The 461373-nt window shown below is 36.4% G+C and carries 404 protein-coding genes, 3 tRNA genes, 3 rRNA genes, 1 other RNA gene and 2 pseudogenes (1 of these 413 running past the window's edge); 159 read left to right on the forward strand and 254 right to left on the reverse strand.

Annotated elements, in window-relative coordinates:
• A protein-coding gene (gene ihfA, locus TYM08_RS11660) for an integration host factor subunit alpha (RefSeq protein WP_422379320.1) crosses the window boundary here: on the reverse strand, nt 1-88 show its start. 215 nt of this gene lie to the left of the window's left edge; only the first 88 of its 303 coding nucleotides appear in the window; its start codon is at nt 86-88; its stop codon lies off the left edge, out of view.
• A gap of 222 nt (nt 89-310) precedes the next feature.
• Here ihfA and nth point away from each other — a divergent pair, with 222 nt between their 5' ends.
• The gene (gene nth / locus TYM08_RS11665) at nt 311-946 is read left to right on the forward strand and encodes an endonuclease III (RefSeq protein WP_422379321.1); all 636 of its coding nucleotides are present in this window, start codon (nt 311-313) and stop codon (nt 944-946) included.
• Nucleotides 947-982: 36 nt separating this feature from the next.
• On the opposite strand, the gene mqo is transcribed toward nth, so the two are convergent.
• Nucleotides 983-2533, reverse strand: a complete 1551-nt coding sequence (gene mqo, locus TYM08_RS11670; RefSeq protein ID WP_422379322.1) for a malate dehydrogenase (quinone) — start codon at nt 2531-2533, stop codon at nt 983-985.
• An 89-nt stretch (nt 2534-2622) separates the two neighbouring features.
• On the reverse strand, nt 2623-3384 hold the full coding sequence (locus tag TYM08_RS11675) for a Nif3-like dinuclear metal center hexameric protein (RefSeq protein WP_422379323.1): 762 nt from the start codon (nt 3382-3384) through the stop codon (nt 2623-2625).
• A gap of 45 nt (nt 3385-3429) precedes the next feature.
• On the opposite strand from TYM08_RS11675, the gene TYM08_RS11680 reads away from it, so the two are divergent.
• Nucleotides 3430-4563: a trypsin-like peptidase domain-containing protein gene (locus TYM08_RS11680; RefSeq protein WP_422379324.1), complete on the forward strand. Its 1134-nt coding sequence runs from the start codon at nt 3430-3432 to the stop codon at nt 4561-4563.
• An 8-nt stretch (nt 4564-4571) separates the two neighbouring features.
• Here TYM08_RS11680 and flhB read toward each other — a convergent pair whose 3' ends face one another.
• The 9 genes from flhB to TYM08_RS11725 form a co-directional block, all read right to left on the reverse strand.
• Nucleotides 4572-5708: a flagellar biosynthesis protein FlhB gene (gene flhB, locus TYM08_RS11685; RefSeq protein WP_422379325.1), complete on the reverse strand. Its 1137-nt coding sequence runs from the start codon at nt 5706-5708 to the stop codon at nt 4572-4574.
• 9 nt (nt 5709-5717) lie between these two features.
• Nucleotides 5718-6500 (reverse strand): flagellar biosynthetic protein FliR, encoded by a 783-nt coding sequence (gene fliR / locus TYM08_RS11690; RefSeq protein WP_422379326.1) that lies wholly within the window; start codon nt 6498-6500, stop codon nt 5718-5720.
• Between the two features lie 2 nt (nt 6501-6502).
• Nucleotides 6503-6772 carry a flagellar biosynthesis protein FliQ gene (fliQ, locus tag TYM08_RS11695; RefSeq protein ID WP_422379327.1) on the reverse strand — a complete coding sequence of 90 codons (270 nt, stop codon included), beginning with the start codon at nt 6770-6772 and terminating at the stop codon, nt 6503-6505.
• Nucleotides 6773-6781: 9 nt separating this feature from the next.
• Nucleotides 6782-7555 carry a flagellar type III secretion system pore protein FliP gene (fliP, locus tag TYM08_RS11700; RefSeq protein ID WP_422382832.1) on the reverse strand — a complete coding sequence of 258 codons (774 nt, stop codon included), beginning with the start codon at nt 7553-7555 and terminating at the stop codon, nt 6782-6784.
• Nucleotides 7548-7949 (reverse strand): flagellar biosynthetic protein FliO, encoded by a 402-nt coding sequence (gene fliO, locus TYM08_RS11705; protein ID WP_422379328.1) that lies wholly within the window; start codon nt 7947-7949, stop codon nt 7548-7550. The genes fliP and fliO overlap by 8 nt, the downstream gene beginning before the upstream one ends.
• A gap of 7 nt (nt 7950-7956) precedes the next feature.
• Nucleotides 7957-8466 (reverse strand): flagellar motor switch protein FliN, encoded by a 510-nt coding sequence (fliN, locus tag TYM08_RS11710; protein WP_422379329.1) that lies wholly within the window; start codon nt 8464-8466, stop codon nt 7957-7959.
• 1 nt (nt 8467) lies between these two features.
• Nucleotides 8468-9520, reverse strand: coding sequence for a flagellar motor switch protein FliM (gene fliM, locus TYM08_RS11715; RefSeq protein ID WP_422379330.1), 1053 nt, complete (start codon nt 9518-9520; stop codon nt 8468-8470).
• Between the two features lie 14 nt (nt 9521-9534).
• Nucleotides 9535-10092 carry a flagellar basal body-associated FliL family protein gene (locus TYM08_RS11720; RefSeq protein WP_422379331.1) on the reverse strand — a complete coding sequence of 186 codons (558 nt, stop codon included), beginning with the start codon at nt 10090-10092 and terminating at the stop codon, nt 9535-9537.
• A 789-nt stretch (nt 10093-10881) separates the two neighbouring features.
• Nucleotides 10882-11724, reverse strand: coding sequence for a tetratricopeptide repeat protein (locus TYM08_RS11725; RefSeq protein ID WP_422379332.1), 843 nt, complete (start codon nt 11722-11724; stop codon nt 10882-10884).
• A 108-nt stretch (nt 11725-11832) separates the two neighbouring features.
• Here TYM08_RS11725 and TYM08_RS11730 point away from each other — a divergent pair, with 108 nt between their 5' ends.
• Together TYM08_RS11730 and TYM08_RS11735 are read left to right on the forward strand one after the other, a co-directional pair.
• Nucleotides 11833-14676: a hypothetical protein gene (locus tag TYM08_RS11730; RefSeq protein WP_422379333.1), complete on the forward strand. Its 2844-nt coding sequence runs from the start codon at nt 11833-11835 to the stop codon at nt 14674-14676.
• Between the two features lie 3 nt (nt 14677-14679).
• A complete protein-coding gene (locus TYM08_RS11735) occupies nt 14680-16260 on the forward strand; it encodes a hypothetical protein (protein WP_422379334.1) in 1581 nt (526 codons plus the stop codon).
• Nucleotides 16261-16299: 39 nt separating this feature from the next.
• Here TYM08_RS11735 and TYM08_RS11740 read toward each other — a convergent pair whose 3' ends face one another.
• The 3 genes from TYM08_RS11740 to TYM08_RS11750 all read right to left on the reverse strand — a co-directional run bounded on the left by TYM08_RS11740 (nt 16300) and on the right by TYM08_RS11750 (nt 18911).
• Complete coding sequence (locus TYM08_RS11740) at nt 16300-16977, reverse strand: SIMPL domain-containing protein (protein WP_422379335.1); 678 nt, start codon at nt 16975-16977, stop codon at nt 16300-16302.
• Nucleotides 16978-17088: 111 nt separating this feature from the next.
• Complete coding sequence (locus tag TYM08_RS11745) at nt 17089-17739, reverse strand: response regulator (RefSeq protein WP_422379336.1); 651 nt, start codon at nt 17737-17739, stop codon at nt 17089-17091.
• A complete protein-coding gene (locus TYM08_RS11750; RefSeq protein ID WP_422379337.1) occupies nt 17736-18911 on the reverse strand; it encodes a sensor histidine kinase in 1176 nt (391 codons plus the stop codon). The genes TYM08_RS11745 and TYM08_RS11750 overlap by 4 nt, the downstream gene beginning before the upstream one ends.
• Before the next feature lie 330 nt (nt 18912-19241).
• On the opposite strand from TYM08_RS11750, the gene TYM08_RS11755 reads away from it, so the two are divergent.
• The 3 genes from TYM08_RS11755 to TYM08_RS11765 all read left to right on the forward strand — a co-directional run bounded on the left by TYM08_RS11755 (nt 19242) and on the right by TYM08_RS11765 (nt 24207).
• The gene (locus TYM08_RS11755) at nt 19242-20330 is read left to right on the forward strand and encodes an efflux RND transporter periplasmic adaptor subunit (RefSeq protein WP_422379338.1); all 1089 of its coding nucleotides are present in this window, start codon (nt 19242-19244) and stop codon (nt 20328-20330) included.
• A gap of 3 nt (nt 20331-20333) precedes the next feature.
• On the forward strand, nt 20334-23525 hold the full coding sequence (locus TYM08_RS11760) for an efflux RND transporter permease subunit (protein ID WP_422379339.1): 3192 nt from the start codon (nt 20334-20336) through the stop codon (nt 23523-23525).
• A 133-nt stretch (nt 23526-23658) separates the two neighbouring features.
• On the forward strand, nt 23659-24207 hold the full coding sequence (locus TYM08_RS11765; protein WP_422379340.1) for a hypothetical protein: 549 nt from the start codon (nt 23659-23661) through the stop codon (nt 24205-24207).
• Nucleotides 24208-24277: 70 nt separating this feature from the next.
• Here TYM08_RS11765 and TYM08_RS11770 read toward each other — a convergent pair whose 3' ends face one another.
• From TYM08_RS11770 to rpsF, 7 genes are all read right to left on the reverse strand, one after another.
• The gene (locus TYM08_RS11770) at nt 24278-29089 is read right to left on the reverse strand and encodes an NAD-glutamate dehydrogenase (protein WP_422379341.1); all 4812 of its coding nucleotides are present in this window, start codon (nt 29087-29089) and stop codon (nt 24278-24280) included.
• Between the two features lie 208 nt (nt 29090-29297).
• Nucleotides 29298-29714 carry a phosphate ABC transporter substrate-binding protein gene (locus TYM08_RS11775; RefSeq protein WP_422379342.1) on the reverse strand — a complete coding sequence of 139 codons (417 nt, stop codon included), beginning with the start codon at nt 29712-29714 and terminating at the stop codon, nt 29298-29300.
• A gap of 11 nt (nt 29715-29725) precedes the next feature.
• Nucleotides 29726-30919, reverse strand: a complete 1194-nt coding sequence (locus tag TYM08_RS11780; protein ID WP_422379343.1) for a hypothetical protein — start codon at nt 30917-30919, stop codon at nt 29726-29728.
• A gap of 13 nt (nt 30920-30932) precedes the next feature.
• The gene (locus TYM08_RS11785) at nt 30933-32552 is read right to left on the reverse strand and encodes a methyl-accepting chemotaxis protein (RefSeq protein ID WP_422379344.1); all 1620 of its coding nucleotides are present in this window, start codon (nt 32550-32552) and stop codon (nt 30933-30935) included.
• 233 nt (nt 32553-32785) lie between these two features.
• Nucleotides 32786-33235 (reverse strand): 50S ribosomal protein L9, encoded by a 450-nt coding sequence (gene rplI / locus TYM08_RS11790; protein ID WP_422379345.1) that lies wholly within the window; start codon nt 33233-33235, stop codon nt 32786-32788.
• A 15-nt stretch (nt 33236-33250) separates the two neighbouring features.
• Complete coding sequence (gene rpsR, locus TYM08_RS11795; protein ID WP_422379346.1) at nt 33251-33478, reverse strand: 30S ribosomal protein S18; 228 nt, start codon at nt 33476-33478, stop codon at nt 33251-33253.
• Between the two features lie 2 nt (nt 33479-33480).
• A complete protein-coding gene (rpsF, locus tag TYM08_RS11800; RefSeq protein ID WP_422379347.1) occupies nt 33481-33915 on the reverse strand; it encodes a 30S ribosomal protein S6 in 435 nt (144 codons plus the stop codon).
• A 296-nt stretch (nt 33916-34211) separates the two neighbouring features.
• On the opposite strand from rpsF, the gene TYM08_RS11805 reads away from it, so the two are divergent.
• The 12 genes from TYM08_RS11805 to TYM08_RS11860 all read left to right on the forward strand — a co-directional run bounded on the left by TYM08_RS11805 (nt 34212) and on the right by TYM08_RS11860 (nt 50301).
• Entirely contained in the window at nt 34212-35003 is a 792-nt protein-coding gene (locus tag TYM08_RS11805; RefSeq protein WP_422379348.1) for a cytochrome C assembly family protein, read from the forward strand.
• Nucleotides 35004-35060: 57 nt separating this feature from the next.
• Nucleotides 35061-36356 carry an HlyC/CorC family transporter gene (locus TYM08_RS11810; protein ID WP_422379349.1) on the forward strand — a complete coding sequence of 432 codons (1296 nt, stop codon included), beginning with the start codon at nt 35061-35063 and terminating at the stop codon, nt 36354-36356.
• Nucleotides 36357-36363: 7 nt separating this feature from the next.
• Entirely contained in the window at nt 36364-37062 is a 699-nt protein-coding gene (trmJ, locus tag TYM08_RS11815) for a tRNA (cytosine(32)/uridine(32)-2'-O)-methyltransferase TrmJ (protein WP_422379350.1), read from the forward strand.
• A gap of 388 nt (nt 37063-37450) precedes the next feature.
• Entirely contained in the window at nt 37451-38182 is a 732-nt protein-coding gene (locus TYM08_RS11820; protein ID WP_422379351.1) for a response regulator transcription factor, read from the forward strand.
• Entirely contained in the window at nt 38182-39660 is a 1479-nt protein-coding gene (locus tag TYM08_RS11825; protein WP_422379352.1) for a sensor histidine kinase, read from the forward strand. The genes TYM08_RS11820 and TYM08_RS11825 overlap by 1 nt, the downstream gene beginning before the upstream one ends.
• 359 nt (nt 39661-40019) lie before the next feature.
• Entirely contained in the window at nt 40020-41048 is a 1029-nt protein-coding gene (gene gap / locus TYM08_RS11830; protein ID WP_422379353.1) for a type I glyceraldehyde-3-phosphate dehydrogenase, read from the forward strand.
• Nucleotides 41049-41118: 70 nt separating this feature from the next.
• Nucleotides 41119-42561: a pyruvate kinase gene (pyk, locus tag TYM08_RS11835; RefSeq protein WP_422379354.1), complete on the forward strand. Its 1443-nt coding sequence runs from the start codon at nt 41119-41121 to the stop codon at nt 42559-42561.
• A 298-nt stretch (nt 42562-42859) separates the two neighbouring features.
• Nucleotides 42860-45529 carry a pyruvate dehydrogenase (acetyl-transferring), homodimeric type gene (gene aceE, locus TYM08_RS11840; RefSeq protein ID WP_422379355.1) on the forward strand — a complete coding sequence of 890 codons (2670 nt, stop codon included), beginning with the start codon at nt 42860-42862 and terminating at the stop codon, nt 45527-45529.
• Nucleotides 45530-45570: 41 nt separating this feature from the next.
• Entirely contained in the window at nt 45571-47451 is a 1881-nt protein-coding gene (aceF, locus tag TYM08_RS11845; RefSeq protein WP_422379356.1) for a dihydrolipoyllysine-residue acetyltransferase, read from the forward strand.
• A gap of 93 nt (nt 47452-47544) precedes the next feature.
• Nucleotides 47545-48321: a hypothetical protein gene (locus TYM08_RS11850; RefSeq protein ID WP_422379357.1), complete on the forward strand. Its 777-nt coding sequence runs from the start codon at nt 47545-47547 to the stop codon at nt 48319-48321.
• 66 nt (nt 48322-48387) lie between these two features.
• Nucleotides 48388-48642: a GFA family protein gene (locus TYM08_RS11855; RefSeq protein ID WP_422379358.1), complete on the forward strand. Its 255-nt coding sequence runs from the start codon at nt 48388-48390 to the stop codon at nt 48640-48642.
• A 483-nt stretch (nt 48643-49125) separates the two neighbouring features.
• Nucleotides 49126-50301 carry a serine/threonine-protein kinase gene (locus tag TYM08_RS11860; RefSeq protein WP_422379359.1) on the forward strand — a complete coding sequence of 392 codons (1176 nt, stop codon included), beginning with the start codon at nt 49126-49128 and terminating at the stop codon, nt 50299-50301.
• 592 nt (nt 50302-50893) lie between these two features.
• Here TYM08_RS11860 and TYM08_RS11865 read toward each other — a convergent pair.
• Nucleotides 50894-51358: a GNAT family N-acetyltransferase gene (locus TYM08_RS11865; protein ID WP_422379360.1), complete on the reverse strand. Its 465-nt coding sequence runs from the start codon at nt 51356-51358 to the stop codon at nt 50894-50896.
• 238 nt (nt 51359-51596) lie between these two features.
• Complete coding sequence (locus TYM08_RS11870) at nt 51597-52037, reverse strand: GNAT family N-acetyltransferase (protein WP_422379361.1); 441 nt, start codon at nt 52035-52037, stop codon at nt 51597-51599.
• 312 nt (nt 52038-52349) lie between these two features.
• Here TYM08_RS11870 and TYM08_RS11875 point away from each other — a divergent pair, with 312 nt between their 5' ends.
• Together TYM08_RS11875 and TYM08_RS11880 are read left to right on the forward strand one after the other, a co-directional pair.
• A complete protein-coding gene (locus TYM08_RS11875; RefSeq protein ID WP_422379362.1) occupies nt 52350-52766 on the forward strand; it encodes a hypothetical protein in 417 nt (138 codons plus the stop codon).
• Between the two features lie 95 nt (nt 52767-52861).
• The gene (locus TYM08_RS11880) at nt 52862-53854 is read left to right on the forward strand and encodes a hypothetical protein (RefSeq protein ID WP_422379363.1); all 993 of its coding nucleotides are present in this window, start codon (nt 52862-52864) and stop codon (nt 53852-53854) included.
• A gap of 58 nt (nt 53855-53912) precedes the next feature.
• Here TYM08_RS11880 and TYM08_RS11885 read toward each other — a convergent pair whose 3' ends face one another.
• The 3 genes from TYM08_RS11885 to TYM08_RS11895 form a co-directional block, all read right to left on the reverse strand.
• Entirely contained in the window at nt 53913-54209 is a 297-nt protein-coding gene (locus TYM08_RS11885; RefSeq protein ID WP_422379364.1) for a 4a-hydroxytetrahydrobiopterin dehydratase, read from the reverse strand.
• A gap of 416 nt (nt 54210-54625) precedes the next feature.
• A complete protein-coding gene (gene cysE / locus TYM08_RS11890) occupies nt 54626-55411 on the reverse strand; it encodes a serine O-acetyltransferase (RefSeq protein ID WP_422379365.1) in 786 nt (261 codons plus the stop codon).
• A 111-nt stretch (nt 55412-55522) separates the two neighbouring features.
• A complete protein-coding gene (locus tag TYM08_RS11895) occupies nt 55523-56251 on the reverse strand; it encodes an RNA methyltransferase (protein ID WP_422379366.1) in 729 nt (242 codons plus the stop codon).
• Between the two features lie 109 nt (nt 56252-56360).
• On the opposite strand from TYM08_RS11895, the gene TYM08_RS11900 reads away from it, so the two are divergent.
• Together TYM08_RS11900 and fliD are read left to right on the forward strand one after the other, a co-directional pair.
• A complete protein-coding gene (locus TYM08_RS11900) occupies nt 56361-57125 on the forward strand; it encodes an inositol monophosphatase family protein (RefSeq protein ID WP_422379367.1) in 765 nt (254 codons plus the stop codon).
• A 288-nt stretch (nt 57126-57413) separates the two neighbouring features.
• A complete protein-coding gene (fliD, locus tag TYM08_RS11905; RefSeq protein WP_422379368.1) occupies nt 57414-61328 on the forward strand; it encodes a flagellar filament capping protein FliD in 3915 nt (1304 codons plus the stop codon).
• A gap of 10 nt (nt 61329-61338) precedes the next feature.
• Here fliD and TYM08_RS11910 read toward each other — a convergent pair whose 3' ends face one another.
• From TYM08_RS11910 to TYM08_RS11920, 3 genes are all read right to left on the reverse strand, one after another.
• Nucleotides 61339-61875: a GNAT family N-acetyltransferase gene (locus TYM08_RS11910; RefSeq protein ID WP_422379369.1), complete on the reverse strand. Its 537-nt coding sequence runs from the start codon at nt 61873-61875 to the stop codon at nt 61339-61341.
• 11 nt (nt 61876-61886) lie between these two features.
• Nucleotides 61887-62297: a carboxymuconolactone decarboxylase family protein gene (locus TYM08_RS11915; protein WP_422379370.1), complete on the reverse strand. Its 411-nt coding sequence runs from the start codon at nt 62295-62297 to the stop codon at nt 61887-61889.
• Nucleotides 62298-62410: 113 nt separating this feature from the next.
• Entirely contained in the window at nt 62411-63124 is a 714-nt protein-coding gene (locus tag TYM08_RS11920) for a riboflavin synthase subunit alpha (protein WP_422379371.1), read from the reverse strand.
• A 278-nt stretch (nt 63125-63402) separates the two neighbouring features.
• On the opposite strand from TYM08_RS11920, the gene TYM08_RS11925 reads away from it, so the two are divergent.
• Both TYM08_RS11925 and TYM08_RS11930 read left to right on the forward strand, forming a co-directional pair.
• Nucleotides 63403-66237: a valine--tRNA ligase gene (locus TYM08_RS11925; RefSeq protein WP_422379372.1), complete on the forward strand. Its 2835-nt coding sequence runs from the start codon at nt 63403-63405 to the stop codon at nt 66235-66237.
• A 79-nt stretch (nt 66238-66316) separates the two neighbouring features.
• On the forward strand, nt 66317-66706 hold the full coding sequence (locus TYM08_RS11930; protein ID WP_422379373.1) for a hypothetical protein: 390 nt from the start codon (nt 66317-66319) through the stop codon (nt 66704-66706).
• 58 nt (nt 66707-66764) lie between these two features.
• Here TYM08_RS11930 and trxC read toward each other — a convergent pair whose 3' ends face one another.
• Genes trxC through ybcJ form a run of 3 tightly spaced genes read right to left on the reverse strand, consistent with a single transcriptional unit; the run spans nt 66765 to nt 68433 of the window.
• On the reverse strand, nt 66765-67190 hold the full coding sequence (gene trxC / locus TYM08_RS11935) for a thioredoxin TrxC (protein ID WP_422379374.1): 426 nt from the start codon (nt 67188-67190) through the stop codon (nt 66765-66767).
• A gap of 2 nt (nt 67191-67192) precedes the next feature.
• A complete protein-coding gene (locus TYM08_RS11940; protein ID WP_422379375.1) occupies nt 67193-68200 on the reverse strand; it encodes a nucleoid-associated protein in 1008 nt (335 codons plus the stop codon).
• Between the two features lie 20 nt (nt 68201-68220).
• Nucleotides 68221-68433, reverse strand: a complete 213-nt coding sequence (gene ybcJ, locus TYM08_RS11945) for a ribosome-associated protein YbcJ (RefSeq protein ID WP_422379376.1) — start codon at nt 68431-68433, stop codon at nt 68221-68223.
• Nucleotides 68434-68519: 86 nt separating this feature from the next.
• On the opposite strand from ybcJ, the gene TYM08_RS11950 reads away from it, so the two are divergent.
• Nucleotides 68520-69152 carry a tRNA (adenine(22)-N(1))-methyltransferase TrmK gene (locus TYM08_RS11950; protein WP_422379377.1) on the forward strand — a complete coding sequence of 211 codons (633 nt, stop codon included), beginning with the start codon at nt 68520-68522 and terminating at the stop codon, nt 69150-69152.
• On the opposite strand, the gene TYM08_RS11955 is transcribed toward TYM08_RS11950, so the two are convergent.
• Nucleotides 69131-69640 (reverse strand): acyl-CoA thioesterase, encoded by a 510-nt coding sequence (locus tag TYM08_RS11955; protein WP_422379378.1) that lies wholly within the window; start codon nt 69638-69640, stop codon nt 69131-69133. The two genes, TYM08_RS11950 and TYM08_RS11955, sit on opposite strands and share 22 nt — an antisense overlap.
• A 119-nt stretch (nt 69641-69759) precedes the next feature.
• Between TYM08_RS11955 and TYM08_RS11960 the strand changes: the two genes are divergently transcribed.
• Entirely contained in the window at nt 69760-70692 is a 933-nt protein-coding gene (locus TYM08_RS11960; RefSeq protein ID WP_422379379.1) for a hypothetical protein, read from the forward strand.
• Between the two features lie 64 nt (nt 70693-70756).
• Here the strand turns inward: TYM08_RS11960 and aspS are convergent, their stop codons facing one another.
• From aspS to TYM08_RS11985, 5 genes are all read right to left on the reverse strand, one after another.
• Entirely contained in the window at nt 70757-72529 is a 1773-nt protein-coding gene (gene aspS / locus TYM08_RS11965; protein WP_422379380.1) for an aspartate--tRNA ligase, read from the reverse strand.
• 171 nt (nt 72530-72700) lie between these two features.
• Nucleotides 72701-73591: a hypothetical protein gene (locus TYM08_RS11970; protein ID WP_422379381.1), complete on the reverse strand. Its 891-nt coding sequence runs from the start codon at nt 73589-73591 to the stop codon at nt 72701-72703.
• 1207 nt (nt 73592-74798) lie between these two features.
• Nucleotides 74799-75452 carry an adenylate kinase gene (gene adk, locus TYM08_RS11975; RefSeq protein ID WP_422379382.1) on the reverse strand — a complete coding sequence of 218 codons (654 nt, stop codon included), beginning with the start codon at nt 75450-75452 and terminating at the stop codon, nt 74799-74801.
• A 179-nt stretch (nt 75453-75631) separates the two neighbouring features.
• Nucleotides 75632-76606: a CPBP family glutamic-type intramembrane protease gene (locus tag TYM08_RS11980; protein WP_422379383.1), complete on the reverse strand. Its 975-nt coding sequence runs from the start codon at nt 76604-76606 to the stop codon at nt 75632-75634.
• A 4-nt stretch (nt 76607-76610) separates the two neighbouring features.
• Entirely contained in the window at nt 76611-77018 is a 408-nt protein-coding gene (locus TYM08_RS11985) for an FKBP-type peptidyl-prolyl cis-trans isomerase (RefSeq protein ID WP_422379384.1), read from the reverse strand.
• Nucleotides 77019-77679: 661 nt separating this feature from the next.
• On the opposite strand from TYM08_RS11985, the gene parC reads away from it, so the two are divergent.
• Nucleotides 77680-79914 (forward strand): DNA topoisomerase IV subunit A, encoded by a 2235-nt coding sequence (gene parC / locus TYM08_RS11990; RefSeq protein WP_422382833.1) that lies wholly within the window; start codon nt 77680-77682, stop codon nt 79912-79914.
• Between the two features lie 218 nt (nt 79915-80132).
• On the opposite strand, the gene TYM08_RS11995 is transcribed toward parC, so the two are convergent.
• Both TYM08_RS11995 and TYM08_RS12000 read right to left on the reverse strand, forming a co-directional pair.
• Nucleotides 80133-82229, reverse strand: a complete 2097-nt coding sequence (locus tag TYM08_RS11995; RefSeq protein WP_422379385.1) for a TIGR03545 family protein — start codon at nt 82227-82229, stop codon at nt 80133-80135.
• A gap of 10 nt (nt 82230-82239) precedes the next feature.
• On the reverse strand, nt 82240-82737 hold the full coding sequence (locus TYM08_RS12000; protein WP_422379386.1) for a TIGR03546 family protein: 498 nt from the start codon (nt 82735-82737) through the stop codon (nt 82240-82242).
• 77 nt (nt 82738-82814) lie between these two features.
• Between TYM08_RS12000 and TYM08_RS12005 the strand changes: the two genes are divergently transcribed.
• Entirely contained in the window at nt 82815-83765 is a 951-nt protein-coding gene (locus TYM08_RS12005) for an asparaginase domain-containing protein (protein WP_422379387.1), read from the forward strand.
• On the opposite strand, the gene TYM08_RS12010 is transcribed toward TYM08_RS12005, so the two are convergent.
• The 12 genes from TYM08_RS12010 to TYM08_RS12065 all read right to left on the reverse strand — a co-directional run bounded on the left by TYM08_RS12010 (nt 83762) and on the right by TYM08_RS12065 (nt 94863).
• Nucleotides 83762-84505 (reverse strand): S-methyl-5'-thioinosine phosphorylase, encoded by a 744-nt coding sequence (locus TYM08_RS12010; protein WP_422379388.1) that lies wholly within the window; start codon nt 84503-84505, stop codon nt 83762-83764. The genes TYM08_RS12005 and TYM08_RS12010 overlap by 4 nt on opposite strands.
• Nucleotides 84506-84522: 17 nt before the next feature.
• Nucleotides 84523-85542, reverse strand: coding sequence for a UDP-N-acetylmuramate dehydrogenase (gene murB / locus TYM08_RS12015; RefSeq protein WP_422379389.1), 1020 nt, complete (start codon nt 85540-85542; stop codon nt 84523-84525).
• The gene (locus TYM08_RS12020; protein WP_422379390.1) at nt 85535-86008 is read right to left on the reverse strand and encodes a low molecular weight protein-tyrosine-phosphatase; all 474 of its coding nucleotides are present in this window, start codon (nt 86006-86008) and stop codon (nt 85535-85537) included. Before TYM08_RS12020 ends, murB begins: the two co-directional genes overlap by 8 nt.
• Before the next feature lies 1 nt (nt 86009).
• Nucleotides 86010-86774 carry a 3-deoxy-manno-octulosonate cytidylyltransferase gene (gene kdsB, locus TYM08_RS12025; protein ID WP_422379391.1) on the reverse strand — a complete coding sequence of 255 codons (765 nt, stop codon included), beginning with the start codon at nt 86772-86774 and terminating at the stop codon, nt 86010-86012.
• Nucleotides 86775-86909: 135 nt separating this feature from the next.
• Nucleotides 86910-87410 carry a thiol peroxidase gene (tpx, locus tag TYM08_RS12030; protein WP_422379392.1) on the reverse strand — a complete coding sequence of 167 codons (501 nt, stop codon included), beginning with the start codon at nt 87408-87410 and terminating at the stop codon, nt 86910-86912.
• A 56-nt stretch (nt 87411-87466) separates the two neighbouring features.
• Complete coding sequence (locus TYM08_RS12035; RefSeq protein WP_422379393.1) at nt 87467-88759, reverse strand: tetratricopeptide repeat protein; 1293 nt, start codon at nt 88757-88759, stop codon at nt 87467-87469.
• Nucleotides 88759-89343 carry a TonB family protein gene (locus tag TYM08_RS12040; protein WP_422379394.1) on the reverse strand — a complete coding sequence of 195 codons (585 nt, stop codon included), beginning with the start codon at nt 89341-89343 and terminating at the stop codon, nt 88759-88761. Before TYM08_RS12040 ends, TYM08_RS12035 begins: the two co-directional genes overlap by 1 nt.
• A gap of 97 nt (nt 89344-89440) precedes the next feature.
• Complete coding sequence (locus tag TYM08_RS12045; protein ID WP_422379395.1) at nt 89441-89857, reverse strand: ExbD/TolR family protein; 417 nt, start codon at nt 89855-89857, stop codon at nt 89441-89443.
• 1 nt (nt 89858) lies between these two features.
• Nucleotides 89859-90377, reverse strand: coding sequence for a MotA/TolQ/ExbB proton channel family protein (locus TYM08_RS12050; protein WP_422379396.1), 519 nt, complete (start codon nt 90375-90377; stop codon nt 89859-89861).
• A complete protein-coding gene (locus TYM08_RS12055; protein ID WP_422379397.1) occupies nt 90370-91749 on the reverse strand; it encodes a MotA/TolQ/ExbB proton channel family protein in 1380 nt (459 codons plus the stop codon). The genes TYM08_RS12050 and TYM08_RS12055 overlap by 8 nt, the downstream gene beginning before the upstream one ends.
• Nucleotides 91746-92543, reverse strand: coding sequence for a DUF3450 domain-containing protein (locus tag TYM08_RS12060; protein WP_422379398.1), 798 nt, complete (start codon nt 92541-92543; stop codon nt 91746-91748). Before TYM08_RS12060 ends, TYM08_RS12055 begins: the two co-directional genes overlap by 4 nt.
• Nucleotides 92544-92556: 13 nt before the next feature.
• A complete protein-coding gene (locus TYM08_RS12065; protein ID WP_422379399.1) occupies nt 92557-94863 on the reverse strand; it encodes a TonB-dependent receptor plug domain-containing protein in 2307 nt (768 codons plus the stop codon).
• A 110-nt stretch (nt 94864-94973) separates the two neighbouring features.
• Between TYM08_RS12065 and TYM08_RS12070 the strand changes: the two genes are divergently transcribed.
• A complete protein-coding gene (locus TYM08_RS12070; protein ID WP_422379400.1) occupies nt 94974-95282 on the forward strand; it encodes an SCP2 sterol-binding domain-containing protein in 309 nt (102 codons plus the stop codon).
• Nucleotides 95283-95364: 82 nt separating this feature from the next.
• Here the strand turns inward: TYM08_RS12070 and TYM08_RS12075 are convergent, their stop codons facing one another.
• The 6 genes from TYM08_RS12075 to TYM08_RS12100 all read right to left on the reverse strand — a co-directional run bounded on the left by TYM08_RS12075 (nt 95365) and on the right by TYM08_RS12100 (nt 101256).
• Nucleotides 95365-97254, reverse strand: coding sequence for a protein-disulfide reductase DsbD family protein (locus TYM08_RS12075; RefSeq protein WP_422379401.1), 1890 nt, complete (start codon nt 97252-97254; stop codon nt 95365-95367).
• A 5-nt stretch (nt 97255-97259) separates the two neighbouring features.
• Nucleotides 97260-98147: an FAD:protein FMN transferase gene (locus TYM08_RS12080; protein WP_422379402.1), complete on the reverse strand. Its 888-nt coding sequence runs from the start codon at nt 98145-98147 to the stop codon at nt 97260-97262.
• A gap of 2 nt (nt 98148-98149) precedes the next feature.
• Nucleotides 98150-99541, reverse strand: a complete 1392-nt coding sequence (locus TYM08_RS12085; protein ID WP_422379403.1) for a DUF3570 domain-containing protein — start codon at nt 99539-99541, stop codon at nt 98150-98152.
• Nucleotides 99542-99751 carry a DUF4266 domain-containing protein gene (locus tag TYM08_RS12090; protein ID WP_422379404.1) on the reverse strand — a complete coding sequence of 70 codons (210 nt, stop codon included), beginning with the start codon at nt 99749-99751 and terminating at the stop codon, nt 99542-99544.
• Nucleotides 99752-99762: 11 nt separating this feature from the next.
• Nucleotides 99763-100554, reverse strand: coding sequence for a c-type cytochrome (locus tag TYM08_RS12095; RefSeq protein WP_422379405.1), 792 nt, complete (start codon nt 100552-100554; stop codon nt 99763-99765).
• A 195-nt stretch (nt 100555-100749) separates the two neighbouring features.
• Nucleotides 100750-101256, reverse strand: a complete 507-nt coding sequence (locus TYM08_RS12100; RefSeq protein WP_422379406.1) for a sugar O-acetyltransferase — start codon at nt 101254-101256, stop codon at nt 100750-100752.
• Nucleotides 101257-101297: 41 nt separating this feature from the next.
• Here TYM08_RS12100 and arsC point away from each other — a divergent pair, with 41 nt between their 5' ends.
• Nucleotides 101298-101642, forward strand: a complete 345-nt coding sequence (arsC, locus tag TYM08_RS12105) for an arsenate reductase (glutaredoxin) (RefSeq protein ID WP_422379407.1) — start codon at nt 101298-101300, stop codon at nt 101640-101642.
• Entirely contained in the window at nt 101642-102241 is a 600-nt protein-coding gene (wrbA, locus tag TYM08_RS12110) for an NAD(P)H:quinone oxidoreductase (RefSeq protein WP_422379408.1), read from the forward strand. The genes arsC and wrbA overlap by 1 nt, the downstream gene beginning before the upstream one ends.
• Before the next feature lie 54 nt (nt 102242-102295).
• Here the strand turns inward: wrbA and TYM08_RS12115 are convergent, their stop codons facing one another.
• Nucleotides 102296-103891 (reverse strand): glycoside hydrolase family 3 protein, encoded by a 1596-nt coding sequence (locus TYM08_RS12115; protein WP_422379409.1) that lies wholly within the window; start codon nt 103889-103891, stop codon nt 102296-102298.
• 189 nt (nt 103892-104080) lie between these two features.
• On the opposite strand from TYM08_RS12115, the gene TYM08_RS12120 reads away from it, so the two are divergent.
• Nucleotides 104081-104704, forward strand: a complete 624-nt coding sequence (locus TYM08_RS12120; RefSeq protein WP_422379410.1) for a phosphatase PAP2 family protein — start codon at nt 104081-104083, stop codon at nt 104702-104704.
• A gap of 8 nt (nt 104705-104712) precedes the next feature.
• On the opposite strand, the gene TYM08_RS12125 is transcribed toward TYM08_RS12120, so the two are convergent.
• The gene (locus tag TYM08_RS12125) at nt 104713-105483 is read right to left on the reverse strand and encodes a hypothetical protein (RefSeq protein ID WP_422379411.1); all 771 of its coding nucleotides are present in this window, start codon (nt 105481-105483) and stop codon (nt 104713-104715) included.
• Nucleotides 105484-105745: 262 nt separating this feature from the next.
• On the opposite strand from TYM08_RS12125, the gene TYM08_RS12130 reads away from it, so the two are divergent.
• Nucleotides 105746-106420 (forward strand): flagellar brake protein, encoded by a 675-nt coding sequence (locus TYM08_RS12130; RefSeq protein WP_422379412.1) that lies wholly within the window; start codon nt 105746-105748, stop codon nt 106418-106420.
• Nucleotides 106421-106473: 53 nt separating this feature from the next.
• Complete coding sequence (locus tag TYM08_RS12135) at nt 106474-108369, forward strand: ATP-binding cassette domain-containing protein (protein ID WP_422379413.1); 1896 nt, start codon at nt 106474-106476, stop codon at nt 108367-108369.
• A gap of 411 nt (nt 108370-108780) precedes the next feature.
• On the opposite strand, the gene TYM08_RS12140 is transcribed toward TYM08_RS12135, so the two are convergent.
• The 4 genes from TYM08_RS12140 to TYM08_RS12155 all read right to left on the reverse strand — a co-directional run bounded on the left by TYM08_RS12140 (nt 108781) and on the right by TYM08_RS12155 (nt 115512).
• Nucleotides 108781-109380, reverse strand: a complete 600-nt coding sequence (locus TYM08_RS12140; protein ID WP_422379414.1) for a hypothetical protein — start codon at nt 109378-109380, stop codon at nt 108781-108783.
• Between the two features lie 470 nt (nt 109381-109850).
• The gene (locus TYM08_RS12145) at nt 109851-110174 is read right to left on the reverse strand and encodes a helicase-related protein (RefSeq protein ID WP_422379415.1); all 324 of its coding nucleotides are present in this window, start codon (nt 110172-110174) and stop codon (nt 109851-109853) included.
• A 561-nt stretch (nt 110175-110735) separates the two neighbouring features.
• Nucleotides 110736-112115 (reverse strand): Do family serine endopeptidase, encoded by a 1380-nt coding sequence (locus TYM08_RS12150; protein WP_422379416.1) that lies wholly within the window; start codon nt 112113-112115, stop codon nt 110736-110738.
• Nucleotides 112116-112293: 178 nt separating this feature from the next.
• Nucleotides 112294-115512 carry an SNF2-related protein gene (locus TYM08_RS12155; protein WP_422379417.1) on the reverse strand — a complete coding sequence of 1073 codons (3219 nt, stop codon included), beginning with the start codon at nt 115510-115512 and terminating at the stop codon, nt 112294-112296.
• A 171-nt stretch (nt 115513-115683) separates the two neighbouring features.
• Between TYM08_RS12155 and ydiJ the strand changes: the two genes are divergently transcribed.
• Both ydiJ and TYM08_RS12165 read left to right on the forward strand, forming a co-directional pair.
• Nucleotides 115684-118755: a D-2-hydroxyglutarate dehydrogenase YdiJ gene (gene ydiJ, locus TYM08_RS12160; RefSeq protein WP_422379418.1), complete on the forward strand. Its 3072-nt coding sequence runs from the start codon at nt 115684-115686 to the stop codon at nt 118753-118755.
• Nucleotides 118756-118870: 115 nt separating this feature from the next.
• Nucleotides 118871-119755 (forward strand): ATP-grasp fold amidoligase family protein, encoded by an 885-nt coding sequence (locus TYM08_RS12165; RefSeq protein WP_422379419.1) that lies wholly within the window; start codon nt 118871-118873, stop codon nt 119753-119755.
• A gap of 66 nt (nt 119756-119821) precedes the next feature.
• Here TYM08_RS12165 and TYM08_RS12170 read toward each other — a convergent pair whose 3' ends face one another.
• Entirely contained in the window at nt 119822-120916 is a 1095-nt protein-coding gene (locus tag TYM08_RS12170; protein ID WP_422379420.1) for an ABC transporter ATP-binding protein, read from the reverse strand.
• 259 nt (nt 120917-121175) lie between these two features.
• Here TYM08_RS12170 and TYM08_RS12175 point away from each other — a divergent pair, with 259 nt between their 5' ends.
• Complete coding sequence (locus TYM08_RS12175) at nt 121176-122378, forward strand: response regulator (RefSeq protein WP_422379421.1); 1203 nt, start codon at nt 121176-121178, stop codon at nt 122376-122378.
• Between the two features lie 14 nt (nt 122379-122392).
• On the opposite strand, the gene nadA is transcribed toward TYM08_RS12175, so the two are convergent.
• The 6 genes from nadA to TYM08_RS12205 all read right to left on the reverse strand — a co-directional run bounded on the left by nadA (nt 122393) and on the right by TYM08_RS12205 (nt 129387).
• Nucleotides 122393-123358 carry a quinolinate synthase NadA gene (nadA, locus tag TYM08_RS12180; protein WP_422382834.1) on the reverse strand — a complete coding sequence of 322 codons (966 nt, stop codon included), beginning with the start codon at nt 123356-123358 and terminating at the stop codon, nt 122393-122395.
• Between the two features lie 138 nt (nt 123359-123496).
• A tRNA-Lys gene (locus TYM08_RS12185) sits at nt 123497-123572 on the reverse strand.
• Nucleotides 123573-123619: 47 nt separating this feature from the next.
• Nucleotides 123620-123695 (reverse strand) — tRNA-Lys (locus TYM08_RS12190).
• Nucleotides 123696-123898: 203 nt separating this feature from the next.
• Entirely contained in the window at nt 123899-126934 is a 3036-nt protein-coding gene (locus tag TYM08_RS12195) for an efflux RND transporter permease subunit (RefSeq protein ID WP_422379422.1), read from the reverse strand.
• A gap of 2 nt (nt 126935-126936) precedes the next feature.
• Entirely contained in the window at nt 126937-128235 is a 1299-nt protein-coding gene (locus tag TYM08_RS12200) for an HlyD family secretion protein (RefSeq protein ID WP_422379423.1), read from the reverse strand.
• Nucleotides 128236-128424: 189 nt separating this feature from the next.
• On the reverse strand, nt 128425-129387 hold the full coding sequence (locus TYM08_RS12205; protein ID WP_422379424.1) for a polyprenyl synthetase family protein: 963 nt from the start codon (nt 129385-129387) through the stop codon (nt 128425-128427).
• A gap of 308 nt (nt 129388-129695) precedes the next feature.
• On the opposite strand from TYM08_RS12205, the gene rplU reads away from it, so the two are divergent.
• Nucleotides 129696-130007 carry a 50S ribosomal protein L21 gene (gene rplU, locus TYM08_RS12210; protein WP_422379425.1) on the forward strand — a complete coding sequence of 104 codons (312 nt, stop codon included), beginning with the start codon at nt 129696-129698 and terminating at the stop codon, nt 130005-130007.
• Nucleotides 130008-130047: 40 nt separating this feature from the next.
• Entirely contained in the window at nt 130048-130305 is a 258-nt protein-coding gene (gene rpmA, locus TYM08_RS12215; RefSeq protein ID WP_422379426.1) for a 50S ribosomal protein L27, read from the forward strand.
• Between the two features lie 93 nt (nt 130306-130398).
• On the opposite strand, the gene TYM08_RS12220 is transcribed toward rpmA, so the two are convergent.
• Nucleotides 130399-130959: a TetR/AcrR family transcriptional regulator gene (locus tag TYM08_RS12220; protein WP_422379427.1), complete on the reverse strand. Its 561-nt coding sequence runs from the start codon at nt 130957-130959 to the stop codon at nt 130399-130401.
• 106 nt (nt 130960-131065) lie between these two features.
• Between TYM08_RS12220 and TYM08_RS12225 the strand changes: the two genes are divergently transcribed.
• Entirely contained in the window at nt 131066-131986 is a 921-nt protein-coding gene (locus tag TYM08_RS12225; protein WP_422379428.1) for a hypothetical protein, read from the forward strand.
• Nucleotides 131987-132019: 33 nt separating this feature from the next.
• Entirely contained in the window at nt 132020-134896 is a 2877-nt protein-coding gene (locus TYM08_RS12230; RefSeq protein WP_422379429.1) for a response regulator, read from the forward strand.
• A 42-nt stretch (nt 134897-134938) separates the two neighbouring features.
• Here TYM08_RS12230 and glp read toward each other — a convergent pair whose 3' ends face one another.
• From glp to fur, 8 genes are all read right to left on the reverse strand, one after another.
• Nucleotides 134939-136207 carry a gephyrin-like molybdotransferase Glp gene (gene glp / locus TYM08_RS12235; protein ID WP_422379430.1) on the reverse strand — a complete coding sequence of 423 codons (1269 nt, stop codon included), beginning with the start codon at nt 136205-136207 and terminating at the stop codon, nt 134939-134941.
• A 13-nt stretch (nt 136208-136220) separates the two neighbouring features.
• Complete coding sequence (gene narL, locus TYM08_RS12240; protein WP_422379431.1) at nt 136221-136856, reverse strand: two-component system response regulator NarL; 636 nt, start codon at nt 136854-136856, stop codon at nt 136221-136223.
• Nucleotides 136849-138228 (reverse strand): histidine kinase, encoded by a 1380-nt coding sequence (locus tag TYM08_RS12245; protein ID WP_422379432.1) that lies wholly within the window; start codon nt 138226-138228, stop codon nt 136849-136851. Before TYM08_RS12245 ends, narL begins: the two co-directional genes overlap by 8 nt.
• Nucleotide 138229: 1 nt before the next feature.
• A complete protein-coding gene (locus TYM08_RS12250; protein ID WP_422379433.1) occupies nt 138230-138511 on the reverse strand; it encodes a peptidylprolyl isomerase in 282 nt (93 codons plus the stop codon).
• Nucleotides 138511-139884 carry an ATP-dependent RNA helicase DbpA gene (dbpA, locus tag TYM08_RS12255; RefSeq protein WP_422379434.1) on the reverse strand — a complete coding sequence of 458 codons (1374 nt, stop codon included), beginning with the start codon at nt 139882-139884 and terminating at the stop codon, nt 138511-138513. The genes TYM08_RS12250 and dbpA overlap by 1 nt, the downstream gene beginning before the upstream one ends.
• A 67-nt stretch (nt 139885-139951) precedes the next feature.
• On the reverse strand, nt 139952-140932 hold the full coding sequence (locus TYM08_RS12260) for an IS1595 family transposase (RefSeq protein WP_422379435.1): 981 nt from the start codon (nt 140930-140932) through the stop codon (nt 139952-139954).
• A gap of 161 nt (nt 140933-141093) precedes the next feature.
• Nucleotides 141094-141573, reverse strand: a complete 480-nt coding sequence (locus TYM08_RS12265; RefSeq protein WP_422379436.1) for a TlpA family protein disulfide reductase — start codon at nt 141571-141573, stop codon at nt 141094-141096.
• A 121-nt stretch (nt 141574-141694) separates the two neighbouring features.
• Complete coding sequence (fur, locus tag TYM08_RS12270) at nt 141695-142102, reverse strand: ferric iron uptake transcriptional regulator (RefSeq protein WP_422379437.1); 408 nt, start codon at nt 142100-142102, stop codon at nt 141695-141697.
• Between the two features lie 102 nt (nt 142103-142204).
• On the opposite strand from fur, the gene TYM08_RS12275 reads away from it, so the two are divergent.
• Entirely contained in the window at nt 142205-142531 is a 327-nt protein-coding gene (locus TYM08_RS12275) for an outer membrane protein assembly factor BamE (protein ID WP_422379438.1), read from the forward strand.
• Between the two features lie 255 nt (nt 142532-142786).
• Here the strand turns inward: TYM08_RS12275 and sthA are convergent, their stop codons facing one another.
• From sthA to TYM08_RS12320, 9 genes are all read right to left on the reverse strand, one after another.
• Complete coding sequence (gene sthA, locus TYM08_RS12280; protein ID WP_422379439.1) at nt 142787-144184, reverse strand: Si-specific NAD(P)(+) transhydrogenase; 1398 nt, start codon at nt 144182-144184, stop codon at nt 142787-142789.
• A gap of 61 nt (nt 144185-144245) precedes the next feature.
• On the reverse strand, nt 144246-144506 hold the full coding sequence (gene nqrM / locus TYM08_RS12285; RefSeq protein ID WP_422379440.1) for a (Na+)-NQR maturation NqrM: 261 nt from the start codon (nt 144504-144506) through the stop codon (nt 144246-144248).
• Between the two features lie 16 nt (nt 144507-144522).
• Nucleotides 144523-145548, reverse strand: a complete 1026-nt coding sequence (locus tag TYM08_RS12290) for an FAD:protein FMN transferase (protein ID WP_422379441.1) — start codon at nt 145546-145548, stop codon at nt 144523-144525.
• Nucleotides 145549-145615: 67 nt separating this feature from the next.
• Entirely contained in the window at nt 145616-146839 is a 1224-nt protein-coding gene (nqrF, locus tag TYM08_RS12295) for an NADH:ubiquinone reductase (Na(+)-transporting) subunit F (protein ID WP_422379442.1), read from the reverse strand.
• Between the two features lie 10 nt (nt 146840-146849).
• Nucleotides 146850-147464 carry an NADH:ubiquinone reductase (Na(+)-transporting) subunit E gene (nqrE, locus tag TYM08_RS12300; RefSeq protein ID WP_422379443.1) on the reverse strand — a complete coding sequence of 205 codons (615 nt, stop codon included), beginning with the start codon at nt 147462-147464 and terminating at the stop codon, nt 146850-146852.
• The gene (locus TYM08_RS12305; protein ID WP_422379444.1) at nt 147464-148105 is read right to left on the reverse strand and encodes an NADH:ubiquinone reductase (Na(+)-transporting) subunit D; all 642 of its coding nucleotides are present in this window, start codon (nt 148103-148105) and stop codon (nt 147464-147466) included. Before TYM08_RS12305 ends, nqrE begins: the two co-directional genes overlap by 1 nt.
• A gap of 2 nt (nt 148106-148107) precedes the next feature.
• The gene (locus tag TYM08_RS12310) at nt 148108-148902 is read right to left on the reverse strand and encodes a Na(+)-translocating NADH-quinone reductase subunit C (protein WP_422379445.1); all 795 of its coding nucleotides are present in this window, start codon (nt 148900-148902) and stop codon (nt 148108-148110) included.
• Complete coding sequence (locus TYM08_RS12315) at nt 148895-150112, reverse strand: NADH:ubiquinone reductase (Na(+)-transporting) subunit B (RefSeq protein WP_422382835.1); 1218 nt, start codon at nt 150110-150112, stop codon at nt 148895-148897. The genes TYM08_RS12310 and TYM08_RS12315 overlap by 8 nt, the downstream gene beginning before the upstream one ends.
• Nucleotides 150112-151449, reverse strand: a complete 1338-nt coding sequence (locus TYM08_RS12320; RefSeq protein ID WP_422379446.1) for a Na(+)-translocating NADH-quinone reductase subunit A — start codon at nt 151447-151449, stop codon at nt 150112-150114. Before TYM08_RS12320 ends, TYM08_RS12315 begins: the two co-directional genes overlap by 1 nt.
• Nucleotides 151450-151993: 544 nt before the next feature.
• Between TYM08_RS12320 and gspE the strand changes: the two genes are divergently transcribed.
• From gspE to TYM08_RS12380, 12 genes are all read left to right on the forward strand, one after another.
• Nucleotides 151994-153493 (forward strand): type II secretion system ATPase GspE, encoded by a 1500-nt coding sequence (gene gspE, locus TYM08_RS12325; protein ID WP_422379447.1) that lies wholly within the window; start codon nt 151994-151996, stop codon nt 153491-153493.
• The gene (gene gspF / locus TYM08_RS12330; protein WP_422379448.1) at nt 153493-154713 is read left to right on the forward strand and encodes a type II secretion system inner membrane protein GspF; all 1221 of its coding nucleotides are present in this window, start codon (nt 153493-153495) and stop codon (nt 154711-154713) included. The genes gspE and gspF overlap by 1 nt, the downstream gene beginning before the upstream one ends.
• Nucleotides 154710-155102, forward strand: a complete 393-nt coding sequence (locus tag TYM08_RS12335; RefSeq protein WP_422379449.1) for a type II secretion system protein GspG — start codon at nt 154710-154712, stop codon at nt 155100-155102. The genes gspF and TYM08_RS12335 overlap by 4 nt, the downstream gene beginning before the upstream one ends.
• 5 nt (nt 155103-155107) lie before the next feature.
• Nucleotides 155108-155758 (forward strand): type II secretion system protein, encoded by a 651-nt coding sequence (locus TYM08_RS12340; protein ID WP_422379450.1) that lies wholly within the window; start codon nt 155108-155110, stop codon nt 155756-155758.
• Nucleotides 155758-156282 (forward strand): type IV pilus modification PilV family protein, encoded by a 525-nt coding sequence (locus TYM08_RS12345; protein WP_422379451.1) that lies wholly within the window; start codon nt 155758-155760, stop codon nt 156280-156282. The genes TYM08_RS12340 and TYM08_RS12345 overlap by 1 nt, the downstream gene beginning before the upstream one ends.
• The gene (locus TYM08_RS12350) at nt 156279-156965 is read left to right on the forward strand and encodes a type II secretion system protein GspJ (RefSeq protein WP_422379452.1); all 687 of its coding nucleotides are present in this window, start codon (nt 156279-156281) and stop codon (nt 156963-156965) included. Before TYM08_RS12345 ends, TYM08_RS12350 begins: the two co-directional genes overlap by 4 nt.
• Nucleotides 156955-157998, forward strand: a complete 1044-nt coding sequence (locus TYM08_RS12355) for a type II secretion system protein GspK (RefSeq protein ID WP_422379453.1) — start codon at nt 156955-156957, stop codon at nt 157996-157998. Before TYM08_RS12350 ends, TYM08_RS12355 begins: the two co-directional genes overlap by 11 nt.
• 13 nt (nt 157999-158011) lie before the next feature.
• On the forward strand, nt 158012-159259 hold the full coding sequence (locus TYM08_RS12360) for a type II secretion system protein GspL (protein ID WP_422379454.1): 1248 nt from the start codon (nt 158012-158014) through the stop codon (nt 159257-159259).
• Nucleotides 159256-159783, forward strand: coding sequence for a type II secretion system protein GspM (gene gspM / locus TYM08_RS12365; protein ID WP_422379455.1), 528 nt, complete (start codon nt 159256-159258; stop codon nt 159781-159783). The genes TYM08_RS12360 and gspM overlap by 4 nt, the downstream gene beginning before the upstream one ends.
• A gap of 61 nt (nt 159784-159844) precedes the next feature.
• Nucleotides 159845-160210: a transfer-messenger RNA gene (ssrA, locus tag TYM08_RS12370) on the forward strand.
• Between the two features lie 362 nt (nt 160211-160572).
• The gene (locus TYM08_RS12375; protein WP_422379456.1) at nt 160573-161736 is read left to right on the forward strand and encodes a DUF3095 domain-containing protein; all 1164 of its coding nucleotides are present in this window, start codon (nt 160573-160575) and stop codon (nt 161734-161736) included.
• A 151-nt stretch (nt 161737-161887) separates the two neighbouring features.
• A complete protein-coding gene (locus TYM08_RS12380; protein WP_422379457.1) occupies nt 161888-162796 on the forward strand; it encodes a dienelactone hydrolase family protein in 909 nt (302 codons plus the stop codon).
• Nucleotides 162797-162852: 56 nt separating this feature from the next.
• Here TYM08_RS12380 and TYM08_RS12385 read toward each other — a convergent pair whose 3' ends face one another.
• The 4 genes from TYM08_RS12385 to TYM08_RS12400 form a co-directional block, all read right to left on the reverse strand.
• Nucleotides 162853-163962: a hypothetical protein gene (locus TYM08_RS12385; RefSeq protein WP_422379458.1), complete on the reverse strand. Its 1110-nt coding sequence runs from the start codon at nt 163960-163962 to the stop codon at nt 162853-162855.
• Between the two features lie 93 nt (nt 163963-164055).
• Nucleotides 164056-165036 carry an IS1595 family transposase gene (locus TYM08_RS12390; protein ID WP_422379459.1) on the reverse strand — a complete coding sequence of 327 codons (981 nt, stop codon included), beginning with the start codon at nt 165034-165036 and terminating at the stop codon, nt 164056-164058.
• Between the two features lie 137 nt (nt 165037-165173).
• Nucleotides 165174-166157, reverse strand: a complete 984-nt coding sequence (locus TYM08_RS12395; RefSeq protein WP_422379460.1) for a glutathione S-transferase family protein — start codon at nt 166155-166157, stop codon at nt 165174-165176.
• A gap of 437 nt (nt 166158-166594) precedes the next feature.
• Nucleotides 166595-168181 carry an ABC-F family ATPase gene (locus tag TYM08_RS12400; RefSeq protein WP_422379461.1) on the reverse strand — a complete coding sequence of 529 codons (1587 nt, stop codon included), beginning with the start codon at nt 168179-168181 and terminating at the stop codon, nt 166595-166597.
• 403 nt (nt 168182-168584) lie between these two features.
• Here TYM08_RS12400 and TYM08_RS12405 point away from each other — a divergent pair, with 403 nt between their 5' ends.
• Together TYM08_RS12405 and TYM08_RS12410 are read left to right on the forward strand one after the other, a co-directional pair.
• Entirely contained in the window at nt 168585-169619 is a 1035-nt protein-coding gene (locus tag TYM08_RS12405) for a hypothetical protein (RefSeq protein ID WP_422379462.1), read from the forward strand.
• Between the two features lie 88 nt (nt 169620-169707).
• The gene (locus TYM08_RS12410) at nt 169708-170415 is read left to right on the forward strand and encodes a DUF1223 domain-containing protein (RefSeq protein ID WP_422379463.1); all 708 of its coding nucleotides are present in this window, start codon (nt 169708-169710) and stop codon (nt 170413-170415) included.
• 69 nt (nt 170416-170484) lie between these two features.
• Here the strand turns inward: TYM08_RS12410 and purF are convergent, their stop codons facing one another.
• From purF to TYM08_RS12450, 8 genes are all read right to left on the reverse strand, one after another.
• Complete coding sequence (purF, locus tag TYM08_RS12415) at nt 170485-172011, reverse strand: amidophosphoribosyltransferase (RefSeq protein WP_422379464.1); 1527 nt, start codon at nt 172009-172011, stop codon at nt 170485-170487.
• Between the two features lie 81 nt (nt 172012-172092).
• Nucleotides 172093-172590: a CvpA family protein gene (locus tag TYM08_RS12420; RefSeq protein ID WP_422379465.1), complete on the reverse strand. Its 498-nt coding sequence runs from the start codon at nt 172588-172590 to the stop codon at nt 172093-172095.
• Between the two features lie 8 nt (nt 172591-172598).
• A complete protein-coding gene (locus TYM08_RS12425; RefSeq protein WP_422379466.1) occupies nt 172599-173171 on the reverse strand; it encodes an SPOR domain-containing protein in 573 nt (190 codons plus the stop codon).
• Nucleotides 173171-174439 carry a bifunctional folylpolyglutamate synthase/dihydrofolate synthase gene (locus tag TYM08_RS12430; RefSeq protein WP_422379467.1) on the reverse strand — a complete coding sequence of 423 codons (1269 nt, stop codon included), beginning with the start codon at nt 174437-174439 and terminating at the stop codon, nt 173171-173173. Before TYM08_RS12430 ends, TYM08_RS12425 begins: the two co-directional genes overlap by 1 nt.
• Nucleotides 174440-174460: 21 nt before the next feature.
• The gene (gene accD, locus TYM08_RS12435; RefSeq protein ID WP_422379468.1) at nt 174461-175324 is read right to left on the reverse strand and encodes an acetyl-CoA carboxylase, carboxyltransferase subunit beta; all 864 of its coding nucleotides are present in this window, start codon (nt 175322-175324) and stop codon (nt 174461-174463) included.
• Between the two features lie 14 nt (nt 175325-175338).
• Nucleotides 175339-176157: a tryptophan synthase subunit alpha gene (trpA, locus tag TYM08_RS12440; RefSeq protein WP_422379469.1), complete on the reverse strand. Its 819-nt coding sequence runs from the start codon at nt 176155-176157 to the stop codon at nt 175339-175341.
• A 2-nt stretch (nt 176158-176159) separates the two neighbouring features.
• Nucleotides 176160-177368, reverse strand: a complete 1209-nt coding sequence (trpB, locus tag TYM08_RS12445) for a tryptophan synthase subunit beta (protein ID WP_422379470.1) — start codon at nt 177366-177368, stop codon at nt 176160-176162.
• Nucleotides 177361-177987: a phosphoribosylanthranilate isomerase gene (locus tag TYM08_RS12450; RefSeq protein ID WP_422379471.1), complete on the reverse strand. Its 627-nt coding sequence runs from the start codon at nt 177985-177987 to the stop codon at nt 177361-177363. Before TYM08_RS12450 ends, trpB begins: the two co-directional genes overlap by 8 nt.
• Nucleotides 177988-178227: 240 nt before the next feature.
• On the opposite strand from TYM08_RS12450, the gene TYM08_RS12455 reads away from it, so the two are divergent.
• From TYM08_RS12455 to TYM08_RS12470, 4 genes are all read left to right on the forward strand, one after another.
• Nucleotides 178228-180147 carry an acyltransferase family protein gene (locus TYM08_RS12455; RefSeq protein ID WP_422379472.1) on the forward strand — a complete coding sequence of 640 codons (1920 nt, stop codon included), beginning with the start codon at nt 178228-178230 and terminating at the stop codon, nt 180145-180147.
• A gap of 258 nt (nt 180148-180405) precedes the next feature.
• Nucleotides 180406-182763, forward strand: a complete 2358-nt coding sequence (locus TYM08_RS12460; RefSeq protein ID WP_422379473.1) for a Lon protease family protein — start codon at nt 180406-180408, stop codon at nt 182761-182763.
• Between the two features lie 7 nt (nt 182764-182770).
• Nucleotides 182771-184735, forward strand: a complete 1965-nt coding sequence (acs, locus tag TYM08_RS12465) for an acetate--CoA ligase (RefSeq protein WP_422379474.1) — start codon at nt 182771-182773, stop codon at nt 184733-184735.
• 14 nt (nt 184736-184749) lie between these two features.
• A complete protein-coding gene (locus TYM08_RS12470) occupies nt 184750-185112 on the forward strand; it encodes a TfoX/Sxy family protein (RefSeq protein ID WP_422379475.1) in 363 nt (120 codons plus the stop codon).
• Nucleotide 185113: 1 nt separating this feature from the next.
• Here the strand turns inward: TYM08_RS12470 and TYM08_RS12475 are convergent, their stop codons facing one another.
• The 17 genes from TYM08_RS12475 to TYM08_RS12555 form a co-directional block, all read right to left on the reverse strand.
• Nucleotides 185114-186100 (reverse strand): hypothetical protein, encoded by a 987-nt coding sequence (locus TYM08_RS12475; protein WP_422379476.1) that lies wholly within the window; start codon nt 186098-186100, stop codon nt 185114-185116.
• A gap of 150 nt (nt 186101-186250) precedes the next feature.
• Nucleotides 186251-187561: a cytochrome P450 gene (locus TYM08_RS12480; protein WP_422379477.1), complete on the reverse strand. Its 1311-nt coding sequence runs from the start codon at nt 187559-187561 to the stop codon at nt 186251-186253.
• Nucleotides 187562-187610: 49 nt separating this feature from the next.
• Complete coding sequence (locus TYM08_RS12485) at nt 187611-188372, reverse strand: TSUP family transporter (protein ID WP_422379478.1); 762 nt, start codon at nt 188370-188372, stop codon at nt 187611-187613.
• A gap of 107 nt (nt 188373-188479) precedes the next feature.
• Nucleotides 188480-189526 (reverse strand): polysaccharide deacetylase family protein, encoded by a 1047-nt coding sequence (locus tag TYM08_RS12490; protein ID WP_422379479.1) that lies wholly within the window; start codon nt 189524-189526, stop codon nt 188480-188482.
• Nucleotides 189527-190008: 482 nt separating this feature from the next.
• Nucleotides 190009-190335, reverse strand: a complete 327-nt coding sequence (nirD, locus tag TYM08_RS12495; protein WP_422379480.1) for a nitrite reductase small subunit NirD — start codon at nt 190333-190335, stop codon at nt 190009-190011.
• A gap of 2 nt (nt 190336-190337) precedes the next feature.
• Complete coding sequence (nirB, locus tag TYM08_RS12500; protein WP_422379481.1) at nt 190338-192854, reverse strand: nitrite reductase large subunit NirB; 2517 nt, start codon at nt 192852-192854, stop codon at nt 190338-190340.
• 299 nt (nt 192855-193153) lie between these two features.
• The gene (locus TYM08_RS12505) at nt 193154-193579 is read right to left on the reverse strand and encodes a type IV pilin protein (protein ID WP_422379482.1); all 426 of its coding nucleotides are present in this window, start codon (nt 193577-193579) and stop codon (nt 193154-193156) included.
• Between the two features lie 8 nt (nt 193580-193587).
• A complete protein-coding gene (locus TYM08_RS12510) occupies nt 193588-198270 on the reverse strand; it encodes a pilus assembly protein (RefSeq protein ID WP_422379483.1) in 4683 nt (1560 codons plus the stop codon).
• Between the two features lie 3 nt (nt 198271-198273).
• Nucleotides 198274-198939, reverse strand: coding sequence for a pilus assembly PilX family protein (locus tag TYM08_RS12515; RefSeq protein ID WP_422379484.1), 666 nt, complete (start codon nt 198937-198939; stop codon nt 198274-198276).
• Nucleotides 198905-199972, reverse strand: a complete 1068-nt coding sequence (locus TYM08_RS12520) for a PilW family protein (protein WP_422379485.1) — start codon at nt 199970-199972, stop codon at nt 198905-198907. Before TYM08_RS12520 ends, TYM08_RS12515 begins: the two co-directional genes overlap by 35 nt.
• Nucleotides 199972-200424 carry a type IV pilus modification protein PilV gene (gene pilV / locus TYM08_RS12525; protein ID WP_422379486.1) on the reverse strand — a complete coding sequence of 151 codons (453 nt, stop codon included), beginning with the start codon at nt 200422-200424 and terminating at the stop codon, nt 199972-199974. The genes TYM08_RS12520 and pilV overlap by 1 nt, the downstream gene beginning before the upstream one ends.
• Nucleotides 200418-200996, reverse strand: a complete 579-nt coding sequence (locus TYM08_RS12530; RefSeq protein WP_422379487.1) for a GspH/FimT family pseudopilin — start codon at nt 200994-200996, stop codon at nt 200418-200420. Before TYM08_RS12530 ends, pilV begins: the two co-directional genes overlap by 7 nt.
• Nucleotides 200997-201142: 146 nt before the next feature.
• Nucleotides 201143-202009 carry a hypothetical protein gene (locus tag TYM08_RS12535; protein WP_422379488.1) on the reverse strand — a complete coding sequence of 289 codons (867 nt, stop codon included), beginning with the start codon at nt 202007-202009 and terminating at the stop codon, nt 201143-201145.
• A gap of 20 nt (nt 202010-202029) precedes the next feature.
• Nucleotides 202030-202260, reverse strand: a complete 231-nt coding sequence (locus tag TYM08_RS12540; RefSeq protein WP_422379489.1) for a hypothetical protein — start codon at nt 202258-202260, stop codon at nt 202030-202032.
• A 121-nt stretch (nt 202261-202381) separates the two neighbouring features.
• A complete protein-coding gene (locus tag TYM08_RS12545; RefSeq protein WP_422379490.1) occupies nt 202382-203728 on the reverse strand; it encodes a sodium ion-translocating decarboxylase subunit beta in 1347 nt (448 codons plus the stop codon).
• A gap of 12 nt (nt 203729-203740) precedes the next feature.
• Nucleotides 203741-205534: a sodium-extruding oxaloacetate decarboxylase subunit alpha gene (oadA, locus tag TYM08_RS12550; protein ID WP_422379491.1), complete on the reverse strand. Its 1794-nt coding sequence runs from the start codon at nt 205532-205534 to the stop codon at nt 203741-203743.
• A gap of 46 nt (nt 205535-205580) precedes the next feature.
• On the reverse strand, nt 205581-205823 hold the full coding sequence (locus TYM08_RS12555; protein ID WP_422379492.1) for an OadG family protein: 243 nt from the start codon (nt 205821-205823) through the stop codon (nt 205581-205583).
• A 273-nt stretch (nt 205824-206096) separates the two neighbouring features.
• Between TYM08_RS12555 and TYM08_RS12560 the strand changes: the two genes are divergently transcribed.
• The 3 genes from TYM08_RS12560 to TYM08_RS12570 are packed head-to-tail and all read left to right on the forward strand — an operon-like array spanning nt 206097 to nt 208801.
• On the forward strand, nt 206097-207647 hold the full coding sequence (locus TYM08_RS12560) for a 2-isopropylmalate synthase (RefSeq protein ID WP_422379493.1): 1551 nt from the start codon (nt 206097-206099) through the stop codon (nt 207645-207647).
• Between the two features lie 6 nt (nt 207648-207653).
• A complete protein-coding gene (locus tag TYM08_RS12565; RefSeq protein WP_422379494.1) occupies nt 207654-208382 on the forward strand; it encodes a hypothetical protein in 729 nt (242 codons plus the stop codon).
• The gene (locus tag TYM08_RS12570; protein ID WP_422379495.1) at nt 208364-208801 is read left to right on the forward strand and encodes a GNAT family N-acetyltransferase; all 438 of its coding nucleotides are present in this window, start codon (nt 208364-208366) and stop codon (nt 208799-208801) included. Before TYM08_RS12565 ends, TYM08_RS12570 begins: the two co-directional genes overlap by 19 nt.
• A 201-nt stretch (nt 208802-209002) precedes the next feature.
• On the opposite strand, the gene TYM08_RS12575 is transcribed toward TYM08_RS12570, so the two are convergent.
• The 6 genes from TYM08_RS12575 to cobS form a co-directional block, all read right to left on the reverse strand.
• Nucleotides 209003-209308: a hypothetical protein gene (locus tag TYM08_RS12575; protein WP_422379496.1), complete on the reverse strand. Its 306-nt coding sequence runs from the start codon at nt 209306-209308 to the stop codon at nt 209003-209005.
• The gene (locus TYM08_RS12580) at nt 209305-209832 is read right to left on the reverse strand and encodes an ImmA/IrrE family metallo-endopeptidase (RefSeq protein ID WP_422379497.1); all 528 of its coding nucleotides are present in this window, start codon (nt 209830-209832) and stop codon (nt 209305-209307) included. The genes TYM08_RS12575 and TYM08_RS12580 overlap by 4 nt, the downstream gene beginning before the upstream one ends.
• Nucleotides 209829-210536, reverse strand: coding sequence for a hypothetical protein (locus tag TYM08_RS12585; protein ID WP_422379498.1), 708 nt, complete (start codon nt 210534-210536; stop codon nt 209829-209831). Before TYM08_RS12585 ends, TYM08_RS12580 begins: the two co-directional genes overlap by 4 nt.
• On the reverse strand, nt 210536-211327 hold the full coding sequence (locus TYM08_RS12590) for a hypothetical protein (protein WP_422379499.1): 792 nt from the start codon (nt 211325-211327) through the stop codon (nt 210536-210538). The genes TYM08_RS12585 and TYM08_RS12590 overlap by 1 nt, the downstream gene beginning before the upstream one ends.
• Before the next feature lie 197 nt (nt 211328-211524).
• The gene (locus TYM08_RS12595) at nt 211525-211824 is read right to left on the reverse strand and encodes a hypothetical protein (protein WP_422379500.1); all 300 of its coding nucleotides are present in this window, start codon (nt 211822-211824) and stop codon (nt 211525-211527) included.
• Complete coding sequence (cobS, locus tag TYM08_RS12600; RefSeq protein WP_422379501.1) at nt 211821-212564, reverse strand: adenosylcobinamide-GDP ribazoletransferase; 744 nt, start codon at nt 212562-212564, stop codon at nt 211821-211823. Before cobS ends, TYM08_RS12595 begins: the two co-directional genes overlap by 4 nt.
• Before the next feature lie 101 nt (nt 212565-212665).
• On the opposite strand from cobS, the gene TYM08_RS12605 reads away from it, so the two are divergent.
• Nucleotides 212666-213187, forward strand: a complete 522-nt coding sequence (locus TYM08_RS12605; RefSeq protein ID WP_422379502.1) for a hypothetical protein — start codon at nt 212666-212668, stop codon at nt 213185-213187.
• A 32-nt stretch (nt 213188-213219) separates the two neighbouring features.
• On the opposite strand, the gene TYM08_RS12610 is transcribed toward TYM08_RS12605, so the two are convergent.
• Nucleotides 213220-214257, reverse strand: coding sequence for an SO_0444 family Cu/Zn efflux transporter (locus TYM08_RS12610; protein ID WP_422379503.1), 1038 nt, complete (start codon nt 214255-214257; stop codon nt 213220-213222).
• A 2-nt stretch (nt 214258-214259) separates the two neighbouring features.
• Nucleotides 214260-214655, reverse strand: coding sequence for a MerR family transcriptional regulator (locus TYM08_RS12615; protein WP_422379504.1), 396 nt, complete (start codon nt 214653-214655; stop codon nt 214260-214262).
• Nucleotides 214656-214896: 241 nt separating this feature from the next.
• Between TYM08_RS12615 and TYM08_RS12620 the strand changes: the two genes are divergently transcribed.
• Genes TYM08_RS12620 through TYM08_RS12630 form a run of 3 tightly spaced genes read left to right on the forward strand, consistent with a single transcriptional unit; the run spans nt 214897 to nt 218270 of the window.
• Nucleotides 214897-215937: a LacI family DNA-binding transcriptional regulator gene (locus tag TYM08_RS12620; RefSeq protein ID WP_422379505.1), complete on the forward strand. Its 1041-nt coding sequence runs from the start codon at nt 214897-214899 to the stop codon at nt 215935-215937.
• Nucleotides 215934-217361 (forward strand): MATE family efflux transporter, encoded by a 1428-nt coding sequence (locus tag TYM08_RS12625; protein WP_422379506.1) that lies wholly within the window; start codon nt 215934-215936, stop codon nt 217359-217361. The genes TYM08_RS12620 and TYM08_RS12625 overlap by 4 nt, the downstream gene beginning before the upstream one ends.
• A gap of 12 nt (nt 217362-217373) precedes the next feature.
• Nucleotides 217374-218270, forward strand: coding sequence for an aldo/keto reductase (locus TYM08_RS12630; protein WP_422379507.1), 897 nt, complete (start codon nt 217374-217376; stop codon nt 218268-218270).
• 19 nt (nt 218271-218289) lie between these two features.
• Here TYM08_RS12630 and TYM08_RS12635 read toward each other — a convergent pair whose 3' ends face one another.
• The 6 genes from TYM08_RS12635 to TYM08_RS12660 form a co-directional block, all read right to left on the reverse strand.
• Nucleotides 218290-219213 (reverse strand): diguanylate cyclase domain-containing protein, encoded by a 924-nt coding sequence (locus TYM08_RS12635; RefSeq protein WP_422379508.1) that lies wholly within the window; start codon nt 219211-219213, stop codon nt 218290-218292.
• Nucleotides 219214-219227: 14 nt separating this feature from the next.
• A complete protein-coding gene (locus TYM08_RS12640; protein ID WP_422379509.1) occupies nt 219228-219665 on the reverse strand; it encodes a response regulator in 438 nt (145 codons plus the stop codon).
• Between the two features lie 2 nt (nt 219666-219667).
• Nucleotides 219668-222304, reverse strand: a complete 2637-nt coding sequence (locus TYM08_RS12645; protein ID WP_422379510.1) for a PAS domain S-box protein — start codon at nt 222302-222304, stop codon at nt 219668-219670.
• A gap of 364 nt (nt 222305-222668) precedes the next feature.
• Nucleotides 222669-224888 carry a YgiQ family radical SAM protein gene (locus tag TYM08_RS12650; protein WP_422379511.1) on the reverse strand — a complete coding sequence of 740 codons (2220 nt, stop codon included), beginning with the start codon at nt 224886-224888 and terminating at the stop codon, nt 222669-222671.
• Nucleotides 224889-225022: 134 nt separating this feature from the next.
• Nucleotides 225023-225421 (reverse strand): CBS domain-containing protein, encoded by a 399-nt coding sequence (locus TYM08_RS12655; RefSeq protein ID WP_422379512.1) that lies wholly within the window; start codon nt 225419-225421, stop codon nt 225023-225025.
• A 58-nt stretch (nt 225422-225479) separates the two neighbouring features.
• Nucleotides 225480-225689, reverse strand: coding sequence for a DUF1653 domain-containing protein (locus TYM08_RS12660; RefSeq protein ID WP_422379513.1), 210 nt, complete (start codon nt 225687-225689; stop codon nt 225480-225482).
• A gap of 132 nt (nt 225690-225821) precedes the next feature.
• Here TYM08_RS12660 and TYM08_RS12665 point away from each other — a divergent pair, with 132 nt between their 5' ends.
• Complete coding sequence (locus TYM08_RS12665) at nt 225822-226496, forward strand: RluA family pseudouridine synthase (protein ID WP_422379514.1); 675 nt, start codon at nt 225822-225824, stop codon at nt 226494-226496.
• Between the two features lie 68 nt (nt 226497-226564).
• Here the strand turns inward: TYM08_RS12665 and fadA are convergent, their stop codons facing one another.
• Together fadA and fadB are read right to left on the reverse strand one after the other, a co-directional pair.
• Entirely contained in the window at nt 226565-227740 is a 1176-nt protein-coding gene (gene fadA, locus TYM08_RS12670; RefSeq protein ID WP_422379515.1) for an acetyl-CoA C-acyltransferase FadA, read from the reverse strand.
• Nucleotides 227741-227748: 8 nt separating this feature from the next.
• Entirely contained in the window at nt 227749-229902 is a 2154-nt protein-coding gene (gene fadB / locus TYM08_RS12675) for a fatty acid oxidation complex subunit alpha FadB (protein WP_422379516.1), read from the reverse strand.
• A 323-nt stretch (nt 229903-230225) separates the two neighbouring features.
• On the opposite strand from fadB, the gene TYM08_RS12680 reads away from it, so the two are divergent.
• Together TYM08_RS12680 and TYM08_RS12685 are read left to right on the forward strand one after the other, a co-directional pair.
• Nucleotides 230226-231632, forward strand: a complete 1407-nt coding sequence (locus TYM08_RS12680; protein ID WP_422379517.1) for a hypothetical protein — start codon at nt 230226-230228, stop codon at nt 231630-231632.
• Nucleotides 231633-231692: 60 nt separating this feature from the next.
• Nucleotides 231693-232151 (forward strand): DUF1499 domain-containing protein, encoded by a 459-nt coding sequence (locus tag TYM08_RS12685; RefSeq protein ID WP_422379518.1) that lies wholly within the window; start codon nt 231693-231695, stop codon nt 232149-232151.
• A 36-nt stretch (nt 232152-232187) separates the two neighbouring features.
• Here TYM08_RS12685 and parE read toward each other — a convergent pair whose 3' ends face one another.
• From parE to TYM08_RS12720, 7 genes are all read right to left on the reverse strand, one after another.
• On the reverse strand, nt 232188-234077 hold the full coding sequence (gene parE, locus TYM08_RS12690) for a DNA topoisomerase IV subunit B (protein ID WP_422379519.1): 1890 nt from the start codon (nt 234075-234077) through the stop codon (nt 232188-232190).
• An 8-nt stretch (nt 234078-234085) separates the two neighbouring features.
• Nucleotides 234086-234664: a YqiA/YcfP family alpha/beta fold hydrolase gene (locus TYM08_RS12695; protein ID WP_422379520.1), complete on the reverse strand. Its 579-nt coding sequence runs from the start codon at nt 234662-234664 to the stop codon at nt 234086-234088.
• Nucleotides 234665-234667: 3 nt separating this feature from the next.
• Nucleotides 234668-235498 carry a tRNA pseudouridine(38-40) synthase TruA gene (gene truA, locus TYM08_RS12700; RefSeq protein ID WP_422379521.1) on the reverse strand — a complete coding sequence of 277 codons (831 nt, stop codon included), beginning with the start codon at nt 235496-235498 and terminating at the stop codon, nt 234668-234670.
• A gap of 62 nt (nt 235499-235560) precedes the next feature.
• Nucleotides 235561-238524: a FimV/HubP family polar landmark protein gene (locus tag TYM08_RS12705; protein ID WP_422379522.1), complete on the reverse strand. Its 2964-nt coding sequence runs from the start codon at nt 238522-238524 to the stop codon at nt 235561-235563.
• A gap of 794 nt (nt 238525-239318) precedes the next feature.
• Nucleotides 239319-239433, reverse strand: a 5S ribosomal RNA gene (rrf, locus tag TYM08_RS12710).
• 333 nt (nt 239434-239766) lie between these two features.
• Nucleotides 239767-242668, reverse strand: a 23S ribosomal RNA gene (locus TYM08_RS12715).
• A gap of 372 nt (nt 242669-243040) precedes the next feature.
• Nucleotides 243041-244580, reverse strand: a 16S ribosomal RNA gene (locus tag TYM08_RS12720).
• The 16S, 23S and 5S rRNA genes sit together here, the layout of an rRNA operon.
• Before the next feature lie 521 nt (nt 244581-245101).
• Here TYM08_RS12720 and TYM08_RS12725 point away from each other — a divergent pair.
• Nucleotides 245102-245972: pseudogene (locus TYM08_RS12725) on the forward strand (IS1595 family transposase); the annotation flags it as partial.
• Nucleotides 245973-246259: 287 nt separating this feature from the next.
• On the opposite strand, the gene TYM08_RS12730 reads toward TYM08_RS12725, so the two are convergent.
• The 9 genes from TYM08_RS12730 to clpS all read right to left on the reverse strand — a co-directional run bounded on the left by TYM08_RS12730 (nt 246260) and on the right by clpS (nt 253946).
• The gene (locus TYM08_RS12730) at nt 246260-246640 is read right to left on the reverse strand and encodes a ClpXP protease specificity-enhancing factor (protein ID WP_422379523.1); all 381 of its coding nucleotides are present in this window, start codon (nt 246638-246640) and stop codon (nt 246260-246262) included.
• Nucleotides 246641-246642: 2 nt separating this feature from the next.
• The gene (gene sspA / locus TYM08_RS12735; protein ID WP_422379524.1) at nt 246643-247272 is read right to left on the reverse strand and encodes a stringent starvation protein SspA; all 630 of its coding nucleotides are present in this window, start codon (nt 247270-247272) and stop codon (nt 246643-246645) included.
• 81 nt (nt 247273-247353) lie between these two features.
• Nucleotides 247354-248112 carry a cytochrome c1 gene (locus TYM08_RS12740; RefSeq protein WP_422379525.1) on the reverse strand — a complete coding sequence of 253 codons (759 nt, stop codon included), beginning with the start codon at nt 248110-248112 and terminating at the stop codon, nt 247354-247356.
• Nucleotides 248112-249356, reverse strand: coding sequence for a cytochrome b (locus TYM08_RS12745; protein ID WP_422379526.1), 1245 nt, complete (start codon nt 249354-249356; stop codon nt 248112-248114). The genes TYM08_RS12740 and TYM08_RS12745 overlap by 1 nt, the downstream gene beginning before the upstream one ends.
• Complete coding sequence (gene petA / locus TYM08_RS12750; RefSeq protein ID WP_422379527.1) at nt 249356-249940, reverse strand: ubiquinol-cytochrome c reductase iron-sulfur subunit; 585 nt, start codon at nt 249938-249940, stop codon at nt 249356-249358. The genes TYM08_RS12745 and petA overlap by 1 nt, the downstream gene beginning before the upstream one ends.
• Before the next feature lie 201 nt (nt 249941-250141).
• A complete protein-coding gene (gene rpsI / locus TYM08_RS12755; RefSeq protein WP_422379528.1) occupies nt 250142-250534 on the reverse strand; it encodes a 30S ribosomal protein S9 in 393 nt (130 codons plus the stop codon).
• A gap of 14 nt (nt 250535-250548) precedes the next feature.
• Complete coding sequence (gene rplM / locus TYM08_RS12760; protein ID WP_422379529.1) at nt 250549-250977, reverse strand: 50S ribosomal protein L13; 429 nt, start codon at nt 250975-250977, stop codon at nt 250549-250551.
• Nucleotides 250978-251148: 171 nt separating this feature from the next.
• Nucleotides 251149-253428: an ATP-dependent Clp protease ATP-binding subunit ClpA gene (gene clpA, locus TYM08_RS12765; RefSeq protein ID WP_422379530.1), complete on the reverse strand. Its 2280-nt coding sequence runs from the start codon at nt 253426-253428 to the stop codon at nt 251149-251151.
• A gap of 194 nt (nt 253429-253622) precedes the next feature.
• Nucleotides 253623-253946 (reverse strand): ATP-dependent Clp protease adapter ClpS, encoded by a 324-nt coding sequence (clpS, locus tag TYM08_RS12770; protein WP_422379531.1) that lies wholly within the window; start codon nt 253944-253946, stop codon nt 253623-253625.
• A gap of 163 nt (nt 253947-254109) precedes the next feature.
• On the opposite strand from clpS, the gene TYM08_RS12775 reads away from it, so the two are divergent.
• Nucleotides 254110-254364 (forward strand): cold shock domain-containing protein, encoded by a 255-nt coding sequence (locus TYM08_RS12775; RefSeq protein WP_422379532.1) that lies wholly within the window; start codon nt 254110-254112, stop codon nt 254362-254364.
• A gap of 61 nt (nt 254365-254425) precedes the next feature.
• On the opposite strand, the gene metG is transcribed toward TYM08_RS12775, so the two are convergent.
• The gene (gene metG, locus TYM08_RS12780) at nt 254426-256486 is read right to left on the reverse strand and encodes a methionine--tRNA ligase (protein ID WP_422379533.1); all 2061 of its coding nucleotides are present in this window, start codon (nt 256484-256486) and stop codon (nt 254426-254428) included.
• A gap of 164 nt (nt 256487-256650) precedes the next feature.
• Here metG and TYM08_RS12785 point away from each other — a divergent pair, with 164 nt between their 5' ends.
• The gene (locus TYM08_RS12785; RefSeq protein ID WP_422379534.1) at nt 256651-257403 is read left to right on the forward strand and encodes an electron transfer flavoprotein subunit beta/FixA family protein; all 753 of its coding nucleotides are present in this window, start codon (nt 256651-256653) and stop codon (nt 257401-257403) included.
• Nucleotides 257400-258323, forward strand: coding sequence for an electron transfer flavoprotein subunit alpha/FixB family protein (locus TYM08_RS12790; protein WP_422379535.1), 924 nt, complete (start codon nt 257400-257402; stop codon nt 258321-258323). Before TYM08_RS12785 ends, TYM08_RS12790 begins: the two co-directional genes overlap by 4 nt.
• An 87-nt stretch (nt 258324-258410) precedes the next feature.
• Here TYM08_RS12790 and fabV read toward each other — a convergent pair whose 3' ends face one another.
• On the reverse strand, nt 258411-259589 hold the full coding sequence (gene fabV / locus TYM08_RS12795) for an enoyl-ACP reductase FabV (RefSeq protein ID WP_422379536.1): 1179 nt from the start codon (nt 259587-259589) through the stop codon (nt 258411-258413).
• 158 nt (nt 259590-259747) lie between these two features.
• Between fabV and TYM08_RS12800 the strand changes: the two genes are divergently transcribed.
• Entirely contained in the window at nt 259748-260359 is a 612-nt protein-coding gene (locus tag TYM08_RS12800) for a GDSL-type esterase/lipase family protein (protein WP_422379537.1), read from the forward strand.
• Between the two features lie 6 nt (nt 260360-260365).
• Here the strand turns inward: TYM08_RS12800 and hisD are convergent, their stop codons facing one another.
• From hisD to TYM08_RS12820, 4 genes are all read right to left on the reverse strand, one after another.
• A complete protein-coding gene (hisD, locus tag TYM08_RS12805) occupies nt 260366-261667 on the reverse strand; it encodes a histidinol dehydrogenase (RefSeq protein WP_422379538.1) in 1302 nt (433 codons plus the stop codon).
• Between the two features lie 4 nt (nt 261668-261671).
• Nucleotides 261672-262937 (reverse strand): UDP-N-acetylglucosamine 1-carboxyvinyltransferase, encoded by a 1266-nt coding sequence (gene murA, locus TYM08_RS12810; RefSeq protein WP_422379539.1) that lies wholly within the window; start codon nt 262935-262937, stop codon nt 261672-261674.
• Nucleotides 262938-262946: 9 nt separating this feature from the next.
• Complete coding sequence (locus tag TYM08_RS12815) at nt 262947-263168, reverse strand: BolA family protein (RefSeq protein WP_422379540.1); 222 nt, start codon at nt 263166-263168, stop codon at nt 262947-262949.
• Between the two features lie 118 nt (nt 263169-263286).
• Nucleotides 263287-263943, reverse strand: coding sequence for an MlaC/ttg2D family ABC transporter substrate-binding protein (locus TYM08_RS12820; RefSeq protein ID WP_422379541.1), 657 nt, complete (start codon nt 263941-263943; stop codon nt 263287-263289).
• Nucleotides 263944-264037: 94 nt separating this feature from the next.
• On the opposite strand from TYM08_RS12820, the gene TYM08_RS12825 reads away from it, so the two are divergent.
• From TYM08_RS12825 to TYM08_RS12915, 19 genes are all read left to right on the forward strand, one after another.
• Complete coding sequence (locus TYM08_RS12825) at nt 264038-265009, forward strand: KpsF/GutQ family sugar-phosphate isomerase (RefSeq protein WP_422379542.1); 972 nt, start codon at nt 264038-264040, stop codon at nt 265007-265009.
• Nucleotides 265006-265614: an LPS export ABC transporter periplasmic protein LptC gene (gene lptC / locus TYM08_RS12830; RefSeq protein ID WP_422379543.1), complete on the forward strand. Its 609-nt coding sequence runs from the start codon at nt 265006-265008 to the stop codon at nt 265612-265614. The genes TYM08_RS12825 and lptC overlap by 4 nt, the downstream gene beginning before the upstream one ends.
• A complete protein-coding gene (locus tag TYM08_RS12835; RefSeq protein ID WP_422379544.1) occupies nt 265611-266132 on the forward strand; it encodes an LptA/OstA family protein in 522 nt (173 codons plus the stop codon). Before lptC ends, TYM08_RS12835 begins: the two co-directional genes overlap by 4 nt.
• Nucleotides 266129-266860 carry an LPS export ABC transporter ATP-binding protein gene (lptB, locus tag TYM08_RS12840; RefSeq protein ID WP_422379545.1) on the forward strand — a complete coding sequence of 244 codons (732 nt, stop codon included), beginning with the start codon at nt 266129-266131 and terminating at the stop codon, nt 266858-266860. The genes TYM08_RS12835 and lptB overlap by 4 nt, the downstream gene beginning before the upstream one ends.
• Before the next feature lie 21 nt (nt 266861-266881).
• Nucleotides 266882-268384: an RNA polymerase factor sigma-54 gene (locus tag TYM08_RS12845; protein WP_422379546.1), complete on the forward strand. Its 1503-nt coding sequence runs from the start codon at nt 266882-266884 to the stop codon at nt 268382-268384.
• Between the two features lie 23 nt (nt 268385-268407).
• Entirely contained in the window at nt 268408-268857 is a 450-nt protein-coding gene (ptsN, locus tag TYM08_RS12850; protein ID WP_422379547.1) for a PTS IIA-like nitrogen regulatory protein PtsN, read from the forward strand.
• 5 nt (nt 268858-268862) lie between these two features.
• A complete protein-coding gene (rapZ, locus tag TYM08_RS12855) occupies nt 268863-269714 on the forward strand; it encodes an RNase adapter RapZ (RefSeq protein ID WP_422379548.1) in 852 nt (283 codons plus the stop codon).
• A gap of 2 nt (nt 269715-269716) precedes the next feature.
• A complete protein-coding gene (locus tag TYM08_RS12860) occupies nt 269717-269986 on the forward strand; it encodes an HPr family phosphocarrier protein (RefSeq protein WP_422379549.1) in 270 nt (89 codons plus the stop codon).
• A gap of 100 nt (nt 269987-270086) precedes the next feature.
• Complete coding sequence (gene mgtE, locus TYM08_RS12865; RefSeq protein WP_422379550.1) at nt 270087-271451, forward strand: magnesium transporter; 1365 nt, start codon at nt 270087-270089, stop codon at nt 271449-271451.
• Nucleotides 271452-271469: 18 nt separating this feature from the next.
• Nucleotides 271470-272027: a ribosome biogenesis factor YjgA gene (gene yjgA, locus TYM08_RS12870; protein WP_422379551.1), complete on the forward strand. Its 558-nt coding sequence runs from the start codon at nt 271470-271472 to the stop codon at nt 272025-272027.
• A 98-nt stretch (nt 272028-272125) separates the two neighbouring features.
• A complete protein-coding gene (gene ppnN, locus TYM08_RS12875) occupies nt 272126-273505 on the forward strand; it encodes a nucleotide 5'-monophosphate nucleosidase PpnN (protein WP_422379552.1) in 1380 nt (459 codons plus the stop codon).
• A gap of 140 nt (nt 273506-273645) precedes the next feature.
• Nucleotides 273646-274173 (forward strand): ATP-dependent protease subunit HslV, encoded by a 528-nt coding sequence (gene hslV / locus TYM08_RS12880; protein WP_422379553.1) that lies wholly within the window; start codon nt 273646-273648, stop codon nt 274171-274173.
• Between the two features lie 2 nt (nt 274174-274175).
• The gene (gene hslU / locus TYM08_RS12885; RefSeq protein ID WP_422379554.1) at nt 274176-275495 is read left to right on the forward strand and encodes an ATP-dependent protease ATPase subunit HslU; all 1320 of its coding nucleotides are present in this window, start codon (nt 274176-274178) and stop codon (nt 275493-275495) included.
• Nucleotides 275492-275866: a gamma-butyrobetaine hydroxylase-like domain-containing protein gene (locus TYM08_RS12890; protein ID WP_422379555.1), complete on the forward strand. Its 375-nt coding sequence runs from the start codon at nt 275492-275494 to the stop codon at nt 275864-275866. Before hslU ends, TYM08_RS12890 begins: the two co-directional genes overlap by 4 nt.
• 8 nt (nt 275867-275874) lie before the next feature.
• Nucleotides 275875-277350, forward strand: a complete 1476-nt coding sequence (gene ubiD / locus TYM08_RS12895) for a 4-hydroxy-3-polyprenylbenzoate decarboxylase (RefSeq protein ID WP_422379556.1) — start codon at nt 275875-275877, stop codon at nt 277348-277350.
• Entirely contained in the window at nt 277343-278008 is a 666-nt protein-coding gene (locus tag TYM08_RS12900; protein ID WP_422379557.1) for a hypothetical protein, read from the forward strand. The genes ubiD and TYM08_RS12900 overlap by 8 nt, the downstream gene beginning before the upstream one ends.
• Nucleotides 278009-278011: 3 nt before the next feature.
• On the forward strand, nt 278012-278860 hold the full coding sequence (locus TYM08_RS12905) for a hypothetical protein (protein ID WP_422379558.1): 849 nt from the start codon (nt 278012-278014) through the stop codon (nt 278858-278860).
• Nucleotides 278861-279058: 198 nt separating this feature from the next.
• Nucleotides 279059-280417, forward strand: coding sequence for a tetratricopeptide repeat protein (locus TYM08_RS12910; RefSeq protein WP_422379559.1), 1359 nt, complete (start codon nt 279059-279061; stop codon nt 280415-280417).
• A gap of 9 nt (nt 280418-280426) precedes the next feature.
• Nucleotides 280427-282982: a FecR domain-containing protein gene (locus TYM08_RS12915; RefSeq protein ID WP_422379560.1), complete on the forward strand. Its 2556-nt coding sequence runs from the start codon at nt 280427-280429 to the stop codon at nt 282980-282982.
• 142 nt (nt 282983-283124) lie between these two features.
• Here TYM08_RS12915 and TYM08_RS12920 read toward each other — a convergent pair whose 3' ends face one another.
• On the reverse strand, nt 283125-284606 hold the full coding sequence (locus tag TYM08_RS12920) for a sigma-54-dependent transcriptional regulator (RefSeq protein ID WP_422379561.1): 1482 nt from the start codon (nt 284604-284606) through the stop codon (nt 283125-283127).
• A 331-nt stretch (nt 284607-284937) separates the two neighbouring features.
• Between TYM08_RS12920 and TYM08_RS12925 the strand changes: the two genes are divergently transcribed.
• Entirely contained in the window at nt 284938-285537 is a 600-nt protein-coding gene (locus tag TYM08_RS12925) for a flavin prenyltransferase UbiX (RefSeq protein WP_422379562.1), read from the forward strand.
• 853 nt (nt 285538-286390) lie between these two features.
• Here the strand turns inward: TYM08_RS12925 and TYM08_RS12930 are convergent.
• Complete coding sequence (locus TYM08_RS12930) at nt 286391-289417, reverse strand: glycoside hydrolase family 6 protein (RefSeq protein ID WP_422379563.1); 3027 nt, start codon at nt 289415-289417, stop codon at nt 286391-286393.
• A 326-nt stretch (nt 289418-289743) separates the two neighbouring features.
• Here TYM08_RS12930 and TYM08_RS12935 point away from each other — a divergent pair, with 326 nt between their 5' ends.
• Both TYM08_RS12935 and TYM08_RS12940 read left to right on the forward strand, forming a co-directional pair.
• Complete coding sequence (locus TYM08_RS12935; protein ID WP_422379564.1) at nt 289744-290085, forward strand: hypothetical protein; 342 nt, start codon at nt 289744-289746, stop codon at nt 290083-290085.
• 12 nt (nt 290086-290097) lie between these two features.
• The gene (locus TYM08_RS12940; protein WP_422379565.1) at nt 290098-292476 is read left to right on the forward strand and encodes a GGDEF domain-containing protein; all 2379 of its coding nucleotides are present in this window, start codon (nt 290098-290100) and stop codon (nt 292474-292476) included.
• Here the strand turns inward: TYM08_RS12940 and TYM08_RS12945 are convergent.
• From TYM08_RS12945 to TYM08_RS12975, 7 genes are all read right to left on the reverse strand, one after another.
• Complete coding sequence (locus tag TYM08_RS12945) at nt 292446-293309, reverse strand: septal ring lytic transglycosylase RlpA family protein (protein ID WP_422379566.1); 864 nt, start codon at nt 293307-293309, stop codon at nt 292446-292448. The two genes, TYM08_RS12940 and TYM08_RS12945, sit on opposite strands and share 31 nt — an antisense overlap.
• Nucleotides 293306-294289 (reverse strand): lytic murein transglycosylase B, encoded by a 984-nt coding sequence (gene mltB, locus TYM08_RS12950; RefSeq protein WP_422379567.1) that lies wholly within the window; start codon nt 294287-294289, stop codon nt 293306-293308. Before mltB ends, TYM08_RS12945 begins: the two co-directional genes overlap by 4 nt.
• A gap of 3 nt (nt 294290-294292) precedes the next feature.
• Nucleotides 294293-295432: a rod shape-determining protein RodA gene (rodA, locus tag TYM08_RS12955; RefSeq protein ID WP_422379568.1), complete on the reverse strand. Its 1140-nt coding sequence runs from the start codon at nt 295430-295432 to the stop codon at nt 294293-294295.
• Nucleotides 295425-297536: a penicillin-binding protein 2 gene (gene mrdA / locus TYM08_RS12960; RefSeq protein WP_422379569.1), complete on the reverse strand. Its 2112-nt coding sequence runs from the start codon at nt 297534-297536 to the stop codon at nt 295425-295427. The genes rodA and mrdA overlap by 8 nt, the downstream gene beginning before the upstream one ends.
• A 113-nt stretch (nt 297537-297649) precedes the next feature.
• Complete coding sequence (gene dxs, locus TYM08_RS12965; RefSeq protein ID WP_422379570.1) at nt 297650-299539, reverse strand: 1-deoxy-D-xylulose-5-phosphate synthase; 1890 nt, start codon at nt 299537-299539, stop codon at nt 297650-297652.
• Nucleotides 299540-299890: 351 nt separating this feature from the next.
• Nucleotides 299891-300775, reverse strand: coding sequence for a LysR family transcriptional regulator (locus TYM08_RS12970; RefSeq protein ID WP_422379571.1), 885 nt, complete (start codon nt 300773-300775; stop codon nt 299891-299893).
• Between the two features lie 301 nt (nt 300776-301076).
• Nucleotides 301077-302864 (reverse strand): tetratricopeptide repeat protein, encoded by a 1788-nt coding sequence (locus TYM08_RS12975; RefSeq protein ID WP_422379572.1) that lies wholly within the window; start codon nt 302862-302864, stop codon nt 301077-301079.
• Between the two features lie 104 nt (nt 302865-302968).
• On the opposite strand from TYM08_RS12975, the gene hemA reads away from it, so the two are divergent.
• The 3 genes from hemA to TYM08_RS12990 all read left to right on the forward strand — a co-directional run bounded on the left by hemA (nt 302969) and on the right by TYM08_RS12990 (nt 305982).
• Entirely contained in the window at nt 302969-304231 is a 1263-nt protein-coding gene (gene hemA, locus TYM08_RS12980) for a glutamyl-tRNA reductase (RefSeq protein WP_422379573.1), read from the forward strand.
• A gap of 14 nt (nt 304232-304245) precedes the next feature.
• On the forward strand, nt 304246-305328 hold the full coding sequence (prfA, locus tag TYM08_RS12985) for a peptide chain release factor 1 (protein WP_422379574.1): 1083 nt from the start codon (nt 304246-304248) through the stop codon (nt 305326-305328).
• Nucleotides 305329-305487: 159 nt separating this feature from the next.
• Nucleotides 305488-305982, forward strand: coding sequence for a methyltransferase family protein (locus TYM08_RS12990; protein ID WP_422379575.1), 495 nt, complete (start codon nt 305488-305490; stop codon nt 305980-305982).
• 78 nt (nt 305983-306060) lie between these two features.
• On the opposite strand, the gene TYM08_RS12995 is transcribed toward TYM08_RS12990, so the two are convergent.
• Nucleotides 306061-307041 (reverse strand): IS1595 family transposase, encoded by a 981-nt coding sequence (locus TYM08_RS12995; RefSeq protein ID WP_422379576.1) that lies wholly within the window; start codon nt 307039-307041, stop codon nt 306061-306063.
• Nucleotides 307042-307341: 300 nt separating this feature from the next.
• On the opposite strand from TYM08_RS12995, the gene TYM08_RS13000 reads away from it, so the two are divergent.
• A complete protein-coding gene (locus TYM08_RS13000; protein WP_422379577.1) occupies nt 307342-308478 on the forward strand; it encodes a PKD domain-containing protein in 1137 nt (378 codons plus the stop codon).
• Between the two features lie 102 nt (nt 308479-308580).
• Here the strand turns inward: TYM08_RS13000 and TYM08_RS13005 are convergent, their stop codons facing one another.
• A complete protein-coding gene (locus TYM08_RS13005) occupies nt 308581-309516 on the reverse strand; it encodes a glycoside hydrolase family 5 protein (protein ID WP_422379578.1) in 936 nt (311 codons plus the stop codon).
• Nucleotides 309517-309643: 127 nt separating this feature from the next.
• On the reverse strand, nt 309644-310429 hold the full coding sequence (locus TYM08_RS13010) for a hypothetical protein (protein WP_422379579.1): 786 nt from the start codon (nt 310427-310429) through the stop codon (nt 309644-309646).
• A 192-nt stretch (nt 310430-310621) separates the two neighbouring features.
• On the opposite strand from TYM08_RS13010, the gene cysC reads away from it, so the two are divergent.
• The 5 genes from cysC to TYM08_RS13035 all read left to right on the forward strand — a co-directional run bounded on the left by cysC (nt 310622) and on the right by TYM08_RS13035 (nt 315757).
• Nucleotides 310622-311287 (forward strand): adenylyl-sulfate kinase, encoded by a 666-nt coding sequence (gene cysC, locus TYM08_RS13015; RefSeq protein WP_422379580.1) that lies wholly within the window; start codon nt 310622-310624, stop codon nt 311285-311287.
• Nucleotides 311288-311296: 9 nt separating this feature from the next.
• Nucleotides 311297-312448: a sulfotransferase gene (locus TYM08_RS13020; RefSeq protein WP_422379581.1), complete on the forward strand. Its 1152-nt coding sequence runs from the start codon at nt 311297-311299 to the stop codon at nt 312446-312448.
• A 1-nt stretch (nt 312449) separates the two neighbouring features.
• Entirely contained in the window at nt 312450-313574 is a 1125-nt protein-coding gene (locus tag TYM08_RS13025; protein WP_422379582.1) for a glycosyltransferase, read from the forward strand.
• 2 nt (nt 313575-313576) lie between these two features.
• Nucleotides 313577-314314: a polysaccharide deacetylase family protein gene (locus TYM08_RS13030; RefSeq protein WP_422379583.1), complete on the forward strand. Its 738-nt coding sequence runs from the start codon at nt 313577-313579 to the stop codon at nt 314312-314314.
• A 72-nt stretch (nt 314315-314386) separates the two neighbouring features.
• Nucleotides 314387-315757 carry a tetratricopeptide repeat protein gene (locus tag TYM08_RS13035; RefSeq protein WP_422379584.1) on the forward strand — a complete coding sequence of 457 codons (1371 nt, stop codon included), beginning with the start codon at nt 314387-314389 and terminating at the stop codon, nt 315755-315757.
• Nucleotides 315758-315874: 117 nt separating this feature from the next.
• On the opposite strand, the gene TYM08_RS13040 is transcribed toward TYM08_RS13035, so the two are convergent.
• The 8 genes from TYM08_RS13040 to TYM08_RS13075 form a co-directional block, all read right to left on the reverse strand.
• Nucleotides 315875-316522, reverse strand: a complete 648-nt coding sequence (locus TYM08_RS13040; RefSeq protein ID WP_422379585.1) for an anthranilate synthase component II — start codon at nt 316520-316522, stop codon at nt 315875-315877.
• Nucleotides 316523-316524: 2 nt separating this feature from the next.
• Nucleotides 316525-317910: an anthranilate synthase component I family protein gene (locus TYM08_RS13045; RefSeq protein WP_422379586.1), complete on the reverse strand. Its 1386-nt coding sequence runs from the start codon at nt 317908-317910 to the stop codon at nt 316525-316527.
• Between the two features lie 2 nt (nt 317911-317912).
• On the reverse strand, nt 317913-318173 hold the full coding sequence (gene trpR / locus TYM08_RS13050; protein ID WP_422379587.1) for a trp operon repressor: 261 nt from the start codon (nt 318171-318173) through the stop codon (nt 317913-317915).
• Between the two features lie 470 nt (nt 318174-318643).
• Nucleotides 318644-320317, reverse strand: coding sequence for an SDR family oxidoreductase (locus TYM08_RS13055; RefSeq protein WP_422382836.1), 1674 nt, complete (start codon nt 320315-320317; stop codon nt 318644-318646).
• 33 nt (nt 320318-320350) lie between these two features.
• The gene (locus tag TYM08_RS13060) at nt 320351-320854 is read right to left on the reverse strand and encodes a hypothetical protein (RefSeq protein ID WP_422379588.1); all 504 of its coding nucleotides are present in this window, start codon (nt 320852-320854) and stop codon (nt 320351-320353) included.
• Between the two features lie 309 nt (nt 320855-321163).
• Nucleotides 321164-321322, reverse strand: a complete 159-nt coding sequence (locus TYM08_RS13065; RefSeq protein ID WP_422379589.1) for a hypothetical protein — start codon at nt 321320-321322, stop codon at nt 321164-321166.
• A gap of 286 nt (nt 321323-321608) precedes the next feature.
• A complete protein-coding gene (locus tag TYM08_RS13070; RefSeq protein ID WP_422379590.1) occupies nt 321609-321881 on the reverse strand; it encodes a hypothetical protein in 273 nt (90 codons plus the stop codon).
• A gap of 57 nt (nt 321882-321938) precedes the next feature.
• Complete coding sequence (locus TYM08_RS13075; RefSeq protein ID WP_422379591.1) at nt 321939-322088, reverse strand: hypothetical protein; 150 nt, start codon at nt 322086-322088, stop codon at nt 321939-321941.
• A gap of 395 nt (nt 322089-322483) precedes the next feature.
• Between TYM08_RS13075 and TYM08_RS13080 the strand changes: the two genes are divergently transcribed.
• Nucleotides 322484-323026, forward strand: coding sequence for a hypothetical protein (locus tag TYM08_RS13080; RefSeq protein WP_422379592.1), 543 nt, complete (start codon nt 322484-322486; stop codon nt 323024-323026).
• 568 nt (nt 323027-323594) lie between these two features.
• Nucleotides 323595-324935 (forward strand): group II intron reverse transcriptase/maturase, encoded by a 1341-nt coding sequence (ltrA, locus tag TYM08_RS13085; RefSeq protein ID WP_422379593.1) that lies wholly within the window; start codon nt 323595-323597, stop codon nt 324933-324935.
• A 250-nt stretch (nt 324936-325185) separates the two neighbouring features.
• Here ltrA (TYM08_RS13085) and TYM08_RS13090 read toward each other — a convergent pair whose 3' ends face one another.
• On the reverse strand, nt 325186-325473 hold the full coding sequence (locus TYM08_RS13090; RefSeq protein WP_422379594.1) for a hypothetical protein: 288 nt from the start codon (nt 325471-325473) through the stop codon (nt 325186-325188).
• 1114 nt (nt 325474-326587) lie between these two features.
• Here TYM08_RS13090 and TYM08_RS13095 point away from each other — a divergent pair.
• Complete coding sequence (locus tag TYM08_RS13095; protein ID WP_422379595.1) at nt 326588-327469, forward strand: hypothetical protein; 882 nt, start codon at nt 326588-326590, stop codon at nt 327467-327469.
• A 57-nt stretch (nt 327470-327526) separates the two neighbouring features.
• On the forward strand, nt 327527-328630 hold the full coding sequence (locus TYM08_RS13100) for a helix-turn-helix domain-containing protein (RefSeq protein WP_422379596.1): 1104 nt from the start codon (nt 327527-327529) through the stop codon (nt 328628-328630).
• Between the two features lie 357 nt (nt 328631-328987).
• Here TYM08_RS13100 and TYM08_RS13105 read toward each other — a convergent pair.
• The 5 genes and pseudogenes from TYM08_RS13105 to leuS form a co-directional block, all read right to left on the reverse strand.
• A pseudogene (locus tag TYM08_RS13105) lies at nt 328988-329242 on the reverse strand (hypothetical protein); the annotation flags it as partial.
• An 84-nt stretch (nt 329243-329326) separates the two neighbouring features.
• The gene (locus TYM08_RS13110; RefSeq protein WP_422379597.1) at nt 329327-330895 is read right to left on the reverse strand and encodes a hypothetical protein; all 1569 of its coding nucleotides are present in this window, start codon (nt 330893-330895) and stop codon (nt 329327-329329) included.
• A 559-nt stretch (nt 330896-331454) separates the two neighbouring features.
• Entirely contained in the window at nt 331455-332354 is a 900-nt protein-coding gene (locus TYM08_RS13115; protein WP_422379598.1) for a patatin-like phospholipase family protein, read from the reverse strand.
• 64 nt (nt 332355-332418) lie between these two features.
• Entirely contained in the window at nt 332419-332667 is a 249-nt protein-coding gene (locus TYM08_RS13120) for an accessory factor UbiK family protein (protein WP_422379599.1), read from the reverse strand.
• Complete coding sequence (leuS, locus tag TYM08_RS13125; RefSeq protein ID WP_422379600.1) at nt 332668-335259, reverse strand: leucine--tRNA ligase; 2592 nt, start codon at nt 335257-335259, stop codon at nt 332668-332670.
• A gap of 331 nt (nt 335260-335590) precedes the next feature.
• Between leuS and TYM08_RS13130 the strand changes: the two genes are divergently transcribed.
• The 7 genes from TYM08_RS13130 (at nt 335591) to TYM08_RS13160 (ending at nt 343659) form a co-directional block, all read left to right on the forward strand.
• Nucleotides 335591-336658: a GGDEF domain-containing protein gene (locus TYM08_RS13130; protein ID WP_422379601.1), complete on the forward strand. Its 1068-nt coding sequence runs from the start codon at nt 335591-335593 to the stop codon at nt 336656-336658.
• A 200-nt stretch (nt 336659-336858) separates the two neighbouring features.
• A complete protein-coding gene (locus tag TYM08_RS13135) occupies nt 336859-337815 on the forward strand; it encodes an AAA family ATPase (protein ID WP_422379602.1) in 957 nt (318 codons plus the stop codon).
• Between the two features lie 15 nt (nt 337816-337830).
• Nucleotides 337831-338748 (forward strand): DUF58 domain-containing protein, encoded by a 918-nt coding sequence (locus TYM08_RS13140; protein ID WP_422379603.1) that lies wholly within the window; start codon nt 337831-337833, stop codon nt 338746-338748.
• Between the two features lie 108 nt (nt 338749-338856).
• Complete coding sequence (locus tag TYM08_RS13145) at nt 338857-339333, forward strand: DUF4381 family protein (protein WP_422379604.1); 477 nt, start codon at nt 338857-338859, stop codon at nt 339331-339333.
• A complete protein-coding gene (locus tag TYM08_RS13150) occupies nt 339330-340325 on the forward strand; it encodes a VWA domain-containing protein (RefSeq protein ID WP_422379605.1) in 996 nt (331 codons plus the stop codon). The genes TYM08_RS13145 and TYM08_RS13150 overlap by 4 nt, the downstream gene beginning before the upstream one ends.
• Nucleotides 340322-342046 carry a VWA domain-containing protein gene (locus tag TYM08_RS13155; protein ID WP_422379606.1) on the forward strand — a complete coding sequence of 575 codons (1725 nt, stop codon included), beginning with the start codon at nt 340322-340324 and terminating at the stop codon, nt 342044-342046. The genes TYM08_RS13150 and TYM08_RS13155 overlap by 4 nt, the downstream gene beginning before the upstream one ends.
• Entirely contained in the window at nt 342046-343659 is a 1614-nt protein-coding gene (locus tag TYM08_RS13160) for a BatD family protein (RefSeq protein WP_422379607.1), read from the forward strand. Before TYM08_RS13155 ends, TYM08_RS13160 begins: the two co-directional genes overlap by 1 nt.
• Before the next feature lie 57 nt (nt 343660-343716).
• On the opposite strand, the gene TYM08_RS13165 is transcribed toward TYM08_RS13160, so the two are convergent.
• The 4 genes from TYM08_RS13165 to TYM08_RS13180 form a co-directional block, all read right to left on the reverse strand.
• A tRNA-Ala gene (locus TYM08_RS13165) sits at nt 343717-343792 on the reverse strand.
• Nucleotides 343793-344486: 694 nt separating this feature from the next.
• Nucleotides 344487-345887, reverse strand: coding sequence for a hypothetical protein (locus tag TYM08_RS13170; RefSeq protein ID WP_422379608.1), 1401 nt, complete (start codon nt 345885-345887; stop codon nt 344487-344489).
• A 330-nt stretch (nt 345888-346217) separates the two neighbouring features.
• On the reverse strand, nt 346218-346925 hold the full coding sequence (locus TYM08_RS13175) for a hypothetical protein (protein WP_422379609.1): 708 nt from the start codon (nt 346923-346925) through the stop codon (nt 346218-346220).
• Nucleotides 346913-347443, reverse strand: a complete 531-nt coding sequence (locus TYM08_RS13180; RefSeq protein WP_422379610.1) for an RNA polymerase sigma factor — start codon at nt 347441-347443, stop codon at nt 346913-346915. The genes TYM08_RS13175 and TYM08_RS13180 overlap by 13 nt, the downstream gene beginning before the upstream one ends.
• A gap of 731 nt (nt 347444-348174) precedes the next feature.
• On the opposite strand from TYM08_RS13180, the gene TYM08_RS13185 reads away from it, so the two are divergent.
• Nucleotides 348175-348537 (forward strand): hypothetical protein, encoded by a 363-nt coding sequence (locus tag TYM08_RS13185; protein ID WP_422379611.1) that lies wholly within the window; start codon nt 348175-348177, stop codon nt 348535-348537.
• A gap of 297 nt (nt 348538-348834) precedes the next feature.
• On the opposite strand, the gene TYM08_RS13190 is transcribed toward TYM08_RS13185, so the two are convergent.
• Complete coding sequence (locus TYM08_RS13190) at nt 348835-349275, reverse strand: hypothetical protein (RefSeq protein WP_422379612.1); 441 nt, start codon at nt 349273-349275, stop codon at nt 348835-348837.
• Between the two features lie 202 nt (nt 349276-349477).
• Nucleotides 349478-349687 (reverse strand): 50S ribosomal protein L31, encoded by a 210-nt coding sequence (rpmE, locus tag TYM08_RS13195; RefSeq protein WP_422379613.1) that lies wholly within the window; start codon nt 349685-349687, stop codon nt 349478-349480.
• Between the two features lie 170 nt (nt 349688-349857).
• Here rpmE and TYM08_RS13200 point away from each other — a divergent pair, with 170 nt between their 5' ends.
• The 4 genes from TYM08_RS13200 (at nt 349858) to TYM08_RS13215 (ending at nt 354561) form a co-directional block, all read left to right on the forward strand.
• A complete protein-coding gene (locus TYM08_RS13200; RefSeq protein WP_422379614.1) occupies nt 349858-352017 on the forward strand; it encodes a primosomal protein N' in 2160 nt (719 codons plus the stop codon).
• A gap of 2 nt (nt 352018-352019) precedes the next feature.
• The gene (locus TYM08_RS13205; protein ID WP_422379615.1) at nt 352020-352868 is read left to right on the forward strand and encodes a hypothetical protein; all 849 of its coding nucleotides are present in this window, start codon (nt 352020-352022) and stop codon (nt 352866-352868) included.
• 56 nt (nt 352869-352924) lie between these two features.
• Nucleotides 352925-353554 (forward strand): SPOR domain-containing protein, encoded by a 630-nt coding sequence (locus TYM08_RS13210; RefSeq protein WP_422379616.1) that lies wholly within the window; start codon nt 352925-352927, stop codon nt 353552-353554.
• Between the two features lie 173 nt (nt 353555-353727).
• A complete protein-coding gene (locus TYM08_RS13215; protein WP_422379617.1) occupies nt 353728-354561 on the forward strand; it encodes a mechanosensitive ion channel family protein in 834 nt (277 codons plus the stop codon).
• A 419-nt stretch (nt 354562-354980) separates the two neighbouring features.
• Here the strand turns inward: TYM08_RS13215 and TYM08_RS13220 are convergent, their stop codons facing one another.
• Both TYM08_RS13220 and TYM08_RS13225 read right to left on the reverse strand, forming a co-directional pair.
• Nucleotides 354981-355802 carry a hypothetical protein gene (locus TYM08_RS13220; RefSeq protein ID WP_422379618.1) on the reverse strand — a complete coding sequence of 274 codons (822 nt, stop codon included), beginning with the start codon at nt 355800-355802 and terminating at the stop codon, nt 354981-354983.
• A 195-nt stretch (nt 355803-355997) separates the two neighbouring features.
• On the reverse strand, nt 355998-356279 hold the full coding sequence (locus tag TYM08_RS13225; protein WP_422379619.1) for a hypothetical protein: 282 nt from the start codon (nt 356277-356279) through the stop codon (nt 355998-356000).
• 227 nt (nt 356280-356506) lie between these two features.
• Here TYM08_RS13225 and TYM08_RS13230 point away from each other — a divergent pair, with 227 nt between their 5' ends.
• From TYM08_RS13230 to TYM08_RS13240, 3 genes are read left to right on the forward strand one after another with little or no spacing between them, the layout of a single operon-like run.
• A complete protein-coding gene (locus TYM08_RS13230; protein WP_422379620.1) occupies nt 356507-358147 on the forward strand; it encodes an NAD(P)/FAD-dependent oxidoreductase in 1641 nt (546 codons plus the stop codon).
• Between the two features lie 51 nt (nt 358148-358198).
• The gene (gene pyrC / locus TYM08_RS13235) at nt 358199-359233 is read left to right on the forward strand and encodes a dihydroorotase (protein ID WP_422379621.1); all 1035 of its coding nucleotides are present in this window, start codon (nt 358199-358201) and stop codon (nt 359231-359233) included.
• An 8-nt stretch (nt 359234-359241) separates the two neighbouring features.
• Nucleotides 359242-359724, forward strand: a complete 483-nt coding sequence (locus TYM08_RS13240) for an FKBP-type peptidyl-prolyl cis-trans isomerase (RefSeq protein WP_422379622.1) — start codon at nt 359242-359244, stop codon at nt 359722-359724.
• Between the two features lie 178 nt (nt 359725-359902).
• On the opposite strand, the gene TYM08_RS13245 is transcribed toward TYM08_RS13240, so the two are convergent.
• Nucleotides 359903-362521 (reverse strand): PKD domain-containing protein, encoded by a 2619-nt coding sequence (locus tag TYM08_RS13245; protein ID WP_422379623.1) that lies wholly within the window; start codon nt 362519-362521, stop codon nt 359903-359905.
• A gap of 297 nt (nt 362522-362818) precedes the next feature.
• On the opposite strand from TYM08_RS13245, the gene TYM08_RS13250 reads away from it, so the two are divergent.
• Nucleotides 362819-365794, forward strand: a complete 2976-nt coding sequence (locus tag TYM08_RS13250; RefSeq protein ID WP_422379624.1) for a PEP/pyruvate-binding domain-containing protein — start codon at nt 362819-362821, stop codon at nt 365792-365794.
• Nucleotides 365795-366203: 409 nt separating this feature from the next.
• On the opposite strand, the gene TYM08_RS13255 is transcribed toward TYM08_RS13250, so the two are convergent.
• From TYM08_RS13255 to TYM08_RS13290, 8 genes are all read right to left on the reverse strand, one after another.
• A complete protein-coding gene (locus TYM08_RS13255; RefSeq protein ID WP_422379625.1) occupies nt 366204-367508 on the reverse strand; it encodes an ammonium transporter in 1305 nt (434 codons plus the stop codon).
• Nucleotides 367509-367970: 462 nt separating this feature from the next.
• Nucleotides 367971-369068 (reverse strand): chorismate synthase, encoded by a 1098-nt coding sequence (gene aroC, locus TYM08_RS13260; protein WP_422379626.1) that lies wholly within the window; start codon nt 369066-369068, stop codon nt 367971-367973.
• A complete protein-coding gene (prmB, locus tag TYM08_RS13265) occupies nt 369068-369994 on the reverse strand; it encodes a 50S ribosomal protein L3 N(5)-glutamine methyltransferase (RefSeq protein WP_422379627.1) in 927 nt (308 codons plus the stop codon). Before prmB ends, aroC begins: the two co-directional genes overlap by 1 nt.
• Nucleotides 369995-370069: 75 nt before the next feature.
• Nucleotides 370070-370510, reverse strand: a complete 441-nt coding sequence (gene sixA, locus TYM08_RS13270) for a phosphohistidine phosphatase SixA (protein ID WP_422379628.1) — start codon at nt 370508-370510, stop codon at nt 370070-370072.
• The gene (locus tag TYM08_RS13275; RefSeq protein WP_422379629.1) at nt 370507-371001 is read right to left on the reverse strand and encodes a DUF4389 domain-containing protein; all 495 of its coding nucleotides are present in this window, start codon (nt 370999-371001) and stop codon (nt 370507-370509) included. The genes sixA and TYM08_RS13275 overlap by 4 nt, the downstream gene beginning before the upstream one ends.
• A gap of 31 nt (nt 371002-371032) precedes the next feature.
• On the reverse strand, nt 371033-372055 hold the full coding sequence (locus TYM08_RS13280) for an NAD(P)H-dependent glycerol-3-phosphate dehydrogenase (RefSeq protein ID WP_422379630.1): 1023 nt from the start codon (nt 372053-372055) through the stop codon (nt 371033-371035).
• Nucleotides 372056-372081: 26 nt separating this feature from the next.
• On the reverse strand, nt 372082-372570 hold the full coding sequence (locus TYM08_RS13285; protein ID WP_422379631.1) for an STAS domain-containing protein: 489 nt from the start codon (nt 372568-372570) through the stop codon (nt 372082-372084).
• 5 nt (nt 372571-372575) lie between these two features.
• Nucleotides 372576-373751 (reverse strand): SpoIIE family protein phosphatase, encoded by a 1176-nt coding sequence (locus TYM08_RS13290; protein ID WP_422379632.1) that lies wholly within the window; start codon nt 373749-373751, stop codon nt 372576-372578.
• Between the two features lie 193 nt (nt 373752-373944).
• Between TYM08_RS13290 and TYM08_RS13295 the strand changes: the two genes are divergently transcribed.
• Together TYM08_RS13295 and TYM08_RS13300 are read left to right on the forward strand one after the other, a co-directional pair.
• Nucleotides 373945-374247 carry a PilZ domain-containing protein gene (locus TYM08_RS13295; RefSeq protein ID WP_422379633.1) on the forward strand — a complete coding sequence of 101 codons (303 nt, stop codon included), beginning with the start codon at nt 373945-373947 and terminating at the stop codon, nt 374245-374247.
• 37 nt (nt 374248-374284) lie between these two features.
• A complete protein-coding gene (locus tag TYM08_RS13300) occupies nt 374285-374761 on the forward strand; it encodes a YchJ family protein (protein ID WP_422379634.1) in 477 nt (158 codons plus the stop codon).
• 36 nt (nt 374762-374797) lie between these two features.
• Here TYM08_RS13300 and glk read toward each other — a convergent pair whose 3' ends face one another.
• The 4 genes from glk to flgA all read right to left on the reverse strand — a co-directional run bounded on the left by glk (nt 374798) and on the right by flgA (nt 377510).
• Nucleotides 374798-375787, reverse strand: coding sequence for a glucokinase (gene glk / locus TYM08_RS13305; protein ID WP_422379635.1), 990 nt, complete (start codon nt 375785-375787; stop codon nt 374798-374800).
• A 71-nt stretch (nt 375788-375858) separates the two neighbouring features.
• Nucleotides 375859-376380 carry a flagellar export chaperone FlgN gene (gene flgN / locus TYM08_RS13310; RefSeq protein ID WP_422379636.1) on the reverse strand — a complete coding sequence of 174 codons (522 nt, stop codon included), beginning with the start codon at nt 376378-376380 and terminating at the stop codon, nt 375859-375861.
• Nucleotides 376381-376403: 23 nt separating this feature from the next.
• Complete coding sequence (gene flgM / locus TYM08_RS13315) at nt 376404-376709, reverse strand: flagellar biosynthesis anti-sigma factor FlgM (RefSeq protein WP_422379637.1); 306 nt, start codon at nt 376707-376709, stop codon at nt 376404-376406.
• Nucleotides 376710-376784: 75 nt separating this feature from the next.
• A complete protein-coding gene (gene flgA / locus TYM08_RS13320; protein WP_422379638.1) occupies nt 376785-377510 on the reverse strand; it encodes a flagellar basal body P-ring formation chaperone FlgA in 726 nt (241 codons plus the stop codon).
• 151 nt (nt 377511-377661) lie between these two features.
• On the opposite strand from flgA, the gene TYM08_RS13325 reads away from it, so the two are divergent.
• Entirely contained in the window at nt 377662-378609 is a 948-nt protein-coding gene (locus tag TYM08_RS13325) for a chemotaxis protein CheV (RefSeq protein ID WP_422379639.1), read from the forward strand.
• Nucleotides 378610-378628: 19 nt separating this feature from the next.
• Complete coding sequence (locus tag TYM08_RS13330; protein ID WP_422379640.1) at nt 378629-379459, forward strand: CheR family methyltransferase; 831 nt, start codon at nt 378629-378631, stop codon at nt 379457-379459.
• Nucleotides 379460-379790: 331 nt separating this feature from the next.
• On the opposite strand, the gene TYM08_RS13335 is transcribed toward TYM08_RS13330, so the two are convergent.
• The 3 genes from TYM08_RS13335 to TYM08_RS13345 all read right to left on the reverse strand — a co-directional run bounded on the left by TYM08_RS13335 (nt 379791) and on the right by TYM08_RS13345 (nt 383795).
• A complete protein-coding gene (locus TYM08_RS13335) occupies nt 379791-380474 on the reverse strand; it encodes a substrate-binding periplasmic protein (protein WP_422379641.1) in 684 nt (227 codons plus the stop codon).
• A 37-nt stretch (nt 380475-380511) separates the two neighbouring features.
• Nucleotides 380512-382737, reverse strand: a complete 2226-nt coding sequence (locus tag TYM08_RS13340; RefSeq protein WP_422379642.1) for an ATP-binding protein — start codon at nt 382735-382737, stop codon at nt 380512-380514.
• 797 nt (nt 382738-383534) lie between these two features.
• The gene (locus TYM08_RS13345; RefSeq protein WP_422379643.1) at nt 383535-383795 is read right to left on the reverse strand and encodes a hypothetical protein; all 261 of its coding nucleotides are present in this window, start codon (nt 383793-383795) and stop codon (nt 383535-383537) included.
• A gap of 629 nt (nt 383796-384424) precedes the next feature.
• On the opposite strand from TYM08_RS13345, the gene TYM08_RS13350 reads away from it, so the two are divergent.
• Complete coding sequence (locus tag TYM08_RS13350) at nt 384425-384643, forward strand: hypothetical protein (RefSeq protein ID WP_422379644.1); 219 nt, start codon at nt 384425-384427, stop codon at nt 384641-384643.
• 322 nt (nt 384644-384965) lie between these two features.
• On the opposite strand, the gene TYM08_RS13355 is transcribed toward TYM08_RS13350, so the two are convergent.
• From TYM08_RS13355 to TYM08_RS13375, 5 genes are all read right to left on the reverse strand, one after another.
• Complete coding sequence (locus tag TYM08_RS13355) at nt 384966-386198, reverse strand: DUF418 domain-containing protein (protein WP_422379645.1); 1233 nt, start codon at nt 386196-386198, stop codon at nt 384966-384968.
• A 72-nt stretch (nt 386199-386270) separates the two neighbouring features.
• Complete coding sequence (gene queF / locus TYM08_RS13360) at nt 386271-387095, reverse strand: NADPH-dependent 7-cyano-7-deazaguanine reductase QueF (protein ID WP_422379646.1); 825 nt, start codon at nt 387093-387095, stop codon at nt 386271-386273.
• Nucleotides 387092-387868, reverse strand: a complete 777-nt coding sequence (locus tag TYM08_RS13365) for an ABC transporter permease (protein WP_422379647.1) — start codon at nt 387866-387868, stop codon at nt 387092-387094. The genes queF and TYM08_RS13365 overlap by 4 nt, the downstream gene beginning before the upstream one ends.
• Nucleotides 387868-388791 (reverse strand): ABC transporter ATP-binding protein, encoded by a 924-nt coding sequence (locus tag TYM08_RS13370; protein ID WP_422379648.1) that lies wholly within the window; start codon nt 388789-388791, stop codon nt 387868-387870. The genes TYM08_RS13365 and TYM08_RS13370 overlap by 1 nt, the downstream gene beginning before the upstream one ends.
• Nucleotides 388788-390038: a DUF4032 domain-containing protein gene (locus TYM08_RS13375; RefSeq protein ID WP_422379649.1), complete on the reverse strand. Its 1251-nt coding sequence runs from the start codon at nt 390036-390038 to the stop codon at nt 388788-388790. Before TYM08_RS13375 ends, TYM08_RS13370 begins: the two co-directional genes overlap by 4 nt.
• Before the next feature lie 101 nt (nt 390039-390139).
• Between TYM08_RS13375 and TYM08_RS13380 the strand changes: the two genes are divergently transcribed.
• The 3 genes from TYM08_RS13380 to TYM08_RS13390 all read left to right on the forward strand — a co-directional run bounded on the left by TYM08_RS13380 (nt 390140) and on the right by TYM08_RS13390 (nt 391950).
• Nucleotides 390140-391078 carry an endonuclease/exonuclease/phosphatase family protein gene (locus TYM08_RS13380; protein ID WP_422379650.1) on the forward strand — a complete coding sequence of 313 codons (939 nt, stop codon included), beginning with the start codon at nt 390140-390142 and terminating at the stop codon, nt 391076-391078.
• A gap of 79 nt (nt 391079-391157) precedes the next feature.
• A complete protein-coding gene (locus tag TYM08_RS13385) occupies nt 391158-391550 on the forward strand; it encodes a hypothetical protein (RefSeq protein WP_422379651.1) in 393 nt (130 codons plus the stop codon).
• 25 nt (nt 391551-391575) lie between these two features.
• Nucleotides 391576-391950, forward strand: coding sequence for a diacylglycerol kinase (locus TYM08_RS13390; protein ID WP_422379652.1), 375 nt, complete (start codon nt 391576-391578; stop codon nt 391948-391950).
• Between the two features lie 54 nt (nt 391951-392004).
• On the opposite strand, the gene fabA is transcribed toward TYM08_RS13390, so the two are convergent.
• The 4 genes from fabA to TYM08_RS13410 all read right to left on the reverse strand — a co-directional run bounded on the left by fabA (nt 392005) and on the right by TYM08_RS13410 (nt 395479).
• Nucleotides 392005-392493, reverse strand: a complete 489-nt coding sequence (fabA, locus tag TYM08_RS13395; protein WP_422379653.1) for a bifunctional 3-hydroxydecanoyl-ACP dehydratase/trans-2-decenoyl-ACP isomerase — start codon at nt 392491-392493, stop codon at nt 392005-392007.
• A 79-nt stretch (nt 392494-392572) separates the two neighbouring features.
• Nucleotides 392573-393346, reverse strand: a complete 774-nt coding sequence (locus TYM08_RS13400) for a DUF6597 domain-containing transcriptional factor (RefSeq protein ID WP_422379654.1) — start codon at nt 393344-393346, stop codon at nt 392573-392575.
• 67 nt (nt 393347-393413) lie between these two features.
• Entirely contained in the window at nt 393414-394085 is a 672-nt protein-coding gene (locus TYM08_RS13405) for a single-stranded DNA-binding protein (RefSeq protein WP_422379655.1), read from the reverse strand.
• 2 nt (nt 394086-394087) lie between these two features.
• Entirely contained in the window at nt 394088-395479 is a 1392-nt protein-coding gene (locus TYM08_RS13410) for an MFS transporter (RefSeq protein ID WP_422379656.1), read from the reverse strand.
• Nucleotides 395480-395616: 137 nt separating this feature from the next.
• On the opposite strand from TYM08_RS13410, the gene TYM08_RS13415 reads away from it, so the two are divergent.
• Together TYM08_RS13415 and TYM08_RS13420 are read left to right on the forward strand one after the other, a co-directional pair.
• The gene (locus tag TYM08_RS13415) at nt 395617-395928 is read left to right on the forward strand and encodes an isoamylase early set domain-containing protein (RefSeq protein ID WP_422379657.1); all 312 of its coding nucleotides are present in this window, start codon (nt 395617-395619) and stop codon (nt 395926-395928) included.
• Between the two features lie 133 nt (nt 395929-396061).
• On the forward strand, nt 396062-397708 hold the full coding sequence (locus TYM08_RS13420; RefSeq protein WP_422379658.1) for an electron transfer flavoprotein-ubiquinone oxidoreductase: 1647 nt from the start codon (nt 396062-396064) through the stop codon (nt 397706-397708).
• 63 nt (nt 397709-397771) lie between these two features.
• Here TYM08_RS13420 and TYM08_RS13425 read toward each other — a convergent pair whose 3' ends face one another.
• Together TYM08_RS13425 and TYM08_RS13430 are read right to left on the reverse strand one after the other, a co-directional pair.
• On the reverse strand, nt 397772-398245 hold the full coding sequence (locus TYM08_RS13425) for a DUF934 domain-containing protein (RefSeq protein ID WP_422379659.1): 474 nt from the start codon (nt 398243-398245) through the stop codon (nt 397772-397774).
• Nucleotides 398229-399890: a nitrite/sulfite reductase gene (locus tag TYM08_RS13430; RefSeq protein ID WP_422379660.1), complete on the reverse strand. Its 1662-nt coding sequence runs from the start codon at nt 399888-399890 to the stop codon at nt 398229-398231. The genes TYM08_RS13425 and TYM08_RS13430 overlap by 17 nt, the downstream gene beginning before the upstream one ends.
• A gap of 599 nt (nt 399891-400489) precedes the next feature.
• On the opposite strand from TYM08_RS13430, the gene TYM08_RS13435 reads away from it, so the two are divergent.
• Nucleotides 400490-401443 (forward strand): GGDEF domain-containing protein, encoded by a 954-nt coding sequence (locus TYM08_RS13435; protein WP_422379661.1) that lies wholly within the window; start codon nt 400490-400492, stop codon nt 401441-401443.
• A gap of 79 nt (nt 401444-401522) precedes the next feature.
• Here the strand turns inward: TYM08_RS13435 and TYM08_RS13440 are convergent, their stop codons facing one another.
• Nucleotides 401523-402617, reverse strand: coding sequence for a mechanosensitive ion channel family protein (locus tag TYM08_RS13440; protein ID WP_422379662.1), 1095 nt, complete (start codon nt 402615-402617; stop codon nt 401523-401525).
• 103 nt (nt 402618-402720) lie between these two features.
• Here TYM08_RS13440 and TYM08_RS13445 point away from each other — a divergent pair, with 103 nt between their 5' ends.
• The gene (locus TYM08_RS13445; protein ID WP_422379663.1) at nt 402721-403092 is read left to right on the forward strand and encodes a SirB2 family protein; all 372 of its coding nucleotides are present in this window, start codon (nt 402721-402723) and stop codon (nt 403090-403092) included.
• Here the strand turns inward: TYM08_RS13445 and crp are convergent.
• Entirely contained in the window at nt 403070-403747 is a 678-nt protein-coding gene (gene crp, locus TYM08_RS13450) for a cAMP-activated global transcriptional regulator CRP (protein WP_422379664.1), read from the reverse strand. The genes TYM08_RS13445 and crp overlap by 23 nt on opposite strands.
• Before the next feature lie 311 nt (nt 403748-404058).
• On the opposite strand from crp, the gene TYM08_RS13455 reads away from it, so the two are divergent.
• From TYM08_RS13455 to TYM08_RS13465, 3 genes are all read left to right on the forward strand, one after another.
• Entirely contained in the window at nt 404059-404472 is a 414-nt protein-coding gene (locus TYM08_RS13455) for an OsmC family protein (RefSeq protein ID WP_422379665.1), read from the forward strand.
• Between the two features lie 30 nt (nt 404473-404502).
• Nucleotides 404503-405306: an adenosylmethionine decarboxylase gene (gene speD, locus TYM08_RS13460; RefSeq protein ID WP_422379666.1), complete on the forward strand. Its 804-nt coding sequence runs from the start codon at nt 404503-404505 to the stop codon at nt 405304-405306.
• A gap of 406 nt (nt 405307-405712) precedes the next feature.
• On the forward strand, nt 405713-406138 hold the full coding sequence (locus tag TYM08_RS13465; protein ID WP_422379667.1) for a hypothetical protein: 426 nt from the start codon (nt 405713-405715) through the stop codon (nt 406136-406138).
• A 74-nt stretch (nt 406139-406212) separates the two neighbouring features.
• Here the strand turns inward: TYM08_RS13465 and ltrA (TYM08_RS13470) are convergent, their stop codons facing one another.
• Nucleotides 406213-407553, reverse strand: coding sequence for a group II intron reverse transcriptase/maturase (gene ltrA, locus TYM08_RS13470; RefSeq protein ID WP_422379593.1), 1341 nt, complete (start codon nt 407551-407553; stop codon nt 406213-406215).
• Between the two features lie 549 nt (nt 407554-408102).
• Between ltrA (TYM08_RS13470) and TYM08_RS13475 the strand changes: the two genes are divergently transcribed.
• A complete protein-coding gene (locus tag TYM08_RS13475; RefSeq protein WP_422379668.1) occupies nt 408103-409947 on the forward strand; it encodes a family 43 glycosylhydrolase in 1845 nt (614 codons plus the stop codon).
• Nucleotides 409948-410005: 58 nt separating this feature from the next.
• Here TYM08_RS13475 and TYM08_RS13480 read toward each other — a convergent pair whose 3' ends face one another.
• A complete protein-coding gene (locus TYM08_RS13480) occupies nt 410006-411415 on the reverse strand; it encodes a multicopper oxidase family protein (RefSeq protein WP_422379669.1) in 1410 nt (469 codons plus the stop codon).
• Between the two features lie 243 nt (nt 411416-411658).
• Here TYM08_RS13480 and TYM08_RS13485 point away from each other — a divergent pair, with 243 nt between their 5' ends.
• Complete coding sequence (locus tag TYM08_RS13485; protein WP_422379670.1) at nt 411659-412390, forward strand: hypothetical protein; 732 nt, start codon at nt 411659-411661, stop codon at nt 412388-412390.
• 91 nt (nt 412391-412481) lie between these two features.
• Here TYM08_RS13485 and ung read toward each other — a convergent pair whose 3' ends face one another.
• From ung to TYM08_RS13505, 4 genes are all read right to left on the reverse strand, one after another.
• Nucleotides 412482-413162 (reverse strand): uracil-DNA glycosylase, encoded by a 681-nt coding sequence (ung, locus tag TYM08_RS13490; protein WP_422379671.1) that lies wholly within the window; start codon nt 413160-413162, stop codon nt 412482-412484.
• Nucleotides 413155-414243 carry an alanine racemase gene (gene alr / locus TYM08_RS13495; RefSeq protein WP_422379672.1) on the reverse strand — a complete coding sequence of 363 codons (1089 nt, stop codon included), beginning with the start codon at nt 414241-414243 and terminating at the stop codon, nt 413155-413157. Before alr ends, ung begins: the two co-directional genes overlap by 8 nt.
• On the reverse strand, nt 414240-415619 hold the full coding sequence (gene dnaB, locus TYM08_RS13500) for a replicative DNA helicase (RefSeq protein ID WP_425325069.1): 1380 nt from the start codon (nt 415617-415619) through the stop codon (nt 414240-414242). The genes alr and dnaB overlap by 4 nt, the downstream gene beginning before the upstream one ends.
• A gap of 167 nt (nt 415620-415786) precedes the next feature.
• On the reverse strand, nt 415787-415996 hold the full coding sequence (locus tag TYM08_RS13505; RefSeq protein ID WP_422379673.1) for a SlyX family protein: 210 nt from the start codon (nt 415994-415996) through the stop codon (nt 415787-415789).
• 247 nt (nt 415997-416243) lie between these two features.
• Here TYM08_RS13505 and TYM08_RS13510 point away from each other — a divergent pair, with 247 nt between their 5' ends.
• From TYM08_RS13510 to TYM08_RS13525, 4 genes are all read left to right on the forward strand, one after another.
• The gene (locus TYM08_RS13510; RefSeq protein WP_422379674.1) at nt 416244-416684 is read left to right on the forward strand and encodes a cold-shock protein; all 441 of its coding nucleotides are present in this window, start codon (nt 416244-416246) and stop codon (nt 416682-416684) included.
• Nucleotides 416685-417104: 420 nt separating this feature from the next.
• On the forward strand, nt 417105-422390 hold the full coding sequence (locus TYM08_RS13515; protein WP_422379675.1) for a flagellin: 5286 nt from the start codon (nt 417105-417107) through the stop codon (nt 422388-422390).
• 90 nt (nt 422391-422480) lie between these two features.
• Nucleotides 422481-422903: a flagellar protein FlaG gene (locus TYM08_RS13520; RefSeq protein WP_422379676.1), complete on the forward strand. Its 423-nt coding sequence runs from the start codon at nt 422481-422483 to the stop codon at nt 422901-422903.
• Nucleotides 422904-423082: 179 nt separating this feature from the next.
• On the forward strand, nt 423083-425008 hold the full coding sequence (locus TYM08_RS13525) for a DNA topoisomerase III (RefSeq protein ID WP_422379677.1): 1926 nt from the start codon (nt 423083-423085) through the stop codon (nt 425006-425008).
• 95 nt (nt 425009-425103) lie between these two features.
• Here the strand turns inward: TYM08_RS13525 and dinG are convergent, their stop codons facing one another.
• On the reverse strand, nt 425104-427218 hold the full coding sequence (gene dinG / locus TYM08_RS13530; RefSeq protein ID WP_422379678.1) for an ATP-dependent DNA helicase DinG: 2115 nt from the start codon (nt 427216-427218) through the stop codon (nt 425104-425106).
• 62 nt (nt 427219-427280) lie between these two features.
• Between dinG and kdsA the strand changes: the two genes are divergently transcribed.
• Nucleotides 427281-428129, forward strand: coding sequence for a 3-deoxy-8-phosphooctulonate synthase (gene kdsA / locus TYM08_RS13535; RefSeq protein WP_422379679.1), 849 nt, complete (start codon nt 427281-427283; stop codon nt 428127-428129).
• 102 nt (nt 428130-428231) lie between these two features.
• On the opposite strand, the gene TYM08_RS13540 is transcribed toward kdsA, so the two are convergent.
• The 5 genes from TYM08_RS13540 to TYM08_RS13560 form a co-directional block, all read right to left on the reverse strand.
• Nucleotides 428232-428534, reverse strand: a complete 303-nt coding sequence (locus TYM08_RS13540) for a hypothetical protein (RefSeq protein ID WP_422379680.1) — start codon at nt 428532-428534, stop codon at nt 428232-428234.
• A 28-nt stretch (nt 428535-428562) separates the two neighbouring features.
• Nucleotides 428563-429183, reverse strand: a complete 621-nt coding sequence (locus TYM08_RS13545; RefSeq protein WP_422379681.1) for a riboflavin synthase subunit alpha — start codon at nt 429181-429183, stop codon at nt 428563-428565.
• Between the two features lie 76 nt (nt 429184-429259).
• Nucleotides 429260-429607, reverse strand: a complete 348-nt coding sequence (locus TYM08_RS13550) for a DUF2185 domain-containing protein (RefSeq protein ID WP_422379682.1) — start codon at nt 429605-429607, stop codon at nt 429260-429262.
• Nucleotides 429608-429629: 22 nt separating this feature from the next.
• Nucleotides 429630-430040 (reverse strand): hypothetical protein, encoded by a 411-nt coding sequence (locus tag TYM08_RS13555; protein ID WP_422379683.1) that lies wholly within the window; start codon nt 430038-430040, stop codon nt 429630-429632.
• Between the two features lies 1 nt (nt 430041).
• Nucleotides 430042-430296, reverse strand: coding sequence for a succinate dehydrogenase assembly factor 2 (locus TYM08_RS13560; RefSeq protein ID WP_422379684.1), 255 nt, complete (start codon nt 430294-430296; stop codon nt 430042-430044).
• Between the two features lie 70 nt (nt 430297-430366).
• Here TYM08_RS13560 and TYM08_RS13565 point away from each other — a divergent pair, with 70 nt between their 5' ends.
• Both TYM08_RS13565 and TYM08_RS13570 read left to right on the forward strand, forming a co-directional pair.
• On the forward strand, nt 430367-431248 hold the full coding sequence (locus TYM08_RS13565; protein ID WP_422379685.1) for a YgfZ/GcvT domain-containing protein: 882 nt from the start codon (nt 430367-430369) through the stop codon (nt 431246-431248).
• Between the two features lie 81 nt (nt 431249-431329).
• Nucleotides 431330-432163 (forward strand): HDOD domain-containing protein, encoded by an 834-nt coding sequence (locus TYM08_RS13570; RefSeq protein ID WP_422379686.1) that lies wholly within the window; start codon nt 431330-431332, stop codon nt 432161-432163.
• 175 nt (nt 432164-432338) lie between these two features.
• Here the strand turns inward: TYM08_RS13570 and TYM08_RS13575 are convergent, their stop codons facing one another.
• Nucleotides 432339-434564, reverse strand: a complete 2226-nt coding sequence (locus tag TYM08_RS13575) for a CHASE2 domain-containing protein (RefSeq protein WP_422379687.1) — start codon at nt 434562-434564, stop codon at nt 432339-432341.
• A gap of 142 nt (nt 434565-434706) precedes the next feature.
• On the opposite strand from TYM08_RS13575, the gene TYM08_RS13580 reads away from it, so the two are divergent.
• The 5 genes from TYM08_RS13580 to TYM08_RS13600 all read left to right on the forward strand — a co-directional run bounded on the left by TYM08_RS13580 (nt 434707) and on the right by TYM08_RS13600 (nt 438017).
• On the forward strand, nt 434707-435366 hold the full coding sequence (locus TYM08_RS13580) for an alpha/beta hydrolase (RefSeq protein ID WP_422379688.1): 660 nt from the start codon (nt 434707-434709) through the stop codon (nt 435364-435366).
• A 3-nt stretch (nt 435367-435369) separates the two neighbouring features.
• Nucleotides 435370-435819 carry a methylglyoxal synthase gene (locus tag TYM08_RS13585; RefSeq protein WP_422379689.1) on the forward strand — a complete coding sequence of 150 codons (450 nt, stop codon included), beginning with the start codon at nt 435370-435372 and terminating at the stop codon, nt 435817-435819.
• A complete protein-coding gene (gene cobT / locus TYM08_RS13590; RefSeq protein ID WP_422379690.1) occupies nt 435816-436838 on the forward strand; it encodes a nicotinate-nucleotide--dimethylbenzimidazole phosphoribosyltransferase in 1023 nt (340 codons plus the stop codon). The genes TYM08_RS13585 and cobT overlap by 4 nt, the downstream gene beginning before the upstream one ends.
• Nucleotides 436810-437376: a histidine phosphatase family protein gene (locus TYM08_RS13595; RefSeq protein WP_422379691.1), complete on the forward strand. Its 567-nt coding sequence runs from the start codon at nt 436810-436812 to the stop codon at nt 437374-437376. The genes cobT and TYM08_RS13595 overlap by 29 nt, the downstream gene beginning before the upstream one ends.
• Nucleotides 437377-437441: 65 nt before the next feature.
• The gene (locus TYM08_RS13600) at nt 437442-438017 is read left to right on the forward strand and encodes a hypothetical protein (RefSeq protein WP_422379692.1); all 576 of its coding nucleotides are present in this window, start codon (nt 437442-437444) and stop codon (nt 438015-438017) included.
• A 63-nt stretch (nt 438018-438080) separates the two neighbouring features.
• Here TYM08_RS13600 and TYM08_RS13605 read toward each other — a convergent pair whose 3' ends face one another.
• The 3 genes from TYM08_RS13605 to TYM08_RS13615 all read right to left on the reverse strand — a co-directional run bounded on the left by TYM08_RS13605 (nt 438081) and on the right by TYM08_RS13615 (nt 440408).
• Complete coding sequence (locus tag TYM08_RS13605) at nt 438081-439061, reverse strand: IS1595 family transposase (protein ID WP_422379693.1); 981 nt, start codon at nt 439059-439061, stop codon at nt 438081-438083.
• A 107-nt stretch (nt 439062-439168) separates the two neighbouring features.
• The gene (locus TYM08_RS13610) at nt 439169-439786 is read right to left on the reverse strand and encodes a fumarylacetoacetate hydrolase family protein (RefSeq protein WP_422379694.1); all 618 of its coding nucleotides are present in this window, start codon (nt 439784-439786) and stop codon (nt 439169-439171) included.
• A gap of 28 nt (nt 439787-439814) precedes the next feature.
• The gene (locus tag TYM08_RS13615) at nt 439815-440408 is read right to left on the reverse strand and encodes an NAD(P)H-dependent oxidoreductase (RefSeq protein WP_422379695.1); all 594 of its coding nucleotides are present in this window, start codon (nt 440406-440408) and stop codon (nt 439815-439817) included.
• Between the two features lie 147 nt (nt 440409-440555).
• Here TYM08_RS13615 and TYM08_RS13620 point away from each other — a divergent pair, with 147 nt between their 5' ends.
• Nucleotides 440556-441173 carry a helix-turn-helix transcriptional regulator gene (locus tag TYM08_RS13620; RefSeq protein ID WP_422379696.1) on the forward strand — a complete coding sequence of 206 codons (618 nt, stop codon included), beginning with the start codon at nt 440556-440558 and terminating at the stop codon, nt 441171-441173.
• A gap of 21 nt (nt 441174-441194) precedes the next feature.
• Here TYM08_RS13620 and TYM08_RS13625 read toward each other — a convergent pair whose 3' ends face one another.
• The 16 genes from TYM08_RS13625 to TYM08_RS13700 all read right to left on the reverse strand — a co-directional run bounded on the left by TYM08_RS13625 (nt 441195) and on the right by TYM08_RS13700 (nt 455089).
• Nucleotides 441195-441668 carry a GNAT family N-acetyltransferase gene (locus TYM08_RS13625; RefSeq protein ID WP_422379697.1) on the reverse strand — a complete coding sequence of 158 codons (474 nt, stop codon included), beginning with the start codon at nt 441666-441668 and terminating at the stop codon, nt 441195-441197.
• Between the two features lie 85 nt (nt 441669-441753).
• Nucleotides 441754-442251: an FKBP-type peptidyl-prolyl cis-trans isomerase gene (locus tag TYM08_RS13630; protein WP_422379698.1), complete on the reverse strand. Its 498-nt coding sequence runs from the start codon at nt 442249-442251 to the stop codon at nt 441754-441756.
• 66 nt (nt 442252-442317) lie between these two features.
• The gene (gene greB / locus TYM08_RS13635) at nt 442318-442797 is read right to left on the reverse strand and encodes a transcription elongation factor GreB (RefSeq protein ID WP_422379699.1); all 480 of its coding nucleotides are present in this window, start codon (nt 442795-442797) and stop codon (nt 442318-442320) included.
• Nucleotides 442794-443594, reverse strand: coding sequence for a class I SAM-dependent methyltransferase (locus tag TYM08_RS13640; protein ID WP_422379700.1), 801 nt, complete (start codon nt 443592-443594; stop codon nt 442794-442796). Before TYM08_RS13640 ends, greB begins: the two co-directional genes overlap by 4 nt.
• Complete coding sequence (locus TYM08_RS13645) at nt 443545-443736, reverse strand: hypothetical protein (protein ID WP_422379701.1); 192 nt, start codon at nt 443734-443736, stop codon at nt 443545-443547. Before TYM08_RS13645 ends, TYM08_RS13640 begins: the two co-directional genes overlap by 50 nt.
• A 45-nt stretch (nt 443737-443781) precedes the next feature.
• Nucleotides 443782-444618 carry an undecaprenyl-diphosphate phosphatase gene (locus TYM08_RS13650; RefSeq protein ID WP_422379702.1) on the reverse strand — a complete coding sequence of 279 codons (837 nt, stop codon included), beginning with the start codon at nt 444616-444618 and terminating at the stop codon, nt 443782-443784.
• A gap of 9 nt (nt 444619-444627) precedes the next feature.
• Nucleotides 444628-445320, reverse strand: coding sequence for a tRNA (adenosine(37)-N6)-threonylcarbamoyltransferase complex dimerization subunit type 1 TsaB (tsaB, locus tag TYM08_RS13655; protein ID WP_422379703.1), 693 nt, complete (start codon nt 445318-445320; stop codon nt 444628-444630).
• Between the two features lie 115 nt (nt 445321-445435).
• Nucleotides 445436-446596, reverse strand: coding sequence for a hypothetical protein (locus tag TYM08_RS13660; RefSeq protein ID WP_422379704.1), 1161 nt, complete (start codon nt 446594-446596; stop codon nt 445436-445438).
• A gap of 10 nt (nt 446597-446606) precedes the next feature.
• Nucleotides 446607-447305, reverse strand: coding sequence for an ABC transporter ATP-binding protein (locus TYM08_RS13665; protein WP_422379705.1), 699 nt, complete (start codon nt 447303-447305; stop codon nt 446607-446609).
• A gap of 9 nt (nt 447306-447314) precedes the next feature.
• Entirely contained in the window at nt 447315-448547 is a 1233-nt protein-coding gene (locus TYM08_RS13670) for an ABC transporter permease (protein ID WP_422379706.1), read from the reverse strand.
• Between the two features lie 3 nt (nt 448548-448550).
• Nucleotides 448551-449780, reverse strand: a complete 1230-nt coding sequence (locus tag TYM08_RS13675) for an ABC transporter permease (protein ID WP_422379707.1) — start codon at nt 449778-449780, stop codon at nt 448551-448553.
• A 9-nt stretch (nt 449781-449789) separates the two neighbouring features.
• On the reverse strand, nt 449790-450518 hold the full coding sequence (locus TYM08_RS13680) for an outer membrane lipoprotein-sorting protein (RefSeq protein ID WP_422379708.1): 729 nt from the start codon (nt 450516-450518) through the stop codon (nt 449790-449792).
• A 99-nt stretch (nt 450519-450617) separates the two neighbouring features.
• Nucleotides 450618-452015 carry a tRNA 5-hydroxyuridine modification protein YegQ gene (gene yegQ, locus TYM08_RS13685; RefSeq protein WP_422379709.1) on the reverse strand — a complete coding sequence of 466 codons (1398 nt, stop codon included), beginning with the start codon at nt 452013-452015 and terminating at the stop codon, nt 450618-450620.
• Between the two features lie 176 nt (nt 452016-452191).
• Nucleotides 452192-452653 carry an HAD family hydrolase gene (locus TYM08_RS13690; protein ID WP_422379710.1) on the reverse strand — a complete coding sequence of 154 codons (462 nt, stop codon included), beginning with the start codon at nt 452651-452653 and terminating at the stop codon, nt 452192-452194.
• Nucleotides 452654-452914: 261 nt separating this feature from the next.
• Nucleotides 452915-453946, reverse strand: coding sequence for a tryptophan--tRNA ligase (gene trpS / locus TYM08_RS13695; protein ID WP_422379711.1), 1032 nt, complete (start codon nt 453944-453946; stop codon nt 452915-452917).
• Between the two features lie 318 nt (nt 453947-454264).
• The gene (locus TYM08_RS13700) at nt 454265-455089 is read right to left on the reverse strand and encodes a ferritin-like domain-containing protein (RefSeq protein WP_422379712.1); all 825 of its coding nucleotides are present in this window, start codon (nt 455087-455089) and stop codon (nt 454265-454267) included.
• A 94-nt stretch (nt 455090-455183) separates the two neighbouring features.
• On the opposite strand from TYM08_RS13700, the gene TYM08_RS13705 reads away from it, so the two are divergent.
• A complete protein-coding gene (locus TYM08_RS13705) occupies nt 455184-456341 on the forward strand; it encodes an exonuclease SbcCD subunit D (RefSeq protein WP_422379713.1) in 1158 nt (385 codons plus the stop codon).
• Nucleotides 456338-459433, forward strand: coding sequence for an AAA family ATPase (locus tag TYM08_RS13710; RefSeq protein ID WP_422379714.1), 3096 nt, complete (start codon nt 456338-456340; stop codon nt 459431-459433). Before TYM08_RS13705 ends, TYM08_RS13710 begins: the two co-directional genes overlap by 4 nt.
• A gap of 291 nt (nt 459434-459724) precedes the next feature.
• Here the strand turns inward: TYM08_RS13710 and TYM08_RS13715 are convergent, their stop codons facing one another.
• Both TYM08_RS13715 and TYM08_RS13720 read right to left on the reverse strand, forming a co-directional pair.
• On the reverse strand, nt 459725-460681 hold the full coding sequence (locus tag TYM08_RS13715; protein WP_422379715.1) for an IS5 family transposase: 957 nt from the start codon (nt 460679-460681) through the stop codon (nt 459725-459727).
• Nucleotides 460682-460729: 48 nt separating this feature from the next.
• Complete coding sequence (locus tag TYM08_RS13720; protein ID WP_422379716.1) at nt 460730-461356, reverse strand: NAD(P)H-binding protein; 627 nt, start codon at nt 461354-461356, stop codon at nt 460730-460732.
• Between the last annotated feature and the right edge of the window lie 17 nt (nt 461357-461373).

Here is a 461373-nt window from a genome sequence, read left to right on the forward strand (position 1 = left end):
ACAGCTCCACAATGTCTTTTGCTTCACGTTTATTAAGTCCAACTTCATCGTTTAGTCTTTCTGCTAATTCTGCTTTTGTCAGTGCCATGGTACTTAACCTCTTAGGGTCGTTAGATTCATTTACACAACTTTTTCTATTGTGCCAGTTTAAATAAGAAAAACTAGCCCTAACTTTCTGTTTTTAAATGTTTTTTTGTATTTTTGAGGGGTTTCTTTTGACTTTTACCCACAATATTGCTCATTTTTTTCAATTATGCAAAATATTCCCTATAATCCCCTTCTGAATTTTTAAAGCATTAGGCTCCCCTGTATGAATCATAACATTCGTTTTGAAATATTTGATCGATTACGAAGTGAAAACCCTCACCCAAAAACAGAGTTACATTATTCAAGTGTCTTTGAGTTATTAATTGCCGTTTTACTTTCAGCTCAAGCTACCGATGTTAGTGTCAATTTGGCAACCGACAAATTGTACAAAATTGCCAACACCCCCAAACAAATTCTTGAATTAGGGGAAGAAAATTTAAAACAATACATAAAAACCATTGGCCTATTTAATTCAAAAGCAGCCAATACAATCAAGACATGTAAAGCATTGATAGACAATCACAATGGCGAAGTACCTAATACAAGAGAAGCATTAGAAGCATTACCTGGTGTCGGCCGAAAAACAGCAAATGTGGTATTAAATACGTATTTTAAACAGCCCGTTATGGCGGTAGACACGCATATTTTTAGAGTAGCGAATCGAACTAAAATTGCGAAAGGTAAAGATGTAAGAGAAGTTGAGGACAGGTTAATTAAATTTATACCTAAAGAGTTTTTACTTGATGCACATCACTGGATGATTTTACACGGCCGTTATACTTGTACGGCACGAAAGCCTAAATGTGGGAGTTGTTTGATTGAGGATTTATGTGAATTTAAAGAGAAGATCGTCGATTAAAGCAACCCAAAACTTCGGGTTGCTTTGTTAGGATATTTACTTGACGATATTAAGTGACTTTAACGTGTATTCGCGTGTTTTAGCCAAAAGCGCCTCGTCATCAATTAATGACTGTCCGTAACTTGGAATCATTTTTTTAATTTTTTCTTGCCATTGATCGCTTTCAAACCGACTGGCAAAACATGATTCCACAATTTCTAACATAGCTTTAACTGCAACAGAAGCACCGGGTGATGCACCTAAAAGTGCAGCAATAGTTTTATCTTGACTGATCACTACTTCGGTACCAAATTGCAATTTACCACCTGTGTTTAAATCTTTTTTAATCACTTGAACACGCTGACCTGCATAGGCTAATTCCCAATCAGCTTTATTCACTTCAGGATAATAATGCTTTAATGTTTCAACTCTTTTATCAAAAGACTGCAATACTTCTTTAATTAAATATTTCGTCAAATCAAAATTATCACGAGCAACAGATAGCATTGGAATAATATTTTTAGGTCGAATAGACATCAACAAATCAAATACGGACCCTGTTTTTAAAAACTTAGTAGTAAAACCAGCAAATGGACCAAATAATAATGCTTTTTTACCATCAATAATACGCGTATCTAAATGTGGGACACTCATTGGAGGCGCTCCTACCGCCGCTAATCCATATACTTTTGCAAAATGTTGATCCACTACCTCGGGTTTATGACACACTAGCCATTGACCACTTACAGGAAACCCGCCATATTGAGCAGCTTCAGGAATACCAGATTGCTGAAGCATGGTTAATGCTGCTCCTCCTGCTCCTAAAAATACAAATTTCGCTGTCACATCGTATTCGTCTTTTTCAATTTTATTAACGACACGAACATCCCATTTCTTCTCACGGGTTTGCCACAAACCATCCACTTCATGTGAAAGCAATAGTCGAACATTCGGTAATGCCTGTAAATGGCGCATCATATTTCTAGTTAAAGAACCAAAATCTACATCACAGCCAATTTCCATGGTGGTCGCAGCTACTTTTTCGTTTGCATCTCGACCTTTCATAACCAAAGGCATCCATTTAGATATCTCTTGAGGGTCTTCAGAGAATTTCATGAGTGAAAACATAGGATGTGCACTTAATGCTTGATGACGTTTACGCAAAAATTCAACGTTCTTTTTTCCCCAAACAAAGCTTTTATGGGGTGCATTATTAATAAAATTATGAGGTTCAGGCAAAATCGATTCATTTACTAAATACGCCCAAAATTGCAAGCTCATTTCAAAAGCGGCATTGATGTCAAAGGCTTTAGATGTATTTATGGATCCGTCTTGTTGCTCTGGCGTGTAATTCAGTTCGCAATAAGCAGCATGGCCAGTTCCTGCATTATTCCAGCCATCAGAGCTTTCTTTGGCAACTTCACCTAATTGCTCAATGATGATAATTTTAATTTCAGGATCTAATTGGGTCAATAACATCGCCAATGTAGTACTCATGGTTCCTGCGCCAACTAATAAAACATCAGCTGATTGATATTGTTCGGACACTATTACACCTTTTGAATGTCGGGCTAGAAAAGTGGCGCATTGTAAACGATTTTTAACCATTTACACAGATGCCAAAAGTTGAATTTTCATGCTCAAATTAAAATTTACTGGGAACCATCAGTTTTCCAACGTTTTTAAGGATTTTTCAATTAAACAGGAACGGGACAATCAACAAATATATGTTCGATTCCAAATTTAGAACTTAAATGCTCACCTAAAGATTTTACACCATAACGTTCAGTTGCATGATGGCCACATGCAAAATATGAAATTTCATTTTCTTTAGCCTGGTGCACTGTATTTTCACTTATTTCGCCTGTAATAAATGCATCAGCAGATTCATCAATGGCATACTGCAAATAACTTTGCGCAGCACCTGTGCACCAGACTATATTTTCAATAAGCTGATTTGGATTGCCAATCAGTAATGGATCAAAATCTAAGTTTTGTTTAAATTGTTGCACTAGTTGCTGATTAGTTATTGGGGTCTTTAATTTACCTTTTAAAACTAAACCTTTAGGCAATGTATCATTTACATCACCCATTACTTGCCAATTCATTATTTGGGCTAACTGTGTATTATTTCCAAACTCTGCATGACAATCTAAAGGAAGATGATAGCCAAATAAATTAATATCATGTTCCAAAAGCGCTTTAATCCTTTTGTATTTCATTCCGGTAATAGTTTGAGATTCACCTTTCCAAAAATAGCCATGATGCACTAAGATAGCATCAGCTTTTAACTCTATGGCTTTTTCGATTAGTTCAGAAGTAGCACTCACTCCAGTGATTATTCTACCAATATGGGCTTTCCCCTGAACTTGCAAGCCATTTGGGCAATAATCTTTAAATTTATTAGACTGCAATAATGCATCTAGATATTGAACTAAATCTTGAGTTTCAATTGCCATAATTATAATTTCCACCATTGCCCAAAAGGGCATAGGATACCATATATGTTTATTAAAAATCTTTTACGACACAGTCCCCCTTTTATAATTGGTATTGGCTGCGCTCTAATTATTTCTGGTTGGATGCCAAGAGTAAAAACATTATTAACTGAACAAAAATCTGATATTACCTACTCTGAAATAATGAAAGATAATTCGTTTACACACATTGTCACGCCCGTATTACAATCGGTTGTAAGTATTTATTCAACATCTACTTCCGAACAAAGAGAGCACCCTTTATTTGACGATCCATTTTTTAAAAAGCAATTTAACTCTGAACACCAAAATCGTACTAATCAAACATCAAATCTTGGATCCGGTATCATATTAAATGAACAGGGTTACATTTTAACCAATTACCATATCATTAAAGGCGCAGACCAAATTACCGTTTTATTAGCTGATGGAAGAGAAACCCATGCAACAACCATTGGACACGATCGAGAAACGGATCTAGCAGTACTAAAAATTCAATTAAGCGGATTATTTCCCATTCAAATTGAAAGTAGCGTTCAAACACATGTTGGAGATCTTGTCTTCACGATTGGCAACCCTTATGGAGTCGGTCAATCCGTTTCAATGGGAATATTAAGTGCGGTGGGTCGAAATCAAATTGGTCTCACTACGTATGAGAATTATTTACAAACCGATGCTGCAATTAATCCTGGTAGCTCAGGAGGTGCACTTATAAATGCTCATGGTAATTTAATTGGATTAAATACAGCTATTATTTCAAACTCTGGGGGCAGTCAAGGAATTGGGTTTGCTATTCCAAATAGCATTGCAATTAGTACAGCACAACAAATTATCGAACATGGAAAAGTAACAAGAGGATACTTAGGAATTGCAGATTCTAAAATATTAAGCGTCCAAGAAGCTCAGGCAAAAGGCATCGATTTTTATGCATTTGTCATTACTAAGTTAACGAAAAATGGCCCCGCACAACAAGCAGGCATAAAAGAAGGCGATATATTAGTTCAAATAGCGGGTGAACCGATATTAAATCCTAATAATATTGGAGAAAAAATAGCAAATTTATCTCCTGGTACAAAATTACAAATTCAAATATTACGAAATACATCTTTTTATAATTTAACCATCACTTTAGCGAGTCGAGAACTGCTTGAAAATAATTAAATGCGTTTTTAAATACCGTCATAACGTAAATCATCTGGCACTTCAATATTTTGCAGTTTAGGTTTTTCACCTTGACCTTTTTTATATTGATCCATTTGATACACATAGGCTAACACTTGTGCGACTGCCACATACAAACCTTCAGGCACTTCACGCCCTATTTCAGTAAAATGATATATTGATCGGGCAAGGGGTGGCATTTGTATAATTGAAATATTGTATTCATTTGCCACTTCACGAATTTTCATAGCCATTTGATCCACCCCTTTTGCTACTAAAATTGGGACATCCATAGATTGGGGATCATATTTTAACGCAACAGAATAATGCTCAGGGTTAGTAATGACTACATCTGCATCAGGCATATCCGACATCATTCTTCGCTGTGACATTTCGCGCTGGATTTGACGAACTTTTGCTTTTACCTCAGGTTTACCTTCTGAGTTTTTGTATTCATCTTTAATTTCTTGCAAACTCATTTTTAATTTCTTTTGTACTTGGTAAATTTGATAAGGTACGTCAATTGCGACAAGCACCCAAGTAGTTAATGAAATAAATAAAAATGACCACAACAAAACATTTAATGCATGAGTTAACGCAGGCATTGTATATTCAAAGGTCATTTTAAATAAACTTTCAAATTCCACCATTAAAACTAAAACAGCTGCCCCACCAATTCCCAAGACTTTAAGCCATGATTTTAAAAGCTCAACCATAGAATTCATAGAAAACATTTTTTTTAATCCAGACATTGGATTAATTCGATTCGCTTTTGGTAAGGCAGATTTCATTGATACATTCCACCCTCCAATCCCAATCGGACCAATTATGCAGGCAATGGTTAGAATAATAAAAATAGGAAATATGCCCCACAATGCAACTTTGGTAGTAGCTGCAAAACTTGCAAGCATTTTAACTGGATCGGTGGCTTGATCTCGATCAAAAATAAAATTTATTTCAAATATTTGTTTGCCCATTTCAACTAAATTTGGACCAAAGAAAATGAAACATAAAGCGGATGCTGTTAATAAAACCGCTGTGTTTAATTCTCGTGATCGGGGAACTTGGCCATCTTCTCTGGCTTTCTCTTTTCGTTTTTCGGTGGGGTCTTCGGTCTTTTCCTGCGAGGAGTCTTCATCAGACATAATGTTCTCCTATTTCTCTAAAAGTAAATGCATGAAATTAATCACATCAGCAGTAAACCGATCGATTAATGGCACGACATTATTGAACGTTAACCAGATAATGGCGATACCACATACCATTGTCACTGGAAAACCTAATGAGAAAACATTCAATTGAGGGGCGGCACGAGTTAAAATACCAAAAGTTAAATTTACTAATAATAATGCGATGATTGCCGGTAATGAAATCGTTAGAGACGCTTTGAACATCCAACTTAAAAAATTAGCAAGTTGCATCCACATATCATTTGCAATACCACCTTGACCAATTGGCATCATATAAAAACTATCGACTAGCACCTCAATCACAACTAAGTGTCCATTAATTGCTAAAAACAATAGAGTAATTAAAGTTAAATACCACTGGGAAACAACGGCAATTGAAACCCCATTACTAGGATCGATCATAGATGCAAACCCCAAACCCGCTTGCATTGAAATCGTTTGACCTGTTAATACAAACATTTGAAATAACATTTGTAAGACTAAACCTAAAGTGATACCGATAGTCATTTGCTCAGCAATCATAAGCATATTTAATACACTAATGGATTCTAAATCTGGCATGTCCGGTAAAACTGGCACAATCATGACAGTCATAATAAATGTAAATGCAGCCCTAACTCTTAATGGAACGGTTCTAGCACCAAAAATTGGTGCGACGGCAAAAAAACCAGCAAGTCGAAACATCGGCCACAAGAAGTGACTAGACCAACTTGCGATTTGTAAATCTGTTACAAATAAGTTATTCATCGTTAACTAATCAAATACGGAATATTAGTAATGAGTTTTTCCGCGTAATTCACTACTTTTGCAACGATCCAAGGACCCGTAAAAATAATAACTAAAATAGTAATCATCAATCTTGGCAAAAAAGATAATGTTTGCTCATTAATTTGCGTTGCTGCTTGAAAAGTTGCTACTACTAACCCAACTAATAAACTTGGGACAATCAAAACTGCTACTAGAATCATCACTATATATAATGCTTCTGTGAATAAATCAGCAATGTTTAATGCATCCATTATATTCTCCTAAGTACCAAAACTTGCAGCTAATGAACCGATTACTAATGCCCAACCATCAATTAATACAAACATCATTATTTTAAAGGGCAAAGAAACAATTACTGGAGACAACATCATCATACCCATTGCCATCAATAATGACGCAATCACTAAATCAATAATCAAAAAAGGGATAAAAATTAAAAAACCAATTTGGAATGCTGTTTTTAATTCGCTGGTTACAAAAGCGGGCGCCATAATAGTAAGCGGGACATCCATTTCACTATCAAACTGTCCTTCTTCATCTGCAAGGCGAATAAATAAAGCCAAGTCATCTTCTCGAATTTGACCTAACATGAATTCCTTTATGGGGAGTTGGGCCTGAGCTAAAGCTTGCGTGGAGGTAATTTCTTCGTTTACGTAAGGTAAAATTGCAGTATCTTTAATTTGATTAAATACTGGCATCATGACAAAAATAGTTAAAAATAAAGCCAGCCCTAATAATATTTGATTTGAAGGCGTTTGTTGTAACCCAATAGCTTGTCGTAATATAGCAAATACAACAATGATTCGCGTAAACGCAGTTAACATCATGAATGCTGCTGGAATAAATGACAGCATTGTCATTAAAGCTAAAATTTGAATACTGACGGAATAGTCTCCGCCAGCTTCGGTTTCTTGGTAGGTAACTAATGGAAGTTTAAAATCATTTTCAGCAAGACTGAAAGATGGATAAATAAATAATATAGAAAAAATAAAAAAAAGTGATAGATATTTAAAATTAAATTGACGCTTAATCATCAACACTAGTAAATGAAGCGTTTCCTGTGTCATGTTTTTTATTATTTTCATTTTGTTGTTTAGCAACTTTTCCACCTTGAATCATTTGTAGTATTTTTTCAGAAAATTCAGATGGGGCACGCTCATTAAATGTGATGGGTTCATCTAATGTTTTTAATAATGAAATGTGTCCTGTACATACCGAAAGCAACAATTGCTCTTTGCCGACCTGTACAATCATTATTTTTTCTTTTGCCCCTAATGCAAGTACAGATTTAACTGTCATTAAATTAGTTTGAAACCCTTTAATGCCATTTGTTCGTCGCATTACCCAAGCACACGCAAAGATAAGGCCAATGACTAAACCCAAACTGAGAATGATTTGCATAGGATCAACTAAATTTTCTGAATTCATAAATACCTTATTTTAAACGACTGATTCGTTCTTGTTGCGAAACCACATCCGTTAAACGAATACCGAATTTTTCATTCACCATCACCACCTCACCATGAGCGATTAATGTCCCATTAACTAACACATCTAATGGCTCACCTGCCAAGCGATCTAATTCAATTACAGAGCCTTGATTTAATTGCAGTAAATTTCTGATGGCTATATTTGTATTACCTACCTCCATAGATATCGTGACAGGTATATCTAAAATCACATCTAAATCGGGTGAACCTGCGGATTGTTTGTAACCTTCATCCACCAACTCTTCTAACTCAGCAGGGGCGGGATCGTGTAAATCAGGATTATCTAAATCACCCGATTCTTCCATTGCAGATGCCCATTCATCCGCAAGATCATCATCTTGAGATCCTACTTCATCCACAAGGGCATCAATATCAATCTCTTCATGATCACTGCCTTGATCTGACCCTTCTTTTTTGTTTTCATCATTTTCTTCGGGTAAATCTTCATCACTCATATCATTCACCTTCTAGTCGTGTGCGTTCAGCTTTTGTGCCTTTTTTGGCCATTTTTCCCATAATTTTAGATTTCAAATCACCAAATTCACGTTCACTGTGATCTAAAATTTCTACAATTTTCAAGGCTAAATTCTCGTCTTTACGCCCTACTTTAGTTCTAAAAATAGGAATATTGTTAGCGGTCATTAATGTGGAGACAGGCATTTCAATGGGAATAATATCCCCCGCCTCTAATTCAACTAATTCTTTTAAACGTATTTGACGCTCAACGACCTTTGTTGATATTGGAACTTGAGCATCCATAATATCGTGGCGCAATGATTCGACCCATCTTTCATCTACATCATCAACATCCGATTGAACCCCTGCATCTAAAATTTCACGAACTGGCTCAATCATTGAATATGGCAACGTGACATGCAAATCTCCGCCACCACCGTCTAACTCAATATGAAACGTTGAAACTATAACGACCTCACTTGGACTAACAATGTTTGCCATAGCAGGGTTAACTTCACTTGAAACGTATTCAAAATCTACTTCCATCACCGCAGCCCAAGCTTCTTTCATATCAATAAACACTTGAGATAAAACCATTTGCACTACTCGAATTTCAGTTGGCGTAAATTCACGGCCTTCAATTTTTGCATGTCTTCCATCCCCTCCAAAAAAATTATCCACCAATTTGAAAACCAGCTTGGCATCCATAATAAATAATGATGTACCACGTAAAGGACGAATTTTTACTAAATTTAATGAAGTGGGGACATATAAGGTATGTATGTATTCACCAAATTTCATTATTTGCACACCACCACTTGCGATGTCTGCACTTCGTCTTAAAAAATTGAACATGCTAATTCGTGTGTATCGAGCAAATCGTTCATTTATCATTTCAAGCGTAGGCATCCTGCCACGAACGATTCTGTCTTCACTGGTTAAGTCATAATTCTTGACACCTTCAGAATCAAAACCGTCTTCTTCCTCTACTTCTACATCATCAATACCATGTAAAAGCGCATCAATTTCGTCTTGGGATAATAAATCTTGCACAGGTTATTCCTTATTTATTGTAAAACGAAACTGGTATATAGCACTTTTTCAATACCAGGCCTTCCCATTTCTTCTAATAAAATATCCTGAATTTCAACAGTAATTGAATCAATTAATGCTTTTTTACCTTCATCCGTTCGCAACACATCGTACTGTTGGGCGCCTAAAATACTGATAATATTATTTCTTAATAATGGTTCATGCTCTTTAGCAACATCGATGGTTTCTTGATCACGCGCAAACAAAGATATCTCCATTTGTAAATATCGTTGTCGACTACCAACTTGATAATTTGAAATAAAAGCTGGTTTCATCGCTAAGTAAATGGGCTCAGTTGAAATTGGCTTTCCATCTTCTCCCACTTGAACTTCAGCTTTCATTAATTCTTCTGGAGTTAATTCTGAATCAACAACGGGTTCTGGTTTAGGCATTAAAAATATAGTAAGACCAATTGAAATCCCAGCGATCAATAGCGCCCCTACAACCATCAAAATAATTTTTTTAAGGCCACCTTTTTTTGAATCCGCATCCTCTGCTGATGCTTCTTCATTTTTATTTTCATCTTCAGCCATAAGTTCTTCCCGTAAATATTTTGACAGTTTTTGAATGCAGTTAATAATGGGTCAGCAAAGCCTATGCCATTTAAAATAGCAAACCATCAAATTCGAAAAGTTAAGAAACGTTTGAAATAAACAGCGGAAATACTGGAAAGAAATATTTAAGCAGGAGATATTTTTGAAAAACAAAAGAAGATAAAAAGGTGTAAAGCTTAAGCTAGAATCATGACATTTCCTTCTGTCATGATTATTTTTAAGAAAATAGCCGAATATAGGCTATTTTTTATTAATTTAACTTAGAGTGTTATTTAGTCGACTCGACGTTTTGCTTCTTTATTCAATGAACGAATAAAAAAAAGTAAACTTGCACAAACAACAAAACAACAACCTAAAACAAATATTTGATACGACATAAAATTAACGCTCATTTTTAAATTTAACGCCATTATGCCGTTTTTTAGCTGAACACTTCGTAAAGAAAGGATTCCAATTGTCACAAAATGTAATCCAAAATTGTAATTTCAACTTATAAATCATTAAAGGAGGTGTTTATGAACGATCATTTAACTCAATAACACCTCAATAATGACCTCCTTGTTGAATATTATGCTGCCCGCAAGTAACCTAGAAGTAGTTAAAGTGGTTAAAAGCAGCTTAATTGTGCAGACAGGATAATCTCATGAATATTAAAAAGTAGAACCACCTTTGCATGAATGCCCTAAGAAGGGCAATGCAAAAGCACAATGGGGATCGCAACCTGAAATTACGGATTAAGATGTATAGCTACGATTAATTAAACGTACATCAGTATAATAATGTGTACAGTTTTCTTTGAAATTTTGCTGCGGTTTTGGCATCAGAATTTTTAATTACATCCAAATACAATACCCTAATTTGGGTTTCTTGCTTATTTGACTGCATAAATTGATATAAAACTGTGAGTGCTTCTTCTTGCCTTCCTACTTCAGCTAATTTCGCTGCATAGGTTTTTAAAGTTTCTATATTTTCAATATCTGATTCATATGTTTGTTTTAAAGCTTCTAATTCCGGACTGTCTATGGTTTGGAGTTTGACTTCTAACAATGCCTTTAATTTTGTAAAGCGCTCATCTTGCTCAACATAGGGTACTTGATTCAATATTGCTTGCGCCTCAACTACTTTAGTTGTTTCTAACATACAATGTACCACATGCATTTTAATATCGTTACGTTGATTGCTTTGCTCTAATGCAGGAAGTAGAAGGGCTAAGGCCTGCTCAAACTGAGTTTGTTCAATGAGTTCAAGCGCTTGGGCTAAAGCAATATCCCAAGGCTTTGGTAAATGTTTATCAATAAAAAGTGCAACCTTTTCGGCAGGAGCAATTTCTGCAAACCCATCAATTGGTTGCCCATCTTTCACCAAAACAACGGTAGGTAAACTTTTTACATTAAATTGTTGTGCTAAATTTGGAAATTGATCACAATCAATTTTACTAAAAATCAATTTATCTTGATACTTAACCGCTACTTGCTCAACTGTTGCTAATTGGTCGACACTTTCCTCAAATGAAGGTGCCCAAAACACAACAAGTACTGGATATTGTTTGGAATGTTCCAAAAATAGTTGTTCGAAATTCTCTAAGCTAACTTCTTGACAAATGCCACTCATATTTGACCTTTTATTTGTTATGTAACTTTTTTAGCTTAATTAAGGTTGAACATTGCAAGGGTTATGCGCTCATAGGTAGAATATGAGTTTTTATACATTGGATTATTTATGTTGCAACGATTTAAACGCCCTATTGTGTGGGCTTTGGTTTTACTTACATTAAGCGTGTTATTATCTTTAGTGGTTTACAATACATTTAAAGCCGCCCCTATCCCAGCAACGCCTGTGTCAAATATATGGAAACCTCAATCATTAACTCAACGATATTGGGTGGATGAAGGTAAAAATCAAGTCGATATATTAAATATCACCCCAATCAATCCTAATAATCTTTATGAACTTAACAACATTGATCCAAATCACTTAATCAATCTCAGCCTAAAGTTAAAATTTGGCACTGTAAATACTCAATATAACAACACTAGTTTTATTGAAGATCTGATCAATCAGATACTGAATACACCCATTATAAACTCAAATTCTGATCAATCTGTTTCATTTCAAACCTGGATTCAAAAATTTGCTGGTACGCTAAATGTGACATATTTAGATCAATCTACCATTATTGATATTGAGATTCATCACAACCAATTTGATCCATTAATAGATAATCTTTTTCATAGCCTATCATCAGCATCATTTGAAGACAGTCAAAAAGAAGCATCATATGTTGATCACATGACTGGATTTTATCAACAATTTTTTCATAGTGACTATTTACAATTAATAGTTTATAGCCAAATAAAAGCCGAAATCGTAAATGAAAAAATTAAAAGCGCCAGTCAATCATTACCCAAAACTTATCGTGAGCTTGCTGAAATTGAAGTTTTACCAATATTCGACCAGCTCCCAATTATGCAAAAAATAGCTAGTGATCAAGAGTTACAGAAGTTTTTTATTGGATTTAAAATTAATGCGACAAAAAATGTAAATTTACTTAACTATCTTGACCTTATTACCCAATCGCTGATCTCCGACACACCAAATAGTGTCAAACATCAAATCCATGAACACAATCAAATCATAAACATCCAGCCAACATTAAAATCTATTGGGAATGATTTAATGCTATTTGGGCTTACAATAACACTAGAAGGTACATTAGAAGTAGATACCATTAACAATTTAGATATTTGGATGTCATATTTCAATTCACTTAATGTTGATAGCTTTAAAAATGCTTACGACCAAAAAAATCAACATAATCATTTAACTCAGTCACAATTTAAAATGAGCACGCCGTTAAATTGGATTCATTCACTAAACGAATTACAAACAGGTGAGTTAAAAGATATTTTAAAAAATGAAAACAGCATCATTGCTTTTGATCCAGTTTTATTTAACTCTTTGCACGCACAATTTAATGCAGATAATTTATACATTTCAATTGAATCAAACCAATATACAACAACTAAAGATTTACGCTTAAGCAGCCGATTATTAAGTCAATTACGAACAACCAAAAATGAAGTATTTCACTTTTTGGACAATCCATTTAATTTAACGCAACCTATTAGTGAAACTGAATCAGAAAATATTTTGTCGAATTTATACAGCAACCCTCCACAAAAAACGACGTTACTAAAAGCGACTGACAATCAAATTTCTGCAACACTTTGGTACTTTAATAATATTTCAACACCTAAATTTTCACAGTTCAATCTTCAAGTGGCTCTTAAGCGGGACAATTTAGAAAACTTTCAATCCCTAGCATATTTATACAGTCGGTATCTTCAAATACAAATACAAGATGTTATTTGGTCCGCCAAGCAACGTGATATTACTTTGAGTCTTGAATACAATTCGGCACTTAACACTTTTGATTTCAAATTTTCTGGACCTTCTGAACATAGTGAAACAACGTGGCTAGCTCTTTTAAATCAAATTCGTCATTTAAAAAGCGCAACAAAAAATTTACAACAAGCCAAAGACTCAGTCATTTTTGAACTAAAGCAATTAAATCAACTTACTCAATTTGCTAATGAAATTTTAATGAGTAGTAAAAATAATGACGAGTTAATTCATCAGATTGAATCAACCAGCATGAATCAACTACTTGAGTTTGAGTTAAATTTAGATTTCACTCACGCATTGATGTATATCAATCACTCTAAAAATGAAGATATTGCAAATTCACTTTTTAAAAAATCATTATTAAACTTTAAAAAAATCCAAGGCAACAACAACAACAACAACAACAACAACAACAACAACAACAACAACAACAACAACAACAACAACAACAACAACAATCAAGGTGAACCATTAACACCTAAAGTAGTTAATTTAAACAATGAACATTACGTGTATAAAATTCAAACTGAGAATCTATTCTCCAGCATTTTAAGCCGAGTTGAATTAGATGAAGAACATTATCGTTCAATTGCAATATCATTGCTTTTCAATCAATTAATTTCAAAACGTTTTGAAGAGACTTTTAACGATAAAAATTTATCTGACATCGAAAACAGCGTTTCAATTAAGGCATTTAATAAAGGTAAAAAAAGTTACATCGATTTCTATTGGGCATCCAACCAAATTGACCCAGCGCTTTTACACTTACATTTAGATCAAATTTTATCCGAGCCATTATCGTTCATTGAAAACATAGATTCTAACAATTTTGACACTATCAAAACTCATATTGCTTATTCATTAAAACAGCGCCCTATTTCTGAATTTTTACTTGCCGACCAACATTGGCAACATATCACCCAAAATCACATCCACTTTAATGACAATATGAGAATCGCTGCTGAATTGGAAAATTTATCTAAAGACAGCTTTGTTCGCATATTAAAAACTAAAATACTTGCCAATAACTCTAAAAAGTTAAGCATATTTGATATAAGCAGCAATGATGTATTAATCAAACAATACAATGCAAACAAACAATATTTAAAAGATATCACCACCCTAACTACCACGGATCAATTACGTAAAAGCGAATAACATATGACTAAACTAATAAGGATATTTTTTCCCCTAAAGTATTTAATATTATTAAGCACTTTAGGGGCATTAAATAGTTGTTCAAATTTCGCTATCAATCCCCCACCCACTCAAACCACCACCCATGTTACCTATGATTTATTTAACACGATTAAAAATGAAGAGCTGCCGGCACATCAAAAACCTGCCAGTGATTTTACATTTAATGAAACTAATTTAGACACTAAATTAGATCAGTGGAAATTATGGCTAGCGACCAACTGCAACAACATTAAAACAAACTGGCAAGCTTGCCTACAAAGTACGATTATAATCAAACAATTAAACACCAACAATTTAAACGAATTACTTGCACCCGAACATGATACTTTTAAAGATGTATTTTTAGCTTTGTATTTTCAAAATCAAGCTGAGTTACTATTAAACCAATACAGTGACCGCAAGCATAAAATTCAAGCAGCGCATCTATTTATTAAGGCCAAAACACTTTTAGAGTCCAATAAAACACCTAACATTCAAGAGTTTCAAAATTACTTAATTCATTTAATTGAGCTTCAACTTTCAATTATGGTGCACGAAGATAGTTTTTTGGGCGTAATCATTGCTCCGCCTGCACTTATCCAAAACAACAACTATGATTTAAATTTTGCAATTTTAAACTGGAGCGCTCAAGCTTTATTACGAAATAGTCGAGCACTAAAAAAGATTAGAAAAAAATCAAAAATACTATCTAAGAATGCTTGTTTAATCTCTTTAGAAACAGCCATTAAATATGAACATAAATTAAATAAAAAATGGGCTACGATTTACATTATAAAATTTGAAAACGCATTAAACTCCATACATAGTCAATGTAACCAATTTAAATATAACAATTATTTCTTTGACTTGGTTTTATTATCATTCAATCAATCTAACTGGAACCAAAATAACCCATTTGAATTTAGCCAAACAAAATCTCATGCTGTTGTGACTCAAAAATCAATCCTTAACAAAAGTGACTCATTGGATTTTGCATTAATCGACTCATATTTATCTGAAAACCCATTAGATGCATTAATGTATATTCACATTGCATCCTTAAAAAAACCTAACGAGTTAAAATCAAATGATCCTTGTTTTAAATTAAATCCAAGCAACATCGATTGTTATATTTTTTTAAATAACTACCAACCCATTAAACAACTTAAAAATCGTGATTTTATAATCAATCAATTAGTTTATGTTTTTCCCTATGAATTATTACTGCATCAATTAACAACTCGATTAAGTCATTATAGAGAACAATTAGGCATTCAATTCGATGAACGATTGATTATGGAAACGATATTTCAAAAGCAATTTACAATAGCATTACAACAATCTAACTTTAGCAATTATCAATTAAAATTATTGTACGCATATTACGCAATATTTAATTTAAGTGATTCATTTTTAAGTGATAGCGACAAATCAACCATTACTGATTTCTTTTTCACTCAAAAAGGTTACCAACTAAAATGGGAATTAACAGTAATTGTCCAGGATATACTTACAGGTATTCAACGACAGTATTTTCAAGTAGACACAAAAAAGCCCGAGTAATATACCGGGCCATTTTCAAACTATTTTCGACATTATTTTTTAATTTAAATTAAACTCAACTTGAACTTGCACTTTAACCTGCACTGATTCATAACCTGGTTGAGCTTGTGAGTCAGATTCTACAGACATCATTCTAGCTTGCATAAACGGCATAACTTGGCTATTGATTTCAACTATGCTAATTGCAGATCCTAAGTTTTGTTGGTAGGTTTTTGCCATTATCTGCGCTTTGTGTTTTGCTTTTTGTAATGCCAACACTAATTGATTATCTTCTTGTGCTTGCTGATTTACAATTTTAAATTTTGTATTATTAAGTGTCACGTCATCATAAGTAGCAATTTGATCATAAATTTTTTGTAAATTTCCAAGTTTATTCACATCAATCGTCAAATCCATCGATGCAAATTGACCATTTAATACTCGTTTTCCATTTATATAACTGAATTCATCACCCTGTTTAATATTCGATTGTTCAATGTCATTTATTGAAACACCCAATTGGCGTAAAGCAATGGTTAATCGATCAAATGTACGACTGACATTATCTCGCGCAAAGTTTGTACGTTTTTCAACAGCACGTACTTGTAAAGAAAGTGTGGCGGTATCCGGAACAATTTCAGCTTCTGAAGAAGCTGTGACAGTGATCGATCCTGCAAAAAGTGGGAACGCTATAAAAGAAGTGACTGCGACGAAACATATTTGAGTGAGCATTTTCATAATTTTTATTACCTTTCTTGTAGTAGTTTTTTTATTATCAATTCAATCTTTATTGGAATGAGTATTGTGCATATTTTATCTGAACAGACTATTAATACATTCTCATTATTATTAAATTAAACCGCCGTCAATTGCTTTAAGCACGGCTCTGGTTCGATCTCGCACCCCCAGTTTAGCCAAAATACTAGAAACATGATTCTTAATTGTGCCTTCAGATTTAAATATTGCGTTGGAAATCTCTTTATTGGAAAAACCTCCTGCCATTAATCTTAAAATTTCAATCTCTCGCTGGCTGAGTGTCTCGCTCATTTCAAATGGGGCTTTAGGTGCCTGTCCTTGAAATTCATGATACCCTTTTACCACTCGTTCAGTCATGGTTGGTTGTATCAAAGTACCGCCAGAGGCAACGGTTCTGACCGCTTCAGTTAAAGATTCTAAAGATACATCCTTTAGTAAAAAGCCTTTTGCACCCGCTTGAATAGCAGATAAAAACAATTCACTATCATCAAATGTGGTTAAAATGATGACGGGTATTTTTATGGCCATTTGGCGCATCTTTATTAATGTGTCTATTCCGTTTAAAACAGGCATTCTGATATCCAATAAAATAATATCAGGCTGACATTCACTCAATTTTTGAATGCCAGCTTCCCCATCACCAGCCTCAGCGATTACTTTTATATCCTCACTTAACTCTAATAAGTTCTTAATACCACTTCGTACTAATGTTTGATCATCTATTAATAAAACGTTTATGTTCATAATGTTTCACTGCCTTCGTGTGGAATATTCACTGCCACTTTAAAACCATGTTTAAAATCAATTATCAATTGACCGCCTAATCTTTCTATTCGTTCTCGCATGCCAGTTATGCCATTTCCTTCAGCAAACGTTTTATTCATATTTCTTAGTGCCTGACCGCCATTATCATGAATATTGACATTGATCGCGTCCCCTACCTGCTGGACATCAATTTTTACAGTTGTTGCAGAAGAATGCTTTAAACTGTTTGTTAACGATTCTTGAATCACACGCACAATTGCTTCTGCAATGGCAGCATTTGATAATCTAAAAGAGGAATTAATATTAAACTCAATCTGTAATCGAGGAATTTTTTTAATGATATCTTCAATGGTTGCTTTTAAATTGATAATGGAATCTTTTCTGATATCTTGCACCGTTTCACGCACATCCGATAATAATAATTTTGCTAAATCATGTGACGCTTTAACTTTCTCTTGAGTCTTGCCTTCGGTGGTATGGGTTAAAAATTGCAGATTTAAAATTAATGCAGTCAAATGATGGCCCAATAAATCATGTAATTCTCTTGATATTCTTAAGCGCTCACCTTGTTTTACGGAATCATTTAATAAATTATGGGTAAGGATCAGTTCTTCATTTAATAAACTGATCTTATCTTTGGCTTGTTTGTCTCGATGAACCTTACTAGCCATAGCGTACACAAAAAAGTTGATCCCTATAAATAACAGATAACGCATCATTGGAGAAAACTCACCTGAATGCACCCCCGCTTTTTCTAAAACAAATAAACTGACAATTGCCATGACTAATGTAGAGAAGAAACCAACAATCGGATTCACTTTAAACGGCAACTGTGCCACCACTAACAAAAGCAACAACCCAACAAATCCTTCTGCCACTACCCAAAACAAAAGCAGTACAAATACAAACTGAGCATCAATTGCAATCAATCGTTTAAACCGATCGTAATGGTGGTACTTTTCATCACGAATTGAAAAATAAAAAGTCACAATAAAGCCAAGCATTAATAAAATTGCTATAACCACTTCAGGTGATGAATTGCCAAAATGCACCGACTGATTTTTGACAATTAGAAAACACATAATCATCCAAGCAATATAACCTGATAAATTTTCAAGATAGACACCTAAGTCTTTTTCACACACCCGCATTTTTGTCCCCACTTAATATTAATACCGATATTACGCAATGGCTTTTAGTATAACAGTGTACATCGTCATAAACCCCAATTCTAAGCACAGGATTTTACATTTAACACCTATCCTATATTTCACAATAACTTATCGCCGAAGCTGACTAATTCCCGTGTTTTTAGCAAGAAATTGACTAATGGCACTAACGATTAGTTTCAATATAAGCAAAATGCGCTACTTTTAAATAATTAGAAAAAATGAAACTTTATTATTGTCTTGGCAATTGAATTATTCACAATTCTTTTTATTCAACTTATTAATCTCAACTCTTACTTTTGGAATTTGATCATGCAAATTAAACTCGGGCATTACATTGCGGCTTCTATCATTATTGTCGTTGCTTTTTATATCTTAACTGGAAGCAATATTGAAAAAAGTCAGGATGAATCATTGGCTGATATTTCGGACATTTCAGCTTTGACAAATGTTCAAGTAGTAAAATCAAAAGCATCAAACATTTCAAAAATCATTCAAGCAACAGGTGAAACCCAAGCCGGACGAGTTGGAAAAATTACCTCTCAAACATCTGGTGAAGTCATTTCAATTTTAAAGAAAAATGGCGATTTTGTGAAAAAAGGAGAATTGGTTGTTAAAATCGATCCATCAGATCTTAAAGTTCAGTTATCTTCAGCCAAAGCGCTAGCAGATCAACGTTTACTTGAATATGAAGCAAACCAGTCATTACAAAAACAAGGCTTGCAAAACAAAACGCTTTTGGCTCAATCAAAAACGGCTTATGAACAAGCTAAAACCAGTGTTTATAGCTTAGAGTTACGTATCAAACACCTAGATATTACAGCGCCTTTTTCTGGGACTATAAACAATATGAGCCTTGAATTAGGTTCTTTCGTTACAACAGGTATGAGCATTGCGGACTTATTTGACTTTGACCCTTACCAAGTGATCTTGCAGGTATCTGAAAACGATATTCGCCACATTCACGTAGATATGCCAATTGAAGTGCAATTATTAACGGGTGAAAAAGTAATGGGCAAAGTGACATTCATTAATGCCAGCGCCAATCCATCTACTCGCACTTTCAAAGTTGAAGTAACCATCAATAAAAATTCAGTTGCCACTCCACGTTCTGGGATTACAGCCAAAGTTTCTATTGCCTTAGAAAAACAAATGGCTCATAAATTAAGCCCTGCACTATTAAACCTTGATCAAAATGGCATGCTGACCATTTACACAATCAATGAGAACAATCTAGTAGAAACAAATCAAGTAAATATAGTGAAATCAGAAGTAGACGGAACGTGGGTTTCTGGTTTACCAACAAATATCAATTTGATTGTAGTCGGTCAAGGGTTTGTTGAGCCTGGTGAAGAAGTTATGCCTTCTTATCGCCCTGATTCACTAAGCAACGAGGAGTAATTCATGAGCGCAATTATTGCTGCATCATTAGATCGAGCACGTGCTGTTGTCCTTTTATTTGCTGTGCTATTTATTATCGGGATTGCTTCATTTTTTTCGATTCCAAAAGAAAACTTCCCTGATGTTTCATTAGCTAACGTTTATGTATCAGTTAGTTTAAAGGGGATCTCCCCTGAAGATGCTGACAACATGTTGGCTAAACCCCTTGTACAGGATTTAAAAACTCTAGAAGGCTTAAAGACTTATAGCACCACATCCAGTGAAGGTCATGCATCCATTAACCTTGAGTTTCGCTCTGGTGTAGATATTGATGACGCCATTCAAGATGTTAAAGATGCAGTTGATAAAGCCAAAAGCAAGTTACCAACGGATGCTGATGACCCCACGGTTACTGAAATTAATTTATCTGAATTACCGGTAATTAATATTTCACTTTCAGGTAATGTGGATGATGATTCATTATTTGATGCCGCTGAAGAGTTACAAGAAAAAATAGAGTCTATTCGTGGCGTGCTAAAGGCACCAATTAATGGCCTACGCGAAGAAATTGTTGAAATCATTGTCGACCCATCATTAATGGCAAGTTACAACTTATCTCATGCTGAATTAATTGCAACTGTTCGAAATAATAATAAATTAGTAACAGCAGGTAACATTGATACAGGCGCAGGTCGTTTTGCGGTTAAATTACCAGGTTTGATTTCAACGATTGAAGAAATTTTAGACCTTCCAATTAAAACCGAAGGATCAACGGTTGTTCGCTTTCGCGACATTGCGACCTATCAGCGTACTTATAAAGAGCCAAACACATTAGCTCGAGTGAATACAAAACCTTCAGTTACAATCGCAGTGTCTAAATCATCTGGTGAAAACCTACTTGAAATGATTGATGAAATTAAATTAGTAACCGAGCAAATTACAACCACACCTTCTTGGCCAGCCGATATTGAAGTGGTTATTTCAGGTGATCAATCAAAAGACACGCGTGACAGCTTAAACTCTCTTTACAATAACGTAATCTTTTCAAGCTTATTAGTGTTTGTGGTGATTGTTTTTTTCCTAGGTTTTAGAACGGCAACATTAGTTGGACTAGCCATCCCAACTTCATTTTTAGTCGGAATTATGGTGCTAAACATGATGGGCGTTACGCTTAACATGGTTGTATTATTCGCCTTACTATTAACATTAGGTATGTTAGTGGATGGTGCCATTGTTGTCACTGAATACGCCGATAGACGCATGATAGAAGGCGCGAATCGAAAAGTAGCGTACAAAGAAGCGTCGATTCGAATGAGCTGGCCTATTATCGCATCCACTGCGACTACCCTTTCAGTGTTCATACCTTTATTATTTTGGCCTGGTTTAATGGGCGGATTCATGAAGTACTTACCTATTACAGCACTGGTAACCTTAGGTGCATCATTAGGTGTCGCCTTGATTATTATTCCAACATTTGGAAGCATTTATGGTAAGCCTTCACCATTAACTAAAAAAGAAGCAGCTTCATTACAAGCAAGTAGTGATGGCGATTTAAATGACGTAACGGGCTTACCCGGCCTATACCTAAAAATGCTGACTGTATTACTCAAGCGTCCAGGCATTACAGCCCTAAGTATTGTATTTGTTGTATTCGCTACATTCTTTGTATATGTAGGATCCAGCCCTAAAGTTGAGTTTTTCCCTGAGCAAGATTCGGGAATGGGCCAAATAGTAGTAAAAGCACGTGGCAATTTATCCCTTACTGAACGCGATGAAATAGTGCGTGAAGTAGAATCTAAGATTTCAAGCTCTAATGTCATCAAAGCAATGACTACTACAGTGTATGCCACAGAAAATAGAAATCAGTCAGAAGATACAATTGGTTTTATTCAATTAGAAATGATCGATTGGCAACAACGTGAGCCTGTTGGAATATTAATGGAAAAGATCATTAAAGAAGCCAACACAATTGCAGGTGTGATCGTTGAAAGCCAAAAAGCCGCTCAAGGGCCCACTGCTGCTGTTGATATTCAGATGGAATTTAACGCTGAGTCCGCAGCAGAACTCAATACAGCCATGAGCGCAATCTTAAAAGAGATTAATAGCAATCAAACGTTCATCAACGATGAAGGGGTGCACCAAATTGCTTCAATGGTAGATAGCCGACCGCTTCCTGGTATTGAATGGCAGATCACTTTTGATCGCGAGGCGGCAAGTCGCTACAACGTTAGCCTTGACTCTGTTGGTTCTTCATTACAAATGGTGACTAGCGGTTTGAAAATTGGCTCATTCCGTCCTGATTATTCCGATGACGAACTGGATATTAATATGCGCTACCCGTTTAATGGTCGTGATTTAGATCAAATCCAACAATTAACAATTAGCGCTCAGGGTCAACAAGTGCCTTTATCTAACTTTGTTACAGATGAAGCGGCTCCTAAAAAAGGAACGGTTGTACGCACTGAAGGTAATCTAAGTATTAACTTAGACATTGATGTCATTGAATCAGCTAACGTTCAAGATGTGATTAATTTGATAACAACAGCGTTAGAAGGCATGCAAAATAGTAATACTCTGTCTTCTGATGTTAACTTCAAATTTAAAGGTGACCAAGAACAACAAGCGGAGACAGGTGCATTTTTAGGCCAAGCATTATTTGCATCGATTTTCTTAATGGTTTTCATCCTATTGATTCAATTTAATAGTTTCTACCAAACCTTCTTGATTATGGTGTCAATTGTACTTGCGATAGCAGGTGTACTTATTGGTTTATTAATTACTGAAAAACCATTTGGCATTGTCATGACCGGAGTAGGCATTATTTCCCTTACAGGAATTGTGGTTAACAATAACATTATATTAATCGATACATTTAATGTCTTACGCCAATCTGGCTTAGATGCTAAAGAGGCCGTCATTCGCACCTGTGCACAACGTATTAGACCAGTTATGTTAACCACCATTACTACGATTCTAGGCTTAATGCCAATGGCATTTACAATAAACTTAGAGTTTGCTATTGATTCGCGTGGCTTAACCTATGGATCTCCTTCTTCGCAAATGTGGACAGGTCTGGCTAACGCAATTGCAAGCGGATTAACATTCGCGACCATTTTGACTTTAGTATTTACTCCTGCACTTTTATTATTTGGCGCACAATTTAATCAACGTCGAAAAGCAAATAAGCAAAAAAGATTGGAATTAGCCGAAGATTAATCTCGGTTAACACTAAAAAGCCTCTTTTGAGGCTTTTTTTATGTCTTATTGTAAATTTCATTAAGTAATATTTTCACTGTTTAAGATGTTCAACTACTCTGAAATTAAATAAATTGTAAAATGAAAAATTACTATGGCAACGTCAAATAATATTCAACAACACGCCCCTTCAGATGATGTTTGGAATTACACAAATGACACCATTCGATTGTTATCACTTTCGGTTGTACAAATAAAAAGTATTCTGACAGATGGCGGAGAATCCGTGTCAGAACTGACGGACTCTTTTATTCATATCGCGTACAAAATTAACAAATTATTAAGCGACGTTGATGAACTCACCTCTAATCCTGAAGACTTAACTGAAGTACACGAAAAAATTCAACAAGGCATTGTTGCATTTCAATTTTATGATCGAATCAGTCAACGCTTAGATCATGTATCAAACAGTTTAAATCAATTAACCCATATCATCAGTGATAAAGATAAACGTAACCAGCCAGAAACCTGGATCAATTTACAAAAAGGAATAAAACGCAAATATACTATGGAATCAGAGCGTGTTGTTTTTGATAAGATAATGGACGGTGACAGCATAGAAAATGCGCTTGAAGCTTATAAAGCTTATTCTAGTACTCATGAACACACAAAAGACAACTCTGATGATATTGAGTTGTTTTAACTCTTAACTCTTAATTTTTAATCAAAAAAAACCACTGATATTCAGTGGTTTTTTTTAGCTTTTATAATTATTAAACCTGCAACGAAGCTTGAGATAAATCTAGAAGTTCGCGTACCGCAACAGAAATCATGGCTATTTCCGGCTCACTGTTAGCTTGAATTTCAATCATCATTTTATTCCAACGATCAATCAATATCTCATTTTTATCTAACCAACATTCAATGCACTGATCTATTGAACTGTCTTCAGTACAATCCATAATGATACCCTGGGTAATTCTGCGTTGTTGCCATTCAATGTCATCTCTAAATGCTTCTCTGGCAAGAGCCTGCCAGTTTGAATTCACCACTAGGTCATTTAATTGCAATGCAAAAGTATCCAGTCCAAGCACATCTCCTAGTTTAAAGAATGACCTTGCAATTTCACAAATTGGACGATCTGAGGACTGACCTACCGCAATCACACCTAAGCACTGGTATCTAAAATGATTGGAGGCCAATAATAAAGCATGTTTTTCGTCCAGTCCTAAATCGAGATTTTTTGCAATTCGATTTTTAAACCCATCTAAACGTTTACCTGAAATAATCTCATCTATTTTTAAGGTTAATTCATCCATAGGTTTGGAGAATTGATCAATCAATTGCTTCACATCAATTCCTAAGCGATTATTTTTCAATATCCATCGCGTTGCCAACCTCACCGATCGAATTACTTCCTTCATCATGTCATTTTGATCATCACAATTTGCTTTGAAGTCACAGGATTCAATAGCTCTAAAAATATCATGCATAGAAAATAATTCTCTTGCCACAATGTAAGCACGAGCAATTTCTAAAGAACTACTGCCTGTGGATTCTTTTATTCGGTTAACAAAACAAATCCCCATATGATTAAATAAATCATTTGCAACTTGTGTAGCGACAATCTCTGTTTTTAATCGATGACCATAAACTGACTTTTTGAACGCTTTTGTAAGTGATTTAGGAAAAGCCGTTTCCACCTCTTTTTCAACAAAGGCATCGGTTCCAATTTTGCTCGCAATCAATATTTCTTTAAAATCCCCTTTGCCATAAGAAATCAATACGGACAATTCAGGTCGAGTTAACCCTTCCTCTTTTGCCTTACGTTCTACAATTTCTTCATCCGTTGGAATAAACTCCAACTCTCTATCTAATTTTCCAGATTGCTCCATTTTATTAATAAAATGGCGGTACTCATTAATTCGATTCACACAATCACTATGCGCTAATGCAATAGCTTGATCTTGACGATAGTTATTAGTTAACACTAACTCTGAGACTTCGTCAGTCATCTTACTCATCCATTGATTTCTCTGCTTAACCGTTAAGTCTCCATTTGCAACTAAATCATCAAGTAAAATTTTAATATTGACTTCATGATCTGAGCAATCTACACCAGCAGCATTATCAATAAAATCAGTAAACGATTTACCTTGATTAGTTAGTGCGTATTCAATTCGGCCTTTTTGGGTAAAACCTAAGTTCCCACCTTCACCTACTACTTTTGCTTTTAATTGGCATCCGTCTATTCGCAAAGCATCGTTCGCTTTATCACCTACATCAGAATGTTGCTCGCTTGATGCTTTAACATAAGTACCAATTCCGCCATTCCAAATTAAATCAATCTCTGCTTGTAATATACGTTTAATCAATTCAGTTGGTGGTAATGAAGATTCTGTTATACCAAAGGCATCTTGCATCGGTTTGGTTAATTTTATGGATTTTGCCTGTCTTGAAAATATTCCACCGCCTTTAGAAATTAATGACGAATCAAAATCTTCCCAAGAGGATCTAGGCAATTCAAATAATCGTTTTCTTTCGACAAAAGTTTTGGCGCTATCAGGATTAGGATCAATAAAAATATGCAAATGATTAAACGCAGCTTTTAAACAGATGTGCTCACTTAACAACATACCATTACCAAACACATCCCCCGCCATATCCCCAATGCCAATGACAGAAAAGTCTTCCTTTTGAATATCTAGATTCATTTCTCTAAAGTGACGTTGCACACTCACCCACGCACCTCTTGCGGTAATGCCCATTTTTTTATGGTCATATCCGTTTGAACCGCCTGATGCAAAGCCATCACCTAACCAAAAATCGTATTCATTAGACAACTCATTGGCTATATCAGAAAATGTTGCCGTACCTTTATCTGCCGCTACAACTAAATAAGGATCATCTTCATCATAGCGTTTAACGGATTTAGGTGGACTGACTTCACCTTCAATTAAGTTATCCGTAATATCTAATAATCCACGAATGAAAAATCGATAACAAGCAATCCCTTCATTTAAAAACGCTTCGCGTCCGCCCTCTGTTGGAAGTTGTTTTGCAACAAATCCACCTTTTGCACCCACAGGCACAATGACTGCATTTTTAACTTGCTGCGCTTTCACCAAACCCAATACTTCCGTTCTGAAATCTTCTATGCGATCAGACCAACGTAATCCGCCACGCGCCACTTTTCCACCACGTAAATGCACACCTTCAACTCTTGGCGAATACACAAAAATTTCAAATAATGGTCTTGGTTTTGGAATCCCTTCAATATCACGAGGGCTGATTTTAAAGCTCACGTATTCTTTTAATTTTCCGTGTTCATCCGGCTGATAAAAATTGGTACGTAAAATTGCACGAATTAATTCAATGTACTTTCTTAGAATTCTGTCTTCATTTAAGTTTTCAACATTTTCTAATTTCAACTCCATTTCATTAATTAAATCAGTTTGTGCTGCTTGTGTATCTTGAACATTTGGCGAGAATTTAATATGGAATAACTTCACGATTTCAGATGCAAGATCGGTATTTTTAATTAAAGTTTGAGCAATGTAATGCTGCGATAGACCAAAACGAATTTGTTTCATATATCGTGCTAATGCTCTTAGAATGACTACATCATTCCATTTAATATTCGCTTTTAAAATTAATTGATTATATAAATCGCTTTCAGCCTTTTTATACCAAATATTAGAAAACGCTTCGATAAACAAATCTCGATACAATGCAGGATCCAAATCAGGATTCGGATCATACAAAAGCGTAAAATCATAAATCCAAATTGATTTTTCTTGCTCTCGATGAATATGATATGGATATTCATCTACTACTTTTAAACCAAAATTTTCAAGTACTGGGATTAAATCCGATAATAATAATGCTCCGCCTAAATGAAATATTTTTAATTTAATTTCACTTTTAGCCGCATCAATATGGCGATAAAAATTCAATGCCATTTGATTTTCATCATTTAATGTTTGCATTCTTGCAATGTCATTTACAGCGACTCGAGCTGAATAACTCTCACAATATCCAGATGGAAATGCATCTTTATACAACGCATAAATTTGATTGGATTCTTCTTCACCATAAGATTCATTTAAAGAAAACAACAAATCATCACTCCACAATCTTGCTATGGTTACAAGTTGAGATTCTATTTGTTTAATATCAATGTCTTTTATGGATTTTGATAATTTAAATACAAAATACGTTCTTGCTAACACTGATTCACTTAATGTTGTGACAAAATCAGATCCTTCTACAGGCAATGTCGATTCAAAAAATGCTTGCATTTTTTTACGTACATCAGTGGAGTACACATCTTTTGGTGTGTAGACAATTGCGGTTAAAAACTTCCCATATTCATCTACCCTCATGAACAATCGAACCTGACTTCGCTCTTGTAACGCCAATACATCCTGTAGTGCATACAGTAATTGCTCAGCATTCGATTGAATTAATTCATCTCGTGGGAAGGTATGCAATAAGTGAGACAACTCTTTATAATTGTGCTCATAACTTGAAAAGCCTGATTTTTTTAAAATCAGTTCTGCTTTTTTTCTAACAACAGGGATGGTTGCAGGTGAATGATTATAAACTTCAGAAGTATACAATCCCAAAATTCGATGCCCACCCACTACCTCACCTTTATCGTTATAACGTTTTACAATAATAAAATCTGCGTAAGCGTGTCTGTGTATGGTCGAACGTCGACCTGATTTTGAAAAACTCAATAAATCCGGTTTATAAATAAGCGCTCTTAAGTCATCATCTACATTCACCGTGGATTCTTTGCCCGATGAACGTTTATTTCTAAACAACCCTAAATGGCTGTCTTTTACATCTTTCATTGTCGTTTCAGTTAAATCAAAAGATTCGATACCTAAAAATGTAAAATGATTATCCGTGAGCCATTTTAAATATATGATGGCTTCATCTAATTCAGACGCTTCAAAAAATGACTGTGTTTTATATCCTTTTATTTGTTCAGCCATATTGTTAATGCTCTCCAATATTTCACTATAATCATTGCTGACCATTTTTATATCGGCTAATACTTGGTTGATTTCATTTTTTAATTCATCTCTAAATTCTAAAGAAGAACAACGATCAGTCTCTACATACAATAAAAACTCTTTGGTTAAGCCTTTTTTATCCTGTGTTTGAATTTCAATTAATTTGCCATCTTTATCTCTTTTCACAAAAAACGCACCGTGAAAAAGCGAATACACTGACATTTTACGTCTTGTTAACGCCATACGAATGGAATCAACAATAAATGGCATATTAGGAGTCAATATTGTGATAACGGTATGAGAGCACTGCCAATCTAACTCCTCTACATTAGGGTTAAAAACTTCTGTTTTAGAGCCCGAATGAATTTTTCGCCACAGTTTAGTGACCATTGCCGTTAAATCACTGATGGAATATGCAATTAAATCTCTGTTTGCAGCACTTGCAAAAATTGAATTGATAAACAGTTTAATTTGTTTTTCTTCATCGGGTAAGGATTTTAAAATTCGTGCAGTTAAATCGTTTAAAATTTTCTTAACTTGATTATTATGTTTATCTGGCATAGTGCGCCTCATTTCATTATTAGTTAACTATTCATTAAATCTAGTTGATATAAACACAAATAACAAAATTAAACATAATATTTTAATACTGTTAGAAAGCTAATCATTCATATATTTGATATGTAAATATATAAGTTCGTCTTAAAAATAAAAAAAACCAGCATAAGCTGGTTTTTTGAATTAATTTCTAATGTTTATATTTAGTTAACTAGTAAGTAAATAGTACTTTAACAGTATCATTCACTTGATCAGCTGGGATATAGCCAATAGCATCTGGATTTGAAGACACTAATTGTAACATATCAGCCGCACTGCCTACTTCTTGAGGCGGCGTCCCTTTTCCAGTGAATACCAATTTTGACCAATAAGACTTGACTTGTTTTGGGCTTTTTTCCAAAACTGTTTCATCAAAACCATCTCTAATTGCATCTCCAGATGAAAGGTTTATCGGGATTATTGAATTTCCTGATGGAAATTTTTTCACTTTACCTAAAAATATTTTACCCACTTCCTCTTTATCTAATGCATCAGCATTAGCAGCATTAACAATCACAGCCACTTCTGCAAAAGAAAGCGATGAAAATACCACTAATAAGGAGGACAATATTATTTTAATATATTTCATTTTTGTTCCCCTTAAAAAACAGTTGTTAATGCGGCACGGTAAATTAGAGCTGAATTATCTTCATCTAATAAATTATCTGTACGCTGAGTTAAATCAAACTTGAATGCAGTTGCTGGATGAAAATCCCATCTAAGACCTGCGGATATGTCTGTACTATCAGCTTCAGCATCTGCTAATTGCTCAGTACCAGCTTTTAAACCTTGATAAGCTGCATCTACACCGGCTCCGGCATAAGTTGAATCAATTTCATCAAGTTGCTCTTGAATAGTTTCATTAGCCGTTGAACTATCACCACCATATGTCACATGAGCGGTGAAATTATCAAACCGGTAACCAGCACTTATATAATACGACTGTGATTTACCAATAAAACTTTCAGATAAATTTAATAATGTATATTCTGCAACTACAAAGTACGTATCAAAATCAAGAGTTAAACCTAATCCTGAGAATGACACAGGGTCTTCATTAACGTTAATTTGCTTGATTAACTCATCCGCCTCAAATGCAGAAGCGTCGTCATATGCTTGCCAACCATCTGCAATTTGTTTCATTGGCGCCAAACCTATATCAATTTTAGCCATTGAATGCCCTAAACGGAACGTTGCAAAATCGTAAACACCAGTCCAATTAAATGTAAAACTATTATAGGAATCTAAATCTGCGTCATTACCACTTAAACTAAATCCATCTTTTTGTGTTCTACCGAACATAACTTGCAATGTAGAATCTAAATCACCAAAATAATTACTCATTATCATGGAAATCCCATTACTGGAATCAAAAGGCAGTGCATAAACATTTTCTGGTGGCGTTAACCAGTGATACGCATAACCAACATCGACATAATCTGAATACATATAAAAAGGTGATCTTTGCTTACCTGCTATTAATTTGATTGAATCATTTACTTCATAACTAATGTAAGCCCATTCAGCTTCAATAGACCAGTCATTTTCACCACGAGTCATTAATTGAGCTGTAGCAGTCACCCCCTCTCCTAAGTCAGAAGAAAATTGCAAACCTAAATTTGAACCTTTTTCAAATCTTAGTTTTTCGTCATAACCGTGCAATTCTTTATCTTCGGTTAAAGACTGTCCTGCAACCATTGTAGCAAAACCATTCATATTAATTTCCGCAAAACTTTGACCGCTAATGGCCATCGTTGCTGAGGAAACAATAATTGGTATTATTTTTCTTTTCATTTTTTTCTCCACTTTACACTTTAAAACTAGAAGTTAAATTATCTAAATCCGTGGCAAAATCATTCAACTTAACGCTTACATCCGTTAAACGATTAAATGCTTCAAGAGTTTGTTCTGTATCGCTATAGATACGATTCGTTTGTTGCACCATTTCTTGCGAAATACTTTTTTGTTGAACGGTTTCTTGTGCGATTGAACCATTCATAAGATTGATTTTTTCTATACTACTTTCAATTAGCTCTAAAATATTTCCTGCACTTTTAGCGCTATCGACACAGAGCTCTACTTTTTCAGTACTGCCTGACATTTTGTCAGTGGCTTGTTGAGAGCCTGCTTGCAGCTGATCTAAAATATCTTTAATTTCAGTGGTGGAGTCTTGTGTTCTTGAAGCAAGGGAGCGCACTTCATCCGCAACAACTGCGAATCCGCGCCCCTGTTCACCTGCTCGTGCTGCTTCAATAGCAGCATTTAATGCAAGTAAATTGGTCTGTTCAGCAATATTTCGAATGACTTCTAATACCATCACAACTTTATCAGCATCTTCTGCTAATTGAATAATGACACCATTAGCATCAGAAATATTAGACGATAATGTTTGAATGCCTTCGATGGTTTGCTGTACTTCTTTGTAACCTTTTTGCGCTTCATCCGCTGCTTCCTTAGTGGAAGATGCGGCATCTTGAGCTGATTTAGCCACACTAGTTGCGCTATGATTTAAAGTATCAATGTCTGTTTTAGATTCTTGCACACTGGATTTTTGTGACTGTAAAATCTTTTGAGTCGAACTAGAAAGCTCACTGATGTCATTGGCTAATTCTGCTAACGGCCTTGCAGTGTTCACAATTTGTTTCACAAGTTCTTGTTGCTTGTCTAAGGAACGATTAAACCAATACACTAGTTCCCCGACTTCATCCTTCGAGGTATTTTCTATTCTTTGAGTTAAATCTCCACTACCTTCAGCCATTCGCTTCAAGGGAAGCATAATATTAATTAGATTTTTACGAATAGAAAGTGCAATAGGAATACTGACAATCAACAATAAAGCGACAGTGATAACCCCAAACACAATACCAGCACTGATTGTTTTGGTGGTAGATTGATTGACCTGTTCAAATATGGCATTAAAGTCATTGGTTTTTTCTAATAAAAATTTATCTAAATTATTTTGCACAATTTCCAAATTTAATTGCATCTTAGTGCTTCTTTCACCAAGTGTTGAAAAATCCATTTCACCCTTTAACATTTCATTAGAAATAGAGTATGCACCTGCGTAGTAAGTATTAAATGAATCTTTTAAATATGCTGCCTCTTCGTTTATTTTTTTGGAAATACTGATAACTTCATCTAAAGTTTGATTAACTTGACTCCCTAATTCTTGGGCTGCAATTAAATAACTATCTTCATCAGAAGAAACGGCGTTTGATAAATTATCTTTAATTTTATCCAGAGCAACCTGCGCATCTTTTGCTGCAATCATTAATGGAAATTTTATGTTCTTAGCAATATCCAATTGATTAGATGTTTTGGTCATAGACAACGTGGTGAAAGTTAAAAAACCCGCAAAGCTGACTGTGCCGATAAGTGAAATGATGAGTATTTTTTTACTCACACTTAAATCTTTATAAAAATTCATGTTTTGACTCGCTATACGTCTTTATTTTTAGCTTAGACAAAGATTGAGTAATAACAAAAATTTTCTTAATTAATTTAATTTATGAAGCAATACATTAATTAATGTTATGCCAGAATGGCTTAAAGGTAGGATTAAATACGTTTGAAAGGGGAATATATTGAATGATTAATTTCTAAATATAAACATCCAAAAAAAAAGCACCCTAAGGTGCTTTTTGTACTTAAGATTAAAAATTAATCTTCAGTAACAATGTTTACAGTTACAGTTGAATTAACTTCAGCATGTAAATGTACAGCTACTTCAAAAGTACCTGTAGTACGTAAAGGACCTTCAGGCAAACGGATTTCAGACTTATCAACTTCAACGCCTAAAGCGATGATAGCGTCAGATAAATCACGAGTACCGATTGAACCGAATAACTTACCTTCATCACCAGCTTTAGAAGCGATTGTCACAGACAATGTTTCTAATTTAGCAGCACGTGCTTGAGCAGCAGCTAATTTCTCAGCAGCGGCTTTTTCCAATTCAACACGACGAGCAGCGAACTGTTCAACGTTTGCAGGAGTAGCTGTTACAGCTTTGCCTTGTGGGATTAAGAAGTTACGACCAAAACCAGCTTTAACTGAAACTTGATCGCCTAATTCGCCTAACTTACCAACTTTTTCTAATAGAATTACGTTCATTATATTATTCCCCTATTACTTATGTGAATCGGTATAAGGTAATAAAGCAACATAACGAGCGCGTTTGATAGCAGTCGAAAGTTGACGCTGATAACGAGCGCGAGTACCAGTGATACGGCTTGGTACAATCTTACCAGTTTCAGAAACGTAACCTTTTAAAAGGTCTAAATCTTTATAATCGATTTCTGTGATATTTTCTGCAGTGAAACGACAGAATTTACGACGACGGAAAAAACGAGCCATGATTAAGCCTCCCCTTCATCTTCAGAGTCAACATCATCGATGTCTTCATCCGAAATAGATTCATCTTCAGCAGAAGTGTTAGATACACGTTGTGCTTCTTCACGAGCTTTTTTCGCTTCTACGCCTTTCATCATTGGTGACGCTTCAGTCACTTCAGTTTTAGTGCGAATTACCATGTTACGAATGATTGCATCGTTAAAACGGAAAGTTGTTTTCAACTCATCCATAGTTTCATTATCAGCAACAACATTTAGTAAAATGTAATGAGCTTTGTGGATTTTGTTGATTGGGTAAGCCAATTGACGACGGCCCCAGTCTTCGTTACGAGAAATTGAACCACCAGCGTTAACAATAGCGCCTGTGTAACGTTCAACCATCGCAGGAACTTGTTCAGATTGGTCAGGATGAACCAAAAGAACGATTTCATAATTGCGCATTTAAAATGCTCCCTATGGGTTATAACCTTTTTATATGTACTAACAGTATCAATACAAATAAGGTAAGGAGTGAATAAAACTGCAAAGTATTTTGCAGGCGCGGGATTATACTGCTTTTAACAAAAAGGGCAACCAACTTCAGCGATGATTTTTTGTACATTCAAGTAATGAACAAACCATTATCAAAACGAGTAGCTGCAATAACTTAATTACGGGGTTCACAAAACACTTTGAATTAAAGGGTGATTATGACACACTAGTGTGATAATCATTCTCAATTAGAAACTGGTTTTCATATGATCATTTTAAGTGCAAGCCTAACCAGCATGGCCTATCTTTTAGTCAGCCTATTACAAGGCCTTTCTATTTTTTCCAAAGGAAAAAAACCAAACAAGAACCTGATTATTGCAATTGCCCTAATTGCAATAATGGCGCACATTCACATATTATCCAGCCAAATATGGACAGAAAACGGTGTCATTCTCAGTCTCTATAACATCCTTTCGTTAATCAGCATTTGTTTTGTAAATATCATTTTACTAAGTAGCTTTCGTAAACCCGTCGATAATTTATTTGTTTTCTTATTCCCATTTGCTGCCCTTTCAGTATTACTCTCAAGTATTTGGGGGACCGATGCAGCGGCTAAACACTTTGAACTTGGTCTTATCTCACATATTTTCTTATCAATTATTGCCTATAGCATTTTAATGATCAGTGCAGTGCAAGCCATTTTACTTTGGCTTCAAAATCATCAACTTAAACACAATTTGAACGGACGATTGACTCAAGTATTACCCTCTTTACAATCGATGGAACGCCTATTATTTGACTTGATTCTGATTGGATTTGTATTGTTAACCCTAAGTATTTTCACTGGAATCGTTTTCAAAGGATTTGCAGAATTATCCTCCCCTGAAATTTTCCAAAAACTGATATTTACCATTGTTGCTTGGTTGATATATTTAGCACTTTTAGTTGGTCATTTAATGCTTGGATGGCGCGGTGTGATTGCAAGTAAATTAACAATAGCGGGGTTTGTTTTTTTAGTGATTGCTTTTTTAGGCACAAAATTACTATTTATTAATTGACTTTAGTTGTCCAAACTTAAAGAATACGAATCTTATTAGCTACTCAGGAGTTACTCGTTGGACGAGTTGCCCATCTCAATAGATGCAATTTTGTGGATTGTATTAGTCATTTTAATTTTATGCTCAGCATTTTTCTCTAGCTCTGAAACGGCTATGATGTCCCTTAATCGTTATCGATTAAAAAACCTTGTTAAAAAAGGACAAAAATCTGCAGTTAACGCCAACAAACTACTTAAACGCCCAGAAAGCCTCATTAGCGTTATATTGATCGGGAACAATCTAGTTAATATTGCCGCAGCATCCATTGCCAGCGTACTTGCTACCCGCCTGTTACCTGAAAATGAAAATTTAGCCCTCATTTTATCAACCATATTACTGACAATTGCCGTATTAGTTTTTGCCGAGGTTACTCCAAAAACCATTGCACAAAAATTCCCAGAACGAATTGCATTTCCTGCTTCATACTTACTTAAACCATTATTTACCGTTTTTGCTCCACTTGTGTGGGTAATGAATCATCTAGTTGGTTCATTATTATGGATTCTTAGAATTGATACCAAAAGCGGATCATCTGACGCATTAAGCACCGAAGAGCTTAAAACCATAGTGACCGAATCAGGCGAAGTCATTCAAACACAACGACAAGACATGTTACTAGGGGTTTTAGATCTAGATAATGTCAGCGTTTCAGACATCATGGTACCTAGAAACGAAGTGGTTGGATTAGATTTAGATGACGATATCGAATCACTTGCAGAACAAATTAAATTATCTCACTTTACTCGACTCCCTGTTTATAAAGGAGACCTTGATAAGGTAATTGGTATGCTGCACTTACGCGATGCTAATGACTTTTTGTTTTCAGAAAATCCATCCAAAGTAATGCTTAAAAAAGCAACCATAGATAATTATTTCGTCCCAGAAAACACACCACTTCACACCCAACTAATCAATTTCCAAAAAGAAAAACGCCGCATGGGATTAGTGGTTGACGAATACGGCGACGTCCAAGGCCTGGTGACACTTGAAGATTTACTTGAAGAGATCGTTGGGGATTTTACCCGTGATATTTTATTTAACTCTAAAGATTTACACGAGCAAAATGACGGATCCTACGTAGCTGAAGGCAGCACAAGTATTCGAGATATCAATAAAACCCTGAACTGGAAACTCCCTACAGAAGGCGCAAAAACCATAAATGGTTTGATTGTCGAGCAACTCGAAAGCATACCAGACTCAAATATGAGTATCATCGTCGGGGATTACGTCATTGAAATATTACAAATTAAAGATAAAAAAGTCATGACCGCCCAACTTTCAAACAAGAAAAAACAAAAGCAATTAGATTTATAGGCCCATTTTGCACAATATTAAAATCGTTTTGATTCAAACATTTCATCCTGGCAATATTGGCGCAGCTGCCCGCGCCATGAAAAACATGGGGTTATCCAACCTTGTACTGGTCAATCCTGTTGATTTTCCTAGTGACGAAGCCACTAGCCGAGCTGGACAAGCAACGGACGTATTAGAAAATGCAACCGTAGTGAGTTCACTTGAAGAAGCCGTTCAAGACTGCCAATTAGTAATTGGTACTAGCGCACGTGATCGCACAATCACACTACCCGCATTAACATCGCAACAATGCGGTGAAAAGTTAGTGGCAGAGCAGCAATCTGGTAAAGTAGCCGTTATTTTTGGCCGCGAAAGAATGGGGCTACATAACAGCGATTTAAAACAGTGCCACTTTCAACTTAATATTGATGCCAACCCAGAATACCCAGTATTAAATATTTCACAAGCCATACAAATTGTATGCTACGAAGTATTTAAAGCGGGACAAAAACAATACGAACCTCAAATCGAAGCTTATCCATTAAATGATGATTTGAACCGTTTTTACGATCATTTAGAATCAAGCTTAACAGGGAGTGGATTTATAAAACCAAGTCACCCTGGACAAGCAATCGAACACTTAAGAGCACTATTTAAACGCGCACGACCAACAAGTAAAGAGCTACAAATTCTACGCGGCATGCTTTCCAGCTTTGATAAAGAGTAACAAATAGCCTGATTGTTTTTTACAAAACCTATAAATAATCAGGTATTTTCCTTCCCAAGAAAACAATTCAAATTAACTTCGCATAACTTGTGAGGCATAAACACCATTTTAGCCCGCATTTCATAATAGTTACTGGCATCATTTCAAAAATTGATTTCAACTTGATATACCTTCTTAAACATCTAAGAAATATAGCAAATAATCACAAAAAGAATCCTACAGAATTAAGCATCTTTTATTGATTGAATAACTCACTATTACCCTTGTAACAACAAAGCTGTAAGATAATCTAATAATCAGACCCCATTCAATGAAAATCAAATAAAGACCAAATAAAAAAGTCATCCATTGATGGCTTTTTGAATCCCTAAAAACGTGAGCATTTTTTATGAGCTACAAAGTATTAGCTGTGGAAGACCAAACTGAAATTGCAAAATTAATACAAATCAATTTACAGCAAATGGATATTCAATGTGACATAGAACATGATGGCCAGCAAGCATTAGAGCGCGCATTAAACAATCATTACGATGTCGTCATTTTAGATGTCATGCTTCCAAGCTTATCCGGACTTGAAATCTGCAAAGCACTGCGAAAAAAAAACCCAAAACAATCGATCATCATGCTTACCTCGAAAAATTCAGAATTAGACCGCGTTCTGGGTTTGGAATTAGGCGCCGATGATTATATGACCAAACCCTTTAGTATTTTAGAATTACAAGCCAGAATCAAAAGCCAATTACGCAAAGTTGAAATTTTAAATCAATCCACACAATCTCTACCTATTAACTCATCCGATGAAGTTTTAACCTTTCAAGACATTACAATTAATTTAAAAACCCACCAGGTTATAAGACAGCAACAACCACAAAATCAGATTATCGAACTAACAAGCTTGGAATTTGACTTATTATTGTTTTTAGCAAAATCAACTGGCGAAGTTTTTTCCCGAACACAATTACTTGATAAGGTATGGGGTTATCAACATGCAGGCTATGAACACACTGTAAATTCTCACATCAATCGATTACGAAACAAAATAGAACCTAACGCAAAAGAACCAAAATACATTCATACGGTTTGGGGTGTTGGTTATAAATTTGAAATCAAGGATCAATAATGAATATTCATTTTAAACTGTCTTTATATCAACGTTTAGCGATATCTCTAACCATAATGGTAATCATTTTATTAAGTGTCTTATTATATGCTACCAACTCAATTGAACAGCAAACTAAACTTAAAGCTGAACAAAATTTGCATTCACAACTTGCTCATCATTTAGTTGATGACAACCAATATTTAAGCGATGGAAAATTTGATTACGAAACATTAAAGAATTTATTTCACACCCAAATGTTATTAGGCCCTGCTTTTGAATTTTATTTTCTAGACCCTCAAGGAAAAATTTTAAGTTACGCTGTACCTAAGGACTCAGTATTATTAGATCACATCAATATCGACCCATTACTAGAATCCCTTAATCAAGACCCGATTTTTCCAATATTCGCTCAAGATCCTCGCTCATTAAATGGCGAAAAAATATTTTCTGCTGCCCCTATTTATAAAAACAAGGCATTACTTGGATATTTATACATCATAATAGGTGGCCAACAATATGACACTTCTTATTCAATTTTTAGCGAACAAGGAGAATTCTCAAGAGAATTATTTTTACTAGTGACTGTTATTATTTCCCTTTTAATATTTTTATTAGTATTGTTTTATTTTTTCACCCACCCGCTGAACAAACTTAAAAAATACGCAGATCAAATTTGGTTAGACCAATCAGACTTTGACAAACAAACCCAACAAAACTGGCCAAACAGTCATAACGAAATCCATCAATTGGGTCGCAGCGTGAACGAAATGACCAGAAGACTTCAAAAACAATACACACAACTTCAACAATTAGACACTCAAAGAAAAGGGTTGTTAGCGGATTTATCCCACGATTTAAGAACTCCACTTGCCTCATTGACAGGTTATCTAGAGACATTAAACATCCAAGAAGACTTAAGTGAAGAACAAAAAAAACAATTTATAGATGTTGCAATGAAAAATGCGAAACAATTAACCACCTTAATTGATCAATTATTTGAACTTGCTTATTTAGAAGGAGGACAGGTAAAACTACACAAAGAACACATCAATTTGTCTGAATTTTTAGGAGATATTATTGCTAAATTTCAATTACAACTTAATGAAAAAAACATTCAACTTAATTTTGATGCAGACGACCACCACCTTATTATATTTACAGACATCGAAAAATTTGAACGCATCATCAGCAATATTGTAGATAATGCAATCAGGCACAGCAAACACGATGACAGCATCACCGTATCATTTTCTCAACACAAACATCAGTGCATCATTAAAATCAAAGACACTGGTGTCGGCATTGCAAGCGAAGAATTAAGCTACATTTTTGATGCACGTTACCAAGCCAGCAACAGTCAAAACAAAGCCAATAAGAATGTAGGCCTTGGTCTTGCCATTACAAAAAATTTAGCTGCATTACTAGAAGGTACTATTCAGGTAAAAAGTGAATTAGGTAAAGGCACTGAATTTAGTTTTACTCTGCCGACCAATTAAACATACATTTAAAAAACCAAAATAATAGTTACTTGGTTATTGTATTTATCAATTCGCCTGCACTTACAACCTAAAATGACCTACACCCTTTTAAGAATGGTTTTTTACGCTTTGAGAACTGCACTGCAAACCACATATTCATCGGCATACACTTAAATGATTAAAAGCTCCATAACCAATTCTGTAATAAAATTACGTAATTTTATGCACAAATGTGAATTAGTAGATTTTTCAGGCAAATTACTGTATAAATATGCCCAAAATTAAACAGTCAAAGAGTGAAACCGTAAGAAAGTTACACGTTGACTACATAAACCGACGGCCCTTGGGCTGTTTGAATAACAAAATGGGAACTATCCATGTCTAAAATTAAAGTTGCAATTAATGGTTATGGCCGTATCGGTCGTAACGTTCTTAAAGCATTGTACGAAGCAAATGAAGCGGGTAAAGGCTACCCAATCGAAATCGTTGCTATCAACGATTTAGGTGATTCTAAAATCAACGCTCATTTAACTAAATATGATACAGCTCACGGTCGTTTCCCGTTCTCTGTAGATTTTGATGAAAAATCTTTAACAGTTAATGGCGATGTTATCAAAACTTTCTCTGAGCGTAACCCAGCTGACCTTCCTTGGGGTGAGTTAGACGTAGACGTAGTATACGAATGTACTGGTTTCTTCGCGACTAAAGATAAAGCACAAGCTCACATCGATGCTGGCGCTAAAAAAGTAATCATCTCTGCTCCTGCTGGAACTGAAGTTGATGCGACCATCGTTTACGGTGTTAACCAAAACGAATTAACATCTGCAATGACTGTTATTTCAAACGCTTCTTGTACTACTAACTGTTTAGCACCTATCGCTAAGCCGTTAAACGACGCGTTAGGCATCAAATCTGGTTTGATGACTACTATTCACGCTTACACTAACGATCAAAAATTGTCTGATGTTTATCACACAGATTTATATCGTGCACGTGCTGCAGCAATGAACATGATCCCAACAGCTACTGGCGCTGCTAAAGCAGTGGGTCTTGTTGTTCCTGAGTTGGCTGGTAAAGTTGACGGTATGGCTGTTCGTGTTCCTACGATCAACGTATCTTTAGTAGATTTAACGTTTGAATCTGCTACACCTACTACTGCTGAAGCGGTAAACCAAATCATCGCTGACGCAATTGCTGCTGACTCGGTATTGGCTGAAGTATTAGCAATCAACACTGAATCTTTAGTATCTTGTGATTTCAACCACAATGCATACACTTCAAACTTTGATGCTACTCAAACTCGCGTAATCGGTAACTTAGTTAAAGTTATGTCTTGGTACGATAACGAGTGGGGCTTCTCAAACCGTATGTTAGATAACACGGTTGCATTAATGAACGCTAAGTAATTAGCATTCATCGAAAAGCCCGGCTAAGCTGGGCTTTTTTTGTTTTTACTCAAACAAGAATATGTGAATTATGCTAAGACGTACTAAAATCATTGCCACGCTAGGCCCATCAACGGATTCTCTTGAAAAAGTGCATGCGATCATTGAAGCTGGCGCCAATATTGTACGACTTAATTTTGCTCACTGCAGCGCTGAAGAACATAAACAGCGTGCACTTTGGGTTCGTGAAGCGGCTAAATCCCTAGGTAAATTTATTGCCATTTTGGGCGATCTACAAGGCCCTATTATTCGCATTGGCGAATTAACACACCCTATTCAATTACAGTCAAACCAAACCTATACCCTAAATTGTTCTGACCAATCCTTTATTGGCGATGACCAACGTGCTTGGGTAAATTTTGCAGATCTTAATCAAAATGCAAAAATAGGTGACGTCTTCTTTTTAGATGATGGCAAGGTTCAACTTTCTGTTATTGATATAAACAACCAAGATTTAATTTGTAATGTTGACCAAGCCGGTATTGTTTCAACCAATAACAGCATCAATAAATTTGGTGGTGGCCTTAGTGCTAACTGCATTACAAAACTAGACGAACAAAACCTTCTACTTGCAAATGAAATTGGCTGCGATTACGTATCCGTTTCGTTTGTTAAACATGCAGAAGACATTATATCGGCCCGTTTTTTATTAGAAAAAATTGGATCAAATGCCGAAATCGTTGCCAAAATTGAACGCGCCGAGGCGGTTCAAGACAGCGAAACACTTGATGATATTATTTTAGCCAGCGACGCAGTGATGATTGCGCGTGGCAATTTAGGCATTGAGATTGGACACGCTGAATTAATTGGCGTGCAAAAGCACATTATTGAACGCGCAAGACAACTGGACCGCGTCGTGATTACTGCCACACAAATGATGGAATCGATGATTGAAAATCCATTTCCGACACGCGCCGAAGTATTTGATGTGGCTAACGCAGTATTAGATGGCACCGATTGTGTCATGCTAAATGCAGAAACCGCCATTGGCCAGTTTCCTATTGAAACATTAGTAGCGGTCAATGAAGCTTGCGAAGGGGCCGAACGACAAAAAAAAGCAACCACGTCAACGCATCGTATTGATCGTGAATTTACCCAAATTGACGAAGCGATTGCCATGAGTGTGATGTACGCGGCCAATCATTTAAAAGGTGTAAAAGCCATTATAAGCCTGACTGAATCTGGATCCACACCATTATGGATGTCTAGAATTTCTTCAGGTTTACCTATTTATGCGCTATCTCGCCGCCAAGCAACATTAAATCGTGTGGCGATATACCGTGGCGTTGAAGCGATTGAATTTGATGTAACAAAAGTAGCACCCAATCAATTAAATCGTTTTGCCGTCGAAGAATTAAAACAACGCAATATCGTTACCGACGGAGATTTAGTTTTGATCTCTAAAGGCGATCATATGGGCATTCATGGTGGGACGAACTCAATTAAAATCGTCAGCTGTGGCAATATTTTATAAAGAACAACATGTATTCAGACTAACAAATTTGTCGCTAGACAAAGGTTATTAAGTCTTTGCAAAATCCATTTAACGCTGTCTTTTTACTTTAATAAACAGACAAAATTAAAAGACATTTTGCAAGATTTCACTACCCCACACACTGACGATATAAAATATTTGTTTTCTGAATAAGCAATTTAAGGTAAATTGTGCGGCTTTTTAACGTAACAATTTGTATAATATTTGGCTTTCACTTACAAAGTGTGAGTTTTTTTCAACAATCAACCCCTTATCAAGGGTACGAGGCTTAACGGATATGGAACACGATATCGATCCAATTGAAACTCAGGAATGGCTAGACGCCCTTTCCTCAGTCGTAAAAGAAGAAGGCGCTGATCGCGCTAATTACTTATTAAAAGAATTATCCAACCAAGTGGGCGGCGAAAACGGTGGTGCAGATGTGCCATTTGCGATCAACACTGCTTATCGCAACACGATCAAACTGGCTGATGAAGCTCGTTACCCGGGTGACTTTGAACTTGAGAAAAAAGTTCAAGCGTACATCCGTTGGAACGCCGTTGCTATGGTAATTCGTGCGAATAAATCAGGTGATGATTTAGGCGGACATATTTCTTCTTTCCAATCTTCATCTACTTTATACGACGTAGGTTTCAACCATTTCTGGAAAGCGCCAAGTGAAGGCACATCTGGAGATTTAATCTATTTCCAAGGCCACATTGCGCCTGGTATTTACGCGCGTTCATTTATTGAAGGCCGTTTAACTGAAGATCACATGGACAACTTCCGTCGTGAAGTCGATGGTAAAGGTTTATCTTCTTACCCTCACCCATGGTTAATGCCTGATTACTGGCAGTTCCCTACTGTATCTATGGGCTTAGGTCCTTTGCAGGCAATTTATCAAGCGCATACGGTTCGTTACATGGAAAACCGTGGCCAAATCAAACCAGGCACGCGTGTTTGGGCATTTTTAGGTGATGGCGAGTGTGATGAGCCAGAATCATTGGGCGCGATTTCATTAGCTGCCCGTGAAAACTTAGAAAACTTAACCTTCGTAATTAACTGTAACTTACAGCGTCTTGATGGCCCTGTACGTGGTAACGGCAAAATCGTTCAGGAATTAGAAGGTGTATTCCGTGGTGCTGGCTGGAACGTAGTGAAAGTTATGTGGGGCAGCGCTTGGGATAAGTTATTTGCTAAAGATACCAAAGGTCTATTACAAAAACGTATGGACGAAGTGGTTGATGGTGAATTACAAGCATACAAATCAAATGGCGGTGCTTACACTCGTGAACATTTCTTTGGCAAATACCCAGAATTGCTAGAAATGGTTAAAGACATGACCGATGATGAAATCTACCAATTACAACGTGGTGGTCATGATCCAGTTAAAGTACACGCGGCATACAAAAAAGCAGTCGATGACAATAACGGCAAACCAACAGTAGTCTTAGCACATACTGTTAAAGGTTATGGCGTAGGTGCAGGCGAAGCTCAAAACTCAACCCACAGCTTGAAAAAACTAGCGATTGACGATCTTAAGAAATTCCGTACAAGCTGTGGTGTTCCCGTTACTGATGAACAAATCGAAGCCGGTGAAATTCCTTTTTACCGCCCAGAAGAATCATCAGCAGAAATGCAATACATGTTAGGCAAACGTGAAACATTAGGTGGATTCATTCCACAGCGTCGCCCTAAATTCTCTGGTGAATTAGAAATTCCTACTCTTGAATCTTTTGAAACATTATTAAAAGACACAGGTAAACGTGAAATTTCTACCACGATGAGCTTTGTTCGTATGCTATCTCAATTAGCAAAAGACAAAAACATCGGTAGCCGTATTGTGCCAATCGTGCCTGATGAAGCTCGTACGTTCGGTATGGAAGGCATGTTCCGTCAAGTAGGTATTTATTCTGCTTTAGGTCAGCTATACACACCAAATGATTCAAACCAAGTTATGTTCTACAAAGAAGACGTAACGGGTCAAATCATGCAAGAAGGTATTAACGAAGCCGGTGCATTCTCATCTTGGATCTCTGCTGCTACGTCTTACTCAGTACATGATTATCCATTGATTCCTTTTTACATCTACTACTCAATGTTCGGTTTCCAACGTATTGGTGATTTAGCTTGGGCTGCTGGTGATTTACAGGCTCGTGGTTTCTTATTAGGTGCAACATCTGGTCGTACAACGCTTAACGGCGAAGGTCTACAGCATCAAGATGGTCACTCACACATATTAGCCAACACGATTCCAAACTGTGTCACTTATGATGCGACGTATTCTTTTGAATTAACCGTCATCATTCAAAACGGTTTAGAGCGTATGTACGGTAAGTCACAAGAAGATATCTTCTACTACTTAACCACTTTAAATGAAAACTACCATCATCCAGCAATGCCTGAAGGCGCGGAAGAAGGCATCATTAAAGGTATGTACAAGCTTGAAGGCAACGTTAAGAAAACCGCTAAAAAAGCCGTTCAATTATTAGGCTCAGGTTCAATCTTAAACGAAGTGCGTAAAGCGGCGGTTATGCTTAAAGACGACTACGGTGTTGAATCAAACATCTGGGCTGTGACTTCATACAACGAATTAACACGCGAAGGTCAAGACCTTGATCGTCAGGTTTTATTAAATCCTGGCAAGAAAATCGCGAAACCACATGTGACTCAAATGCTTGAAGATCAAGCGGGTCCAGTAATCTCTGCAAGTGATTACATGAAAAACTTTGGTGAGCAAATTCGTAAATGGGTGCCTGCAAACTACCGCGTATTAGGTTGTGACGGTTTCGGTCGTTCTGACTCACGTAAACAGTTACGTCACTTCTTTGAAGTCGATGCAAACTGGATTGTAGTTGCTGCGTTAAGCTCATTAGCTGAAGAAGGCACAATTAAGCCTGCTGAAGTAGCTAAAGCAATTAAGACATTAGGTTTAGACATCAACAAACCTAATCCAATGACCGTTTAATTTAGGTTGGGCGCTTGCGCCCTTCCAAATAGGAGCCCCACATGGCGACTGAAATTATTAAAGTCCCTAATATTGGTGACATTGAAAGCGCTGAAATTATTGAAGTAAGCGTAAAAGTAGGCGATGTAATCGCTGTAGATGACACGTTAATCGTGGTTGAAACAGACAAAGCATCAATGGAAGTGCCTTCTCCAGCAGCAGGTAAAATCACTGCAATTAAAATTAAAGTAGGCGATGAAGTGTCTGAAAATGACGAAATCATTTACCTAGAAGTAGAAGGAAGCGCAGCAGAAGTTCAAGCTGAACCTGCTCAAGCTGCCCCTTCAAATACAATGACGGCATCTGCATCGATTGCTAAAGACTTATTTGTACCAGACATCGGTACAGAAGATGAAGTTGAAGTGATTGAAGTATGCGTAAAAGTTGGCGACATAATTGAAAAAGATGATTCTTTAGTAGTATTAGAAACGGATAAAGCATCATTAGAAGTACCTGCAACTGAAGGCGGCGAAGTCGTTGCTGTTAAAGTCAATGTTGGTGATCAAGTGAAACAAGGCTCTGTATTAGTTGAAGTAAAAACAGCTGGCGAATCGGCCCCTGTTTCTGCACCAACTCCTAGCGCATCTGCTCCAGCAGCACCTGCACCGGTTGCAACGTCTCAAGAAATTACAGTCACTGTTCCAGATATTGGTACAGAAGGTGAAGTTGAAGTCATTGAAGTCAGCATTAATGTTGGCGATACCATTGCTAAAGACGACACGGTTGTGACATTAGAGACAGATAAAGCCTCTATGGAAGTCCCTTCTTCAGAGTCTGGCGAAGTACTTGAAGTATTAGTTAAAGTTGGCGACAGCGTAACATTGGGTTCACCTTTATTTAAAGTGAAATCAACAAGCGCAGCCCCTGCTCCTGTAGCGGCTCCGGCAACACCTGCACCAACCGCATCTGCTCCTGCAGCACCTGCTCCGGTTGCAGCGTCTGCAGCTAAAGCAACATCAACTGATGTAAAAACATCAGGCTACGTACATGCAGGCCCTGCTGTTCGTCGTGTTGCTCGTGAATTTGGTGTTGACCTTGCTCTTATCGGCAAAGGCACTGGCCCTAAAGCTCGTATCATCAAAGAAGACGTGCAAGCGTATGTTAAAAAACGCTTAGCTCAGCCTGCTGGCGGCGCAACTTCTGGTGCTGGCATTGCAGCGATTCCTGATCAAGACTTCAGCAAGTTTGGTGAAGTTGAAGTGAAGAAAATGGCGCGTATTCAGCAGTTAACTGCACAGAATATGACACGTAACTGGTTGAACATTCCACACGTTACCATTTTTGATGAAGCTGACGTAACTGATTTAGAAGCGTTCCGTAAAGAGCTACGCCCTGAAGCTGAAAAACGTGGTTCACGTTTATCTGCATTAGCGTTTGTAGTAAAAGCGGTAGCAGCTGGCTTACAAGAATTTCCACAGTTTAACGTGTCATTAATGGCTGATGGCAAGCAATTAGTACAAAAGCATTACGTACATATCGGTATCGCAGTAGCGACACCAACTGGTTTGATTGTGCCTGTTATTAGAGATGCAGATAAAAAATCAATCTGGGAAATTGCAGACGAAATCGTCGATTTTGCACAACGTGGCCGTAAAGGCAAAGTAACTGCAGATGAAATGAAAGGCGGATGTTTCACGATCTCATCATTAGGTGGCATCGGATCAACAGCATTCACCCCAATCGTAAATGCACCTGAAGTGGCAATCCTTGGTTTATCAAATAACCAAACTAAACCATTCTGGGACGGTAAAGCGTTTGTACCACGTAACTTCTTACCATTATCACTAAGCTTTGACCACAGAGCCGTTAATGGGGCTGATGCAGGTATGTTTACTACTTACCTTGCTAAAGCACTTAAAGATTTACGTCGTATATTGTTATAATCAATATTGATTGATGTAATGATTTGAATATAAAAACCCAGCCTTTGCTGGGTTTTTTTTAACTTACACTTAATTTTTTACGAAGGAAATATTATGAACTTATTTATTTCAATTCTCTTAGTTTTATCCTTAACAAGTTGTTCATTTTTTACCACCAAACCTAAAGTTTATGATTACACTGAAAAAAATCTTAAAGAATATGGTTTGTTTAAAAACACTCATTTTGAAAATGATATGAAATGCAAAAATCCAAGCAAGGATATATTTGTTAGTGCTGGAAATAAAAACTACTCCTACCCTATTGACCAAATTTTAAATGCGACCATAGACAACGAAGGTAATGAAACTGAAGTACATATGCAAAATTTAATGTCATCTAAGAACTTTTATAGCCTTGGCTGTGCAGAGACACCATTAAAAATTCGAACAATAACTATTGTTCTATTTGGAACAGCCACTACAGATGATAGATGGGACCCTACTCATCACATTCACTTCCAATACAAAGAAAAAGCATTCTTAGAAGATAAAAAAGAGATTCAAAAAAGAATGACCAGCGAAGAATGTAAAATTGAAGACAACATACTATTTTGTTTTAGCCCTCCCCCTGAAAATATTGATACATTTTGGAGAAAATATACTTACAGCCAACCTTTAGAAGAAATAAGAGAACTTCGATCTGGATTCCAACTTGTATCGAGATGCCAAAATAGTGCATCAAGCCCGTATTGTAATTTTTCAGACACTTATAAAGGAGTGAAATTCTCCGTAAACCATTACGATAAAACAACGGAAGGTTTAATAAAATCCGTCGAACTCTATGATATTGCATTGCGAAATACTCAAAAATTTCTAGATTCTGAATATTAAATAATTACTAAAAATCACCCTGAATTTTCTATGAGATACAAAATAAATCATTGAGGACTAATAAAAATGAATCTAAAAGAAGTAAACGGAATAAAAATTCAAGCCAAGCACAAAGCAAGTTGCCATTGTGGCGCTGTTGAGATGGAGTTATCTTTACCTGAAGGCTTAGTTGAATTACGCCGATGTGACTGTTCATTATGCAAACGCCGTGGCGCCATTGCAGCCTCAGTTAATTTAAATGGCATTAAAATTATAAAAGGCGAAGACGCGCTGACCCTGTATCAATTCAACACTGAAGGATACTCTGAGCAATTAAGATAAAGTCAGGCTTTCAAAAATTTAATTAATCGAGGCAAATTTGAGAAGTAATGGCCAATTCCTTTCAAACAAATTTAACGAAGAGTAATGGAATTTTTGAATGCCCCTTCGGGCGATTCATTTAAGTGGAATATACTTTGTTGGACAGTTTGAAAAGGACAAGTCATTTCGCTACACTGTCCGCCGCGCCTATTCCACCTAAATGAACCGCTGACAAAATCTTAATTGCTCAGAGTATCCTCATGCCAAGCATTTCTTTTGTAAACATTGTGGTATTTATACCACCATCAACGCCGATCTAATCCGCACTTGTATGGGTTTAATGTTTCGTGTTTAGAAGGGATTAACCCCCTGACTATTGAAGGGATTGTGACGAAAGATGGGGTGATTCATCCTGCTGATCGATAATATTTAAGCACTCTATTGAATTACAATTACAAAAAGGTAATATTAATAATTTATTAACACCCATAAATGAGAATTTAAATGGAAGATTATAATCAGCACTTAAGTAAACAAGGATTTAAATTATCGGAAATAATTGGGCGCGGTTTATCTGGTAAAACCTATCTAGCAACACAACCATCATTAAATAGAAATGTAGCAATCAAATTTTATGATAGCCCCCTAAATAAAAACAACCCAAGTTTAAAGAAAAAATTTAAACGCGAAGCTTTTTTACTCGCCTCAACACAGCACCCGTCAATACCTTACGTAATTACACATGGCGATGTGATAACTGACAATAACTCAATTCCTTATATCGTTATGGAGTATATTGAAGGTCATGATTTGGAAAAGTACATTAAAGAAAAAGGAAGACTTGAACAACAAGAAGTTATCCCAATTGCTATTCAAATCTTAGACGCCTTGTCTTCTATACATTTAAAAGAGATTATTCATAGGGATATTAAACCGTCAAATATTATGCTTACAAAAAATGGACATGCATATTTAATTGATTTCTCAATTGGATTTTCCACATTAGGTCAAACAGATTTAACTAGGAACACCTCAACTAGAGACCATTTAGGCACAATAGATTACATGCCACCAGAACAAAGAAGAAGCATGAAATATGTAGATAAACGTTCTGATTTGTATTCCTTGGGTATGACATTATGCAAGCTTTTAACAGGCTCTATAAATTTAAAAGATTTAGATAAACCACTATTTTCTATTCCTTTCGCACTAAGAAAATGTATAAATAAAGCATGTGAACAAAATGCAGATGACAGATTTAACAATGCTGAAGATATGTATCATGAATTAAAAAGTATAATAGGTGCAAATTATTACGCAAATGAAACTCCTCGGCTAGCATTGTGCAATAGCTTAAACTGCCCTGATGCTAACTGGTCCGAAAATGGGTATTTAAGAGGCGCCAATTTTATTAAAGATTGCTCTGACATTCACTGTACATCTTGCGGAACTAAGCTTGTATATCAATGTACATGTGGTTACTCAATTGCTAATACACCATGCTGTGGCGGATGTGGAGCTGATCTTTTTAAGCTACCAAAATGCAAATCTTGTGATTCTTTTCTGAAAAAAATTGATTTTGATAAAGATACTTCAAAAGGATGCACTAAATGCCTACAACCTCAACCGATACAACAACCACAACCATTAATTAACCAAGATGAAGATATTCCATTTTAGATTTTACACACATCAAAATATGGAAAACAATGGGAAAACAATGGGAAAACAATGGGGTCGAGTCTTGACTTCAGACTGCTTAAACTGACGGCACCTGGTATGATGGGGTCGCGTCTTACATTTGACATAGACAACAACAAAACCTTAGCTTTTCTTTAAATTTCAAAATCGGCAGAACAAGTCAGCATCTTGGGTAGACAGCCACAAAACAACATAAATCTATCTCAGGATACCTTTCAAGGATCAAAAAAGCATCCACGTTAGTTTTTGAGCTAAAGCTCAACCCTACGTAATTAATGTTAATATTGGGGTCGCTTTACTGAGTCGGCTCCAAAATTTGTTTTACATTTATGTTGGATAGTTGTTAAGGCAAGCCATCACCCACATATTGACTGACTACTTATTTATTACACGGACATCCATAGCTGTGCGCATTTCGATTATTAAGTGGTTTCGTAAAAACACAATAAATGTAACCATTAAATTAAGCAGGATCAATTATGTGTATAAAGTAAGTGATGATTTAAAATTACTAGATTGGCATTTAAATCGTATTACTATGGGTGTCTGTTTAACTCTCAAGCTCCAAAAATCAAAATTTTAACCCCATATAGCCATCAGCGTTTACAAAACCTGCTTTTTGGTAAACACTTTTTCCATGATTTGATGCATGCAGTTTTACAAAAGCAAAGCCGCCCGCTTTTGCCTCAGTTAACAGTTTATCAATTAAAAATGATGCAATACCCTGTTTACGAAACTGATCCGCAGTGTACATATTGGTTATATACGCATTGATGCCAGTTGGATTAGAAAAAGAGCCAGGCAGTTGATAAAAACAAAGCCCACCAGTGGCTATAATTATATCGTTACTGAGCCCAAGCCAACAAACCAGCGAGCCATTACTTAAGCTAGCTGTAAAATACGTTTGCAGTTCGTGACGAATATCTCTGCTTTCAGGGTATCCTTCATCTATAAGCTGTTTGATGCGAAGTTCAATAAGCTGTGGAATGTCTTTCTCAGTAGCCTTACGGTACGAGATTTTTTCAATCGTTTTCATTAAACACCTGACGCCGTAATAAACGGTAATAAATACTTGGCTATAATGGTTATGAGCAACGAGCACCAACCAAGATTTGGGTGTCCGCTTTAATCGCCTTGTTTAAATCTCCCTTGTTATAGGATTTTTGTGCAAGGCCAATTAAAAGCGTTTCTCGTATTCATTTACTTTTTCTAGATTATCAATTTGGTTGTTACACCAAAAGTTGTGACCACAAAGTGGCGATGCTACCTGCCTGTTACGTGGATAGTGTCGCCACCATTTTTACGTGTTCAACACCTGTTAGTTTTACTTTATATGGTTTTTCACTAGCAACAAAACCACAATTTTCGTAGAGTTTTTGAGCCGATACTTGAGCATTCAATTGAATGCTAGTCGCCCCAAGTGATTGAGCACGTTTTATGAGCTTTAACAGTAGCGCTGTCGCATAGCCGTTTTTACGATGAGCTTCAGGCACTATGACTTGAGAGATTCTAAGCACACCATTTTCAAGTGGTGATAACCTACCATATGCCAAAATTTCTGATTGATTAAGCAACGCCAAATGAAAACTTACGGGTTCTAGCTCATCGGGTGTGACTGACTTAGGCAAACCAAAATCTTTAAAGAAGGTACGATATCGAAGCTCCATCGTCTGATCATACAGTGGGCTATTGCTATTAAATTCTATGAATTCCATTTTTGTTTCCACATTAATTAGACATTCATAATAACTTATAGGGTTTACCTTTGATATCTGACTAGTTTTGATTTTTAGATTTTTGACAAAAAAAGGCTAATCTTTTTGGGATTGGCCTTGGTTTTACTTTGGGTGTCTGGATTAGCCGATTATAACTCAGAAGTGACATCCACTTTTGTACATTTGTGAAACTCAGTAACTCGAAACTCAGAAGTGACATCCACTTTTGTACAATTCATTACAATTATAAGGATGTAAACCTGCCAAACTCATCTATCTTTTAATAAACCATTCAATTAGATGACGATGATTATGGCTATTAAAGGCTCCGCACAGATTGATCTCACTTTAACCACAAAATTTCATTGTTGTACACGTGCAGTCAGAAAAGCCTTCATCCTTGATGATCATTCGAAAGATGATCCAGACAAAATTGATCGTAGAAAATGGATTGAAGATCGTATTCTTTTTTTAACCACTGTGTTTGCCATTGATGTTTGTGCTTATGCTGTGATGAGCAACCATTATCATGTTATTTTGGATGTGCACAAAAGCAATTCAGATGTATGGTCTCCTTTAGAAGTCATTACTCGCTGGCACAAGATTTACAAGGGCACTGAATTATCAAGATCTTATCTTAAAGGTAAAAATTTAAGTGACGAGAAACCAGAAGTGACACTCACTTTTGTACGACCCAGAAGTGAAAGACCCAGTGAAACTCAGAAGTGACATCCACTTTTGTACAATTCATTACAATTATAAGGGCGTAAAACTGACAAACTCAACTATCTTTTAATAAACCACTCAATTAGATGACGATGATTATGGCTGTTAAACGCTCCGCACAAATTGACCTCACTTTAACCACAAAATTTCATTGTTGTACACGTGCAGTGCGCAAAGCCTTCATCCTTGATGATCACTCAAAAGATAATCCAGACAAAATTGATCGTAGAAAATGGATTGAAGATCGTATTCTTTTTTTAACCACTGTGTTTGCCATTGATGTTTGTGCTTATGCCGTGATGAGCAACCATTATCATGTTATTTTGGATGTGCACAAAAGCAATTCAGATGAATGGTCTCCTTTAGAAGTCATTACTCGCTGGCACAAGATTTACAAAGGCACTGAATTATCAAGATCTTATCTAAAAGGTAAAAATTTAACTGACATTGAATCTGTGTTAGTCTTAGAATTTGCAGAGAATTGCCGTAAAAAATTACATGACATCAGTTGGTTTATGCGTAATATTAACGAGCCTTTGGCGCGTATTGCTAATAAAGAAGATGATTGCAAAGGTCGCTTTTGGGAGTCTCGTTTTAAGTCACAGGCATTATTAGATGAACAAGCATTATTAACTTGCATGGCTTATGTAGACTTAAACCCTATTCGAGCTAATATGAGTAAGACCATTCAAAAATCAGAATGCACTTCCATTAAAAAACGTTGTGAAAAAGCAAAACAAGCCAGCAACATTAATCATGCTAATCAGCAACCCAAAGCGCTATCAAAATTAACTGGAAATTACTCAACAACCAAAAAGAATGATATCCCGATTAAAGTAAGTGCTTATATTGAGTTAGTGCAATGGACAGGAAAACAATTAAGAGACAACAAAGCTTCGATAAGCAAGCATACACCCTCTGTACTTTCTGAGTTTAATATTGATCCTGATGAGTTTTTATATAGTGCGCAAAATTATGGCAAACAATTTCATCGAATGGTTGGATCAATTAAAAGTATTTACAATGCGATGAAACATTGTGATATTAATAAAACAGCAGGCATGAAAAAAGCGAAGTCGTTATTTGGATAATTCCATCAAATTCGTTTTTACTTATGCCCAATAGAAAGTCCTAAATGGACAACCCACTTCAACAATAATTTGAAATTTCTAGCGCCATATCAAAATCCCGTTTAGTTAGTCCACCAGCTTCATGGGTTGTTAAATCGATAACTACTTTGTTATACACATTTGACCAATTTGGATGATGATCCGATTTTTCAGCTATTATCGCTACCTTTGTCATGAATGCAAAAGCCGATATAAAGTCACTGAATTTAAACGTTTGATGTAAATTACCTTCTTTGATGGTCCAAATTTTATCAATGTTTTTATTTAATATTTCAAGGGATTGTTCAATTATTGCTTGATCCATTTTTTCTATCATATTAACTCTTCTTTGAATTTTAATTGTCACAAATTATAAAACGATACAGCTACTGCAGATCGTATGGCTAAAATCAAAAATAGCAAATGGCACTATTACTTTAGTTAACAAAATGAAACTAAAATAATAAGATACTCAGAAAAACACATAAATTCAGTGATTTTAATCACTTCAACGATTATAACTTTTTTAATCAAATTATAATCAAAACAAACTTCCATTTTTAACAATCTTATCGTCTATCAACTCAATATCAAACAACTAGATGAAAAAGTAATCCATAAACTAAAATAATTCAAAAAATACAGCTCGAATATAAGCAAGAAATAAGTACTATTTACATGTAAACCCAATAAAAAAAGGCCGTAACACAAACGCATTACGACCTAAATTTATATTAAACAATCAACTAACTATTAATCTTTTTTATTTCCCATCTCAGTGCCACCACAGCACTCATCCAACTCAAGTCCACGGTCATCCAATTTCAATTTACCTTCTGCTTTAAAATTTTCATCTAAGGCTTTTAGGGTTTTGCACATTTGGTTGATGCGTTTGTCTTGTTGATGAATATGATCAAGCATTGCATTGATGGAAATTGCGATTGGGTCTGGCATATCACTTGCCCCGTAGGCTTCAAAACCTAGTTTGTCCGCTAATTTTTTGCGTGTCTCTTCACCTTCATCAGTACTGGTTTTAGTTGCACGCCCAGGCACACCTACAATGGTTACCCCTTCTGCTACTGCTTTTGTAACCACCGAGTTGGAGCCGATTTTTGCATTTTTTGAAACGGTAAATGGGCCTAATATTTTAGCACCTGCGCCAACTACTACCCCATCTTCCAATGTTGGGTGTCGCTTTCCTTTTTGCCAAGATGTGCCGCCTAATGTGACGCCATGATAAATGGTTACATCGTTACCAATTTCTGCGGTTTCGCCAATCACCACTCCCATACCGTGGTCAATAAATAATCGTTTACCTATTTTTGCACCTGGATGAATTTCAATCCCTGTAATCCAACGAGCAAATTGTGAAATGGTTCTTGCTAAAAATTTTAAATTTTTATTCCACAGCCAATGGGTCGCACGATAAAAAATCAACGCGTGAATTCCTGGGTAATTCACTAAAATTTCAAAACTATTTCTGGCCGCAGGGTCACGATCAAAAACGGCATTAATGTCTTCTTTAATTTGTTTAAACATAAATTACTCTTATTATTTATTATCTCGATGGCGCTTGTGATTAAATCTTTTGGTCCTGGTGAACAATCAACTTTTTCACTTGATCAGTTAGATTGAGTCAAAACGAATTCGTTACTGTTTATTCTTATCAATTTTGCTCAGCATGCCACGCAATATATTCATTTCTGTGGTCTCTAATTTTGCTTTTGCAAACAGTCGTTTAAATTTTTGCATTAACATTCTTGGGTTGTCTTGATCTAAAAACTCAATATCTTTTAATGTTTTTTCTAAATGTTCGTAAAACAATTCATGTTGTTTCGCGCTGGCTAATGATTCACATTCAACGGCACTAATATTTGTATCCATTAATTGTGTGCGTAATTCATAACCAATCACTTGCATAGCGCTTGCGATATTTAACGAGCTGTAGTTTTCGTTTGCGGGTATTTGAATATGAGCATGACATAAACTTAATTCATCATTTGTTAAGCCACTGGATTCTCGACCAAATAATATCGCAACTTTTTGATCGGATTTAATTAGGCCTGACATTTCTATACAGGCATTTCTAGCGTCTTGTAGCGGCCAAGGCATTGAGCGGTTTCTGGCGCTGGCGCCAACTATAAAGTGGCAATCGGCAATGGCGTCTTCGATATTGTCGAATACCTGTGCGTCATTTAATACATCAGCTGCGCTGCTTGCTCTTGCAGTGGCTTCTTCACAGGGAAATAACTTTGGACTCACCAAGGCTAATTTTGAGAAATTCATAGTTTTTAACGCGCGGGCAGCCGCGCCAATATTGCCAGAATGCGAGGTTTGCACCATCACAAATTTAACCTGACTAAACCAAGCCTGATTCAATGTTTACTCCATTTGCAAAAAATAACTGTATTCTACCTTGTTCACTTGTATAATGGCCACCTTTCGGGAATTGACCCGACCGTTCTTTTAAAAATTGGTGGTATTAATAATGAATCCGACGCTGACGATTGCTTTGCGTGCGGCCAAAGCAGCTGCAGACAAACTTGCTTACGTAACAAATAATTTAGATGTTTTAACCGCTGAGGGCGACTCTCACAGTTTTGTAGTCGAACAATCATTAGATGATGCCGCCTTTCGTGTTAAAAAAATCCTTTCTAATGCCTACGATGGCGTTAAAATTTTCAATGCACATGAATCAAATAACCCAACTGCTGAAGACAAAGAATACTGGTATGTTAATGTACTAAGCGGTAGCAACAATTTTGCTATTGGTTTTGGTTATTTTTGTGTGATTGTTTCCCAATATAAATTAGGCAAAATCGAAAATACAGTCATTGTTAACCCTATGACTGATGAAATTTATACTGCCAGTCGCGGTCGCGGCGCTCAATACAATGAGAAAAAAATACGCATCAAACAAAAACGCGAAGTACACGATTGCGCCATTGCAAACTTTGCACAAAACGGATGGGAAAAAGACGCATTATTCACCCGAATTACTGGTTGTAGTGTATTGGATTTATGCCATTTAGCATCAGGTCAATTTGATGCAGTATTTGCTCAAGTTACTCACCCAATGGAATTACAAGCAGCGTTGTTAGTTTCTTCTGAAGCAGGTGCATTAAGTGGTTCACCTCAAGGCGCCCCGATTAATTCCACAAGCATTGAAGCATTAGTCTCTAATGCTAAATTATTTAAATCTTTAATAGTTGCTAAAGCACCGGTTGCTGTCATTGCAACTGAAGAAGCTTAATCAGATTTATCCGCACTTTTTAAAATGCTAAATTTTAAAAAGTGCGTATTTAATTTATATAACATTTTCTCCCCTCCCCTCCTCTGCCCCAACACTTCTTATATTTATTAAGAAAATTTTAATATGGCCTTAGCTTTGCAATAAAATACCAAACCGCTACGCGTTGGAATAATTTTTCCTGTGCGTTAACAAATCATTACTGTTTCGGCCAAGTATTTCCTTACTTTGGGCTAAACTTTTATCGTTTTTTGCCGATAACGTAATGAACATATAAGGTACTGTATTGTTATGGCTTCCATCGAATCGTTAGGTATTGGCTCTGGGTTATTAACCACCGAATTAGCTGAAAATCTTATTAATGCAGAACGTGGTCCGGCCGAGGCGCGTTTAGATGCACAAAAGTCACTAGTTGAAGCTCGCATTTCTGCTTATGGTGAGCTTAAAGCAAAAATGGATGAGTTTGGCTCAGCTGCGTCCGACCTTAGTTCCTCTAAAAGTATTTTAAAAACAACAGCCACTTCATCTAATGAAGATGCCATTACAGCCACCACTAACTCCCTTGCAAAACCAGGTTCCTACATTATGGAAGTTGAGCAAGTGGCACAAAACCATTCTTTAGCCTCAAAACGATTCGAAGATTTAACCACCACACTTGGCTCCGGCGTCATGACGTTTAAGTTTGGTGAAACGCAATTTACAGACCCAGCGGGTGATTACGACGAATTCATTCAAGATATTGATCAAAAAACCCAATCCATTACTATTTCATCAGCAAACAATACAATTTCTGGAATTCGCGACGCCATCAATAAAGAAAATTTTGGCGTCACCGCCTCCCTTGTAAATGACGGCGAAGGTTATCGGTTATTATTAACTAGCGATCAGTCGGGCAAAGATTATTCAATGGAAATTTCAGTTTCAGGCTCAAGCTCTTTAAAAGCGCTAAGTTATAATGAAAACGCCAACGATCCTGATGTGAATATGAAACAAACCCAAAATGCGCAAAATGCAGAGTTCACACTAAACGGCCTAGAGATTTCAAGTAAAAACAATGAAGTCGACGAAGTCATTAAAGGCGTAACGTTTGATTTAAAACAAGCCAATATTGGCGAGCCTGCGACGGTTCGAGTCAAACAAGATACCGATGAATTAACTGAAAAAGTACAGGGCTTTGTTGATAGCTATAATGAATTTCGTGATTTATACAAAAACTATTCAAAATATAACACCGCCACGAATACAGGCGGTTTATTAAATGACTCAACACTTCGAAACATTGACGCACAAATGCGCAGAGTCATCACCGGAGCGGTTACAGGAATGGAAGGCGCATCTTTCCAATCCCTTTCGCAAATTGGTATTTATAGTGATCAAAACAACAACTATGCATTAACGCTCGATAACGCCAAATTTTCAGAAGCAATGAAAACCAGCTCAATTGACGTTGCTGGGGTATTTTCAGTTCAAGGTAATACAAGTGATTCATTAATCGAATACATCAGCCCAGGCTATTACAGCAAAGCGGGCACTTACGATGTTGAGATAGAAAAAGTTGCCACTCAGGCTTCAATTACAACCACTCCCAGTATGGCACTTGCTTTTATGTCGACCATTCCTGTGGATGCAAATAATGATCAATTCACTATTAATTTAGATGGCACCGAAGCTGAAATATTCTTAACTCACGGCCTTTATACAAATGGCGAAGACTTAGCAGATATGATTCAAGCTGCTATCAATAATAATGATGCCTTAAGTAAAAAAGGCTCATCTATTACAGTCAGCTTTAATGCAGCTGATCAAAACTTTGAATTTACCTCAAGTAAATTTGGTTCTAAATCTGAGTTAGCGATCGTTTCAAGTGACATCAATACAGGCTCGACTTTAGGGATTATTACGGGTAATGAAGGTAACGCTAAGGGAAATTATATATCTAATTTGTCCCAGTACAATTTTTCTGCCACCACGTTACAAGCAGAACAAGAAGTCCTTGAAAATACAGGTATTGATTTTTCATCTGACAATGCATCGTTCACTTTAAATGTTAATGGCACGTCAGATGTCGCCGTAGACGGTGTTGATATTTCAATTACTCTTGATGAAGACATCAGTGATCAATACGACTCTGAAGGCAATGTGTCCGTTGATAAAACACGCGAAGATGTGCTTGCTCATATTCAAGCTAAAATTGATGAAACCGTACTTAACGGGCATGTCACTGCGTCATTTAATAACAATAATCGTTTGGTTTTTTCAACGGCAGAAACAGCAGGAACACAATCAATTGAAATTAAAACCGTTGGCACAAATGTTACTGATTCTTTATTAGGATTAAACGCCACTAACGGCCCCCAAAATAGCGGCTTAAATTTAACAGGAGGCGCTGCATTTCAATTAAGTTACACGAATCAAACTGGAACAACTGACACTTCTGACATTGCAATACCTGATGGATTATATGAAACCAGTGGCGAGTTAACCGCTGCAATTGAAAATGCAATTAATACTCACGCAGACGTTATTAATTCTGCCGCTCCAGCTAAAACAGAAGCTGGTACAACCTCTTATGCTGATCCAATTGATTTTGCTACGAACCCAATGGCATTTGAATTTGAATATAATGGTGATCTAATTGATGTTGAAGTCACTAATTTTGATACTGATAATTTAACTTCCATACAAGCTGCTTTAACCGCTGCATTAGGTGGCGCTGATGTAACAGCCAGTTTCAGCAGTAACAAATTAGTATTAACGACCAATGCTAACGGATCAACTGAAACATTAAACGTCACTAAAAATGGAGATGGCGCAAAAACAGCAATCGCAGGAGTCACACCACTTGCTGCTACTAATTTTGCATCATCTAATACAACCTTTGATCTAATTGTTGATGGTAAAACCATATCGGTTGATGTAATAGAAGATGGCTCAGATTCCGTTGAAGATTCATTGGCTGCCGTACAAAGTGCTCTAAATGACGCGCTGGAATCTGTTGATGGTGGTGATTCGTTTGATGCCAATGATATTTTAGCCAAACTAGATGATACGGGGCATTTGTATTTTGAAACCCAAAGTGCTCGTGGCGTACAAACATCTGCTACGTTTGGCGCACAATCAACCATCAGCATTGCAAATGCCAGCCCAAATGCAAAAACACTTCTCGATTTAGATGATGGAGTAGGAATAAACGGGTTCAACTCCCCTGGTATTCCTCAAGGTCTAAATAAAGGGTTTAATGCAACGGCATCAGTAAGCTATGAACAAAATGATCAAAACGAGGGTCGTATCGTTGTTAGTTTTGATGAAGATACCAACACTCAATTTGCTAACATCAACGTTTCAGCCGCATCCATGCTTGGTTTAGCTGAGCCCGATGGCGATGAAAATGAATCGGTTTTTGGAATTGATGTTAAAGGTAAAATCAATGGTATTGAAGCAAAAGGCAGTGGACAATACTTAGTGGCCGCAGATGGCTCTGTCGCTGCGACTCAAGGTCATATCATTTCAAATACAGTCGACGGTTTTTCTACACCGATCACAACCAATCCAACGGACTATTCATTTAAAATAAAATTAAACGGTTTGGAATCCAATACCATCACCCTTGATGCAGCCACTTACTCCTCTGGAAAAACCTTCGCCAGCACATTACAGGGTTTAATTAATGACGATGCAAAATTTAAAACAGAAGGTTATAAAGTTGTTATCGATTACGATGACGATTTGAAAAAATTTGGTATTCAATCTAATGAGGAAGGGGCTAACAGCTCGGTCAATTTCAGTGAATTGTCATCCCTATTTAGCACAATGACGGGGTTTACCACTGCTAACCAAGGTGTACAAGGCACGAACTCTTCAGGTTCGGTTGACGATGCTGCAGGGTTACAACTTAAAGTATCAGGCGGCCCCACTGGTGAGCGTGGAACGGTCAGTTATATAAAAGGCGCGGCAGATTCATTAAAATCGTTAATTAATAGTTTCTTAAAAAACGACGGTGTCATGACCACTAAAATAAACGATTTAGAAAATGAAATTGTTGATATTGAAGAAGATCGCACCAAATTAAATGAACGCTTAGATTCGTCACTTGACAGACTTAAACGACAATTCTTGTTTAATGATAAAATTATCAGTTCATTAAAAACCACCGAAAATTTCTTAACGCAGCAATTTGAAGCCATGGCGGCTTCAAACAAAAAGTAAATTCCAATAATTAGGGAGCGTTCAATTTATATATAACATGCTCGCTTAATTTATGCCCCTTGGGGATAATTGGATGATCAAAGTTTGCGTTCATATTAGTCATTCCAATTTTTTGCATTACTGAGATAGATGCTTTATTTCCAACTGATGTAAATGAATAAACATTTTGTAAATTTAATTCATTAAAAGCAAATTCAAGACAAGCCTTGGCAGCTTCAGTGGCAAAGCCCTTACCCCAAGCATTTTTAGCTAAACGCCAACCTATTTCAACACATGGCGTCACGGGTAAATCAAATATCGGTTCGTGCAAACCAACAAAACCAATAAATTGCTGGTCACTCAAACGCTCTACCGCCCAAAACCCCCAACCATTTATTTCAATCAAGTTTTGGAAATATTTTGCCATTTCATTACTTTGTTGTTCTGATTGAATGTCTGGATAAAACTCCATCACATCAGGATCAGCATTAATCGATGCGAAGGTTTTTAAATCGCTTTGCTTCCATTGCCTTAATAATAGCCTTTTGGTTTTTAATTCACGTTCCATTATTTGCCTACTCATAAATTCTTAAGACTGATCGCAATTCGAGTTAATGCATTCATTATCGAAATACATGCAGTTAAATCAACCAATTCAGCTTCATTAAAAGTGTTTTGAAGTTCATGCATTTCAAAATCATGACACTCTAATTGCGTTAAGCTCTTTGCATACTGAAGTGCTAAGCGTTCTTTATCAGCAAATAGTGTTGATGATTGCCAACCAGCTAATTCAATTAACTTTTTGGCTTCCACGCCATTTTTGAGACATTGATCATGATGGGTTTGACAACAAAATGCACAACCATTGATTTGTGCAACGGATAATTCAACCAATGATCGAAGCGCTGGGTCTAATGGCGATTGATCTAAACTTGAATAGGCAGAGTATAAATGCCCTATTGTTTTTTTTGAAATTTCATAATAATCCATTTGTTACTCCTGGTTATTAAAACTCTGACTTTAAATTTTATAAATTGATTACATCATCATTTAATTATGACTGTCATTCTATTTAAACAGCCATTTTAAACAGCTAAATTAGGTTAATTCGTTTTTTGAGTCAGCGCAGGAATACTCCCTAACGCTTCTATATCCACACCTTGCTGTAAAAGAATCTTTTCAAATAGCGGTAATAGCGTCCCAAGATTTTCTTGTAATGTATCTCTAACAGTATCAACAACCACTTGCGTGCCCCGTTCAATTTCTACATTTATTAAATCGCCTATTTGTTTTAATTCAAACACTGTCATCCTTCTGGTTTCGGGAATAAGCCACACTTCAAACCAACTCTCAATTTTATTTACATCCGAGACAGTCAAACTGGCACCATTTAATGCAATATATCCTTTTGGAAAAACATATCGCTTCCAATGTTCATTTAATGCAAATCGCACACAATAATTATCATCAATTTGATTGATCAGAATAACTTCAGTATTAAAATCAATATGCCCTGATAATGGATGTCCTCCAATTTCAGCCCCATCTTTAGCTGCTCGCTCAACATTTACTGCCTGTCCTTGTTCATATTGACTTAATGTTGTAATCAAAAGACTCTGCAACATAACATCAAACTTTACTTCAACATCCGACAAAATCTGAGTCACGGTTAAACACACACCATCTACCGCCACGCTGGCGCCAATTTCCAAACCTTTACAAAATCCAGATTCAAAATGAATAACAAATGTTCTGATGCCATTTTTATCATTAACACTCATAATTTTAGCGATGGACTGCACAATACCTGTAAACATAAATTCCTCTTATTGATAATAATTACTAATTTTTAAAAAGTAGACAGAAACAAATATCATATCAAAATTTTGAATTATTAAGGGAGTAAATCTTCATGCATTACTTCGTACTTGTTTAATTAAGCGCTTTAAAACATGTGACAAAATCCAAAATAAAACACAAATCACCTCACTCTAGATAACGGTATAAACAAAAAACTCGCCTTAAGTTTCATCTGAGCCATTAAATCGGTATAATCTCGCCCCATTTTCTACGACAAATTTGAGTAATAAACCCCATGGATAAAACCTACCAGCCCAGCGAAATAGAAACCAAACATTACCAGCAATGGGAAAAAAGCGAGTACTTTAAACCTTCAGGTGAAGGCAAAGGCTACTGCATTATGATTCCACCACCGAATGTCACGGGTTCTTTGCACATGGGCCATGCGTTTCAACAAACGATTATGGATGCGCTAACACGCTACCACCGCATGAAAGGGTTCAATACTTTATGGCAACCGGGTACTGACCACGCGGGTATTGCTACTCAAATGGTAGTTGAGCGCCAATTGGCAGCCGACGGTGTGTCGCGTCACGACTTAGGTCGCGATACGTTCATTGATAAAATTTGGGAATGGAAAGAAAAATCAGGTGGTACGATCACTGAACAACAACGTCGTTTAGGTACGTCTGTTGATTGGTCGCGCGAGCGTTTCACTATGGACCCAGGCATGTCTAAAGCGGTTCAAGAAGTATTTGTTCAGTTGTTTGACGAAGGTTTGATTTACCGCGGTAAACGCCTTGTAAACTGGGATCCAAAATTACACACGGCGATTTCTGACTTAGAAGTAGAAAGCAAAGAAGAAAACGGCTTCATGTGGCACTTTCGTTATCCACTAGCTAACGGCCAAAAAACAGCAGATGGTAAAGATTACGTTATTGTTGCCACGACCCGCCCAGAAACCATGTTAGGCGATACTTGTATTGCGGTTAACCCTGAAGATGAGCGTTACACAGATTTAGTTGGCAAAACCATTACATTGCCATTAGTGGGTCGCGAGATTCCAATTGTTGCGGATGACTACGTAGAAAAAGACTTCGGAACCGGCGTTGTAAAAATCACCCCTGCTCACGATTTTAACGATTACGAAGTAGGCAAACGTCACGGTGTATTATTGGTTAATATTTTTGATCGTAACGCAGCCGTATTAAAAACAGCCGAAGCGTATAATTATCAAGGTAAAGTCGTTGAAGATTTTGACGGAAGTTTACCTTCGCAATATGCAGGCTTAGATCGTTTTGAAGCACGTAAAAAAATCGTTGCTGAATTTGAAGAGATGGGTCTACTTGAAAAAATCGACGACCATAAATTAATGACACCAAAAGGTGATCGTTCGGGTGTGGTAATCGAGCCTTGGTTAACCGACCAATGGTATGTAGATGCAAAATCATTAGCAGGTCCTGCTATTGAAGCGGTTGAAAATGGCGACATTGAATTTGTGCCTAAGCAATGGGAAAACACCTACTTCTCATGGATGCGTGACATTCAAGATTGGTGTATTTCTCGACAACTCTGGTGGGGACATCAAATTCCAGCTTGGTATGACGATGAAGGCAAAGTTTACGTTGGCCGAAACGAAGCCGACGTTCGCTCACAAAACAACTTAGACGCGTCGGTTAATTTACGCCAAGACGCCGATGTATTAGACACATGGTTCTCCTCTGCACTTTGGACATTCTCTACGTTAGGCTGGCCTGAAGAAACCGATGAGCTAAAAATGTACAACCCGACTGACGTATTGGTAACGGGTTTTGACATCATCTTTTTCTGGGTAGCCAGAATGATCATGATGACACTTAAATTTAGAAAACAAGTGCCATTCAAAAAAGTCTACATTACCGGATTGATTCGTGATGAGACCGGGCAGAAAATGTCCAAGTCAAAAGGCAACGTGATTGACCCGATTGATTTGATCGACGGCATCAAACTTGAAGATTTATTAGTGAAGCGTACGGGTGGCATGATGCAACCTAAGCTTGCGGCTAAGATCGAAAAACAAACGAAAAAAGCCTACCCAGATGGCATTGAGCCACATGGTACCGATGCCCTTCGTTTCACGTTAACGTCTCTTGCTTCTAACGGCCGTGACATTAAGTTTGATATGCAACGTTTAGAAGGCTACCGTAATTTCTGTAATAAATTATGGAATGCTACGCGTTATGTATTAATGAATACTGAAGGTGAAGATTGTGGCCAACAAGGCGGTGAACTAGAACTGACATTAGCCGATCGTTGGATTACCTCTGCATTACAAGATTTAAAAGCAGAAGTCGCCAAACAGATTGAGCAATATCGTTTTGATTTAGCCTCTCAAGCCATTTACGATTTTGTTTGGAATGAATATTGTTCTTGGTACTTAGAATTATCTAAACCAGCATTATTGTCTGATCAATCATCAGACGCATTAAAGCGCGGTACGCGTTACACATTAGTGAACGTATTAGAAAATCTAATGCGCGTGATTCACCCAATCATGCCGTTCATCACCGAAGAAATTTGGCAAACACTGAAACCGTTAACCGGTCAAACCGGTGACAGCATCATGTTAGAGCCCTTCCCAGTATTTGACGAAACGCAAAAAGATACGCAAGCGCAGTCTGATTTAGAATGGTTAAAATCAGTGACTATTGCCGTGCGAAATATTCGTGGTGAGATGGACATTTCTCCTAAGAAAGCATTAACGGTTATTTTACAAAATACATCTGAGTCAGAATTAACCTGTTTGAACAACAATGAAAGTTTCTTGAAAACATTAGCAAACATTGAAGACATTCAAATTTTGGGTAAAGACGAAGAAACACCATTAAGTGCAACCGCGCTAATTGGTCAATTAAAAGTGTCTGTACCTATGGCAGGTTTAATTGATGTGGCTGCTGAACAAGCACGCTTGCAAAAAGAAGTGACTAAAATCACCAAAGAAATGCAACGTATTGAAGGCAAACTGAACAACCAAAAATTCATGGCAAATGCGCCTGAAGACGTGGTGACTAAAGAGCGTGAAAAAGCATCGGGTTTCCAACAAAAATTAGACGGTATTAATTCTCAAATCGAGAAATTAGCGCAAATCTAAACAGGTATAACTATTAAAAAAGGCTCTTAATTAGAGCCTTTTTTATACCTCTTCTAATATTATTTAGAGTATCAAATAAATGAAACTGAATTTTTTAATTGAATGCGACGATTTTGAAGATTATTTTAAAATGCACCAAAAAGCATTAAACAAAATTAATGATTGGTTAGAATCAAGTAATGAAAACGAAAACGTCTCATTGGTAGATTTACGACTACCTGCAGTTGCCAACATAGATGATTACGACCCGTTTAACCCACCTAAATGGCAGATTGGTCTTAGTATTCAAACTAAAAAAGTAAAAGCACTCAAACTGCCTATTAATTTTTTAAATGGATTATGTAAAGACTTAAAAGTGGACATCAGTGTCAACAAAGTGATTGATGAGCAGAATAAAACCATCAGTTATTTTGGCACCCACGATGGACGTGGTGATATTTTTGAGATTTGGCAGTTGGCGGATTATTGATAAAAAAAACCCTAATTATTATTAGGGTTTTTTATTTATTGAAGTAACACAAGAGGATTTATTTAAGCACCGAACTCAACCAATCCATCAATTGCGATTCACTCATCGCACCTGCTTGTCTTGCTATTTCTTTACCGCCTTTAAACACAGCCAATGTCGGAATACTTCTAATATTGTATTGCTGACCTAGTTGCGGATTTAAATCGGTTTCTACTTTTGCTACGCGCAATTGTGTGTCTACTTTACTTGCTACGCCGTCTAAAATCGGCGCCATCATTTTACAAGGGCCACACCATTCTGCCCAAAAATCAACCAAGATCGGTAATTCGCTATTTAATATATGTTTAGCAAATGTTGCGTCAGACAGATTGATGGGTTTTGCAGTAAACAGTTTTTGTTTACATGCGCCACAGTTTGGATTTTCTTGTAATCGCTCTTGAGGAACATTATTGGCACGATGGCAACTTGGGCAAACGATTTTCATGATTACTCGGCCTTATCTAAATACTGTTTGATTTGTTTTTGTAATGATTGCGGCAACTCATTAATGGTCAAACTTTGGTTTTGCTCATCGTATTGAATGTCTTGACCAAAACGATCGGAATCAAAACTGATGCTCATTTTTTTGTCACGACCAAAAAAGCGCACGTAACGTTTTAAGCTGGCTCTGTGTGGCACGATATGATCTTGAGGTTTTTGTTGCTGTCTTGCGACAAACGCAGAAAAATCTTCGCTTGGTTCAAAAGGTAATTCTTTAAGCTGCGCGCCAATTTCTTTAATTGAAATTTCTTCACCTAGACTGTCTTGCTCCATACAATAATCCACGACGGTATTACGGTATTCGCTTACTTCGTCTTTTGGCATTTCTTTAGAGAAACTGTCGACAATTTTTAAAAACTCTTCGGTTTGCGCTTTAACATCAATGCCTTCGACAAAACCGGTGAAGTTCATAAACGCTTCTGACAATTCTTTATTACCGCGCGTATTCAAAACAGACATGTATTTTGTGTCGTTTTTAGCAAATAATTCTAAATCTATTTTCAAGCCAAAGGGTAATTTTGAAAAATCGATCACTTCTATAGATTGCACATTTAATTGTTCGTCAAAGTATTCAACGCTTTTGTTAGCCAAAAACAATAAATACAGATTTTCTTGGTCTTCAAGAATTTCGTGAGTTAATAACAATTTAAATTCAAAGCTGTCTTGGGTATCTTCAAAAAACGTTTTGAGCATACTGCCAATTTCAGTGTTAACGTCATCCAATGAAATTTGCTTGCCATTAAATCGATTAATTAATTGGGCAAACACATGATCTTCTGCGGCAAAATGACCATAGGTTTTGCTGCTGCGTTTTAAATAACTTAATTTAAACGTATTAAATAATTCATTAATAGAATCATTTGAGGTGTCTTGTACAAACGCCTCACCCAATTTTAATGTGCCTGCACTTTCTTCACGAGAAAATTCAGTTAGTACTGCATGCTCAATTGTCATTTAATAACCTTATTCTAGATTTATTCGCTTATTGTTACGCTTTGCCCTTGAAACTCAACGACCTGTCCTACGTAAAGTTTACATGTTTTACGTAATTCCACTTTACCATCGACCATTACTTGACCTGCAGCAATCGCCAATTTAGCCTGACCGCCACTTTCGCTTAACCCTTCTACTTTTAAAAGATCATTTAACGCGATATAAGGGTGCCCTTCTAGGGAAAAAATTTGCATAATACTCATCAATATTTATTTAAGAACGGTAATTTTAACCAATAATGAAACTTTCTGCGCGCCTAAATCACCTATTTGAACATATTATGCAATTTCACCAACTATCGCCTTATGACGATTTTTGGGATTTATGTTGTGACCATGGTTTTTTAGGGATGACATTGTTTAAAAATACGCAAAATAGCCAGATTCATTTGGTTGACCAAGTGCCTAAGATTGTTGAAATTTTAAAACAAAAGTACGAAAAATTTAATGATGGCCGAGCCTTATTTAAGACGCAAAATGCAACACAAATCATTTTAAACACAAATAAGCGTCACCTAATTGTGATTGCCGGGGTCGGAGGTGAAACCGCAATAGAAATACTAGAAAGCATCATAAATAAAAACCCTAAAGCCAATATGGATTTTGCAATTAGTCCTAACTCACATATTTTTCAACTTAGATGTTTTTTACAAAAACATTTTACGTTATTACATGAGGACTTAATTAGAGATGGGAATCGATTTCATGAACATATTTTTGTGCGATTTACGTTTAATCAATCTAAACGTATATCATTAACAGGACAAGGATTTTGGCAAAATTCCCCTTACGCCAAAGTGTATCAGGCTAAATTGATTAAACATTATCGATTAATCAATTCACACAATACCAATAACGACAAATATAAGATGAGTAAACAAGCTTTAGAATATTATTCAAACTTAGCTTTGTGATTATCTTTTAATTCTTTTTGCCTGTCGTTATATTCTTTGCGTAATTCTTTACGCATTTTACCTAGCTCATATCGAGATTTTGCTTTTGGATCGGTTAAATCAAGTTGTTCAACCTTTACTGATTTACCGTGTTTGTTCACCGCTACCATGGTGAAATAACATGAGTTGGTATGACGAATTTCACGTGTATGAATATCTTCTGCTTCGACTCGAATTCCAACTTCCATCGAACTATTACCTACATAATTCACACGAGATTTAAATGTCACCAATTCACCTACATAAATAGGCTGTAAAAAGAATACTTGGTCAACAGATAACGTCACAACATACGCACCTGAATATCGACTGGCGCAAGCATACGCCACTTGGTCTAATAATTTTAGTAATGCACCACCATGCACTTTGCCTGAGAAATTTGCCATATCAGGTGTCATTAAAGTGGTCATAGAGATGGGTTCGTTATTATTTGCAATTCTAACTGGCATCGTTACACCTTTTTATAATTTATTTGAGAGTTATTATCAGTTTAGAGGATAAATTCAATGACATTATCTATTTTCATAGTAATATCGCCGAAGATTTTTATTACTTAAACGGAGAATATATGAATTTTTTAAAATCTACACTTTGTGCCACGCTAACTGCCTCAATAGCACTGAGTGCTCAAGCGGACCAAATGGGCGCAGAATATACGTCAGATAAGACTCAATTTGAAGGGTACAGCATTGAATTAATTAATAATTGTGGTGTGGATGTCCCAAACATTTCTGCAAATGCTTATACAATCATGCAAGGTGAAACCAACACGTTGCGTGGATGGAGCCATATTCGTAAAGCATCCGACAGCGGTGAATTTGCCAATGTAAAACTAGAAGACAGCGATTACGAAATTTCAAAAAAACAATACTTAGAAAATGACAGCTGTAACGATGTAAAAACACACAATGCTGTTTTACTTAAAAAACATTCTGATTGGGATCACCAACACGCAAATGGGTTTGAGCCAAAATTTTTCGATAAACGCTTAGCATTAGGCAACATCGATAAAATCATACTGGATATTAAAATCAATAAAGTGGGATCATCGATTCCAACGGTTAAAGAATTAACGGATGCCTATAGCGAATACTTATCCAAAGAACAAATCGCCACTTTAGACAAAGGTAAAGTCAATTTAAGTGTCGCGATTTTTGAAGCAACTGCATTAAATCAATCCATGGCATCACTAAACGGTGAAACATTTGTAGAAATTGACCAAGACAAATATTTCGACAAATGGATTCGTGTCACCATTGATGCAGCTAAAATGAATTACTACACTGAATTAAGCTACACACCTACTGATGCTGATCCTGCTGATTATTCAGATTTAGCTATAAAAGGTCTACGCTTGAACCCTGAAAACAATACAGGCGATGTATTACGTAACTTTATTACTGACGCATGGACTAAACAGCATCCAGAATTATTTAAAGAGATTTCAATCAGCATTAAGAAAATTGAAATTTTAGTAAAAGATAATGCGGTAACTTATTAATATTTATTAAGCTGTAAGCAAAAAAAACGCGACTTAATAGTCGCGTTTTTTTTGGATCGCAAATTTAAGCTTCTATGATTGGCTTACGAATACGAATAGATAACTCTTTTAATTGCTCTTCTGAAACGACGCCAGGAGCTTGTGTCATAACACATGCAGCTGTTTGTGTTTTAGGGAAGGCAATCACTTCTCTGATGGATTCAGACTTAGTCATCAACATCACAATACGATCTAAACCAAATGCTAAACCGCCGTGTGGTGGCGCACCGAATTGAAGGGCATCTAATAAGAAACCAAACTTCTCTTCTTGCTCTTCTTTTGAAATACCCAATACTTCAAATACTGTTTCTTGCATTTTAGGATCATGGATACGCACAGAACCACCGCCTAACTCACAACCGTTTAATACTAAGTCATAAGCGCGAGACAATGCCGTTAATGGGCTTGCTTCTAGCTCTTCTGGTGAACAACTAGGTGCTGTAAACGGATGATGAATCGCCGTAATACCACCTGATTTTGTTTCTTCGAACATTGGGAAATCCACAACCCAAAGTGGTGACCACTCGCTTGTATACAGATCTAAATCTGCACCAATCTTACAACGCAACGCACCTAATGCTTCATTAACAACCACTTCAGAATCAGCACCAAAGAAAATAATATCACCAGTTTGCGCGCCGACTTTTTCCATTAATGCCTTACGAGCATCCATAGATAAGTTTTTAACGATTGGGGATTGAAGCCCTTCTTCTAAATCAGTGACATCGTTTACTTTGATGTAAGCTAAACCACGTGCGCCATAAATGCTTACGTATTTAGTGTAACCATCAATAATTTTACGAGAAGTTGAAGCGCCACCTGGAACTTTTAATGCAGCAACACGACCTTTAGGATCGTTTGCAGGACCAGAGAATACTTTGAAATCGACATCTTTCATGATGTCAGAAACCGTTACTAATTCTAACGGAATACGAAGGTCTGGTTTATCAGAACCAAAACGCTCAGCGGCTTCTGCATAAGTCATGTGAGGAATTTTATCAAACTCAACACCCAACACTTCTTTAAACAAATGACAGAACATTTCTTCTGTTAAATCCATGATCTGCTCTTCAGTCATGAATGACATTTCCATATCAATCTGAGTGAACTCAGGCTGACGATCGGCACGCAAATCTTCATCACGAAAACATTTTGCAATTTGATAATAACGATCAAAACCGGACACCATTAACAATTGTTTAAACAACTGTGGCGATTGCGGTAATGCGAAGAAAGACCCTTCATGGGTTCTTGATGGTACTAAATAATCACGTGCGCCTTCAGGAGTTGCACGAGTCAAAATAGGCGTTTCGATATCTAGGAAATCACGATCTTCTAGAAAACGACGAATCGCACCTGTAATTTTTGAGCGCAATACCATTTTGCTTTGCATTTCAGGACGACGTAAATCTAAGAAACGGTATTTTAAACGAACATCCTCACCTACTGGTGAATAATCGTCTAATGGAAAAGCTGGGGTTTTTGATTCGTTTAAGACATTAATCTCTTTACCAAGAATTTCAATCTCACCTGTAGACATATCTTTGTTTACAGCGCCTTCAGGACGAGCTCTTACCAAACCTGTAATTTGTACAACGTATTCACTACGAACACGATCAGCGGTAGCAAATGCTTCTGCTAAATCCGGATCAAATACTACTTGTACACGACCTTTACGATCACGTACGTCTAAAAAGATAACACCACCGTGATCACGACGACGATGAACCCAACCGCAAAATGTAACGGTTTGACCTTCTAAAGATTTGTTTAACTCACCACAGTACTGGGTTCTCATATCACGGGACTCCATATTAAAATACGTAAAAAATAAAGAGCGAGATTATACCGATAAATCCTTTTTGAAACACCTTTAATCCAAATTAGTTATCAACTTTTGAATACAAAACCTTCAGCCAAAAAAAAACCCATCAAAAGATGGGTTTTTATCGATTATTAATACACTTTATTAAACAGCTGGAGTTTCTACTGCAGGTGTTTCAACTTTTTTAGCTACCGTTTTTTTAGCTGCTTTTTTAGCTGCTTTTTTAACTGCTGGCTTAGCTGCTTTTTTAGCAACTGGCTTAGCTGCTTTTTTAGCAACTGGCTTAGCTACTGCTTTTTTAGCAACTGGCTTAGCTACTGCTTTTTTAGCAGATTTCTTTTTAACAGTTGCTTTTTTTGCTGCTTTTTTAGCCGCTGCTGCTGCTTTTTTAGCTGCTGCTTTAGCTTTTTGAGCTTCTTTTTTCAAGATTAATTGTGCACTTGCTTTAACTTTCGCTGCAGACAATTTCGCTTTTTTATTAGCTTTACGCGCAAAAGCTGCAACTTTTGTCGCATTTGCTTTAGCAATGGCTGCTTTTTGTTTTTTCTCAAACGCTGCAACTGAAGATGCTAATGCAGCTTCGGCTTTTTCATCTAATTTTGCCTTAAAAGAAGCAGCAGCTTCGGCAGCTTTAACGATTTCGTTTTCAGCTGAAGCAATTTTATCTGCTACTTTTGCTTCTAATGCCAATTTAGCAACAACTTCTTTTGCTGCACGTAATTCTTCTTTTTTAGCAGCAAATGCTACTTTAGCACCGGATGCTGATTTCTTAGCGGCTGCTGTTTTAGTTTTAGCAGCTTTTGCAGTTGCTGCCTCTGCTTTAACTTTTGCTTTTTCAACAGCAGCTAAAATAGTTGCTACTTTCTTTTGTGCTGCGATTAATGCTTTTGACTCAGTCGCTACTACAGCTTTTTTAACTGGTGCTTTTTTCGCTGCTACTTTTTTTACAGCTGCTTTTTTAGCAGGTGCTTTTTTTGCTACTGACTTTTTAGCAACTGCTTTTTTAGCAACTGCAGTGGTTTTTTTTGCTGGCATGATATTGTCTCATTTATTTATTATTAAAGTTGATTAAAAAGAACGATTCAATTTATCTTAAAAAGCAAAATAATCAAACTATTCTTTTATAAAGTAATCTTGCTAAAAATAGCATATTTTTTGGACAAAGAAAATTTTATGCGTATTTTTTTTAGTTTTTTTTAACTTTATTTAACTATATTTCAATTTTTAGAAGTTAGTCATACATTTTTTGCATTTAATTGATTATTTTCACCCAAAAAAAACCAAGTGGTTTTTATTAAAATTTAAGCCATTCACAACTTAAAATGAATTAACTCATGGATTTTTAATAATTACCGGCCTTTATTCGTTAGTTTAAAATCCAATTTATTTAAAAAAAACACAAGCTAGAAAATCTTGAAGATGAGCATTTCTAAAATAACCTTACCTATAAATTTTTAAATCATCACAAAAAACAAAATAGCCAAACCAAAATAAGAGCTTCGTCAATCCAATTCATTTAATAACCACTAAAGTTCAAAGCCATAAAAAGCTAAATATTTTATGGATATCCTTAAACGATTAAGGACCGAACTCTACCTACTTTTATCATTTTAGTTATTAAAAATTTCAACAAAGCCTTAGAACCAATTCTTAATATCTAAACGCACTCCATTAATTGATTCCTTTTAATTTTGAGTATTCCAGATATTCTAACTATTAATATCAATAGATAATATGGATATATTCATACTTAATGAAATTTTCTTTATCAATATGCAGCTCAAAGTACAATCAAGTAATTCCAGATTAAACAATCCATCGGCATATGATGGACAAAGTGAAAATTTACATATCCAATGAACTCAAGTAATAGAATTGCATCAGCAAATAGACTAACAAGTCATATACCACTTGTAACTGACACAAATATCAGTATTTGAGTTATGTAGAAGTAAAAAAAGTATGATTGACTTACATGCTTCCAAACCTCACTCTACAAACTACAAACTACAAACCACAAACCACAAACCACAAACCACAAACCACAAACCACAAACCACAAACCACAAACCACAAACCATAAACCATAAACCATAAACCACAATTTAATTTATTCTTATATGTCATTTGGACAAATTCTTTGTAATTTATGCTCCCCTTAAAAGCTTTGCCCCATAAAAAAAGCTTCTTTCGAAGCTTTTTTATGAATTTAAATGTTTGCTTAAAAATCAATAGTTAGACTTTAAGACAAACTGGCAAAAATCTTTTGTTTAATATCGTCAACTGAGCCCACACCTTCAATATAATTATATGCAGGAGCATTTTGAGCGTCTTCTTGCATCCAACCTTTGTAATAATTTACCAAAGGCTCAGTTTGAGAATGATAAATATCCAAACGTTTACGAACAATATCTTCGCTATCGTCTTCACGCTGAATTAATGTATCACCGGTTTGATCATCTTTACCTTCTACTTTTGGTGGATTATATACCAAATGATAAGTACGCCCCGAATCTGGGTGAACACGACGACCGCTCATACGTGTGATAATTTCAGAATCCGCCACATCAATATCTACAACATGATCAATTTCAATTGAACCATCTCGTAAAGCTTGTGCTTGTGGAATAGTACGAGGAAAACCATCAAATAAGAATCCGTTTTTGCAATCGTCTTCTAAAATTCTTTCTTTTACTAAAGCAATGATCGTTTCATCTGAAACCAAACCACCTGAACTCATTACTTCTTTAACTTTTAAACCTAAAGCAGAACCTGCTGCTACTGCTGAACGTAACATGTCGCCAGTAGAAATTTGTGGGATAGAAAAACGTTCACAAATATACTGAGCTTGCGTGCCTTTACCAGCACCTGGCGCACCTAATAATATAACTTTCATAACGACCTCTTGTTCAAATATTGAACATTGATTTCTTAAAAAACGGCATACCTTACTATTGAAGTGCAAAAATCTCAAGCTTTGCGAATTTTACGATCCTATATTTAGATTAAAACAAACATTTGAAATGCCACTTAATAAAGAATCCTTTTTATACAATTTTCATTAATCATTGGTTTTCATTCTAAAAGCCGAATAAACACAAATATTTCCATCAATAAGGCAATTCCCATATGAATAGCAATACCTCCATAAATATTTTTACCTTTAAAAGCTAACACTCCTAATACAAACCCGCCAAAAAACGAACTGATTAATTCATTAAGTGGTTTACCAAAATGCAGCAAACAATAAACACAAATCATTGGGTAAACTGCATATTTCCCTAAAAATCGAAACATCGTAAAAATCAAAACACCTCGATAAATAACTTCAACCACAATAAATGCACTCATATAGAGTACTTCATATATAGCTAATGTGGCATATTGAGAAATCCCTAATTGCTGAGCTACTTCTATATAGTGTGTTTTTTTGACTTCAGGGTAATACTGTAAAAAAGAATCCTGTGCGGATGCAAAAAAGATAACAATAGACATCAAACCTAACATCCAAATATAAGGTTTGAAATCGACTCCCTGTTTTCTCAAACCATAAAAATTAGTTAAATACCGTTTATCGTATAAGAAATAAAATACAATCAATGGGACGAATATTACAACTAAACTATCAACGTAATTAATTAATCGTGATAAGTAATGAAATACATCCCCCTGTAATTGAAAATTCCTAACAAACCCTTTTAAATAAGAGCAACGGTAAATAGCAATAAAGACAAAAATGCCGATACTTATTAACCAAAATTGACGCTCTTTTAAGAAAGCCTTATGTTCTGTAAATTTATGTACGCTTAAGCAACATAATATGTAGGCACTGAAGTCAATGGCAAAAAAACTCACAGCCTTCATAGGCGACCAATAATAATGCCTAATTATATAATCATATAAACCAAACACTTCGTTTATCAGCACAAAGGTGGATGTGATAAATATAATAGACACATATAATTTCAAGTTGAATGTTTCTTTTATAAAAGCCCAAACCCCAATAATGACTTCTAATAATGATGTATAACTTTTAAAAACATTCAACATTTAATTAACCTTCTTTTGAAATCAGTTCAACTTGAAAGCGCAAATCTAATCCCACTAAAGGATGATTTGCATCAACAATCACACCTTTATCATCAATATGGACTACTTTCACCACTTGAGCGTCCTTCCCTTCACCAGTTTGAAACATCATACCAACATTTAAATTTTCAACTTGATCAAACATCGTTAATGGAAATCTTGTCACCAAATCTTCTTTTAATGGACCATATGCTTTTTCACATGGCACCAACACCTCAAACTTATCACCTGCATTATGAGCAATTAATGCCTCTTCTAATCCTTGTACTATTTTACCACTTCCTTTTTGCAAACAAAGTGGCTCACCACCTTGAGAGGTATCCACTACTTCGCCTTCTGAGTTTTGTAACCAATAATGAAATGTAAATTGCATGTATCTGCCTTAATTAAAAAAACGAGATAGTAACAGAGGCGAAGGTGATATTAAATCACTTCGAAACAACGGATTTAAAAAGCCAGCAGAGTCACCTGCTTTAAATAAAAGATGCAGTGTTTAAATAATGCATGTTATTGAAAAGTTAAATCAGCAGGTTAACACTATAAAACGTCCAATTCGTTATGACTTCAGACCAATCAGCATATTCTTTTAAAGCTTGTTTTAAAAAATTCGGATAAATTCCCTCCAATAATTTGCGTCTTAAATAAGAGTATTTGCCTAACCCTGTGTGAATTTTAATAAAATTTGCAATTATTTCAAAACTATCATTTCAACTAAGTTGAGCCAATAAGCTTGAATATTATAGTTAGGTTTCCCCATTGGAACGCTAAGGTAATAAATGCAATTAAACATGATTCTTGATTGAATCATAAATCTATTTAATAGACCTTTTAAAACAATATTGAACCTTTATTAATAATGTTACTAACTTTTATCAAAACAACATTATTTAATTATATTTTCTCATTTGAATCACACAAAGCAAAACGTACATTTTATTGAGTCAATAAAAACGCAATTACCTCTTCTCTTGCCAATAATCAAATAAATTGAGACACTTCATCTTTGATTTTTACACAGTTGCATGTATATGACTATGTTAGACACACAAGAGACCCAGTCATTTGGGGAGTTCACCGAAAAAGCTTATTTAGATTATTCAATGTACGTAATTTTAGACCGTGCATTACCGCATATTGGGGATGGATTAAAACCCGTACAGCGTCGCATCGTGTATGCGATGAGTGAATTAAATTTAAAATCGACAGCCAAATATAAAAAATCTGCCCGTACCATTGGTGATGTTTTAGGTAAATTTCATCCTCACGGAGACAGTGCCTGTTACGAAGCGATGGTATTAATGGCACAACCATTCTCATATCGTTATCCGTTAGTAGAAGGTCAAGGAAACTGGGGTAGCCCAGATGATCCTAAATCATTTGCCGCTATGCGTTATACCGAAGCACGTTTGTCTAAATTTGCAGATTGTTTATTAAGCGAATTAGGCCAAGGTACGGTTAATTGGCAGCCAAATTTTGATGGCACAATGGACGAGCCGATCACATTACCTGCACGTGTCCCAAATATTTTATTAAACGGCACAACCGGTATTGCCGTGGGTATGGCAACGGATATTCCGCCCCACAACCTTCGTGAATTAGTCGCGGGCTGTATTCATTTATTAGATGATCCTGAAGCGTCGATCAGAAGCATAATGACACACATTAAAGGGCCAGATTACCCAACTAATGCCGAAATCATTACGCCAAAACAAGACATTCAAAAAATGTACGAAACCGGTAAAGGCAGCATTAGAATGCGTGCTATTTACAATAAAGAAGACGGCGACATTGTGATTACACAATTACCGCACCAGGTTTCGGGCGCTAAAATATTAGAACAAATCGCCGCACAAATGCAGGCTAAAAAACTTCCAATGGTTACTGACTTGCGTGATGAGTCGGACCATGAAAACCCAACACGCTTAGTGATTGAGCCTCGCTCAAACCGTGTTGATGTTGAATCGATCATGAATCATTTATTTGCAACGACGGATTTAGAAAAATCCTATCGTGTGAATTTAAACATGATTGGTGTCGATGGCCGACCAAAAGTGAAAAACCTCACCACGATTTTAAGCGAATGGTTAGCATTTCGAAAAGACACCGTTACTCGTCGTTTAAATTACCGTCTTGAAAAAGTGAATGCCCGATTGCATATTTTAGATGCGTTATTAATCGCGTTTTTAAATATCGACGAAGTCATAGAAATCATTCGAACTTTTGACAAACCAAAACTAGAATTAATTTCTAGATTTGGCATTTCTGAAATTCAAGCTGAAGCGATTTTAGATTTAAAACTAAGAAGCTTAGCAAAATTAGAAGAAATCAAAATTCGTGGCGAACAAGACGAGCTACAACAAGAACGAGAAAAATTAGAAAAAATTCTAGGCTCCCCTGCTCGTATGCGCACATTAATTAAAAAAGAATTATTAGCCGACGCTCAAACCTATGGTGATGATCGTCGTTCACCAATTGTTGAGCGCGCCGAAGCCGTTGCAATGAGCGAGACAGACATATTACCAAGTGAACCTGTCACGGTTGTTTTGTCACAAAAAGGTTGGATTCGTGCTGCCAAAGGCCATGATGTTGACGCCGAAAATTTAAGCTATAAAACCGGTGATGAATTTGGATTTAGTAGCAAAGGCAAAACCAATCAAAACGCCATCATTTTAGATAGCACAGGCAGAAGTTACGCATTACCTGCTCACACACTTGCATCAGCACGCGGACAGGGCGAACCCATTTCATCCAAACTGACCTTACCGCCAACAGCGCAAATGGCAGGATTATTAATGGGAACCGATGATGAGTTATATTTATTAAGTAATGATGCCGGTTACGGTTTTGTTGTAAAAATAAGTGATTTAATCAGTAAAAATAAATCGGGTAAAGCCACCATCAATTTGCCAACTAATGCAAATATTTTAACTCCAAGCAAAGTTAAACAACTTGAAACAGATTTAATTGCAGCGGTCACAAACGAAGGAAGGTTACTTGTTTTCCCTGTACGTGACTTACCAATATTAGGCAAAGGTAAAGGCAACAAGATCATCAACATTCCATCTGCAAGGGCGCTTAACCACGAAGAGTTTATGGTCAGCTCAATTGTGATTGGCGTGGATGATCAACTGGTTTTATTAGCAGGTAAACGTAAGCTGAAACTAAAAGGTGCGGATTTAGAGCATTACTTTGGTGAACGTGGCAGACGCGGTAACAAACTGCCTCGCGGATTACAAAAAGTCGATGGCATGGTGATTGATGAAAAATAATTGCATTGTTTAATATGATTGAATTAATAACCACGACTTAATTTCTAGGTTGTGGTTTTTTTTGGCTTTGATTTAGCTTTGCTTTTTAAGTGGTTAATAATCGTGTTTAGTAATTTTGATATTAATCGATTTTCAAAATAAATCCCGAACCTACAAATCACACCCATAAAAATGCCCAGCTAAACTGGGCATTGTTTAAACAAGATTAACTTTAAAAATTAGAAGAATTTCTTAAGTTTATCCGCTGCTTCTTTTTTAGCTTTATCTTCCGCCGCTTTTTTCTCAGCATCAGCTATCGCTTGTAAACGTTTTTTCTCAGCTTCTGCTTCGGCTTTTAACTTATCAGTTTCTGCCTGAATACGTTTTTTCTCGGCTTCGGCTTCATCCAATAAACGTTGTTTTTCAGCTTCGGCCTCTGCTTTTACTTTATCCGCCTGTGCTTGAATACGTTGTTTTTCAGCTTCCGCTTCGGCTTTAAGCTTGTCAGCTTTCTCTTGAGCTAACGCTTCAAGGCGTTTTTTCTCAGCTTCTAACTCTGCTTTTTTAGCATCTAATAAGGCTTTTGCTTCATCTTCTAAAGAAGACAATTTATCTTTGCCTTTTTGCTCGGCTTCATCAAGCTTAGTTTGCACTTCTTCGTTAAACTGATCTTGTTTACGCTCAAACTCTTTTTCTTGATCTTTTAACTTAGATTGAAGCTCAACGGCAGGTTGTTTAATTTCATTAATTTTTTCAGTCACGGCTAATTGAATTTTATTAGTTACTTCATCTTTCTTTTGATTAATTAATAATTTAATTTGCTCGCCCACTTTACCATCTAAATCAGATGACACTTCAATTTTTAAGTCTTTCAATTTACCTGAAATCTTAATTTGAATATCAAAGTTTTGAATATTGCCTAAAGCTGAGCGTAATTGTGTCGCCATGGTGCCATCGCCTAACACTTCAAAGGATGTTTGATCAAAACCCCATTTAATTGAACCGTCTAATACACCTTTAGTTAATACAAGTTTACCTTTAATGCTGCCTTTTGATGGAGACAGGTTAAGCGCCATGCTGTCTTGTTTAAATAATTGACGACCATCAAATTCAATACCTGAAATATCTAATTCTAAAAAATCGTGGTTTTTATCAATTCGATCGGAATAACCCTTCACTACAAACTTTTCATTTTTAGACAATACCGTTTTAGATAATGAAAACGGTGTGATTTTATTCATGGCCGTTTGATCATTAGTAATGTGGTTCGCTTTTAATTCGTAAGCCTGTCCTTTTAATTCTAATTGCATTAATAAATTAGCTAATAAAAACTCAGGTAATGGCTGGTCTGATTTAAAGTCTACATAACGACCTAATAGTCTTTGTTTCTCTGCTTCTTTTTCAGCGTCGTCTGATCCACCTAAATAAGGAGAAATTTTGTCATACCAAACAATCGCTTGATCTAAATACCCACTGTATTGATCGCCAAATAAACTTTGGGTTAAATTAACCAGCCCGCCAGAATCTAAGCTGTATTTTTCTTTTAGGCCGTTTAAGTCATCAACAGACTGTTGTTTTAAATCGGCTAACCCCTGTTTGATTTCTGCTTGGCTATTTTCAATTAACTTACGTTGATCAATGAATGCTTTTTTATATAAACCTGCTTGTAAGCTGATGTCTTTTAATTCATTAGCTTGGGTTTTTAATTTATCTAATGAGTCAATTTTAGTATTTAACACCAGATCTAAACGTTTGGATAATGTTTCAATTTGTTTGTCAGTCGGTAAGTTTTTAAAACCTTCATCCACTTGTTTTATGCGATCTTTAATTAATTGTTCTAGTGCTTTTGCTTGCTCAATACTTTTGATGTCTTCATTGGCCAAAATTTCACTGGCACTTGGCAAATTAGATTTCACTTTATCAATTGCGCTTGGGCCTGTGTCTTCTTCAGTGTCTTTCTTTTCAATTTTAATGGCTTTAGCGGGTTTGCTACGAATTTGATTTAAAGCTGCACCACTGACTTCAATAGTGTCGATGATGGTTTTGCCTTGAAACCATTTTAACCAATCTACTTTAATAGATGCGCTTTGAAATTGGATGGCGTTTTCAGTCAGTTTGTCGGGATTGGCAATTTCTAATTGTTCGATATTTAAAGCAAACGGAGAGAATTGAATATCAACTTTGTCGATATCCACTTGAGCGCCAGCGGCACTTTGTAACGAGGATTCTAATCCTGATTTAACAGCAGAATCTGCAAAGAAATACCCGCCTGCAAATACAGCGGCGCTGATCACAACAAACGCAATAAAACCGGGTAAACGAAATATTTTTAACATGTCTTGTTCCTTACCTTATTAACCAGTTTAATTTATTGCTGGCCTTTAATAATTGTACGATGTGTAATTTGTTAATACGCGTTAATAAATGAACGCGATAACGAACAATCAATATTTTTGAAATAAACAACACAGGCACAAAACACACAAAACTGACCACCATAGCACCCATCACTAATGTATGGTTAAAATGGAATAATCGTAAAAAATCTGAATTAAACGCAGAATCAAACATTCCGGTTAATGAGGCTTGCATTAATACTGACTCACCCACTTTAATTAATAATGGATCAATACTGAATGCTAATGTTTTAAAAAACGCACAACCTAATAAAAACATAGCCAGATTTATTCGAAAACTTAACAAACAAAACAGCACTATTATTGATAAAAAAGTGAAAAATGGTAGAAACGAAAATACCATGGCAAAACTCACTGCAAAGGCAAGTTGGTACGGATTAGAGTCATTACTGATTGATTTCAGTAAAGATGCGATCATTTTAAGCATAAAGCCCCCTTAAATGTTTTGACAAAGGATACTGTAATAGAATATTTTCACAACTTAATTTTAATGATCCAGCCCTTATGAAACCAATACTCATTATCAATTTAGGCGGCACGATTTGCATGTCACCTTCTGCATCGGGACTAGTCCCTGATCAATCCGTATTACCTAGGTTTCTAGATGAATATCATTCCAAAGTAGAATATGAGTTTGAGCAACCATTTGAGCTAATAGATTCAAGCCAAGCAAGTTATAAACAATGGTTTGAAGTCGCATCATATATTCAATCTAAAATTAATGATCATCCAGAGAAATACTGTGGTGTATTAATTACCCATGGCACAGACACCATGGCGTATTTTGCAAGTGCTCTGCGTTTTTATTTCAAAATGCTTTCAGTACCTATGATTGTCACTGGTTCTCAAATTCCTCTGACTCAAACAAACTCCGATGCGATCCAGAACATTAATTTTTCCCTTAAGTCGTTACAGCAAGATACTATTAAGAAAATGGGCGTTGCTTTAGCGTTTAATAATCAATTATTAATGGCTGAAAAAGTAAGCAAAGTGGACACATTATCTTTAAATGGATTCACGCAAAATACACATCACGAAATAAGCTTGAATACACAGTTAGACTTAAACTGTGTATTACGAGAGTTTAACGAAGTAGACATTCAATTAATTTGGATTCATCCTGGATTAACAAAAAACACCTTCCCTAAAGTAAATACTAACACTGTTTATATTTTAAAAAGTTACGGCTCAGGCACGCTACCCAAAAGCCATTATTTGATCGATTTTTTAGAATCGGCTCAGAAACACAAAGCAAGCGTGATCAATCACTCTCAATGTTTTTATGCAAATGTGGACATGGATATTTACGAGGCGGGAAATTGGCTTAAAGAATTTGGGGTGATTGGGACTAAAAACATGTCCCTAGAGGCGTTAATTGCAAAAATTCAATGTCTAGATGTTAACAACTCTTTTGAAAAAGAATTATTAACACCTTTGCATTATGAACTGGCTTAGTCTTGATAAAAGGCAATAGCGGTTTGCTCTAATATGCCACAGACCGTTTGCATGCCGTCGTTAAGTACTTGATAGATTTGCTCCATGGTAATTAATTCAGCGGACTTTCCAGCAGCTGGATTCACAATTAAAGAAAGACAGGCATAGTTAAGATCAATTTCTCGAGCAAGTGCTGCCTCTGGCATACCTGTCATACCAACAATGTCACAGCCGTCTTTTTCTAGCTTGTTGATTTCAGAAATCGATTCTAAACGCGGCCCTTGAGTCGCACCATATACTGAAAAATCTAATACATTATTTGAATGATCTAACATTAGCTGTCGTAAAGATTGCGTATACGGATACGTAAAATCAATGTGCTTTAATGGATATGTCTCATCAGTACCATCAAAAAACGTATGTTCGCGCCCATAGGTATAATCAATAATTTGATCAGGTACGCATAACACACCTGCTTGCATTTTTTTTGTAATGCCACCTACTGCATTTACCGCAATAATATCTGTGACATTCAATTGTTTTAACGCCCAAATATTTGCACGATAATTCACTTTATGTGGCGCTAATTTATGGGGATGCCCATGTCTGGCTAAAAAGACAATATCGTTATTTTGTAATTTTCCTGTTTGAACATGAGCGATACCAAACGGTGTGTCTACTTGCTCAGATTGAACATTGGTTAATTGATTAAGCTGGGTTAATCCTGTGCCACCGATAATGGCTAGTTTTTTAGTACTCATCTTTTTTACTCTTAATGTTAACCCAGTAATTGAGGTTCAATTTCTAAATCGATATCAAAGTGCGCTTTTACACTTTGTTTTATTTCCAATGCTTTTTCTAAAATGTTATCTCTTGGTTTTTTTTGTGTGTTAATCAACACCAAGGCCTGATTATGATAACAACCCACACCCGCTGAATTAATTTTTCCTTTAAATCCTAATTGATCAATTAACCAACCTGCTGGTATTTTTATTTGATCTTCAAAATAGAAAAACACAATTTCAGGATGTTTGGTTTGAATTTGGATAAATTCATTTTTTGAAATAATAGGGTTTTTAAAAAAACTGCCTGCATTTGGGGTTTGCTCAGGTTTTGGTAATTTTGACCAGCGTACTTCACCTATTTGCTCGATCCACTGTTGTGGTGACCCAATCGTTTTAGGTAAGCCTGCGTAACTTTGATCGGGTTTAAATTCACCGCTTAATTTAAAGGCGACACTCACAATGATCACATCTTTTAACGTTCCTTTTTTAAAGATACTGTCTCGATACCTAAATTCACAGTCAGCTGCTTGAATTTTAAAAATTTCACTATTACTTGGGTCAAAATATTCAACATATTCAATTAATTGTGACACCTCAACCCCATACGCGCCTATATTTTGTACAGGAGACGCGCCAACACTGCCAGGAATAAAACTTAAATTTTCTAATCCGTGTAAGTGTTGTTTACTTAATTCTACAACGGTTTTGTGCCAGTTTTCACCTGATTGCACCACAACAAGACTATGGGTTTCATCTATTTTTGAAACTTGGATACCTTTAAGTTTAATATTTAGCACCAACCCATTTATTTGGCTGGCTAATAATAAATTACTGCCCTCGCCAATCACAAACCTTGCTAGTTTTTCTTGTCGCGCCCATTGTATTGCTTGAGTCAATTGATCCAGACGTGTGATTGATGCAAAAAATGTTGCAGTACTTGGGCACGCCATTGTACTTAAATTTTGCAGATCAAAATTTTGCTGAATAAAACTCGGCATGTGTATATCAGTCATTTTGTTTTTCAAATCCCATTTGCTTAATCCAATATAACGTTGCTTGTTCACATAAATCTAAAACCGTTTCAAATCCATCTGATTGCCCATAATAAGGATCGGGCATTTCGTTTGTGTCACAATCAACGGGTTGCAAAAATAAATGCAGCTTTGCCTTTGCCCCTTCAGGTTGAATCGACTTTAATTCATTATAGTTTTGTTGATCCATGGCAAAAATTAGATCAAATTCATAAAAATCATCACTAATTGCCTGTCTTGCTCGTAAATTCGACAGGTCGATATTTCTTTTTTTGGCAGCACTTATTGAGCGTTTGTCCGGTGCTTTACCAATATGATAAGCCGCGGTTCCTGCGCTGTCGCAGTCAATAGGTAATCGGTTTTGTTTGATGGTTTTTTCAAACACACCCTGGGCTGTTGGCGAGCGACATATATTACCAAGACAGACAAATAATACTTTTTTATTCATATTAATCGCCTTTTTCATTTTTTAAATAATCTAACGCCCATTTAACATCATCAGGAGTATCAATACCCGGCATGGATGCTTTTTTGGCAAGATCAATAGCGATACCGATTTGGTTGTCTAAAAATCGTAGCTGCTCTAAGCTTTCTGTTTTTTCATGGTTTGATTGATTAAAACTAACAAAAAGATCCAGCGCTTGTTTACGATATGCATAAATACCAATGTGGCGTTTTGCGCCCATCGCAGGCAATGATTGCACCCCATTTAAAAAAGCATCTCGATCAAAAGGAATACAAGCACGAGAAAAATATTGCGCTTGATTATGTTCACACACGACTTTTACAACATTTGGATTTAAAAAATCTTCTAATTTGACAATATTTTCATACAAAGTTGCCATGCCGCACTCGGGTAAATTTTGTAATAGTTGTGCCACCTGAGAAATATTTTCTTTTGCAATAAAAGGCTCATCGCCCTGCACATTCACTAAAATATGATTGTCATCCAAACCTATTAATTGCGCACATTCTTGCAAACGATCGGTACCACTTACATGCTGGTCACTTGTCATAATCACATGATCACAAAACCCAGTAGCATGATCAAAAATTCGCTGATCGTCAGTTGCAATAACCACTTGCAACGCACCAACTTGTTTGCATTGAGTATAAACACGCTCAAGCATGGTTTTGCCATTTAATAAAACAAGTGGCTTTCCAGGAAATCGGGTGGATGCGTAACGAGCAGGGATAACAATTGAGAAATTCATGATAAACACAACAATAAAAAGAATTTCAGCATTTTATCAGGGAAACACAGAGAAACAAACTAGACGAATTTTTTAAATCAACAGAAACAAAAAAGGCTGCAAATGCAGCCTTTTTTTATTAATAATTAAATATAATTATTTTAATGAAGCTAATGCCGCTTCGTAATTTGGCTCTTCTGTGATTTCGCCCACTAATTCAGCGTGAACAATTTTAGAATCTTTATCTAAAACAACAACAGCACGAGCACTGATATTTGCTAAAGCGCCTTCAGCGATTTTAACACCAAATGCTTCAAGCACTTCGTTGTTACGAAAAGTTGAACCTGTTTTAACTGCTTCAATGCCTTCAGCTGCACAAAAACGACCTGCTGCGAAAGGTAAATCTTGTGAAATACCAATAATCACAGTGTCAGCAACGCTTGCTGCTGCTTCGTTAAATTTACGCATACCCATTGCACAAACACCAGTATCAACACTTGGGAAAAAACTTAATACCACGTTTTTACCCACTAATGATGCTTTAGTGATATCAGCTAAATCGCCGCCTACCACTGTAAAATCTGGAGATGTTTGACCAACTTGAACAAACTGACCGGTTAATTGAACTGGAGCTTGCTGGAATGTAACTGTAGACATAAGTGTCGCCTTATTTATTAATGTTTTTTGCGGAAAATAGCAAATTGAATTACTACCTATTTATTGGTAGCGATTATACTTAAATACTCTAACCATTCAATTGCTTGATTTTTTGATTTTTCAAATTTTGTTGCCTGTTCGTAGGCAGTCATCGCTTTTAAAGTATTATCCAATTGCACGTAAACATATCCAAGTAACAAATAATATTCACCAGATTGATTTTCAGTTACCTTATTCAAATTTTCAAGCGCATTTTGAAAATCGAGTTTCTCTATATATAACTGTGCAATTACTTGAGCATATTTAGGATTTTTCAAAACATTAAACGCTTTTTTATAAGACGCAATGGCTTGTTCAAACTCTAATGCTTCATTCCAAGCTCTCGCAAGTAATTCATAATCTTGTTCTAATAACGTTTTTGAATCAGATTGCTTATAAAACTGATCCAGTACTTTTGCAGCTTTTAATGGGTAATTCAATCGTAACAACAATTGCGCTAACAAAATCACGTCTTCTTTTTCAGTAAGCAAGGACTGTTTATATGCCATTTCCCATGCAGACAATGCTTGTTTACTATTATCTTGCCACTCATAAATACCGGCAAGTTGACGATAGTATTGTAGTTTATCAGCAGACATAGAAATTAGCAGAGTCAATATAGCCTCGCATTTTTTAAAGTTTTCTAAATTATAATTAACACTCAACCATTGTACATACCATGATTCAATTACGGGTTCTTTATTTTTTATGGCTTGTTTTATGGCTTTTTGGTAATAGGTTTCTGCAATATTGAGTTGTTCATCCAATTGATAAAATTGAGCCAATTGCATAATTTTCTTGCTGTCTATTTCTTTATTGGCATATTGTTGTTCACTCATCCATTTTTGAAACCATATTACGGCTTGTTTATAATTTTCAAGCTGTCCATTTAACAGCGCAATATTTAATAAAATATTTCTCTGCTCTGCATCGGTTAACGCATTTAATTGAACGACGGTTTCAAATAACTCAATAGCCTGAAGATAGGCCTGCTGATCGTCCTTTAATAAAATGATATGAGCTGCAGTTTGTATGATTACTGCTTTTTCATATGGGGATTTCACTTGATACAATGTTCGATTTAAGCTATTCAATGCAGCTTGATTATAACCATCATTTACCATTAATTGTGCTTCATTTAACTTTTTAACGGTTAATGGAGACAGCTGAGTGGTTTTAATTTTTGATGCTTCATATAAAGATTCTTTAATCTCAAAATTTTGAGAGAAAGCAAAGGAGGTTAATACAAGAGTTATTAACAAGCTGATAAACAACACATTCATACCATTATTTAAATTGGACAATCTCATTATTGTTCACCAAATAAAAACAGCTGAGTAACCCGTTCTTGTAACACTTCACCAGATTCAATAACAGGTTGATATTTAGTTTGGTTGACCGCTTTTAATACTGATCGATCAAATATGCCTTCAGGTATGGATTCAATGATTTGAATATTTTTAGCTCTCCCATTGGTATCAATAATAAAATCCACTTGTACTTTCCCCGTTATATTTCTTTTTAATGCGGACATCGGGTAAACAGGAGTGACAGGTACAATGACCTGGGCTGAGCGAGAAAAAGAAGGTGTTTGACCTAAATTTGCAGGTGCAGCATTAATAGGATTGATCGCTAAATCGCCTGTTTGTAATCCATTAATTAAAGGATCTGCAAAATCAAACAAATTATCCATTTCCATTTTTGGTGTAGGGGCTTGTTGAGGTTGCGTTATTTTAGGTGGCGTTGGTTGATTAATTGGTGGATCTTCTGGAGGCGGCTCTTTCAGTTTTTTCTTTTCTTCAATCACAGGCTCTATTAAATCCACTGTAGCTAAACTAAGGGTATTTCTTTTTTGTTCGCCTTCATGGATCTTAGGTATAACTAATATAGCCATTAACCACACCAAAAGTACAGTGGCTAAAAATGCACCAATTAATGCCACAAAAGACGAATGAACAGACAGGTTTAAATTCATAATATTTAACTGTCCATTATTTAGGCTTAACCGAGGCAATTGAAATATTTTCAACACCAGCTAATTTAATTTGATCCATGACCTGAATAAACAATCCAAGTCTTGCTTGAGTATCCCCTTGTATTACCACAGAAGCCCCTTTTGTTTCTAAAACTGCTCGCTCAACTTTAGATTTCAAATTCCCAATAGGTACTTGCTGTTTATCTATCCATACTAGAGAATTTTCGTCAATTGCCACTAAAATAATATTTTGATCTATTACTTGCGTAGAAGAAGCCACAGGTCGATTTACATCAATGCCAGTTTCTTTAATAAACGAAGTGGACACAATAAAAAAGATCAACATAATAAAAACAACATCAAGCATAGGTGTCATGTCAATTTGTGCATCTTCATTTTGATTGAAAATATGTTTTGAGAATTTTCCAGCCATATTAGTTTCCTTGCACCCATTGTGTTAACACATGAGTACGTCTGCTTGCCAAAGCATTTAATTGATTTTGTAAAATTAAACCAAAAATGGCAACCACCATTCCAGCCATTGTTGGTATGGTTGCTTGGCCAATTGAATCGGCCATTGCTCGAGCATTGGATGTACCTGTAATAGCCAATACATCAAATACCGACACCATACCAGATACCGTACCTAACAAACCTAATAACGGACAGATCATTATTAACATTTTGATATAAGTATCACGCTTGGTTAATTCAAATTGAGCTTGTGACAAATAGGTATCTTGAATATTTTGATCTAGCCAATCTTTTTTATTATTGCTTTTTATTTGTATTTTTAAATTTGCAAACAGATGCTTAAATTGAAAATTTAAAATATAAAAACGCTCAAAAAATAACAGCATTAATAAAAAGCAATTAAACACAATCAGGCTGATCACCCAGCCTGCTTGATTAAAGAACGAATTAATTGTTGAAACGATCTGCCAATCAATCATGATTATTTTCTGTATCCGTTTTTTTGATATGCATGGCTAATAAACCGGCAGATTGTTGAGATAATATCACCGTTAATGCACGTACCTTAGAAGTTACAAAACTATGGCAAAATAACAACGGTACGGCCGCTAACAAACCAAACACAGTCGTTAATAATGCTTGAGAAATACCATCTGCCATTGATTGAGGATCACTTGTGCCTAGATCAACAATAGTTTGGAATGTATCTATCATGCCTGTCACGGTTCCTAAAAGCCCTAATAATGGAGCGACAGCGGCTAATAATTTTATAAAGTTAGTGCCTTTATCTAATTGAGGAACATGAGAAAGAATCGATTCTTCAAGTTTACTTTCAAGCAATGCTGTATTTTCAAGGTTATTATCTTTTGCAACACTCAATAACTGCCCTAATGGATTATCTAATCGAATATCATCTAAGTGATTCATTTGAGCCTGTACTTTTTTATTTACACCAAACAAATACACTAAGCGCCAAGCTGCCACTAGCAAACCAATTATTCCAATAAATATAATCGCATAACCTACCAAGCCAGCTTGTTTAATTCTATCTTTAATGGTCGGCTGTAATAAATATTGTTGTAATACTCCACCAAGAGTTGGATCAATTACCACATTTTTAACTAATGATTTTTCAGGACTAAACCATTGATTAATTTCATTAATAAATTTAGATTCGGGTTGTTTGGATAATGTCAATAATTTTGTATTTGGAGCATAGTACGATAAAAATTCATTTTTAATCACTGAATTAAAACCGCCAAACCGAATAACAGTTTCTTTACTTTCAACGCCTTCTATATCTGTTACCAATAGAGAAGAAGTATTCACGTGTGCGCTTTGAGTCATTTGATGCTGAATGATTAACCAAAGTTGTTTTAGATCTTCTATTTTTGGTAACTCATTTTTATCTTCAATTTTAGATAATGTACCCATTCGATTTGAAAACTCAGAACTGATGACTGATTGTTGTAGAGAAACTTTTTGATCTTCACTTATTTGATGCACAATTGAAAACACATTGGATAAATCCCCTGCTTTTTCTTCAATTTCTGTTTCTAGCTCTGTTATTAACGATTCATTTAACTTCAACTGATTATTTAATTTTATTTGTAACAACTTAGCATCATCAATTGCTTGAATGGTTTGCTCTACTAAATTCGCTTGATTTTTTTGATTACTTAAAAATGCCTTTTCTCGCTGTTTGTGAGTATCACTTTCTTCGTATCCATCAGTAATCACTTTTTCAAGTAACGCATCTAAGTCTGATGCATAAACACTTAACGCTGAACTCATAGATATTAAAACAAATATTAGTGGCTTAATTAGTGGCTTAATTATTGTATTATTCATAGTCCTGCCCCCTTTGGTTTCGCACTATTAATAACAGAATCCCATACAACGGGCAGCGAAATTAAAGCAGGAGTCACTTTGTTTTGTGCCATTTTCATGGCCTTATCTAAACTAAACATGTGTGAGCTATCTAATTCAATCCATGTTTTATTTTTATTATTCCAAACATATGCATTTTTTTGATCGATACTTCGATAATATAAAGCTAAACGTCCCATTCTAAAAAACTGAACTGTCAAATTTTGTCCGTTGATATTTAACTGCCCTTGATAAGTTTCAATGGTTTGTCCATATTGGCTTTCGATGACATAAGCTTGCAGTATTTGCTGATATTTTTGCGCGATGGATAAATTTGATTGCTTAAACACCCCTTCTAATTTAGAAACCGTATCCATTCTTTTTTCTAACAAAAACGGTGTATCTAATTGTACAAATAGTTTAAGAGTGCTGATCATTTGTTGCATTAACGGTATCAATGCTGAATTGGTTTCATCAATACTATTTAATTGAGAATCTAATTTTGCCAGTTTCATGATCTGGTCATCGATTAAATTTTGAATATATTGGTTATTAATACTGAGTTGCTCTAACTGATCTTGAAGTTTGATGTATTGTTCAAACAATGTATCTGTTTTAGCTTGAATGGCCTCGATTTTTTGTTGTGAGACCACACCATTTTGATTAATCATTTCAATATTTTCCGTCACTTTATCAATGACTTTTGCATGAGCAACACCTATTGCGCAAATACTCACACAACTGATTGACAATATTTTCTTATAATTTAAATTCATAATTTTTTTGGCCTTAAAAGGACATTTTCATTCCAAACAAAGGTAAGAAAGGAAAACCCGTAGATTCATCTTCTATTTCTGAGTAATCTGAACTATAAGAATACCCTTGAACAATTTTCTGGTTATATACATTGATGATATCAACATAATATGTAATTTCTTTTTTAGGTGTTACTTTATTGTATTCTATACGCATATCCAATTGATGCACCACTGGGAATCTCTTTGAATTTGACTCACCGTATATCGGTATAAATGTATCTGAATATTCTGGAGTAGGATTGGGCTCACCTCCTAAAATAGGAGTATATAAACTTCCCGATTTTAAATTCCACTTTCCACCAATTTTCCATTTCTCATTTGGTTCATAATCCAATACAAAATCAAACACAAAAGGTTTATCCAATTCAAATGAATTGGTCACATCTGTAATTTCATTTGTCCTTGTGGACTTGGATAAACTTAATGCGACAAAACCAGAAAAGTCACCAATTTTCTCTTGTTCTACTAATATCTCTAAACCGTACGCATCACCACTGCCCTGGTTACTGTATCGTCGTTCATCAGACGTATCGATCACTAGATTATTTAATTGTTTGTAAAAGGTATCTACTTTAATTTTTAAGCCGCTATAATTATTTTTCTCCACGCTAAACACATAATGATTAGCTGTGATATTTTTCAAATCAGGATTGCCAAAATCAGGTAATAAACTTAAAATTTCAGGATATTGATGGTGCACTCCAAATGCACTTTTTAAAATCCATTCATCATACCAGTTAAATTCAATCTCACTTCTGGGCTGAAAGATTGAGTCTTCAATATAATCATCATAAGAAACATGAGCACCATTTGTAAATGTCAGATGATCGTTAATGAACCATTTGTCTTGTACAAACCCATCTAGATAATTAATTGTTATATCTCCATCGGTTTCAACTAAGACACCAGAGCTATAGGTACCATCTTCATTAAACCTTGAAGCTGGAGTATTTAATAATCGACTTGTATACACAGCATGATCACTAACCAATTCCGCACCCACACTTATTATATGTTTAGCATTATTAGAGTTTTCATAAAAACTTTTAACAATTAATGAATTAACATCTAAATTATTAAAGTAGCCGTCACCTAATACAATTTCAGAATTGAAAAACAAATATCCTAACGTCGTTACAAAGCGATTATTGTTATCTTTTTGAAACTCCCAATTTAGCCCGCTTGTACTTTGTTTATTATTAATTGCTAGTGGCCCCCCTGATAATGCGGGCTCCGTGTCTTCAATTTCAGAACCTTCAGGGAATTCGATCCCAAAATAATCTTGAGCACCCAATATAGAAAAATCAATACTGTTTTGCTTATTAATTGTATTGTGATATTTAAAATATAAATCATCGGAGTTTGGAAATTGGCTTATGATCGGTGGTGGTGCTTCCCCTTCTTCTAATTCTTCAGGTTCATCATCAGCAATAAACAAAGGTGCAAAATAACTGATTGTGCTTTTACGGGCACCAAAATAAACAGATTGATTTTCAGTTATTTTACTTTCTAAAAACACACCAGAATGAAACATCCCCAAGTCAATGACCCAAGAAAATGGTTCATTTTTAGGCTCCCGTAAATCCACATAGATTGCAGCACCCGTTCCTCCTGCGTATTTAGCTGGAAAGGCACCCATTTGAATGTCGAAATTTTGTACGATATTGTCTGAGAAAATACTGTATCCCAATAAATGATATAAATTAGCAACAGGTAAATTATCAATTAAATAGCTATTATCTTCTGGAGCAGAACCTCGCACTGAGGGAGCGCCGACAAATGAGAATTCACTTGTAATTCCAGGTAAAGCCTCTAACGCCTTTAAAGGATCGCCCCCCGCCCCTGGCATTGAAAATAATTTTTGAGTTTGTTCACTCATAGTGGTTTTATCAACTTGACCGGTGATAACCACATCTTCTAATTGCGAATTTGTGCTTTGGTTAGATTCAGATGTTTGTTCAGTAGTTGCTTGATTAATTGCTTGATTAGTTGCAGCAGGTTCCGTTGCAGTATTATCAGAGTTTTTTGATTGTGAATTACCATCTGGAGATTGATCAATTTGTATTTTTTTACCTTGATCAACTGTATTTAACTTAATTCCCGTTTGATCTGCTTTTTGCTTTTTGTTTACTCCATCGTTTTTTATTTCTGTTGCCGGCTGAGCGTTCTCAATATCTGCATCAAATAACGCATCATCATCTAACCAGTCATCTGAAATTACAGCGGCTGCATTAAAGGTAGGTAAACATATAATTAGAAAAGAAAGTAAGTACTTCATAATTCGTTAAAAATAAAAAGAAAGGATAATAGTCAGTCCTAACAACAATGGCTACAGTAATAAGTCATTGTTTGGTACATTACCCTCTCATTTCTAATTGTTTTTAAATTATGTTCGATCGCCTAACCACATTACTGACCAAAAAATTCGATTCAGCCGCCTCTTTAGGATTTGCAGCTACCTATCAATTAAATTTAACTGACGAAAATGAATATCAGCTAATCATTAACGACGGAAAATGGACATTATCAAAAGAAAAAAATGAATACCCTGATATTCGTTTATCCATGAGCACCAAAACTTTTGAAAAATTACTAGCAGGTGAATTAAATGCCACAACCGCTTTAATGCTTGGCAAAATTAAATCTCGTGGTGATTTGAGTTTAGCCAAACGCCTTAAGAGCATTTTTGGAAAGTAGAATTTTCTGGAAATGTTTTAAACACATTTTAGACAGACGAAAAAAAAGCGGCTATTGCCGCTTTTTTGTTGCATCGATTTTATTAATCAACTAATAACTCATCTATTAATGCATCGTGATCTGAATTTAAATCAGGTATTGCCATAAACGCATTAGTGATCGTTTCTGAAGTATGTGTTTGTGGCAAGTAGATTGGATCTTGACCAGGAATAAACAATACATACAAAGGAACCGACACACGATTATGAGCACGTAAGAACGCTAATATTTCAGGATCAGACGAAGTGAAATCGGCTTCAACTAATGCAATGCCTTTTTCTTCTGCCATTTTAAAGAAACCATCATGCATTGAAACTGCTTCGTTTGCTTTACATGTAATACACCATTCAGCAGTGGCATCAACAAAAACGGGGCCTTTTTCAATTAGTTCCTCTAAATCAACTTCTTTAAAATCTAACCATTTTTCAGGCTCAGGATTTGCCAAGTTATAAGGTACCCAAACAATAATTAATAACCCTAATGTTATCTTTGTAACTACATTAGTGATTTTACCGAATATTTCGTAGAAACCTGGAGTGTAAACGTTAAGTACCATTTTGTAGTAAACAATCAACACAACCAATGCAGCGATTGAAGCAGCAACAGCAATAATTGAATCAAACTCTTTAGCACTTAAATAAACCACATAGATGAAAAGGAATATTTCAGCGGTTCTTAAAAAGAACTTCCCAAAACTTGCAGGTTTCACTTTATGGAACGAAGGCCAGAAGTAGAACATTAGACCTAACATACCACCTGCTGCTAATACGATACCATCTGCACCCACTACTGCTAATAATACATCACCTAACCAGATAACTGCGGCAAACATAGGGAAAGACATACCCTGTTTAAAAACTTCCATCCAAGCACCTGGTCGAGGCATCATACGCGCTGCTGCTGGAATATATGCAATTAACAACATCGGTAACGCCATACCAAAACCAAGAGCAATAAATACCAATAAACCATATTGTGGCGGCTGAGTTAAAGCGAACAATAAAGGTGGAGCCATCAAAGGACCTGTACATGGTGTTGCCACTAATGTTGCTAAAACACCCGTAAAGAACGAGCCTTTCAAACCTGTATCTTCAGTTAAACCTTGGCCAACACCCATCAAACTTGTACCAACGGTCGTAAAACCATAAAGCATTAAACCGATGAAGAAGAAGATATAGATCATTGCCATTAAAACGTAAGGGCTACTTAACTGCTTGCCCCAGCTTACATCAACACCAAAAAATATTTTAAGTACCAATAACGCGCCGCCAACAATCAAGAAACTCACTACCACACCAATTGTATAAGCCCAAGAGTGGCGAATATTTTCAATTTTTTCATGACCAGCAGATTGAACAAATGTCATGGCTTTCATTGCTAGAACAGGGAATACACAAGGCATAAGGTTTAAAATCATACCACCGCCAAGCGCCATCAAAAGAACCAGTAAGAATGTTGAGAATTTGAATGGCTCAACGATTGCGAAGTCAGCAGTTTGACCTTCAGTTCCTGCTGGATAAAAAGTAACTTCACGATCTTGAGGAGGGTAACAAAGTCCGGCATCTGCACAACCTTGATACTCTAATGTGAAGATGGTTGGAGTAGTAACATCCATTTTAAAACGCACTTCAGCCGTTTTATAATACACATCTATGTCACCAAAAATTTCATCATTTTTATTTTTGAAGTTATTCGAATAACTAATTTTACTTGGTTCGATGTAAACATCTTCTGAAATTGCAACGGCAATTTTATCTTTATATAAGTAGTAACCGTCTTCCATCTTCCAAGAAACAACCAATTCTTGATTTTCGGTATCGGATGCAAAACTCATGTGGTAAGCATCAGCTTCATCTAAAAATATTACATCTTCAGTTGCCATCACATTCATGGACAACATGAACATGAAAAATAGACTGATTAATTTATTCATAATAACTACTCTTGTTTATTTACGATGCAGTTAAACGATTGGTCCACCATTAAATACGGCAATTCCAATTCATCCAACCAATTTTTACCAAATTCACCATAGAGCATTGCGATACTTGAAGCACTGCCTGCGATGATTGCCTTTGTTGCCACTACTGACACACTTGCCCAAGGACTTTTTATTGGCCAACCAGTTTTGGGGTTAAGTAAATGACTGAATCGTTCATTATTAATTTCAATAAATCGCTCATAGTCACCACTTGTGGTCACTGCCCCTCTCATCACAGGCAAAAGCGCAATTGCTTCTTTTGTTTGTGGATGAGTTATTGCAACCTGCCAATGTTGATTATCTGGCTGGGGATTAGTGATAAACACATCTCCAGCCATATTCACCAATGCGGACAAATCCGCACCTGCCTGTATCAGCAGAATATTGGCAATACAATCAGCGGCATACTCTTTCACTATGCCGCCAAAATCTATTTGCATCCCTTCAGGTTTGTGTATTGCAGAGCCATTAAAAGTTAATTTATTAAACCCTACAAATGACAAACATTGTTCAATTTCACTTTGTTTAGGAATTACATTACATTTAAAGTCCCAAACTGTTTTTAAAACACCGCTAGTCACATCAAACAACCCATCACTTTGCTCATAGCAAGTGTGAGCGTAATTAAATAACGCCATGGTTTCTTCATCGATACTAAAAAACCGATCACTGGATCGGTTTATTTGCGATATGATCGATGTATCCAAATATATTGAGTATTTTTTCTCCAATCTTTGCGCTTCATTGATAGCTAACGCAAAAAGTTGCTCTGGATAGTAAGCTGCCCATATGCTTATTTCACATGGGCCACCCATCGCATTAAACTGCTTAGTATACAGTTGCATTGTTAGAATTTGTAATCTAATCCTGCTGTGAATCTAAAATACTTCATGGCATTGGGTAATTCTTGGTTGCGATTTGAAATACCTAATCCAGGAGAGGAAGTATACAGTTCAAAATTTGAGACGAAAGCAATATCTAAAAATTCTGCTCTAAACCCCATGCCAGCGCTTAATGCGCCGTAAGCTGCAAGACGTGGATCAGAAGAAGAATCACTAGTTAAAAAATTATATGAATTACTATCACCCGCCGTTTGCTGTTCTTCAGAAAGATTTGCTACAGCAGTTTCACTTAATATTTCATAAAAACTTGCAGCTGTTTGATGGTAATAACGCACATTTGGTGAAATCACAAAGGCGACATCGTTATCACTCATAAATGACATAATTCCTGACTCGTCATCACTATCAATCACAAAACGTTGATACCAAGCTAATGACAATGTATTGGATAAAACACCCCAATCATCCCAATAAAAACGATAATCTGCGTGAATTGCTGTATCTAAATCTGGGATGGCTTTTCTCATTCCCGTTGAAAACGTCACCATAGCACGGGATTTTGGACGTCGATCAACGGATGCGCCATTAAATTCACGATAATGATCCGTTAAAAACGTAGTACCATTTTTTAAAGTAAAACTGGCATTTGCCTGCACTACTAACGTTGGATTAATGATTTGTCCAACTCCAGCAAATACTGATGACGAAGTTCGTTTATTGTAAATACTTGACCATTGACGACCTGGGCTATTTGAATCATCTTCAGCATCAACCGTTCCACTTGCTGGAGTAGGATCTAATGTATCAAGCGCAAAACTTGCACCGGCACTTAACGTTGTATGAGCATCATCAAATTCCATGGAACCGTCACCTGCAATACTTAATGACAGATAATCGTTTTCACTAGAAAACCCTGCTTTTGCACCATAGTTACCTGCCGCATCGCTTTCTTCGGTTTTTGATTTATAAAACCTTGCTCCCACAAAGGAGTCGATACGCTTTTCTTGGATAGATGCACCACTCATGTGTACACCCACTTTATCCGTCAAAGGATCAAATACATCCGTTGAATCATTTACTGGCTCACTACCATCTGCATTGCGATAAGTTGATAGATATTGGGAAGCACCACTTAATGTTTCAAACGTACCTTCATAAGTCACAACAGCGTGGTCATTGATAGGATGCAATAAATGAAACTGATTTACTAAAATATCGTAACGCTCATTACTACCCGTAATAACACGAGCCTCATCAATGTCTGATTCAAAATAGCCAGAAAAACGATATCCTACTTCAGATTCTGCAGGGGCAGACGTTGCTTGAGCTTGAATTGCAATACCAGGAAGGGTCATTGCAGAGGCGGTTAATGCTAATAATTTATGATTCTTTTTCATTTAGTTACACCCACATCCACCACCAGCTGCGGCAGTGCCGCCTGATGAGGCTTCTTTACTGAAAAATACATGACTATCTAAAGTCGATTTCATTGAATCTGGTGACCAAGTCATTTCTTTGGATGCCAATGCATCACGCTCGTATGGAGCGACATGAACACAACTTGAAACTAATGCTGTTAATACAGCTAATACAATTATCTTTTTCATGCTCTTCCCCTTTACCAACCGTAATCGAATGCTTCATTCATGTATTCTGCTATATCATCATTATCAGCAGGACTACCACCTTCATTCATAATGTCATCTGGTGAGCCATAGCCAGCAATTGTGTTAAGTTTAGTGCCATCCAACTTACCAATTAAAGTTACTTTATCGATTGTATATTCAGTCATTGGCTTACCATAAATCCCACTTCTTCCATTTGAACCATGGCATGCAGCACAATTATTATCATTATAAAGCTCTCGCCCTCTAACATTTACAATACTCTCATCAGGCCTCATACTTTCAGGTAAGTTTGCTGGAATTTCATCATTGGAGGGAGTTATGTCATTATAAAATTTTGCACGAATATAAACTGACACTTTTTCAGCCTCAGTTAATGATAATGGTACAGAGTCACCTCTTTTTGGAGGCATATCAATAGCGATTCTTGGCCCCAAATTTTTCCCAATTTCACATGATTCACACAATGTGTCATAACCCGCACTTTCATGGATTGCCGTTGCATCACCTAAAGCTAAGGACTTATTTAAGGCCATTCCATCAAGCATATGACAATTAGCGCATTTTTCTACATAAGTTTTGCAGCCAACTGAATAATCAACAGAAGAAACTGTATCTGGCAAGTCAAATAACATATCTCTAGCTTCAGATGTGTCTTGCACTGATATTGGTGCTTTACAATAATTTGGATCCGAAGCTCCGCCAACATTCCCTTCATACTCAGGACTACAAGACAAGAAAACCAGCATTGAGCTGATTGCTAAAAATGAAATGACATGCTTCATACAGGTTTCTCCAACTTCGTAATAAATATTCTTTCACGTACAACAGTAAAAAAATGTAAGCGCTTACCCAATTAAAAACTTATATTGTTTCAAATCAAAAAGTGAAGAGATTTTAGCGAATTCAATCACATTAAAAATACGATTAGTTAACAAAAAATACTTTATTCCCTTAAAAAACAACTTATTAACAACACATCATGCGCCTATTTCTTTTATTAATTTTGCTGGATTTCCTCCAACTAAAACTCCACTTGGCACATCTTTAGTGACCACTGAACCAGCTGCAACCACCGACTTTTCACCAACTGTTACACCTGAGCAGATTATACTCCCCCCGCCAATCCAAACTCCCGATTGAATCACAACTTTTGAAAAAATATACTCACCCTGTGATCTTAAATCGTAATTTAATGGGTGTCCTACTGAATATATTTGTACGTTAGGCCCTATTAATACATCATTTCCTATTTCAATTTCACCGCTGTCCAACAATGTCGCACCCGAATTAAAATAACAACGCTCCCCAATAGTTAAACCTCCCCCCATTTCGATGGTTATGGGTGGCTCGATTTTTACAATCTTTGGAGCCCTTTGTAATTGACTCAATATTTGATTAAGGTGATTTTTATTTGGATCATGATTAAAACGCAAACAGGTTGTTTGCATCTTCTTTTTTTGTTCATTTGCTTGCTTTGATTGCATAACCGCATTACCTTATTTCATTTTTTCGATCGAGAAATTTAATGACTATCATATACCATAACCCACGTTGTTCTAAATCCCGTCAAACATTAGAGATTTTACAATCTAAAGAAATTCGACCAAAGATTATTTTATATTTAGATTCACCTCCAACCAAAGCCAAATTGATTCAAATTCTTTCTCAATTAGGCATTTCAGCCCGTGCATTACTTCGTAAAAATGAAGCCGCCTACAAAGATAATAACCTTAAAAATACAGATCTAACTGACGATCAATTATTAGATTTTATGGTCCAATTTCCTAAATTAATTGAACGCCCAATCGTCATTCACAATGACAAAGCTGTGCTAGGCAGACCACCTGAAAAAGTGTTAGAGATCATTTAATGAGTGAATATGTCTTAGTGTTATTTTACTCAAGCGGAGGGCATACTCAGCAGATGGCTGAATCCATTGCAAAAGGCATTGAGTCCGCAGGAATTGAGGCCAGAATTAGAACGGTGCCACGAATATCAGCACAGACCGAAAAAACACAACACGAAATCCCAGATGAGGGTTATTTATTTGCAAGTAAAGATGATTTAGCACATTGCAGCGCACTTGTGATGGGCAGCCCTACTCGATTTGGCAATATGGCCGCGCCGTTAAAGTACTTTTTAGATCAGACCAGCGATTTATGGCTAAGTGGTGCTTTGGTCAACAAACCTGCAGCAGTGTTTACTTCCTCATCAACTTTGCATGGCGGCCAAGAAAGCACATGTTTGTCAATGCAATTACCATTATTGCATCATGGAATGATTATAGTTGGCATCCCTTTTACAGCTACTGGTATGCACATTAATGAGCAATTTACTAAATACGAAGGGGGCAGTCCATATGGAGCGGGCATGATTTCCCACAAAGAAAATCTTAGCAAAAATGAAGACTCACTTTGCCATGCACTAGGTAAACGCGTGGCTTTGATTGCTAAAAAATTAACCTGTTAAAATTAAGGCAAAAAAAAAGCCCTGATGGATCAGGGCTTTTTTTGGACACTTTTTTTATAAACTTAATATATCAGTTTTACCTACAATGCGATCAACCAACATGCTGTGAGTTCGATCCATTGTGCCATAGGTATTAATCACACAATCCATAACCGCTACATACTCTTCGTGGGTACGATGATGAAAATGACTGATAAATACAACCTCTGTACCCATATGCATCCAGCCGCTCATCATGTTACGGGCAACTTTGCCGTATAATCGAATCACGTTTGTGCCGTATTTATATGAATTACCTAACGAGCAAATAATTAAATCGTATTCTTTATTTTGAACAATCTCTAACAGTTTATTAGGCCCTGGATCATCCATATGCGTGACACTTGCAAACTCTTTTTCTAACTGAGCGTTTAAATCAATAATTGTTTTTGCTTCAGCATCGTCAATAGACTCAACCAAAACGGTCACATGCAAAACCTTTTTAGATTTAGTGTCAGTTACAGGTAACACACTATTTCTGTCACGAACCAATCGAATAGCATCACCAATCACAGCGTCAGCCACTTTTTGATGGGCTTCTAAATCAACCAATGGAATTTGAGTAAAAACGGTATCTTGAGTTTGACCAATTAAACCAAGCTGTTCCTTTAAGCCTAATACTCGCTCAACACGGTTAAGTAATGTCGCTTTGGTTAATAAACCTGTGTCAATACGCGCTTCAATTTCATCTAAAAATGATTCAGTTGGATTAGCAAATAACAATACATCGCCACCACCTTCTAAAAACATTGCGCAACCATCATAAATATTTCTAAAGCCAGCAAATCCACCCATATTGATGGCATCGGATACAATCAATCCATCAAAATTCAACTCACCTTTTAATAAGTCCGTCATGATTTTTTTAGATTGACAAGCTGGTGGATACACTCCATTTGATGGATCAACCTCATCATATGCGGGTAAACTAATATGACCAGGCATGATAGTCATAACACCTTCATCAATTAAGGTTTGGTAAACTTTACCCGATGTTGCCCACCACCGCTCCATGGTATGAGGATTTTCAGGCGTTGTTAAATGCTGGTCATATACACCAAATCCATCACCTGGAAAATGCTTAGCCGTTGCCATCAAGCCGTTTTCTTGGCAACCTTTAATATATTGCGATGTGATACCAATTACTTTTTCTGCCGTTTGACCAGCTGTACGCGTTGTACAAGTTGGCGTGTCAGGCACATGATTGATATCAACACATGGCGCCAAAGTCCAATTAAAGCCAACTTGACGACCTTCTATTCCCGCAATTTTACCCATTGTATAGGCATTATCTAAACTATCTGTTGCTGCACAACCGGCCATAGATGGAAACTTGGTGCCACCTTTAATCATTAAACCCGGCCCCTCTTCCATATCGGTGGTCATTAATGCAGGATACTTACAAAGCGAATTAAACTGATCCATTGCACCTTTAAAATAGTCTTTTGGCCCCGGGTGGATAAACACACTGCCCGCAGGCACCATTTGATCTAAATTATGCGAGCCATAATGAGCACAACAAATTTCTGCGATTTGCTCACGCACAGTTAAAGTTTGAGCGATTTGTTTGACATAATCTGTCACTTTGATGGAGAAACGATTGTGAGACATGCATTTTCCTATGTTGCGTAGCAATAAAGTTACTTGTTGTATAAATTTAAAAAAGGCGAAAGTCTAATTATCCTCACGGATAAAGCAAGTAATGAATGCAAACAATGGTGTTTTTTTGTGCAATCCTCATGCAACCCTTTCTATCGTTAACAATTCCCCTTACTATTATGATTTTTGTTGTGATTATCTATGCGCCTGCTTTCCCTATTTTTTATCAGTTTTATATTATTTTCGTTACTTGTGATTATATTTCCAAATATTGACCTGGTTATTTCAAGCTTTTTTTACGACGATTTCACGCATAATTTCCCTTCAAATTTATTATTAGATTTTTTAAAAGATCTATTTCAATCTATTGCTGTTTGGATTTTTATTGTTTTACTATTGGTATTAGCAATTATTTATTCAGTAACAAAACAAGTTAATTATCAAATTGTTTTTCTAATTAGCACGCTTTTTATCAGTGCACTTATAATTGAAGTGGTAATGAAAAATGCATTTGGCCGCGCCCGCCCTCGAGATATAATTGAATTTAATGGTGAATTAATTTTTACCCGAGCTTACGAAATTTCAAATCAATGTGATTTTAATTGCTCATTTGTTAGTGGTCATGCTGGAATTGGTTTTTACTTCTTATGCTTTGGTTTTTTAGCCAGACGAACATGGGCGTTCATTCCAGGTTTGGCCCTGGGTTTTGCGCTAAGTTACACTCGCATTGCCCAAGGTGGACATTTTTTTAGTGACGTCATCATCGCAGGATACGTCACTTTTTTTATCGCTTGGATTAACGCTAAATATTGGTTACCAAAATAACTTCAAACTTACTGGTTTGATACATTTTCAACAACAAAATGCGTTTCTTTTTGACTTTGAAATTTCAACATTTCTCGCTCAAAACAACTTTGAAACTGATACATTCTAATCGGCCAATTCAATACATCGTCCGCATGAGCCAGTTTTGCTTTCATTCTGGTGATCGGCCCTGTTTTATGCTGAGTCAAAACAACGGTCGTATCATGATTTTGTTTTACCCACTTGCAGGCATCAAAATAATCAATATCGGTAATATTTTCGTTAATAAACACAATATCAAAATGATGCATATCTAACATCGTTTGCGCCTCATGCATATCAAACACATTGACTATTTCGACATTATCGTACAATTCCAAGGTATGTTTTTTTAATTCTAGGTGCCCATATAATTGAGCATCCAAATTTAAAACACGACAATTTTCACGATTATTGGAATCAGGCTGATGTTGAAGTAAACCTAATATTGCAGCGTTAATATGCCTATAATTCAAAGGTCTAGAGATCATTCGAGTACCCGATAAAAGTTTATTATTATCACTTAAACCCAAAATACCACTAAAACGATATTGTTTATTGATGACCGTCATTTTTCGCTCAATCATGCTGTGATCGGCATCCACAACAATTAAATGTGCTTTTGAAAGCTTTTCAGTCCCAACTAAATTAAATCGATTATTACTATCTAAAGCAAAAAAACGCTCAATTCGCTCTCTGTCTTCATCTTTAATACCTAACGCGGCAACATTGATTTCTTCAAATTCCGATGCTCGGGACATATTTACCTCAACCACTAATTAATTAATAAAACTAAATGTTATTCATTAAACTAAATGTTATTCATTAAAAGTAGCTCAGTAATGAACAAACAAATGTTCGAGTTTGTGTCGAAATATATCCAAATGATTCTAAAATATTTCCAAATGTAACTTTCCTCAATTCCATTATTCAAAATGTTTAATGCATAGTTTTGCTCACAATTTTTAACAGCTTAATTTTTTCGTTCTACACTTTAATTACCATCAAAAAAAAGTGCTAAACATGATTCAAACAGAACAAGCATCGGATTTAAGCAAATTAAGTATTTTACCAGGGCAAGCCGTCAACATTGAACTTGGAGAAGATCAACGTTTTCAAACTCAATTATTAGGCATTAACCCCCACCACACAGTTTTAATTGCCACCCCAATGCTTGGCAAAAATAGACCATTGCTGGTTCGAAAAGACCAATTAATCAATGTTCGGTTTTTCACCAAAAAAGTAGCCTGCGCTTTTCAATGCAAAGTTCGTCATATTTGTACGACTCCTTATAATTATTTACATTTAACCTACCCTAGCAAAATCATTATCGACGAAATTCGTAGAGCTTCGCGTGTTTTAGCTAATGTACGAGTTCAAGTTCAAAATAAAACCCAACCTCAATATGACAAAACAGCCGGGGGAATAGTAGATATTTCAACGGTGGGCGCTAAATTAGAAACCATCGATCCTATTGGTGAAGTGGGTGATGTGTTATTACTAACGGCCATGGTCCAAATAGGCAGAATCAAACGTTTAGTCACTTGGGATGCTCACATCAAAACCACCTTTGACCGATACGATTTAACCAACTCAACTGCAGCCTACGGAGTTGAATTTGATTATTTGAATGATTTGGACTATCTAGCCTTACATGGTTATGTGAACGGTCAAATTGCAAAAGGCGTTGAGATTTAACTACTATCAAAGGCTTCAATTTCGTATAATGCGCCTTTTTTTGGCCACAGTTTATGATTCGTATTGAGCAGTTAATTTACCACCGCGGCACCAAGTCCATTTTAAACAACGCCAATGCGCAGATTTTCCCCGGTCAAAAGATCGCACTTATTGGTAAAAATGGGTGCGGTAAATCCAGTTTATTTCGTTTATTACTCAAACAAGACCAAGCCGACTCTGGTGAAATTACAATGCCATCGACTTGGCGCATCAGCCACATGCAACAGGAAGTCACGGGCAGCAACTTAACGGCCATTGAATATGTATTAGATGCCGACGAACAATTAAAAGCCATTCAACATCAAATCGATAACGCTAAAGACGATCACGCGCTAGCTAACGCTCATAGTAAAATGGACGAATACGGCGGATACAACGCTAAATTTCAAGCCGAAAAATTACTGCATGGTTTGGGTTTTAGCGCCGATGAAGTCAACAATACCGTCAGCTCGTTCTCAGGTGGTTGGCAAGTGCGTTTAAACCTAGCCCGCGCCCTTATTTGCCCATGCGACTTAATGCTACTTGATGAGCCAACCAACCATTTAGATATTGAAGCCTGTTACTGGTTAGAAAAATGGTTAACACAGTTTGATGGCACGTTGGTATTTGTATCTCATGACCGAGATTTTATTGATGCGGTAGCAGACCAAATTTTAAGTTTTGAAGACGAAGAATTATTAAGTTACAAAGGCAACTACTCTGCTTTTGAACGCGCTAAAGCGGAGCGTCTTGCACAAAGACAACAAGCATTCAGCAAACAACAAGACCAAATCAAGCACATTGAAAGTTTCATTACGCGCTTTAAAGCCAAGGCCAGTAAAGCCAAACAAGCGCAATCGCGTATTAAAGAATTAGAGCGCATGCAAATGATTGCCCCTGCGCACATTGATGGTCAATTTTCATTTGAGTTTTTCTGTCACGACAAACAATCTACGCCGTTAATTAATTTAGACAAAATCGACATTGGTTATTCAAAAGACGCACCGGTGATCAAACAGGTCAACGTCAGCATTGAGCCTAACCAACGTATTGGTATCTTGGGTGTGAATGGGTCAGGTAAATCGACATTAATCAAAACACTAACCGATCAGATTCAACCGATATCGGGCAAAATCACTCACGGCTTGCATTTAAAAATCGGATACTTCGCTCAGCATCAATTAGAAGATTTAGACGTCACCGCCTCGCCGCTTTTGCATTTACAACGAGATTTCCCCGATGCCAGTGAACAAGCATTACGTAACTTTTTAGGCGGTTATGGATTTAAAGGCGATGACGTTGATAAAGAAATCAAAAACTTCTCCGGTGGCGAAAAAGCACGTTTGGCGTTATCACGTATATCCTATCGCGCACCGAATTTATTATTACTCGATGAGCCCACCAACCATTTAGATTTAGAAATTAGACACGCATTAACCTTAGCGTTACAAAACTACGAAGGCGCCGTGGTGATTATTTCCCATGATCGTCATTTGCTAAAAAACAGCGTCGATGAATTTTGGCATGTACACGATCAAATACTTGAGAAATTTGATGGTACATTAGAGGATTACCACAAGCTAAAAGACCAAGCACAAATTAGCCAAACACAAGTTAATACAGACTCAACGGATGAACCTGTAATTAATAAAAAAGATCAAAAACGCCTAGACGCACAACGCCGCCAAGTACTGCAACCGTTTAAAAAAGAAGTAGAAAAATTTGAAAAACAAGTTGAAAAACTAGAAGCAAAATTGGCTGAAATTGAAGAACAGCTGGGTGACAGTGAATTGTATGATGATTCTAATAAAGACAAACTTAAGAAATTATTGAGTGAGCAAGCAAGCTCTACGCAACAGTTAAATGAAGCTGAAGAGAATTGGATGTTAGCGCAAGAGACGTTGGATGAAAAAGAAGAAGCGCTGGGATAGGTTTTAAATTTATTGGCGCTTGGGGCCTGATGAACGTCAAGGTAAAGCTTAATGCAGTGCCATTCAGGCCTGATCCCTTTGATTTAATTGATCTGATATTTTCTTCTAATATTCGCCTCGCAGCACCACAAACTTCCATAGCCTTACACTGTGACTGTCTAAAAAAAGACACTAGGGTAAAATCCATAAATTTGAAAAAATATTATATTGATATGCAGTATTAGGTTTTTACTTGGTTAGAATTTGATTATCTTGTATGTCTAAGTTGCGATGTCTAAGTTGCGTTCTAAGACGGGACTTTAACCCGCTAGATATATTGCCGGTAACGGCGTACGACCTGACCCCGCGGTATTTGTAACTTAGTACCATTCAAGCCTGACACCTCGGTACTCCTAACTACTTCTTTTTTTGCTACTTATAAATCGGCATACCAAAATCATCATACAATTTAATATATCCCTGTATACTTTCATATTCAGTATATGTAGATTTATCAAATATTAATTTCAATTCACTCTCTAAATATTTAAGTTTTATCACATTATTATTTTCATAATCATTAATTAAATTTATTAAATTTTCTAGATTACTGGCAGGTAGATAATCACTAAATCTCATACAATTTTCAGAGTCCATTTTAATAAGTGATCTAATTGAGTTCCCCAGAAATATTTCATCCATATTTCTTGAAGTTAACGGCCTTGATAGTGATTCATATATTGATTTTACACAAATATTTAATTTTATTGCTGCAATTGCTTGTAAATAAACATAACTAGCTGATTCCCCACCATCATATTCATTTAAATACTTTGCAGCCCAGTAAGCTTCATTATATTTTGATTTATCAATTAATAAAAATATTGAGTCTGAATTAATATACTTAAGCAATAACTGATCAGCATCCAACGGAGTATCTGAAAAATGCTCTTGTTCACCTTCAATATACTGATCGCCATAAGAAATATTAAAGTTCATCAACAATACAATAATTATTAGTAATTTTTTCATAATAGAACTACCTCTTTTTAATTTGAATAACTATGCTGTTCAATAGGAAATGGTATTCTTACTTTACCAGCTCTTGGTTTAGGGATACTACCAATAAATGAATCCCACTGACTATTCATAATGGTAAAGCAACCTTCAGAACCACGATTATTATCCGCCCCCCCTATGCAAGTGAATTAAATAAGCTTTAGCCCCTTGATTTTGGAACCAAAAGAGAACCAAAAGTGGAACCAAAAGGAGAACCAAAAGTGACACCCACTTTTGTAATTTCTATGTGTTTTAACACCCATTAAAAACTAACTACTCAATTTTCGACATTGCTCGGCTAAAGCCCAACCAACAAAATCAATTACAAATAATTAATCAGTTCTTAAAGACAAAAAAAAGCCCAAATCAAAAATCGATTCAGGCTTTTCAGTAACTGTTTTTAAACTTCAAGCTTCAGGCCCAAAGCCTCAAGTTATCACTTTTTAATCTTGTTTTGGTTTTTTCGCAAACGTACGAGGATTTCTTGGTTTTTTCGGCTTTTTCGGTTTGTTTGACGGGGTTGAATTCGCCAATGGATTTTGTGGTTTAAATCCTTCTACTTCTTCGCGCTCAATCACTTCTTGAATCAGTTTTTCTATGCCAGCTAAGTCTTTAAACTCATCATTACACACTAACGACACCGCATTACCTTTGTGTCCAGCACGACCCGTGCGGCCAATTCTGTGTACATAGTCTTCTGCTACATTTGGCAATTCAAAGTTTACGACTTGTGGCAATTGGTGAATATCAAAGACCAAAAGTGACATCCACTTTAGCTTTAAACATTGAGGGGCAAGCCCTCGTTTTATTCTATTTTACTAATAATATGGGGATTGTCTTATACTTAATATTGAACCCTATAAAAACACAATTTAGTTTTTTCGGAATGAATCCCGAACCTACAAAACCTGATCTATTTCTCACAGCAAAAAAAACCCAAATCAAAAATATTGATTCAGGCTTTTCACTATCTTTCTCATTTAGGGGTCGCATTTAGGGGTCGCGTCTTACTTTTGACATAGACACTAAGAAAAATAAAGTAATTTTAAGTGATTATTTTAAGTACAAAGTTATCAAATCATTTTTACATTTGATCTGTATAGTTACATAGACTTGCCCACACTCAGACAATAAAGTGACATTATTGGCAAACTAACAATTTTCATAAGCTGGTAGGTGAAGTTTCGCTCAACCGGAAAACACATTGAAAATTCCATATTAAGCAGTCAGTAAATAACAGTTACAATTCATTTTTCGTTATAAAAACCCACGTCCTTGTAAGTTTTAATATACCGTCTGAAATTTTTATTTTACTATCAGTAGAATCGTTACTCGACTTTAATCACTACAAAAAACACTTCACGACCACGAATAACCCGCATTGCTACTCGTTGAGAGGGTTTGATATTAGAAACTGCTTTATTAAATTGCTCTGATGTACTGACATTTTTTCCTGCCACCATTGTAATGATGTCACCTGTTTCGATTCCAGATTGTCGAATACTTTGAGCCAGCACTTGATCCACAACCACGCCCACTTCATTTCTTGATAAAAGCTGTCTTTCTTGCTTGTTTAAATCTCGAACAGTTATCCCTAAGATATTGCTATTACTTGCGCTGCCTGCAAATAATTGAATGTTTTCTTGATCACCTAATATCACATCTAAATTTAAAGTTTGCCCTGCGCGTAATACTGTTAATTCTATGGTGGTACCTGGCTTTAATGATGATACCAGCGGCGATAAATTGCTAAATTTCTTCAAAATCTCGCCGTTAAAATGCGTAATAATATCCCCCGCTTTTAAACCTGCTTGCTCTGCTGGACTGTTTAATGCCACACGATTTACAAGCGCACCATTGTTATTTAACGCGCCTAAGGATTTGGCTAATTGCGGATCTTCATTAAAACTAGGCTCCATTTGAATTCCTAACCAACCCCGCTTAACAGTTCCGCCGTCTTTTAATTGATCCATAACATTCAACGCAACATTAGAAGGGATTGCAAAACTTAACCCCATAAATCCACCGCTTCTTGAATAAATTTGCGAGTTTATTCCCACCACTTCACCATTCATATTAAACAATGGCCCACCTGAGTTTCCTGGGTTAATTGCGACATCCGTTTGAATAAACGGCACAAAGCGCTCACTTCCTGGTAATGATCGCCCTTTTGCACTGACGATCCCGGCGGTAACCGAATAGTCAAAATCAAACGGTGAGCCAATTGCTAAGACCCACTCACCTACTTTTAATTGATCGGAATCAGCCAAGGTTAAAGCTGGTAGGTTTTGCGCTTCAATTTTTAAAACTGCCACATCACTTTCGCTATCTGTGCCAATCAATTTTGCAATAAACACCCGACCATCATTTAGCTTTACTTCAATTTCATCGGAGTTAGCCGCAACGTGATCATTGGTCAAAATATAACCATCTTGGGACACGATAAACCCTGAACCAATGCCAGACTGAACAGGCTCATCTATATTTTCAGAAAAACGATCCCCATAGAAATATCGCAATATTTCTTTTTCGCGCATTGAACGCTCGGTACGATTGGTTTTGGTTGTAATTTTTACCACACTGGATGAGGTGGCTTCGACAAGCTTGGTGAAATCAGGCAACCCTGATACTAATGATTTGGACATGGCTGGTAAAACCAGCATGCCCGTTAAGACACATGCTAATAAAATCTTAAAATGCGTACGCATAAAAAACCTCCAATAAATTTATTCGAAATGTTTAAGGGGCTAGATTGCCCTCAAAACTTTTTTATCGACTTTTATTACAATAAAAAGTTTCCTTATAAATATTGCAATAATCATTATTTTCAAGTTGTTTTTTAATATTTTTTAAAATCAATACATGTATGGGAAATCAAACACTTTTTTACTTTTCAATACCAAATAAAGACAATAATTGATTGCTGTCCATTTTACCTAATTGCGCATCGGATTTGCCTTCATACACGGCATCGGCCATGGCTTGTTTTTTCTTTTGTAATTCTAATACCCGTTCTTCAATGCTATTTTGAGTCACTAATTTATATACAAAAACAGGCTTGTCTTGCCCAATTCGATAGGCTCTGTCCGTAGCTTGGTTTTCAGCCGCAGGATTCCACCAAGGATCAAAATGTATCACCGTATCTGCCTGGGTTAAATTTAGACCAACCCCCCCTGCTTTTAATGAAATTAAAAACACGTCCACTTCGCCACTGGTAAATCGATTGATTACCTCTTCGCGCTTTCGTGTCTGCCCCGTCAACTTGGTTGTTTTGATTTTATGCTTGTTAAGGGTGTCTTCTATAATAGTGAGCATTTGGGCAAATTGAGAAAATATTAATACTTTTCTGCCCTCTTCTAACATCTCTGGCAATACTTCTAATAAAAAATCAAGCTTGGCGCTGTGTTTGACTTTTTTAGCTTCATCTAATTTGACCAATGCAGGATGACAACAGGCTTGACGTAATTTTAATAATGCATCTAAAAATTCTATCTGACTTTTTGCGATGCCTTTTTCTTTTAACAATTGGCGTACGCGTTTTTCCATGGTGACCCGAATACTTTCGTATAATTTACGCTGATCCGTTGGCATTTCTAAATTCTGAATAATTTCAGTTTTACCTGGCAATTCAGTGGCAACGGCATCTTTGGTTCGGCGCAATAAAAACGGTTTTACTCGATCATTTAACCATTGCTGGGCATACGCATCGCCTGCCTCAATGGGTTTACGGTATAAATCAGTAAAGCCTTTATGATTATTTAAAAATCCTGGCATTAAAAAATCAAATAACGACCACAACTCACCCAAATGATTTTCCATTGGGGTGCCAGTTAAACATAATCGATGTTTGCCTTTTAATTCTTTGATCGCTTGGGTCATTTTGGCTTTTGGATTTTTAATCACCTGCGCTTCATCTAAAATAATCCATAACCAATTGTGTTGTTTATGGATGTCTATATCACGTTGAATCAATGGGTAAGTGGTAATAATTAAATGATAGTCATTAATGCTTTCAAAATGTTCGTGGCGTTTTGATCCATGTAACACAAACACCTTAAGCTTAGGTGCAAACTTAGCCGCTTCGCTTCGCCAATTGCCCACTAAACTTGTGGGACAGACAACGATCATAGGCTGCGTTATTTTTTTGCGATTAAATAATACTTGCATCATCGACAACGCTTGAATGGTTTTACCCAAACCCATATCGTCCGCTAAAATTCCGCCAAAACCATACTCTTGTAAAAAACCTAACCAATTTAAACCCTGTTGTTGATAATCACGTAATTCAGCGTTTAACCCTTTTGGGGATTTAATGGTTTTAATGCCTTTATAATTTCCTAATTTTTTGGCCAAACTTTTAATTTTTTTATCGCCAGACCAAGTATCGACAAAAGGAATATGGTTTAACACATCCGCATGATAACGCCCTATTTTACCGTCTTTATTAGCAAGCTGACTTAATATGCGAATAATGGGTTGTACGTCTTTTTTGTTAAACTTTAAAAAATCGCCTTTATTGGGCACCAAGATTTTGTCAGGTAAATTTTCCCAATCTTCAATATGCGCAAGCCCATCAATTAACAACGGCACCAAATCGATTTTTTCATTATTTAATGTGACGGATAATCCAAGTTCAAACCAATTGTCATACTCAGATTCTTCACCAATGACATTACCTTCAACATGTTCAATCTCATGAATTTGCGGCAATTTAAGCTCATTTAACTCAACACGCCAACCGTGATGCTCTAGATTCACTTGAACGGCTAATTTAAATTCTACCCAGAAAAATGGATCGTCTGAGGTAAACACATTCGCACCGCCATTAATGGCTTTGTATTGTAAAAACAAGCCGCATTGTTTAAGTAATAAACGCGCGTTTTTTTCTGCATTTAAATCTCGTTGCCAGCGATGCATTTGATTATCAATATTAAAAACCGTGGGATTTTTAGCTTCGTATTGATCGTGCTCAACCATAAACTCACCGTATTGATAATGAAATTTTCCGTAATAAAAGTTGGTCTTTTCATCAAAACACACTTCAAATACAGGCTGAAACACACCTTTAATTTCAATAACATTTAAATCTACCGGAGTGGGTATCGGCAGGTTATTATCAAATAACCACATTGAAAATTGTTGAGCATCTTGTTTTTTGATGGCGGGCAATTCGGTTAAATGCATCAATAGTTGCTCATTTAAATCCGTATCAATTTGACCGATTTGCAAGGTATTTACATTTAAATAATACAAAGGGGATGAAGGTAATACTATAAAATCTGAGCGCCCATTCATTAACACTTCTAACTTAAAAGCATCGGTTTTATTGGATTTGATTTCTGTCCAATTAAATTCCAGAGTCTGTTGATCTGACATTTTTTCAAAACACTCACCTTCAGCAGTCTCAAAATAACAACGGCCTGTTTCAATCATTTTAATTAAAATTTGCACACTTGCCGCGTTATCTATTTCATATTGCGTATTAGAATCGTCCCACGAGAAAAACATATCAGAAAATATGGCACTATCCATTTTAGAAACATAGTCATCCTGACCATTATAAGACACCGAACGATGTATCGAATGTAAATTCACCAACGCTCCCTTATTGATTTCTCCTTTTTTATTGTATTTTGTTTTTCTAACGGACACTTGCAATGTGTCATATTCATGGGAAACCAAATAGACTAAAAATTCTTTGTCAGTTAAATCCGTATCATCGGATTTAGCCAAAAGCTGATTGGATTCTAATTTGTCGATCCAAGCCTGCATTTCAGATTTTTTAACAGCTGGTATGCGCTTAATTTTCGCGGGTTCTTTATATAAGCCATCATCAAACGCCTCTAATATTAACGCGACACCATGTTTACATTGATTTGATACAGGGCAGCTACATTCTGTAACAAACTCTCCACCATCTATCCAAGCTTCGACATCATATCGTTCATTATGGCTGCCCTTTGCAACGCCAAACACTAAATCAACATCACCAAAACTTTGATTACTATGGACATTAAACACCATCCCTTCTTCGTAATAACGCTTACCACGCTGATAGGTAACGGCACTAAAAGATGATTTGATATTTTTCTTGGATAATGACATACGAAGCTTCTTTAAAAATTGACTAAAAAATGGCGCTATTATACAGATTCTAGCCCTTTAATTGAAACAAAGCTGCCCCAAACAAATAATAAGTTGAATTGTATTAAGAAAGGGGAATTTCATACAAAAAAGCACTATAATACGCCACTATTTTTATTTTGAGTGTGAGATATGCTTCCTCGTTTAGATGATCTTAATGTTGTACAAAGTTTATATTTAGCGTTTATTGATGCTGTTAAAGCCCAAGGCTTTAAAGGTGAATTATCCACGCAATACTCTACACGTACCGTACTTTCTACCGATAATTCTATTTATCAAGTATTGCCACAGGCCATTATCTACCCAAAATCCACTCAAGATATTCAAATAGTCTGTTCGATCAGTAACCAATCAGAATTTCACAAGGTTAAACTTAGCCCTCGCGGCGGCGGAACCGGCACCAACGGACAGTCTTTAACAGACGGCGTGGTGGTGGATTTGTCTCGTCATATGAATAGTATTATTGAAATTAATGCAGACGAAGGTTACGCCATTGTTGAAACAGGCGTTGTTAAAGACCAGTTAAACCAAGAGCTAAAAAAACACGGATTATTCTTTGCCCCTGAATTATCGACAAGTAATCGCGCAACCATTGGTGGCATGATTAATACTGACGCATCTGGTCAAGGCTCGGTTATGTACGGCAAAACCCGTGATCACGTGCTTGAACTTTCAACGGTTTTATTGGATGGTTCACTCATTCATTCTAGAAATATTGATGACACTCAATTAAATATCACTCTGTCACATGATTCTCGCGAAGCAAACATTTACAAAACCGTCAATGATATTTACAACGATAAAAAAGAATTAATCAAAGCCAAATTCCCTCCTTTAAACCGCTGTTTAACGGGTTATGATTTGGCGCATATTAAAGATGAGCAAAATCAATTTAACCTAAACAATATTTTATGCGGAAGCGAAGGCACATTAGGCTTTATTGTCACTGCAAAAATCAATGTATTACCGATTCCGAAGTTCTCTGCGTTAGTAAACGTTTGCTATGACAGCTTTGAAAACTCAATGCGCGACGCACAAAGCCTAATGGCGTTTGAGCCAACCTCCATTGAAACCGTGGATTCACGAGTATTAGGCTTAGCTAAAAACGATATCGTTTGGCATTCTGTTTCAACATTTTTTCCTGAACCAAAAGATCAATCCGTAGAAGGCATTAATTTAATTGAATACACATCAGACAGCCTTGAAGATTTAGAAGCCAAAATTGAAAAACTATTAGCACATCTTAATAATGAACAAGGTCAGCCAAAAAAGAACATAGCTTCACAATCCGTAATGGGCACAGACAGCGTTAAAAAAATATGGGCCATGCGCAAAAAAGCAGTGGGCTTATTAGGTAATGCAAAAGGCAGCGCAAGACCGATTCCATTTGTTGAAGACACGGCCGTGCCTCCTGAAAATTTAGCAGACTTCATTATGGAGTTTAGAAAAGTACTAGACAGTTATAATTTAACTTATGGCATGTTTGGTCATGTTGATGCAGGTGTTTTACATGTACGCCCCGCTATTGATATGAAAGATACTGAACAAGCCAAAATGGTTCGCGTGATTACCGAGCAAGTTGTGAGTTTAGTTAAAAAATATAATGGTCTTTTATGGGGCGAACACGGTAAAGGCGTGCGCAGTGAATTTTCTCCTGAATTTTTTGGTGAGCTGTACCCTAGCCTACAAGAAATTAAAGCCGCGTTTGATCCGCGCAATCAATTAAACCCAGGCAAGATTGCAACACCAACGCCATTAAAAACCGACGATGGTGTCGAGATTTGGGAATTAAGTAAAATTGATGAAGTGCAAACACGAGGGGAACTAGATAACCAAATTCCTGTACAGCAATGGAACAACTATGATGATGTTTTAAACTGTAACGGTAATGGTGCTTGTTTTAATTACGATTTAAATGATCGTATGTGTCCATCTTATAAAGCCACACGCGACAGACGTTTCTCACCTAAAGGGAGATCATCATTAATTCGTGAATGGCTTCGTTTGTTAGATGAAAAAGACACAAGTGCTGATGAGTTATCTTTTCAAGCTAAACGTCAATTCGCACCTGTCGCTTTTTTCTCAAAAATGATGCATACATTAAGCCCTAAATACGATTTTAACCATGAAGTAATGGACAGCATGTCTAACTGTTTAGCTTGTAAATCTTGCGCGGGACAATGCCCAATTAAAGTAGATATTCCAGAAGCGCGTGCGCGTTTTTACGAAGTGTATTACAGCCGATATCTGCGTCCATTAAAAGATTATTTTATTGTGGCGTCGGATTTATTTGCACCATTGATGGCCAAAATGCCTAGAACCAGTAACTTTTTTCTTGGTAATCCTATCAGCACCTGGGCACTTAAAAATATTGCAGGCATGGTGGACAGCCCATTAATTTCCACTAAAACATTAAAACGTGCGATGCGAAGATCTCAGGTTGTATTTGCTACCGAACTTAATTTGAATAAGTTATCTGAAGAGCAAAAAAGTAAAAGTGTTATTTTAGTTCAAGATGCTTTTACCAGTTATTTTGATGCCGATAGTGTAAACGGTTTATTAAAATGCTTAAAAAAGCTTGGCTTAAATCCAATGATCATGCCTTATTCTCCAAACGGAAAAGCCATGCATGTCCATGGTTTTTTCACAGGCTTTAAAAAGATCGCGTTAAAAACCCATAAAAAATTGAAAAAAATTGAATCATTTGGCGTGCCATTAATCGGCATGGATCCATCAATGACACTTACATACCGCAATGAATACTTAAAAGCGCTTCCAAATGAAAACATGGCTAACGTTCAATTAATTCAAGAATGGCTAGGTGATAATTTGCACCTAATTAATGGACAAAAACCAAAAGCCGATACTTATTATTTATTAGCGCATTGTACCGAAGCAACTAACGCTGCAGGCACATTGGTTAAATGGCAAGCAATCTATGAAAAATTAGGCTATCAATTAGAGATTTTAAATGTGGGTTGTTGCGGCATGTCTGGCACATTTGGACACGAAAGTAAAAACGTCGCACTGTCTAAAAAAATCTACACACAATCTTGGCAAGTCGTTGTCGAAAACGAATCTAACAAAAACAAATTAATGGCAACTGGCTATTCTTGTCGCAGCCAAATAAAACGTGAATCCAAACAATCGATTCCACACCCTATGGGATTTCTATTTGAATTAATCAAAAACGATTACAAATAAAAATACAATCACACCAAAAAAGACCAATCAAATGATTGGTCTTTTTTTTATTTTTTAAAGCCAATTTGATATGGCACAATACTCACTAAACTTTACCACCTTAAAAGGCAATGACGTGAAATCCTTATTACGAAAATACGAAGAGCAACTTGTTGCAAAACTTGATCGACTATTGGGTTTCCCGAGGGAGAAAAAACGCTTTTTAAAGGCACACGACTACCCTCTAAATTTAAACAATCCAAAATCATTTAATGAAAAAATATGTCATAAAAAAATTTATGATAGAAACCCATTACTACCCATCATTGCCGACAAATATAAAGTAAGAGGCTACATAAAAGAAGTACTTGGAAAACAACTAGCCGACGAAATTTTAATTCCATTATTAGCGGTCGCAGATACCCCAAATGGAATTAACTTTAAATCATTACCCAATGAATATGTCATTAAATCTAACCATGGATCAAGTAACAATATCATTATTAAAGATGGTGACACTCTTAATGTTGACGAATTTAAAATAATCGCTAAAAAATGGTTAACTCAACTATATGGAACAAGAAGTCACGAATGGGCCTACGATCAAATCCCAAGAAAAATAATAGTGGAACAGCTTCTTAAAGACGAATCGGGAAATGTACCTCCTGATTATAAATTCAGTATGATCAATGGGCAATGTGCGTTTATTCAAGTAGATAATGAACGTTTTGAGAATTTTAACCGAACGTTATTCACGCCCAACTGGGAATTACTGGATGTAAGCTGGAAACGAAAACGAGGAAGCAGCGTTGCAAAACCACAAAATTTGGAAAAAATGTTAAAGCTTGCAACTATTTTATCCAAACCTTTTGATTATATTCGCGTCGACTTTTATTCCCTTGGAGATAAAATATTTTTTGGTGAATTAACCAATTACCCTGCTCGTGGCAGAGGAAAATTCACCCCAACTGAATTTGATTTTGAAATGGGCAAGAAATGGACACTCCCAACTAAAAACTAAGAGCACCCTCAATTTTCAGGCAAAAAAAACGCACCCTAGGGTGCGTTTTTTAATTACATCAAATGATTAAAGACGCTTTTTAGTCTCAGAATCAAACATGTGCAACTTATCTAAATCTAATGCAAACGTCATTTTATCACCTGAACGCGGCACTTTATGCGGATCCATTTTACCAGTGATTTTTTCTTTATGACCAGGAACATTCATGTATACAACCACTTCGTGACCTAAGGTCTCAACGATGTCGATCTCACCACCAAATGATGCGCGGTTAGCACATTTTTGTTCATCTTCAGCACGTACATCTTCAGGACGGTATCCAACGATTATATCTTGACCTTTCTTAGCAGCAGCTGCTTGAGCCCATGCAGCAGGAATTTGGCCAGAAAACACATCAGATGTGAACGAAGCGCCATCATCAGAAACTTTGATTGTAATAAAGTTCATATTTGGCGTACCAATGAAACCACCAATAAATACGTTACAAGGCGTATCATATAATTCTAATGGCGTACCCACTTGTTGCAATTCACCTTTGTGAAGTACACAAATACGATCACCCATTGTCATTGCTTCTACTTGGTCATGGGTAACGTATACCGCTGTTACACCTAAACGTTTTTGCAATTTACCAATTTCTGCACGCATGTGAACACGTAATTCAGCATCAAGGTTTGATAAAGGCTCATCAAACAAGAATACAGAAGGCTTACGAACGATCGCACGACCTAGTGCAACACGCTGACGCTGACCACCAGAAAGATCTTTAGGCTTACGCTCTAATAAATGGCCCAAACCTAAGTTATCTGCCGCATCATCAACTAATTTTTTAATTTCAGCTTTTGGCATTTTACGTAGCTTCAAACCAAACGCGATGTTTTCAGCAACGGTCATGTGAGGGTAAAGTGCGTATGATTGGAAAACCATCGCTACGTCACGCTCTTTAGGGTGAACGTTGTTTACAACACGATCACCAATTAATAATTTACCGCTAGTGATGTCTTCTAGGCCAGCAATCATACGTAGCGTTGTTGATTTACCACAACCAGATGGGCCAACTAAAACTACGAATTCTTTATCTGCAATCTCAAGATCCAGACCTTTAATAATATTTACATCGCCGTAACTTTTTACGACATTTTTAAAACTAATACTAGCCATTTTTATGCTCTCTTTTATAGGTTGTTAGAATGCAAAGCATCCCCAATTAACTTGATTTCAAAATGCGCGAATAGACCATTTGATGTATTCATCGCGTCAAGTAAGGCTTAAATTTAAATTACTTAAACCGCAACTTAGCGCGCGATTGTACAGATGTTTACAAAAAAATACCAATCACCTTAAATTTATCATTCAATTTCATACCATATTTCACATTTTTGCTAACCTATAAATATAATTATTACGCACCATTAAAACTATGCCGAATAAAATACTCATTGTGGATGATGATAAGTTCATTCAAAACGTGCTCACCAAATATCTAAATGATAGCTATTCCATTGCGGTTGCTGGGGATGGAGGTCAGGCTTATGAACAAATCAAACAAACCAAGCCAGACATTATTTTACTGGATGTTGAAATGCCAGGACAAAATGGCTATGAAGTATGCGACACCCTAAAACAAAACCCTGATACAAAAGACATTCCGGTTATCTTTTTATCTTCAAAAAGCTCTATGCGAGAAAGGATTCTTGGCTTTGAAGTGGGTGGCGATGATTATTTAGTTAAGCCTTGCAGTAAAGAATTTTTATTAGCTAAACTTGCAAAAATCAGCGAATACATTCATCACCACAGTGAATTAAAAACCGATATCGTAGAAGCCACTAAAACCACTTTAGAAGCCATGAGTTCAAGCGCCAATCTTGGCAAAATTGTCCGCTTCATTAAACGTACATTTCAAATCTCTTCGATTGACATGTTAGCACTTGAACTCAACCAGCTATTACAAGAACTCGGACTTAATGCCAGCGTGATGTTTAATCACAAAAACACTCACCACTTTTACTCAAACCAGACTGATATTGTCGCACCACTTGAAAAAGAACTTATAGGCATGATGCATGCTGGTAATCGCATTATTGATTTTGGCTGCAGAACACAAATTAACTACCCAAGAGTATCACTATTAATTAAAAATATGCCCCTTGATGATAGAAATAAATACGGAAGAATAAAAGATGAAATTCCTTTTTTACTAGAAGCCATCGACGCAAAATTAAAAATCATCAGTGCCGAACAAGCATTTAAAAAACAAAACGAAGCCTTGGGAAAAGTTGTTTCAGCCGTTCAAATTACATTAAATAAGGCAAGTGAACTTTTTATACAAAATCAGCAAGATTTAGCAAACGTTATGAGCAAACTAAATATTGACTTATCGACGCAATTTAACAGTCTAGGATTAGAAGAAGATCAAGAAAAAGTGATTTTAGACAGAGTGGAAATTTCATCCGAGGCACTAAGTGAGACCATGAAACAAGGAGGGTGTATTCAAGAATCTTTACAAAAAGTCGCCATTCTTTTAGAGCGGATAAATAAAGATCAGCATAAAATTATTAATGAAAATCTATGCATACAAATTGAGGAACAAGAAACCCCCTCAGATGATATCGAACTGTTTTAACCCTTGATTAAAGCCTATTTAGCAAACTCAAGCATTCTATTTAATGGAATCATTGCCTTGTTTGCAATTTCGATATCAACCTCTACGATATCGGTTGGATCAATCAACGCTTGTTTTAAATTCTCTAAGGTATTCATTGCCATCCAAGGACAATGGGCGCAACTTTTACATGAAGATCCAGCCCCGCCTGTTGGAGCTTCTATAAAAGATTTTTGTGGAGACAACTGCTGCATTTTATAAAAAATACCACGATCGGTTGCAACAATAAATTGCTGATTCGGTAATGATTGCGAAGCTTTAATTAATTGCGTGGTTGAACCTACCACATCTGCAATTTGCACAACAGAATCAGGGGATTCAGGATGCACTAAAATTGCCGCATCAGGATACATTGCTTTCATATCCAAAATACCCTTAGCCTTAAATTCTTCATGTACAATACAACTGGCATCCCACAACAACATATCGGCACCGGTTTGCTTTTGCACATACCCACCCAAATGTTTATCTGGCCCCCAGATGATTTTTTTACCCTGTGCATCCAAATGATCAATCAAATCCACTGCAATACTTGAAGTGACCACCCAATCTGCAACCGCCTTTACTTCTGCTGAAGTATTGGCATACACCACCACTTCACGATCTGGATGCTGCTCACAAAACTTTGTAAATTCATCAACAGGGCAACCCAAATCCAACGAACAAGTTGCCTCTAACGTTGGCATCACAACGGTTTTGTTTGGCGCTAAGATTTTAGCGGTTTCACCCATAAAACGCACACCAGCTACAACAATCAAGTCCGCATCAGTATTAGCTCCAAAGCGTGCCATTTCTAGGGAGTCCCCTATAAACCCACCGCTTTTTTCAGCAATTTCCTGAACCAATGCATCGGTATAATAATGCGCAACTAACACGGCATTCTTTTCTTTTAGCAAAGCTTGGATATCAGCGAAGTACGCTTCTTTGGTGGCTTTATCCATATGCGCAGATTGCGCAGTAACCGGGACTTCAAAATCGATTCTTGATTCAGTCATAACCTAGCCTTTATTTGCTCAAAGTAAAAGTGACAGATGAAAAAAAAGACAGCCTAGGCTATCTTCTAATTATTCATGTTTAAGTGGTGGGTCGTGCTGGATTCGAACCAGCGACCAATTGGTTAAAAGCCAACTGCTCTACCAACTGAGCTAACGACCCTTAAAACATGTTATTTCTTTGCTTACTTAATGAAGCGACTCTTGAAGTGGTGGGTCGTGCTGGATTCGAACCAGCGACCAATTGGTTAAAAGCCAACTGCTCTACCAACTGAGCTAACGACCCTCAATCAAGAGAGCGCGTATAATACTTTTATTAAAAATAAACGCAAGCGTTTTTTACATTTTTTTTCACTAACTGCTTGATTAATAAGGAAGATTTGCCGTTTTGTTTGTTTTTTAAACGATCAAACCAATCAATTGATCCAATTTTGCACAATATACCCCGCACCCAAACCCACTCTATTTTAATTTTTAATCGAATTAGATTCATTTATCACAGTGAGAAGCTTCAGTAATATGCTTAACCCGCATAAAACTCACCACGCAAGGAGTAATCACCAACACGACAATTGTGCCGTACAACAACCCAAATGCTAATGAAATCGCCATTGTCTTTACAATTTGCGCCTGTATTGATGTTTCAAATAATATAGGCACCAAACCAATCACTGTTGTAACACTGGTTAACAATACCGCACGAAAGCGCTGACAGGAGGCCTCTACGATCGCCTCTATTTTGTCCATGCCTTTTTCGAGTAACTGCCTAAATCGATCTATTAAAATAATCGAATCATTAACCACAATGCCCGCCACACCAAACAACCCCAGAACCGACAGAAAAGTAAAATCCGCCCCCATCAACCAATGACCAAATACAGCACCAGTCATTGAAAAAGGAATCGCAACAACCACAGCGATAGGCCACAACCATGATTGAAAGACCCAAGCCAAAATTAAAAAAATCAGCAATAACGCAGCAGGAATTGCAACCATTAACGCATCGATTAATTCTTGAACCGATTTCGCCCCTCCAGAAATTTCAGCATTTAGGCCAAATTGAGTTTTTATTGGATTAACAATTGTCTGCAATAAAGCACTTGAGACATCCGATACTTTTAGCGATTCATCTGAAATCCTAGCACTAACACGCGCACTGATTTGACCATCATTAATTGAGAACCCATTAATTGTAATTTGCCTGCTTTGCTCTGTTAATTGCTCAAGCGTATAAATATCACCATTTAAAGACGTAATAGGTAAGCGATTTATCTGCTCTAACCCCCAAGATTCATCACGATCCACTCCAACATAAAAACTCGATTTAGATTCTTGTCTTGATAAGTCCACTACTTTTTTTGGACTTAACCACTTAGAGGCCTGCGTCATAATATATTGATCCGTCATACCTAGCTGCCTAGCCAAGGCATTTGCTTTAACTTTTAATTCCATTGATCCAGATCTAAAATCATCATTCACATCTGTTAAATAAGCAACTTCATTTAACTTTTCTTTGGTTTGAGCCACCGCTGCTTTAAGGTTTATTAAATTATTTGACTGAAACTGAAAACTTATCAAACTTGTATTAGACCCACCCCTATCTTCTGGCGCATCCTCACTGGATTTTATTTCTTTTACTATTTCATTAGATTTAATTAATGACTTCCAATAATCCATTACCTGAGCATTTTTCCATTGCTGATCTCTATCATCTATATCCAGCAATTCAATATACACTTCTAACTTTTTATTATAGATTTCTTGAGAATAAATATGCTGTTTAATTAAATTGGGATAATCAAGCTCTACTTGTTTTAATGTTTGAATTAAATAAGCAGCATAATCTTTTTGCTGCTGTTCTGTGGTTTCATCATAAAAGCTTACTGTTAACGACGCATTATTAAATTCCACATCCATGTCAGGGTTAAATTTCACCACATCAGTCTTAACCATAATAAAACTGATCAACAATAAAGAACATGCAGCTAATATTGTCACCCCTCTATTTTGTGAAACCAACTGTACAAATGATCGAAATATACCATCTCTCAATCGACTAAATGCATTATCGACTTTTATTCTTAACTTACTTTCTTTTTTATTATTCGATTTAGCCAAAGAGTGATTTAAATGTCCTGGCAAAACAAAAAAACATTCAAACAATGATGCAACTAACACACAAATAATCACTAATGGAACAGGCTTTAACAATTCACCAAAAGCGCCTGGTAAAAATAATAAAGGAGAAAAAGCTGCAATGGACGTAAGCGCCGCGGCCATCACTGGTGCGAACATTCGTCTCACCCCATGAATTGCAGCATCAGGCGCATTCATACCTGATTTTTTAAGTGTCAACGTTTCTTCACTAATAACAATTGCATCATCCACCACAATGCCAAGAGCAATTAATAATGCAAAAATACTGAATATATTTAAGTTTCCATCAATAACGTACAACAACCCTAATGTGGCAAATATCGCCACAGGAATTCCTGCAGCTGTCCAAAAAGCCACCCGGCTATTTAATAAAATAAACAATGTCAACAACACCAATATCAAACCAAATAGCGCATTATTTGTTAATAAATCCAAATGCCCTTGTACAAATTTCGCAGTATCACTGAAACTGGAAATATAAATAACCGACCCATGTTGTGCTTTGTAAGCATCCACCCATTTATCAATTCTTTGTCCCGACTCAATCGTCCCCATGGATGCTGAACGCACAATATTTAATATTACAGCAGGGTTTCCATTCACATTTAATGATGCATCCTGTGCACTTAAATCCTCTAATTCATGCAACAAATTTATAGGAGTTTGACCAATAGTAAGCTGAGACAAATTTTGCCCACCCTCAACAACCTCCCCAACCATTAATGACTGTCGACCACTAATACCTGCTGAAGAACGTGAAATTTGGCCAGCTAATAGTTGTGATATTTGCACTGGATCTTGATTTAAATCCATCCATGTTTGTAATTTTGGCCGCCAATATATATCCGTACCAGATAACCCCCAGATTTCAACATCCGCCAAACCACTCGCAATTAAGGATTGCTTAGCATCCAACGCTATTTCGCGTAATGAATTTAAACTACCATCCACACTTAAAATAATTAAACCAACAGGTTCTAAAATCACCTCCTGTACAATATTTGGAACATCTACTCCAACTGGCCAATCAAATTGATTAATTATTTTTTGGACGTCAGGTACTGCTTTATCCATTTTTGCACTTAATAAAAACTGCACTCCTAAGTATAAATTTCCATTTGAGACATAAGCTTTTACACTTTCGACACCCACACTTTGTTTAATGCTTTGCGTTAAAGGGTAAACAATATCATTTGCAATTATTTCAGCACTGACACCTTCATACTCAACATTCAATGAAGCATATGGGACACTCACATCTGGCATCAAAGTAATGGGGGTCTTTTGCATTGCAATGATCCCCGCTACAAGCATAAACACCATTAGAATATTGGCAGCTAATCGATGTCGAACAAAATATGAAAGCATGATTATTCCCCTGCGTCAGTTTCAACATCAGTTGAATTACCAGCATTGCTCGAAATATCCTGTGAAATCAATTCGTCATTATTAGAATCTTTTGGTTCAGGCAATTTATTTGTTACTTCAATACCACTATATAAATTAGAAAGTTTACTGGTCAACAATAACGGCTCTTCGGGCAACGAATCAGAAGTAGCTACCCAATACTCTTTTTCATCCAAAATATGAATGCCATGCAAAATGACCTTCGCCTCCTCTAAAACAAAATCCTTTTGCACCTCTTTCAAATAATATACCCGCTCATATTCAAACAATGCTTTGGGCTCCAGTAAAAAACTATTCTCAACAACAGGAGAAACCCAATAGCCGTATTGATGGCTATTTAATGCCAATGCCTGTCCTGAAATATCAAACACCACTTCCTGCCCAGCTTGCTCGAAATTTATGATTGGATCGACTGTTAATATCGAATATTGCTGATTATTTATCATTAACTTTGATTCAATCTGCTGCGCCAATTTTGATGCAACACTTACTTTGAATAATCGAGATTGATCATTAAACAATACCAATAGATTTTGACCAACAATGACTGACTGACCCACCTTTAAATTTAAAGCACCGATAACACCATCAAATGATGCTGTAATTGTATGCAATTGAATTTGCTCATTTTGCGCATCAATACTTATGTTTAATTGATTTAAATTGGACATTAATTGCATTTGTTGAGCCTGTTGACTCTCAACTGCAAGCTTTCTTTGCAACACAGTACGCTCTGCTTGATTCAATTGAGTCACAATTTGTTCAAACTGACTATTTGATATTAATTGTTTTGCAAGTAATGTCTTTTCTCTTGTGTAATTATCCTGTGCTTTTTTAAATTGCTCTTTATCAAATTCCAACAGCGAACGATCAAGCTTATGCTGCCTTTTTTGAATTTCAATTTGCGCAGTCATATCTTGTAATTGTGCATTTAATCGCTGTAATTCTCGCTGGGCATTTAATGGATCTAATTCAATTAACACCTGCCCCTTTTCCACGGTTTGACCAGGATAAACTAATAGTGATTTCACCTTTGCGCTAACTTGAGATTGTATTTCATTTAAACTATCGGTATCTATTTTCCCAATAACAGAGTGCATTGGAGACCAATTTCCTTTTTTGGCTATTACCGTTGTGACATATTTTGCTTGATTTTTGTTTTCAATTTTACTGACATCTTCTTTTTGCATCACCATCAATATAATTAAAACTAGAGTGACACAAATAATAGACAGGGAAATAAGTGTTTTTTTACCAAACATACGCAAGATCCTTCACCCTTGATTAAAGTGCACAAAAAGAAATAAGATTAATTGAGTTACACAAGGATTGTAACAGTCAATAGTCATCATGATAGACACGAAGACTTGAAATTAATTGACTGCTTTTAATTAATTGACTGCTTTTGATTAATTGACTGCTTTTATAGAAGGGACATAACTTGAATGCGCTTAACTTACTCGATCGATAGCCACATCAACTAAACGTAACAGGGCATCCTTATATGGATTGGATTCAAAGACACTTAACGCATCACACGCTTTTTGACCTGCTTGCTTTGCTTGCTCGATAGAATATTCAATGGCACCGGTATCTTGGATGATTTGAATAATTTGCTCCAAATCTTCCAGCCCTTCATTAATAATCGCACGCTTAATTAAGTTTTTTTGATCCTGCTGCGCATGAGCCAAACAATAAATCAACGGAAGTGTCGCCTTACCTTCTGCTAAATCGTCTCCCACATTTTTACCCATCACACTGGCATCCCCAGTATAATCCAAAACATCATCCACCAATTGAAATGCTAAGCCCAATTGCTTGCCATACTCAATTAATGCTTCGATTTGTTTTGGACCCGCATAATTTAACATCGCCGCACTCACGCAAGAGGCTTCAAATAATTTGGCAGTTTTTGCATAAATCACCGCATAGTATTGCTCTTGAGTTAAATTCACATTACCAATATTAGTAAGTTGCATAACCTCGCCTTCTGCAATCACACGAGTAGCCTGGGACAAACATTCCATGACATCCATATTGCGCAAGCTCACCAATAATTCAAAAGAACGCGCGTATAAAAAGTCTCCAACTAACACGCTTGGCGCATTTCCCCATTTATGATTTGCCGTTGAGCGACCACGACGCATATCCGATGTATCCACTACATCATCATGTAATAACGTAGCAGTATGTAAGAACTCAATGGCTGCAGCCAAGCTTGCTGAATCTTTATTTAAATTATTAAGTACACCACAACTTAAAAGCACCAACACTGGACGCAAACGCTTGCCGCCACTTTGCACGATATACTCACTGATTTGCTCAACTAATGGCACATCTGATGATAATTGTTCATTAATTACTTGATCAACTTGCTCAAAGTTGGTTTTTATAAGCGCTTGAATTGATTGCATACTAATAATTTATAACTGATGGATACTCAGCATTTTAACAGTGACAATCAATTACTGTACACCCCTTGTTTGCCTTACTTTTATTTACTTAGTAAACCCCATTAATTTTTCACTTATTTAAAACAATATAGACAGATTAAATTATGACTCAACCCAATTGAGTGTTTACAAAAAATATAACCTTGGGTATAATCCGCGCCCACTGAATTTTGATTCCCTGCCATAGGGTGCTGCGGCGTAAGCACTGCCTTTAGAAGCGGGTAGTAATTGGTAACATTTTCAGTTTACTTTTATTTTTGGAGAAGCACATGTACGCTGTTATCGTAAGTGGTGGTAAGCAATACCGCCTGAAAGAAGGTGAAACCGTTAAGCTAGAAAAAATCGAAGCTGAAATCGGATCTTCTATTAATTTTGATCAAATTTTACTAGTTGCCGATGGCGAAACTGTAAAAATCGGTCAACCTGTTGTTGAAGGCGCTAAAGTGACTGCTGAGATTTTATCTCAAGGTCGTCATAAGAAAATTAAAATTCTTAAATTCAAGCGTCGTAAGCACCACATGAAACAAATGGGCCACCGTCAGTGGTTTACTGAAGTTAAAATTACTAGCATCTCTGCATAATTTAACTTTTATTTTTTAACCTTTTACTGGAGTAATTAAAATGGCTCATAAGAAAGCTGGTGGTAGTACCAACAACGGCCGTGATTCAGAAAGTAAACGCCTAGGTGTAAAAGCCTTCGGTGGTCAATCTGTATCAGCTGGTTCAATCATTATTCGTCAACGCGGAACTCGTTTCCACGCTGGTAAAAATGTAGGTATTGGCACAGACCATACTTTGTTTGCTAAAGCAGACGGTAAAGTTTCTTTCGCTGTTCGTGGCGACAAAAACCGTAAATTCGTTGATATCGTTCCTGCATAATTGCAAAAAACAGATTCAACATATAAAACCTGCCTTGTGCAGGTTTTTTTTTACTTAAATTTAAAGCACTCCTTATCAGCAAGGCTCTAATCTTTATCCCATCTTTTGCACAAAATACTCAAACGGATGCCGCTTACCGCTTAAGTATTGAAAATGTGCATTTGCATTTAAAAGCGAACACCCCTCCAGCATTGACCACAACTGAGCATACAAAATATCAGCATCACTTACCCCCTTTAACAATTGGTGTTTTATCCATAATCCATGCTGTTTTTTCCAACGCTTAAATTTCGAATATTCTTTTAAATCCACAGCAACCAAATAACGCTCAATCCTCTGATGCAATTGATACCGCTCCAAATGACGACCAATCATTAAAAAGTACGCCTTAACTGAGTGCCGATCCTTAAGCTCTTTATCATGCTGCGCAACCCATTGATCAACATGAAACACCTCATCCATCAACAAATCCAACAACAAATCATTTTTACTCCCATAATATTTGTAAAATATCCCTTTACTCAAATCTGCCGCACTAATGATTTGTTTTACCGTGACATCTTTAAAATCCCAATGTAAAAATAACATTAACGCAGCATTGAGTATCCCGGCCTGCTTAGGATCTATGGGACGCTTAGATAGATTGACGATCATAAAACTTGTGTCCTATTAAACAAAGTAAGGCAATAACCTATTACATTAGTGGTGAAAAAACCATGTTTAGACTATACCTATATAAAGCATAATTACGATTCAAAACATGAATATTTTTAGCAACATCTATAAAAAACTCGAATCATGGTTAATGTCCGAAAACAAAGAGGCATCATTTCCGCTGTCTGATTTTGAACGAATCAAACACGAAATCAAACCTTGCGATGTGTTATTAATTGAAGGGCATTCCAAAGTAGCTGAAGTAATTAAAAACATCACTCAATCAAGATGGTCACATGCTTGTCTTTATATTGGCAGACTTCATGACATTGAAGACCCTGTACTTCGTGAAACAATCAAACAAAACTTCGATGGTCAACCCAACACCCAATTAATCATTGAATCACAACTTGGCCTTGGCACCGTCATTCGCCCACTGAGCACATATGATCGTAAACACATACGAATTTGTAGGCCCATCGACTTGGTTTACAGCGATTCACAAAAAGTATTAGCCTACGCAATAAATCGCTTAGGCACTAATTACCACATTCGACAAATTTTAGATTTAGCCCGCTTTTATTACCCCTGGTCTTTTTTACCTAAACGATTTCGCTCTTCTTTATTTCAATGGCAACCCGGTGGATGCACTAAAACAGTTTGCTCAACCATGATTGCTGAAGCTTTTGGATTTATCCAATACCCTATTTTACCGCTTGTTAAAAAACAAAGTGAAATAGAGGGAAAATATCAACTCTTTCAACGCAACCCTATGCTTTGTACCCCTTCAGACTTTGACTACTCGCCTTATTTTAATATTATCAAATATCCATTTATGGACTTTAATGGCAACAACGACTCTAAATATCGATTAATGCCATGGCATGGTGACATTGAACTCAGTGAAGACGAAGCAAGAATGTATATGCAAGCATCGGATCAATCTAATATCGAAATTGGCCTGTCTGCCACCCCACGTAACATTCAATCTATTGAAAACCAAAATCATACCCACTTGAAGCATTAACGGTTCTAGTGAGCCTGTATATTTAGTGCTATCATGGCTTTTTATCTATCATCCAAAAAAGCCATGAAACTAAGTTTAAAACAACAAATATTCCTCGCAGTGTTCATTCCTTGCTTAGTTATTTCAAGCACTATTCTTTGGTATTTTTTCAATGAACAACACCAAAACAACCAGCAAGAGTTCACACAAAATGCTAAACGAATTTCAAACAGCCTTAGTGAAACACTTATTTATGGCATTAAATTTAACAACACCGCTTTTTTAGAAAAAATCACACGACAAGCATTAAACAAAGACAGCCTTAGTAGCATCAACATACTTGACACTCAATTTCAATCAATATCAAACATTGGATCAAGTGAACACACCAATTACGACATCAGCAAACCCACTATTTATAATGAACAAGACGCCTGCATTCATTTTTTAATCCCCATATATGATTTAATTGATCATTCGAATCATTTAAACAATAACGCCCCTATTATTGGGTATCTTGCTTTGGAATTTTCAACAAATCCAATTACGATCAAAAAATACAAAATGATTTCGCTGTATTTATTCGCAGGTTTTATTTCGGCCATATTATTTGCAATTTACGCATTTTATATTTCAAGAAAAATCAGTTCACCCGTAATAAATTTAAACGAAAAGCTACTTAAATTTAATGACAATCAAGATATTGATTTCATTGCATTTAACGGCGAAGGAGAACTTAAATTATTGTCAGACAACATCAACACTCTTGCCAAAAATCTAAGAATCACTCAAGAAGAATTACAAACCAGTACCGACCAAGACAATCAAGATTTAAAACAACACCTTGAAAACATTGAAATTCAAAACATTGAATTAGAAATGGCAAGAAGAGAAGCAACAGAAGCAAACAATGCTAAAAGTGAATTTTTAGCAAATATGAGTCATGAAATTCGCACCCCGCTTAATGGTATTATTGGATTTTTAAACCAACTTAAAAAAACAAAACTAACCAAAAAACAAGAATCCTTTATTGAAACGATTGGTATTTCATCCCAAGGATTACGATATTTAATAGATGGTATTTTGGACTTATCAAAATTAGAAGCTGGGAAACTATCTCTTGAATTACGCGAAGTAAATTTAAGAGAATCCATTGAAGAAACATTGCATCTTTTTGCACCAGAAATTCAACATAAAAATATTGAATTAAACTACATTCATTACCACGACACACCATTTGATTTTATGCTTGATGCCGTACGTTTTCGTCAAATTTTGTCCAACCTAGTTGCCAACGCGGTAAAATTTACAAGTCAAGGTGAAATTACCGTTCGAGTGATGGTTGAAAATTCACACCCTAATGAAAACCAAGTTACATTAAAAATATCCGTTCAAGATACCGGAGTGGGAATTAAAAAAAATCAGCAAGATAGAATTTTTAATGCATTTAATCAAGCTGACCCATCCACAACCCGAAAATTTGGTGGCACAGGACTAGGGCTAGTGATATGCAAAAAACTCGTTGAACAAATGGATGGCGATATATCCGTAGAAAGCGAAGAATCAAAAGGATCGACATTTTGGTTTACCATAAAAGCCACATTGGCACCAAGCAAACCAATCATTAAATACAACTTTGCTGATAAAAACCCTGTTATTATTTTTGAAAATAATCCAACAAGCTTACTCACACTCGAACATCATTTAAATAGTGTCAACTGCCCATTCATTACCGCTGAAAATATTGAAAATTTCATTTCACTTTGCCAAAACGAACAATATAAAACCGCCATTATTGGGATCAATCATAAACAAAAACAATTTGATACAACAATACAAGACATACAATCTAAGCATCCTATTCAATTGATTGTGCTTAGTAATTTAGAATACGGATCAAGAGAGCAAAAAATAATTGAACGCTTAGCACACCGCTATTTAAGCAAACCTCTTCGTCAACAAGATATTCTCAATGCTATTTCAAAATTTGAAAACAAACCTGCACAGCAAATCCATCAGCGAAGAAAAATTGATTCAATGGATTCAACACTTACCAAACCAGAATCTACAGGGATTAATATTCTTGCCGTGGATGATAATGAAATCAATTTAAAACTGATTTCAGTGATTTTAAGTGAGTTTAAAGTAGACATTCATTTAGCAAGAAATGGATTTGAAGCATTAGAAAAAGCCAACCAGCAGTATTTCGATTTAATATTTATGGACATTCAAATGCCTGAAATGAACGGAATAGAAACCACAAAAGCCATCCGTTCATCACAGCCAAGCCAACAATACACATCCATCATAGCACTGACGGCACATGCCCTAGCAGGGGAAAAAGAAATGTTATTACAAGAAGGATTTGACGATTATTTAACCAAACCAATTGATGAACAACAAATTCAAGCAGTCATTCAAAAATGGACGGGGATGGATATCTCTGCGACAGACCTATCAAACAATCAACTCGACTATCAACTCGACTATCAACTCGACTATCAACTCAAGAATCAACTCAAGAATCAAATATCCCAAATAAAATCCACAAGTTCAGAATATAATAAAAACGAACAACCCTGTATTGTTGATCTAAAAGAAGGATTAAGTCTTGCTAATAATAAACCAGATTTAGCGCAAGACATGTTAAACATGTTAATTGACTCATTAGATGATGATTACATTAAAATTGAACAATACCACCAAGCCAATCAAAACGATGAACTGCTTCGTGTGGTTCACAAACTCCATGGAGCAACGCATTACTGTGGTGTGCCAACATTACGTGATCGAACCGAACAATTAGAAACTGCACTAAAACTTGGCGACACTATTAACATACCTAAATTAGTCGAACTATTATTAAATGACATTCAAGATTTACTTAATTGGGCAAAGGAAAACAAAATAGACATAATTGATTGGCGTTAAATATTTTGCAATAAAAATTGAAATATTATTTTATATTCGTTATTACAAATACGCATCAAACCACTGTATATTCACGTTTGACCCAATTTCAACATCCGATTGCACTTTGTCTAATATCACAAAACAATTTGCCTGGCTTAACCCAAACATTAAACCTGAGCCTTGTTGGGAGATAAGCCTTACTTTAAGCACACCATCTTCACTATATGCAAAACCACGCTGGTAATCTTTACGACCAGGGCGTTTTTTTATTTTACTTTGGGTGACGGCAGTTTGTATGATACTGCTTTCTTTTTCGTTTTGAGCCTGTCTTAAAATTGGCAGTACCAATTGATGCATGGTGACCGTTGCTGACACTGGGTTTCCTGGTAAGGCAAATATCCAAGTAGGCGTAGCATTTGGTTTAACCTCTAATTTTCCAAATGTAAAAGGTTTACCTGGCTTGATTGCTAATTTCCAAAAATGCATCACGGCTATTTCATCTAATACTTTTCTTGTAAAATCAGCCTGTCCAACACTCACTCCACCAGAGGTAATAATGACGTCCGCTTGTTCAGTAGCTTTTAAAAATGTGCGTTTAATTGAGTTTTCATCATCTGAAATATGCCCATAATTTATAACCGTTGCACCAAAACTTTCTAGCATTGAAACCAATACGTAACTATTGCTTTCAAAGATTTGTCCATTTGATAAATCTGTTATCTCATTGGTATTAACGTCTAATAATTCATCCCCGGTTGAAAATAACGCAACAACAATAGGGCTAAATACTTCTACTTTTGATAAACCAATACTTGCAAGCACTGCTAAATCGCAACTTTTCAAACGATGCCCTATTTGGAATAACACATCATCTTTGCGAATATCTTCACCTTTATTGCGAATATTTTGCAATTTTTCACATTGGGTATGGACTGTGACTATTCCCCCAGCAAAGGAGGTATTTTCCTGCATACACACACAATTCGCACCCTCAGGGATTTTTGCGCCAGTCATAATTTTTACACATTGATTCGGCTGCAATGGCTCTCCTAAATATGGATGACCAGCAAGAGATTGCCCCACTAACTCAAATTTTTGACCGCGACTTGTATTAATATTTGCATTGATATAAAACGCAAATCCATCCATGGCTGAATTATCAAAAATCGGGACATGTATAGGTGAAGCAATAACCTTAGACAACACTCGATTTCTAGCTTGTCTAATATGAACGAATTCTGTTTTTAATTTAATTCGCACAAACTCTTGCATATTTTGTAATGCATCTTCTACATCAAGCAACCCAGTTTGAGTATCGCAACTGATCATAGCAAACCCAACTTTATTGACCTAAAAACCAAACTGCCGCTTCAACTCTTGAGCGTAGTTCAAGTTTTTTCAGTAAATGTTTAACATGCACTTTTACTGTGCCGTCAGAAATATCCAACTCTCTTGCAATTAATTTATTAGGCAAACCCTTTGCGATTAATTCTAATATTTCTTTTTCTCGATTAGTCAAAGTTGAGAGTTTATTTTCTGTTTTATGCAGGGGCGCTTTTAAAGCAGTTGCTAAAATTTGAGTTAAACGATCATTGATCACCATTTTACCCATTGTCGCTTCTTTAATTTTTTCTAATAAATCTTCAGGATCGGTATCTTTTAGTAAATATCCATCTGCACCTGCTTGTACCGCTCGAACTACATCATCATCATTATCTGAAACAGTTAACATGACAACACGGGATTGAACGCCTTTTTCACGTAAAATTTTTAAAGTTTCAATGCCATCCATATTTTGCATATTGAGATCTAATATAATTAAATCTGGCTCAAGTTCTAATGCTAATTTAATACCATCAGCACCATTTGATGCCTCTGCAATGATTTCAATCTCTTCTTCAAACTCAACAAGCTGCTTTAAACCTTTGCGTAATAATGGATGATCATCGATAGTTATGATTGTGGATTTTTCACTCATGATGAATTATTTCCTGTAGATTAATTTTTTGTGTTGTTTTTAACTCAGTTGGTTCAAATGAAAATTTAACCACTGTACCTTTAGATTCTCTGCGCTTAATAATGAGTTCACCATTTAAGTTTCGACTGCGTTCTTTCATAATAGCCAGACCGTAATGATTTAGTTTTTCTGGATCATCACTTATCCCTACTCCATCATCTTTGACTGTCAAAAATATTTTATCAGGCAACTCACAATATAAATCAATATTTATATTTTGCCCGTTTGAGTGATAACAGGCATTTTGAGCCGCCTCTCTTGCCAATTGTACTAAATGAATTTCTTCATGTGGCGTTAAGGGAATATGTTCAATTTTAAAATTTAATTCAACATTAATATCTACTTTTGCCTGCAAGTGTTTCACTGTTTCTTCAAGCGCCGCTTTGATTCCATTATGCTCAATCTTCAAACGAAAAGTTGATAATAATTCTCGCAATTGACGATACGCATTGGACAACCCTTCTTTTATTTCATCGATAATTTCTTGTTTAGCTTGATCATTTACTTTTGCTTGTTGGGCTCTGTTTAAACGAGTAGCTTGAATATTTAGATAGGATAAAGATTGTGCTAATGAATCATGCAATTCTCTTGCAATTACCGCCCGCTCTGTCATTAAGGCAAGCACACGATTGGAATCTCGTTTTTCATTTAATGTAATTGAAGTTGTAAATAGCTCTGCAACCGAAAACAAAAGTTGATTCTGCCAAGGCTTTAAAGGTTGGTTTTGTTTGTGAGTGCAAGTTAACACACCAAAGTTTTCTTGGGAGTCTTGCAGTGGATATTGAGTTTTAACCAGGGCTTCTTTTTCAAAATGTTGATGTCCCGCTTTTATGCAACCATCACAATCTAATGTAGCACATTGTTTTGAATCAATATATTCTCCAACTTGCACATGTTCATAAGCCTGAGAACCTTCTGACTTCAACAGACATATTTCCATGGCTTGTACATTTAGGGTTTTGGTTAGATCTTGTAGTATTGTTTGATAATCCACAACCGATGATTGTTGGACACTGATCATTTTGGCAATTTTATATAATAGATTTAAAGAAAGATTGCTCTGCTCTAATTGACCTGCTTTTTTAGATAATTCATTTTTTATTTCATTATGTTGAAATTGCTTTTTATTTTCTGCAATTAATTTTTTTATGGCACTTACACTTAGCCCAAATAAAATTAACTCAACAATGTAAATACTCACCAAAATGATTTGATTTACGTCTAAAACAATACTTAATCCTTGAATAACAATTAACGTTGTAACACTTAAAACTAATACCCAGAGTCTTTTGGCTAACGTATATTTTTTTAAGTGTTCAACTATTTTTCTCATATCATCCTCTATATAAAACCTGAAGAATATGAAATCCAAACTGGGTTTTTAAAGGGCCTTGAAGTTCCAATTCTTTCCCTTTAAATACCGCTTTATCAAAAGGCTTCACCATTTGGCCTTGACGTACTTCACCTAAATCACCACCCGTTTTTTTACCACTAGGACACAGTGAATGTTTTTTAGCAAGTTTAGCAAAATCGCTTCCAAGCTTTATTTGTTTTTTTAACTGCTCAGCTTCTTGAGCGGTTTTCACCAAAATATGTCTAACTCCTGCCACAGCCATTAATCTACTAACCTCATTTTTATTGATCGATTTTTTATTTTTGTACGACTTAATTTCCCGACGGCATGATTCGCAATTTTCCGATTAATTGCAACATAGGTGACAACGGGTAATACATTAATATCACCAATATCTTGAGAATTCACACCCGCACCTTGAGTTAATGCTCCCACAATATCACCAGGGCGTATTTTATCTTTTTTGCCAGAGGCAAGCATGATGGTTTGAAATTCAGGAAGTGGCAGTTTGTTTTGCTGTTTTTCTGTGATGGTTTTAATTCGTATTGATTGACTAATTAATTCTTCGTAATTACTAATTAGATTTTTTTGACGCGATGTTATAAAAGTAATTGCCTGTCCTTTACTTTTGTTTCGACCGGTACGACCAACACGATGTACGAACACATCGATTTGTTTGGGTAAATCAACATTGATCACACATGGCATATTGGCAATATCCAAACCACGTGCAGCAACATCAGTTGCCACTACTGCTGTAATCGATTGATTAGAAAATAACGTTAACGTTTGATCGCGTTCTTTTTGCTCCATATCACCATGTAATGCTCTCGTTACAATACCATGATCATTTAAATAATCGCTAATCTCTTGGCAATAGGCTTTTGTATTGCAAAACAACATCACTTGTTTAGGTAAAAATTGCTGCAAGACGCTAAAAAGTGCTTCAGGTTTATCACTATGCTCAACTTCAAAAAAATGATGCGTGATGTCTTCAGGCGTATCTTCTTGTGTGCCTTTTATCCAAACTGGATCAATCATCATTGTTTGTGCGATTTTTTCTATTTCCGCATTGAAGGTCGCAGAAAACAATAATGACTGTCTATCTGGTTTACATTCATTAAGAATCATTTCGACATCTTCATGAAATCCCATTTCGAGCATTCTGTCCGCTTCATCTAACACACTTACTTTTACTTCAGATAAATCTAACTTTCCTTTTTGGATTAAATCTTTCACGCGCCCAGGAGTACCAACAATAATGTGACCGCCCTTTTCTAATGATGCGAATTGAGGACCAAGTGGCATACCACCACTTAATGTTATAATTTTTATATTTTGTTGATAGCGTGCTAGCTTTCGAAGTGCATTGGCGACTTGACCCGCAAGCTCTCTAGTTGGGCATAATACCAAAGCCTGTGGAGCAAAAAATTTAACATGTAGGCAATCAATTAAACGCAATCCAAAAGCTACGGTTTTCCCGCTGCCTGTTTTAGCTTGACCAATGACATCCTTTCCGGACAATACATCAGGAAGGCTTGCTTGTTGAATATCCGTCATATCAAAATAACCTAATTCAGTTAGGTTATCTTGTTGGGCTGCTGGAAGGGGTAATTGCTTAAAAGAATGAGACATAATTAAAATTCAGATTAAAAACAGCATTATACCAGCTATTTGGATAAGGAACCTACCCTAAGCATGGCTATGTTTTAAACTTGTGTTGCTGCACATGTAACAACTTGTATTCAAACAGTTTTTCAGCGTCGCTTTTAAGATCACTGGAAAACACCTGATATTTATGCCAGTCCAGCATTCTAAACCATCCCAAATATTTCGCTAAATACTTACTCGCCACACCATGCATGCTCAAATACCAACGTTTTAACTGGCTATGATACTGATTAATATTTTGAATATGATACAAACTTTGTGAAGTGGATTGGTTTAAAACTACCACATGATGTAGATGATGTTCTTTGCAAATTTCATTATATGCAGGCTGTCCGTCGGTGCATAAAATTGATTCATCGGCAATTTTACTACCCAAACAATTATTGATTTCTGCGCCATTTACTTGAGCTAAAACCTGATCAAATTCATGATGATTTCGATCTTTTGCAACCAAAACCGACACCCAATCTGTTTGATTAATACCTTGTTTCGATACTTTTGTTCCACGCTTTCTAGCAGGACGATTTAAGTTTCTCTCACCTTTTTTAGATTCTCTAAAATACGTTTCGTCCGCCTCCACAATGCCTTCTAACCTAGACTCGTAGGTGTTTTGTGTCGCGTTCATAAACCGATGCCGCCAATTGAAAGACGTGGTGACACAAATGCCCAAATCTTTTGCACAGCATCGAATGCTATCAAGCTCTAGCATGTGCTCGAGATATTTTTGCCAAAGCTCAGGCTTGTGCTGATAAAAATACGCACTGCCTCGTGTACACACAAAACTCTTGCGACATTCGTTGCAAAAAAAGCGCTGCCTGGCGTGACTGAAACCGTACTTTCGCAAGCGATCGCTTTGACAATGAATGCATTTTGAATGGAGGATAATTTCTTTAGAAAGCCTTGTAAGAATGGGATTGTCTTGGGCATCTAAAGCGGTTGTAAGAGTTAGTTTTTGCACGGGGTCAAGTTTATTGACTTGCTTAAGTATCTGCTGGAAATGTTGTGGATTCATAGTGCTAGATTAATATTAGGATGGTCTTTACAGCGTAGAAACTTTTAGAAAGATTTCAAGCTGCCACAACAATTTAAAACATAGCCTTATGATTGTATTTTCTCAAACATGCACCCACAAAAAAGGCCGTGAAAACACAGCCATTGATAGTTTTTACACGCTTACAATAACGCTTCTAATTTTTCTTTTAATTCTTCATAAACTGGAACACTTTGCTCAATGTGCACAATATTCCCTTTTCGATCAATGATATAACCAATTGGATACCCTCTTGGCTCATATGTTTTTACTGCTTCTTTTTTAGTATCACGAACGACTAAAAAGTCAGCAGGATTTTTTTTCAAAAACCGTTTGGCAGCTTTCTCACTTGCGTCGGTGTTAACGCTAATAAAAATAACGCCTTCATTTTTTAATTCGTTGTAGACTTTATTATAAATAGGAAACGATTTAGCACATGATACACACCAAGATGCCCAAAATTCTAAAAAAACAACCCGACCTTCTAACCGAGATAAATCAACGCGTTTTTTTGACCCCATTACTTTTACTTGAGGTAAAAAAGCTTTATCGCCAACTGTTAAAAATGCATGGGTTTGACTCGCCCAAAATAACGCAATTGTGATAAATAATACTTTACGCATCATTAGCTCCAGATTGTTGAACAGCCATAAATAAAATCTAACATTATCCTAACAATTTAAACCTTCCATTTTAGGAAGGCAAATTAAATTACTCAAAAAGTTAACCACCTATCAATTGTGACTATTTTTTTAAAGGTTTAACGTAAAGCACTAGATTATGGTCGGTTATCTCATACCCATTTTGTTTGGCAATTTCATGTTGGCGCTTTTCTATTTGCTCGTCATAAAATTCAATCACTTTACCTGATTCAACACAAACCATATGATCATGATGCTCGTCAGTAGCCATTTCAAATACCGCATGCCCACCATCAAAGTTATGCCTTACAACTAACTCGGCGGTTTCAAATTGAGTTAGAACTCTATACACCGTTGCCAGTCCAACATCATCACCTGACTCTAATAGTCGCTTATACACATCTTCAGCACTTAAGTGACCATCACATTCAGCTAGAATTTCTAATATTTTTAATCGGGGGAAGGTAACTTTTAATCCTGCTTTTTTTAAATCTAAATTGCTATCTTTCATTTTTTTTCCAGTGTTCAAGTATATCGAATATGCTAATATCGACAATATAACACTGTTTTAGGGGTTTATAAAAGATGAACCCACCAACACATTTGAGGTTTTATGAAATCTACACACATTCTTTTAGTTTCATGTTTATTATTTGTTAGTTTTGGATTACTTTCTACAAGCTGTTCTTCACTTCGCCCTTATCAACCAACACAGTATCAAGGCAGTGAAATTGATCAAGAAAAGATCAATCAAATTCAAATAGGATTTACTAAAAGCCAAATCGTCTATTTAATTGGCCAACCAGCATTAACCAACACATTATCACCAAATATTTGGCAATATGTGTACACAAAAAAAACCCAAGAAAAATTACAAATTAAACAAAATTTAGTGATAACGTTTGATGAAAACGGGCAAGTTGAAAAAATAGAGCAATAAAAATCATCTCTATTCAGCACAATCCGTAATTATTCAAATTGAGTTCGACAATGAGCTTCTGCATTGCTCTATTAAGCTACTTTCATTTAGCGACCAATTTTGCATCGAACAAAACTGAAAATTTGAGACTGCGTAATAAAATGATCATTATTTTACGCAGATTTGTACAGTTTTTTAGGGGGAACTGGATCGTTCTAAAAATTAAGCCTCCTTGCTTAAAGTTAATACGAAGTGAAATCCACTTCGTTTTTTTGATTAATCTCCAGCTAACCGATTAAGGCCATTTATAGCTGCCACTCGATATGCCTCTGCCATAGTTGGGTAATTAAAAGTATGAGATAAGAAATACTTAATACTATTCGCCTCACCATCTTGCGCCATAATAGCCTGACCAATATGCAAAATTTCTGCTGCTTGATCACCAAAACAATGAATACCTAATAATTCCATAGTTTGACTATGGAATAACAATTTCAAAACACCAACCGTTTCCCCTGTAATTTGCGCACGACCTGTATCTTTAAAATAAGCTTTACCAATTTCATAAGGGATTTTTGCTTTGGTTAATTCTGTTTCAGTCATGCCAATGGAAGAGATTTCAGGAATAGTATAAATACCCGTTGGCACTTGATTGACTTGATACTCTTCTTCGCCACAAAAACGTGCAACACTAGATCGACCTTGGTCGTAAGCAGCAGAGGCTAATGAAGGCCAGCCAATTACATCACCTGCAGCACTGATACCCTCTACTGAGGTTTGATAATTGTCATCGACTTCAATTTGACCACGACTATTGACTTTAATATCCAGTTTTTCCAAACCTAATTTAGCTGTATTACCAGATCGACCATTGGCCCACATAAACACATCAGCGGTAATGGTTTTACCCGATGTTAAGGTAACTTTTACATTGTCGTCACTCGCTTGGCAGCTTTCAAAATTTTCATCGTGGCGAATTAATACGCCATGACCACGAAGGTGATAACTTAATGCGTCGGAAATTTCATCATCCATAAAGGCAAGCAAACTAGAAGTTGGATTAACCAAATCAACCTTACAACCTAACCCACTAAATATAGATGCGTATTCGCAACCAATTACACCCGCTCCAAAAATAATGATTCGTTTTGGAGTGAGTTTTAAATTTAAAATGGTGTCCGAGTCAAATACACGTGAATGTGTAAAGTCGATGCCTGCTGGGCGATACGGACTTGATCCTGTTGCAATTACAATATGATCGGCTTTAATCACGTTGTTATGGTGCTCACCACCACTAATCACTAACTTATTCTTATCTTGAAATCTAGCCGTCCCTTTGATGACATCCACTCGATTTCTGCCATAAAAACGATTTCTCATTTCTACTTGTTTTGTGATGACTTTATTTGCCGATTGCAAAGCCTGCTCAAAAGTTAACCAAATAGGCTTACTTATTTCACGAAACATAGGGTTATTATTAAATTGAAGCACTTGATGAACAGCATGTCGTAACGCCTTTGAAGGAATGGTTCCTTTATGGGTACAACCTCCTCCCACTTCATCTCTATTTTCGATGATCACGACCGACTTACCGTGTTTAGCAACATTCATAGCTGCGCTTTCACCCGCTGGCCCACTACCAATAACAGCAACATCATAATTAATTTGTGTCATTCTCTACCCTTTATATTTGTGACTTAATCGACATTCTAACCATGTCACATAAAAATAACAGTTATTTTTGTTTTGGTTGACTCGCATCTACCGCTAAATCTGTATTTAAATCTGCATTTGCAACATCATCATTTTGCTCTTCGCATTTTGAAACATCGCCACCACAAATATCACAACTATAGTCAGGCTCGCCCAAGGCTTTACCCACACCACCACAACTTCCAGCAATAGGCTTGCGCCCCATCATCACACCCACAGCCATTAATGCGACAAAACCAAAAAACACCAAAAAAACTGCGGCAAACATACCAATAGAACTCATAACTTACTCCCAGATTTTACTGCATTTCTGCAAAATATTGTTGATAAGCGCTTGATTCAAATTGATCAAACCCTTGTTTTGTTTTCACTATAAAATAAGCAGAAATATTATGCTCATTGGCAAACTTCAACCCATCCTCTCCACCCATCACCATAAGCGCGGTCGCCATCGCATCCGCAGTTGCACAATCCTCGCTCAGCACTGTAACTGAAGCTAAATGATGATTAATTGGGTAACCTGTTTTTGGGTCAATTGTATGGGAATATCTCACTCCATCCAATTCAAAGAAGTTTCTATAATCCCCAGATGTAGCCATGCTGATATCAGTTAAAGACAGCGTCGTTTGAATCTGTTGATTTAAATCAGACTGGGGAATTTCAATGGCTATTCGCCACTTATTACCGTTTGGTTTAACCCCTTTTAAGCGAATTTCTCCGCCCACCTCAATCATGTAACTATTGATATTTTTTGATTCAAGATAATGCGCGATTTCATCAACCGCATAGCCCTTGGCAATAGCCGACAAATCCACACGTCGATATTGTTTTTTAGTTGCACTTAAGCTTTTTTCATCTAAAACAATGGAGTCATACCCTATCAAATTAAAACTTTGCATAATTTGCATTGGATCAGGAATTTGCTCAGGCTTTGCTTTTGGGCCAAACCCCCATAAATCAACCAAAGGCCCAACGGTGATATCAAAAGCACCTTGAGTTTGCTCGCTTATTTTTTGACTTAAAGCCAACACATCGAAGGTTTTTTGATCTAATTTAAACGCTTCATTCAAAGGCGAATCGTTAAATTGATTAATTTGTGAATCGGATTCGTATGTCGACATTAATTCTACGACTGAATCGAGCTGTGCATCAATACCACTTTGTATGGATTGTTGCGAAGAAGGGGTGGTTACAACTAATACTCGATAAGACACCTGCCCCATCGTTTTGCCTTGAAGGCTAATCACTTGTTCTTTTTTAGACTGACACGAAAATGCAATCAAACTGATAACTAACAGTGATACAACACGTCTAATACCGTTCATTTTATTCACTTTTTAAACCAAAAAAAGGCGGGACAAGCCTACCTTATTTATTTACAACTAATTGTAACTAGCCACCGAAATCATCTAATAAGATGTTTTCAGGCTCAACACCTAATTCAAGCAACATATTAACAACCGCTTGATTCATCATTGGAGGACCACACATGTAGAACTCACAATCTTCTGGTGCTTCATGATCTTTTAAATATTGCTCAAAAAGAACATTATGAATAAAACCAGTTAAGCCATCCCAGTTATCTTCAGCTTGCGGATCCGATAATGCTAAGTGCCAATCGAAGTTTTCGTTTTCAGCCGCTAACATGTCGTATTCTTCGTTGTAGAAACACTCACGAAGTGAACGAGCACCATACCAGAAGCTCATTTTACGCTTAGATTTTAAACGTTTAAGCTGATCAAAGATATGAGAACGCATTGGCGCCATACCTGCACCACCACCGATAAAGACCATTTCAGCATCAGTATCTTTAGCGAAGAATTCACCAAATGGACCGTATACATCAATTTTATCACCTGGCTTAAGGTTAAATACGTATGAAGACATAATTCCAGGTGGAATCCCTTTAGAGCCTGGAGGCGGAGAAGCAATACGAATATTGAATTTCACAATACCCACTTCTTCAGGATAGTTCGCCATTGAGTATGCACGGATTGTAGGTTCAGACACTACTGATACGTTATCCCAAATTTTGAATTTATCCCAATCAGGATGGTATTCTTTTTCGATGTCAAAATCTTTGTAGTCAACCGTATGAGCTGGACATTCTAATTGAACGTAACCACCTGCACGGAAATCAACATTTTCGCCTTGAGGCAATTTTAATGTTAATTCTTTAATGAACGTTGCAACATTTGGATTTGACTCAACGGTACATTCCCATTTTTTAACACCAAAGAATTCAGGTTCAACTTCAATTGCCATGTTCTGTTTAACAGGAACCTGACAAGCCAAACGCCAACCTTCTTTTAACTCACCTTTTGTAAATGCAGATGCTTCAGTGGGTAACGCTTCGCCACCACCTGAAAATACTTTACATTTACACTGTGCGCATGAACCACCACCACCACAAGCAGAAGACAAGAAAATCTTGTTTGCTGAAAGTGTTTGTAATAATTTTCCGCCCGCTTCAACCGTTAAGGTCTTGTCGCTTTCTTCATTAATTTCAATTTGTACATCACCAGAATTTACCAACTTTGAACGTGCAGCTAAAATAACCACAACCAAAGCCAATACGATGACGATAAATAGAACTACACCTAAAATAATTTCCATTGTTCGCCCCTTACAGTGAGATACCAGAGAATGACATGAAGCCTAAGCTCATTAAACCAACAGATACAAAAGTAATACCTAACCCTTGTAAACCCTTTGGAATGTCACTGTATTTTAATTTTTCACGAACGCCTGCTAGACAAGCAATTGCTAATGCCCAACCCACGCCAGCGCCAATACCATAAACCACTGATTCACCGAACGTGTAATCACGTTCAACCATGAATAACGATGCACCTAAGATTGCACAGTTAACCGTGATTAAAGGCAAGAACACACCTAATGCGTTATATAACGCAGGCATATACTTATCTAAAACCATTTCCATGATTTGAACCACAGCAGCAATCACACCGATATAAGCTAAATAACCTAAGAAACCTAGATCAACTTCAGCTAAATCTTCGCTTGCCCAGCTTAATGCGCCTTCACTTAATACGAACGTGTAAAGCAAGTTATTTAACGGAACAGTAACCGCTTGAACCACAATTACCGCGATACCTAAACCAATTGCTGCATCGATTTTTTTAGATAATGCGATAAACGTACACATACCCAAGAAGAACGCCAATGCCATGTTTTCAATGAAAATGGCTTTTATAAATAAGCTAATATAATCAACCATTATTTAGCCTCCTTTGCTGTGTTAGACACAATGTTAAATTCATTTTTTTCAACTTGGTTTTTATCGTAAGTACGTAAAGCCCAAATTAAACCACCAATTATAAAGAAGGCTGAAGGTGGCAATAATAATAAACCGTTAGGAAGATACCAATCACCGCCTATATCAAACCCTAGTATTTTACCAGCACCCAATACTTCACGGATAATACCAACAAGAATCAATACAACCGAATAACCTAGACCATTACCGATACCATCTAAGAAACTCGCTTTAGGTCCATTTGCCATAGCAAAAGCTTCAGCACGACCCATAACGATACAGTTAGTAATAATCAATCCGACAAAAACCGAAAGCTGTTTGGACAAATCGAACATATAGGCTTTAAGTACCTGATCAACCAAAATTACCAAAGAAGCAATAATCGTCATCTGAACGATGATTCGAATACTTGAAGGAATAAAGTTACGAATACTTGAAATAAGCATACTTGAAAATGCGGTAACGACTGTTAAAGCAACACTCATTACCAATGCAACTTCTACAGAAGTGGTTACAGCAAGTGCCGAACAAATACCTAGAATCTGTAAACCAATAGGGTTATTGGTTAAAATCGGGCTGGTTAATAATTTTTTAGTCGACATAATTACGCCTCCCCATTTTTAAGATTGGTAATAAACTGAGCAAATCCGTCTTGGCCTAACCAAAACTTAACTAAGTTATCCACGCCACGAGTTGTCAAAGTTGCACCAGACAAACCATCAATGTCATGCATTTGATTTTGTGCTTGACCACCTTTAGCTACGTGAATTTTTAACTCACCAGATTCGTCAAAAATCTTTTTACCAGGCCACTGATCTTTAAACGCGTCACTATCTACTTCACCACCAAGACCCGGTGTTTCAGCATGCGCATAAAAACCAAAACCAATCACTGTATTTAAGTCATTTTCTAAAGCGATAAAGCCATATAATGTTGACCATAAACCATAACCATGGACAGGAAGAATGATTTTCTCAAAGTTGCCATTCGCATCATTCACAACATATACTTTTGCGATGTCAGCTTGGCGTTTGATTTGTGCGATATCGATTTTCTTATCAAGTTTATCGGCAGATTTAGCCGCCTTCTTTTGATCATACTTAGCGATTTCTTCATCAGTCATGTCAGTGATGTACTTACCAGTTTTCACATCCACTAATTTAACCACTACTTTTTCGTTGAATGTTTTTTCAACAAAAGCGGCAGGGACATTAGAAAGCGTGAACTCACCTAATAAATCAGCAGCTGCCAATACGTTTTTATTTTTATCTAATGCTTTATTCAGTACTTGCTGTGGCTTTAATACAACCGCTGCGGTAGAAACGATTACAGCACAGACCAAACAAACAACAAATGCAACGGTTAACGTATAACCGAAAGTTTCTTTATTTTTAGACACGGGCCAGTCTCCTTTTGATGTTAGATTGAACAACAAAATGGTCAATTAACGGAGCAAAGATGTTGGCGAATAAAATAGCTAACATCATGCCTTCTGGATATGCAGGATTAACCACACGAATTAAAATAACCATCGCGCCAATCAAAATACCAAATACGTATTTACCTTTATTTGTCATAGAAGCTGAAATAGGATCCGTTGCCATAAAGATGGTACCAAAAGCAAAGCCACCTAATACAACATGCCACATCCAAGGAAGCGCTAACATCTGGTTAACAGACTCAGGCTCAGCCAAAGAATTAAATAACGCAACCGTTAAGAATGATCCGATTAAAACACCACCCACAATTCTCCAAGACGCTATACCCATGACTAAAATCACAGCACCACCTAAAAGGATTGCAATCGTAGATGTTTCACCCATAGAACCTTGAACGAAACCTGCAAAAGCATCAAACCAAGAAAGACTACCTAACATATTTGTCGATGCGTCATACAAACCTTGGTTAGCCATACTCAATGGCGTCGCACCAGAGAAACCATCAACCGCAGTCCAAACCGTATCACCAGAAATTTGTGCAGGGTATGCAAAGAATAAGAAAGCACGACCGGTCAAAGCAGGGTTTAAGAAGTTCTTACCTGTTCCGCCGAAAATTTCTTTACCAACCACAATACCAAAGCTAATACCTAACGCGACTTGCCATAAAGGAATAGTCGGTGGGCAAATTAATGCAAACAATACAGAAGATACGAAGAAACCTTCGTTAACTTCGTGACCACGAACGGCTGCAAATAATACTTCCCAGAATCCACCCACAATAAATGTGACCGCATAAACAGGAGCAAAATAGATAGCACCGTACAGAATATTACTGACCAAGCCACCTAACTGAGGTGTATCACCAAAAAACATAGTAATGAAGTATGCATGCCAATCAGTTGGAAGCGTAGCGCCTGCTTCATAAGCAACACCCGCATTATGGCCAACTAACCACATACCAAAAAACATTGCAGGGAAAGTACATGCCCAAACAGTGATCATAATACGTTTTAAATCCACGCCATCACGTACGTGAGCGCTTGATTTTGTTACGCCTGGATCTTTATATAAACCCGTATCAACGGCCTCATATAATGCATACCATTTTTCCCATTTACCGCCTTGGTGAAAATGAGGTTCAATATTATCTAAAAACTTTCTGATCATGATTATCCCTCAGCCTCAATACGCGTTAATGTGTCACGAAGAATTTGGCCGTACTCGTATTTACCTGCGCAGGTATAAGTACATAATGCCAAATCGTCTTCATCTAATTCTAATGCGCCTAATTTTTCAGCCATTTCAACATCACCCACTGCAATAGCACGTAATAATTGAGTCGCTAAAATATCCAACGGCATCACTTTTTCAAAGTTACCCACTGGCATCATTGCACGCTCTGAACCATTACGCGAAGTAGTAAAGTTATACTTTTTACTTGGGAATAATTTAGAGATATAGATATTTAAAACAGAAACCACATCAAAACCTGGGCGCAAATAATGCAAGATAGTACGTTCACCACCTTCCAATAAAACGCTCACTTGTTGATGGTAACGACCTAAGAAATCAAATGCATTTGATGCAGTACGACCACCGAAAACAGAACCCGATACAGCACGGTTATTGCCTTCTTTGGTTTGACCTGAAAGCAATTCAGAGATACACGCACCAACTTGCGTACGAACCAAGCGAGGCTCATTCATTTGCGGCCCACTTAACGCAACAACACGCTCAGAATTGATTTGACCTGTTGTAAACAATTTAGCAATAGCGATAACGTCTTGGAAGTTAATTGACCAAACCACTTTTTCAGCGCTTGCGCCTTCTAAAAAGTGAATGTGCGTTCCAACGTTACCAGCAGGATGCACACCAGAGAAAGTCTCTAATTGCACACCAGGTGCCGCTTGAATTTGACTATCGGCATCCACACATAAATAAGTTTTGCCTGTCGTCAATTTAGCAACAATGCTTTGACCTAATAAGAACGCATCTTTATCTTCGCTGATGACTACTTGAGCATCTAGTGCACCAGGATTTGTATCCATCGCTGTAATGAAAACTGCTTTTGGTGTAGATGTAATAGCAGGCACTTTAGAATAAGGACGAGTACGCAATGCCGTCCATAAGCCACTATTAACTAAGTTATCAGTGATTTGCTGTGCCGTTAATGCAGAAATTGCATCTGGTGCATATTGAGCGAAAGTCTCTTGCTCATCACCTTGTTTTTCAATCACAACCGATTGAAAAGCACGTTTAGCCCCACGATTGATAGCCGTTACTGATCCAGAAGCCGGCGCGGTAAAAACCACCCCTTCATTCTTTTTATCAGCAAACAATACTTGACCTTTCTTGACCGTATCGCCGACTTTGACTTTCATACTTGGCTTCATGCCATGATAGTCAAATCCAACAACAGCAACGGTTTTCACCGGCTGCCCGTCAGAAATCTGCTGCAAAGGTGCACCAGCTAACGGTAGATCAAGGCCTTTTTTGATTTTAATCATAAAGATTGCCTATATTAAAGTTTAATTTTAAAAGTTTGAAAATGATTCGATAACACTCATAAACAAGCATCATCAAAAGAATATATTTGCAGCAGCAAAGCAATACCGCATGATTTTACTTCTGACCGAATATTCAATAAAAAAAGTCAAAGCAAATCCGCGCGACATTATAGGTCTCCAATTCGAATATATCTATAACGTAAATGAAAAATAATTTACAAAGTGACACAAACTGGTGCAAACCGCACTAAAACTACGCACAATCAGGACTACAGCATACAGCGTAGCCTATTTTTTAAGCAAAAATACACGTTTCAAAAAAATTCTTTTATAAAAATACTGATACCTAACAATGAATTAAATATACATTTCAAATATTGCCTATTTTTCAACCTAACAACCCATCTTTAACCACATAATAATCGCGAGCTTTGTAGCAAAAAGTGATATTTCACATAAACTAAAAAGAAACCACTTGATTTGTGAACTTTGGACGCTATCCTCTGTCCTACTTTCGATTTTGCCACTAATAAATGGACGATACATGTCTTTGAATTTTGCTCAAGAACATTTTTTTATACGTCGCTTACCTTTTGGTTTTGCTAAGCGCAATCAAATCATTATTGATCATCAAACCGATCAATCAAAGATCATGCACACATCCCATACGCCTATGGCTGCTATTTTAGAAACACAAAGAGCATGTGGCGCATCAGCAACTATTGAGCTGATCACTGAAGGGTTATTTGAAACCTTACTTAATCAAATCTATCAAGAAGGCGACAGCGAAGAAGCCATGCAAATGGTTGAAGATATAGGTGATGACTTAGATTTAACCAGTTTAGCTGCCAGTGTTCCTGAAACAGAAGATTTACTTGAGCAAGAAGGCGACGCGCCAATTATTAAATTAATTAATGCCGTATTAGCTGAAGCCATTAAAGAAAACGCATCGGATATTCATATTGAAACCTTTGAAAAACGCTTGGTTATTCGCTTTCGTGCTGATGGTGTATTACGAGAAGTAGTGCAACCAAAACGCGCACTTGCTCCGTTATTAGTTTCTCGTATTAAAGTAATGGCAAAATTAGACATCGCAGAAAAACGCGTACCGCAAGATGGCCGCATCAGTTTACGTTTAGCAGGGCGTGAAGTGGATGTTCGTGTTTCAACTTTACCTTCTAATCACGGGGAACGTGTTGTAATGCGCTTGTTGGACAAACAAGCTGGGCGCTTAGATTTAACCCATTTAGGTATGACGCCCACAGATTTAGATCGCATCAACAATTTAATTTCCCGCCCTCACGGTATTATTTTGGTAACAGGTCCAACTGGTTCTGGTAAAACCACCACCCTTTACGGCGCATTAGAATCATTAAATGATCATCAACGCAATATCATGACGGTTGAAGATCCAATTGAGTATTCTCTGCCAGGTATTGGCCAAACCCAAGTGAACACAAAGGTGGACATGACCTTCGCAGCTGGACTACGTGCAATATTACGTCAAGATCCCGATGTTGTGATGATCGGTGAGATTCGTGACTTTGAGACAGTTGAAATTGCAGTTCAAGCTTCATTAACAGGTCACTTAGTACTATCAACCTTACACACCAACTCAGCAATTGGCTCTTTAACCCGTTTACAAGATATGGGTGTTGAGCCATTTTTATTGTCTTCAAGTTTAATCGGCGTATTGGCGCAACGCCTAGTCAGAACCCTATGCGCTAGCTGTAAAGAAGCGTATATACCTGACGAAGCTGAATGCAAAGTACTTGAAATTGATTCAGCACAACCCGTGCAAATTTATCGCGCTTGTGGATGTAAAGATTGTAAAAACACAGGCTACAAAGGCCGCTTAGGTATTTACGAAATTGTACAAATTGATGACACTTTACGCACCATGATTCACGATGGATCCAGTGAACAAGAAATGACCGCTCAAGCTCGCACAGCCACACCGAGTATTTTACAAGATGGCATTGGCAAGATTCTAAACGGACGAACCAGTCTTGATGAAGTGCTACGTGTATGTCGGAGTAAATAATGGCAGCTTTTGAATACACAGCCATCGTCAATGCAACTGGCAAAAAGAAAAAAGGTTTAATAGAAGCCGATAGCGAACGATTAGTTCGCCAAAAATTGCGTGATCAAGATTTATTTCCAATTGACATCAAACAAACAAAAGAGAAGAAAAACAGTAATCGCGGTTTTTTATCATCTTTGATGGACCCGAGCTTATCCACTGATGAGCTTTCAATGTTTACTCGTCAATTATCAACCTTAATTTCTTCAGGCCTACCCCTTGAGGAGTGCTTATCGGCATTGGTTGAACAAGCGGAAAACAATAAAGAGCGACGCATTTTTGCTGCAGTTCGAAGCAAAGTACTTGAAGGTCATACTTTGGCTCAAAGCTTACAAGAATTTCCTCGTGCGTTTTCTAAGCTTTATTGCTCAACAGTTTCTGCAGGTGAACACTCTGGTAACTTAGCACTGGTATTAAACAACCTTGCGGACTACATGGAAAACCAGCAGGGAATCGAGAAAAAACTCAAATCCGCCGCAATTTATCCAACGATTCTTGTTACTGTCGCCATTGGCATTACAATTGGCCTAATGGTTTTAGTTGTTCCGACAATTACTGGCATATTTGATAGTGTGGATGCTGAGCTTCCAGGGCCTACAAAAGTAGTCATTGCAATCAGCGACTGGATTCGCCAATATGGAATTTATGCTTTTTTTGGCATTATTTTAGACTTTATACTTTTCAAAATTTGGAATGCTAAACCAAATCGCTTAGAAAAAACCCATCGCTTATATTTAAAACTGCCATTAATTAAAAAAATGAGCAAAGGGTTTAATGCCTCACGTTATGTGGGTACGTTAGCCATATTAACCAAAGCAGGCGTCCCCCTTGTAGAAGCCATGCGTATCGCCAAAGACGTGGTCGAAAATATCCCTATTCAAAAAACCCTAGTAAAAGCGATGACGTCGGTCAGCGAAGGCGGATCATTGCATAAAGCGCTGCGCGAAACAGGCTATTTTCGTCCAATGATGCTACATATGATTCAATCAGGTGAAGCTTCTGGCGACTTATCTGCCATGTTACAGCGAACTAGTGCCTCTGAAGAGAGTCAACTTAGGAACTTGATCGATTCAATGATCAGTTTAATTTCACCTTTAATGATTTTACTTATCGGTGCAGTAGTATTAGTCATCGTACTAGCTATTGTACTCCCAATCACCAGCATGAGCTCCGTATTATGAAAAAACACATCCCAACTTTATCGAACCAAAAAGGCATGACGTTAATTGAAATTCTTGTGGCATTAGTATTATTTGCTGCAATTTCTGCTGCCATAATTCCACAAGTTTTAAACAATGGTGAAAAAGGCAAAATCAAAACCACTGGCATCGCCATGAAGTCACTTGAAAACGCATTAAGTTTATACAAACTAGAATATGGCACGAAGAAAATGCAAAGTGTTTCATTAGATGAATTAGTAGAAAAGAAATTCATTGCTTCCAAACCTGTTGATGGCTGGAAAAATGAACTTTATTTTGAAATGGATGGCGGGAAAATCCTAATTATTTCTAATGGTCCCGATGGCGAGTCTGACACAATTGATGACATCACCAATCAAGACGAAGAATAAAATACATGCAAAAAACCCGTGGATTCACCCTAGTTGAAATATTAGTTGCCCTTGCGATCATCTCTGTGATTTTCGCCTCGGTGACGATTTCTACGCGTAAATCCAACTGGATGGAAATGCAAGATCAAAGCGAAATATTTCGCGACACATTACTTGATTTGTCAGACCATGCCTCATTTAAGCAAACTTCGTTTGGTTTATATTTTACCGAAGCCGGATACTGGTTTTTAGAGCGCATTGCAATTACACAGGATGAAGAAACGGGGGACCCTATTTACAATTGGGTCCCCATTCAAAATGAGCGATTTGTCAGTGTTGAATTTGAAGACATCTATATATTTGAATTATCAATTGATAATAACCCAGTTGCATTATTAGATGTATTTCCAAGTGAAGAAGAACAACTTGAAATCGGATTAAAAGAAATAGCCGATTTTGAAATTTACAGCGAAAGCTTTAATTCTAACGGTTCAAGTAAAACCGTTGGTTTAGAGCCTCATATTTATTTAGATTTAAATGGAGAATTAAGTAACGCATTTACGCTGTCAATTATAGAGCAAACTCAAGATTTTGAACAACCCCCTCTTACCTATCAAATCATCAGCGATGGTTTTAATCGACCTGTGATTTCAAGAATTGAGGAGGATGATTTTTAATGCAAATTTCGTCCTTTAAACATTCGAACTTACCCAACGTTTACTATCAATCGGGTTTTACATTGATTGAAGTGATGATGGCACTTTTAATTTTTGCATTTGCAGCCACATCACTTACTGCTGGATTTCAAAGCAGCACAAATAACTCCATTCGAGCTGAACAAAATTTACAAGCCAACTATGTAGCTCAATACCAAATTGAAAGATTGACTCTTTCTGGCAGCACCCAGGTTGAACCCTCATTTTCAATTTCTATGTTTGATAAAAAGTGGACAATTACACAAACTGTTGAACCTTTAAATAAACTCCAAGAAGCACAGGCCGAACAAGAAATTGGCCTTCGAGAAATCGAAGACTTCGAAGTATTTTCTGAAAGTTTTAATTCTGCTGGCGACAGCAATGGCTTTGAAGAGCCCCTAAAAATTCCAGACAGCTATTTAGTACTAACTGTTGAAGTAACCCCTGAAGACGAGCTTGGACATGCAACAATGCAAACACTTTTAATAAAAGGGTTATTGCAATGAACCAACGCGGCTTTACATTAATTGAAGTATTAATTTCGTTAGTTTTGTTTTCAGCCCTTATGCTTGGCGCCATTAGCCTTGTTAAACAGGGCGGACAAATGCGTGATCGTTTTTTAAAAAATGATCAAGCAATCAGACAGCTACAAAGGGCGATGGATAAAATCCAACAGGACTTACGTTTTTTTGAACCCTCTAGGGGCATTCGAGATGAGTATTTCGATTATTATGCACCCATGCAAACTGACAATAACGGTTTGTTTAGTTTCACTAGAAATAGTTGGTTATTACCTGAGCGTGCGCAAAATTTACGCAGTGATTTACAACGAGTGCATTATCAACTTGTCCCCTCTGCTTCTGAAATTTGCCAACCGGTGTCAACCAGTACCGAAGGATCATGTTTAGTCAGAATTCACCAATATCATTTAGATCAACCTAATGATGCACCGATAATAAAAGTACCGATTCTAGGTGATGTGAACGCAATCAAATATGACTTTTTATATCGCAGCAGCCAAAATGACGAATCCGGTAGCTCCCAACAAATGCCCCTTGATACATTTAGATTTCCTAGCGCATACACATACGCTATAGAAATTACAATTGAGTCGAATCGATTTGGTACATTTAAAAAACTCATCGCCCTTCCACACCAAACTAATTGGGTACTCGCTGATGATTCGTAATCAAAAAGGTGTTGCTCTGTTTCAAGTATTGGTCATGATCACGATATTGATTGGCATATTTGGTTTAATTTTAGCCAAACAAGTTCGCTTACAAGGCAAACTATCAACCTCTATCACTTTGATGAAATTTGAACAAATTGAATTATCCGCAGAACGATTAGTTTTGGATTTTTTACAACAGGATCGCTTAAGCATTTCTCAAAACACAACAGGGCATGACTGGCCATATTTAATGGACAAGCCACTAGAGAACATATTAGGTGCAAGCATCGATTTTTCTATTTATCCACTTGATGGATTACTTAACCTAAATCTTTTATACAATGAAAAAACAATCAATCAATATCCATTTTCCGCCAAAGAAATCCTAGCAAAATCCGCAATATTTGAAACTGAGAATTCATTTAATGCGTTACAAGATGATTGGAGCGGGGATAATTTTTCAGATCCGCAAACAGGTGAAATCAAATCAGCTGTAGAGCTTGAAGACTTTTTATTAGAAGCATCAAACTTTATCCAAAGCAGCTCAAATGTGGGAGTTAATTTTGACTATGATGAGCCTAAATACTTAAAAAGCGGCCTCCCCTTTGCTGATTTATCTGAAATATTATTAGTCAGTGATCGTACAATTGAACAAAGATTATCACTTTACAATATTGCACTTGAAAATTTTTCAATACTGCCTGCAAATAGTAAATTAAATATTAATGAAGCACCCGCAAGAGTATTAAGCGCACTTCACCCAAGTTTAAATAGTGGTATTATTAGCGAAATTATTAAAATACAAGATGCTGGCGGCTTTAAAAGCGTGGATGATTTTATTAATATGCCTTCAATGCAAGATTTTAAAGAAGAACTTCCATCCTCTTTATTGACTCATATAAGTGAGTTTTTTGTTGCGCGTATATTAATTACTATGCCAACTGACAACGAACAGGACACCATTGAACGTATGCGCGATATATTTATTTATCGCCCAATCGATCAATCCAAACCTGTACAAATTTATCAACGAAAATTCGTTCCATTATAAATAAGAATCCATTATGTCTAGCCATTTATACATAAGAGCCATCGATGACGAACAGATTCAATGGTTATTGATTGACCACGGATCTCGCCAAGCAATAGAGCAAGGGGATTTAGGTCAACTACAAAATTACCTTAATGCACAAGGTGTGCATGAAGTTTCTGCGACTTATTTTTTAAACACGCAATTAGTAAGTGTATTAAAAGCCAATATTCCAAGTTCACAGACAAGCAATTTAAATCGCATTTTACCCATTGCCTTAGAAGAAGAAATTGCACAAAATGTTGAAGATTGCGAATTTAAAGCCTTACACAAACCACAAAATGGTAGCGTTTGGACCTGCGTATTCAACCCAACTTTAGTCGCACAAATAGTCGAAGCATTTGCAGACATTCAAGTTAATGTGATTCACGTAAACTTAGATGCACAATTTACTGGCAGCGAGAATCTCAATTCTATTTCAATAACGATCGACGAAAATCGCGTATTATTAAAACAAGACAACCAATTAATTGCACTTCCATTTGAGCAATTAACCTTTGCGATAACTCAGTTAGATCCTAATGCAGATGAGGATCAATCAAAAGAAATTGAATTATTTTACTCAAATCAAGACGATCGAATCAGTTTGATTAAGGCACAACTTGAAGCCAGCGGACATTCCAATATTAATTTACATGTCATCCAACCTAGTTTATTGGAACAAATGAGCGACAACTATATTTCCGCTAAACGACGCCTAAATTTATTAAATACAGCAACAACAAACGATGCGTTATTTGCAAGAATTAAAATCATTTCAACCTTTTTAGCAGCTTCTTTAATCGCTGTAATATGCTTAGTGACTTTAAACTACATTCAAGCAAACAATACCCAACTTAAAATAGATGCACTTTGGCAAGCCAATAGCAAAATGATTGAACAAGTTGCACCTGAGTTGAAAAACAAAAAGAATCGAGTAGTAAGACAACTTAAAAACGAATTAGCTAATTATGACGAAATAGAAGCACCAAACACTAAAGTGTCAACTTTAAATCCAATTACCGATATTTCTACACTAAAAGCAAGACATGCATTTTCCATTACCGAAATGCGTTACAGCGAAAAAAGTCAGGACTGGATTTTCACCCTTTCGGCTAGAAATGACAGTATTTTAGAGCAAATTCGTGTCGGCATGAGCAACAATGGGTACGATGCAATCTACACAAGCCAAAAAAATGAATCAGGCAAAGTCCTAGGCGTTTTAAAAGTGAGTGCGAAATGAATATATTAGAAAACGAAACCATCATAAATTTAACAGACAAATATAATCAGCTATCTGGTAGAGACAAAATCCTAACCCAGTTTTTGACTGTATTTGTTATATTATGCATTGGATATTTTGCCCTTTATAACCCTAGTGTAAACGCAAAAATTAAAGCCAATGAACAATTAAACCAAACTCAAAAAACCTACCGCGACATACAAAAAGTAGTGCCCCAAATCATTCAAGCAAAACAAAACGCTGTTATTGCTCAACAAACCAGTCGCCCAAGTGTAAACAATATAAATAAATCCATGACAGCAATGGTTAATGACTCATCTAAAAAATTTGCAATTATCATTGATAAAAGTTCATCAGAAGGTAATGACGCTATTAACCTTTCAGGCAAAGATCAAATATTTGATCAACTGATTCGATTTATGGGAGATGTAAACACAAGTTATGGCTTAACCATCGAAACTTACTCAATCAAACAAACCGATGTAAGTGGTAAAGTAGACTTCAATATAAAAATAAAACGCTAAAACATTGCTAATAACAAGATAAGCGTTACAATACACAGACTTAAAATAGTTAACACTATTCGGGGACGACATGGCTTCGACGTGGATTACAAAGTTTTAGGTGCATGCCGAGATGACAACCAATCTCGTTAATCCAAAGTTGTAAACTTTATAGTTGCAAACGATGCTAACTACGGCCAAGAGGCCTTGGCAGCTTAATAAGCTCGCCACTGAGATACGTGTTAGGCCTGAATTGTGTGTATCTCGGTCATTATGTCAGGATCGCCAGGAGAATCGTCTAGGTTCAATCGGCTAAACTCTAACTAGACTCATCAAAGTGAAGCCTGCTCTTCGGCGTCACCGAGATTAAATTATAGAATGAGCTAAGCATGTAGTACCATGAATGGAGGATTTGCGGACGCGGGTTCGATCCCCGCCGTCTCCACCAATTCCAAAGCCTCGATACGCTAGTATCGGGGCTTTTTTATGCCTGGAGCATAAATATCAGTGAGTGTATAAACAGCTAAAGTCGCAAGACTTAATGTGGGCGAGCGCTTGCCCTCGTTTCATGTCTAATTTAATCTGAATACGATGAGACGGAAAGGATCGTACTGGCGCCCTATTACAATATTGAATCTCTTTAGCAAGTCTACCTAACAGTGCGACTTACTTTTAATTTATTATTGCTAACTCTTAATTTGATTTTTTAAAGCTTACAAATAACCCACCTCACTAAATTCACAATAATAAAACCAAATCACTATTTATTGCGTATAGTTAATACACACTATTACTATTTAAATCCTGAACATGACTGATACTCAATCTTTTTTTGAACACCTTGCGCCATTCACTGATTTTCAGTTATTTTCAGATCCAAGCGTATATCAATCCCTTCCTGAAGATTGGTTGATTGTTGTGGCGGACATTAAAGGTTCTACCGTTGCCATTGAAGCTGGACAATATAAAGACGTCAATTCCATTAGTGGCTCAGTAGTAGTGGCTGTATTAAATGCCATCGGCCATAGAAGTATTCCCTTTGTTTTTGGTGGGGATGGTGCGAGTTTTTGTATACACCCTAGCGATATTCAAGCGGTAAGCGAAGCTTTGCTGGGTACTAAAAAAATGGCTCAGGATGCGTTTTCATTGCATTTACGAATTGGTATGGTGCCATTTAATTTAATATCTTCCCAATCTGTTTTAAAAGTGGCCAAATACAAAAGCAGCGAACATAATCACCAAGCAATGTTTTTAGGCGGCGCGCTACAACTAGCTGAAACATTAATCAAACAACCAGACAGTCAATATTTAATTGATGAACACGCTTTTGCTTCAAAAGCGGATTTTAGTGGTTTTGAATGTCGTTGGAATGAGTTTAAAAGCCCCAAACAAGAAACAATAGCATTGATGATTCAAGTACTAGACACTGACAATCAACAATCACATTACCAAGGTATTTATCAAAAAATATGTGAAATTTATGGAGGTATTCACGAATACAACCCAATTTCAATTGACAAAATGTCACTCTCTTTATCCATCCTTAAAATACTTAAGGAAATCAAAATCAAATTTAATCGTATTGGGTTTATGAAAAAAATAAATATTTTAGCTAAATCATGGACATTAATTTTGATTGGTAAATATTTAATTGCTAAAAAAATCACAACCGATTCAACGCAATGGGGGGAATATAAAACCCGTTTTATTGAAAACAGTGATTTTCAAAAATTTGATGAAACTTTGCGTATGATTATTAGTGGATCAAAACAACAAAGACTGGAACTCATGAAATATTTAGATCTTTGCCACCAACAAAAATTATTAGTGTATGGGATTCATCAAACAGATGCTGCGATTGCAACGTGCATGGTAATAGATTATCAGCATCGACATTTTCATTTTATTGATGCCAACAATGGTGGCTATGCCATGGCAGCCAAACATTTGAAATTGCAATTAAAACAAATCTAAAACTAAATTACGTGACACCCTGTCACTCAAAAAAAATACTTGCTTAGTCATCGTTTTATAAATTAAAGTGTTTTTTGTCATCCGATTTTTTGCTTTATTCGTATACAACTCAACTCATTATATTTCACAATTACCACTGGAGAGCCCAATAATGTCATTACCTAAAACCGTCACTGTTAATGCTAAACAAATCCCTCAAGAAGCTTTTGATTGGTACGATGAATACGCTCATGGCGATATTGATCGTCGTACTTTTTTACGTCGTTTAACCGCTATAGGGTTAACCGCTGCTGCCGTTAGTGGTGGCTTACTTCCTAATTATGCCATGGCTGAACAAGTATCTTTTAATGATGAGGATATCACCGCAAGTTACGCTACTTTCCCTTCAAAAGACGGCTTAGGTGAAGGTCGTGGTTATTTGGTAATGCCTAAAGTTAAAGAAGGCATGATGGCTAAAAAATTACCAGCGGTTTTGGTAGTACATGAAAACCGTGGCTTAAATCCTTACATCAAAGATGTCGCTCGCAGATTAGCCAAGGCTGGATTTATTGCGTTTGCTCCTGACATATTACACACATTAGGTGGATACCCAGGAAACGACGATGAGGGCCGTTCTATGCAAAGCTCATTAGATAAAGCCAAAGTAGAAACGGACTTTATAAATGCGGCTTATTTTTTGAAAAATCATGAATTAACCACTGATAAATTAGGTGTCGTTGGATTTTGTTTTGGGGGTTATGTGTCAAACATGTTGGCCGCTCGTATTCCCGATACAATTAACGCTGCCGTGCCTTATTATGGAACACCCGCTGAATCAAGCATCATCAAAAATATTAAAGCGCCGTTATTATTACAATTTGCTGAATTAGATAAACGCGTGAATGCTTCTTGGCCTGATTATGAAGTGCAATTAAAATCAATGAAGGCTGATTATCAAGCGTATGTTTATAAAGATGCGAATCATGGTTTTCATAATGACTCTACTGCCCGATATGTGGAAACTGCAGCAGAATTATCTTGGGAACGCACATTGACGTTTTTTAATAAGCACTTAGCTTAAAACTTAATAGCCTATTTAAAAAACCTTAACCGATATTTCGATTAAGGTTTACTTTTTTAGTAAAACGCATTCGTACGATAATACTTTTCCTCTAAAATCGGTTTCAGTTTTTTTAAACTGGTCACTTGATTTAAAAACATTTCATACATTTCTATATCATTTGTAATTTCAATTTTATATTCATCAATTTCTTTTTGAGTTTTGGCTTTTGTGGCTTTTTTAAATTTTGAATACACTGCACCATGTATTGGGTTTTCGTAAATGATCTGTTGTTTTTCGTCATTCAACGTGTCGATGCGTTTTTTTAATAATTCATTAATCTGCGAAATATCGCCATCAATAATATCAAATGCAGACTGTCCTACATATTCATCAAATAATGAGAAAATCGTCAACACATCATTATTATCTCTTGCTGTAGATAAAACAGACATCACATCATGAAACTTTTCTCTGTCTTCTGCTGTGGTTGCTTTATCAGGATGGATGACACTGGCAATTTTTTTGAACATTTTATTGATTGAGGATTTTTTAAATATTTTGTCTGTGTCGACATCTTTATTAGAATTAATCTCAGAATCTTTATCAAAAAAGTCATCCCCAAATTGCTTGGAAAATTCTTCTTTAATAGCATCAACATCGACGCCCATTTCTTCTGCCATTCGCTTGGCCATTTCATCGAAATTATTCTCAAATGAATCTTTACCTTCCACATCATCAAATAGAGATTCTTCATCGGATTGTTGATCTTGTAAATCTGATAGACCTTCTGGGTCGTAGTAATTTTTAACTGTGTCCATATATTGTTTTTGTATATTTTGCATCACCTTGTGATCGGTCATGGGATTAGCGTATAACATTTCAATATTTTCTTTAATCCATAGAAATAACGTTTCTTTTTCCCATTTGCTTAATGATTTACGCCCAGCAAAGGTTAATAATTGAGTGATTAAACTGATTATAGCCGCTTGAGATTCACGCTCTGTTTGCGCTAAATCGGACATCACCGTTTTAGAAAACGTCACTACTTCTATTTTTAGTTTTTGGTTTCTTTTTTCTAACGACTGTACTTTTTTCCAGTTTTTATTAAATTGTTCCTCTTGTTTGGACAACTTCTTTTTATGAGATAAAACGGAAGATACTTTTACAGTTTTGCTAGAATTCATTATTTTCAACTACTATCAATTCAATTTATTGGGAAGTTTAAATGATGTTAAGCACAATTTCATTAAATGCATGAGAAAAGGCCAAATTGATGGCTATGTTTTGAATTTATGTTGCTGCACCTGTAACAGTTTGAATTCAAACAGTTTTTCGCTTTCGCTCTTAATGTCGCTAGAAAAGGTCTGATATTTGTGCCAGTCCAGCATTCTAAACCAACCCAAATACTTCGCTAAATACTTACTGGCCACTCCATGCATCTTCAAATACCAACGCTTTAACTGACTGTGGTAATTATTGATATTTTGAATATGATACAAACTTTGCTGCGTTTGATTGTTGGTTATCACAACATGATGCAAATGATGTTCTTTGCAAATTTGATTATAAGCCGGCTGCCCATCGGTACATAAAACAGATTCGTCGGCAATTTTGCAGCCTAAGCATTGATTGATTTCAGCGCCATTTACGTGGGTTAATATTTGATCAAATTCATGATGATTTCGATCTTTAGCGGTTAACACTGCCACCCAATCGTGCTGATTAATGCCAGGTGTGGATGCTTTAGATCCTCGTTGTCTTGCAGGTCGGTTTAAGTTTCGCTCGCCTTTTTTAGATTCTCGAAAATACGTTTCATCTGCTTCAATAATACCTTCAAGCCTTGATTCATAGGTGTTTTGAGTAGCATTCATAAAACGATGACGCCAATTAAAAGAGGTAGTCACACAAATATTCAAATCTTTTGCGCAACGCCGAATACTATCTTGGTCAAGCATGTGCTCTAAGTATTTTTGCCAAAGCTCAGGTTTGTGCTGATAAAAATAAGCACTGCCTCGAGTGCACACAAAACTTTTGCGACATTCGTTGCAAAAAAATCGCTGTCTGCCATTACTAAAACCGTATTTTCGCAAGCGGTTACTTTGACAATGAATGCATTTTGAGTGGGTGATCACTTCTTTAGACAGTCGTGTAAGAATGGGATTTTCTTGTGCAACTAAAGCGGTGGATAGAGTTTGTTTTTGAACAGGATCGAGCTTGCTTACCTGCTTAAGTATGTTTTGAAAATGCTGTGGATTCATAGGCTATGTCATTGTGGGTGTATAAATCTCAGCTTAGATCAGCATTATGATTTTGCATCCAGCCACAACAATTTAAAACATAGCCAAATTGATAGAAGCACAAAAAAGTAAGCTCGGCTTACTTAAGTGCCTGATAATCACCTTGTAAAACGATCTCTGTCATGGGGCGCATTAAAATTCAAAATTGGCCCTTTGGGAATGATCAAAGTCGGATTAATCATGTCATGAGATCCATAGTAATGCGCTTTAATATTATCAATATTCACCGTTGAGGCAACACCTGGTTGCTGATACAAATCTCTCACATAATGACTTAACGCTGGATAATCCTCAATGCGTTTTAAATTGCATTTAAAATGCCCGACATACACTGCATCAAATCGAATCAAAGTAGTGAACAATCGCCAATCTGCTTCGGTGATGGTTGATCCAGTTAAATATCGTTGCAAGCTTAAGCGCTGATCTAGCTGATCTAATACATCAAACAATTGCGTTACCGCTTCGTCATAGGCTGATTCTGTCGTGGCAAAACCGGCTTTATACACACCATTATTCACATTATGGTAAATCCATGCATTTAATTGGTCTATTTGGTCGCGTAATTCAATTGGGTAGTAATCTCCTTCTTTTGCGCCAATATCATCAAATGCCTCATTGAACATTCTGATGATTTCAGAGGATTCATTACTGACGATGGTATTGAGTTGTTTGTCCCACAAAACTGGAACGGTAACTCGACCGGTGTAATCATTTTTTGCTAATGTGTAAATCTCATGTAAACGAGTCTTTTTATTCACTTCATCAGCGATCACATCTTTATGCGGTTCAAATGTCCAGCCTTCATCAAGCATAAATGGATTAACAACTGACAATGAAATCATATTCTCAAGGCCTTTAAGCTTCCTGAAAATTAACGTTCGATGTGCCCATGGACAGGCTAAGGATACATACAAATGATACCGCCCTGGTTCTGCTTTAAAGTCAGGTGTTCCTGTTTTTGCAGATTCTCCAGATTTGGTAATCCAATTTCTAAAAATTGAATCATTACGTACAAATTTGCCACCTGTTTTTTTTGTATTGTACCAGTTATTGTTCCACTGCCCGTTTACTAATAAACCCATTGTGTCTCCCGTTTCGCTCGTTGATGAACTTTTTAAAATACAATTTTTTATGTGTCAATCTTGTACTTAATACCTATACGTCGTTACCCTAATTTTAGTTTGCTAAGGGTTTTAATTTAGTAAGGTTTTAGTTTGATGTAGATAGCTTTGATTTAAATAGCTTTGAATTAAATAGTTTTTGAGATGGATAGTTGTATGGGGTTAGTTTAGAGGGATAAGGACAAACAACAACCGCAAAAATTGCAATATGGTTGTTAGATTTTGCCAATCAGGCAGTTTATTTATTATTTATGAATTTTACAGTGTTGTTAAATTGCAGATCAAAGATTGAACTCAACAAAAGGAAGTGGCGTTTTTTAAAGCCGAATCAATAGGAATTAAAAATTAGCGGCCACTTTAAGTGAGTGCACCGCTTTTTGAATTATTTCTAAGTTACATTATTTACGAATCGATAAATACTCATCGTATGTGCCTTGGAAATCAATGGCTTGTTCGTCTTTGATCTCAACAATTCGTGTCGCTAATGATGATACAAACGCTCTATCGTGGCTGACAAAAATTAAGGTGCCATCAAACAGTTCTAATGCTTTATTTAGGGCATCAATAGCTTCTAAGTCCATGTGGTTAGTTGGTTCATCCATCACTAAAACATTGATGTCCATCATCATTAATTTACCAAACATTAAACGGTTTTTCTCACCGCCTGAACACACACGGGCTTTTTTGTTTGCGTCTTCATCAACAAATAATAAACGACCCAGCATGCCACGAACCATTAAATCGTCATGCTTTGGCGTACGCCACTGGCTCATCCATTCAAAGATGGTTAAGTCATTATCAAAATCATTACTTGAGTCTTGAGGACAGTAACCTATGACTGCATTTTCCGACCATTTTACTTTACCCTCATTGGCTTTGATTTCATTCATTAAACAACGAATAAATGTGGTTTTACCCGCACCGTTCTCACCGATTACCGCAAGCTTAGCCCCGGCTTCTAGAATCATATTGCCATTTTTAAATAACGGCCCTTCATCAAAACCATGACCTAATTCTTCAAGAATTAATGCCTGTCTATGTAGTTTTTTATCTTGTTTAAAACGCAATGACGGCGCCATTCTACTAGTTGATTTCACTTCGTCTAAACTGATTTTTTCTAATTTTTTAGCACGTGAGCTTGCTTGCTTAGCCTTAGATGCATTTGCAGAAAAACGATTAACAAACGCTTGAAGCTCGTCCATTTCTTGGCTTTTCTTGGCATTAGAAGTTAAAAGCTGTTCACGAATTAACGCAGACGCTTCTAGGAAATATTCATAGTTACCAGGGTAAATTCTTAATTCACCATAATCGATATCTGCCATGTGTGTACATACAGCATTTAAGAAATGTCGATCATGGGAAATAATAATCATGGTGGATTTACGCTGATTTAATACGTCTGCTAACCAGTTGATACTGTCGATATCCAAGTTGTTGGTTGGCTCATCAAGTAACAAAATATCAGGATTTGAGAATAATGCCTGCGCTAATAACACACGTAATTTCCAACCCGGTGCTAATTCGCTCATTAAATCAAAGTGAAATTCTTCTGCGATGCCCGCTTCAATTAGGATTTCACCGGCACGAGATTCTGCACTATAACCATCCATTTCAGCAAATTCAACTTCAAGATTGGCTACTTCCATACCCTGTTCTTCGCTCATTTCAGGTAATGCATAAATCGCTTCACGTGCTTGTTTGACCTTCCAAAGCGCTACGTCACCCATGATTACGGCATCAACGACTGAGTATTCTTCAAACGCGTATTGGTTTTGATTTAATGTACCGACTTTTGCACCAGGAGTAATCGACACATTACCCGCCGATGGGGTTAATTCACCTGTCAAAATTTTCATGAACGTTGACTTACCACAGCCATTGGCGCCAATTAATCCGTAACGATTACCATTACTAAATTTTGCTGAAATGTTTTCAAATAAAGGTTCGTTACCAAACTGCATGGTAATGTTTGCTGTACTAATCAAAAGAAGGTTTCCTGAGGTAAATGCATTCAAAGTCAAAAACTAGGATTGCTGGCGCAAGTTTAAATATGATTTAAAAAGGCGAGTTAAAAAAAGGCGTGTTAAAAAAAGGGCGGACTATAGAGTTTTAAGGGCGTTTTGTCGAGTTATTTACTGTAAATCCAGACATTAGAATCATAATTTCACGTTTAACGGTAAAGGTGCATTTTTCAAATATCCTATACTTAAATTTTACTATAACGATTGATTTATAGAATTTACTAAGAATTCATTTTTTCTGATCTATTGCGTGTATGAACAAACACAATGCATATTATGCTATGATTACGACTTAATTTTTAATGACTTAAATTAAATAGGTGATTGTGTATTTAATCGCCCCCATCATTAATATTGGAACAGTTAAATGAAGATTGAAATCATCACATCTAATCACAATCAAATAAATGAAAATGATTTTGGCTCACAATTAGTGTGTGAGGATGTAGAAAAAGCAATAAAAGCAATGGGCTACACAGTTAGGATCTCCCAATGTAATACGCATCACGACTTACAAAGTGTTGTCCAACGCCGACCTGACTTAGTGGTTTTAACCGCTAAATCCATTCTAATCGAAAGTAATGAAATATTCTTTGCACAATACTTTGCTGATCACCATATTATTTTTACAGGTTCTGACAAACAAGCATTAAATTTTGATACAGATAAAGCGCTTGCAAAACAGCATCTGGCTAAACTTGGAATAAATACGGCACATTTTTTTACTGCGCTGCCGAATCAATTTTCAAATGAAACGCAACTTCCTTTTGGCTTTCCTTTATTTGTCAAACCATTAGGTGAAGCTGACGGCAAAGGAATCGACCACCAATCTGTTGTAAAAAACTTTGCAGAATACCAATTTAAAGTGTCTGCTTTATATGAAAAATTTAAGCAACCTATTTTGGTTGAAGAGTTTTTAAATGGACGAGAATTTACAGTATCTGTGATTAAAGATGATTTGGGTAAAATGATTTTGTCGGCAATTGAATTAATTCCACAGATCACTGAAGGTTCTGTAAGAATTTTAGGTGATTCGTCCATGATTTATAACACTGAGTTAAAAAAAATATCCGACGAAAAAGAAATACATGGGATCAAAGCCCTTGCTGCATCTTCATTTGAAGGATTAGGCGCCTGTGGTTTTGGGCGCATTGATATAAAAATGGACGCTTCAGGTAAATGCTATTTTATGGAAGCGAATTTAATACCTGGCATGAACCGACATACAAGTTTTTTCCCAAGAGCCTGTTTAATGGATAATGATTTATCATACGAAGATGTAATTAAACACATGATCAGTGAAACCATTTGTCGAGCTCGAACCCATAAAAATTTAAATAATTTATTCGATTCGTTAAAAGAAGGCATCAATATTCACGATGACAAGCTTTCACCAAATTAATTTTAAAATCAACATTCAATTAACAGAACTACAAATGTAATAACTTTCAACTTGTGAACTCTAATGTAAAAAATGAGGGCATAAAGCCATGAGATCACTCCCATTAATACTAGTTTTATTCATCAGCTTTAATTGTTTTTCTAAAACCATATTTGAAAGTGGCACACAAAAAACCCAACTCTTGCAGCTATTCACATCTGAAGGTTGCTCAAGTTGTCCACTCGCTGACAAATGGCTATCAACACAAAAATCCAACCCAGAATTATTTAAAAGCTTTATCCCTATGGCATTTCATGTGGATTACTGGGATCGACTGGGCTGGAAAGACACCTATTCTCAATCCAAATTTACAGATCGACAACGATTATTAAAATCCCAAGGGTTAATTAAATCCGTTTATACCCCAGGTATTATTTTTGAAGACAAAGAATTCAGACAATGGTTTAAAGGAAATGGAACAATCACAACCACTAATCAAGCAGCTAAAAAGTTAATGGCTACGATTGAGAACGATGTATTAATTGTAAATTACGACAGTGACCAAACGGACTTAGTGGTCAATATAGCCTATTTAAAAATGAATGAAGTGGTTGATATTAATCGCGGAGAAAATTCTGGCAAACAGTTAAAGCATGATTTTGTTGTTCTTGAAATGATGCAAGTGCGTTATAAGAAAAACACCCCCATCATCTTAGACTTTTTAACAGAGGGCAAAAATAAAGATACCGCTCTATCTATTTGGATCACTAAAGATAATCGCCTAGAAAATTTACAAGCCGTTGGCGGGTATTTGTAAAACTATATATTTGAAACAAAAAAAACCGAACTGACGTTCGGTTTTTTTAATACCACTAAAAAACTTTAATTATTCAGTGCTATTGTCGTTATGGATCGCCATCATACCATCATAACTAGCATCCAATTTTTTCTTTTTATTGCCATCAGCACGATTTAATTCTAACTGTGCAAAGTAAGCTTCATCTACATCGCCTGTAATGTATTTACCATTAAATACCGAGCAATCAAATTCTTGAGCAGTATTGCCATCTACCTGTACACAACTAATCAGATCTTCTAGATCTTGATAAACCAACCAATCGCATCCTATGACTTCTTCGATTTCTTTTTCAGTTTTGCCATGTGCAATTAACTCAGAGGCACTTGGCATATCAATACCATAAACATTTGGATAACGCACAGCGGGTGCCGCAGAGGCAAAGAATACTTTTTTCGCACCAGCATCACGTGCCATTTGAATAATTTCTTGGCAGGTTGTACCGCGTACAATGGAGTCATCCACTAACAAAACGTTTTTACCTTTAAACTCTAAACCAATTGGATTCAGTTTTTGTTTAACGGATTTTTTACGTAATTGCTGACCCGGCATAATAAATGTACGACCGATATAACGATTTTTGATAAAACCTTCACGGTATTTCACCCCTAAACGATTTGCCAACTGAAGAGCAGACGTACGAGATGTATCTGGAATTGGCATCACCACGTCAATTTCATGTTCTGGGCGCAATTTTAAAATTTTATCAGCTAATGTTTCGCCCATTCTTAAACGCGCTTTATAAACAGAAATACCATCAATAATTGAATCAGGTCGTGCAAAATACACATGTTCGAAAATACAAGGACGCAATGAAGCGAATTTTGCGCATACTTTTGAATGCAAAATACCTTTATTATCTACGTACATCGCCTCACCTGGATCAAGCTCGCGCACTCGCTTAAAACCTAACGCATCTAACGCCACTGACTCAGAGGCAAACATATATTCTGTTTTACCTTCTTGATTTTTTCGCTCACCATATACAATTGGACGAATACCAAAACAATCACGAAACGCGACCATACCGTGACTTGAAATCATCGCTACGACTGCGTATGCGCCACGACAACGATTATGAACACCAGTCACCGCAGCAAATATATCTTCTTCATTTGGCTGTAATTTACCTTGAACTTGCAGTTCATGAGCAAATACATTTAATAAAACTTCAGAATCCGATGTGGTATTAGTATGACGTAAGTCAGATTGATACAACGATTTTGATAAACCGTGTGCGTTGGTTAAGTTACCATTATGTGCTAATACAATCCCGTATGGCGAGTTAACATAAAAAGGCTGACTTTCTGCAGAGCTTGACGTGCCTGCTGTAGGATAACGAACATGAGCAATACCCATGTTTCCCGCTAAACGAGTCATGTGTCTAGTACGAAATACGTCCTTTACTAGTCCGTTACTTTTACGTAAAAAGAAGTCTCCATCTTTTTCAGTAACGATACCCGCAGCGTCTTGGCCGCGATGTTGTAGGACGGTTAATGCATCATAAAGAGATTGATTAACTGGAGAATAAGCAAAAATGCCAGCAATACCACACATAAGTTAAGCTCGTTTAAAATTAATAAGATTACAGGATTGCTGCAATACATTTGTGAAACGAAAAATCAGATTTTCTGATTTCTAGAATTGTTTTATAGTTTCAGGGTTGGCGGTTAAGTCTTTCACTAATTGCCCAGCCATTTCTATTATTGGATCAAAATATGGAACAAGCTGTGAATTTGCCCAAATATCATCCAGTGCAAAGATGCGACCTATTGATAAAACCACCACCACCAAAATTAGGCCGCGCAGTATACCAAAGATCATACCCAAAACTCTATCTAAACCGCTTAATCCTGTCATACGAATAAATTCATTGACCAAATGATTAAACAACGCGAAACACACTAATGTCCCACCAAATAAAACAGTAAAGGATAAACCTACTCGCCACTGCGGTGACTCAATGACATTCACTAAAAGTGATGAAAGCTCGTCAACAAACATTCTTGACACAACTAAGGCGACAACCCAACCCAGTAAAGACAAGGCCTCTTTAACAAAACCACGTTTAATTGAAATAACAGCGGAGATGCCAACTACGACAAACATCAACCAATCTATCCAAATAAGTTGCATATCACCCTCTATTTAACTTGATATTTCATGACCCAAGGACTTTTGACATCGACTTCTTTTTCTAATTTTTTTGCCATGTCATTTGCATCTTCTTTACTAGCAATGGGCCCCACTAAAATTTGAATCAAAGCGCTGCCACTTTTAGTGAATCCTGTTTTACTATAAACGTGATACCCTTTTGCACGTAATTGATCACGTAAGGCAAACGCCCCTTCTTCTTTTGAAAAGCTGCCCACTTGAATAGCATAGGCTTGTAGCATATCCCCTTCAAAATCTACGGTTCGATCTTTAATCTGTGTTTGACCTTCGGTTTTAGTTTCTTTAATTCGAGCTTGGTCGTTTGCAACTTCGGATAAATCGACTGGATTGGATTCAGAAATAACCGATAAATCGGGAATTGAGATACTGCGATCTTCATTTTTTTGCAAAGAAGAAACATCAGGCTGAGCTGGAATAACGGGGATATTGGTAACACGCTCTGGAATGCGTCCGGAGCCATCTAAAATTTGCGGAAGCACAACACCTGCAAAAATCACGATTACTAATGCTCCAACCAAACGCTTACGAAATCCAGCATCCATTATGTTGTTTCCTCGTTTATGTTTTGCTCTAACACTTCAAACGCTAATCCACAGGTTATAAAGGATCCGCAAATAAGCACAGACTGAACATGCATGTTATCAATTTTATTGAGTGCATCTTGAACCGAATTCGCAGTGATGCAAGGTTTATCAATATATTGTTTGAGCTTTTCTTTTTTGATTGCCCTGGGAAGAGGAAGATCCACGATTATAAAAGTTTTTGCTACATTTTTAAGGCTTTGAGTCACACTCATGACATCTTTATCTGCCATCATACCTAAAATACAAACATCCTGTTTAGGAATTTGTTGAGCAATAAATTCTGCAGCATGAGCATTATGACCCACATCAATGGTATAGGTAACGTCATTTTTAATGATTTCAGTCAATCGCCCCGCCAACTTCCACTGTGATAGAACAGCTTTCATTTGTTCTATATCACAATTAAAACCCGCTAAAAACCAAGCACTCAGAGCACAACAAGCATTATTGATGGGTAATTTTGGTTTAATTAAATCCGTAAACTCTATGATTTGACCTTCTTTTTGAATGTGTATTTCAAAATGATTTTCATCCAATTCTTTCCAATGAAAATTCTTCGATGCGTTATATAGCAGTGGCATTGGATTAAAATAAGTATCTAATCGCTGTTCTAGATCAGCTGTAAATACATCTTGACCTAACACTAATGGTTTATTTGAACGACCAATTCCACATTTTTCAAAACGAATAACATCTAAGTCAGTACCTAGCCAATCGGCATGATCAAGTGCAATACTTGTCACAATACTGACATCAGCATCGATGCAATTACTGGCATCTAATCTACCACCTAAGCCTACTTCTATTAACCAAATATCTAAATTTAAATGCGCAAACAAATAAAAGGCCACCAATGTGGTGTATTCAAAATAGGTTAATGATATATCTCCCTTGGCTTGATAAACGGCCTTAAGCCCTTGAATTAATAATTCATCACTGACATTTTGATCATTAATGGCAATACGTTCATTAAAATCAATTAAGTGGGGGGACGTATATTTACCAACTGTCATATTTTGCTCTAATGCTAAGAGCTCTAACATTCTCAGTGTACTGCCTTTTCCGTTTGTACCAGCACAGGTAAATATTTTTTTAGGACGAGGTAATTTAAGGGATTCAAATACCTTTGAGATACGCGAAAGCCCAAGGTCTATTTCTTTTATATGAGCTTGCTCAAGAAAAGATAACCATTGGGCTTTCGTTGTGTAATTTAGAGGCGAATTCATAAATAGGCCGCTTATGCTAAATTACGCTGCATCTTGTTTCGTCAATTTGCGAATATTACGAGCAATAGTACTGGTCAAATCATGACGATGAACAATCATATCGATCGCACCATGCTCCAATAAAAATTCACTGCGCTGAAAACCTTCAGGTAATTTCGCCAAAATCGTTTGTTCGATTACACGAGGTCCAGCAAAACCAACACGAGCATTTGGTTCAGCAATATTAATATCACCTAATAATGATAAAGATGCTGAAACACCACCGTAACAAGGATCTACCATCACTGAAATATAAGGCGTACCTTGCTGTTTTAGCTTTTCAATAACCGCTGATGTTTTCGCCATTTGCATTAAAGAAAACAATCCTTCTTGCATGCGCGCGCCACCAGAAGTAGAAAAACAAATAAACGGTATGTTTTTTTCCAATGCAACAGTCGCAGCACGAGTGAATTTTTCACCCACAACCGCCCCCATAGAACCACCTTGGTGAGTAAAATCAAATGAAGCCACAACAACCGATGAGCCTTCTATTTGACCTTCAAAACAAATCATTGCGTCTTTTTCGCCTGTTAATTTCTGAGCTTTAGCAATGCGTTCTTTATATTTGATAACATCTTTAAATTTTAAACGATCAATTGGTTCAAGGTTTGCAGCAATTTCACTGCGACCTTCTTGATCTAAAAACAAATCTATACGACGGCGCGCATTAATAACCATATGATGTTGGCACTTAGGGCATACATCTTGGTTTTTTTCTAATTCAGGACGGTATAAAACCGCCGAACAACTCGAACATTTTTTCCACAACCCTTCAGGGATGTTACTCGAGTTTGAACTTGATTTACGGATAATGGATGGAACAATTCTATCTAACCAGCTACTCATTATAAAAATACCTACTATGAATCCATTTGATCGCGCATATTACCAAGAAGCTGAGCTAATTGGGAACCTATTTGCGCAGTTTCTGCGTTTTGGTTATCGGCAATAATGTTAACTAATGCCGATCCGACGATCACACCATCGCTAATTTTTGCAACTGCTTTAGCTGTTTCGCCATTTTTAATACCAAAACCAACCGCAATCGGCAAGCTAGTAAACTGTCTTAAGTTTGCCACTTTACCTGCTACTTCTTGCACATCTAATGCTTTAGAACCCGTCACACCTTTTAATGACACATAATAAACATAACCAGAAGAAGCTTCACAAATTATTTTTGCGCGCTCATTGGTAGTGGTTGGTGTTAGTAAAAAGATAGGATCTAATTGATTGGCTTTTAATGCTTCAGAATAACCACCCGTTTCTTCTGGTGGCATATCCACAGTTAAAATACCATCTACACCCGCCTGAGAGGCAAGTTGGGCAAATTTCTCATACCCCATCCACTCAATCGGATTTAAATATCCCATTAAAACAATGGGTGTCGTACTATTAGTTTTTCGAAAATCTTTAACAATCTCGAAAATTTTCATCAATGTTGTGCCGCTCAATAATGAGCGTTCATTTGCTAATTGAATAGATGGTCCATCTGCCATAGGATCAGAAAATGGGACACCCAATTCAATAATATCTGCACCCGCGCTTACTAAACTGTGCATTATAGGTAATGTTGCATCTAAATTTGGATCCCCTGCTGTCACAAATGGGATCAAAGCAGTTTTACCTTCAGTTTTTAATCGGGCAAAGGTTTGTTGAATACGTCCAGTAATTTGTCCCATAACTACACCTCTACTCCATCAATACCTGCAACTGTATGAATGTCTTTATCACCACGCCCAGATAGATTCACAATAATTGACTTACCTTTACCCATTTTTTTAGCTAATTTTTTAGCGTATGCAATGGCATGACTTGATTCTAAAGCGGGCATTATACCCTCAACCAAAGTTAATTCACGAAACGCATCTAATGCCTCAATGTCTGTTGCATCCACATAGTTAGCACGACCTAAATCTTTTAACCAAGAATGTTCAGGCCCTACACCTGGATAATCTAAACCAGCAGATACTGAATGTGTGCCTTGAATTTGACCGTCTTCGTCGGCCATTAAATACGTACGATTACCATGTAATACACCAGGGCGGCCCACTGATAAAGGCGCAGCATGTTCGCCAGTTTCAACACCGTGACCACCTGCTTCCACACCATAAATTTCTACTGAAGTGTCGTTTAAAAACTCATGGAACAAACCAATTGCGTTTGAACCACCACCCACACAGGCAACTAATGCGTCGGGTAATCCGCCCACTTGATCGGCAAATTGACGTTTCGCTTCACGCCCAATAATCGATTGAAAATCTCGCACTAATTCTGGGTAAGGTGCTGGACCTGCGGCAGTTCCAATAATGTAATATGTATTATCAACATTCGTTACCCAATCACGCATCGCTTCATTCATGGCATCTTTTAAGGTACGCGTACCTGATGTTACTGCAACGACTTGGGCACCTAGTAGCTTCATGCGATATACATTTAATGTTTGGCGAGCAATATCATCTGCCCCCATATACACCACACACTCAAGCCCTAAACGAGCAGCGACTGTAGCAGATGCGACACCGTGCTGACCTGCACCAGTTTCAGCAATAATACGAGGTTTACCCGTATATTTTGCCAATAACGCTTGACCGATTGTGTTGTTGATTTTATGTGCGCCAGTGTGATTTAAATCCTCACGTTTTAAATAAACATCTGCACCGCCCCATTTTTGAGATAGGCGTTCAGCAAAATATAAAGGCGATGGACGCCCTACATAATGCGCAAGATCCTTATCGAATTCTTTTTGAAATTCTGGATCGTTTTTTAATTTATTATACGTTTGCGTCAAATGATCTAACGCATACATTAAGGTTTCAGACGCAAACTGTCCGCCGAACTGACCAAAATGGCCCTTCGCGTCAGGTGCGTTTTTATAATCAAAATCACTCATAATTTGAGACTGCCTTAACTTGTTGTAAAAACTGTTTAATTTTAAGAGGATCTTTCACCCCTTTTGATTTTTCTACGCCACCACTGACATCTACTGCAAAAGGATGCACTTGATCAATGGCGTATTTGACATTTTCTGGAGTTAACCCACCAGCCAGTGCCCAAGGTTTTTCTAAATTACCAATTAAAGACCAATCAAAGGTTTGCCCTGTGCCTCCAGGAATCCCTGGTACATAGGCATCAAGTAACAACAATTTTGCATCATAAAACTCTTCTTGGATCGCAGCAAAATTGGTTTGATCATTCACTCTAATGGCTTTTATATAATTAACACCAAACTGACGACAAGCTTCACCTGATTCATCACCATGAAATTGCAGATAATTTACCTGGGTTTGCTTTAAGATTTGATCGATCACACTTGTTTGTTCATTCACAACAAGCGCCACAGTTGATACGAAGCCAGGCACGTTTCGGATGAGAGATTTTGCAACATTCATCTCAACATTACGTGGGCTTTTAGCATAAAACACAAACCCCAACGCATCCGCGCCAGCATTCACTGCTATTTGAATATCTTCTGGATTTTGCAGGCCACAGATTTTACTGCGTATCATCATGGGTATTTGCTACTCAATCAATTAAAAAATCAGCGATGATACCTGATTATTATCGGATTTTTAAGTTTAATTCATTTTGCCTAATGGAAATAAATCCAAGCAATCAAAACAAGAAAAAATACTGCATTAGAATTACTCTTTAAATGACGCAATTATAACGACTAATCGTATCAATTCACTCATATAAAGGGCTAATTGATTATGGTATGATTCTGCGTTTTTTATTATTTGATTTTTCATATGTCCAATTCTTTCTCATATCGTCCTGACATTGACGGCCTAAGGTCGATTGCAGTGCTGTTAGTTTTATTTTTCCACGCTAAATTCACAGCATTAAGTGGCGGATTTATTGGCGTTGACGTTTTTTTTGTCATCTCTGGATTTTTAATTAGCATCATCATATTTAAAGAAATAAATGAAAATCAGTTTTCATTTAAAACGTTTTATTTACGAAGAATCAAAAGACTTGCTCCTGCTTTAATTGCATTGCTTTTTTTAATCAGTATCCCTGCATATTTATTTTTGTTTCCTGTGGATTTTGAAAGATTCAGCCGAAATTTGATTCACTCTTATTTAACAACAAGCAATTTTTATCTTTGGCAAAATACCGGAGGTTACTTTTCAGCCAACACCGATTTGAATCCATTAATGCATACTTGGTCACTGGCCGTTGAAGAACAGTTTTATTTTGTTTGGCCAATTTTATTTATTCTTTTAAATAAAATAACCAAAGGACAATATTTAATTCAAATAATGGCAACATGCTTGATCGGATTAATAGCCTTATCAATCTATTTGGCGAATTTTTACTCACATTCTGCTTATTTTTTATTGCCTGCTCGCGCTTTTGAATTAATGATGGGAGCAATATTAGCGGTGTCATATCACAAATTACCCTCAATAAAACAAAACATAAATCACGCCATTTCCATTGCAGGGATATTACTCATTTTACTGCCTGCTTTTATCATCAATAAACAAAGTACCTTTCCTGGTCTTAACGCACTTTGGCCATGTTTAGGCACTGTTTTATTAATTATTTCAGGAAAAGACACCAATCAAAAAGGCGTCATCAACAGTGTCATTTCTCATAAATCACTAATAGGAATCGGTTTAATTTCCTATTCATTGTATTTATGGCATTGGCCAATATTTTCATTTGTACACTATCTAGGTCTAGAATTATCTGGAATCATTAGAATTGCAGCAATTATCCTATCTTTTGTGATTGCTTATTTATCTTGGCGCTTTATCGAACAACCTGTAAGACACCTAAATTTACCTACCTTCGCCAGCGCAATGAAAAAAATAATGCTGCCATCATTTATCGTTTTTACAACGATGTATCTTTTGATAGACGCCATGGAAGGATTCCCACATAGATTTAATAAACTGGAAGAATTCGATAAAAAAATAAATTTCCCAAGCACCGTTCGTCGTAAATGCCACGATGCGTTTTTAATAGAAAATATCGATCAATGCTGGCTAGGTGTGCAAAAAGAAAAAATCGACGGCATGTTGATTGGTGATTCATTTGCCAATCATAGCGCAGCTTTAATTGATGTTTTTGCCAAAGACGCAGGACTATTAATTCATGATTCGACCGCTGGAAGCAACCCAATACTTACCAGATTTAACAACCAAGGTAAGTTACAAAAAGATCCAGAGTATGCAATCAAACGATTAGAGGCGGCCTTAAAATACGAACACATCATCATTAGTGCAAACTGGAGTTTGTATTCAAATCCTAACGATCTGAACTACACAAGACTCATTCAAACCATTGAAGAAATTTCTAAACATAATAAAAAAATATCCGTAATCATTTCACTACCTGGCACTACAAAATTAAACTTACACAAGCTTAAATTAGCAAAAAGTGCAAAATTTGTGCTCTTTGATAATGACTTTGCCAAAATATCAAAAACTCAATATTGGGAAAGCCCACTAGCTACAGAATTTAAAAACAGATTCCCAAAGGTAAATTTCATCGATATGAAAGATGTGATGTGCCAAAACTCACTTTGCAACTTAACTCTAGATGGCACCATTTTATATCGAAACTTCAACCATCTTAACACCATAGGCGGCACATTAATTGGTGAAAAATACCTAAAAGAAATAGGTAACCCATTAATTTCGGCCAAATACTCGAAATAAAAACAAAGTACAGACAGGCAAGTTTAAATGCTTGCCTGTCTACTTAATTTAATCTACTTAATTTAGTCTACTTAATTTATAGCCTCTCAAATCCACATATACATTCATTTTTTTACACTTACTCTTTTAATCTCTACCTTGCAAAACCTGCCTTTGTCGCACTTTGAAGTATTTAGAAGTATTTTGTTGCATCACTTCCCTTCTCATTGTCTTGTATGCCATGTAAGATGCAAAAATACACTTTTTTTGGGATTCAATATGTCAACTCATTCTCATGCTAAAACACTTTTACCAAACCAATTAAAAGCCAATATCAGCTTAAAACACCTCAACATCGAAACATCAAATGAGCTTGATGGCCATTCAGATTTTTTAGGACAACCAAGAGCGAAGGAAGCTTTAGAATTTGGGATAAGCATGACCTCCCCTGGTTATAATTTATTTGTAATGGGTGATCCAGGTACAGGAAGGCAGTCCTTAGCGTCAAGTTATGTGAAACAAAAAGCAAAAAGTACAACATCTGTATCCGACATTTGTTTTGTGAATCATTTTGAAGAAACACGCGAACCATATTACTTAGACATTCCAGCGGGTATGGGACAAAAGTTACTTAAATCGATGAATGAGTTTATCGAAGAATTGCAAGACACCTTTCCTGCCGCATTTGAAAACCCAACTTACCAACGTAAACGCACTGCAATTGATCAAACATTTAATCAAAAATACGATATAGCTATTTCTGAAGTAGATAAAAAAGCAGGACAGTATGATGTTGCAGTCGTATCAGATGGCGGATCAATCTTATTATTACCCGTTGTAGAAGGCGTTGCTTTAGATGATACGACTTTTGCGCAACTAGACGAAGAGCTACGCAGTGAATTTCAATTACGCATTAATGAATTAGAAGCGTATTTAAACGAACAACTTTTAGAGTTACCAACTTGGAAGCGAGATTCATCTGAGCAATTAAGAGCTTTAAACAACGAAACCATATCTGTTGCAATCAAACCTTTAATTAAGCAACTAGAACGAGATTATCAAAATCAAATCCCCGTTTTAAAATATGTACGAGAGCTAAAAAACGCCTTACCTAAAATTATTATTGATTTATTTTCGGAAGATTCAGAAGCCAGCACAGAACACGAACGACGTACGGAATTAAAATCTACTTTATTACCAAATGTGATTGTACAAAATGATCCAGGTGAAGGTGTCCCTGTTATTTATGAAATGCTGCCTACTTACCAAAACCTATTTGGTCGTATTGAATACAACACCCAACAAGGCATACCTTTTACTAACTATCAGTTGATACGCTCAGGAGCGTTACATCGAGCAAATGGTGGTTATTTAATTTTAGATGCCGATAAATTACTGCAAGAACCTTTTGCATGGGATTCTTTAAAACTGGCATTAAAAACCAATTTGTTAAAAATGGAATCCCCATTTGAAAATGTCAGCTCTTATCATGCGGTATCTTTAAATCCTCAAAGCATTCCGTTAAATATTAAAATCATATTAATAGGTACAAGACAGCTATATTACCAATTATTAGATTGGGATTCGGAATTCACTGAATTGTTCAGAGTGTTAGTGGATTTTGATTCTACAATTGATAAAACAGAAACCAGCGTTGAAAACTTTATTTTACGTATCAAACAATATGCAGAATCAAAAGAATTCAAACCGATTACCCGTAAAGCACTTGAATTATTAATTGAATTTTCACTTCGTGAATCTGAACATCAATTTAAATTTAGCGGCCAAATTATTAATGTAATTAAGGTACTCTCTGAAGCTGAGTTTATTCGTAATAGCCAAGAAGATGAATTCATTCGTGGAAGACACATTCGCGCAGCATTGGCAGCTGCAGAACATCGCACTGGCAGAATATCAGAGCAACTTTTACAAGAAATCAAAGAAGGTACTATTTTAATTGATATTGAAGGTGAACGCATTGGCTGTGTAAATGGTTTAACGGTTATGGAATTAGGAGAATCACAATTTGGCTCTCCTGCTCGAATTACAGCGACAGTTTACGCAGGATCACAAGGTGTTGTCGATATTGAACGTGAAGCAGAATTAGGCCAAGCCATTCACTCTAAAGGTGTCTTGATCTTATCTGGATACTTAGGACAGAAATACGGTCGTAATTATCCGTTAGCATTGTCTGCAAATTTAGCAATGGAGCAATCATATGGTTATGTGGATGGTGATAGCGCGACAGTTGCAGAATCATGCGCGTTAATTTCGGCAATTGCTCAAATGCCATTACAACAAAAATACGCCATCACTGGATCAATGAATCAGTACGGACAAGTCCAAGCAGTTGGTGGCATTAATGCAAAAATTGAAGGGTATTTTAATGTATGTAAGTCCCGTTATTTAAATGGTCAAGCAGTTATTATTCCTAAAGATAATGAAAAACATTTGATGTTAAGCGACGAAGTTATTCAAGCATGTGAAGATGGGTTATTTCATATTTATTCGATTAGTCATGTTGAGCAAGCTTTGCAATTACTACTAAATGAAACGGAAGATAATATTTATGAACAGGTTTCTAGCTCTTTAAAAAGTATGAGCGATTTAGTATTAAACAAAGGAAAGAAAGGCTAAGAATTTTATGAAAAACATATACCCAATTTTAGAAACCGCTAAACAAAAAACATTAACCAATAATCAGCAATATATTGAGCAATATGAAGAATCCATTAGCCACAATGACTTTTTTTGGCAAAAACAAGCTTCAAGAATTGATTGGATTCAACCATTTAGCCAAGTAAAAGATGTCAGTTTCAAAAAAGAAGACTGCCATATTAAATGGTTTTACGATGGCACTTTAAATGTATCCTATAACTGTATTGATCGACATTTAAAAAATAACGCCAACCAGACAGCCATTATTTGGGAAGGTGACGACCCTAAACATGACAAACACATTTCTTATCAAACCTTACACGATGAAGTTTGCAAATTAAGTAATGGGTTAACAAAACTGGGTGTAAAAAAAGGCGATAGAGTAACCATTTATATGCCCATGATTGTTGAAGCAGCCTATGCAATGTTAGCCTGCACAAGAATTGGCGCCATTCACTCTGTTGTGTTTGGTGGATTTTCTCCTGAGGCATTAGCAGGCAGAATTATTGACTGTCAAAGTGATATTGTGATTACGGCCGATCAAGGTTTACGTGGTGGTAAAACCATTGATTTAAAAGCAAACGTGGACGCAGCGCTTAAAAAAGCAGGGTGCGAAATAGTAAGGCACGTTGTTTGTGTGGCGCACACTAAAATTGCATTACCAGAACAACCGATAGATATTGATTACCAAACCCTTGTTTATCAACAAAGTACTGAATTTACCCCGGTTGAAATGAACGCTGAAGATCCATTATTTGTACTATATACATCTGGATCCACAGGCAAACCCAAAGGGGTGTTACATACTACTGGCGGTTATCTTACCTATGCCAGCTACACCCATGAAAAAGTGTTTGACTATAAAATAAAAGAAGGTGAAAAAGCAGAAGTATATTGGTGTGCCGCTGATGTTGGTTGGATTACTGGACACTCTTATATTTTATATGGCCCATTAAGTAATGGTGCTACCACAGTAATGTTTGAAGGTGTCCCAAATTACCCAACTATTGGTCGAATGGGTGAAATTGTAGATAAACATCAAATTAATATTTTATACACCGCCCCAACAGCCATTCGCTTATTAATGGCCCAAGGCAAAGACGCCACTCAAAGCAGCAAACGTGACAGCTTAAGACTTTTAGGTTCGGTTGGAGAGCCAATTAATCCAGAAGCATGGCATTGGTATTATCATGAGTTTGGTGAATCTTGCTGCCCTATTGTGGATACATGGTGGCAAACAGAAACAGGCGGCTTCTTAATTGCTCCGCTTCCTGGGGCGACAAATTTAAAACCTGGCAGCGCAACCCGTCCATTATGTGGCATCGTGCCTGAATTAGTAGACAGTGAAGGCAAAGTATTAGAAGGTGCTGCTGAAGGTAATTTAGTTATCAGTCAATCATGGCCTGGTCAAATGCGCAGTTTATATGGTGATCATCAACGATTTATCGACACTTATTTTAGCACCTATCCTAATAAATACTTTACAGGTGACGGAGCTAAACGTGACGAGGATGGTTATTTTTGGATTACCGGTCGTGTTGATGATGTATTAAATGTTTCAGGACACAGACTGGGCACTGCAGAAATTGAAAGCGCACTAGTTGCTCATCCAAGTATTGCAGAAGCGGCAGTGGTTGGGTTTGGGCATGACATAAAAGGCCAAGGTATATATGTTTACGTCAGCGCTATGGCAGGAACTGAAATTAACGAGACACTGACAGCTGAAGTGAAAAACTGGGTCCGATCAGAAATTGGCCCTTTTGCTTCTGCTGATTTTATTCAATGGACAACAGGACTGCCAAAAACACGCTCAGGTAAAATCATGCGACGTATTTTGCGAAAAATAGCTGACAATGAATTTGATCAACTTGGTGACACATCCACATTAGCCGATCCTTGCGTTGTAGATCAACTAATTGAAGGTCGATTAAATCGATCAAAAACAGTTTAAAAAAGTGAAGTTCCATGGCCTATGATGAAGCATTAGCAATTCGAATAACAGAATATTTACAACACCGTCCAGAACTGACCATTAAAAAAATGTTCGGCGGCTACTGTTACATGTTAAATCATCATATGTGCTGTGGGATTGTGAAAGATCAATTAATGGGAAGAGTTGGCCCAATTTTTTATGAAGAGGCGTTAAGCAAACCCCATGTATCTGAAATGGACTTCACCAAAAAGTCCATGAAAGGTATGGTTTATGTTTCACCACAAGGTATTAAAAAGGACAGTGACTTACACTTTTGGATTGATCAATGCTCAGATTTCGCTCTATCCCTACCTCCTAAAAAAAGCAAACCTGCTAAAACAAAAAATGGGAATTGACTTATGGCAATATGCCATCCAATTGGCCAAAACCAGAAAGCTGGCTTCTAATTTTTTTAGATAGTTGGCTGTCATTTAATTTAGGAACTCTACTTTGGTCCACTTGATAATTAGTATCTACAAAATTTTTTGAAAATTCTTGATGTTCTTTTTGATTAAATTTTCTAATTTGATTAGATAATTTTGCTAATTTTTCCACATCCATATTTCGGCTAAAACGTGCAACCCCTTGATAGGTGAAACTTTCATCTACATGTCTATCACTTAATCGTATTAAACTGTCCATTAATTGATGATAAAACTCATTTTTAGAAAGTACATCCAACATTAATGTAATTTTATTTTTTTGTAACTCAGGTAATTGAGTTTTTATCCCTGGAATGACTTCTAATTGAACTATCCATTTTTCACCAATATTGTCAATTTTAATACATTCAAACATTGCATCATCATACTTTATATATCGGCAAGTTTGTTTAATCGCTGACAGATCTTGGAAATTTTGATTTGCATCAATCCCAATTAACTCAGCATTTTGCGAAATTAGAGGCAAATCATGATGAGTATTAAATGGTGTCGTTTTGCCTTGTTTATGAAATCGAAACAACTCTCTCACTTCATGTTCCCGCGCTTTTTTTAATGCCAAAAATGCGGTTTGGATAATTTCAGAAGTAGGTAATTCAGGCTCAATTCGCCACTTACGACCATACACTAATTTTTTAGAATCAACTGTCGATTTATAATTATCCACACCAATCACCCCAACTTGAATATACAGTTGATGATTATCATCGCACACGAATATTAAATATCGATCATCATATTGAATATCTAATACGATTTTTTCCACAGAGTTATGATGGTGCTGATAGGTTAAAAAATGCTGGGGGATACACAACTTTCCGTTATCTAGCGTTACTGATGGCGCATTTTTAATGCGAGACTCGCCATCCAATAACGGTAACGCAAACTCAGTTTTTAATTTCATAAATTTAACTCAATCAAAACAGACTAATAAACAGTGAATAGATCATAAATATACGACAATGTTACTGTTTTGGATATTATTGATTTGAACCAAAAATATTTTGAGGTGATGTATTAATGCACCACCTCAAAAATTGCAATTAAATTCCTTTTAACTCACTGATTTAAAACGTAATTCAAACTTTCCTTTTGGATGCCAAATGGGAACTTTGGCGTATTTTATTTGCGCCTGCGGATCCACTCGCTCAACTTCTAACTTACTAAAAATGGCCTGAATTACTAATTTCGCTTCCATTAACCCTAAATGCATTCCTATGCATTTATGCACCCCACCACCAAAGGGTATATAACAAAAAGCGTGGTTTTTATCTTCCCCCCGCTCAAATCGTTTTGGATCAAAAATATGGGGATTTGTCCAATACTTAGGATCGTGGTGCGCACCATAAATATAAACACCAGTACGAGTCCCTGCAGGAATAGAAAATCCAAACATATCAGTTGGCGTATTCAAAACCCTTGGTACAGTGACAATTGGAGGCATCACTCGTAAGGTTTCTTTATAAACATGCTCAGCGACACTCATAGCATTTAACTGTTCATAATTTGGATCTCTAAACTGAAGCGCCTCTTGATGAAGTGTCTGTTGCCATTGTGAATGCTCTGTTATTTGTACCATAAATGAAGACAGTGAACTTGCTGTTGTATCGTGAGCAGCCATCATTGTAAAAATAATATGATCAACTATTTGCTCATCTGAATAGGCCTGATTTTCTTCATCCGTTGCTGTGCATAAAAAACTGATTAAATCATCCCCTGGATTGTTTCGACGCTGCTTAACTAATTCTAAAAACACACCCATTAAATGCGCTCGAGCTTTGATGCCACGATGGTAGCAATTATTAAACATTGGCTTTCTTACAATTGCTACGGTTGAGGCAACCATGGCTACAAATGATTTAGCCACACCTTGACCCAATTCATCCTTTGAGCTGATTCCTAAAAACATCGTTAAGGATAAATCTAACGTTTTATCTTTAATATATTTGAAAAAATCAACATTTTGTTTGGATTTAAGATCATCAGCAACGTCATCAGCCCATTTTTTTATGCAATCAAAATACACCAACATTGCTTTTTTATTAAATGCCTGTTGCATAATACGCCGATGCACCAAATGATGTTTACCGTCTTTTAACAACAACCCATTTGGAAACACGCCTTCAAATACTGGCGCCCAGCCATTTGCAGTGGAAACCAAATCTTGGCTATTTTTATATAATTTGGCTGTAATATCCGCATCTTTCGTTCGAACATATTCATATCCAAATAACTGGCATCTAAAAATTTGACCATGCTTTAATAATTGATTATCAAAAAAATCAGTAGTATTTGAAACAAACTGCAAACTATGTTTCCAACTTTGAAACCATGGGTCTTTTGGTATGTCATGATAGGCTTTCATATTGTCCCTTTTTACAAGTGAAAAGTGAGTTGTTGATTATTTTAAATGACTAATTAATGATCATGCCATAAATATATTTAGCTAACATTAAAGCGCACATTAACACGACAAGTGCTCGCAGATATTTAACATCAATCTTAAACAATAAATGAGATCCCAACCATGCACCTAATGCTTGCCCACCCATCATTACTATACCAACTAACCATGCAGTTTTGCCTGCAATAATAAAAATAAGAAGTGCAGCCAAGTTGGTAGAAAAATTAAAGGTTTTTGCTGCGGCCGTGGCAGATCTTAAATTTTTCCCTGCTAGCCCTACTGTGGCAGCACTAAAAAAAGAGCCTGTTCCAGGCCCAAAAACCCCATCATACATTCCAATTAATGGTACCGCTATGTATGTATATATTCTGTTTTGTTTTTGACTGGTTGTTTTATTTTCTAAGCTTGCAAGATTTGGAGCAAATAAAAAATAGATTAAAATTAAAAATAATATACAAGGAATTAAAAACTCTAGAGCATCGGTATTAATAATCAAAACTAACATGGCCCCCATTAATGATCCAAAAAATGAAAGTAACATTAAGAGCTTCACATCCTTAAATGCAACTTTTTTATTTTTAAACATCATAAGTGTGGATGTACCCGTTCCAATTACGGATTGTAATTTATTTGTAGCAATTGCTGTAATGGGTGGCAACCCCGCAATCATCAATGCCGGTAGCGTTAATAATCCACCACCACCTGCTAATGTATCGATCATGCCAGCAAGCATTGCCACAAAAAATAAAACAATCAGTATTTCAATAGCCATTAAAATCTATTCTCATATTATTGTTGCAAAATATAGATAACATTCATTACCCTTTTTTTTATTTTATTTTATTTTATTTTATTTTATATTTCTGCACTCTAAAAAACTTATCCTTCTTCATACCAACTACCATCGGGATTTAAAATCATCCAAGGCTGAGAAAACCAATAATAAAATTCAGGTTGTTTAATACTTCTTGCTGTGCAAATATATTTATTTCTTCCGGGTTTTAATTTTTGAGTAGCTTTTATTTTAAATTTATTTTCACTCAACCACTTAGGTGTCATAACCTCACCACCGCAATAACACACCAGTTGATTCAAATTAAAATCCTTAACATTTAGCCCTATAATTATTTCAGGATTTGAATCCATTGTTATCATGGGTTGATCAGGATAATTTACTATTTCAAACGCTTTCGTTTTTAATTTTGTTTTTAATGTTTCTAATTTTGCATAAATACCATTTGCTGGAAAACGTGGGATTCGTGTTAAATTTGTAAACTCATCTACAGCACCTGAATGCTGACCTACACCAATAAAATCTAACTCAGTTAATAGTTTTTGGATTTCAGAATTAAACTCACCATAAGGGTAGACCAACACTTGATTATTTTGACCTGTCATTTCTTTAATACGGGCTTCTGCCATCAATATATTTTGTTTTAATCTTTCTTTCCACTGGGTAGGCGACTCATTTTCTAATTGTCTGACCATATGCAAGTGATCCCAACTATGATTGCTTATTTCTACATTATCTTTTGCCATACTATTTAGCTGCTCCCAAGATAAGTGACCACTTGCTCTGATATCAATTAAACCTGGATTCACAAAAATCGTGTAAGCAAAACCTCTAGCAACTAACTTTTCATGAGCGTTAGTCAGGACATTTTTATAACCATCATCAAATGTGATTGCCACCCAATTATCACTAACGGGCAACCCTTTTTTTATCGTTTGAATAATCTTATTTAAAGAAACCACTTCAAATTTATTTTGAACCAAATAATCCAAATGCTGTTCAAATAATGTCGGAGAAATACTGGTACTGCTTGGAGTCGTTTCACTGACATGATGGTATTGCAAGATGACAGCAGCACTTGCATTTTTTGAAAAACTGAATAATAAACATACTAAACAAATATAAAGACGCATTGGAATTCCTATTAACATTAAACTTCGTGACCAGAATGATAATTTTTTTTAAATATGACTCTAAAATACAACTCTAAAATACAACACTAAAATACAACTCTAAAATACAACACTAAAATATAACTCCAAAGGCATAAACGCAAAAGGAATAATAGAGGCTACCAATATAGTTAACCATTTCATTACCGACCATTTTTTCTGCCCCAATACTATTAATGAAAAGACCATTTACAAACTAAATAATGCGCCATGGGTCATACCTAAAACAGAAACATACTCACAACTTAAAACACCGAATGTGACACTTAAGATCAATTAATAGGAACCCCCCTCAAACACACTAATCACACGAAACGTTGTTAACATTTTTACCCTTTTTATATAGATTAATTTTTAGGATAACAGCTTAAGAGTTTTCAACAAATAAAAAAAATCCCCAATTGAATAATCAATTGAGGATTTATTTTACTTTGATTTAAAGATTAAAGCGCAACTTCAACCACACCTTCAACTTCACGTACTGGATATGTTTTAATTTTAACGGTTTCATCTTCTAAGCATTCACCGGTTTTCAAATCATAATGTTGCTTATAAATGGGTGAAGTTATGGTTAATTTACCTGACAATTCAGCCATTAAACCACGGGACAATACGTTTGCTTTAGCAAATGGACAGTGGTTAGAAACGGCAAATAATTCGTTACTTGCGCCTTCTAAAAATACTGCGATTTGCTCGCCGTTGTTACCTTGCACACATACTCCAGCATCTGCGTACATCATGTCTAGTTTACATACTTTAGTCCAGTTCATGATTATGCCTCCACCGGGTCTTCAGTTTTTACATTGACTGCTGGAATTAATTCAGCAGGCTTAATTTGTCCACGCTCCAACTCAAATGATACAGCAGGGTCTGATTCAGTTGAGTTAACAAAGTGAGAGAAACGCGCTAATGCTTTAGGTGTTTCTAATGTTGTTTTCCACTCACACTGATAGTTATCAATATTACGTTGCATGTCGGATTCTAACTCAGCACAGATACCCAGTTTGTCTTCGATGATCACTTCTTTTAAGTAATCTAAACCGCCTTCCATCGCATCCATCCATTTAGATGTACGCTGTAGACGATCAGCTGTACGAATGTAGAACATGTAGAAACGGTCAACCAGTGTGATTAGCTCTTCATTCGTTAAACCTGTTGCTAATAAATCTGCATGTCTTGGTTTCATACCACCATTACCACACACATATAATGCCCAACCAGTTTCAGTTGCTATGACACCCACATCTTTAGATTGCGCTTCCGCACATTCACGTGTACATCCAGATACAGCCATTTTTACTTTATGAGGGGTACGCATGCCTTTGTAACGGTCTTCTAATTCAATGGCAAAGCCTACTGAATCTAATACACCGTAACGACACCATGTCGAACCTACACATGATTTAACTGTACGTAATGACTTACCGTATGCGTGTCCAGTTTCGAACCCAGCATCGATTAGTTTTTTCCAGATCGGTGGTAATTCGTGTAATTGTGCACCAAAGAAATCAACACGCTGACCGCCTGTGATTTTTGTGTACAAGTTATATTCTTTACCAACCTGACCCAAAACAATCAATTGGTCCGGAGTTAATTCACCACCTGGAATACGAGGAACAACAGAGTACGTGCCGTCTTTTTGGATGTTACCCAAGAACACATCGTTTGTTTCTTGAAGACCGATATGATCTTCAGCAAGAATGTATTCATTCCAAAATGACGCTAAGATTGAACCCACTGCAGGACGACAGATTTCACAACCATGTCCGTCACCGTGTGAATGCAATAACTCTTTGAATGTCTTGATTTCTTTAACACGAACGATGTCGGCCAATTCTTGACGAGAATATTTAAAATGCTGACAAATATCAGTGCTGACTTCCACACCCAAATTCATAAGCTCTTTGTTCATGGTCTCTAAAACCAATGCAGCACAACCACCACAACCTGTAGAGGCTTGAGTGCCTGATTTAATATCACCCATGGTTGCAGCGCCACCTTGAACGGCAGCTACGATGTCACCTTTAGTCACGTCATAACACGAACAAATGACAGCCGTATCTGGCACATCAAACTCCATTACTGCGCCATTACTTGGCACTAATAACTGACTTGCAGAACAGGGTAATTTTGTTTCATTTAAACAAAGCTGTAACCAAGTTCCGTAATCTTCAGATTCACCAACTAAGACTGCGCCGATTAATTTATCACCCGCTTCATTTGTGACGATTTTTTTGTAAACGCCATCGCCTTCATTATTTAATGTGTAGGATTTAGCGCCTTCAGATTGGGCATGCGCATCACCAATTGAACATACATCTATGCCCAATAGTTTTAATTTAGTACTCATATCAGCGCCTTCAAAGGCTGCTGTTTCTTCTTGGATATTTGCAGCTGCGACTTTACTCATTGAGTATCCAGGTGCTACTAAACCAAATATTTTGCCATCCCAAAGTGCACATTCACCAATTGCGTAAATGTCTTGATCAGAAGTTTGGCACTGATTGTTAATAGTAATCCCGCCACGTGGACCAATTTCAATATCAGCCAGTCTAGCTAATTCATCTTGCGGGCGAATACCTGCTGAAAACACTAACATATCCGTATCTAACGTTTCGCCATCAGCAAACTTTAATGTATAACGAGAAGTGGTTCCGTCTGCAATTTCTTGAGTATTTTTACCAGTATGAACTTGCACGCCTAATGCTTCGATTTTGCTGCGTAATAAGTTTCCGCCGCCTTCATCAAGCTGCACAGCCATCAAACGAGGAGCAAATTCAACTACATGGGTATCAACGCCTAAGTTTTTAACTGCGTTTGCCGCCTCCAAACCTAATAAGCCACCACCAATTACCACACCTGATTTACTGTCCGCTGCTGATGCGCGAATTTTAGCTAAATCTTCAAAGGTACGATAAACATGACAATGTTCTTTTTCATGCCCTGGCACTGGTGGTACAAATGGATATGAGCCAGTTGCTAGAACCAATTTGTCATAACCTAATGTCTGACCTTTATCGGTAGTCACGGTTTTATTCGCACGATCAATGCTGATCACTTTTTCATTGATGAAGTATTCAACGTTATTTTCTTGGTAATAAGCTTCAGACGTCATCATGAGATCATCTTCGGTTTTACCTGAAAAAACAGCGGAAAGTTGCACACGATCGTATGCTAATTTGGATTCTTCACAAAACGTAGTGATTTTGAAGTCTTTTTCGCTTTGAACTAATTGATCAATGAAATGGTGTCCTACCATTCCGTTACCAACGACGACGATTCTGGTCATAACTGCCTCTAACTTATTCTGGGTTGTTACCACCCTTTAGCACAGGCCATGCCAAGTATAGAAATCATACATAAACACATGATTTATAAGGATTTTTTTAAACATCCCACATTAAATTCACGCACTATTATTATTTTATGCACCACTAAAGTGCAAACAGAACACCAAAATACATCATGTGGATTCAAATACGATAAATCCATTTGATAGTTCAATCGCCAAACTCTATTTTTTTGTATTTCGAATAAAAAAAACCCACTTGAATAAGTGGGCTAATAACTGAGCTATTTATTTTTGAATTAAAAACAATCTTCAGGAAGTGTGCGACCATTACTTTCAATGGTTAAACTGGTGCATCCTGTGTCTCCAGCTTGACTTGCATTAGAAGGATTTACTGTAGCAGTGGCGATAAAGCAAACACCGTCTTTTGAACAGCCAGTATCATCTTTATCGGTTGAAACTGACAATACATAATACCCACTTTCTGTGGCGCTCCCTCCCACATCCGCAATATCTGAGGCATATAAATTATTGGCAAATTTAAATTTATTTTGTAAGCCTCGTAAGTTTTCAAGTGCGATGGTTGCATCCGTTCGATTTGCGCTTTTAACATACTGGGAATAACTCGGTACGGCTATCGCCATGATAATGCCCAATATCGCCACAACAATCATTAATTCGATTAATGAAAATCCAGTTTGCTTATTTAATGTTAACCTATTCATACTCAACCTCAATACAATTGTCGCCAACCGATTCGTTTCGGTTCACTTAAATTCACATTCAAACGCCTTGAATTTAACGATCCGTTTGACCCATTCAATAAAACTTGCGTTGATTGATCAGTATAGTTGAGCAAAGGACTATTGCTTAAACCATCTAAGTATCCAATTGTATTTTTGATAACTTTATCATCGTTATTTGCTAATTCTTCACTATTGATTACATTAGTTGCATTGATCACAACCACATCATCAATGTGAATTAACTCATCTGCAATCCCTGTTTTGAAATTTATATAATGTAATTTACTTAAACCTGTTGCATCACAACTATTTTGCGAGGCGACATATTCGCTAAACATAATAAGTTGGTTGTATTGTGTTGCTTGGTTTAAATTTAATCCAACACCAGAATCTTGCGAATTGTCTAACCGTATTTTCCAACCAGAGAGAGTTTGAATATATTGTTGTAATGCAAAAGAATCACTTAGTGTGTTTCCATCAAAATCAAAAACTGGCAAATTTTGGTGATCTTTAATTTTTCCAGATTGAAAATGTTGAATACCCGTAGTATCAAATAACTGATCCATTTTGACACTTTCAAAACTAGGGGCCCCCACCTTATTAATCGGCTCTTTTACTGCAACAAAATACTGTTGATTATTTTCAAAGTCATTTGAATCAAACAGAATATCCGATTGCGTTTGATACCGACCAGTTCCAAACAATAACCAAAAATTATTTTGGCTGTCTTCAATAAATAAAGGTGCGCTAGATATTGATTTTTTAACATCGATAAACTCACTAAATTGATGTGTTTTCAAATCAAAGCGCCAAATTCTTCCTTCAACTTTATTATTAATTGATTGATTTAAACCAAAATATAACCAATCAACAATGGCATCTTGATCATAATCAACCTTTGTAAAATCAGTTAAATAACTATTTTTAACACCGGTGTCATATTTTAAAAGTGTTAATGAATTTAAATTAAACACCGCAAGCTTTCCAGATTGATCACTTTGATAATTTTTTAAATCTGTCACACCTGAAGCCAATACTAAATTCCATTGCCTTTCATTAGTTAATGGATTTTTTGAAATCACTAATTCTGCTTTTGCTTGGGTAAATCCCAAATCAGCATCGGATATTTGAGCCAACACCGTTGGAGGTTGTTCAGGATTTGTGACATCTAAAATAAAATAAGAAGAATTCAAATAGGTTTGCTTACCTTGATGATCAATTATTTGTTTATACCCTCCACTGCCCATTGATGCTACAGCAATCGTCCCCCAACCATTTGGATGAGTGTCATCATCAGAAAAAATTTTCACATCAAATAATTTAACATTCCCATCAACATAATAACTATGCTTATAATTCGGTTTACTGAGCCATTTCAAATGCGGCAACGCTGCTTGGGGAATAAACGCCCACAACTCTGCACCCAATTCATATTTAACCGCTAATTCATCTTGGTTCGAAAGATCAACTTTAGTTGCCTCTCTATTCCAAAATCCAGCATTAAATGCATGTAACATCCCATCATTAGCACCCACTAATATTACATTTCTTCTTGATTGATACTTTTGTTTAAAGTCAGAATAACTACTGTCCGTTTTTTCATATATTAAATTATTGGGAGCACTTAATAAGGCAGAAGAGCTTTGACCGATATCCCCCAATCTAAATATAGTTTGCACACCATCAACCTGTAAGGTTCTATTTCTAGTACCTTTAATTTCTACCCCACGAATATAACTGATTAAATCTGAAAAATTTAAATCATCTTCATTTAATGCAAAAAAGTGACTTTGACTCTTCAATATTTTGTTGTCGATAAAATCAATTTTTTTATTATCAATGGCGGTAAAAATGTATCGTTTGTTTGTATTATCTTCATATTCACGCTGATTATACGCATCAAAATAGACTGTACTTTTATTTAAAAAATCACTTGCTGACCAAATAGGCTTTATGGTTTCAATACTCTGTAGCGCCTCATTTAAAATAAGCTCATCATTCAGTAATTGATATCTTTGGAAATATTGCGCACCGTCCATATTTATAGATTGAATAACATTATCATCTAAAGTGAGTTGATTATTTAAATCGCTATCCTCTCGAATTCTTCCTGTATCATCAACAAAAAAAGCTTGAACATCGCCAACCCATGAAACTGTTTGAGCATTGTTTTGTTTGGTTTGAAAATACGAGGTTTGGTATGCAATTGATGTATTTGATAATGGATCATTTTGTAAACTTACCTGACTTGTAGAAAATTTTTGCTTACTAATATCCTCAAACATGACTTTCAATTGCGCTCGGATCATAGCTGGATTAAACCCTGTAAAATAATGATCCGGGACACCATCACTTTCAACAACACCCGTTAAATTGTTACGTTTATCCCACTGTGATTGTAATTGAATGATGCCATTATTATTAATATCATCAAATCCACCAAATTTTGCCGCCAACCATAATGGTGTAGGTAATGTAATAAATGCAGAATTTCCTATTTGATATTTTTTTGTATTTTCAAACTCTAATTTATTTTTTGGCGCTGTATTTGGATCATCATTTGGATTATTTTCATTAAAGTTTTCTCCAGAATGAATAATCCAATTTTCATTAATACCATCATTTTTACTTCCTAGTACTTGATAGGTTACACGTACATCATTATTTGAAAAACGTTGCATGCTATTTTTTATTTGCAACTCATTATTTTTTAAACTTGGGTTATTACAATTTATTGGCCCTACACAAATATGAATTTCTTGAGTAGTATCTAAATCATAATCTGCACCCCACAACGAATCCGCCCAATAAAACCGAACAATTAATTGATCAGTTAAGCCTTTTGATTGATTTTTTTTTATGACGTCTATATTAATTAAAGAACAGGGTGAATATTGACTATTTGAATGGAGCTTAGCCTGACAAATCGGAATAATTTCAATGGTACTATTTTGAGTTATATCAACCGAAAATTTAGGAATATTTTCAGATAATTGCAAAACATAAGTACTCAATGATTGCGCGCCACTCACTTTTGGATTGATATCCTGTGTCGCAGCAAAATACGACAACCCAGATATAGCATAACCACCTTCTAAATAAGCAAGGCTATTACACACACTATTGATTATGGATAATTGTTTAAGCTGCGAAAGTTCACAGAACCCATTTTCACCATATAAAACTAGGCCCCCTTCATTTAAAGGTACTTCAAATTGAGCTATTCCAATTTGATCAATTAATGTATTTAAGTCAGTTAAATTACCAAGAGCAGGTAATACTTCACCACTATTTTCTAAATCATCATGATCAAAAGAGTTTTGACCTGCCGAAATAACTAATATTGCACAATGATCACACTCAGAATTTTCATCTATAGAATATTTCCATTGAGACTCAACACTAAGTCCTTCAATAAAATCTGACTCTTTGTATTGACTAGATGAATATTGATCCGTTGCGTTTGTTTGACCCGACATATAACGAAGTGCTTCTAAATAAATTTCCCCTATCGGATTACCCCAATCTGAGCAGGATGAATTTATAGTAGTATTTTTAGGTATTGAATCTGTTTTTAAAAAGCGTTTTTTTGAAATAAAATAATCATTACAGGTTTGGTGCATTGATTTTTTCAATCCAACCATTCTCATAGAACTAATATTGCTGATAATTCCATCCACTGCATTAAACTGTCCAGTTTCTAAATTTATTTCATCTTGTTGAGGATTTATATTATTAGTGAGTTTTTGAACATTTTTACGTAACACACCACCTGAATGAGGATTTATTTGAGAACCACTAATCAAACCAAATTCAACATCTAATTTTTGTGAATACTCTTGTAACATACCGATTGGTTTAAAATGTCCATTTTTATATTTAAAACAGAGTTGACTCGAAGCTGTTAGTTCATCACACACCAGAACATTTAATTGCCATTGATTAAAATAGTCTTTTGGATCTGGAGTAAAATAATTCTGATCATAAACGCATTGAATTTTTTCATTAGTTGCCCATTGTGAAAACTTTCCATTTGCAGCCATTAACACAGGTGTACCTAATACGCTTGTATTACAAAATGAAATGTATTGCTCATTTATTCCAGAAAAAGAATCATTATTAGGAAGGTACGCACCACTTTCACGTTTAAACGTTTTAGAAAAAGAATGGGTGTCTTGCGTCAAAAACGCTCTAGTAAGAATTGTTTGATCTATATCATCAATTAGTCGTTTCCCTCCAAATAAAACCAATCGTATTATGTCCATTCGCGTCATACTGACCCAATTTAAAAAATTTCCACTAAAGTCATTATTAAAATCGGTACATTTATGTGTATCTCCAACCACCTTGGAATTCGCTTTAAAATATTCTATTTGAGAATTTTTAGTATATACATAACAGTAATCAGACTGAAAATATCCAACATACTCTATTTCATCTTGGTAAGTCACATCCAATTTTCGATCATTATTTAAGTCAGAATAATCTGAATAGGCCTTAACAAATAATTGATGATCATAACCCATGGCAATCATTATTTTTGAAGTTGATTGGCTCTGCATTAATAGTGGAAGTAACGCAACATCCTCATTTGTAATTTGATTCTCCATTTTTGCAAATGCGACTTGATTGATTATCAAAATCAAAAAACCTGTAATAATTGCTTTCATAATTCATCCTTGTTTAAACAATGACTGTAACATCACTTTATTTTCTTTGTTTTTACCTGTTGCTAAAACTGTGATCCTAAATAATTGCGACCATGCGTTTTTATCTTTAAACGAAGATTGATTGTTTATCTCCTGTGAATTTGCAGAAAAACAAATAAATTCAACTATAAATTTCGCTTTTGTAAATTCATCCGCGTATTTATTTTTCACTAATTGGTGATATTTATTTGATTCCCATAAATTTATTTTTTGATCAACCGCCATCAATGAAAAATTGGTTTGAATATTATCATCAGACCAAAGTTCTATCTCAGATTGAATACACTGCCCATCAATATCCATATAAGCACTCAAACACAATCCATTTTTACAATCCAAATTAAAACAATTCGATTCTTTACAACCTTTTATTGCCAATTCAAAAGCCGATATTTTATTTTCCACCAACCAATTTTCAACTTCAACCACTGCATGTTCGGCCACCTCTAATGCAAATGCTTTATCTTCAAAATTAAATGTCATAATAGAATCCGCTTGCGACATTCTAATACCACTTACACCAATCATAGAGATAACAATCAACATAATGAGGGATATAAATAAAACAGATCCTGATTGATTTCGGTTTTTAGCATCACCATTCATTGCGTAATCCAATTGTTTGAACATAGATTCTCCTTAGATACCCATCATCATTTTCAGTTTTTATACCCTCTATTCGTTCTAACGACCTCAAAGTTAATTCAACTTTTAAACTTTTTGCATTATTCCAATCATTATCTTTTAATTCATTGGATTTAACGTAACGATCTAATAAACCATCAAAATCAGTATCAATCCCTATTGATATATTCATTGATTCAACCCCTTGAACCAATTCATTTTCATTTAGATATAAAGCAGGATAGCTAATCCCACTTTTGTCCTTTTGGGTTGAATCAGATACAAAATAATATTTTTGAAAAACTGGGTATATTTTTGAATTTATCACATTATTTTTATTCGATTTATACCCATTAATAACGTTACCATTTTTAGTTTTACAAAAATAATCCCCATAAAGATAGTCAGAGCAATTTTTGATTAACTCAATATTTTCCCCTGACATATCCAATACAATGGAATTTATTGTCGTATTATTTTCAGGATTTGAATTATTTTTTTGCAAAGCTGAAAACACAGTAATTTGACTACACATATCATTCACCCACAACATTAAAATATGCTTCGATATGGAATAAAAACTGGTTAAATTGAACTGATTAAATTCGGCATTATAAGATTCCACTTCAAAACTTTGATTTGAGTCAATTAATCCTAAATATAAAGCATCGTTATTTAATGTTGCTTTTTCAAGTTTAGAGTAATCAAATAATTGTTTGTCAGAAATTTCGATCACTTTAACACCTAATCCTGAATCAATGACTGCAGGTTGATTAGTGGATTTGCTCCAGGTGATGTTTGCTATTGAAGTATATTTTGAACATCCAGCGGGTAAATAATGACTGTTTTTAATATTTTTGCTAAGTTCATGCAATGCAAATCTTGCATTTTCTTGCATGACTGAAATCTGCTCTTGAAAGTGATAATTAGACTGACTTGCAATACTTAATTGAATAACACCTATTAATACAACACTTGCAATGACAAGACTGATGATTAATTCAACCAAACTCAATCCTTGATGGTTATTTATTTTCATTAGATCGTTACATTTACCTTTATTGAGTTAAGTTGTTCACTTTCAAATTCAACCATAGAATACCAAGTTACTAAAACAATCAGATTATTTTCTTCAATGTAAATTTCACCGCTACCATTGGGCAAGCTTGCTTTTAATAAATGCAACCATTGGTCCATATCATATTGTTTTAACTTTCTAGGTGAACAGATTTTCAACTCACATTCACGATTTAAAATATCGTTATTCATACTGGACACTACCCCCGTATAATCTTGATTTGAATTTAGCTTAATTCGTTCGACCATGTCATATGCTAAAATAGTTGCTGTTGTATGTAGCAACGATTCTTGTTCATGTAATGCACTAAAGTTAATTAATTTAGCCATAGATAATAAAGCGACACTAACAAGTAACAATGCGACTAAGGATTCAATCAAGCTGAATCCTTTTTGATTAGTGATGCTTAGCATGTAATTTGATTACCGGATGCTGTTTTATTTGATTGATAAGGCCTACCTACCCGATTAATGATAATAGCCCGAGAATTTTCCTTATTATCCAATTGTTGCGAGCAAATAAAAAACGAGCCATTCATATTTACTTTTCCATCATAGTTATAACTTAACCAACTCCCTCGGTTCCATTTAACATGCTGGTTATCAAATGAAGTTTGAATAGATAACAGTTCTTCAAATTCAGTATCTCGTTGATTATTTTGATTTATATCCAAAAAAACAATCCAACCCGCACTCCAATCCGTGTCTTTTTTAGAGTTTTTTATACAATGAGTTAAATTTTCACTTGCACACATAATTACATTTTGAGCATTTGTAATAGCTTTTAAACGAACTGTTCGAAGGGTGCTATATAAATTTTTTTGAATCGATTGAATCTGATGATACCCAAGATAGTTCACATACGAAGGTATCGTTATCATTGATAATATTGCTAATATGGCAACCACTGTCATGGCTTCTATTAAGGTGAATCCGTTATTGTGCTGTATTTTTTTACGCTTTGATAATCCAATTTGTTTACACATATCATTCCTAGGTTTTTAAAGTTCCATGATTTGTTAACAATTCCATTTCATTTTTCTCAACGTTTTTTAATATAGTCACCATTTTTCATTAACGCAATTTTTTAGTAAAAAAAAGCACCAATCGGTGCTTTTACATTAAATGTGGACTACTGATTTTTTCGTTTTTTAGCAGCTAATATTCGATCTCGTAAATTTTCATACTGGCCTTTTGATGTTTTATAGCGCTCCATCAATCCATTTGTCGCCACTCTTAATCGCTCTACTGATTTTGATAATTCAACAATTTCAGGGCTGCCACCAATTTTAACCATTTCATTTGCTTTACCTTTACTAATTAAAGTGGTTAATTCAGTTAATTGTACAATAGGAAATGACACAGATTTTGGAACACGACCAAAAGAGACAACTGCTATAATCACTGCGACAAAAGAAATAACAGCAATGATAATTAATGCGATAACATTAAATGATTGGGCATTATCAGCATGTATTTTCGCTTCCTGAAAAATACTTTCAATTTGCGTGTCCACACCATCTAATAATTCTTTAAATCGATTTTTACCATCTTGGACAGCATCATTTGCACCCAAGGTTGTACTGATATTTCCTGCAATCACTTGCTGATTTAATTTTGTAAATTCAGATGCATAAAAATCTAATGCTTCACGCCATCTTTGAACTTCTGGTACTAATGCCGCTTGACCACACATTGGTAAGTTTTTTTCTAAATCATCTAAAATAGCAGAAATTTTATTTTTCGTTTCAGACCATTCGTTCCAATATTTCTCTCTTTTTTCATGATCAAGATAAATGAAATATTCTTTTTCATAACGTCTTATAGCTTGAGCATTAATAGCTACCGCAGTGAATCCACGAGAAACTTCATGATCGTGAATCAATTGTGTTGTTGAGACCTGAGTTTTAAAGGATGAGAACAAACTTACTGACAATAGTAGAATAATCATCAAACTTAATACACCAAATGCAAGAAGTAGCGTTTTTTTAATAGACATGGAAATACCTGTAATATTTTTTAGTATGGAAGATCTAACAATACCTTGTAAACTCGACGTAATAGTTTTGGGTTATGTATATCGTTTTTTGTTTTTTTCTCTAATAATTTAATAAATTTACTACTTAAGTGACCAGACATAGACGATTCTGTAATTTTTAATTCCGATAGAATTTCATCGATAATCATTGGAGCCAACATACCTAGCTCTTCAGAAAGTATGTCTTCGATCGTATCGCGCCAAACAGTCATGTTAGCCTTCTTAGATTTAGTGTGGTTTTACTTAATTTAGAATCATTCCTTTGATTTTAAAAATATATTAAAAAAACCTCCAGATAATAATTATGTGGAGGTTTTTATATTACAGATCCAATTAATTAAAATAATTAATCATTACACCTGCAGCAACGGCAGAACCAATTACACCCGCAACGTTTGGACCCATTGCATGCATTAACAAGAAGTTTTGGTTATTTGCTTCTAAGCCAATTTTATTGGATACACGTGCCGCCATCGGTACTGCGGAAACACCCGCTGAACCAATCAGTGGGTTGATTTTTTGCTTGCTGAATAAGTTCATAAACTTAGCCATCAATACACCACTCATTGTGCCAAATGCAAACGCTGCAATACCTAATATTAAGATACCCATTGTTTGTGAGTTTAAAAACTCCGATGCAATTAATTTAGAACCAACAGATAAACCTAAGAAAATAGTCACAATGTTGATTAACGCGTTTTGAGCAACATCGCTTAAACGCTCAACCACACCACATTCTTTCATTAAGTTACCTAAGCAGAACATACCTAATAAAGGCGCTGCATCTGGTAGAACTAAAGCTACTAACAACAATAAGATTAACGGGAAGAATATTTTCTCACGTTTACTAACCACGCGTAATTGTTCCATCTTAATTTCACGCTCTGCTTTAGTGGTAAACAAACGCATAATTGGCGGTTGAATCACTGGCACTAATGCCATGTAAGAATAAGAAGCAACGGCAATGGCACCTAGTAATTCAGGTGCTAATTTAGAGGTTACGAAAATAGAGGTTGGGCCATCGGCACCACCAATGATTCCGATTGCAGCTGCTTGCTCTAATGAGAATGTCACCACACCCATATTCGTTAATACAATTGCACCAATTACAGCAGCAAAAATACCCGCTTGAGCAGCAGCACCCAATAACAATGTTTTAGGGTTTGCTAATAACGGACCAAAGTCTGTCATTGCACCCACACCCATAAAGATTAACAGTGGACCCACTGCTGAACCAATTACGATGTTATAGAAGTTTTTCATCATGCCATTTGCGTAACCCGCATCATGAGCAATCACAACTGCTTCTTTATAAAGCGCCATGTCATCATTGTAAGCAGAATGATAAGCATGAAGTAATGCTTTTTGATCGGTTAGGGTTTCACCCTGTGGCAAATTAGCCACAATCTCAGCAATATCTGCCTTAAATAACTCAGTTAATTGAGCAATTACATCAGGCCCTGCCATGTAGATAGTTTGTTCAACCGCCGAAAGCGCCAGACCTGCTTGAGGTATATTCGCAAGAATACCCCCAAAACCGATAGGTACTAACAATAGTGGCTCAAACTTTTTAGCTATGGCTAGATACAAAAGAAACAAGCCAACCACAATCATGACGGCTTGATCCCAATGCAAATTATAAACACCTGAGCTTTCGTATAGTTTAGTAAGTTGTTCCATGATAATCCCCGATTACAGCGTTAACAACGCATCGCCAACAGTCACAGAATCGCCTTCTTTCACCAAGATTTGGCCAACGACGCCTGCAGAAGGTGCTGAGATTTCAGTTTCCATTTTCATGGCTTCTAAAATCATTACCACTTCACCTTCAGCTACTTGCTGACCTGGAGAAACCAATACTTTAAAGATGTTACCTGCTAATGGAGCAGAAACTTCAGTTCCACCAGAGGCAACCGTAGCAGGAGCCGCAGAAACTTCGCCGCCTTCTGTTACATCAATAGAATAAGCTTTACCATTAACATTAACAGTCATGGTTCCGTTATCATCCACTTCAGTTACATAAGACTGACCATTAACAGAAGCGGTAAACGTTCCGCCATTTCCTGAAGTTGGCGCAGCTGCGGTTTCTTCAACTGGAGCCGGCTCAAACGCATCTGGATTGCCACGGTTTTCTAAGAATTTCAAACCAATTTGTGGAAACAAAGCAACCGTCAACACATCATCAATGCTGTTGTCAGACAATTTAATGCCTTTAATTTTTGCTTGCTCTGCCACTTCTTTAGTCAATCGATCCATTTCTGGCTCAATTAAATCAGCAGGACGACATGTGATCACTTCAGCGCCATCTAATACACGCGCTTGAAGTTCAGCATTAAACGCAGAAGGAGCTGCACCGTATTCGCCTTTTAAAATACCCTGTGTTTCTTTAGAAATTGACTTGTAACGTTCACCAGTTAAAACATTTAATACTGCTTGAGTACCAACAATTTGCGAGGTTGGCGTAACTAATGGAATGTAACCTAAGTCTTTACGTACACGAGGAATTTCTTCTAATACTTCGTCAAACTTGTCCGCTGCGCCCTGCTCTTTTAACTGGCCTTCCATGTTAGTTAACATGCCACCAGGAACTTGAGCGATCAAAATACGAGAGTCTACACCACGAAGTGCGCCTTCGAATTTAGAATATTTTTTACGAACTTTTCTAAAGTAAGATGCAATTTCTTCTAATAATTCTAAATCTAACTTAGGATCACGTTCTGTGCCTTTTAAAGCAGCAACTAATGCTTCTGTAGGTGAATGTCCGTAAGTCATCGACATTGAAGAGATCGCGGTATCAATGTGATCAATACCCGCTTCAATTGCCTTTAATAATGTCATTGAAGACAAACCAGAAGTTGCATGTGCGTGTAATGCAATTGGAATGTCTAACGATGCTTTAAGTTTTGATACTAATTCGAAAGCGTCATATGGCGCAAGAATACCGGACATATCTTTGATCGCTAATGAATCAGCGCCCATGTCTTCGATTTTCTTCGCAAGGTCTAACCAGTTTTCAGTGGTATGAACAGGAGAGGTTGTAAATGAAATCGTTCCTTGAGCATGACCGCCTTGTTTTTTAACGGCTTTCATTGCTTGCTCTAAGTTACGTGGATCGTTCATCGCATCAAATACACGGAATACTTCTACGCCGTTTGCGTATGCACGCTCTACAAACTTATCAACCACGTCATCGGCATAATGACGGTAACCAAGTAAATTTTGGCCTCTTAATAACATTTGCTGTGGCGTATTAGGCATTACCTTTTTAAGCTCACGAATGCGTTCCCAAGGATCTTCACCCAAATAACGGATACAAGAATCAAATGTTGCACCACCCCAAGTCTCTAATGACCAGAAACCAACTTTATCTAGTTTCTCTGCAATAGGAAGCATATCGTCGATACGCAAGCGGGTAGCAAATAAAGATTGATGTGCGTCTCGCAGGACAACATCAGTTATTCGAACTGGTTTTTTTACGTCGGTCATCTTTATGGCCTTTCTTATAATTTATTCATGTTTCATAAAAACAAAATTATGTTCTGCTTTTATATGCTTGTACGGCAGCAGCGACAGCAGCAATTTCTTGTAAGTCGCTATTTTGTACGTTAACTGCTGGCTTTTTGGGCGCTGCAGCTTCATTGTCAGGAAATTTTGCTACGATCGCAGACATGGCTTTTGTACTAAAAATTAATACGACCAAGAATACAAATACTGTACCCATGCCGTTAACTAATAGTTCTAAACCACCGTTTAGTAAATCTGTAGAATTTGACATATTTAAAATCCTTGTGAGATTTCAATGTTAAAAACATCACCGAATATCGGCACCTATATTTCTTAAACCCTATTATCATTCGTAACGAAGTGTAAATATTGGGGCAAAAAACTGCGGTAATGTACACTAATTACCTTCTGTACTCAATACAAATAGAGCGTTCCAATTAAGCTTAGGCTCTTTTTGTGATCTCATGAAAAAACGTTCCTTTTTTGATGTTGAATTTGTTATCATGTTCGCCTTTTTTATACAGTGATTTTGCGGAGCGAACACATGGCAGGCTTGCCGAACGATTTAGTAATTTTTGATACCACTTTACGCGATGGCGAACAAAGCCCTGGCGCGTCTATGACAAAAGATGAAAAGCTACGCATTGCGTTAATGCTTGAGAAAATGAAAGTTGATGTAATTGAAGCCGGATTTGCAGCCGCAAGTGACGGCGATTTTGATGCTATTAGCCAAATTGCTGAGAAAGTTAAAGATTCAACTATATGCAGTTTGTCTCGTGCCCTTGAAAACGATATTAAAAAAGCAGGCCAATCTTTAGCTAAAGCCAATCGTGCACGTATCCATACGTTTATTGCTACCTCGCCGATTCATATGGAATACAAATTACGTATGACGCCTGACCAAGTGGTCGAGCAAGCGGTCAACGCGGTAAAACTTGCGCGTAATCTTTGTAATGATGTTGAATTCTCATGCGAAGATGCGGGTCGTTCTGAAATCGATTTTTTATGTCGCATTATAGAACAAGCAATTAAAGCAGGCGCTGGCACAATTAACATTCCAGACACAGTTGGCTATGCCATCCCTAGTCAATTTGGCTCATTGATCGAAACCTTATTAAACCGTATTCCCAATGCAGACAAAGCGATTTTCTCAGTACATTGTCATAATGATTTAGGTTTGGCAGTTGCGAACTCTTTATCAGCCGTGGCCGCTGGTGCGCGCCAAGTTGAGTGCACTATCAATGGTTTAGGCGAGCGTGCGGGCAATGCAGCGCTTGAAGAAATTGTTATGGGTATTAAAACTCGCCCTGATTTCTTTAATGTTAATTGCAACATTAATACTGAAATTATTGTTCCTGCATCACGTTTGGTTTCATCTATTACTGGCTTTCCTGTTCAACCCAATAAAGCCATTGTTGGCGCAAACGCATTTGCCCATGAGTCAGGCATCCACCAAGATGGTATTTTAAAACATCGTGAAACCTACGAAATTATGCGCGCGGAAGATGTGGGCTGGCATGCAAACAAGATGGTTTTAGGTAAGCACTCAGGTCGAAATGCATTCAAATCAAGAATGGAAGAATTAGGCCATAACTTCTCATCAAATGATGAATTAAATGACACATTTAAAGCATTTAAAACATTGGCCGATCGTAAACATGAAATCTTTGATGAAGATCTACAAGCTTTAATCACCCACGCGCCCGATGAAGAGGAAGTTGAGCAATTTCAACTCACTGATCTAATGTGTTCAACTAAGATGGGAGAGGATCCAACATCCACAGTTGAAATTTTAATGAATGGTGAGACTAAATTAGCCAAAGCAACAGGTGATGGCGCCGTAGATGCTTCCATTAGAGCCATTGAAAAACTTGTAAAATCTGGAGCAACATTACAACTTTACTCAGTTAATGCCATCACAACTGGCACTGACGCACAGGGTGAAGTCACTGTTCGCTTAGAAAAACAAGGTCGTATTGTTAATGGTATTGGCTCAGATACTGACATAATTGTAGCGTCTGCTAAAGCCTATTTAAAAGCAGTAAGCCTGCTTATTAATAGCCAACAAAAACCTCACCCACAAATTAATGTGTAACCAATTATGAATTCTAGCCGCGTATTACAGCACATGGGCATTACGAAGTGGCATAGCCGCTACCAAATGCCCAATGCGGCTAAATCTATTTTGATTGAGGCGGCCATTAATGAGGTAATTAATGAGCCGCAACTAGAAACAATCTCAGCACAAACACCAAGCACAACTGAACACTCAAAAACCAGAACAGCAGCGCCAACAACGCCGATTTCAAATGCTGCACAAGAAGCCATTCAAAGTGTGACGATTTCAACTCAAGTTGACAGCAAGCCCGCCGAACAAGAACCGATTATCCCTCAAAAAACACCTAAGTTTCGCTACCAAGCCATTTGTATTAATCAGTTTTTTTGTTTTGTACCACTTAATTTAGAAAACCAACAGGACATCAGCACGTTTCAGCTTCAGTTTTTGCAAAATGTTATTTTTGCCAAAACAAACGAAAAACCGAATATTATCAAAACTCATATTTATCAGTGGCCATTATTTAAGCATGAACGAGCAGAACAAGGCTTAAGTGTTGCGCAAAGTTTTTTCAAAGAACAACTGATCACCCATCAGCAAGATTTAAAATTTGAGCAAGTATTGATATTTGGTAATTTGTTAGAAGATTTAGAACTTAATGCTGATGAAATCAAAAAAGCTGTGAAAGAATTAAATATTATACCCCTACCTACTTTAGAACAATCCATGCACTCAAGTCATGCAAAACAAAGTTTATGGCAACTGATAAAATAACAATTAGGCAGGCAACTATTAATGATTTTGACGTATTAGAAGCCATCAATCAAACCAGCTCAACTACCCCTTACCAAACATTTGCATTAAAAAATGCAATCAATCAACAATGTTGTTTCTGTGTGACACTAGACGATCATACCATCATAGCGTGGATGGCAATCCAAAAAGGATTTGAATTAATTGATATTTTATATATAACGACAGCTAATGATTTTAAAAGAAAAGGACTCTCAAGGAAGCTATTTCAATATATAAGAACCCATTATCCGAATTATGAAATCATGCTCGAAGTTCGAAAAAGCAATACAAGTGCTATTCAATTATACGAAAGCCTTGGTATGACGTTTTTAAATGAACGAAAAAACTATTATATTAACCCAAATGAAAATGCATTGGTTTATAAATATTTCCTATAAAAAGTCTTTAAACAAGCACCCGATTAAACGAACCACATCCTGCTTACTTTAATCACATCCAACTTCAAAAAAAAGTAATCGTATAATAAAACATGCTTGTCTAAAAACTTAAAAATCATTATGTACAATTAGCTACTAAATGTTAATAACATGAAGAGCAAGCTGACTATAACGTCACAATTAGAAAACAAATACACAACATTATTTAGAGGGAAATAAATTTTTCACAATAATCACAATCACACCAAATACTTCAATAATCGTACTGGTAGTATAAAATCGAAAAGACACTTCATCTAACGAAATCACATTCACCCCTTGCAACACAATTAGAAAGTTCATCATTATTAATTGAGCTATTAATATATAAATAAACCATCTGGCGTATTTTTGCTTTAAATTTCGATTAGACTGCTGATCCAACTCATCCTGACTCATTTTTTGAGTGTCTTGCAAGCCAGCTTGTTTCGAAACTTCTTCCCACAACTGTTTAGCGCTAGTATTCATGGACAATCGATCTCAAGTGTATTTAAGCGATATTTCATTGCGGAAGTCGACACTTTAAAAAATTCACTTAACTGATACACATCCACTTTATGCTTACAAAGTGATTTTACTTTTTGAGCAGGCATTAATAATGAAGCTGCAAACCGGTTGGCACTAATTTCCTCTTCATCACTTCCTTTTCTTGAATCTTGATTACGATGATCGACATGATCGATTTCTTGATCATCAAAATGCCCCCTTTCCAATCGATGTACATAATGCCCCAGTTCATGAGCAAGTGTAAAACGCTTCCTATTTATTGGATCTTTGCCATGCAACATTATAATCGGCCCCTCTCCAATTTTTTTTAATAATGCCCCAGCAATATCTTCAGGTAATACAGCATCAACAATTCTAATACCTAATTTTTGGCCAATTGAAACTGGGTCAACTGGAAACTTTTCAATATCCCAATAAGCATTACGAATTTTTATTGCCAATTGCTCAGCTTGGTCATGGGTTAATAAATTACCGATTTCAATCATTTTGGAATACTCTGTGAAGGCAAAACATATTCATTCAGTCTTAAATTAAATATTTTTTGTAATTGCCCACCTTTTGGGTGTTGATTACTAAAGACAATATGAAAAGACTGAATCATATTGACCGACTCACCTGCCCAATAAACAGATTGACCCATTATTTTTTTATTGACCATTGATAAAGGTAAAACAATCAAAGCACGATCCTGTTTACAATTATTAATGATTTCCACCCAAGATTTTTCTACTTTAAATTGAAAATCAAATTGTGTTTTTAATGATGTTAAAAGCTGAGTTTGAGTACTTAATACGCTTATATAGTTTGAATCAGATTTTAATTCATGTTTTTCATAACAAGAAAAAATTCCATTTTTCCATTGCCCAGATTGAATGATGGGATTGCTATATAAAAAATGATCACTTAAATTCGAATCTTTGGTTTGTTCAGATAAAAATAAACTACCTGCCACTTCACCTGTATATAATTGTTTTTCAGATTTTATTTTTTGGTCACTATAAATAATTTCAATTTCTTGATCTTGCATCAAATCAAAAAACACACTGTATACATAGTGTTCAGGTGAATCTATTTGACTATGGCTGTCTTTAACATTTACTAAATATTGTAAATGCGCGGGCACAATTATTTTTGCACCATGAGCATTTGAAACTAAACAGACAACCAATAAAACAAACCGTATAACCATTAATATAACGATTTCTGAATCGGAGCTGCAGCTTTATATTCTCTAATATCTTTTAGCTTAGTTTTAAAGGTATTGATTTCGTATTCATGATTCCCCAAGTTAAAAGACAATCCAAATGTAAAATCAGTAAATTCAATATCAGTAACATTAATTGAATAAAACAAACTTTCCAACCTAACTGGTTTACCTAATCTAATCATTTTACCAAATGGTCGCTGCCCCATTGCTTTAAATTCAGCCGCCTTACCCAAATTTTGTCGATATAAAATAGCATCGATTGATTCAATTTTAATCAAATCAGAAGGACTGTTTTTTTCATTTCTATCAATTTCCAATACATCAATAAACAATGCTAAACGTTGATGATCCTGACCTACAAACCCATAAAATCCCGTCATTTCAAACACATGATAATCACTTGAACTGGATGCAGCTTCTATATATACAGGCTCAACATTTGACAAATCATTTTTATAAATAAATTGATGTAATTGTGTAAAATGCTTTTCATAAGCGATCACTTCACAGGCTAAATCTTTTTCACAATTAATTAATTCACCATCTAAAAACTCAGATTTTAATGCCTCAAATGATTGTTTAGCTGAGTCCATTAACCCTTCATTCATTACTTGATATAAATCATTTAAATTATTTTGATACGCATTAACTATATCTACTTTAGATACTTCAATTTTTACAGCTCCCTGCTGTGCTTTTAAATTTAATGTTGAACATGCACTCATACCCACAGTTGCACTTATTACAGCACACACCATTAATAATTTTTTCATAAGTTACTCTATTTAAATTGATAATTTTATTTATGTTATTTTATTTTATTTTATTTTATTTTGTTATTGGCGTGAATATTAACACATTCAACTTCATCTACAACCAACTCCAACTCCAACTCCAACTGCAACTCCAACTCCAACTCCAACTGCAACTCCAACACCAACTGCAACTGCAACTGCAACACCAACCTCTGTTATGCCCGATACACCAAATACCCAATAAATGACGTTACAAAAAACACAAACATAGCTCCCCCTAATATCCAACGCTCATTAAATGATTTATTTTTAGCGAATATCGTCGTTAATGTTAAAGCTGCTGCTCCACCGAACATAACGCCTACAGCTAATGTATGTGCCGTAAAATAAGCGATGATTGCACCTAAAACAGCCCCGCCCATAAATACCATTCTGCTATACATTTGTTTCAATATTTGAGTTTTTGGCTGATCGTTAATCACATGCACATCATTTGATTCTTTATTTTCATTCATAGTAATACCAATAATATTATTAATTCGCTAGTTTGCTGGGTAAACCCTAAACAATCTCCATTCACCCCACCAAATTGTTTTTGAAAAAATGCTAACAAAAACAATCGTAAAAATATAAATAAGACAATCAAAATAATAATTTGTTGAATTGTAATTAAAAAATAGACTGGCAAAGCTGCAACAATCAACACCAATACAAACCAATTTTTATTAAAAGTGGTAAAGCCTATTGTTTTAGTTCCCTGAGTTTTAATGTATTTATTGCTCAGCATCATTGAAAAAGCCAACATCCGAGATAAAAAGACACACAATAAAATAGCGATGAATATGTTTGACTGTTCTGTTAGAAGTAATATTTTACCCATTATTACCAATACTAAGCCAACCACACCAAAAGTACCCAGCCTTGAATCCTTCATTACAGTTAATTTTTTTTGATGATCACCCATAACCCCTAATGCATCACAAACATCAGCCAATCCATCCTCATGTAATGCACCCGTTACAATAACACCACAAAGCACAATCAAAAAAACACTGATCGATTGAGGAAAAATATAAGAAAAGCCGCTATACATAATAACTAACAACAACGAAAGCAACCATGCCACCACAGGAAAATAGTAACTTGATCGTTGTAAATTAACTGGGTTAAAACTTACCCATTGCGCAATTGGCAATCTACTTAAAAACCCAATCGCAACTAAAAAATCGTTCAAAAGACGTTTGATCACATACATAAATATTTTAACTTTAAAATAAAAGAAGGGTTAAAGGTGACTATCTTGTAGGTTGCCATTATACTTCCCATTCTTATTAAATTGGAAACTTTGAGAATCCTATGCGATACGATATATTTTTTCGAGGCCAAATCGTAGAAAACACGGAGCTAAATACTGTAAAAGCGAACGTTAAAGCATTATTTAATGCATCTGACGACAAGCTGGCACAATTATTCTCAGGTGCTCCTGTTCTAATAAAAGCAGACGTTGACCAAGCGACTGCCGCGAAATACAAAGGTGCCATGCAAAATGCAGGCGCTGTTGCTATGGTAGTTTCTAAAGAACAACCACAAACAGAGACTTTTGAGACACCTAATACGCAAAATCAAAATGATGGCAACAATGATTATTTAGAGCCACAAATACAGGTTAAAGAAAACTTTGACGAAGTCTTAGGTAGCCTATCAAGTATCACAGTTGCTCAGGTTGGTGAAGGTTACTTAGCCGAAGCTATTGTCATTGAAGACTTGGATTTTGATTTTTCTTCATGGTCCATAGCAAATACTGGCAGTAATTTAGATGTAGCAGAAGAGGATTCCCCACCCCCTCCACCCGATACATCCCACTTAAGTTTTAGATAATAAAAAAACCAGCCTTTGCTGGTTTTTTATTTTTATTGATTCAGAATCTTAGTTTGACCCAATTTAAATACCTGCCAAAGCATTAAAATCAATAATATCACGGCACTTACTTGATACAATATCCAAACCATATCATGCTGCTGATTAATTACGACATTCAATTTCCATTGGAACCTAGCAAATAACCAATTCACAAACACACCGCAAGCCAGTGCACTGCCAATCACGCTTAACAAATAAATGAGCAACTCACGCCTACCTAATTCATTTTTAACTAGCATTAAAGTTGCAATATTTGTGGCCGGCCCCGTCAACATAAACACTAAAGCAGCTCCAGGAGAAACACCAGACAACAACAGCCCTGCAGCAATAGGGGTCGATGCTGTTGCACAAATATACATAGGGATACTCACAGCTACGATCAATAACATTGCAATCACACCTTGTCCATATTGCGCCAATAACGTTGAGGGCACATAAGTTTGAATGATGGCCGCAAACATTAACCCTATTAATAACCATTTCATGAAATCTTTAAGTAACGAATCAAATCCATAGCCAAATACATTAATGATCTTTTGCTTTATTGTTGGTTTTTGTTTCATTTCATGAGCGCAACATGCATCGGATTTAGTATGTGTTTCACTCGGATCCGATTTGATATAAGGGGCATTATCTGAAAAAACCAGCATCATTACACCAGTGACAATCGCAGAAAATATCGCACTTATAGGACGAACTAGCGCCATTATCGGCCCCAATAACGCATAGGTAATACCAATAGAGTCAACGCCTGTTTCCGGTGTGGACACTAAAAAACTCGAAGTACTCGCCTTACTCGCTCCACTTCTACGAATACTGATGGCAACGGGAATGACAGAGCAAGAACACAATGGCAACGGCGCTCCAATGAAAGCCGCTGTAATGATTGAATGATTAGTGCCTAATGTATTTTCTATCCATTTTTTTGGAATTAATTGATTAATCATACCCGCTATCAACATCCCTAATAGAAGAAAAGGAGCAGATTCAGTGAATATATGATAAAAATTTTGCACTAATGTAAACATGTTTACTCCATCTCTAAAGATTGAATGATTTGACAAAACTTCGCATTATGCTGCCCTCCACAACACAATACTTCTAATTGTGTCAAAGCAGTTAACATGGATTTTAATGTTTCAATTTGACTGCTTATTTGCAAAATTTTATTTTGCGTTAAGCTCTTTGCTTCCTGGCACACATGATCAGCCTTATTGTCTTTTATAGTCAATAAAGTCGATGTTTCCCCCAGAGTAAATCCACTTTGTTTACAACGTTTAATAAATTGTATCGTGGCAAGGTCTTCATCTTGATAAATACGATAATTATTTTGGTGACGTGTTGAATGGATTAAACCTTGTTTCTCATAGTATCTAATAGTAGATATATTCATGTTTGAACGTTTTGCCAAATCTGAAATCTTCATAATTTGTTCCCCCTTTTAAGTGCGTCTCAATGAATTCAGTATAAACCTTGAAGTGCACTTTAAGGTCAACCCTCTTTTGAATACATTCTCATTTTTAAGGAATTTCATTCAAATTTACATATTGTAACACTCTTGATTATTGCAATCGGTTGCGAAGCACTTTAGAATCACCAAAAATGAAACGCAACCGATTGCAACAACCTATGCAACCGGTTTAATAATTAAATGGGTGCTAAATAATATGAATACTGAAATTAAACCTATCGTAAGAACACTTGATGACATCGCCAAAATTGCCGGGGTTTCGAAGTCCACTGCATCGCGAGCATTAAACGACAACCCTTTAATTAGTGAAAAAACTCGTCTAAAGATTCAAAAAATCGCAAAAGATCATAATTTTATTAAACATTATGGTGCAAGCAGTTTGTCATTAAATACAAGCAACACTATTGCATTGATGGTCCCGAAGTATGATGAAAATCATTATGATCTTGTCAGAGTTAAAGAAGATCCATTTTTTAATAAAGTACTAGCTGGCATTTTGTCTCAAACTGACTTAATCGGAAAAGAATTGTTAATCAGTTCCTTTGACCCCGCATCTCCAGTAAAAATTGCTCAATTAGTTAATAGTCGCAAAGTAGATGGTGCAATTGTATTTGGTGCCACTGATGAAAATGAAAAGTTTAGTGATCATATCCCAGCTAATTTTCCAATCGTATTTTGGGGTAATATGCGCACCACTACAAAATACAAAACCGTATCAGGTAATGATATGGAAGGGGCTCGATTAGCAACCCAAGCATTAATTGATGCTGGAAAAAAGAATATTGCTTACATTGGCGGGTTTGGAGAATCACCTGAAGTCTCAGCTCGTTTTGAAGGTTACAAAAAAGCAATTCATCACCTAAATTCACCTAAATTCATCTCTGGCTTTGGGCGCTACACTCATCAAAGTGGCGAACAACAAATGCGACAATTACTGGATCTATACCCTGACATTGATGGGGTATTTGCTGGGTCCGATGTACTTGCAATGGCTGCAATCAGTGTTTTAAAGCAAAAAGGTAAATCCATACCAGAAAATGTTGCCGTTGTTGGCTACGATGATATTGATATGGCTGAATTTTTCAAACCCGCTTTAACTACGATTTCACAAAATGGATTCGTTGCAGGTCAAATTTTAGTAGATAAATTAATATCGATCATAAAAAAAGAACCCGATTCCATTGAGCAACGTACCTACATTGATGTTCACTTGATAAGAAGGGAGAGTTGCCAATGATAAAAAAAATCATGCAGTTGGCCTTTAGTCGACCATTTTTATTTATGCTTTTTTCTACAGGACTGCCTGTAACGATTCAAGTACTTTTACAATCCTCAAGATCCATTGCTGACATCATCATGTTAGGGCAGTTAGGAGAAGCACCATTAGCCGCTATGGGCGGCAGTGCTCGCATAATATTTATGATCATGATGGCTTTATTTGGTTTAGTGAATGGTGGAGCTATTTTAATTGCGCAGTATTGGGGGGCAAAAAAAGTAGCACAAACTAGGCAATCTACTGCGCATATTTTAGTGCTTGCATTACCCATTGCCGCAATATTTTCTTTGCTCTGTTACCTGTTTGCTTGGCAAATTATGTCATTCACCATCAAAGATGACCTGGAAGTGGTTGCCTTAGGTGTGGAATATTTAAATTATGCATTACCGTCAATGATTTTTATTGTCGTAAGCATGACCTTTACCTCATCGTTACGTTGTGTTGGTCAATCTTTTGTTGGCATGATTTTCACTATCATAGGCATCGTAAGTAATATTATATTAAATTATTTATTCATTTTTGGATTTGGTGATGTTGAACCAATGGGCGTGGCGGGTGCAGCATTAGCAACCACAATTAGCGCGGCAATTGAAATGATTTTAGTGTTAACTTATATCTACGCTACTAAACATTTCTTAAGTATCAGTTTCAAAGATTTAAAAGAAGGGTTTGAATCAAAGCTCTATAAACGAATTTTAAAAATTGGTGCACCGCTTTCTATAAATTCATTAATCTGGTCATTTGGCATTTTCATGTATGTGGTATTAGTTGGTCAAGAAGGCAGACAGGAACTGGCGGTTTTAACCATGGTGACGCCAATTGAATCATTACTGATGGCATTTTATATCGGTGTATCCACAACCGCATCCGTGAGCGTTGGTAATGCTTTAGGCGCTAATAAATTTGAAGATGCATGGCGTTATTCTCATGCTTTTATTTTATGGTCCATAATTATGGCATTTTTTGTCAGTATTCTTATCTTTTTTGCCCGCGAATATGCATTTATATTTGTTCAAGGTGTCAGTGATCAAACCATAAAGATGGCTAAAGATGTATTACTAATGCTTGCAATTGTCGGTGGATTTAGAGCAGTTAATATCACTATCATCGTTGGAATCTTAAGGGCCGGAGGGGATCAGAAATTTGTATTAGCAATGGATGTATTTTGCCAATGGGCTGTGGGGATTTTAATAACATTTATCTGTATAAAGTATTGGGATTTATCCATGTTTTGGATATTCCTTGCAATAAACACAGAAGAAATCGTTAAATTATTTATATGTATGTGGCGTTTATTAAGTAAAAAGTGGGTGGTGAATTTAGTAAATGATGAACCAACAACTACAATTGAAATAGATACCCATCTTGTCAAAAAACCAATTTAAAGTGGAAAAAAAATGAACAGAGTACAGCTAACAGAAAACATTTCCATTGCCCGTATAGTGACGGGGCTATGGCGTTTAAAACATTGGAATTTATCTACTCAAGAGCTAATTGCCTTTATTGAAAAAAATATCGAAATTGGCATGACTACTATGGATCATGCTTTGGTCTATGGTAGTGAAGCACCTTTTGGAAAAGCTCTAAAAGCAGATCCTACATTACGTGATAAAATCGAAATCATCTCAAAATGTGGAATCAAACCCGTTGGCAACAGTGCATTACATGCAAAACAAACTAATCATTACAGTTCCAGTTTCAAGACGATTACAGAATCATTAAATCAATCTTTATCGGATTTAAATACAGATCAGGTGGATATATTCTTAATTCATCGGCCAGATTATTTAATGAATATTAATGAAGTAGCAAAAGCATTTGAACAAATTAAAAAACAAGGCAAAGCCAAATCTTTTGGCGTTTCTAATTTTTCAAAAACACAATTTGATTTATTACAAAGTGTGATAGATGAACCATTAGTAACAAACCAAGTTGAATTTTCCCCTTACCAAACAGAATTTTTAGAGTCTGGATTGCCTGAATTATCACAAAAAACGGGCCAATCAATTATGGTGTGGTCATGTTTAGCGGGGGGGAAAATATTTGATACTTCTGATGAAAAAGCAGTGAGGTTACTTGGCACCTTAACTAAAATTCAGCATGAAATTGGAGCAATTAGTGTTGAGCAAATAGTTTATGCATGGTTATTAAAACTGCCATATAACGTGATTCCAATGACCGGCACAAGCAACATCGATCGAATAGTCTTAGCATCTCAAGCGCAATATTGTGAATTAAGTGATGAACAATGGTATGAGATACTAGAGGCTTCTAATAATTGTCAGGTTCCTTAGATTTTTTAAGTTCAGTGATTTAAGATTGTGTGTAGGTTACTTGGTTTTTACCATTTGACTTACTGATATACATTAATTTATCTGCACCAGTAATTATTTCATTTAAACTCATTGTATCGGTGAATTTCATCACACCGATACTGGCGCCTACTTTTACTTCAATTAATTGTTTATTACTGTAAACAAAAATAGGCTCACTTAAAGATTCAGCAACCCTTGCACAACATTCTTTAATTTGTCCCCAATTATTAAAATGATGATACACAATAATAAATTCATCCCCACCAAAGCGGGCAACAAAATCGCTTTTACGAATATTCCTTTTTAAGCGTTCTGCAACTTGCACCAATAACTCATCCCCTGCCCGATGGCCATATGTGTCATTCACTTCTTTAAAACCATCTAAATCAATCATAGCAACTGCAATGTTATTATGATTATTTTCAATTAACAACTGATCTAAGCGCTTGAATAAAAATGATCGATTCGGCAAGTTAGTTAGAGGGTCTTGTTCGGCTTGTATTTTAATTTGCTCTGTTAAGTAATGCCGTTCAATTGCATATAAAATTGATTTAATTAATGATTTAGAAGTTAAATCTCCTTTATACAAATAATCTTCACAACCTAAATGCACAACTTTCTCCCCCATCACATCGTCATCTAATTGAGTAATCACTATAACAGCAGGGCAAGCATAACTCGTTAATATATGGTTTACAGTTTCAACTCCTGAACTATCTTGTACACTTAAATCAGTTAAAATCAAATCGTATATCTGTGTGTCTAATTTTGTTAAACAGTCACGAATGGTTTCTACTCTGGTAATATTAAATTCTATTGTATTTGATTCATTCAGATATGATTTAATTAACTGCGCATCAATAGAGTCATCTTCCAGAAGCAAAATATTTAATTTTTTTTCAGCTTTTATTGAGTCAGTCATTTTTGATTCTTATGTTATTGATTAAAATCAGGTAATTTCACAGTATCTAGCCAATAAGTGAATAATACATTAAGCACATCGTTCAATTCGGTTTGTGAATGTGGTTTTGAGATAAAAGAATTTGCACCATTTCTGTATGCAATTTTTATATCATCTTCACTATAGGATGTCGTAAACACCACAACCGGAATATGTTTAAATTGCGTGCTTCGTTTAATATATTGTAATGTTTTATGGCCATCTAAAATTGGCATATTTAAGTCCAGCAATATCAAGTCTGGAAGATCCATCTCCATTTGAACGCATTTATTTAAATAATCAATAACTTCCTGCCCATCAAAACACATTTGCAATGTAGGCTTTAAGTCTTGACTCATTGCTGCTTTACTTAATAAATATTGATCATCCAAATCATCTTCTGCAATTAACACATATGTTTTCGTTTTTATCATAACTACCTCGGAAGCTTAATTAAAATAATTGTCCCAACATTCTCATCGAATCTTGCACTGATTAAGCCTTGATGTTTTTCAATAATGGTTTTACAAATAGAAAGCCCTAGGCCTGATCCTGATTTATGCCGACTTACTAAACTTCTAAATGGCTCAAAAATTTGCTCAGCGTATTCATTTGAAAATCCAACGCCCTGGTCTATCACTTCAATTTCTATAGCGTCTTCTTTGAGTTTACCACAAATCTTAATTTCTGCTTTTTGTTCTGGTTTACGATAATGAATAGCGTTCACAATCAAATTTATCAAAACATGCATAAATCCAATTTTATTCACTTCTAAATTCACATCACTGATTAATTCTATCTGCGCACCTGTTTCATTAATTAAATTACTTAAATCTTCTTTTATGGACTCTAAAATCTCACTTAACAATATGGGTTCAAAAATAAATTTTTCACGGCCAAATCGAGACAGCTGTAATAATCCTTTAACCATTTCACTCATTCTTGTGGTGGCATTTAAAATTCGATCTAACTCGTACCTTGCATCTGGGTCATCCAGTTTACCTACTAGACGATTACTTAAACTCTCACCGAACAAATTAATTTTACGCAAGGGCTCTTGTAAATCATGAGAAGCATTAAATGCAAATCGCTCTAACGCAACATTTGATTGTTGTATTTGCTCCTGTGCTGATCGTTTATCCGTTATGTTTTCAATAACTGCAATAAAATATTTAATATAGCCATCACTTTCCTTCACGGTTGATATATTGAAATTACACCAAATAGCGGTTCCATCTTTTTTAATCAATCGCTTTTCAAAAACCGATTCTACTTTGTTTTTATTTAACAACTCCTTAAATTCATTCTTACAATAATCTAAATCAACATCATGAATAAGATCAACGATGCTTTTTCCATCAATTAGTTTTTTATCATATCCAAGCATGTCGTAAAAATATTTATTCACCCTAATAAATTCACCGCTTTTATCCATATTTATAATTCCGATAGCAGCCAAATCATAGGTTGTATTAAATTCTAAATATAAAGACTTGTATCGTTCCTCTTTAATTTTCAATTCAGTAATATCAAAAAAAGTCCCTAACATCAAAGTGGGTAACCCATCTTTAATTTCATATAGCGCATCTCTTGAAGAACACCAAAACCAATGCCCATCTTTATGCTTAAATCGGTAATCAATGGTGGATTGTTGATTTTCATACACATCATCAAAATGTTTTAACATCCTATCAATATCATCAGGATGGAATAAGGCCATTAAATCACCATCTCGTTTTTGAATTTTAGCTAAATCGCTTAGGGTATACCCAGTAATTCTAGTGTACTCTTTATTAATAAAGGTATTTGTTTTGACAATTAAATCAAAAATATAAAGTCCCGATAACGAATTATCATGAATTTTTTCGATGAAATTTGTTTTTTCAATCAAGGCATTTTCTAATATTATTTGCTCATGAATATTAGTGATTAATCCTGACATTAAAACCGGTTGATCTGCGTTGTACATTGCCTCTCCACGCATTTTTATCCATAAATAATTATTTTGAGGTCCACTTACTCTAAAAATCAATTCAAAAGACCGATGATCTAATATACTACTATTGATGGCGGCTTTTATTCTTTCTTTGTCTTCTCTGTGCACAAAAGATATAAATTCATTAAAATGTGAAATTTTCAAACATGCAGGATTTAAAATATTAACAAGCTGATCATTATGCCAAAATGATCCAGTTACAAAATTCCACTCCCAGATTCCGTCATTCGTTGCATTAATTGCACGTTTGATTCGATTAGTGCTTTCAAAATACAACCGAGATTCTGATGTAGATTCATCCACATTATTGATACTTGCGAATGTCATTTTTTGATCTAAGAACATATGTGTATTTAACATAATTTCTAGAGACACACTTGAGCCATCTTTGCACCTGCCTGTGACAATTCGACCTTGGGCCATACTATGTTGCTTGGTTTCATTAAATACAAATTCAGAAACAATAGTGCTATGTAATGCCCTTAAATGAGTGTGCAATAAAATAGATAACGGTTGACCAATTAATTCATCCTTTTCATAGCCAAATGTATTTTCTACTTTTTTATTTACAACTTGTATGCATTGATTCTCATCAATAATTAACACGCCAGTTGGAAGTAATTCAGTAGAAAATTTAAATATCTCTCCTGCTTGGTTTTTTAATTGCTCAGTATGAACCTGTTCCAATGCTTCAGCTAATTGACTAGGACTTGGGATATTTTTAAGTTGGGGCACGATTTTTAACAAGACAATTGCCGTTGCAATTGACACGATAGCAGTAATCATTTTCACTACAGCTTGAATTCCGTAGGCTCCATTCCAAATATTATAAACGGCAATTACATGAGTTAATCCGCATAATAAAATAAACGCTGAAAATAACACAAAAAGTGTTTTAAATTTCTTAAGTGTATCGTTATGAACAAGCACCATCAAACAAACTGGTATGGAAAAATACGCTAATGCAACAAGAAGATCAGCTACAACCGTTGTCCATAAAATGCCAGGATACCAAATAAAACAATGCCCATGAGGCATATATTGATCATTGAAAAACAGACTTAATGTGTCAACCATACTTTATGTCTCAACCATACTTTATGTCTCAACCATATTTTATGTCTCAATTACTAAAATAATTAAACCTATTCTTTATAGGTATATTTTTAGCATAGCTCACATTTTATGTATTACATTTCGTATTTCAATTTAAAAAGTACAGTATTGATTGGTTTCAAGAAGCGATAACTTTTAGATTGGATTTTTTAATAACAATATTAGACAAAAAAAGATTCATGTAGATTTTTTTAAGATTACATTTTAAGAATGAGACATAATAATAAAATATCAGTTAGACTTTTTAAGTCTATACACGATTAAATTTCATGCATAAAAAAGGCTTATACATCATTAAATGTATAAGCCTTTTATTTAAGAATGATTATTTTACAAGTTTTTTAATACTTACTTGACGTTTTTTATTGGACTTATTTGTTTTTTTCACTGATCGATTATGTGTTGGTTTTGTTGTACTTACCGATTTCCCAGAAGTACCACCAAATGTTTTTTTGCTATTAAAACGGTTATTACCATGACGTCGTTCTTCAGCAGGCACTAGGCAATTTTCACCCGATCCAATTAAATCTGCACGCCCCATTGCACGTAAGTTTGCTCGTAATACATCCCAGCTTTTTTCGTCGTGATAACGAATATAGGCTTTGTGTACACGACGGCTTGAAATGTCTTTAGTAATTGTAATTTGGTTTTCTTTTTTATAGCTCAAACGTTTTAATGGGTTACGACCTGAGTAATACATCGCGGTTGCTAAACTCATTGGCGACGGATAGAACGTTTGTACTTGGTCTAGTCTGAATTTGTTTTTCTTCAGCCACAATGCAAGATTCATCATATCTTCATCTTCACAACCAGGATGCGCTGCAATGAAATACGGAATCAAATATTGTTTTTTACCGGCCGCTTTAGAATATTTGTTAAACATTTTTTCAAATTGATGATACGTCCCCATTCCTGGTTTCATCATCATATTTAATGTGCGCTCTTCACTGTGCTCTGGCGCAATTTTTAAATAGCCACCAACATGATGAGTCACTAATTCTTTTACGTATTCAGGATCTCGTACCGCTAAGTCATAACGTAAGCCTGATGCAATCGCGACATTTTTAATACCCGGAACCGCACGTGCTTTACGATACAACTCTGTTGTTTCACTATGATCGGTTTTTAAATTACTGCAAATTGATGGGAATACACAAGACAGTCTACGACAGGTCGACTGAATTTCTTGGCTCTTACAATTTAAGTGATACATATTGGCCGTTGGCCCACCTAAATCGGAAATTTGCCCAGTGAAATTCGGCACTTTTGCTTTCATGTCGTCAATTTCTTTTAAGACACTTTCTTGAGAACGCGACTGAATCACTCGACCTTCGTGCTCTGTAATTGAACAGAACGTACAACCACCAAAACAACCACGCATAATATTGATCGATGTTTTGATCATGTCGTAAGCGGGGATTTTTTGGCCATCGTATTTTGGATGCGGCACACGGGCGTAATACAAATCAAATACAGAATCCATTTCTTCTGTTTCTAATGGAATCGGTGGTGTGTTGATCCAAATTTCTTTGTTACCGTGTTTTTGAATTAACGGCTTAGCATTATGTGGATTACTTTCTTGATGCAAAATACGCGATGCGTGTGCGTATAAAATAGGATCACTTTTTACTTTTTCATAAGACGGTAAACGGATACACAATAATTCGTCGTGATCTAATTTGGCTTGTTTTTTAAGAGGCGCTGGCACCATCTTAATTGCTTGTAACTCGGCTTCTTGCTGTTTAATGAACTCTTCTTCGTTGGCTGGAGTATGTTTTTTATCGCCCATGTCATAAGGGTTGTTGATTAAATCAAGTTTACCCGGCCAATCAATTCTGGTTGAATCTAGCTGTGTGTATTCAGAAGGTGCTGCATCTAGCAACACAGCTGTGCCGCGTACGTATCGCATATCTTCAACAGTCTGACCTTTTGAAAACATGTGGCTCACATCAACAATGGCACGCTCAGCGTTACCATAAAGTAAAATATCGGCACCTGAATCAATTAATATTGAACGACGCACTTCGTCAGACCAGTAATCGTATTGTGCGATACGGCGTAAACTCGATTCAATACCACCGATCACAATCGGAGTGTTTTTAAACGCTTCACGACATTTTTGCGCATACACAATAACCGCACGATCTGGACGTTTACCGCCTACGTTACCAGGAGTATAAGCATCATCGTGGCGTAATTTTAAATCCGCTGTGTATCGATTAATCATCGAGTCCATGTTGCCAGATGAAATACCAAAGTATAAATTGGGCTCACCTAACACTTTAAAATCTTTAGTGTTTTGCCAATTTGGCTGATCAATAATACCTACGCGAAAACCTTGGGACTCTAATAATCGACCAATAATTGCAGCACCAAAACTTGGGTGATCAACATAGGCATCGCCCGAGATTATAATAATGTCGCAACTGTCCCAGCCTAACAGGTCCATTTCAGCTCGTGATGTCGGCAAAAATGGCGCTGTGCCGAAGCATTCGGCCCAATATTTAGGGTTATGATTTAGGTGGGGGGCTTTAATTACAGGCATGGCTACTTTCAAAAAAATTCAGAGGTGGCTATATTGCCAAAAAAACGACTTTTTTGATACCTCTGATTGAGTAGTTACTGTTTGATATTGTAATTTAAGAGCAGATAAGACACCTACTCTTTGGCTAAAACGGTTTATTTAGTATGAGCTAACAAATATTTAATTACTTCTCGACGTGTAACAATACCCACCACATTGCCATTTTGATCCACAACAGGGTAATTTTTAGGCTGTGGACCGCTCATTTTTTCAGCAATCGACAATATCGTTTGATCTGGCGATACACTTAATACATCGGTTTTCATGATGTCAGATACACCGGCAACACGTTGATTGTGGTACGCCACTTGAATAATGACTTGCAAACAATCTTGCTCAGAAATCCAACCTTGTAATTTCCCATCATCATCAAGCACTACACCGCCTAATGCTTCAGATTTTATTAATTCTTTGGACGCTTCCACTACCAACATTGAACTTGGAATAGATGCGAATTTGGTATTCATAATCGAAGAAATTGTATCGTTTTGCATGTTTTAATTTTCCTAAAAAAGCTAAATTTACCTCAGAATAAAAAAATTAACTAATAATTTATGCTTCTCTTAACCATTTAAAACGTTCTATTGATTGCCCCTCTTTGATTATTGATTCAAAAAACATGGCTTTGGGGCGAACCCACCAACTAAAATCACCATATTGGCATTGATACAAAACCAACTCTTCCTCTGTTTCACTGTGTTTAACCAATTGCGTTACGTTGTACAACGCGCCTTTGTAATGTTGATAAATGCCTGTTTTCATAATGCCTCTTTTTTTGCTGACGAATGTATAAAGGCATTTTAATCTTTTGGTTTTAAATAAACAGCAAACAAATGAATAAAATCCCATCCTAAACCGCTATAATCACAAAAAATTAAACAACACATACCCACTATGACTTTTGATCCTACACAACTAACCGTATTACCCGCCACTAGCGAGCCTTTTGAATTAATTCATGCCGATGACGATTTTGTGGTGGTGTATAAACCGACAAAGCTGTTAACTGTACCGGGTCGCCACCCTGACAATAATGATTGTTTGGTATCACGTGTACAAAAGCAGTTTCCAACAGCAGTCGTTGTGCATCGTTTGGATTACGACACCTCTGGTTTAGTTATTTTGCCACTAAACAAACCTGCACTTTCTAACATTAGTAAGCAGTTTCAAGCGCGTACTGTGCACAAACAATACACAGCAATTGTGGATGGTATTATCAAAACGGATTCGGATTGCATTGATATGCCCATTGCAAAAGATCCTGAAAACCCACGTTGTTATAAAGTGTGTTTTGAATCTGGCAAAGTGTCGGTGACGAATTTTGAAGTACTCGAAAGAGATTTAGAACACAATAAAACCCGCGTTTTATTAAAGCCTGTAACGGGAAGATCACACCAACTTCGCTTGCATATGCTAGCAATGGGTCATGTTATTTTGGGCGATGAGTTTTATGCAGATGAAGCTCGATTTAAAGCATCAAGCCGCTTGCTTTTACACTCTAATTTTATTGAATTTAGCCATCCTAAAACCGATAAATTGATTCAGTTTAAATTTGACGTGCCGTTTTAGATTCAACTTTCTAATTAAAATCATTCCTTTAAAAACAGTCGCCCACGTCCTGTAGGCGACTTAGTGATTTACACGCGCTCTATCAATGTCGCAATGCCTTGGCCTAAACCAATACACATGGTCGACACGCCAAAAGTCGCATCATTTTGTTCTAACACATTTAAAAGCGTGCCTGTAATTCTTGCGCCACTGCACCCAAATGGATGACCCAACGCAATCGCTCCACCATGAATATTCACTTTGTCTTCAAGTGATTTCAGCAGTTTTAAATCTTTTAAAACGGGTAATGCTTGAGCGGCAAATGCTTCGTTTAATTCCCAAAAATCAATATCACTGACTGACATTTTGTGTTTTTTCAATAGCTTTTGTGTGGCAGGAACGGGACCATAACCCATTATAGAAGGATCCACCCCCGCAAGCGCCATCTGTCTTACAACGGCTCTTGGTTTTAACCCCATAGCTTTTGCTTTTTTGGCCGACATCACCAACATAGCACAGGCACCATCGCTGATTTGTGACGATGTGCCAGCGGTTACTGTGCCGTTTTTAGGATCAAACACAGGTTTCAGTTTGGCCAAGCCTTCTAAAGTCGTATCTGCTCGTATGGTTTCATCTTCTTTAATTATTGCCGCTAACCCCGCTTCATTTAAACCAGGCACGCCAATGATTTCATTTTTAAGCCAACCTTTCACTGTCGCTTGGTGAGCCAATTGATGAGAACGAAAGGCAAATTCATCTTGTGCTTCGCGCGTAATACCATGCATTTTGGATAATAACTCAGCAGTTAACCCCATCATTCCAGCCGCTTTTGCAGCATGTAATGAAATGGTTGGATTCACATCTACGCCATGCATCATATCCACATGCCCCATATGCTCGACACCACCAATCAAGTAAGCATCGCCATTTCCACTTTGAATGCCTTGTGCGGCAATATGTAACGCAGACATGGAAGAGCCACATAAACGGCTGACGGTTTGTGCAGGCACTTCTACTGGAATTTGAGTGAGCAAAGAAATCATTCGAGCAATGTTCCAGCCTTGCTCTTTTGTTTGATTCACACAGCCCCAAATCACATCATCAATTTGTGCGGGATCAAAATTAGGATTTCGATTTAGCAGTGCATCAATAACGTGAGCGGATAAATTCTCAGCTCGTAATCCTCTAAAACAACCGCCTCTTGAACGCCCCATAGGGGAACGCAAAAAATCAACAATTACGGCATCATTATCTTGTAATTTCATGGTTCACCCTACTTTTGAATTAAGTTAATTTTTGAATAAAAATTTTCGTTTGTTTGGGATAACGCAACAATACTGTCAGGTAAACCATATAACGGACCAATGTTTTCATAGGTTCTGCAATCTTCAACAAATTTAGCCACACCATAGTCGTCCATGTATTTAAATGGCCCACCTCTAAATGGTGGAAAACCAATACCATAAATCATCGCCATATCGGCTTGGTCTGCACTGGAAACAATATTTTCATCAAGCGCACGTACACACTCTAAACATAATGGAATCATCATTCTGATGATAATTTGTTCATCGGTTATTTTTGCATTGTCTTTTACGTTCAAAAGATCCAGTACCGAATCATCCACTACCTTTTGCACTTTGCCTTTTTTGTCTAGTTCGTATTTATAAAAACCAAGATCGTTCTTTTGACCTAATCGTTTTTGTTCAAACAAAATATCAATAGGACTGCTGTCTTGGTTTTGCATACGATCGGGATACGCTTTTGCCATCACAGATTGTGCGTGTACAGCGGTATCTAACCCCACCACATCTAATAAATACGCAGGCCCCATTGGCCAGCCGAATTTTTCCATGACGGAATCGATTCTACGAAAGTCCACACCGTCTTTTACCAACGACACGAATCCAGCAAAATAAGGAAACAACACTCGGTTCACTAAGAATCCCGCGCAGTCATTTACCACGACAACGGACTTACCCATTTGGGTTGCCAATTTAACCACTTTAGCAATGGTTTGATCAGAGGTTTTAGCGCCTCGTATCACTTCTACTAATGGCATACGATGCACGGGGTTAAAAAAGTGCATACCACAAAAGTTCTCTGGTCGTTTTAATGAATTGGCTAAAAAGTCGATAGAAATCGTACTTGTATTACTGGCTAAAACGGCATCATCATTTACCGTTAATTCCGCTTCGATTAACACAGACTGTTTGATGGTTGGGTTTTCGACCACCGCTTCAATCACTACCTCTGCGGTTTTGAAATCTCCATAATTCATGGTTGGCCAAATACGGTTTAAGTTTTCGCCCATTTTTTCAGGGGTCATTTTTTTGCGGCTGACTAATTTATTAAACAACGTTGAGGCTTCGTTCAAGCCTAAATCCAACCCCTGTTTATTAATGTCTTTCATCAAGAAGTTCACACCTTTTGATGCGCCTTGATAGGCAATACCGCCTCCCATAATACCGGCACCTAACACTGCCGCTTGCTCTATTTTAGCCTGACCTTTAGTGATGGTTTTTACATTTTTCTTTAAGGCTTGGTCTGCTAAAAACAATCCGACTAAGTTTTTGGCGACGGATGTTTTGGCAATTTTGGCAAATGCTTTTAACTCAACAAAAATGGCGTCTTCACGACCAAACTGCGCTTGTTTTTGAATACAATTAATAGCGGCCACGGGCGCTGGATAATGTCTGCCTGCTTGAGATGCCACAAACGCCTTTGACGTTTCAAAGCTCATCATGGATTCTGTAGCGTTTAGTTTGATAGGAGATAATTTTGGTGCGCGTAATAATTCTAAATTGGGTTGGTCATTTATAATTAATTTAATTTGCGCAAGACCAACGGCCTTAACGTCATCTTCACTGAATACAGCACTGACGGCCCCATCTTTAAAGGCAACGTCTGCGTTTTTCATTGAGCCTGAGCAAATCCATTCAATGGCATTATCAACCCCAATTAATCTAGGTAATCTAACGGTTCCTGCAAAACCAGGAAATATACCTAATTTGACTTCAGGTAAACCCAGAACTGCTTTTTCATGCATGATGCGGTAATCAAAACTTAACGCTAACTCACAACCGCCACCTAAACAGTGTCCGTTAATCACAATTAACGTCGGCATGTTCAAATCTTCGATTTGATTAAATAATTCATGCACTGACATGATGTCTTTGGCTATTTCGTCTTCGGTGGTATCGAATTTATCTAAAAACTCAGTAATATCAGCACCATAAATCAAATCGGTTTTGCCAGAATAAAACACTAATCCTGTTAGCTCTTTGTTGGCTTCAATGTCATTAATACATTGCTGTAATTGAGCTAATGCTTCATTTGAAAGGATATTCACCGATTCATCAGGAATGTCAAAACACAGCATTGCGATTTTGTCATCGGTAATGCTCAATTGGAAAAAGTCAGCCATATTGCATCTCTTTTAATTGGTAATTTTAATCATCAAAGGTGGTTTTCAATACAATTGATAAAAAACCACCTTCCTAAATTTTAAAGTATCTTCAGTATAGACCCGATGTAACATTGTGTGATTGATTTTTTATAACTTATTCAAAACAGCATCAAATAGAATACTGCTTCTCAAATGAATTGAGCATTAACCTCATTTTTTACGTAATTACTACATTAAATATATGAAATACTCGACATTCAGATATATTGATAATATCAATGTGTTTGGACTATGGTAATCTCAAAGCACAATTCAAGACACATACAATTAAGGGTTCAATTATGAAATATACCCCGCTGCTTTCTCTTTTTTTATTACCGTCTTTATCATTTTCTGCTACTGAACCTGCTAATTTTCAAAATATAACAAGTAACAACTATCAATCTGCATTATCAACTGTAAATCAATCATTTGGTGCATGGGCAGATGCCAGCCAAAGTTTGGATATCACGTCGATTTGGTTTAATCCCGCAATGATGACTTATCAAGGGCAGCAATCAAGCATAAACCTATTAAATCAACCTAGCGGCAGTGTATTTTTTAAAGCATACGGGGAAAATGTAGGTGTTCATTTAGGGAGAACATCTCAATACACATCTGATTTGGATATTGACAACGAAGTGGACAGCTTCGATTTATTTTGGTCAAAAGGCGATAAAGGTGACAGTATCGGAGTAAATATTTATTTTTCAATAGACAGCGATACTCAACTAGCTCGAGAAACATTTGACAATGTAGACTTACCAGCAGGTAGTAGTTATACCGATGATAATAATAAAATTACAATTGACCACAATAAAAAAGGTTCTACAGAATATGATTTTGGTGCAAATATTGGCTTTGACAAAGGCTTAAAACAATACATTCTAAATATAGAAATATCTGATAGTTCAGGTGAATACGATAAATTTAAAGCTGAATTAATTCAAACGTTAGGAAATGACGAAGATATAACTAAAGAAAGTACGTTAGGGACAGGTATAAAAGATTTTAGATTTAATTTAGGTGGCAGTTATTTAGAAAAACTCAAAGAAGATTTATACCTAATTGGTTCCGCTAAATACGTATTTACTAATAATTCAGATACTCAAAAAAGAGAATTTGAAAACGAATCAGAACACATCATTCTTGACCAAACTAATCAAATTGGATTGCATCAACTAAATCTAACAGCCGGGGCACAACTGTCAATCAAGCCCAGTCCTCGTATTGAATATAATTTACAACAACTTTTCAATCTAGGGTTAGGATTAGGTTATGACCGAATACAGGTTAATAGAGATTTTGATACTGGAACAGAAGAACCTACTGGATTAGAAACTTACTCACAAATCACCCGATTATCAATTGACGCTCCTGTCATGGTTTCAATGAAAATGCGCGCATCCAAAAAATTGAATATGACCGCCTCAGTACAAACCAACACAATAAGTTTTACAAGTGAAAAATTAAAAGAGTCATTTATGACTGTAGCGGACAATAAATACGAAAAAGTAGATGGTGGCGAACATACAATAAGTAATAATTCTTTTAATACAACCACATCCAACACATCGGTTGCTTGGGGATTTGGTTACCAATATAGCAATCAATTAGTGTTTGACTTCAATCTTAGTAGTGCATTTTTAACCGATGGTATAACTGACAGTTCAATTGTAAATGAATTGACAATTACTTATCAGTTTTAAAAATATAAAAATAAACACGCCAGTTTACTGGCGTACATGCTTAAAACTTACGGACTCATTATGAAAAAATATTGTTTAATTTTATTTAGTTTCCTTTTTATTTTATTGATAATAAACATTATTTGGCTCTATCATCAAAATAGCAAAACACCCATTTTAGGATTGATCAGCAATAAACTTGCACCAATGCCTAAAACCCCCAATGCGATTTCTAGCCAAACTCAAGTGCTCAGTAAAAAAGTAGAACCACTGCACTTTAAAGGAAGCTTGGAACATTCTAAAGAAGCACTGATAACAATAATTTCCAATATAAATGGCACTGAATTAGTCGAAAATGATGAACAATATTTATATTTTATTTTCAGTACAAGTTTGATGAAATTTAAAGATGATGTTGAGTTTTATTTTGATGACGAAAAAAAAATAATTGATATAAGAAGTAGCAGTCGTGCAGGATATTCTGATCTTGGAAAAAATTTAGAACGTTACGAATTTATTAAGCAACAATGGGAGAAATAAATAACCATTTCATTTTATTGAAATGGTTGTTTATATTTAGATATCGGCTAAATCACCTTTACTCTCAAGCCATTGTTTGCGGTCAGGCGCGCGTTTTTTCGATAACAACATATCCATCATTTCGACAGTATCATCACCTTCAGTCATCGTTAATTGCACTAGTCTTCTAGTATCACGATCCATAGTGGTTTCTCTTAACTGCATTGGATTCATTTCGCCTAACCCTTTAAATCGTTGAACATTCACTTTTCCTTTAGTTTTTTCAGCTTCGATACGATCTAATACACCATTTTTTTCTGATTCATCTAAAGCGTAATACACTTCTTTACCAATATCGATTCGAAACAATGGTGGCATTGCAACAAATACGTGTCCAGCTTTGACCAACGCAGGGAAATGCTTCACAAATAAAGCACAAAGCAACGTTGCAATATGTAAACCATCCGAGTCGGCATCAGCTAAGATACAAACTTTGCCGTAACGAAGACTCTCTAAATCCTCAGTATTGACATCAACACCTAAAGCAACCGCAATATCATGAACTTCTTGAGAGGCTAGAATTTGACCTGAATCCACTTCCCAAGTGTTTAGAATTTTGCCACGCAATGGCATTACAGCTTGGTATTGACGATCTCGTGCTTGTTTTGCACTTCCACCAGCTGAATCCCCTTCCACAAGAAATAACTCACCTTCCATTGCATCTTTACTTGAACAATCGGCTAATTTACCTGGCAGCGCTGGCCCCTGAGTGATTTTTTTACGGGTGACTTTTTTGGCTGCTTTTGAGCGTGACTGTGCACTGCTGATAAATAATTCAGCTAGCTTTTCAGCAATATCAGTATGCTCATTTAAATAAAGGCTGAAAGCATCTTTAACCACACCTGAAATGAAAGCACTGACTTGACGTGATGATAAACGTTCTTTTGTTTGTCCAGAAAATTGAGGGTCAGCTAATTTTGCTGATAATACATAACAACATTTATCCCAAATATCTTCAGGGCCTAATTTAATGCCTCTTGGAATTAAATTACGGTATTCACAAAATTCACGCATGGCATCTAATAAACCTGTGCGAAAACCATTAACGTGTGTACCGCCTTGAGCCGTTGGAATTAAATTCACATAGCTTTCTTGAATTAACTCGCCACCTTCAGGCAACCATTGAATCGCCCAATCGACGGCCTCTTGTTGGGCTGACATAGAACCTGTAAACGGGTCTTCAGGCAATGATTCAAATACTTGAGTGTGATTGATTAAATAATCTTTTAATCCGTCTTCGTAGTACCACTCTTCTTTTTCGTCTTTTTCTTCATTATTAAAAATAATATGAAGCCCGGGACATAAAACGGCTTTTGCTCGTAAGTTGTGTTTTAAACGAGAAGCTAAAAACTTTCCAGTATCAAAGTATTTTGCATCTGGCATAAAGTGAACAATTGTGCCTTTGTCTTTTTTAGCACAGGTGCCAATTACTGCTAACTCTCTTACTTTTTCACCATTAGCAAAACCAATGCTGTGAATTTCTCCGCCGCGTTTAACTTTTACATCTAACATGGTTGTTAAAGCATTTACAACCGAAATACCTACACCATGCAAACCACCAGAAAATTGATAGTTATCATTTGAGAATTTACCACCTGAGTGAAGTTTCGTTAAAATCAACTCAACACCTGACACCCCCTCTTCAGGATGAATATCGACAGGCATACCTCGACCGTTATCCTCAACTTGTAACGAGCCATCTTTAAAAAGTGTCACAATAATTTTATTTGCGTGTCCTGCTAATGCTTCATCTACTGAGTTATCAATTACCTCTTGAGCTAAATGGTTTGGCCTAGTGGTTTCAGTATACATACCTGGGCGTTTTTTTACGGGATCTAACCCACTTAATACTTCAATGGATTGAGCTGAATATTCTTTATTTGACATGATAATATTTAACCTAAAAATTCAAAAATATGGGGGAGCTTTTTCTCAAACCCATCAAAATTATGACAACCGCCTTCATCTATTTGTGCATACGAGTCTGAAAAATACGCTTGTGCAATTCTATAATCTAATAACTCATCTCCCGTTTGTGTCAACAACAAAAATCGTTTTGGATGAGTAAGTGTTTTTACTTTAAATGACCGAATCACATTAATATATGATACTAACCAATTTTCAGGTAAATTTGTGATAATTTCTTCTAAATAATCTTTATATCTTTCTATGTACTCATCAGGATGCAACGCTGGATTGATTACCACGCAATTTAAATCATATTTTTGTGCAAGATAAACTGCGTAAAACCCACCTAAAGAACTTCCAATGATAGTAATGTTTTCGCCTAATTCCATGCGTTCATCTATGTAATTTATACATAATTGAATAGCCAAATCTGGCTCTAGAGGCAACTGAGGTATCCATAACTTATATTCAGCATGATGAGCTTTAACATATTGTTGCAGCTCAATTGACTTAATCGAATCTGGGCTCGATTGAAATCCATGTAAATAAATAATCCTATTATCCAATTTTTATATATCTCCTAGAAAAAATGGCCCTGGTAGTGTCTTTGGTAAATCAAAATGTTCATCATAAATTGCATCTACAAAATATAACCCATCCGACAAAGCATTAATACCTGCAACTTTGCGATCTTTTTGTAAAATCACGCTTTCAATCCAATCCACAGGTTTCTCTTTAGCACCGATTGGAATTAGTAATCCTAAAATATTCCGAACCATATGATACAAAAATGAATTGGCCTGTATGTCCATCACGATTAATTCACCATGTTTCTTTACACTAATATTTGTTATTTTTTTAATTGGACTGTGCGCTTGGCAACCTGCTGCTCTTACAGAGGTGAAATCATGTTCGCCTAACAGTTTTTTTGCTGCCAGATTCATTAATTCAGCATCTAATTGCCTTCTCTCCCAACTGACACCATTTTTTAATATCCCCTGTCGAAATGGGCTTGAATATAATAGATATCGATACCTTCGTTGGCGCGCCGAAAAACGAGCATGAAATGATAATGGAACTTCTTTTGCCCATTTTACACTCACTGTTTTTTCCATTAATTTATTTGCACCCACAACCCATCCATACATTTTTCGTTTAGCATTAGTATCAAAATGCACAATTTGGCCAGTTGCATGTACGCCTGAATCAGTTCGACCAGCACATATAACTTTCACAGGATGATTTGCAATGATTGAAAGCGCTTGTTGAAGTTCTTGCTGGACAGTCGGAACACCTGAATTTTGAGTTTGCCACCCATTAAATTGGCTACCATCATACTCTATACATAATGCAATTCGAGTATCATATTCAGGCGCCTGTAATTCATAAAATTCGTTCATATTCACTTAATACAAAAAAAAACACCGAAGCAAGCTTCGGTGTTTTAGTTACTTATTTAAATTTATAACGACTCAATCATTTTCTTAGCTTCAATTTTTTGTTCGTCGTTACCTTCTTCGATGATCTCTTCTAACATTTCTTTAGCCGAGTCAACATCGCCCATTTCAATAAACGCTTTAGCTAAATTCAATTTTGTAGAGTTTTCATCATTATCACCCATGAAATCAATTTCACTTTCTATTTCATCTTCAATTTCAGCATCATGTTCCACATCTTCTGCGGTCATTGAAACGATTTCTTCATCTGTTTCATTTTCTTCGTTACTAGTTTCAGTGCTAAATTGCGCATCTAATTCGGCAATTTCTGAATCGAGCTCATCAAGTGATAAGTCGAAACTTTCATCGTCATCCGATGTTTCTAATGTTAACTCAGTATCGGACTCTAATTCAGAACTTATATTAAAAGAATCAAGGCTTATATCTTCTAATTCCGACTCAATAGAAATTTCACTTAAATCCTCATCTAAGTCAATTTCAAATTCTTCAGTTTTATCATCAGTTGTAGTAGCTAAAAACTCATCATCAAGTTCAATCTCAAATGCATCTTTATTGTCATCTTTGACTAGGTCAATTGAATCCTTGGTTTCTTCAAGATCTAAATCAGCAAGTGATTCTTTCAATGTAATTTCAAGCTCTAAATCATCATCGTTCTGCTCAATTTTTTCTTCAAGTTCTATATCAAAGGATTCTGCATCCAATTCTAAACTTTCATCTTCCGATTCAATTTTTATATCGATTGATTCAAAATCCAAATCATCTAAATCATCTAAATCATCTAAATCATCTAAATCAAGATCATCTAATTCATCTTTACCTGAATGTTCAAGTTCAATTTCTTCAGCTTCAAGTGAATCTTCAATATTAATGGAATCTAAATCAAGGGATTCAAGATCATCAATTAAACTTTCATTTACATTGCCTTTAGAAGGGTGGTATTGAGCGTTTAATGTTTCGATTTGATTTATTAAAGAACTAGGAGCATTAATAGATACACGAGCTTCTAAATCTGCAAATTTGTCATTTTGAGATGTTTGCCCATATAATTCTAAAAGCTTAATTGCCAAGTCATTTCTTGAATGATCTTCTTGGTATCCTACTTCTAATATTTCAATAGCTTGATCCAGATTACCATAATCAATTAATTTTTGAGCTTCTTCTAAAGCGTCGCTTTGATCAATTGTTGCAAACTCATCCGAACCTAAATCAATATCCGATAATAAATCGTCTTCAAAATCATCATTAACCGCTAATTCATCTAGATCATCTTGATCATCTAGATCATCCATTGAATCATAAATATCGTTTCCAATTTCTTCGTTTCGTTTTTTACGAGTGAATAGAGAAGCAATTAAAACCAATAGTAGTAACCCAGAGACCCCTGCAATTGCCATATTAATATACGAACCAGTTAACCATTGGATCGCTTTACTTATAATATTTGTTTCAGATTTGACTGTTTCATTTTGATCAACAGCATCTTGAATTAAATTTTCAGGGATTGTCGTATTACTTTCAATTTCATTATCTACAACATCATTTTCAGATTCTGAGATACCATCGTCTATGGCAAGGTGATTAATTAAATCATCAACTTCCGATAAATTAGCCTCTTCAAATTCTACTTGAACGCCTTCGTCGATTTGCTCAATATCTTCTGATACGTCAAGATCAAGAATGTCATTCTCATCAATACTATTATCAAAATCTTCAATCAACATATCAACAACAGTAGTATCAGCCGCATTTTGTTGTGATAATTGACGTTGTAACTCAGCCAATTCTTGAGATTTTAAATCAAGTATTTTTTGAAGCGTTTCGTTTTGTTCTTCTAATTCAGATATAAGTGTTTGTTTCTCTTGTTTTTCTCTTTGTTCTTTTTCAACAATATCCATTGCAATTGCTAAATCATTTTCTAATGAATCGATCACTGAATCTTGATTACCACTTGCACTTTTAGTATCTAAAATACTTTCATCTGATGTAACAAGCCTTAGTTGACCTGTATTTGTACGAGGTTTAGTGGATTCAGTGACTACATTTTTTTCAATTGATTCAATTTCTGGGTCAACCTCTATAATTTCAGGTTGAGTAAGTTGTTCAAGGTTACTTTGAGTATAATCAGTTTTTAACTGATTCTGAGAATAAACTTCTTGATTAGCTACACTTTCAGAACGGGCCAATGTTTCTTGAGCACTGGGTATATTTAGGACGGCACCGGCTTTTATAATATTAATATTATTATTAACAAAAGCACTAGGGTTTTTATCTTGAATAGACAACATCATTTGTTGTATAGATATATCATCTTGTTGTCGTGTTTTTAATGCAATTTCCCATAAGGTATCTGTCTTTTGTACCGTATATTGTTGATTTTTATTATCAATTGGGTTTTGTACTTGTGATGCATTATCGGTATTTATTTGAACTTTATTTTCAATTTGCTTATTAATTACAGGCGATATCGCTTGCTTCGTAAGAATTACTGGTACATCTATTTTTCGATTTTGTGTAATTGGCGCATCGAATAGAATCGTATAATCTTTGAATAAATGTCCATTTGGCCAAGTTAATTCTAAAAGAAGCATTAGAAATGGCTCTTTTACTAATTCTTTTGATGTTATATGAACGAACTTTGTACCGATTGAATCTGTTTCTAGGCTGACGTTAATTTTAGATAAAAATCGATGACGATCTAAACCCAATTTATCAAATGCTCTTTGACTAGCAATATTGACAAATATATCTTCTTTTGAAACTTCATTATTTTTATCAATTAACTCAACTTTAATATCTAATGGCTGGAAAATATGAACTGATTGCTGATTTGTTTCAGATGATAATGTCAGAGCTAATACTTGTTGACTCAATAGAGTACAAGACAACCCGATAGCCAAAGACAATTTTTTAATTTTATTATTAGCAACAGCCTTTGATGCCTTTTTAACTTTTGGTGTTAAAAAATTCATGTATTGTTTCCCATGCTCATGAAATCAACTTTAATAATATCCATCAAATATAGTTTATTTTCAATAAATAAATTCTTCGATAGTTAAACATTATAAGTATTAAATATTTATACAAATTAAGCAACCAATTAGCCTAATACATATTAAAAACATGATTCAATTCTACAAACATAAACATTAATTAAAAAAAAAGCCTCAAAAGAGGCTTTTACGCGATTTCAAACTGTCCTTTTGTTTGAAAACAAATTGCACTTCCCAACTTTTTCCAATCCGTTGAAAGATCCTATTGCAAACTACTTTAACTCAGTATGGCGCATTATTTACTTTTTGTTAGTTTTAATTTTGAAAAAGCCTTTTTCATTTTTGCAAAACACTCTTTTTTAGCTCTTTGTTTTATCAAAACAATTTAAATATAAATAATATATAAAACGCAAGACAATAAAAAACCCCACAAGGATAACCTGACGGGGCTCTTCATGTTCGGGCTTGGAGCCTGTCTTGCGACTAAACAAGTTAGGAAGGTTGCCTTCCGCGGTCTTGTTTACCAAGCTTCTAATTTATTCAGGGATGAATAATACGGTTAAACTAATAAAACACCAACTTTCATGCTTATATTTAATCATTTTACTTTCCTACAGGCAATAAAAAACCCCGTCAGGATAACCTGACGGGGCTCTTCATGTTCGGGCTTGGAGCCTGTCTTGCGACTAAACAAGCTAGGAAGGTTTCCTTCCGCTGTCTTGTTTACCAAGCTTCTAATTTATTCACGGATGATTAAATTAGACTTAATTGGCGTTTGACAATGACCTACTCTCACATGGGAACCCCCACACTACCATCGGCGATGCATCGTTTCACTTCTGAGTTCGGGATGGGGTCAGGTGGTACCAATGCTCTATGGTCGTCAAACAATTCTTTATGGTTTTCAGTTGTCTTATCTATTTTGACTCTTATCAAATACTTTCGTATTCAATCATCATCTCAATATGCAACCTTCATCCAAATTCGGAAAATAAGTTTAAGTTCTATGTCTGTACTTCAGGTAACTTACGTCGCTCATTATACAGTATTTATCTTTAGTTTATACACAAACTTCGTGCTTAAAATATCTTTCTTAGCTTCATTCACTTCATTGTATCTCTACAATTTAGCTCATATAACGCTAAGTCTGTATGCCCTCCACGGATGGAGGAAATACTCAAAATCGTATGGAACGATTTTAGTAAACAGCTTAGGCGTTATATGGTCAAGCCTCACGGGCAATTAGTACAAGTTAGCTCAATGCCTCACAGCACTTACACACCTTGCCTATCAACCTGGTAGTCTTCCAGGGCCCTTTAGGGAATTAAATTCCAGTGAGATCTCATCTTGAAGGAGGCTTCCCGCTTAGATGCTTTCAGCGGTTATCCCGTCCGAACTTAGCTACCCGGCAATGCCACTGGCGTGACAACCGGAACACCAGAGGTTCGTTCACTCCGGTCCTCTCGTACTAGGAGCAACTCTTCTCAAATCTCAAACGTCCACGGCAGATAGGGACCGAACTGTCTCACGACGTTCTAAACCCAGCTCGCGTACCACTTTAAATGGCGAACAGCCATACCCTTGGGACCGGCTTCAGCCCCAGGATGTGATGAGCCGACATCGAGGTGCCAAACACCGCCGTCGATGTGAACTCTTGGGCGGTATCAGCCTGTTATCCCCGGAGTACCTTTTATCCGTTGAGCGATGGCCCTTCCATTCAGAACCACCGGATCACTATGACCTACTTTCGTATCTGCTCGACTTGTCTGTCTCGCAGTTAAGCTGGCTTATGCCATTGCACTAACCTCCTGATTTCCGACCAGGATTAGCCAACCTTCGTGCTCCTCCGTTACTCTTTGGGAGGAGACCGCCCCAGTCAAACTACCCACCACACAATGTCCTCGATCCCGATTAGGGACCTGAGTTAGAACCTCAAATGTATCAGGGTGGTATTTCAAGGTTGGCTCCACAACAACTAGCGTCGCTGCTTCAAAGCCTCCCACCTATCCTACACAAATACATTCAAAGTCCACTGCGAAGCTATAGTAAAGGTTCACGGGGTCTTTCCGTCTAGCCGCGGATACACTGCATCTTAACAGCGATTTCAATTTCACTGAGTCTCGGGTGGAGACAGTTTGGCCATCGTTACGCCATTCGTGCAGGTCGGAACTTACCCGACAAGGAATTTCGCTACCTTAGGACCGTTATAGTTACGGCCGCCGTTTACCGGGGCTTCGATCAAGAGCTTCGTCCGAAGACTAACCCCATCAATTAACCTTCCGGCACCGGGCAGGCGTCACACCGTATACGTCCACTTTCGTGTTTGCACAGTGCTGTGTTTTTAATAAACAGTCGCAGCCAACTGGTATCTTCGACTGTCGCTAGCTTAGGGAGCAAGTCCCATCACCGGCAACAGCGTACCTTCTCCCGAAGTTACGGTACCATTTTGCCTAGTTCCTTCACCCGAGTTCTCTCAAGCGCCTTAGTATTCTCTACCTGACCACCTGTGTCGGTTTGGGGTACGATTCGTTATAGCCTGAAGCTTAGAAGATTTTCCTGGAAGCATGGTATCAGTGACTTCGGAGTCCGTAGACTCACCGTATTCGGCTCTCAGTATTCTCACTAAAGAGAGGGGACCGGATTTGCCTAATCCCCTTACCTACTACCTTAAACCAGGACAACCATCGCCTGGATCACTTAACCTTCTCCGTCTCTCCATCGCAGCTATAACAAGTACGGGAATATTAACCCGTTTCCCATCGATTACGCTTCTCAGCCTCACCTTAGGGGTCGACTCACCCTGCCCTGATTAACATGGGACAGGAAACCTTGGTCTTCCGGCGAGGGAGTTTTTCACTCCCTTTATCGTTACTCATGTCAGCATTCGCACTTCTGATACCTCCAGCAAACCTCTCGATTCACCTTCAACAGCTTACAGAACGCTCCTCTACCATTCTTATAAATAAGAATCCGTAGCTTCGGTACTATGTTTGAGCCCCGTTATATCTTCCGCGCAGGCCGACTCGACTAGTGAGCTATTACGCTTTCTTTAAAGGGTGGCTGCTTCTAAGCCAACCTCCTAGCTGTCTAAGCCTTCCCACATCGTTTCCCACTTAACATAGATTTTGGGACCTTAGCTGACGGTCTGGGTTGTTTCCCTTTCCACGACGGACGTTAGCACCCGCCGTGTGTCTCCCGGATAGTACTCACAGGTATTCGGAGTTTGCATGGGGTTGGTAAGTCGGGATGACCCCCTAGCCCAAACAGTGCTCTACCCCCTGTGGTATAAGTCCGAGGCGCTACCTAAATAGCTTTCGAGGAGAACCAGCTATCTCCGAGTTTGATTAGCCTTTCACTCCTATCCACACGTCATCCCCTAACTTTTCAACGGTAGTGGGTTCGGTCCTCCAGTTGATGTTACTCAACCTTCAACCTGCACATGGATAGATCACTCGGTTTCGGGTCTACACCCAGCAACTCAACGCCCTATTAAGACTCGATTTCTCTTCGGCTCCCCTATTCGGTTAACCTTGCTACTGAATGTAAGTCGCTGACCCATTATACAAAAGGTACGCAGTCACCTAACAAGTAGGCTCCCACTGCTTGTACGTACACGGTTTCAGGATCTATTTCACTCCCCTCACAGGGGTTCTTTTCGCCTTTCCCTCACGGTACTGGTTCACTATCGGTCAATTAGGAGTATTTAGCCTTGGAGGATGGTCCCCCCATATTCAGTCAAGGTTTCTCGTGCCCCGACCTACTCGTGTATCATGTATATAGTTCTTTCGTATACGGGGCTATCACCCACTATGGCGGCACTTTCCAGAGCCTTCTACTAAAACTATATATACTTTTGGGCTAGTCCCCTTTCGCTCGCCGCTACTTAGGGAATCTCGGTTGATTTCTTTTCCTCCGGGTACTTAGATGTTTCAGTTCTCCGGGTTAGCTTCTTTACCCTATGTATTCAGGTAAAGATAACCGCCTTATGACGGTTGGGTTTCCCCATTCAGGAATCTCGGGATTATAGGATGTTATCGCCTCCCCCGAGCTTTTCGCAGATTTCCACGCCTTTCATCGCCTCTAATTGCCTAGGCATCCACCGTGTACGCTTATTCACTTGACCATATAACCCTAAACAGTCTGCATTGACTCAATCTTACGATTGGATCAACAAGACTTAGGTTATATGCACAAAGCCAATAATGTTCTTGGTGATACTCAAGGTTTTGAGCTTTCGCTCAATCTCTCTTTTTCATTTATTACATTTTATAACGATATTTTTTCGCACAACGCTTGTATATAAACTCAGTTTTTAAATAATTGTTTCATGTAAGTGTCATAAATGGCGCTTACAGTCTTTCAATACATAAAACTTATTTTCATTTTCCAAATTTTTAAAGAACATGATTTTTTATACAGCCTGACTAAATTAGCCAAGCTATGTCAAAAAATCTAAAAAACAATTTGTGTGAACACTGATCAAAGTCTTATCGTTTAAGGAGGTGATCCAGCCCCAGGTTCCCCTAGGGCTACCTTGTTACGACTTCACCCCAGTCATGAATCACAAAGTGGTGACCGTCCCCCCGAAGGTTAGACTAGCCACTTCTTTTGCAACCCACTCCCATGGTGTGACGGGCGGTGTGTACAAGGCCCGGGAACGTATTCACCGTGGCATTCTGATCCACGATTACTAGCGATTCCGACTTCACGCAGTCGAGTTGCAGACTGCGATCCGGACTACGAAACACTTTGAGGATTGGCGCCCCCTCGCGGGTTAGCAACCTTCTGTATGCTCCATTGTAGCACGTGTGTAGCCCTACTCGTAAGGGCCATGATGACTTGACGTCGTCCCCGCCTTCCTCCGGTTTGTCACCGGCAGTCTCCTTATAGTCCCCGACATGACTCGCTGGCAAATAAGGATAAGGGTTGCGCTCGTTACGGGACTTAACCCAACATTTCACAACACGAGCTGACGACAGCCATGCAGCACCTGTCTCAGAGTTCCCGAAGGCACTAAAGCATCTCTGCTAAATTCTCTGGATGTCAAGAGTAGGTAAGGTTCTTCGCGTTGCGTCGAATTAAACCACATGCTCCACCGCTTGTGCGGGCCCCCGTCAATTCATTTGAGTTTTAATCTTGCGACCGTACTCCCCAGGCGGTCTACTTATTGCGTTAGCTGCGCCACTAAGAAGACAAGCTTCCCAACGGCTAGTAGACATCGTTTACGGCGTGGACTACCGGGGTATCTAATCCCGTTTGCTCCCCACGCTTTCGCACCTCAGCGTCAGTATTTGTCCAGGGTGTCGCCTTCGCCACTGATGTTCCTTCAGATCTCTACGCATTTCACCGCTACACCTGAAATTCCACACCCCTCTACAATACTCTAGTATGCCAGTTTTGGATGCAGTTCCAAGGTTGAGCCCTGGGCTTTCACATCCAACTTAACATACCGCCTACGCGCGCTTTACGCCCAGTAATTCCGATTAACGCTCGGACCCTCCGTATTACCGCGGCTGCTGGCACGGAGTTAGCCGGTCCTTCTTCTTTGGTTAACGTCACGGCTGATTGCTATTAACAACCAACTTTTCCTCACCAATGAAAGTGCTTTACAACCCTAAGGCCTTCTTCACACACGCGGCATGGCTGCATCAGGCTTGCGCCCATTGTGCAATATTCCCCACTGCTGCCTCCCGTAGGAGTCTGGACCGTGTCTCAGTTCCAGTGTGGCTGATCATCCTCTCAAACCAGCTACGGATCGTCGCCTTGGTGAGCCATTACCTCACCAACTAGCTAATCCGACGCAGGCCCATCTAATAGTGTATGGCCCGAAGGTCCCATACTTTGGTCCGTAGACATTATGCGGTATTAATCCAAATTTCTCTGGGCTATCCCCCTCTATTAGGTAGGTTCCTACGCGTTACTCACCCGTCCGCCGCTCGACGCCTTCTAGCAAGCTAGAATCGTTTCCGCTCGACTTGCATGTGTTAAGCCTGCCGCCAGCGTTCAATCTGAGCCATGATCAAACTCTTCAGTTTATATCTAGATACTCATTATTATTAAAACTACTGTAAATAAAATTCACTATGTAAGCTCTAATTGAGTCAAATTTTTTGTGCCGATCTCACGATCTACCGAGGTAAATCATGGACCGGCTATTCGACTTCAACCAGTGCCCACACAAATTGTTTTTTTGTTTGTTAAAGAACGTTTGCTTAAGTAGCCGTTTGGCTTCGTTAAGCGAGGCGCGCATTATATAGAGTTGCGAACCTTTGTCAATCTTTTTTAAAATTTAATTTTGAATTAGATTTTAAAAATTACTAACTGAATCAAGTACTTAGCACGCTTTGGCCTCGCTTTGATCCCCCTCTGTCTCAGCAGGGAGGCGAATAATACGCGTTTTAGATTTGAGTGCAACCTTTTATTTGATTTTTCTAATTAACTTCAATAAAATGATCAGCAACAAACAACCAAAAAGAGCTACTAATTAGCCCTAACTCTAAGCCACGCCAAGCAACACAAACAAACAGTAAAGACCTAATAACCAAAGTAGTGACAAATGTCGATCAATCAAATTCAATTTCAAAAAAACCTAAGTATTCTAGATTACATCTAAAATTATGTAACGAATAAGCAATACTTTAAGTGTTTTGTTTAATTTGCGCTAACCCAATAGTTTTATATGTCCAGGTTGTGGCTGCACGAAACCTTACCAGCTTACGAATCAAAAGTTTTCTCAGTACAATCAATGCCGTGAACAAACCTCAATCACGTCAGGTACGATATTTTGTGACGCAAAACTCTCATTAAAAATATGGTTTATGGGTATCTATTTTATGACGCAGAATAAAAAAGGTATTAGCGCGCTGGAGTTAAAACGCAAACTGGGTATATTTTACAAAGCAGCGTGGCGCATGATACCTAAACTTATGTAAGTCATGATGGAGCGAGAATCAAGCAAAAAACTAACAGGTAGAATTAGAATAGATGATACTTATTTAAGTGGTGAACGTACGGATGGAAAGCGAGGAAGAGGCTATGAAAATAAAATACCTTTTGTCGCAGCCGCACAAACCGATCAAGCAGGTCAATCACAAAAATTAAAGTTACAACTTGTAGATGGGTTTAAGAAGAAAAGTATTAAAGAGTGGACTGAAAAATCAATTGACCCTAATTCTCTAGTGGTTTCTGATGGTTTAGCCTGTTTTTCAGAAGCGACAAAAGCTCCCTGTGTACACGAAAAACATGTTTGTGGAGGTGATAGAGCATCAGTTGAAAAAGAAGAATTTTACCGAGTAAATACGACACTAGGAAACTTAAAAAACGCATTAAGAAGTACACTTCATTGAATTAAGCCAAAACATGCCCAGAGATATTTAGCAGAATTTCAATACAAATATAATCGTCATTATGATTTAGGTTTAATGATATAAAGATTGTTTTTTGTTTCACTCAAGACTACACCAATACAAGAATGAATCTTGCGACTGGATTAAAGTAACTGACTTAGGCTTGAGGCTAATTAGGAAAGTTTTTCTATGATTTTTTTAACAACAAAGGACGATACAAAGCGAGGAATAAAGCATCGAGTAATGACCACCGCAACTGATGATGATTATCGCGAAAAAGTGTTGATGTCAGTATAATTAGAACCAAGAGGTGAACCCAACACAAAGCTAGGTAGTTTTTAAGTAAGTCGCCATCCATGGCGATTTAATTATTTAACTAATTTTAGACCAGGGCGCCCCTTTGGTTTTGCTGGCTCAGGAGGCTCAGGGGCTTCTTCTGATTTAAAAAATATACCCTGCCCATTTTCTTGAGCTATAACCGCAAGTATCGCACCGCACGGAACATAAACTTGCATTGGCATTCCATTAAACTTTGCAGAAAAACTTAACAACTGATTATCCAGCACAAAGTCTCGAACAGCATTTACCGAAATATTCAACGTCAATTGACCATCACGATCGAACCCTTCAGGAACTGAAACACCTTTTACAAAAGTATCAACAACAACATGAGGAGTACAGCCATTATCAACAATCCACTCGATTGTGGCCCGCATCAAATACGGCTTATTACTGGTCATTTCAGACATTATTAGTCTCGCATCTCTCTTTCAACTTCAGACAAACTTAATTGAAAGGACTCTCTTGCAAATAAGCGCTTCATATAATCAGTCAGTGGCTTTGAAACCTTTTCTGGCAATTCAATACCAAGGGATTCAAGTCGCCACAATATCGGACCTAACACACAATCTACCAAGGTAAACTCCTCGCTCATAAAGTACGGCTTTTCACCAAATACAGGAGCTATAGCTACCAAACTTTCACGCAACTCTTTTCGAGCCCTATTCACAGACTCTTTAGACTTTGCCATGACTATTGCATCAACCTTTGAGCACCAATCTTTTTGAATTCTATATACAAACAAACGACTCTCTGCACGCGCAACCGGATAAACTGGCAATAAAGGTGGATGCGGAAAACGCTCATCCAAATACTCCATCATCACATTCGGCTCATACAGAACCAACTCTCTATCAACCAAAGTTGGCAATGTATTATATGGATTAATATCCGACACTTCTTGAGGCATACTTTCAGGATCTACATCTTTTACATCTACAGTAACACCCTTTTCAGCAAGAACGATACGGACTCGATGACTATAATGACTTGCTGGATCGGAAAAAAAAGTCATTGAAGAACGCTTGGTGATCACACCCATTTGGGGCTCCTAAATACAATAATTAAAAAAACAAAAAGCGCAGACTATGCCGCGCTTTTGCGAGTATACCTTGTTTTTTATTTAATGAACATCTTTCCAAAGCTCACGATAATAAGCTACCGAAAATAACAACAATATAAATAAGTAAAACAATACCCACTTTCCTATTGCATGACTTTTCAACTTCCAAGGCTCCCCTGTGTACGCAATAAAGTTAGTTAAATCCAAAACAAACTCATCAAATTCCTCAGGACTTAAACTCCCTTTAGAAACATACTCCTCACACCCCCCCTCATGAGTTTGATACTCAGACAAAGAATCGTATCGCACATGACTATCCCCAACAGGAGGGTGCCCACATAAACCTTGCAATTCATATAAAACATGAGGCATCCCCACATCTGGAAATACAGTATTATTTACCCCCCACGGCCGTGAGTCATCTTGATAAAACCCTTTTAAGTAAGTATAAACCCAATCAGGTGTACCTTTTATACGATTAATCATTGTTAAATCTGGTGGCGTAGCACCAAACCACTTCTTCGCATCAGAATCAACAATTGCATTCTCCATCAACGATCCAAACTTTGACTCATCAAAAATCAAAAACTCACCCATATCTTCTTCAGATATACCTAAATCTTTAGCTATTCGATTATATCGAACCGAATCTAATGAATGACATCCATAACAATAATTCATGTAATTTCTTGCACCACGCTGAAGTGACTCTTTATCAGACAAATCTATATCAGCATGATCCAATGAAAGCTCGCCTCCCGACGAGAAACCAAATGTTGCAACAGACAACAATAAAATAGATGTAATTATTTTTTTCATTATTTAGTCACCCTATCTGGAACTGGTTTACATTTTTCATATTTTGTATACCAAGGCATAGCCAAGAAGAACAAGAAGTATATTACAGTACAACCTTGCGCCAAATATGTAGCACCCTTAGTAGCTGGCATAGTACCAAGCTTCATCAATGTCACAAACGCAATAGCAAATAATATAATCGCCACTTTACTGATCCAACCTTTATATCTCCAAGAGCGCACAGGACTTCTATCCAGCCAAGGAAGCACAAACAGAATCGCAATCGCCGCACCCATAAAGATAACACCAGCCAACTTAGAACCAATTGGACCTATATCAAATGTAATTGCCCTTAATATCGAATAGAAGGTACCAAAATACCAAGTTGGCGCAATATGCTCAGGCGTTTTTAGAGGATTCGCAGGTTCAAAGTTCGCGTGTTCGAGAAAATACCCACCACCCTCAGGAAAGAAAAATACACAACCCAAAAAGATTATTAAAAATACAATTAAACCAACCATATCCTTACCAAGGGTATAATATGGATGAAACGGAATTCCATCAACAGGAACACCATCTTTATCAAGTGTCTTTTTGATATCAATACCATCTGGATTATTCGAACCAACTTCATGCAAAGCTAAAATATGCAAAAAGACCAAAAGACACAACACCAATGGCAGCGCAATAACATGCAATGAAAAGAATCTAGTTTGCGTTGCACCTGAAGGTATATAGTCACCTTGAACCCATACAACTAAATCATCACCAATTAATGGCAAAGCGCCCACCAACGAAACAATAACTTTAGCCCCCCAGAAAGACATTTGCCCCCATGGGATAACATACCCCATAAAACCTTCGGCCATCAAGATAAGATAAATCGCCATACCAAACACCCAAATCAACTCCCTAGGTTTTTGATACGACCCATACATCACCCCTCGGAACATGTGCATATATATAACAATAAAAAACATCGACGCACCAACCGCATGCAAAGCTTGAATCAACCACCCCATTGGGACTTCTCGTCTAATATACTCTAAAGACTCCGGACCACCAGCAGGCGTTGGATCAAAAAACATAGTCAACCAAACACCAGTCAAAATCTGATTTACCAAAACAACCATCGCCAAAATGCCAAATATATACCAAAAATTAAAGTTTTTTGGAGCATAATATTTGCTCATATGCTTTTCATATGCACTTGTTACAGGCAAACGCGCGTCCACCCATTGCATAATTGAGTTTTTCTCAGACATTACACTTCCTCCGCACCAATAATCAATTTATTACCTTCGATAACATAAGGAGGAACCAATAAGTTATCACCTGCTGGCGAACCTATAAATACACGACCAGACAAATCAAACTTTGAACCATGACATGGGCAGAAAAACCCTCCGTACCCTTTTAATTCCTCAGTTGGTTCAGCCCTTAACTTAGGCGCACAACCCAGATGAGTACAAACCCCTACCAAAACAAGCAACTCAGGAACACGCGAACGATGATAATTCATTGCAAATTCAGGCTGCTGATTAACATTAGTTAATTCTGGATCTTTAAGAAACTCCTTGGCTTCTTCTTTTGAAAGCTCAAAAATCATTTCTTTCGTGCGCTTAACCACATACACAGGACTTCCGCGCCAAGAATCGACAACTAATCTTCCAGCCTCGATTTTACCTATATCTATTTTTGTTGGCCCACCAAGCGCTTTAGCTCTTTCACTTGGACTCCAAGCCTTAACAAACGGCACTGCCGCACCCACCACACCAACACCACCAACACCAGCCATTGAAGCCAATAAAAAGCGACGGCGACCAAGATTTTTATCGTCTTGATTCATTATTGTTTTCCTCTAAGTTTAAAATTAGATTGGGCAAACTCAGTGCCTCTAAAAATTGAGCGCATACTAATGAAAATAACATACAGTTACAAGCAAACACAGTAACTATTAAGTAATAGTAAGGCAAAAAAAAACGCCCATGCAAAGCAAGGACGTTTTTTAATACACGCCCATCCAAAATAGAATAGACGATGAAAAGGATTAACGCTTTGAAAATTGTCTTTTCTTACGAGCTTTTCGTAGACCAACTTTCTTACGTTCAACCATTCTTGAATCTCGCGTTACAAAACCAGCTTGACGCAATGCAGGACGTAAAGTTTCATCATATTCGATCAAAGCACGTGTAATACCATGACGAATTGCACCAGCCTGTCCATTTGATCCACCACCACTAACAGTGATAGTCATATCAAACTTTTCAAGCATACCAACTAATTCAAGCGGTTGACGCACGATCATTCTTGATGTTTCACGACCAAAGTATTGATCAATTGATTTGGCATTGATTGAAATTTCACCAGAACCGTTTCTTAGGAAAACGCGTGCTGCCGAAGTTTTACGACGACCAGTACCATAATATTGAGTTGTAGACATAATATCGATTCCTATTAAAATTTAAGTTCTTGAGGCTGCTGAGCAGTATGCGGATGCGAATTACCTGCATACACTTTCAACTTCGATAACATATCACGACCCAATGGAGTGCGAGGTAACATACCTTTTACAGCAAGTTCAATAACACTTTCAGGTTTATGGGCAATCAATTTTTCAAACGTCATAGTTTTTAAGCCACTTACGTAACCAGAATAACGATGATATTCTTTATTTTTTGCTTTATTACCAGTCACTGCAACTTTTTCACAGTTAATTACAACAATGTAATCACCCGTATCAACGTGCGGTGTATATTCTGCTTTATGCTTACCACGTAAGCGTGTTGCGATTTCCGTAGAAAGACGACCTAAAGTTTGACCTTCAGCATCAACTACAAACCATTCGCGTTTTACTTCTGCCGATTTGGCACTAAATGTTTTCATATTGGTTTTAACTCCACCTTAAATTGGGGCTCAAGGGGTTAGTTATTAAAAAATGAGCGCGGATTATATAGATTGATTTTTTTAAATGCAATGATTTAAGCCCATAAATATCTTTTTTCTAATATAAAAAAAGGGTCCATGTGGACCCTATTACTTAGAATGCAATTTTATTCATTCAACTTCTGCAGAAACCGCACTTTTTTCTGTCTGAATAATAATCTCATCATCCTTAACATCAATCGTTACTTCACCACCATTAATTAGATCACCAAACAAAATTTGATCCGCCAAAGGTCTTTTAATCTTTTCTTGAATCAGTCTTGCCATTGGCCTAGCACCCATAGCCACATCATAACCATGCTCAGCCAGCCATATACATGCTTCAGCCGTGACATTTATATGAACTTTTTTATCATCCAACTGAGCCTGCAACTCAACAATAAATTTATCCACCACATTTTGAATCACATCAATTGGCAACGCATTAAATTGAATAATAGAATCCAATCTATTTCTAAACTCCGGGGTGAACATCTTTCTAATTACTTCCATTGCATCTGTTCGATGATCTTGAGAACTAAATCCAATACTGCGCCTTGAGCTTTCTTGAGCACCTGCATTACTTGTCATAATTAAAATAACATTTTTAAAGATCGCCTTACGACCATTATTATCTGTAAGCGTCCCATGATCCATAACTTGCAATAATAAGTTAAAAACCTCAGGATGTGCTTTTTCAATTTCATCAAGTAATACAATGCAATGTGGGTTTTTATTCACAGCCTCGGTCAACAGACCACCCTGATCAAAACCAACATAACCAGGTGGCGCACCAATTAATCTAGAAACAGTATGGCGCTCCATATATTCGGACATATCAAACCTAATTAACTCCACCCCCAAACTTTCTGCCAACTGCTTCGAAACCTCCGTTTTACCAACACCTGTAGGCCCTGCAAACAGGAACGAACCAATAGGCTTATCTTCAGATTTCAAACCAGCTCTAGCCAATTTAATAGCACTAGAAAGTGTTTCAATTGCATCATCCTGACCAAATACAGTCATTTTTAGATTTCTTTCGAGATTCAAAAGCACATCTTTATCAGTACGCGATATATTTTTTGGTGGAATTCGAGCAATTGTTGCTACAATTTTCTCAATATCAGCAACACCGATTAGTTTTTTACGTTTTTTCTCAGGCAACAACCTTTGCGAAGCACCTGCTTCATCAATCACATCAATCGCTTTATCAGGCATATTTCGATCTGTAATATACCTTGACGACAATTCTGATGCAGCCTTCAAAGCTTTATCTGAATATTTTAATTCATGGTGATCTTCAAATTGCGACTTTAGCCCTTTTAGAATTTGATAAGTGTCATCAATCGAAGGCTCACTTACATCAATTTTCTGGAATCGACGGGTTAAAGCGCCATCTTTTTCAAAAATACCTCTAAACTCAGTAAAAGTAGTAGACCCCATACATCTAATCTCACCACTACTCAATAATGGTTTTAATAAATTTGAGGCATCCATAACACCACCAGAGGCAGCACCAGCCCCAATAATAGTATGAATTTCATCAATAAATAAAATAGAATGAGGTTGTTTTTTCAATTCTGACAACAAAGATTTAAAACGTTTTTCAAAATCACCTCGGTATTTAGTTCCTGCTAATAGCGCTCCTAAATCTAACGAGTAAACCACCGCATCTTTAATGCAATCTGGCACATCATTTTCTATAATTTTCTTTGCCAACCCTTCTGCTATGGCAGTTTTACCCACCCCACTTTCACCCACTAATAAAGGGTTATTTTTACGACGTCTTGATAGGATTTGTACTACACGCTCAACTTCTTTTTCCCGACCAATTAACGGATCAATTTTACCAAGCTTAGCTGATTCATTTAAATTTGTTGCATACCCATCAAGTGCAGATTGATTACCAACCTCAAGAGACTCCTCATCCATGATTTGTTCTTGATTTTCATTATCATTAATTTGATGGTCACTTTGAATTTTCGAAATACCGTGGGCAATAAAATTCACAACATCGATACGATTAATACTTTGCTGTTTCAAATAATAAACAGCCTGAGATTCTTGCTCACTAAATATAGCGACTAGCACATTCGCCCCACTCACTTCTTTTTTACCAGAAGACTGCACATGAAAAACAGCCCTTTGCAGCACACGCTGAAAACCAAGTGTCGGCTGAGTGTCACGATCCTCATCTTTGCTTGGTAAAATTGGAGTAGTAGAATCAACAAACTCAGTTAACTCTTGTTTTAAAATGGGGACGTCTGCTGCGCAAGCAGTTAACACTCTAAGCGCGGTTTCATTATTTAAAAGTGCCAACAAAAGATGCTCAACAGTCATAAATTCATGCCGCTTACTACGCGCATCATTAAACGCAATATTTAATGTTTCTTCTAAATCTTTACTTAACATAAGCATCTCCTACGAGCTGAATAATAACCATACTCTAATATAATTTTATGAACTGCAGCTAAATAACCACTACTACCTATTTGAGGCTACTTTGAGTTAAACCAAGACCAAATACCAAAAGTATTTGACCCGTTATTAAAAATTTACGATTTAGGACCACAATAATCCTTAAAAAATCATTTATAAACTTAAGATTAGTCCAAACTTTCAACTTCGCATAGCAAAGGATGATTATTTTCTTTTGAAAATTCATTTACAATCATCGCCTTAGTCTCAGCGATATCTTTTGTAAACACTCCGCACACTCCCTTACCTTTTTGATGCACACTCAGCATTATCACAGTTGCACTTTCTGGGTTGTGTCCAAAAAACCTGACTAATACATCCACAACAAACTCCATAGGCGTAAAATCATCATTTAAAATTACAACCTGATATTTGGCTGGTGGCTTTAATTTTGGTTTTGCATTTTCAACAGCAAGATCACCAATGTGATCTTCTTCATATTCATCACTCATCTTTATATCTCAGTTAGTATATTTTGCGAATTGTATCGAAAAAATTCAAAAAAATCGCTATTTTGCTCTTGACGTAAATCAAATATGAGCACATATTGACCAACAAGTTCATTTTGATCTTAAATTACACCCTCAAATTCAACGACGCACAGGAGTATAGATTATGCCGTCAGGGAAAGTTAAATGGTTCAATAACGCCAAAGGTTATGGCTTTATAGTTGCAAACGAAACTGAAGAAGATTTATTTGCACATTTCTCTTCAATTCAGATGGAAGGCTATAAAACATTAAAAGCCGGCCAACCTGTAACATTTGATACCATAAAAGCTGACAAAGGCACTCACGCTATTAACATTCAATTAGAAGATAGCCCAATTGCCGAACCAGTGACAGACAGCGGAACTCTAGAAGAAGCTTAAGTTAGTACCAAAACAAAAAAAGCCTCAAATGAGGCTTTTTTTATGTTTTGAAATTAGATAATTAACTGATTTTAGTACCAGGCTTAGCGTCTTCGTTAGATTCTAAAATCCAAAGATCTTTTTTCTCACCTGCCGCTAATACCATGCCTTCTGACATACCAAACTTCATTTTTCTTGGTGCTAAGTTATAAACAAACACTAAGTTTTTACCTACTAATTCTTCAGGTTGGTAATGACTTTTGATCCCCGAAAATACGTTCTTCGTTTTTTCTTCGCCCACATCAAGGGTTAACTGCAATAATTTATCAGCGCCTTCAACGTGGTTAGCCTCAATTACTTTCGCAACGCGTAAATCAATTTTAGCAAAATCATCAAATTCAATAACCGCTGGTGGACCCATGTCTTTTTTCTTTGATTTTTTAGAGGCTTTGTCTTTGTTACTCTCTTTTTCAGGCTTTTTACCTAATTCAGCAGCTACATCTTCTTTTGACGCTTCAACCAATTTCGCAACGGTTTTGCCGTCAATACGATTAATCATCGGTTTGAATTCGTTGATTTTATGAGATAACAACGGTGTTGCCACAGTGTCCCAGTTTAAGTTTTCAACGTTTAAAAACTCAATACTGTCTTGAGCCGTTTCAGGTAAAACAGGACTTAAATAGGTAATTAACACTTTGAACATGTTTAATGCTTGTGTGCACACGGCTTGTACTTTTTCTTCGCTACCTTCAGTTTTCACTAATTGCCAAGGTGCATTTTCATGAATGTAAGCATTGGCGATATCAGCAAGTGCCATAATTTCACGCATTGCTTGGCTAAATTCACGACGCTCATACAAATCTGCAATCTCGTCGCCTTTCGCAACAAAATTGTCGTACATTTCTTGATCATCAAGTTGCGCAGATAATACACCTGCGCCATTTTGAATGAACTTAGCTGTACGGCTTGCGATGTTAACAAACTTATTAACTAAGTCACTGTTTACACGTTGAACAAAATCATCAAGGTTTAAATCTAAATCGCCTACTGTGCTGTTTAATTTAGCGGCATAGTAATAACGTAAAGCTTGCGCTGGTAAGTGTTTTAAATAGGTTTCAGCTTTAATGAACGTCCCACGAGACTTGCTCATTTTTTCGCCATTTACGGTGACATAACCATGCGCCCAAACACCGGTTGGTTTTCTAAAACCCGCACATTCCAACATTGCTGGCCAAAATAACGCATGGAAGTTAATGATGTCTTTACCGATATTATGATAAAGCTCAGTGTCACTGCCTTCTTTCCAGAATGTATCAAATTCTAAACCTTCGGTTCTATCACAAAGGTTTTTGAAGCTAGACATGTAACCGATCGGTGCATCTAGCCAAACGTAGAAATATTTACCCGGCTCACCAGGAATCTCAAAACCAAAATATGGCGCATCACGGCTGATGTCCCATTCTTGTAATCCACTGTCTAACCATTCTGCTAATTTATTAGCAACTGAATCTTGTAACGCGCCTGAGCGTGTCCACGTTTTTAGCATGCCTGTGAAATCAGGTAATTTGAAGAAGAAATGTTCCGATTCTTTTTCAATGGGCGTCGCGCCAGAAATGGCAGATTTAGGATTGATTAAATCAGCAGGGGCATAAGTAGCGGAACATACTTCGCAGTTATCGCCATATTGATCTTCCGCTTTACATTTAGGGCAGGTGCCTTTAATAAAACGATCCGCTAAGAATAAGTTCTTTTCAGGGTCAAAGGCTTGTTTGATGCTACGAGAAGCAATGTGGCCTTTTTCTTTACACTGGTTATAAATGTAATGAGACAGGGTTTTGTTTTCTTCAGAGTGGGTCGAATAGTAGTTGTCATATTCTACTTGAAAATCACGAAAATCTTTTTGGTGCTCTTCGCTGATGCCAGCAATAAGCTCTTCAGGTGTTTTGTTCTCTTTTTCAGCGCGAAGCATAACGGCTGTTCCGTGAGTATCATCGGCACAAACAGCAATACATTGGTGTCCACGGCTTTTTTGGAATCGAACCCAAACGTCGGTTTGAATATGCTCTAGCATGTGGCCTAAATGGATAGGGCCGTTAGCATAAGGCAATGCACTGGTAATAAGGATGCTTCTAGTATTTGACATAATGGGTTCCGAACAAGTCACGATATTAAAAAGAGACGCATTTTACCTGATGCAAGCCTCGAGTGACAGCACGTAAAGACCTAAATTTATTTTGTGTAATGAAATGTAAATTCTCAAATCTCTACTATACTTTTAAATACCCATTTTTTAGATGAGATAAAACAATGAAAGCATTGGTCGCCATTAAACGTGTGTTGGACTATAACGTCAAAGCACGCCCAAATGATCAAGGGACAGCGGTTGAGCTTGCCAACTGTAAAATGTCCATGAATCCATTTTGTGAAATTGCCGTCGAAGAAGCGATTCGCTTAAAAGCCAAAAAGGCGATTGACGAAATTATTGTTGTCAGTATTGGTAATGAAAAATCGACAGAGCAGTTACGCTCGGCGTTAGCGCTAGGTGCGGATCGCGCGATGTTAATTCAAACGGATGCAAAATTATCATCATTAGCAGTCGCAAAAGTATTAAAACAAATCGCGCAAAAAGAAGGTGCGCAAATGGTGTTTTTAGGCAAACAATCCATAGACTCTGACAATAACCAAACAGGACAAATGCTGGCGGCGCTCATGGATTGCGCTCAGTTTACCTTTGCTAGTGAAGTAAATGTCAATGGTGACAGCGTTGAAGTGACTCGAGAAGTTGATACTGGGTTAGAAACATTAAAAGGTGGATTCCCCTGTGTGATCACAACGGATTTGCGTTTAAACGAGCCTCGTTTTGCAAAATTACCAGACATCATGAAAGCCAAGAAAAAACCCTTAGATAAAACCATGTTAAATGAATATGAAGTATCTGAAGCATCAGCCGTCGAAATTTTAGAAGTCATGGCGCCATCAAAACGCACGGCAGGTGTAAAAGTTGCAGACGTTGATGAACTTATTAATAAATTAAAAAATGAAGCGAAGGTGATTGCATGAGTACTTTAATTATTGCCGATGTTGTTCAGGGACACTTAGATGCAGGTGTTGCTAAATTAATAGGCGCGGCTCAAAAAATATCCGGTGACATTCATGTGTTAATCGCAAGTCACGATGATAGCGCATTGGAGCAAGCTAAAAAATTATCATCCATTGATAAAATTATTTCAGTGATTCATTCAGGCTTTGAGCATATTACCGCAGAAAATGTCGCGCCTTTAGTGGTGAGTGTCGCAAATGATTACACTCACATAATCGCCAATACTTCGATGCAGGGTAAAAATGTATTACCAAGAGTGGCCGCGTTATTAGATACCGAACAAGTATCTGACGTCATTGAAATATTAGGTGACGATACTTTTAAGCGATCATTTTATGCAGGTAACGTTTTAGCAAAAGTAAAAGTCAATAGTCCTAAAAAAATATTAACTGTTCGTGCCACCGCTTTTGACGCAGTTGAATCAGGCAGTTGTGCAAATGTGGATTCAATAGATTACACACCTGGTGATTCAAAAGTCAGTTTTGTCAGCGCGCAAATTAGTGAATCAACAAGACCAGAATTAACCAGTGCACCTATTGTGATTTCAGGTGGACGAGGCATGCAAAATGGCGAAAACTTCGCCATGCTTGAAAGAGTCGCTGACAAATTAGGCGCGGCAGTGGGCGCTTCACGTGCTGCGGTTGATGCGGGTTTTGTACCTAATGATTTACAAGTTGGGCAAACGGGTAAAATCGTTGCGCCTGATTTATATATTGCGGTGGGTATTTCGGGAGCCATTCAACATTTAGCAGGCATGAAGGACTCAAAAGTGATTGTGGCGATTAATAAAGATCCCGATGCACCGATATTTCAAGTGGCGGATTATGGTCTTGTGGCTGATCTTTTTGATGTGTTGCCAGAATTAGAATCTAAATTATAATTTCAATTTTTGAACAAAAAAAAAGAGCCTATTTTTTCAAGTAGGCTCTTTTAAATTTATGTATATTAAAAACATTCACATTAATAGTTAAACTAACGTTTCAACATCTTCCTCATAATCAACCCCATCAATTCCAAAACCGAATAAACGGAAGAACTCTTCTTGGTATGCTTTGAAGTCAGATAATTCTTCAAAGGTTTCAGTGGTACATTTATCCCACAACGCTTCCACTTTTGATTGAATCTCAGGACGTAGCTCTTTTAAGTCCATACGGATACGGCCATCTTCATCAAGGGTTAATGCAGAATCATCATACATTTCGTCTTTGAATAAACCGTGAACTTGTTCGATACACCCTTCGTGTGATCCGTCTTCTTTCATTACTTTGAACAAAATAGACAGGTATAAAGGCATAACTGGAATCGCTGAAGACGCTTGTGTCACTACTGCTTTTAATACTGAAACATAAGCTGCGCCATTGTAAGCACCTTTTAGTTTTTCAGAAATTGCTTTGGCTGCACGATCTAAATCTTCTTTGGCTTTACCGATCGTTGCGCCTTTGTAGATTGGCCAAGTTAATTGCTCGCCAATGTACGTGTAAGCGGTTGTTTTAACATCTTGCGCTAATACGTCAGCTTTGGTTAATGCATCTATCCAAAGTTCCCAATCCGCGCCGCCCATTACATCAATGGTACCTTGAATTTCTTCAGCACTTGCAGGCTCTAGTGTAATGTCACTTACCACTTTTGTATCAGTGTTTAAGTTTTTGCGTGTCACACTTTTACCAATTGGCTTAAGTGTTGAGCTAAAAATTTGATCTGAATCTGGATCTTTACGACGAGGTGCTGCTAATGAGTAAACAACTAAGTCGATTTTGCCCATGCTTGCTTTGATTTCGTCAATAACGGTTTGCTTAGCTTCGTGACTGAATGCATCTAAGTTAAACGTATGTGCATAAAGACCGGCAGCTTTTGCTTCTTTTTCTAAAGCAACGGTATTGTAGTAACCCGCACTTGCAGTTTTGCGCTCTGTTGGCGGTTTTTCAAATTGAACACCTAATGTGTTCGCGCCAGAACCAAATGCAGCTGTAATTCTTGAAGCTAATCCATAACCTGCAGAACAACCAAGTACTAATACATTTTTTGGGCCTTTTTGAGCAGGCGTATTATCTTTAACATATTGAATTTGCTCTTTAACATTTTGAGCACAGCCCACTGGGTGAGCAGTTGTACAAATAAAACCACGAACTTTTGGTTTGATAATCATAAATTAGGTTCCCTAACCAGAGTAAAATACGAGCCTAGTTTACGCAAGAGCCTTGCTTGTCGCCAGTTTTTTTAAGGTTTTTGTCGGGCAAAAACAGCTTTATGGTGATTATTGGATTTATTGTCTAGATTTAAAGAACACTACTTAGATAATTAGCCATGATAAAGCCGCCCGTTCGAACTCGTGAACATTTACTGTTTATTGGTGACTCACTTATTTTAAATCCATATGACCCAACCACCATTGGTTGGACAGGCCGTTTAAATATGATGGCCACTAAGAAAAACCCAGATATTCAATATCATAATTTGGGCATTTTAAATGAAACAAGCGAGCAGTTGCATTCACGTTTAGAAATGGAATGGAATTTACGATTTTTTGAAGATGATCATTGTTTTGTTGTGATTCACACAGGCATGTATGACACCTACGCAAGAGCAGGAAAAGCAGCGGTGCCTTTAACCCAAACCATTGAAAACTTAACGGCAATGTTTGAGTTTTTAAAACCCAAGGCTAAGTGTTTATTATTAGGCCCGACTCCGGTTTTAGACCCTGAAACGAATCAGCGCATAAAACGATTAAATACAAATATGCAGGAATTTTGTAAGAAAAAACACATTCATTTCGTGAATCTATTTTTGTTATTACAAAATGATGTGGCGTTTAAAAGAAAGTTAGCGCAATTTCCAAAACAAGTGGATTTTGCGCCTTTTTATGAAAAGATCGCCAGCCATATTGGTGACGATTCAGGATGGTGGTTCAAAAAATAAACTTAATTATTTACGGTATGCAGCACTTTTAGCATGAGCTTGAAGCCCTTCACTGTAACCAAAACTTTCTGCAAGTTTGGCCACTTCTTTAGCGCCATTTTGCGAACAGTTAATAATCGAAGTACGTTTTTGAAAGTCATACACACTTAGCGGTGAGCTGAATCTTGTTGTACCTGATGTTGGTAATACATGATTTGGACCCGCTGCATAATCACCAAGGGCTTCAGCTGAATACCTTCCAACAAACATCGCACCTGCATGATGGATACCATCTACAAATTTTTGCGTGTCTTCAACGGATATTTCAACATGCTCTGCTGCAACGATATTACCCACTTCAATGGCTTGCTCATCGTTATCGACCACAATCACCAATCCACGATCTTTTAAAGATTGCTTTATGATCTCATGTCTTGGCATTTCATCTATTAGTTTTTCCATGCTCGCGATGACTGCTTTTGCAAACATTGCATCTTGAGTCACTAAAATAGATTGCGCATCGGCATCATGTTCAGCTTGAGAGAACATATCCATGGCAATCCAATCCGGATCGGTTTTACCATCACAGATGACTAATATTTCAGATGGACCTGCCACCATATCAATGCCAACCGCGCCAAAAACTTTTTGCTTGGCAGTGGCAACATACGCATTACCAGGACCTGTAATTTTATCTACTTTTTTAATGGATTGAGTACCATAAGCAAATGCAGCTATGGCTTGAGCGCCACCAATACAATACAGTTCATCCACTTGAGCAACATGCGCCGCCCCTAATAAAAAGTCATTCACTTTTCCATCAGGAGAAGGCGACATCATAATCAAATCTTTTACACCGGCCACTTTTGCAGGAATCGCATTCATTAGAACAGAAGAAGCCAACGGCGCAAGACCTGCGGGTGCATACAACCCTACTCGCTCAATAGGGGTGACTTTTTGGCCTAAAGTGTTTCCAAGTGCGTCTTGATATTCAAAAGATTCAAAGCTTTGCTTCTCATGGTAATCACGAATGCGCTTAGCGGACTCAACTAAAGTATGTTTTTCTTCGTCGTTTAACTTATTAAACGATACTTCAAAATCAGCAGGCTTTAAGGCAAGTTCACTAATAGAACTTACATTTAAACGATCAAATCGATTGGTATATTCAATCACTGCATCATCGCCACGTTTTTTTACGTCAGCTAGAATTTGATCCACACGACTAAGCAGATCAGTATCCGCCACTTCATCCATTGATAAAAACCCACCTAAGCGCGCTTTAAAATCGGCATCGTTATAATTTAATTCATTAATGCTTATTTTGGACATACTGCTATTTTCCTACCACTCTTGTAATTTTTGCACCTAATTGGCGTAATTTCTCTTCAATGCACTCATAACCACGATCAATATGGTAAATACGATCCATTGATGTTTCGCCTGTTGCCACTAATCCGCCTAATACCAAACTTGCGGATGCACGTAAATCGGTTGCCATAACTGGCGCAGCCTTTAATTGTTTCACACCAGTAATGACCACTGTGTTACCGTTGATTTTAGCGTCACAGCCCATTCGAATTAATTCATCAATATGCATAAAACGATTTTCAAAAACAGTTTCTTTAATTGTACTGACACCATTTGCCACGGCATTCATCACACAAAATTGCGCTTGCATATCAGTAGGAAAAGCAGGATATGGAGCCGTTGTCACATCAACAGACTTAAGCACTCGATCTGTCATATCTGCAACAATCACATCACCTTTGATTTCAATATGCAATCCCGCTTCTTCAAGCTTCATTATCACTGCATCTAATGTTGTTGGGTCCGTATCTTTTAATGTAATTTTTCCACCAGTCATTGCCGCTGCAACGAGATAAGTACCCGTTTCTATGCGATCAGGCATCACACTATATTCACAACCATGAAGAGACTCCACCCCTTCTATTGTTATTTTATCTGTTCCATGTCCCGTGATTTTGGCACCCATTGCAATGAGTAAATTCGCCAAATCAATCACTTCAGGTTCACGAGCAGCATTTTCTAATATAGTTATGCCCTCTGCTAAAACAGCGGCCATCAATACATTTTCAGTTGCACCAACAGAAACCATATCGAATAAAATCTTAGCACCCTTTAAACGACCATTGCTTTTAGCTTTGATAAAGCCATCTTCAACTTTAATGGTTGCACCCAGCGCTTCTAATCCACGGATATGTAAATCAACAGGCCTAGAGCCAATTGCACAACCACCAGGTAACGACACATTAGCCTCACCGTAATGAGCAAGTAACGGCCCCAACACAACAACCGAAGCGCGCATGGTTTTCACCAACTCATAAGGAGCCGTTACGCTATGTAACGGTTTTGCACATATTTGTGCACTCATATCTTCATTGATAATTACTTCAACCCCCATAGTGCCAAGCAACTCAATCATGGTGGTCACATCATGAAGATGCGGTAAATTTGATAAAACAATCGGTTCTTTTGACAATAATGTTGCAGCTAAAATTGGCAATGCAGCATTTTTGGCACCGGAAATACGAATGGAGCCATTTAATTTAGCCCCACCAGAAATTAATAACTTATCCATTTTATTGCCTTATGATTCGGTTGAAAGCGACATTGTGACTGCGTGAACTTCACCAGAGGCAATGACATCATTTAAACAACCGTAAACTAATTGCTGACGCTTAACTGGCATTAACCCTTTGAATTTATCGCTTTTGATAGTGACATGAAACTTAGCGCCCTCACCTTCCACACTAACATGTTGATCTTCAAATTGACTTAATAATAACTCTTTAACTTGTTGCGGTGACATAGCAATTCTCTGTAATTTAATAAAAAACGACCAATTTTAGCTTTTTTGAAACAAAAAAAACACATACCTGAAAAGATATGTGTTTTTTAAATTAGTTCTATTTATTTTTAATTCGTTATTATTTGTCTCTAAAGCTGGTTTGCTCGTAAGAATCTTGAGTGGTTTTTACCCATGCATCGATGGCCGCATCTAAATCATTATCATTATCTGACATCACTTGATTAAATTGATTGGCGAACATAATTCCCAAATTGATACCGTTAAATTCAATGTTTTGAATCAACCATGCCTCATTGCGCTTTGAATAATATAAAGACTGAACCATTGGATATTTAGGCCCATCAGGTGAAATAACATCTAAGTAAATACGTGTATTTTTATAAGTATTTTTTTGATTATCACGACTTGAAACAATTTTAACGTCATAACCAACAAAATTAACCATGCCTGCTGCATAAGTTTGAACCATTGAATGAGTAAATGCAGTAATAAAGCGTATTTTTTGTTCTCTAGTCGCATCCTTATAAAAACTGCCCATTACTTTAGTTGCAATCTGTTGAAATCCAATCACCGGTTTTAATTGCTCTATCATGATATCAATGAATTCTTGTTGATTTTCGATTCCACCTGAAGCACCAATATTGCTTTCTATGGTAGATAGCACCATATTAACACCATCTTCTACTGCTTTTTCAGCAGGTACAATCTCTGTTTCTGCCCAACTAAATGAAACCAAAGCAAGCAATGTAGATAACGCGATAATTATTTTTTTCATTTTTTATATTCCTGTAGATCGATAACTGGTTCAGCAAAAGCTTATATTAAGGTATCATCAAGCTCAACTACTAATATGACACTTATGAATTTTTATGACTAATTTCGACTTCTCAAAAAGCGCGCTTCGAACTATTGATTTAGAAGCTAAAGCCATAGCATCATTATCGCAAAGTATAACTGAAGATTTCCTGAACGCCTGCCAATTAATTTTAAATTGCCAAGGGCGAGTAATTGTCACTGGTATGGGTAAATCAGGACATATTGGCAATAAAATGGCCGCAACCTTTGCAAGTACTGGCACTCCATGCTCATTTGTCCACCCAGGAGAAGCCAGTCATGGTGATATGGGGATGATTACAAGCAAAGATATTGTCATCGCACTTTCTAATTCAGGTGAAGTTCAAGAAGTGGTATCTATTATCCCATTATTAAAAAGAATGGGAGTTAAATTGATATCTATCACTAGTAAAAATGATTCGACCCTAGCTCAAGCCAGTGACTTTCATTTAAATAACCAAGTGACCCAAGAAGCCTGCCCTTTAAATCTTGCGCCGACATCAAGTACAACGGCGACATTAGTGTTAGGTGATGCATTAGCTATAGCATTAATGGAAGCACGTGGTTTCAGTGCCGATGATTTTGCGTTTTCTCATCCTGGCGGTTCTTTGGGTAAAAAACTACTATTAAAAGTCAGCCAAATTATGGCCACCGGCGATCAAATCCCTAAAGTATGCTTAGGGGATAGCTTTACTGACGCATTGTTAGAAATGAGCGCAAAAGGCAAAGGTATGACCTGTGTAGTTGATGCTCAGGATCAACTTGTTGGTATTTATACAGATGGCGATTTAAGACGCTCAATTGCACAAAATATATCATTTCACGAATCGTTAATTGATGAAGTAATGCACGCTGCGCCAAGTACAATATCCATGGAAACTTTAGCCGCTCAAGCTTTATTTCAAATGGAAGAAAAAAGTATAACTAGCTTAATTTGTGTCGATTCAGATCAAAACATTGCTGGAATTATACATTTACACGATTTAATAAGAGCGGGGGTTGCGTGATAACAAAGTCTCAATTTTCAAAACTTTTTATTTATGGCATCATTATTTGTATCAGCTACACATTAATTGTATTTAATTTTAAACAATCAAATATCAATGATACTGATTTAATTCCTAAAAATAGCGCAAGTGACATTAAATTGAGTGCAATCAACATATATCAGACACAATATGATGAAATAGGGGTAAAAAAAATCGACATCAAAGCTGAAGTATTTACTCAATATAATTCAAACAAACAAGAATTTTCAAACCCTCAGTTTTATTTTTTCTCAAAACAACATAACCAAAAAAGCCAGTCCTCTGTTTTAAATTGGGTCATTACTTCAGATCAAGCACAAATCAACCAACCAAATATTATTGAAGTGATTGGAAACGTAGAAGGTAATCGAACAATTGGTTCTGAAATTTCTTTTAATACTGATTGGTTAAATTATGATGTCATCAATAATACTGCATCTAGTGATGCGGACATTATTATTTGGCAACAAGATAATACAACTGAAGCGACAGGGTTCGATGTTAGTTTGATTTCAAATAAAATCGATATCCAACTTCATAATAACGTAAGATTTAATGTTTTAGAAGGCGACAACTCATTATGACTTTTAAAAATAAAAAACACTTCTGTTCACTACTTAGATCATTTTTTTTAATTGTGTCTTTTTTAGTAATCAGCCCGGTAATTTTTGCGCAAACATTCCAAATTCTTGCAAAATCAACAAGCATCCGCGAATTAGAAAATGAGCTTTTAACCATTCATTTAAAAGCAGTAGCAAGCAATGCGGAAATTAAAATAATTGGAGATATTTTAGAAGATCACCGCGATCTAGAAACCAGCACCACTCAATTTTTGGATGTAAAAGGCAGCCCTGCTCAGATTGAATTAACCAATGAAAAACAACAACGCATCGTTGTTACTGCTGATCACATTACCTATGAAGTCATCACAGGGCTCATTATTGCTCAAACCCATGCCAAAATCACTTTTGGCACCAACTACACTAAAGGTCATAAAATCACCTATGCACTTGATGGATCAACTAGGGAATGTTCAAGTGACCTGTCCAAGCCCGATAGTTTTTGTGAAACGGTTTATGATTCACAAGAGATAGTGCAATGAGTACACGTACTTTAATCGCTAAAAATTTAGCAAAGACCTATTCCAAACGCCCGGTTGTTATTGATGTGTCTATTGAAGTTGAACAAGGGCAAGTTGTCGGTTTACTAGGTCCCAATGGTGCGGGGAAAACTACATGTTTTTATATGATAGTAGGTTTGGTGAATCAGGATAAAGGTCAAATTTTCATCAATAATATAGACATCAGTCAACAACCAATGCATATTCGAGCTCAAAAAGGGCTAGGGTACTTACCTCAAGAAGCATGCGTTTTTAGAAAATTATCAGTTGAAGATAATATTTTAGCTATACTTCAAACAAGAAAGAATTTTAGTAAAACTGAACAAAAACAAAAGCTTGAATCATTATTGAATGAGTTTAATATTCAACATATACGTAAATCGCTTGGCATGGCATTGTCCGGCGGAGAAAGAAGACGGGTTGAAATTGCTCGTGCATTAGCGATGGATCCTGCATTTATTTTACTTGATGAACCCTTTGCAGGTGTCGATCCTATTTCTGTAAACGATATTAAAGATATCGTCAAACAATTAAGCAACAAAGGCATCGGTGTGTTAATTACTGATCATAATGTGCGAGAAACGCTTGATATCTGTGAAAAAGCGTATATTGTCGGTAATGGTCACATTATTGCTAGTGGCGATGCAAACAGCGTTTTGCAAAACCAATTAGTTAAAGATATTTATTTAGGCGAACAGTTTACGTTGTAATCAGAGTAATTATAATAAAATATGAAAACTTCACTTCAATTAAAAATGGGCCAGCATCTTACGATGACTCCCCAGCTTCAACAAGCCATCCGTTTATTACAACTTTCCACGCTCGATTTGCAACAAGAGATCCAACAAGTACTTGAATCCAATCCAATGCTTGAAGTAAATGACGAAGAGCCTTCTGCAAATAACAATGAACAAGATCAAAATTCACAAAAAAGTGCTGAAAATGAAATATCCGAACCCAATAAAATAGAAGAAACAGATTCACAATGGGAAGAAAATATCCCTGACGAATTAGCGGTTGATACTTCATGGGACGATATTTATCCAAATCTACCCACAAATATGTCAGCACCTTCTGGTGACGATATTAATTTTGATAGCTTTCGAAGTGAAACTGAGGATTTACAAGATCACTTATTTTGGCAATTAAACTTAACCCCGATGAATACTCGTGATCGAATCATTGCTGAATCGATAATTGAATCCTGTGGAAATGACGGATATTTAAAATCCACAATTGAAGAAATTTTCTCAGGCCTTTCAAATGAATTAAATGAAGAAGGTATGAATGAAGAACAAATGCTTGAATTAGATGAACTAGAAGCCGTTCTTCATAGGGTGCAACAATTCGATCCACCTGGTGTGTGCGCCATAGATTTAAGTGACTGCCTAACAATTCAACTAAAGCAACTGCCTCTTCAAACAGAATATTTAGAACAAGCGAAATTGATTGTTAAAGACTTCCTTCCTCAATTAGGTTCTCGTGATTATCAAAACATCTTACGTAAAACAAAATTTAAAGATACTGAGTTGCAATCTATTTTAGTACTCATACAATCGCTTAACCCTCGCCCAGGGGACAGTATTTCCGAAGACCAAGCCCAATATGTTGTTCCAGATGTATTTGTTCGTAAAGATATCGAAAACAATAAATGGCTAGTAGAATTAAATCCAGATATCGCGCCAAAATTACACATTAATAGTGGGTATGCTGAGTTAATCAAACGTAATGATGCTTCAAGTGATAATGATTATTTAAAAACAAATTTAAGTGATGCCAAGTGGTTTATTAAATCTTTACATAGCAGAAATGAAACGTTACTTAAAGTAGCAACAAAAATTGTTGAACATCAACGTGGATTTCTAGATTATGGCGAAGAAGCTATGAAACCATTGGTATTGCATGATATCGCACTTGATGTCGACATGCATGAATCCACCATTTCAAGGGTTACTACTCAAAAATACATGCACACCCCAAGAGGTATTTTTGAATTGAAATATTTCTTCTCTAGCCATGTTTCCACTGCAAATGGCGGAGAGTGCAGTTCAACGGCGATTCGAGCAATGATTAAAAAAATAATCAGCGAAGAAAACACAAAAAAACCTTATAGTGATAGCAAATTAGCAACATTATTAGATCAGCAGGGAATTAAAGTTGCACGAAGAACCATTGCAAAGTATCGTGAAGCGATGCATATTCCACCTTCAAATGAACGAAAAAGTTTAATGTAACGGATTGAGTTAGTGACTGTATTATGATTCAACTTAAAAATATATTAACGGCCGAAAGAACCTACATCATGGATCTTGGCTCAAGTAAAAAACGCGCAATTCAAAGTATTAGTCATGAAATTGCTAAAAATTGCACACAATTAAATGAAAATCATATCTTTGATCATTTAATTGCAAGAGAAAAACTTGGAAGCACTGGATTTGGAATGGGTGTTGCCATGCCACATTGCCGCTTAGATAACTGTGACAAAGTGATCGGAAGTTTTTTTAAACTTTCTGATCCTGTTGACTTTGATGCACTTGATAGCCAAAAAGTCGATTTGATTTTTGTATTACTTGTTCCAACTGAAGCCGCTAATGAACACCTTCAAACCTTGGCAGCAATTGCAGAAAAATTCAGCCAAGCCGATTTTTTAAGCGCTTTAAGAGACTGCAATGATTCTTCAAAAATTTTTGAACTATTAAGTAATTAATTATTATGAAATTAATCATTTTAAGTGGTCGTTCAGGTTCAGGTAAAAGTACAGCATTACAAGCATTAGAAGATGCTAAGTTCCACTGTATCGATAATTTTCCAGTTTCCATGCTGTTGGATTTACCTAAAAATTTACAAGAAAATGACGACATTCAAAATCTTGCATTGTGTATCGATGCGCGTAATAGCGCAAAGTCATTAAAAAAATTCGCTCATACTTATAATGAATTATCTCAAGACATCGATACTGACTTAATTTTCTTAGATGCCGATCCTCAGACATTATTTAAACGATTCAGCACAAATCGTCGACGCCACCCCTTAACAAATGACAATACCTCCTTATCTGAAGCCATTGAAATTGAAAAATACATACTCAAACCGCTTGAAGATTTTTCTCAATTAAAAATCGACACATCAAAGTTAAGTGAACAACAACTCAGAACAGTGATACGTGACAGGGTTATTAAACACGAACAATCTCACCTTTCTCTGCAATTTATCTCATTTGGGTTTAAACACGGGGCTCCCACCGACGCTGATTTTGTATTTGATGTACGCTGTTTACCTAATCCTTATTGGAATCCCGATCTTAGAAGTTATACAGGACAACACCAGCCTATCATTGACTTTTTATCGGAACAGCCAGAAGTAAGTCAGATGTATGTTGATATTTTTAGCTTCATTGAAAAATGGATACCTCAATTTGAACAAAATAATCGATCTTATTTAACAGTTGCGATAGGATGTACAGGCGGCCAACACCGTTCTGTATATTTAGCAGAAAAATTAACTAAGGGCATGCAAACTAAACATGTAAATGTTCAAGTTCGCCACAGGGAATTAGGACATTAATTTTGATTGAAGCAAAAATAGAAGTCATCAACAAACTTGGATTACACGCCCGTGCAGCGGCCAAGTTGGTCGGAGTAGCAAATCAATTTAGCTCAAACATCCTTCTAGATAAAGCAGGCAAAACCGCTAATGCAAAATCTATCATGACTGTAATGATGCTAGGTGCAGCTAAAGGCACTATTTTGGATGTGAGTGCTGAAGGAAAAGACGAACAAGCTGCAATAGATGCCATAAAAACCATATTTAATAATTATTTTGATGAAGGTGAATAACCCAGCGTTATTTCCATATTCATAGATTCTTTTTCTTTCTCTTTATTCTGCTCTTACAAATCGCTACACTTACGCGTTTTTTGCCCACTACACTTCAATTATGCCATCTCATTTTGAACAATCGCAATTAGAACAATACTCTTTACTTCTAAATCAATCGATTCTCGAAGAAAATTTTGCTGCTTTCAAACAATTAACCGAACAAGAGCTTAATCCTTCAAATTTAGCTTATATAATTGAATCCAACCCAAGTAATCAAAGAATTGCCATATGGGAAAATTTAACAGAATCGATTCAATATGAAATCATTCCTTATTTAAATGATGAATTACAGGCATCATTTTTAAAAAACCTTTCCCCCGAAAAGATCAAAACCGCCACGCAAGATTTAGAGCGCGATGATTTAGCCGACATACTTCAACAGTTACCGGATCGTATTTCGGATCAAGTACTTGGAGTAATGACCCCTAAAGATCGAAAAGATATGGAAGTATTACTTTCATACGATGAAGATTGCGCAGGCGGTTTGATGAACACAAACTTCATCAGTGTAAGAGCAAATATCACCCTAGAAGTGGTTTTACGTTTTTTACGTAGGCATTCAGACTTACCCGAACAAATGGATTGTGTATTTGTCACTAGCCGACACGAAAAACTGGTTGGTATTTTACATTTAAGTAAGTTATTAACTCATGAGCCAGATTTAACTGTACGTGAAGTCATGAATTCGGACATAGAAGGGATCAAAGTTAACACCTCTTCAAATGAAGTTGCCCACCTTTTTGAACGTCACGACTATGTTACTGCGCCTGTTGTATCCAATGATGGTACTTTAGTTGGCTGGATTACAGTGGATGACGTGTTAGATGTTATTCGCGAACAAGCCGATCATACTGTTTTATCTTTTGCGGGCTTAGATGAAGAAGAAGATACATTTTCACCTGCTTTTAAAAGCTCGCAGAGACGCGCTCTTTGGTTAGGTATCAACCTTTTAACTGCACTATTTGCTTCTGCCTGTGCGTTTTTATTCGAAGCTACCCTTGATGAAATTGTTGCCCTAGCAGTATTGATGAATCTCACTCCTTCTATGGGTGGCATAGCAGGTACTCAAACACTAACGATTGTCATTCGTGGTTTAGCATTGGGGCACATTTCAAAAAACAATATTCGCTGGTTACTTGGCCGCGAATTAATTGTTGGATTTAACAATGGTTTATTATGGGCAAGTGTAATTGGTATTGCCGTATATTTTTGGAAAGCGTCCATTGGATTATCCATTATTATTGGCGTTGCCATTTGGATAAATTTGATTATTGCGGTCATTACAGGCACCCTTCTACCCATTTATCTTAAAAAGAAAGGCATAGACCCTGCATTATCAGGTGGCGTAATTTTAACGACCATTACTGATGTAGTTGGAACTTTTATTTTTTTAGGCTTAGCAAGTATTGTCTTGTTGAGTTAATTACAGTTAGGCTATTTTATGAGTGATTTTGAATATTTAGATGATGATGAAGAAGAAATCATCAGCAAAACCCAAATTAAAAAAGAAGCACAATTGCTTCAAGATTTGGGTATCCGTTTAATGGAAGTTAAAGAAGGTTATTGGAAAAATTTTCCACTTTCTGATCGACTTCTGACCGCATTAGAAGAAAGTAAACGCATTCCAAGTCATGAGGCAAAACGTCGCCATGCTCAATTTGTTGGTCGATTAATGCGATCTGCCGATATTGCCGAAATTGAAAAACAACTAGATTTATTAGATTCCAGCAGTACGGTATTTCAACAAGTATCCTCTGAAGTTGAAAGGTGGCGAGAATTATTATTAACTCAACCAGACTCCTTAACTGATTTTATTACTGAATTTCAACCTCAAGACATACAATCATTACGTCAATTGATTCGCGCTACACTAAAAGAGCAAGAAAAGAATGATAAAGAAAAACAAAAAGCAGATTTACAGCAACGTAAACCACAATTTATAGTCAAATCTCGTAAAACTTTGTACAAATCTTTGAAGCAAATTATCAGCTCTAAATAACTATTTGTCTGGAATTGTGATGGTTTGTAATATTTTTGCTAAACTTAAATGCAAACGTGTATATAAATAACAAAAATAAGGCAAATAAGGGAGTTTTTATGTCAGACCACAAGTTAAGTGCATCCATTACACCAAAACGCTCGATGGAAATGCTTTCGCAACGAGAGGTGTTACTTCTTAAAAAAACAGGAGAAGGCAGTTTATATGAAATTTTTCGATCTTGTTCATTGGCGATCTTAAATGTCGGCTCTGAATGCGACGATGCGAAAATTTTACTGGCACAATATGAAGACTTTGATATTGAAATCAAACAAGAAGATCGCGGATTAAAATTACAATTAACCAACGCCCCCTCCTCGGCTTTTGTTGATGGTCAAATGATCGCATCTACTCGAGAAATGTTATTTAGCTGTTTACGTGATTTGGTTTTTACTCAAGCTAAATTACAAATGAATCCGCTCCCCTTAGAACAAAGTGATGATATTACAAATTATGTTTTTCACCTTTTACGAAATGCAAATGCTTTAAAAGCAGGTCGATTGCCTAATATCGTTGTTTGCTGGGGCGGTCACTCCATTGTCAGAGAAGAATATGAATACACTAAGGCCGTTGGTCATGAGCTTGGTTTACGCGGATTAAATATTTGTACAGGTTGTGGACCTGGAGTCATGAAAGGCCCAATGAAAGGGGCCACTATTTCTCATGCAAAACAACGAATTTATAATGCACGTTATATTGGATTAACTGAGCCGGGGATTATTGCAGCAGAAGCACCCAACCCAATTGTTAATGAATTAGTAATCATGCCAGATATCGAAAAGCGCCTAGAAGCTTTTGTACGCCTTGGGCATGGAATATTGATTTTTCCTGGCGGTGCAGGCACCGCTGAAGAGCTTCTATATATTCTTGGTATATTATTACATCCTGACAATAAAGACATACCTTACCCTCTAATTTTAACGGGTCCGGCTTCTAGCGAAAAATATTTCCAGCAATTGCACGAATTCATCAATACCACATTAGGTTTTGAAGCGCAGCAACATTACAAAATCATAATTGATAACCCAGAACAAGTATCTAAAGAAATGAAAGTGGGCATGCAAGCAGTTGAAGATTATAGAAAAATAAATTCCGATGCATTTCATTATAATTGGGCGATTAAAATAGATCATGATTTTCAAGTTCCATTTGAGCCCACCCATGAAAATATGGCTAGCCTTCGTTTATATAAAGATATGCCCACTCACAAACTAGCAGCGAATTTACGTCGAGCATTTTCTGGGATAGTTGCGGGAAATGTGAAAGCTCAAGGCGTGAATGCCATAGAAAAACATGGACCGTTTGAAATATCAGGTGAACCATCAATTATGAAACCTTTAGATAAATTACTAGGTGCTTTTGTCAAACAAGGCCGAATGAAACTACCAGGAACCAAATACACCCCTTGTTATATAGTCAAAACAGACACAGCCTCATAAAGAGGCTTTTTTTTATTCAAATGATTATGATTACCCCCCTAATCAACCATGTATTCATCTTTTTTACTTGAAACCCCCTAACTTGCCCTCATACTAAATTTAATTTTTAAAATTATCTTTTATAAAAACAGGACATCAAATTGACTACGATAGTATCAGCACGTAAAAACGGCCAAATAGTAATAGGCGGTGACGGCCAAGTTTCACTTGGTAATACAGTCATGAAAGGCAACGCTCGCAAAGTAAGACGTTTGTTTAATGACCAAGTTATTGCAGGATTTGCAGGCTCAACCGCAGATGCGTTTACCCTTTTTGAAAAATTTGAAAGCTACTTACAACAACATGGCGGTCAATTAACACGCTCTGCGGTTGAGCTTGCAAAAGAATGGCGCAGTGATCGTGCATTACGTAAATTAGAAGCGATGTTGATTGTGGCAAACGAAGAAGCATCTTTAATTATTTCTGGTAATGGTGATGTGGTAGAGCCCGAACATGGCGTAATCGCTATTGGTTCAGGGGGCAATTATGCAACTGCTGCGGCACGTGCATTGTTAGATAACACGGATTTATCTGCAAAAGAAATCGTTGAAAAAAGCCTAACATTAGCCGCTGATATTTGTGTGTTCACTAACCACAACCAAATTATCGAAGTATTAGAGAGCAAATAATTATGAGCCATATGACCCCTAGAGAAATATCAAACGAATTAGACAAACACATCATTGGTCAACATAAAGCAAAACGAGCCGTTGCCATTGCATTACGTAACCGCTGGAGACGCATGCAATTAGATGAAGCCATGCGTGAAGAAGTCACCCCTAAAAACATTTTAATGATAGGCCCAACAGGTGTCGGTAAAACCGAAATCGCACGTCGATTAGCAAAATTATCCAACGCACCGTTTGTTAAAGTAGAAGCCACTAAATTTACTGAAGTGGGTTATGTGGGTCGTGATGTTGAATCCATTATTCGTGACTTGGTAGAAACCAGCATTAAAATGCAACGTGAAATTGAAAAAAACAAAGTCACTCCTCTTGCACACGATGCCGCCGAAGATCGTATTTTAGATATTTTATTACCTCCAGCACGAGATGAAGAAAACGAAGAAAAAACAGACTCAACAACACGACAAATTTTCAGAAAGAAACTACGTGAAGGTGAATTAGACGATAAAGAAATTGAATTAGACCTCGCCGCCCCATCAGTGGGTGTTGAAATCATGGGACCTCCTGGCATGGAAGACATGACGAATCAACTTCAAGGTATGTTCAGTCAAATGGGCAATAAGAAAAAACAGAAACGTAAAGTAAAAATTAAAGAAGCTTTAAAATTATTACAAGAAGAAGAAGCGTCAAAACTATTAAATGAAGAAGAAATCAAAGAAACGGCTATCAGAACTGCTGAACAAAACGGCATTGTATTTATTGATGAAATCGATAAGGTTGCAAAATCAAGCGGCAGTGGCGGCGAAGTCTCTCGTGAAGGGGTTCAGCGTGATTTACTGCCCTTAATTGAAGGTTGTACCGTTAATACTAAATTTGGCATGATCAAAACCGATCACATCTTGTTTATTGCATCGGGTGCATTCCATTACGCGAAACCTTCAGATTTGATTCCTGAGCTACAAGGTCGCTTGCCAATTCGTGTTGAATTAGAAGCATTATCGCCAAATGATTTTGAACGTATTTTAACTGAGCCTGATTACTCATTAACTCAGCAGTATATTGCGTTATTAAAATCAGAAGGCTTAGACATTAACTTCTCTAAAGAAGGCATCGAACGTATTGCTAAATTAGCCTTTGATGTGAATGAAAACACAGAAAACATCGGCGCTCGTCGCTTACATACATTACTTGAGCGTTTACTTGAGTCCATCTCCTTTGAAGCGTCTGAATTGTCAGGTCAAATCATTAACATCGATGCTAAATACGTTGATGATCAACTGGGCGAGCTTGCTAAAAACCAAGATTTAAGTCGATTTATTCTATGACCCCAAGTGATGTAAAAATTCAAAAACAACAAAAACAAATGGCCTTGATCTATAAAGATCAAGCGCCTGCTTATTTGTCTTTTGAATTTCTTCGTGTGCATTCACCATCCGCAGAAGTTCGCGGTCATGGTGTAGGACAAGAAACCTTACAAGTCGGTAAAAAAGACGTATTAATTTCACAAGTTGAGCCTTCTGGAAATTACGGCATTAAGATCAGTTTTAGTGACGGTCACGATTCAGGTATTTTCAGTTGGGAATATTTGTATCAATGCGCTCAAAATCAAACACAAATGTGGGACAGTTATCTTCAAAAACTTGAAGAAACCAATCAAACTCGCATACCTTCTACCATCTCATTTAAAGCACTTTAGTCCTCATTATGGTTTATAAAGATCTGCGCGATTTTATCGAGCAACTAGAACAAAAAGGCGAGTTAGTACGTATCACTCAAGAAGTGGATCCCTATTTAGAAATGACTGAAATAGCCGATCGAACGTTACGAGCAAAAGGCCCTGCACTTTTATTTGAAAATCCAAAAGGCAGTGACATTCCTGTGCTTGCCAACCTTTTTGGCACAACCAAACGTGTGGCTATGGGCATGGGTGCTGATGATATTTCTCAGCTTCGTGGTATAGGTGAAACGCTGGCATTTTTAAAAGAGCCAACCCCACCAAAAGGGTTAAAAGACGCTTGGGATAAAATGCCGATCTTTAAGCAAGTCATCAATTTGGCACCTAAAATGGTGAAAAAACCGGCTTGTCAGGAAGTCATTTTAGATGAAGTGGACTTAACCAAATTACCGATTCAAACTTGTTGGCCCGATGATGCCGCCCCTCTTGTTACATGGCCGCTAGTGATTACTAAAGGCCCATTTCAAGATAGACAAAATCTAGGTATTTATCGCCAGCAATTAGTCGGTAAAAATAAATTAATCATGCGCTGGTTATCTCATCGAGGCGGCGCGATTGATTTCAAACAATTCCAAAAAGAATTTCCGGGTAAACCTTTTCCTGTAACGGTCGCACTTGGTGCAGATCCCGCCACCATATTAGGGGCTGTGACACCTATACCTGACAGTCTGTCTGAATACGCCTTTGCGGGTTTATTACGCGGTAAACGCACAGAATTAGCCAAATGTGTGACCAATGAATTACAAGTACCTGCCAGTGCTGAGTTTGTTTTAGAAGGGTTTATTTATCCTGACGAAATGGCACCTGAAGGTCCGTTTGGAGATCACACCGGTTATTACAATGAAGTGGACAACTTCCCCGTATTTACTGTGGAGAAGATCACACATCGTAAAAAACCTATTTACCACAGCACCTATACAGGACGTCCACCTGATGAACCTGCTATTCTTGGTGTGGCGCTGAATGAAGTGTTTATTCCTTTATTACAAAAACAGTACCCTGAAATCGTCGACTTTTATTTACCACCTGAAGGTTGTTCATATCGCTTTGCAGTAGTGACGATTAAAAAACAATATCCAGGTCATGCTAAACGCATCATGATGGGAGTTTGGTCATTTTTACGCCAATTTATGTATACTAAATTTGTTGTAGTATGCGATGACGACATCGATGCAAGAAATTGGGAAGATGTAATTTGGGCCATGACCACACGTATGGACCCGATTCGTGACACAGTCATGATTGAAAACACACCCATAGATTATTTAGATTTTGCCTCGCCAGTGTCTGGTTTAGGCTCAAAAGTCGGATGGGACGCCACCAATAAATGGGAAGGCGAAACCACTCGAGAATGGGGAATCCCCATTGAAATGAGTGATGACATTAAACAAAAAGTTGATTCCATTTGGGATGAGTTAAATATTTTCGGAAAACACAATGATTAAACTGGTTTTAAAACACACTCACAATGTGAATGAACACATAAGACAATTCGAATTTGATTACGATCATTCTGTAGCTTTTCATGCAGGTCAATATTTAGAATTAATTATTGCAGGCCAAGAAAATTTGTATTTCACCATTGCAAGCTCTCCATGTGAACAACGATTAATTTTATTAATTGAAAGTAAAACAGCTATTTTGATTGAATCGCACTGCTTGACTAATGGATATATAGAAAGCAAAACACCACAAGGTGAATGCCACATACATAATTTTGAACAACCAATTAAAAACTTAATGTTAGTTGCTTCAGGGTCAGGATTCAGTCAAATGCGAGCCATTTGCCAGGATATTATTCTGAACAATCAAAATATCAATGTGACTTTTATTTGGGCAAGTAATGAATTTTTTGAACTGGATTTAATTCAATCCTGGCATCAAAAAGTCAATGTGGTAATGAGTAAAATTGAAGATGACAGTCTAAAACACCAACAACTGACCAATTTATGCTTACAACATTTAACTGATGACATTTCAGATACAGCTGTCATAGCCTGTGCGTCGCCAGATTTTGTATACCCCCTTAAAGATTTATTAATAGCAAAAGGGTTAGATTCTAAAATGATGCTAGCCGATGTTTTTCAGTTTATGCCAAGGTAAATCATGATGTTACCTGACTTAAAGTTAAGACAAACACCCATAAGCACATCGCCTTCAGCTAGCTTTACTTGGTTTCTTGAGACGTTCAAACTGATTAAAGGTAATCTGTTACAGTTTTACTTAGTAACATTAATCACCCCAATACTCATGTTTTTATGCTCTGTTTTTGTTCCATTTTTAGGTATTATTCTATCGTCAATAATTTATACATTTTATTGTGCCGCTATGTTTAATGCCTGTTTAAAAAAACAGAAAACCCAATCATTAACTTTTAGTGATTTCTTAACTTTTAACCCTCAAACTATTAAACCGTTAATGGTGATCTCTACACTTTTTTTAAGTTTAAATATCTTATTCTCAATACCCTTTCAAAGTTCCATTTCAGAATTTGTTAAAATCATTGCTATGGAAAACAAAGTCATTGAAGACTTTTCCTATGAAACATTAAGTCTTTATTTTAATGAGATTCAAACTAAATACCCAGAAATCACATCTAAGTTAATAAGCTCATTTGCAATTTTTGTAATTGGTCTATGCATTATTGAAGCAATGATGTTTTTCACCCCAGGCATTATAAGCATCCATAAAAATATAAATATCATGGATGCTATTAAACTTAATTTCATAGGATTATTGAAAAATTCAATTTCATTTATCACATATGGACTTATCCTATCCGTCATTCTTTTATGTTTGTTTTTTATATTGAATTTTTTCGGGGTTTTCTTATTTTTTATGTTATTAAAAGTCAGCAGCTTTGCCGCCTACCAAGAAATATTCGTTGAAATCAAAACAAATAAAGACCACCAAGCCCCTTATAATAATACAGACTTGGACAGTCGAGACTTTTAACCCCTATCCCATTTAAACGCGCTAACAAATGTTAACTCAGCTCGTTTCATCCTCATTTTTTAAAATATTCACGTTCAAAGTGGCACTTAGCCAATCCTAGGTTACTCTTAATCTAAGTGTGGGTGAATTTCATTTTATAGTTACCTTCACCCAAATAATCAACATTACGTTTACTAACAATGTTTGGGCTTTCTTTATATGAAGTGGTTTTTTGTTCTATTACAACGTTTTATCATTTATATATCCTTTATAGGCATAATGACGTCAAATGCCGCAGCAAATTCAGATGAAATTAATCCTGCGCATTTACTTTCTTTAGAATCAGCGTTACAAAAACAACAATTTGCCAAAGCATGGGAAATTGCCATTCAATTACAAGACCAATACGAAGGCTTAGAAGTTTTCGATTTCTTATACGCAAGAGCGGCCATTGAAAACAAAGAATATGAACTCGCGGTTTTTGCTCTAAACCGTGTAATCGTTGATAAACCTAACGAGCTGAGAGTGCACCTAGAAATGGGCAGAGCGCTGTTTTTTAACAATCACCTCACTCAAGCGAACAATCATTTTGATTTTGTATTAAGTCAAAATCCCCCTGAGAATGTGGCAGTAAAAATAAACCAATATAAACAAGCCATAGACAGTATTTTGAACCAACGAGCTACGACCTACTTTAAATCGGCATCATTTTTAATGGGTGCGACTAATAATGTGAATAGTGCGCCTGATGATCACATACTCACAGCGACCAATAATATAATAGGTTTAACCGAAGTCACTAAACAACGCTCTGACGCATTTATTAATATTGTTGGAACTATTGGCGTAATTAAACCTTTAGATGCAACCAGTACCTTAAAAGCCAATACTAGCTTAAGTATCAAACAGGGTAACGATAGCGAAGGACTAAGTAATCAAGTCACGTTATCTGGTGCACTTACGTACACAAAAACAATTAATGCCTATACTTTTTCACCTTTTACGCAAATAAGCTTAAATAATAGCAATCATGATTTTTCAGGGGCGGGTTTAATCTTGGGAATTGCTGCTCCGTACAAAATTACACAAAAATTATTCTTTAATGGATCGAGTAATTTTTCAATCAATACTGACAGTAATAGTGAAATTGCCAACACAAATTTTAGCATTAATTCCACCCTGACTTATGCAAATCCAAAACATCAAAATACAGCTTCATTCACAATCATGAGCTTATCATTAAAAGAACAAACCCTCGCGCACAACGCCTTTAACGCACTAAACATCTCGTATATTTTAAATAGCACACTCTCAACAAAATTTAAAAACACTGCGTTATTAAGTGTAATGGGAAAATCATTTAAAGATTCTGACCCTATATTTTTAGACCCTGATGATTCAACCAGTGCTGCAACTCGCGCAGACGCACAAGTTGTATTTAGCAATCAACTCAGTTTCCACAAAAGTGAGAAATCCCAATATTTTGCTAAACTCAATGCAATGAAACAGTTTAGTAATATTGAAATTTATAAATTAACTAAATTCGATTTTTCTGTCGGTATGAATTTAACATTTTAGAGGTCTCGCATGAAATATTTCCTTTATGTTACTTTGTTAGTAAGTAGCCTCTTTTCCAGCACTGCCATCGCTCAAGCAGAACACATTGGTATCATAATCAAAGCGAGCGGCGATGCATTTGTAGTGAGAAATGAAACAGATCAAATAGATTTAAGACGTCGTGATAAAATTTTTGAAGGCGATCGAATCATCACCGCTGGAAAGTCCACCCTGCAAATTCGTTTTATCGACAAAGCTATGTTAGCTCTTCGTGAAAACAGCGAAATTATTATTGAAGAATATCACTCCAAACAAGATCAACAAGAAGAAAAAGTATTAATGGAATTATTATCAGGTGGGTTTCGAACCATCACTGGTAATTTTGGCAAAGCGTCGGCAGATGGTTATGAAGTGAAAACACCAGCAGCCAGTATTGGGATTCGTGGTACTGACTATGAAGCAGTTTTAGCAGATGGTGGCGAATTAGCTCTTGGTGTATGGAGTGGAGGAATCAGTGTTGCAAATGATAGCGGTAAAATTGATTTAGGTGGAGACACTGGCTTCAGTTTTGGAACTGTAAAGAAAAATGCTTCTCCGAAAGGATCATTAACCCCTCCTGAATCTTTAAATCAAAAAGTGGAAATGGTAGAAGAAGAATCTGAAGAGACTGAGGAAAAAACTAATTCAGAAGAATCAGAATCAGAATCAGAATCAGAATCAGATGAGTCTGAAACCGATTCTAAACCAAGCGGCCAGGATCAAGAAGATGAGACAAAGGATGACAATAAAAATTCTGACGAAGGACAATCTGAGCAATCAAATAATCAAACAAATGAAGAAGGCAATCAAAACGATGAAACTGATGTTACTGATGTTACTGATGTTACTGATGTTACTGATGTTACTCAACCTATAACAGAAAATGCAAACACAAAAAATACAACGGTACAATCTGAAGCAGATATATCCTCTCCCATACCATTAAACTTACCAATAATTGAAAGTATCACAACTATTGAAACTACGACAATTGAACAATTAATAAAAGAGCCAATCAAAACAGAAACTGCTGGCAATACCAGATTAACTGGCAATCAAATTGAACAAATTAAAAATAATCCAAATATTGGAATGGTATTTTTTGCAGAGGATCTAAGAAAACCAATTTACGCACCAGTTTTACAATCTAACGTTGAATTGCATTTACAAAACTTTGGACATGGCATTAAACCGGCCACATTTATTAGTGAAAATCCTTGGAAAATTATCGAAGTTGAAAATGGCAGTTATGCAACAGAATCCATTTCGATTCATTATATGGATATGTATGCCATGATTGATTTAAATTCAAATAGTGAAAACAGCCTTATAGATAGCATGCAATCACAAATGGATAGTTATTTTGGTATAGGCTCAATGCATGTATTGATAAATGATGCAGGTCACCTAGTTATTCAAGCTTCAGATTCTTCAGATTCCTCTTTTAGTATTGACACGACCTCTGCTATTAATTTTTCAAATGATTTAGGCATTAGTAATTCAACTTTTTCCACTTTGAATTTTGATAATAATGTTTCATTTAATATTTCAGTTAAGTTAAACGGTGTTGAATTTACTTACCCAATTAAACTTGATAAATCTCATGTTAGTGTTAATGATTTAATCAATGATATTAATGAAGACTTACCTGCTGACGCCAAGATAATAGTTAGACAATCAGAAACTGGAATTGAATTTATTGCTATGAGCACATCTGAAAACAGCAACATTCAAATTACAAATATTCAAGGCAATGATGAATCATCCAACCAATTAACTGCAGCACTAGGTGGGATCACAGAAAATCAACCCAGCGCGATTGCACAATCCAACGATGGGCAATCTATGCATTTTGGCTATGTTTTAGAAAATCCCGACGGGACAATTACATTTATAACTTATGAAAACGAATCTACCGACGTTTTAAACGGTGAGTTCTTGGATCCTGAGTTTGTATTAAATGGGGGCAGTTCTGTTACATTGGAACGAGAATCAAACATAGGTGGCCGTAATAATATTAGTTGGGGATATTGGAATCTTAGCGAAGAAAATCAGGCTACATTAACCCCAAGTTTAGATTCAGAAGAACAACCTCAGTCATTTAGTGATCGCTTATATTTTATTGATGCTTCGCCTGCTAAAGCGGGTCAATTAGTTGGACAAAAAACATTTAACAGCACAGGTGATTTTTTAGGTTCTTCTGATGCTGGTGATGTGACTCAAATATCAGGCAGCATGCAAGTTGACTTTAGCAATGCAAAATTAACTGGAAATTTAAACGTTGAAGTGGGCTTATCCCAAAACTGGAATGTTCAATACGAAGGACAAGTTAATAATGCTACAGTACAAATGAGTAATGTCTGGGGGGCTGCAACTTTTGATGATGGCACTCAACATGATGCTAGTGGTGAAATGGGAGGTATTTTTGCAGATCCTGGGGATACTTATGTTGGTGGATTTAATTTACAAACCACTGATAATTCAGAACATCACGTGGAGGGCGTATATTTAATGGAAGAAGACGCTACAATTGAAATGGATCAATAAATACTTAATTTAAATTGTCAGCCTTCCTGATTATTTTTTAGAATGAATTCAGTAAATACGATTTTTAAATTAAAAAAAAGCGGCTAGTGCCGCTTTTTTTTATCAGAGGTTCCTTAATTATAATTTGAATTTTTAATTATATTTATAAACCCACTACTTCTTTTCTATTTAATTGATATTTGCGCATTTTTTCTACTAATGTAGTACGTCGAATATGTAATTTCTCAGCCGCTCTAGCCACAACACCGTTTGCATCATCTAAGGCTTGTTTAATAAGATTACACTCTAGATTCGTTAAATATTCTTTTAAATCCAGACCATTTACAGGCAACAGTGCTTGTTGATCTAAACTTGCTTCAATGGATGTCACACCACGCTGAGAATTAACTTCACCGGGTTCAAATTGAGGTAAATTATCTTTGATGTTTTGTTCATCATGATCATCAATATGTCGGTATTTTTTAGGTAATTCTTGAACACCAATCACTCCGAAAGGATGTAAGATTGCAAGTCGTTCAACCAGGTTTGCCATTTCTCGAATGTTTCCTGGCCAATCATGTCGTGCAATGGACATAATTGCTGCAGAATTAAATCGAATGGATCCACGTTTTTCATTTTCTAATCGAGAAATCAATTCATTTAATAAAATTGGAATATCTTCATAACGCTCACGTAATGCAGGCATTTCAATTGGGAAAACATTCAATCGGTAATATAAATCTTCACGAAAAAGATTTTTTTCAATCATTGATTCTAAATTACGATGCGTTGCAGCAACAATTCTAACATCCGTTTTCATTGTTCGATTGCCACCTACACGCTCATAAGTATGTTCTTGCAATACACGTAAAAGTTTAACTTGCATATTAAGTGGCATATCGCCGATTTCATCTAAAAACAATGTCCCGCCTTCAGCTAACTCAAACCGTCCAGCACGGGAAGATACAGCCCCTGTAAAAGAGCCTTTTTCATGGCCAAACAATTCACTTTCTAGTAGCTCCGCTGGGATCGCCCCACAATTAATTGGAACAAACGGTTTATTTCTTCGAGGAGAATTATAGTGCAGATTACGTGCAACCACTTCTTTACCAGTACCCGACTCACCTTGGATTAAAACAGTGACATCTTTATCGGCTACTTGGGCCATCATTTCTCGTACATTTTGGACTGCACGGGAACTTCCCACTAATGAACGAAATAATTGTGGTTCACGACGACTGTCTCGTCCACGTGTTAAATCATATTGTTCACGATAAACTTGAGCACGATGAAGGGTGTCTAATAATTTATTATAGCTAGGAGGAAATGCAATGCGACCAATTATTCGTCTTTTATAATCTTCTTCAAATTGAGTTTCATCTTGGTTTTGACCTAAAAATACAATAGGCAGTCCATTATCCCATTGGATGATTTCTTTAACCATCTCAATGCTACTATTTTGAGTTTCACCTAACATGATCGTAACGATTTCATCACTGCTTTGAAAATACTCCTTGCTCTTCTCTAACCAATTCTGACTTTTTAACGACACGGCTTCTTCACCTAAAAAATCTAAAATCACTTTTAAATCATGTCGTCTTGTCTCGTCATCATCTATGATCAAAACTTTAATTTCTCGCCACATACGATGTGTCACTCCCTTAGTAATAATATATCAATTATAATTAGCAATATTCTGAACATTGATTGAATTTCTATACTTTTTTAGAATTTTCAGGTCAGATCGTACTTTTGCATAGATCGAGCCAAAGTTCAATTTTTAGTCAGCTTTTTGACCAATTTTTTCTACACTTAAGTAAAGACCGCATTCCTTCTCCTGTCAAATATATGACTTAAAAAAATATGTTTTTTAATGAAAATCAAACAAAACTAAAAATAATAAGTACAATATGACAAAAAGTGTCCATTTACGACTTTTGGATTTCCACCCATTTATTTCACAATATGAGCCTAATATGACAACCCCAATCACAATAGCTTTAACAGGTGCTTCTGGAGCGCAATATGGACTTCGTTTAATTGAATGTTTAATTTTACAAAATCAGGATGTTTATTTACTATTTTCAAAGGCCGCTTTAATTGTCATTGCAACGGAAACAGAATTAAAATTACCAAATCAACCCAAAAAAATTCAAGAATTATTAACACAAAAATACCAAGCTCGACCAGGACAAATTCAAGTTTTTTCACAAGAACAATGGACCGCCCCTATTGCTTCAGGGAGCTCTAAAAGTAACAAAATGGTAATTTGTCCTGCAAGTTCAGGTACATTAGCTGCGATTGCAAATGGTATGTGCGAAAATTTAATTGAACGTGCAGCTGATGTTTTTTTAAAAGAACGCCGCCAATTAATTATTGTTCATCGAGAAACCCCATTACATGCGATTCACTTACAAAACATGCTGACATTAACACAAGCAGGAGCAGTGATAATGCCGGCCTCTCCTGGCTTTTATCATAACCCAAAAACTATTGAAGATATGATTGATTTTATTGTCGCTAGGATTTTGGATCATTTAAAAATTGATCAGTCCTTAGTTAAACAATGGGGCTAATAATTGAGTTAAGCATTCTATTGAGTTAAACATTCTAATTTGTAAGTGTTTATGATGCAAAAACTCATAAATACTGCGCAAATAATTTAAAATACAAACTTATCCTGTTGTTGATTTATAATGAGCTAAGTTCAGATAATACCAGCTTAATAATAAGTAAAATCGAGATACATCAAAAGTAAACGTACATTATTAGAAAATAAACCAGCATTTTAAACGCGTCAATCATTAGAAAACAAGCATCTGACCGTCCAATATTTAATCTTATTCAAAGGCTCCATTTGTTGGAAACAGAGATAGGAATATGGTAAAACACTAAAAGATTTTATGAATTTTTAGTTTTATTTCAAGCCAATAAAAAAGATTTTAGAATTCGCATCATCAGCTAAACTTTAATAACCGCCCACCGCATTTAAACTCATAAAACATAATTTACAAGAGATACAAGGCGTTTTGTTTTTGTTGAATCCAGATATTGAAAAAATTTAAAAACATAAAATTTTGTTTTATCTATAGAGGCACACAACTTTCAGGGCTGTTGGATATGAAAATATTTCAAAATAATTGCATCCCACTATTACCTAATCACTTAGCATTTCTGAATGGTTTGATTCAAAGATCCAATCCGATAATAATTTGAAAACAAATTTACAATGAGCTGCTTTTAATTAGATTAAAAAATCCATCACTTAATATTCACAAAATAATTCAAGTTTAATTCAGCTTAGCCGACTTAATATTCAACCTAAGAACAAATCTAACACAGGATGTGATTTTTAGTAGGATACCTAAAGATTTAAGGGCAAAAAAAAGCCCTGATGTTTTGCATCAGGGCTTTTTATTATTTAGCCAATTATTCAGCAGAAACCGCCGTGGAATAATCGTAATCGTCATAATCGCCATATGACCCTAATGCTGGGTAAGCATTATTGATCAACATTCTGTACTGCTCATCAAACCACAAACCAGCAGTTGGTGCGAAGAACGAATCAAGACTTGATCGAGTATCACGCCCTGCAGCATTACCAATAACACGCCCTTCAACTTCGCCTGTTTTAGGCGTACCTTCACCACCACAAACTGGGTCATAAGACTTACCAATTGTATTCGCATCAGCAGGATTTGACGAACCATCTGATTCTCCTGGAGGTTTCATCCAATAAAAGGCATCAATCCAAGGGTGATTCGCTAGTGGATCCGTTTGTGGAGATTCACCAACACCCGCATCCATAACGTTACACCAACGACCGCGATGAGTACGCTTATCTACACGATTAGCCATTGCAGCATCGGCATCAGGAGCACCTAGTTTAGTCGGTCTATTGTATTGAGCCTGAGAACCTGTTCCGTCAGTTTTACCCCAACCGTTACGTGCCGTATCAATAATAAACCCTAACTGCCCTTCAGCAAACCCAGCTGCTTTAAATTCAGTATTTAACACTTCCATAAAGTGTAATTCATCAACATATTTATTCCATTCGAAATAATTATCAGATGCATCTTTACCTTCAATATTATATTCAAATAAAGGCGTGTAACCTGAAGTATTTGAAGCAAAACCACGAACTGCGGACAATCCAGATGGATGAGCATCTTCAATTAATTTTGTAAAACCAATAGCTGCTCCACCTGCATCTTCCGATGCCGTTGTAGAATTCCAATATTGTGTTATACCACCATTAACTGCTAAATCACGGTTACCATCCCAACCTAACCAGCCAGAGTGACCAATATCTAAATAAGTATAAACATTTGAATTACCATCTTCAGCAAAGGCATTAATTGCATAACGTAAACCTTGCACATAAACACCATTTTCACCAGAGGTATCACCATCAACATCATGCAGTTTAATACAGTATGCATCTGTTGCTTTTTGAGGATCTTGGTTCGTTAACATATTTGGATATGAATCTGGTTCAAGCATCGCAACAATACGTAAACTATCGTATTTAGAGTCATTAAATGCAGCAGCTATTACGTCAATATATTCTTCTTTATATTTATTTAATCCCGTACCGACATCAGCAGCATATGCTGGATCACCTAGCTTGGTATCATCACCAACTTCAACTAATAATCCACTTGATGCTAATGCAGCACAATCGCGATCTGGTAAATTATAAATAATAATCACAACCAGCATTGGTGCGATTTGTCCGCCGTCAGCATTATCTTGATAATCTTGTTGCTGTGCTAAAGCAGCATCTAAATGTTCTGTCAGTGAACGTCGAGTTGCACTACCACCGATAGTTTCGGTCGAGTCCATCCAAATCGCACTTGGCATACGTTGAGTGTATTTCATTTTTTGATACATACTTGAAGGACTTTGAGATTCAGTTTCAAAATCTAATGAAGTTTCATTAATAGCATGATACACATCTGGACTTGCATAAAAATATGAATCAGAAAATGGATTGCCCGTAGTTTGTAAATCGGCAGAAGTATCACCAATCATTTTAATTAAAGGAATGACACCATCATAATCAGGTAACACATCGGTGATCGGACGAACAATCACACCACCATCTTCTACATTGATAGTAATGGGTGAAGAGTCAATTTCACCTTCTGCATCTTTAACAGTCAAGATAGCTGAATACGTTCCAGGTTCTGTAAATGTAACACTTGGGGATTCACTATTATAAGGAATATTATCAATCACCCATGAGAATTCAACAATACCTTTATCATCAGTAGACTCGTCACTAAAAAAGCGCACGGTCAATGGTGCTTCGCCTGAAGTTACATTTGAAGTTGGGTTTGATACTGGTGGTTGATTGATGGATTTCACATCAATTTCAATTGTGTCAACATCGCTTTTACCATCTTGGTCAGTTACTTTTAATTGAACTGGATGCTTTATAGCTTCGATAAACGTATATTCTTTTGAGATTTCAGTGAATGTATTTCCATCAATTGACCAACTGTAAGTTAAGTTACTTTTGCCACCATCATCGTCTGATTGAGAAGCGTCGAAATTCACAGTTAAAGGTGCATTTCCAGTTAACACATCAGCAACAGCAACAGCTGTTGGCGCACCATTTTCTTGTTCGACTTCAATAGTCAGTGTTTTCTCATCTCTTAAACCTTTCTCATCTTCAACAATTAATTTAACTATATAAGTACCGCTGTCTTGAAAAGTATAATTTTTAATCGATTCATTAAAAGATTCATTAGCAATTACCCAAGTGTACTTTTCGATACCAACATCATCCGTTGAAGTACTACCATCAAATACCACATCAAGTGGTACAGTGCCTGATAAAACAGAAGAAATAGGTTTAGCAACAGGACGCTCGTTGGCGGGAGTAACGTTTATTGTTACTTCTGCATTACCTATTAACCCGTCATTATCGGTTACTGTTAAAATAACGTCGTAATCTCCATCAGATGCAAAAGAATAACTAATTTCATCACCTAATCTTGTTTTACCATCAATTGACCAAGAATATCTAACAATATTGCCATCATCTGTAGATCCAGAACCGTCGAAATTAAGTGAGTATGGTGCTTGTCCTGTTAGAGAATCAACCATAATACTAGCGACAGGGGCTTGTTTAGAAGTAAAGTCATAAGATTCAATTACAGTAACCGTTTCTTTTCCGTCACTTACTTCTAATACAATTGTAACTGCACCAGTTACATCATTTAGAATAATTGTACGTCCAGTCTGTGGATTAGGCACATTATTAACTGTCCACTTATAAGTTAAATTATCCCCATCCTGATCGTTTGCAAAAGCCGTCACCTGGTTATTACCCGACTGTATTATTTGAGCTGTAGGCGGACTATTTGGCGCAGTTTGAGAGCGAGTACATCCGTTAAGTGCAAATACAGCACCTAAAGCACATGCCATAATCGTTTTGTTAAATACCATTTTTTATACCTCTATATAAAAAGATGGATCACCATATGGCAAACTTGTACTTACAATACGAAAGGAAGTATCAATTTTTTGACATTAAAATGATCGAATTTTCAATTTTTTAAACGTTCCAATCTTAGTTAACTTACAAAACATTAACAATCATGAGTATTCAATTTTGCTACGAAGTTAAAATAAATAGTTGAATTAAAAATATGGACTATACTTTCAAAAAGTGTTTCTAGTAAAAACTGTGAATCAAGCCCGCACTTTATAAAATTACATCACATTTAATTAATATAAATAAAATGTAAGTAGAAAAGGCAAAAAGGTGAATCATGCAAAATAATTATCTTGAACATGAACAACAAAATGATTGGCAAAGAATTATTTTCCAATCTGAACACTTAAAAGAAATGGCTATCAGTGAAAACTGGGAAAATTTTCTAAGTGCCAGCAAAAAACATTCTCAAGATATTGAACGGTATTTTAGAAAACATTCGGCTCACTTATCTACTCAATTGCATACACAAAAAGATATAGCATCATTAATTAAAACCGATCAATTTATCCAGCAGGTTTTGTCTAATAAAAATCAACAAATTGCAAAGGAACTGCTGCATATTCAAAAAAGAAAATTTGCTGAAAATGCATACCATTTCATGCACTTAACCCATTAAGTAAAAGTGATAATGACTGAATTAAAAAAAAGACTAACCATTGGATTACAGGTTCCTGCCTTAGATAATATTTATATTAGATTGATATTAAAAGGTGTTCATTCAGCACTTAGCCGAATGGATGCCAACCTTATCATTTTTCCAGGTGAAACCCCAAATAACCCATGGATGAAAATGCATCACCAAGAAGCGGTGATTTATGACTTAATTAGCCCTAAAAATGTAGATGCGCTAATTCTTCCTTCGGCAGTATTTTCTAATTTTTGTGCCGACGGAGAATTTCAAACATGGTTAGATAAATTTTCACAATTACCTATCGTAAGCTTAGGCACAGATTTAACCGATATTGTTGACACGCAAAGCAGCATATTAATAGATAATAATTCTGGCTTAGAAGCGTTAATTGAACATGTTATACATGAACATAATTATAAGAAAATTGCTTATTTAGGTGGATCAAAAGACAACCAAGATGCAATAGAAAGACTGGAAACTTTCAAAAATACATTAACCAAACATAACATCCCAATTTCAGAAGATTATATTTTCTATGGGCATTTTGCATACAGTGATGGAAAGGATTGTATAAAAGCTTTTTTTGACGAACGAAACATTCAACCAGAAATAATAATTTGTGCAAATGATAGCAGTGCCTTTGGTGTGATGGATGAATTACATAAACGAGGCCTGAGAATTCCAAAAGATATCGCGGTTACAGGATTTGATAATGCAAAAGAAGCAGAATATTACATTCCACCTCTAAGTACAGTAAGCCAACCATTATTTGAACTAGGGTTAAAAGCAGCAGAAATAGCAGTAAAAATGGCTAATAATAAAAAAGTTGAAAAGAGCTATAAATTAGAAACCCATTTCATTAATCGTCAATCATGTGGCTGTCAGCAAATTGATTTTTCTTCTTCAAAAACCCACAACCATGAACACATTCCTAATAATGAAAAAAATCAATTATTCGTTAACATCCTTGAGCGAATTAATTACGACCAACTTACTAACAACAACGTATCTAATTTAATAACAGATATCATCACCCTATTTAAAAGTGGGTTTGAAAACATATCAACAGATAAACATGCAAAAGACATACGTTCGATTTTATTGCAAAATTTTAACGAGCGATTTCAAAAAGATGTGAAGTCAGGAGAAAGCTTTGAAGTATGGCGAACCTACTTTAAAAAATTAGAAAAACATATTCTGACCAGTAACCTATCCAAAGTAGAAGTGCTTTTTTTCTTTCAATTAAAAGATACTTTTTCGCAATCATTAATTTGTCACCTAGAGTCTCATAGTATTTTCAATGATCGGGCATATTTCTTTCGTAATTTTTTAAGAATAATTTTTGATGCTCGTACTTTAGAGCAGCTTTCTGAAGTACTTGCTTCTGAATTAGAGAATTTAGGAATTAAAAGCTTTTATTTAACTTGTTTTGATACTCCAATTTTTCATGATCATAAAAAAAAATGGTACGCACCACAAAGTGCACAATTAACTAATGCATTTGATGCTGGCAACTACAATCAATTTTCAAAATCCCTTCCTCAATATGATACCGCTCAATTATTACCTGATCATTATTTACCAACCGACCGTAGGTTTTCGCTTGTCGTAGAATCTCTATATTTAAGTGGAGACCAACTTGGACGGATCTGTTATGAGTGGAGTATTAACGATACAGAAATGTTAACCAATTTAATGCTTAACGGACAAATTTCAACCGCTATAAAAAATATTCATATGTATTACGAACAAAATAGAATTCAAAAGACTGTTAATAATCTCATGAACAACCTGACTCATATGAATACACAACTTGAAAATCAATCTAAATCCGATGAATTAACTGTTTTATTAAATAGACGTGGTTTTTTAGAAAAAAGTGAAATGTTATTAAATCAAGCTAAAGAATTAGAATTTAATTGCAAACTTATGTTTTTAGATTTAGATGGCCTTAAAGCGATCAACGATAATTTTGGACATCATAAAGGTGATCTAGCTATCATTGAATTTGCAAACATTCTAAATACAGTGTTTAGACAAAATGATGCTATTGCACGATTTGGTGGGGATGAATTTGTAGTGCTTGCCGCTAATGTATCTGATGAACTCATGCTGAAAAAAATCGCAATGATTCAACATCGAATCGATCATTTTAATGTAGAAAATGAAGATAGTTGGATGTTAAGTGCTAGTATGGGATATGTAAATGCTGGTTACAAAGATGATCAACCTTTAAGTCATTTACTCACTCAAGCTGATCAAATATTGTACGAACAAAAACGCAAAAAGAAAAAATACTCAAAGGATACAATCCAACACTCAACTGGATTACTGTTTAACCCTAATCATTCAAATAACAAAAACGCTCGGATTTGATACTCAGACTGCAAGGCTGCTTTAAGCTGTTGCGCTTTCTGCTTAGACAGCGGTCCTACTTTAACTCGATGTAATTCTACTGATTCAATAATTAATCTTTCATTAATTAATAATTGGTACACTTTTACTTTTTGAGCATAATCTTGCGCCGCGGGTTTATCTTTAAATGCTGCTAATTGCAAATAAAACTGAGTATTTACAGGGGCAATTTCAACACTAGGTGCTGTGGTTTTGGGCACTTCAACACTTGAATGCGTTGTCACTTTTTTCGCTGCAGACTGCACAGCTTCAATTTTTACTCGAGCGGTACCAGTATTAATAAAATCCAATTTGACTGCTGCAGCATAAGATAAATCGATTAACCGCTCTTCATGAAACGGGCCACGATCATTGACTCTTACTATAATAGATAAGCCATTATCTAGATTCGTGACTTTCAAATAAGTAGGTAATGGTAAAGATCTATGCGCTGCACTAAGTTGGTACATATTATAAGTTTCGCCATTTGATGTTTTATGGTTATGAAATTTTGCACCATACCATGATGCAATACCCGTTTCTGAATACCCTACACTGCTATTCAAAACGGTATATTTCTTACCCCACACCTCATAATCCTTATTGCCACCGGCACTTAAAGGCTCATGTCTTGGTTTTATATTTTCAATCTGATCCGCTGTAATTGTTTTTTTAGGCAAGCTGTCGTGTGTGACTGCGTACCTTGAATTTGACGCAGGGTTATCTCCATCGATTGAATCAGAAATTGATCGATATTTAGAGGAACAGGATGTCATTGTAAGACAGGTAATAAATGCAATTAGATAATATTTCATAGGCTTTCTAGAATCTTTTGGTGAAGTAAAAATACGGTCATAGCGTATCGAACAGAATGATTATACCTAGTTATGACACGAAAGTTAGGTAATCCGACCCAATATTCGACACCGTGCTCACCATCTAAACGGATTGGATACACTTTTTCGAAAGATTTTGTCGATTGTTTAACTTCCCATCCATCCACTAATAAATGATCCAAACTTGTTGCAACTTTGATTGTCGCTCGATTCACTTCAGATTTTGAGTTTTGCGCTACCGTTGCTCTTAATACAATATCATCCGATGCATCCCATTTATGTGCTTTTAAATAATTAGCAACTGAACCTATGGCATCTTCCAGATCCGTCCAAATATTAATTTTTCCATCATCATTAAAATCCACAGCATACACTTGATAACTTGTAGGCATAAATTGCCCAATTCCCATCGCGCCAGCATAACTGCCCTTTAATTCAAAGGGATCTAAATTTTGTTCGTGGCAAATTTGCAAAAACGCTTTAAATTCACGCATAAAAAATTCATTACGTGACTGATCACTAAATGCAGTGGTGCCTAACGCATTAAAAGTGATTGATTTTCCTGTGTAATTACCATATCGAGTTTCTATTCCAATGATGGCAGTAATAATTGTGGCTGGCACTCCGAATTTCTCTTGCGCTCTTAATAATGCAGCTTCATTGGTTTTATAAAATTCAATGCCATTTTTTATGGAATTTGGCTCAACAAATAAAGGGGCATACTCTTTAAGTGTTTTTGTTTTTTCTGCGGGTTTGGCTAAGTTTTTTACAGTGCTTTGACTGTATTGCCCTTTTTTTAACCATTGTATTAACTTTTCTTCATTCAACCCATGATCTTCTACCAGCTCTTTGATTACCGATTTTGCTTTTGGGTGTTCATAAAAACTTTGTGCACTTAATAAAGTTGAAAAAAAACTCAGGACAATTAAACAACAAAATATTCTAAAAGATACAGTCATAATTTACTCGTTATTCCTATGAGTACTAATGCTCATTAATACTCCAAATGAAGCTAACATAGTTACAACGGAAGTACCGCCATAACTGACTAAAGGCAGCGGTACGCCCACTACTGGTAAAATCCCACTTACCATTGCGATATTTACAAACACATAAATAAAAAAAGTAAAGGTTAAAGCTGCCGCTAAAAAGCGTTGGAAATTATTATAAGCCTGAGTCGAGATATAAAATCCTCGAATCACAATCAATAAATATATAAATAACAACGCTAAAAAACCAACAAACCCAAACTCCTCTGCTAAAACAGAGATTATAAAGTCAGTGTCATTTTCTGGCACAAAGTTCAATTGAGATTGTGTGCCTTGCAAAAACCCTTTACCGGAAAACCCACCAGAGCCAATTGCAATTGCTGCTTGATCTGAATTATAGCTGGCCCCTAATGAATCTGAAGAATCAAGCAAAGTTAAAATACGGTTTTTTTGATAATCTTCTAATCCATAAAACCACATAAAAACCGATCCTGCAGCGGCTAAAATGACAGCTAAAAATATCCAACGCCATCTAAGGCCCGCAAAAAAGATAACCAACATACCGCTTGAAGCAATTAACAATGATGTACCTAAATCTGGTTGTCTATTAATTAAAATCGTAGGAACAAAAATAATCACCAATGCGACAGCCACATATTTAATCGAGATAGGAACAGCATAACGACCAAGGTAACCCGCAACTACAATTGGCAAAGTTAATTTAATAATTTCTGATGGTTGAAATCGACCAATAATCGGCACACTTAACCAACGTGTTGCACCATTTACTGTCACCCCCAGTGGAGTAAACAAAACAAGGGCCAACATCACTAAACCAATTAAATAAAAGATTGGACTCCAAAATTGAAAGTGCCGTGGATGTATTCTGGAAAACACTAACATCACAATAATTCCAACTGTTAAATTTGCTATTTGACGATCAAATTTATGCAAACTATTTGAATCGGCGCTATACAAGACAGTCAATCCAAACCCAATTAAAATAATAATCAAACCAAAAATTGGCCAATCTATTCTTGCTTTTTGATAAATAGAAACTGGTTTACGCAACCCTTGAGGGGAAGTTTGACGAGAAAAATCTGAATTATTCATTATTTAACTCCTCGTTCACAGTTGAATCTATTTCGAGTATAGAAAAATCTTTTAACTGTCCTTTTTCATCTAATAAGTAGGCATCAAACATTTTTCGCGCAATTGGTGCGGCCACTGAACCACCGTGATCCGCATTTTCAAGAATAATCGCGATGGCTAACTTAGGATTATCAGATGGGGCAAAGCTAATGAACCAAGCGTTATCTCGAGTTCTTGAAGCTACTGCAGTATCACTATAATCGACATCTTCACTTAACGAAACATTTTGTCCGGTTCCAGTTTTACCGGCAATCCTATATTTCAAATCAGGAGTATTTACAATTTTTGCGGTTCCTTTTGGGTTGTAAATCACTTGCTCCATTGCCTCATGCATTTTGTCCCAATTCGTAGGATCATTTAACACATAATCTTCTCTAGGTGCTGGTGGATTCACAACTTCAACATTACCTTTATTGTCCACTATATAATCCACCAATCGAGGAGTAAACCATTTACCTTTTCTTGCCATTACTGCTGTTGCAATTGCCATTTGCATTGGTGTCACCTGAAAATAACCCTGGCCAATTGCTAAATTCACTGTATCCCCTGCATACCAACTTTCATTATATCGGGATTTTTTCCATTCTCGTGATGGATTCAATCCTGAATTGTCACCATAAATATCAAAAGCGGTAACTTGACCTAGGCCAAAATTTTCTAAAGTGTCATGTATCGGTTCAACCGTCATTCGAAATGCAGTGTCGTAAAAATAAGTATTCACCGATTCAATGATTGCTTGACGTAAATCAATTTTACCGTGTCCTCCTTTTTTCCAGTCTCGTTTATCACTGGCATTTTCAAGACTATAAACCCCTGTAGAATGATATTTGTCTGTCCAGCTTACAACATTAGTATCCACAGCTCCCAAACCAATGAACGGTTTAATTGTGGATGCTGGAGCATACTTCCCATTTATACTACGATTTAAAAAAGGCTTATCCACAGAAGTATTCAATTCATTATATGCAGCAACACCATACCCTGTTACAAAAGGGTTAGGGTCAAAACTAGGATTAGAAATCATGGCAACTATGCCACCTGTTTGGACATCTATAGCAACAATAGACCCGCGAATTGTTGGTACGTGAATTTCTCTTAATGCAATAGAAGGATCATTTTTAAAACGTTCTCGCTCTTGAGTATTTGCTTGTTGCTCGATTTTTAAACGAGAATTTTCAAGTTCGTTTAATGCAATATGCTGAACATGACTGTCTAAAAATAAATGTAAATCTTTACCCGGCACAGGTTGAATACGATCAAGCTCCCTGATCAATTTTCCTCTATAATTTGTTTCTGCAATGCTTATTCCTGGCTGGCCTAACAATACTTTTTCATACTGTTTTTCGATCCCTACTTTTCCAATAATATTGGTGCCTGCGTATTCCTGTAATGCAAGCCGTTTCACATCAATAATCGGACTTTTTAAAATATCATTTAGTGAATTATTACTATTATCATTATTTAACACACCTTTTTGCTTGGCGTATTGCTCAACAATAAATTCTTGATCGCGTTCATTAATTGAACCTATATAACCAACGCTGTGAGAAAACTCCTCAATTAGAGGATAATCACGTATCAAACTGGCCTCAATTTCAACCCCTTCTAAAAATGGTCGATTTGCACTTAAAATAGCAATTTCTTCATCACTTAAGCGAGATTTTAAAATAACATGATCACATCGATCCACTGTTCTACGACTTCGAATAAAATAATTTAATTCATCGTCACTAAGTGTCACGTATTGCCTAACTTGTTCAAAAAGTGCGTCATAATCTTTAACTTGATGACGTAATACAACCAAATTATAACTGGTCACATTTCCAGCTAATATCTTTCCTTTATTGTCGTAAATGACCCCCCTAGTTGGCGAGATTGGACAGGAGTGGATTCGATTATCTTCTGAGCGTGTAGAAAATCGCTCATAATCACGTAATTGCAAATTAGACATTCGCATCACAAGAACGACACACAAAATAAAAGTTAGCAAAACCATTAATAAAACACGATTACGCACAGCGCGTCGATCCGGTTGGTTTTTTGAAGTAAAAGATGGTTGATTCATGGCAAATATAAATAGTAAGTTAATGCTATCATGCCACTTTTAAAGGGATAAGAAAACAGCAGAGCAAATTGATCAAAGTTCCGATTATTTACTCTGTTTTTTTAGAAAAAGAATTAATTAATTTTCTGCCACGCAATTTGAATCGACCTGGTAATACTGGCAGTATCCAAACCGGCTTCACAAATTAATTCCTGTGGAGTTCCATGGGTTTGATAGGCATCTGGCAAACCTAAATTTAATACTCTAATATTTGCAAACGATTGGTTTAGATATTCATTAATGGCACTTCCTGCCCCTCCCATCACCACATTTTCTTCAATGGTTACAATTAATTCATGATCTTTAGATATTTGATCAATCATTTGAGTGTCCAGAGGCTTAATAAAACGCATATTAACTAAAGTAGCATTTAAATCATGAGCGGATTGTTTGGCGTTTTGAACCATAGAACCAAAAGCTAAAATAGCGATTTTCTGCCCTTTCATTAATAACTCACTTTGCCCGATCTCATAGTTAATACTATCAGTGCTCACTTCAACACCAGCACCTTTACCACGAGGATACCTGACTGCAGCTGGGCCATTATATTGATACCCTAATTCAAGCATTTGGGCACATTCATTTTCGTCTTTAGGTGTCATCAAAATCATATTTGGTACACATCGGATAAAACTGATATCCAGGTTTCCTGCATGAGTGGCTCCATCTTCACCCACAATTCCAGCACGATCAATTGCAAACAGGACATCTAAATCTTGTATAGCAACATCATGAATTAATTGATCATACGCTCGCTGTAAAAATGTTGAATAAATCGCAACAACGGGTTTCATGCCCTGACAAGCAAGACCTGCGGCAAAGGTAACTGCGTGTTGCTCAGCAATGGCTACATCAAAATAACGAGTTGGAAATTGTTTAGAAAACTCAACTAAGTCAGAACCTTCGCGCATTGCTGGGGTGATTCCGACTAAATTTTCATCCACTTTTGCTTTAGCTACCAACCATTGCCCAAATATATTGGAATAGGTTTTTGCTTTTATTGTAGGTGCGGTATGTTTTTGAATTTTATTGATTGCATGATACGCAATTGGCGAGTCTTCTGCCGGCTCAAACCCCTTTCCTTTTTGAGTACATATATGTAAAAACTGAGGACCACTATATGATTCAATGTTTTCTTTAATATTTGTCAGAACACGAACCAAATCATGTAAATCATGCCCTTGCACTGGCCCTATATAATTAAACCCTAACTCTTCAAACAATGTCCCTGGAGTAATCAACCCTTTAACATGTTCTTCTGCTTTGCGAGCGATACTGACAGCATGAGGCAAATTTGATAAAACTTTTTTTGAATTTTCTCTAAAATTTAAAAACGTTTTTGAAGATATGATTTTGGTTAATGCATTGGATACACCGCCTACACTTTCAGAAATGGACATATCATTATCATTTAATATCACTAACATTGGCGTTTTATCCGCCCCAGCATGACTTAATGCCTCAAATGCCATTCCGGCAGTTAGAGCACCATCACCAATTACTGCAATACTGTGATGTTTTTGATTTTGTAATCGATGTGCACAGGCATAACCCATTGCTGCTGAAATAGAAGTACTTGAATGTCCTACACCAAATGCATCGTGCACGGATTCACTGCGTTTTGGAAAAGCACTTAAGCCATCACGAGTGCGAATATTAAGCAGTTGCTCGCGCCTTCCAGTTAAAATTTTATGAGGGTAGGCTTGATGCCCAACATCCCAACAAATTTTATCGTTAGGTGAATCAAACACATAATGCAACGCAATGGTCAGCTCAACCACCCCCAAGCCCGATCCAAAATGCCCACCAGACTGCCCTACGCTAAATAACAAGTATTCACGTAATTGATCCGCTAATTGGGACAATTGAGGCACTGATAATTTTTTTAAATCAGAAGGGGTATCGATGGCATCCAATAACGGGGTTGATGGACGACTTGAAGGAATGCTGGAATATGACTTCATTAATATGGGTAACGTATAGACAAACTTGTATTGATTTTAGCAGATAAGCGCAGACAATACACCCGCGCAATGACTATTGGATGCGCTTTTCTATTGACTATAGAATGCATAACCAAAATTAACTAACATTGATTTTAACTAACAACACATTCAATAGCATTTGCGTTATTAATTAATATTGACCACCCTAATTACTTTTAAGAAAACAAGAAGGTAAACAAGTTACTTGCGTTTTTGTATTTTTAATCCAATAAATTCACAGAATTTTATGATAAACATAAGAAACGAAGTACCGTTTTTTTAAATCAGGTGATGTATTTTTATGCAAAAAACATCGATTTTAAATGTATTTTATTTTTCAAATGTATGACAAACATGATCTATAAAATATTGTACCGGTTTAGTTTTATAACCTTGTTCTTTATAGGCTAAATAAAGATTCATAGATTTCATAGGTAGATTAAATTTAACTTGTTTTAATTCTTTGTTTTCAAGCTCTTTTTCAATTAAAAATCTGGGACACATAAACAGCCCCAATCCTTGTAACGCAGCACGTTTCTGTGCCAAATAGCCATCTACATAAATTCGACTTTGCACTACTTTAAACTCTTCTGTTCCTTTGTTTACAAAATTCAAACCATTAATGCCTGTACTAGAAACAAAATCGTAATCATCTATTTTTTCAACATCAATCACATCGGGCAACGTTTTAAAATAATCCACATTACAAAACACACCAACTTCCATTTCAAAAATCTTTTTAGCGATATAAAAATGATCAGGCAATGGCATATAATCTAATAAAAACATCACATCAAAATCACTTTGAGGAACATTAGGGTGCACATTCACCGTCGAACAATGCAAACGAATATCTTTATGCTTTTTATTAAACTCAAATATAACATCTGTAAATTCACTGATGGATAAATTAAGTGGTAATAATATTTTAATTGTTCCTTTTAATTCAGCTTGCTCATTGATAATGTGAGATTGCGCCTGTTCAAGCTGTTCAAAAATAGGCGCATACAATTCAAATAATTGTTTACCTGATTCACTTAATGACATTTCTCCAGGTTTTCGATAAAACAATCGAGTTTGCAAATTTGATTCTAAACTTTGAATTTTTCGACTGATTTTAGATTTTTGTTCACCTGAAGCCAGCGCCGCTTGAGTAATGGAACAATGCTTTGCTACATGAATAAAAAGTCGTAACTCATTTAAGTCAAAGTTCATTTTTATTTAACCTCATATGGAAGAATACTGTGCATTCATCATGCCTTTGTGACATAACAACATCAACAAAAATTGCTTTCAAGTCACATTGGCACGTTTTTTGGGATTCCTTTTATTTTCATTTCAAAGAAAATTAGAAATGAAAATTAGAAAAGAAAATTAAAGATGGAGATTAGAGTTGAAGTTTAAAAGTCTTACAACAATATTAAAATGGTCCATATTTAAAAAGAAACAACACCAAGGTAGCAACAACTAAAAACAAGACACTCAGTTGCATATTTGCAACTGAGTTTGTTAGAGTTTACAGCGCATCAAGTTGCTGTTTAATTTCTGTAATCACCGCACTATTTGGCTGTAAATCATAACCTTGCTGCCAAACATCCTGTGCTTTTTGTTGTTGTCCTAATTTCCATAAAACAGCACCTAAATGCGCAGCAACTTCATCATGCTGATATTGTTCAAAAGCCTGAGTTAAATACCCCAATGCCTCTTCATATCGATTTTGTTTATATAGCAACCACCCCATTGAATCTAATGTTGCAGGATTTTCCGGTTCAATTTGAAGTGATTTTTCAACATACGTTATAGCTAAATCCACTTGATCGGTTCGATTCCCTAACACATAACCATATGCATTTAATACATCTGCATCGTTAGGTTTTTTCTCTAATAATTTAATTAAAATACTTAATGATTTTTCAACCTGCCCTGCACTATCTAGCATTAACGAATATTGATATTGCAAACCTAAATTATCAGGGTAATTTCTTACTGATTTTTCTATTCGATCTAAACCAATTTGATATTGCTGTATAGCACTCCAAAATTCAGCTTCCAAAATAATAACGTCTACTTTTTGTTCCTCTTCAGAGTTAATTAATAATTGTTCAAAGATATCCACAACATCTTGAGCATTAGACCTCGCACGCCAAACAATATTGGCTCTAAAATATTGGGCATTTTTATAATAATTAGAAGGTTTTACTTTTGAAAAATAACGCATTGCCAATTCAAACTCTTTTTGCTCATTCGCAATTACCCCCAGATTATAATTCATTTCATCTTCTAAAGTCGGGTAAATCAATAAAGTTTCAAATACTAATTTGGCTTGTATCCAGTCTTTTTGTTTTAATGCTAATCGAGCATATTGATAGGCTAAGTTTGGATCACCTGGTTGGCGTTCATACATTTGGCGAGTCATATGATAGGCCGTTTCAAATTCAGAGCGCGCCCAAGCTAGCTGTATTCTTGCTTCTGCAATTTTACGATCAGAGGTATAAATTTCATAACTCTGTTCAAGTAAGTCATCGGCCTTTTCATTTTGACCTAATACTTGATAAGTTTTAATCATTAGCATTCGGACCATGGGATTATCAAATTCATTAATTCCTTGATTCCCCATTTCTAATGATTTTTCAAATTTACCTTGATGCTCCATCACAAAACTTAAAACAGTATACAATTGAGGGTGGTGATATTGATGTTGCAAACGCACAAGTAATTTTTCTAATTCAACAAATGCCTCAATATTCACAGGCAATGCACGTAATAAAGCAAACAAATTAAACCGAGGGTTTTCTTGCATAATTTTATGAAATCTAGCCTCAAAAACAACAAAATCGCCCATCGTTAAACTATTTGATAATCCCAGCATTAATGCTTCTTGATCCTCTGGATAAACTGCCAACCAAATATCAAGCATCTGAGCTAAAATCATATCTTGATTGAGATACGCTGCAATTTGAGCGCCTTTTTTAGCAATATTGGGATCATTCACTCGTTTTGCCAATAAATAATATAAAGCCAACGCTCCTGAATAATCTTGTTGTTGATATGCAAGTTCGGCTAATAAAAATTCTTTAAAACTCTGTGCGTCTAATGGGGTAACAGGAACTAAGGGTTCTGATGTTTGAGTCGGGTTCTTTTCATCCCTAGAGACAATCAAAATATCAGATGAATGCGTCGTTTGAAGGAAGTTAGGCGCGTTATCTTGTTTTTTAGACGCCACTTGGCTCTGGCAAGACCATAATAGAAATGAGCTTAATACCAGCACTAGACATGGATTTTTATTCGTTTTTTTAGTCAACATCGTCACAATCACAAAAAAATGCATTATTAGGATACATAAAAGCACCAAAGGTTTCTAATATTGTGTAGAATAGACCCTTTATTTGATTGGCGTTTCATCTTTTTATGACTCTGTTGGCATTTGGTATCAATCACAAAACCGCTCCTGTAGATATTCGTGAACGTTTTTCGTTCGCGCCTGAATTTATGGGTGACGCGTTAAAAGCACTTTGTCAGTTACCACAAGTCAAAGAGGGCGTCATTTTATCTACATGTAATCGTAGTGAACTTTATTGTGAAGTAGAAAATTACGATGATGCGTTAACCAATATCAAACAATGGCTAGCCACTTATCATAGCATTGGGTTAGAACAACTTAACCAATACTCGATTACTTTTCAAGGCAATAAAGTTGCCGAGCATCTTTGCGAAGTTGCCTGTGGTTTAGACTCACTTGTATTAGGTGAACCCCAAATTCTAGGGCAATTAAAATCCGCCTACGCTGTCGCCCGAGACCATGGTTCCATCAGCCAATCTTTAAATCGCTTATTCCCCCACGCATTTAGCGTAGCCAAACAAGTTCGTACCCATACAGCTATTGGTGAAAATCCAGTTTCTATTGCATTTGCCGCAGTTAGCATGAGTGCCCGTATTTTTGATGATTTAAATCAATGTACTGCTTTATTAATTGGCGCAGGTGAAACCATCGATTTAGTTGCTAAGCATTTAAAAGATAAAGGCATTGGCAAAATCATCATTGCAAATCGTACGTTAACCCGTGCTCAAGAGCTTGCTAAACAATTTGATGCGAAAGCCATATTATTATCAGACATTCCAGGTAATTTAATTCAAGCTGACATTGTTATTTCTTCAACTGCGAGTCAATTACCGATATTAGGCAAAGGCGCCGTTGAAAAGGCACTAAAAGCGCGTCGTCATAAACCGATTTTTATGGTGGATATCGCCGTTCCTCGAGACATCGAAGAAGAAGTCGGTAATTTATCTGACGTCTATTTATATACCGTCGATGACTTAAAAGGTGTGATTGAAACCAACATGCAAAACCGCAAAGAAGCGGCTATTGAAGCACAAGATTTAATCCAACAAGGACTTGCTAAATATTCTCAAACGCAAAAATCCTTAAAAGCCGTCGACACGATCAAATCATTTCGTAATCACGTTGAAAGCATACGTGATGCTGAATTAGAGCGTTCTATAACACTTATACAAAATGGATCAGACCCTAAAGATGTACTAGAACAGTTTGCCCACCGCCTAACCAATAAATTTTTACATGCCCCAAGCTTGGAACTAAAAAAAGCAAGCGTTGAGGGTAATCAAGACATTCACACGGCTTTAAACCGTTTATTCCAAATTTCTGAAAAATAGCAGTCACCCTTACCATGAAAGATTCCATTCGCCAAAAAATCGAATTGCTCGCCGAGCGTTATGAAGAACTTGCTGCTTTAATGAGCGATGCAGGTATCATCTCAAACCAAGATCAATTTCGTAAATTTTCAAAAGAATACGCCGAAATTGAACCGGTTGTTAAAACCTTTGAAAGGTTTATTCAAACTGAAAATGACTTAGAAGAAGCAAAAGTTTTAATGAACGATTCCGACCCTGATATGAAAGAAATGGGTAAAGAAGAATTCAAAGATTGTAATGATCGTTTAGAAACACTTGAACTTGATTTGCAAAAACTTTTGCTTCCTAAAGACCCAAATGACGCAAAAAATACATTTTTAGAAATTCGTGCAGGAACCGGCGGTGACGAAGCGTCTATTTTCAGTGGTGATTTATTTAGAATGTATTCTCGATTTGCTGAACGCCAAGGCTGGAAAATTGAAATCATTTCTCAAAATGAAGGCGACCACGGCGGTTACAAAGAAATCATTACACGCATCAGCGGTGAAAACGTCTATTCAAAATTAAAGTTTGAATCAGGCGCGCATCGTGTTCAACGTGTACCTGCCACTGAATCCCAAGGTCGTGTGCATACATCAGCTTGCACCGTTGTGATCATGCCTGAAGCCGACGAGTTAGAAGAAATCGACATCAACAAAGCAGACTTACGTATTGATACTTTTAGAGCATCAGGTTCTGGTGGTCAGCACGTTAACAAAACAGAATCCGCAATACGTATTACTCACTTACCTTCTGGTTTGGTAGTTGAGTGTCAAGACCAACGCTCACAACACAAAAACAAAGCACAAGCGATGTCTGTGTTAGCAGCAAGACTAAAATCTCAACAAACAGATTCTGCGGCAGCTGAACAATCTGAAACACGTAAATTACTAGTTGGCACGGGCGATCGATCTGATCGAATCCGCACTTATAACTACTCTCAAGGGCGTATTTCGGATCACAGAATTAATTTAACGTTGTATCGATTAGATGAAATTATGGAAGGGGATTTAGGCTGTGTGATTGAGCCATTAGTTAACGAATTCCAAGCGGACCAATTAGCAGAGCTATCTTCTTAATTTAAATATTCGCTCCATAAAAAAAGAGATGGCAAGCATATTTTTCATCTCTTTTTTTATACGGATTTGCTTAACCCTTCTCGGTGATTTTGCTATATATTGGTCAAAATTTAATGCGTGCGTCCCGTTTATGATGTGTAGTTTATGATGGTGTAGTTTATGAATAAAAATACAAACCTATTTATCCTTTTAAAAGAAAAACTAAAACTAAAAATCCCTCCTGTGATATTAGTCATTTTATTTGGCTGTTTGATGTTTAACGCATCATTATTTTTACCCAAATTTACATTTGATTCCCTCATTGTTCTCACTGTTACTGCAATCGTGTTATTGCTCAGTTTTATTTTTTGCTTATCAGGTGTGTTAGAGTTTAGAAAAAACCAAACCACTGTTGACCCTAGATCCCCAGAAAAAACCTCATCTTTGGTGAATAGTGCAATATATAGCATTTCAAGAAACCCTATGTACGTAGGATTTGCTTTAATTTTAGTGGCGTTAACTTGCTTACTTCAATCGCCTTTTTTAATAGTGTGTGTCTTTGGATTTGTACAATACATGAATACCTTTCAAATCATCCCAGAAGAGGCATCACTTAGCGAAATATTTGGAGATGAATACGCGCAATACAAAACAAAAGTCCGTCGCTGGTTATAGCTAATTCAATCTCAAAAAAAATCATCAATATTAAAGCAGTTTTTAAAATATTTATTGGTTTATAAATTCAATCTAAAGCTATGTTTCAAATTTATGTTGCTGCACCTGTAACAGTTTGAATTCAAACAGTTTTTCGCTTTCGCTCTTAATGTCACTAGAAAAGGTCTGATATTTGTGCCAGTCCAGCATTCTAAACCAACCCAAATACTTCGCTAAATACTTACTGGCCACTCCATGCATCTTCAAATACCAACACTTTAACTGACTGTGATAATTATTGATATTTTGAATATGATACAAACTTTGCTGCGTTTGATTGTTGGCTATCACCACATGATGCAAATGATGTTCTTTGCAAATTTGATTATAAGCCGGCTGCCCATCGGTACATAAAATAGATTCATCGGCAATTTTGCAGCCTAAGCATTGATTGATTTCAGCGCCATTTACGTGAGTTAATATTTGATCAAATTCATGATGATTTCGATCTTTAGCGGTTAACACTGTCACCCAATCGTGCTGATTAATGCCAGGTGTGGATGCTTTAGATCCTCGCTGTCTTGCAGGTCGGTTTAAGTTTCGCTCGCCTTTTTTAGATTCTCGAAAATACGTTTCATCTGCTTCAATAATACCTTCAAGCCTTGATTCATAGGTGTTTTGAGTAGCATTCATAAAACGATGACGCCAATTAAAAGAGGTAGTCACACAAATATTCAAATCTTTTGCGCAACGCCGAATGCTATCTTGGTCAAGCATGTGCTCTAAGTATTTTTGCCAAAGCTCTGGTTTGTGCTGATAAAAATAAGCGCTGCCTCGAGTGCACACAAAACTTTTGCGACATTCGTTGCAAAAAAATCGTTGCCTGCCATTACTAAAACCGTATTTTCGCAAGCGGTTACTTTGACAATGAATGCATTTTGAGTGGGTAATTACTTCTTTGGAAAGCCGCGTAAGAATGGGATTTTCATGTGCAGCTAAAGTGGTGGTTAGAGTTTGTTTTTGAACAGGATCGAGCTTGCTTACCTGCTTAAGTATGTTTTGAAAATGCTGTGGATTCATAGGCTATGTCATTGTGGGTGTATAAATCTCAGCTTAGATCAGCATTATGATTTTGCATCCTGCCACAACAATTTAAAACATAGCCAATCTAAATGTGTCCATTCATGTCCTCATTCTGGACAACGCTAAAATATCATTCCTCATTTTTTGCATTATGTCCCTTAAAATCTATTTTTATAAAACTCACTTGTCAACATTGCACGTTCTAACGTTTTGTAAGTTTTATCCAATTTGCGAATCAACCTACATTCCTTTTTAAGTAAAATGATAAAATAACCGATATTTTTTTGAGTTTACATCATGCGTTTTATCTTAATATTCATCAGTGTGTTGGTTTTTACTTCTTGCGAAGAACAAAATACAGCTAATTTAGTACCCACCACTGCTGATGCAGACTTCAAGCTAATTTGGGAAAATCAAAATACTCTTACCGTTGTACCTGTAAATACAACTGAAGACATGCCTTTTACTTATCAATGGGATTTTGGTGATCAAAGCATGGTCAACACTAATTATAGCGCCACGCATCGATTTGAATCAGTGGGTGAATATAATGTGCAACTGATTATTTCAAATGCAAATAATCAAACAAAAACAACCAGCCAAACAATTTTGATTGAAAACACCCCGCCACAAGCCAATTTTACAGTTCGATACGAACCGTTTACAGCAGCTTTTGATGCAACGGTTTCAGTTGATGAAAACCAATTAAGTTTTCTATGGAAAGTACTGGATGACGAATTATCAGGGGAATCTATCGATTATATTTTTAATCAAACGGGCACTTATGCCATAGAGCTAACAGTGACGGATGTATTTGGACAAACAGATTCAATTATTAAAAATATCACCATTACAGACCAACTTAATACTGATCCAAAAATATTCATCGCATCTCAGCAAGATAATCATTTAGTGCAATTAATTGCGACCAATTCTTACGATGAAGACTTTGATTATTTAACTTTTGAATGGTTAATCAATAATGAAGTTATTGATGAACCTAAATTGTATTATCAATTTCCAGAAGCAGGTGAATATACAGTTCAATTAACTGGGTTTGATGGACAAAGTTATGTCAGTGTCGAAAAAATATTTACAGTTAAGGATCCTAAACCTGTTAATGATTACGATTTAGCGCTATATCAAGTTTCCATTGAAATTGCTGGGCGTTGCACGGGCTGCCATTCAAGTGGGGATTTTGCTGTGACCGACTATCGTAATTTGGATCAATTAGCTACAGACTTTAAAGATTACATGTCACTTCGATCGGCAACTGCACTGATTGGCTTTCCAACCGAAACAGAAGGCTTTGTGCATAGTGGAGTTAGATTTATTGCAGGAAGGGATATGCTAATAGAGGCAAATGTAAGAATAGATGAATCAGAATTACCTCTTTGGCGAGATTTGGTATTGATGTTAGAGCAAGATTTGTAATTCAAACATCTATCAATAAATCTATCTATCTATCTATCTAAAAACTATAAATTGAAAGCAAAAAAAACACGACAATCGTCGTGTTTTTTATGACAGTCATTTTTATTTATAATTTAACAAGCGATTTCTCACCCAAGTTCCAGACTTCGACAAATCTTCTGGCAACCAATCCGCCATTGGTGAAGCTATGGGCTTTAAAGCGGCGGAGGATTCATTTTTATTAATTATCGACCAATTCAACCAAGAAATATTATGCTCATCAAAAAAATCTAACCAGATTTTGGTTTCTTCAACAAACACGCCACCGTTACCCGATGCTTGACTCATGCCCCATTCTGTAGAAAAAATCGCCAAACCTTTATTTAATGCATAAGTCACATTATCGCGAATACTTTGTTTATGCGTACCTGCATAAAAGTGAATGGTATAGGCAATATTTTTACCTATTAATGGATTATTAGCGGCCTGATCCACTCGTTGAGACCAAGTTGGCGTACCAACAATAATTAAATTATCAGCATCAATGGCACGAATGTGTTTGATGACTTTTTCAGCATACGGCTTGATGTCTTCATCCCAAGACTCGTAATCGGGCTCATTATAAATTTCATAAATCACGTTAGGTAAATGTCCGTATTTAGCCGCAACAATTTCAAAAAACTCAATGGCTAAATCTGTGTTATTTTGTGCATCGTGCGCATGCCAATCTACAATCACGTAAATACCATTATCTATTGCTGCTTTAATGACATTATCTAATTTTTTTAATTCACGTTCTGGCGCAACTTCATATCCACCTTTTTCTGCGCCTATGGCGGCACGAACAACCGACACGTTCCAATCTTGGGCTAAGCGGTTAACCACTAATTTATTATAATACTGACCACCCCATTGACTCCAAAACAAACTCATTCCACGCAATTGTAACTTTTCGCCAGTTTGATCAACTAAAGTGCCGTTTTGCACTGATATCGAGCCGTATTGTTCAACATAACTGGTTTTGTCATCTTTTTTAGCAATAGAGCTAAGGCTAATCATTATTAAACAGCCTACAAGAAACGGTTTGACTAAATTCATGTTCACTAATCATCTTAAAAAAAGGCCATTGTAGCAAAAAAATTGACGATTTTGCTCTACAAGAAACATTTCATTACCATACATCACATTAATACTGCCCCATAATCGAAACACGTAAAAATGTTGCCGACATATATTGCTCTAGAATTTCCTCTTGATCTAATACTTCTTTTTTTACGTCAACTTCATCAATCAAATCCGCTGCCGATTGAGTGGTTTCTTTAGAAAAACCTAAATTAATCGCCGCCCAATCAACATTTAATTGAGTATGCTCATTTAATTTAAACACGCTGCCTACGCCAAATGTTAAATAATCGGTATTAAATTTACTGATCGCTGAATCCACAGAATAATTATTATAATCAAAATACTCATCGGACAATCTTGCTCGAGTATAACGTTTGCCAAGACCGACAGTCGCATAATAATGATCACGCACAAAATAATGCGCTTTAACTGAAAAGTGTTGCTGGCCCAGCTCTTCAGACTGCACGCCTTTTAATGTATCTAATGCAAATAAATTACGCATATAATTAAACTCAACCATCCATTTTGGGTGCTTTTGATAAATAACACTGATTCCCGCAGATAAGGGAAAGGGCAATTCTAACGCAGAAACATTCACCGCAAAGCGAATATTTTCATTTACTTTTGTGACATCATTTTGCTTGTCGCGATCACTTTTACTCTCACGTTCAATTGTATTGTTTTCTGCATCCGTTGATTTCTCTGTTTGATTTTCAGTCATTTTGCTAACAATTGAGGACGTTGATTCGTTTGACTCAGAAACAGACACGGACTCAGATTCGGCGAATACAAACGATGAAGAAAAATAACTAATTGCTGCAACAAAATATAACGACTTGATACTCATATGAGGCCTTATTAACAGAGTTAAATAATAATTCAGCTTACTTGATTGTCATAAATGTGCAATCGAATCGAGGCTTAAATGTGATTGAGCCTACAATTGTGTTTTATGTTAAGTTTGTCATTAATCTGTCATCACTTTGTCATATTTATTTTCCATCATAAATAGCCTAATCATTAATACATGCAAACGACTATGACTGATCCAAATATTAAATGGCAAGACATAACCATTAACAACCACCAACGTGCCGAACAAAAAAAGCAGACACCTTGCACCCTTTGGTTTACAGGTTTAAGTGGCGCAGGTAAATCCACCATTGCTAATTTAGTTGAACAAGCATTGTATTTGCGCGGTCATCATAGTTTTTTATTAGATGGAGATAATGTTAGACACGGATTAAACCAAGACTTAGGATTTAGTGACACAGACAGAATTGAAAATGTACGCAGAGTGGGTGAAATTTCAAAACTATTCAATCAATCAGGGCTGATTGTGTTATCGGCGTTTATTTCTCCTTTTAGAAGTGAGCGAGAATTAGTTAGACAATTACACAAAGAGCATCATTTTATTGAAGTATTTGTAGACACGCCATTAAAGGATTGCGAACAACGAGACCCAAAAGGATTGTATAAAAAAGCTCGATCAGGTGAAATCAAAAATTTTACTGGAATCGATTCTGATTATGAAGCGCCGTTAAATCCTGAAATTCATTTATGCCCTGGCTCACTCAATGCCAAACAATGTGCTCAAGTCGTTATCGATTATTTAATTAAACATCAATTTTTAAAACCCATGCATTTAGTCAGCTCTCAAACGTCAAATAACGTCAGAACTCAATTTTCTCGTTCAACTAATTAAAAGTGTATTATGTTTTTAGCTTATTGTTTATTTATTAAAAATGCGTTGTTTTTATTTGTGTGGCAACTGTTTCATATATTTGAAAAACGCCCCGTTGCAATATTACGCAATATTATTTTATTAATAATGTTACCCATCATAGTCAGTTTAATTCACATTCATTGGCTATTTTTTATTTTGGATGAAGTGCTATTTTTTAATTACAGAAAAACAAAATGCATTCGTCCAATATTTATTATTGGCATTCCAAGAAGCGGCACTACTTTTTTACAACGCACGTTAGCAAACGACACTCAATTTACTAGCACGACCTTAGCAGATTGTGTATTCACTCCATCTATTACACAAAGATATCTTGCTCAATTCTTTCGCTGGATCTGTTCGCCCATTGCAAATTATAGCCAAAAATTCACACCGAAATTTTTCAATAGTATGCAGGACATACATACACTTGGATTAAATGAACCCGAAGAAGATTTTTTTATGTTAACCAGTATATTTTCATGTTTTATTCAAATGACTATATTTCCTAACTACCCTCCTGTTTGGAAACTTGCCAAATTTGATAAGTCCGTACCTAATTGGGAAAGAAAAATCATCATGAACTTTTATAAAAAAATGGTGCAAAAGCATGTGTATTTTTATGGAAAAGATAAAACGTATTTAGCAAAAAACCCATCATTTACCTCTTGGGTTAAAAGTTTGCATAAATATTTTGAACAACCAATTATTGTGGCCTGTATTCGTAATCCTGATAAAACCGTACCCTCACAAATCAGCTCTTTAGCTCCAATTTTCAACATCACTAAACACAATATTCACGACCTTAAATTTATTAACAATATTCACTCTATGTTATTTTATTATTACAAATACATTGAAAAATTATCCAAACCGAAACACATCCAACCACTTCACGTAGTTGAAATGAATGAACTGACATTGCATTTAAATGAATGTATTCATGCTATTTATGAAATTGGTGGATACTCAATCAGTAAAAAAATGCAAAAATTTTACGAGCAACTTTCCAAAGAAAATAAACAATACACATCCAAACACACATATATTAAACAAGCATCCATCATTCATTCAAAAACTGTATTTGATGCGATTTGGCCAATGTCACCTCATGCACGCTTAATCAATCCGGGACAATAAAATGGAAACCTCAAATTTTGAAGTCAAAGATGATATCAGCACGTTACGAATCATGATTTTTTGCGACGCCGCTTTGGGTCGAAATGGAGTCGGTACTTATTATCAAGACTTTATCCAATACATAGAAAATCATGTAGACCAAATCACAATCATAGCACCGACAATTGATCAACAAGGTAAATGGGAAGGCATGGCGTTACCATTACCTGGTGATCATACTCAAAAATTCGTGATTCCAAATTTTAGACGGGTAAAAAAACAAATACATGATTTTCAACCCGATGTCATCATAGCCGCGACACCAGGCTTAATTGGGTTAACAGGCGCGTATTTTGGCAACAAAATGCAAATTCCTGTGTTAGCTGGGTTTCATACTTGGTTTGAAAAATTAGCCGATTTATATTGGGGTCGCATCCAAGGGTTTATTAATCGCTTATATTTTAAATTATCGAATCATTTTTTATTCAAATGGTCCGATGCGGTATTTGCAAATTCAGATGACATGATCGACATTGTCAAATCATTAGGTTCAAAAAAAGAATATTTAGTCGGCACCCCAGTGGCTTTCGATTTTTTAAATGAAGCAATAAATACCCCTCCTAAAAAAATAAAGCGAATTATGTTTGCTGGGCGTTTAGCTGAAGAAAAAAATCTAGATTCCATTATTGAATCAGCTCACACTCACAATGATTTAGAATTTAATATTTATGGCGATGGCCCACAACGAGATAAAATTGAAGCCGCAGCCAAAGCGTTACCCAATTTAAATTATTTAGGTTGGGTAGACCGAAGTGAATTAATGCAAAAAATAGACAACCACGATTGTGTTGTTCTGCCTTCACATGTTGAATCATTTGGCACCATAGCATTAGAGGCAATGGCTCGCGGTAAAATTACCATTGTGTCTAAAAATTGTGGAATTTGTCAGTGGCCTGAATTAGTTAAAGGGTTATATATCATTCGTAAAGATCACAATTTAAGTGACACTTTAAGCGAAATAAAACAACAGTCGACCCAATCAATTGAACAAAAATGCCACACTAGCAGAGACGCTTCAATCGATTTAAATCAAGTCAGTTTAGATCGCTGGTTAACTGTATTAACACAAATAAGACATGCACAATAAACATGAACCCTAATATGCTTCAATCCATTTTATCAATCCATGACGTCATGCCTCATACATTTAAGCGCATCAAACAATGCTTAGCTGAATTAACATTATTAGATGTGCCAACTAATAAAATTTATTTATTAGTGGTACCTGGCCTTAACTGGAAACCCGAACAGATTACTCAACTTAAAAACTGGCAACAACAGGGGTATCAATTAGCTGGTCATGGGTGGGTACATCACTTTCATAAAAAAGCCAGTCTGTATCATCACCTGCATTCGTTTTTTATTTCTAGAAATGTAGCCGAGCATTTAAGTTTAAGCACCAGTGAAATTCAAGATTTAATTGAAGACAATTACAATTGGTTTGTAGACAATAATTTACAAGCACCGGATTTGTATGTGCCTCCCGCCTGGGCTATGGGTAATATTAAATTACATCAATTATCCCAACTTCCGTTTCGATTTTATGAATTATCAACAGGTATATACGACACCCACACACAAACATTTCATCATTTGCCATTAACAGGCTATGAAGCGGATCAATTTTGGCGAGTGCCTATTTTAAAGCTTTGGAACGCACTTAATTTAAAGCGATTAAGTCGCAACATGCCACTAAGAATTTCCATTCACCCCTATGACTTCACCTATCGTTTAGCTGAGGATATTCGAAAACACATCGGCCAAAAATCACATTATTTAGAATTGTATGAAATCGACTCAAAAAAGCGAACTTTTAGACAAATTTAAAGAGAAATTAAGATTACGTTCAGCTAAAGCCAGCTATAGTCATGACTCAAACCTTTACTTTAGACTGATGACATGAAAACTCTAAGCGTTCGATCCTTCTTTTTAATTGCCCTACTCACCTTCACATCAAGTGTATTCGCCAATCGTTACAACAATGCACAGATGTTGGATGAAATACAATTTCAAGTGGATGAACGAAATTGGCTCGAAGCCAAAAGTCTTATCGATTTCTTTCAAAATTCAACTTCCAAAAAAAACGACATGGCCGCTTATCAAATCAACAAGCTTGAAAGCTTGGTTTTGGGATACTTAAAAGACGAAACCCCACTTTATAACCAACTAAAAAACAACTACTCAATTCGCAAAGCCAATGATTATTTGGATCAATACCCTTTTGGTAAACATTACGAACAGGTGTTGCAATTAATTGATCAAACCGATGAAGAACAAAATTGGATCAATGCCAAAACAATAAACGATTATTCTGCCTATGAAGAATATTTAAATATTTACCCAAATGGCAAATACCGAAATCAAGCCAAAACACGCTTGGCTGCTTTAGAATTGTCGCAATATGAAAGAGCCATAAATAAAAATACAGCATCGGCATATAATCGATTTTTATTCAGATACCCAAATAGTCAGTATCGCGAAACCATTGAAAATAAATTGGCCAAATTAGATCAAGAATTTGAATACCAACAGTTGACTCAATACAACAGCATCTCAGGTTATGAAGATTATTTAAATAGACATCCACAGGGACCATATACCAAAGAAATAAAAAAACGTTTATTAGCTGAGTATTTAGACAGTGGGGATTTTGCTTTTTCTCGTAAAAATTACCAAACCGCATTAAAGTTTTATACTAAGTTTTTAAACTTAAATACAGATCCAGCAACAGCTAAAAGAGTATCAGCTAAAGTGGCTATTTGCAGAAAATATCAACACCAAGTCGGTGGTTTAATATCGATGGTTACCATGGACACTAATAGTGCTGCTGGTTATAGTTTTTTTAAAGTAGACCCTAATGATCCTGGATTTTATTTCAGTTTAAAATTCAAACCAGAATCTGTGAATGTCACCCCTTTTGCAACAACCGACGACCAAGGAAACTACAATGGTGACCAAGCAGGTACCGTTACAGGTAATTCAAAATCAACAAACTTTACGATTACCACAGGAATGACTTACAGCATCCGCTATCCATTTTGGGCATATATGGGCGCAGGGTTTGAATTTAAATCTCAGTACGATGAAGTAGACACAACCGATATATTTAATGACCCAGAAACAATATGGGCGCGAAATACTGATCAAGAACGTTTTTTCATCACACCAGAAGCAGGGTTTATTTTTAAACAAGATGGCTTTGCATTAAACTACGGCGTACGTTATTCAGAAAAATTAGTGCATCAAATAGGATTAGGTGTCGTGTTTTAAAATTCAAGCAATCAAATTCTCTTCGACAACTCCATCGCTACCTACATCGACGCACACAAAAAAAAAGCCGACAATTAAAAACGGTCGGCTTTTTTGTATTTCATTTTTATCAACAAATTACTTTTGCAATAAAAAATTCTCAATCATATCCATGCCACCCTCACTTGCAAACGACTCTGGATGAAACTGAATACCATGAATCGGATATTCTTTATGCCTTACACCCATAATTTCTAATTCAGAAATATCACTTGTATCAAAGGATTTATCGCCATTTTGCACATAAGCGGTGACTTCAAGACAATCAGGAAAACTTGAATTTTGCGCCACTAACGAATGGTATCGCATAATTTCTAACTCTTGTGGAAAGTCTGAAAACACGCCTTCATTATTATGCAAAATCGGGCTAGTTTTACCATGCATTGGTAATGTCGCTTTAATCACTTTGCCACCAAACACACTCACAATACCCTGCATACCTAAACATACACCTAACGTAGGAATGCTTTGACCTAACTCTTTAATCACACTGGCACACACACCAAAATACGCTTCGTCTTCAGGATTACCAGGGCCAGGCGAAATAATAATGCGATCAACTTCTAAGGTTTTGATTTGCTCTAGATTTAATTCGTCGTTGCGTTTTACGATCACATCAAATTGTTCAATATGATTTTTGTTCACCTGCGCTTTTAAAATCTCACCAATAAATTGATACAAATTAAACGTAAATGAATCGTAGTTATCAATAATTAATACTTTCATGCTTAAGATTCCTTCGCGATAAATTGATCCAATACTTTTTTAGTACCGGCAAACTTACGCTGAATTTCTAGATACTCATCTTCTGGATTTGAGTCAAATACGTTACCGCCACAGGTTTGCACATACGCGTCATCGCCATTACAAAAAACCGTGCGAATCGGAATCGCAAAGGTACAATCGCCATTCATAGCAAAATGCCCCACCGCGCCACCATAAGGACCACGACCGTCACTTTCTAATGCGTCGATGATTTTCATGGCTTCAATTTTTGGCGCGCCTGTTAACGTGCCCGCAGGAAAGTTAGAAGCTAACGCTGAGAACATATCTTCTTTATCAGAAATAATGCCCACAATTTCAGAGGCAATGTGCTGCACGTGACTAAAGCGTTTAATGTCCATTAATGAACGCACTTTGACGGTGCCAAAACGCGCCACACGACCAATATCATTACGATGTAAATCCACAATCATATTGTGTTCGGCAATTTCTTTTGGATCGTTTAATAATTTACGTGCAAACTGCGTGTCTTCGACTTCGTTTTTACCACGAAGTGTTGTACCTGCAAGTGGAAAAGTTTCCATTTCGCCTTGGCGTAATCTAAACAATAACTCAGGACTCGCACCAATAATATGTTGTTGCTCAAACTTGATGTAATACATTTGGGGCGACGGATTCACTTCACGAAGTTGTTCGTACACATTCATCTTGTCGCCGTCTAATTTAAAGTGCGTTTTAAACCCCACTTCGCACTGAAAGATTTTACCCTCAATGATATCTTCTTTTACTTTACCCACTGCAGCGGCATGATCTGCCTGACTCATGCTGTCGCCTAACGCTTTAATGCTAAGGGGACCATTACCGATATAGTCCTCATTTAATAATGTTTCGATGACTTCTAAGCGATTATCTTCATAATAAAAATAAATCAACTCGCCCGTCATTTTATCTAAAATCAAACCGTCTAAATACAAACCAAATTTAAACGCATCAAACATTTCGCTAGGTTGTAACGATAAAGACGGTTCAAAATAATTCATCGCGTCATAACCAATGTAACCGGTTAAACCACCTGCAAATTTACGAGATATGATGTCTTGCGGTAAAAACTCACGCAACAAATAATAAGGATTGTCGCTGTCATAAGACTTTGATGAACCATCACGCTCTTCAATGGTTAGTGTTTTGCCATTGGCAGTCAGAATCTTTTCAGGATCAAATCCAATTAACGAATGGCGCGACATATGGCTGTCTTCGCCTAGTGACTCTAAAAGAAAACAACGTTCAAATTTCTTTTCAATCTTTTTAAATAACTCAAAAAAATCACAATCTTCAGCAATTTTTATATAATGGGGTTTACGCGGCAATTGCAGCATTTCAAGCTTAGACATAATTAAAGTTCGCTCTTAGTGTCTGACTGAAGTTGTTTTGAACCACGCGTTACCGTTGCGATGCCCACGCCCAATTTTTTGGAGATTTCACGCTGTGACACGCCTTGTTTCAGCATACGCATGATCTGCAAACGATTGGGGATATCACGAAGCTCAGACGGCGTCAGCAACGCTGACAGCACAGACTCCATGGCCTGTGCGTCTTTGGCTTCAAGCAATAACTTGGTAAATTCAGTTAGATTATGTTTTTGTTGTGTATTCATGTACTAGTACAATATAGATTTTTTTGGGGATTGCAAGGAATTTGGAGGAAAGAGCTGTTTTTAGCTGCTGGTTTTGAATACATCGTTCATGCTGGATACTGGATACTGGATACTGGATACTGGATACTGGATACTGGATACTGGATCATTTTCGTAAACTTTCCGTCATATTCAACTGCTTTTTTGTTGGATATTCAGTTCTTTTTTATTTACTTAGATTTTACTAATTTCCTTATTGATATAACCAAATAAGGCTAATCTTTGGGGATTAGCCTAATTATTTTACAAATATATTTTTTTATAACTGTCATATAAATTGTAAAACCAGACCCCATTTTTATTTTAAATTGTAAAACCAGACCCCATTTTTATTTTCAAAGTGACCGATAAAGCACACGCCTGTGCTTAAAAACTATTATGAGGCAAGCGACCTGAGCCCTTGCCTCCCATTCAAAGCATTGTGAATCAAGCTATTGACTCACTTCTACTTTTGTTCGTTTAAGATTACCTTTATATGAAACAATCAACCCAATCATAGGCACGAAAATTTCAATATTAAAACAAAACAATCCATTTTTCTGAGACTCAAAACTGCGGCCCTTTGGTAGCAAAAAACTAGGTAAAGGAAGACCAAAACAAGACCAACGCCTAATTACGTAAAATAATTCCCCCCCTTCAATCACTAGTGCAACGCCAAAATCTAAAACGCCAAACCTCTCAACAATCAAAAATTCATTTTTATGCTTACCACGCTTTAAAAATGATGAAAATTTATTTGAACCAAAATTTCGTACCCAACGCTCACCGTTGCTATCGGGAGTAATAGATACTTCTACTGATACATTATTTTCCGCTTTAGGAAAACCAAAAAACCTACAAATCACTTTAACTAACACTCCTTTTCCACGCTTTACATTAGCGCTTCCGCTCCAATGACTAGCTTTTAATTCGCTGTGCATTTTTTGAATTTCTTCAGGTAAAGTATCAAATGCAGAACCAAGGACCTGCCTAAATAATAACGATGTATTTTCCTCTTTTCTAAAACCTGTATAAATATTTTTGTTTTTAAATAATTTGTCATAATCAGAAAGCTCGAGTGCATTAGCTCCAGATCGCGCACCAGATTTAGGTTGCTGACCTTGTAACATTTTTCTTATTATTGATTCTATGGTCATTGATGGAATATATGGTCCGTCATCGCCTTCTGCCAATAGGTGCCAACTTTGTTCGATGATTTCTCCTTCGGATGTACCTTGAGCATGCACATACATACCACCACGGTGTTCACCGATTTTGACTGAATTTAAAACAGTATAAAATAATCTTGAAAAGGGAACTAAAGAAGGTAGTTTAAGAAATGCACGAGTCTTTGATAAAAAATTCAGCATGCGGTGAAGCACTTCCGGTACTGGACCTGCGCCCATCCATATATCAGTTAACGTTGGATGTTCTGGTGGAATGACTTGTAAATCAGGGACATCAACAAGTGAAAATCGAATATTATTAAGCGGTAATTTTCCAGGAACAGCAATGGTATATCTCATACTTTCAGCGAGTCCTATACCGTGACTTATCTCTCCATTTCGCTGAAGTGTAACGGGTTCACCTGCATAACTAAGCACCGCTCGCATTACATTCATACCAACACCTGCAAAAACTGAAGGCGCTATACCGCCCTGCACTTTTACAATGTCCATTGTTTTTGCCATGTTTCGTAAAACAGCAGCTGTAAGGACAGGAAAACTACTAACACCCGATAATACAAAAACACCCGCCACTTTAGCCTCTTCATCAAATTTCGAGACACCAAAAACAAAAGCTGCTGCATCGGCAAAATCTAAGTAATGCACTTTTTGTTTAATACACGATTTAATAACGCAGTAATGATTCGAGCCATAACTTTGAAAAGGACCAGATGCATCAATAACAATATCAGGACACTCACTCCGAAGTGTTTCATCAATATTATTTCGATCTACATACAATGCTCGAATTGTGCTTTGACCATTAAAACCTTGACAGAATACTTCCGCTTTAGATAAATTTCGTCCCGACACAACAATCTCTAAATCGACTACATCAAAAAGTAATTCGACTAATCTACCACCAAATACCCCGTATCCACCAATTATTATTATTTTCATCAACCACCTTTACATATTGTTAATATTATTATTTTAGTCATCATTGTTTGTTTTAATAAATGATTTTTCTAAATTCCATGTATCAGGGTCTTGCCTCCTTTTAACTATTAGCCATCTATAAGTATCTTCGTATTTATATAATCTCAAATATGTCATATTCGCTTTATTACCAATATAATCCAAATCTAAACTCCAATCTATTAATGTCCATTTTCCTTGATAAATATTACCTTTATAGCTAAGTTCAAATTTATTTTCTGACTTTAATTTTAATTCAAGATCTTTGTATGTCCAAGTTCCTAACAATTCACTGCGATCTTCAACAATAAATATGTATTCGACTTTAGGCAAAGACATAACCCAAAGGGAAATACAGAAAACAATACTTAATGGTCCAATAACTAGAGCACCCAGCTGTGCTTTTAATAATCCTAATTTTTTTCTACCATATGTACATGCCCATAATTGGGATGTAACAAAATAGAATACACAAAAACATAAAAAAAATAATGCATAAATTAACGGCTCAGGGTTCATTGTAAACCTTATATTTGACAATGTAATTTGAATAGAAATTCTAGTTACAATCATACCATAACGTTAGACCTCCCTAGGACTACTTAATAAAATTAAACATCTACACAAGACAAAGCCCAATAAAAAGCACGGGGTCAATAAAAAGCACGGGGTCAAATCTTGACTTCAGACCTCACGAAAAAAAAGCACGGGAACTGCAGGGGGTCAAGTCTAGCATCTTGACTAGACAGCCATAAAACGAAATTACATGAACATCGGGGTCGCGTCCACCACCAGTCATTTTATAACATAAAGAATTATCAAAAATAATCACTCAACCCTAAACACTTCACCCTTCGCTTTAAATGGCAGAGAACCATAAGCAGGTATCAAATACCCATGAGGATGATGCACACGAAGTACGTCACAGCCACCATCTGTAATTATTAAAATAGGCGCATCATCAGGAAAGTCATCGGCTTTTTCCAAAAAAGCACGGGGTCAAATCTTGACTTCAGACCTCACGGAAAAAAATGAATGGGGTCAAATCTTGACTTCGGACATTACGAAGCCAAAAGGGACATCCACTTTTGTAATTCTGGGGGCGGATCCAAAACCCGCACTGAAAACACCCCAATAGCCGTGAAGGTAAACCATCACCCACATTTATGTCTGACAGCCTGAAGACAGTCCTAGGGAACAACTACAGATAAAAAGTGAGGATATGAAATCTACCCAAAAGGTTTATCAGTGTGAAAAACCAATTTATTTAATGTCATCTAAATACTAATTTATGCAATCTCAGACCAACAAAAATCGACAGCACTACAAATTGAGCACTCACAAAGGAAAAAATAACCATACCGAAAGGGAAGAATGCAGCAATTATAAAACGATCCGTTCCCGAACTATGAATAACCAAGTAAATCCAAAGTGGAATCATCATAATACATACTGTGACCATCCAACCGGTGGTCACTATTTTGTTTAACCCTTTGTAGCGAATTGATCGATAATCGATTGAGTTATTTTTAATATTTTCTTCCATTTAGTTTTTTGCCCTTTCATTATCTTTAGAGTACTTAAACCGCTCTTTTATTTTATATTAAGGTGCAACGCCACCATCATTTATGATCCAACCAAAATCATTGGTTAAATATTGAATGTAAACCACTTGATATATTATTGCTACATTAAACATGCCGTGCATAGACCTCCATTGTTGATTGCCCCATTGATAAACCAAAAGGGACATCCATTTTTAACAATCAAGCACAAATCAAAACCACTGGATCTCCAACGATAAAACAGTTGAAGATGACGAAGACGGCTAGCTTTTAAGACAAGCAAACACTCATATTTTGACTGGCAGTTTTAAGGCAACCCTACTGAACATCCACAAACAAAAAGGACTAATGAGGTCCGCCCATACAATCATCCGCGATTAATGAGCGCCCCTCTCTTCAGTAAATACTGTAGATATTAGGGTCGGATCCAAAAACCATGCGTTAATTTAATCTGGCCTAGAATAGATAATATAGATAGAACATTATACAATTAACGCATTCAGTCAAATTAAATTTAGTTTTTACAGGAATGATTAAAATCAAAACACTACTTATCGGAATTTTAATATCAATAAGTTCAATTATGATTACCAATGTTCAAGCAAATCAAATTAGATATGGCGTAAATGCATTTTCAATACACAATCACTCGTCTGAAAAAACTCTTGCTCTAATGTATACAGCATCCTTCGCAAAGGATGTTAAATGGAAAAGCCATAACTTTTTAGCAGAACTCGAAGGCAATTTAGTTCTTATCTCTCCAAATCACACTAAAAAAACTGTCATTTACGAAGAGCAAAAAGGCATAACCTTTAACAAATTTATTGCTTCTCGTTTTAATTTACTTAGAAAATCCCAAATAAATGATCGTTTATCCATTTATTATGGGGGCTCTTTATTTTTAACATCATTTAGCGAATACCACACCATTGAACAATATGGTGAATACACATTAAGTGAATCAACTAAATATAAAAAATTAGTTTTTGGACTTAAAACACAATTTGATTTCAAATTGTTTTCTATTAAAAAATTCGCGCTTCATGCTTACATTCATCCTTACAACTATTACTTTAACCTTGGTAATGAAACGGATTTAGGCTTAAAACTAGTTTATTCTGAATAATTTAGAAGAACAGAAAAGCACGGGGTCAAATCGTACGCCGTTACCGGCAATATATCTAGCAGGTTAAAGTCCTGTCCTAGGAATTACTCATTCACCTAGGTAGCACTGAAAAGCAGTGTTCAAGTAATTGGATGCTGTAAGTTTTTCAAAGGCGAAACCGCAGACCGCAACGCAAGTGAATCTGTTTAGCCTCGTTAACTAAATAAGGACGCTGACTCTCTGATTTGAAGGGGAAAGCTGTCATCTTTCAATCAAAAATATGATTTCTAATCTGTCTTTTTTAGACAGTCACAAACATGTTTAATGAGCATGAACGAAAGAGTCCTTCGGGGTTATAAGAGTGGTATGTGGTGGAAGATACATTGTGCAGGACGGGAGATCCAATAAGGTGATTTTTGCAGAATCAACGGTCATTTATAAGCGAAGAGCGAAATGATGACGGGCTTTATTGGAAGTCAGAGGGGCTAATAGTACCGTTTGAGGGTGAGCGACAACATAACGACACCCAAGGGAAGTGGCTCTACTTTATTCATGTAACCAAAGAGGAAAAGGCTCAGATGATTGCATTATGCTATTAACATCTTCCAGTTTGAAAAAACGAGTCGGTGACCTTCAGAGGAAACTATTTCAAAAAGCCAAACAACAATCCACATTTTGCTTTTATTCAATCTATGACAAGGTTTATCGTTTGGATGTCCTGCAATATGCTTACGAACTTGTTAAGAAAAACAATGGCAAACCTGGTTTAGATCGGGTGACATTTGAAACAATAGAACGAGAAATATCAAAGTGGCGTTACTTAAATATTTTACAATCTAAGCTTAAATTTAATTCCTATCAATCCAGTCCAATTAAACGTGTCGACATACCGAAAGGTAATGGCGAAACTCGTCCGTTGGGTATCCCGAATATTGAAGATCGAATCATCCAAATGGCTGTTAAAATTGTCATTGAACCAATTTTTGAATCGGGCTTCAGTAATAACAGTTACGGATTTCGTCCTAATCGATCGGCTCATCAAGCCATGAACAGTATTACTCAATCGTTAAGATCGGGACATACACAAGTGATTGATGCTGACCTGTCGAAATACTTTGATACCATCGCGCACGTTAAGCTCATGAAGTTAGTATCGCTGAGAGTTTCTGATAAGAAAGTATTAGCGTTATTAAATCAATGGTTAAAGTCGGTGGTGATCAAAGTAGAAAAGAGCGGAAAACAAACGGTTATTGCAGGTGGTAAGAAAAGTAAATTAGGCACACCTCAAGGTGGTGTTATCTCGCCATTATTGGCCAATATCTATCTGGATGTATTGGATAGAATATGGGACAAACACAATTTAGCATTTAAATTAAAAGCGAAAATAGTCCGATACGCTGACGATTTAGTGATTCTTTGTAAAAATGAAACAGATGCATCATATAAAGTGTTAACACAAGTTTTGGGTAAATTAGATTTACAACTTAATGGAGACAAAACTGAAGTGGTAGATTCGCTAAAAGAGAAGTTTAATTTTCTAGGTTTTGAAATTTCAATGGCAAAAAGCAAACAATCAGGAAAAGTATTCCCGATGGTTGAGCCGTCACAGAAATCGATGAAAAAAGTAAGTGAGAAGATTAAATTTTACACTCGAAGAGCGATGAATCCAGTACCGATAAATGAAGTGGTTAGACAATTAAATGCAACAGTCAGAGGCTGGTGCAATTATTTTTATTATGGTTACGGTCATCGAAAAATAAAGAAGATCCGATACTATATGGAAGAAAGTCTGCGACACCAACTAAGGTACAGACACAAGGTGAGAAATAGAGGGGCGAGTTATCATAAATTTCCAAGGCAGTATTTGTACGGTTATTTAGGGTTGTATCAGCCACCAGTAAAACCGCGTTGGAAAGTTGTGCATGCTTGAGAAGAAGGATATCGGAAAGCCGTATGCGGGAGAACCGCACGTACGGTTTGATGAGGGGAGGCTGTCATGTTTTTTTAGATGTGGCTGTCTTCTACTCTATTTGACTTCAGACCTCACGAAAAAAAAGCACGGGAATTGCAGGGGGTCAAGTCTAGCATCTTGACTAGACAGCCATAAAACGAAATTACATGAACATCGGGGTCGCGTCCACCACCAGTCATTTTATAACATAAAGAATTATCAAAAATAATCACTCAACCCTAAACACTTCACCCTTCGCTTTAAATGGCAGAGAACCATAAGCAGGTATCAAATACCCATGAGGATGATGCACACGAAGTACGTCACAGCCACCATCTGTAATTATTAAAATAGGCGCATCATCAGGAAAGTCATCGGCTTTTTCAAGCAATTGTATGCCCGGTTGTAATACAGTGCCTCCTCGGCCAATTACTTTTACACTTTGGGCTAATTGATCAGGCTCTACATACCCTTGGTCGTAGGCATTAGCATCGCAATATACACAAAAGCGAACCAAAAGGGACATCCACTTTTAACAATCAAGCACAAATCAAAACCACTGGATCTCCAACGATAAAACAGTTGTAGATAACTAAAAACTCTAACCTTTAAGATAAGTAAACACTCACATTTTGACAGACAGCCTGAAGGCAGACCTCTGAACGGACAATCCAAAAGGGACATCCACTTTTAACCAATCCAATCCAAAAGGGACATCCACTTTTAACCATCAAGCCACTGGATTACCAACGATAAAACAGTTGAAGATGACGAAATTTAAAAGCTTTCAAGGTAAGTAAACACTCACATTCTAACTGGCATTTTTAAGGCAACCCTATTAAACCACCACAAACAAAAAGGGCGGATATAGAATCCACCCTTACGACCAATTACTCACCTCATACATTCACCAAATATTTCAAACTACGACCGCCTGCTCCGCTTTTTACACATTAGCCTTTGATTACTAAATCGGACAAATGTCGTGTGGCTCTGGCGCTGCTTACTTTTGTTGTTTTTTGATATTGGCTGGCATTGCCCCCTTGTCAACATCATCATCGAGCATGATGTTTAGGATTTTCTTTTGTACTTAATTAATCAAAATCTCATGCGCTTGTTGCCAAAAATTTTGCTTTGTTTAAGGTTTGATTAACTTTAGCGATGGCTTGGTCTATTGTGTTTTCTATTATTTGTAAAAACCACTCTAAAAACTCGGGGACATTCATGTCTGATTTCTGTGTTTTTTCTAGTATGGAGTAATAGTGTTTACACTGCTTTTAGATGGTTTTATATTCAGCGATATGACTTCTTAGTAAACCCTATTTTTATCGTTCATATTGCAGTGAGTAAATTTGAGTTATTTGCATCATTTAAAACAAGTACTAAAGTCAAGTGCCTAAGACACTCATTTTTAGATTCAAACACACATAATTAACAGTCAATAAAACTAAGTTAATGTAAGCAATATGAGATAACCATCTTGCAACTGACTTTAATGGAGTTAATCCACATATTTTTTGTCATTCTCGTTATAAACTGACAATTACAATAGTTGTTTGTTTGATAATTGATAAATAAATGCGCTCTTAATCGGTTCATTTATATTTATCAATTCTTAACGAGGAAATACCATGAGATATAACCCTGTCACTAAAATCAAAAAAACAATACTCACGATCGCTGCAATTTGTTTGGCCTTTCCACTAAGCGCCAATGCTCAAAATCATGATCTGCAATTTTTTCAACTAGGCCATTCTAATAAGTCCGGCTATTTAACATGTTGTAATCACGCACTTAAATCATTAGTCGGCAAAAAAGTGGTATTACAAATAGATTCGATTGAATCCGATGAACCACAATTATTTCCAAATAAAGGCGTAATTGTTCAAACGTATTTGGATAATAAGCAATATGATGTCTCGCATTTTGATCAAGAATATTTAAATGTAGGGGTAATCCAATATCATTACAGACGAGTGTTATTTAACCTAGCTGTAGAGCGAGGAGTCGATCAACAAGGCATCAAATTTAAAACGAAATTAAATTTTGATTCCAAACAATCGGGAACTTGGGTGAGAACATACTTTGACAATCAGACAGTATTAAAAGGACATTTTTTGATTGAAGATTCACAAAAAGATTTGATTGCTCCAACTCAAGTTAACCGAACTCAAGCCTTAACTGTTTTACATTCAGCCAGTGATGTGGTTCCAGAAGGAGGATACCCATCAAAAGGTTCAATTATTTTACAACAATACCAAGATGAGGGGTTGTACAACGGTGTAGCGTTTGGCCCGGGCACTGTCGTACCTAAGGGAATTTATAACATTCAAAAAATTTCTAACAATGTCGTGGTTGAAAACGCTATACAAACGATTGATGAGCTTAATTTTAGTGCGCCTTATACTATGGTATATTTCTATGAAACGCCATATTCTGGGCAGTGGTATCAAAATTTTGCCGATGGATTAATTATATTTTCAGGTACGTTTACAAATTTTGATACACCTTAAACTTAAAAAATTGAAAAGATCTGCGTAAGTGGATCTTTTTTACAAAGAGAATCTTCAATGAATGACGCTGTTCAAGAATTATTTAAAGTTGTATTTATTTTTAGTGTCAGTTTTGCAATTTGGACTATTTTGAATATCAGTTACAATAAAAGACCATTAAATAATGTGCATAAAACCATTATTATCTATATTTTTCTTTTGTTGTTTGCTCCTATTAATGCCTATTGCCAACTTGTGATGGATCAACCATTTAAGTGGTTGCAAAATGCAGCTTATAATATGACTTGGTTTTATGGGCCTTTGATTTATTATATTATCAGGCAGGTTTTTTTATATCCCATTACATTTAAGTCCATAATAATTCATGCTTCTTTGCCATTAATGATGTTCTCAGATCGAATATTTGAAATTGGATTGACTCAAAATTTTAATTTATTTTTAAATATTTTGATTTTTCAAGTGGCTTGTTATTGTGTTTTTAGTATTTTATTAATGATTAAAAATAAAAAAAGACTCACTCAGTTATTTCAAGGTCATCAAAATTCGACCTATTTTTGGTTGATGTTTTTAGTGCTGGGATTGCTTGTTTTAAATGTTATGGATATTTTATTAATAAAACAATTTTTGGTGGGCAATATCTCTAATATGACCATTATGGCTGGCATTGCTTGTATGGTTTCAATTTATGTAAGTTTAATTTCGTTGCTTTCGATTTATCAGCCTCAATTTTTTGAAAGAAAACATCATAAAAATGATGCGCATGTAACTGAGCCAGAAGAAAAAATACGATTAAGAAATATAGAATTAAGTCCTGAAGCTGTAAGTGAGTTATCTGTCAAGCTCAATGGTTTGGTTGAAAATTTTCAACCTCATTTAGATCCCGAAATTTCACTTGATAAATTATCATCATTAATGGGTGTCACTCGAGTGCAATTATCCGAATTTTTTAACGTGCATAAAGAAACGAGTTTTTATGATTTTTTAAATGAGTTGCGCTTTAATGAATCTTTAAAATTATTAAATCAAAACAATGGATCAAACAGCATAGCGGATATTGCATATCAAGCCGGGTTTAATAATCGAAATACATTTTATAAAGTGTTTAAACAAAATGTTGGTCAGACTCCTGCTGAATATCGAAAGTCATTAGGGCGCGCGTAAATCAAAGGCCATTCAAATAAGATTTAAAAGGGCATCCATTTTTGAAACATTGGACTCAAAACCCTTATTAAGAAAAAGAACCAAAAGGAAGAACCAAAAGGGACATCCACTTTTAACAATCAAGCACAAATCAAAACCACTGGATATCCAACGATAAAAAAGTTGAAGATGACGAAGTTAGTTAACACTCACCTTACAATCAGGCACAAAAAAACCCAACTAATTGGGATTCATATTTCAAAAATTAATTATCATCCAAAGTTTTAACTAATGCACGGCCACCCAGTTCTCATTATGCAACCCTTCTTTTCGTTCAAACACATTTAAATTATTTGTGACAATAATCATGCCTGTGCTTCAAGCATATCGTGCTATTCGCAGGTCATTTACATCAATATCTACAACTATATCTACAACTATATCTACGCTTATATTTCTGCCTTTCTTTTCTAAGTTTGCTCGAATTTCACCATAATGAAACGCAGCACTACTTTGATAATCAAACACTTCTAAGCGTGAGATAAAACCCTCTACTTGTTTAAGGTTATTCACAGATCTTTCGCTTTTTTCGACACCATGAATTAACTCTGCCAAAGTTACATTGCTGATGCATAACTGACCTTGGTGATTTTAAACTGAGTTAATACTTTTATTGGGCGACGTTGACCTATTTTTCATTTTATTCTTAGTCATTCACTACGGTTTTAATTTTCGATTACATGAACTTTTCACTATTGGTGAATAATTCAAATAAGGATCACTGCAATCCAAGGGATTAAATGTAATATTTACCGACTCTAACGAATCTAATTCAAGATTTAGGTTAGACATGTATTTAATTTTATTACGACTTACATCTAATTTTTTTAAATTATTAAACTTCTCAAACCCTTCAATATTGCTAAGCGCATTACCTTTTAAGTTAAGCTCGAGCAGACTGCCTGAAAATCCAAGCATTGGCATGGACTGAATATTCGTATAGGACAAGTCAATAGTCGTTAATTCAAATTGTTGTTCTAAAAATTTAACATTATCAATTTTTGATTTTTTTAAGTTAATAGAATTGAGTTGTATAGATGAACTGTCAAATTCATTGGCATTTAAAATAGTTACCCCGATCAATTCCAGTTTTTTTAAATTACGCATACCTTGTAATAGTTTGAGATCAAACTCAATATCATCTGCTATTATCAGCTCTTCCAAGTCTCTATAGTTTTTAAAAAAACTTAAATCATTATAATTTTTTGTATCGCCCGGCTCACTTCCTTCGATATAGAACGATTTCATATTAACAAACTCCCCCATTATTTCAGGTGTGATATTGTTATAATATTTACAGTTAAACGTTTCAATGGTTTTAGGGTTTATTTCAAGTGTTTTTGCAGCCATGTACTCCACATCAAAAAAACATAATTCAACCAAAGAATTCATCTCTTTATCGCGTAATAATAACCCACCCCCATCTAATACAACATCTTCTCCTAACACATCGAGATTATAATTTAATCCAGTAAAGCTAGACACATACACACTCAAAGCTTCTTCACACGCAACCAATGATTGATAATCAACCCCATTTTCATTTAAAAATAAAGCTTGCCATGAGCTTAAGCAGCGCGCACTACTATCTATGATCGATTTGTATTGCACTGCATCCTTAATCGTCATATTTGCTCCAACTATATTTTCTATGTGAACATTACTGGTACTAAAAGTTGAAACTGAAATATCAGACTCTTTTACAATCAAAGAATAGTTTTCAAGCTGGCTATTAAAAAAGTACTCCACCCGCTCATCGTTTTGATCAATTTCAATTTCACTTTCTACTGCGCTTGGATTTAATTGAAAAATTATTATTTGATAGACTTTACCTTGGTCAGATTTTCCTAATTCAAAAATAGAAACCCCTAGATTAAAAGGGTTCATTAATTCTCCCTTATTAAACATAGTTAAAATATCGTCATGCATTTTTAAATTGGTAAACTCGGTTAAATCCATTTTTTCAATATTTTTGAATTTATCACACGCTTGGGTCAAAGCCACGCCTTTATCAACGATACAATAGGCGCTTTCTTGTTGTTTAATGGGAGTAACATCATGAATCACTGGAAATTCAATCTCAACATTTGTTGCTGTCACTTTTTTTGTATCAGCAATCTCCATACTAGGTTCAACCGCTGCATTATCAACTTCATTATTCAGGTTAAGAAAAACAATAATCGATAAGATGATTAATGTAACAATAATATAGAATATTCGATTCAAGTTAATTTCCTTTAAAGCCATTTAGGTATTCACACTATAACAGTATTATGACTGTCATTCATCTCTATTTATTCACATCAATAACTAAAATAGACATCCACTTTTGTATTTAGAATCAAAATTAAAAACCAAAAGGGGAAACCAAAAGGCACACACTTTTGCCATTTGACCACTTTTGCCATTTGACCACTTTTGTCATTTGACCACTTTTGTCATTTGACCACTTTTGTCATTTGACCACTTTTGTCATTTGACCACTTTTGTCATTTGACCACTTTTGTCATTTGACCACTTTTGCCATTTGACCACTTTTGTCAAAGGCGGTTTGTAAGATTGTCCGTATACATTTATGCCCTATTTAATTTAGTTAATGAGCGTTATCAATTACCCTGAGAAAAAGACGCGCAAATAACCGATGGCACCAAAACAAAAAGTGACACCCACTTTTCAAACAATTCATAATCATTTTAATAGTGTAAAAACTATTTTCCAACATCCACCTATAAAATCAAAACACGCAACAAATGGAAAATTCAAAAGGTATACCTTTCAAAAAATATTAATTTTTATCTAATTTTAAATGTCCCAATGTTTTTTCAGCTTGTTCATAGCCAAATTTAATCAACTCGTCCGCCAAGTGAAAATCTAAAATACTACTGATATTTCTTGGAATTTTGACAACATAGTCTGCTGGGTTTGATGCCATTTTTTCGCGAGTTATCACTGATTGCATCGAGTCTATACACTGTGTAGCGATTTCATAACTGGTTAAGTTAAAGGCTTTTTCTACTGGAGATTTTGAAATATTCGTTATGAATTGGCCGATTTTCTGACTGAATCCCGAATCTGTTTTAGTTTCATTTTCTTTGGGTTGATGTAATGTTTTATCAATTGGGGCCACTAAATCTACTGCGATAATCAATTCATTACCATCTGCAAATGTAGGAGCAACGGGTAATGGATTCAAAACACCCCCATCGATTAAATCTACACCATTAATTTGATACGGTGTAAAAAAAAGTGGAATCGAAATCGACGCCCGAATGGCATCAAACAACAAACCTTTGGACAGCCATACTTCTTTTTCTGCGTCGATATCAGAGGCCACTGCCGTAAATTTTATTGGAAGTTCTTCGATATTTGGATTACCAACTAAATCAATTAACGATTGAATGATTTTGTCGCCTTTAATTAATCCGTTGTTTTGCCACGACAGGTCCATGAATTTTACGATATCCATTTTACTGATGGCGCACACCCATTTTTCAAACTCGGCTAATTTTCCATTGGCGTAAATGCCGCCTACTAATGCGCCTATTGAGCAACCTGAAATGGAGTTAATTTCAAAATCGTTTTCTTCTAACCAACGAATAACACCGATATGGGTTAACCCACGAGCGCCGCCACTGCCTAGCACTAACGATATTTTACGTTTTTTTTGATGATTGTTTGTGTCCATTTTTTTTCGCCTAAAATTCATACACAAAAAAGCCCGACCTAAATGAATAAATCGGGCTGTTTTTTTATTTGTCTAATTTCTCAAACAGTTTTTCTAAATCGTCCAGTTTTTGTCTGGTGCGTTCTAGGATTTGTTTTTGAACTTCAAATTCTTCTCTTGTTACCACATCAAGTTTGCTTAAACCCGATGCCATTAACGATTGTACGTTGTGTTTCACGTCTTCGGCGATTTGAGTTTTGTTGTCTAACAACTCATTTAACTTGCCGCTAATTTGGGCAAAGATTTCACCGGGTCCGTTTGTATTATTTGTCATTTAAACCGCCACTATGTTTACAAGTTTGTTAGGTACAACGATCACTTTTTTGATGTCTTTGCCTTCAACAAAACTTTTTACGTTTTCATCTGCAAATGCTAATTCTTGGATTTGGTCTTTTGATAACGACGCATCCACTTCAATTTTAGCGCGCAATTTACCGTTCACTTGTACGATGTATAACAGGCTGTCTTTGACTAATGCGCCTTTATCAACAGCAGGCCACCTCGCATCGACAACGGATTCTGTCTTGCCTAATAATTCCCACAATTCATAAGTGATGTGCGGCACAATTGGCGACAACATTAAGATTGCAGATTCTAGCGCTTCTTTTACGACTGCTAAATCTTGTCCGTCTTTTGCGTCAAACTTATTCACTGTGTTTAGCAATTCCATCACAGCAGCAATCGCTGTGTTGTATGCGTATTTTTCAGCGTATGAGTCGGTTACTTTCTCAATGGTTTCGTGTGTTTTACGACGCACGTCTTTTTGCGCTTTGTTTAATGATTTCACATCAAGTTCAGCCGCTTCACCTAATTCTAAAAACTCAGTGGTGATTCTCCATAAACGCTGTAAGAATTTATAGGATCCGTTTACACCGTCTTCACGCCATTCAAGCGCTTGCTCTGGAGGCGCTGCAAACATTGTGTATAAACGGGCGGTATCGGCACCGTATAAGTTGATCAATTCTTGTGGATCGACGCCGTTGTTTTTAGATTTAGACATTTTAACCATGCCGCCTAACTCTAAGGTTTCGCCTGTTTCTTTTAGGGTCGCGCTGATCACTTTGCCTTTTTCGTCTTTTTCGATGTTGACAGCATCTTCGCCAAAGTAGTCTTTTGATCCGCCTGGATTTTTACGTACAAACGTTTCAGCCAATACCATGCCTTGAGTTAATAAGCGCTTACATGGCTCATCGCCCTGTACTAACCCTTCGTCACGTAACAATTTATGGAAGAATCTGAAATACAATAAATGCATCGTTGCGTGCTCGATGCCACCTATGTATTGATCAACCGGAAGCCAGTAATTGGCCTCTTTTGGATCAACCATGCCTTGGTCATATTGTGGTGAACAGTAACGTGCGTAGTACCAGCTTGATTCCATAAACGTATCAAACGTATCTGTATCACGTGTAGCTGGTTGTCCGTCATAAGTGGTGTTTTCAAATTCAGCATTGCCTTTAATAGGCGAGTTAATACCGTCCATGATCACATCAGTTGGTAATTTAACTGGGAATTCTTTAGCGCAAACTTGCTCGCCGTTTTCCAAGTTAACCATTGGGATTGGCGCGCCCCAATAACGTTGACGAGAGACGCCCCAGTCACGTAATCGGTAATTAACTTGAACTTGGCCTTTGCCTAATTCTTTTAATTTCGCTGCAATCACTCCAAAAGCTTTATCAAAATCTAAACCGTCAAGTTCGCTTAAAGGCGCAGAATTAACACAAACGCCTTTTTCAGTGAATGCCTCGACGGTTAAATCAATTTCAACATCATCAGTCGCTGGTTTAATAGATTGTTTGATTTCGATGCCGTATTTATGAGCAAATTCAAAGTCACGTTGATCGTGAGCTGGAACCGCCATAACTGCGCCTGTGCCGTAATCCATTAAGACAAAGTTTGCGGCAAATACAGGAACCGTTTTACCGGTTAAAGGGTGAATAACCATCACGCCAGTGTTCACGCCTTTTTTCTCCATCGTTGCCATGTCGGCTTCTGATGTCGTTGTGGTTTTGCAATCTTCTATAAATGTCGCTAATGCTTCATTTGTTTTTGACGCTTCTAACGCAATTGGATGCTGGGCAGCAACGGCTACATAAGACACCCCCATAACGGTATCAGGACGAGTAGTATAAACATCGACCGAACCTTCGCCAGATTCAAGATCAAACGACATCTCAATGCCTTTTGAGCGACCAATCCAGTTGCGTTGCATAGTACGTACGCTTTCAGGCCAGCCGTCTAAGTTGTCTAATTCGTTGATTAATTCTTCAGCGTAATCGGTAATTCGAATGAACCATTGGTTGATTTGCTTACGCTCAACTTTGGTGTCACAACGCCAGCAACAGCCGTCATGTACTTGCTCGTTGGCTAATACGGTTTGGTCATGTGGGCACCAGTTAACGGCAGAATTCTTTTTATATGCCATGCCTTTTTCAACAAGACGCGTAAAGAACCACTGCTCCCAACGGTAATATTCAGGCTCACAGGTCGCCAATTCACGATCCCAATCTACGCCAAAACCTAATTGTTGTAATTGGTTGCGCATGTAGGCGATGTTTTCAACGGTCCAGCCCGCAGGGGCTACTTTGTTTTTAATAGCGGCATTTTCAGCAGGTAAACCAAACGCATCCCAACCCATTGGTTGCATCACGTTTTTACCGTTCATACGTTGGAAACGACTAATTACATCACCAATGGTGTAATTACGTACATGCCCCATATGCAGTCGTCCACTTGGGTAAGGGAACATTGATAAGCAATAGAATTTTTCTTTGTTGCTGTCGACAACGGCTTTAAAGACTTTGTTTTCAGCCCAATGTTGCTGAATTTTGCCTTCAATTTGCTTTGGGGAGTAGATATTTTCCATTAAAACAGGACCTTAATTATGCGTTTAAAATTTGGGCATCATAATACCTGATGCGCATCACATTTTATAGCAGAATATAGGGGGAGTTTGGTTGCTAATTGAGCAATGAAATTGATAAACTAGCGCGCTTATTTTACTGCAATTTGATTACCTGACGCCAACCTACTTATATGTAGGTACTTTCATACCTTTTATGAACGACTCGTTCTTTTTGTTAACTAAACTTTCACAAAAGCATTTAACGAATTATTTATATGTCCAAACACAATTATGAAAAACTGCGCCTCAACTACTTGCTATTAGCCCTATGATTCAAACTTTAAAAAATGCAATGAGAATTTTTTTGCACACAGGCAGCAGTTACACAAAAAATCCTGCCATTATTAAACAAATCGTTGTCATGAATGTATTCAGTACAATTGGCTGCTTGATTACATTCTGCATTGGGGTGAGTACATTTTTTCAAGATAACCACATTCATACATCTGTTTTATTTATCACCAGTTTTTTATTTTTGATTGCTTTCTTAATCCAAAAAGCTGAGTTATTCAGAAATCCCTACCCATATTCTTCCAACTTAATGCTTGTGACGCTATTTATTGTGATGGCGTATTTGATTCAAACCGGTGGCGTTGATAATACTGGCCCATTATGGGTTTACATAATCCCTCCCATCGCTTTGTTTTTTGGCGGCATTCAAAAAGGACTAATTAATCTTGGTCTTTTTGGATTAGTCATTGCCACTTTATTGTTTTATCCAGATGATTTTTTATTATCAACCCATTACAGCAATACTTTTAAATTACGATTCATTTACTCTTTGCTTACTGTTACAGCTCTGTTTACCGTGTATGAATTTATCCGCGAAAAATCTTATACAGAGCTTGAAGTATTAAGCCAGCAATTTGAATTTCAAGCGAAAAGAGACATGCTATCTGGACTGCATAATCGTAGAGGCATGATGGAAAGCCTTGAATATGAATACAAACGCAGTAAACGTACTCAAAGCAACATTACTTTAATCATGTGTGATCTTGATAAATTTAAAAGCATTAATGATCAATTTGGTCACGAAAAAGGCGACGAAGTCATTAAAACCGTCAGTCGATTATTTCAATTAAATTTACGAGAATTGGATACTATCGCGCGCTGGGGAGGGGAAGAGTTTTTAATCCTACTACCAATGACAGACAAAGAAAAAGGAATCATCATCGCCGAAAAATTAAGGGACATCATTCAACGCCATGTATTCACATACAATGACAAAACTTTCAACACAACCGTGAGTATGGGGTTGTATCAAATAAATACTACAGATAGTATCAACGACGCAATATCAGCTGCTGACAATAATTTATATAAAGCCAAAGCATTAGGTCGTAATCAATGCATCAGTTAATGAGTCACTTCTTCTATTAACAAAAGTGTCTATTAACAAAAGTGTCCATTAACAAAAGTGTCCATTAACAAAAGTGCTTGTTAACAGCATAATTTTTTCAAATCCCCCCCTTGAATGAAACTTATTTAACCCTATAGAGTCATACCAACAATTTTATTTTATTCACTCTTTAAAACTTACTTAAATGGAGCCTGAATTTTATGTCATCTTTCGAGCAAATCAATAAAATCAAACAACAACTTTCATCGCAAATTATTGGACAAGAAAGTTTAATCACACGAATCATGATCACTTTATTAGCGGATGGACACTTATTAGTAGAAGGTGCACCAGGTCTTGCTAAAACAAAAGCCATTTCAACGTTAGCACGTTATATTCAATGCCAATTTCAACGTGTCCAATTTACGCCTGATTTATTGCCTTCTGATATTACAGGTACGGATATTTTCAGACAAGAAACCGGCGAGTTTACCTTTAAAGCAGGCCCTGTATTTTCACAAATAGTTTTGGCCGATGAAATCAACCGAGCCCCTGCAAAAGTTCAATCAGCATTATTAGAAGCCATGAGTGAGCGCCAAGTTACGGTGGGCAATAAATCCTATGATTTACCTGAATTATTTATGGTGATGGCCACTCAAAACCCACTAGAACAAGAAGGGACTTACCCTTTACCTGAAGCGCAACTTGATCGATTTTTAATGCATGTATGGGTCGATTATCCAAATGCACAAGCAGAACGAGATATTTTAAAATTAATTCGTTTAGAGCAACATCACACCCCTATTTCAGAAATTTCAATTTCACCTGATTCTATTTTGGATGCACGTAAAGAAGTACTAGACGTGCATATGGCTGCTGCTGTTGAAGAGTATATTGTGCAATTAATCATGGCTACAAGACAGCCAGAAAACTACTCCGAAGAACTTGCAAATGCCCTTGCTTGTGGAGTTTCACCAAGGGCGACCATTGCACTTGATCGTTGTGCACGTGCCCATGCTTGGCTTGAAGGCAGAGATTTTGTGACTCCTAATGATGTTCAAGCAGTGGCACCGGATATATTACGTCATCGTTTGTGGCTGTCTTTTGATGCACAAGCTAAAGGCCTGCAAGCAAAAGACGTGGTGAACATGCTTTTAGATTTAGTTCCTGTTTCCTAATAAAGGATGACTGTCATGAACGATCAAATTCAACATCATTATTTAGTGGATGTCGATAATTTATTTTCATTAAAAGAAAAAGCGTATCATTGGTTGAGAATTCCTCACCCAAAAAAACTACATATGCAAAGCGGTCAATACATTAGTAAGCATAAAGGCGCTGGATTAGATTTTAATGAATCACGCCCATACAATGAAGGTGATGATATAAGACATATTGATTGGCGCATTACAGCAAGAAGTGGAAAAGCCTACACTAAGGTATACCATGAAGAGCGTGAACGCCCAATTAGTATTTTATGCGACCAATCATCGAGCATGTTTTTTGGCAGCCAAAAACAATTCAAATCTGTTTTAGCTGCACGCTTAAGTATGATGATTACTTGGCTAAGTTTACAAAATGGCGATAAGGTTTCATTTAATGGCTGGGGGGCTCAACACAGTTTCACCCTCCCCTTACAGCGAAAAACCCTTGCTGGAAGTTTAATTGCCAAACAACTTTCTGCAATCTCTCCAACTAAACTTTGCGAAAATACGAATGCTTTTTCTTTCAATGACGCATTAAAATCATTTAGCCGAAGCCATGGTCATCATTTATTTATTGTCAGCGACTTTTATCATTTAGATTCACAATGTATTCAAACGTTAAACCACTTAGCTCGCCATCATCAACTTGTGTTTGTCCATGTATTTGACAATATTGAAATCCAACCACCTAAAAAAGGCACACTTCCTTTTTCATACAAAGGAAAAACTCATTGGTTTCAAAGCACTAAAAGCTCCCAACAATTAAACTGGCAACAAACTTTTGAACATAGGCAATTGCGCATTAAACAATTTTGCGCACAGCATAAAGTGAGTTATTTACCCGCTAATTGTCTAGATAATGAATTAGATATTTTACAGTCCATCCAACATTGGTGGACACTTTAATGCACTTAATATTAAAAATCTTAACCTTAAAACACTTAACCTTAAAACACTTAACCTTAAAAAATTTAATCTTAATGCACAGAAACTTAAAGCGTAGAACTTCACACAATGAATGAATCAAACCAAACAATAGAATCACTATTAGCACAATTACCCGAAGAACGACTACCCAATGAATGGCTATTTTCGATTCAAATGGGATACATCCTTTTGGCTGTCTGTTTAGTTATTTTATGCATTGCAGGAATATTTATTTTTCGTAAACTTAAAAAGCATAAAATTAAGCAATTCATTTTTAAAAACTGGATCGTTATATTTGAAAACGATCAATTAAGCGATCATAAAAAAATCGAACAAGCCAATACCGTTATTAAACTGCATTTAAAGCGCAATAAACATTCAATTAATATTCAAACACTCAACACAGATCAATGGTTTGATTTTTTGCGTAAAAATTTTCCTGACATTCAAAAAAGTACGATTGAATTATTAGCTCACAGTCATTACCAATTAAAATGTGAAATTCCAAACCCAGAGGAATTTAATTTAAATATTCAAGCGATATTAATGGAGTGTTTAAAATGATTAACTCTTTATTATCAATCGAATTTGCATGGTGGTGGGTAATCGTTTTATTTCCTCTTATGCCAATTTGGTATTTGTACGTGGCATTAAATTCCAACAGTGAACTTTCCAATCAAAGCATTCATCTGCCTTTTGCAGCTGAACTAGAACAACTTAACCATAATGCTGGGGCAAATATTAATTGGTTGGATTTTATATTCAAACTGCTCGCATGGTCATTTTTATTAATTGCATTAATGCGCCCTCAACTGCCAATTGATGCATTTAATACCCCCACAACCGGTAGAGATATGTTTTTAGTCATTGATGTTTCTCAATCCATGAAGGAGAGAGATATGATGCTAAACAACCGTCGTGTACGCCGAATGGATGCGGTCAAATTAATTGCTAGCGATTTTTTAAGACAGCGCACAGGTGATCGAGTTGGATTGGTTTTTTTTGGTAAACATATCGCCACTCAAGCGCCATTAACCTATGACACTCAAACAGTTGCTGATTTCATTGAAAATGTTCAATACGGTGATTTAGATGATCAAAGCTCAGGTACCGTAATTGGTGACGCCCTAGCAACCACCATAAATAAATTATTAGATGCCGAGATTAAAAATAAAGTCATTATTTTATTAACGGATGGCGAAGATTATGGCAGTACACGTCCACCTTTAGAAATGGCAGAAATCGCTCAAAAAAGTAATATAAAAATTTATACCATCGGTGTGAGTGCTTATAATCGTGGTGTTGATGAAATCACTTTAGAAAAAATAGCCTCCATGACAAACGGTCAATACTTTCGAGCTAGAAACAGTTACGAATTACAACAAATCTATCAAGCAATTGATCAATTAGAACCAAACGAAAATTTAAACTTACAAGTACAACCTAAAAAAGAATACTTTTTTGTTGCCTTATCCATTTGTTTATTATTTATTTTATTACCTTTTATATTTAATTTAACTCAACGTTTACAGAATTTAAATCAGGAGAAAAAATGACTTTGTTAGATATTATTGCCAGTTTTTCTTTTTTAAGACCATTATGGTTATTGGCTATCCCATTAATTGGTTTGGTTTGGTTTTCACAACAAACCTTAAGAAACAATCATGTTTGGCAACCACTTATTGCAAATGAATTTTTATTGGCACTGTCAGGCCAACAACATACACAAAAACCCAATCGCAAATGGTGGTTTATTTTTGGATTATTAATCGCAATTATTGCCATTGCTGGTCCTTCAGTTAAAACCAATCAACAAGATGCTTATGAATCAAATGAATCCTTAATCATTATTGCAGATGCAAGTTTGTCGATGCTTGCAACGGACTTACCCCCTTCTCGAAAACAATGGGTTCAATTAAAAATTCAAGACATCATCAAGCAACAAGCTAACTCAATGTCTGCTCTAATAATGTATTCTGCTGATGCGCATATTATTTCACCATTAACAAAAGACAGTGAAAATATTTTGCACTTAACTCAAGTTATTGAACCTGAAATACTTCCATTAAAAGGTTCAAATCCAGAATCTGCATTTACACTTGCAGCCGATATGTTTGAAAAAAATTCAGTCTTAAAAGGTAAGATTATTTGGTTAACAGATGGCATTGAATTCAGTGACATAAAAAAAATTAAAAATAAATTAAAAGACCATCAACTTTTAACGTTGGTGGTTGGTACTGAAATGGGCGCACCTATAAAATTAGAAAACGGAGAATACTTAAAAGCAGGAAATGAAATTATCATTCCAAAAGTAAATACTTCTGTATTTGATCAACTAAGCAAAGAACTTAATCAACCATGGCAATGGCTAAGCCGCAATGACTTAGACATTCAGTGGATAAACCAACAAAAAAGTGAAAAAATTACACTGGAGAATGAATACATTCAAAGAATTGATTTGGGGTTATATTTGGCTGTTGTTTCGGCATTATTTTTGATTGCTTTTATGAAACCCAATACATCAGGATTTGCGGCAATATTCTTGATTGTAAGCTTACTTCCAAAAAATGCTGACGCAAACGATCTTTGGAAATCCTATGACAAACAAGCCAAAGAAGCACTTGAAAACAAACAATACGACAAAGCAGCTCAACTGTTTGAAAATCCTAGACTTAAAGCCTATTCACATTTAAAAAATAATGAATTTGATCAAGCAATTGATATTTTAGAAAATAGTGACTTAGAGTTAAATGCCGATGATTATTATAATCTAGGCCAAGCCCATGCTAAAAAACAACAGTTTGAACAAGCGTTAGAAAATTTTCAAACGTCAAAATCATTAAAAGATGATGAAGATGTCAATCAAGCGATTGATACCACCAACCAATTAATTAATTTACAACAACAGCAACAAACTGAGACTTCGACTGACACACAGACCTCAACTGATACCCAATCAAGTACATCTACATCTACACAAAGTAGCACATCGACAGAAACTTCAACTTCAACACAAACCAGTAGCGAAACCAGCACTGATACTCAAACATCGACCTCGACAGACTCATCCACCAATACAACAACTCAAACATCAACCCAAACATCAACCGATGAATCAACCGATACAAACACACAAACCGATGATAATTTGGATAGTGATGAGAAAAGAGATTTAGAAATAGATGAAGATCTACTTCTATTTTATAAAAATCAATTTGAAAGACAATTCAGACAAAACAACGGTCAACAATTTATACAAGAAGGTCCAAAATGGTAATGAAAAGATTTACTCTCATTGTTTTATTATTTATTTTCAGTATGTACAGTCAAGCGACTGTCACTACAACGGTGTCTCAATCAATTTTAGAAGTGAATGATATCATTCAATTTCGAATTAAAATTGACGCAAAAGTTAGCAATTTAAATTTAAAACCTTTAGAAAAAGATTTTAAAATTTACAATAAATATGGGCCCAATATTTCTTCAAGTTACATCAATGGAGTTGGCTCCACCACTACTGAATATGTATTAAATATTTCACCTAATCGTTCAGGTAAAATTATTATTCCTGCCTTTACCTACAACGGTGAATCATCTGCGCCAATTACTCTAGATGTTCGATCGGCCCATCAATCAAATTATCAAGATGAATTATTTTTCTTAACCGCTAAAATTAGTGACACTAGTGTTTATATTGATCAACCGCTATTACTTGAATTAAAATTTTACAATGCAATTGATGTGCAATCAGCAAACTTAGATTTACCAAGCAACATGCCATTTAATTTAGAGCAGATTGGTGATTTACCAACCTCCACTGAAGAAATTAATTCAATATCCTATCAAGTGTCCACATTGTATTATCAAATCACACCACAAAATGCAGGACAGTTTGATTTAGGCCAATTTAAAATAAATGGACAATATGCAATTAATCGAAAAAATAAAATATTCAACACAGAGTCCTTGCCAATTATTGTGAATGTCAAACCGATTCCTGCGCAATACCCAAAAAACAAACCTTGGTTACCTGCAACTAATATACAGTTAAAAGACAATTTAGCGCCAAGCTTTAATATGACAAATGATGCAAATTTGACCCGAGTGATTGATATTCAAATGTCTGGGTTAACCAACAACTATTTACCTAAATTAAGCATCCCGGCCATTTCTGGATTAAAAATTTATTCTGAAGATGAAATTCGCTCAGACAAAATCATCAACAATCAAAACACTGGCCTAATTCAAGCTAAATGGGCAATTTTACCGACACAAAACGGTAAAGTGACCTTACCTGAATATTCAATTACATGGTGGGATGTTAACTCTGACCAACTTCGAGTTAGCAAAATTAACCAAAGAGAAATAAACATTTCTGGTGTGGTTGATCAAAACATTTCAAACCCTCAATCCCCTGTCATCCAAACTGAGATTATTACAAAAATTCCAAACTGGATTTGGCTAACGCATTTAGCTTTAATAATTGGATGGGGAATAAGTTTTATCGTGATGAAATTAAAAATAAATGCACTTAAAAACACCACAACTCATGATTTTACAAATCAAACAAGCCAAACTTCGACTTTAAGTTCAATGAGTGTCTTAGATGCGTGTAAAAAACAATCTATGCATAAATTAAAACAGGCATTGGTTGATTTTGAAAAACAATGCGAACTAAAAAACTTTGATTATTCAATCTATTCTCAAACCCTTGCTGAGTCTTTATCATTACTGGACTCCCTTTTATACAATCAACAAGACAATCAACAAAAAAATATACAAGATTTTGATTTTGTAAAATTTGCAAAAGACTTTAAACAAATCAAAGCTCAGACTAAGAACTCTAAACAGCCCAATGAAACATTGTTTAGTCTTTATCCTAGTGATTAGGTTTGGAAAAGTAACAGGCGAAAAAAAACCAGACTAAGATCTGGTTTTTTTAAATTTTGGTGGAGCCTAGCGGGATCGAACCGCTGACCTCAACACTGCCAGTGTTGCGCTCTCCCAGCTGAGCTAAGGCCCCAAAAAGGAGCGCAATAATAAAGCGCCCCTTTGAGCTTGTCAACCCCTAGCCTTATCCAATATGAAATGAGTCTAAGCTGAATACACCCCGCATATACAATATAGATTAGCGTTACACCAACAAAGCTAATATTACCCTGTTGCCGTAAACAACAATTCACAAAATCAACCGAATATTCAGCGGTTTTTGGGCATGAATCGTCGTTATTCATTGTATGTTTCGATTGATTAGATCGACTTTTGTATAGCCAAAAAGGAAGAGTCAAAAGGAGAGCCAAAAGGGACATCCACTTTTAACCTCCACTTTTAACCTCCACTTTTAACCATTAAGCACAAATCAAAACCATTAGATTTCCAACGATAAATCAGTTAGCGATGACGTAATAAGTTATCACTCACATTCACAAACAGACACAAAAAAGCCCGATTAAACGGACTTCATATTCCATTAGGAGCGACCAATTGTGTCGCACTAGGAATTCAACACAACAACTTTCATTTATTTCCAATTTCATAAAGCCTATATTGACCTTTTTTAAAATACCCTTATTCAGCCCTCCCTAAATCAATTATTTTCCTTATTAATTAACTCTTATAAAAATGCAAAAAATAAGTCGATGACATATGAATGATCATTCAACAAATAAAATAATAGAGTGAATACACACTCTATTATTTTATTCGATTTGGTCTGATTAATAACTTGTAAAAGTTTGGGTATTCATATCTGAATATGTGTCTGTTGAAATAGTTGACCAATCATTAGTATCCGTTGATGTTTCAATATTAGTTCCAGTTTGTATATCCGTTTGTGTTCGAATCTGAGTATTTGTTTCAGTACTAGTATGTATATTTGATTGTGTGCCTGTGCCTGTGCCTATCCCTGTGCCCGTGCCAGTGCCAGTCCTCGTCCTTGTCTCTGTGCCTACCCCTGTCCCTACCCCTGTGCCTACCCCGGTATTAGTCTCAATGACAATTGGGTAATCCATACCGACTTCAGTATTGGTTTCTATTTCTACATTATCAATTATAATATACTGACTCCCTAAAAAATCACCTTTAGTCAACAGTGTCCAATTATAAAAAAATGTCACTTTTTCTGAATCGAGCTCACCCGTTATTAAATAATTGAGTTCACCTGAAAATACGAAGGATTCAATATTTGAGCAATTTAATATATCAACTCCATTAACCGTTGAGTTATCAACGAACACCGATAACAACTCATCACAATTATTAAATTCAATCGTATCTAAATCCATTCCGTTTAAATATATATCAGTTAATTTCGTAGACTTATCTATTTTAATATCATCTAAATATTCAGTTGAATAGCTATAAAATTCTAAACTTTTTATATTTGAAAATAGATTAATAAATTCAGGATAAAATAAACCATAACAATATAAATTCTCTATTTCATCGGCATATACTCCATCTACATTATAAGTGTTTATAGTGCAGTACGTTTTATTCAAATAGTCATCCTCATCTTTATCTAATGGATAACCTTGATTCAATATTTCACTGCTGATCCACGCTCTACATTGATAATCTATTTGATTTTCGATCGATTCATCTTTAATTTCACAACGAGTAAATTCATTAAATTCAATAGAAGTAAAGTTAACTAAATAATCTAAATTTCCAACTGTGAATTCCACTACTTCGTTTGGAGATAAAATTTTAGTCATCCCTAAAACCTCAACCACAACATCATAATCTAGATTACTTTGAGACACTTTTATCTTTTTTACAGATATTGTAGGATCAAATGGATATGCATCTAAATAATCGGGGATTTGGTCATTATCAGAATCTTGCGGAATACTTAACGGATCAGTTGGATCTGAGCCTAATTGCAATTCAATGGCATCAGAATAGAAATCATTATCCTGATCTAATTCATTAATTATTTTTCCATTTTTCGTTTCTTCATTTGCATCGATAGTTTCATCTTGACTGGCCGCTGGGTTGTATCGATCATTTAAAGCGTCCACATCTTCATAAAACTCGTCGGTGCAAGAAAATAAAACCATTAACGTTAGCGGTGCAAGCATTTTTGTTATGTTAATTTCTGATATTTTTTTCATCATTTATTACTCAATAATTTAAAGACATGATTAATTTAAAAATAAATTCATAACTGACTGAAGTTTCCATAAATTGAACATCCAATTAAATTCTGCCTTTAAGAACTTCCATCTTCAGGCATTGCTTAACTTGGTATATTGTGAAATTTTTTTATTTATTCATCAAATAAATAGTCATCAATTTTAAAGGAATCTCATATTTAGAAATATTTTTCAGATATTTATAAATTTATAAAGCATTCCTATATACAAACGACTCAACTTGATTATTGGATGCAATAAAAATGGATATTTTTTCCTTGATACCCATTTTTATTTTAAATCGACTTTTTATCAGCCCCAATCCCCTAATTGAACACAAACGCCTTCATATATACGCTCACTTAATATTGAATCATCTCTAGTTATAATTAAAGACTCACTTTGCTTAATTAATGTCCATTGTTCTTTAGTTAATATATTTTGCTCAATTAATGTTTTCACTGCCCCTAACTGAACCAATTCCTCACTGCCAAATGATTTACTCCATAATACGCCACTGATTTCTATATTTGTTTTTCTCTGATTCATTAACAATTTAATAAACGTATTATCCGCGTCATTATCTTTATAAACATTAACAATAAACTGAATTTCTTGATCATTAACTCCATGCATTGCTGCTGTATATCCAAGTACTGGTGTAGTTACATCTTGATTAGGAATCAGAATAATTAAGGTAAGAACAAGGGAAAATGTCACCGCAGCAGTGCGCCAAAAAGAGTTGATAATTGTGGATAAACTACCCTTTGATTTATACTGATTAGTTAGCACATTATTTTTTATTTTCTTCCAAACAAATTCAGGTGGCGATATAGCCTTTGCATGATTCATACCTTCAAACCTAAGTTGCCACATATTAATTTGTTGCTGTAATTCTGGAGATTGTTTAGCCAACACCTCTACACGAGATCTAACCAATGCAGTTAACCCCCCTAGCACATAATGACTCGCTAAATGCTCAATTACATTTTCTTGTTTGTATCGATTCAAGATAGACATATTTTTAAAGCCTCCAATCCACGACGAATCCAACTTTTAACTGTACCAAGTGGGGCATCTAAATGGGTGGCCAGTTCACTTTGGGTGTATCCAAATTGATAAATTTTAGTTATGGCTATTTTTTGTTGTGAATTTAAAGTTGAAATGCACTCATCTAACTTTGGCTCGTATGAAAAGTTATTATGAGTATCCTTTACTTCTGGAACATTTTCTTGAAATTCAAGTTTTTGTCTGGCTTTAGCTCTAATAGAGTCGATGGCTAAATTTCTAGTTACCTGACATAACCATGCCCATGGATATTCAATTTCAGAAGTAAGGCCAGGAGCCATACGCCATATTTTTTCAAATACTTGTTGTAGCACCTCATTACTATCGTCATTATTTTTAAGCATTTTAAATAATAACCCGTACAAATTGGCGCTGCATAAACTATATAATTGCTCGAATGCCTCTTGATCCTTCAACGCACATCGACCTAACAAATACCCCATTATTTGCTTTTCCTTCTTTGACATCATACTTTTCACCTAATAATTAACACAAATACTACAGACGATTCAATCATGTGATTGGATGCATTTTTTAAATTAAAATGTACCGATTCCAATCATTTTCAAATTTTACAAAAAATAAATATTAACATAATTAAGAATCGTAATCGTGCCTTCAATTAATACAAGACAGAAGGGACATAAATATAATATTGGGGTCGTGTAATACTGGGGTCGGATCCAAAATTGGCTATAAAAATGATTTTTTGAAGTTAAGCCGTCACCCACATTTGATTGACAGCCTGAAGGCGATCCTATGAATCGAGATTAAAATAGACATCGACATTTGATATCGTGATCAAAAGGGAGGTTCACTTTTAGAGGTGTTTTGCGTTGGATTGGTCAAAATGGATTATTAGGACCCGATTCTCCGAACGAAAAAAACGAAAAGACGAAGAATAAAAACAATCAAGAATTGATATTTTTAGCGGTACGAATTATTAAAAGTAGTAGGCGTATAAAGCTCGCACTTGGTCGGTACAATGTAAATTTTATTATATTCGAAAAATTGTACCGTAAATTATTAATGAATTAACACAAAAATATTGAAACAAACAGTTGGAATTGAAGTGTTGCTAATCAAAATAATTGGGCATGTAGATCTTTTTTTGCAGGGCTAACCAACAAACACACTGACTATATTAGGTGTACCAGGGTTTTTAGGTAAAAATGCTTATAGTACTCAATACGTATTTGGATTGGCAGAAGAAGATTTATCAGATTTCAAATATATGGATATCGAATTATTTTATAAAGATTATGACACCTTTGGCCATTTAGCTAGCGTACAACATCACATCGATATTAACTGCGCATTCACTGGAGAGCGCACGTACACTGATAAACTAAGCGATTATTCTGGAAAAGTGTTATTGCTCGGTGGAGGCGGCTCAATGACACCTATGTTGATTGATACTGGAATGTTATTCACACATGCAACCGTCAAAGTTATCAATAATCCGAGTGATGGTGGAGAGGCTGACAATTATTTAATTGATGTAAGAGATCATAGAAAAGTATTAGACCGACCATTGTTAAAGTGGCTTAAACGCTTGAATTAACGCTGGATATTTTCAAAGGTCACTGGAAACAGTGGTCTTTCTCGACTTTCTATATTTAGAATAATTGAAGATTAAAATCACTCATATAATGATCAGAATTTATTAAAACTTTAAAAAAGCATTTAAAACGTGGGTTGGCGTTTACGCAAACAAAACTAATATTACTGTGTTGCCGTAAACGACAACCCACAAAATTTTATTCACCCAACCGAAAACTCAACGGTTTTTCTAGCATGAATCGTCGTTGTATCTAATAACAGAACATCCGTGTCGGTTTGATCCACTAACATACCAATTTCAGTACACTCCAAAATAATTTAAAGTAATAATATTAAGTATTAGATAGGATTTATCTAGTTTAAGTGCAACCAAAAAAAACACCAACCCCCCAAACAAACGTAATGAATGAAAATTTATATCTTTTGATTCAAAAACATATTTATATACAAATAACAAAATATAAAACGCACAGTAAAACAATGAAGAGATAACAGCTAGAAAAGCAAGAATAAAATAAGTATACAACTCTCCATCACCCAAACTAAAATAATAAGTCGTATCTTTTCCACGATAATTCGCTAATGTGCTTGCAAAACTCACATCCGCATTGGAAACCCAACCGACAATCCTTGCAAATAAAGGATTACCTTGAGCTGACAGAAGCATTGTAAAAAATGCAATAAGCAGTAAAAAATGAGCATCATACTTATATAAAACTTTCATTATTTTTTCATTCATTTTAAATCCTATTGTGTAATTTCATTTATTTAGACATAGATAAAATAGTAAGCGGCTACTTTGACATACATAATAAAGATCGACTTACTTCCCATGCTTTTTATCAGCCAACAATTATCGTATTTTACTCTTAACACTCACTTTTCACCCACAAAAAAGCCCGCATAAATGCAGGCTTTTTTTAGTAAACCAAAAAACTGGTTTATTTTGCAGCGCGGTTGAAACGTTTGTTGAACTTGTCGATACGACCGCCAACATCTGCTGTTTTTTGCTTACCAGTGTAGAAAGGGTGACAAGATGAACATACGTCCAATGTCATGTCGCCGCCTTTAGTAGAGAAAGTTTTTACAACGTTGCCACAAGAGCATGATGCATTCATTTCAACATAATTTGGGTGAATATCTTTTTTCATGGTTTAATACCTTACCGTTTATACGTTTTACGTGCCGCCAAAGATGCTGGTTAAGAACATCAATACCGCACAGGGATTTCGCCGTTTTTACTCTTATTAAAGAGCATCAACAAAAAGCGAAGTTTGAAGGGCGCACATCATACCAGAGATTAAAAAAGACACAACAAAAGATGACATTGTTTGTAGAAGTTGCCTTACCCGTTCGAGTGAACACGCCATTCACCTATCAGCTTAGCACCGATGAGCCTTTAGATGCAGGCACTCGCGTTTTAGTTCCCTTTAATGCAAAGCAGTTGGTAGGCATTGTGTTGTGTTGCAAAAATGAGATTGATTTTGACCCTAAAAAGGTCAAACCGGTCACCAAAGTACTCGATACGACTCCCGCTTTAAGCGCCGACATGCTTGAATTGGCTCGCTGGGTTTCGCAATATTACCACTACCGTTTGGGCGAATGTCTGTCTTTAATGCTCCCAAAAGGCCTGCGCGGCGACAATCCCGCACAAAAATCGACGGTATCGGTGACGCAGTTAACTGATAAAGGAAAATTAGTTCACCCTAATCAGTTAGCCAAAAAACCCAAACAACAAGCTTGGTTAAGCCAGCTTAATTCGCAAGCGGCGATTAGTAGTAAACAAGCCACCTCGTTAGAGTTGTCGCCCTCGTCACGCAATACATTAATCAAACAGGGCTTGGTGGTTAAAACCGACTTACCCATCCCAATTTTGCATAATCAGGCTACTGATCCCAACGCCCTTGAATTGAATACTGAACAACAAACGGTTTTAGACAACATTGCGTTAGATGCTGGGTTTCAGTGCCATTTAATATTTGGTGTCACAGGTTCTGGTAAAACCGAAGTGTTTTTGCAATTGATGCAACAGGTGCTGGACCAAAACAAACAGGTGTTAATTTTAGTACCTGAAATCAGTCTAATCGACCAAACCATTAAGCGCTTAAAAGCCCGTTTTGATACTACCTTTGCGTTATTACACTCTGGGTTAAACGACACGCAACGTAATGACGCTTGGTTAGATGCTAGATCAGGTGACGCGCGTATTGTTTTGGGTACTCGCTCTAGTGTGTTTTGCACCCTACCTGATTTAGGTTTGATCATTGTCGATGAAGAACACGACGGCGCTTACAAACAAAACGACACGTTGCGATATCATGGTCGAGACGTGGCGATTGTGCGCGCACAAAAACAAAATATTCCCGTGGTATTGGCAAGCGCAACGCCGTCGTTAGAGTCATTGCACAACGCGCTAAATAATCGATTTGTATTACATCGATTAACCCAACGTGCCGCCAATGCGCAAATGCCGTTTATTGAAATGGTGAATTTAAAACAACACGAGCCCGTTGATGGCATCAGTCAGCCGCTTCACTCAAGAATTCAACAGCATTTAGAACACAACAAACAAGTATTATTGTTTTTAAATCGCCGTGGTTTTGCCCCTACTGTGATGTGTACAGAATGTGGCTGGCAAGCGGTGTGTCATCAATGCGACGCGCGTTTAACGCTACATAAAAACCAGCTCATTTGTCATCACTGCAATCAGTCTCAACCCATATTACGCCAATGTAAGTCTTGCTCGTCACACAGCCTAACGGCTATTGGTAACGGTACGGTTCGCAGCGAAATGTATTTAGAAACGCACTTTCCTAATACCCATATTATTCGTTTAGACAAAGACAGCACCCAAACCAAAGACGCGCTTAAGACTCAGCTAGAGATCATTTCAAACGGTGAGCCCTGCATTATTATTGGCACACAAATGCTGGCAAAAGGGCATCATTTTGATCAAGTGACCTTAGTGGGCGTGTTAGATTGTGACTCAGGATTATTCAGTGCCGACTTTAAAGGCGAAGAACGCACCTTACAGTTATTGACCCAAGTGGCTGGCAGAAGTGGTCGCGCTAAAGATTTAGGCGAAGTGTTGATACAGACCTATCATCCTACTCACCCTTTATTTCAGGCGATTGAAAACAACCAATATGAGTTTTACGCTCAACAGCTTTTAGATGCACGCCACGACATGTTATTGCCGCCGTTTAATTTCAGCGCATTAATTCAGGCAGATCACCAATATGCTTACACCGCAGAAAGCGCACTCATTGCATTAAAGCAAATACCGTTACCACCACAGGTAGACTGCATTGGGCCGATGCCTGCGTTTATGGCAAAGCTGGCCAATCGCTATCGGTTTCATTTGGTACTTAAAAGTCAGCATCGCTCGCAGTTGCACATGGCCATCACCATTTTACAAAACGCATTGCAAAAACAAAGCAAAGTGCGTTGGTTTATTGATGTGGACCCTAACGAGTTGTAATTATGAAAACCCTATTAAAGACTATATACCAAGCATTTATCTTATCGGTATCACATGAAAATCAATCCTTAAAACATTTTTGCAAATCCATTCGTGCACACAAAACACAGCTGGGTTTATTTATTCAATATAACAATGCTGAAGTGCTTAATGTTTGGATTCATCATCTTTCTACAATAGACAATGTATCCATAAATAAAGAATCGGATTTTTCAGCAACACTGATATTTAACATAGAGCCGTCTAATTCAAGCATATTCAGTTTGATTCAAAGTTGGCAAAACGCATTTGAACACGACGCGTTTGTTTATCGTCAAAACGACACATTAAGCACGCGATTAACAGATGCAAACACTTGGATTCACTCATGGATGTCTGAGTATTTATTAAGTGTCACACCTCACACTGATACTGATTTTCCAAATCACTCATTACAAACCGATCAAATCATCCATGCGATGGGCTTACAACAAAACATCAAACAACCGCTTTCAAGCTGGTTACAACAAGATGATTTATGGTGGCAAAACATACCACCTAGTGCGTTAGCGTTGTCATTGTTGTCACACAATTATTTAGATAAACGCGACAAACCTAATCCAAGCACGCCTTTAAAAATAAAATACGAGTTACTCACCAGCACAACGATATTAAACCCAAAGGTGAAACTTGAGCAGTTATCCAAACAATTATTACAAGACAAGCAAAACCAAATAAGGGTTGAAAAGTCTGATATTCACAAACTTTTTCTCAATTTTGAAATAGAATGCCTAAATGCATGCACCTTTTTCAAACCATATAAGTTACTATACGCGCTTTTTGAATTTGAGCGATCCTTTCGCTCCATCTAACATCGATGCAACTGTAACTATAGATGCAACTGTAACCATAAGAGGCAACATTAAAAGTGGCAAAAGATTACGCCCCAAGACGCAACACCGAAGCAAAACCCTCTCGTGTTCCACGATGGGTATGGATATTTTCAACCACAGTGATCATCACATTCGTTTCAGCTTTAGTCTATTTAAGCAATGTAAAAGTGGAGCCCATAGACCACGACAGCGTCAATTTAAAATCACAAAAAAATGACCAGATTCTCAATGATGTAAAAAACAGCATCAAAGACGCAATTAAAGAAAGTGACGTTGAAGCAATCACAAAAAAAATAGAAGAAATCAAAGAAATTAAAGAAGAAACCGAACAAGTAAAAGATGCATTTGATTTTTACAAAACTCTAAAAGATCAAGAAGTGGTGGTGCCTGAAGCTAAGCCCTTGGACATAAAAGCCATTAATGCCGCAAAAAAACAATATGTATTACAAGCTGCATCTTTTAAAAATATTGATGATGCCAATAAATTACGAGCTGAATTTATTTTAGGTGGATTACCTGAAACCACAATTGAAAGCTCTAATGGCTGGCATCGTGTTCAAGTTGGCCCCTATGCCAGTGAAATTAAAATATCTCGAGCAAAAGCGGTTATTACCAATCAATTTAATTTAACGCCACTTAAAAAATGCGCAATAAATTGCAAGTAACATTTAAAATTGGCTGTCGTGCTTCCACCCTTTTTTTCCTACGATAGCCACACTATCTTTCAGTATCCTTTTACACTCCAAATATTTTTAAGACTTATTCTGCCCATTAAATTTGTAATAAAATTAAGCTATGATTCACAAGTGTTTAATTAACCCATAAAAAAGGCTTCAAAATGGATTCAATCAAAGTTCAATTTCAAAACCAACTCGACAAACTTATGGAGTTGTCCACTATTTATGGTGGTAAAGTTGTATTAGCTATTATTGTTTTAGTGGTAGGTTTATGGATCATCGGCCGTTTAAGTGATGTTGTACGAAAGTCCACCTCAAAAGGATTACCTGATGAAACATTAGCGAATTTTTTATCGAATATTTTTGAGATTGTTTTAAAAGTATTATTAGTAATCAGTGTCGCTTCTATGGTTGGCATTCAAACTACGTCTTTTGTAGCGGTATTAGGTGCAGCGGGTTTAGCAGTAGGCTTAGCATTACAAGGCAGTTTGTCTAACTTTTCTGGCGGCGTGATGATTTTGATTTTTCGTCCTTTTAAAGTCGGTGACTACATCGAAGCACAGGGCGCAGAAGGTGAAGTTACAGATATCGGAATTTTTGTCACCACTTTAAGAACCTTTGATAAGCGCATATTAATTATTCCAAATGGCCCAATTGCTAATGGCAACATCACAAACTTTACAGCAAGCCCAGTACGCGCCGTAGAAATCAGCATTGGTATTGCGTATTCTGATGACATTGCAAAAGGCAAAACGGCAATGGAAAACGTGTTAAAAAACGATCCGCGCATAATACAAGACGAAGGTAATGTCGTTGCTGTTGTGGATTTAGGCAGCAGTTCAGTTGATTTTATGGTTCGTGGATTTGTTAAAACTGAAGACTATTGGTCGTTCTATTTTGATGCGCGCCCATTATTAAAAGCAGCAATTGAAGATGCGGGTCTAACTATTCCATTCCCACAACGCGACATACATATGATTGCGCAAGACAGTTAATATTAAAAGCTAGATATAAACATGCCCACTTAGTTGTGGGCATTTTTTTGTATTGAGTTTGACGACATAAAGAACGACCTACGAAAACAGCCACCCACAAAAAAAGGGCACAAAGCCCTTTTCAAACACGAATCGAAATAATATGTAACTATTCAGCAACTCAGCAACATTCGTAACTGTTCAGGTTGCGATCGGCAATATGCTCCTGCATTGCCCTAATAAGCTACATCCCTGTAGCGATCAAATTTGTACTGAACAAGGCGAAAAATGTGAATTTACATGTGTAAATACTCAGAACATCCTGTACTTCGCCCTTCAGGCCGACTATCCGTCGTTAAAGTTTGTTCCAGACAAACTTTTGATCATTTTTTAACGCAGATCAGTGCAAATTTTAGTGTGAACTGAATAGTGACAATAAATTAAATCATCCAACCTAATAATATATTAGCCTGCATAAACATGAATTGTTGAGAGGCTTTGTCTGACTCATCAATAGTGGTACGAATGTCCCACATATTGATATATCCAGTTTTTAATTCAGATTGCACAAAAAAATGCTGACCTACAAACACATTTAACCCAGCTTTTACATTCACTCCTAAACCTGAAAAATGAAAATCATCATGTCGTGGGTTATTTAGTAACGTCACATTTGTTTTTGGCATTAATACGCCACCACCCATTCCAACCAACCAATGTGTCGTGACATTCATTTTTTCTGTAATCGATTTAGTGAACCACTGATTTGAATAATTATGTTCACTGTTTAAATAGTTAAGTCCATCAGTATGCTCATATTTTAAAAATTCTGGATCTAAAACAATATCTTGGTTGTCATAAATACCATCATACACAGTGCCGCTATTTGTAATATTGCCATTTATTTTTACAGTTTGACCCGCATCCATGACATATTTCATATGGTCCACTCCGACACTTACTGAGTAATGTTCATCAAAAAAGTAACCGATTTTAAAATTGGTTTGTGGAATCGTAATGCGATTAGGCTGAAAATAATTATAGAAGCTAAATGGGCTTTGGCGATCATTTGCGATGACATCGTTTAAAGTAAAATCGTAATTATCGCCAGTAAAGTGGATGTCACTTTTTGTGTACTGGCCGGCATTCCAGCCCCAATAACCAAACCATCTACCTGATTTTTCAACTGCTTTAGACATTGCCAAGGTCGAACACAGACTTATAATCACCATTAATGGCAATCTCACTCCTAATTTTTTCATTTCCACTCATCATTATTTGGTTAAGCCAAGATTTTATTACATTCAGTAGCATTAAGGAATCTTTGAATATCTTACAATATTCAATTAAATGCACGTTTATTAGTTAAATACAGCGGTACTATGCAAACAATTGAACCTAACGGGCTCAATATTTAGCGGTTATGCAATGAAATCTTTCACAGATAAAAAGATGTTTTAATCTAAATGTTTACGTTTTTCTGCTTTTTGATATTCTGCCCAAGATTTATTTTTAGGCAATTTAGAGCGCTTCTCAAGTATGTATTGCTTATATTTTTGCTCCATTTCTTTTTTATATTCACGTCTCAATAGCAAAAACCAAGGGCAACCAAACAATAAAAAGATGCAGATAATCCATGTTCCAGCGATAAAAATAGGGACAGTTTTAGCTATATACCAACAAAGAAAAGCGATAAGTGCACCAACAACATAAATCAAATTCAGTTTTGGAAACGTCATGCAAAAAACCTCACATATAAATCAGCCATATTATGGGTACTTAGACGCAAAACAAAACTTTTCAACTAGTGTGTCTGTTCAACAACCAGATCACACGGGAAATTTGATCGATCATTACTGAAAAGTCTATTTTGCTTTTTACATACAAAGAAACACGCTTTTGGCCATGACCTTTTTTACAAAATAGCGTAAAATGCGCCCTTTTTTGAACAAGCCGAATTCAAACCATGCTGCGCCTAACGCAAGTTATTTTACCTCTAGATCATACAGACGATGATCTTCAACAAGCTGTTTTAACTCTTCTTAATATCAATGAAGAAGATTTATTGTCTTTTAGCGTATTTAAAAGCGGCTATGACGCGCGTAAACGCGAACAAATCAAAATGATTTACACATTAGATGTGGACACATTATCTAATACTGAATTGCTTGAACGCTTTGCGGGCAACCAAAATATTAAAGCCACGCCTGATACCACGTATCAATTTGTGGGTGAATTACCAACAGAACAAACCACACATACTGACCGCCCGATTGTGATCGGTTTTGGCCCTTGTGGATTATTTATTGGTTTGATCTTAGCGCAAATGGGGTTTAACCCAATTATTTTAGAGCGTGGTAAAGACGTGAAACGCCGCACCAAAGACACATGGGATTTATGGCGTAACCGTAAATTACATGTTGACTCAAACGTACAGTTTGGCGAAGGCGGCGCAGGTACGTTTTCTGATGGTAAACTTTACAGCCAAATTAAAGACCGTAAGCATTACGGCAGAAAAGTATTAAACGAATTTGTACAAGCAGGCGCGCCTGAAGAAATTCTCACCATCAGCAAACCGCATATTGGTACATTCAAACTTGTCAAAATGATTCAAAACATGCGCCAAACCATTATTGATTTGGGCGGTGAAATTCGTTTTGACAGCCACGTTGAAGAATTTGTAATGGATGGCGATGCGGTTAAAGGCGTCAGACTTAGAGGTTCAGATTCACAAGGCGGCCAAACGATTATGTCTAACCATATTGCGTTAGCCGTGGGCCATTCTGCACGTGACACCTTTGAGCAATTGCAAAAACAAAATATCTACATGGAAGCCAAACCGTTTTCAGTAGGCTTTCGAATTGAACATCCTCAAAGCATGATCGACAAAGAACGCTTTGGCACAAATGCTGGTAACGAACGTTTAGGTGCTGCGGATTACAAATTAGTGCACCATTGTAAAAACGGCCGAAGCGTATACAGTTTTTGTATGTGTCCAGGCGGCACGGTGGTGGCAGCCACTTCCGAAGAAGGCCATGTAGTGAGTAACGGCATGAGCCAATATTCACGAAATGAGCGCAACGCAAACGCGGCCATTGTTGTGGGCATTGAACCTGCAAAAGATTACCCAGGTGATCCGTTAGCAGGTATTGAATTACAACGTAGAATTGAAAAAGCAGCTTATGTTTTGGGTGGAGAAAACTACAATGCACCCGTACAGTTAGTAGGCGATTATTTAAATAAGAAACCATCTACAGAATTAGGCGACGTGACACCTAGTTATCAGCCGGGTGTGACCTTGACTGATTTATCAGTATTGTTACCGGACTTTGCTAATGAAGCGATTCGTGAAGCGATTCCTGCTTTTGATAAAAAAATTAAAGGCTTTGGTCGAAAAGATGCAGTGTTAACCGCAGCAGAAACCAGAACGTCTTCACCGCTTTGCATAAAGCGTGATGACACTTACCAAAGCATCAATACTAAAGGCTTGTACCCAGCGGGTGAAGGTGCAGGTTATGCTGGTGGGATTTTATCAGCTGGCGTTGATGGTATTCGTGTTGCTGAGGCAATGGCATTAAGCATGTTAAAACAAATTTCAGAACAGTAATTTGCCAAACACATTAAAAACTCATTTTAAAAACTTTTAAAAGATAATTTTATGACAGATACAATAAGCATTACTCGTCCCGATGACTGGCACATTCATTTACGTGATGGACAGGCATTAAAAGATACCACTAAAGATGTGAGCCGCTATATGGGTCGTGCGATTATTATGCCGAACCTTGTGCCACCTGCGACCAATACTGAAAACACATTAGCGTATTATGATCGTATCAAATCTCATATCCCAGAAGGTTCAAACTTCGAGCCCTTAATGGTGTTGTATTTAACAAACAAAACCAGCCCTGAAGAAATCAAAAAAGCATACGCGACAGGCAAAATTGTTGCCGCTAAATTGTATCCTGCTGGCGCGACTACAAACTCAGACTCTGGTGTAACAGATGTCAAACTGATTTACCCTGCATTAAAAGCCATGCAAGAAGTCGGTATGAAATTATTAGTACACGGCGAAATCACAGACAGCCACATTGATATTTTTGATCGTGAAGCGTTGTTTTTAGAACAGGTATTAAGCCCGTTAATTAAAGACTTCCCAAATTTAAAAGTTGTGTTAGAGCACATCACCACTAAAGATTCGGTAGATTTTGTTAACGCACAAAACGAAAATGTCGCCGCTACTATTACCGCACATCATTTAATGTTTAACCGTAATCACATGTTAGCAGGTGGCATTCGCCCACATTATTACTGTCTACCTATTTTAAAAAGAAACATTCATCAAGATGCATTAGTAAAAGCTGCGACATCCGGTGATCAAAAATTCTTTTTAGGCACTGACAGCGCCCCCCACTCAAAAGACAAAAAAGAAGCAGCCTGTGGTTGTGCTGGCTCTTACACTGCTCATGCTTCATTAGAATTATACGCGGAAGTATTTGATGCCAATAACGCATTAGACAAATTAGAAGCGTTCGCAAGTTTAAATGGCCCATTGTTTTATGGATTAAATCCTAACTCAGACAAAGTGACATTAACAAAACAAAGCTGGACGACACCTAATACCTTACCTCTTGGTGATGATCAAGTTGTACCTATAAAATCTGGTGAAGACATTCATTGGCTTGTGAAATGAGAGACAAGATGAAAATTGCAAACAACAGTGCAGTAGCATTCCACTACACATTAAAAAATGACGAAGGTGAAGTCGTTGATACATCTGAAGGTCAAGCACCTTTAGCCTACCTTCACGGCGCGGCTAACATCGTACCTGGTTTAGAAAACGCATTAGAAGGTTTAGAAGCTGGCGCAGCATTTGAAGTATCAATTGATGCAAAAGACGGATACGGCGACATCAACCCTGAATTAATTCACTCAGTAACACGTGAACAATTACAAGGCGTAGAAGACTTAGAAGTTGGCATGATGTTTACTGCTCAAAACGGCGACCAAGTTGCACACTTCACAGTTACTGAAATAGAAGGCGATGATATTACTGTTGATGGCAACCACCCAATGGCAGGCAGAAACTTACATTTTTCTGGTACGGTTGAAACGGTTCGCGAAGCAACTGAAGAAGAGTTAGCGCACAAGCACATTCACGGTGAAGGCGGTCACCAGCACTAAATATGAAATTAGGACATTCACTAGTATTTATTATTAGCGTCCTAAATTAATGATTAGTCGGTAACATTAAAGCGTATTGGATTTTTCCTTTGCGCTTTTTTTATGCTCAAAATTAAAACCAAAAAAAAGCGCATTGGATTAAATTCCAATGCGCTTTTTTATTTTTGTATTAAAAAAGCTAATTAGATTCAACAACATCTAATGGCAACCAAACTGCAAACTTCTCAGTTTCTTCCAACACCTGCAAGCTATAATAATAACGGCCATAGGATTCAAAAGTATGCGTTATGGACTTCCCTTCATAAAATACATAAGGAGGCAGATTCCAGAACACACCATACTCAGGAGACGCTATGGTTTCACCATTATGCGAGATTGATAATTCTTGATCCCATTGTGGCGTATCTAATATTTGTCGATCTTGATCTCGGTTATCAATAATTTGCACCTGATCATTACCATAAAAATATAAATTAGTTTCTACAGTTAAGTCATTAACTATCGCTTCAACTACTATTTCATTTTCACCTTCTTGTACATAATCAAAAGCAATTAAAAAATTCATAATTTTTGTTTGATTAATTGATGGCACATAAACGGTAACGGTATAAACCTGCTCACGAGCATAGGACGCTGTTACTTCATAATCCGTTGTAAACACAACTTCAGAACCTAAAGCCCACTGATAGTTAACAATAGAATCGCAATCATTTGTCATTTCTAACTCAAAAGTAACGGTCGTTTTATCGATATCTTTTACATTTAATTGTGAGTCTTCTAATGATGTACAATTTAAATCTTCACTTTTATCAATTGTGTAGGTTTTAACAATTTCGTCATCATTAATATCGGATTCGATTTTCATTTGAACAACAACTTGATCAACACTAAAGTCATCAAAATTAAAATCAAATACGTCTCCAGTTATCACCAAGTCATGCGCTAACACAGACCATGTTGTACTGAATGTTTCAGTCGCTAGACTAGGAAAAGAATCAAGAATTAAATCATTTATAGATCGATAAGCATTGGCAGTTAATTCAACACTTTGAGTGTCTTTCACTTCATCAACTGTAAAGTTAATAGCAGGCATAGATCGTATATCAATTATGATTGAAGCATTATAAACACCATTGTTCACTGATGCATGATATATACCAGCATCAGTGTAAGTATGAGTAACCTCATTTAAATGTGTAGTAAGCGTTTCACCATCACCAAAATCCCATGTAACCCCTTGAGAAACACATTCGTTGTTTCGAATCAACAACGTCACTTCTCGCCCGTATTGTTCACGACCACTACGCTCAACCACTTCAAAATCTGGTGAAAGAAGTCTAGGAAAGTCACAATAGTCAAACTGAGTTTGAACAATAATAGTATCTTTTACTTCAAAGTCCTTATAAGTAGACGTTAACGTGACATCATAGGCATTAGGGGATTCAAAAAACATAACGGGATTAGAATCGGTAGACGTTTTACCATTACCAAAATCCCAAAGATATGACACATCACTTTTATTACTTAAACTCGAATTAACTGAAAAATCATATACATTTTCAGCCCCTAATACAGGCTCTACAGCTATGGTAATAACAGGTATGCCTTCATCTGCAATCGTAATGGTTCTCTGTTGAGTATACGATTTACCATTAATATCTAGGAAAGATAGTGTCACTACATATTCGCCAATTTCTGTATACTCATGATACGTTTCCCAATCATCACCAACAGTATTATCACCAAAATTCCAAGTAGCACTTTGCCCATCTACTAAGTCTACACACGCATGGCTAAATACAAAAAAACCATAGGTCATAAATGTATCTAAAGGCTCAATCACTAAATCGTAATCAGTGATACAAGAATCGATGTTTGGATATATTTTAAGATCCGTAACAGTATTTGAAAAACTAGAATTTGCAATCATTAATGAGACAGTATAATCCATTACGCTTTCATTATTTGCAGCATACTCATGCTCTACAGAAGGAATATCAGTAATAATTTCGACACCATCACCAAAGCTCCAAACATAATTATATAGATCAATAGAATCACATGATTCATTATCTTGAATATTTGTGATTTCAAAATTCACTACATTGTTAGTGACAACAGTTGTGAGCATTATGTCTTCTTTTGGCTCACAAAGCTCAGCCATTGAATTTTCGACAATGATTGTCTTAGTAATTGAAGATTGATAATCTGGAGTATCCACACTCAATTCAACTTCAAAAATACCCCCATCTAAATAAGTATGTTCAACCACGTCACCCTGTGCTGTATTCGTATCACCAAATGACCAAGTTACTTGCGAATCATTTAATTCACCGACGCAACTTAATGGCATCATTGAATATTCTATTTGAGTGCCTACTGCTTTGAATTCAAAATCAAGTTGATCATCACACACAGCCTCAAAAGCAGGGACCGTTACTAAATGTGCAACAACGCCTTCACCATTATAAGTATTTAATGTCACTTCATAACTTTGCGTGGCGCTTAATTCTGGAAATCTATGGGCAATCTGGCTAGATTGAGCATTTAAAACCACGCCATCACCAAATGTCCAAAAATACGTTTCTACATCTGTTGTTTCACAGTTTTCTATATCTACATCATTACTTTCACTGGCATCAAATAAAAATACACCTGGCTCAGTTTCATTAAATGTAAAAGATGTTCTGGACTGTTCTGAACAAGACTCAGCTGAATCATTGTTAGAATCGAGATCGGTAAGGCAGCTACTTAATAATATAAGACAGCCACTTAATAATGGTAATTGTACTTTCATGAAAAAGCCCTTTGTTTGAACATGATTTAAAATGTGCAACTATAAAATCCTTATAGTTATGAGACATTATACGTCATACACAAATATTTTAATCTACCTGTGCCTCATTTCTACATTCGCCCCACACCCTAATAGTAGTTAATTTGTAATGAAATCGTTAATCCTCTGTATTCATTTATTTTATTGTTTAAATCCCTCGCTATTGTGTCTCATTACCACCATCAATTTGACCATAAAACCATCAGTTCATGATAAGATACGCAGATTTACACACTATGTACAACTGCGAGCGTCATTATGAAATTTTACACGCCTCTCTTATTTATATTACTTTCATTTATTGTTACATCCTGTGATGTCGAAAAAAAGACACCTCAAACTGAAACTGGAATAACAATTGAACCTGGAGATTTAATCATCACAGAAGCAGTGTCTAAAAATGACGGAATTTTGGTTGATGTGGATGGACAAACACCCGACTGGATTGAAATTCAAAACATAAGCGATTTTGAAATTAATTTAATTGATTTTTATATTGCAGACAAAACCGATGAATACTTAAGTTTAAGCAACAATAAAGACGTATTGTTACAACCTAATGAAGTGATAGTAATGATTGCTGACAAATCAAATAAAACAGGACACCTACCTTTTAAACTGAGTTCGTCAGGTGAAACCTTATATTTATACGATGCAAACAAACTATTAATTGATCTTATTAACATTCCTGCACTAGATCCTGATCATGCTTACGCGCGCTTTGCACTGGGTTTTGAAATATGCAGATATACAACACCTAGTAAAGTAAACCCTAGTCAATGCGAATCATCTAATCTCAATCCCATAAAAGAAACCGTCACTTTTGAGCCATTTGATAATACTTTGTGGCCACTCACTTTACCTTTAGATTTGGCCATAAATGAAATGGCATTATTTCCTGCTAATTTTATTGAAGTAAAAAATTTCTCAACCAGCTCTGTTAATTTATCTGATTACCAAATTTCAATTAAAGCTGACTCGCCTAATGCGCCTCAAATCAATACCCTTACTAATTTAACAATAACCCTGCCTAATGTGGTATTAAATTCAATGGATGTGTATTCCATACCATTAACTGATACGCAATTGAATCACATTAACAACCATCCAGATCGTGAAGCATTAATAATGTTAACAAACACAATTACTAATCACACTGAGACAATCGCGTTTATGTCATGGCCTGATCATGCAGCATTAACTAGACAGCTAAATAATGAACATAGCTTTCAATTTTGTACCAACACAACACAAAACCTAGAAAACCAATGCAATATTTTAGAGAAGCGCACACTCACCACTCGAGCTCGTGGTTTATATACGCCAGCGGATTTTAAAACATTAGCCCTTGGCGGTTCCAAACAAGATATTGCATCCGCTAAGTTTGTGATTGATTTAAATAATAATCGTAAACACTTTTTATCCGCAGAACACTGGCCATTACATTATAGTTTTGTAAGGGAAGTCATTGAAAAAAAACCAGTATTGAATCGATGTTTAGAAAGTGATAATGATTTATTTAATTATGGTTGGGGTGTATTTTCCTATGAAAATTATTTTAATGCGATAAACAGAGATTATCATCTAGGCACATTATCCAATCACAGTAACGCCAATATGAAAGCGGTTGAATTTACCTATGGTGACGCCATTACAGCCACACAAATGCAGTCAGTGTTTTTTGATATTACCTCTGGATTTATCGACGTTTTAGATTGGTCGTTGCGCGTACAAGATGACACGCAAATCGAAAAAGCAAAATTAGTAGATGGACAGCTACCGATATTAAGCCCTAATGCGCCATTTGCTAACTTACAACAACAAAACTTAAGCAGTGGCATCAGTTACGGCACGTTAAAATTTATACCAACCAGTGAGCTTCAAACAACTGCACTTAATTTTAGAGACATTGTGATCACCCAAGACGTGCCTAATAATATTGCATTTATAGGTGGCCTGATTACTGAGAGTTTTCAAACACCTTTAGCACACGTTAATTTACTCAGCCAAAGTCGATCAACCCCTAACTTAGCTTTACCTAATGCTTCAAACATAGAACCGTTTAAATCATTATTAAATCAACTTGTTCGTTTTGAAGTCTCAGCAGACGGATACACCATTACTCAAGTTGAATTAGCTGAAGCACAATTATTTTGGGAAAGTAAAAACCAAAACAAACCCATTTTGACACCAAGAACGGATTTCACAAATATCGAACTGACCGATTTAATCGATGCAAACTTTTCTGATTTACCTTCTATTGGCGCTAAAGCAGCACAGTTTGCAGAATTATATAATGTGGACAGCTTTAACACAGTGACAAGTTGTGGAACTGATATTCACTTTGATGTCCCCGAACAAGCCTTTGCTATTCCTATTTATTATTACCAACAACATTTTATAAACAGTGGTGCACAGGATTTTTTAAACGATTTATTTTTAGATGCTGAATTTTTAGATGATGCTGCAATACGTGCATTAAAACTCAAAGAACTTCAAAATATACTTTTAAATTACCCTGTTGATTCAACCTTTTTAACTGACGTTGAACAAATTGTATTTAATAAATACGGCGAGTCAAAAGTAAGATTTCGCTCAAGCAGTAACACAGAAGATTTAGCAGAATTTAATGGCGCAGGACTTTATCATTCATTAAGTGCACAAATTGGCGACAAAGATGCAACCATAGAAAATGCGCTTAAAACAGTGTGGGCAAGCTTGTGGAATGTTCGCGCCTATGAAGAACGACAATACGCCAACATCGATCAAAGCGCTGTTGCCATGGGAATATTAGTGCATCAATCTTATCCCAATGAAATTGCAAATGGCGTTGCAGTTGCGCGTAATATTTTAGACCCCACACGTGGTGATCAATATTATATTAACTCACAATTTGGTGAAGCCAGTGTCACCAACCCTTCACCTTCAGTATTTAGTGAACAGCTCATCTTTTTAATAAATTCTAATCGACCACCCAGAATAAGATATCAAAGTAACAGCAGTTTAACGGATGATTTGGTATTAACTGAAGAAGAAGTTGAGGACGTAGCCTGTTCATTAAATGCGATTCAAAATCACTTTAAACCGATTATTGACCCTGACGATACATCACGTTTTTTCACTATGGAGATGGAGTTTAAATATTTAAATGACAGTGATAAATTGATTATTAAACAGGCAAGGCCTTACCATTTTGGGTCGTTGGATATTCCTGATGATTGTCGTGAGTTTTAATATCGTTGATAAATTAAAGCTTTTAGTAATTTTCTTAATCAAGCAATGCTGCTGAAGTAATAACTCTACTTGATAATCTGCAGGGGAAAAATATGCAGATAATGCAATATCACAAACCACATCCATACAGAGTATTCGATTTTCTATTACAAATAGTTGCCACAATATTTCTTAAAAAAATTGGTTTGCATTTGCCATTTTTTGATTATCGATGTGATTACGATATTTAAAGACAAGAACTATAACTGAGCGTATTGATTTAACTAAAGAAGCAGTGAGATTAATTATAAGCATTATTTTAATGACTATTGAGAAATTTTCCTTGGAAGGTAGAACGGCTAGCAGACCCACTTGCTAACCGTTCCATTGTCATAAAACCTACCCTCAACAATAGACTTTAAAACGCTTTTTAAAGCTTGTAACCTGACTCTTCATGTAAAGCCAAATCCAAACCTTCTTGTTCTTGCTCGGGTGTTACTCGAATACCACCTGTTAACCAACCTGTAATTTTGATCAATATATAAGTAGCAATCGCTGTATATCCAGCGGTTGAAATAATACCAATAGTTTGAACACCTAATTGATTAATCATCGAGTAATCACCACCACTAAAACCAGAGAAAATACCCAATGATGAAGAAGCAAATATAGCAACAACAAACGTACCTAAGATTCCGCCTACACCGTGAACTGGAAATACATCTAACGAGTCATCAATTAAGAACTTACGCTTAATTAATTGTGTCGCATAGAAACACACTACACCTGCAGACAAACCAATTACGATAGCAGCTGCTGGCCCTACTGAACCTGACGCTGGAGTAATAGTACCCAAACCTGCAACCATACCTGTCACAATACCTAAAACACTTGGCTTACCGAATTTTTTCCATTCGATTACCATCCAAGCTAATGAACCAGCTGCTGCGGATAAATGTGTAACGATCATTGCCATTGCCGCGCCATTGCCAGCAGACACAGCAGACCCACCGTTAAAACCAAACCAACCTACCCATAACATACCCGCACCAGTAATCGTCATGGTTAAATTATGTGGAGGCATTGGTGTTTTTGGAAAACCATGACGGTTTTTAATCATTAATGCAGTCACTAATGCTGCAATACCCGCAGTTATATGGACAACTGAGCCGCCGGCAAAATCAAGCATACCCATTTGGAACAACCATCCGCCACCCCAAACCCAATGACAAATTGGACCATAAACAACAATTAACCAAAGTGAAGAGAAGATCAAAACCGATGAGAATTTCATACGCTCTGCAAATGCACCGATAATTAAGGCAGGTGTAATCACTGCGAAAGTCATTTGGAAAAGGGCAAACAATGAACCTGGAATCGTCGGTGCGTTTGGATGAGGGGTTTCACCAACACCTGCAAAGAACGCGTTACTGAATCCGCCAATAAACCAGTTACCTTCTGAAAAAGCATTACTGTACACGAAGGCAAACCACAAAAGTGAACTTACGCAACCAATTGCAAAACACTGCATTAAAATTGAAAGCACATTTTTACTTCTTACTAACCCTGCATAAAACAACGAAAGACCCGGTAATGTCATAAACAAAACCAATGCAGTTGATGTTAAAATCCAAGCGGTATCGCCTTTATCAATAGCACTTTCGCTTGCAAACAATACAAACGGCGTACACATTAATGTCATTAACAACCACAGTTGTTTACTCATCTTCTTCATATCAAACCCCAAAAGCGTGCACTTAATTTTAAATGCACAAGTATTTATCAAATTAACCCATCTGTAACCCTAATGAATACAACAACTGATGCAGTCATCGCACCAAATAAGCTTATAGGCACTAACAAGGTGCAGGATTATACAGATAATGAGGATTTTGTAAAAATGATATTGCGATTGAAAACCGTTCGGGCAAATATAGAATTCGCGCCCTACGTTTTGATCTGTAGATTCGGGATTTATTCCGAAAATTGTTGAATCGTTTTTACCAATAAACCAGCAGGATTCACGCGAATGAATCCGCTCCCTACTTTTTGATCAATAGGTTCGGGATTTATTCCGAAAATTGTTGAAATGTTTTTGCCAATAAATCAGCAGGATTCACGCGAATGAATCCGCTCTCTACAGAAAAAATCGTTGAAGTTCGGGCGGATATGGAATTCACCCTTACGTGCATTTGATTTACGCTTGGCCTTTAATAACTGGCGTTTCACAAGTCACATCAGCATTTTGTGCGCGGTGACGTAAATAATGATCCATTAAACACAATGCCATCATCGCTTCGGCAATGGGTGTAGCACGAATACCCACACACGGGTCATGACGACCATGAGTAACCACTTCAATCGCTTCACCTTTTTGGTTGATTGATTTACCCGGTAAGCGCATTGATGATGTTGGCTTTAACGCGATGTGTGCCACTAAATCTTGTCCTGAGCTGATACCACCTAACACACCACCAGCATTGTTAGACAAAAAGCCTTCAGGTGTCATTTCGTCTCGATGCTCTGTTCCTTTTTGTGCTACACAATCAAATCCAGCACCAATTTCAATGCCTTTAACGGCATTAATACTCATCAAAGCATGTGCTAAATCGGCATCTAATCTATCAAAAATAGGTTCTCCTAAACCAGGAATCATACCCGTTGCAACAACGGTGATTTTAGCCCCAATGGAATTACCCTCTTTGTTTAAAGCAGCCATGTATGTAGCCATTTCGTCTACTTTGTCTACATCTGGACAGAAAAAAGGATTATCGTTAATTACGCTCCAATCAACTTTTTCAATTTTAATTGGGCCTAATTGACTTAAATACCCTTTAACCTCAATACCTAATTTTTGTTTTAAGTATTTTTTAGCAATGGAACCTGCCGCTACACGCATGGCGGTTTCACGTGCCGATGAACGTCCACCGCCGCGGTAATCACGAAAACCATATTTATGATCGTAAACATAATCTGCGTGAGCTGGACGAAACGTTTCTTTGATGTTGCCGTAGTCTTTAGAGCGTTGATCGGTGTTTTCGATCATCATGCCAATTGGCGTGCCCGTAGTTTTTCCCTCAAACACTCCGGAGAATATTTTTACTTGATCTGCTTCGCGACGTTGGGTTGTAAATTTAGAAGTACCTGGCTTGCGTCGATCTAAATCAATTTGTAGATCTTCTTCGCTAATTTCTAACCCAGGAGGGCAACCGTCAACAATAGCGCCTAACGCCAATCCATGAGACTCACCAAAGGTGGTCACTGTAAATAATTTACCGTAGCTATTTCCTGACATCATTCACTCTCATTTAAAGTTATTAATTCTTGTTTACTTATTATAAAAATACCCATGCCACCGTGTTCAAATTCAAGCCAAGTAAAAGCAAACGGTGCATACAATTCATCTAATGCTGCTGCGGTATTGCCTACTTCGCAAAGTAACCAGCCATCATCAGTTAGATGTTTATGGGCATTGGCTAAAATTTGTTTTACATGGGTTAACCCATCATCACCACTACCAAGAGCCATTTTAGGCTCATGCAAAAACTCTGCTGGCATGTCTGATAGATCTTCTAAATCTACATACGGTGGATTCGATACAATCAGATCATATTGAGCATCGCCTACTGCGCTAAATAAATCCCCCTGTAAAGTTTGCACGCGATGGGCTAAATCGTGTTTGGTAATATTTTGCTTGGCAATTAACAGCGCATCTTCACTTAAATCCGCTAAATCAACTGACGCATCATCAAAATGCATCGCCGCCAAAATGCCTAAACACCCACTTCCACAACATAAATCTAAAATATTATTTGGATATTGGCGCAACCAAGGCTGGACCTGCTGTTCAAGAATTTCAAAAATTGGTGAACGCGGAATCAAAGTAAATTTATTTACATTAAATTCCATTGACGCATACATACATTTACCAGAAATATACGGAATCGGTAAGCGTTCAATACAACGCTTTTGTAATGCTTTGTATAACATCTCCCGCTCTGACAAAGCGATTGTTGTAGATGCAAATATTGAAAGGTCGCCATCAAGGGGTAAATGTAAAACACTGGCAATTAAGTAATTGGATTCATCATAAACATTGTTGGTGCCATGACCAAAAAACACGTTAAATTTGATCATTTGCGAGACACTAAATCTCACCCAATCTTGGATCTTTGAAAAGCTCTCAATAGCTTGATTTTGACTAACAGATAATTCAGACATGAGTTTAACGTTTAAAAAAGGCGCTATTGTAGCGAAAATGTGTCAAATTAGAAATCTCAGAATGTGCTTTAGCTTTTATTGATTGTATTCTTTTTTTAATGTCATACATCCAGAGGCAATTATCTCACCTTGTAAATGCACAATTGAAGCCGTACCTAAAGCGAATTGATCCTGCCCTGTTAACATATTTGCCAAATAACTAAGCAATGGATTATGCCCAATAATCATTAAAGAACTCTCTTCGCGCATCGTTAAAAAATCAATTAATGATTTAATATCTGCCTCTGGCGTCACTAACTTAGATTGTTCTACAACTATATTTCGTTTCTCATTGAAGATTTGTAACGTTTGTTGCGCACGTAAATAAGGACTTACTATTATTTTTTGTGGTTGATAACTAAAGATTTGGCTCGCTGAATTAACTTGCTCAATTCCAATTCGATCTAACGGTCGTTCAAAATCCGTTTCGGTTTCAAAACTCGCCTGTCCATGGCGCATCAAATATAAATCTATCAAGCATCAGCCTCTTTCATGGAGTCTAACTGCTCATCATCTGTTAGGTTTTGATCGATGATTAAGCCTTCTTTAGTTAAATCATTATCTTCGTGCTTATTTAATTGGCTTTTTTGATTAGCTTTATTCTTAAGCTCGATATCTTCAGGGCTTAATTTTTTCTCTTTTAATGCGGATTGTGTATTGCTTTTTTCTGATGTGAATTCTGTGTCATCACTTTTTACCAAATCTTGCGAGTCAGGCCAATCTGAAAACGGAAAGGGTTTTTGCTCTTCATTTAAAGTCAAGAACTGACCAATTTGATAGTTATATTCATTTAAGTTAGCACTAAATTGCGTTAAACGGACGATTTCATCATCTCTAATAATACGCATTAACCATTGAACAAACCCAATGATCATGATTACTGAGATACTAATATTCAATACAAATGCATACAAAATCATCACAAAAAAACGAATAATATTCTCATCTAACCCATATTTTTTATTCATGTTATTACCTCACCGATTATTTATTAAATATTTATAATGATTCGACCATAAATTCAACATCTTCTGGACGATCCGTTGCCATTAAATTGCTCATTACATCTTCAGCATCTCGCCCTTCAAAAATCACATCATACAACCCTTGAACTAAAGGCATAGGTACATTTAAATGTTTCGCTTCTTCTTGAATCACCTTTAATGTATTGATTCCTTCAGCGGTTTCCCCTGTTAAAGAAACAGCTTGAGCGACTGTATGACCTTGACCAATTGAGAATCCAACTTGATAATTTCGTGATTGAGCAGATCCACAGGTAACAACCAAATCCCCAATACCAGCAAGCCCCATTAAAGTCATTGGATTTGCGCCTAACTTAACAGCAAAACGTGTCATTTCTGCTAATGCACGAGTCACGACCATAGCTCTTGAATTTTCACCAAAACCAAGTGCTGCGATCATTCCGCTAATAATAGCGTAAATATTTTTAAGTGCCCCACCAAATTCCACACCTAAAATATCTGGATTGGTGTAAATTTTAAACTCATCCGAACTAATAATTTGTTTTATCTCTTCTAATTGCGCCAAATCTTTGCCCGCCACTACCGAAGCTGAAATGGTGCCTTTAGCAATTTCTTTAGCTAAGTTTGGACCACTAATAACAGCAACGGAGTGATTAGGCGCAACTTGTTGTAAAACCTGACTCATTAAGAAAAAACTTTCAGGCTCAATCCCTTTAGTTAAACTTAATAGTTTGGTTTTACTTGGCAATAAAGGAGAAACCACTTCAACTACTTGACGAACTGATTTACTCGGCACCGCAACAAATAAATGATCACAATCTTGTACAGCTTGATTTAAATCAAGATGCGCTTGAATGTTTTCACTTAATGGGCATTTTGGAAGGTATCTAGAATTGATATTGGTCGATTGGATTTCTTTAGCTTGTCTTTCTGAACGCATCCATAAACGTACTTCATGACCGTTTAAGGCTGCCAAATTGGCGATTGCAGTACCAAAGCTCCCCGCTCCTAATACCGCAATTATTTTTTTATTATTCACACAGTTCTCAAATTAATATTATGTAATCAATGTCCACTTTCAATTGTTTGGACAAGGTCTTTGAATGTATCGTAATTTTTTTGATTAAGCTCCATTAAAAGCTTATGCGCCTCAAGTACTTTGTCATGGGCATCTTGCTCATTTAATGGACGTATATCAACTTCTTCAAGATTGATTTTGACATGATTCACGCCATCAGTAATTTCATAGACACAATGCTCAAATCCCATACTTTGTACAATACGAGTAATATCTTCTTTACTTGATACCATCACAGGGATTTGATGTGTACGCGATTGAGCTTCACGGGAGATCTTTGCAAGTAAACCTAATGATGTACTGTCTATCCCATCGGTTTCACTTAAATCCACCACTACAGAGTGGAACTCGGTTTTATCGAACATGGTTTTCAAACAAGCTTCGATTGTAGTGCACAAAGTCATGCGAACATCACCAATAAACTTAATGACATGTGAGCCGTTTTTCTCTGCCATCATGATTCTTCCAGTATCCATCAATACTAACCTTTTTTAACTTGCAACAAAGTAATGTCATCTGGGGCATCTTCAACTTGCTCTAACTTTAACGTTTGAGCTAGTTCAGAGATAGTATTATGCTCTTTACCAATTTTCTCAAGCAAATATTCTTCTTTTTCACTTAAAGATTTTTCAGTCAGCACCTCTAGCAAACCATCTGAAAACAAAGTTAATTCAAAATCATCAGAAAGTTCAACGCTTTTTTGCTCATATTTGGAATCTTCAAATAAACCCACAGCTAACCCTTGGGTAGGAATCATACTCACTTCACCATAGTTAAATAAAATTGGCTGTGGAAAGTGAGCTGCATTAATATAGTTTAGTCTATTTTCTTTAGCATCGAGTGTAGAAACAAACACTGTGGCATGTTTTCCTGTATTACTTTTTAACAGTTCTACATTTATGGTTTGTATAAGTCCGGGCAAATCAATTTCACACTGCCCTTGTTGTAGTTGTTTTTCTATAAATCGATTAATTATACTTTTAATTAATATCGTAATCATTGCGCTTGATGCACCATGACCAGAAACATCAACAATATAGAAAAAGAATTTATCATCACTTATAGGAAAATAATCAACAAAGTCACCACTTAAGAACATAGATGGGACCATAAAATGTTCAAATACCAAAGGGGAAATATTTAATTTTTTTGGAGGGAGCAATTGCTGTTGCACTACTCGTCCTGCTTGCATATCCATTTGCAATCGATCTAAGTGGGTCGTTAACTCGCGATTAGTAGTTTCAAGGTCTTCGCGGTATTTTTTATTTTGCTTAACAAGATAAGATCGCTCAAGATTTCGCTTAACTGAGTGCTCTAATACCGCTAAATCATTTACTGGTTTAAACAAGTAATCTGAAGCACCTAATTTTAATGCATCGACAACATCATTCATCACACCAGCACCTGAAACCACAATAAATGGAACGTCTGTTGTATGAGCAATCACACGCTCTAAAACAACCAAACCATCCATTCGAGGCATACGTAAATCACACAATATAAGGTCTGGCTGATGTTCAAAAAACTTCTTTAAACCTTCTTCACCATTGCTTGCTTCAATTACGTTATAACCACTATCTTCTAGGTAAGCTACAATTGTACTTCTTACTGGTTCTTCATCATCTATAACTAATAAAGTTGCTTCAATTTGATCCATTCAAACGAATGCTCTTGCCAACAAAAAAACAAAGTTACTCCTTCATAGAAAGAATCGCAACCTGCTTTTGCAAATCCAATCTGTTTTTTTGGAAAAAATAAAATTATTACCATAATTTTTCGTAAAAAATCCCCACTTTTTTGTAAATTACGTCTTATACTCTTTAATATTACTTTACAAAAAAGGTGTAAATATGGACTCTGAAACATATTACTCAGAAAAGCGTAATTTTTTTCGCATGAAGTTAAACATTGATGCTTACATTGAATCCGACCATCAACCAGACAAAGTATTGGCTAAATGCATTGATTTAACTGCAAAAGGGATGCTACTTAACTCGACTATCCCAACTTCGGTGGGTGATAAAATTACAGTACACATTCCTGCTGTGCATAACTTATTTGCACCTCTGACTGCAACAGCTGAAGTTATAAGGTGCAATCAAATCGACAATGAGCATTATTTACTTGGGACAATGATTACTGATATGGCATAAGCGTGGTAAACTTCGATTTTTGACTGACTTTTGATTTATGACCAATTCAATTACACCCTTACCAGATCAACCGTGCCCATGTTGTTCGCAACGTTTATTTAAAGATTGTTGTGAGCCATTTCTTAATCAAAGCCTTTTTACCGAAACCACCGAGCAATTAATGCGGTCACGCTATAGTGCTTATGTCACAGCAAATATTAACTATTTACTGGCAACGACCTCTGAGCAAACTCGCAACGAGTCTGACAAACAAGCTATGCAAGAGTGGGCAGACCAAGCAAGATGGTTAAAGTTAGAAGTACTTAATTCTAACGAGAATCAAATCGAATTTAAGGCTTATTATTTTATTGGCAATAAAGTTGAAGCCATTCATGAAACTTCTGAATTTATTAAAGAAGGTGACAAATGGATGTATTTAGATGGTGATGCACATATGCATAGTTATGACATCGGAAGAAACGAACCCTGCCCTTGTGGATCAGGTAAAAAGTTTAAAAAATGTTGTCACATATAATAGCAAAAAGCCCAGAATAATCTGGGCTTTTTAATTTTAATGAGCTTGGTAATTTAATACAGCAGCACTGCCTAATAAACCAGGTTGTTTGTCTAAAATCACAAATACTGGAATTTCAGCATTATATGCTGCAAAACGAGCTTTATTTTCAAATTTAGCTCTAAACTGACTCTTCTCAAAATATTCTAAGAAACGAGGAATAATCCCACCAGCTATAAAAATTCCACCTTTTGCGCCATACATTAAAGCGGCATCTCCGGCAAATGTGCCTAATACAGAACAAAAGACCTCTAATGCTTCTTCACATATTGGATCAGCTTTATCCAATGCAGCTTTTGATATCTCTGGTGCACTTAAACGCGTCGCCACGCCATTGCGGATAAAGGTTAACGCTTCGTAAACATTTTCTAAGCCTTGTCCTGAAATTAAACGCTCATTAGAAACACGCCCAAACTTATCCATCAAAAACGATAGAATTTCAAGTTCTAGTTTACTGTCGGGCGCAAAACTAGAGTGCCCACCTTCCGTACAAACTGTAATTGGGTGGATATTATCAAATACTAATGCCCCTAACCCAAGGCCTGTACCAGGACCCGTCACCACCATTGGCTTCCCATGCTGAGACTCATCACCACCGACTTTATGCAGTTTTTTGTCATCTAAAAATAAAATTGAATTTGCAAGAGCATGATAGTCATTGATAAAGCTTAATGTTTTAAAATTGAACATTTTCTTTAATTCTTTCACGCTAAATGCCCATGTGTGATTAGTCATTTGGATCCAATCATTTTCTGTTGGACAAGCAATGGCTAAACAACCATGCACTGGACGCTCATACTGCTCTGGTAATTGTGAAAAATAGAATTCAATTGCGTCTGAAATATTTTCATATTGCTTGCAATCTAGTAATTTAACTTCAATGATTTCAGATTCATCTAATCGCAAAGCATGTGCTGTTGATTTGATTGGGGCTAGGGCAAAACGTGCATTGGTTCCACCGATATCGGCAATGAGTCCGTAAGTCATACTAATCTCGCAACTATTAAAAAAAGCGAAATGATACCAGTACTAGGCTAATGCGCCAAGTAATTAGAGCCTCAAGCCTTACCAAGATGAGAGCTATATGAACTTTTTGAAGATTTTCCATTTTCGCTATATAAGGATGATTGAGGTTTTTGCCCCCGTAAAAGCGCGATTAATAGTTGATTCTTTGCATTTTGTTTATTCAACAAGTGACCATTTACAAGGTTTTTTTGTTCAATAACTTGGGTTTGTTCAATAAATTTTGTCCATAATTTACTGGTTATATCTGTAATTTCTAATAATAAAGCGTCATCTTTGCCAGCTTGTTTCAAAAATCTCAAAAAAGCATGTTGTTTTTTATCAACACCTAACTGCTCACCCATAATGTGATCAATTTTTAACTGGTTACTTTCAATTGAATTTAATAATATCTGCTTTTTTTCAAGTAACGCCAATAATGCATCGCCATTATTTTGTATTATCGCCTCTTGCTCCTGACTGAGCATTGAAGAAAAGTCATCACAATTTTGCTGATGCGAGATTAACAACTCATTTAAGCGAGCAAGGCAATCTCGAATTTTATTATTTGAAGCCATTAGTCCACCTTAAATAAAATAAGTTACTGATTTTCGGATTCAAATCGAATAAAAGCAGATGCTAAACGGTCATAATCAATTTCGTAATCGCCGTTTTTTATTGCACTTTTAATGTTATCTACTTTGGTTTGATCCACTATTGGCATTGCTCTAATATTATCTTCTATTTTTTTAATACTTTGAGCGGCTGTACTGAGTGAAACTTTACTTGTTTCTTTATCAGTAGATTCATTCAAACTTGCTTTAGAATCACCAATGGGTGAATCAGCAGATTTTGCTCTACCGGCAGAATGAGAGTTGGTATTCAACCCATTAATATTAATGGCCATGTTCAATGACTCCTACATACGTTAATTAGACTACTAGGTGTTGTAACGGCAACCATCTGTAAACCTTTAATATTTTTATATAACAATTTCAACTAAGCCTTTTTCTTTTATAACTGCTTTGATAATCCTACTGGACGATCTATTTCTGACAGAAATTTGCTTGCCTTTTTTTCCAGATGCAAGAGCTATGCCCGGCATTTGAACTCTTAACTCCCCTTTTTGAATAACAATCATGACATGATCACCTTTATTAATTAAATCCATTTCATTTAACATAAGTGGCGTTAACAATTGACCTGCTGACAAATGACGTGAAGCTTCCATATTACTGAGCTGTTTTTTGTCTGTATAATAACCTTGGTTCAGTTGACCGACATCTTGTACTTGAATTTCTAAAACGCCATTCGTTAATTTTTGACCTCTTTCTACATTATTAGAAAGTGCAATCACTTTTTCTAGTTTACCTACGTACACAGGGACATACATCCCCCAGTTTTTACTTTCACATTGAATTTTTAAACTTAAGTTTCCAATAAACTGCTGTTGCACTGACTTAATCATTAATTCTTCATCGCAATCCTTCACATTACTTTGTTCCCATACGGGCTTGACTTGAATAATCAATTCATTTTTTAACTCAGCAATATTTTGCAAACTGCCATTCATTTTAAATTGAGTCCATTGATTGACAATGTAATCTTGAATTTGCAAATCAATCGATTCCCCTATTTTCGCATTTAACGCAAAACAAGTGAAAAATAACGATACAAACCAAATATTTTTTTTATTAAAGTTGTTCAATGAAAATCTCCAGCTATGCTGTTAATTAAGAACTTAAATTTAAGTTTATCAATGTGTTTTTTAAAACTTTGCTAATGATTGACGCTTAAAATGTTAATTATGATTTGAGCAATCATTGTGCCTAAAGTTTTTATTTGTTGTGGAGTATTTTATGGCTGGAGTCCTAGAGAGCGTCAATCAACGCACTCAGTTGGTTGGGCAAAACCGATTGGAACTTTTATTGTTTAAATTAGGCAATTCTCAAGTCTACGGTATCAATGTATTTAAAGTTAAAGAGGTTTTACAATGCCCCCCTTTATCACACCTACCTAAAAGTAATAAGGTTGTATGTGGTGTAGCTCATATACGTGGCGGAACCATTCCAATTATGGATCTTTCACTCGCAACGGGAAACCCGCCTCTACAAGACATTAAAAATAGATTCGTCATCATCACAGAATACAATATGAAAACCCAGGGCTTTTTAGTGAATAATGTTGAACGCATCATAAATATGAATTGGGAAATGATTCAACCCCCACCTAAAGGGACTGGCAGCGAGCATTATTTAACTGCTGTAACTAAACACGACGGAAAATTAATAGAAATCATTGATGTTGAAAAGATACTTTCAGAAGTTGCACCTGTTGAAGAAGAATTTAATCAAGAATTAATTACTGAAGAAGTCTCACAAAAAGCAAAATTATCTGAAGTATTAATTGCAGATGACTCAAAAATTGCCCGAAAACAAATCACCAAAACACTTGAGCAAATTGGCGTCAAAGTAACTGCAATGAATGACGGAAAAGAGGCTTATGATCATTTAATTGATTTATTAGCACAAGGCATAGATCCAAAAGAAAAATACGCAATGATCATTTCAGATATTGAAATGCCAGAAATGGATGGATACACATTAACCACCGAAATTCGATTAAATGAAAAATTAAAAGACATTTATATCGTACTTCACACATCATTAAGCGGTGTTTTCAATAAAGCAATGGTGCAAAAAGTTGGGGCAAACGACTTTTTAGCAAAATTTCAACCTGAAAACTTAGCTCAGGTTGTCATTGCTAAGATAAATCCGCAATCTTCTGATGAATCGAAGACTTCTTAAAAATACATGAGTTAATTTTATGCAAGATTCAACCTCATCAAGCGCATACCAAAATTTCACTATTTTTTTACAAAAAGAATCCGGAATCACTCTTGGTACTGAAAAAGAATATTTAGTAAAAAGTCGCCTTAAAAACATAATGTCTGAAAATGGAATTGAAAAACTTGAAGATTTATTGACAAAAATAAATTTAGGTTCCAATTCAAATTTAAAGTCTAGCGTCATCAATGCAATGACCACAAATGAAACGCTGTGGTTTCGAGATGTGCACCCGTTTGAAATATTAAAAAATATTATTTTGCCAGAATTAGTTGAAAATAATAAAATAAATTCTTTAAAAATATGGTCCGCTGCATGCTCTACTGGACAAGAACCTATTTCTATAAGTATGGCGTTAGATGATTACAAAACTAAAACTGGAAAACATTCCCTTGGGTACTCCACATTCGCATCAGATCTATCATCTGATGCACTTAATGTTGCAAAAAAAGGCATTTATCATGAATTAGCCATCGAGCGAGGCCTCTCAGTACAAGCAAAAGAAATGCATTTTACTGAACACGAAAAAGGTTATTGGAAAGTTAATGACAACATGCTAAAAAACATTACTTTTGATACAGTGAATTTAAAAAGCAACCTATCTAGACTAGGTCAATTTGATATAATTTTTTGTAGAAATGTCTTAATATATTTTACAAATGATTTAAAAAAAGAAATACTCATTAAACTACATCAACAATTAAAACCATCTGGATATTTATTTATTGGCGCTGGTGAATCGATGATAGATTTAAAGGAGTATTTTGAATTAATTCATTGTAAACCAGGCATTGTTTACCGTAAGATTTAACTAGATCGTATCAAACACATCACTAACATAACAACCCTGCATGTTATTTATCATTTCAACTTATGACTAAATCAAACCAAAAAACTACTTTATAAAACCATACCTTATAAAACCATACCTTATAAAACTGAATTTTTAATTTTAATAAAAGCAAACTATCTACACTCGACCTAAAAAAATAGAATAAGAACTCATCAACATATTTTTCACATACAACAAACACTCTTAAATTTAATACATCAATAATCACCAACATCCTTAAAACCAGTCAAAAATAAAATTGTTAATTCAAATCACTCATGCAATATTTTTTCATAAATACCCTATAAACTTATTTTAAAAACTTATTAAGATAATTTATTCGCGCATTTTCAATTTCACCACTTTCTTTCATAATATATAATTGTTCACTTAATGAACTAAGTAAATGAGATTTACTGACATGTATATAGTGAAATAACGGTATTTTTTGTACAGACGCTATTATTTTTACATTTTTATATGGATATGTTTTTAAATTTAAAAGCGCGTTTGACTCTGTTAAAACGACAACATCTAATCTTCCAGCCTCAAGCATTTTTAGTAATTGCTCAGAGGTGTCAGCCTCAAAAGTATTCATACCTTCAGTATTATTAGTTGAAAACAATACGCCTCTGCGAATACCAATCCTATATGGAGCCAGATCCTTCCAGCTTCCAATTTCAATTGCATCATTAGTGCTAAGCACTGTGGCATTTATATAATTTATTGCGATAGGGACTTGAATTAAATTTTTATACTTTTTATCAACACCTGAAATTCGAAATAATTCAGCATCGGTTTTACCTTCATCAGCATATTGTATTGAAGTCACACCAGGTAAATCGATAAATTTAACCTGCTCGCCAATTGCTTCATAGGCTTGCGTCATCACTACTTTGCAAATTTCTGTACTTGCGGTAGCAGTAACAGCTGATACTTTAATTTCTGCGATTGCATAATTTACTATTATTAAATTTCCTATTAATACTTTCATTAACATTCTCATTTTAGATCCCCAAATTAATAACCGATCATTTCAACCATTTTTTCAATACATCATAAAGTTGTTGTTCATCATAGGGTTTAGGTAAATGCCCGTTAAACCCTTTTTCGTAAAACAGTTCTATTTCACTTTTATTCACTAATGCTGTAAAAGCAATCACCCTTAGATCTTCATTTACGTTATCATTACGAATTTTCTCTATTGCTTGCAATCCATCCATTACAGGCATCTGAATATCCATTAAAACCAAATCAAACCGCTTCTGAGCAATTAGTTCTAACGCCTCTTGCCCGTTATATGCACTACTAACATTCAAACCTGATTGTTCAAGCATTGTTTTGGCAATTTCATGATTTAAAAAATTATCCTCAACTAATAGCAATTCAAAACCTTCAAATTGAACCACTTCATCCATTATTTCTGAAGATGCTTGAACATTTGAATTATCGTTTACTTGTAAATTTAAATCACAATCCTCATCGTTTTTTTGAAGATCAAATAATGCCTCTAAAAAATTATTATTACTCATTGGAAATTTAAAAGTTGACCATTTTGAATTTTTGTTGATTATTTTTTTACAAATAATATTTTCACTCATTCCTTTAATCGCAGCATCACAATCATATAAAACAACAAAACTATTCATTAATTGAATATTATTTGGATTTTCAACAAATTTAAATGGAACATTTATTTGAAGGCATAAAAATTTAATATGTTCAGTTAACACTTTATCATTGCCTAAATAAACAACAGGATTATCTATATTTATTTCCAAATTAGGACCATGAATTTCTGGTTCAAGCACATTGGTTGGTAGTGTAACTTGAAACTTACTCCCTTGATTTGGAATACTTGTAAATTCTATACTACCATCCATTAGATCAACAAAATTTTTACAAATAGTCAAACCTAAGCCAGTTCCACCGTATTCTCTTGTTGTTGAAATATCAGCTTGAACAAACGGTTGAAATAATTTCTTACACGTTTGTTGATCAATACCAATACCAGTATCCTCAACACTGACTTTAAAATTTGAATCAAAAAGTGTAACAACGACTTTAACCCCACCTGTTTTGCAAAATTTGATGGCATTACTTAAAAAATTATTTAATATTTGACCAACTCGAGTCGGATCTGTTTTGATAATTGCCGACCCTACCCAATTCGCCTCTAAATACAAATACAATCCTTTTTCATGACAAACACTTGAAAACACGCTTATTAATTCTTGGAAAATATTATTCAAATCCACTTCTACAATTTCAATCTGTACTTTTCCCGCTTCTATTTTTGAATAATCAAGTATTTCATTTATCACTCTTAATAAACTTTGAGAGGATAGCTTTATTTTATCTATATAATTTTGTTGTTCAGTAGTCACTTTAGTTCGATTTAATAACTGTGTCATACCAAATATACCATTAGCTGGCGTCCGAATTTCATGACTCATATTTGACATAAAATTAGATTTAGCGACATTTGCTTGTTCGGCAATTTTTTTGGCTTGTTTATATTCTGAAGTCCGATCCTCTACAACTAGTTCTAAATTATTTTTATATAACTCCAATTGTTTAAACGCTTCTATTTGTTCATTTTTATGTTTTGTAACTAGAGTATGTAAAGAATTAAAACTATTGACAAGCAATTGTAACTCATCATTTTGGTCGGCATATTCTCGATTGAGTTTTAAATTTAACTCTCCATCCAATTCATGAAATTTATGTAATTGAAATGCTATATCCGTAATATGTCGTAAAACAATTTTATGAAATACCCAATATGACGCCCCTGCAATTGCAGCAATCAATGCAATGATCGCTGACGTTAATGCAATAATTAGCCGGATTATTCTTCCTTTTATATAATCCTGATTAATAGAAACAATTAAAACACCTAATTTCTCACGACCAAAACTGCTGACATAAAAAATATCAAAAGATTGCTCACCTTCCATTAGTTCAAACTCAGAATCGGTCAATTCGATGCGTACTTGATTAATTTCAATCTGTCTTCGCAAAGCCTGAAGATTCAATTCAACAGCCTCAGAATTAAAACTAAATAGACTGGATCCAATTGAGCCTAATTGCGCATTTGCATGCTCATTAACACGATTGTAAGTCTCTTGCTTAATAGATTGATTTTCAATGAAAACAATTACCACACTAAATAATAACCCAAGAATCAACCCTATCGAAACAATAGAAAGCACCAAACGCTTTTGCAAGGACAATTTTCTAGTTTGAGAAATCAACTATAAACCTTAAAAATATAATCATATTTCTCAGTGTAGCAAAAATATCAACATTTATTATATTCAAGTAAAATATTAAACATCAACTGGATATTAAACATCAACTGGATAATTGATCCCTTTAAATAGCATTCTTAGAATTTTAAAATCTAAAATTTAAAGAAGTGCATTTTCATGCTTCTTTATAAATTAAAATCCATTTATTTTTAGTCGCTGGGGGAATTGTGATCTAAATTGTGATCTGTGTAGACACAAGCGTGTCTATACTTCCTTATAGTATTCATACCTTCGATTGTCAATATGATCGATTCAATTAAATTTTTAGACCTGTTTGATATAAATAGAGTCAACTTGTCATGTTATATCATGCAGTAATCATTAAGGAACCTATAATTTAAAAAGGGTTTTTCGGTGTGTCATATAGGCACGAAGGGCGCAGCAATTGTCGAAACGAAATGACTCGACTTTTTTGAAAAATCACAGGTTTTATGATACTGAAAAAACTAAGTACTAAATACCTAAGAACTGACATCCATGCCAGAAACAAAGCAATTTATACCTAAATGGCTCGTCAACATTGGCAATTACTCGTGCATTGCCCTAATCCTTGGTTTCCATTACCAAGAATAGGACTTTCTAAATCAGTGAAGCCTTTTAACCTGTACTAAATTTTACATTTTTCAAATGCAATAAATATTTTGAGAATTTACCCATAGCACAATTGTCTTCTGGTCGGTATTAAATATTATGACAGATAATCTTTTTCAATTTAATTTTAAAAGTTTAACTTTAAAAATTCAACTTTCTAAACACTCTTGTACTGATTCTTGTTGCAATTCATGGTTCTGTTCTTTTACTGCCCAAATATGTTTCAAACTTTTAGACTTTTGGATTCGACCGATATCTTTTTCCAATTTAAATTTAAACGAATCTGATTGCTGTTTACTTTGAATTTGATGATCCAAAGTCAGAACTTGTTTTAATCTAATTTTTAATTTTGAAAATTCTTCATTTTGAGTGCTATTTTGTGAAGCTTCACTATCGATTATTGTTTCCATTTTATACCCTCAATTATTCGTTCGTTAATATTATTAAAATCTGGCCCAATTTCTTCTTTAAACAATGCTAATTTTATTCGTTCGCACATTTGAACATAAATAAAATAATGCTGATCACATTTCAAAATAAATCATTTAAACGATTGTTTTACTTCGAAATATGTAACAACCCCGAAGATTACATTTTAAAAACAATCAATATAAGTTATGCAACATAAACTTATTTTGGCGCTAAACTTTTTTTTAAAATACTACACGGAGTATTTTCTCGCACTACGAATAATTTTTCACCCTATTGCATTATCAAAACATGTACATTTTCTCTTAAATAGTAGTTTAATAAAATATTTGAGACCTATTTTTATAAAATGTGACAGATTGTTAGATAAAAAACGAGAAATAACCTATAAATAAAGCACTAAAGTGACACACTGTCACATTCGAAATTGATTAAAATTAGAGGGAATTTCAAGTAATCAATTCACTTTGTAAACACTAATATTTATATTAAAACCAACAAAATTAATTACATTCTGACATTATCAACCTTAAATTTGACCATATTTATAACTTGAGTTTTTGAATCTATTCTAACTTGAATTCAAAAAGTTTGTGAAATGTATGCGCTTATGAAGATAAAAAAACACTCCAATATTGATCAGAGTATCGTCGACATAGGGATATTATTGCATCTAATTTTTTCTAATGAGATTGCATTTGGTGTAGTCGTTGCACGTGAGATTTTGTACCCAACTAGTGGTGATCAAAATTATAATAATTCACAAATTGGTGAAACTAGTACCACCAACCCTTCACCTTCAATAATTAGCGAACAGCTAATTTTTTAAATAAAGTCTAATCGACCACCGAGAATAAGTTACCGAAGTAACAACAGTTTAACGGATGATTTTGTACTAACAGAAGAAGTTGAAAACGTAGCCTGTTCATTAAACGCGAGTCAAAATCACTTTAAACCGATTATTGATCTCGACGATACAGCGCGTTTTTTTACTATGGAGATGGAGTTTAAATATTTAAATGACAGGATGAATTGATTATTATACAAGCAAGACCTTACCAGTTTGGAGCGTTGGATATTCCTAATGATTGTCATGAGTTTTAAGATCATTAATACAAAAATGGCCTCAATATTGAAGGCCATTTTTAGTTTTATGCTTTTTTAGTTTTAAAACTAAAACTAAGCACCCGCCATACATTTTCCAGTGGTCCTCGTTTAAAATAATACAACCATAAATTAGCAAAACCAAGTTGGATGATCCAAGTACAGATAATCACACCCCACAGCTGAAAACGATCTAAAGAACCAAACAAACCTAATCCCCAACCATAAAACACAAACGTCATTAATAACGACTGCATAATATAAAGAGTAAATGCCATACGACCTGCATTGGCTAATAATTTAAATACTGTTTGTAAATAATTATTTTGTACTGCATACATAATGATAATAATATAAGTGGCTACTAATACTGGCGTAATTAACTGATTAATGATGCTACTCACTTTAAAATACACTTCAATATTCCAGTTCTGAAACACATTTATAAAAAAACCTATTGCAGATAATAAGTAACAAACGCCCGTTATAACTAATGCTTTATTCAATACCGACTTTGAAATCACTTTACTCCAACCGTCATATTTTATAAACACCACGCCTAACAAAATCAAACTAGGGGCTCTTAAAAACGCACTATATGTAAATATTTCAAGAATAAAAGTATCTACATGAGTTATTATTTCTATAAAATCGAAACGAGCCGTTATTCCATCTATATACCCTGTTAAAAACATGGCAGAATATTCGGCAATTTGATTAGAACTTGAATTAAAAGAATAAAAATGACTATTTGAATTTTCAACAACAGATGAAATACTGGCCCCTAAATACACAGACAAACCCAACACACATAACCATAATCCAATACTAATAAACAGGATATATAGACGGGGAAGTAAAATAAGTGGATAGATAAAAAAAGCACAAAGGGCATACACACTTAATACATCATTTTCCCAAATAAAAATAGCGTGTATGACTCCAAAAATTAACAACCAAAAATTTCTTAAATAGTGCCTAACCCAAGGGCGGGAAATTTTATTATTTTCTCTTTTCGACATAATCACAATACTGCAACCAAATAAAAATGAAAACATTCCCATCATTTTTTGATCAAAGATTATACTTGTAAAAAAATGACTGATATAAGAACTCAATAACTCCCCTTGATAATCAGCAGGGGTGAAATATGAAGATAATGGCAGCGCAAAGGCTAAAATATTCATAGGCAGCAAACCAAATAAAGCAATGCCTCGAACGACATCAATACTTAATATTCGCTTTTCAACACAGGGGGCATCAATAGGTGAAGTTGTCATAATATTCCTTAATACATACATTATTAAATAAAGTGAATTAACGATCTTTTTTCAGATCGTTAATTCTATTTTTTACTGCCTAGAAACACGAATGCCTTTTACCAATTCCACATCCATATTTTTCACACGAACTGGATTAATATCCAGCCCGCCACGTCTGACGTATTTTGCACAGACCAATAAACTGCTTGGATTAAACAAACGATTTAAATCACAAAATATTTGCTCTACACAATGTTCATGAAACTCACCGTGCTGTCTAAAAGAAATCAAATATTTCAATAGACTTTCTTGATCAAGCTGAGGGCCATCTAACGCGATAAATACACTGCCCCAATCTGGCTGACCGGTTACCGGGCAATTAGACTTAAGAAGGTGTGATACGTATTTTTGGTTTAATACCAGCGATGTTGCATCGGCATTTAATAGATTCGCATCTACATCGTATTGATTAATATCAACATCTAATTCATCAATACACTCAAATTCTGAAAAATCCTGTGCATTATTGATTTGACCTACGTTAAAAAACTCAACACTCACTTCACCATTTGCGCAAGCAGATAAATCACGCTGCATAATTTCGATGACTTCAGACTGATCGTTAAACTGGTTTTGGTTAAACGAGTTTAAATACAATTTAAAGGATTTAGATTCTATGATGTTTTGTGTTTGGCAATTTATGCTGAACACGGCTTGGCGAATAACGGGTTTACCTTTAGGGTTGAGCCATGAAATCTCATAGCCGTTCCAGATATCTACGCCGGTTAATTCATCATTGATGATAAGTTTATTTCGGTTTTCTATTCGGTCAATGCCAAATAATAAACTGGCATCATAAGTGTCTTTGTAAATGACTTCTTTGCCCAATGGCGATAAGTTAGCTGAATCACTCATTGTTTGATTCCCACTCCTTTATTTAATAATCGCAAACTGTATGCGAATAATATCGCTGTAAATACAGCAAGCATAAAAAATGAATACCAAATATTAACGTCAGATCCTGCCTCACCTAATATGCCGTAGCGAAAGGCGTTAACCATATATAAAATAGGGTTAAACTGAGACACCACTTGCCAAAACTCAGGCAATAAAGAGATAGAATAAAACACGCCACCCAAATAAGTAAGCGGCGTTAATACAAACGTTGGAATAATAGAAATGTCATCAAATTTATTGGCGAACACACCGTTAATAAATCCAGCTAATGAAAATACAATCGCTGTTAAAATTGAAACACTTAATACTACAAATAGATTATGGATATGTAATTTAGTAAAAAATAACGAAAGCAATGTCACAATTAAACCCACTGCAAGACCACGAGCTGCACCACCAATCACATACCCCATTAATATTACAGGGTTAGAAACCGGAGCCACTAATAATTCTTCGATACTTTTTTGAAATTTATTAGAATAAAAACTCGATGCAACATTACCGTATGAGTTGGTGATGATGCTCATCATAATTAAACCCGGCACAATAAACGCCATGTAATCAAACCCGCCCATTTCACCTATACGTGGTCCAATTAAATTGCCAAAGATAATAAAATACAAAACCATCGTAATAGCCGGCGGTAATAATGTTTGCATCCAAATACGCATAAAACGGCGTATTTCTTTTTTAACGATGGTATGAAACGCGACCCAATTTATTTGATTCATTATTTTTTCTCCGTATCTTGATGCGCTAACCCTACAAACATTTCTTCAAGACGATTGGTTTTTGGACGCACGCTTTGTACATGAATGTCGTTTTCTACTAAAAAGTGCATCACTTCATTTAATGAATGGCCTTTTTTTACATCCACTTCTAATTGATTGTCTTGGGTTAGTGTCATATTGTTTTGCAACGTCACACCTTCAACAGGTGCTTCTAGATCAAATACAAAGGTCGATTTATCTAAACGGCTTAATAATTCGCGCATCGACGTATCAACAATAATTTCGCCTTGTTTGATGATGGCGATGTTTTTACACAATGTTTCCGCTTCTTCTAAATAATGCGTGGTTAAAATAATCGTTTTACCCGCTTGATTTAACTCGATTAAAAAGTCCCACATTGAACGACGAATTTCAATATCTACACCTGCTGTGGGTTCATCTAAAATTAATAGATCTGGCTCATGCACTAAGGCGCGCGCAATCATTAAACGACGTTTCATGCCCCCTGATAAAAATCGAGAGCAGGTGTCGCGTTTATCCCATAGTTCTAGCTTTTTTAAATATTTCTCTGTATTTGCTTCGGCTATTTTTTTAGGTAATCCGTAATAACCCGCTTGTTGTTTAACAATATCTATGACGTTTTCAAACATATTAAAGTTAAACTCTTGGGGCACGACACCCACTTTTCGTTTTACTTCATCACGATGTTTGGCTAAATCTTTTCCAAACACTTTTACCTCACCACTTGTGATATTCACCAATGACGACACAATACCAAGTGTGGTGGATTTACCTGCGCCATTTGCGCCTAACAAAGCAAAAAAATCACCGTTTTTTACTTTAAAATTTATGCCTTTTAATGCTTCAAAGCCGTCACCGTATACTTTTTTCAAGTCTTTAATTTCTAATGCATATTCACTCATAATGACGCTTCTCTTATTTGTTTGACTCTTAAATTCACATAAGATTTAGTGGCCTCAATTGTGCCTAAGTCTTTTTTCTGTTGCTCGGATATATACCAGCGATGTTCTAATATTTCATGAAACACTTCTGCGTCATCTAACTGATCGCGCAATTTAAAATCAATCATATCCAAACTGGTTTGATAAATGTCATTTAACCAACGACGTGCCGCCGCCCCCAAACTAAATTCACGATTATTTAAGCCTGATATATAAGGCTGATACCTGTGGATGTCTTGTAATAATCGTTTGGCTTGGTTTTCACCCACCAATAAACCTGTGAGTTTTTGTAATTGTTTTCGGTTAAAACCAGGCTCTACGTTGACAGGTTTTACTATCAATCTTCTTCCTCGATCAATGGTGTCTAACTCTAATTCACCAATGTCGTAACCTTGGGTATTAATACGTTCTATAAATTGATCAATTTTGTGTTGTTCGTTAGCGCCAATTTCAATTGGGTCTGTTAATTGTGCCCATAAATAATGATATTTAGACACTAACAAATTAGCTAAATCAACAGGATCAGAATTATTTGGCAAACCACAATGCGCCTCTAAATCCATAAGGTCTCCTGCAATATTTAAATGCGCGAGCTCTAAATCGTACTCTCGCTGGCCTTTGGATAATTTTTTGTGAGTTTCACCGGTTTCTGCATCAACTAAAAACGCAGTTAATAACCCAGCATCGCGTTTAAATAATGTATTTGAGAACGAACAATCGCCCCAGTAAAAACCCACCAAGTGCAATCGAACAAGCAGCTGCGCCAATGCATCAAGCATTTGTTCAAGTTTGGTGTAATTAATACCACGTTGAATAATCACTCGATACGGTAATGAACCCTCTAAAAATTGTGTGATCAATAAACCTCGATCAAACATATCTTTAATTAACGGCTGCGCTTGTGTGAATACATTACTTGCATCTTCAACGCCTTCGTCACGCTTTTCAACAAGCCCTACTGCTCTTACAACGGGTAAACCAAGTTCTTCAAGCTTGTGTAAATTATCTAATTCTTTTTTTGCCACATGGGTACGTAATTCTTTTAATACGTATACGGTGCCTTCGTAGGAAATAAATTTCACTACGTTTCGATGAATACCACGGGGGACATCCACAAAACATTGATCAGGCCAATCATTCAAATGACGTGACCAAGGGTAACCTAAACTAGCAAGAGAAGATGAAGGAGAATAAATACGGATTTTCATAAAAAAACTTTAAATAGATGCTGGGCAGAAATGCTCGTTGCTATTATAGTCGGTAAAATTCAATTAGTCGCTACTGATACTATTTAATATATTGGACATTTATGAGTTTTATTGTTGTTTGCACTTTAATTTTTTCGATTTTACTGTATCTGCCTCAACCTTGGTGGTGGCTAGAAATATTTACACACTTCACATTACTGCTTTGTATGATAAGTGTTGCCTGTTTGCTTTATTATTTGTATAAAAAACAAACAACCTGGGTCATTGGTTCTTTAATTTCAACAAGTTTAAGCCTACTTCCTTTAATGCAATTCGTTACGATTGGAAATACCGTCAATACATCTGAACTGTTGCGCGATAATTTTTCGATTTATAATGCAAATGTGTTATCAACCAATGACACTCCTGAGAAAATTTTGCAACAAATCATTCAAACTCAACCTGATGTAATTACAATACAAGAATTCAGTTTTAAAATTCAAAGCTCTTTATTCTCCTTGAAAACATCCTATCCATATCAAATTTTACAGCCTCAACATGATAATTTTGGCATTGCTCTTTACTCAAAATACCCAATATTGTCACATCAAATATTATATTTTGACTCTTTAATGTTGCCTAGTATTGAAGCTGTGGTTCAAATTCCACAAAATGATCATAGTACAAAACCAATTAAAATTATTACAACACATCCAATGCCTCCCCTTGGACAAAGTATGTTTTTAAGTCGTAACATCCATTTAAAACAGTTAACCAATCATATAATTGATCAAACACTGCCGTTGATTGTCACTGGAGATTTCAATATCACGCCGTTTAGTTTCGCTTTCAAACGCTTGATTAACGATACAAAATTAATTCAAGCTAGAAACAATAACGGTTTATTACACAGCTGGCCCAGTAAATTGGTGCATATTCCCATTTTAAGTTTGCCAATTGATCATATTTTAATAAGTGATAAATTTCATAATTTTGACATACAAATACTCGAATATAATGGATCGGATCATCGTCCACTTTTTTTGACCATACAATGGTAAAGGCTCATCTAATTAAGCAAAAGGTTGTGAGCGTAAGTTGCGACAGGTAAAATGCACTTTTTAAAATTTTGGAAGTATTATGAGCATTGGTAGCTGGGATCCATCCCAAAGCATTGAATTAAGTCATAACGATTTAACGCAGTTATTAGCATTAACCGACGATCAAATTCTAGATATTCAATCTCAGTTTGATCACGATTTTTTTAATCGAATCAAACCCTTAATGAAACAAAATTTAGCATTTTGGAAAACGAACGTTGATCATCTAAATGACGAGCAATTAACCCAATTAATGAAAGTGTTTACTTTATTAGAAGTGAAAGTGGATGACTTTGCATGTTTGGATAAATCACCGGTTGTTTGGATTGGTAAACTTTTAAAATCAAGAAAGGCCTTTCCTGAAAAAAGGATCATCGATTGGATGAAAGCCAATACCGACAACAAATTCATCCCCCATGGCAGTTTGTTTTAGAACAACAAGTATCAAGGACTTAAACATGGCAAATCAAGAAAACACAGGCATTAAACGATTATTTAATGCGGTGAAATTTTCAAAACAAGGGTTACAAGCAGCCTTTACAAATGAAGAAGCGTTTCGTCTAGAAACACTTTTATTTTTGATTTCTGTACCTGTCGCTTTTTTTATCTGTGTCAATGTTTGGCAAATGGCAATCATCATCTTTGCAGGTCTGTTTATGCTGATTGTGGAATTACTTAATAGTGCCATTGAAGCCGTGGTAGATCGAGTAGGATTAGAAAAACACGAACTTTCAGGCCGCGCTAAAGACATTGGTTCTGCTGCTGTGAGCCTTGCTTTGATAGGATATTTTGTATTATGGGCCGCGATTATTTATACAAACTATCTAACTTAAACTGATTAATCAGACTATAAAAAGCCATTCATTGAATGGCTTTTTTCGTTTTTATTATTTGATTAATCCCACTTTTAAATCATTAGCCTGATAAATCACCTTATCATTTAATAACACAAAACCCTCCGCAATCCCCATCGACATTGGTTTTGAAAATACACGTTTGATATGTATTTGATACACAATCTGTTTGGCATTGGGGTATATTTGTCCTGTGAATTTCACGCCCCCTACGCCTAATGCACGCCCTCTACCCTTTAAACCTGAAAAGCCTAAATACACACCCAATAATTGCCATAATGCATCTAAACCCAAGCACCCAGGCATCACTGGATCGCTTTTAAAGTGACATGCAAAAAACCAATGATCCGGTTTAATATTCAGGCTTGCTTGAATGTAGCCTTTATTATAATTGCCACCTTCTTTAGTGATGACATCCATTTCGTCGATCATCAACATTAAATCATTTGGCAACTGAGCATTGCCCTCGCCAAAGAATAACCCTTCTGTCATGTCTAGAATCTGTTCGTTTAAGTAGTTCATTTTAGTGACTCGTTATGAATTTCTAATAGAGTCTCAATTTATGAAAGTATTTGATTGTAAAAATCGGACATTTGATCGATTAGCTGAATTTTTTTAGTAAGGACTGAGGCGTTATGGATAAAAAGCGCTGATAACTGTGGGTTTGATGGGATTGATCGTAATAATCATTATTTGCATTCAATACAGAGGAATTGGCTAAAAGTTGCTTCACACTTTGTTGCAAGCGAATGATTTGAGAATAGGTCTTTGTATTCACGCCGACATATTGCAAAAATTGTCTATTTAACTGACGTGCACTTAAATTCACTGAGTCTGACAAGGATTGTACCTTTATAGCACCATGATGTTTAACGATCAGATTCAACGCTTCGTTTACTTTTAATTTATTGTCTTTGTGGGTTTTATTGATAAACCATTGTTCGCAACACTTAGCTGCCTGTTCAAAACCCTTTGCCTCGAAGCATATAGTTAAAAGCTGTGAAAACGCACTATCTGTAATAATGTCCGTTGTTAAATGCTGCCCATTCATGTGTTCCATATCCAAATTAAATAAACGACTTAACGCCCCTGGATAAAAACGAATACCAAAGTATTTGCCTGTTTGCATTAATGGAAGGATTTGAGTTTGAGTTTGCATTCCTGAAATAAACATGGCCGTTTCAGACATAAATAAATTGATCATGCCATCAGGTATAACGGGGTAAGTGGTTGGTTGGTCAATATTGATTTGAATAAATGAATAGACAATATTCTCAAGGGGTTCACTCGGAAAACGTTGTTGACATTTTATGCCAAACCGATTCAAACCAGACTGGCATAACGTCGGTTGAAAACTGTGATACTGCTTTAACATTAATCCCCACTTAAAACTAAAAAAACCATTCGATTGAATGGTTTTTCTAATAATCGAACCCCATTAATTAGAATGGAATATCATCATCAAAATCATCAAACCCATTACTTTGCGCGGGTTGTGGCGCAGCAGGTTGTGGCGCAGCAGGTCTAGGTTGAGCAGGTGGCTGATTATAAGCAGGCTTTGGTGGTGCTTGATTATAATGTTGCTGCGGTGCTGGTTGTTGAGGTGCAGCTTGTTGAGGTGCAGCTTGTTGAGGTGCAGCTTGTTGAGGTGCAGAAGCTGGTGCTGTTTGGTGTGCTGGTTGCTGATATCCACCTTGAGGTGCAGCTTGTTGCACTGGTGCTGGTTGTTGATATCCACCTTGTTGTGGTTGAGCGTTTTGGGTATTTTGCCCACCACCAAGAAATTGCATTTCATTACCAACAATTTCAGTACTCCAACGATCATTACCACTTTGATCTTGCCATTTACGCGTTTGTAAACGACCTTCAATATAAACCTGAGAGCCTTTTCGTAAATAAGTAGCCGCGTTTTCAGCTAAAAAGCCAAACAACACAACACGATGCCATTCAGTTTGGTCGGGGCCACGCTGACCAGTTGCTTGATCCTTACGACCTAATTCAGTTGTTGCAATCGACAAGTTAACAACCTGCGCTCCTGTTGCGGTAGCTTTTACATCTGGATCTTGTCCTAATCGCCCTAAGACGATTACTTTATTTACACTGCCTTTTGCCATCTTTATTTACCCTTCTTTATAATATTGTCGATATTAGCGCGTATTTGTTCGCCAGATGTTTCCACTTTGGAAATTTTTAAACAAACTAACTGTTCATCTAATAAAATTTCAGCTTGTTCAACACCGGTGACGGCTAATAATTGTGTTTTAAGTTGTTGTGCATGTTCTTCGTTTTTAGCTGTAATTTCAAGTGATACGTTTTCTAACGTAGCCGGCTGTCGAATTTTCCATATCAAAACCAACCATACAATTTGTAGTACAAATAAGACTAAAAATACAGTTTGAATATTTTGATCAAACGCATCATACAATACGCCCGCCATAATGCCACCAATCGCCGCACCAATAAACTGAAACGTTGAAAACAATCCCATTGCCGCCCCCTTGCCTCCGGCCGGAGCAATTCGGCTAATCCATGATGGCAGCGTTGCTTCTATAAAGGTAAAGGCTGCAAAATATAATAAAAATGGCAACAGCCAAAACCATTGGTTTGTATCGATTAATGTCCAAATTAATGAAACAAACATAATCATTAAAACGGATATTTTAAATAATTTCGCACCTTTGTGGTATTTCTCGCTCATTATCATCATTGGGATCATGGCAACAAACCCTACCACCACCACTATGATGTAGACAACCCAGTGCATCGATTGCGTAATACCAATTTGGTTAAGCTTCATTGGAATCACATAAAACATGACAATTAAGCTTAAGTGCAATAAAAACACAGATACACACATCAACCAAAGTTGTGGATTATTCATCACACGCTTAAACGTACCTTTCGCCCAACGGTGGTCAGCATGAGCATGTTGCTCATTTGGCGATGGCACTAAAAATATCACTACAAAAATGCCTAAAACCGCAAAAACCGCCGTTAAGAAAAACACGCCACTTAACCCATTAAAACCGGTAAACAATTCAACTAAATTGGCCAGTATCGGCCCTAAAACAACCGCCACTGAGAAAGATAAGCCAATAATCATGCCTACTACAGCCAATGCTTTTGTTCGATTTTCTTCACGAGTTAAGTCTGTTAATAACGCCATAACTGATGCAGCTATTGCTCCTGAGCCTTGTAAAGCACGACCAACAATCAGCCAACCGCCTGTTTGCGCATATGCTGCAATTAACGAACCTGCAGCAAATAAAATTAACCCACCTACAATCACAGGTTTACGACCAATTTTATCCGACAACATCCCTAAGGGAATTTGAAACAAAGCTTGAGAAACCCCATAAATACCTAATGCGATTCCCATCAAACTTTCGCTGGCATTATAGTCTGAATGATATAAAGACAATAACGGCAACACCATAAACAACCCCATCATTCGTAACGCATACAAACTGGCTAAGGTGGATAAAGCGCGTTTTTCAATGGCATTCATACAAAGTAATACTCAAAATTAAAAAGAGGCGAATGATACCACTTTGGAAATTTTCATTCATCTTTATCCAAATTTCTTTCGCGTTAAAAATATTGAACTATACTAATTTTGAGCAATTAATTACTTAGGGGTAACTCATGCCAATCTCAAAAAAATACGTAAAAACAAAAGAACAATTTAACTGCACGTTTCGTGTACCCAAAAAAGCGGCCCAAGGCGCTAAAAAAATCAATTTAGTGGGTGAATTTAATGAATGGAAAACAGACTCTTTAGAAATGCAACCACTTAAAAATGGTGACTTTAAAATTGAAATTCAACTGAATCCTGGCAAAGCATATCAATACCGATACTTAATTGATGACAAACAATGGCAAAATGACATCCAAGCTGATGCATATTGGCCGATCCCTGAGTTCAGCGTAGAAAACTCAGTGATTAATGTAATGTAAATTTAACTTTCATTACTCATTTCTAGTACACCAATACTCATATTATGACTTAGTATGAGTATTGTCATGAATTGCCCTAGGCAATGTTTATATAACCAAGAATAGTTTGGCCCTATTTACCTGGAGGGAATCCATGACAGATGAAAATATTGAATATGAAACCATGGAGTTTGATGTCGTCATTATTGGCGCAGGCCCTGCTGGTTTAAGCGCTGCAATTAAATTAAAACAACTAAACGCTGAATTAAATGTGGTTGTTTTAGAAAAAGGATCAGAAGTTGGGGCTCATATAATTTCAGGCGCATTATTTGAAACCAAAGCACTTGAAGAATTATTTCCAAATTGGCAAGACATGAATTGCCCTGTTAACACTAAAGTGACCAGCGAACAAACTATGTGGTATGACAGTGAAACCCAAGTCAAAGCACTGTCACCTTCGTTAATTCCCAAACCTATGCACAATGACGGAAATTACATCATCAGTCTTGGCAATTTATGCCGCTGGCTAGGTGAGCAAGCACAAACGCTTGGTGTTGAAATTTTCCCTGGGTTTTGCGCTATAGAAACGATAAAAGATAACAATAACCAAGTAATCGGTGTAAAAACCGGAAAAATGGGCATTGATAAACAAGGTAAGCAAAAAGACAGCTTTGTTGAATCCATGTTATTGCTGGCTCCTGTTACTTTAATTTGCGAAGGGGCTCGAGGGCAGATTTCAAAACAGCTGATAAAACAATATAACCTTGATAAAGATTGCGACCCTCAACATTTTGGACTTGGAATCAAAGAATTATGGAAAATTGATCCAAGTAAACATAAGCAAGGGCATGTTGAACACGGTGCAGGTTGGCCATTATCGGACAGCGATTGCACTGGAGGGTCTTTTTTATATCACATGGAAGACAATCAAGTAGTGCTGGGTCTAATTACCGATTTAAACTACAGCAACCCTCATGTTAGTCCTTATGATGAGTTCCAACGATTTAAACAGCATCCACATATTAAAGAAATTCTAACAGGCGGTGAACGCCTCGTTTATGGCGCAAGAACCATTGCCAAAGGCGGCCCTCAATCCCTGCCGAAAATGCATTTTCCAGGTGGTTTACTATTAGGATGCAGCGCAGGCACGTTAAATGCCGCAAAAATAAAAGGCAGTCATACTGCCATGAAATCAGGAATTGAAGCTGCGATTGTTATAGCGCAAGGGTTTGAACAAGAACATGTAGTAAAACACTTAGCCCACTTCGAATTTCAATTTAACAAATCTTGGGCATACCAAGAATTAACCCTACAAAGAAATTTTGCTCCTGCAGTGCATAAATGGGGGGCTTGGCTTGGAGGCGCTTATGCATTTATAGACATTAATATCTTTAAAGGGAAATTACCCTGGACATTACACGATAAAACCCCAGACCATTTAACCCTACAACCGGCTGATCGATGCGACAAAATTCAATACGATAAATACGATGGGGTCATAAGTTTTGATAAGCCAAGTTCCGTATTTTTATCAAATACTAATCATGAAGAAGACCAACCCTGTCATTTAAAACTAAGTGATGAATCCGTTTTTAGCACAACCAATCTTCCAATTTATCATGAACCTGCACAACGTTATTGCCCTGCTGGTGTATATGAAGTAATTGGAGATGAGCAAAAATTGCAAATTAATGCGCAAAATTGTTTACATTGCAAAGCCTGTGATATTAAAGACCCGACGCAAAATATTACTTGGACTGCCCCTGAAGGTGGCGGCGGACCTAACTATCCTGGGTTTTAATGCATAATTAACAGACACAAAAAAGGCCAGAAATTCTGGCCTTTTTTTATGAAATTGCGTTAATTAACCGCGACGTCTAAATAACGGCACTGGCTTATCAACACTGATTTGATAACTATCACTAAACGTTGCAAGCATCGCTTGTACTTTTTGAGCATCTTTATCATCACGTAATGAATAAGCATCAAAGCCAACGCGTGACATATAAAATACTTGATCAAGTAACACATCCCCTACTGCACGAATTTCGCCATCGAATTTTAATTGATCGCGTAAAATACGCGCCAATGAATATCCACGACCATCTGCAAATTTAGGAAAGTTAATAGCAATCAATTCAGTTTTACCAATTAGCTCTGCTAATTGCTCAATTTGAGTATCGCTGTCTAACCAAACACCTGAATCTTTCACAGAAGATAAAGCGTTTAATTGAGTTATAGGAAACAATACTTGGTTTGCCTGACTTGCAGACTCACCTTCTTGAACCAACTCCCAAGCATCCACTTCAATGTTGTTATTCTTAATTAGATTTGGCATATACGCGCTCCTTAAATGGATCTAAACCGATACGACGTACACAATCGATGAATAATTCTTCGCCTGTTCTTTTTTCAACAAACACATCGATAATTTTAGAAATAATTTCACCCATATCGTCTGCTTTAAAAGAAGGGCCTAAAATCTTACCAACACTTGCATCTTGACCCGACGCGCCACCTAATGAGATTTGGTAGAATTCTTCGCCGCGTTTATCCACACCTAATACACCGATGTTACCAATATGGTGATGACCACATGCATTCATACAACCAGAGATATTTAAATCAATATCGCCAAGTTCGTATAAATAATCCAAATCATCAAATTTCGCTAAAATTTGTTCAGCAATCGGTAAACTTTTGGCATTCGCTAAAGCACAGAAATCGCCACCTGGACAGCATATAACATCCGTTAATGTACCAATAGTTGGTGTAGCTAAACCATGTTTTTTACACGCTTCCCACAATGCAGGAAGTTTTGAAATTTCAACATCAGGAAGCACGACGTTTTGGAAATGCGTAATACGCATTTCACCAAAACCAAATTCTTCAGCTAAATCAGCGGTTGCTCGAATTTGTTTAGCAGTCGCATCACCTGGTGCATAACCTACTTTTTTGAACGATAACGTAACAGACACATAACCGTCTTGACGATGCGCTTGTGAGTTACGTGTGAGCCAATTATTAAAGCCTTTGTTATCAGCTTTTAATTGATCAACAACCGCATCAGAATCACTTAATGTCTTATATGAAGGTGATTTAAAGTGTGCTTTAACACGATCAATTTCTTGAGTCGTTAGCGTACCTTCACCGTCTTTAATCGCATTAAATTGCTCAAGAACCAATGCTTTAAACGCATCCATTCCCATGGCTTTTACTAAAATTTTAATACGCGCTTTGTATTTATTATCGCGACGACCTTTCAAGTTATACACTCGAACAATCGCATCTAAATAAGTCAGTAAGTGTTTTTGTTCTAAAAACTCCTCAATAACCTCGCCCAAAATAGGAGTACGACCTAAACCGCCACCTACTAAAATTTGGAAACCCACTTCGCCTTGATCATTTTTAACTAACTGAACACCTATATCATGCATACGAATTGCGGCACGATCGGCATCAGTTGCACCATTTACAGCGATTTTAAATTTACGCGGTAAATAAGCAAATTCAGGATGAAACGTTGACCACTGGCGAATAATTTCCGCCCAAGGTCTTGGATCTTCGATCTCATTTTTTGCCACACCAGCAAACTGATCAGACGTCGTTGAACGAATACAGTTACCTGAAGTCTGAACCGCATGCATTTGTACTTTGGCTAAATCAGCCAAAATATCAGGCACGGACTCTAAAGCAGGCCAATTTAATTGGATATTTTGACGAGTGGAGAAATGCGCATAACCTTTATCATAGGTTTCAGTTACATCAGCAATTGCACGCATTTGCTTACTTGAAATCAAACCATATGGAACTGCTATACGTAGCATTGGTGCATGGCGCTGTACATATAAGCCATTTTGCAAACGTAATGGTAAAAACTCTTCGTTTGTCAATTCACCATTTAAGAAACGAGTGGTCTGTTCGCGAAATTGCGCAACACGCTCATCAATGATGGTTTGATCATATTGATCGTAAATATACATGAATCAATCCTGCAGGGGTCATAAAAGGCGACGATTATACGCTATCTTTTTATTCCTTAAATGATTTATTTTTTATACTGATAGTTAATTGAGTAATAAGACATACCTTTCATTAGTGCAACACGGCTTTGCACTAATGGATATATCGAAAAATTTTAGAAAGTCCATAATGCCTGCATCTGATTTACAGACGCCAAGGAAGCCCCAGTATATAAGGTATTGCGTGTTTATTTCAGTCTCATTTATCACCTTAAATCTAATATGGAACAACCAAAAACCTCGCTTGCGAGGTTTTTGCGTTTTTACGGTTAATTACTTCCTATGTTTACCTTCCTTACAGCAAACCATGCTTTTTTGACTCATTTTTTTTAATTATCTTGGCAATTAATTGGCAACGTAATTAAATGTTATAAATAAACTTTCCTCTTTTGAATCTAGTTACTATTCTTTACATATAGCGCCACAAAAGAATGATACTGGGTTTGCCCAACGTAATACTTTTAAAAACTGTCCATTGTTTAATGATGGATATGCCTTTTTAATTTGTTGGCACACTACTGGCTAAATCAATCACAAATAAACATAACAGGTCAAATGTCATGCCTTCAGAATTTTTACCACCAACAACATTCTCTGAATCGAATAAAATTTTTGATATTAGTAAAATTGCCAATACACCTGAATTGAATGTCCATTTTCTACAAGATTTTCGTTTAAGGGTGACTAGCCTATTACAAACCACACTTGAAATTGAAAAATTAATAGGAATATTTTTTGAAGAATTACAAACGGTCATCAACCTAACGGGCGTTCGCTTTCAATACAGTGCATTTAATATTAAATTAGCCCTTGGCAGACAAACCAGGCAAGCTTGCCAATATCAGCTAAGTGCAAATGGCGAGTTTTTTGGTGAAATTACTTTTTGTCGAAGCGCGAGATTCAGCGAAAACGAATTAGAAAATATTGAATCACTTATGGATTTATTACTTTACCCATTACGTAATGCATTGCGCTATTGTCAAGCAGTTCAAAATGCCTTAACTGACCCATTAACTGGTGCAAATAATCGCATGGCGATGAATGCAAACCTTAATAGAGACATTGAATTAAGCAAACGCTATAACTCAAAACTGGCTGTATTGATGATTGATATCGATAATTTTAAAGAAGTGAATGATACATTTGGACATTTACAAGGTGATGATGTTTTAAAACAAACTGCTCACATCATTATGGATCAAATACGCACAACGGATGTATGTTATCGATACGGAGGTGAAGAGTTTTTAGTAATGCTTTCAAAAACTGATTTAGATCAAGCATTATTTGTAGCAGAACGCATTCGTGAAAAAATTGCGAATTCGCAATTTTTAGGGAAACAAAACAAGGCAGTGACAGTGAGTATTGGAGCGGCAAAATACGAAAGCAGCATGGATGCTACAGCATTTATAGATATGGCTGATCAATCCCTATATTGCGCCAAAAACAATGGTCGCAATCAAACCATTTGTAACCAACGCCCTAACCCAAACAAGAAAACAATGGTTCAATAACTAATTTAAAAAAACAATCAAGTATAAAAAAAGCTGCGCATTTTGGTAATGAGCAGCTTTTTTATTAACTAAAAGTACTTCAAGCGTCTTGGTGATCGCCTTTTAAGACATCCCCATTTTCAAGTGAGATCGTTTGTGTTGGAAATGCCACATCCGCACCGTGTTCATGAATAATATTTAAAATTTCCATCAATACTGCCTGCCTAACTTTATGATATGTCACCCAATCTTTGGTTTTAGTAAACGTATAAATCATAATATCAATTGAGGATGGGCCGAATTCATTAAGATTAACAATAATGGTTTGATTTTGATCAATATCTTCATGAGCTCTAATCATTTGCTCAACTGAACTGACAATGGATTTTACTTTTGAAGCATCCTTATAACGCACCCCAACATGCTCATAAATTCGACGATTAGTCATTCTTGAAGGGTTTTCAACTGAAATATTCATAAATGTTGAATTGGGTATATATAGTGGACGTTTATCGAATTTACGAACACGGGTTAATCGCCAGCCAATGTACTCAACGGTGCCTTCGATTTTTTTATCTGGCGAACAAATCCAATCCCCTACGGTAAACGGCCGATCAAGATAAATCATCAAACCACCAAAGAAGTTTGCCAATAGATCTTTTGCTGCAAATCCAATTGCAATGCCACCAATACCGCCAAAGGCCAACACGCCTCCCACTGGTATTCCTAAAGTTTGCAATGTAATCAATGCTGCTGTAATAATTACCGATGCTCGCATCAATTTACTGATTGCAGAAACTGTCGTTGCATCTAAAGGCTGGGACATTCGATCTGGATCTTGTAATACACTTTCTACTCGACTTAAAAAACGCACTAAAAACCACGCAATAATTCCGGTTAAAGAGGCGTATAAAAATTTGAAAATAATTTCAAATTCAGCCTGTTGTTCTGAGTTCAGTAGAATATTTAAAATTATATTAATCCCATAAATCCAAATAAATAAACGTAACGGGGATCGTACGGCAAAGACAAGGCTGTCATCCCATATATTGTCTGTTTTAAGGGTTTGTTTTTCTAATTGATCAAGTATTTTTTTTACTACAAAGTTGAATATGAGTGTCAATGTTACCCATAAAAACACCTTAGTTATCAACATCCAGTCTTGAGTGACAAACCCAATAAAACTTTCCCACATAGCTCTCTCCGCTTTAAATCGATTAGTTTTTGCAATAATATGCAGTGCATCTATTTATTTTAAATTTTTGTATAATCCGACAGTCTAACAAAAAGGTTCACTTATGATCTACACGATATTAAAACACAGCCATATGACGCTCGCTTTACTTTCAATTATTGGCTTTGTTGTTCGCGCTTATTTTTCTTTTTACAAACCAGAGCTGTTGAAAATAAAAGTGATCAAAATCACTCCACATATTATCGATACTTTCCTATTAATTACAGCAATCAGCCTTGTTTTATTAATGGATTACGGATTAGCAAACTGGATTCTGGCTAAAATTGGCGCATTAGTTATTTATATTGGTCTAGGTATCATTGTGATCAAACAAATTGGCCCTATTTATTTAAGAACAATTTTGACTTTTACAGCGGTTTTAATGTTTATTTACATTGCGTCCGTAGCCATTACTAAACAAGTCGTTCCATTTTAAATTTATATTCATCCATAAAAAAATCACGAGATCCTAATACGACCATCGTTTTACCTTTTACATTCACCAACCCCTGATCTTCAAGGGATTTTAAAACTCGACCAACCATCTCACGAGAACAACCAACAATGCGTCCAATTTCTTGGCGAGTAATTTTAATTTGCATGCCATCTGGATGTGTCATGGCATCCGGCTGTTTGCATAAATCTAGCAACGTACCTGCTACACGACCTGTTACATCTAAAAAGGCTAAGTCACCTACTTTACGCGTTGTATTACGTAAACGAGAAGCCATTTGCTCGCCAATAAAATACAAAATACGTGTATCTTCTAAGGCAATTTCTTTAAATTTTTGATAGCTTATTTCAGCTACCTCACATTCTGTTTTAGTTTTGACCCAAGCAGAACGAGAAGGAATATCATCAAACAAACCCATTTCACCGAAAAAATCACCCGTATTTAAATACGCCATGATCATCTCACGACCGTCATCATCTTCAATAATGACCGAAACCGATCCTTTAATAATATAATACAGAGAATCTGACTTATCCCCTGCGTAAATCAACGTCGTTTTGTTTGGATATCGACGACGGTGGCATTGTGAAAGAAAGAAGTCTAAATGTTTATGCTCTAATTGATTTCTTATAATCATTGTTTTTAGTATCCCGAGTTACTTATCTAGCTATCACTGTTTGATCAATTTAAGATTTAATTTGATAGTATGCCATTATGATTCATGACACAACCAACCAGCTACCAATACCGTCCGAAGATGCAATTCAACTTACAAGATATGACAAGCATTAAAACGATAAAGAATTTATGTTCCATGATTATGTGATAAATTGATTTTTTTTGCCAACCAAATAACAGTTTTATGAGACATACACATAATTTATTTGACTAAGTCTACATAATTTATGTGTTATTATTCACTAATATTTGTAATTAAAGGTTTTAAAAATGAACACAAAAATCAAATGGTCAGGTAATGCCAGTTTCAAAGCAGAGTCAGGCACTGGTCATAGCATTCAAATGGATGGCCCAGAAGATCACGGTGGTGAAAATCTAGGCCCTCGTCCAATGGAAATGATTCTTATGGGATTAGGTGGATGCACAAGTTTTGATGTCATGAGTATTTTGAAAAAATCTCGTCAAGACATCACAAGTTGTGAAGCTTCAATAAACGCTGAGCGCGCTGATGCCGTGCCTTCTGTTTTTACTAAAATCCATATTCATTTCGATATAAAAGGAAATAACTTAAAAGAAGCATTAGTTAAACGCGCCATTGAATTATCAGCTGAGAAATACTGCAGCGCATCCATCATGTTAGAAGCCGCTGGCGTTGAGATCACTCACGATTACAGCATCGCCTAACTTACATTATTATTTGAGAATATACACTTCATGCACGATAAAATTAAATTATTTGGATTCAACAATCTAACCAAATCCTTAAGTTTTAATATCTACGATATTAGTTATGCGAAAACAGAACAGCATAAACAAGAATATATCGAATATATTGATGAGTTATACAATGCAGATCGTTTAACAGAGATACTGACAAAAGTAACTGAAATCATTGGCGCGAATATACTTAATATCGCAAGACAGGATTATGATCCACAAGGTGCAAGTGTGACCATGTTGATTGCCGAACATCCAATTGAACCAACAGATAAACAAATGGATCCGACCCCAGGACCTTTGGCGGACGCAATTGTTGGCCACTTAGATAAAAGTCACATCACCGTTCATACTTACCCAGAGAGCCACCCAGATAATGGTATTTCAACGTTTCGTGTTGATATAGACGTATCAACTTGCGGACTTATCTCGCCATTAAAAGCATTAAACTTTCTATTGCATTCTTTTGATTCTGACATCGTAACAATGGATTACCGCGTACGTGGGTTTACCCGTGATGTGGACGGTCAAAAGCATTATATCGATCATGAAATCAATTCAATTCAAAACTACATATCCGAAGACACTAAAGATACATACGACATGCTAGATGTGAATGTGTACCAAGAAAACATCTTTCATACCAAAATGCTAACCAAAGCAGTGGATTTAGATCAATATGTATTTGGCGAAGGTATTGAAGAATTTTCTGATGAAGAGCGCAATGAGCTTCAAGCAAGAATTCGTCGAGAAATGCAGGAAATCTTTTACTCACGCAATATGAGTAATGGACCTAAATAAAAAATATATGGGCTAACGGATTAAACCGTTACTTTATAATAATTTGGGCGCAGCAAACCAGCGTATTGCTGATCGCCCATTTTTTCTTCTACTATATAGTTAGTTATTTTTATAAAGTCAGATATTTTCCTGATCCCCCTTATTAACGGTACAGAAAACAATTTTTACCATTGCACCTCTTGCGATTGATTCATTGCGATTGATTCAACTTCCTTCCCCTACAAAACCTGCTTTTTAGCAACTCATAACGTGCAATTAATACGTCACTTCTCATTTCTTATCTTTTTCTATTGAAAAAAGCCCCTTTTTAAATTTATTTACTCGACATACAAACACAAAATACAAACAATACAATAAATACAAAAACCAACATATTAGTAAATTTAAAATACATTGTGAGAAAATTATGAAATTAATACTCCCTTACACGTTCGGGCTTTGCTTATTTGCATCTTGCACAGTGCAATCACCAACATCAACTAATGATGGTACTATTACTGATGTTTCAATGAATACTCAAACCGACACATCAAACAATTCGCAAACCCAAACAGATCAAGAGCAAACAACCAATAGCCAGACCAATACGCAAACAGATTCGAATACAGTAACAAGCTCACCGACGCAAACGCAGACCAATACTGAACAAACCGATACAATCACTGATGATCAAAACGACACACAGGCAACAACCAGTACACAAACTAATTCGAACACAGATACAGATATTCAAATAACTGATACTGAAACCATGACAGCATCAGAAACAATGACTGAGTCAGAAACGATGACTGAAACTCAGATCAATAGAGTAGAAGACAGCCACATCTAAAAAAACATGACAGCCTCCCCTCATCAAACCGTACGTGCGGTTCTCCCGCATACGGCTTTCCGATATCCTTCTTCTCAAGCATGCACAACTTTCCAACGCGGTTTTACTGGTGGCTGATACAACCCTAAATAACCGTACAAATACTGCCTTGGAAATTTATGATAACTCGCCCCTCTATTTCTCACCTTGTGTCTGTACCTTAGTTGGTGTCGCAGACTTTCTTCCATATAGTATCGGATCTTCTTTATTTTTCGATGACCGTAACCATAATAAAAATAATTGCACCAGCCTCTGACTGTTGCATTTAATTGTCTAACCACTTCATTTATCGGTACTGGATTCATCGCTCTTCGAGTGTAAAATTTAATCTTCTCACTTACTTTTTTCATCGATTTCTGTGACGGCTCAACCATCGGGAATACTTTTCCTGATTGTTTGCTTTTTGCCATTGAAATTTCAAAACCTAGAAAATTAAACTTCTCTTTTAGCGAATCTACCACTTCAGTTTTGTCTCCATTAAGTTGTAAATCTAATTTACCCAAAACTTGTGTTAACACTTTATATGATGCATCTGTTTCATTTTTACAAAGAATCACTAAATCGTCAGCGTATCGGACTATTTTCGCTTTTAATTTAAATGCTAAATTGTGTTTGTCCCATATTCTATCCAATACATCCAGATAGATATTGGCCAATAATGGCGAGATAACACCACCTTGAGGTGTGCCTAATTTACTTTTCTTACCACCTGCAATAACCGTTTGTTTTCCGCTCTTTTCTACTTTGATCACCACCGACTTTAACCATTGATTTAATAACGCTAATACTTTCTTATCAGAAACTCTCAGCGATACTAACTTCATGAGCTTAACGTGCGCGATGGTATCAAAGTATTTCGACAGGTCAGCATCAATCACTTGTGTATGTCCCGATCTTAACGATTGAGTAATACTGTTCATGGCTTGATGAGCCGATCGATTAGGACGAAATCCGTAACTGTTATTACTGAAGCCCGATTCAAAAATTGGTTCAATGACAATTTTAACAGCCATTTGGATGATTCGATCTTCAATATTCGGGATACCCAACGGACGAGTTTCGCCATTACCTTTCGGTATGTCGACACGTTTAATTGGACTGGATTGATAGGAATTAAATTTAAGCTTAGATTGTAAAATATTTAAGTAACGCCACTTTGATATTTCTCGTTCTATTGTTTCAAATGTCACCCGATCTAAACCAGGTTTGCCATTGTTTTTCTTAACAAGTTCGTAAGCATATTGCAGGACATCCAAACGATAAACCTTGTCATAGATTGAATAAAAGCAAAATGTGGATTGTTGTTTGGCTTTTTGAAATAGTTTCCTCTGAAGGTCACCGACTCGTTTTTTCAAACTGGAAGATGTTAATAGCATAATGCAATCATCTGAGCCTTTTCCTCTTTGGTTACATGAATAAAGTAGAGCCACTTCCCTTGGGTGTCGTTATGTTGTCGCTCACCCTCAAACGGTACTATTAGCCCCTCTGACTTCCAATAAAGCCCGTCATCATTTCGCTCTTCGCTTATAAATGACCGTTGATTCTGCAAAAATCACCTTATTGGATCTCCCGTCCTGCACAATGTATCTTCCACCACATACCACTCTTATAACCCCGAAGGACTCTTTCGTTCATGCTCATTAAACATGTTTGTGACTGTCTAAAAAAAAGACAGATCAGAAATCATATTTTTGATTGAAAGATGACAGCTTTCCCCTTCAAAACAGAGAGTCAGCGTCCTTATTTAGTTAACGAGGCTAAACAGATTCACTTGCGTTGCGGTCTGCGGTTTTGCCTTTGAAAAACTTACAGCATCCAATTACTTGAACACTGCTTTTCAGTGCTACCTAGGTGAATGAGTAATTCCTAGGACAGGACTTTAACCTGCTAGATATATTGCCGGTAACGGCGTACGTATTGACCCAGTGACTTTAACCATTAACGAAAACCAGCAAGGATTCTGCGGTGTGCAAGGTACGATTGAAGAAATGCATGGCGCCGTTCACTCAAATAGTCGCAATAATGCAGGTGCTGTGATTGCTTGGCAGTTTAGTGCAAACGAAGCGATGACGGTTGATGTCGCAATTCAATATGCATACGCAGCAGAGCCACTTCGCAACGGCGATTTATATTTAAACAATCAACTTGTCACCAATGTTAATTTCCAACCAACTGGTGCTTGGACTAATTGGCAAGCAACCAGCACATCAATGACAATTCAAGCGGGTCAAAACTTTATTGAGTTAAAAGCCACAGGCGATTTAGGCTTAGCAAATATTGACTACATTAAGTTTACTTCGACCTCTGAAATTAACCAAAATGCATCATTATTCACGGCAAACGAATGCCAATATGATTACAGCAACATAGACCCTTTGTTAATTAATGATGTGTTAGTTCAGCCTACTTTTAGCGACGACAGCGTACATGATCCCTCTGTGATTAAATCTGATGGTGTGTTCTATGTATTTGGATCACATTTAGCTGCGTCAAAAACCACCGACCTTACTAATTGGACTAATGTTTCCAGAGATGGAGTGAACAGTAACAATCCATTATTTGATGATCCATTAGTTGAGTTAGCCCAACTGTTCGAATGGACTGGCGAACAAGGCATGTGGGCGTTAGATGTTCGAAAAATTAACGATAAATTTTACATGTATTACAACGCGTCGCCGCTATCCGCACCACGCTCAGCAATGGGGCTTGCCATTGCTGATAACATTGAAGGGCCTTATCGTGATCAAGGTATTTTCTTAAAATCCGGTATGTGGGGAGAAATCAGTCCAGATGGCACCATCTTTGATGCGACCAAACACCCAAGCAGTGTTGACCCGCACACGTTCTTTGATGCTAACGGCAAACTGTGGATGATTTACGGATCTTATTCTGGCGGGATCTTTATTTTAGAAATGGATCCAGCTACAGGCAAACCTAAACCGAATCAAAATGGCTACGGCAAACATTTAATGGGGGGAAATCACTCTCGAATTGAAGGTGTGTTTGTGCAATATAATCAAAAAACTGAATATTATTATTTATTCTCTAGCTTTGGTGGTTTAGGTGCCGATGGCGGTTACAACGTGCGTATTGCCCGCTCAAAAAACCCTGATGGACCCTATTTGGATTATAACGGAGTCAATATGGCCAATGTTAAGGCTAATCCAGACTTACCATTATTTGATGATGCCTCAATTGAGCCATATGGATTAAAAGCCATAGGCGCTCATCAATTTACCAACACCAATTTGGGTTACATCTCTCCTGGGCACAATTCAACTATTTATGATGAGCAACGTGATAAATATTTAATATTTATGCACACTCGTTTTCCAGGCAGAGGTGAATTACATCAGATTCGCATTCATGAAATTTTATTCAACGAGGATGCTTGGCCAGTGGTTTCACCACTTCGCTATGCTGACAAAATTGATAGTCAAAAACCTGAACGCTTAAAAGATGAGTTAGAAGTGGTTGTGCAGGCCCAAGTGCCAGGCACCTATCAAATGGTCGATCATGGCAAAGACATAAGTGCAAACGTTAAACCAAGTTTTGCTCTTGAATTACAAGTCGATGGCCAAGTGTTAGATGGTCAAAATGGTACATGGCAATATGATGAGAAAAACCGCTACATTAATTTAACTATCAATGGCTTAGTATATAAAGGAGTGGTTTCTCGTCAATGGAATGAATCGCGTCGTCGCTTTGAAATCACCATTGCTGCTGTTTCATCAAACGGCACAACCCTTTGGGCAATTCAAGAAAATTAATTAACCCATTCGTTAAAAAACCTCTCAACCGAGAGGTTTTTTTGATTTTAAGAAGCGTCTAACTGACTTTTACTAATCCCACCAATCCCATCGCCATATGTTCAATCACATGACAATGAAACATCCACATTCCTGGATTGTCCGCATAAATTAAAATTTGCGCTGCTTCATTTTTCTCAAGCATAACAGTGTCAGCCAAATAAGGCTGAATGTCTTTATTAGCGTAACTTAACACTTTAAATGTGTGCCCATGAAAATGGATAGGATGGGGATATTGTGTGTTATTTCTGATGTCGACCAAATAACTATTGCCTAATTTAAAATCCGCTATTTGATTGGGTGTTTTGCAAGATGCTGGTGCAAAACCTTGCTGGGTATTTAAATTCCAAAATAATGGATCGCCATTTTTATCATCAGCGGCTGCCCATTCTAAGACTATTTCTATTTTTTCAGCCTTATCTAAATCACCAACAATCACTGGATTTTTTGGAATAACAGGCAACGAGCTTGCTCGTTTTTCAGATTCGTTGGCTAAAATATTCAACTTAAACATCGGCTTGTGTTGATCTAAAAAAGTGAGTGTTTGCCCAGCAGAATCAGGAACAACAAATAAAATATCAATACGCATGCCAGCACCCAAGGCAAAATCTTTAAACGCCAAATCATAATCTAATGGATTGGCATCTAGCACATCAATTTTTAAAGGGTGATGTTTAAACAACTCCGGTTTATCCACATTTAAACGATACATCTGTGTATTGGAAGTATTCACCATTCTTAGACGAACAGTTTGCCCAGCTTTTACATCGTATTCAAAATCCGTTTGACCATTTGCAGTATAAATTAAACCAGGTGTGCCTTGTCTTGCTGCATAACGTTTCATGCTGATTTTATAATAACTGCCGTCTTTATTAAGGTGCCAGTTTTTAAGCATGACAGGAATATCATGATCAAATTCAACCACTTCGTTTTCTGCATTTTTTAAAGGTTCTGCTTCATCCACTAGCATCAATCCCACTAACCCACGCCCCATTTGATCAACGGAATTTTCATGGGTGTGATACCACATCGTGCCTGCATCAGGGGGAGTAAAATAATAAGTAAAGGTGTCACCAGGAGCAATGGGCACTTGCCCAGTACCTGGAACTCCATCCATATTCACAGGTATTCGAAGTCCATGCCAATGCACAGTTGTGGGCTCATCTAATTCATTTGTGACATCAATACGAACCGGAACACCTTGTTTTGCTCGAATGATCGGTGCAAAAACATGTCCGTTATAACTCAAAATATCCGTGATGTGACCACCTACAATATTGGCTTTTGCAGCTTTAACTGTCAGATGATAATGATATTGATCGCTCTGGGTTTTAGCAGATAAATTAATAGCACTCACAGCAACAGCAGAACCCGCTGCGCCCGAAGCAAATAAACTTGTGTGTTTTAGAAAATTTCGACGAGAGATCATAAATAACAATTTTAAATAAAAATGATTATCCTTATCACCAAACAAATAGCAAGTAACCACAAACAGTTAGTAAGGTTTGCAAAATTTCATAAAACATTTCTTAATTTGCAAAACGAACATCAAGCTCAATAAAAACACAAACCGTATAATTTATTACAATTTAGGCGATATACATCACATTTTTTTGCTACAATGCCCACCTTTAAAAACCACTCAATTCACATAATAAATACGGATTTTCAAATGAAAAAACGCTTCCCTCTATGTTTTAGCCTTTTAATAGTTAGCGCTTGTAGTAAATTTAAAGTGCCTGAATTTTCAGCTGCGACGATTGCCATCAATGAAAGTAATGTCGATATGATTTTAAATGCCCGCTTTCATAATGCATCCGCCCAAGATAATTCATTTTCATGGTATAAAGATTACGCAATTGACTTTCCAGACTCAGTTGAAGAAAACTACACTTCTTATTGTGAAACTGGAGAAATTTATGGAAATATTGAGAAAGACATTATTCGATCGGATCGTAACTTTTTATTAGTGGATATGAAATTTGATGAATGTCTATTTTCAAGCTCTGCTGATTTAATCACCATCAACGGTAATATTGATCTTGATTCAACATTTTATTCAAGTAGCGATGATTATTTTAGTATTACTCAAGGTAATTATAAAATCACTACCTTTAATACACAGTTTGTTTTTAGCCAACATTACTATGAAATTGATTACACAGAAAAATCCGATGAAGTCATAATTAAAGAATATTCAAAAATTGAAATCAAAGTAAATAATAAATCAATCGGCACAGTTAATTTTTATACAGATACCCCTTATGAAGCATTAGCACAAAGCATTGAAGGGGAAGATATTATTGAAGGTGCAAATAAGAGCAAAATCAGAATCAAATATTCTACAAAAGATACAAAAGTTTATTTAAATAATTCATTATACGCCACATATACAAACAACTAAGTCGATTAAATTACCTAGATTAATTGGCATCCATTGAGTTCATCCGTCACTGTGCAAAATTTGCTTGTGAGCTTAATAGATCATTCAATGTTTATATTAATGACCAATCAACAGGCCGCTGGTTGGTTTTTTCCAAATATTTATTTGATTGAGAAAATGGACAACTACCAAAAAAACCGCGATACGATGACAACGGCGAGGGATGAACACTTTGTACAATACAGTGTTTACTTTCATCAATTAATTGCGCTTTAAGCTGGGCAGGTTTACCCCATAATACAAACACAACATTCTGTTTTTTATCGCTTATGGTTTTAATGATTAAATCCGTTAATGCTAACCAGCCAATTGACTTATGAGAATTCGCCTTCGCTTTTTCAACACTTAACACTGTATTTAATAACAATACACCTTGATTTGCCCAAGCCGTTAAATCACCAGACAATGGAATTTGGACATTCAGATCACTTTCCAACTCTTTAAAAATATTTTTTAAACTAGGCGGAAATTTTACTGCATTAGGCACTGAAAAAGCCAAGCCTTGCGCTTGGCCTTCTCCATGGTAAGGATCCTGACCTAAAATCACGATTTTAGTATTTTCAAAATCCGTTAAATTTAAAGCATGAAATAATTTGGATCTTTCAGGAAATAATGTTTTATTTTTTTGATTATTTAAAAAGTGCTCAATAGGATTTAAAATCGAAATAACAGTTTGTTCACCCAATTGATCCATCCATAACTTTGGAAACAAATCTTTTAAAAACTCACTCATAAATATATTGCACTCTTGAAGTAATTCTAGTTAATAACTCGTAACCAATTGTGCCGCAATGGCTTGCCACTTCATCCACACTGATGTCTTTTCCCCAAAGCTGCACGGTATCGTATAACTTCACATCAATATCGGTGACATCAATAGTAATTAAATCCATTGAAACACGACCAATTAATTCAGCTCGAGTTTGATTCACAAAAACCGGTGTGCCTTGTAAGCAAGTTCTTGGATACCCATCGCCATAACCTATGGCTACCGTAGCAATCTTTGTTGGTTTTGTTGCCGTCCAAATATTTCCATAACCGGTGCTTTCCCCTTTTTCAACCTGTCTAATTGCAATGATAGGTGCAGTCAATTCCATAACAGGTAATAAACCTAAAGATTCAGCACTTTTATTAAGGATTGCAGAGGCACCATACAACGCAATACCAGGGCGAACCCAATCGCAAATAGATTCAGAATAATTAAAAATTCCTGCAGAGTTTGCCATCGAAACAAGGGTACAATCAGAAGGTAACGCTTGCTTTAAACGTTTTATTTGCAAATCTGTAAAAGTATTTTCACTATCATCCGCACAAGAAAAGTGACTCATCACTCCAACCTGTTTTACCCATGAAAGTTTGGTTATACGATCATAACTGATTTGTAATTGATCAATAGGTAAACCCAATCGATGCATACCTGTATCGACTTTTAACCAGATAGTTCGATCACTGATTTGATTAAAAGCTAAATTTTGAGTCAGTTTTTCTAAGTCTTCGATTTGCTCAATATTATGCAAAACTAAAGAACATTTATTTTCTAACGCCACTTTGGTTTGTTTGACATTCAAACAACCCTCAAGTAATAAAATAGGTTTATGTATGCCCGATTGTCTAAGCGCTAATGCTTCATTTAAAGTGGCCACAGCAAATCCATGACAATGTTTTAACTTAGGGGCAAAACTGGTCGCACCGTGTCCATAGGCGTTCGCTTTTACTACGGCCCAAATTTTAGCATCCGGACAATTTTTTTGGATCACGGCTAAATTATGATTAGCCGCCCCCATGTTAATCCGAGCAATCGTGCCACGACTCATTCAGAGTCCTCGCCATAATATCCAGGAGGTAAATCTTCAAAGCGAGTGTATTGACCCAAAAATGAAAGTTTAAAACTGCCTACTTCACCGTTACGGTTTTTACCAATAATCACTTCACCAATGCCTTTGTCTTCAGATTCAGGGTTGTAATATTCATCACGATACAAAAACATAATTAAATCCGCATCCTGCTCGATGGCACCTGACTCACGTAAATCTGAGTTAACAGGACGTTTGTTAGGGCGCTGTTCAACACCACGGTTAAGCTGCGACAAGGCCACAACAGGACATTCAAATTCTTTCGCTATGGCTTTTAAGGAGCGTGAAATTTCAGAAATTTCAGCGGTACGCCCTTCTGTAAACCCTTTAATACTCATCAATTGCAGATAATCGATCATAATTAACGACACTTTGCCGTGTTCACGCACCAATCTTCGAATACGCGAACGCATTTCAGTTGGACTTAACCCAGAAGTGTCATCTAAAAATAATTTTTTGTCTTTTAATAAATTCACTGCAGTAGTCAGTCTTGGCCATTCATCTTCTTCTAATTTACCATCACGAATTCGACCTGCGTTGATACGACCAAGTGAAGACATCATACGCGCCACTAACTGCTCAGATGGCATCTCAAGAGAAAACACAATCGCGCACTCTTCTTCACGTTTCATAATCGCTGCTTCTACTAAGTTTAAAGCAAACGCCGTTTTACCCATTGACGGACGCGCCGCCAAAATAATTAAATCACCGGATTGAAATCCACTGGTGTTTTCATCTAATTTACTAAAACCCGTTGAAAGCCCTGTAATACTTGTGTCCGATTTAAATAATAAATCAATCCGTTTGATTGCAGAATCTAATAACGGGTTAATATTAGTAGGCCCCCCGTCATTAGGACGCTCTTCACCAATTTGAAATACAGTACGCTCCGCATCATCGATTAATGTGCCTGCATCTTTGCCCTCAGGATTAAACGCTTGATCGGTAATTTTGGTACCCGCTGCAATTAATTTACGCTTCACGCTTCGATCAAAAATAATATCGCAATACGCACCAATATTACTTAATGAGGAAACCTGTTCTGCTAAATCATTTAAATATTCCATGCCACCGGCTTCATCTAATTGAGCAGACTGATCTAAAGACTCACCTAGAGTAATCACATCTATAGGCATGGAATTATTAGTAAGCGTCGTCATGTGTTCAAAAATCAAACGGTGCTCTTTTCGATAAAACATCGCTTGAGTTAACGTCTCTGCAACTTTGTCCCAAGATTGATTATCCAGCATCAACGCGCCCAGCACAGATTGCTCAGCTTCTAGTGAAAACGGGTGGGATTTAATGGAAGTATGGGTTCCAACTTCTGACTCGCTCAAAATGTCACCTTAAAAATAGCGCGCTATTTATGTCAATAGTGCAAAAAATATTTAAAAACTCTGACTGCTTTCAATGAAATTGAAAAAAGCAATCAGCCTTAAAAAAGAGAGTTCAACCTGAAAACATTATTTAATCAGGATATATCAACATTTTTATGAACCAATATTTAATAATGCGGCGGTTTAGTATCAATTACTTCGCCTGACATGGATTGATTCAACTGTTTAAACTCTTGATAAAACGAAGCGATTTTATGTTCTAACTTTCTGATTTGTAAATCTTGCTGACTGACCACTTCATTTAACTGATCCAGCGTATCTTCTTGAAACGCCAATTTGGTTTGTAAATCAATGACTGTTTGTTCGATGTTATTCACTATTAACCTCTTAACCGATGCACCTAGGACTTAAAACTTCAAACTAAATTCAAAACACCCCTAATAATAAGGCATACAAAGCCGTGTTCAAAATGAAAAGTGAATTGGTTTTTTTCTCTGATACCCTAGACATTACTAAAAATGTTGGCATTATGTGGGGTTATTGGTTGCAATTCAATTATTAACGCACCCAATGATTATTAGCCAAATTTTCATCACATGTAATACACAAAGATTAAGGTAAATTATGAACATTAAAACCACCCTCATCCGTATCTCGATCAGTGCTATTTTCGCACTACTTACTCCGTTTATAGCCATCAGTGCAGTTAAAGCTTTATTAACAGACGTTATCATCCCTGCGGATATTTTAAGCCCAGCATCTTATGCAATCTGTGCAGTCATTGCATTTGCTGCTTTTATTAGTGCGTTATATACAGCAAAAGCATTAATCGACGAGTCAGAAGAAGACTTTCGAGAAATGGGAACCGTTAAATGGTTCAATGTCAGCAAAGGATTTGGATTTGTCACTCGCGAAAGCGGCGAAGACGTTTTTGTCCACTTTCGTTCAATCAGAGGTCGTGGCCACCGCTCTTTGCAAGAAGGCCAAGCGGTTAAATTTGGCGTTGTAGAAAGCAACAAAGGCTTACAAGCCGAAGACGTCAGCATATTGCGTAAAAGCAGCTAAGTTAAAACAGTTAATAAAAGGCAGCAATCGCTGCCTTTTTTATGCTTATTGAATTCATTGCAAAATCAAATTACAACTTCTCAACCACCTCCCCCCGCCTTTTTTCAATCAAACCCGCCATCTACTCAACAAGCAACAAATTTTTTAGACCGATTTCACGCACAAACTACCTATCCCATAAAAATACTCATTTTAGCTATGCCAAGCTTGTTGAAACCATTAATCAATCCATTATTACATCCTGCTAATACTCCAAAAAGAGTACGATTTTATATAGTGTTAACAAGAGTCAACAAAAAAATAAAAATAAATTGAAAATAATCTAAAGTTTTATATACAGGCGCCGTTAACTTAGATGTAACTAACTCACGACGCAAAATCAACTTAGAAATTTTTGCCTCGTCTAATGGAGTCAATACCATGCCACAAATTATTAATACCAATATCGCGTCATTAACGGCGCAACGTAATTTGGATAAATCACAATCTGCAAACTCAACAGCGTTAGAACGTTTATCATCAGGTTTACGTATTAACTCAGCAAAAGACGACGCAGCCGGTTTAGCCATTTCAACTCGTTTTGAAACCCAAACACGTGGTTTAAACGTAGCCATCCGTAACGCAGGTGACGGTATCTCTCTTGCACAAACGGCAGAAGGTGCATTAGGTTCAATGACCGATTCGCTTCAACGTATACGTGAGTTAGCAGTTCAGTCTGCCAACGCCACTAACTCAGATGGTGACCGAGCAGCACTTCAAGCGGAAGCGGAACAGCTAATCGCGGAAATCTCCCGTGTTGGTGAAGAAACCAACTTCAACGGACAAAAATTATTAGACGGTACATTTGAAGGCGCATTCCAAGTAGGTGCAAATGCTGGTGAACGTATTGAATTCTCTGTTGCTAATATGACTGCTGATACTTTAGGTGTTGGGGAAACTGCAGGTGTATCTGCAGTAGGTACTGATGAATCTTTAGGAAATGGCGACTTAATTATCAACGGTTCAGCAATCGGAGCATCTTCAGCAAACGACGACACTGTATCTTATGATAACGCTGCAGCTTCTAGCATATCTAAAGCAGCTGCAATTAATGCTAAATCTGACGAAACGGGTGTAAAAGCATTAGTAGATAAAAATACTGTTGGTGGTTCAACTATGGTAGCTGAAGCAGCTTCTGGTTCAATTACGCTTAACGGTGTTGAAGTAAATGTTGACACCACAAACGATGCAGCATCATCTCGTGCATCTGTAGTGTCAGCCATTAATGCTGTATCTGAACAAACTGGTGTTATGGCAACTGATACCGAAGATGATGCATTAGGTGTGACTCTAACGGCGTCCGATGGTCGAAACATCACATTAGATTATTCAGGTGATTTGACTGCGGCAAATACTGGTTTAGCAGAAACGACTGCAGGTTCTAAAGCGCAAGTATCTGCTTCACTAGATTCTATTTCTCCAAGTTCCGCTTTGAATTTTGGAAATACCGAAGCAGCATCAGTAACATTTGGCTTAACAATAAATACAGGTGAAGATGATGCAGGTACTGATGCATTAAACTTTTCAGCTCATACTGCAACATCAACAGGTGGTGGAGCAAATACTGTAGCAGGGTTAGGCGCTGTTAGTTTTACTTTGACAACAGAAACGGATTCTTATGATGTTGTTTTAGATCAAGATTATTCAAGTAACGACATTGATACAACAGATACAGACTCTAAAACATATTTGGATATGGTTGAAGATATCAATGCACAAATTTCTGGATCGGGCGTAACAGCTAGCGTCAATGGAGACGGTAAGCTTACCTTCTCACAAGATGCGTCTGGTGCTGGTTTCATTAAATTAGAAAATGGTTCTGAAGCAAATACAAGAGCAGCATTTGGTAACAACGATACAACTAGTATTTTTGGTGAAGCTATTGATCAAGATGGTGAAACTCTTGATTTAGAAAATGATGCAGTACGTGCAGATGGTCGTGATGATTCAATTTCTTTCGATGTATCTACTACCAACCGTGACGGTGAAGTTACTGTCAATAAAATTACAATTGATGATAGTGTTCGAGATCTAGATGGATTAGTAGCTTCAATTAATGAAAGCTTATCTGCACAATCTGGTAGTACTGTAATTGCTCAAAATAATGAAGGGAAATTATCATTTGAAACGCGCGATAATTTTTCTGGTGGTATTACAGTAGGTAATTTCCGAGACGGTAACAACCAATCAGAAGATGTAACAGAAACTCAAAATATTACTGATAGTGATATTAACGCATTATTTGGTATGGATATTACCACTGCATCAGGTGCACCAAGCACTGGTTCTGGTGTAAAAGGTAATGTAGATTTAGATGCAACAGGCGCATCACCAATAACGTTAAGTAACGACACATCTGCAGGCACAAAAGCACAAATCAGCATTGTTGGCGCTACTATGGATACAGATGCCGCAGCGACTGCTGGTGGTGTTGTAAAAATCACATTGGGTGATATAACTGCTGAGATTGCAGCAAATACATTAGTTCAAGGTGCAGATGCTGAATATGATGATTTTGTTGACGATTTAAATACTCAATTAGCTGCTAGTGATTTGAATGGGTTGGTCGTAGCTGACTGGGACGGTACTAATATCAATATTACTGCTGTTAATGCAACTGACGAAGACTTAACTATTACCAGTGACGCTGATGATGCTGCAGCTGCTGATGTACTTGCAGAACTTGATCTAATAGATGATCTTTTTGGTGTAAATTTAAGTGATGGTGCTGGTCAAACTATTGCTGTAAACGACCAAGCAGCCAATACATCTACTCTATCAGCAACTGGTGTAGCTGCAACGACCAAAAATAACACCATGACTATTGACTTAACGAATGCAGGTATTTCTGAAGAAATCACAATTGCTGAGAGCTCTGATCCAAGTGGATCTTATGCCGATAATGATTCTTTAGTAACAGCAATCAACTCAGCCATAGCTGATAACACCAATTTAAATGGTAAAGTTCAGGCATTCAGCGAAGACGGTGGTATTTCAATTCGTCAATTAGATGAAAACTCAACCGATACATTAACTGCTACTGGATTAGCGGCAACCTCAGTACTTGGCACTCAATCTACAGTTGCTGCATCTACAGCTGCAGTGGATAGCGCCACTTCGACTGTCGTAGGTGATGGCGATGGGGAAGTTGGTGGGGCGGATACTTTTGAAGGTGGCTTTACTCTTGTTGCAGATGGCGACGTTAATGAAATAAATATTTCAGGTGGGGACAATACAGGTAATGGTAATATTGCACATTCAGGTATTGCAGAGGGCTCATATAAAGCAGGCGTTGCATCCGTAACATCTACCACAAAAACGGCTACCGTTAATGAAACTAGAGGTACGGGTATTGCAGGATCAGCAATTAGTGAACCAATTACTGTAATTAATTCCGGTGCTCAAGATGCTATTCAAGCATCAATTGGTGGAGCTGCAAGTGCATTTAACGCAACTACAACTAATTTTGGTGGGAACGCTGGCGCTGATGCAATGAGTTTTGAATTAACACTAGCAGGTGCGGAGTCTGGTAATGGAACAGTCGAGATTGCTTTAACCACTGACATCCAGAGTGTTGATGCATTATTAGCAGATATTAATGATGAATTAACAGCCAGTGGAGTGGGAATAACTGCCCAATCTAATTCAGCAGGTGATGGGATTGAATTCGTTGCTAATAACGGCGGTGATGCAGAAATAACAATAGGTGAATTAAACACAGGGTATAATGGGGCAGCTGTTGGTTCGACCACAGCAGGGTTATCTGCAGCACTAGGTATGAATATTGACCCTACAGCTGATACTGCTAGTATAGATTTGGCAGCATCTGGTGGTACTGGCCAAGATTTAAGTGCTGGAGCAGTTACATTTGATATATCCCTTGCAGATTTCAATGGTGATGAAGTTTCTAGCGCCTCAATATCACTAAGCGGTGATTATACTCAGGCTGGTAATGGCGGTAGCCTTGCAGATGCTCAACAAGCATTAATAGATGATTTAAACTCCCAATTATCCTCACAAGGGGCAGGCATAACAGTTACATCAGATGGCACCACAGGTTTTGGTACTGATAAATTAATTTTTACATCAGATACTACTGAATCTGACTTAGTAATGACTTTAGATAACTTTGCCAATACTTCGGGGGTTTCAAATGCAAACGTAGATACCATGTTAGGTACCGGTAATGCTGTAGCAACACCTGGGGCATTAGATAGTGATCTTTCATCAGCAAATACTGGCGGCGGTGCTATTTCCCGTACAGCTGGTACGGACGGGATTGTTAGCTCAAATTCATTAAGTCACGCTTCTACTCATGCAACATTAGGTAATAGCACTACAGTTGCTGGTGAAAATGAAGTTTCAATTAACAATACACTTTCATTCTCAGTTGATGGTGGTGAAGTAGAAGAAATCACATTGGATGCAGCCACTTATGCAGATACAGATGCATTAGTTGATGAAATAAATGACAAATTAGGTGATTCAACCAATCTTCAAGGTGCTACAGCTTACAACGAAGATGGAGCTGTAGTTATTCGCTCTAACAACACAGCAAACTCAGGCAGTATTTCCGCAATTGGCGGGACGGCGGCTGACGACTTAGGGTTAGATGCTGTTAACGGTACAGCTGTGGATAAAGAGTTAGGTGTTAAATCCCTAGAAGCTGGTGACTTAGTTATAAACGATGTAGCTATTTCTGCTGCTAAAAACTCTTACGACACCGCGTCGTTCGATGGTGCAGACACTTCCGTTAAAAGTGCGTCAGGTATTGCAATAGCCGAAGCAATAAATCGATCAAGCGAGGCTACAGGTGTGACTGCTGAAGTAAATGCAACTTCAGTTGTAGGTGGAGACGCATCGGGCTCAACCAACTATGGGTCTGGTGATGCTGGTAACATCCATATTAATGGTGTTGATTTAGGCACTATTACACTAACTGGTAATCAAGAAGATGACCGTAGAACCGCAGTTGACATGATCAATGACAAAGCAGGTCAAACAGGCGTTTCAGCTACTGATAATGGGGTATCTATTTCATTAATGGCAGCAGATGGACGTAACCTTTCAGTTGCAATTGATAACAAGTCGGCATCAAATTCTGGTAGTGGTGACGATAAAGGCATTGGTTTTGGTGCGGCAATAGGTTTAGATGCATCTGTTGACGGAATTGGTGAAGGTGATATCACAGGTGATGATAGTAAAACAACTAACAACACTTATGAGACAGCTTATTCAACAATTAAACTAAGTTCAGCTGGGTCAATTGATATCAAAGGTGGTCTAAACGGCAACGATGCAATTGAAAAACTAGGCCTTGAAACCGGCGAATTCGGTGGCGCAACTGACGGTCAATTCGTAAAAGACATTGACATATCAACCCTAGAAGGTGCAAATGCGGCAATTTCAGCATTAGATAACGCACTTGAAAAAGTGGCCAGCGAACGAGCAAACTTAGGTGCGATGCAAAACCGCATGGAAACAACGGTAAGTAACTTAGCGATCACTTCTGAAAACTTAACGGCCTCTAACTCTCGAATTCGAGATGCGGATTTCGCGACAGAGTCAGCAGAGTTGTCTCGTACACAGGTTCTTCAACAAGCAGGTATCTCAATTCTTGCTCAGGCGAACCAACGTGGTCAACAAGTATTATCACTTCTTGGTTAATCGGATTATACGATTCATTAGTCGCCTTAACTTTTTTCAAAGAACAGGCGGCTAAATTTAAACCGAACAACGAAGTAATCGAGGTGTAATATGACAGATGTATCAACAAACTATGGTAAAGCATTGCCAACGCAAGAAATCGAAAAGATTCAAGCGATCGATAAAGATAATACGGCAAAGTCAAAACCAAACAGTTCAAATGCAGATGTGAACGTTACTCATACCAAAGAAACGAATATCTCAACTGAACAATCAGTACAAGAAAAAGCAAAAGAAAAGCAAATTGAAAAAGAAGAACTAGAAAATGCAGTGGCCTCTTTGAATCAATATGTACAGACTTTTGAAAGAAAATTAGACTTTCAACTAGATGAAGAAAGTGGTGTCACTGTTATCAAAGTATACGATGCAACTGACGAAAAACTGATCAGACAGATCCCAAACGAAGAGGCGTTAACCCTGGCTCAACACCTTAACCAACAGGATCCACCACAGCTTTTTAGTGCACAGGTCTAATTTTTATAAATACAAAAACCAGCAACTGCTGGTTTTTTTTCGCCCTTGCCAAATAATATTAAATTCCTAAAATTATCTAAAAAACTAAAGATTAAACTGTATTTTTTTGCAATCAAACCTTGCAATAAAAACTCCTCATACTAATATACTGTATATACAACCATACAAATTTAATTAATATGAATTTATATATTGCTGAAAAACCAAGCCTTGCCAGAGCCATTGCACAAGCTTTACCTAAACCCCATAAAACCATGGACGGATTTATAGTCTGCGGCAACTCTGACCATGTTTCTTGGTGTGTGGGTCATTTATTAGAGTCTGCTCAGCCTGATGCTTATGACGCAAAATATAAAAAATGGCAGATGGATCACTTGCCTATTGTGCCTGTTAAGTGGAAGTTAAGTGAAAAACAGCAAACCAAAAAGCAATTAAGCGTTTTACGTAAGCTGGTTAAACAAACAACCCAAATCATTCACGCAGGCGATCCAGATCGTGAAGGCCAGTTATTAGTCGACCAAGTGATCCATCATTTACCCATGAAAGACAGCCTGCGCAAACAAGCACAGCGCTGTTTGATCAGTGACTTGACTGCTTCGGCCGTTGCTAAGTCATTACAAAATTTACAGCCCAATCAAAACTTTGCATCATTATCGACCTGCGCCCTAGCGCGCACTCGAGCCGATTGGTTGTTTGGCATTAATTTAAGTCGTGCCTTTACTCTACAAGGGCAAATTCAAGGCTCGCAAACAGTATTGTCTGTAGGACGAGTACAAACGCCAATATTGGGTTTAGTAGTAAAACGCGATGCTGATATTGAACAACACAGAAGTGCCACGTATTTTGAAGTGGAAGCCCATGTTAATATTCATTCAAACAATACTATTTTTAAATGGCAGCCAAGCGAGCATTGCCAGGACCACATGAATGATGAAAACCAAATCATTAATCCCAAACTTGCACAAAATGTAGCGAGTCGTATCATAAATCAGTCGACAATCATTACTAAAAACAAAATTGAAACTAAACAACAATCGGCACCTCAAGTGTATAACTTGTCGGCATTACAAATTGACTGTGCAAAACGTTTCAAATATTCAGCACAAACTGTATTAGATACCTGTCAGTCGTTGTATGAAAAGCATAAGTTAATCACCTATCCACGATCGGATAATCGATTTTTACCTTTTGAACATTACCAACAACGTCACAATGTTTTCAAAAGTTTTATCCACAATATCAATTTATTTGATCAAGACTTATGCAAAAAATTTGAACAAGCAGATTTAACTAAACAACCTAAATGTTTTAACGACAAAAAAATTGGTGCCCATCACGGCATTATTCCCACGGTTAAATCGTTAAGGTCAGCTTCACTATCGCAACATGAAAAAAATATTTATCAAATGATTGCTCGTCAGTACGCGATGCAATTTTTTGATTTATTTCAAAGCCAACACCAAAATATAGAATGCGAAATACAAAAAGGAATATTTAAACATCAACGAAGCCAATGTGTGCAAATGGGTTGGAAAACCATCAGTGTATTTGAAACTAAAAAAGACGATGCTGACATTTTAAAGATCAACATTAATGATGAGTTTACTTGTACAGATGCCCAGGTATTAGAAAAACACACTCAACCACCCCAACCATTTACCGATGCAACATTACTAAAAGCCATAACGGGAATATCTCGTTTTGTCAGTGATCAACAATTAAAATCCGTATTAAAAGAAACCGATGGAATAGGCACAGAAGCCACCCGCGCAAGCATAATAGAATTATTATTTAAGCGAGGCTATTTAATTCGATCCAATAATAAAATACGCGCAACGGATTTGGGTAAAGCATTAATAGCGAATTTACCCGAACATTTAGCTAAACCCGATTTAACCGCTAAATGGGAAATTCAGCTTAAACAAATTGAAAATAAAGAATTTAGTTACAACGATTTTATTGGGCCATTGTGTACAGAATTAACAGAATTGGTTTCTTGGTGTCATCAACCTTGTAAGCAAGCGTACCCTGTTGGGCCGAAAAATAATGTAAAAAGGTTTAAGAAAAAAACGGGATCGGGATTTAAAAAACGCAAGGCGTCTTGATATTTTTATTTGATAAAAATTAAATCTCCCCCAATAAAAAAGTCTCATTATTTATAATAATGAGGCTTTTTTATTATTGGATTTATAACCAAAAACTAACCAAAATTAGGCAACGACGCTCTTAACGTTGCGCCATATCGTTTGGTTTGTAATCGTTTATCCATTAAATAAATATAACCCGTATCTTGTTCGGTACGAATCAAACGACCGCAGGCTTGTACTAATCGAATGGCAGCATCAGGCACGGTAATACTCATAAAAGCATTACCGCCATTTTCCTCTATCCACTGTGACAGTTGTGCAGAAATGGGATCGTCTGGGGTTGAAAATGGTATTTTTGCAATCATCAAATGTGTTAAATATTTACCTGGTAAATCGACACCTTCGGCAAAACTGGCTAATCCAAAAATAGTCGAGCCGCCCCCTCCATCAATTAATGTTTGATGCTCGGTTATGATTTGATTTTTAGGCATTTGGTTTTGTTTTAATATTATCGATTGCCACTGCGCACTTAATCCATCAAACACTTCGTTCATTTGTTTTCTTGATGAAAACAAAACTAAATTGGCATTGTCTTTTTCTAAAATAGTTTCCATAGCTTCAATTAAACTAGCCGTATGATTTTCAACAAAATTGGCTTCAACAGCAATATCCGGAACACTAAATCTAACTTGTCGATCATACTGAAACGGACTTTCTACTTGATGAAAATGAGCATAATCAGGAATACCCGCCCGGCTAATGATTTGATCAAATTTTTGCCCAACAGTTAAGGTTGCAGAGGTTAATATCACAGAAAAACTGGGCTTCCAAAATACATAATCTAACAGGCCACTTGCCACAATTGGAGAACACTTTATATGCATGTCATTAAATTCATTAAATACTACTTTTTCGACCCAACGCGCTTGTGGAGGATGCCCTTCTTTGTCTTCTTTTGTAAAAGCAAAACACAACTCCATGCACGCAGTAAATCTAAATAATAAACGACCAATTACAGGTAACCAACTTTCAGCGTGGTCTTTTGCAATGTCGTTTCCTTGCTCTGATAAACTTTCTTTTAATACTTTTTGAATCGATTCGAAAATTGAAACAATTTTAGAAAATACACCTTTTAGCATACCTATTTGATCATATAATTCATGATGCAAACTTTCAGTTTCTAACGTTTGCTTAGTCACTCGAATAGTCATTGATTCATATTGATTGCCTGTCATGGATTCTAATAAATAACGTAATCCCAACATATACTCAGATGCTATTTGAATGTCTTTAAATAATGGATCGGCTAATTTATGCAAACTGTCATCAAGTGCCATAACTGGCTTCAAATTCCCTTGAATTTTTTTAGCTTGATCTAAACTTGCTTGGGTGGCTTTTATTGAAAGCTCTGCAGCAAAATGATCCAGTGCTTTTTCAGCTAAATGATGACCTTCATCAATGATATAAATGGTATCTTTTGGCGAGCTTAAAATGGTGCCGCCCCCCATGGATAAATCACTTAAAAGCAAATCATGATTCGCCACAATCACATCGGCATCTTCGAGTTTTTCACGAGCTTTAAATAGTGCACAGTTTGAAAACATTGGGCATCGGTTTCGCGTACATTCTTGATGATTAGACGTTAAGTCTGACCATTCTTGCTCTTCTATGCTTCCTTCCCAAGATTCGTATTCACCATTCCATTTGCCTGAGCCATACTTTAATAACATGTCATTAAGTTTACTTAACTCTTTTTCATCCATGGTTAAATGATCTTCAAATAACGCATTATTTTGAGTCACACCTTGGTGTAATTGAATCAATTGATCCAATTTAAATAAACACAAATAACGACGACGACCTTTAGCTAAAACATATTCAAATTTTAAACCTGAATGTGTTTTTACGTCGGGTAAATCTTTTAATAAAATTTGTTCTTGCAACGCAATGGTTGCAGTGGAAACCACCACTTTCTTTTTTTGCGCTAAAGCATAGGCAATCGTACCAATCAAATACGCAACGGTTTTACCTGTTCCGGTGCCTGCTTCTACAACGGCGACACCTGCATCATTTGCACGAATATTATCGGCACAGAGTTGAATGTCTCCTAAAGCTCGCGCGATATGAGCAATCATTTGTTTTTGACCCAAACGAGGTTTCAGTGATTTATTGGCTAAAAAATCACGATAGGCGGTTTGAATCGATAGTTTGACGGGTTCTGGTAGCATAAAAGTTGGAGAAAATTCAGATAAAAAGTTAATATAGATGTTTTATTTTTCAGGGCGCTATCATGACACAAAAAACCGTAAAAGTCGGTAATATTGATGTAAACAACGATTTACCTTTCACACTATTTGGCGGAATGAATGTTTTAGAATCTCGCGACTTAGCAATGAGTATCGCAGAAACCTATGTCACCATTACCCAAAAGCTTGGCATTCCTTATATTTTCAAAGCGTCATTTGATAAAGCCAACCGTTCATCTATTAGTTCATATCGTGGACCGGGCTTAGATGAAGGCATCAAAATCCTTCAAGAAATTAAAGACACATTTAACATCCCAGTGATTACAGACATTCACGAACCGTTTCAAGCGGCACCTGTTGCTGAAGTGGCTGACATTATTCAGTTACCTGCATTTTTGTCTCGCCAAACTGATCTTGTTGAAGCCATGGCTAAAACGCAAGCTGTGATCAACATTAAAAAAGCACAGTTTTTAGCCCCCCATGAAATGCAGCATATTTTGCAAAAATTTGAAGAAGCCGGAAACGATAAATTAATTTTATGTGAACGCGGATCAAGCTTTGGCTATAACAACTTAGTGGTCGACATGCTGGGTTTTGGCATCATGAAAGAATTTGAATATCCTGTAATTTTTGATGTGACACACGCATTACAAAAACCAGGTGGCCGTGCCACGTCAGCTGATGGTCGTCGCAAAGCGGTAACAGAGTTAGCAAGAGCAGGCATCAGTCAGAAAATTGGAGGTTTATTTTTAGAGTCTCATCCAGATCCTAAAAACGCACTATGCGATGGCCCCTGTGCATTGCCAATTGCTAAGTTAGAGCCATTTTTACGTCAACTAAAACAATTAGATGATTGCGTTAAATCCATGGAAGATATTGATACTTCTGAATAAAAATCCATAATTTTTGCAAACAAAAAGGCAGAGTAGATAACTACTTCTGCCTTTTTTTGTCTTTATAATTAAAGGAATTCACGTTTCAAAATTCTATTATTGTTAGTTAAAAGAATTAACGTAGGGAATTTGGTAAAAAACAAATGCAATAAGTACAAACATCATGATTGGGTAAACAACATAAAACCAAATTTTATTTAAGGGATTAAACGAAATAAAAAACACAAACGTAATAAAAGCAGCGGCTATGGTGGCAAGGCAAATATAAAGCGCATTTACCCATTCAAAATCAATCACTTGAATTTGAATTAAATTGATATCATTTAATATGATAAATCGTGCAAGATGAAAAACTGCAACCCCTAATAAAAGAAATGCAAATAAGTGCATGATTATTCTTTTCATATATTTATTTCTCGTTTATACAAAAAAATTATACGACTTTAAGCATTTGAGGCATTAATCGCTTAATAGTATCAACAGTAGATTGAGTTGTCGGATCCACTTCAAAATTAACTTGCTTACCAATAAATCGATTTGAAAAAATGGTAGATTGTAATGTTTCTGGAATAAAACTGACACTAAATTGATTATCGATGACATCACATAACGTTAATGAACAGCCATCCAACGCCGCAAAACCTTTATTAAAAATATACTGAGCAAACTTGACATCCACATTAAAACGCATTCGAATATTATCTTGATTCGTTTGAATATCACTAATGATTGCAAGACCGCTTACATGACCTGAAACCGTATGACCGCCAATTTCATCCCCGACTTTTGCCGAGCGTTCAAAATTGACTTCATCGCCTACTTTAACATTACCTAAATTGGTAATATTTAAAGTTTCGTCAATCACATCAAAGGGCACATTTGGAAAATCAGAAGTATCCACTACGGTTAAACAACATCCGTTAATGGCAACACTAGCACCTACTTGCAGACCCAATATTGAATCTGTTGGTAGCTTAACCACAAGACGCATAATGCCGTTATTAACATTTACGCTATTGACTACTGCTTTACCTTGAACAATACCTGTGAACATCTTGCTGCCTTTTAATAATTAATCTGCAAAATATGCAACTGTTCAAAATAAAAAATCAAGTTGAACAATTATCTTTTTAAGCTGGAATTTGATAATCCAAGACTTCTGACCAATCATTGGTATTTGGAAGACGCTCCCAAACACTCCCAACATTTGATTGTTCAATTAATGATTGAATAGTTGGGTCCACTCGAATCATACAATCTAACGGTGCAACACAGGCTGCTTCATCGGTTTGTAAAAAGTCATCACTTTCTAGTCCTGAGTAGAATCTAAAACCCGTATCGTTCTGGTGACTTGGGTTTTCTTTATAAAAAAATCGTATTGGCATTGGCCTTTCACTCACAATCAAACTAGAAACTAAACATAAGTGAGCACTTAAAACATTCATAGGGCAGCCAAAATCAAAAAAAGGGTCGCGCATTTTACTTGCTTTAATCAGAGTTTCAAGGGCTTTTTTCTTTCCACGCTTGTATATTTCGTCTGAGTTGCCAAGCTTTTTGCTCGTCTAACTGATCAAACCATAGGTGTATTTTTTTACTGCCGCCACTTTCACAACTTAATATCCAAACGCAATACCAACTTGTAAGAATGCAACTTCTTAATTTATAAGGATTTTTCGATTTTCCAGTAATTAATTGAATGTCTTCTAATAATTTCCACTCAATTTGAACTGGTTTCGTTTCAAACCAAAATAAATAAAGGCCAACCCCTAATAAAAAAATGCTAAATACTATTTTTAATAAGAAACCAGCGGCACTTATCCACAATATTCCAGCTATAAACACAAGAAGCACGGCTAAGAACACAATGCGTTTTTGACTTTTTTTAGTGTGAATAATTAACGGCTCAAACATCTTATTTAACGTTCATTTTCTCTAAAATCAAATTGATGATAATTTGATGTTCATCAGTTGTCGCAGGGTCTCGCTTCATTAACCAAGCAAATAGATCTTGATCTTCTTCGGTAATCAACGCGTCGTATCTTGCTTGGTTGATTTCATCAATATGTGCGTAGTGTTCTTGCACAAAAGGAACTAATAATAAGTCTAATTCCAACATTCCTCGGCGAGAATGCCAAAATAATTTATTTAATTTTTCTTGGGCGACCATAATCTTTCTTTAGAGCTAATTCAAAGGCGCGTATAATAAAGCCTATCGTCCTAATTTAATAGTTAACTTTATGAAGCAATTACAATACAGCGCCATTGAACATCTTAGTTTTTTATCTGTGATCGGCCCGGACAGTAAAAAATTCCTACAAGGTCAATCTAGTTGCCAATTTAACAATTTTGAAATTGGCCAACAAAAACTGGGCAGCTTTTCAGACGCTAAAGGCCGTGTTTACGGCACTTTTAACGCCATCGCCATTGAAGATGGGTTTTTATTACAAATGAGTAAAGACATTATTGAGCATTGTTTAACCCATTTAAAAAAATACGCGGCTTTTTTTAAAGTCACTTTAAGTGATGAACAACGCAACTTTCATGGTATTGGTCTGCAAGGTGATGTAATTCAATGTCGATTTTTACCAAACTTTGATCAATGCAATGTTGTTAAAAACGCAAAAGGTGTCTGGATCAAACAAAACGATCAACAGATTCAGTGCTGGATTAACCCTTTAAATGATCAATACGACAGTATTTTCGAAACCATTGAGTCTGATGCAACGTATCAAACTGATATATGGTTGGACCAAAGCATCGAAGCGGGCATTGCCTGGTTAAGCTTCGAGAACATTGGCGAATTTGTCGCACAAATGCTCAATCTTGATTTAATAGATGCCGTGGATTTTAAAAAAGGCTGCTACACCGGACAAGAAATCATCGCCCGCTTGCACTATAAAGGTAAAAGTAAAAAGCGTATGCACCGTGTCGCTGTTCCAGAGCGCGTAACTGCCGGTACGATTATTGTTAACTCTGAGAATAAAGCCATAGGCAAAGTGGTTAACAGCAGCAGCACACAAGCATTAATCAGCGCCACAAATAATGAACAATTCTTCTTTGAAGATAAACTTGAAAATTCTCTGGAACTGCTAGACTTACCTTATGAGGTCTCTGAATAAAGTAATGTGAATTATTTTGCTTAGAGTGTAATCGTATATTTTGGCTTATGCATTGGCATAAGCCCACACATGAGGCAAAGCATGAACATTACTCAAACCGTCCGCGACGACATCATCAGTGCAATAGAAAAGGACCAACTTACGTTGCCGACATTACCTGAAGTGTCATTAAGGGTTCGTGATGTTGCCGAAGACGAAGACGCTTGCATCGCCGATTTAGTGAAAATTATATCTACAGATGCATCATTAACTGCAAGAATCATTCGAGTGACCAATAGCCCGCTTTTACGCGCTCCTACTGAAGTAAAAGATTTAAACATGGCAATCAGTCGCTTAGGTATGAATTATACCGCCAACTTAGCAATAGGGCTGGCAATGGAACAAATGTTTCAAGCCACAACCGACATCATAGATACACGCCTAAGAAGTATTTGGGATAACACCTCACAAATTGCAACCATCAGCCACGTCATTGCTCAAAAAGTCAAAAGTATTCCCATTGAAGAAATTACATTAGCTGCACTGGTACATCAACTTGGCGCATTACCAATTTTAACTTATGCAGAAGAGCATGAAGATTTAATTTCTGATGGCATCACTTTGGATAATTTAATAAATAAATTACATGGTGAGCTTGGCGAAGTGATCTTAAAAAAGTGGGATTTCTCTCCAGAATTAATTTCACTTCCAACGGCTTATCAATTAATGGACGACCAACACGACACGGTCAATTATGCAGACATTATTAAAGTAGCAAGTTTGATTCATTATAAAGATCAAGATCACCCTTGGTCTGAAATCGATTGGACGACAGTTCAATCATTTAAATTGCTCAATATCAGTGATGACCGAAACGACCCAAGTATTGAAAAAATACTCGAAGAAGCTCAAAGTAGTTCAGGTGTATTCCACTAGATACATTTTATCCCTTTACTTTCTTCCTTCACTCTTCCCTTTCATTCTCTGCTTTCATTTTCAAAAACATAAAAATCAGTATCCTAATAAGATCCTGATTTTTTTTTGAATTTCAAAAAATCAATAACATATTAAATTATTAAGGCACTCACGTAACTTTTTTAGGCGTGATTGATTATTTACTCGTATGTCGGTACGTTCCGTCCCAAGCGTCTTCCAAGTCTTGTTCTTTTAATTCAACAATTCGCTCTAAATATAAGCGATACAAAAATGCACGGGTTCCGTTTTTTTCTAATTTAGTTAATTCAATTTCAGCCTCACCCCATTGTTTAGTGCAATACAACTGATAAGCATGATGATAATCATCTAACTCTGTTTGTAATTCAGCTGTACAGTTTTGTAATAAACAAACAGGCTCGTAACACACAATGGGCTCGTCTTTACCCTTCACTTGAATTTTATCTATTAATCGACAGGCATAGGTGTCTTTGGTTTGTTCATAGGTATCCGGCCCTATAATAATTTGAGCGCCGTAAAATTTAGTTAAACTTTCTAAGCGCGAACCTAAATTAACCGAGTCCCCAAGCACTGTATAAGCGCGTCTAAAACTCGATCCCATGTCGCCGACATTCATAGGCCCCGTATTTAGACCAATACCAATTTGTACATCGGGATAGCCCTTTGCATCAAACTCAGGTTTTAATTGAATCACCATTTCTTGCATAGCCATCGCACCATGCACAGCATTTAATGCATGGCGATCATCATCAATCGGCGCTCCCCAAAATGCCATCACCATGTCCCCTACGTATTTATCAATGGTGCCTTGATTGTTAAAAATAATTTCTGTTATGGGTGTGAAAAAATCATTTAAAAGATTCTTTAATTGGGTCGCGCTTAGTTGTTCTGAAATGGTAGTGAACGATCGAATATCCAAAAACAATACAGTAAGCACTTTATTCTCTCCATCAAACCCATATTCCCCTTGGGAACTCAGCATTTTTTCAATGTGCGCTTGGGGTACATATTGACCAAACATATTGGATATTTTCTTTTTAGACTGCCCTTCTTTTACATAGCCTTCTATAAAATTCACCACCCCCAAACTCATTAACAAAATTAATGGAACCGCCATAGGCAAATTCAATGCGTAATAATGCCAAAAATAAAAGTTACTACCAAAATGCAATAAAATCATTGCAACGGTTAACCCTAAAATATTCATTGCACCAAAACGATGTAACCAAATTGAGAACACCAAACCAATAATCACCATGATCAACGCCATTAACTTTCCTGATAAATCAGGGGTATAAGGAAAGTGATCACTTAATAGTCCATCTAATAAATTGGCATGCACTTCGACTCCAGGATATTGCGTGCCCACAGGTGTGCTTCGTAAATCAGATAACCCCACTGCTGATGTCCCCACAAACACAATGGAATTTTCAAATTGCTCTAACCCTTCGCCGGTTAATACTTTACTTGCCGAAATATACGGATAGGTTTTTTGCGGCCCTGCAAATGGCACCAATACATCACCAATCGCACCGGTTTTAATGGTTTGATCAACAAAACCTATAGATTGTACGATGTCAGTGAATTGATTTAATCGTGCAGAATTTATACTGATGTCTTCAATCACGTAATAGGCCATACCCGTTGCTAGAGCCAAACTTGGGTATACTTTATCGTTATATTTTTGAATTAATGGAACAGATCGAATGATTCCATCTGTATCTACTGAAGGCACAAAAAAACCAGCACCAATTGCCGAATCCATTAATACAGGTAAGTTTGAAGTAAAACCATGGGCGTTGCGTAACATTAAACGACTGACATCAATCTGCTCATTGATAATTAATGACATTGGCAATTGCCCTACTTCAAAAGCCTCATCCTCACCGAACAAAATACTTAATACCACATCAATTTGACTCATGGCCTCTGACAACGCTAAATCGTAATCTGTCTGAGATCTAAACTGGGTTAATTGATCGGCTATATTGGGTTGATCATTTTTATTAAGCACTTCAATTAATCGATCCGTTGGATTGATTTGTTTTTCAGAAAACAAGACGTCAAATGTCACCACTAATGCCCCTGCATTTGCTAGTTGATCAATCATCAATGCAACTTTATCTCGACTCCAAGGCCAGCGCCCCTCCTTTAGCAAACTGGTTTCATCAATATCTACAATGATAATATTATGCGGGTTTTCAAATTTTGGTTTTAGCGCTAAAGACAAATTAAAACGTGTGTCATACATTAAATATTCTAATCGTTTAAATAATCCAGCGTCCCCTGAAATGGTATCAAATTGCACATAACTCAATGCAAATGTCACAATTAAACAGGCGCTTAACGCAACGCTTCGAACCAATTTTTTGCTTGAGAACATGCTTTAACACCCTTTAATATCGTTAGAATTTTTTAATTTTTAACTAAGATTATCTGTGTTTTTAACAACCACCTATATAGAGTCTAGATCAGTCTTGGTATACTGCGCGGCCTTTAATACTTAGAATTTATAGGCAGGCACTATGTCAGATCTTCAGTACGCTCAAATCCAACCCGCAAAAGCAAAATACGCGATTATCTGGTTACACGGTCTTGGTGATTCTGGAAATGGATGGTTGCCAATTGCTAAAGAATTACAGTTAGACAACTTTGATGATATTCACTTTATATTCCCACATGCTCCTCAAATTCCAGTAACCGTAAATGGGGGTATGGTCATGCCTGCGTGGTATGACATTTATGAGATGAGCCTTGATCGTAAAATTGATCATGAGCAAATATTAAAATCTTCAGAAGGCATTAAGTCGATTATCAATAAACTGATTGATGACGGCATGGCAAGTGAAAATATTTTGTTAGTGGGGTTTTCTCAAGGGGGTGCGGTCGCTTATGAAACGGCATTAAGTTTTGATAAACCCCTTGCAGGATTAATGGCGTTATCAACGTATTTTGCTACTAGCGACACCATCAACATCCTCCCCGCAAACAAAAATATCCCCATTGTGATTCAACACGGAACCATTGATCCAGTTGTGCCATTTTTGCTTGGCGAACAAGCATTATCGAAATTAAAAGATCGTAATTATAATGTGACATTACAAAGTTATACGATGGAGCACACAGTGTGCCCTGAGCAATTAAATGATATTCGCACCCATATTCAACAGTTTTTTAAAGGCTAAAACATGAAACAGATTAATGTCGCCATGGTTGCCCATGACAATAAAAAAGCAGAAATGATTGAGTGGGTAAAAACCCATCAAGACAAATTCAAAACCTTTAACTTATTTGGCACTGGTACAACGGGTCGATTGATTGAAGAGGCCATTGGTCAAAAAGTGCATCGTTATTTAAGCGGCCCTTTAGGTGGCGATCAGCAAATTGGTGCAGCTATCAGTCAAGGTGAAATCAACATGCTGATTTTCTTTTGGGACCCTTTAGAGTCTTTGCCTCACGACCCTGACATTAAAGCTTTATTACGCTTAGCCGCCGTTTGGAATATTCCCCTGGCTTGTACGGTTTCATCTGCTGATTTAATGATTCACTCTACGTTATTACAAGATACATCTTATGAAATCAAACAGCCTGATTACAGCCAATACACTTCACGAAAGACACCTGCAGAACAATCATGAAAACAGAATTTAAAACCAAAATACAATCAATCATCGACAATAAAACCAAACCCCTTGGTTCACTAGGTGTTTTAGAAACTATAGCCTTGCAACTTGCGGTGATTCAAAACACAGACAAACCTAAAGTCGATGCGCCGTTTCACACTGTATTTGCAGGTGATCACGGCATATGCTCACAAAACGTGAATGCGTTTCCACAAGAAGTATCAGCACAGATGGTGGGCAATTTTTTAAACCAAGGCGCGGCCATTAATGCATTTTGTGATGTTCAATTAATCGCCATGCAAGTGGTGAATATGGGCGTAAAACATTTTGATGAAAACATCACTCACAAAATGCTAATCAACAAACCCATTGCTAAAGGCACAGAAGATTTCAGTCAAACTCAAGCCATGACTGAAGAGCAATGCAAAAAAGCATTAAACATCGGTCATAAACTTATCAGCCTGCAAATTAAAGAAGGTGCAAATTTAATTAGCCTTGGCGAAATGGGCATTGGTAATACCACCACGGCCGCAGCGTTAATGGCAAAAATTACAGATCTGGATGTTGAGCAATGTACGGGAATGGGAACTGGCAGTGATGCACAAGGCATCAAGCGTAAAAACGAAGTGATCAAACAAGCACTGGTATTACATGCTGAGGCTAAAACCGGCATTGAAATTTTACAATGTTTAGGCGGATTTGAAATTGCTGGCATGGTCGGCGCCATTTTATGCTGTTATGAAAACAACACCCCTGTAATGATTGACGGATTTATCGCCAGTGCCGCCGCTTTAGTTGCCATGCAAATGCAACCTGAAAGTAAACAAAATATGATTTTTGCCCATTGCTCAAACGAAAACGGCCATAAAAAGATGCTTGATTTTATGCAAGTGACGCCGCTTTTAGATTTAGGTTTACGCCTAGGCGAAGGCACTGGGGCTGTACTTGCGATTCCAATAGTGCAATCTGCAGCAAGTTTTTTAAATAACATGGCAAGCTTTGACGATGCACAAGTCAGCAACAAAGACGCATAACACGACACAACGTTTGACGTTTATTCGTCATACCAAGGTAGCCGATCCGTCTGTTTGTTATGGACAGATGGACGTGCCTTTGGATTCCTTAGATTTTGAACAAACCGTTAAAGCACTTCAAAAAGTCTATCCAAACCTAACCTGTATTTACTCAAGTCCTGCAAAGCGCTGCCTTGTTTTAGCTAAAGCATTATGTCGACATGTGATTGTGATTGATGAGCTGCTAGAGATGGATTTTGGCGATTGGCAAATTAAATCGTGGAATGATATCGACCGCTCTCAAATTGATGATTGGGCAAATGATGTTTTAAATTACCAAATTCCAAATGGAGAAAGTTGTTTAACATTTTACCAACGTACCAAATTAGGGTTTGATAAACTGCCAAACCAAGCAGTAGTGATTACTCACGGCGGCACTATTCGATCGGCCTATAACCAGTTAGGTGGATTAAATTTTGAACAGTCGACTCATCTAAAAATTGAACACGGCCATGTTTATCACATAAACTCAAAATCCAGTACTCATTCTGACCAATAATCGATTGTTTTTTTATTGCGCTGGTTTAGAATTAACTGTAATTATTTTCCTATAGTGAGTTATTTATGAAATTCCTTATTTCCACTGCTTTATTATTATGTTCTGGTTCATTAATGGCCAATGAAGTATCGCTTCGAACAGGTTATATGAGTATTTTTAAAGGTGGCGAAAAAGGCACGGTAAGTAATCCGTTATTAGCAGCAAGTTATAAAGCCGACTTAGGTGCAATGGCTGTGGTAATTGAGGGAGGCGCGACCATAGGTAACGATCCGGATGTAAATTTAAGTGCTTCTGCATCCCCCGCTGAATTAGCAGACTATGTCGATGATGATAAAAACTTTATATACATAAATGCTGTCATTCCATTTACAACTAAGTTACAAAACAAAGAGCTCACGTTTTCAGCAGGGCCAAGTATCGTTACCTACAACAGCACCAGTTACACGGTTAATAGTGCGCAAACAGGCTACACTCCTGAAACTACTCGAGCATTTCGAATTGGCTTAACAACCGAAGTGGCGTTAAATTTATTTGAAACCGATGCATTTGGTGCGGATTTTTATTCAACATTACCCGTTAACTTTCATTCGGATTTTGGTACTGGTTTTAGTTTCGGTTTGAAATTAGATATGGGCCTTTAATTGATTAATTAATGTTTCATAAAAAAACCTCATACACCTAACATGTTTGAGGTTTTTTTATGGCTATGTTTCAAATTTATGTTGCTGCACCTGTAACAGTTTGAATTCAAACAGTTTTTCGCTTTCGCTCTTAATGTCGCTAGAAAAGGTCTGATATTTGTGCCAGTCCAGCATTCTAAACCAACCCAAATACTTCGCTAAATACTTACTGGCCACTCCATGCATCTTCAAATACCAACGCTTTAACTGACTGTGATAATTATTGATATTTTGAATATGATACAAACTTTGCTGTGTTTGATTGTTGGTTATCACCACATGATGCAAATGATGTTCTTTACAAATTTGATTATAAGCCGGCTGCCCATCGGTACATAAAACAGATTCGTCGGCAATTTTGCAGCCTAAACATTGATTGATTTCAGCGCCATTTACATGGGTTAATATTTGATCAAATTCATGATGATTTCGATCTTTAGCGGTTAACACTGCCACCCAATCGTGCTGATTAATGCCAGGGGTGGATGCTTTAGATCCTCGCTGCCTTGCAGGTCGGTTTAAGTTTCGCTCGCCTTTTTTAGATTCTCGAAAATACGTTTCATCTGCTTCAATAACACCTTCAAGCCTTGATTCATAGGTGTTTTGAGTAGCATTCATAAAACGATGACGCCAATTAAAAGAGGTGGTCACACAAATATTTAAATCTTTTGCGCAACGCCGAATGCTATCTTGGTCAAGCATGTGCTCTAAGTATTTTTGCCAAAGCTCAGGTTTGTGCTGATAAAAATAAGCACTGCCTCGAGTGCACACAAAACTTTTGCGACATTCGTTGCAAAAAAATCGCTGTCTGCCATTACTAAAACCGTATTTTCGCAAGCGGTTACTTTGACAATGAATGCATTTTGAGTGGGTGATCACTTCTTTAGACAGTCGTGTAAGAATGGGATTTTCTTGTGCAACTAAAGCGGTGGATAGAGTTTGTTTTTGAACAGGATCGAGCTTGCTTACCTGCTTAAGTATGTTTTGAAAATGCTGTGGATTCATAGGCTATGTCATTGTGGGTGTATAAATCTCAGCTTAGATCAGCATTATGATTTTGCATCCTGCCACAACAATTTAAAACATAGCCTTTTTTATTCAGTTGTCATTAATTATTCAGCAACCGTTTCAAATAATATCAATAACTCGTTTGCTTCTAATATTTTTAACTCAAATCGATCCCCTAAATTTACCACACCCACCCCTTTTGGTGTACCTGTCATTAAAATATCAAAATCTTCAACACTGAATACTGAGGTAACATCATTTAATAATGCTTCCGGTTTGTGAATCATTAAATCAAAATTGGCTTGTTGCGTGATTTGTCCGTTTATACTCAACAACAAACTTAAATCTTCAATATTATTAAACTCCACAAACTCACTAAATACAGCGGCACCATCAAAGGATTTTGATCGCTCCCAGGGCAGTCCTTTTACTTTTAATTGGGATTGAACGTCACGTTTAGTTAAATCTAGACCTGCACTGACTGCTACAAACCTTCCGTTTTCAATTAAAAGCGACAATTCCGCCTCATAATGAATGGCATGGTTGTCATTACCTTGTTGCGCACTTAAGGTTTGCGTGACAGCGGAGTTGGGTTTAATAAATATCACGGGCTCGCTGGGCATTTCGTTATTTAACTCTTTAATATGACCAACATAATTGCGACCAATGCATATCACCTTTGAAGGGATCACGAGTTTATTTTTAAACTTAACAGTATTCATAATTACCACCCTTTATTAATTGGCCATATTACATACCTTGACCAAACGAACTTGAATAAGTATGTGCTAATTTTTGCACGGGTTTTAAAGCCTGTGCATATTGATACAACATTTCTAAACTGTAATCCACTCTCGCGATTAAAGAATGGTTAGAATCCCCCGTTTTTACATCCTCTAAAAACTGATTCACTTCACGAATAATCAAATGATCGGGGATGGGCACCAATTTATTGTTTTTAAATGCATTGGATTTTAATTCAGCAATGGGGTATGCGCCATTTATACCAAACACCACCGAGACTAGACACACAGGTTTGTTAGCGCTATGTGCGCTATCCAAATAATATAAGAAGTTTTTTAACATCGGTGAGGCGGTTCCGTTCCATTCTGGTGTCACCATGACAAAGGCATCCGCGTTATTTAACTGTTCGTTAATATCACTCCAATTTGCGCAATAAAACGACATGTCATCAATATCAGGGGAATAAAACGGTAAGTTTAAGGTTTGTAATTCAATATGACTGATATTCGAATAGTGTTGCGCTCGATCTTGTAAAACTTGTGCGACTAATTTGCTGTTTGATTGTTTTTGCTGACTTGCGCTGATGATAACTAAATTCATGCTGGGTCTCTTTTTTGTTTTTATTTATTAAGTAATGTTTTTTATTTATTTATTAGATTATCAACAAACCATTTTAAGTCAACAAAAAACTTTACTTAATTTCAAAACAAACCATAATACAGCCATTCAATTAATGCTGATTAAATTATGAAAACACATGAACAGATTCTGGCTTTACTCAAAAAGCACGGCAAACTCACATTAAAAGATTTTGCTGAACAACTTAAGCTCACCACTATGGGCGTACGCCAGCATTTACATAATTTAGAAGAAGACGAATTAATTGAATTTGAAGACAAATCCATGGGCCGAGGTCGCCCGACTCGCTTTTGGAATTTGACTCAAAAAAGTAACGAGCACTTTGAAGATCGACACGAAATATTAACCGTACAGTTAATAGATTCTGTTGAAGCGGTTTTTGGTCAAAAAGGGCTAGATACATTAATTGAACACCGAGAAAACCAAGCATTAGACAGTTATAAAAAAGTACTAGACAAACAAAAAACCATAAAAAGTAAATTAGATAAACTGGCTAAGTTAAGAACAGACGAAGGTTATATGGCCACCGTTGAAAAATCTGAAACGGGTTATTTATTAATAGAACATCACTGCCCTATTTGCCATGCCGCGCAACATTGCCAGAATTTTTGTCGCTCTGAATTATCCATATTTCAAGAATTGTTTGAAGATTTGGCGCAGGTTAAACGCAGTGAACATATTATTGCGGGACAGATGCGTTGTGTTTATGAGGTTGATAAGGTTTAGCTTTAAATAAACCGTCACCCGTTATACGTTTCGAGCAATCATAAACACTTCATCGGCAGAGTATAAATTTTTAATGGTAGCTTCAATTTCAGCGCCCAACACTTTCTTATACAATCGTTGTGCTTGATTATCGGCTCTTGTTGAAACGGTAATGTGTTTAAGTATTGAATCTTGTTTAGCTAATTGCTGCTTAACTAATACTAATGATTCTTCAATCAGCTTTGCTCCTAAACCTTGGCCTTGATAATCCGTTAAAATCGCTATTTGTTCTAAATCTAATATTGCCTCTGGTCTGAACCCACTTTTTTGTGACCAAATAATAAATCCGATTATCTCGTCATTTATTTCAACTACGTAAAACAAACATCGTGGGAAGGCATTTAAATTACATTCTAACCATTCAAAAGAAAGTTGCTGGCGTGTGAACACCTGTTTATGCACCTGTGCTAATTCAATTAAATCTTGTCGATTTGCTTGTCTTATTTTAAATTCCATATTTTATGACTCTCACAAATTAATTGTTAACAAAAAAACAGCGATAATAATCGCTGTTTTTTCAATTTATCTTAACCAGTAGCTACTAGTGGTTATGACCGCCTGCACCGTGTGCATGACCGTGAGATTTTTCATCTTCAGTTGCTGCACGCACATCTACAATGTCGACACTCATATCTAATTCTTGACCAGCAAACGGATGGTTTAAATCAACATCAATGCTTTTTAAACCGACTTTTACAATCGTGACTTCTCTTGGGCCGTGCTCTGTTGCAAAATCAATAATGGTTCCAGCTGGTAATTTTCCTTTAATTGCTTTGCCTTTGTAGAAACATTTTTTAGCAGGAACTCGCTGAATAGCATCTGGTTGAATATCACCAAATCCTTGTTCTGGTGTTAATGACAATTCTAATTTGTCCCCTGCTTTTTTACCTAATAACGCTTCCACTACACCAGGTAACATTCCTGCAGAACCTTGAAGATATAAAACCGGTTGATTTTTATCTGATGATTGTACGACTTCGCCTGCTTTGTTTTTTAATTCAAAGTGAAAACTTACTACGCTGTTTTGTTCGATGTTCATTTTTATTGCTCTCTATATTTACATTTATTTTTTCAATTAATAGTTAGATCATGTTATTGCATCATCTTAATTTTTTTCGTATTCGATTTTATTAATATACCAAATAGCGATACCTGATGGCACACTCACTTCCACTTCGTCATCAATTTCTTTGCTTAATAACGCACGGGCCATAGGTGAGTCGATGGATATCACGTCTTTTTTCTCAAATATTTCATCAGGGCCCACAATGCGAAATCGCTTTTGTTCGCCGTCGTCGTTTTCTATTTCGACCCAAGCGCCAAAGTATACTTTGCCTTCTTGCTCTGGGTTATATTCTACGACACGTATATCCTCAAAGCGTTTACGTAAATATCGTACACGCCAATCGATGTGTCTTAATACTCTCTTGTTTTCTTTATAATCTGCGTTCTCTGAGCGATCGCCAAGGGATGCAGCCCATGTTACTTTTTTGGTGATATCAGGGCGTTTCACTCGCCACAAATAATCCAACTCTTCTTGCAGTTGTTGATAACCACCGATTGTAATGATATTGGTTTTACTCATGGGATTTTATTTATTGTATATAAATCAAATCGCCCGCTTTTGCCTTCTTGAATAAAACTAGGGGTTTGATCCGCATAGTGATTAGCAAGCTTAGGGCGTTTTACCACAACGCGATATTTTGCTTTGGTTTTGGCCACGTCTAAAAATCGAGATTCGTTTTGATCTTCGCCTACTAAATCATGAAAGATGGTCATTTCTTTTTTAACTGCGGCGCTTTTTTGTCTGGCAGGAAACATAGGATCAAAGAAGATCACATCAAACTGACCTTCGTATTCATCTAAATACGTTAGGCTGTTTTTGTTTTCGCCCCAAGGCAATAGGGTCATTTTTTGGGTGAATTCGTTGGCTTCAATATTGATTTGAGCACGATTTAACGCATCTTCTAATAAGGCGTGTACAACAGGGTGTTGCTCACACATGGTCACAGTGGCACCAATGCCTGCAAACACAAAACTGTCTGCACCCATGCCTGCGGTGGCATCAAATATATGAAGATTTTTGCGTTTACTTAAACCCACGGCTTTTGCTACGGGTTGAGATTTACCGCCACCAAATTGTCTGCGATGGGCATTTTTGCCTTCTGCAAAATCAATAAACAGGGGTTTTAATTTGGGTTGGGCTCGATCTATTAACGAGAGCTTTGCATCAACAAATTGTAAGATAAAACGAGGGTTAGGCACCTCGTTTTGTTTGGATTTATCTATTTTGTCGAGTTTATAAATGACGTCAAAACGCTTCGCCAATTGCTCAATGTGGCTTTGGTGGTCCTGATTGAACAATATAACCGTCTGGCTCATTGGTACTGTCTCTTTGTTCTTTTAAGATAACTTCTATGGGAAGCATACCTTGGTTTTTATTAAAAAAACTATTGCGTCGATGATGTTGTGACGTTTGTTTTGAAACATGATGTCTAGCCATTGAACTATGACGTGAAAGCATCAGAAAACCCTTATCAACTTAAAAAGACAAAGGTATCTTATGCTATTAACCCAACGCTTTCAGCCCTAGGTACAACAACACAACACTTAATAACAATCGGTAAATTACAAAAGGCAAAAAGCCAATTTTTTCTATCCATTTTAGAAATAAATGAATACATAAATAGGCACTTATTGCAGAAACGGCGGTACCGAATAACAAACTGTTCCAATTAATAGCGGATGGATTTTCAACTAAGTCTTTAGTTAGCAGTAACCCTGCAGCCAATATTAAAGGGATCGACAATAAAAATGAAAAACGCGATGCCGCTTTACGGGTTAGACCCAAAGCAAGCGCTGCTGTCATAGTAATACCTGAGCGAGAAGTGCCAGGAATCAACGCCACCGCTTGAGCAAAACCAATGATCATCACTTGTTTGAAGCTCATGCTGTATTCGTCTTGGCCTTGTTTTAATAGCGCATCTTTTTTAGCTTTAATGTCTGCCCACCAAAGCAACAATCCAAATCCGCCCATACTGGCACTGATGATTAAAATCATCACTGCTTCTTTGTTTTGGATAACTTCGATGATGTCTTTTAATAATAATCCCGCTAAACCTGCTGGAATAGTGGCAATCACTACCCACCAAGCAAGGGTGGCTTGTGCTTTATCGTGTGGCTTTTTAACTAAACTTAAACCCCAGTTACTGGCCAATTGCATTAAATCTTTAAAGAAATAAATCACAACTGCTAATAATGAACCTACATGCACTGCCACTAAAAACGACAAACCTTCGTCTTGAAAACCTAATATTTTTTCAGGTAATAACAAATGACCTGAACTTGAAATTGGCAAAAATTCAGTAATTCCCTGAATCAAACCAAGAATAAATGTTTCTAACATATTGTGTCCTTATGAACCTATTTTAGGAGTTTGCTTCCAAGTGACGTCGTCACGTAAATAAACGGGAAACGCATCATGTTTAAATGGAATATTCGATTGATGGCAATACGCTACAAGCTTTACACAAAATTCAGCCTTTGGAGTATTAGCACAATCTAGTTGAATTAAGTTTGAAAATTGCTGATCAAAACGTTCAAGGTACTGCCACCCATCACCGATTCTTACCGCATCTTGGTAAACGTCATTGAATTCAACTTTTTCAGGGGCAATCACCTGCTCTTTTAAATTCTCAGCCCAATCACTTTGGGTAAAATCAACATAGGCAAAATACACCTCGTCCATTCTGGCATCTAACGCCACCAACACTTTAGAGTGAGCAGGATTATTTTGATACGCTTCAAACGCCATCACTAATAAGCTTGAAATACCGATGACTTCTTTGTCTTGACCAAAAGCCAAACCATGTAAAAAAGAAGCCGCTATGCGAACCCCTGTAAATGAGCCTGGGCCACGAACGTAACAAAAGTGATCAACATCATTTAACGTAATGTTTGCATCAAACATGGTTTGGTCAACCAAATTCAGCATTTGTTTGGAGTGCGTACGTCCCATATCCTTACAAACTGCAAAACTTTGATCTTGTTTCAAAATACCCACCGAACAAAACCGAGTCGCACTATCGACTGCTAAATACACACTCATGGAAGATTCACTTAAAAAAAGGAAAGGATTTTACCAGTTGCGCGGGGGAATTGGGAGGGGTAATGCTTTTGAGGGAAAGTAATGCATTACCCATCTTGATTTGGTTGAAATTCAATCAAAAATAAAAGTTTAATGTCGCCGAGCCCATTAAAGGAATTAAACTGAATTCATGCTGTGATCTTATTTCATCGTCAACAAATACAACCGAATTAGACACCATAAAACTGTAATCAAAATGATCATTTTGGCTGACTGACCAAATAACTTGGTTCATAACAGCAGGATCTAAGACATTAACAATATTAACCAATGTTAAATTGGTTAAGTCCGTCACTGAATAATTATTATTTACAAATACGTAGTGATTGGCCGATAACCCTTGGCCTGTATATTTGTATTCATTAAACCTAGGAGGATTGGTGCAACTTTTAATTTGTTTACATCCCATTCCATTAAAATGATATTCAACCTGCCCGTATAAATCTTTGTAGGCGTAATCGGCACCAAAGGTCGCTCGGATATTATTATTTGGTTTAATGTTTTCATCATCAAACCAAAACAAACTCACCTCAGCCCAAAGCGCATGATTACCTAAATAGGCATCGACCGTCGTATTCAGTGCATAAACTGACTGTGTTTTTTGTAGCATGACACTGACATCTTGATCACGCAGCATGGTTTTGTATTTTAAATAAGCCATACTATTTTGACTGTCATCGAGTTTATTGAGTAAAAACGCTGCTTTAATTAAATCGTTTGTGCCCAAATAATAATTAACATTAATGGCATCCACACCATATCCATAACCATTTGATAACCAATTATAATCGCTAGGCTGATAGATTTGACTAATATTAGCCATTTTTGCAACACCCACACTTAATGGTTGTCTGCCAATTATCCATTCAAAATTACCTGTAGCAAAGCTTACGTTAGCACGATCAATTTGTGTGGCAAATTTAGGATTGTCATTATTAATTTGAGTTAGGCGAAATTCATTTTTTGTAAAATACGGTAATAGTGTGTCAGGTTCAATATAGGTTTGCTGCCCCTGGATATGAAATTGAGCTTGTATTTTATCAAAATCAAACTCAGAAATAGATCGTACAGCCAGCGATTCGCCAAAGCTGTGCTCAAACAGATCTACGGGACTGAATTGATTTTTGTGCATCAATTGAAAATTTGACGTGGCTTCGAATGATTGGGTTAAATACTCAACGCCATAAGCACTAATAGATATCGAACATAAAATAAAAGCACCGAAAACGAATTTCATTTGAATTACCTTATTTAGTTAATTTACCATCGACCATTTTTATCAAACGCGATGCGCGATCCATTATTTTTGGATCATGAGTAGAAAACAAAAATGTCATATTATGCACTTCGTTTAGCTCTTTCATCATATCTAATAATTCAACACCGGTTTTGGAATCTAAATTAGCAGTGGGTTCATCGGCCAAAATAATATCGGGTTTTGACACCATGGCACGAGCCACCGCAACACGTTGTTGCTGTCCACCAGATAATTGACCAGGACGGCGATTTTCACGACCGATTAGTCCCACCTGTTTTAAAATTTCAAACGTACGCTCTTTACGCTCTGCTTTGTCGATGCCTTGTAATAACATAATGTATTCAACATTTTCAGCGGCAGACAATACAGGAATTAAATTATACGACTGAAAAATAAACCCGATATGATCACGACGATACTGCGTTAATGCACTGGATGATAAATCAGCAATATTATTGCCTGCTAAAAATATTTCACCAGAGTCAGATTCATCAAGACCACCGATCATTTGTAACAATGTTGATTTACCAGAACCTGACGGCCCCACAATGGCGCTGAACTCACCTCGCTTAACATCTAATGTTACATCATCAAGGGCTTTTACTAATGTGTCTTTATCGCCATAACTTTTACATAAATGTTTAGTTTGGATAACGCTTTGACTGTCTAATTTTAATTGAGTACTCATAACTTTCCCTTATAAACTTTTATGTAAGGCTTGCGCCGGTTGAATTTTTGCCGCTGACCATGCTGGATAAATACACACTAGCAAAGTTAATATAATCATTTGCAGTGGGTAAAGTGTAAATTGAGTTAAGTTCACCTGAGTTTTAATAGGCTCAGACAAACTCACACCGGACATTTCTAACTGTCCCATATTGATACCATCAAATGAGAAGTAGAAATTTAACCCCCAACCAATAAAACACCCAATGATGCCCGACAAAATGGCAATCATTAATGCTTCTGTCATGATTTGAGTAAATATAAATCGCCCTGAAGTACCAATTGAACGACACACACCAAATTCATAAGTACGTTCAAAAATACTCATAAACAACGCATTCACCACACCAAGCCCTACCAATACAAATAACAAAAATCCAACCGCCAATGTACTGGTTGTCATTAACTCTATAATACTGGCTAGCTCAGGCATGATTTGCACCCAAGATTGCGCCACGATTGTTTCGTTACTGTATTTTGCAAAAACAGGTTGATCAATATTTTTAGCATCAAAATTATTATTAAAGTTAAAGGCGATTTCATGATATTCATTTGACTGCAAACCCAGCATGACTTGCGCGGTATTTAAATGAATAAACACCATCGATTTATCCATCTCACTGCTTTTAAATGAAAACACACCTGAGACTTTAAACAGCTCTTGTATAAAATCTTTACCGTCAGCTTGAGGCATGGATAAAACAATACGATCACCTAGACCGACTTCTAATTGCTCTGCCATTTTCTGGCCAATTAAAATTTCATTTTTTGCTAATACGCCATCGTCACTTAAATAAGCACCTTCAACGATAGTGAGTTTTAATTTACTCACGGTTGGCTCTAACAGACTATCAACTCCGATGATTTGTCCACCAATCATATTAGAGGACGAACTCACCGTACCGCTTGACAGTGTTCTTGGCGTCGCGCTTTGAATTAATGGCTCTTTGGTTAAATCCTGAATGAGGTTTTCAGATTTAATTAGATAATTTTGCTCATACTCGTCTAAAAAATCACGATGATGAATTTGGCTGTCACCTGGAAATAATCGAGTGGCGCTTTTACTCATAGATGACGCTAAAGCATTTTGAAAACCATCCATAAATACTAAAGCAATTAAACTGGTTGAAATTAAAAATACAGTCAAAGCCGTACGCGAGGTATTTCTAAAAATATTTCTTATGGCTAACTTTAATAACAACATAATTTATAACCCCTTCAATGCAACAGCAGGCAACGTTTTTGCAGATTTAATTGCCGGAAAAATAGCAATAATCATCGACGTTAATACTAACGTTAACCCAGGTACATAATAAATGTACGCTTCGTTTACGCCTTTCATGTGCGACATATTAATGCCCGACATTTCAATGGGTGTCGCTAAGGCAAAACCTGTATGTGAGAACCATAAATTTAATGGAAACACGATCATCAATGCAATCAAACATGCAAAACAAACCAACAGAAACACTTCAACCAAAATCAAACTAAACACTCGCACGGGTAATGTTCCCATTGCGATGAGTAATCCAAACTCGCCCCTGCGCTCCATGGTCGACATTAATATAGTATTTAATACGCCAATGCCCACCATTAATACCACCACTAAAATGGTAATGCTCGCACCTTGTTTATCGGCGGTCATAAGATCAAAGAATTCTTTTTCGATGGTTTGCCAGCTGACTAATTCAGTATTACTTGGCAATAGGATTTCATTTTTAAAATCAGACAAACTGTCTTGCGCCATTCGGTAATCGTCCATCAACATTAATACGCTATGAGCTTGGTCTGGCAAACTTAAAAATATTTGAGCATGCATTAATGGCAATATTACTTTAGAGGCGAAGCTGTCTTTAGATGAGCCTACAATGGCAGACACAATATAAATATCATTGGCTGTCGAGCCATCAGCACCTTGGCCAATTAAAATTATTTCGCCACCTACTTTTAATTTTAATTGTTTAGCAAGGGTGGCTCCGATCATGGCTTGTGCGTATCCATCAGGCGTAAACGCATCTGAGAAATACTCTCCCTCTACGACTTCAAGTGAATAATCTAAAAACGCTTTTTCTTTTTCTGGGTCAATACCTAAAATTGGCGCCATGGCTGTATTTTCATCTGCGTAAGCTAATGCGGCGGATTCGATTCTGCTTGTATAAGCATTGATAAGGGCGTTTTGTTCTATGGAATCAATGAGTGTCTCATTTACCTCAACCGTGCGATCGATTTTTTTATTATCTAAGTATTCATTTTGAACGATTTGCAAATGGCCACTTTTCGTTTGAGTAATGTTTTCAAGCACCACATGGTACGATCCATCTTGCAGTGATAACGTGACCGATAATAAAAGATAGCCACCCATCATACTCAAGCCAGTTAAAATACTGCGTCGTAAGTTTCTACGCAGGTTTCGTAACGCTAATATCCACATTAACATAATGATTTCCTATTTTTTTAACGCGCGTAATGAAAAGTCAGATTCTTTAACATTCACATCAAACTTTAAATCATCATAAGTCATCACTGTTTTTTGACCGGGTTTATTTAATGGAATTAACTCTAATGTCATCGGGATTCTTTGGCCGTCTATTTCTTGAATATTGCTATAACGAATTTCACGTTTACGCACATCGTTATCATCATAATAAAAAGCATGAATTGGCACACCGTCTAAGGTTAATGCCATTTCGATTTTACCCCACACGGTGACGGTGTCTTCATTTGGAATTAATGTAATAAGGTGTTGTGAATCGGTGGATTCTAAAGTGGATTGGTATTCATTTTCTAATGATTCGTCTTGCACTAAATCATCGTTGGTAAAGTCAGATCCCATCCATGAACTCATCATCATTGACGGCGGGACTTTTACAATCTTGTTAATTTTAGGAAAGAAATTCCACATTTGGTCGTCTTGTTTTAATGTGGCAATGCCTTTGTCTTTTCTGGGAGACAGCATTTTAATTAAAGAATAATCAGTGCCCATACTTAATGTTTCCATTTTGATTTCACGCTCCCATTTGGGTGTGATGATCAACATGGTCATGGTTGCTTGGCTTGAGTCGTGTCGATATAGCTGATCAAAGCTTTTAAGTAATTGTGAGGCTGTTTGTGCTTGTGCGACACTTGATAATAAAACCAGTGACACACAAAGTATGATTATTCTTTTTAAACCCATGTTTTTTCTCCCAAATGATGTTTTTCATTAAATATAATAAAAAGCAATTAGCACCCAACGTGCCGTTAGTCATTTAAGAGAAAATATACCTACAAGTTTCTACTTTAAATAACGCATCACTAACGCATGCTCTAATGCTGACTCACCCAGTTTTTCAATATCAATTGAATCTGGAATCGGCACGTTTACTTTATAGTCTGACCCTGGCACTTCATCAATATCAAATTGGTTTTTACTCAGTTTAATATCATTGAGCACAAACTCTACATTACCTTGAGGCAACATTAATTCTAGTCGATCACCTTTTAAAAATTTATTTTTAGCATGTAATTCCATACGACCATTTTTTACGGAAATCACTTCTGCCACAAACTGTTGTTTGGTTATTTTAGAACTGCCTGTTTGGTAATTTTGGTATTCATCATGAACATGACGACGATAGAAACCTTCTGTGAATCCGCGATTGGCTAAGTTTTCTAAGTTGTCCATTAATGAACGATCAAATTCTTTACCTGCTTTGGCATCGTCAATTGCCTGTCTATAACTTTGCGTGGTGCGCGCCACGTAATAATGAGATTTAGTACGCCCTTCAATTTTTAAAGAATGAATACCCATTTTCATTAATCGCTCAACATGCTGAATGGCTCGCAGGTCTTTAGAGTTCATAATATAAGTGCCGTGTTCGTCTTCAAAAGCAGGCATAAATTGACCAGGACGATTTTCTTCTTCTAATAATAATGCTTCGTCGGTGGGTTTGCCTTCGCCTAATGTTGGCGCAACATCAAAGCCAGTATTGGATGAAGGTGAATCCGTTATGATTTTTTGTTCATTAGGTGTCCATATTTTTGGATCTTTTGGCTCAAACTCACCTAAGATATTTTCTTTGGCTTCGTGCGCTTTGTATTCCCAACGACAAGCATTGGTACAAGAGCCCTGATTAGGATCACGTTTATTCATGTAACCTGATAATAAACAACGCCCCGAATACGCGATGCATAATGCGCCATGTACGAATACTTCCAACTCCATTTCTGGGCATTGCATGCGAATTTCTTCGATTTCATCTAGGGACAATTCACGAGATAAAATAATGCGCTTTACGCCGTTTTTATACCAAAACTTAACTGATGCGTAATTCACCACATTGGCCTGAACCGATAAATGAATCACTTGATCGGGAAATTGCTCTTTCACCATCATAATCAAGCCAGGATCTGACATGATCAAAGCATCGGGTTTCATTTGAATAACAGGTTCGATATCGCGCATGAAGGTTTTTATCTTGGCGTTATGTGGTGCGATATTGGAGGCAACGTAAAATTGTTTACCTAACGCATGGGCATACTCGATGCCTTCAGCTAAATGTTCATGACCAAAATCATTGTTACGCACACGTAAAGAGTATCGAGGCTGGCCCGCATATACGGCATCGGCTCCGTAAGCGAATGCATACTTCATATTTCTTAACGTGCCTGCTGGTGCTAATAACTCAGTCATTTTACTACCTTTGTTTTGATCAAAAACGAGGCATTTTAATGATTTAGAATTAGGGGGAAATACCCTTATGGGGTTAGGGTTTGTCTGGGTTGGATTCTATTAGGATGTATTTTTGAAAGACTAGATAAGAGGTAACTTCATTTATGCATAATCACAAATGAAGTTGTGCAAAAAGACTATCGAAGGCTAATAATGTCCCAGTCTTGTTGTTTGGCATATTGGGTTAATGTTTCGTCCGCATCCACAACAATAGGATGGCTTACCATTTTTAATAACGGTAAATCGTTATGGCTGTCTGAGTAAAAATAACTGCCTTCTAAATCCATAGGGTTAGATTCTAGCCACTCATTTAAACGTGTAATCTTACCGTCTTGAAAACTTGGAATACCACAAGGCTTGCCTGTGTATTTACCGTCTATTTTTTCACACTGGCTAGCGATTAAATCATCGACACCTAAATATTTAGCAATTGGGCCAGTCACAAACTCATTGGTTGCAGTGATGATTAATAAATAGTCGCCTTGGTCTTTATGCTTCTTTAGTAGTGCTTTTGCTTGATCTAGCATCATGTCACTGATCACAGTGTCCATGAATTTTTGATGTAATTCATTTAATTCATCTTGGGAATAAATAGCCAATGGTCCAAACAAAAATTTAGATACTCATTAATGTCTAATACGCCGTTTTTATAATCCAAATAAAATTGATGATTGGCTTGTTTATATACTTTAGCGTCGACCTTTTTTTGATCAACTCAAAAGTTGCCCCACGCATGGTCGCTCTCACCATGAATTAATGTGTTATCTAAATCAAAATTTGCTAATGCCATGGAATTTTACTCGGAGCCCAAAAAGTGGCACCCACTTTTAAAATCAATCACTGCAAACAGCATCCACAATCTAAAACAAATTTAACCCAAACCCACGTTTCACATTATTAAGCACTTGGTTTGCTTCATCCTGTGATCGTTCACTGCCTTCTTTTAATATGGCAATCAGTTGCGATTTGTCGTCTATAAAATTAGCTCTTGCCTCACGTATGGGTTTGATTAAATCTTGCAAACGGTCTTCTAATATTTTTTTAGTTTTACCATCGCCCAACCCACCTGCTTGATATTGTGCTTTCAAGTTGGCCACAAACTTCTCATCACTATGAAACGCATCCAAATAAGTAAACACCACATTGCCTTCAATGCGTCCTGGCATATCAATTGAAATATGATTCGGATCGGTGTACATAGATTTAACCGCTTTAGAAATCGTCTTTTGTGTTGAATCTAATAAAATGGCATTTCCCATGGATTTGGACATTTTTGACTGTCCATCTGTACTGGGCAATCTTGCCACTTTACTTAATAACGGTTTGCATTCTTGTAATATTTTTTCCTGAGCAATTGCATTTATCTTTCTTACAATTTCATTGGTTTGTTCAATCATGGGTAATTGATCATCGCCAACGGGAATCAATGTGGCATTAAATGCAGTTATGTCAGCGGCCTGACTGATTGGATAAGTTAAAAAACCAGCAGGTATTGATGCACCAAACGCTTTATTCGCAATTTCATTTTTAACGGTTGGATTACGCTGTAACCTAGCCACCGAAACCAAATTTGCATAATACATAGTCAGTTCCGACAACGCGGGGATTTTTGATTGTAAACAGATTGTGGTTTTTAACGGATCGATGCCAACAGCTAAATAGTCTGCGACTACGTTTAAAATATTGGAAGACACTTTGTTAGGATTATGTCCGTTATCGGTTAATCCTTGTAGATCTGCAACTAAAATAGTTTGCTTGTATTGATGTTGCAATTTTACTCGCTGCGCTAATGAACCTACAAAATGTCCAAGATGTAGCTGTCCGGTTGCTCTATCGCCGGTTAATACTCGTTGTGTGTTTTGATCTGTGTGAGGTAGTGAAAGGTGGTGCATGTTATTTCTCCTAAGTTGTACTATTAAAAAAAGTACCATCGGAGACATAAATGACGTGTATTCATAAGCTGTCTTCCGACGGCTTTTGAATAGATGTGATTCAGCGCCGTTCTATTAAATAGAACGCCACCAAGACTGTGTGATTTGATTAAATATTTGAACGATTGCCATGTTTAACAACTGTGCTTTGATCATAAAAAAATCAATATACCTTTTTGCCATACAAAGTTAAATAGCACAATTAAATTTAGATCCGAAATATTGGTAATCAAAACATCATGTAAAAGTGAGATCTAACTTTAAAATTTATTTACAGTTCTACGCCCAACCTTTGTGAATTTTAAAATCATTATCCATACGTTCAAGCTCATTAATTTCAAACTCACTAAACCCAGAAGCCAATCGCGCCTCTCTATTAAATGGACCTTTGGGCGGATTTTCTAAATGCTTTTGCACCAATTGTATGAATGTTTGATCACTGTTAATTTGTTGCTTGTCACATTCATGTTTAAACCATCTTGTTGATGACGATATGTGTCCTATTTCTTCATTGGCAATTAAATTCAATGTGTCTACCATCTTTTTATCACCAATGTCTGCAAAACGAGGTATCACAAGGGGCACAGCATCTAATGCTCGCGCCTCTAAAATACGATGCACCACTCCCATTCGCTCTAACAAACTATGGCGAGTGGTTCGCGCCATGCCCCATAATCCGCCATGCACATTAAAGTCACCGTATTCATAACCCAAAATTTTCATAGACTCACATAAAAGATTAAAATGCGTGGCCTCTTCTTTTGCACATTCTACCCAGTCGCGATAAAAATCTTTAGGCAATCCTCGATAACGATAAACACTGTCCCATGCTAAATTGACCGCCGTTAACTCAATATGCGCCAGAGCATGAATTGCACTGCCTTTTCCCGACAGTTTTTTAAAGGGTATGTGCTTAACATTTTGCGGTGCCACAATAATCGGAATGTCTTCTTTTCCTGGATCAAGATGATCAATTACGCAGCAACCTTCATCCCAGCTCAACTTTCCCTGTTCAAATAAATCGGCGCATTCAAATGTTAATGCCATTTTCTCGTGAGGGTTTTGGCATAAGAATATTTTTTGGGCTTGTTCAAATAAGTTCAAAGGTTGGCCTTGGGAAATGGTTTAATTAATGGATAGATGACTATTTTACTCTATTTTGCAGGTATAATCCCCTAATCGATAATAAGGGGTTTTCATGCGTATTTTGCACACATCCGACTGGCACATTGGCCGTCAGTTTCATAATGTCAGTTTGTTAGATGATCAAAAAGTTTGTCTAGAGCAATTAATTGAAATGCTCAAAGTGCAAAAGATTGATCTGTTGTTAATAGCAGGTGACATTTATGATCGATCCGTCCCTCCTGCCGAGGCAGTATCGATATTGCATAAAACCCTATCGCACATTTGTTTAGAGCTTAAAATCAAAGTAGTGATCATCAGCGGTAATCACGACGGCCCTGAACGTTTAGGCTTTGGTGCTGATTTATTACAGCAATCGGGTTTGTATATACTTACCGACATCAAACAGATCGCCTCCCCTATTAAGATTCAGATTAACAACCAAAGCGTGAATGTGTACGGCATTCCTTATTGTCAGCCAGAGCATGTGCGAAATGTGTTTAAAAACGACGTCAAAACCTTTGATGACGCCCATACTTTTTTGGTAGATCAAATTACCCAGTCATTTAATAAAGATGACATCAACATATTAATGAGTCACTGTTTTGTGGGTGGCTCAGAGGTGAGTGAATCTGAGCGTCCTCTTTCTATTGGCGGCGCTGACACCGTTACATGGCAACCGATGGCACAGTTTGACTATGTTGCGCTTGGGCACTTACATGCACCACAGTATCGAGGCGAAACGCACATTCGATATTCAGGCTCATTAATGAAATACAGTTTTTCTGAAGTGAATCAAAAAAAATCCGTAACTATAATTGAATGCTCAAAAGATGAACAAAACAAAAAAGTCACAGACATTCAAATGTTACCCATCAGCCAACCTAAAGACTGTCGTATTATTGAAGACGAGTTTGAAACCATTATCAGAAACTCGTTTACTGACACTCACCCAAATGATTATTTATTAATACGCGTCACAGACAAACACGCCATTATTGATGCCATCGGTAAATTACGCACCAACTACCCCAATATTTTACATCTCGAAAAAACAGGCATGTTAGCCGACACTCAAATCACCTCAGTGACCCGCGAGCAATTAAAACGCAGTGAGTTTGAATTGTTCTCAGAATTTTATGAACAAACTCAAAATGAAAAAATCAGCCCACAACAAACCGAAGTATTAACGGATTTAATCAACCAATTACACACCAAGGAGCCACAGTCATGAAGCCTGTTTATTTATCCATACAAGCCTTTGGCCCCTTTGCGACTAAACAAACCATCGAGTTTGAAAAACTGGGCACCAATCCATTATTTTTAATTAACGGCCCAACAGGCGCGGGTAAAAGTAGTGTATTAGACGCCATGTGTTTTGCATTATATGGCGACACCACTGGTAAAGAGCGCGAAGCTTCAAGCATGCGTTGTGACTTATCAAGCGACACGACACCCACTGAAATTATTTTTGATTTCACCTTGCAAGATAATTTGTACCGAATTATACGCACGCCTTCACAAGAGGTTGCCAAAAAAAATGGCAAAGGCACCACCACTAAAGGCCCTACGGCCATGGTGTATAAAGGAAGTGTAAAACCAAAAAATAACGAACCCGCATCTTTAGATTTATTTGAAGAAGAATTTGAGTTATTGCCATTAAAAGGCGTAAACGAAGTCAATGAATGGGTGCCCCGTACAACAGGATTAACCAGCGAACAATTTAGACAGGTGATGGTATTGCCTCAAGGCCAATTTCGTAAATTATTACTAGCAGAATCAAAAGATCGTGAAGATATTTTTAGTAAATTATTTCAAACTCAAATATACAAACAAATTGAAGACGCACTAAAAGAACAATCAGCAGAATTACGTAAAAACCGCGAAGCGTTGATTGAAAAATTAAATGGCTTATTAGATTCAGTTAATTTAAGCAAAATGGATGAATTACAAGCTGAACTAGAAATCATCACTCCACTGCACAAACAACTAATAGAAAAGCATTTAGCCAGTAAAACCAGTCAAGCTAAAAGCCAAGAGCAGTTTCAAAAAGCAAACCTCATCAATGTCGATTTTAAAACGCGTGACACATTAAAACTAGAGTTAAACCAATCAAACCAACAAAATGATTCAATTAAACAGTTAAGCGAAATAGTTGGGCAAGCGCAAAACGCCTATAAAATAGCGCCTGTGTTACAACAGCTTAAAAAGATTGAAACTCAGCACAAAACAGAATTTGAAAAACAACAAAGCTTTGACAAGATTGATAAAGAATTAAACACACAACTTAAAACGCAATCAAAAACATTACCCGAAGTAGAAGCACAATATCAAAGCTTAGATGCTAAAAAAGCAGAGTTAAACGAGTGGCTAACTAAAAAAGAAGCGTTAAAATTATGGTCAAGCCAAACTCAATCATTAGTGTCTATAAATAAACAACACTTAGAATGTGAATCAAACATAACCAACTTAACTGGCGCAATCAAAACCAATCAAACTCAGTTAGAAGCATTAAGTAATGAGCATAAACAAAATAACGAACAATTAAATCAAAGCGCACAAATTCATGCCGATTTAAACCACTATGAGCGCTTAGGTAAATTAAAAGGCGAAGCTGAAAAACACCAACAGTCGTTAAACACATTACAACAACAAATAAGCGACAACCAAATTCAGCAAGGCACCATTCAAACAGATTTAACCAATCAACAAACTCAGGTTTTACAATTGGAGCTAACCTGGCATCAAGGTCAAGCCTTTGAATTGGCAAGCCAGCTTAAACACAAACAAGCCTGTTTAGTCTGTGGCAGTACCGAGCACCCCAATCCTGCTAAACAAAATAGCGATGTCATTGTCAGCAAAGACGACATCAATGCTGCCCGTGAAATATTAAGTAATATCGAAAAATATTTAGCCAACAATCAATCTGAACACAAATTATTATTAGAAAAAAACCAAACCGCTCAAAACAGATTATTAGAATTAAACGAAGAATTAGGTGAATTTGCACAGCAAAACATTGCTTGGTTTCGCGAGCAATACGCAATCATTAAAGCTAAACAAAAACAGTTAGAAGCATTACAAAAAACCCAAGCTCAAAATGAGACACAACAAACTCAACTTAGCCAAACCATTCAAACTCAAAAACTAGAGCTTGAACAAAGCAATAAACAACTTTCAACTATTGTCATTGAGCGCACTCAATGCCAAACCCGAATCAATGATCTTGAGCAATCCATTCCTAATGAATTTAGAGACAGCCAAACATTAGAGCGTGAAATCACACGTCAAACCAAAGCGATTGCGTTAATTGAGCAACAATACAAACAGCTTACTGACAGTATCAATCACACCAACACTCAGCTTGCTTCTAATCAGTCGTTACAACAAGACAGCCAAGCACGCATCGTTATTTTAAACAGTGAGTTAGCACAAGCACAAACCAAATGGACAACCGCGTTAAATGACACAAAGTTCAAAACCGAACAAGCATTTATAGAAGCAAACATAGCTGAAAATGAACTTGTCCAACACAAACAAAAAATTGAGCAACATCAAACCAAACAAGCTGAATTAACCATTCAAATTAAACAGTTAGACAGCAAGCTGGTTGACACAGCCTTGCCTGACTTAGCGTTATTACAAACCAATATTGAACAGGCCAGCACACAATTATTACTAGATGAAAAAGCATTACGTGAATCAAATAGCAGATTTGATGCATTAAACAATGCGGATAAAAAAATCAAAACCCATCAAGTTAAAATGAATGAGATTGACGCACAATACAAAGTGATTGGGACACTTTCAGACGTAGCCTCTGGTAAAAGCAGTAAAGTAAGTTTGCAACGTTATGTGTTAGGTGTGTTGTTAGATGATGTATTAAATGAAGCGAGTCAGCGTTTACAATTAATGAGTAAAGGCCGATATGTTTTGCGTCGTAAATTAGAAAAAACAAAAGGCAATAAAAGTTCAGGCTTGGATCTTGAAGTAGAAGACGCGTACTCAGGTGCGCGTCGTCCGGCGAATACACTATCAGGTGGTGAATCTTTTATGGCGGCGTTATCTTTAGCATTAGGTTTGTCAGACGTAGTACAAAACTACTCGGGTGGCATTAAACTAGACACTCTATTTATCGATGAAGGGTTTGGCTCACTAGATGTTGAGTCATTAGATCTAGCCATTCAAACATTAATCGACCTACGCAAATCAGGCCGCACCATTGGCATTATTTCTCATGTAAGTGAGTTAAAAGAACAAATGAGTCAGCGCATTGATTTAACGCCGTCAAATACAGGCAGTGTGATTACAATGTGCGCATCCTAGGCTCAAGTTTCAGCTTGTCATCAACGCATTGTAAACCTAAGAATAATTGTCGAAATTCTTGATGATTTTTGCATGACATCAAATTAAAGAAAAAATCGATACAACCAGATATAAGACAAAGCACTAAGATTTTTTATTTTTAAGGAATCTCTGATTTAGAATCCTAAAGACTCAATAAAAAAAATCTTACAATTTTTTTTCTAAAAAACACCCTGAAATTGCGAAAAAACTCGCATACTTCCTAGAATTTGGCTGGTTTGCCAAATTCTAGGCGTAACTCGCCTAGTTCATTTATAAATTCCTCATCATATAAATATTGGCTAACGTAAATAACATCGTCAGCTGTGCCGCATTTTTTGCTAGCCCTTTGTATTTCACTTTTCGAAATCCAAACTGACACTTTACGATTCTAAAAATATGCTCCACCTTCGCTCTTAATTGCGCCTTTATTTTTTCCGTGGCTTTTTTGTCATTGTAAATTGTGCCCGTCCCGTGTTTTTTTACTAATGAACTTGGTCGCTCTGCGATCAGCCATTGGGCTGAAACATCTTTATTTTCTTCACGCTGATCCGCACCTAAATATCCGCTATCACCACCGATTAATTTTTCTTCACCGTGCAATAAATTATGCGCTTCGGTCACATCATGATGATTAGCCGATGTAAATGTCATGCTGTGCGCCACGCTTGTGTACATGTCGACACCCACGTGCGCTTTCATTCCAAAATAATATTGATTCGCTTTTTTGCAGGAATGCATTTCTGGATCGCGTGCTTTCGATTTGTTTTTGGTTGAAGGTGATGCGTGAATAATTGTGGCGTCCATCAGTGTCCCTTCTTTTAATAATACACCTTGATCAACCATAATTTGGTTCATGGCTTGTTGCATTTTTTCTTGTAATTTATGCTTCTCAAGCAAATGCCTAAATTTTAAGATGGTCGTTTCATCAGGAATTTTATGTGTTAATTCTAATCGAGCAAATTGTCGCATGGATGCAATTTCATAAAGTGCATCCTCCATTGATGGATCACTCATCGTATACCAGTTTTGCATTAAATGAACACGAAGCATCGTTTCAAGCGGGTAAGGCTGACGACCTTTTTTATGCATTTTTGGATAAAATGGCTCGATGATAGGCAGAAAAACGCCCCAAGGAACAAGTCCTTCCATTTGATTAAGGAATTTTTCTTTTCGAGTTTGTTTTCGTTTTAAATGGGATTCTGCGTCTGTAAAGCTGAGTTGTTTCATGTGATATATAGGTTTTATTTAAAATTAATGGACACTCATATTTTAGCATTATTTAAACAGAGTTTCCTTAACGGTAATCGAACGCTTGGTATATCGATCCGTTTTTAGCTGATCCACAATACATTTTGCAATGGCCTGTTCACTGACTGAATCAAACACCCCTGTTTTTAATAAATCACTGCATTCATAATCATTATGCTCACTTGATTTAATATTCACAGGTCTTACCACAGTCCATTCTAAATAACTGTATTCTAAAATAATTTCCTGACGCTCAAACTCTTCAATTAACCATTGTGGCCTGTGTTTTTTCCATAACCAATTTGCAAGACTTGACTGGTATAATTCACTTTCGCCGACACCCACATCGGTTAATATAATTAAACGTTCTTTTTTAAGTTGTCGCATTTTATCGACTACTGCTTGTGTAATTATTGAGCGTTGTTTGTGTCCAGTTTTATCTTTTAATTCTGTTTGTGTCATTGGCATTAATAAAATCACCACATCATGCTGATTAATGATTGAGGCCAATTCATTAGCCCCCTGCTCATTAACTAAATATTTCAACACAGACTTTAATGCCATTGATGTGGTTTTAAAATTGTCCTTTTTAAGAAACGACACACAACTGTCACCAATTAGGTTGTCTGAAGCTAATAACAATATATTATTCATAATGTGGGCTTTTTATT

This window comes from Marinicellulosiphila megalodicopiae, from assembly GCF_045862395.1.
Lineage (GTDB): Bacteria > Pseudomonadota > Gammaproteobacteria > Pseudomonadales > Natronospirillaceae > Marinicellulosiphila > Marinicellulosiphila megalodicopiae.

Excerpts from the sequence above, each read along its gene's own strand:
- nth (WP_422379321.1), top strand. The coding sequence starts at position 311 with ATGAATCATAACATTCGTTTTGAAATATTTGATCGATTACGAAGTGAA.
- mqo (WP_422379322.1), bottom strand. The coding sequence starts at position 2,533 with ATGGTTAAAAATCGTTTACAATGCGCCACTTTTCTAGCCCGACATTCA.
- TYM08_RS11675 (WP_422379323.1), bottom strand. The coding sequence starts at position 3,384 with ATGGCAATTGAAACTCAAGATTTAGTTCAATATCTAGATGCATTATTG.
- TYM08_RS11680 (WP_422379324.1), top strand. The coding sequence starts at position 3,430 with ATGTTTATTAAAAATCTTTTACGACACAGTCCCCCTTTTATAATTGGT.
- flhB (WP_422379325.1), bottom strand. The coding sequence starts at position 5,708 with ATGTCTGATGAAGACTCCTCGCAGGAAAAGACCGAAGACCCCACCGAA.
- fliR (WP_422379326.1), bottom strand. The coding sequence starts at position 6,500 with ATGAATAACTTATTTGTAACAGATTTACAAATCGCAAGTTGGTCTAGT.
- fliQ (WP_422379327.1), bottom strand. The coding sequence starts at position 6,772 with ATGGATGCATTAAACATTGCTGATTTATTCACAGAAGCATTATATATA.
- fliP (WP_422382832.1), bottom strand. The coding sequence starts at position 7,555 with ATGATTAAGCGTCAATTTAATTTTAAATATCTATCACTTTTTTTTATT.
- fliO (WP_422379328.1), bottom strand. The coding sequence starts at position 7,949 with ATGAATTCAGAAAATTTAGTTGATCCTATGCAAATCATTCTCAGTTTG.
- fliN (WP_422379329.1), bottom strand. The coding sequence starts at position 8,466 with ATGAGTGATGAAGATTTACCCGAAGAAAATGATGAAAACAAAAAAGAA.
- TYM08_RS11720 (WP_422379331.1), bottom strand. The coding sequence starts at position 10,092 with ATGGCTGAAGATGAAAATAAAAATGAAGAAGCATCAGCAGAGGATGCG.
- TYM08_RS11725 (WP_422379332.1), bottom strand. The coding sequence starts at position 11,724 with ATGAGTGGCATTTGTCAAGAAGTTAGCTTAGAGAATTTCGAACAACTA.
- TYM08_RS11730 (WP_422379333.1), top strand. The coding sequence starts at position 11,833 with ATGTTGCAACGATTTAAACGCCCTATTGTGTGGGCTTTGGTTTTACTT.
- TYM08_RS11735 (WP_422379334.1), top strand. The coding sequence starts at position 14,680 with ATGACTAAACTAATAAGGATATTTTTTCCCCTAAAGTATTTAATATTA.
- TYM08_RS11740 (WP_422379335.1), bottom strand. The coding sequence starts at position 16,977 with ATGAAAATGCTCACTCAAATATGTTTCGTCGCAGTCACTTCTTTTATA.
- TYM08_RS11745 (WP_422379336.1), bottom strand. The coding sequence starts at position 17,739 with ATGAACATAAACGTTTTATTAATAGATGATCAAACATTAGTACGAAGT.
- TYM08_RS11750 (WP_422379337.1), bottom strand. The coding sequence starts at position 18,911 with ATGCGGGTGTGTGAAAAAGACTTAGGTGTCTATCTTGAAAATTTATCA.
- TYM08_RS11755 (WP_422379338.1), top strand. The coding sequence starts at position 19,242 with ATGCAAATTAAACTCGGGCATTACATTGCGGCTTCTATCATTATTGTC.
- TYM08_RS11760 (WP_422379339.1), top strand. The coding sequence starts at position 20,334 with ATGAGCGCAATTATTGCTGCATCATTAGATCGAGCACGTGCTGTTGTC.
- TYM08_RS11765 (WP_422379340.1), top strand. The coding sequence starts at position 23,659 with ATGGCAACGTCAAATAATATTCAACAACACGCCCCTTCAGATGATGTT.
- TYM08_RS11770 (WP_422379341.1), bottom strand. The coding sequence starts at position 29,089 with ATGCCAGATAAACATAATAATCAAGTTAAGAAAATTTTAAACGATTTA.
- TYM08_RS11775 (WP_422379342.1), bottom strand. The coding sequence starts at position 29,714 with ATGAAATATATTAAAATAATATTGTCCTCCTTATTAGTGGTATTTTCA.
- TYM08_RS11780 (WP_422379343.1), bottom strand. The coding sequence starts at position 30,919 with ATGAAAAGAAAAATAATACCAATTATTGTTTCCTCAGCAACGATGGCC.
- TYM08_RS11785 (WP_422379344.1), bottom strand. The coding sequence starts at position 32,552 with ATGAATTTTTATAAAGATTTAAGTGTGAGTAAAAAAATACTCATCATT.
- rplI (WP_422379345.1), bottom strand. The coding sequence starts at position 33,235 with ATGAACGTAATTCTATTAGAAAAAGTTGGTAAGTTAGGCGAATTAGGC.
- rpsR (WP_422379346.1), bottom strand. The coding sequence starts at position 33,478 with ATGGCTCGTTTTTTCCGTCGTCGTAAATTCTGTCGTTTCACTGCAGAA.
- rpsF (WP_422379347.1), bottom strand. The coding sequence starts at position 33,915 with ATGCGCAATTATGAAATCGTTCTTTTGGTTCATCCTGACCAATCTGAA.
- TYM08_RS11805 (WP_422379348.1), top strand. The coding sequence starts at position 34,212 with ATGATCATTTTAAGTGCAAGCCTAACCAGCATGGCCTATCTTTTAGTC.
- TYM08_RS11820 (WP_422379351.1), top strand. The coding sequence starts at position 37,451 with ATGAGCTACAAAGTATTAGCTGTGGAAGACCAAACTGAAATTGCAAAA.
- TYM08_RS11825 (WP_422379352.1), top strand. The coding sequence starts at position 38,182 with ATGAATATTCATTTTAAACTGTCTTTATATCAACGTTTAGCGATATCT.
- gap (WP_422379353.1), top strand. The coding sequence starts at position 40,020 with ATGTCTAAAATTAAAGTTGCAATTAATGGTTATGGCCGTATCGGTCGT.
- pyk (WP_422379354.1), top strand. The coding sequence starts at position 41,119 with ATGCTAAGACGTACTAAAATCATTGCCACGCTAGGCCCATCAACGGAT.
- aceE (WP_422379355.1), top strand. The coding sequence starts at position 42,860 with ATGGAACACGATATCGATCCAATTGAAACTCAGGAATGGCTAGACGCC.
- aceF (WP_422379356.1), top strand. The coding sequence starts at position 45,571 with ATGGCGACTGAAATTATTAAAGTCCCTAATATTGGTGACATTGAAAGC.
- TYM08_RS11850 (WP_422379357.1), top strand. The coding sequence starts at position 47,545 with ATGAACTTATTTATTTCAATTCTCTTAGTTTTATCCTTAACAAGTTGT.
- TYM08_RS11855 (WP_422379358.1), top strand. The coding sequence starts at position 48,388 with ATGAATCTAAAAGAAGTAAACGGAATAAAAATTCAAGCCAAGCACAAA.
- TYM08_RS11860 (WP_422379359.1), top strand. The coding sequence starts at position 49,126 with ATGGAAGATTATAATCAGCACTTAAGTAAACAAGGATTTAAATTATCG.
- TYM08_RS11865 (WP_422379360.1), bottom strand. The coding sequence starts at position 51,358 with ATGAAAACGATTGAAAAAATCTCGTACCGTAAGGCTACTGAGAAAGAC.
- TYM08_RS11870 (WP_422379361.1), bottom strand. The coding sequence starts at position 52,037 with ATGGAATTCATAGAATTTAATAGCAATAGCCCACTGTATGATCAGACG.
- TYM08_RS11875 (WP_422379362.1), top strand. The coding sequence starts at position 52,350 with ATGGCTATTAAAGGCTCCGCACAGATTGATCTCACTTTAACCACAAAA.
- TYM08_RS11880 (WP_422379363.1), top strand. The coding sequence starts at position 52,862 with ATGGCTGTTAAACGCTCCGCACAAATTGACCTCACTTTAACCACAAAA.
- TYM08_RS11885 (WP_422379364.1), bottom strand. The coding sequence starts at position 54,209 with ATGATAGAAAAAATGGATCAAGCAATAATTGAACAATCCCTTGAAATA.
- cysE (WP_422379365.1), bottom strand. The coding sequence starts at position 55,411 with ATGTTTAAACAAATTAAAGAAGACATTAATGCCGTTTTTGATCGTGAC.
- TYM08_RS11900 (WP_422379367.1), top strand. The coding sequence starts at position 56,361 with ATGAATCCGACGCTGACGATTGCTTTGCGTGCGGCCAAAGCAGCTGCA.
- fliD (WP_422379368.1), top strand. The coding sequence starts at position 57,414 with ATGGCTTCCATCGAATCGTTAGGTATTGGCTCTGGGTTATTAACCACC.
- TYM08_RS11910 (WP_422379369.1), bottom strand. The coding sequence starts at position 61,875 with ATGGAACGTGAATTAAAAACCAAAAGGCTATTATTAAGGCAATGGAAG.
- TYM08_RS11915 (WP_422379370.1), bottom strand. The coding sequence starts at position 62,297 with ATGGATTATTATGAAATTTCAAAAAAAACAATAGGGCATTTATACTCT.
- TYM08_RS11920 (WP_422379371.1), bottom strand. The coding sequence starts at position 63,124 with ATGTTTACAGGTATTGTGCAGTCCATCGCTAAAATTATGAGTGTTAAT.
- TYM08_RS11925 (WP_422379372.1), top strand. The coding sequence starts at position 63,403 with ATGGATAAAACCTACCAGCCCAGCGAAATAGAAACCAAACATTACCAG.
- TYM08_RS11930 (WP_422379373.1), top strand. The coding sequence starts at position 66,317 with ATGAAACTGAATTTTTTAATTGAATGCGACGATTTTGAAGATTATTTT.
- trxC (WP_422379374.1), bottom strand. The coding sequence starts at position 67,190 with ATGAAAATCGTTTGCCCAAGTTGCCATCGTGCCAATAATGTTCCTCAA.
- TYM08_RS11940 (WP_422379375.1), bottom strand. The coding sequence starts at position 68,200 with ATGACAATTGAGCATGCAGTACTAACTGAATTTTCTCGTGAAGAAAGT.
- ybcJ (WP_422379376.1), bottom strand. The coding sequence starts at position 68,433 with ATGCAAATTTTTTCCCTAGAAGGGCACCCTTATATCGCGTTAAATGAT.
- TYM08_RS11950 (WP_422379377.1), top strand. The coding sequence starts at position 68,520 with ATGCAATTTCACCAACTATCGCCTTATGACGATTTTTGGGATTTATGT.
- TYM08_RS11955 (WP_422379378.1), bottom strand. The coding sequence starts at position 69,640 with ATGCCAGTTAGAATTGCAAATAATAACGAACCCATCTCTATGACCACT.
- TYM08_RS11960 (WP_422379379.1), top strand. The coding sequence starts at position 69,760 with ATGAATTTTTTAAAATCTACACTTTGTGCCACGCTAACTGCCTCAATA.
- aspS (WP_422379380.1), bottom strand. The coding sequence starts at position 72,529 with ATGAGAACCCAGTACTGTGGTGAGTTAAACAAATCTTTAGAAGGTCAA.
- TYM08_RS11970 (WP_422379381.1), bottom strand. The coding sequence starts at position 73,591 with ATGCCAGCAAAAAAAACCACTGCAGTTGCTAAAAAAGCAGTTGCTAAA.
- adk (WP_422379382.1), bottom strand. The coding sequence starts at position 75,452 with ATGAAAGTTATATTATTAGGTGCGCCAGGTGCTGGTAAAGGCACGCAA.
- TYM08_RS11980 (WP_422379383.1), bottom strand. The coding sequence starts at position 76,606 with ATGTTGAATGTTTTTAAAAGTTATACATCATTATTAGAAGTCATTATT.
- TYM08_RS11985 (WP_422379384.1), bottom strand. The coding sequence starts at position 77,018 with ATGCAATTTACATTTCATTATTGGTTACAAAACTCAGAAGGCGAAGTA.
- parC (WP_422382833.1), top strand. The coding sequence starts at position 77,680 with ATGTTAGACACACAAGAGACCCAGTCATTTGGGGAGTTCACCGAAAAA.
- TYM08_RS11995 (WP_422379385.1), bottom strand. The coding sequence starts at position 82,229 with ATGTTAAAAATATTTCGTTTACCCGGTTTTATTGCGTTTGTTGTGATC.
- TYM08_RS12000 (WP_422379386.1), bottom strand. The coding sequence starts at position 82,737 with ATGCTTAAAATGATCGCATCTTTACTGAAATCAATCAGTAATGACTCT.
- TYM08_RS12005 (WP_422379387.1), top strand. The coding sequence starts at position 82,815 with ATGAAACCAATACTCATTATCAATTTAGGCGGCACGATTTGCATGTCA.
- TYM08_RS12010 (WP_422379388.1), bottom strand. The coding sequence starts at position 84,505 with ATGAGTACTAAAAAACTAGCCATTATCGGTGGCACAGGATTAACCCAG.
- murB (WP_422379389.1), bottom strand. The coding sequence starts at position 85,542 with ATGACTGATATACACATGCCGAGTTTTATTCAGCAAAATTTTGATCTG.
- TYM08_RS12020 (WP_422379390.1), bottom strand. The coding sequence starts at position 86,008 with ATGAATAAAAAAGTATTATTTGTCTGTCTTGGTAATATATGTCGCTCG.
- kdsB (WP_422379391.1), bottom strand. The coding sequence starts at position 86,774 with ATGAATTTCTCAATTGTTATCCCTGCTCGTTACGCATCCACCCGATTT.
- tpx (WP_422379392.1), bottom strand. The coding sequence starts at position 87,410 with ATGTCTACAGTTACATTCCAGCAAGCTCCAGTTCAATTAACCGGTCAG.
- TYM08_RS12035 (WP_422379393.1), bottom strand. The coding sequence starts at position 88,759 with ATGAGATTGTCCAATTTAAATAATGGTATGAATGTGTTGTTTATCAGC.
- TYM08_RS12040 (WP_422379394.1), bottom strand. The coding sequence starts at position 89,343 with ATGGCTATATTAGTTATACCTAAGATCCATGAAGGCGAACAAAAAAGA.
- TYM08_RS12045 (WP_422379395.1), bottom strand. The coding sequence starts at position 89,857 with ATGGCTGGAAAATTCTCAAAACATATTTTCAATCAAAATGAAGATGCA.
- TYM08_RS12050 (WP_422379396.1), bottom strand. The coding sequence starts at position 90,377 with ATGATTGATTGGCAGATCGTTTCAACAATTAATTCGTTCTTTAATCAA.
- TYM08_RS12055 (WP_422379397.1), bottom strand. The coding sequence starts at position 91,749 with ATGAATAATACAATAATTAAGCCACTAATTAAGCCACTAATATTTGTT.
- TYM08_RS12060 (WP_422379398.1), bottom strand. The coding sequence starts at position 92,543 with ATGAATTTAAATTATAAGAAAATATTGTCAATCAGTTGTGTGAGTATT.
- TYM08_RS12065 (WP_422379399.1), bottom strand. The coding sequence starts at position 94,863 with ATGAAGTACTTACTTTCTTTTCTAATTATATGTTTACCTACCTTTAAT.
- TYM08_RS12070 (WP_422379400.1), top strand. The coding sequence starts at position 94,974 with ATGTTCGATCGCCTAACCACATTACTGACCAAAAAATTCGATTCAGCC.
- TYM08_RS12075 (WP_422379401.1), bottom strand. The coding sequence starts at position 97,254 with ATGAATAAATTAATCAGTCTATTTTTCATGTTCATGTTGTCCATGAAT.
- TYM08_RS12080 (WP_422379402.1), bottom strand. The coding sequence starts at position 98,147 with ATGCAACTGTATACTAAGCAGTTTAATGCGATGGGTGGCCCATGTGAA.
- TYM08_RS12085 (WP_422379403.1), bottom strand. The coding sequence starts at position 99,541 with ATGAAAAAGAATCATAAATTATTAGCATTAACCGCCTCTGCAATGACC.
- TYM08_RS12090 (WP_422379404.1), bottom strand. The coding sequence starts at position 99,751 with ATGAAAAAGATAATTGTATTAGCTGTATTAACAGCATTAGTTTCAAGT.
- TYM08_RS12095 (WP_422379405.1), bottom strand. The coding sequence starts at position 100,554 with ATGAAGCATGTCATTTCATTTTTAGCAATCAGCTCAATGCTGGTTTTC.
- TYM08_RS12100 (WP_422379406.1), bottom strand. The coding sequence starts at position 101,256 with ATGCAATCAAAGCAAGCAAATGAACAAAAAAAGAAGATGCAAACAACC.
- arsC (WP_422379407.1), top strand. The coding sequence starts at position 101,298 with ATGACTATCATATACCATAACCCACGTTGTTCTAAATCCCGTCAAACA.
- wrbA (WP_422379408.1), top strand. The coding sequence starts at position 101,642 with ATGAGTGAATATGTCTTAGTGTTATTTTACTCAAGCGGAGGGCATACT.
- TYM08_RS12115 (WP_422379409.1), bottom strand. The coding sequence starts at position 103,891 with ATGTCTCACAATCGTTTCTCCATCAAAGTGACAGATTATGTCAAACAA.
- TYM08_RS12120 (WP_422379410.1), top strand. The coding sequence starts at position 104,081 with ATGCGCCTGCTTTCCCTATTTTTTATCAGTTTTATATTATTTTCGTTA.
- TYM08_RS12125 (WP_422379411.1), bottom strand. The coding sequence starts at position 105,483 with ATGTCCCGAGCATCGGAATTTGAAGAAATCAATGTTGCCGCGTTAGGT.
- TYM08_RS12130 (WP_422379412.1), top strand. The coding sequence starts at position 105,746 with ATGATTCAAACAGAACAAGCATCGGATTTAAGCAAATTAAGTATTTTA.
- TYM08_RS12135 (WP_422379413.1), top strand. The coding sequence starts at position 106,474 with ATGATTCGTATTGAGCAGTTAATTTACCACCGCGGCACCAAGTCCATT.
- TYM08_RS12140 (WP_422379414.1), bottom strand. The coding sequence starts at position 109,380 with ATGAAAAAATTACTAATAATTATTGTATTGTTGATGAACTTTAATATT.
- TYM08_RS12145 (WP_422379415.1), bottom strand. The coding sequence starts at position 110,174 with ATGTCACTTTTGGTCTTTGATATTCACCAATTGCCACAAGTCGTAAAC.
- TYM08_RS12150 (WP_422379416.1), bottom strand. The coding sequence starts at position 112,115 with ATGCGTACGCATTTTAAGATTTTATTAGCATGTGTCTTAACGGGCATG.
- TYM08_RS12155 (WP_422379417.1), bottom strand. The coding sequence starts at position 115,512 with ATGTCATTATCCAAGAAAAATATCAAATCATCTTTTAGTGCCGTTACC.
- ydiJ (WP_422379418.1), top strand. The coding sequence starts at position 115,684 with ATGCTTCCTCGTTTAGATGATCTTAATGTTGTACAAAGTTTATATTTA.
- TYM08_RS12170 (WP_422379420.1), bottom strand. The coding sequence starts at position 120,916 with ATGGCTAGTATTAGTTTTAAAAATGTCGTAAAAAGTTACGGCGATGTA.
- TYM08_RS12175 (WP_422379421.1), top strand. The coding sequence starts at position 121,176 with ATGCCGAATAAAATACTCATTGTGGATGATGATAAGTTCATTCAAAAC.
- nadA (WP_422382834.1), bottom strand. The coding sequence starts at position 123,358 with ATGGATAAAGCCACCAAAGAAGCGTACTTCGCTGATATCCAAGCTTTG.
- TYM08_RS12195 (WP_422379422.1), bottom strand. The coding sequence starts at position 126,934 with ATGCTTTCATATTTTGTTCGACATCGATTAGCTGCCAATATTCTAATG.
- TYM08_RS12200 (WP_422379423.1), bottom strand. The coding sequence starts at position 128,235 with ATGTTTGGTAAAAAAACACTTATTTCCCTGTCTATTATTTGTGTCACT.
- TYM08_RS12205 (WP_422379424.1), bottom strand. The coding sequence starts at position 129,387 with ATGCAATCAATTCAAGCGCTTATAAAAACCAACTTTGAGCAAGTTGAT.
- rplU (WP_422379425.1), top strand. The coding sequence starts at position 129,696 with ATGTACGCTGTTATCGTAAGTGGTGGTAAGCAATACCGCCTGAAAGAA.
- rpmA (WP_422379426.1), top strand. The coding sequence starts at position 130,048 with ATGGCTCATAAGAAAGCTGGTGGTAGTACCAACAACGGCCGTGATTCA.
- TYM08_RS12220 (WP_422379427.1), bottom strand. The coding sequence starts at position 130,959 with ATGATCGTCAATCTATCTAAGCGTCCCATAGATCCTAAGCAGGCCGGG.
- TYM08_RS12225 (WP_422379428.1), top strand. The coding sequence starts at position 131,066 with ATGAATATTTTTAGCAACATCTATAAAAAACTCGAATCATGGTTAATG.
- TYM08_RS12230 (WP_422379429.1), top strand. The coding sequence starts at position 132,020 with ATGGCTTTTTATCTATCATCCAAAAAAGCCATGAAACTAAGTTTAAAA.
- glp (WP_422379430.1), bottom strand. The coding sequence starts at position 136,207 with ATGATCAGTTGCGATACTCAAACTGGGTTGCTTGATGTAGAAGATGCA.
- narL (WP_422379431.1), bottom strand. The coding sequence starts at position 136,856 with ATGAGTGAAAAATCCACAATCATAACTATCGATGATCATCCATTATTA.
- TYM08_RS12245 (WP_422379432.1), bottom strand. The coding sequence starts at position 138,228 with ATGAGAAAAATAGTTGAACACTTAAAAAAATATACGTTAGCCAAAAGA.
- TYM08_RS12250 (WP_422379433.1), bottom strand. The coding sequence starts at position 138,511 with ATGGCTGTGGCAGGAGTTAGACATATTTTGGTGAAAACCGCTCAAGAA.
- dbpA (WP_422379434.1), bottom strand. The coding sequence starts at position 139,884 with ATGTCTCATTCTTTTAAGCAATTACCCCTTCCAGCAGCCCAACAAGAT.
- TYM08_RS12260 (WP_422379435.1), bottom strand. The coding sequence starts at position 140,932 with ATGAATCCACAACATTTCCAGCAGATACTTAAGCAAGTCAATAAACTT.
- TYM08_RS12265 (WP_422379436.1), bottom strand. The coding sequence starts at position 141,573 with ATGCGTAAAGTATTATTTATCACAATTGCGTTATTTTGGGCGAGTCAA.
- fur (WP_422379437.1), bottom strand. The coding sequence starts at position 142,102 with ATGAAAGATAGCAATTTAGATTTAAAAAAAGCAGGATTAAAAGTTACC.
- TYM08_RS12275 (WP_422379438.1), top strand. The coding sequence starts at position 142,205 with ATGAAATCTACACACATTCTTTTAGTTTCATGTTTATTATTTGTTAGT.
- sthA (WP_422379439.1), bottom strand. The coding sequence starts at position 144,184 with ATGACACAAATTAATTATGATGTTGCTGTTATTGGTAGTGGGCCAGCG.
- nqrM (WP_422379440.1), bottom strand. The coding sequence starts at position 144,506 with ATGAGTTCTATTGGTATGTTTGCCGCAGTTTTTTTGGTGTTTTTTGGT.
- TYM08_RS12290 (WP_422379441.1), bottom strand. The coding sequence starts at position 145,548 with ATGAACGGTATTAGACGTGTTGTATCACTGTTAGTTATCAGTTTGATT.
- nqrF (WP_422379442.1), bottom strand. The coding sequence starts at position 146,839 with ATGGAAATTATTTTAGGTGTAGTTCTATTTATCGTCATCGTATTGGCT.
- nqrE (WP_422379443.1), bottom strand. The coding sequence starts at position 147,464 with ATGGTTGATTATATTAGCTTATTTATAAAAGCCATTTTCATTGAAAAC.
- TYM08_RS12305 (WP_422379444.1), bottom strand. The coding sequence starts at position 148,105 with ATGTCGACTAAAAAATTATTAACCAGCCCGATTTTAACCAATAACCCT.
- TYM08_RS12320 (WP_422379446.1), bottom strand. The coding sequence starts at position 151,449 with ATGATTAAAATCAAAAAAGGCCTTGATCTACCGTTAGCTGGTGCACCT.
- gspE (WP_422379447.1), top strand. The coding sequence starts at position 151,994 with ATGTCTTTGAATTTTGCTCAAGAACATTTTTTTATACGTCGCTTACCT.
- gspF (WP_422379448.1), top strand. The coding sequence starts at position 153,493 with ATGGCAGCTTTTGAATACACAGCCATCGTCAATGCAACTGGCAAAAAG.
- TYM08_RS12335 (WP_422379449.1), top strand. The coding sequence starts at position 154,710 with ATGAAAAAACACATCCCAACTTTATCGAACCAAAAAGGCATGACGTTA.
- TYM08_RS12340 (WP_422379450.1), top strand. The coding sequence starts at position 155,108 with ATGCAAAAAACCCGTGGATTCACCCTAGTTGAAATATTAGTTGCCCTT.
- TYM08_RS12345 (WP_422379451.1), top strand. The coding sequence starts at position 155,758 with ATGCAAATTTCGTCCTTTAAACATTCGAACTTACCCAACGTTTACTAT.
- TYM08_RS12350 (WP_422379452.1), top strand. The coding sequence starts at position 156,279 with ATGAACCAACGCGGCTTTACATTAATTGAAGTATTAATTTCGTTAGTT.
- TYM08_RS12355 (WP_422379453.1), top strand. The coding sequence starts at position 156,955 with ATGATTCGTAATCAAAAAGGTGTTGCTCTGTTTCAAGTATTGGTCATG.
- TYM08_RS12360 (WP_422379454.1), top strand. The coding sequence starts at position 158,012 with ATGTCTAGCCATTTATACATAAGAGCCATCGATGACGAACAGATTCAA.
- gspM (WP_422379455.1), top strand. The coding sequence starts at position 159,256 with ATGAATATATTAGAAAACGAAACCATCATAAATTTAACAGACAAATAT.
- TYM08_RS12375 (WP_422379456.1), top strand. The coding sequence starts at position 160,573 with ATGACTGATACTCAATCTTTTTTTGAACACCTTGCGCCATTCACTGAT.
- TYM08_RS12380 (WP_422379457.1), top strand. The coding sequence starts at position 161,888 with ATGTCATTACCTAAAACCGTCACTGTTAATGCTAAACAAATCCCTCAA.
- TYM08_RS12385 (WP_422379458.1), bottom strand. The coding sequence starts at position 163,962 with ATGAATTCTAGCAAAACTGTAAAAGTATCTTCCGTTTTATCTCATAAA.
- TYM08_RS12390 (WP_422379459.1), bottom strand. The coding sequence starts at position 165,036 with ATGAATCCACAGCATTTTCAAAACATACTTAAGCAGGTAAGCAAGCTC.
- TYM08_RS12395 (WP_422379460.1), bottom strand. The coding sequence starts at position 166,157 with ATGGGTTTATTAGTAAACGGGCAGTGGAACAATAACTGGTACAATACA.
- TYM08_RS12405 (WP_422379462.1), top strand. The coding sequence starts at position 168,585 with ATGAAGATTGAAATCATCACATCTAATCACAATCAAATAAATGAAAAT.
- TYM08_RS12410 (WP_422379463.1), top strand. The coding sequence starts at position 169,708 with ATGAGATCACTCCCATTAATACTAGTTTTATTCATCAGCTTTAATTGT.
- purF (WP_422379464.1), bottom strand. The coding sequence starts at position 172,011 with ATGTGTGGTATTGCTGGCATTTTTGCTTATTCTCCAGTTAATCAATCT.
- TYM08_RS12420 (WP_422379465.1), bottom strand. The coding sequence starts at position 172,590 with ATGCAACTTATTTGGATAGATTGGTTGATGTTTGTCGTAGTTGGCATC.
- TYM08_RS12425 (WP_422379466.1), bottom strand. The coding sequence starts at position 173,171 with ATGGATGCTGGATTTCGTAAGCGTTTGGTTGGAGCATTAGTAATCGTG.
- TYM08_RS12430 (WP_422379467.1), bottom strand. The coding sequence starts at position 174,439 with ATGAATTCGCCTCTAAATTACACAACGAAAGCCCAATGGTTATCTTTT.
- accD (WP_422379468.1), bottom strand. The coding sequence starts at position 175,324 with ATGAGTAGCTGGTTAGATAGAATTGTTCCATCCATTATCCGTAAATCA.
- trpA (WP_422379469.1), bottom strand. The coding sequence starts at position 176,157 with ATGGGACAAATTACTGGACGTATTCAACAAACCTTTGCCCGATTAAAA.
- trpB (WP_422379470.1), bottom strand. The coding sequence starts at position 177,368 with ATGAGTGATTTTGATTATAAAAACGCACCTGACGCGAAGGGCCATTTT.
- TYM08_RS12450 (WP_422379471.1), bottom strand. The coding sequence starts at position 177,987 with ATGATGATACGCAGTAAAATCTGTGGCCTGCAAAATCCAGAAGATATT.
- TYM08_RS12455 (WP_422379472.1), top strand. The coding sequence starts at position 178,228 with ATGTCCAATTCTTTCTCATATCGTCCTGACATTGACGGCCTAAGGTCG.
- TYM08_RS12460 (WP_422379473.1), top strand. The coding sequence starts at position 180,406 with ATGTCAACTCATTCTCATGCTAAAACACTTTTACCAAACCAATTAAAA.
- acs (WP_422379474.1), top strand. The coding sequence starts at position 182,771 with ATGAAAAACATATACCCAATTTTAGAAACCGCTAAACAAAAAACATTA.
- TYM08_RS12470 (WP_422379475.1), top strand. The coding sequence starts at position 184,750 with ATGGCCTATGATGAAGCATTAGCAATTCGAATAACAGAATATTTACAA.
- TYM08_RS12475 (WP_422379476.1), bottom strand. The coding sequence starts at position 186,100 with ATGAAATTAAAAACTGAGTTTGCGTTACCGTTATTGGATGGCGAGTCT.
- TYM08_RS12480 (WP_422379477.1), bottom strand. The coding sequence starts at position 187,561 with ATGAAAGCCTATCATGACATACCAAAAGACCCATGGTTTCAAAGTTGG.
- TYM08_RS12485 (WP_422379478.1), bottom strand. The coding sequence starts at position 188,372 with ATGGCTATTGAAATACTGATTGTTTTATTTTTTGTGGCAATGCTTGCT.
- TYM08_RS12490 (WP_422379479.1), bottom strand. The coding sequence starts at position 189,526 with ATGCGTCTTTATATTTGTTTAGTATGTTTATTATTCAGTTTTTCAAAA.
- nirD (WP_422379480.1), bottom strand. The coding sequence starts at position 190,335 with ATGAACTGGACTAAAGTATGTAAACTAGACATGATGTACGCAGATGCT.
- nirB (WP_422379481.1), bottom strand. The coding sequence starts at position 192,854 with ATGACCAGAATCGTCGTCGTTGGTAACGGAATGGTAGGACACCATTTC.
- TYM08_RS12505 (WP_422379482.1), bottom strand. The coding sequence starts at position 193,579 with ATGAATAGGTTAACATTAAATAAGCAAACTGGATTTTCATTAATCGAA.
- TYM08_RS12510 (WP_422379483.1), bottom strand. The coding sequence starts at position 198,270 with ATGAAAGCAATTATTACAGGTTTTTTGATTTTGATAATCAATCAAGTC.
- TYM08_RS12515 (WP_422379484.1), bottom strand. The coding sequence starts at position 198,939 with ATGTTCAAACAATTGGATTACGCAATGAATGGTGATGCTAAAAACCGA.
- TYM08_RS12520 (WP_422379485.1), bottom strand. The coding sequence starts at position 199,972 with ATGAAAATAAATAACCATCAAGGATTGAGTTTGGTTGAATTAATCATC.
- pilV (WP_422379486.1), bottom strand. The coding sequence starts at position 200,424 with ATGCTAAGCATCACTAATCAAAAAGGATTCAGCTTGATTGAATCCTTA.
- TYM08_RS12530 (WP_422379487.1), bottom strand. The coding sequence starts at position 200,996 with ATGTGTAAACAAATTGGATTATCAAAGCGTAAAAAAATACAGCACAAT.
- TYM08_RS12535 (WP_422379488.1), bottom strand. The coding sequence starts at position 202,009 with ATGTCTATTAAAAAAACGCTACTTCTTGCATTTGGTGTATTAAGTTTG.
- TYM08_RS12540 (WP_422379489.1), bottom strand. The coding sequence starts at position 202,260 with ATGACTGTTTGGCGCGATACGATCGAAGACATACTTTCTGAAGAGCTA.
- TYM08_RS12545 (WP_422379490.1), bottom strand. The coding sequence starts at position 203,728 with ATGGAACAACTTACTAAACTATACGAAAGCTCAGGTGTTTATAATTTG.
- oadA (WP_422379491.1), bottom strand. The coding sequence starts at position 205,534 with ATGACCGACGTAAAAAAACCAGTTCGAATAACTGATGTTGTCCTGCGA.
- TYM08_RS12555 (WP_422379492.1), bottom strand. The coding sequence starts at position 205,823 with ATGTCAAATTCTACAGATTTACTAAACGGTGGTTTAGAACTATTAGTT.
- TYM08_RS12560 (WP_422379493.1), top strand. The coding sequence starts at position 206,097 with ATGGCAGGCTTGCCGAACGATTTAGTAATTTTTGATACCACTTTACGC.
- TYM08_RS12565 (WP_422379494.1), top strand. The coding sequence starts at position 207,654 with ATGAATTCTAGCCGCGTATTACAGCACATGGGCATTACGAAGTGGCAT.
- TYM08_RS12570 (WP_422379495.1), top strand. The coding sequence starts at position 208,364 with ATGGCAACTGATAAAATAACAATTAGGCAGGCAACTATTAATGATTTT.
- TYM08_RS12575 (WP_422379496.1), bottom strand. The coding sequence starts at position 209,308 with ATGAATACTAGCGCTAAACAGTTGTGGGAAGAAGTTTCGAAACAAGCT.
- TYM08_RS12580 (WP_422379497.1), bottom strand. The coding sequence starts at position 209,832 with ATGATTGAAATCGGTAATTTATTAACCCATGACCAAGCTGAGCAATTG.
- TYM08_RS12585 (WP_422379498.1), bottom strand. The coding sequence starts at position 210,536 with ATGGTTATACGGTTTGTTTTATTGGTTGTCTGTTTAGTTTCAAATGCT.
- TYM08_RS12590 (WP_422379499.1), bottom strand. The coding sequence starts at position 211,327 with ATGAAAAAATTATTAATGGTGTGTGCTGTAATAAGTGCAACTGTGGGT.
- TYM08_RS12595 (WP_422379500.1), bottom strand. The coding sequence starts at position 211,824 with ATGAATGAAAATAAAGAATCAAATGATGTGCATGTGATTAACGATCAG.
- cobS (WP_422379501.1), bottom strand. The coding sequence starts at position 212,564 with ATGTATGTGATCAAACGTCTTTTGAACGATTTTTTAGTTGCGATTGGG.
- TYM08_RS12605 (WP_422379502.1), top strand. The coding sequence starts at position 212,666 with ATGCGATACGATATATTTTTTCGAGGCCAAATCGTAGAAAACACGGAG.
- TYM08_RS12610 (WP_422379503.1), bottom strand. The coding sequence starts at position 214,257 with ATGTTTACATTAGTGCAAAATTTTTATCATATATTCACTGAATCTGCT.
- TYM08_RS12615 (WP_422379504.1), bottom strand. The coding sequence starts at position 214,655 with ATGAAGATTTCAGATTTGGCAAAACGTTCAAACATGAATATATCTACT.
- TYM08_RS12620 (WP_422379505.1), top strand. The coding sequence starts at position 214,897 with ATGAATACTGAAATTAAACCTATCGTAAGAACACTTGATGACATCGCC.
- TYM08_RS12625 (WP_422379506.1), top strand. The coding sequence starts at position 215,934 with ATGATAAAAAAAATCATGCAGTTGGCCTTTAGTCGACCATTTTTATTT.
- TYM08_RS12630 (WP_422379507.1), top strand. The coding sequence starts at position 217,374 with ATGAACAGAGTACAGCTAACAGAAAACATTTCCATTGCCCGTATAGTG.
- TYM08_RS12635 (WP_422379508.1), bottom strand. The coding sequence starts at position 219,213 with ATGACTGACTCAATAAAAGCTGAAAAAAAATTAAATATTTTGCTTCTG.
- TYM08_RS12640 (WP_422379509.1), bottom strand. The coding sequence starts at position 219,665 with ATGATAAAAACGAAAACATATGTGTTAATTGCAGAAGATGATTTGGAT.
- TYM08_RS12645 (WP_422379510.1), bottom strand. The coding sequence starts at position 222,304 with ATGGTTGACACATTAAGTCTGTTTTTCAATGATCAATATATGCCTCAT.
- TYM08_RS12650 (WP_422379511.1), bottom strand. The coding sequence starts at position 224,888 with ATGCCTGTAATTAAAGCCCCCCACCTAAATCATAACCCTAAATATTGG.
- TYM08_RS12655 (WP_422379512.1), bottom strand. The coding sequence starts at position 225,421 with ATGCAAAACGATACAATTTCTTCGATTATGAATACCAAATTCGCATCT.
- TYM08_RS12660 (WP_422379513.1), bottom strand. The coding sequence starts at position 225,689 with ATGAAAACAGGCATTTATCAACATTACAAAGGCGCGTTGTACAACGTA.
- TYM08_RS12665 (WP_422379514.1), top strand. The coding sequence starts at position 225,822 with ATGACTTTTGATCCTACACAACTAACCGTATTACCCGCCACTAGCGAG.
- fadA (WP_422379515.1), bottom strand. The coding sequence starts at position 227,740 with ATGAAATTACAAGATAATGATGCCGTAATTGTTGATTTTTTGCGTTCC.
- fadB (WP_422379516.1), bottom strand. The coding sequence starts at position 229,902 with ATGGCTGACTTTTTCCAATTGAGCATTACCGATGACAAAATCGCAATG.
- TYM08_RS12680 (WP_422379517.1), top strand. The coding sequence starts at position 230,226 with ATGAAATATACCCCGCTGCTTTCTCTTTTTTTATTACCGTCTTTATCA.
- TYM08_RS12685 (WP_422379518.1), top strand. The coding sequence starts at position 231,693 with ATGAAAAAATATTGTTTAATTTTATTTAGTTTCCTTTTTATTTTATTG.
- parE (WP_422379519.1), bottom strand. The coding sequence starts at position 234,077 with ATGTCAAATAAAGAATATTCAGCTCAATCCATTGAAGTATTAAGTGGG.
- truA (WP_422379521.1), bottom strand. The coding sequence starts at position 235,498 with ATGAACGAATTTTATGAATTACAGGCGCCTGAATATGATACTCGAATT.
- TYM08_RS12705 (WP_422379522.1), bottom strand. The coding sequence starts at position 238,524 with ATGAATTTTTTAACACCAAAAGTTAAAAAGGCATCAAAGGCTGTTGCT.
- TYM08_RS12730 (WP_422379523.1), bottom strand. The coding sequence starts at position 246,640 with ATGTCTGAAATGACCAGTAATAAGCCGTATTTGATGCGGGCCACAATC.
- sspA (WP_422379524.1), bottom strand. The coding sequence starts at position 247,272 with ATGGGTGTGATCACCAAGCGTTCTTCAATGACTTTTTTTTCCGATCCA.
- TYM08_RS12740 (WP_422379525.1), bottom strand. The coding sequence starts at position 248,112 with ATGAAAAAAATAATTACATCTATTTTATTGTTGTCTGTTGCAACATTT.
- TYM08_RS12745 (WP_422379526.1), bottom strand. The coding sequence starts at position 249,356 with ATGTCTGAGAAAAACTCAATTATGCAATGGGTGGACGCGCGTTTGCCT.
- petA (WP_422379527.1), bottom strand. The coding sequence starts at position 249,940 with ATGAATCAAGACGATAAAAATCTTGGTCGCCGTCGCTTTTTATTGGCT.
- rpsI (WP_422379528.1), bottom strand. The coding sequence starts at position 250,534 with ATGTCTACAACTCAATATTATGGTACTGGTCGTCGTAAAACTTCGGCA.
- rplM (WP_422379529.1), bottom strand. The coding sequence starts at position 250,977 with ATGAAAACATTTAGTGCCAAATCGGCAGAAGTAAAACGCGAATGGTTT.
- clpA (WP_422379530.1), bottom strand. The coding sequence starts at position 253,428 with ATGTTAAGTAAAGATTTAGAAGAAACATTAAATATTGCGTTTAATGAT.
- clpS (WP_422379531.1), bottom strand. The coding sequence starts at position 253,946 with ATGAGTGATGAATATGAAGAAGATCACATTGGTGATCTTGCTGTTGAA.
- TYM08_RS12775 (WP_422379532.1), top strand. The coding sequence starts at position 254,110 with ATGCCGTCAGGGAAAGTTAAATGGTTCAATAACGCCAAAGGTTATGGC.
- metG (WP_422379533.1), bottom strand. The coding sequence starts at position 256,486 with ATGTCAAATACTAGAAGCATCCTTATTACCAGTGCATTGCCTTATGCT.
- TYM08_RS12785 (WP_422379534.1), top strand. The coding sequence starts at position 256,651 with ATGAAAGCATTGGTCGCCATTAAACGTGTGTTGGACTATAACGTCAAA.
- TYM08_RS12790 (WP_422379535.1), top strand. The coding sequence starts at position 257,400 with ATGAGTACTTTAATTATTGCCGATGTTGTTCAGGGACACTTAGATGCA.
- fabV (WP_422379536.1), bottom strand. The coding sequence starts at position 259,589 with ATGATTATCAAACCAAAAGTTCGTGGTTTTATTTGTACAACTGCTCAC.
- TYM08_RS12800 (WP_422379537.1), top strand. The coding sequence starts at position 259,748 with ATGATAAAGCCGCCCGTTCGAACTCGTGAACATTTACTGTTTATTGGT.
- hisD (WP_422379538.1), bottom strand. The coding sequence starts at position 261,667 with ATGTCCAAAATAAGCATTAATGAATTAAATTATAACGATGCCGATTTT.
- murA (WP_422379539.1), bottom strand. The coding sequence starts at position 262,937 with ATGGATAAGTTATTAATTTCTGGTGGGGCTAAATTAAATGGCTCCATT.
- TYM08_RS12815 (WP_422379540.1), bottom strand. The coding sequence starts at position 263,168 with ATGTCACCGCAACAAGTTAAAGAGTTATTATTAAGTCAATTTGAAGAT.
- TYM08_RS12820 (WP_422379541.1), bottom strand. The coding sequence starts at position 263,943 with ATGAAAAAAATAATTATCGCGTTATCTACATTGCTTGCTTTGGTTTCA.
- TYM08_RS12825 (WP_422379542.1), top strand. The coding sequence starts at position 264,038 with ATGACTAATTTCGACTTCTCAAAAAGCGCGCTTCGAACTATTGATTTA.
- TYM08_RS12835 (WP_422379544.1), top strand. The coding sequence starts at position 265,611 with ATGACTTTTAAAAATAAAAAACACTTCTGTTCACTACTTAGATCATTT.
- lptB (WP_422379545.1), top strand. The coding sequence starts at position 266,129 with ATGAGTACACGTACTTTAATCGCTAAAAATTTAGCAAAGACCTATTCC.
- TYM08_RS12845 (WP_422379546.1), top strand. The coding sequence starts at position 266,882 with ATGAAAACTTCACTTCAATTAAAAATGGGCCAGCATCTTACGATGACT.
- ptsN (WP_422379547.1), top strand. The coding sequence starts at position 268,408 with ATGATTCAACTTAAAAATATATTAACGGCCGAAAGAACCTACATCATG.
- rapZ (WP_422379548.1), top strand. The coding sequence starts at position 268,863 with ATGAAATTAATCATTTTAAGTGGTCGTTCAGGTTCAGGTAAAAGTACA.
- mgtE (WP_422379550.1), top strand. The coding sequence starts at position 270,087 with ATGCCATCTCATTTTGAACAATCGCAATTAGAACAATACTCTTTACTT.
- yjgA (WP_422379551.1), top strand. The coding sequence starts at position 271,470 with ATGAGTGATTTTGAATATTTAGATGATGATGAAGAAGAAATCATCAGC.
- ppnN (WP_422379552.1), top strand. The coding sequence starts at position 272,126 with ATGTCAGACCACAAGTTAAGTGCATCCATTACACCAAAACGCTCGATG.
- hslU (WP_422379554.1), top strand. The coding sequence starts at position 274,176 with ATGAGCCATATGACCCCTAGAGAAATATCAAACGAATTAGACAAACAC.
- TYM08_RS12890 (WP_422379555.1), top strand. The coding sequence starts at position 275,492 with ATGACCCCAAGTGATGTAAAAATTCAAAAACAACAAAAACAAATGGCC.
- ubiD (WP_422379556.1), top strand. The coding sequence starts at position 275,875 with ATGGTTTATAAAGATCTGCGCGATTTTATCGAGCAACTAGAACAAAAA.
- TYM08_RS12900 (WP_422379557.1), top strand. The coding sequence starts at position 277,343 with ATGATTAAACTGGTTTTAAAACACACTCACAATGTGAATGAACACATA.
- TYM08_RS12905 (WP_422379558.1), top strand. The coding sequence starts at position 278,012 with ATGATGTTACCTGACTTAAAGTTAAGACAAACACCCATAAGCACATCG.
- TYM08_RS12910 (WP_422379559.1), top strand. The coding sequence starts at position 279,059 with ATGAAGTGGTTTTTTGTTCTATTACAACGTTTTATCATTTATATATCC.
- TYM08_RS12915 (WP_422379560.1), top strand. The coding sequence starts at position 280,427 with ATGAAATATTTCCTTTATGTTACTTTGTTAGTAAGTAGCCTCTTTTCC.
- TYM08_RS12920 (WP_422379561.1), bottom strand. The coding sequence starts at position 284,606 with ATGTGGCGAGAAATTAAAGTTTTGATCATAGATGATGACGAGACAAGA.
- TYM08_RS12925 (WP_422379562.1), top strand. The coding sequence starts at position 284,938 with ATGACAACCCCAATCACAATAGCTTTAACAGGTGCTTCTGGAGCGCAA.
- TYM08_RS12930 (WP_422379563.1), bottom strand. The coding sequence starts at position 289,417 with ATGGTATTTAACAAAACGATTATGGCATGTGCTTTAGGTGCTGTATTT.
- TYM08_RS12935 (WP_422379564.1), top strand. The coding sequence starts at position 289,744 with ATGCAAAATAATTATCTTGAACATGAACAACAAAATGATTGGCAAAGA.
- TYM08_RS12940 (WP_422379565.1), top strand. The coding sequence starts at position 290,098 with ATGACTGAATTAAAAAAAAGACTAACCATTGGATTACAGGTTCCTGCC.
- TYM08_RS12945 (WP_422379566.1), bottom strand. The coding sequence starts at position 293,309 with ATGAAATATTATCTAATTGCATTTATTACCTGTCTTACAATGACATCC.
- mltB (WP_422379567.1), bottom strand. The coding sequence starts at position 294,289 with ATGACTGTATCTTTTAGAATATTTTGTTGTTTAATTGTCCTGAGTTTT.
- rodA (WP_422379568.1), bottom strand. The coding sequence starts at position 295,432 with ATGAATAATTCAGATTTTTCTCGTCAAACTTCCCCTCAAGGGTTGCGT.
- mrdA (WP_422379569.1), bottom strand. The coding sequence starts at position 297,536 with ATGAATCAACCATCTTTTACTTCAAAAAACCAACCGGATCGACGCGCT.
- dxs (WP_422379570.1), bottom strand. The coding sequence starts at position 299,539 with ATGAAGTCATATTCCAGCATTCCTTCAAGTCGTCCATCAACCCCGTTA.
- TYM08_RS12970 (WP_422379571.1), bottom strand. The coding sequence starts at position 300,775 with ATGAACTTTGACTTAAATGAGTTACGACTTTTTATTCATGTAGCAAAG.
- TYM08_RS12975 (WP_422379572.1), bottom strand. The coding sequence starts at position 302,864 with ATGTTGACTAAAAAAACGAATAAAAATCCATGTCTAGTGCTGGTATTA.
- hemA (WP_422379573.1), top strand. The coding sequence starts at position 302,969 with ATGACTCTGTTGGCATTTGGTATCAATCACAAAACCGCTCCTGTAGAT.
- prfA (WP_422379574.1), top strand. The coding sequence starts at position 304,246 with ATGAAAGATTCCATTCGCCAAAAAATCGAATTGCTCGCCGAGCGTTAT.
- TYM08_RS12990 (WP_422379575.1), top strand. The coding sequence starts at position 305,488 with ATGAATAAAAATACAAACCTATTTATCCTTTTAAAAGAAAAACTAAAA.
- TYM08_RS12995 (WP_422379576.1), bottom strand. The coding sequence starts at position 307,041 with ATGAATCCACAGCATTTTCAAAACATACTTAAGCAGGTAAGCAAGCTC.
- TYM08_RS13000 (WP_422379577.1), top strand. The coding sequence starts at position 307,342 with ATGCGTTTTATCTTAATATTCATCAGTGTGTTGGTTTTTACTTCTTGC.
- TYM08_RS13005 (WP_422379578.1), bottom strand. The coding sequence starts at position 309,516 with ATGATTAGCCTTAGCTCTATTGCTAAAAAAGATGACAAAACCAGTTAT.
- TYM08_RS13010 (WP_422379579.1), bottom strand. The coding sequence starts at position 310,429 with ATGAGTATCAAGTCGTTATATTTTGTTGCAGCAATTAGTTATTTTTCT.
- cysC (WP_422379580.1), top strand. The coding sequence starts at position 310,622 with ATGACTGATCCAAATATTAAATGGCAAGACATAACCATTAACAACCAC.
- TYM08_RS13020 (WP_422379581.1), top strand. The coding sequence starts at position 311,297 with ATGTTTTTAGCTTATTGTTTATTTATTAAAAATGCGTTGTTTTTATTT.
- TYM08_RS13025 (WP_422379582.1), top strand. The coding sequence starts at position 312,450 with ATGGAAACCTCAAATTTTGAAGTCAAAGATGATATCAGCACGTTACGA.
- TYM08_RS13030 (WP_422379583.1), top strand. The coding sequence starts at position 313,577 with ATGAACCCTAATATGCTTCAATCCATTTTATCAATCCATGACGTCATG.
- TYM08_RS13035 (WP_422379584.1), top strand. The coding sequence starts at position 314,387 with ATGAAAACTCTAAGCGTTCGATCCTTCTTTTTAATTGCCCTACTCACC.
- TYM08_RS13040 (WP_422379585.1), bottom strand. The coding sequence starts at position 316,522 with ATGAAAGTATTAATTATTGATAACTACGATTCATTTACGTTTAATTTG.
- TYM08_RS13045 (WP_422379586.1), bottom strand. The coding sequence starts at position 317,910 with ATGTCTAAGCTTGAAATGCTGCAATTGCCGCGTAAACCCCATTATATA.
- trpR (WP_422379587.1), bottom strand. The coding sequence starts at position 318,173 with ATGAATACACAACAAAAACATAATCTAACTGAATTTACCAAGTTATTG.
- TYM08_RS13055 (WP_422382836.1), bottom strand. The coding sequence starts at position 320,317 with ATGAAAATAATAATAATTGGTGGATACGGGGTATTTGGTGGTAGATTA.
- TYM08_RS13060 (WP_422379588.1), bottom strand. The coding sequence starts at position 320,854 with ATGAACCCTGAGCCGTTAATTTATGCATTATTTTTTTTATGTTTTTGT.
- TYM08_RS13070 (WP_422379590.1), bottom strand. The coding sequence starts at position 321,881 with ATGGAAGAAAATATTAAAAATAACTCAATCGATTATCGATCAATTCGC.
- TYM08_RS13075 (WP_422379591.1), bottom strand. The coding sequence starts at position 322,088 with ATGTCCCTTTTGGTTTATCAATGGGGCAATCAACAATGGAGGTCTATG.
- TYM08_RS13080 (WP_422379592.1), top strand. The coding sequence starts at position 322,484 with ATGATTACCAATGTTCAAGCAAATCAAATTAGATATGGCGTAAATGCA.
- ltrA (WP_422379593.1), top strand. The coding sequence starts at position 323,595 with ATGCTATTAACATCTTCCAGTTTGAAAAAACGAGTCGGTGACCTTCAG.
- TYM08_RS13095 (WP_422379595.1), top strand. The coding sequence starts at position 326,588 with ATGAGATATAACCCTGTCACTAAAATCAAAAAAACAATACTCACGATC.
- TYM08_RS13100 (WP_422379596.1), top strand. The coding sequence starts at position 327,527 with ATGAATGACGCTGTTCAAGAATTATTTAAAGTTGTATTTATTTTTAGT.
- TYM08_RS13115 (WP_422379598.1), bottom strand. The coding sequence starts at position 332,354 with ATGGACACAAACAATCATCAAAAAAAACGTAAAATATCGTTAGTGCTA.
- TYM08_RS13120 (WP_422379599.1), bottom strand. The coding sequence starts at position 332,667 with ATGACAAATAATACAAACGGACCCGGTGAAATCTTTGCCCAAATTAGC.
- leuS (WP_422379600.1), bottom strand. The coding sequence starts at position 335,259 with ATGGAAAATATCTACTCCCCAAAGCAAATTGAAGGCAAAATTCAGCAA.
- TYM08_RS13130 (WP_422379601.1), top strand. The coding sequence starts at position 335,591 with ATGAGAATTTTTTTGCACACAGGCAGCAGTTACACAAAAAATCCTGCC.
- TYM08_RS13135 (WP_422379602.1), top strand. The coding sequence starts at position 336,859 with ATGTCATCTTTCGAGCAAATCAATAAAATCAAACAACAACTTTCATCG.
- TYM08_RS13140 (WP_422379603.1), top strand. The coding sequence starts at position 337,831 with ATGAACGATCAAATTCAACATCATTATTTAGTGGATGTCGATAATTTA.
- TYM08_RS13145 (WP_422379604.1), top strand. The coding sequence starts at position 338,857 with ATGAATGAATCAAACCAAACAATAGAATCACTATTAGCACAATTACCC.
- TYM08_RS13150 (WP_422379605.1), top strand. The coding sequence starts at position 339,330 with ATGATTAACTCTTTATTATCAATCGAATTTGCATGGTGGTGGGTAATC.
- TYM08_RS13155 (WP_422379606.1), top strand. The coding sequence starts at position 340,322 with ATGACTTTGTTAGATATTATTGCCAGTTTTTCTTTTTTAAGACCATTA.
- TYM08_RS13160 (WP_422379607.1), top strand. The coding sequence starts at position 342,046 with ATGAAAAGATTTACTCTCATTGTTTTATTATTTATTTTCAGTATGTAC.
- TYM08_RS13170 (WP_422379608.1), bottom strand. The coding sequence starts at position 345,887 with ATGATGAAAAAAATATCAGAAATTAACATAACAAAAATGCTTGCACCG.
- TYM08_RS13175 (WP_422379609.1), bottom strand. The coding sequence starts at position 346,925 with ATGTCTATCTTGAATCGATACAAACAAGAAAATGTAATTGAGCATTTA.
- TYM08_RS13180 (WP_422379610.1), bottom strand. The coding sequence starts at position 347,443 with ATGATGTCAAAGAAGGAAAAGCAAATAATGGGGTATTTGTTAGGTCGA.
- TYM08_RS13190 (WP_422379612.1), bottom strand. The coding sequence starts at position 349,275 with ATGAATGAAAAAATAATGAAAGTTTTATATAAGTATGATGCTCATTTT.
- rpmE (WP_422379613.1), bottom strand. The coding sequence starts at position 349,687 with ATGAAAAAAGATATTCACCCAAATTATGTTGAAATGAATGCATCATGC.
- TYM08_RS13200 (WP_422379614.1), top strand. The coding sequence starts at position 349,858 with ATGACATTGTTTGTAGAAGTTGCCTTACCCGTTCGAGTGAACACGCCA.
- TYM08_RS13205 (WP_422379615.1), top strand. The coding sequence starts at position 352,020 with ATGAAAACCCTATTAAAGACTATATACCAAGCATTTATCTTATCGGTA.
- TYM08_RS13215 (WP_422379617.1), top strand. The coding sequence starts at position 353,728 with ATGGATTCAATCAAAGTTCAATTTCAAAACCAACTCGACAAACTTATG.
- TYM08_RS13220 (WP_422379618.1), bottom strand. The coding sequence starts at position 355,802 with ATGAAAAAATTAGGAGTGAGATTGCCATTAATGGTGATTATAAGTCTG.
- TYM08_RS13225 (WP_422379619.1), bottom strand. The coding sequence starts at position 356,279 with ATGACGTTTCCAAAACTGAATTTGATTTATGTTGTTGGTGCACTTATC.
- TYM08_RS13230 (WP_422379620.1), top strand. The coding sequence starts at position 356,507 with ATGCTGCGCCTAACGCAAGTTATTTTACCTCTAGATCATACAGACGAT.
- pyrC (WP_422379621.1), top strand. The coding sequence starts at position 358,199 with ATGACAGATACAATAAGCATTACTCGTCCCGATGACTGGCACATTCAT.
- TYM08_RS13240 (WP_422379622.1), top strand. The coding sequence starts at position 359,242 with ATGAAAATTGCAAACAACAGTGCAGTAGCATTCCACTACACATTAAAA.
- TYM08_RS13245 (WP_422379623.1), bottom strand. The coding sequence starts at position 362,521 with ATGAAAGTACAATTACCATTATTAAGTGGCTGTCTTATATTATTAAGT.
- TYM08_RS13250 (WP_422379624.1), top strand. The coding sequence starts at position 362,819 with ATGAAATTTTACACGCCTCTCTTATTTATATTACTTTCATTTATTGTT.
- TYM08_RS13255 (WP_422379625.1), bottom strand. The coding sequence starts at position 367,508 with ATGAAGAAGATGAGTAAACAACTGTGGTTGTTAATGACATTAATGTGT.
- aroC (WP_422379626.1), bottom strand. The coding sequence starts at position 369,068 with ATGTCAGGAAATAGCTACGGTAAATTATTTACAGTGACCACCTTTGGT.
- prmB (WP_422379627.1), bottom strand. The coding sequence starts at position 369,994 with ATGTCTGAATTATCTGTTAGTCAAAATCAAGCTATTGAGAGCTTTTCA.
- TYM08_RS13275 (WP_422379629.1), bottom strand. The coding sequence starts at position 371,001 with ATGAATAAAAAATATGGGTTAGATGAGAATATTATTCGTTTTTTTGTG.
- TYM08_RS13285 (WP_422379631.1), bottom strand. The coding sequence starts at position 372,570 with ATGGATACTGGAAGAATCATGATGGCAGAGAAAAACGGCTCACATGTC.
- TYM08_RS13290 (WP_422379632.1), bottom strand. The coding sequence starts at position 373,751 with ATGGATCAAATTGAAGCAACTTTATTAGTTATAGATGATGAAGAACCA.
- TYM08_RS13295 (WP_422379633.1), top strand. The coding sequence starts at position 373,945 with ATGGACTCTGAAACATATTACTCAGAAAAGCGTAATTTTTTTCGCATG.
- TYM08_RS13300 (WP_422379634.1), top strand. The coding sequence starts at position 374,285 with ATGACCAATTCAATTACACCCTTACCAGATCAACCGTGCCCATGTTGT.
- glk (WP_422379635.1), bottom strand. The coding sequence starts at position 375,787 with ATGACTTACGGACTCATTGCCGATATCGGTGGAACCAATGCACGTTTT.
- flgN (WP_422379636.1), bottom strand. The coding sequence starts at position 376,380 with ATGGCTTCAAATAATAAAATTCGAGATTGCCTTGCTCGCTTAAATGAG.
- flgM (WP_422379637.1), bottom strand. The coding sequence starts at position 376,709 with ATGGCCATTAATATTAATGGGTTGAATACCAACTCTCATTCTGCCGGT.
- TYM08_RS13325 (WP_422379639.1), top strand. The coding sequence starts at position 377,662 with ATGGCTGGAGTCCTAGAGAGCGTCAATCAACGCACTCAGTTGGTTGGG.
- TYM08_RS13330 (WP_422379640.1), top strand. The coding sequence starts at position 378,629 with ATGCAAGATTCAACCTCATCAAGCGCATACCAAAATTTCACTATTTTT.
- TYM08_RS13335 (WP_422379641.1), bottom strand. The coding sequence starts at position 380,474 with ATGAAAGTATTAATAGGAAATTTAATAATAGTAAATTATGCAATCGCA.
- TYM08_RS13345 (WP_422379643.1), bottom strand. The coding sequence starts at position 383,795 with ATGGAAACAATAATCGATAGTGAAGCTTCACAAAATAGCACTCAAAAT.
- TYM08_RS13350 (WP_422379644.1), top strand. The coding sequence starts at position 384,425 with ATGAAGATAAAAAAACACTCCAATATTGATCAGAGTATCGTCGACATA.
- TYM08_RS13355 (WP_422379645.1), bottom strand. The coding sequence starts at position 386,198 with ATGACAACTTCACCTATTGATGCCCCCTGTGTTGAAAAGCGAATATTA.
- queF (WP_422379646.1), bottom strand. The coding sequence starts at position 387,095 with ATGAGTGATTCAGCTAACTTATCGCCATTGGGCAAAGAAGTCATTTAC.
- TYM08_RS13365 (WP_422379647.1), bottom strand. The coding sequence starts at position 387,868 with ATGAATCAAATAAATTGGGTCGCGTTTCATACCATCGTTAAAAAAGAA.
- TYM08_RS13370 (WP_422379648.1), bottom strand. The coding sequence starts at position 388,791 with ATGAGTGAATATGCATTAGAAATTAAAGACTTGAAAAAAGTATACGGT.
- TYM08_RS13375 (WP_422379649.1), bottom strand. The coding sequence starts at position 390,038 with ATGAAAATCCGTATTTATTCTCCTTCATCTTCTCTTGCTAGTTTAGGT.
- TYM08_RS13380 (WP_422379650.1), top strand. The coding sequence starts at position 390,140 with ATGAGTTTTATTGTTGTTTGCACTTTAATTTTTTCGATTTTACTGTAT.
- TYM08_RS13385 (WP_422379651.1), top strand. The coding sequence starts at position 391,158 with ATGAGCATTGGTAGCTGGGATCCATCCCAAAGCATTGAATTAAGTCAT.
- TYM08_RS13390 (WP_422379652.1), top strand. The coding sequence starts at position 391,576 with ATGGCAAATCAAGAAAACACAGGCATTAAACGATTATTTAATGCGGTG.
- fabA (WP_422379653.1), bottom strand. The coding sequence starts at position 392,493 with ATGAACTACTTAAACGAACAGATTCTAGACATGACAGAAGGGTTATTC.
- TYM08_RS13400 (WP_422379654.1), bottom strand. The coding sequence starts at position 393,346 with ATGTTAAAGCAGTATCACAGTTTTCAACCGACGTTATGCCAGTCTGGT.
- TYM08_RS13405 (WP_422379655.1), bottom strand. The coding sequence starts at position 394,085 with ATGGCAAAAGGCAGTGTAAATAAAGTAATCGTCTTAGGGCGATTAGGA.
- TYM08_RS13410 (WP_422379656.1), bottom strand. The coding sequence starts at position 395,479 with ATGAATGCCATTGAAAAACGCGCTTTATCCACCTTAGCCAGTTTGTAT.
- TYM08_RS13415 (WP_422379657.1), top strand. The coding sequence starts at position 395,617 with ATGCCAATCTCAAAAAAATACGTAAAAACAAAAGAACAATTTAACTGC.
- TYM08_RS13420 (WP_422379658.1), top strand. The coding sequence starts at position 396,062 with ATGACAGATGAAAATATTGAATATGAAACCATGGAGTTTGATGTCGTC.
- TYM08_RS13425 (WP_422379659.1), bottom strand. The coding sequence starts at position 398,245 with ATGCCAAATCTAATTAAGAATAACAACATTGAAGTGGATGCTTGGGAG.
- TYM08_RS13430 (WP_422379660.1), bottom strand. The coding sequence starts at position 399,890 with ATGTATATTTACGATCAATATGATCAAACCATCATTGATGAGCGTGTT.
- TYM08_RS13435 (WP_422379661.1), top strand. The coding sequence starts at position 400,490 with ATGCCTTCAGAATTTTTACCACCAACAACATTCTCTGAATCGAATAAA.
- TYM08_RS13440 (WP_422379662.1), bottom strand. The coding sequence starts at position 402,617 with ATGTGGGAAAGTTTTATTGGGTTTGTCACTCAAGACTGGATGTTGATA.
- TYM08_RS13445 (WP_422379663.1), top strand. The coding sequence starts at position 402,721 with ATGATCTACACGATATTAAAACACAGCCATATGACGCTCGCTTTACTT.
- crp (WP_422379664.1), bottom strand. The coding sequence starts at position 403,747 with ATGATTATAAGAAATCAATTAGAGCATAAACATTTAGACTTCTTTCTT.
- TYM08_RS13455 (WP_422379665.1), top strand. The coding sequence starts at position 404,059 with ATGAACACAAAAATCAAATGGTCAGGTAATGCCAGTTTCAAAGCAGAG.
- speD (WP_422379666.1), top strand. The coding sequence starts at position 404,503 with ATGCACGATAAAATTAAATTATTTGGATTCAACAATCTAACCAAATCC.
- TYM08_RS13465 (WP_422379667.1), top strand. The coding sequence starts at position 405,713 with ATGAAATTAATACTCCCTTACACGTTCGGGCTTTGCTTATTTGCATCT.
- ltrA (WP_422379593.1), bottom strand. The coding sequence starts at position 407,553 with ATGCTATTAACATCTTCCAGTTTGAAAAAACGAGTCGGTGACCTTCAG.
- TYM08_RS13480 (WP_422379669.1), bottom strand. The coding sequence starts at position 411,415 with ATGATCTCTCGTCGAAATTTTCTAAAACACACAAGTTTATTTGCTTCG.
- TYM08_RS13485 (WP_422379670.1), top strand. The coding sequence starts at position 411,659 with ATGAAAAAACGCTTCCCTCTATGTTTTAGCCTTTTAATAGTTAGCGCT.
- ung (WP_422379671.1), bottom strand. The coding sequence starts at position 413,162 with ATGAGTGAGTTTTTAAAAGATTTGTTTCCAAAGTTATGGATGGATCAA.
- alr (WP_422379672.1), bottom strand. The coding sequence starts at position 414,243 with ATGAGTCGTGGCACGATTGCTCGGATTAACATGGGGGCGGCTAATCAT.
- TYM08_RS13510 (WP_422379674.1), top strand. The coding sequence starts at position 416,244 with ATGAACATTAAAACCACCCTCATCCGTATCTCGATCAGTGCTATTTTC.
- TYM08_RS13515 (WP_422379675.1), top strand. The coding sequence starts at position 417,105 with ATGCCACAAATTATTAATACCAATATCGCGTCATTAACGGCGCAACGT.
- TYM08_RS13520 (WP_422379676.1), top strand. The coding sequence starts at position 422,481 with ATGACAGATGTATCAACAAACTATGGTAAAGCATTGCCAACGCAAGAA.
- TYM08_RS13525 (WP_422379677.1), top strand. The coding sequence starts at position 423,083 with ATGAATTTATATATTGCTGAAAAACCAAGCCTTGCCAGAGCCATTGCA.
- dinG (WP_422379678.1), bottom strand. The coding sequence starts at position 427,218 with ATGCTACCAGAACCCGTCAAACTATCGATTCAAACCGCCTATCGTGAT.
- kdsA (WP_422379679.1), top strand. The coding sequence starts at position 427,281 with ATGACACAAAAAACCGTAAAAGTCGGTAATATTGATGTAAACAACGAT.
- TYM08_RS13540 (WP_422379680.1), bottom strand. The coding sequence starts at position 428,534 with ATGAAAAGAATAATCATGCACTTATTTGCATTTCTTTTATTAGGGGTT.
- TYM08_RS13545 (WP_422379681.1), bottom strand. The coding sequence starts at position 429,183 with ATGTTCACAGGTATTGTTCAAGGTAAAGCAGTAGTCAATAGCGTAAAT.
- TYM08_RS13550 (WP_422379682.1), bottom strand. The coding sequence starts at position 429,607 with ATGCGCGACCCTTTTTTTGATTTTGGCTGCCCTATGAATGTTTTAAGT.
- TYM08_RS13555 (WP_422379683.1), bottom strand. The coding sequence starts at position 430,040 with ATGTTTGAGCCGTTAATTATTCACACTAAAAAAAGTCAAAAACGCATT.
- TYM08_RS13560 (WP_422379684.1), bottom strand. The coding sequence starts at position 430,296 with ATGGTCGCCCAAGAAAAATTAAATAAATTATTTTGGCATTCTCGCCGA.
- TYM08_RS13565 (WP_422379685.1), top strand. The coding sequence starts at position 430,367 with ATGAAGCAATTACAATACAGCGCCATTGAACATCTTAGTTTTTTATCT.
- TYM08_RS13570 (WP_422379686.1), top strand. The coding sequence starts at position 431,330 with ATGAACATTACTCAAACCGTCCGCGACGACATCATCAGTGCAATAGAA.
- TYM08_RS13575 (WP_422379687.1), bottom strand. The coding sequence starts at position 434,564 with ATGTTCTCAAGCAAAAAATTGGTTCGAAGCGTTGCGTTAAGCGCCTGT.
- TYM08_RS13580 (WP_422379688.1), top strand. The coding sequence starts at position 434,707 with ATGTCAGATCTTCAGTACGCTCAAATCCAACCCGCAAAAGCAAAATAC.
- TYM08_RS13585 (WP_422379689.1), top strand. The coding sequence starts at position 435,370 with ATGAAACAGATTAATGTCGCCATGGTTGCCCATGACAATAAAAAAGCA.
- cobT (WP_422379690.1), top strand. The coding sequence starts at position 435,816 with ATGAAAACAGAATTTAAAACCAAAATACAATCAATCATCGACAATAAA.
- TYM08_RS13595 (WP_422379691.1), top strand. The coding sequence starts at position 436,810 with ATGCACAAGTCAGCAACAAAGACGCATAACACGACACAACGTTTGACG.
- TYM08_RS13600 (WP_422379692.1), top strand. The coding sequence starts at position 437,442 with ATGAAATTCCTTATTTCCACTGCTTTATTATTATGTTCTGGTTCATTA.
- TYM08_RS13605 (WP_422379693.1), bottom strand. The coding sequence starts at position 439,061 with ATGAATCCACAGCATTTTCAAAACATACTTAAGCAGGTAAGCAAGCTC.
- TYM08_RS13610 (WP_422379694.1), bottom strand. The coding sequence starts at position 439,786 with ATGAATACTGTTAAGTTTAAAAATAAACTCGTGATCCCTTCAAAGGTG.
- TYM08_RS13615 (WP_422379695.1), bottom strand. The coding sequence starts at position 440,408 with ATGAATTTAGTTATCATCAGCGCAAGTCAGCAAAAACAATCAAACAGC.
- TYM08_RS13620 (WP_422379696.1), top strand. The coding sequence starts at position 440,556 with ATGAAAACACATGAACAGATTCTGGCTTTACTCAAAAAGCACGGCAAA.
- TYM08_RS13625 (WP_422379697.1), bottom strand. The coding sequence starts at position 441,668 with ATGGAATTTAAAATAAGACAAGCAAATCGACAAGATTTAATTGAATTA.
- TYM08_RS13630 (WP_422379698.1), bottom strand. The coding sequence starts at position 442,251 with ATGAACATCGAACAAAACAGCGTAGTAAGTTTTCACTTTGAATTAAAA.
- greB (WP_422379699.1), bottom strand. The coding sequence starts at position 442,797 with ATGAGTAAAACCAATATCATTACAATCGGTGGTTATCAACAACTGCAA.
- TYM08_RS13640 (WP_422379700.1), bottom strand. The coding sequence starts at position 443,594 with ATGAGCCAGACGGTTATATTGTTCAATCAGGACCACCAAAGCCACATT.
- TYM08_RS13645 (WP_422379701.1), bottom strand. The coding sequence starts at position 443,736 with ATGCTTTCACGTCATAGTTCAATGGCTAGACATCATGTTTCAAAACAA.
- TYM08_RS13650 (WP_422379702.1), bottom strand. The coding sequence starts at position 444,618 with ATGTTAGAAACATTTATTCTTGGTTTGATTCAGGGAATTACTGAATTT.
- tsaB (WP_422379703.1), bottom strand. The coding sequence starts at position 445,320 with ATGAGTGTGTATTTAGCAGTCGATAGTGCGACTCGGTTTTGTTCGGTG.
- TYM08_RS13660 (WP_422379704.1), bottom strand. The coding sequence starts at position 446,596 with ATGAAATTCGTTTTCGGTGCTTTTATTTTATGTTCGATATCTATTAGT.
- TYM08_RS13665 (WP_422379705.1), bottom strand. The coding sequence starts at position 447,305 with ATGAGTACTCAATTAAAATTAGACAGTCAAAGCGTTATCCAAACTAAA.
- TYM08_RS13670 (WP_422379706.1), bottom strand. The coding sequence starts at position 448,547 with ATGTTGTTATTAAAGTTAGCCATAAGAAATATTTTTAGAAATACCTCG.
- TYM08_RS13675 (WP_422379707.1), bottom strand. The coding sequence starts at position 449,780 with ATGTTAATGTGGATATTAGCGTTACGAAACCTGCGTAGAAACTTACGA.
- TYM08_RS13680 (WP_422379708.1), bottom strand. The coding sequence starts at position 450,518 with ATGGGTTTAAAAAGAATAATCATACTTTGTGTGTCACTGGTTTTATTA.
- yegQ (WP_422379709.1), bottom strand. The coding sequence starts at position 452,015 with ATGACTGAGTTATTAGCACCAGCAGGCACGTTAAGAAATATGAAGTAT.
- trpS (WP_422379711.1), bottom strand. The coding sequence starts at position 453,946 with ATGCACCACCTTTCACTACCTCACACAGATCAAAACACACAACGAGTA.
- TYM08_RS13705 (WP_422379713.1), top strand. The coding sequence starts at position 455,184 with ATGCGTATTTTGCACACATCCGACTGGCACATTGGCCGTCAGTTTCAT.
- TYM08_RS13710 (WP_422379714.1), top strand. The coding sequence starts at position 456,338 with ATGAAGCCTGTTTATTTATCCATACAAGCCTTTGGCCCCTTTGCGACT.
- TYM08_RS13715 (WP_422379715.1), bottom strand. The coding sequence starts at position 460,681 with ATGAAACAACTCAGCTTTACAGACGCAGAATCCCATTTAAAACGAAAA.
- TYM08_RS13720 (WP_422379716.1), bottom strand. The coding sequence starts at position 461,356 with ATGAATAATATATTGTTATTAGCTTCAGACAACCTAATTGGTGACAGT.